A 428,697-nucleotide genomic window follows, 5' to 3' on the forward strand; every position below is an offset into this window, starting at 1 on the left:
ACTAAGTAAACAGACGCTGCTGCACGTTATCGGTTACGAGGAAGGCTTGGGCCATTGGCTCGATCAGGCTGGTTTGTCTGATATCCGGTTTTCCCATGAAATTCAGTTTGATACCTTGATTTCTGCGCTAGAGGTGGCAAAACACGGGGGAGGCCTCGCCCTCGGCAGAACGAGTTTGGTCGAAGACATGCTCGAAAAAGGCCTACTTGTGGCACCGTTTGCACAAAAAGTCCCAACAGCCGAAGCCTTTTATCTCCTGCGTCCGTCTAATAAATACGTTCACCCACACGCTGAAATTTTTCGTAGCTGGTTAATAAAAGAGGCCAAACAAAAACATTAGTTCTTAAAAAAACCTACTTGATAAAATCCTGATTCCGCAAACCGTTCAATGGTTCTGCTACTGATTTGGCAGACAGCTTAATGCAAAATGACTTCAGCTCCCAACGACAACGGCTGGGCGAACTGGCCGTTAAGCCCTATCCATTCGATGGGTATTTGGAACCGTCGCAATTTTGCTCAATTTTTTTATAATGACGCAAATACGCTCACTATCGCCGCAAACATTCCCAGGCCCGCTTGCTGGCCAACTCCCGCCTGTCGCGTCTTAGCCGGTTTCCTAGAGAGACTGAATAGCCACCGGCGCGCAATCGGCTTTCTATATTGCCGATGCGGTCTGCATAATTCTCACAGGTTTTTTGCTGGGCAGTCTGGGCCGCATTGGCTTGTACGGGCTTTCGAGCTTTACCCTGAACCGAGTTCTTCGGTGTGTCAGGCTGAAGGCCCTGCAAACGGTCGCCACGGCGTCGGTTATTGTCCGCGATAGGAATCACAGTGGGCCTGCGGAAATTGATCGCCTGGCTGCCAGGCGTTTTGGGCTTATCGGTGAAATGGGTAACGCCGTTAGCGTCGGTCCAGCGGTAGTAATCGGCTTTTGCCGCGCCAGACAGGCTAACTAACATCACCACAACAGCAATGGATATCGGGACGGGTCGCATCGTTCATTCCTTTGACGTTTGCGGTTCGGCACAGCAAATGGGCTATCACTCAAAAACAGACGATAACATGCTAAATAAGTACTCGCATAAAATGTGTCAGTAACGCTGTTTTTTTACCCTCATCGGTTATGCTGTATTGCTCGACCCGTAATACTGGGTACATATTTCGTTTTTTGACAGGTGCGCTTATGAGTAGCCAACCCAAGCAGCTGCAAAAACTGCTGCTGTTTCAACTGACAGATCACCGGCAGTTTGGCCTGGGTACTCTGAAAATTCGCGAAATCATGCCGTTCAGGCGTCTTAGTCGCCTGCCCCATAGCCACCACGCCATTGTTGGCACGGCCACCTTCCGTAACGCGGCGGTGCCGGTAATCGATATGGCCGCGGCTATTGGTTACCCGGCGTTAAGCGCGGAGGAGCGCGCCGAGGCTTCCATTATCGTGACCGACGTGCAGCGTCAGGAAATCGGTTTTATGGTGCGCAGCGTGCAACGCATCGTTGAAGCCGATTGGAAAAAGGTGTTACCGCCGCCCCAAGCGCTGGGTAAGAACGCGTTTATTACCGGTTTGCTAACCCTTGATGGCGCTCTGGTGCAACTGCTGGATCTGGAATTGCTGCTGGCTAGGGTATACCCGGAGTCTTTGAACAGTCAGGACGTGCTGCTGAATGATATGGAGATAGAAACCCTACGCAACATGTCGATTCTGCTGGTAGATGATTCACGGGTGGCGCGCAAACAGCTTTGCGACGTGCTGGATCGCAAGAATATTGGCTATCAGGTAACCGAAAGCGGCACGGCAGCGTTCGAGTACCTGCTGGATAGCAGCGCCCACGGCAAACCGGTGAATATTCTGGTGAGTGACATCGAAATGCCGGGCCTGGACGGCTATGAACTGACGTTCAAGGTGCGCGACAACAGCCAACTGCACCAGCCATACATTATTCTGCATACCTCACTAAACAGCGAAATGAGCCTGAGTTATGCCGAACAGGTCGGTGCTGATACCGCGCTTACCAAGTTCGACGCTGAGGAACTGATGCACGCGATGTTAATCGCTGCGCAAGGCCGCCAGCAGCAGATCTGATGGCCCGTCTAGTATCGCCAGCACCATTATTATCGGCAACGTAAAACAAAAAACCGGAGCCAGCTCACCAGGCTCCGGTTTTTTTATGCGCTTGCCCCGTCAGGATTCTGCGTCACGGTTTGAGCTTAAGGGTGGTGAGCGTACGCTCACGCACTTTTAACAGCAGCTCTTCGTCCTCTTCTAAAGACTGGCCGTACGATGGCACCAAAACTTTCATGCGCGCCTGCCACTCCGGGGTTTTCATTTTCTCGGGAAAACAGCGCTGCAACACGTCGAGCATCGCGTTTGCGGCTGTTGAGGCGCCAGGCGAGGCTCCCAGCAGTGCGGCTAACGTGCCGTCTTTGGCAGCAACTATTTCAGTACCAAATTCCAGCTTGCCGCCGCCGTCTTTGGATTTTTTGATGATCTGCACCCGTTGGCCTGCGTCCTGCAAGTGCCAGTCGCCCTCGCGGGCATCCGGGAAGAAATTGCGCAGTGCGTCTACCCGGTCGCGGTGGGACTGAAACACTTCACCAATCAGATAGCGGGTCAGATCCATGTTGGACTTGCTCACCGACAACATGGGGCGCAAGTTCGACGAGCGCACCGAACTGATCAGGTCAAACACCGAACCCTGTTTCAGGAAGCGGGTGGTAAAGCCGGCAAAGGGTCCAAACAACAGGGCCGGCTCGCCGTTAATAATGCGGGTATCCAGGTGTGGCACCGACATCGGCGGCGCACCAATCGGCGCTTTACCGTAAACCTTGGAATGATGCTGTTGCACCACTTCCGGCCGGTCACACACCAACCACTGGCCGCTCACCGGAAAACCGCCATAACCTTCGGCTTCATCAATACCTGATTTCTGCAACAGGGGCAGAGCACCGCCGCCCGCACCCAGGAACACAAAGCCGGCTTCCAGTTTAGTCTGTTTACCGGTTTCCTGATTTTTGACCCTTATTTTCCAGCGCCCGTTATCGCGTTGGTCAATATAGTGCACCGAGCTGTTCAGCATTAGCTCGAAACCAGGCTGGCTTTCCAGATGCCTCACGATGCTGCGGGTCAGGGAACCGAAATCCACATCGGCGCCGTGCTTTATCCGGGTAGCCGCAACACGCTGCATGGGGTCACGGTGCTTAACGATCAGCGGCATCCACTCGGCCAGCTCTTCCGGCGACTCACTGTATTCCATTTCACGAAACAGGTGATGCGCACTCAAGCGTTCGAAGCGGCGTTTAAGGAAGGCAACGTCTTTTTCGCCCCAGACGAAGCTCTGATGCGGGGTACGGTTTATGAATTTTTTCGGATCGGGCAAGATGCCCTGCTCCACCAAGTAAGACCAAAACTGCAGCGTTACTTCGAATTGGGCGTTTATCTGCAAAGCCCGGTCGATGGCCACATCGCCCTCGTCGGTCTCGGGGGTGTAGTTCAGCTCGCAGTAGCCGGCGTGACCGGTACCTGCATTGTTCCAGCCATCAGTGCTTTCGTGGGCAATATGGCCCAGACGCTCCACCAGAACGATGTCCATGGTTGGGTCTAACTGCTTCAATGTCATGCCGAGGGTAGCGCTCATGACGCCCCCACCGACCAGCACTACGTCTGCCTGTCTTACGGCCATTGGTTGTTCACCCTAGCGAGTATTGAGCTTGTGTGCTCTTTCACGATCAGCAAAAGAGCCTGTCGGAAACCAGCCAGATGGAGATAATAATGCTGGCAACTGTTTCCTGAATGCGATGTAACGATTATCCCGGCTTTCGGCGCACTATTACACTGTAATAAGCAACGGTTGCGCGTCATGTAAAGACTCACTTGGCCCCCGGAGCCTGTCTTCGTTGTAATTGATTTTCCGGACTTTTCCAGACAATATCATCGCAAATTTAGTCTCACACCCCCAGGTTTAGTAAAGAGGTAGCAGGTATGTTACTGGCGATCGGTGCAATCATTGCCGGCTTAATTCTTCTGTTGTGGAGCGCCGACAAGTTTGTAGACGGGGCCGCAGCCGCCGCTAAGCACTGGGGCATGCCCACCTTGCTAATCGGCATGGTGATTATCGGCTTTGGCACATCGGCTCCCGAGCTGGCGGTTTCTGCTATAGCCGCGATGGAGGGCAACTCCGGCTTGGCTCTGGGCAACGGTTACGGCTCCAACATTACCAACATAGCGCTGATTGTTGGCTTAACAGCCATCATTGCGCCCATAACCGTGCATTCACAAATCATCCGCAAGGAACTACCACTGCTCGTCGGCCTTACCCTGATTGCCGGTTACCAGCTAATTGATGGCGAGCTGTCGCACACCGACGGTTGGGTTTTGCTAGCGGTTTTCGCGGCGGTGATGGGCTGGTTCATATTCCAGGGCCTGCGTAATAAAGACGACTCTGTTGAAGCTGGCCTAAAGGAAAGCGCGTTGGCTCATCCCATGCCGCTGAGAAACGCCGTTTTCTGGCTGATTGTGGGCTTGGTGCTGCTGGTCGTCAGTTCCCGAATGTTGGTTTGGGGCGCGGTTTACGTTGCCCAGAGCTTGGGCGTCAGCGATCTGGTTATTGGCCTGACCGTTGTCGCCGTTGGCACGTCTTTGCCGGAGCTGGCGTCAGCCTTGGCCGCCGTGCGCAAAAATGAACATGACCTGATTCTCGGCAACATTCTGGGTTCGGGTATTTTCAACACTCTCGCAGTGGTCGGTCTTGCCGCAACCATCAGCCCTTTGCAGGTGGACCCAGAGGTCCTCTACCGCGACTGGTCACTGATGCTGGCGCTGACCGTTGGCCTACTGCTGATGGGCTTTGGCTTTGCCGGCCGCAGCCGCATCATCAGTCGGGTAGACGGTGGTATTCTAACGCTGGTCTACGTGTCGTACACTGGCTACCTGTTAACCACCATGATACCCACCAACAGCTAAGCGCTGGCGTTTTCCTTGAACGTCAGAGCCACCGAGTTCAGGCAATAGCGCTGACCGCTGGGCGCCGGGCCGTCTGGGAAAACGTGACCCAGATGGCTGTCACAGCGCGAACAGCGCACTTCTGTGCGACGCATGCCCAATGTATCGTCTCCAATATAACGAATGTGCTGCGGATCGAAGGGCTGAAAAAAGCTGGGCCAGCCGGTACCTGAATCAAACTTGGCGTTAGAGTTAAACAACGGCAAGTCGCACAGCCGGCATTCATAAACACCCTGCTTTTTATTGTCCAGCAACGTGCCGCAAAACGGGGGCTCGGTGCCATGGTCTAACAATATTCTTCGCTCGTCGGCGCTCAGGCTAACGGCTTTGTCTTCAATCTGTTCCGCTGTTAGCGGCGTCAGATCGTATCCGGCTGCAGATTCGGCCAAAACAGTGCTCCTTACGCTTTATTCGATTGGTCGTCGGTAGATCTAGACGTTACGCCGGGCTTTAGCCGATCGCTGTATTGGTCAACCAACTTCCGCACTTTGGGTGCAGCAACCGCCATGATATAGGGCTGGCCCGGGTTGCGAGCGGCGAAGTTCTGGTGATCTGCTTCTGCTACGTAGAAGATCGCCAGCGGCTCCAGTTCCGTCACAATCGCCGAGTTGAACACGCCTGCCTGGTTCAACTGTTCGATGTAAGCCTGCGCGACCTGGCGCTGCTGTGCGGACTGATAAAAAATGGCCGAACGATACTGGGTGCCAACGTCGTTACCTTGGCGGTTACGCTGGGTAGGATCGTGAGCCACCGAAAAGAATACTTTTAGCAAGCTGCCCAATGACACCTGACTCGGATCGTATTCAACTTTGATTGCTTCAGCATGGCCCGTGGTGCCGGTGCAGACGGCATGATAGTTAGCGCTGCCAGCAGATCCACCAGTGTAACCGGATTCAACCGAGTGCACGCCGTTCATAGCAATAATGACCGCCTCTACGCACCAGAAACAGCCGCCTGCGAGTATTATCTGACCGCCGTCCTGGTCTGCGGAAAGATCCTGTTCAGGATCCGGAAATCGGCTGCGCGGCACAGTCATGCCGGGGATGCTACAGGATGTTGTCATTACTACCTCCACAAATACTTTGGTATGTGTAACGATTATTCGTTCAGTCTGATCACGCGGACCACTATTGTCTTGTCTGGAGCATCCCGTCTGAAGTGCCCCTTCTGTTTTTTCGGACTCTCAGAAGCTCAGTAGGTTCACCCATGAGCCGAAATGGACACTCACTGCTCTGCGAGCCCGCCGCGGGTCAGTTTTAACGGGTCCATAAGCTGCTCAAGCCGCTCGCGGCTGAGACCACTGCGCTCTTCGGCTACGTCAATCACTGGGCGGCCACTGGCGTAGGCTTCTTTGGCGATTTCAGACGCCAGGCTGTAACCAATTTCCGGATTCAGCGCCGTCACCAGCACGGGATTACGGCCAACACCTGCATTTAGGTGCTCGGCGTTTACAGTAAAGCCTTTTAGCGCTTTGTTACTCAGCAGACTGCTGGCATTGCTTAGCAGGCCAATCATCTCCAGCAGGTTGGCACCTACCAACGGTAACATCACGTTGAGCTGAAAATTACCAGACTGCCCAGCGTAGGCGATAGAGGCATCAAGCCCCATAATTTGTGCGCCGACCATCGCTACCGATTCGGGGATCACCGGGTTTACTTTGCCCGGCATAATGCTGCTGCCGGGCTGCAGTACCGGAAGGCTAATTTCTGACAACCCGTGAATAGGGCCACTGTTCATCCAACGTAAGTCGTTGGCAATTTTTGTCAGCACTATGCCAAGCCCACGCAGCTGCGCCGACAGCGCCACCGGCGCATCCACTGCGCTCTGTGCCACAAACTTATGGGTTAATGGCTTGAAGCCAAAGCCGGTATTGGCTTTCAAACAGCGGGTAAACTCGGGCGCAAACTCGCTAACGGCATTAATTCCGGTGCCTACAGCCGTGCCGCCCTGGGGCAACGCCAGGAGCTCATCTGCTGCACGTTCGATACGCGCCTGTGTCGCTTTTAATTGCTCGCGCCAAGTCTGAAGCTCTTGACCCAGGGTCACCGGCATTGCGTCCATCAGGTGGGTTCTGCCAGTTTTTACCTGCTCGCCGTACATGGCTTCGCGTTCGTACAGAACGCCCTGTAAATGAGTCAACGCCGGCACCAGATTCTGGTGAATTGCTATCACCGCGCTGATATGGATAGCCGACGGGATGACATCGTTAGAGCTCTGGCTCATATTTACGTGGTCGTTGGGATGAACCACCACACCACTGAGCTGGGCCAGTGTCGCGATCACCTCGTTAACATTCATATTGGTGCTGGTGCCGGAGCCGGTCTGATAACGGTCTACCGGAAACTGATCGTAGTAATCACCGGCCAGAAGCTGGTCACAGGCCAGCACAATGGCATCGCGAACCGGGCCATTAAGCAAGGCCAGGCTGGCATTCGCTTCCGCCGCGGCTTTTTTTATCTGCACCACGGCGGCAATGAACGCCGGCGGCATGGGTTGCCCGCTGACGGGGAAGTTTTCGATGGCGCGTTGGGTTTGTGCCCCCCAAAGTGCATTTTCCGGCACCCTGACCTCGCCAAGGCTGTCGCTTTCTACCCGTTCATTGCTCATGAAACTTCCTTAAAGAAGTGATGGTCTCTGCCGCACACTTGAGGATGTGCCATCCTCGGGCGCCGATCCCGATACTGTAGACACTCAACAGGTTTTTTGACAATGCGCGACGTTGTGGGGGCTCAATTGTCCAGATGGCTGACAAGCGCTTGATTCAAAGCCACCATACAATCGCTCTGAAAGCGCTGCACATCCAGGTTGGCAGAATGGTCGGCAACCACTGTCAGTCGCAGCTGGCCGGCGTAGCGGCAAGCGGTCACGCTTATTCCCGCATCGGCAACTTGCGGACTCCAGGCCACCAGCTCGTCAACCCGACAACCCGCCAAATAGCGAACCACTCCGGCACCGTCGAAACTGGCGAGTGCTGCACTGGGGCGAGCGGCAAAAGGCCATAGTGGCGTCTGTTTTATCATTTCAGGCAAAAAAGCGCTGTAGGCGGTCAGACCCCAGGTTAGCAACGGTTGCAGGCTATCGCGAAGGCGGCGAACCTCCTGTTTTATGCGATACACCCGTTCCACAAAACTGTCACCGTCTATTGGCAGCAACAACCGTTCACTGCCACTGCCATTACCAGGCTCAGACAGCGCTGGCCTTAAACTGGCGGGCAGTTGGGGACGAACATCTACTGGCAGCAACAGGTTAATTTGGGCCTGTTCCAGCGCCTGCGGGCTCAGCCCGAGCTGCGCCCGCAAAGCCACCGTTAGACAGGCCGCCAGCACGTCGCGGCTGCTAACGCCCAGCGTCTGGGCCGCCGCCTGTAAACTCGCATCGGGAATCGCCGCAGACCAACAGCACTGGCGCTGCCCGGTTAATGGCAGGCTCAGGTTGCTGGGACTGTCGTCTGGCTGGGCCAGGTAACTGCCTAACTGGCCTGCTAGCTCAAGCGCCGTGGCAGCGCTCGACCTAAAAGTCCCCGGCAGCTGCCCAACGGCGGCGGCCATCTGTACCGCGTCGTTTTCGGGTGGAGGGCCCTCGGCACCAAAAACACACTCACTCAGCCAATTTTTAGCGCACTGCAGCCAGCGCTCGAGGTCTGCCGGGTGCGCTGCACCGTAGAGTACAGGGTGTTGCTGCGGCGACGCGGTGAACAGTTGTTCCAACAGCTGCGCCAACGACGCGCTATCGGCGTAACAATGATGTATCCGCAGGAGCAACAACCCACCACCCACAGCATTGGGCGCCAACCAGAATTTCCATAATGGCCGGTAAATGGGCAGCGGCTGGCTGATAACGGCGTTTATCCAGGGCTGCTGCTGGGGTGCCGTAAAACGGTCGAGCACAATATCCAGGTGCTGGCGCACATCAAAATCTGCGCTTTTCTGCCAGCGCCAATAGCCAGCGTACGGTTCCGGGCGAAACTGAAAACGCTCCCAGGCACCCCAGTAAACATGCAAGAATTCTCGCAGGCGAGCAGCTGTCAGCCCCTGAACGCGAAGCAACACGGTGGTAACCAGCGGATTTTCCGGCCGTTCGGCAGCCAGCCAGCCTGCGTCGGCAGGCAACATCAAATGCAAAGCTTGCTGGCTCAAAATCCGCTGCCTTTTGTATAGGATGAGCTAAGTTGCGGTAATCTCGGCGAATCCTGAGGCTGAGAGTAGAACGATATTGTGCCAGACATCCACCGGCGCCTCCAGAGCCTGCTTATACCCGTCGCAAGGTAAAAGTGTTGCGCACGGCTTTACCCGCAGGCCTATAATAAGTACAGATCCGAGCCACTGTGCTGTCAATGCGGGCGCTCGCTATAACGATCAGGAGAGATTATGCAGGCAAGCCATATTCGAAAACTGATCAAACCTATCGGAAAAGCTTACGCCGAGATGTTTTCGGGCCAAGTATTTTCTATCGGCGAAGGTGCGATTTCCGTGCGCAATCACAGTGGCCCGGCCGAAAACACGGTGGTGTGTATTCACGGTTTTATGGAAAACCACTGTTATTTTACCCAAGCCTATAACGCCCCCACCACCGAACTGATCCTGATCACCTGCAGCAATTACCATGTCCCGGTTAGCGGCATTATGCCGCAGACACCCGACTGGGCAGTGGACATCAAGCATTTGGTCGGCACAATCGAATACGATGCCTGCATACTCAACCAGGCCATGCTCAATCTTATAGGCAGCAGCAATGTGCGCATTCACGGCCACTCCCGCGGTGCCGCGGTGGCACTAGAAGCTGTTCGCCAATGGCCAGAGCTTTACCACGACATAGAGCTGGTACTGGAAGCCCCGATATTACCTCAGGGCCGCGCTCACCCGCTGATGCTAGCATTACTGGAACCACTCAGCCCCAGCATGTGGCCGTGGGTTGTCCGCCTGCTGAACAGCACGTCCAATTCGGCTTACAATCAGACATTTTTTGGCAAAATGAACCGGCGCAAGAAAAAACTGCTCAGCAAGCTGTTCCACGCCACTAAAGATCACCTGACCATTGTGCGCAATATCGACAATCTGCTGGCCTGGATGGAACGCACCGACACCAGCGTTTACCAGCACATCACACGCGGCATTGTGCTGATTCCAGCTACTGACCGGGTGCTCGACCGCAACGCCATGCTGGCCAGTGCCCGCCAAGGTGGCAAAAACTTGAAGATTGTGGAAACCACGGCGCCCAGCCACTTTATTATTCTGGACGACAAAAAATGGATACCGGATTTAACACAGGTTGCGACTGCTGACGCCTGATGTTCCCAGTCGCTATTGGTGACACTTCAGCACACATCACGCTACTCGGTTACAATGCCGCCCCAGATTCAACCGCCCAGCCGGAGCCTTTTCATGTATCGCCAGCGCCTGGTTGAAACCGCCGTTCACAGCGATAACGCTCGTCAGTTGCAGTATTGGCTGCTGGCATATCATGATTTTCGTCAGGGCAACAGCCATAACCCACTGCAACAGCAAAGCGCTCAGGTGGCCAGGTGGCAGGCTGCTCGGCTGAAACAGACTCACCAAGATTTATACCAGACCCAGGGCTACCACGAGGGGCTGGAGTTTTTGCTGACGGATTTGTACGCACCCGCAGGAATGAGCCATCGCGACGACAATATCGATCGGGTTTTTCCAAAAATGGTGAAGTGGCTGCCAGACCACCAGTTACGAACCCTGGCCAGACTGGTGGAGCTCAACCTGCTGACCCAGCAACTGGACCATAATCTGGCCAGCGCACTGCACAGCCATCAGATGAGTGCCGAGGCGCTGGCAGTAGAGGACTACTGCCGGGCCTACCGTTACGCCAATGACCAACACCAGCGACTGCGCCAGATTGAACTGATCGCCGATGTGGGCCATCGCCTTGACCGCTACGTGCGCAACCGAACATTGGGATGGCTGCTGTCGATGGGCCGCGGACCGGCGGAGATGGCCAACCTGCAGGATCTGCACAGTTTTCTGCACCGCGGCTACAGCGCGTTTCGGTGTATGGCTGACGTCGGCACACTCATTGACCGGCTAGTGCTGCGTGAACAGCACATTATGGACAACATACTGGCTGGTCAGTCGCAGCCCTTTGAGCTACCCGCCTCGCTTTGATGCGAGCCGCTTTACAGCTTCAAACGCGGATAATCTGATCTAGCTGGGACTCGATTTCCTGTGCAATCCGGCCCTTCATCGGCCGCAACATAAGCCCTAGCTCCAAGTAAACGTGCAAGTCGCCGTGATTAATCGTGAGCTGGCCTTGCACTCCGCTGCGCTTGATTTTCATAACATCGCCTTCCCAAGCGTAAGTCAGAGCAAAACGGCTAGACAGATCCGCAGCCAAGGTCTCAGCCGCTTCACGTGCGTGCTGTTTGTCCAGAGTATGAGTGCGGTGAATATCAATAATGGACATAAATCAGTTTTCTCTCGCGAAATGATAGGTTTTACAGTGTAAGGCGGTATTAAACTTGTAGCCAACCCCGCAGGCGTTAGAATACGGGACTCAGATTCTGACAGGACAGTTCCATGAGCGATCAGCAAATGCCAGCCAGCGCTGCAACACCGGGCAGCCCGCAAGACGACGTCACTCATTTCGGTTTTCGCGATGTGCCAAAAAGCCAGAAAGCCGGCCAGGTAGCCGAGGTTTTTCACAGCGTTGCCGGCAAATACGACCTCATGAACGATTTGATGTCGATGGGTGTTCATCGCCTGTGGAAACGATTTACGATTGAGCTCTCTGGCGTGCGCCCGGGGCACCAGGTGCTGGACATTGCAGGCGGTACCGGTGACCTGGCCATGAAGTTTTCGGATTTGGTCGGGCCCAGCGGCAAAGTAGTATTGGCTGACATCAACGCCTCCATGTTGAAAGTCGGTCGCAGCCGCCTGACAGACCGCGGCTACGCAGGCAACATTGAATACGTGCAGGCCGATGCTGAACACTTGCCATTTCCAGACAACAGTTTTAATGCCGTATCCATCGCCTTTGGTCTACGCAACGTGACCGACAAAGACCAAGCTCTGAGGGACATGGCTCGGGTACTAAAACCCGGTGGCAAACTGATGATACTGGAGTTTTCCAAGCCCACTAACGCGCTGCTAAGCAAGGCCTATGACACCTACTCATTCACCGCTTTACCGTTTATGGGCAAGTTGATTGCCGGCGACAGCGAGAGCTACAAATACTTGGCGGAATCCATCCGTATGCATCCAGACCAGGACACCCTTAAGGCGATGATGGGGACCGCCGGCTTCGCCAACTGCAAATACCACAATATGACCGGTGGCATTGTGGCCCTGCACGTGGGAATAAAACCCTGATGTTCACTGGCCCTACCCTGCTTAGCGCTGCCAGCGCCATTGTTGAAACGGCGTTGAACCAAGCCCTGGAGTTTGACCCGGCCGGCCGCACAGCGTTGTTGGCAGCGCTGACTGCCCCGGTACAGTTTGACCTGACGACACCCATCGCATTAACCCTTACCCTGACCCAAGGCGCCAAAGGCGTGTTGGTGGGCAGCCAGCCGGCCACTCAGCCCGGCCTGGTGATTGGCGGGCCGGCTCTGGCGTTTTATACCATGGCCAGCGGCGACACAAGCGCCATTCAAGACGGCCGTTTGAGCATCAGCGGGGACACCGCTCTGGCACACCAGTTTCAGCGTGCTATTGAACAATTAAATCCGGATTGGGAGGCGGCCATGGCTCGCCATCTGGGCGATGTGCCCGCACATTTTCTGGCCAAACGCTTACGCAATGGCGTGAAGTGGAGCCGTAATGCGCGACACAGCATGGCCAGCAATCTGGAAGAATACCTGCACGAAGAAACCGGCGCCTTACCCGGCCACCGCGAGCTTGAGGCCAACTTTCAGGATATAGACGCCCTAAGCCTTAGAGTTGAGCGCCTGGCCGCTCGCGTGGCGTTCCTGCCCCAGAGCCAGCCGCCCTCTCTCCCATCTGAATCGTCTGAAAAACAGGAGAATTCGTGAGCCGTCTGCAACGCCTGTTTCGAATATTTTGGGTATTCTGCCGCTACCGACTGGATATTTTTCTGCCCCTAGCCGAGCTACCGCCAGTGCTGAAAGTCTTTTTCATACTGGCCCCCTGGCATCTGTTTCCACAACCCAAACTCGACCGCGGTGACCGTTTGCGCATTGCCCTGGAAGAGCTGGGGCCGGTGTTTGTCAAATTCGGCCAGATACTGTCCACCCGGCGCGACTTGCTGCCGGACGACATGGCCGACTCGCTGAAAACCCTGCAAGACAAAGTGCCACCGTTTCCAAGCGACAGCGCCCGTGAAATTATAGAGCGCGCGCTGGGCGCCCCTGTCACCGAGCTGTTTGCCGAATTCAGCGCAGACCCCATGGCGTCTGCATCGGTGGCTCAGGTGCACGCAGCCACGCTGAAAAACGGCCAGAAAGTGGTGGTGAAAGTACTGCGTCCGGGCATTGAAAAAACCATCCGTCAAGACCTCAGCCTAATGTACCTGATGGCCGGCCTGCTTGAAAAATACTGGGCAGAAGGCAAACGCCTGCACCCGTTGGAAGTGGTGGCTGACTACGACGCCACCATTCATGACGAGCTTGACCTGCAACGTGAAGCCGCCAACGCTAGCCAGTTGCGGCGTAACTTCGACAACTCACCGTTGATCTACATTCCCTTTATCGACTGGGAATTCACCCGCAAGCAGGTGCTGGTCATGGAGCGTATTCACGGCGTGCCCATTGCGGACGTTGCTACGCTGAACGCCGCCGGCGTGAATATGAAAGTGCTGGCCGAAAAAGGCGTGGAAATCTTTTTCACCCAAGTGTTTCGCGACAGTTTTTTTCACGCCGACATGCACCCCGGCAACATTTTTGTGGATATCTCCAACCCTGCTGACCCCCAGTACATCGCCATTGATTTTGGCATTGTCGGCACTCTGTCCCCAGACGACCAAAGCTATCTGGCCCGCAACCTGTTAGCGTTTTTTCGCCGCGATTACCGCCAGGTGGCTCAGTTACACATTCAAAGCGGATGGGTACCACCGGAAACCCGGGTTAACGAATTTGAAGCGGCTATTCGCACCGTGTGCGAACCGATTTTTGAGCGCCCATTGAAAGAAATTTCCTTTGGCCATTTTCTGCTGCGCCTGTTTCAGACTGCCCGCCGCTTCAACATGGAAGTGCAACCTCAGCTGGTGCTGCTGCAAAAAACCCTGCTGAATGTTGAGGGTCTTGGCCGCCAGCTCTATCCGGATCTGGACCTGTGGAGCACTGCGCAACCGTACCTGGAGCAATGGATGCGTAAGCGTATTGGACCATCTGGCTTTTTGAAGACTCTGCAGACCCACTTTCCGGCTTGGCTGGAACAGTCTCCGGAGATGCCGCAGCTTATTCACGATGCCTTATTGCAGTTACGAGGCGCGGGCTCCACCGAACAGCAAAACCGCAACACTCTGGCGCTATTGAAGGAACAGCAGTTGCGCAGCGAACGGCGTTGGCGCCGGGGTTTTGTAGTGGCGTTGTTAGCCGCAGCTGCGGTTGCCGCCAGCCATCCACCCAGCCAACAATGGCTCAGCGGTTTGCCGGTGTGGAGCTGGATATTGTTTATTGCCGCTGGCGCGCTGTTATTGCGCGGCAGCCGTTAACCCGCTTTTAGGACTGAACTCATGGAGCAAACACCTGCCACTGAATACCAGCCAGCCTGGCTTGACGTTATCCGCTGGACAGCAGACGGCCTGATACCCGCCATCGCTCAAGATGCCGACAGCGGCGACATACTGATGATGGCCTGGATGAACGCCGAATCGCTGCAGCTTACCGTTGCCGAAGGCCAGGCCGTGTATTGGTCACGGTCCCGCGGTAAACTCTGGCGCAAGGGCGAAAGTTCGGGCCATCAGCAGGTTATAAAAGACATCCGCCTGGATTGCGACGCTGATGTAATTTTGTTGAAGGTCGAACAAAAAGGCGGAATTGCCTGTCACACTGGTAGGCGAAGTTGCTTTTACCAATCACTGCAACACGGCCAATGGCAAAGCGTAGAGCCGGTACTGAAAGATCCGAGCGCCATTTACAACACAGCACAAAGTTTCAAGGAGCCCAACAGTGAGTGACGTATTGCAACAACTGGCGCAGGTGCTGGAAGCCCGCAAGAACGCCGATCCTGATAGCTCTTATGTGGCAAGCTTGCACGCTAAAGGGTTGAACAAAATTTTGGAAAAGGTTGGCGAGGAGTGCACTGAGACCCTACTGGCAGCCAAAGACGCCGAGCGCAGCGGAAACACTGACGAACTGATTGCCGAAACCGCCGACTTGTGGTTTCACACCTTGGTTATGCTGTCACGCCTGGGTGCCGGGCCGGAAGACATCACTCGCGAACTGGCACGGCGATTCGATCTGTCGGGCCTGGAAGAAAAAGCGTCGCGCCCGAAGTAGGGGTATCTACCTCACAAGAGGTTTTTTACACCGTCGCCAGTGGCGTACAATGTTAACCACTGAAAACATTAGAACGAGGATTCACTATGGGCATCAGTATTTGGCAACTTCTTATTGTACTCGGCATTGTTATTTTACTGTTCGGGACTAAAAAACTGCGCAATATCGGCACCGATCTTGGCGGCGCCATTCGTGGTTTTAAAAAGTCCATGACCGATGACGATGGTAAAACCGACACCTCCAATCCGGATAATCTGGAGGAAAAAGACAGTGCACAGTTTCAGCAGTCCGCTGCGGATGACAAAACCCGGGATAAAACCCAAAGCTGAGAGCCTGCTGAATGTTTGATATCGGCTTTCTTGAGCTACTGATCTGCGGCGTTATTGCTTTGCTGGTGCTGGGGCCCGAGCGCTTGCCTTCGGCTGCGCGTGCTGCCGGGCGCTGGGTAGGGTCTGCGCGACGTATGATGAGCCAATTCACCTCGGAGCTTGACCGTGAGCTAAAGGCCGAAGACTTGCGCCAAGAGCTGCGCAAAGCAGGTGATGTTGGCCTAAAAGATGTTCAAAAAACCGTCCGTGATGCCCTGAATGAAGCAAAAAAATACGAAGACATGGTCAAACCGGTGCAGAACCAGCTGGATCAGGCCAACCAAAAAGTAACGTCTGCGCTGTCTGAGCGGTGGAACGAAAATGGAACATCCTCTATCGCAAAACCCGCCGATAGCTCGCTGGAAAAAGTCCCAGAAAGCCCGGTCGACCTCAACAAACCTTCCCCCAGTTCTGGGGATGCTTTGGATACGCGTTCATGACAGAACAGACCGGGGCCGCTAACCACGTGCCCGACCAGCCTGAAATGCCGCTGATTGAACATCTACTGGAATTGCGTAACCGCCTGTTGAAAATGGTGCTAGCGGTGGTGGTGTGCTTCGCCTTTATTTACCCGTTTGCCAACGAACTTTACCTTTGGTTATCTGAACCTATCCGCAGCCTTCTGCCGGTAGGCCAGAGCATGATTGCCACCGATGTTACCTCGCCGTTTTTTGCCCCTCTAAAGCTGGCCCTGGTGCTGGCAGTGTTTGCCGCCATCCCGGTCATTCTGTACCAGCTTTGGAGCTTTATCGCCCCGGGCCTATACGCCCATGAGAAAAAAATAGCCTTCCCACTGCTATTCTCGTCCGTGCTGCTGTTCTATCTGGGCGCTGCTTTTGCCTACTACGTGGTGTTTCCACTGGTTTTTGGCTTCTTTACCTCGGTTGGTCCTGAGGGCATCGTGGAAATGCCAGACATCACCAGCTATCTGAATTTCGTGTTGAAGATGTTCTTTGCCTTTGGCGTGGCGTTCGAGATTCCAATTGCCACCATCCTGCTGATTATTACCGGCATCACCACGCCGGATGACTTGGCGGCCAAGCGCCCTTATGTAGTCGTTGGTTGCTTTATTATCGGCATGCTGCTGACCCCGCCGGACATTATCTCGCAAACCTTGCTGGCACTGCCCATGTGGATTTTGTTTGAACTCGGCATCCTGTTCGGCCGCCTGATGAAGCGCAGGGGTGTAGGTACCAGCGAGGAAAAAGAGACTGGCAGCGAATGAATCTGGCTCTGCTTTTCACTGCAGATTTCATTTCTACCGATACCGTGCGTTTGAGCGATCGCCGCTTGGAGCACTTACGCAGCATTCGTAAAATCGCCGTGGGCGATAGCGTGCCGGTGGGTCAAGTGAACGGCAATATCGGGGCGGGCCGGGTTACCAACCTGACTGCGCACTACGCCGAACTTCACGTCAGCCTTGACCAAGCCCCACCACAGCCTCTGCCACTGACACTGATGCTGGCCATGCCGCGGCCCAAAATGTTCCGTCGCACGCTTCAAACCTGCGCCACCCTGGGCATAAAAGATCTGTGGCTGATCAACAGTTACAAGGTGGAAAAAAGTTTTTGGCAGACCCCATGGCTGCAAGAGCCAGCGTTGCATGACAACTTGGTGCTGGGGCTGGAACAAGCTCGCGACACATTGATGCCAAAAGTGCACATCCGCAAACTGTTCAAGCCCTTTGTGGAAGACGAGTTACCAGCGCTTTTGGCCGGTAAACAGGCACTGGTGGCGCATCCCGGCAGTGCACAGCCTTGCCCTGTGCACCTGCCTGGCCCGGCGGCCCTTTGCATTGGCCCCGAAGGTGGCTTCACCGATTACGAAGTGGATAAACTGCAGCAGGCAGGGTGCCAGGCAGTGCATCTGGGCCAACGCATACTGCGGGTAGAAACCGCCGTGCCAGTGCTGGTCAGCCGGTTGTTTGACGGTTGTTTGTAAGCTTGTCCTAACCGTCAGCTCTGCTAAGCTTCCGGCTTTTAAATTGCCTCAGCAGTGGCGTCAGCACCGCTACCAGCAACAACCCCGCGACCAGACCGAACAGACCGTTGGCCAACATCGGTACTACTGCTCCGGTCATCTCTCCCAAGCCTTCGGCAAAACGCTCAATACCGTGGCCGATGGCGGAAAAACCATGGGTAAGAATACCCCCGCCCACCAGAAACATGGCAACGGTGCCAAGGACCGACAGGGTTTTCATCATATAAGGCGCAAACCACAGAATACCGTGACCCAGATTTTGCGCCAGGGCGCTGTCTTTTTTAGTCAGGTACAGACCGCCATCGTCCAGTTTTACGATACCCGCCACCAAACCGTAGACACCCACCGTAATCATTAACGCTACCACCGACAGCACGGCGAACTGCATGCCGATGGGCTGTTGAGTCACTGTACCAAGGGTAATCGCAATGATTTCTGCCGACAAAACAAAGTCGGTGCGAATGGCGCCCTTTATTTTGTCTTTTTCCACTTTTTTCAGATCGACTTGCGGGTTTTTCAGGGCTTCTTTCAAGTCTTTTTTATGCTGATCGTGTTCGGCTTTGTGCAAAAACCGGTGCACCAGTTTTTCCGCGCCCTCGTAACACAGAAAGGCACCTCCGAGCATCAGCAAAGGGGTCACCAACCAGGGCACAAAAAAACTGATGGCCACCGCCCCAGGCACCAGAATTGCCTTGTTCAGCAGTGACCCTTTCGCCACCGCCCACACCACTGGCAACTCCCGCGAGGGCTTTACGCCGGCAACCTGTTGCGCGTTCAGCGCCAAGTCATCACCCAGCACTCCGACGGTTTTTTTGGTGGCAACCTTGGTCATCAACGATACATCGTCAAGAATGGTGGCGATGTCGTCAATCAGTGCAAACAGGCTGCTACCGGCCATGGATTATTCTCTGTTTAAAACGTTTAGTCCCTTAGACCCATAGCTTCGGTGGCCAGCCGGTTTTTCAGGGGTGCCAACTGGTTAAGCCAGTTCATGCCCTGATTGCGCAGCCACCGTAACGGCAGTTCGTCGCGGCCAAACAGCTGTTTCAAACCTTCCATGGCTGCCATCATGGTCAAATTTTCCGATTTACGGCGGCGTTGGTAGCGCCCCAGCACCAGCGCATCGCCAGGGTTCAAGCCCAGCTTGCGGGCACGCTTTAATTCCTCCAGCAATACTGCCACGTCGCCATAACCCAGGTTGGCACCCTGGCCCGCCAACGGGTGAATACTGTGCGCAGCGTCGCCCACCAGCGCGAAGCCTGGTGCTGTGTAATTCATCGCGTGGCGCTGGCGCAGAGGGAAGGTAAAGCGACGGGAAATCGCTTCAACCGAATCTTCCGGCAGCTCGATTGCCCTCGCCAGTTCGGCGTTGAAAGCAACGTCGTCCAGCGCCATCAGGCGCCGGGCTTCAAGAGTGTCTTGGGACCACACAATCGAACAAAAATGTTCGTCGCCGTTGTCAGCCTGCAACGGCAGAAATGCCAGCGGGCCAGTGCGGGAGAAACTTTGCCGCGCGGTGTACTGGTGCATCTGCTTGCTGCGCACCGTGGCCACAATGGCCTGTTGATCATAATCCCATTCGCGGGTAGGCAGGCCAACTAGCTGACGCAACCGTGATTGCGCGCCGTCTGCGGCTACCACCAATCGCGCCCGCAGGTGCTGGCCATCTTCCAGGCAAATACCGGGTGCATTTCCACCTTCTCCATCCGGCCCGTTCGCCAGCCAGCCAGCAACCTTGGCGCCACTAAAAATGGTCGCCGGGCTGGTTTCCAAAGCATTAAACAGGGCCCGTACAATATGGCGATTTTCGACAATCGTGCCCAGCGCTTCGGCGCGCATCTCTGCGGCGTCGAATTCGATGCGCCCAGTGCCTTCGGCGTCCCACACGGTCATCGTCTGGTAAGGACAGTGGCGGCCTGCTGCCACTTCTGCCCAAGCACCAAGCCCTTCCAACAACCGCTGGCTGGCCCTGGAAATGGCGCTCACACGGGGTTCGAAATCATCAACACCGGTCGCTGGCTGCGCAGCGGACTGCAACTTCGCCACCGGGCTGGACTCAACCAGAACAACGTGCCAACCCTGTTGCGCCAACCCCAAAGCCAGGGCCGACCCCACCATACCGCCACCAACAATCATAATGTCCGCCACGGCGGGCGTTTTTGAGCTGTGCGCTTCAGTCATGGTTCAACGCCTTGCTATTATCAAAGCCGGGGCGCTGAATGCGGGCTTTGCGACCGCCCAGGCCCATGGCGTTTCCTGCGAACCAGCGTTTTGCTGCGGGCAATAAATCTAACCCCATCAAACCGGCATTTCTGGCCGCCGTGAGCGGTGCCAACGGCGAGCCAAAAATCTGTATCAGGGAGTCGGAAAAACCAGCGGTTTGCACGCGGTCGCTCCGGTGTAATTGCTGGTAACGCTGCAATACTGCAAGCTCGCCGGGGTTGCTGCCTTGCTCACCGGCCAGGCGGAATTGCTCCACCAGCGTCATCAATCCGCGCAGGGCCAGATTAAAACCCTGGCCCGCCACCGGGTGCAAACTGTGGGCGGCGTTGCCCACCAAGGCAACGCCCGGACGCACCGGATTGTCTACCAGCGTCAGCGCCAGCGGGTAGTGATTGCACTCGCCAATGCGGGTGAAGCGCCCCAGGCGCCAGCCAAATCGTTTCTGTAAACGCGTGCATTTATCGGCATCTGGCATGGCCAACACCTCTTTCAACTCGGAGTCCGATAAGGTCCACACCAGCGCCGACTGATGGCTCGCGCGCGTTGGCGAACCATGGGGTAGCAATGCCATAGGACCGCTGTCGGTGAAGCGCTCGTAGGCAGAAAACTGATGACTGTCGGCGGTGGTTACATTGGCAATTAACGCATTCTGGCCGTAGGGCTGGTGACGAACCTGAAACCCCAGGCGCTCACGCAAATCGGAGCGGCCGCCGTCAGCGACTACCAGGCAGCGCGCGCTCAGTTCCCTTGTTTCACCTGCGGTGGTTACCGTCACGCGCACATTGTCACCGTGGCAAGTCATGTCAGTCACTTCCGCCGGCGCCAACCATTGCACCTGCGTTTTTAACAGCTCACGCACCAAACACAAGCCCATCCAGCGGTTATCCACGACGTAGCCCAAGGCATCCTGGCGGTATTCTGCGGCGTGCAGGCGGGCAGCACCAAAATGACCGCGGTCCGATACGTGAATGTGATGTATAGGGGCGGCGTGCTGGGCCAGCGCAGGCCACAAACCAAGCTGGTCATAAATCATCTTGGAGCCCCAGGCTAAGGCGGTGGAGCGCGCATCATAGCTGGGCTGGTAGCTGCTTGGTTCAGCATTGCTGGCGAGGGGAAAAGTCTCCGCCACGGTGACACGCAGTTGTGGCACCATGCGCGCCAGCGCCAAAGCCAAGGTCGCGCCGGCTAAACCTCCGCCGGCAATCAGGACATCAGTATCCGTATCGTTTGCCGTCACGCTCAGCCCGCCATTAATGCTTCAATTTCGTCGATTGTTTTTGGCACGCCGTTAGTCAGCACGCGGCAGCCGTCTTTGGTGACAACCACGTCGTCTTCGATACGAATGCCAATTCCGCGCCAGCGCTCATCCACGTCGGTGTTACTCGGTGACACGTACAGCCCGGGCTCCACCGTCATAACCATGCCCGGCTCCAGCTGGCGCCAGACACCACCCACCTTGTAGTCACCTACATCGTGCACATCCAACCCTAACCAATGGCCGGTGCGGTGCATGAAAAACGGTTTAAACGTTTCATTGGCGATGGCGTCATCCAGTGGCCCAGCAATCAGGCCCAAATCAATCAGGCCCTGGGTAAGCACATTCAGCGCCGCTTCGTGGGGCTGGTTCCAGTGATTGCCCGGCCGCACGACATCAATCGCGGCAAACTGGGCATTCAACACCACGTTGTAAAGCGCCTTTTGAGGCTCACTGAAATGGCCGCTCACCGGAAACGTGCGAGTAATGTCCGAGGCGTAGCATTCCAGTTCGCAGCCAGCGTCGATCAACACCAGATCGCCGTTGTTCAGGGACTCGCTGTTCTCGATGTAATGCAGAATGCAGCCGTTCACGCCGCCACCCACAATGGATGGATACGCCGTCTCGCGGGTGCCGTGCTGGCGGAACGTATGAATCAGTTCGGCTTCGAGATGATATTCACCCAGCCCCTCGCGAGCGAGTTTCATGGCGTTGCAGTGGGCCTGAGCCGAGATTTCACCAGCCTTGGCCATCACTTTGATTTCGTTTGCGCTTTTATAAAGACGCAAATCGTGCAAAAGATGCTCTACCGCCGCAAATTCGCCAGGGGGGCGAGCGCCGGTGCGCACCTTGCTGCGAATCACTTTTACCCAGTCCATAACACGGGTGTCAAAGCCACGGTCTTTACCCAACGGGTAATAAATGCGGCTGCGGCCCTCAATCAGGCCCGGCAGGATGTCGTCGATGTCACCAATCGGGAACGCATCGTCTACGCCGTAACGCTCAACGGCGCCTTCCTGGCCCACTAAAAAGCCGTCCCACTGTTCTTTCAAAGGGTCGCGCTCTTTGCAGAACAACACCGATTCGCCATGAGCGCGCCCGGGAATCAACACCAACACCGAATCAGGCTCGCCAAAGCCGGTTAAATAATGAAAATCGCTGTCTTGGCGAAACGGGTGCAAAACGTCGCGATTACGCACACGTTCTGGCGCCGAAGGCAGAATGGCAATGCTTTCCGGCGCCATGTGGTCCATCAGCTTACGGCGGCGCTCGGCAAATTCCTTTACAGGTATCATCGACGTCATACAGTCTCCAACCATTAAAATGTTCAGGGCCAAGACGGTCCTTTTTTCTCATGAGTTCTGGTACACACTCGTAAGCTTCAGTGAGTCTTGATGAGACCTAATGAGACCTAATGAAGAGTAGGGGGCGTCTTGGCCGGTTGTTCCGGCTCATTAAACTCGGTAAACACGGCCAACGCACCCAATCTGACATACTCGGTAATTTCTACCAGCTGCTGATCGTTTTCTTCGCTCGCGTCCTCTTCGTCAGACAGTTGGCTGATGGCGACCATGTCTTCCATCAGCTCGCGGATTTCCTCCGGCGCCTCGCCCAGCGACTCACCTGCCGCCAGTGCCATGCCCGCCAGAAAGCCGCGCACCCACGAAATTAACGATTCCAACCTTTGCTCAAGCGCATAATCATCATCTGGAAGCAGGGGCTGAAAACTCATATCCATACTGCTCAGCTGTGCCAGAGCCTGCTGGTAAATACCCGCGGCGAATACCCTAAGCTCAGGCGACTCTTCCAACGCTGTCGAAGCCAGTCCGATATGTTCGCACACCACGGCGGCACACTCGTCTTCTTGCATACGCCCACCAGCGGCGAAACGACCACACAGAACACCGTGTAACTCAGACGGGTGGCTGAACGCTTTGTGCGCTAGAAACACATTGGCCCAGCGCTCGAATTCCGCAGAAATCTCGATATTTGGAGCAGCGGAAGCATCGGATAAAGACATGGAAAAACCCTAATAGGTGAATAATAAAGATTGCCGTTATCCTAGCATTGCAGCGTCTGCATGGCACTTTCTGTTGCCTTAAAGCACATTTTGTTGCTTTTTCATCGCACTCGGTGAAAGATGTTATAACATAACTTCACAGGAACCCGTCATGACGCCCCGCAACCCTTCAACATTTCTGAAATCCATAAACTCTCTGAATGTTGCCATTGGCCTCTGCCTTTGCGCGTTGGCCACCACCAGCATGGCCAGCGAACAGCAACCACACCAACACGGCCACGCCCAATTGCAGATGGCGGTGGAGAACAACAACGTTGACCTGATTCTGACCAGCCCCGCCTACAACCTGCTGGGATTCGAACATGAACCACGCACCGAGCAACAAAAACAGACCCTGGAAAACGCTAGGCAGTGGCTAACGACCCAGGCACTGATTGCGCCCGCCGGAGGCAACTGCACGGTGGAATCGGCCAGCATGGACTTCAACGCAAAAGCGGCGGAACAAGATCATCACGATCACGACCACCATTACGATGAAACCATGAACGAACACGCCAATATAGAAGTCAGTCAGGTGCTCAACTGCAAAAGTGCGGATATCGGCGGCCAGCTTACAACCCCGTTGATCGCCCAATTTCCGGAAATACAAGAACTGGACGTGGAGTGGGTAACCAACAGCAGCCAGGGCAGCGCAAAACTGAGTTCATCCGATAACCAATTCCAGCTCTGAAAAGCTCAAAAGCATCAATACTCATAAGGATAAATTGACTCTACCGCCATCGAATAAGACGAAGTCCCGATCACATTCTCGGTACGATCGATCAAAATCGTGCCCTCAACCCAGACCGGATCGTAGAGCGCAGTCAGCTCGAAGCCTTTTTTGTACTTCATATGGATAAGCTGATTGGGTGGCGGCGGTGGCACATGAATACAGGCACCAAAATAAGGCACCAGGAAAAACTCCAGAATGCGCATATCCTCTGTCGTTTTCAGTGGCACCACGAAACCCGGAATACGACCCCGGGTATTGGCCATGGCCGTTACCACACGCCCGGTCATGATCTCGTCCGGCAGCAAGGGCGGGCCCTCGCCGTCGTGGACAATTTCCGGCATGCTCTCAAGCAGTGCCAAATCCTCTGCCGGCATCAAATCCAGCCAATCAATCTCCGGTAGCTCCGCATGCGCCAAAGGTAAAAATACCATGAGCAGCAACCCCAAGGGCAAAGCAAAACAGCGTCGAACACAACTCAGTCTTTGCAACTTATTAGCCATGTATCCGTTTAACCCCGCCAAACTGTGGATTGAAAAAAGTTATCATACACCCACCAGAATCAATCACCATGACCAAAACGACAGCCACCATGATCACACCAGACTCTGACAGCGCAAGCGCTCCGCTTATCCTGCCATCTCTACAAATCCGAGAGCTGACCTTTCGTTGGCAGTCCCGCCAGCCTGCCCTGACCTTTCCGGATATCACTCTGGACGCAGGCAACCACCTGTTTTTACGCGGGGCCAGCGGCAGCGGTAAAAGCACCTTGCTGGGGCTTCTGGCCGGGCTAAACAGCGCAGACAACGGCGAAATCCGCCTGTTAGGAAAGTCCATAGGAGCCCTCGACCCCTCAGCACGGGATCGTTTCCGCGCCGACCATATCGGTGTGATCTTTCAGCAGTTCAATCTGGTGCCCTATCTGACCGCGCTGGCTAATGTCATTCTTCCCTGTCAGCTTTCCCCCGTTCGCCGTGACCGCATCAGCTCAGGAACCCGCACGTCAGACACCCGGGCCGCTATTCACGCCAAAGCAAAAACACTTCTGACAGCGCTCTCCATTCCCCGGGAATTACATAGCCGCAAACCCACGCAGCTGAGCATTGGTCAGCAGCAGCGGGTTGCGGCAGCCCGCGCGCTGATGGGCGCGCCGGAGCTGATTCTGGCTGATGAGCCCACTTCAGCGCTGGACAGCAACAACCGCGATCGCTTTATGCAGTTGCTGCTGGAAATGGCACAGCAGAATAAAACCTCGGTGGTGTTTGTCAGCCACGACCCGGCCCTGGCACACCATTTTCACCACCAGATTGAACTGGAGCAGCCATCATGGCTATCCTCATGACCACCCGCATGACAGCCTACCTTGCTCTAACACTCACCAAATCCAGCCTCTGGCACCGCCGGCGAATACTGTTGCTGGTTACCCTCACCCTCACCCTCAGCGTGAGCCTGCTGCTCGGAATCCAGTACGTACGCAGCGAAATTCGCCAGTCGTTCACCAACACCATCAGCAATACAGATTTGATCATCGGCGCCCGCAGCGGTCAGTTGAACCTGTTGCTATACAGCGTGTTTCACATTGGCGATGCAACGAACAACCTGAGCTGGCAAAGTTATCAAACCCTTAAAGATGACCAGCGCTTAAGCTGGCTGATCCCCATTTCCCTGGGCGACAGCTACAACGGCCATCGCGTGGTCGCAACCACCAGCGCCATGTTCGAGCACTTTCGCTATGGCCGCAGCCAGCCGCTGACACTGCAGCGCGGCCAGTGGTTCAACGATCTGTTCGAGGTGGTACTGGGCGCCGATGTCGCTCGTGCTTTCAATCATAGTGTTGGCGACCAACTCATTATGGGCCACGGCGGTGGCCGCATAAGCTTCGCTCGCCACGACAGCACGCCGTTTACCGTAGCCGGCGTGCTTGATGCCACAGGCACGCCGGTAGACCAGGCGGTTTATATCAGCCTGGACAGCATGGAAGCCATGCATGTGGGCTGGGAGTCTGGCGTGGGCATTCCCGGGCGCACGCTAACCCTGGAGCAGGCCAAACAGCGCAATTTTACCCCATCCAACATTACCGCCGCATTTGCCGGCGTAGAACGCAAAGTACTGACTTTTCGTATCCAGCGCGACATCAACACCTATGGTGAAGAGCCGCTAACCGCCATACTTCCCGGCGTTGCTCTGAGCGAGCTCTGGCGCTTATTGGGCCAGTTTGAAAAAGCGCTGTTGGGCATCACCGGCTTTGTGGTCGTAGTATGTCTGATCAGCCTGGCCACGGTACTGCTGACATTACAGGCCCAACGATCAGCCGAAATCGCCATACTTCGTGCAACCGGCGCCTCTGCCGGTTTAATTGCCAGCCTTTACCTGCTGGAATCATTGGCAATCGCGCTGTTGGCCTGCGTTTTAGCGTTGGCGCTGGGCGCTGCCGGTATAGCCGCCGTCAGCCCTTGGCTGCAAGCCAACTACGGCGTTTTGCTGACACTGCGCCCACTGAATCCGGACGAGTGGATTCTGCTGGCAGCGGTGCCAGTTGCCGCACTGGTGATTGGTTTGATGCCAGCGCTGAGCGCCTGGCGCCGCGGCCGGCGGCCGGGCTGGCAAGTATTGGACGACGTCTGAAATCTTTGCCCAAACGGGGATAACAGAGCTGTAAATTGACCGGTATCCCATGCGCACTTATAGTTAGCAGTTCTTATCACCCATCGAGATCAGGCGCCCCATGGAACAGCCCGAAGTACAGGTGTTGGCGGACAAGCTGGATCAGCTTCTTGAACGTTACGGCAAGCTTGAGCTGGAAAACCAGGCACTAAAAACACGCCAGGAAGACTGGATTCGCGAGCGAGCTCAGCTGGTTCACAAGAACGACCTCGCAAAAACCAAACTTGAAGCCATGATAGGCCGCCTGCGGGCATTGGAGCAGCATTAATGTCCACCAAATCTACGTTTGAGGTGAAAATTCTCGACAAGGAATACCTGGTTACCTGCCCCGAACAGGAACAAGAGGCATTGTTGCGATCGGCACGACATCTGGACCGTAAAATGCGGGAGATCCGTAACAGCGGCAAGGTGTTTGGCACCGAACGAATTGCGGTGATGGCGGCGCTGAATATCACCAACGAAATGTTGGAGCGCGACACCATGTCAGAAGGCAGCAGCACGTTGCTAAAGGCTATGGACGACAAGCTGAACATCGCCCTAAAATAAAAAAATTTTATAAAACAGCAACAAACGACGATTTTTAACGGAATGACCAAGAGCACTTGCAATAGGCACCCAACTTGACCTTATAATGGAATCACCTTCCTGGGCTGTGCGCTCGTCGGGTACGTCCTCGAGCCGATGCGCTTTACCCAGGTGGCCACTTTAGGGCATTGTGAGCATGTCCCCTGCGGGGGAAAGCCTAATATGTCACAGCGGTCACCGACCTTGAACTTGGGTTCAAGGACCTACATCCGATAACGGCAGCCCGGGAAGCTTTATTTTGAGCGACAGCATCGCCCACCCTTCTTTTTTACCGTCTTCTGCACACCAGAACACTTCACGCAATCAGTTACGAAGACAATTGCGCCAGCAACGCAACGCGTTGTCTTCCTTGCAACAAAGACACGCATCGCAGCAACTGGCCAAGCGCCTGTTAGCCAACCCCGATCTTTATCGCGCCCGCCACCTTGCCATTTATTGTCCAAACGATGGTGAAATTAGTCCCCTGCCCTATATGCGGGCTGCGCGTCGTCGCGGAATACGTGTTTACTTACCGGTATTGCATCCACTTATACCCGGAAAATTGGTTTTCAGCCCTTACACGTCGCACACCCGCCTGCGGCCAAATCGTTTTGGCATTGCGGAGCCTGCGTTTAGCGCCGGCCTGAAACGGCCAGCCTGGGCAATGGACGCAATATTGTTTCCGCTGGTAGGGTTTGACGAGCGAGGAGGAAGACTGGGCATGGGCGGGGGGTTTTACGACCGGACATTTGCCTTTAGTCGCACTCGGCCAAGACTCGCACCCAAGCTAATTGGCCTGGCTCATGATTTTCAGAGGGTGGAAAGCTTACCGATTGAGCCTTGGGATGTGCCTTTGCACTCGGTGGTTACCGAGCGTGGCTGTTATCGGGTAATGGTCTGATACCAAGGCTCTGCCGCTCGGGGGCTCTGTTCAGACGCTTGCAGCGAGGTGAATCCGGTAATAATAAGGCCAGCAGCGAATATCAGTGCGATGGTGCGGATCATATCTGGCTTGCGGCCCATTTCTTAACTCCGGAACTGCTGTGGTAACCCATACAGGAAACGAAGGACCGATGCGGTCGTTCATAGAATGACGGAAGACTATCACTCCCCCGCCATTTTACAATTTTTGACAGATTAATTTTCAGTAAGCTAGAGATCCGGGCAGGCACTTAGCACGTGCAACGCAATCAGTTCGAGTAGCTGTTGCCGTTTCCTGCCCCGAGAAAAAGTTGGTAGGCTTCGTTATCGGTCATGTTTTCATAGCGGAAACCGACCTTCTCAAGCATTTTTTCAAAATCCTTCACTTCGTCATCGTCCACTTCAGCGCCCAACAGCACTCGGCTATACGCCGCACCATGATTGCGGTAATGAAACATCGAAATATTCCAACGCGTGCCCAGCGACATCAAAAATTTCAACAAAGCCCCCGGACGCTCAGGGAACTCGAACTGGAACACTTTTTCATTGCTGATACCCGGAGCGTGCCCCCCCACCATGTGGCGAATGTGCTGCTTGGCCAAGTCGCTGTCTGTTAGGTCCAGCACCAAATAGCCGGTCTCGCGCAATTCTCTCACCAGTTCGTCTCGGCCCAGGCCACCGGCCTGAATCTGAATGCCAACAAATATCGTGGCTTGTTTGCTGTCCGCGTAACGATAATTAAACTCGGTGATGTTGCGCTTGTGCAGAGCGTTGATAAAGGTTTTGAAGGCGCCTGGTTTTTCAGGAATGGTCACCGCCAGGATGGCTTCGCGCTTCTCACCGATTTCGGTGCGCTCCGAAATATAACGCAGACGGTCAAAGTTCATATTGGCGCCGCTGAGCGTCGCAATCAGGTTTTCATTCTCGATTTTTTCCCGTTCTATATATTTTTTAATACCGGCCACACCAAGCGCCCCAGCGGGCTCGGCAATGGAGCGGGTGTCTTCAAAAATGTCTTTAATCGCGGCACAGATTTCATCGGTGGATACGGTGATCACTTCGTCTACGTGATCTTTGCAGATTTCCCAAGGGTAGGCACCAACCTGTTTGACCGCCACGCCGTCGGCAAATATCCCAACTTCGTCCAGTATTACCCGCTTGCCGGCTTTCAACGCTGCCTGCAAACAGTTTGAGTCTTCCGGCTCTACACCTATCACTTTTATCTCTGGGCGCAGATATTTTATGTAGGCCGCCATACCGGCAATCAGCCCGCCACCGCCCACACAGATAAACACCGCGTGGATGGGTTTGCTAAATTGCCACAACAACTCCATGGCGACCGTGCCCTGGCCGGCGATAACGTCTGGGTCATCATAAGGCGGAATGTAGGTGTAACCGTGCTTTTCAATCAGTTCGTGGGCGTGGGCCGCGGCTTCGTCAAAAGCGTCACCTCGGAGCACCACCTTGCCACCGTGCTCACGCACAGACCTCACTTTGATCTCTGGCGTGGTCTGGGGCATTACGATGACGGCCTTGATGCCCAGTTTTTTTGCCGACAACGCCACGCCTTGGGCGTGATTACCGGCAGACGCACAGATTACCCCCTTGGCCTTCTGCTCCTCCGACAACTGCACCATCTTGTTATAAGCCCCGCGAATTTTAAACGAGAATACTGGCTGCAAATCTTCACGCTTCAAAAAAATGTTGTTGCCGAAGCGCCGCGACAGGCTAACGGCCTCGGTCAGCGGCGTTTTATTGGCAACATCGTAAACGCGGGCATTCAGTATTTTCTTGATATAGCGTTGGGGCATGTCGATTCCGCAATGTAATTTAGGAATGAATTAGGCGTGATTCGAAAGAAATTTCCAGTAATTCGGAAAAATTGGCGTGAGGCATCACTGGAAGACGCCATAGTGTAGGAAGTTTTACCCGCAACCGTCTATAAGCAGCCCGACCAGACGCTGTATACTGCAAGCATCCCACTCATTTTACGCAACAGGCTCAACCATGAACCAGGACGAACTGAAGCAAGCGGTCGCCAAATCCGCTATTGACTACATCAGCCCCCGCCTGAACACCAGCAGCGTAATTGGTGTGGGCACTGGCAGCACTGCCAACTGCTTCATTGATTTTCTGGCGGCCATTCGCAACGATTTTGACGGCGCCGTGGCCAGCTCCGAAGCCACCGCTGAACGCTTGAAAAGCCACGGTATTCCCGTTTATGAACTGAACAGCACCGCCGACCTGGAGTTTTATGTAGACGGTGCCGATGAAGTCAACGAACAGCTGGAACTGATCAAAGGCGGCGGCGGCGCGCTAACGCGAGAAAAGATTGTGGCTGAAGTGGCGCAGACGTTTATCTGCATTGCCGACGAGTCCAAAAAAGTGGACATTCTGGGTGACTTCCCACTGCCTCTGGAAGTGTTACCGATGGCCCGCAGCCACGTTGGCCGGGAAATCGTGAAACTTGGCGGCGATCCGGTGTACCGCGATGCTTTTACCACCGACAATGGCAACATCATTATTGACGTCTATAACTTGGACCTGTCGCGCCCAATTCAGGTGGAAGAACGCCTGAACCAGATTGTAGGTGTGGTCACCAACGGCCTGTTTGCCCGCCGCCCCGCCGATCTACTGCTGCTGGGTACAAAAACCGGCGTACGGACCCTCAAGCGCGGCTGACCCACTCGACCGGCATGGCAGCCAGGGCCGGCTGCCATGCCAGACCAACGTTTAGTTTCGCAAAGCGACGCAGTTTCGTACAATAGCGCTCACTTTTTCACCCTACCCAGGAAGGACCACCCGATGCAATTCGACAACATCCCTGCCGGCAAAAATACACCCGAAGATATTTATGTAGCCATTGAAATCCCGGCCAACAGCTCACCGGTGAAGTACGAACTGGACAAAGACATGGGCGCGTTGCTGGTAGACCGTTTTATGGCCACGCCCATGTTCTATCCGGCCAACTACGGTTTTATTCCCCACACTCTGGCCGACGACGGTGATGCCCTGGACGTACTGGTCATTACCCCCTACCCGATTCAGGCTGGCTGTGTGATTCGCTGTCGCCCGGTAGGCGTACTGAACATGGAAGACGAAGCCGGCGGCGACGCCAAGCTGGTCGCAGTGCCACACGACAAGCTGACCACGGCCTACGCCCATGTTCAAGACGTGACTGACTTGCCAGAGCTACTGCGCAACCAGATTCATCACTTCTTTGAAAACTACAAGGCGCTGGAAGCCGGAAAATGGGTGAAAATCCAAGGCTGGGACAACGCAGCGGCTGCGAAAAAAGCCATTGTTGACGCCATCAAAGCTTACGGCGGCTAACAGCGGATTGCTTTATGCGATCCACAAAAAACCGGGCATTCAGCCCGGTTTTTTGTTGCCTGCAAATCCACGGAAGCCATTGCTAGCCCCGCGACAGTAACTCCCGCATGTCACTGATCGCCGCGTTGGCCCGCGACAAATAGGCCGCCATGGTCAGCGAATGGTTGGCCATTATGCCAAAGCCACTGCCGTTGAGAATCACCGGGCTCCACATGTCGCCCTGCGCGCCCTCAAGCTCAATGATGATTTGCTTAACGCTGGCGGTAGCGTTCTTGTCCTGCAATACCTTGCGAAAATCCACTTCAATCGCACGGAATATATGCAGTAATGCCCAAGAACTGCCGCGGGCCTCGTAAAACACATCGTCTATCTTGGTCCAATCGGTTTTTACATTAATGCCTTCGGCTCGCTCATCCAGCGGATCCTGGCCGTCAAAATCCGCTACTGTGTCGGAAATAGAGGCTTTACCCACACTCTCACCCAGGGTGCGGGACAAGCTGCCCAAACGAGTTTCCAGATCTGCCAGCCAGTTGTTCAAGCTATCAGCGCGGGCAAAGAACTGGGCATCGCTCTGCTCCGGGTTTGACAGCCGATCCAAATACCGCTTCAAGGCGGTGATCCCGCGGCGATATTCGGATTCGGTCGAGGGAATCGCCCAGCTATCACTATCAAAGTGCAACTGGGGCTCGGCAATGATCAGGTCCGCGTCTTCCGAGGACTGGCTCTGGGCGCGACTGATGTCTTGTCGCATGGCTCGGGCCAGATCACGCACTTGCACCAGCACACCGAATTCCCAGTTGGGCACATTGTCTAGCCAAAGGCCCGGAGGGAAAATGTCGTTGGTAATGTAACCGCCGGGCTTGTCCAGCAGAGTTTCCGCGATTCGGATCATGGTGGCAGTGGTGGCAAAGCCAGTCACCGGTTCACGCTGCATGGCATTGGCAGTAGCACGGGTGTGTTCACGCACAGAGAAACTGGCGGGCTCACTGCTCCAGTACATACCCATGACCATGGCAATCAGCAGGTAGAGCACCACAACGATAAGCAGTAACTTGCCCACCATTCCACCACCGGAGGAATCTCGGGCATCACCTCTTTTGTCCCTGAAATACTGCCTGATTTTGCCTGGCATAAGCGTATTATTCCCCTGTCAATTGGTGGTTGTCTGCGGTAAACGGACGCCCCAGATGGTAGCCCATTGCGCCATCAATGCCCAAATTACACAGTACCTTGAATTCCTCGACGGTTTCCACGCCACTGGCAAACACTTTCACACCGCGACTGTGGGCAATATCAACAACCGACTTCAAAAAGAAGCGGTTATCACCATGTTCGTCAATGCCATGGGTGAAGCTGTTGTCAATTCGCAGAGCTTCGAGTCGCAGATTTTTCAAATAGCTAAACGGCACTCCGCCTACGCCAAAACGATCAACCACCACCGACACCTGCAAGTCGTTCAGCGACTGCACGAGCCGGGTAGCTGCCTCGCGGTGGCGGTGAATGGCCAACTCCGAAATGCCCACCCACAGGTTGCGGGCCACCGCTCCTGCTGCTTTTAATTCCGCCAGCAGGTCCTGCTGAAACTTTGGGTCTTTGACTGAGGCGTTGCCCAACGAAATAGCCAGCGGCATCTGCGGACGCAGGCGCAGGTGTGCCAGAACGCGGCGTATCAATTGGCGATCAATAGCCGCAATCAGCCCGAGGTGCTCCGCCATAGGCACAAACAGCGCGGCCTTTAGTGCGCCATCGGCCGTATTAATGCGCGAAAATACCTGATGGTAAAGCGGCTTACCATGAACCAGCCCTGCACAACTCATCACCGGCTGAAGCCACAGTGCAAAACGCTTCAGCGCCAGCGCTTCCTGCAACGTTACGCGCCAGGCCTCGGCGCCCAACTGTGCACCGCTACCGGGCATCAGCAAGCGGCAGCCAGACTCGCTCTGCGACTGGGCTTGGCGCAGAGCACTCTCAGCGGCGATCAGCAACTCCGGCACGCCGGCGCCGTCAACGGTTGGCGCCAGCCCCCCGTGTACTGCAACCGCTAAGGGGTTGGCAACGGCACTGTAGGCGTCATCAATATCCGCCAGCAGTGACTGACACCAAGGCAAGGCATCGTCAGAGCTGACACCGGGCAAATACAGCACGAACGAAGCGCCCATGCGCCGGCCTGCAAAGGCATCGGCGTGCTGACTGGTAAAATGTTCGATGATTTTGGCCAGACGCGCCAAAAGCCGATCACCCTCCTGGCGCCCCCGCGACATATTAAACTTCGCAAACTGCGACAACTGAAAAATCAGCAGCACACCCGGCGCCGCTCGCTCTTCAGACTGCACCTCTACTTTTAGGCGCTGGTCAAAAGCAGTGAGGCTGGCAAGACCGGTCACCGGATCTTCATTGTTGAACTTGCGCAGCTTCTGAATCAGCCGTGCCTGCCCATAAAACAGCTTTTCCAGCTGATCCGCCATGGTATTCATGGCCACGGTGACCTGGCGCAATTCACGGGTGCCTGCCACCCGAATGCGTTGGCGGAATTCACGCCGGCCAATCGCTTCAGCCTGTCGTTCCAGTGCATTTAAAGGCTGCAGAGTCTGCCGCAGTAAAAACCACAGACATAGCAGACCGATACCGCTGATAACGGCGGCACTCAAAACCAGCGCCACTGCGATGCGCCAAAGGTCCCGATACGCCCGTCCGGGATGACTGACCACATTGACCAAACCTAGGCGCTGCCAGCCCCGCACCACTTGGGCCGTGGCAACCGGTGTCGGCAAATCTGCGAAGTGAATAAACCAGGCGGGTGCATCAGCTTTACGGAGGCCAGTACGGCGCCCAGCCACCACAACGCCCGAATGATCAAGATACTCCACAGATAAATAACGTCCGCTGTCGAATACCGCATCAATCAAAGAGCTCGATGCAACGGGGTCGCGACCATCAATGGCGTTTGACAGAGACAGGCCAACGGCGGTCGCGCCATCCTGAGCGTGGCCAGCCAGTTGGCTACTGACATACTGACGAAAATAGCCGTAGCTAGCACTCATACTTGCCAACAGCACCGCTACCAGCAACACCCCGGTGAACAGCAGCAGCAAAGCTCGCAACGAAAAACTCCCTCGCTGATAATTCAGGCAGACTAAAGGCCTACTCATCCGGGCGTGTGCCTTGGTCATAAATGAACTGCTCCGGGAATTTGGTGTTGCGTGCGACGTTCACAAAAGTCGAGCCGTTCCTATAATAGTCGCAATAACGCCGATTATTGTAGTAAGCGTACGCCAAATCCGCCAATGAGTTGCTCTATATGGAACCAACGTCTTATGGACGCTGTTGCAGCACTGTTTGACAATGATCGGCAGGATCAGAACGGCTGGGCCTGCATTAGGTCACATGAAGGCTCCTGATAACCGTCCAAACTTATCAAAAAGTATTGATATGAGCAGCATAAGTGCGCACCATGGGCACATTGTGTCGCTAACTTTGGCAATTCTGTAAAATAAAGGTATTGGTTTTTATGGCAAGTATTCTCGTGCTTCACGGGCCAAATCTTAATATGCTGGGCGCCCGCGAACCTGAGGTCTATGGCTACGAAACCCTCGCAGAGATTAATCAGCGCCTTCAGAACAGCGCTGCAGCTGCGGGCCACCATCTGCTCCACCTGCAATCAAACGCCGAACACGAATTAATTGAACGCATTCACGCCGCCAAAGCGGAAGGCGTAGACTACATTCTGTTTAATCCAGCCGCGTTTACCCACACCAGTGTCGCATTACGTGACGCACTGTTGGCGGTGTCCATACCGTTCATTGAGGTGCATCTGTCCAATGTGCACCAGCGAGAAGCCTTTCGGCACCACTCCTATTTCTCGGATATCGCCAAAGGCGTTATCTGCGGCCTCGGCAGCCAAGGCTATGACCTGGCGCTTCAGGCTGCACTCAAACAAACGCATTAACTAGACCTTACAAAAGAGGCTGAAGAAATCATGGATATTCGCAAAATCAAGAAATTGATCGAACTGCTTGACGAATCCGACGTCGAAGAACTGGAAATTCACGAGGGCGATGATTCCGTGCGGATCTCGCGCCGCCGTGAGCAGCCAGCCGGCACGCATTACGTCAGCCACATGGCACCGCAGCATGCCGCTCCTATGTACGCGCCAGCACCGGAAACCCCGGGTCCGGTTGACTATGAAGCCAAACCTGCAGCGCCCAAGGGCCATACCATTAATTCACCTATGGTGGGCACCTACTACAGTTCGCCATCACCTACCGCGCCAGAATTCATCGCCGTGGGCCAATCGATCAAAGCCGGTGACGTTATCTGTATCGTGGAAGCGATGAAGATGATGAACCAGATTGAAGCTGACAAAAGTGGCACCATCGTCGAAGTGCTGGTCGAAAACGGCCAGCCGGTGGAGTTTGACCAGCCTCTGGTCGTCATTTCCTGAACCCGGTGATTGTGAGCCATGGCCATGTTAGAAAAAGTATTGATCGCAAACCGCGGTGAAATTGCCCTGCGAATTTTGCGCGCTTGTAAAGAATTAGGTATCAAAACCGTAGCCGTGCACTCTCAAGTCGACCGCGACTTGATGCACGTACGCTTAGCCGATGAAACCGTCTGTATCGGCCCCAACAGTCCGACTGACAGCTACCTGAATATCCCGGCTATTATCAGCGCAGCGGAAGTAACTGACTCGGTAGGCATCCACCCCGGTTACGGCTTTTTGGCGGAAAACGCCGACTTTGCCGAGCAGGTCGAAAAAAGCGGGTTCCGCTTTATCGGCCCCAGAGCCGAGACCATTCGGCTGATGGGCAACAAAGTGTCGGCCATCAACGCCATGATCAGTGCCGGCGTACCCACCGTTCCGGGTTCTAACGGCGCGCTGACCGAAGACGACGATCTGACGCTCAAAGTCGCTAAAGAAATTGGCTACCCGGTGATTATTAAAGCCGCATCGGGCGGCGGCGGTCGCGGTATGCAGGTGGTGCATTCAGAAGCCGCATTGCTCAGGGCCGTACAGATTACCCAGACCGAAGCGCGCAACGCGTTTGGCGACCCGACCGTGTATCTTGAAAAATTCCTTGAGCGCCCGCGCCACGTGGAAGTTCAGGTACTGGCAGATATGCACGGCAACTGCATTCACTTGGGCGACCGCGACTGCTCATTCCAGCGCCGTCACCAGAAAGTGCTGGAAGAAGCGCCAGCGCCGGGTATTGACCCCGAAGCTCGGAAAAAAACACTGAAAGCGTGTGTTGATGCCTGTAAGGAAATTGGCTATGTGGGTGCCGGCACCTTCGAATTCCTGTATCAAGACGGTGGCTTCTATTTCATCGAAATGAACACCCGCGTGCAGGTTGAGCACCCGGTATCAGAAATGGTGAGCGGCGTAGATATCGTTCGCGAACAACTGCGTATCGCCAGCGGTCTGCCGTTGCAGTACACACAGGACGACATCAAGATTACCGGGCATGCCATCGAGTGCCGAATCAACGCAGAAGATCCACAAACCTTTGTGCCCAGCCCTGGTAAAGTGAAGCACTTTCACGCTCCCGGCGGTAACGGTGTGCGGGTAGATTCGCACCTCTACAATGGTTACACCGTACCACCCTATTACGATTCCCTGATCGCCAAACTGATCACCTGGGGTGACGACCGCGAAATGGCGCGTCGGCGCATGAAAAACGCCCTTGACGAGATGGTGGTTGAAGGCATTAAAACCAATCAGCCGCTGCACCGCAGATTGGTGCGCGATAGCGGCTTTAAACAGGTAGACTTCACCATTCATTACCTTGAAAAGCTGATTCGGGACTGAGTCCTGCGTCGACAATGCGGAAAGCAATATGCCCTGGATACAACTAAAGATTCCGGCTGACCCAGACAACGCCGATCTACTTGAAGACGTGTTGATGGAAATGGGTGCCGATGCGGTGTCGATGGAAGACGCCGCTGACCAGCCTTTGTATGAGCCGGACCTTGGCACCACACCTTTGTGGAGCCAAACCACCGTAACCGGACTGTTTCAGTCCAGTTACGATATTAACGAGTTGTGTTCCAACATCCGCGACGCCTGGCACCAGCAAACCCAGCAGAGTCTGGCGGACATAGACGTAACGTTGGTTGAAGATAAAGACTGGGCACGGGTCTGGATGGACGACTTCCACCCGCTGCGCTTTGGCGAACGTTTGTGGATAGTACCCAGCTGGCACGACGCGCCTGATCCAGACGCAGCCAATTTGTTGCTCGACCCGGGCCTGGCGTTTGGTACCGGCACTCACGACACGACGGCCCTGTGCCTGCAGTGGCTAGACGGCGCTGATGTACAGGGCAAACAGGTGATCGATTATGGCTGTGGCTCCGGCATTTTAGGCCTGGCCGCATTGTTGCTGGGTGCAGACCATGTAATGGGAGTCGACACCGACCCTCAGGCGCTGGAAGCCAGCCGTGAAAACGCCCGCCGCAACGACGTGGACGAAAGCAGACTGTCTTTATATCTGCCAAAAGACGAACCCGACGCCTTGGCCGACATTACACTCGCCAATATTCTGGCTCAACCACTGATCGGACTGGCGCCACACCTGGCAGCGAAAACCCGCCCAGGCGGCGACATTGTGCTGTCTGGCATCCTCAACCATCAGGCCCGCGATGTGATGGTGGCTTATGAGCCCTGGTTTATTATGGATGAACCAGAACAGCAGGGTGAATGGATACGGCTCACAGGGCGACGACACCGTTGATAGCGCCACAATTGCTTAAGCAGTAAGGCCAAAGATCTAGACGATCGTGCATTCAGTTTCTTTGTATTCAAGGATTTAGAATGGCTTCCAGCAACCTTCAAACTCAGTGTCCCCACTGCCAGACGCGTTTCCGGGTAACCGAGGAGCAACTGGAGGTTGCCAAGGGGCGAGTGCGCTGCGGCAGCTGCATGAAGATTTTTAATGCCTTTGAAAATCGCATCAAAGAGCCGAAGCCTGTTATTACAGCACCCCCGGAGCCAGCTATCAATCCGGATCCGGACGACGATCTGGTGTTTGCGGACAACCCGGAAGAAGATGCAGCCCACGGTGCTTACATTAAATCCGACATGACGTTTTCCGAAGACGAACTCAGCGACAGTTTTCGCTCCATGGATCGGAGTGTTTACAGCGATGACCGCGACAGCAGCAGCGACATAAACGTGAATTCGGACGAAAGCTGGGCCCAAGCCATTTTGAATGAAGCCAGCCGTCCCGACAGCCCAAGACGCCCCGCCCCGCTGGGTAAAGCAGCCCATCCCGTCGAAGCAGCGCCGACCAAGAATCAACCACCCGCTGAAGATTCGGATATTGAAACGCAAGGCCTGGCGCAACCCAGCAACGGCTGGCCGTTGCCGTCCGAACATCAGATTTACGCCGAGAGTGGCGCCCGACCGCAGCACACGCTTTACAGCAATCTTCGCCAAGAACCCATTCCAGTTCAGCGCAATCACGGCGGAAAAATCCGGGCGCTGGCCTGGTCACTGATTGTTTTGGCCATTCTGGGGGTGATCGCCTCACAGTTGGTTTGGGTTCAGTTTGACAAATTCTCCAAAATTCCCCAGCTACGCCCTTTTTACGATAAGGGCTGCGAACTCGCCGGTTGCACGTTGCCACCGCTGATAGACATGAGTGCTATAGACAGCCGCAAACTGGTGGTAAAAACCAACCCTGCTAACCGCAGCGAACTGGTAGTAGACGCTGTAATTATCAACCGTGCCGCCTTCGCACAGCCATTTCCAGCCATTGTTTTGACCTTCGCAGATTTGAACGGGCAAGAAGTTACACAACGTGTATTCAGCCCTGCAGATTACCTGGCAGATCAGGGCGGACAGTTGCGGGAAATGCCGCCGCAGACTCCGGTACGTATAGCCATCGCTATTCAGGACCCGGGACAAACGGCGGTCAGCTACAACATCGACTTCCGCTCACAGGCCGAGTAGTCCAGCGCGAGCCCGCTGAACTATCTCAATTTGTAATCTTTCGCCAAGCTCACAAAAGTCAACCAAAAAGCACGAAAAATAATCAGATTTTTCACGACTTTGCCTCTTCAATCGTGGCCGCACCAGCGGTATCATTAGCGCCCTCCGGAATGCGGCCGTTCAATTATTGAACAGTTCACCGATATTCAGGCCTTGCGTTAACTTCCGTAACACGGATTCAGATCATGCTGCCAACGGCAAAAATCGGGCCGTATACCTTGCCCAATCCGCTGATTGTTGCGCCCATGGCCGGTGTAACAGACCGGCCTTTTCGGTTGCTGTGTCGGCGTATGGGCGCAGGACTAGCCGTTTCGGAAATGGTGATTGCTGATAGCAAAATGTGGCACACCCGGAAATCTCGCAGCCGTCTGAATCATCAAGGTGAGCCCGAGCCCCGCTCGGTGCAGATTGCCGGCGGAGATCCGCAGATGCTAGCGCAAGCGGCTCGTATGAACGCTGCGTCTGGGGCCCAGATCATCGACATCAATATGGGTTGTCCGGCCAAAAAAGTGTGCAATAAGGCGGCCGGCTCTGCACTGATGAAAGACGAAGCTCTGGTGCTGCAGATTCTGAAGGCGGTGGTAGCCGCTGTAGACATACCGGTGACCCTAAAAATGCGAACCGGTTGGGATGAAGGCCACCGCAACGCGCCGATTATTGCACGCATGGCGGAAGAAGCCGGTATTCAGGCGCTGGCCATTCATGGCCGCACCCGCACCGACAAATACACGGGCAATGCCGAGTACGACACCATTGCCCGAGTTAAGTCCGACGTTGGCATTCCGGTATTCGCCAACGGCGACATCACCAGCCCGGAAAAAGCGCGCGACGTGCTCCAATACACCGGAGCCGATGGCCTGCTGATTGGCCGTGCGGCTCAGGGCCAGCCTTGGATTTTTCGGGAAATCCTGCATTTTCTGGAAACAGGCGAACACATGAAGCCGCCACCGCTGAATGAAGTGGAAACGATACTGAGCGAGCACCTGCTGGCACTGCACGATTTTTATGGAGAAACCATGGGTGTACGCATTGCTCGCAAACATGTGGGCTGGTATTTGCAAAGCCACGACCAAGACAAACGCTTCCGGCAAAGCTTTAACGCCATAGACAACGCGTTGGAGCAGCACGACAGCATTCAACAGTATTTCGCAAGCTTACGAAATGAAGAGGTATTCGCAGCATGAAAGCTGAAACTTTGGCAAACGACACCCTAAACGCATCCGCCAATGATGACATTCACCAGCTGCAAACGGCTGGCACCAGCGGTAACTCAGTCACTCTGCGTGACAGCGTGGAAATTGCACTGACCAACTACTTTACCCAGCTTGATGGCGCTCCGGTAACCGAGGTTTATCAATTGGTGCTGTCAGAAGTAGAAGCTCCACTGCTAGAACAGGTGATGAAGTACACCCGCAACAACCAGACCAAAGCGTCCACCATGCTAGGCCTGAACCGCGGCACCCTGCGCAAGAAGCTTAAGCAATACGATCTGCTTTAAACCCGACATCCGATCCGGAAGAAAGTGACCCATGGCAAATCAGGCAAATACTCCCGTTCGTCGTGCGCTGATCAGTGTCAGTGACAAAACCGGCATTGTTGAATTTGGTCGCGCGCTCAGCGAGCTTGGCATAGAACTGCTGTCCACCGGCGGCACCTTTCGTGTGCTCAAGGACAACAACGTCGCCGTTACCGAGGTGTCTGACTACACCGGTTTCCCGGAGATGATGGATGGCCGGGTGAAAACCCTGCACCCGAAAATTCACGGTGGCGTTTTGGGCCGCCGTGGCACCGACGACGCCGTCATGGCCGAACACGGCATAGACCCCATCGACATGGTGGTGGTGAATCTCTATCCGTTTGAAGACACCATCGCCAATCCGGATTGCGACTTGGCGACAGCCATTGAAAACATCGACATTGGCGGCCCCACCATGGTTCGCGCGGCAGCCAAGAACCACAAAGATGTGGCGATAGTGGTGAATACCCGCGATTACAGCCGGGTATTGAAAGAACTGGAAAGTAACGATGGCGAACTAACCTTTGCTACGCGTTTTGACCTGGCCGTAAAAGCATTTGAGCACACCGCCGGCTACGACGGTGCTATCGCTAACTATTTGGGTGGGCGCACCGCCGATAACGACAATGCCGAATTCCCGCGCACCTTCAACGCCCAGTTTGTGAAAGTGCAGGACATGCGCTACGGCGAAAACCCGCACCAGCGCGCCGCATTCTACGCCGAGCGCAATCCGAAAGAAGCCTGTGTGGCGACCGCTACCCAGCTCCAGGGTAAAGCGTTGTCGTACAACAACGTGGCCGACACCGACGCCGCGCTTGAGTGTGTAAAACCCTTCGCCGACCCGGCTTGCGTGATCGTCAAACACGCCAATCCCTGTGGTGTAGCCATTGGCGCCGACATTCTGCAAGCTTACGAGCTGGCCTATGCAACGGATCCCACCTCGGCGTTTGGCGGCATCATAGCCTTCAACCGCGAGCTGGACGCAGCGACCGCCAAGGCCATTATTGATCGCCAGTTTGTGGAAGTGATCATCGCTCCCAGTATCAGCGCCGAAGCAGTAGAACTGATAGCCGCCAAGAAAAACCTGCGTTTGCTGGCCTGCGGCGAATTTGACGGTGAGCGCGCCCCGGCATTGGATTACAAGCGCGTGACCGGTGGCTTACTGGTGCAAGAACGTGACCTGGGCATGGTTGCCATGCGTGATGTGAAAGTGGTCACCCAACGCCAGCCCAGCGAGGAAGAACTGAACGATTTACTGTTTGCCTGGGAAGTGGCCAAATACGTCAAATCCAACGCCATTGTGTACGCGAGAGCAGGCCGCACCATTGGCGTGGGCGCAGGCCAGATGAGCCGCGTGTACAGCGCCAGGATTGCCGGTATCAAAGCCGCCGATGAAGGCTTGGAAGTAAAAGGCTCGGTCATGTCGTCTGACGCCTTCTTCCCGTTCCGCGACGGTATTGATGCCGCCGCCGCTGCCGGTATTACCGCGGTGATCCAACCCGGTGGTTCCATGCGTGATCAGGAAGTGATCGACGCCGCCAACGAGCACGGCATTGCTATGGTGTTCACTGGCATGCGCCATTTCCGCCATTAACCCGCAGAGACCGCATCATGAATATTCTGATTATTGGCAATGGCGGGCGCGAACACGCCCTGGCGTGGAAAGCCGCGCAGTCGGAACTGGCCGATACCGTGTTCGTAGCGCCCGGTAACGCCGGCACCGCCATCGAAGCCGGTGTCGAAAACGTCGCCATCGATGTGATGGATTTGAACGGCTTGGCTGATTTCGCTGCCCGCAATAACGTTGGCCTGACCATCGTGGGGCCCGAGGCACCACTGGTTGCCGGTGTTGTAGACTTGTTTGAAGAGCGTGGCCTGAGAGTGTTTGGCCCCAGCGCCGGCGCTGCACAGCTAGAAGGCTCAAAAGCCTTTACCAAAGACTTTCTGGCGCGCCAGAAAATCCCTACCGGTTCCTACGGCAACTTTACCGACGTTGATGAAGCATTGGCCTACGTGCGCCAGCAAGGTGCGCCTATTGTGGTCAAAGCTGACGGCCTGGCTGCGGGTAAAGGCGTGATTGTGGCCATGACTCTGGCCGAAGCGGAAGACGCCGTCCGCGATATGCTGGCGGGCAACGCGTTTGGCGACGCTGGCAGTCGCGTGGTTGTTGAAGAATTTCTGGACGGCGAAGAGGCCAGCTTCATCGTTATGGTCGACGGCGACAACGTGCTGGCCATGGCTACCTCGCAAGACCATAAGCGCGTGGGCGATGGCGACACCGGTCCCAACACCGGTGGCATGGGTGCTTATTCCCCTGCCCCGGTGGTGACCCCCAACGTGCACCAACGCATTATGGATGAGGTGATCTACCCAACCGTGCGCGGCATGAAAGCCGAGGGCCACCCCTACAAAGGTTTCCTTTATGCCGGCCTGATGATCGATTCTGCCGGTGCTCCCAAAGTGATCGAATTCAACTGCCGCTTTGGCGATCCGGAAACTCAGCCCATCATGCTGCGCATGCAGTCTGATTTGGTGGCTCTGTGTCAGGCCGCGATTGACGGCAAACTTGACCAGTGCAGCTCTGATTGGGACCCCCGGGCCGCCGTGGGTGTTGTTCTGGCGGCAGGGGGTTATCCCGGCAGCTACAGCAAAGGCGATGCTATCTCTGGCCTGTCGGAAACCGAAACCGAGGGCGAAAAAGCGTTCCACGCCGGCACAAAACTGGATGGCAACCGGGTGGTCACCAGCGGTGGCCGGGTGCTCTGCGCAACCGCACTGGGCAATACCGTGACCGAAGCCCAACAACGGGCTTACAAGCTGGCCAGACAAATACGCTGGAACGGTGCATTTTACCGCAAAGACATTGCGTATCGGGCCATAGCCCGCGAGCAGGCGTAGTGCGATATCCTAAGCAAAAGCCCGGTCGTTGACCGGGCTTTTTTATGGGGTAACATAAATTCACTTGCCTGCCCCATCACACAAACAGCCTGGAACTGCTCAAATGCTGCAAAAGTCACCCTGTACCGTCTTTTTCTTGCTCTTATCCATTGTGCTTTTAAGCGCATGCTCCCGCCAGGACATATACCAAAAGGCTATCGGCTTCGAGCGTTCCGCCGCCGGACTTGAGGCCGCCAGCATCACCTTGGGCGAACTGGACATTGCGTACCTGCGAAACGCAGACATGAACAGCGGTGATACCATCGTGATGGTTCATGGTTTCGGTGCCAACAAAGATAACTGGACCCGCATGGCCCGGGAGCTCACCGATAAATTCAACGTTTATGCCATAGACCTTCCGGGCCACGGCGAAAGCAGCAAGCCGCTGGATCTCGGTTATCGGCTGGACCAGCAAGTGGCTCATCTTGCCCGTATTCTTCAGGCTCTGGACATTGCCGAGATGCACATGATGGGCAACTCCATGGGCGGCGCCATTACGGCTTTGTATGCTGCCGCTTATCCGGAACAGATCAAAACCGCCGTACTGTTCGACCCGGCTGGTATTCTTGAGTACGAGAGCGAGCTGTTTGATTTAGTCGTCGCTGGTGACAATCCGCTTATCCCCTCAAAACCCGGCGATTTCGAGCGCCTGATGGATTTCGCGCTTGAGAAAAAGCCATTTATTCCCTGGCCCGTTCTTGGGGTTATGGAAGACCAGGCTCTTGCCAATCAGACCGTAAATAAAGTGATTTTTGCCGCCATCCGGGACGCTGGATTCGAGACAGATTTCCGCAGTATCGTCAGCCGCATCAAAGCCCCGGTGCTGGTCGTCTGGGGCAAGGAAGACCGTGTGATTAACTACCGTAACGGCGAAGTCTTTGTGGACATCATTCCGGGTGCACGACTGGAGGTATTAGACGGGGTTGGTCACGTGCCCATGATTGAAGCACCGGAGGAGTCAGCTCGTCTGTTCCTGGAGTTTGCCAAATCACATGCTCCAAAAGCCGGGTAACACCAACAGCCACGGGGCTCTGTTGTTATCGGCTTCAACGACCGGGAGAAACAAGGTAGCCTTATAGTGATAATAATCCGTTTTCCCTGAAAGAACCTCTCATGCCTGAAGCTGTATGGATTTCCTTTGCATTTTGTCTTGGCCTGCTGGTCAAGGTGGTTCATTTACCACCCCTGGTGGGTTATCTGGCGGCCGGTTTCACACTCAGCGCACTAACGGCGTTCCCGGGTTCCAATATCTCTGCCGAGCCCACCGAAGTATTAGGCCACATTGCCCACCTGGGCGTGTTACTGATGCTGTTTACGGTGGGCTTGAAGTTGAAATTCAAGACCATCATCAGCCCCGAGGTTATTGGCGGTAGCCTGCTGCACTTTGGCATAACCTGCTTTGTGTTCACTCCCGGGTTGTATCTAATTTTGGATATTACCTGGTACGTTGCCTTCATGCTGGCGGCGGCACTGTCGTTTTCATCCACTATTCTGGTCGCTAAAGTGCTGGATAGTAAGCGCGAGTTACGCGCATTCCATGGCCGCGTAGCCATCGGTATTCTGGTTATGCAAGACCTGATCGCACTGGTCGTAATGAGCCTGGCTGCGGGGAAAACGCCGTCGGAATGGGCCTTGATTGTGTTCGGCCTGCCGCTATTGCGACCATTGCTGTTCCGCCTGTTGGATGCCAGCGGCCACGATGAACTACTGGTGCTGTTGGGCATGCTTTTAGCACTGGTATTGGGCGGCTTGGGCTTTGAAGCCTTGGGCCTGAGCTCCGAGCTTGGTGCCTTGCTGTTTGGTGCGGTGCTGGCCAATCACCCACGCAGTCAGGAGCTGGCCAAATCTCTGTGGAGTGTGAAAGAAATATTCCTGGTTGGGTTTTTCCTGCAAATCGGCATTGGCGGGCTGCCAGACGCCCATTCACTAATGTTTGCATTGGCTGCCAGCCTGATTCTACCGTTGAAAGGAATACTGTTTTTCTTCCTCATGATTCTGTTCCGCCTGCGTGCGCGCAGCAGTTTTCTAACGTCGTTGGCGCTGACCAACTACAGCGAATTCGGCCTGATTGTGGCCAGCATTGCGCTGCCCCAATGGATGGTGCCGTTGGCCATCAGCGTGGCGCTGTCGTTTGTCATTTCAGCGCCCCTGAATCGCATCGCTCACAGCCTTTACGAGCGCTTTGCCAGCCGCCTGGAATGCTACGAAACCAATAACCATCACCCAGACGAACAACCCTTGGCGCTGTCTGACGCCAAGGTTCTCATCCTGGGTATGGGGCGCACCGGTACCGCCGCTTACGACTGGCTGATCGAAACCGAACCGACCCTGGTCGGGCTGGATTCTGACCCCAACAAAATCACCCAACACGGCGTGGCCGGGCGCAATGTGGTGTTTGCCGACGCTGAAGACACCACCTTCTGGAGCAATCTGCATATGCCCCAGGTGCATTCAGTAATTCTCGCCATGGCCGACATTGAAGGCAAACTGATTGCCGCCCGCATGCTGCGGCGCATGGGTTTCACCGGCTACATTGTGGCCCACACCATGTTCCAGGACGAAGCTCACCAAATACGTGAAGCCGGCGCCGACGACGCCTACCTGACCATGAGCGAAACCGGTGTAGCCCTGGCAAGCCACATCATAGAGCGGGAAGCCTCGGAGCCAGATATTGCTCTGAAACCGTTAGGCCGCGGATAAGCCAGCGACGAGTGCGGAGCTGACCCTGGCTGCCCATTTAAGCTCTACTGTAGCCTGATAAAAGCAGTCACGCCCACACCCACATGATCATCGGCACCGCTACCACCGTCACTATGATCGATAACGGCAAACCCAGGCGCCAGTAGTCACCAAACTGATAGCCGCCGGGCTCCATCACCAGTGCGTTAGACCGGTGGCCAATGGGTGTCATGAAGGCGGATGAGGCCCCCATGGCTACCGCCATCAACACCGCGTCGGTAGGCACGTTTAGCGATGTTGCCAGGCTCAAAGCGACCGGCGCCAGCATCGACACCACATCAAACCGCAGTCGATTCCAGATAAACAGCGCCAGCGTAATGCCCAATACCGTAAACACAATGCCTTGATCCAGATTCAATCGCCCTGCTCCTGCCTGAACACGCTGTTTCTATTAGCATAGAACAAGACCTCAACCTTGATCCGGCGCCACAAAAAAACCCGCACCTGGCGAACCAGTGTGCGGGTTTTTAAATCCCGGAAAAGGGAGTTGCGGCGTCCGTGCCGCGTCAGATCAGCCTGTTAACCAAACTGATTCATGGTGTTGTCTTTACCACCGGCTTTCAACGCGGCGTCGCCAGCGAAAAATTCTTTGTGGTCGTCACCAATGTTAGAGCCGGCCATGTCCTGGTGCTTAACAGTGGCGATACCCTGGCGGATTTCCTTGCGCTGAACACCGGCCACATAGGCCAGCATGCCTTCGGCACCGAAGTAACCTTTGGCCAGATTGTCGGTAGACAGGGCTGCCGTGTGATAAGTCGGCAGCGTGATCAGGTGGTGAAATACACCGGCTTCGCGAGCGGCATCGCGCTGGAAGTCAGCCGTCCACTGATCGGCCAGCTTGCCCAAGTCGGTGCTGTCGTATTCTTCGCTCATCAGCGCAGCACGCTCGTAGCCCGATACGTCTTTGCCTTCTTCTTTCCAGGAATCGAACACCTGCTGGCGGAAACTCAGGGTCCAGTTGAACGACGGGCTGTTGTTGTAAACCAGCTTGGCGTTAGGAACCACTTCCTTGATGCGGTTAACCATCGCTGCGATCTGGCCAACGTGAGGCTTCTCGGTTTCGATCCACAGCATGTCAGCGCCGTTCTGCAGGCTGGTGATGCAATCCAGAATAACCCGGTCTTCGCCACTACCTGCCTTGAACTGGAACAAACCAGACGCCAGGCGCTTGGGCTTGACTAGCTGACCGTTTTGCTTGATCACCACGTCGCCGTTATTAATGTCTTCGGCTTTGGCAATCACCTCACCGTCGATAAAGCTGTTGTACTGGTCGCCCAGGTCACCCGGCTCTTCAGTAACAGCAATCTTCTGAGTCAGGCCAGCGCCCAAAGAGTCAGTACGCGCAACAATCACGCCGTCATCCACACCCAGTTCCAGGAAGGCCAAACGCACAGCGTTTATCTTGGCCAGGAAGTCAGCGTGGGGAACGGTTACTTTGCCATCTTGGTGGCCGCACTGCTTCTCGTCCGATACCTGGTTTTCGATCTGGATACAGCAGGCACCGGCTTCAATCATCTGCCTGGCCAGCAGGTAAGTAGCTTCGGCGTTACCAAAACCGGCATCGATGTCGGCAATAATCGGCACAATGTGAGTCTGGTGGTTATCAATCTGGCTTATCAACTGCTCAGCCTTGGCGTCGTCGCCGGCGTTCTGAGCTTCTTCTAAATCGCGGAACAGATGGTTCAGCTCCCAGGAATCAGCTTGGCGCAGAAAGGTGTACAACTCGCCAATCAGGCTGGATACGGCGGTTTTCTCGTGCATAGACTGGTCTGGCAGCGGGCCGAACTCTGAACGCAGGGCGGCAACCATCCAACCGGACAGGTACAAGTAACGGCGTGAGGTATCGCCGAAGTGCTTCTTGATGGAAATCATCTTCTGCTGGCCGATAAAACCGTGCCAGCAACCCAAAGACTGGGTGTATTGAGAGGTATCGTTATCGTAGTTCGCCATGTCTTCGCGCATAATCTTGGCGGTGTACTTGGCGATATCCAGACCGGTCTGAAATTTGTTCTGGGCGCGCATACGGGCCGCGTGCTCAGGCTTGATGGCGTTCCAGGTAGGATTCTGTTTCAACAGAGTGGTAAGGGCATCAACGTCTTTTGAGTAGGGCATGGTTCATTCCTTTGTACGTCAGTTTTTTCAAGGGCGTCGAATTTAAATCCAATTCTTCCCGGACATTGGCGACTACTTTAATGCCTCTCACCGCATAACTGAAATTTATATAATCTATATTCAGCATTTTTTTTGTGAATGGTTTGGCAGCATCAAAACCGGATGTCAACCGTTTACAAATCCACAGCAGACAGCCTCGGTGATGACGGTAAGTATTAATCAGATACCTGGTCTGTTAAACACAAAATCACCAACCGGTCTCCAGGCTTAACATCAAGATAATCCCGCCTCGGCGGGTTTAGCCTCAGATGCCGACCCTTGGCATCCGCCTGGCTTCGATAGATGCCAAGCGCTATTTCGCCCTCTTTCGCCAACGTTCGTTCCAGCAACTGAAAATCAACGCTAGCCGGAAGCGTGTAATCGCCCGGGTCCCGAAATTGAATTTCCGCACCACCCACCGTGAAGAGCTCATCCAAGACCACTCGCAACTCTCGCCTCAGGGCCACCTGAGCCAGAACATGGCTGAGTATCATCGGGCTGATCAACATTTCGCTGCCGTGGTTGTACAGCAAATGGCTGTTGTCCGGATCGCTCAGTTCCATGATCAACTGCGGACGCCGTAGTTGATCCGCCAGTACATCTTCCAATTGTAAATAACCCACCATGGTGCGGGCGTCAGCTTCTTCGCCGGAGGCAAGGCGATCGCTGCTCAGCAGCATCACTGTGTCGTAGGCCGCTGGCTGCAATTGGCGCAGCTCGGCTTCAACCATATAATCGGCTTCGATGTGCTGAACAACCATGTCTACCTTTTTCCCCAGATGGCGCCGGGTCCGCTCGTCGCGCTCCGCCGCGCCGACAACCGAAATCACATCCACTTGAAACGGCCGATAGTGGTAACTCGACAACTCCGCCAGCAGGCTGGGCACCCGTCGATTCCAGCCCAACACCAGTATTCTCTGGAGTTTCTGCACCGGCGCGGCGGTCACTATCCGTGGGCAACCACGCTGAACCACGGGTAACGGCAGCAGCTTGGGGTTGAGGTCGGTTTCGGCGTAAAACCGCGCCATCATGATCACCCGGTCTTCTTCGTTAATCACACTGTCTGTTGGCGCCATCAACCAAACTTTCCACTGTTCACCCTGGCGTTTCAGCAGGCCCAACACAATCGCCAGCGGACGCTGCGCGGCCACCTCAGCGAGGGTCATGCCAACCATCGTTTCGCCACCGCGCACATACAGTTCGTTACCGTCGCCAGCGGTGAGCAGTTCGTTATAAATTTCCGACAGGCCCGGATGCAAGATATTCTGCGCCATCAAACGGCTTATGGTGGCATCGCCGGCCACCACTTCTACCGCACCGGGATAGGCTCGTTGGATCACCGGCAATTTTCGCAAGTCCTGAATCTCGGCCACGACATAAGGCAGTGGCACGTTGTATTGGCGTGCCTGAGCGGCAATCGACAGCAGCGCTTTGACGATTTCCACATCCCGCGTTAGCAGGCTGCCGGCGTCTATATGGCCGCTGGGCACAATAACTGCGGCGGCATCCAGACACGCAACCCTATGCAGGGCGTCGGGCTGAATGGGTGAACCGCTGCGCAAAATGATCTGCCGCGCACGACGGCCGATACCGGGCTCCATGCGTAATTCGTGTACCTGCTCCGCACTGGCATGCTCTGAGAGCACTACTAGATTGAGCTGGCCGGCATCGTGCTTCTCCAGAAACCGACGCATACGGCCTGATGCACTGAGCAATTCCGTCAGCAATGGCAGGGTATGCCGGGTCCAGCCCAACACCACAATGTGATTTTTCAGCGTGACCGGAGTCAGGCCCCGCTCCAGTTCCTCCATTTTGGCAATCAGCCAGCGGGTGAGGATGGCAACCAAGGTGCCCATAAACACAACATAACCGCTGACGGTAAGCAGGGTAGATACAAAACGCTGCCAAGCGCCTACGTCATCCCCCAGATAGCCGGGATCTGTCAGGCGCAAAAACGCCCACCAAACGGCCGCGCCTACACTGTCAAATTTTTGCCCGACCGCCAATACCGCAAGTCCGCCAGCAATCGAAATCAGCGCAATAAAGGCGGCAACCACCAATAGCTGGAAACCCGCACCTTTTACCAACTGGCGCTCAACAACGAACTTAATGCGGTCCACAATTCGGAATGGCAGCATGCAAAACCTTTTTTGCTGTTAGCTGGAGCACTTTATTATCAGAGCGCCGTTTATCAGAGCTCCATTTGTTGGAACTCGATTTTATAGCAGGTGATGTTGATAGCGATCAGTGCTCGCCGACTTGCACCAGAGCATCAGCCAGTGTGTGTGTAAAGCGGCTAACACCGTTTACCGGCGCCACCCCTGCACGAGCCAGAGCTCGCAGTGGCTGGAACTGCAAATCGGCAATAATAATACGAGTACCATCGCGCTCGCAGGCAGCCAGGAGCTTATTCAATGCAGACAGACCGCCTGCGTCAAGCAAGGTCACGCCATCCATATACAGTATAAAACCACGGGCGTTTTTGGACAGTGCCGCCAGCTCGCCAAAGATGCGCTCAGCGGCGGCAAAGAACAGCGGCCCGTTGATCTTGAACACCTGCCAGCCGGCAGGCAAATTAGCCTGCGTCACCCGCAGGTTGGTGGATATGTCAGTCACCCGTGTCATCCGCGCCATTTCGCGCATGAACAACACCGCTGCCAGCAGAACGCCTGTGGTAATGGCAATCACCATATCCAGCGCCACCGTCAGGCTAAAGCAGGTCAGGAACACCAGAACATCGCCGCGGGGCGCGGTTTTCAGAAGATGCACGGCTTTTGGCGCTTCGCTCATATTCCACGCCACTATCAGCAGCAACGCCGCCATCGCCGGCATTGGCATGTAAGACAGCACCCCTGCCAACGCTACCAGCGCCAGCACCACCACCAGCGAGTGCACAATTGCAGAAACCGGCGACTCGGCGCCAGCGCGATAGTTGGCGGCCGAGCGAGCGATCGCCGCGGTGGCTGTAATACCACCGAAGAAGGGTGCGATTATGTTGGCCAGACCCTGCCCCAGCAATTCACTGTTGGCACTGTGGCGCTTACCGGTCATGCCATCCAGCACCACCGCACACAGTAAGGATTCAATCGCGCCCAACATGGCAATGGCAAACGCTGCCGGAATCAGAGCCTGAATCAGATTCCAGGACACCACCAGGGGGCTGCCATCGGCACCGGCCCGCTGCCAGGGCAAAATAAACTCGGGCAAGACCGGAGGAATGCCACTGCCACTGGTTCCATCGGCTAATAAATAACTGAAACGCGAACCGATGGTATCGATGGAGGCACCCTGGCTGTTCAGCCACAGCGCCAACAAACTACCGACGATTACAGCGGGCAAATGCGGCGGCACCGCTGTTTTCAACCGCGGCCACAGAAGCATGATCGCCAATGTGACACCGGCTACCAGAGTACTCATGGCATCCAGAGAGGGCACCGCTTGAACCAGCGCAGCCAGCTTTCCCCAATAATGCTCGGGCATGGCCGCAATCGGCAAACCGAACAGGTCTTTCACCTGAAGAGTTGCGATCACCACCGCAATACCGCCGGTAAATCCCAGAGTCACCGGCTCCGGTATGTACTCTATAAAGCGCCCCAAGCGCATAACCGCCATAATTAGAAGCAACACCCCGGACATCACCGTGGCTAGCAGCAAACCGCCCAAGCCGTATTCTTGGGCAATGGGATATAGAATCACCACAAAAGCGGCGGTAGGACCGGAAATGCTGTAACGGCTGCCGCCCGTGAGCGCAATCACCGCGCCGGCAATAATGGCCGTATACAAACCGTATTGAGGGGCCACACCGCTGGCAATAGCCAGTGCCATGGCCAACGGAATAGCAATAATTCCCACGGTAATACCGGCCATTATATCTTTTGCAAAACGCCGGGAACTGTAGGGCTCCTGCACGCAGGCTTCGCGGATCGCGTGGCCTGGGCGCAGGGAAAACAAATGACTGCGGGACATAAACAACTTGCCTGTACGAAGGGCTTCGTCCGGCATTATACTCGCTATACAGGCAGATCGTATTCGGAAAACTTATTAGTAGTGTGCTTACCGCAACGGAATTTCGCGCTTATGTCCACAAGTCTTTGCAACGTTCGTTACCTGATTGGCGCTTTAGTGTTGGCAATAACCGCCGGCTGCGCGACCTCCCCAACCTCACACAACACCTTGAAAGCACCGCTAAACCAGTATCAGGCGCAGATAGTTGACCCGAAGTCTGACACCCTGAATACGTTAACCGTAGAGCAGTTGGCAAGGCGCTTAGCCGACGCCGATGTGGTGGTCGTTGGCGAATATCACGGCCATCATGCCAGCCATCTGCTGCAAGCTCAGCTACAGTTGGCGCTGTTTCAGCAGCAACCCCAACAGATACTGAGCATGGAGCAATTTGAAACCCATCAGCAGGATGCGCTAAACCAGTATCTGGCGGGCAGCAGCGGCGAAAGCGAAATGATTGAAGACACCGGCGCCTGGGACAATTATCGCGCGTCTTACCGGCCGCTGGTCGAGTTCGCTCTTAGCCATCAATTACCCGTGATCGCTGCCAATGCACCGGGTGCCATCGTGCGTTGTGTCGGCCGCGAAGGGCCGCACATCATTGACGATTTATCTCAGGCACAGCGCCAAACCATTGCCCAACAACCGTTTCTGGACACCCCGGCCTACCGGCAACGCTTTGATGACGCCATTGGTGCGAGTCATGGCGGCGACGACGACGACGGCGCTATGAAACAGCGGCTGGACAACAGCTACAAAGCACAGCTACTGCGCGACAACACCATGGCCGAACGCATTTTGCAGGCCCGCCGGGATTACCCGGGCCAACAGATACTGCACATAAACGGCATTTTCCACAGCGAACAACGTCAGGGCGCGGTAGCGTTGCTGCACGCACGTGCTCCAGAGTTGAACATCAAGGTGATCAGCCCGGTTTTCTGGCCCGAAGATGAAGCCATGCCAGAGTTGTCCGACCATCGTACCAATGGTGACTTCCTGTATTTTCTGCAGCCACTGCCCGACGCTTACAAAAGCGACGACCGTCGCAACCGCGCCATGCGCGAGCGTTTCAGCCAAGCCGAACAGCAACCCTGCAACTAACTAACAGATTATTGGGTCGCTACAACTTCGTTGGTAACGGCGTAGTCGCCAGCCAGCCAGCGCAGTAATTCGTCGGCCGCCGGGTGGTCAAAGCCGTCATAGGTATGCACTAAAGCCTGCGTCCGTTCGTCGGACAGGCGCTCCAGACCGGCGTCTTGCAATACCAACAAGTCTGCCTGCAGGCAGTCCGCAAACTCGGTCCCAAGAACCTCCTGCGCGGCTTGATAAAACGCCTTGCCGTATTCGTAATCCGGCCCGAGCTGATAACTCTGCGCCAGGGTAATGGCCGGAATGCAGGTCAGCGTTGGCTGTAGCGCCGGATTAATGGCATGGCCGGCGATGTACGCAGCATTAGCCGCTGGGCGTCCGGTAAAACCGCGCAAGTGCAAGTGGCGCGACATGCGATCGCCATCATTAACCGGGTAGTTGTCCCACAGCAGCGGCTTTCGCCCCAGAAGATCACCCACTCTTTGCAAGTGGCCGGGTGAAATCTCCCGCGAGCACACTTCCTCGCCGGTCCAGAATATCTGTATGGCGGGGTCCAGCGCCTGTCCCAGCGTTTGTAGATAGTCCACCGGGCGCGGGCCAAACACTCGATCCAACACCGGGTCATCCGAGTAATAGGTCGGGCACACACTGATGCGCCGAACCGCGGAGTGTTCGGCAACCCAGTGCACAATATCTGCCTGTGCCTGCGCCGTGTGCGGCCCGCTGCCGTGCATATCGTCAAACAGGATCGCCAGTTCATCCAGCCCCAGCTGGTCAAAAAACGCCAGCTTGCGCGCCAGTGACTGCTGGCCGGCTTCATCAAAATTGTTAAACAGTTCAAACGGGCTCAGACCCACACCAAAACGCACCCCAGCGGCTTTACAGAAGCTGGCGAAGGCAGCCATTTCTGCGGCAGCTTGGGGCGGATGTGGCTCCCGCCAGCGCCGCCTTAAAAACGCATCGGCCTTGGGCGCATAAAGATAAAAACTGTAACCGTGGGGCGCCAGCCTGTGCACCAACTGCCGGCGCTGCTCCCAACTCCATAGCGGGCCATAAAAGCCCTCAATAATTCCTAGCTCTGCTGCCATAACTAATCTCCCTGCGGCTGCCTGCGTTGAACCCGACGTTTGTAATGAATGATGAACACATCGTATAGCGCGGACAAGGTAACCGTATAGCTAAGCCAGATTGCCGAAACGCAAAGCAGACTACTATAAGCCGAATCCGTGACGAGACCGCCCAACCGCAAATGCCATTCTGCTCGCACTGGCTGTCTGTCATAGCCTTTTTACCTACAAATTTCCGTACAGCTTATTCGTTCTGGACTGTTTCTCGATATTTTCTCTGGCTGTGGCAGGGCGCCTGAACTGGCCAGCCAACGGCCCCTTACTCTGGCTCGGAGGGCTTTCTTACAGCCCTTATTTAACACATCAAAATATTGGCTACGGGGTAATTAGCTGGAGCTACAACGCAGACATGCCCGGCTGGTTCGGTATCTGCCTTGCTCTTGGCATCGTTCTGCTTTTCGCCTGACTGAGCCATTACGGCGTTGAAAACCCCGCATTGCGACGTTTCAGGACGTGGCGCGTGCGCGAATATTGCCCGAGCCGTTACAGCGCCTAACACCTATATCTGATACCCTGTATTTGTCGTTTCACCGATTAAAAATACCTGATAATGTAAACTAGTTTTACTGCGTTTATAAAAGAGCGCAGACTCAGCGCACAAAAATTATAAAAGGAAGCAAAAACAATGATGATTCGTTCCATTTTCTCCGCGGCAATACTCGCGGTGGCAACGACCTTTGCCCCTACACACGCACTGGCTCAGGATACATTTACCTTAAAGCTGGCAGAAACCTGGGGACCTAACTTTCCGATTTTCGGTGACGCCACGAAAAACATGGCTGCCATGGCCGAGAAAATGTCCAATGGCCGGCTGCAAATCCGGATTGACTCCTCTAACAAGCACAAGGCCCCGCTGGGCGTGTTTGATATGGTAAGGGCCGGACAATATGACATGGGTCATTCCGCCTCCTACTACTGGAAAGGCAAAGTACCCAACACCCTGTTCTTCACCAGCATGCCATTTGGCATGACAGCACTTGAGCAGTACGCCTGGTTTTACTACGGCGACGGTATGGATCTGATGCAGGAAGTCTATGAGCCTCTCGGACTGAAGTCATTCCCGGGCGGCAACACCGGCGTTCAGATGGGCGGTTGGTTCCGCAAGGAAATCAAATCTGTTGAGGATCTGCAAGGTCTGAAAATGCGGATTCCCGGTTTCGCCGGTGAGGTATTTGCCGAGGTCGGCGTAAACCCGACCAACATCGCTCCGGGCGAGCTTTACACTGCGCTAGAGCGGAACACCATCGATGCTGTTGAGTGGGTTGGTCCAGCCTTGGACCTGCGTCTGGGTTTCCAGCAGATTGCTGACTACTACTACACCGGCTGGCACGAGCCTGCGACCGAGCTGCAGTTCCTGGTCAACCAGAAAGTCTGGGAAGAGCTGCCGGCAGATCTTCAGGAAATTCTGCGGATTTCCATGCGTACCGCAGCCTATGACATGCTGATCCAGTCGCAGCATGAAAACGCCAAGGCCTGGGCAAACATCAAGAGCGAATACCCGAACGTTCAGATCAAGAATTTCCCGGACGATGTGTTCCAAGCCATGTACAAGGCTAACAACAAATTGCTGGCAGAGGCTGCGGCCGGTGATGAGCTTGCGGCGAAGATTATCAAATCTCAGGAAGACTATCTCAAGGACTCACGCGCTTACACAGACATTTCCGAGCGTGCATACCTAAACACCATGGGCACAGTCGAGTAAGATACAGGCCGTAATGGAGCCGGGATCGCTCTGAAGGCGACCCCGGTTTTTTTTGTTTATTAAGATAGAAGGATCGCCAGCCTTTCTGGCCGAGGATCATGAATGCAGTGGATCATAAAGCTTGATGAAGGCTTGGCGCGCTTGTCCAATTTCTGCGGCTGGGTTGCCTGTGTCGCAATGCTGCTGATGGCCGGTAACGTTTTTTACGACGTTGTTGCCCGTTACGCGTTCAACGAAGTATCTATCGGGATGCAAGAGATGGAATGGCACCTCTACTCGGTGGTCTTCCTGTTTGGTATTCCCTATGCCCTGCGCACAGACGGCCATGTTCGGGTTGACGTGCTTTATACGAAATGGAGCAACAAAACCAAGGCATGGGTGAACCTGACAGGCGCTCTGGTATTTGTCGTGCCATTCGCCTATTTGATTGGCCTTTACGGCTACGATTTCGCGCTAGACTCCTACAGCATGGGTGAAGGCAGCGGTGACCCTGGTGGCCTGCCCTATCGCTGGATTATCAAAGCCGTGATTCCAGTCTCAGCGTTTTTTATCGCCATGGCGGGCCTCAACATGGCAACCTTCGCCCTTCGGGTTATGTCTGGTGAAAAACAATACGCAGGTGAACACAGCGCGGGAGGACTCGCATGATTGGCATGATTATGTTCGCTGTTGCCCTCGTCATGCTGATGCTGGGTTTCCCTGTCGCTTTCACTTTTGGCGGTCTTGCTTTGTTCTTTGGTGTGTTTGCAGAAGGCATGGATCTGTTTGCCTTTATGCCTTATCGCATCATGAGCGTTATGCAGAATACTGTTCTGATGGCCGTGCCCCTGTTCATCTTCATGGGCGTCGTTCTGCAGCGTACACGCCTGGCCGAACAGTTGCTTACCTCCATGGGACGTCTTTTTGGCGGCCTACCGGGTGGCCTGGCTATCTCTACTATTCTAGTGGGCGCCCTGCTTGCAGCCTCCACCGGCGTTGTGGGCGCCAGCGTGGTGGCGATGGGCCTGATTTCCCTGCCGGTCATGATGGCTCACAACTACGACAAGCGCCTCGCAACCGGCACCATCTGTGCGGCGGGTACGCTGGGCCAGATCGTTCCACCGTCGATCATTCTGATTATTCTGGGCGATGTGCTTGGGCTGCCAGTCGGCGATCTGTTCAGGGCCGCCGTCGGACCGGGCATGGTTCTTATTGGGCTCTATATTGTTTATATCCTGATAATAACCCGCTTCAAGCCTGAAATGGCTCCGGCCATGCCTGAGGACAGCAGCATTTCCCGTAAAAAGGAAGTTATGAATGCGCTGCTGGCGATCATCCCGCCGTTAGCGCTGATTGTCATTGTGCTTGGCTCGATTTTTACCGGCATTGCGACACCCACAGAATCCTCCGCACTAGGTGGTATTGGCGCTATTGTTCTTTCCATAATCTACCGGCAGTTCTCATTCCAGATGGTTTGGGGTGCATCGAAAGACACGGTCAAAGTGACGGCCATGGTGTTCGCCATCCTGGTCGGTGCAACTGCCTTCTCTATGGTCTTCAGCTACACCGGCGGCGATTACCTGCTGGAAGAGTGGATGCTGGCGCTGCCGGGCGAGAAATGGGGCTTTATCATTTTGGCCATGCTGGTAATTATGGTGCTGGGTTTCTTCATCGATTTTGTTGAAATCTCCTTCATCATCGTGCCCATTCTAGCGCCAGTGGCCGAAGCCTTGGGCATCAACATGCTCTGGTTTGCCATTCTTATCGCCATGAACCTGCAAACCAGCTTCCTGACCCCACCTTTTGGGTTCTCTTTGTTCTACTTGAGGGGGGTTGCACCACCAGAAGTGCGAACGATCGACATCTACAAGGGGGTGCTTCCGTTCATCCTCCTGCAGGTGTTTGTGCTGGCACTGATTGTGATTTTCCCCGAGTGGTTCGGCATGAGTTCCTCTTACTAGCGGATAAAAAAATGGCGGCCATATGGCCGCCATTTTTAACCCCTACCGAGGTTTATTGGCCCAGATAGCTGCGGTACATCCACAAGGTTTTTTCCTGTTCGGCGATGTAATCACTCATCAGCGACGCAGTGCCTTCATCGTCAGCGGCGTTGGCCAAGCTCAACAGTTCGCGCTGCTTACCAATCAATTTTACGAAACTCTCCGCTATGTTCTGCACGGCGTCTTTGCCGTTAGACACGTCTTTTCGCTCAGGAATGTCAGAGCGCTCCATGTAGGTGCTGTAAGCGTGGGCAGGGCGATAGCCCAGAGTCAAAACACGCTCGGCAATTTCATCGATTTTCAGTAACAACGCGTCGTACTGCTCTTCAAATTTGACGTGCAGCTCAAAGAAGTTATCGCCCTTGATGTTCCAGTGATAGCCACGCACGTTCATGTAAAAAATTTGATAGTTAGACAGCAAGTCGTTTAACGAATCCGCCAGCTCCTGAGTTTTCGCAGTATCCAAACCAAGAAAGTTCTTACTCATGTTCGTCTCCTTGACGTTCGATTTTGTTAAACCAGTGTGGCGCCGCGCGCGTTAAAGCGGAAGTTTAACGAGTTGATCACCGCTATAGGGTTAGACTTGGGCCCGCCTCAGGTTAATTTCAAGGCCATGTGGTACCCAAGCTCCATAACAAACGTTCATCTAGACCGGCCAAATGTCATACTCCCGGACCGCAGTCCATGCAGTTACTGTCAGCAGCAGGGCCCATACTAAGTTTACGGCTCAGGTCCTGTAAGGCACTGCGCAGACCTTCTTCAATCACCGGGTGATAGAACGGCATTTCGAGCATTTCACTTACCGTCATTCGGCGCTGAGCCGACCAGGCCAGCAAATGGGCAATGTGCTCGGCGGCAGGGCCAAACATCTCGGCGCCCATAAACAAACCGCTGCCGTGTTCGCCGTATACTCTCAGCAGCCCGCGGTTTTTACCAATCACCCGGCTGCGGCCCTGATCTTCAAAACTGACTTCACCCACCGCGTAATGGCCGCGGCAACGTTCATCCACCTGCTGTATTGTCAGCCCCACCGAAGCGATCTGCGGGTCGGTAAACACCACCGCCAACGGCACCTTGCGCAAACCTGCGCGAACATCCGGGTAACGGCCGGCGTTGTCGCCAGCAATGCGGCCTTCATCAGCGGCTTCGTGCAGCAAAGGCGCTTCGTTGTTAACGTCGCCAACGATGAATATATGGCTGTCACCACAGCGCAGAGTGTAACCGTTGAACACCGGTATGCCTTGGTCATCCAATTGCAGATCCGCGTTTTGTATGTCCAGCCCGTCAATATTCGGGCGCCGACCGGTAGCTGCCAGCAGGCAGTCAAATTCTTCGGTCACGATCTTACCGTCGGCGGTTTTAAAGCTTATGGAGACACCCTCGGCACTGCGCGCAACTGCCGTGACATCGGCGTCGGGGTCCAGCGGGAACTCGCGGTTAAAGGTTTTTAGCGCGTAGTCCCGCAACTGCGGATCTTGCAGCGACCCCAGGCTTCCACCCACGCCAAACATGCGAATGCGCACACCCAGCCGAGCCAGTGCCTGGCCCAACTCCAGGCCAATGACTCCGGGACCAAATACCGCCGCCGAGGCCGGTAAATCATGCCAGTCAAACAAATCGTCATTGACCACCAGGCGGTCTCCGGCTTCTTTCAAAAACCCGGGAATATGGGGGCGCGAACCGGTCGCGATGACGATGCGCTCAGCTGTCACTTCGGTATGGTCACCCACCATTAACCGGTGCGGCGATGCAAAACGCACATTGCCGTGCAGCCGATCTTGCTCAGGATAGTTTTCTGCAGACTTAACAACCGATGCAACAAACCGATCCCGCTCCGATCGCACCCGAGCCATCACCGCCTCACCATCAACCGCAACGGTGGGGCAGGTTATTCCGAAAAGGCCTGTACTGCGGGCTGCGTGAGCCGCATCGGCGGCGGCGATCAGCAGCTTGCTGGGCATACACCCTACACGGGCGCAAGTTGTTCCGTATTGCTTGCCTTCGATTAGCAACACGCTATCGGTATGTTTACGCGCCCGCTGGTAGGCAACCATACCGGCGGTGCCGGCACCAATAATGGCCACCTTAACCTTTCGCTGTTTCATAGCTGCCTCTTTAAGTGCGTATCCTGAACACTCACTATAGCAGCCGTTTGTATTTGGCATATCGATGCGTTGTGTTTCACAATACCGGCCTCTTACCAGATCCACACAAGGAGTCCGTGGCATGAACACGTTCTGGCCAGAATTTCTGATCGTCGTTTTAGTGCATTTTCTGGCGGTCGCCAGCCCCGGACCCGACTTCGCGGTTATGTTGCGCCAGGCATTGTGCCAAACCCGCGCAAACTCGCTGTTAACGGCCGCAGGCATAGGCGCGGGGATTTTAGTGCATGTGGCTTATTCACTGTTGGGCATAGGGCTGCTTATTCAGCAATCGGTGCTGCTGTTCAGCATTTTGAAAGTGATTGGCGCTCTGTATCTGACGTGGATTGCGTTGCAATGCCTGCGTGCCAAGGCCGGAGGGGTTTACGTGGAGGCTGCAAAAGCACCGCATCAAAGCCGCTTGGCCGCGCTGCGCCTGGGCTTTTTGACGAACGCGCTCAACCCCAAAGCTACGCTCTTTTTTGTCTCGCTGTTTTCGGTGATTATCAGTCCCGGCACGCCGGTTATTGTACAAACCGGCTATGGCCTGTACATGGCTTTAGCCACTTTTTTGTGGTTTAGCCTGGTGACTGTGTTCTTTAGCCAACCAAGGGTGCGCAGGGGCTTTAACCGTTTCGGTCACTGGCTGGACCGGCTGATGGGCGGCGTGCTGCTGCTTTTGGCCGGTCAGTTATTGCTGTCTACAGTGAGCGGATCAGAGCCTCTGTCTGCTCCCATCCCAGGCACGGATCGGTAATCGAGCAGCCGTATTGAAGGTCAGCGCCGTCGTTCTGGCGGCCCGGCTGTAAAAAGCTTTCCAACATTAGCCCACAAATGTGGCGATTGCCAGCGCGCCGTTGGGCGACCACATCGCGGGCTATTTCCTGCTGGCGCTCGTGTTGCTTGCAGGCGTTATCGTGGCTGCAGTCCACCATCACCGCCGGATTCAGGCCTGCCTGCTGCAGCGCATGGGTCGCGCGGGCAATGCTGTGACTGTCGTAATTGGTGATACCGCGACCGCCGCGCAAAACCAGATGGGTGTCAGCGTTGCCCTCTGTAGAAATCATTACCGGCGTGCCTCGGGCAGACAGCCCGGGATGATGGTGGCCGTGGGCCGCGGACTTCATCGCATTGGTGGCCGCCGCGATGCCGCCGTCGGTGCCATTTTTAAAACCCACCGGCATTGGCAAGCCGCTGGCCATTTCGCGATGCAGTTGCGATTCAGTGGTGCGGGCACCAATAGCCGTCCAGCTCACCAGGTCCCCCAGGTAATCCATAGCAAACGGGCTCAGCGCTTCCGTGGCTAGCGGCAGGCCGGTGGCCGCCAGATTCAGCAACAACTGCCGCGAGCGCACCAAGCCTTGATGCAAATCGCCCTGCCCGTTGCGCTCAGGATCGTATAACAAACCTTTCCAGCCAACTGTGGTGCGAGGTTTCTCCAAGTAGGCGCGCATCACAATCAACATACGGTCACTAACCTCCGCCGCAAGCTGTTTCAGCCTTTGCGCGTATTCCAGTGCGGCCACCTCGTCGTGAATGGAACATGGCCCGATCACTACCAGCAGGCGGTCGTCCGCTCCATTAAGGATATTACGAATCGCCTGGCGCTGATGTTCAACCTGTGCTTCAAGCTTCGCCACTAGCGGAAAATTCCCGCGCAACTGATCAGGCGTGGGCAAAGCCACCTCGCGGCGACGGGCTGGGGTAATTTTTACCGCATGTTCTGCGTCGCTTTTTACGGCATTCTCTATCGGATTCTCAACAGCAATTAATGGCATATTCATGGCGGTGTGTCCGTTTCCCTGTTCCAAAATCAAAAAACCCCGGCTGGGCTACCAGTCGGGGTTTTTGAGTCCGGTGGCAGCCTGGGTGGTCTGCCGGGCTGCCTTCCTCGTTGTTCGGTGATGAAGATCTAAGGGCGGCCCGGGGTCTGGCTAAAATAAAAGCCATAGTCGCGCCACCAAAACGAAACAGCCAATGCTGCAGCTAACGGTTCACTACCGAAAGCTTGCTGAACATTTAATTGGCAAATTGCTGGCTGAGTCTTCATGCTTTTTACTATAACCGGCCTGTTTTCAACTTGGCAACCACTTATGCAAAGTTTTTATCTGGCGCTGTCAATAGCAGGCACCTGCCCAAACCGCGGAGTACTCCATGACTTGTCCCCGTATTTCCCGACTCACAGCGCCAAACGTAATGGCGCTGTTTATTACGTTCCTCCTGTTTTTGGTTTCAGCCAATGCCTTTGCGGCCAGCCAAAGCCGGGCTTACAACCTGAACCAACGCCCGGCTGCTGATGTGGCGGCGCAAATTCGCGATCTTTACGAAGAAGTAAATGTCACCGTTGTCGGGCAGAAAATTGTAGCTCGCGGGGAGACTCGCCTACTGGACGAGATCGGTCAAATTATTCAGCAACTGGACGTTGCTACGGCACAGCTACGCATCAGCGTGCAGTCTCGGGAGAATCTCGGCGGTAAACGTAGCGGTGGCGGCGTCAATCTGACTCAAAATAACGCGTCAAGTAATCGCAACATCATTAATAGCAATACAGTCACCATAAATGCGCAGAGCAAAACGATCAGATCATCCGGCAATCGCGAGCGCTCATTAATTGTGCAAGACGGACAATCGGCTCAGGTCAGTGCCGGCCAGATTCGCAGCTTGCCGTTCGCGGCCCGTGGCGGCCGAAATCCAGCTGTATTGTTGCAGCTGGTGGAAACCCGCAGCGGCTTTGTGGTTACTCCGCGGATGATTTCACCGCAGAATATAGAACTCAGTATTATGTCGTTTGAGCAAGACGCCCCTGCCATGCCCGGTTATGACACGGAAGCGCTAATGACCATTCGCCAGGTTCAACCCGGGCAATGGGTTTCTCTGGGTGGTGTTGACCGCAGCGAAAACCACGAAAATTCCGGCATTGTGTACCAAGTTAATAGCAGTGAAAATCACACCAGCGAGATTCGCGTGCGGGTGGACATTCTGCCCTAAGCCTCAGGTTTTGGCCCCACGCAGTAGAACACGTTTTGCCTCGTTAACTTTGGCGGCCAGATAGTCGTTGCCGCCGCGATCGGGGTGGATTTTTTGCATCAGCCGCCGATGGGCCATCACAATGTCATCGCGGTTGCACTCTGGCTCCACTCCAAGAATCTCGCAGGCTTCGCGCTCGCTGACCTGCCCGGCCACATCAGCACCTGTCCGCTGGCGCTCCTCGCCGTCGGTGCTACCCTGATTATTGCGGCCTTGGCCATTGCCCGCCTGACCATTAAGAGTGCGCTGAATAAAGGGCAAGTATTTCAACAGCGCTGGCAGCTTTCTCAGCAAAGGCAGCAAAGCGGCAACAGCAGCTGTCAAAACGTGAATGCGCCCAGTCAACACCATCAGCAGCAACAGTCCGCCACCGCCGATAAGAATGGCTTTCCAGGTGGCCGCTTTTTTCTTTTCTGGCGACAAAGTCCCCCATTGCCGCAACACCACAAACAGCCCGGCGGCCAAGGCAATTCCCAAAATCCAGTGCATGCGTTAATCCCGATGGTAACGTAGGCCGTAATTCTGTCATCAACGGCCAGTACAAAGCCAGATAGGACATCGTTTCAGTATCGTTTCGGCGGTGCCTTGCAAGTATCACCGACCTTATAAGTCTATTCATAAAAGCAGATGAACGTTTCAGCGACTTTCATAGGATGCTATACTTCTTCGCTTAACTTAATTTTCCCCACCGCTGCCATGCCTGTGCGATTATGGGGCGTAATCTGAATTATCAAGGTCTGTCATCATGCGCACTGTTTTTCGCTTCGTTATTGTTATTGTTTTTCTCGGCGTCGTTCTTGGCGGTGTTTTCGGATACAAATTCTGGCAAACTGGCCAGATGCAGGCACAAATGTCACAACCGCAGCCGCCAGCAGAAATCTCGGTGGTGCAATCGCAGACTGAGAAGTGGACACCGGCCGTGAAAGCCGTCGGCAGCATTGTGGCGGTGAATGGCATTGATGTGGCCAATGAAGTGCCAGGCGTTATCCAGCAGATCAACTTTGAATCCGGCGACCTTGTCAGCAAAGGCGACGTGCTGATTCGCCTAGACGCCGCCATTGAAGAAGCAGCCCTGCGCACCCGCGGCGCCGAGGCCCAGCTCGCCCGCCAAGAGTTCAAGCGCATTGCCGATCTGTTGCCGAAACGCGCGGTATCGCAGTCGCAGTATGATCAAGCCAAGGCGAACTACGATGCCGCCAACGCCCGGGTGAACGAAGCCGAAGCCCAGCTCAGTAAAAAAGTAATTCGCGCACCTTTTGACGGCACCTTGGGTATTCGCCTGGTGGATCAGGGGCAGTACATTGGCACCGGCACGCCGATTGTTGAAATCAACATGCTCGACCCTATTTACGCCGATTACACCCTGTCGGAAAAAAATCTACCTGATGTAGCCGTGGGCTATGCTGTGGCGGCCACCGTTGCTGCGGCGCCAAATACTGAATTCAAAGGCACCGTCAGCGCCATCAATATCTCGGTGAACGCCGACACCCGCACTGTGCGCATTCGCGCTACCCTTGCCAACCGCGACCAACGGCTACGCCCGGGCATGTTTGCCACGGTGAGTACGCGTCAACCTGACGACATAACCGTAGTGACTGTGCCGCGCACCGCAATCTCTTACAATACCTATGGCGATTTCGCCTTCGTAGTAGAAGACAATGACCAAGGCCAAAAAGTGGTCAAACGTCGCAGTGTTCGCTCGGGCGATGCCCGTGAAAACAGGGTTGCGGTTCTTGAGGGCCTGGAAGCCGGCGAAACGGTGGTCTCCAAGGGCCTGCTGCGACTGCGCTCGGGCCAGCCCGTGAAGATTCAGGACGACAGTGACAACGCTGAAAAGAACGCCAGCCAAGGTCAACAGGAGGCGTCTGAATAATGCGTTTCACCGATATATTTATCCAGCGCCCGGTGCTGGCAATCGTCATAAGCCTGCTAATTATGCTGCTGGGTGTTCGCGCGGCCATGGACCTGGAAATACGCCAGTACCCGCAGCTGGAAACCACCACCGTCACCGTCTCTACCTCTTATCCAGGCGCCAGCTCAGACCTGATTCAAGGCTTTATCACTACGCCACTTCAACAGGCCATCGCTGAATCAAGCGGTATCGACTATCTGATTTCGACCAGTGCCCAGGGCTCTTCAACCATAGCAGCCCACATGAATCTAAACTACGACGCCAATGCGGCCCTTGCCGAGATTCAGTCGAAAGTGGCAAGCCAACGTAACGTGTTGCCGACCGAAGCCCAAGACCCTGTCATTAGCTCCAGCACCGGCGACTCCACTGCACTGATGTACATCGCGTTTTACAGTGAAGGCGAATTAAGCGTACCGCAAATTACCGACTACCTGACCCGGGTTGTGCAGCCCCAGTTGCAAGCGATTAGCGGCGTCGGTAAGGCTCAGTTGCTCGGACGTACGTTTGCTGTGCGGGTATGGCTGGACCCGGAACGCCTGGCTGCGGTGAACATGACCCCGGTAGAGGTTGTCGATCAATTGCGTGCGAATAACTATCAGGCCGCGGTTGGCACCACCAGAGGTGAGTTTACCGAGGTAGCGCTGACCAGCAACACCGACATTGCCGATCCTGAAGACTTCAAACAACTCGTGGTAAAACAAAAGGACGGCACCCAGATCCGCTTGCAAGACATTGCGCGGGTCGAACTGGGCGCACAATCTTACGACCAGCTAGCCATGTACAAAGGCATCCCGGCCACCTTCACCGCTATTGAGCTAGCCCCCGGCGCTAACCCCCTAACCGTTGCCAAGCTGGTGAAAGATGAACTGCCGGGTATTCGCAGTCAGGTGCCCGCAGGCCTCGAGGTTCAGCTGGCCTACGACGGCTCACAGTTTATAGAGGATTCCATCAGCGAAGTGATCAAAACCTTGGCCGAAGCGATGGTGATTGTCTTGGTCGTGGTGTTTTTATGCCTGGGCTCTGTGCGCGCCTCTATCGTTCCCGCTATTGCGGTTCCACTTTCGTTGGTAGGCGGTGTGTTTATAATGCTGCTGTTTGGCTTCTCGCTGAACCTACTGACCCTTCTTTCAATGGTGCTCGCAATCGGCCTGGTGGTGGATGATGCCATCATCATGGTGGAAAACATTCACCGGCACATTGAAAACGGCGAATCACGATACGATGCGGCGATCCATGGCGCCCGGGAAATGGCCGTTCCCATTATCGCGATGACAACAACCCTGGTGGCGGTGTATGCGCCCATCGGCTTTATGGGGGGCCTTGTAGGCTCACTGTTCACCGAGTTCGCCTTTACTCTGGCTGGCACCGTGGTGATTTCCGGAATTGTCGCCTTGACCCTGTCGCCCATGCTGTCAGGAAAAGTTCTTAAACCCCACGGCGATCCCGGCAAATTCGAACATCTGGTAGAGCGCACCTTCCAGGGCATCGCCAATGGTTATTCCACGGCCCTTGTGTCGCTGATGAAAACCAAGTCGGTGGTAGTGTTTTTTGCCTTGGCGATATTGTGCTCAATCTACTTTATGGTCACCATGAGCCAGAATGAACTGGCGCCGACCGAAGATCAGGGCATTTTGTTCTACCAGGGTCTGGGCCCCCAAACCTCCACCCTCGACTATTTGCTCGAAAACGGGAAAGAAGTTCAAGATCGGTTATCGACAGTCGACGGCTATTACGAAGACTTTATGGTTCTGGGTTTCACTGCGCCAAACGCGGTGTTTGGCGGACTAAAAATGAAGCCCTCGGCAGAGCGCGACATAACCCAGTTTGAAGTGCAGCCTAAAATGACCGCTGAACTGAACAAAGTGACTGGTTTGCAAACGGCGGTGTTCGCGCCACCCGCCCTACCCGGTTCTGGCGGCGGTCTGCCGTTCCAGTTTGTGGTGACCACTGGTGGCAGTTACGAGCAATTGAGCAGCGTTGCCGACGAACTGGTAGGCGTGGCCATGCGAAGTGGAAACTTCCTGTTCCTGCGAACGTCCATCAGCTTTGACAAGCCGGTTACCCGCATCGATGTGGATCGTGATCGAGTAGCAGACCTGGGCCTGTCGATGAGAGACGTTGGCCAGCAGCTGAGCAGTATGCTCGGCGGCGGTTACGTTAACCGGTTCAATATGGAGGGCCGTTCCTATCAGGTTATTCCCCAAGTGGATCGAAACTTCCGCACAGACGAACAGGCTCTGAAGGATTACTACATTCGTGCCGACAACGGCACCCTGGTGCCTTTGTCCAGCGTGGTGTCTTTCAGCAGCGATGTAGAACCATCGAACCGTACCCAGTTCAACCAACAAAATTCGCTGACCCTTGAGGGCGTGGTTTCACCCGGTGTGGCCTCTGGCACCGCCATGGACTTCATGGAGCAGACGTCGGCGGACATATTCCCGCAGGGCTTTGGTTTTGACTACAAGGGCGAAACCCGTCAGCAAGCAAAACAGGGCAACGCTTTGATGGTGACCTTCTTACTGTCGCTCTTGGTGATTTATCTGGTGCTGGCGGCGCAGTTTGAAAGCTGGCGCGACCCATTGATCATTTTGATCTCAGTGCCCATGTCGGTAGCCGGCGCCATGGCGTTTATTGTGCTGGGCTTTGCTACCATGAACATCTACACCCAGGTAGGCCTGATTACTCTGATAGGCGTGGTGTCGAAGAACGGAATATTGATTGTGGAGTTCGCCAACCAGCTGCAAAAAGTCAAAGGACTGAATAGACTGGATGCCGTGGTGGAAGCCGCATCCATTCGTTTACGGCCTATTATTATGACGTCACTGGCGCTGATTTTCGCGATGGTACCGCTGCTGCTAGCATCCGGACCGGGCGCTCAAAGCCGCTTCGCGATCGGACTCACGATTACCGCCGGGCTGGGCATTGGTACTTTGCTCACTGTGTTTGTACTGCCAGCATTTTACGTGCTCCTGGCGCGGGACCACAACGCCGCCAGCAAAGACAAGCATGAGGATGACAATGGAGAACATCGCGATCACGCCAACCACGCTCCAGCCAGCTAATTCGCATTGACGCTGCTCAATCTGTTTTGGCTGTTTGTTCTTGGCTTTGCTACCTGGTATTGGTGGCGGGCCAAGGCCATCAAAGATGGCGTGCTGGTTGCGGCCAAGCGCTACTGCAAAACCATGGATGTGATGCTGCTGGATGACGTTGTATATCTGCGCGGCGTGTGGGTAAAACGCGACAGCGGCGGACAGCTGCGGGTTTGGCGGCGCTTCATGTTTGACTTCACCACCACCGGCGAAGAACGTTATAGCGGCCGCATTATTATGCTGGGGCGGAAGATTGTTCACACGGAGCTGGAACCACACCGGATCTGAGCACCGCTTTGCGAAAAACCTTGATGTGCGCGGGGCGACCCACAGACAACATGCTAATTAAATGCGCTCATCTGTTTCAACGGCCAGGAGGCGCCATGTCTGATTCTGTTTCCCTGCACGAAATCACCGATTTTGCCCAAGCCCTGGCCCTCGAAGCCGGAGAGCTAATTCGCCACGAGCGCGATCACAATACCCTGCGTACCGATTACAAACAGCAAACCGAGCTGGTGACCCACGCTGATATAATGGCGGATGAGTTTATTACCGGTGCCATCCGTAAACGCTTTCCGGAACATCGCATTCTGTCGGAAGAAACCATGCCCGACCTGACTCAGGCCGAGCACATCGATACGCCGCTGTGGGTGATTGACCCGATCGATGGCACCGTGAACTACGCCTACGGCCACCCACAAGTAGCCGTTTCCATCGCCTACGCCGAGCGCGGCCAAGTACAGGCAGGCATTGTGCACGCACCCTTCGCCGGCCAGAACGGCAAAGGTGAAACCTTCCGCGCTACCCGCGGTGATGGGGCAACCTTAAACGGCCAGGCGATCCGCCACAGCAACGCCAGCGAACTACGCCAGGCGCTGTTTGCCACCGGTTTCCCTTACACAAAAGACGCGCTAGAACCGCTGTTAAAGCGGTTGGATGCGATGATTCACCAATGCCGTGATTTGCGCCGAATGGGTTCTGCCGCTCTGGATATATGCTGGGTGGCCTGCGGCCGGTTAGACGTGTACTACGAAAATGTCAGCCCCTGGGATTTTGCCGCCGCAAGGCTGATAGCCATAGAGGCCGGCGCCCATGCCGGACACTTCGGCGAGGTACCCGAAAATCAACCGGCGGACTTATGGGGCAAAGATATACTGATTAGCTCGCCCAAGCTGTGGCTGTCTGTGCGAGAGGTTTTGCGGAATGCGTCGGGTTATTAACCGCCACCAATGGCGCGTACCACTTCTATCTGATCGCCCTCAGCCAATGCCGTATCTGCGTGCTGGCTGAGCGGCACTATGTCTTCGTTCAATTCAATCGCCAGGCGTTTGCCCACCAAGCCCAGATGCTCGATTAAGGCACCCACGGTAGCGCCAGCTGGCAGCGCCATTGGCTCGCCGTTCACTGTTAACTTCATAGCCGTTACCTTATTCAATCTGTTTTGAATGCGCTTTACATGTGAGTGCCGCCAACGCAAGCAGCGACCAGCCAATCATGAAACATAAGCCGCCAATCGGCGTAATAAGACCAATACCCTTGGTTTGAAACAGTGCCAGCGCATACAAACTGCCGCTGAACAGAACCACACCAGCGAGCATGAAAGCCGCCGCCGCCGTCAGCAGCTTACGTGACACGCCAAAGCCGGCCAATGCAGCCACCAGAATAAGTCCCAAGGCATGATACATCTGGTAAGTCGCAGCCATCTCAAACACTTCCAAGCCGCGAGCATCGACCACATTACGCAGGCCGTGGGCACCAAAAGCACCCGCCATCACCGCAGTCAGTGCCAGTAAGGCACCGGTTACCAAAGCCCAGATCATCAACGCTGGACGAGCCGCAGTTTGGCCAGCCAGTCCCGACTCAGCATGCTTAGCAGTCACAGCAGGTGATCTCCTCGCTATCCAGGTCCATCAAGGTCAGTGCTCCGCCCCAGACACAGCCGGTATCCAGACCGATAAAGCGTTTGTGACCGGTATGGCCCTCCAGCGCGGCCCAGTGGCCGAACACAACGCGGGTGCTGTCGTCGCGGGCGTAGTCAAACCAGGGCGCAAATCCCGCCGGTGCGGTGTCCACCGATTCTTTGGCCGTCAGTTCCAAAGCGCCATCAGGTGAGATAAAGCGCATGCGGGTAAAGTAATTGGTGATCACCCGCCAGCGGTCCATGCCACTCAGGCCAGAGTGCCAGGCTGCGGGCTGATTGCCGTACATGCCGGCAAAATATTCAGCGGCTTGCGGGCCACGGATCACCTGTTCTACTTCGCGAGCGTGGGTACCGGCCTGCGCCACCGTCCAGATATGAGGCAGCCCGGCGTGAGCCATAAACAGATCACGCTTGGGGTCATAAACGCAAAGTTTCTGCTGGCGCAGCCAATCCAGAAGCTGATCGCGATCGGGCGCCGTTAAAATGCTGTCGAGAGTGTCTTTACGCTTTGTCTTGTGGTCTGCCATCGCGACTGCTAGCAGGTGCAAGTCATGATTGCCTAAAACCACCTCGGCGCTGGTGCCCAGGTTGGCAATATAACGCAGTGTTTTCAGAGACTCCGGACCGCGGTTGATTAAATCTCCCGCTACCCACAAACGGTCCCGCGACGGCGAGAATCCGACCTTGTCTAACACCTGCTGCAAAGCGTCGTAACACCCTTGAATGTCACCAATGGCATACTCACTCATAGACGGTCACTCATTGCCAGCTCCAGGCGCCTCGATGTCAGCACTTGGTACGCGTGTTACCAGATAGTCAGCGATGGCGACATAGTCCGCCAGACCGAGATTTTCCGGGCGCAGGCCGTCATTGATGCCTAACTGCTGGAGCTCGGCGGCGGTCACAAAACCGCCAAGGGCCTTGCGCAGGGTTTTACGACGGGCGTTAAACGCACTGCGCACCACCGCCTGCAGCGTACCCAGGTCTTTAGCCGGGTGCGGTAAGGTGACGTAAGGCACCAGCCGGACAATGAACGAGTCCACTTTTGGTGCAGGGCGGAAGGCATCCGGCCCAACTTCAAACAGTGGCTGCACTTTGCAGAAATACTGGGTCATGATGCCCAAACGGCCATAATTGTTGTCGCCCGGAATCGCCGCCATACGCTGCACCACTTCTTTTTGCAGCATGAAGTGCATGTCCTTAACCACGCCACTGTGGGCCAGCAAGTGAAAAATCAGTGGAGTTGAGATGTTATAGGGCAGATTGCCAATAATCCGCAGCGGCTGTTCGCCCACCAGTTCGTTAAAATCGAACTTCAGCGCGTCAGCCTGGTGGATGCGAAATTCCGGATAGTTAAAGAATTTGGTGCGCAATATTGGTATCAAATCGCGATCCAGCTCCACCACCTGCAGGCGTGGATTCACCGCCAGAATTTCTTCAGTGATGGCGCCCAGGCCGGGGCCGATTTCAACAATAGACTGATCGGGCTTGGGGGCAATAGAGCGGACAATACGCTCGATAACACCGGGGTCGTGCAGGAAGTTCTGGCCAAAGCGTTTGCGGGCCTGATGGCCGGGTTGTCTGCTCACGGTATTTCTCTCTTTATCTGATTGGCGCGCAAACCACGGGCCATTTGTTCACCCACGCGAATGGCTGTTAACAGGCTGCCACCATCGGCTTTGCCGGTGCCAGCCAAATCCAGCGCGGTGCCATGGTCTACCGAAGTGCGCACAATGGGCAAGCCGAGGGTGATATTCACCGCGCGACCAAAACCCTGAAATTTCAACACCGGCAGGCCTTGATCGTGAAACATCGCCAGTGCGACGTCGGCGTTATCAAGCCAGTGCGGCGTAAATAGAGTATCTGCGGGTAGTGGACCGGTCAGACCTATACCTTCGGCGCGCAACCGCGCCAGCGTGGGTTCAATCACTTCGATTTCTTCCCGCCCCAAATGCCCGCCTTCACCGGCATGGGGGTTCAGTCCGGCCACCAGAATGCGCGGCTGGGCAATATTGAAAAAGGTTTTCAGATCGGCGTTCAGAATCCGCACCACCTGGCTCAAACGTTCGGGGGTTATGGCCGCCGACACGTCTTTAAGGGGCAAGTGGGTGGTGACCAACGCCACCCGCAATTCGTCGGTGGCCAACATCATGACCACCCGTTCAACACCACACAACTCCTGCAGGAACTCGGTGTGACCAATAAAGGCGATGCCTGCGTCGTTAATCACCCCCTTATGCACCGGTGCGGTCACCATGCCGTCAAAACTGCCGTTCAGGCAACCTTCAGCAGCGCACGTCAGGGTATCCAGCACATATTGGCTGTTGCCGGTATCCAGCTGGCCAGCCTGATCACTAATACAACCGTTAACGTGCAATACCGACAACTCGCCGGCGGCAGTGCTAGCGACCATTCCGGGCTGCCACGCTATGATTTGAACGCTTAGCCCCAGCAAGCGGGCACGGGCTTCCAGCAACGGCTGGCTGGCCACCGCAACAATGCCTACCCGCCGTTCCTGACCGGCCAGTTGCAGGCACAATTCAGGCCCAATGCCGGCGGGTTCCCCCGCGGTCAGGGCCAGGGTAATCCGCTCACTCATGATGCGTTTTCATCTATGTTGGCAGCCTCAGTGTTACTGCTTTCGGCATGCCCCGGCTTGAACTCAACAAAAGCCTCATCACGAATTTCCCGCAACCAGTTCTGCAGTTCATTTTCAAACTTACGCTGGTACAGGGTCTGGCGGGTTTCAGATTCACGAAATTCGTCGCTCATGTCTTTCTGCCGACGCTCTTGCACCTGCAAAAGATGCCAACCGAACTGGGAACGCACGGGGCCTTCAATCTGCCCCACGGTGGCGGTTTGCATAGCCTGTTCAAATTCTGGCACCATCTGCCCGGGATTTACCCAACCCAGGTTACCACCGTCAGAACCCGATACTGTGTCGTCAGACTCGGCCTTGGCCAGCTCGGCGAAATCAGCGCCGTTCTGCAATTTTTCAAAAAGATCGCGGACCTTGTCCTCGGCTTCGGCCTCGGTGATCGCGTCAGACGGCTGCACCAGAATATGCCTTACCCGGTTTTGCTGAACCAGTTTCTGCTGTTCGCCACCGCGCTGCTCCATCACCATCACCAGGTGAAAACCGCTGCTATTCTGTAGTACGTCAGACGGCTGGCCCACCATCAGGTCTGGCACGACCGGAGCCACCAGAGACGGCAATTGGCTTTCAACGCGCCAGCCCATGTCACCGCCCTCGAGGGCGTTGCTGGCATCCGATTCTGCTACCGCAACCGCGCGAAAATCCCGGCCTTCCACAATCTGCTGGCGCAGTGTCTCTGCCTTGCTGCGAGCGGCTTGAACCGACGCATCGCTGCTTGGGTCCTCGGTTTCGATAAAGATGTAAGCCAGGCGATACTCGGCGGTGTTGCCACCGCCGGCTTGCTGCGCCTGCTGATAATTTTCCACTTCGCGGTCTGTTACCCGAATACGGCTGCCTACCTGGCGCTGCTGAACCCGGCTGGTGAGCAGTTCATTGCGGATCTGCTCGCGGGCATCACGGTAGCTGACGCCTTCGCTGGCCAACTGCTGTTCGAACTGCTCCAGGCTCATGCCATTGCGGCCGGCAATGCTGCCCATGGTTTCGTTCAGTTCGTTATCGCTGATACGCATGCCCATTTTGCCCGCCATCTGCAGCTGCACCGATTCGGTAATCAGCTGATCCAGCACCCGCTCCTGAAGCAAACTGCGCGGCGGCAAGGTGGTTTCCTGGGCTTGCAGCCGGGTAACAATGGTGTTGATGCGGGCATCCAGCTCGGTGGCCAGAATCACGTCGTCATCGACAATCGCAACCACTTGGTCCAGCAGTTGGCGCTCGGCCTGAGCCGCCAGCGGTAGCAATGCCAACACCAGCATCAGGGATGTTACACAGTGGCGAAAGGTCGCCTTCATAGTCACCTCATTGTTAAACAGTGGCATAGCGTTTAAGAGCTCCAAAATTGTGTTACGGCGCACTAAAGCGGCGGCGTTCGCGCTCATCAAAACCATAAATGGCGTCGGCAATGCTGGTAGAGGCGCCGCCGGTGCCCCCCAGGCCTTTAAGCTGTATCTGGAACAGTATACGGCTGTCCAGTTCTTGATCGTCGGTAAAGTAATTCTGGTGTACCAGCTGCAGACTCCAGCAACAATTATTGTATTCCACTCCCGCCAGCGAACCCACGGTACGGTCCAGATCGGTGTCGTGCACCCAACGCCCAATCAGGCTCAGGCGTTTGCTAACCGGAAACACCACCCCCACATCGGCCTGTTCCAGTTGGGTCGCCGCGGCAGTACCTTTGCTGTAGGTGTGGCCCACGCTGGCCAGATAGCGGTAATCGCGAGAATGGAAGGTTAACTGGCTGCGGCCTTCCTCGGTTTGGTTGGCGTCCGGATCCCACAGCAGAGAACTGCGAATTTCCAGAGTATCCAGCGGGCTCAGCACCACTTCAGCTGCCATCGGCGATCGGCTGCGGTCTTCCGCGCCCGCGCCAAATAGACTGACGTCTCGATCTTCAAAATACTGGATCTGGCCCAGACTAAAGCGAGCGCGTTCGGCACCGGTCTGCAGATCGTTAAAACGGCTCGTCAGTGCCACCGTTAACTGATTGGTGTCGCCTACCCGGTCGCCACCGGTAAAGCGGTTGCGCTGAAACAGTTGATCAAAGCGGAAAGACTTCAAATCAGTGTCAAAATCAGGGATGTCATTCTGGTCAGCGTCGGCGTCGGCCCAAGCGTAATAAAGCCGCGGCTCCAGAGTCTGGTTAAAAGGTATATCAAACAAGCTGCCCTGGCGATCGAAATACAAACCGTTATCCCACTGAACCACCGGCACCGTGCGTTCAAGATTACCGCCACCCAAGGTGTAGTCTTCCAGTTGATAACGGGTGTAGTCCACACTGAAGGAAGGCCGACTGTAACCCCAAAGTGCGCGCATCGGCAAAGCCAGTTCTGGTACCAGGCGAAAGCGCTGGCCATTGGCTCGATCCAGGCCGCTCAGGTTGTCGTTGTCGCGGTGGAAATAGGTGTACTGACTTTCAACGCCCAACTCCAAGGCGCCGGCATCCGTCAGGGCCGAATACAGAACCTCCGGTAACTGGGCGTAAGGTCGGTTCACGTCGGCGATGCGCTTCGCCACGGTCTGATAATCGTTCAGATACGCGTCAAAGTACTGGCTGGCATCCTGATAGCGCACGCCACTGCGACGCTGAAGATGAGTCGCCTGGCTGATATCCAGGCTGCGATTCAGGTCGCTCAGGTAATCGTCATCACTGACCACTGAAAAATCGCCGTACCCCGTCCAGCCTTGGCCCAAGGCCGCTTCGGTGGTGGCATCCAGCGCCCAGCGCTGGCCATTTTCGCCCGGATTTTCATCGCGGTAAAACGTATCGTTATCGATATAGCCCAGCTGCAACGAGGTTTCGCCATAGCTACTCAAATAGCGACCTTCCGCTTCGGTAAACAGACCGCGACCACCAATGACTTGAGGCGTAATGGTGGCATCGTAGTTGGGCGCCAGGTTCAGGTAATAAGGCAGCGCCACAAAACCACCTCCGCCAGCGTTAGAAGTACCGAATCCCGGATACAAAAACCCGCTCTTGCGACGGTCATCGATAGGAAAACTAACCCACGGCCAATAAAACACCGGCACATCCAATACTTCCAGACGTAAATGTTTGGCAGTGCCAAAACCTTTTGCCTGATCCAACCGGATCTCCTGCGCTACCAGCGCCCAGTCGTTCTGCTGCGGGCCACAAGTCGTTAGCAGACCCTGGCTGATGAGAACTTCGTTATCGCCGATTCGGGCCAGGCTCTGTGCCTGGCCGCGCATCTCCGGCCCGTGCAGCAAAAAGGTCGCGGTATTGATGTCTAAGCGACCGCTTTCGACGTTGTAATTAGCGGAATCACCTGTCAGCAAAAAACCTTCACCGCGGCTTGTCAAAGGACCGGTGATGGCCACTTGGCCCTCTGCTTGGCGATATCGAGCCTCGGTGCCAGACACCTGAAAGCCTCCCTGGCGCAGCGTCACGTCGCCCTGCAGGTACAATTCACTGTCGATTTCATAGCGCGCCGTCAGGCCGCTGGCCTGCAGTGGCTGCCCGCCACCGCTTTGCAGCGACACCATCGCATCACTGCCTTCAACAGTGCTCCCGCCCGGTAAATAACCACCCTCGCAAAAAGACGGCAGGCGCGCTTGGGCGCTGACAGGCAGTTGCTCGCGCAGCCGCCAGTCTATTTCAGCCGCCGATGGCGCCAGTTGTGCTGCCGCAGCCAAGCCGCCACAACCCAAGATCCCGCCGCTCAGCAGACAGACCAGCGAGCGCGGCAAGCGGCCAAAAAAATGCTGCCGTGGGTGATTACGCAATAACACGGTGGCCGTTATCCTATGGTCAGTGGGTGAAAGGTCCAACAGTTTACACGGCGCCCCCCGGCTTGTTAACGGAAACCCCCTCCGGGCGAGCTTAACTTTCTTACGGTCGCCGTTGCAGCAAGCTTTACTCCAACCGCGGATCTTCGTAGTTTAGTGCTCCAGAAGCCCGCATCCAAGCTGCGGGTACCGGCTTTGTACCCTTTAAGGAAACCCGCGCGCCATGGACCACCGTCTGCAACTGCTGACCCGCTGGGTCAGTCAATTCCCCGGCTTTGCAAACACCGTCGTGGCGCCTGTAGCCGGCGATGCCAGTTTCAGGCGTTATTTTCGAGTATGGCGCAGCGCTGATTGGCGAGAGGCGCGGGGGGTGGCAAGGGCACACGGAGCGCAAGTCAATCAGGCGTTTATTGTGATGGACGCACCACCCGAGCACGAAGACTGCCTGCCTTTTGTTACCCTAGCTCAACATTGGCGTAGTCAGGGCGTTAAAGTGCCCGCCATTGTGCAGCAAGATCTGGCCCAGGGCCTTCTTCTGATCGAGGATTTTGGCGATTGCCTGTTGCTGGGTCAGCTCAACACGGCTAACACAGACAAACTTTACGGCAACGCACTGGCAGAACTCCTGCGCATTCAACAACTGCCCAACAACCCTGACGATCCGCTGGCGCCCTATAGCAACGATTTACTGGATAGGGAAATGGCACTGTTCCGCGACTGGCTGCTACAGCGCCAACTAGGGCTAGAGCTGAACGACAGCGATCTTGCCATGCTGAGCAACACATTTACCCTGTTACGGGAAAGTGCCAGTGCACAGCCAACGGTGCCAGTTCACCGTGACTACCACTCCCGCAATCTGCTGGTAACGGGCGGCGACGATCGCCCCGGCGTCATTGATTTTCAAGATGCGGTCATGGGGCCTGTCACCTATGACTTGGTATCACTACTGAAGGACTGCTACGTGCAATGGCCTGACGAGCGAGTTCAGAACTGGATGGAAAGCTATCGCCAGAGCAGCCTGAGCGCCGGCTTGCACAGCGCTGATGCTGCCACCTTCCGCCAATGGTTCGAACTGATGGGCATGCAACGCCACCTGAAAGCCGCGGGTATTTTTGCCCGCCTGGCGCTGCGCGATGGCAAGCCGGACTACCTCAATGACATTCCCCGCACCCTTGGGTATCTGTCCAGTGCGAGCGGCCGCCAGCCGGCTTTGCGCCCCTTCCATGACTGGTTGTTGAACACTGTGGTGCCGGCGGTAGAAGTCACTTTGGGCCCAGTGCCCGGCGCGCACCAGCCATGAAAGCCATGATTCTGGCCGCGGGCAAAGGCGAGCGCATGCGTCCTCTGACCCTGCACACACCAAAACCACTGCTGCAAGCCGGCGGCCAACCGCTGATTCACTACCATCTGCAGCGCCTTGCGCGCAGCGGTTTTAACGACGTTATTATCAACTTGGCCTGGCTGGGCGAGCAGATTGCAAAGGCGTTGGGCAAGGGCGACGCCTTTGGCTTGAAGCTGAGTTATTCGCGCGAAGGCGAACCGCTGGAAACCGCCGGTGGCATTGTCCGCGCACTGCCCATGCTGACCGACGCCGGCGACGACTGGTTCGTGGTGATTAACGGCGACATCTGGTGCGACTTCGATTTGCGCGGGTTAAAACCACCCGGCAATGCCGACGCGTTGCTGGTTCTCACCGACAACCCCGCACACAACCCGAAAGGGGACTTTGCACTAAAGCCAGATGGCCGTATCAGCTGTAATGAAACCTTGCCCAAGCTTACATTTACCGGCGTTAGCCTGCTTAACCGCCGTCTGTTTACAGGGTTAACAGACCAATCCGGCAAACTCGGGCCATTATTGCAGCAAGCCGCCGCGGCAAACCGAGTGAAAGGCGTTTATCATGACGGTCAATGGCTGGACGTAGGTACACCGGAACGCCTCAGCTGGCTTGACCAGCAACTGCGCGCGCCAAGTTCTCGAGGGTTTCGAGGTTTCCGATGATAAAAAGACGCCCGGCATCACGGCGACTCGATAACGCCCTGCGCTATCTCCTTCCGCGACTTACACATTGCCAGAATCAGGCTGCAGAACTGCTTAAGCAGCAGCGGCTGCCACTTTTTGGTCAGCGCTATCTGTTCTTTTTCCTCGGCTATATTGCCAAGGCAGAAGGCACAATCGGTAAGGCAGACATTCACTACGCCGAGGCGCTGATGGCCGCATTAAGCCTGAATCAGCGCCAGCGTAAACGCGCCGTTCACTGGTTCACTCAAGGCAAAACCAGGGGTCAACTTGGGCCGTTGAGGGCTTGGTGGCTAACCATGGTTACGCCCCTATTGGCACAGCGGGCTGTGATGTTGGCCATTTGCCTGTGCCACAGCGCACAACTGCATGGCCGGCCATCACAGGCGCGACGTTACCGCTGTGAAGACGCCATAGTGCAGAGTGGCCTGCCGGTAGGCGTAAGCGATGACATCTTAGACCATTACGCCGCCCAGACGTGGCCGCCAGCGACGACCCTACCCCCAGCACCGAAAAGCTACCAAGACGCCTGCGAGATTCTGGGCATTACTCGCCACGATTCTCTACAAGAGGCCAAACGTATTTGGCGCCGCAAAGTTTCTTCAATACATCCGGACAAACTCGCCCAGCAACAACTTACCCACACCGAACTGGCGGCTGCAAAAGAACGCCTGCTGCGCTATCAGCAAGCCTGGGAGTTCATTAAACAACGCCACAAGCCATCGTAGTGCTGATGCCTTAGCTCGTTCGGCCGCAGCGCTTCACGCCAAGCAATCTGCTAATCCATAGCCGGCTTGTTGTCCGCTTTTATCCACGCCGCCAGGCGGCTGGCCAAAGCGTCACCTTGCTGCGCTTGCACCGGCTCTTGCACCATTACTCGCTGGCGCTGGTACTGCGCAACCCCAACCTGGTTCATAACGGTCGTGCGCTGCATTGCGCTCTGCGACCGGTTACCCCGCGCAGCCTGCACATCTAGCACACGTAAGCGGGGAGTTTCGGTAAAACGTTCTGCCAACACGTCAAGGTCACGAGGATAAAACTTGGGCAATAGCCAAACCAAACCTGCGCTGCCGGCCAATTCTGGCAGCGCAGTGGCAAAATTGGCGCCCCGGCCAACGCCCACAATCACCACTTTCGGGTAACCTTCGCGTTTCAGATAGCCAACGGCCGCTCGTAACTGCGCAGCCACTTCCTGGCGATACTGCACCTCCGCCTCAGACAATTCGGTACCCGCCATTACGTCAATCAGCATAGGGTCTGGATCTGGGTTTGAGGACGTTTCAGCAACCCCGGCCGCCACCGGCTGGGGTTGCTGGCCTTCATCTGCAGTTGACACAGCAGGCGATACTTCAGATAGCGGCAGTTCGCGCTCCATCACCTGTTTCAACCCACCCGTCGGCGCCCTCAGGCCTAGCGTAAGAGCTGCCAGCCCCCTGTCAGCCAGGCTTCCGGCAAAGGCGGTCACAAATCCTTCACCTGCGTTATGGCCTTCATCTGCCAATACCACAACACCAATGGTTGCTGCATTTTTCAGTGGTGTGAAAACCAGCGACAGCACAGAAGTTGGCGTGCCGTCGGCGCCATCGACCTCTAGCCACAACGCAGACTGAGGCCACTGCTGCTGCAGTGCCATGGTGCCCTGGCCGGTTACCACGCTGGCCCGTTGTGGCCTGTCGCCAGCTAGCTGCGCCGCTTTGTCGTCGGGATTAGAATTTGGCTCCGCTACCTCATCAGCAGCGGCGACATCATCACCGGTCTGAACCGCAGCGGCAGGCTCATCTTGCGCCTGAGTCAAAGACGGAGCAGACATGACCAACAACCCGGTAAATGACAACAGTATTGCCTGAAGCCTGAAACTGCACCCAACGGACCGCAGGCCGGCGTTCAACAACAAACTTTTATCCATCACTTACATTGCCACCCATTGCGCTATCTCGCTGCGAAAAACTCTTGTGAACTGATAGACTAGCAGTCGCAGCCGTGCCCAGCACCAACCATACCGAAATGCCGGAACCGTTCCGGCCGACAGCCAGAGGCGAACCATGAATCCGTACCTGATCGCACCCTCCATCCTTTCTGCCGATTTTGCCCGTTTGGGCGAGGAAGTGGACAACGTATTGGCCGCCGGTGCCGACGTGGTGCATTTTGATGTTATGGACAATCATTACGTGCCCAACCTGACCATCGGCCCAATGGTCTGCGAGGCACTGCGCAAACACGGCGTTACCGCGCCCATTGACGTACATCTTATGGTGTCTCCAGTGGACGACCTGATTCGCAAGTTCATAGATGCAGGCGCCAGCTATATTACTTTCCACCCGGAAGCGTCCCAGCACGTTGACCGTTCTTTGCAGCTGATCCGCGATGGCGGCTGCAAAGCCGGGCTGGTGTTTAATCCTGCAACGTCGCTCCAGTACATGGACTATGTGATGGACAAGCTCGACATGGTTCTGATGATGTCGGTAAACCCTGGTTTTGGCGGCCAGAAGTTCATCCCCGGCACCCTGGATAAACTGCGCGAAGCGCGTAAGCGTATAGACGCCAGCGATTACAATATCCGCCTTGAAATAGATGGCGGAGTTAAAACAGGCAATATTCGCGAAATTGCCGAAGCGGGTGCCGATACTTTTGTTGCCGGTTCAGCCATTTTCAATACCGATGATTACAAGGCCACCATTGACGCCATACGCGCCGAACTTGAACACGCCAGTAAAACTCTGGGCTTTTGAACGGAACCTGCCATGACTCTGAAAGGTCTTTTTAACACACACTGGCCAGCCGCCGCCCTGTTTGATCTGGATGGCACCCTGGTTGATAGCGCGCTGGACTTGGCCGCTGCCGTTGACCAAACCCTGGAACGGCTGGATCGCCCACCTGCCGGCATTGATCAGGTGCACCAGTGGGTAGGCCACGGCGCCGCCATTCTGATCCGCCGCGCGCTGGCAGGAAAAGCCGACTGGCAGCCAGCTAATGCTGCCGATGAAGCCCTATTCGAGGAGGCTATGACGCTGTTCTTTCAGCACTATGAAATAGCCAACGGCCAGCATGCCAAGGTGTACTCAGGCGTATTGGAATGCCTGAATCGATTGCAGCAAATGAACTGCCCGATGGCAATCGTCACCAACAAACCCGAGCAGTTTGTTGCACCCCTGTTAAAGCAGCTGAAACTCGACGGTTATTTCCAGCTGATCATAGGGGGCGACACTCTGGCCAGTAAAAAGCCCAATCCGGAACCTTTGCTGTACGCCATGGAAAAACTAAACGGCCGGCCAGCCACGACGGTAATGGTCGGCGACTCGGCCGCTGATGTGCAAGCAGCCAAAGCCGCGGGCATTTCGTGCGTGGCCGTTACTTACGGCTACAACTTTGGCAACCCCGTGCAGGCGCTGGGAGCCAATGCCGTGGTTGATTCCCTGAGCGAGCTTTTATAACCTCGCAGAATATAGGAAGCCCGATCATGACCCCCGAAAATTTCCGCGAGCTGGCACAAGCCGGCTACAACCGTATCCCCGTGTACCGTGAAGTACTGGCGGATATGGACACCCCGTTAAGCACCTATCTAAAACTGGCTAGCGGGCCCTATTCCTACCTGTTTGAATCCGTTCAGGGTGGAGAAAAATGGGGCCGTTATTCGATCATCGGCCTGCCCAGCCAGGAAGTGCTGAAAGTCTTCGATCACCGTATCGAAATCCGTCGCCATGGCGAGCTGGTAGAAAGCAGCGAAGTAAAAGACCCACTGGCCTTCATCGCCAGCTATCAGGAACGTTTCCACGCCCCTGATCTGGTTGAACTGCCGCGTTTCAACGGTGGCTTGGTGGGCTATTTTGGCTACGATACCGTTCGCTACATTGAAAAGCGTTTGGCCAGCAGCTGCCCGCCAGACCGCATTGGCACACCGGACATCCTGCTAATGGTGTCTAACGAACTGGTGGTGTTCGACAACCTGCGCGGCAAACTGCATCTGATTGTTCACGTAAACCCGGCCAACGAAGGCGCCTTTGAACAGGCCCAGAAGCGCCTGGATCAACTGGAAAAGCAGTTACGCCAAAACACCGCTCAAACACCAAAAACCCCGGCTCATCTGCGCGGCAAAACCGTGGATGAAAGCGAGTTCGTGTCCGGCTTCAGCCAAGAAAAATTCGAAGCCGCCGTGGACACCATCAAGGACTACGTACTGGATGGCGACGTGATGCAAACCGTCATTTCCCAACGCATGTCGATTCCGTTTGAGGCGCCGCCGCTGAATCTGTACCGCTCGCTGCGAATAATGAATCCCTCGCCGTACATGTACTTTCTGGACCTGGACGATTTTCACATTGTGGGTTCGTCACCGGAAATTCTGGCGCGAATGGAAGACCGCGAAGTGACCGTGCGGCCCATCGCCGGCACCCGCAAACGCGGCGCGACCGAAGCTGAAGACCGCGCCCTGGAAGCCGAACTGCTGGCTGACCCAAAAGAAATTGCCGAGCACCTGATGCTGATTGACTTGGGCCGCAACGACGCGGGCCGGGTATCGGAAACCGGCACCGTAAGACTGACCGAGAAAATGGCGGTTGAGCGCTACTCCCATGTAATGCACATCGTATCGAACGTCACCGGCCAGGTAAAAGACGGCATCAGCTGCCTTGATGTCCTAAAAGCCACTCTGCCTGCCGGCACATTAAGCGGCGCACCAAAAACCCGTGCCATGGAAATCATTGACGAGCTGGAGCCGGTCAAACGCGGCGTGTATGGCGGCGCCGTGGGCTATTTGTCGTTCAACGGCAATATGGACACCGCCATCGCCATCCGCACCGCGGTGATCAAAGACAACACCCTGCACATACAGGCCGGCGCCGGTATAGTCGCAGATTCTGTACCACGCCTGGAATGGAAAGAAACCATGAACAAAGGCCGCGCCATTTTCCGCGCCGTCGCCATGACCTACAACGACTTTGACCACTAAGGCGAGGGACAAATTATGCTTTTAATGATCGACAACTATGACTCCTTCACCTACAACGTGGTGCAGTACCTGGCCGAGCTGGGCGCCGATGTGCAGGTGCATCGCAACGACGAAATCACCGTGAAGCAGATTGAAGCGCTAAACCCGGAACGGCTGGTGATTTCCCCCGGCCCCTGTACCCCCAGCGAAGCCGGCATCTCTATGGACGTTATCCGTCATTTCGCCGGCAAAATTCCCATATTGGGCATCTGCCTTGGCCACCAGGCTATCGGCCAGGTGTTCGGCGGCCAAGTGATTCGGGCCGGCCGAGTCATGCACGGCAAAGTGTCTCCGGTTTACCATCACAGCAAAGGCGTATTCCGCGGCCTGAACAACCCGCTGCAGGCCACCCGCTACCACAGCCTGGTGATTGAACAGGGCACCCTGCCGGAGTGCCTGGACGTGACCGCCTGGACTCGCAACAACGACGGCAGCGTGGAAGAAATCATGGGTGTGCGCCACAAAACCCTGGCCGTGGAAGGCGTCCAGTTTCACCCTGAATCCATCATGAGTGAACAGGGCCACGAACTGCTGCGCAATTTCCTGCGAACCGAACAAAAAGGCTGACGTAATGGATATGAAAGACGCACTGAACCGGATCGCTGAAAGTCTCGACATGTCCCGTGACGAAATGAAACAGGTGATGCGCATTGTCATGAACGGCGAAGCCACCAACGCCCAGATTGGCGCTCTGCTGATGGGCCTGCGCATAAAGAGCGAAACCGTGGATGAAATTACCGGCGCGGTAGAAGTCATGCGCGAACTGGTGTCCGCTGTAAACGTTAACGCCGAACCGTTGGTCGACATAGTTGGCACCGGCGGCGACGGCGCCAACCTGTTCAACGTCTCTTCCGCGGCCGCCTTTGTCGTGGCTGCAGCCGGCGGCTTTGTAGCCAAACACGGCAACCGTGCGGTGTCTTCAAAAAGTGGCAGCGCCGATCTCATCGAACAGGCCGGAATCAACCTGAATTTAACACCGGAACAGGTCGCCCGCTGCGTTGAACAGGTCGGCGTTGGCTTTATGTTCGCCCCGGCCCACCACGGCGCCATGAAACACGCCATAGGCCCGCGCAAAGAGCTGGGCTGCCGCACTCTGTTTAACATCCTCGGCCCGATGACCAACCCCGCCGGTGTAAAACGCCAGTTGGTGGGTGTTTTCAGCAAAACTCTGTGCCGCCCCATGGCCGAAGTGCTGCAAAAACTCGGCTCTGAACACATCATGGTGGTGGCCTCAAAAGACGGCCTGGACGAAATCAGCCTGGCCAGCAGCACCCACGTGGCCGAGCTTAAAAACGGTGAAATCTTTGAATATGAAATAACGCCGGAAGACCTGGGCATAAAAAGCCAAACCCTGTCTGGTTTGACCGTCAATACCGCCGAAGAATCCTTGACCCTGATCAAAGCCGCCTTTGGCCGCGACCGCAACGAAAGCGCTGAGAAAGCCCGCGACATGATCGCCCTGAACGCCGGCGCTGCGATTTATATTGCGGGTCTGGCAGCCACCGCTAAAGAAGGCGTACAGCTGGCCCTGGACGCCCTCGGCTCCGGTCGGGCCAAGGGTAAGCTGAGCGAACTGGCGACGTTCTCCCAGTGCTTTTGAGCAACATGAACAGCAGATCAGCGCAAATACGGAAGCAAAAAAAATGAACACACAGAACGACAAAACCCCCACCATCCTGCGCAAAATCGTCGACAGGAAATGGCAGGAAATTGAACAGCGCCAGCGCACCTCCAGCCTGGCGGACCTAAAAGCACGCGCCGGCGACCAACCCGGCACCCGCGGCTTTGCCAAAGCTCTGCGCCAGCGCATAGAAGCCTCAAAACCTGCGGTTATTGCCGAAATTAAAAAAGCGTCGCCCAGCAAAGGCATACTGCGCGACCCCTTCGAGCCGGCGCAGGTCGCCGAAAGCTATGAAAAAGGCGGCGCTACTTGCCTATCCGTACTCACCGACCACGACTTCTTCCAGGGCCACGAAGACTTCATGGTGGCCGCCCGCAACGCCTGCAGCCTACCCGTTATCCGTAAAGATTTTATGGTATCGCCCTACCAGATCTATGAATCCCGCAGCATTGGTGCCGATTGCATACTGCTTATTGCGGCCTGCCTGACCAGAGGCCAGATGCAGGAACTCGAAGGCATTGCCTACGAAACAGGCCTCGACGTGCTGGTAGAAGTTCACAATAGCGAAGAATTGGACGACGCCCTCACCCTCAGCACCCCGCTTGTAGGCATCAACAACCGCGACCTGCACAGCTTTGAGGTATCACTGGAAACCACCTTTAACCTGCACCAGCTGATTGGTCCCGAGCGACTCGTCATCACCGAAAGCGGGATTATGACCCGCACCGACGTCGAAACCATGACCGGCCGCGGCATTTATGGTTTTCTAATCGGCGAGTCATTCATGCGCGCCCCTGACCCGGGAGCCAAGCTGCAGGAACTGTTTGCATAATCTTTTTCACAGTGTTCGCTAACGCAGCGTATTTAACGAATACAGTTCAACCACAATTTAATGGTTGAGGTTGTAACCGGCAGACATTTGGTTAACTATCATAAATATATATACGCCAGTGAACGCTGTTCACAAGGATGAACTGTCGTGATCTTTCACCGCACGTCCATACCTCCGAAGTGGCAATCCACTTATGAAGACTTCCTGTGCCAGGTTGAGAAACAGATCGCACTGGTCGCCGGTTGGTTAATAACAGTCATTCTCGTGATTTATCAGGTTAACCAAAATCAGCGGGGCATCGACGGCAATATTCACATCATCGAAACCTTGCTGCGGGCGCCGGTAATGCTGGTGGCTCTGTTTACGTTGTTTGTCCACTACACGAAAAAGCCCCAGGTAGACCCGGGCTTGTTGCTGCGCGTTATCGCGCTATCGGTGATGGGCCTGTCACTGTCGCTGTTTGTAGCCCACGCACTTTACAGCCCTGATACTTTGTACCAGATGTCCAATGTCTTGATGATCGGTTTTTTTGGTGTGTCCATGCTCTCGGTTCGCGGTCTGGAGCAGTGGTGGACGTTGTTTGTACTCCCGTTGATGCTGTTCTTTGCTGCCCTTGTCATTGTAGATCTGGAATTCAAACAGCTTCTACCGTTTCTGTTTGACCCGTTGGTGATGATTTTTGTGGGCATGGTGGTCAGCTGTTCCCTCAGCCAGCTGCGGCGCTCCGAGTTTCTAACCCGGCAACAGCTCAAAAGCCTGGCGTTGACCGATCAGCTAACCGGACTGCTCAACCGCCACGCTATTCATACATCACTTGAGCAATTGGTCACTCGTTATGCCCGCCACGGGCATCCGTTCAGCCTGATATTGGGTGATCTGGACAAATTCAAGCGGGTTAACGACAGCTACGGCCATAATGTGGGCGATGAAGTACTGATCGAAACCGCAAACCGCCTGCAAGATCATGTGCGTGCCGGCGACATCGTGTGCCGCTGGGGAGGTGAGGAGCTGCTTGTGGTTTTGCCAGACACCGAACTGGACAGTGCCCTGGCGGTCGCAGAAAAGCTGCGCTGCGCTGTAGGGGAAACGCCTATGACAGCCGCCGGGCACAGCATCAAGCAAACCATCAGCTTCGGGGTCACCTGCTACCACGACGGCGAGCACATCGACACCACTATAATGCGCGCCGACAGTGCTCTATACCTGGCCAAGGAGGGCGGTCGCAACCGCGCGGCGAGTGTCGAACCCGGCGCTGGCGCCCCGGACTCAATACCGGCTACTTTATAGCAAGCCTAAACCTTCGCCGAAGGTCGTGACTTGATGCGGTCAAACCAGGCCTGCAGGTTCTGGTGTTCTGCCGCGATACGAATATTCACCACCCGCGCAAAGGCAACGGTGGCAAACGCATTGATATCCGCAGCCGTAAAACGATCGCAGCAAATGAAGTCTTTACCTGCCAAGTGCTCATCCAGAAAAGCCATGAACGAAACCACTGCCTTGCCACAGTCTTCGCCCCATTCTTGAATCGGATTCATGCGATCACTGAAATAACCGCTGGTGTGCTGGAAGCACATGCCCGTGGGCATAAAAAAGTAAAAATCTATCCAGCGCAGCCACTGCTCAATCCGTGTTTTCTCCAACGCCGTGTCACCCAATAATGTGGGCGAATCGGGGTAGCTTTCTTCAAAATAACGGCAAATCGCCATCGTTTCGGCCACCGCCGTGCCATCGCCCAATTCCATTACCGGCACTTTCTTGAACGGATTACGGGCGGCAAATTCGGGCGTCAGGTTTTCGCCTTTTTGCAGATCAATTTCGACAAATTCAGCGACGTCCAGCAGGCCCTTTTCCGCCATGAACATACGCACACGCCGTGGGTTGGGTGCGGTTTTTGTTTCGTAGATTTTTATCATTGAGGCGGACTCCAAAATATAATAACGTTGCTAATAACCTGTAAACGTTGGCGGGACGCTACGACTTCGTCAAGCGTAGTCGAATAACGACAGCAAGCCAAACACACGCTAGAAACAAAATTCGCATCTTGGCCCAGCTGATATGAACAGTCGACCCCGGCCCCACGATCCCTATCTCCCCTTGCTGGCATTTTTGCTGTTATTCATGGCGGTTGCCCAGTCTTCAAATGCGGATGAGCTGACCCCTCTGCCCGGTCAGGTCGTGCTCGCCGCAGATCCCTGGTGCCCCCACAACTGCGAGGCCGGTTCAACCGTAGAAGGGTATATGGTGGACATTCTCCGCCAGGCCTTCGCTCTTCAGGATATATCCGTAAACTACGTCAATATGAGCTGGGAGCGGGCTTTGCAACAGGCGCGGAGCCACCGTGTGGATGGCATTATTGGGGTTTTTGCCGGCGACGCCAGCGATTTTTTATTCCCGGAAGAAGCACTGGGCTACTCGGAAACAATGTTTTTTGCTCACCCAGACAGCCACTGGACGTATGAGGGCCTGAAATCACTGGAAAACCGGACATTGCTGGTCATTTCCGATTATTTTTACGCTCCGGGCATCTCTCAGTATATTAATAACAACCGCCACCAGCAGGATCTTGTTTGGGAACTTTCGGGAGAGCAGCCCCTAACCCGGGCCATTACGCTGATTGGTCAAAAGCGCGCCAACCTGTTGTTTGAAGATCGCCAAGTGATGGCCTGGACCCTGCGTAAAAGGCCTGACCTGCCAAAACTTCGAAGTTCTGGCAACATATACGCTGCGCCCGTTTATGCCGCCTTTGCGCCGGCTCATCCCCATGCGCAGGCGCTGGCTCGAATTCTCAGCGATGGCGTGCGCCACCTGCGGGCCACAGGTGAACTCAAGCGTATTTATCAGAGCTATGGCTTGGGTGCAGACGGGAAAGCGCGGATGGTTTCGCCCGCAGGGGCGCCCAACAATAGCTCGCCGTGATCACCAAAGCGCGCTTGGTTTACATTCATAAGCAGCGTCACAAAGTAGTCTTCCTAACTCATCAACGCGGGCGGACAAACCATTCGAGTAGTAGATGCCGATATGCGAGTTGTCGACAAGGTCTCTGCCTCCCAAATCCTCCACAACCCATTTGCCACCCTGCAGCAAGCCGTCCGTTGTGACACGCTCTTAATTGGCGTCCGGCGTGTTGGTGCAAGCGCTTCGAAAAAGCGTCGAACTGTCATGCTCAACGAACGGCACCACCGGGCCCGCGTGAGCCAAACCCGATGCGCAGCTTGTTTTATCCACCAGAATACAGAGACTCACTGCATGTTTACCTTTAATCGCCTGATTTCACGCTTCATTGCCGCTGCACTGCTGTTTTTTATGGCCAGCCTGGCCGGTGCTGAACCTTTACGCATTGCGGTTGCCGCTAACTTTACTGACACCACCCGTGACCTTATTGCCTTGTTTGAAGAAACCACCGGTCACTCAGTTGCCGCCAGTTATGGTTCCACCGGTAAGCTCTTCGCCCAAATAGAAAACGGCGCGCCCTTTGACGTGTTTCAGGCCGCAGACAGTGCGCGCCCAGAAATGCTCGAAAACAGCGGCAGCGCCGTTAGCGGTAGCCGTTTTACCTACGCCCGCGGCAAACTGGCGCTATGGAGCCCGGAGACCAACGTGTTCAGCGACCCCGCAAGCTGGCTGGCCAGCGCTGACTTCAAACGACTGGCCATCGCCAATCCGAAAACCGCGCCTTATGGACTGGCCGCGCAGCAGGTGTTAAAAAACCTGAGCCTGTGGGATGCCCTGCAACCGCGTCTGGTGCGCGGTGACTCAATCGCACAAACCTTTCAGTTTGTGGCCACCAGCAATGCCCAGGCAGGCTTTGTGGCGCTGTCTCAGGTGAATGCCTGGCAAAACAGTAATGGCACACTGTGGGTGGTACCTCAACAGATGTACGCACCCATCGACCAGCAAGCGGTTTTGCTTAGTCATGGCAAAGACAAACCTGTTGCCCGCCAATGGCTGGATTTTTTACGCAGCCCGCAGGCGCTGAACCTTATGAAAGACGACGGTTACGACATTGCCGACTGACGCAAACACAGGCCCGTAACGATGATGGAAACTTACTGGGAGCCAGTGTGGCTGACCCTGAAACTGGCGACCATGACCACCTTGATACTGGCGGTGGTGGGCACGCCCATTGCCTGGTGGCTGGCCCGCAGCCAACACTGGCTACGCCAGCCGATCGCTGCTGTGGTGGCACTACCGCTGGTACTGCCGCCTACCGTTCTGGGGTTCTATTTATTGCTGCTGTTGGGCCCTAAAGGCGTTGTAGGGCAACTTACCGAACAGCTGGGCCTTGGGCTACTGCCGTTCACTTTTGAGGGTTTGGTGGTAGCGTCTGTGATTTCCTCACTGCCGTTTACAGTGCAACCCCTGCAAAACGCCTTTATCGGCATAAACAATCAGCTTCTGGAAGTGGCCGCTACGCTACGAGCTTCGCCCATGGACCGATTCATCACCGTGGTGATACCACTGGCCCGCCCGGGATTTTTGACCGCCGCCGTACTCACCTTTGCCCACACTATTGGCGAATTTGGCGTGATACTGATGATTGGCGGCAATATCCCGGGGGAAACCAAAGTGTTATCAGTGGCCATTTACGACCACGTTGAAGCCATCGAATACACCCAGGCCCACTGGCTCGCCGGCGGTATGGTGGTGTTCTCGTTTGTGGTGTTGGTGGCGCTGTATTCGCTGAATGGCCGCGTGCACTCGGGGATGATGAAATGAGCGCAAATAATACGATATTTGCGCGCTTTCACTGCCACATTGGTGACTTTACGCTGAAGGTGAATCTGAATTTGCCGGGCAGCGGATTAACGGCGCTGTTCGGGCACTCTGGCTGCGGTAAAACCACCCTGTTACGCTGCATTGCCGGGCTGCAACCGGCCAGTGGCGAATTAGTGGTGAACGGTGACACCTGGCACAACGCCCATGAAAGTCGCCCCGTGCATCAGCGCCCGCTGGCTTACGTGTTCCAGGAGACTTCGTTATTTCCGCATTTATCGGTAGAACGCAACCTGAACTACGGTTACCGCCGGGTGCCCGTTAACCAGCGCCGGATTCAGTTTGATCAGGCGGTGGAATGGCTGGGGCTGGCGTGCCTGCTTAAGCGTATGCCGCAAAAGCTGTCAGGCGGTGAACGCCAACGGGTGGCTATCGCCCGCGCCCTGCTGACTAGCCCGCAGTTGTTGCTGATGGACGAGCCATTGTCGGCTCTGGACCAGGCCAGCAAGCGGGAAATCCTGCCCTACCTGGAACGCCTGCGAGACACCCTCGCTATTCCAATTTTGTACGTCTCCCACTCAGTGGCGGAAGTCGCCAGGCTGGCGGATCACGTTGTTATGCTGAACCAGGGGCAGGTAACGGCCAGTGGGTCTCTACAACAGACCCTGGCGCGCACCGATCAACCCTTTGGTTTGGAAGAGAGCGCAGCCATTATTCTGCCGGCCCGTATTACCACTCAAGATACCCAGTGGCATCTGAGCCTGGCGGAATTTGACGGCGGCCAACTGTGGCTTCCCAGCGAGCCGCGCATCCCGGTCGGCAGCGATGTGCGGGTTCAGGTACTGGCAAGGGATGTCAGCCTGGCGCTCAGCGCCAACCATGACCAGAGCATCCAAAATCTGATCCACGGCCGAATCGATGAAATTGCAGAAGAGATAAGCCCGGGCACGTCGCTGGTGCGGGTGCTGGCAGGCAAGACGCCATTTCTGGCGCGTTTGACCACCCGCTCCGTACACACTCTGGGACTATCCCCGGGCAAGCCCGTATGGCTGCAGATAAAAGCGGCGGCTCTGGCTGACTGATCCGCCCGATTGGCCAACATTAGAGCCAAGGACGCGAAACGACTCAGCGAGTACCGTAAACCACCATGGTTTTGCCTTTTACCCGCACCAGGCCCTGCTCTTCCAGAGTTTTCAAGACCCGGCCCACCATTTCGCGGGAGCAGCCCACAATGCGGCCAATCTCTTGCCGGGTAATCTTGATCTGCATACCATCCGGATGGGTCATGGCGTCCGGTTGCTTGCACAAGTCCAGCAGGGTGCGAGCGACCCGACCGGTAACATCCAAAAACGCCAGATCGCCCACTTTGCGGGTGGTCTCACGTAACCGCGATGCCACCTGCTCGCCGATGAAATACAGAACCTTTGGGTCCTGTTGGGCAATCTCACGGAATTTTGTGTAACTGATTTCCGCCACTTCGCACTCGGTTTTGGCTTTCACCCAGGCGCTACGGGAATCCAGGTTATCGAACAGCCCCATCTCGCCAAAGAAGTCGCCAACGTTCAGGTAGGCCATGATCATTTCACGCCCGTTTTCATCTTCAATAATGACCGTTACCGAGCCTTTCACAATGAAAAACAGCGAGTCGCTCTTGTCACCCGCGTAAATGATGGTGCTTTTTGCCGGGAAACGACGGCGATGGCATTGCGACAGAAAATAATCCAAGTGTTTGGTACGATCATCAACAGGCTTCAAAATTGTGGCCATGGCTTGCGCGGCACCTCCGTAGAAACGAACACTGGAATATCCTGCCTTGATCATAACGCTTTTCTAACAGATTTTTCATCCCTAACGCACGCTAGCACCCTCTGAATCGCAACAACCGTTAGCCCGGTCAAGTTCAGGCTGTCGCTTAGCCTTCTGTCAATCATCGCCGATGCTGTCGATTCACCCGCTCTGTGCTAGCATCTTTCGCATTCGTTTCCATTGCCGTCCATGGCGGAATTAATACTCAATAACACCTGCGGAGAGCCTGTGATGAAAGCCACCATCGACTGGACCGGCGAAGTCAGTTTCAAAGCGACCAGCGCCAGCGGCCACAGCGTTCAGCTGGACGGACCGGCAGACCTCGGGGGCCAGAATCGCGGCCCGCGACCCATGGAAATGGTGCTGATGGGGCTGGGAGGATGTTCGTCGTTTGATGTTATGAGCATTCTGAAAAAAAGCCGTCAGGACGTCACTGCCTGCCACACCGAACTGAGCGCGGAACGAGCCGACGCGGTGCCAGCGGTGTTCACAAAAATTCACCTGCACTTCGTGGTCACCGGTAACAATCTTAAAGACAGCCAGGTGGCACGAGCGGTGGCCCTGTCTGCTGAAAAATACTGCTCAGCGACCATCATGCTGGCCAGCGGCGGGGTAGAAATCACCCACAGCCATGAGGTACATCAGGCCAACTAGTTTATCCACTTTGAACAGCTTCAGGCGAAGGTTTTCTGTGCGATCAGCCGTTGCACCATGGGCCGTACAATCAGCTCCATGGCCAGGCTCATTTTTGTACCGGGAATGGCCAAGGTATCGTGGCGCGACAACACGCTGTTGGGAATTACCTGTAACAGATAAGGAAAATCCACCTCGCGGGCGTCGCGGAAGTGAATCACCAGCATGCTTTCGTCTTCGGTCGGTACATCACGCACCACGAACGGGTTCGATGTATCCACCAGAGGCACCCGCTGGAAGTTAATGTGGGTATGGGAAAACTGCGGCACTATGTCATGAACGTAATCGTTCATGCGGTTAAGAATGGTTTCAACCACCGCTTCCTGACTGTAGCCACGATTGTGAGTGTCGCGGTGAATCTTCTGAATCCATTCCAGATTTACAATCGGCACTACGCCAATCAACAGGTCAACGTATTGGGCGATGTTAAAGGCATCGCTGACCACGCCACCGTGTAAGCCTTCGTAAAACAGCAGGCTGGTATTGGGAGACAGGTCTTGCCATGGAGTGAAGCTCCCGGGTTTATTACCCTCTGCAACCAACGCAAAGTCATCATCGTGCACGTACTGGCGGTAGCGCCCGTTACCGGTCAGGCTGTAATCGTAAAACAGAGACTCTAGGCGGTCGATGTGATTGGCACCCAGAGCAAAGTGATTACGAGCACCGAACTGCCCTTTGGCCGCCAGACGTTGCATCTGCTCACGCGTATAACGGTGGAAACTGTCGCCACCCACCATGGCGGCGCTCAGACCCTCACTCTCGAACATGCGGCGAAAAATCCGGCCAGTGGTGCTGGTGCCGGCACCGGATGAGCCGGTAACGGCAATAATAGGATGGCGTTTCGACATAAACTACTGGTTTCCGCGGTTATACCAGGCTGTCAAGCATGCCGGGCTTTCCAATGGCTGTACCCTGAGCGTAATCCACACCTAGCTGAACTAGCAGTGCCAGCAGCTCGCGGGACTCTACCTGGGTTACAATCACCTCGCGCTCTAGATAATGCGCCATTTCCACCATCGAACGTAACATGGTCTGATCGCTCTGGCTGTTGACGAGATTCGCCGTCAGCGCGCTGTCGATTTTCAACATGTCTACCGGCAGCGACCGTAGTGCTTGGAAAGAGTCTGGGCCATTCCCCATATTACCCAAGCAAAAACAGCACCCAAGCTCTTTCATTTCGCGCACAAATCCCGTCAGCGCCACCATATCGCGTACTGCCGAGGCTTCGGTAATCTCAAAACACAAACGCTCAACGGGTGCTTCAGGCTCGTTCAGCTTCTCGTAGATAAACTCCAGCAGCGCTGGGTCATTCAACGAATGCCCGGACAGATTGATGACAATGCCACCAAATTGCTGCAAATCATCTGCTTTGAGTTTCAACCAGTCGAGCATGGTACCCACCACCCAACGATTCAGAGCCTGAATCTGGTCATAGCGCTCAGCCAAACGGATAAAGTCTTTACCGCCAACCAGATTGCCATCGTCATCGTAAACGCCGGTTAAAACATCGTATTGGATCAGCCTGCGGGTTTCGGGATGCAAAGGCATAATTTTCTGGCACCGCAGCGACAGACGCTCCTGTTGTTTGTCTTGCAGGCCGGCCACTTTGGCAACAATTTTTTGTTGCTGAGCCTCATCTGCAGGCGCCGGGCGATATTCCCCAACGGCCTCTCGCTGACTGGCGTTTGCATGCAGTGTTTGCTCGGCGGCTTCCAGCCAGAGCAAGGGGTTCAACAGTGTTTCCAGCTGCGGCACCAAAGCGGCGCCTAACTTCAGACCGAACGGTTTATCTCGCAGCATCGGTTGCAGCGCTGACACCTGCTGGCTTAGCTGGCGGGTCAGGGTCATGGCATCCACTGCTGGCAGCAATAGCGCAAATTGCGCGCCTGACAGGCGCGCAATCGGAGTGTCTTCAGCACAGCACGCAGACAAAATAGCCGCAACCTGCTGCAGCAAGTCGTTGCCCGCTTGCTCGCCGGCACCGTCGTTGAACTTACTGAAGTTTCGCAGGCTCAGCCGCAACAGAGTTCGCGGCGTTTGCCAGCAGGTCAATTGCTGATCCAACTGGCGCTCAAACTCGCGCCGCTCCAATAAACCGGTAAGCTCATCATGGCTAGCGGCGCTGGCCAGCTGGTCATATACTTTGCGCACCATACGGTCCAGACCTTCGTCTACCAGTGGCCGCTGATAGTGTGGGTCGGGCACGATATAGCCCTGGCGCATCTTATCCGCCAGCGTATCCAGTTCCAGCTCTACCACCCGCATGCCCTGATGGTTCACAAACACCAAACGCTGGAAATCACGGGCAATCCACACCAGTCGAATGTAAACCGGTTCGTTAGACGGGTGTTGGTCACACAGCCAGTCACCAGTGTGCAGCGCTTGAACACGCTTGCGCCATCGTTGCCCCTGCTCGGGCAGAGTGCGCAGACGCGACGGTGCTGCGGGCGATTCCGGTATGGCCAGCACCTCCGGCGCCGATTTTGGATCGCGCACCAGAAACCGGCGCAGTTCGTCACGAATCTGGGCAGATGGCAAGTGACTGCTTGAAATAGAGGACAAACCATCCTGAATGGTGCGCAGCAACTCCGGCAGATTAATCTCGCTGTGCGGATCTTTGGTAAACAGCACCAAGGAATCCACTACGCCCAGATAATCTTGCCATAACTCGCTGTTTGGCCCGTGGCGGATCCAGGTTAGCGACAGCAAATCACGCCAACCACCGGCCAGCAGGCTATTGAGCGCTTTTGGCACAATTTTACCCGCCAGCCGAGCCTGCAGAGTGTCTTCTACCGCCTGTTTAGACTCGGCGACTTTTTGTGCGCCCTCAGCAGCAGCCTTAACCCGCTCAACATTGCGCTGATACACTCTTTTCTGACGCTCAATCAGCTCTTCCAGCTCTTCCTCTGCACGCTCAAAGACACCCAGATCATGCTCAAAGCCTGTCACAATAGACTGAATTAACTCTTCCACCCGGCGTTGAATAACCGGGTTGACTCTGCTGCCGCGACTACCAAGCTGGGCCAAACGGTTAAGCACGCCGCGAACCGGGCTTTGCTCGTCCTCAAAAAAGTCCGGGTCACGCATCACCACCTTCAGCACAGGAACTTCCAGTTGGCGCAGGTGGCGACGGGTGGGTTCGTCCAGTTTCGGACTCTCGTGCAGGCTTTCAAAAAAACGGTCAACCACATCCACCGCACCCTGCTGTTCGGTATCAAGTTTGCCCTGACTGTCTACGCGCACCTTGCTGACCACGCGTTCCCACAAGCTGGCGGCACTATCGTTGGTGGGCAAAGCTACAGTCTGCAGCTGCTGCAGCTGCTGCTGCAACTGGGCATTGCTTAAGGGCGAAGCGTTCGCCGGGAACTCATCGTCACGCACCTGGCTTTTCGCAGCGCGACTGCTCGCCAGGGTATTTAGCAGGCTGCGCACCGTGCTAAATGCGTGCCGTGCAAGCCGGGCGTGCTCCTGAAATTGGGCGGACTCCTGGTCAGAACCGGGCTCTAGCACCGGGCGGAATCGGGCCGCCGCTTGTGGCTTTGTCTCGGACTCTACTGCCGGCTCCGTGGTGGGCCCTGCTATGGGCACAGCTTGCCGCTCAATTTGCTCGGCGGGCTTGCTCGCTTCAGATGCTGATTCGCTACGCTGCGTATCAGCCAGGTATTTAGTCAAGTCCAGGTTGGGCAAAACATCTTGGCGAATTAATATGTTATTCAGCTCAACATAAAGCGGTTCTAATTGTTGCAAAACAGAATATTCAAACACACCGAAGGTAACTTTTTCAACCTCGCGCGACATTCGCAGGGGCGCCAGCCCATCCCGAAATGATTCACACACCAATGACGGACCAAGCGGATTGGTATAGCCGGTCGCATTTGCGACTTTCAGACTGTCCAGACGCAACTTCAACTGCAACAACGAGCCTCGGTAAAGCGTGTCCGCCTTGGTTATCATCACCCGCAGGCTGAGCCAGTCTTCAAATTCACCCTTGTCAACCACCGCCAGAGAGCCCGCTGGCCCCGCTTTGGATTCCGGCTTTAGCGGAGACTCCAGACTTTTTGCCATTTGCTGCCATACTTGGCGTTGGCGGCTATTCAACTGACCTGAGGCGTCCATCAGTTCGTTCGCCAGCTGGTTGTTGCCCGCTTCGCGGGCGTGGGCCTGAAGCGCCGCAACGGTTTGATCCAGGCAGTCCTGCATTAAAGGATCAATAAACTGCACCACGGCTTTAGCGCATTGGTGCAGCACAAACTGCACCCGCTCGCTGGGCGCACGCAAATGCGCAGAGCTTGCCACACGTGCGCCACTGCACTGCTTCAGCATGGAACTGACGGCCGCCGCGTTGACCTGTACAAAACACACGCCCATAGCATTCTCAACGCGATGACGCATCTCGACTTGCAACTGATGGCGCTGGCCAGGCACCCCGGAACTGTCCGAACCGCGAAAACGCACCAGCAGACTCTGCCCGCCAGCGTTGCCCAAAGCCGCATCAAGCTTATGGGAAACCGCTTGGGAATAGCGAATAAACAAGCCCTCGGCGCAAAAATCGGCGATTTGACAAGGCCAGTTTTCACCGCGCCCCAAATCCAGTTGGGCCGCAAGTCTTATAGGTTTTCTGGGGCTACTGCGTCGTTCTGTAGATTCCATGAACTGGTTACTCAAAGAGCTTTACAAAAAACTTTGGAGTTGCGCTGGGTGTTGTAAACCGCCAGTCTCGATTCCGGCAGCGACTGTACCGGCATCGCTTTGAAATCGCGTTCTCGAAACCAGTGCTCGGTTTGCGTGGTCAGTACAAACAGGCGCTGAAAACCCTGAGCACGAGCCTGCTGTTCAATCATCGCCAATAATTCGTCGCCGCGTCCTGCGCGGCGATAATTGGGATCTACCGCAAAACAGGACAGTTCGCCAGCGTCATCCTGGCCGTAGGGGTACAGAGCGGCGCACCCAACAATGGTGCCGTCGCGCTCAGCCACCACAAAATGGCCAATTTCGGTTTCCAGCATTTCTGGCGAACGCCGCACCAGAATGCCCTGCTCCTCCAGCGGATAAATCAGATTGGTAATACCGCCCACGTCTTCTACCCGGGCAGCTCGGATCTGCTCGTAAGTGTCGCCACTGACCAGAGTACCGGAACCGTCACGGGTAAACAGCTCCTTTAGCAGCGCTCCGTCGTCCAGATAACTGATGATGTGAGCGCGGCGCACACCCTTAACACAGGCATCGCACGCCGCCTTCAGCAGCTCTGCATCGTGGCCCGTCACTTGGCCAGCACTTAACTGGTCGGCTGCCTGAGCCGCAGATAATTCCCGAACCAGCGTGCCTTCAGCCGCCAATAGGCCCTGGGCATCGATAAACATCATCAGCTTTTCAGCGCGCAAAGCGGCTGCAACCTGGCTTCCAACATCTTCGTAAGATAGATTGAAAATGTCACCGGTGGGGGAGAAACCCATGGGTGGTAATAATACAATCTGGCCTTGGTCGAGCAGCTTTTCGATACCAGAAACATCAACCCGCCGAACCTTGCCGGTATAACCAAAATCGACACCATCTAATACGCCAACCGGTTTAGCGGTCACATAATTGCCGCTGCAGACTCGTATACGGGCATTGTGCATGGGCGAACTGATAAGGCCCATAGACAACTGGCTCTCGATGTATGCCCGCAATCCGCCTATGGCTTCCATCACCAGCGGCAATTGCTGTTCAGTCGTTATCCGCAAGCCGCGGGCAAACGTGGATTCAAGGCCGGCGTCTTGCAGCCGCTGCTGTATCTGGGAGCGGGCACCGAACGCGACTACTAACCGCACGCCCAAGCTGCTCAGCAAAGCAATATCGTGAACGATATTGATGAAATTTTGCTGGCTGATGGCATCGCCCGGCAGGGTCAGTACCAGGGTACGGCCGCGGTGTGCATTGATGTAAGGCGACGAATGGCGAAAGCCGCGCAACCAGCCATTGGCGTTCAATTCAAATCTCCAAGCAAAAGGAATATTACAAACAAAACTGCCTCACAAGCTGACGCAGTATGTTAACGGTCGGTATAACCTGTGATTGCGCCAGAAACTCGTCGGGCTGGTGAGCCTGATCAATAGAGCCGGGGCCCATAACCAGAGTTTCCAAACCCAAGCGCTGCATCCACGGCGCCTCTGTGGCGAAGCCGACCGACCCTGCGGTGTGGCCAGTGAGTTTTTCGCAGGCCGTAACCAGAGCGGCATCCGCTGCTGTTTCAAACGGCGGCACGCCGTCAAATAGTGGTTCAAACTTGAGCTTCAGGCCGCGTTCACTGGCCACGGGCGCTACCTTCTGCAGAATGGCCTGGCGCAGGGCGTCCATATCCATACCGGGTAGCGGGCGTAAGTCAAAATGCAACTCACATCGACCGCATATGCGATTGGGGTTGTCACCACCGTGTATGCAGCCAAGGTTCAAGGTTGGCACCTGGACGTCAAAATTCGGATTGCGATACTGCTGCTGCCACTGGGAGCGCAAGGCCAGCAGCTCGCCCATCGCCTGGTGCATGCCTTCCAGCGCGTTGCGGCCCAGCTCGGGATTAGATGAGTGCCCTGCCTGCCCCTCGAACACCAAGCGTTCCATCATGATGCCTTTGTGCATACGAATCGGGCGCAAGCTGGTGGGCTCTCCAATCACCGCATAGCGAGCCTTCGGCTTACCCGCCTCCGCCAGCGCGCGAGCGCCGTTCATCGAGCTCTCCTCGTCGGCGGTAGCAACAATGATCAGCGGTTGCTGCAATGGCTGACCTACAAACTCCCTGGCTGCATCAATGGCAAGGGCAAAAAACCCTTTCATATCGCAAGTGCCAAGGCCATACCAGCGGTTACCCAGTTCGGTTAGTATAAACGGATCGCTGTGCCAACGTTTTTCGTCAAACGGGACTGTGTCGGTGTGCCCTGCCAGCACCAGGCCGCCGGAACCGCTGCCCAGGGTGGCAATCAGATTGAACTTGCCGGGCATGTTCGGCACCGGCAGAATTTCCACAGCGAAACCCATGGGCCTTAGCCACTGCGCCAGCAAATCAATCACACCACGATTACTGGAATCCCACTTCGCCGAGGAGCTGGAAATCGATGGTGCTGCAATCAACGCAGTCAACATCTCCAGAATAGATGGCGGCATCACTACACCGTTCGCAGCGCTGCTCGGGATTGAGGTTAACTGAGCCATTGCAGGTTTTCCATCAATCATTATCGTTTGAATTCAGCAGGCGGTTACGCCGCCATACCTCGAACCCGGCAACCGCCACACGCTGCATAGGGTAAGCCACTTCGCCGCCGGCCACCAGACGAGCTACCTCAATTTCATCGTCAGTTACGCGCACCAGTCGACCCGCCACACGATTGTTGTTGCGCAGTGTAATCCTGACTTTTTGTCCAAGCCATTGCTCCGCTGCCGCGACAGGCTGCACTAACCAGCCCTCGGCGAATACAGTTTGCGACTGTTGCGCCGTAAACACCGGTTGTTGTGGCGTTGCCGAAGGGCTGCTGTCGCTTAACAGAAACACATCTGGCACGCTCGCATCGTTATAATATACCACCGCACCAAGGCGGCTGGATGCGCTGGTTTCTTCCGTGTAAATGGGCAACCCCAGAGCGGGTTCGGCTAACCTCAGTGTGGTTTGCAATTCACCGCCCTCGAGCAACCATTGGCGGTACAGTGCCAGCAACTGCGAACTGGCTAGCCAGCCTCGTGCCAGCAGCCCCAGACGTAACTGGGCCACCGAACGACCGGCCCATTGTTCGGTTGTAAGGCCAGCCTCGCGAGCGCACCAAGCAGCCACGCGTCGCATAACACCGCCGTCGCGCAGGGTGATGTCCAGCGAACCACGAGCAAGCGCCTCTTTGGGCGCGCGCCAGTCTACCCACGCGGTGGGCCAGTTCAATTCAACACTGCCGAGCTCATCGGTGATCAGTTCAGCGTAAAAGCCCTCTTCATTTTGACGCAACAGCGCCTCGCCGGTCATTTCGCCAATGCCCATGCGCATCAAGTCACCACTACTCAGGCTTTGGCGTGGGTCTCGCGCGCAAGACAGGGCGAAAAGCGCCGCTTTGCCGTCACTGTTCGCGCCTTGAGCCGTTACCCAATTGCGGAACATGGTCGCCTCTAGCGCCAGGCTGAGGCCTTCCAGCTTCAGCGTATACGACTCATCTGCAGCCGGGGCATGCAACAGAGTGACCAATGATACCGGTGAGCGAGCGGTTAACTCTGCAACGGGCACAGTCAGAGGCTGGGTCAGACGAAAGTCTTGCCACTGGCTGTCTTTTAGCAATAGTCGACCGCGCACGCCTGAATGAATTGCGCCGCGTTCGAGCACGCCATAATGGTTCAAGGCCTGCCGCGCCTCATTCATACGCTGATCCGCAAGCCACCAGACGCTGCCCTTGTAACCGGCCCAGGCCAAAACGGTTAAAATCAGCAGCCATAACAACAGGCGTTTCATGCATTCACTCCGTGCACATAGGGTCCGTTTTTACAGATCAGTTCCTGGAGATCAGGGTACCCACACCTTCGTCGGTGAAGATTTCCAGCAGGCAAGCATTGGCCACACGGCCGTCAATAATATGCGACGTGCGCACACCGTTTTCAACCGCACTTAAAGCGCAACGTATTTTCGGCAACATGCCACCGTGGATGGTACCGTCTTCAATCAAGTCGTTGACCTGGCTGGCGGTCAAACCGGTCAGCACTTTGCCATCTTTGTTTTTCAAACCGGAAACGTTGGTCAGAAGAATGAGTTTTTCGGCTTTCATGGCTTCAGCCACTTTGCCCGCCACCAAGTCGGCGTTGATATTGTAAGACTTGCCATCTGGGCCAACGCCGATGGGGGCAATAACCGGAATCACGTTGCCGCGGGTCAGCATGTCAATAACGCTCACGTTCACACTGACCACCTCACCCACACGGCCGATATCGATAATTTCGGCGCGTTCCAGCTCCGGACTGCGATCAACCACCTCCAGTTTTCGAGCGCGGATCAAGTTGGCATCTTTTCCGGTCAAGCCAATGGCCGTTCCGCCCTCAGCGTTGATCAGCGACACAATTTCCTTATTAACCTGGCCGCCAAGCACCATTTCAACCACGTCCATCGTCTGGGCGTCGGTAACCCGCATACCGTTCACAAAGCGTGACTCGATATTTAATCGCGCCAGCAACTCACCAATCTGCGGCCCGCCGCCGTGCACAACAATGGGGTTGATACCCACCAACTTCATCAACACCACATCACGGGCAAAGCTGCTTTTAAGGTCTTCGTTTTCCATGGCGTTGCCGCCGTATTTGATGACTACGGTCTTACCGATAAAGCGCTGTATATACGGCAACCCCTTGCTGAGCACTGACGCTACCTGAACGGCTGTTTCACGATTCAACGACATGCTTTTGCCTTACTGTTATAAAATTCGGATGTCAACACGAAGGTTCAGAATGTGACATTTAGCTCTGGTGCCACTTGCAGAAGCTGCTCACGAAACACCGTTTTTATGCGCGCCAACGCCTCTTCAGATTCTGCTTCAAAACGCAGCACCAGCGCCGGTGTAGTATTAGAAGCCCGGCACAGGCCCCAGCCGTCGCCATACTCCACCCTCACCCCGTCAATTGTGCTGATACTGCCGTCGTCAAATTCACCCTGAGCACTCAGACGCTCAACAATGCCGAATTTAGACGCTTCAGTAACCTCGATATTGAGCTCCGGCGTGCTGATATCCTCAGGGAAATCCTCGAACACTTCGTCGCTTTGGCGGTCTTCAATACCGAGAATCTCCAATAAACGCGCTGCGGCATAAAGGCCGTCATCAAAACCGTACCAGCGTTCGGCAAAAAATATGTGACCGCTCATCTCCCCGGCCAGCAAAGCTCCGGTCTCCCGCATTTTGGCTTTCATCAGCGAATGTCCGGTTTTCCACATGACTGGCCGGCCGCCAGCCTGGGATATCACCCCTGCAAGGCGACGGCTGCACTTCACGTCGTACAACACGTCGGCACCGGGGTTGCGTGACACCACATCCCGGGCAAACAGCATCAACAGGCGGTCGGGCCAGATAATGCGGCCGCGGTTGGTCACCACGCCGATGCGGTCACCATCGCCGTCAAAGGCAATACCCAAATCAGCGCTTTTCTGTTCAACCTTGGAAATCAGGTCTTGCAAATTCTCGGGTTTGCCCGGATCCGGGTGGTGGTTTGGGAAGTCGCCGTCAACATCGCAATACAGCGGGATAACGTCACAGCCCAGCTCGTCAATCAGCATAGTGCCCAACTCGCCGGCAATGCCATTACCAGCGTCTACCACCACTTTCAGTGGCGCGGCAACGGCGATGTCGCTAACAATCGCATCCAGATAAGCACGCCTTACGTCTTCCGACGACTGGCTGCCGGAACCCTGAGCCAGGTTCCCGTCAAGAATGCGCCGATGCAGGGCTTTAATAGCATCGCCAGACAGGGTTTCACCACCGAGCATGATTTTGAGGCCATTGTAGTTGGACGGGTTATGACTCCCGGTAACCATGACACCGGAGCCCGTATCAAGCTGGTGGGTAGCGAAATACAACACCGGGGTGGGCACCGCGCCAACGTGTATAACATCGCACCCGCTGGCCATCAGCCCCCGAGCAACCGCATCTGCCAACCCAGGGCTGGAATGGCGACCGTCGTAACCCACGCAAAGCGCGCTGACGCCCCGTGCCAGAGCCTCTGAACCAATCGCCTGACCGATCAGTTCAACACCGGCTTCGGTCAAGGTTTCGTCAACAATGCCGCGGATGTCGTAAGCACGAAAAATATCCGCTGACAGCGCCGGCGTTTGGCCCAGCTCTTCTACCTCAGGCAGGGCTCCGGCGCCAAACAACGGTTCGGCAGACACAGAACCAAAACCCAGAACGTCTTCGTCGCCCTCAAGCATATCGACATCGGGCAGGTCTTTATCTTTGAACAATGGCCCAGCCTCTGCAGTAGGGCGTTTTTTACCCGCAGCTGCCTGAACTGCGCCCTCACCGGCCTTGCTGACACGTCTTTCCACAACCTGAGACAATCGGTAAAGCACCTCGGCGAGCGACGCAACTGAGTCCCATTGCAAAGCCGGTAACTTGCTGCGCTCACCGGAGTAAGCCTTATGAGCCCATTCGATAACTAGGGTGGAGTCCCGGCGTAACGAGCGCTGCGCGCGGTTGAGCAATACCCAAACCGCGATGGCTGCGGCCAGCAGCGGAAGCCCCATCAGCAGCGCGGCCAACAGAGTTTTCACCGGTATTTGCGCTTGCCCTGCAGGCGTGTACGCAATGCTCCAATCCGGATTCTTCAGGGTTACAACGCGAGGCTCGCCGCTACCGCTGCCCTGACTTAACAAAATGCTGACCGTTCCCGACACCGACTGACGCAGCGCAAGGGCGCCGTTATTCTGGCCATCTGCCAACAGAGGCTGCAGGCTGATGGCGTCAAACACCATCAACAAAGTTCCGGCTACGGGATTGTCGCCCGACATTTTTACCGGCGCAGCCATATGAATGAACCAGCGGTTGTCGCGGGGGAAAGCATCCGGGAAAAGTGGCCTTCTGGTTTCAGCCTTACGCGCCAACTCCAGACCGGCGAAGCCCAGCAGCGGGTCGTTAGTGACCGAACGCGGGATGGCACGATGTGGAAATAAATAAACCGCGGCTAAACCGGGCAAACTGTCTTTTAACTGCTTCGCAGCCTGCAACAGATCGCCGCCACTGCTGACGGTATCGACAAGGCTGGGCTGCGTTGCCAGACCTTCCACGCTCTGCTGTAACAGCGACAGGTAGCCGTTAATCCGGCTTGCGGCGTTATTAGCCGTCGTTTGGGCGGTTACCTCGAACTGTTGCTCACTGGCCGGCTGCAAAATCAGTAAAAAAACCAGAACCAAAGTCAGGGCAGTGGCAACGACAACAATCAATGCCTGGCTCAAAGCGACAACGCTCAGTGTTCGCATGCGGTTCGCCGAACCTGCGTCCTGATCGGATTTGGCAGACCTTTTTATTGCCCGCATTAAGGGCTTGGCACCCTCAGAATGGTCTGAAGCCTGACTTTCCGGGGTCTTCTTTTTGCCCAGCTTCATGGATTGCTCCTGCGTTTGTCATTGTTCAGGCTCACACTCACTTGCGGGCCTGATGATTGCGATAGTCTCGCTGAGCTAATGTGCAAAGTATAGCTGCAACGCAGCTACTTTGGCGCGCCATTGCCAATCACCAGTTTTAGTTGCGGCCGGTTGAACCAAACCCACCCGTACCCCGGTGGCTGCTGTCGAACTCATCAACCACTTCAAATTCAGCTTGCACTACCGGTACCAGCACCAGTTGCGCCAAGCGTTCTCCGGGTTCAACAGTAAACCGGGTTTGGCCGCGGTTCCAGCAAGACACCATCAGCTCGCCCTGATAGTCGGAATCAATCAGGCCCACAAGGTTGCCAAGCACGATGCCGTGTTTGTGGCCCAGGCCGCTGCGCGGGAGTATCAGCGCAGCCAGAGCTGGATCCGCAATGTGAATCGCCAAGCCAGTACCAATCAGCTGGGTATCGCCCGGCTCCAGCACCAGAGGCTGCGACAGACAGGCACGCAAATCCAGGCCCGCAGAGCCATCGGTGGCGTAGGCGGGAAACGCTATGCTTTTGCCAATACGCTCGTCTAACACACGGATCTGAAGTTTTTTGCGGGTCATGAAGGTTTCCTGTCAGCATTATTTTGGGGTTTCTGGTGAGAGCCCTTTTGGTTTTGGCTATCGCCAACGCGGGCGTTCAGGCGCGGCGCAATCAGTGCCACCAGCTCGTGCGCAATCTGCTGCTTGGCACAGGGTCCAAAGTGGAACTGGTCAGTGGCGGTGAATACGCTGACGGCGTTGTTGTCGCTGTTAAAACCCAAACCAGGTACCGACACATCATTGGCCACAATCATATCCAGCCCCTTCTTGCCCATTTTGCTGATGGCATGGCGGGCAACGTCATTGGTTTCCGCGGCAAAACCCACAGTAAAGGGCGCGTCTGCCCGCGCTGCTACAATTGCCAGAGTGTCCGGATTACGCACCAGCGCCAGCGTCATCTCGGCGGCGGATTTCTTGAGTTTGTCGCTGGCATAATCCTGCGGGCGATAATCAGCGACCGCAGCGGTGGCGATAAAAAGATCACAACCCTCATCAACCGCCGCCATCGTCGTTTCGAGCATTTGTTCTGCGGTCATCACCGAGCGCAGGTTTATACCCGCGGGCGGAGACAGGTTCACCGGCCCGCTGACCAGCACAACCTCAGCGCCGGCAGCGTGCGCGGCTATGGCTATAGCGTAGCCCATTTTGCCAGAGCTGTGATTGCTGATATAGCGTACTGGATCAATAGGTTCACGGGTTGGCCCAGCGGTGATCACCAGGCGCTTGCCGGCTAATACACCGCCGGCGCTATTATCGATTTGCGCTTGTTCCTGAGCCAGCGCCTGCATGATCTGCTCTGGTTCCAACATGCGCCCTGGGCCGTTATCACCGCAGGCCTGCTGGCCTTCCTCCGGTCCCCACAGGCGAACCTGGGGGTCCGCTTGTAACAGCTGCACCACCCGCTGGGTACGATGATTACCCCACATGGCCTGATTCATCGCCGGCACCAGGGCAATGGGCACCTCGGCAGCACTGCACACCGTAGCCAGCAGATCATCGGCCATGCCCGCCGCCAAACGCGCCATAAAGTCTGCCGACGCCGGGGCCACGATGATCCGTTGCGCCCATTTCGCCAGCTCAATGTGACCCATACCAGCCTCGGCTTCCGGGTCTAGCAACGAGGTGCGCACCGGCTGCCCGCTCAACGCCTGAAATGTCAGTGGCGTCACAAAAGCTTCAGCACCGCGGGTCATCACCACCTGCACCGAATGCCCCGCTTTTTTTAACAGCCGCACCAGTTCCGCCGTTTTATAAGCCGCGATGCCGCCGGTAACGCCAACAAGAATTCGTGTACCAGCCATAGGGGCTGCGTCCTCATGCGTTGCAAAAGCAGTAACATATCACGCCACAGCGCTACAGACAGCCTGCCGCAGAGTACACCTGCCTTACCAGCACACTTTTTTCCCATAATCCGGAACCCGTTCCCATAGGCGGCGGTTCAAACCAGCCGCTCTTTCATTTGCAAGGATGCAATCAGATGAGAAACGCAGGCTGCCATGGAGATGGCACGGCGGGTGACAGACGAACCCCTGCGCCCAAAATAGTGGCAGCCCGCGGCTTCACGTCAGTCATCTTCGCGAGCGAACGTGATGCCCGGTTCGGGAAACTTGTCTAACCAATTGGCCAAACTATCAAGGACTCCGTCGGCGAAGATATCACCTTCAAGAAACCAAATTTTGAGTAGCGTAAGCCAAGCGGCTGCGCCCTGATGTGCGGGCTTTATCTGCTCTGCTTTCATCAAACCGTGATCGGCATGGTCAAAAAGGCGAACCTCGAAGAACGACACTGCTGAGAGACCAAGTAGCTGGCGATAGGCATCAGCGCTTGGTTCAGGATCGACGTAAGCATCATGCGAACCAAAGAGTGCCAGCATGGGCACGTGAAGCGCTTGCAGGTCAGTGCGAACATCAGCGCGCCAGTTGCGCTTCACGAACCCCCAAAAAGCTTCACTCATTGGCTTAACGTCCACCTCACCTACGATATGGCTTAAATAGGCAGCATAAGGTGCATCATTCTGGATTAAGGCATTAACAGCGTCAGCGCCCTCTTCGGCCGCTTCGATTTCCTGCCCGCTCAAGCCTTCTGCCGTCATTCGTTGGAGGCCTGAATAGCGGGATTGTGCCATCCAATTGACCGCGCCCGACACCGAAATCAAGAAGGCGACATCATCGCGCTGGTTGGCGACTTTCGGCAATACCCAGCCAGCCTGACTAAAACCAATAAGGCCAATCTGGCCCTCTCCTTTATCCATCTGTGTGCGTAAAAACTCGATAGCGGCAGCAACTTCGGAGGCACGATTCTCCATAGACTGCAACTGCCAGTCGCCTTCGGAGTCGCCAACGCCGGGCTTATCCCAGGACAGCGAGCACCAACCTTTTTCCGCAAACAGATGCCACAGGGGCTCGTAGTAGCCGTAAGCATCTCGCGGCATATCGCCAGAGCCATGTACAAAAATGACGCATGAGTCAAGCGTGGCCGCGGTGCCTGGCAGCACCAGCACGCCTTGCAGGATGTTGCCAGCGTGGACGAAGCTAACATTCTTGCGCACCAAGGGCGCCTCATCGGCGACGACAATAACCATGCTTAAACCCAGGCAGAACAGCAACAGAGCAACACCGATGCGGCGAAATCCGACAAACCGTGTTTTTACCGAGACAGATGACATGGGGGCTCCTTGGGTGGTTTAGTTGACACAGCAGTCAGGCGAAGCTGCTTGAAGTCCTGGGTAATGGCAATCAGTACCGGGACCAGCAACAGCATTAGGGCTGTGGAGAACAGCTCGCCGAAGGCCAGGGAGACAGCAGCAGGCTTCAGGTACTGAGCCTGTTCGGAGGTTTCCAACAACAACGGCAGCAAGCCGACCACGGTGGTGGTCGTGGTTAAAAAAATCGCTCGAAAGCGGCTGGTGGCTGCGACCTGAATCGCTTCATAGGGGCCCATGCCTTCTGCAACAAGCTCGTTGTGGCGGCTTAGCATAACCAGACTGTCGTTCACGACGACTCCAGCCAGGGCCAGCATGCCAAACATCGACAGCAACGACAGGGCCAGATCAAGATACAAGTGACCGAGAATGGCGCCGACGAAACCGAACGGGACAATAGCCAGAATAATAAAGGGCTGCCAATAAGACTTTAAAGGTACCGCCAACAGTACATAAATCAGCACCATGGCAATCAACAGCGCCTTCTTCAGACCACCCTGCAGCTCATCCATCTCTTCCAACTCGCCACCAAGGCTGATGTCCAGGCCCGGGTGTTGCTGCTTGAGTTGGGGCGCCAGCTGGTTTAACACAGCCTGCGCCACATCTTCAGGGGCAACCACATTACGATTGATGGTGGCCGAGATCACATTGACCCAGTTGCTGTCTTCCCGTTGCAGCGTCTTCGGCGTGAGGACCTGCTCAACATCGGCGATGGTTGAAAGCAAAAACCATTGGCCGTCATGGTTCCGGATGTGGAATGACAACAGATCATCCATCGTGTTGCGCTGCTCAATACCCTGCTGCACCAGGACTGCCAACTCGGTGTCACCGCGCTGAATTTTCTGCACTTCGGCAGCGCCGAAAGCAGAGCCTACCTGCGTCGCCAGGGTCTGCCGATCAAACCCCAGGCTCTCGGCGGCGGGTTTAAGCGTGACCTTTAGCTCGGCCTGTGTGCCCGCCATCGAATCGCGAGGACTGTGTACGCCATCAATCGTGCCCAGATACTCCTTGAGTGCGTTGCCGGCGGAGGTCAGCGTATCCTGGTTGCGGCTGGCAAGCTTGATTTCGAAGCCTCCGCCAATTTCCTCAGAACCCGTAAATCGTAATTCAATGACACCTTCAAGCTGACCGACCTGTTGGCGCCAGCGCTGGATAACCTGTTGGATGCCTATGTCTGGCCGCTCTGTAACCGGCGTGAGCTCAGCATAGATCTCAGCGGATTCGGCGCTGTTAATCGCTTCAAAAACACTTCGGACAGGCGCACTATCTAAGTCGTATTGCTGCTGCAGCAACTCACTGACGGCCTCCCCCACTTCGCGGATACGTTCAACATTGGCGCGAGTCAGTTCAACGGACGCGCTACGGTCCATCTCCAGAAGGACGCTTATAATCTGTCCAGGTACTTCCGGGAAGAACACGCTTTTCACCTTGCCTTTCATAGTCAGCCCCAGTGCCAGTGTCGCTACGCTGACGAATAGAATCAACGCTGCATAACGGTAACGTACAGTGACCAAAAGCAGAGGCACGTAGCAGAGGTCGCGTAGAAAATACAGCGCAGCTTGGGCGGCCTGCTGCACCGTTTGCCAGAGCCGGGTCGCCAGCCATCGGGGCGGCGTGTCGATATCGATGCGAGCAAGATGGGCGGGTAAAATAAACTTGCTTTCCAACATTGAAAACAGCATTGCGAAAATGACCACACCGGAAAACTGCGCCAGCACCTTACCCAACGGGTTGTCGAGGACCAGCAAGGGGAAGAAGGCGGCAATGGTCGTCAGAACACCGAAAACAGTGGCAACGGAGACTCGCGCTACGCCCGCCTCGGTGGCGGTAATGGGATTTTTGTCAAAGCTGCGCTGCTCGAACACACTTTCACCGACAACCACCGCATCATCAACCAGAATACCCAAGGCAATGATAAATCCGAATGTGGTGACATCATTGAGCGAATAATCGACCCAAGCAGTGCCAGACACGGCGATGGCGCCCAATACCGACACCGGAATCCCCATAGCCACCCAGAAGGCGAGTTTCAAATTAAGAAACAGGGCCAGGACCAGCGCAACCAAAACCAAGGCCTGAAAGCCGTTTTTGGTCAGCAGGCTCAGGCGGTCAGCGATATAAACGGCGCTGTCGCCCCACACATCGGCTTGAACCCCTTGTGGGAGCTGGGGACGCAAGTCGTGCAACACGCGCTGGGTGATCTCTGAAATACGCAGCAAGTTTTCCCGGTGACCCACCAGTATTTCAATTCCAGCGGTGGGCTGGCCGTTAAAGCGGAACCGATAGTCACCCTCAACATAGGTATCATGAATAGCGGCAATGTCGCCCAGTAATACCTGACCGCCACCATGTTTCTTCAGAATGGGAATGACCCCGTAATCCGGCGCATACTGAGCTTTACCATCGGCTCTAATAAAAATACTACCGGCGCTTGTTTTCAGGGAACCTGCTTGAAACTCCAGTGAACTGGCACGAATACGCTCCACAACATCTGGCACGGTCAGGTTCAGTTGCCGCAGCTTGTGGCTCTCGACCTCAATACGCAGCTCCTGCTTCTGCAGCCCCCAGACATTCAATCGCGATAGCTCTGGCTGGGCCAGCAGCGCCTGTCTCAGCCGCTTGGCGAGCTCATGCAAGGTGCCTTGGTCGACATCACCGTAAAGGTTGATATAGAGCGCCGGATAATCAAAACCACTGGCGTCAATTTGTGGCCTTTCGGCCCTGGCGGGAAACTCGATTCCGCTATCCATGCGCAGCCGAACCTGATCCAACAGCTTATCAAGATTGTAACCGCCGACACGCCGTATCGTAATAATAGAGAGACTCTCGGTGGAGACCGCCGAAAAACTGCGAACACCTTCCATGCCTTCCAGTGCGGTTTCGATTTTCTGGCTGACCAAAGCGTCAACCTTGGCAGGCGGTGCGCCCGGAAACACGGTGGTAATGATGATCCCATCCGATTCGATACGTGGAAAGCCCTCGACACGCATGGTGATCAGAGTGATTACACCCATAAACAGGATAAAACCCATCAGTAGATTGGCAGCAACCGAATTGCGAATAAACCAGGCAGTCAACGCACGCATCACCAGGCCGCCTCTGTGGTCGTGCGGACATTCTGGCCCGGCAGATAGGAAGACTGGGGCATAGCAACGACTTGCCACTCAGCCCTATTGTGCGGCGCCCTGATCAGCACACGATCATCGTTGTGGGACAGAACGTCGACAACGCCGCGAGCCAGGGTGCTCTCACTTTCAATCCACCAGACCGAGCCATTGCTGGTCAGCGCCGAAGCAGGAATGCTGAGTGTATTGTGCTCTGTGCGGCCCTGGAAGCGAACCTTGATAAGGTCCCCGGCGAGGGCATCAATCTCAGCGCGCTGAGCGTACAGGTGAACGATATAGTGGCGAGTTTCTTCGTCACGGTAACCCCCACTCTCGCGAACGACTGCCTTACCGACAGCATTACCTTGTTCGTTGAAGAGTGATACCTTTTGGCCCTGAATAGGATGTTTGAGTCGTTGCCAGTCACTTTTGCTAACGCCGACGGCGATGTCGTAGTGACTGTCATCGATCAGGCGAGCTACCAGGTCACCGGCCATGTACTTTTGACCCGGGCTGATATGGCGTTCGACGATGTAGCCGCTGTAAGGCGCTCTTACTACCGTGTGGTCAAGCTGCTGTTTCGCTACTTTGACATGGGCTCTGGCCGCTTTAACGGTAGCATTGGCGATGTTCAATTGGGGCAGGTGCAGGGCCAGGTCATTAGGCGGTTGCGCTCCGGCGCTATCAAATTGTCGCTGTGCCACCCGGGTTGTGTATACCGCCCGCTGCTGATCCAGTTCGGCCTCACGGCACGCGCGTTCGGCTTCTGCCAGTTCAGCCTGGTAACGGATATCGTCAATCACAAAGAGTGGCTCATCCTTCCTGACGCGGCTTCCAGCAAGGGCAAGGGGATGCATTCTGACGATGACACCGCTGACGTCTGACTTCAGGTCGATAACCCAGCGCGGCTTGATCTCGGCATAGGCTTCAATCACTAAGGACTGTTCACCAGCGCTGACATTTTCCACGGTAACTAAGGGAAGTAGATCGGCCTTATCCTGTTTTTTAATGTCAACGGTATTGTCCATATCAGCAAGCAGCGCAGTAACGCCTATTAAAACGCCGATGGCGACAAACAAAGCGAGTGTCCGACGATTTCGCAAACGCTTAAAACGCATAGATGTACCCTGCGCTGACCGACCAGGTGTGCCGTCGATCCACGATAGGGCTTTTGTAGACTGTACTGGAAAGACGGCGATGATTGAGGCCAATTAAAGCCTGATATGATTCGCCAAAAAAACGGGACAGACTGACGCCAGCCTGGTACTGAAAGGAGCGGCCCGGACGATATTCAGGGCGGCCTGCTTTCGCCTCGTCGGCATCAACTCCCACGTAATAACGCGCAACCTGACTGCCCGCATAGGTGAGTGAAATATGGGGGTCGATACGCCATTTCCCAAGCTCTAGCGGATAGCCGTAACTGACTACGGCAGCGCCGCCCCCGTGGTTATCCGAGATATCCTGCGAATAGCTCAATGTCAGATGTCCCAGCGTGCCGAACCAGCCAGTGCTGACCTCTGCGGTGTAGATGTCATCGAGCTTCTTCATGTCCTCTAACACAGCACTGTCGCCCCTCTTCATATCGCCGAAAGCATCGAAGCTGATGGCAGCAGACAGGTACCAGTTGTCACCACCAGCGAGGTAGCTGCCCAGCGAGTAATCACGGAAAAACCAGTTCTGCCACTCCCACTCGACATAGGTCAGCAGTCCCTCATTATGATTGCCTCCTTGATAAATCGATGGCTCGGCGTAAGCGATGAGCCCTATCGCCACTTCACTATCGTTGTCAGATGGCTGGCCCCAGCACCATGACGAATGGGCGGCCAGGATGGCGGTGGTCAGGGTAACGAGCGGCATAACCTTCACTGTCTATACTCCGTTATGAATCGATGCCTCTGAGTGCAGCAAGAGGCCAATTTTTCTGGAGTCCATTTTCCGACAGCGGGTATTAAGAAGATCTTAAGAAGATGGGAGAGAAACAGGAACTGAGGATAGATTCCAGCGCAGGACCACCCGCGCCGAATGGCGATCGAGACTAAAGTCAAACTGCCAATCAAGCTTGGCGGCAATACGTTCAACAAGTTGCAAACCCAGTCCAAAGCGAACGGTTTCCGTCAAATCCTCCGTATCAACGGGATTTGAAATGGCAAACGAATTGTCCGTGATTGCAATGGCAATGGTGCCGCTGGCCGTATTCTGGAAAGCGTTACGAATTAGGTTGGCCAGCACAATGCGAAACAGATCTTTTTCGATGCAGATACTGCCAGCTTGGTCGTCCATTGAAACCTGAATGCTTTTGTTCTCGATCAAGTACTGCATATCCGCGAACAGCTCACGGCACAGAGCACCTGACTGAACGCCGGATTTACCGATGGGCCTGGCGTGTTGGCGGGCCAGCCACAACAGCGCCTCCGATAACAGAATCATATTGGCGCTAGCCCGGCCAGCCCGCAATAGTGAGCGGTAATTAGGGTCTTCGGGAGCGATTCTGACCATCAAGGTATCGAGAGACGCTTGAATGATGGCCAGGGGGGTTCTGAACTCGTGGCTAGCGTGCCGGAGGAACTGCTGCTCACGCTCGTTGTATTCGCGGACCTGTTGCAGAGTCGACAGCAAGTGTTCAGCGATCTCATTCAGTTCGCTGATCGAGAACTGGGCATTGATTTTATTATCGGGATTTTGCTTGACCTGATTTGACCATTCAACGAGCAGCGCAAGAGGTTTCAGGGCCCTCTTGAAAAGCCAGGATATAACAAAGAACAGGACCAGTATAAATAGTCCAGTGATCAGGCTGGCGTCGATCAGTGTTCGCTTGAAGATAGATTCAGTCAGGGCCTCAATCTTGTCAGCCTCTTCAAACTCTAACAGGTAGAGTCCGCCAGATTGATAACGATTGGAATACAGCAGGTAACCGTATTCACGAACACCCCTTTCATTAACCCTTTCTATTTCCAGAGGGTCCGAGGGCTGGATTTTGCCAGCGGAGAAAAGCTGGCGAACCCCTTGGGGGATGTCCTCCCATTTCCGATAGGCACTGAAGTCATCCTGTTGCGGCAGAACATAGTCGGGGTTGTTCGTTAACGCCTGTTCCAGCTTGATGGCGTCGAGGCGCATATAGTTCTTGCCGGCCTGGTCTATCTGGTAAACGCTGAAGCTGGTTACCAGAGCAATCAGCCCGATAAACAAGGCAATCGCGAGATACAGCAGTTGCTGTCGGGATTGAGCCGCCAGACTCCTGACTGGATTGATGGCGTGAATGACTTTTGTCACGGTGTTTCTCCGGAAAGCGACAAACCAATTCCAACATGGGTGTGAATCAGGGGACAGTTAAAGGGTTTGTCCACCACCTTGCGCAGTTGGTGCAAATGGACGTTAACGGTGCCCTCCTCCACATCTTCGTCCAGCCAAATATGTTCCTCGATCTCGTTTCTCGAAACCACGACCGGCGACCGGCGGGCAAGGAACAGCAGAATTTTCCAACTGGTCGGCGTGAGTTTCAACTCCTGTTCGGAACGAATGGCTCGATACTCTTTCGGGTAGATCCTGAGGTCGGCAATCTGTATGCATTCGCGTTCCGGATTATCTCTACGGTACAACGAGTTCAGTCGGGCCAGAAGCAAAGGCATGGCACAGGGCTTGATGACGTAATCGTCAAGCCCTGCACTGAATGCATTCAGCTGGTCTGCTTCCATGTCACAGGCGGTCAGCATCAATATTGGCGTGTCAATTCCGTTAGCCCTAAGCTGCCTGCAAACATCGGTGCCCGATACCTTCGGCAGCATATTGTCCAGAATCAGACAGTCGTATCGATGTTGTAAAGCCAAGGTGATACCGCTCGCCCCGTTGTAGGCAAAGTCGCATTCGACGTTGTGCAGTTCGAGATACTCCGATATCGCCAACGCCAGGTCCCGGTCATCTTCAATGATTAATGTTTTCATGGCTGCCAGCTACGTGAGAACGAGCATTGAGCTTAAACGGGAATGTCTTAATATTGCATTAAACCCACCATTAATCTGGTTTGTTATTAAACTCTGAATCGCCACACGTTACCGTCCATGGTCGCAACGACAACCTTCATCCAGTAATCTGGAGCTCGTCCCCCTAGGCGGCTCGAATCAGCCGCCCCTTCATTTGCAAGGATGCAATCATGAGAAACCCCCAGGCGACACCCTGTTCCGTTAAACCCTCTACAGAAACCACTCGGGTGCCACCTACCGAGACACCCTCAGCGGTAGCAGACAACGCCGCGGCAGCACCGTTCGCCAGCGCTGCAACGGCACCGTCCGCGGCATTATGGCCTACCGATGAACGTCCTCGTGAGCGTCTGTTGGCCCACGGCTCAGAGTGCTTGTCAGACGCCGAGCTGCTGGCCATCTTCCTGCGTACCGGCACCCGCGGCATGCCGGTAATGGAAATGGCCAGGTATCTTTTGGAAACCTTTGGCGGATTACGCAGCCTGATGACCGCTTCTAGCCGTCAGTTCTGCAGTATTAGAGGCCTGGGAACTGCCAAGTACGCGCAAATGCAGGCGGCCATGGAAATGGCACGGCGGGTAACGGACGAACCTCTGCGCCAAGGCGATCCTCTAAAGTCCCCGGAAGATACCCGGCGCTTCCTGGCCAGCCGCCTTGGCACTTACCCCCACGAAGTTTTCGCCGCCCTGTTTCTGGATAACCGGCACCGGGTAATCCATTATCGCGAGCTGTTCCGCGGCACCATTGACGGCGCTGCGGTGTACCCGCGGGAGGTGGTGCGCCAGGCGTTGGAAGACAACGCAGCAGCGGTTATATTTGCCCACAATCACCCAAGCGGTGTCGCCGAGCCCAGTCAGGCCGACATCGCACTGACCAAGCGCCTTAAAGACGCTCTGGCGCTAGTGGATATCAGGGTTCTTGACCATATGGTTGTGGGCCACGGTGAGGTAATATCACTTGTCGAACGGGGTTTGATGTAGACTTGGGTTAACCAAGCTCGGAAATTGAACAATTTACCAACAATTTTTTTGCGTTGGGCTGCCAGTTCTGGTATAAAAGCGTCCCTATTCTGACGGCGTCTGGCGAGTTACGTTCGGTTTTTAGACGCGAACAGGAAGCTCTAATTGCCCCTAGGCAACCAGAGACGCAATCAACGAATTCGATTATTAAGACCATAGTTCAAGGTCGGAGGCAAGTATGTCCAGAGTTTGTCAGGTTACCGGTAAGCGTCCGGTTGCTGGTAACAACGTATCCCACGCGATGAATCACACTCGTCGTCGTTTTCTGCCGAATCTGCAGAGCCATCGCTTTTGGGTTGAAACCGAGAAGCGCTTCGTGAAGCTGCGCGTATCCACCAAGGGTATGCGCATCATCGACAAAAAAGGTATTGACATCGTACTGGCCGATCTTCGTGCCCGTGGCGAGAAATTTTAAGGAGCCATATCATGCGCGAAAAAATCAAGCTGGTTTCATCAGCAGGTACGGGTCACTTTTACACCACCATGAAGAACAAGCGCAACACGCCGGAGAAAATCCAGCTGAGCAAGTTCGACCCGGTCGTACGTAAGCACGTGACCTACAAGGAAGCCAAGATCAAGTAGTTGATCCGGTGACCATAAAAAAACCCGACCATCGAGTCGGGTTTTTTTATGGTCAAAAAACACTTCAAGACGATTTTGGCGACGTCACATCTGTTTTGGCAAAATAACATTTGCTTTTGGCAGGGTAACATCCAAGGCGATGGGCAGGTGGTCTGACACCGGATAACTGACCACACCAGAGCTGTGAACCTGCAGGCTCGGGCTCACCAGAATATGGTCTAGCGCTTTTTCAGGGCGCCAGCTAGGAAAACTGTGAGCGTTTGCCGGCAACGGAATCAAGTCGGTCTGCTTTAGCGGCGTATTGGTCAGCAGCTGCTCCGCATGGGCGTTCATGTCGCCCATCAACACCACGTGACGGTAGTCGCTGATCAATTCGCTAACAAAGCCCAGCTGACGCTGCTGGGCCGATTTACTCAGCGAAAGGTGCATCATAACCAGCAACAGCGGGTCTTCCGGATTACCATACTTGGCAACTATCACACCACGGCCGGGAATCAACCCCGGCAAACGGTGCTCTTTTACCTCAAGAGGCCGAAACCGGCTCAACAAACCATTGCTGTGCTGGGCAAACTGCCCAAGATTTCGGTTTAGCTGCTGATACCAATAGGGTATACCGGCGGCCTCGGCCAGGTACTGAACCTGATTAATATAGCCACTGCGCAAACTGCCACCGTCACATTCCTGTAGCGCAATAACGTCGTAATTACTCAGCAGCGTGGCAATCCGGTCCAGATTTTCAAAACGACTACGATGAGGCAACACGTGCTGCCAACTGCGGGTCAGGTAGTGCCGGTATGACGACGTACTGATGCCGACCTGAATATTGAACGTCAGCAGCCGAATGTGATCACCTTCCGAAAAATCCGGAACGTGGTCCACACCCGATGAGCTGCCGCGAGCATCACCCGCAGAACGCCGCATATCATTCCACTGATTGCGCAAACGCTTATACATAGCCACCTATAATTTAAGGGTTCACGCTCCGCTCGCTTAACGGCTCTTTACGCTTACTCGCCGTCGCCGTGCTCCTGAGCAACCAGGTATTTAACCACCTCAATCGCCGCTTGCGGGCTACCAGCCGTAGAAGCGCTAACAATGTACTTGCCATTGACCAGCATAGTCGGTGTTCCGGTTACTCGCGCGCCGCGTATTTTGGCCTGCGCTTGCTGCATGCGGGCATTCACGCCAAAGCTTTTATAGTTCTTCAGAAATTCATCCGCATCCACACCGTGCTCGGCGACAAAGTCCGCCAGAGCTTCAGGCGTGTTCAGCTGTCGGCGCTCGACCACCAAAGCCTCGAACAAGGCATTGTGAACCTTATCCAGTTCACCCATGGCCTGCAGCGCGTAAAACGCGTAGGCGTGGGGCTCCCAAGACTTACCCAACGCAGCCGGCAAGCGAACATAATCAACGTAGTCTGGCGCGTTGTTTTCGTATTCTTCGGCTAACGGCTTAAATGAATAACAGTGCGGGCAGCCGTACCAGAACACCTCAGCAACCTCTATTTTATCGGCCTGATCGGTTCGCACTGGGTTATCCAGCGCTTTGTAGTGGGTGCCCTGCTGCCAATCTGCCGCCATAGCGGGTAATGCAATGGCCATAGTTCCCGCCAGTACGGCGGCCCTTATTACTGTCTTAATCATTCATTGTCTCCGACTTGTTGATTACGTAAGGTAGGATTATGACCACATAGGGCGAAAAAGTTCCATTCACACTAATACCAACCTAGTTACCGTCCGGTCAATAACAAAAAACCCTGCACAGGCAGGGTTTTTTTGCTAAAACAACGGCCTGACTCAGTTAAGCCCAGAAACGTAATTGGCAACAGCTTCAATTTCAAAATCGGTCAACTTAGACGCTATGTCCATCATGATCGCTGCATTATTGCCGTTGGCACGGGTACCGTCACGGTAGGCATGCAACTGCTTGGCCACATATTCCGCGTTCTGGCCACCCAATGCCGGGTAACCACCCGGCGCGTTGCCATGCCCTTGTGGGCTGTGACAACCGGCACAGGATGGAACACCCGATGCCATATTACCGCCGCGATACAAGGCTTGGCCCTGCTCAACCAAATCCGGATTAGCCTGGTTCACGCCCATCTCCTGGCCGGCAAAATAGGCCGCAAGATCCTGCAGATCCTGATTGGACTTACCCGTTAGCTGGCCGGTCATTTCAACAATGACACGCTCATCCTTCTGGATGGCAACTAATTGGTTGTGCAGATATTTTTCACCCAAACCCGAAATTTTCGGATAAACGCCCATTATGGGATTGGCACCACCCTGCCCATGACAGGCTTGGCATGCTGCTGCGTTCTGTTCACCTGCTTGAGGATCTCCTGCCCCGTGCGCCATCGCTGTAAGGCCGACACCGAGAACAACTCCTGCGATCAGTTTCTTCATGCTCGCTCCGCTTCTCTCATCTTAAAATATTCTTGGTTATGCAGCCATAAAGACTGGACCGTTCAGGGACAATACCGGGACTGAAACTGCGGACACGCCAAGCGCACCGCCCGGAATTGGTGTAGCATTATACATTAATCCCTGCTAACTAAAATCCAAAGGAAAGCCAATAGCCGTGGACTCTGATCTGACTCAAAAAAACCTGTCATTCAATAGCGCCCGATTTATGGTCAGCGCATCAAAGCTGAACGAATGCCCGGCGGATATTGGCGCAGAAGTCGCCTTTGCCGGCCGCTCCAACGCCGGTAAATCGAGCGCATTGAACACCATCACCGTAAACGGCAAACTAGCGCGAACCAGTAAAACCCCCGGACGCACCCGGTTGATCAACTTTTTTTCGCTAAACCGGGAAAATACTCGGCTCGTTGATTTGCCCGGTTACGGTTATGCCAGAGTGTCTCGTGACATGAAAGACGACTGGCAAACCCACTTGGGCCATTATTTAAACGATCGCCGCTGCCTGCGCGGCCTAGTATTGGTTATGGATATTCGTCACCCACTGACCGAATTCGACCAAACGATGGTCCAATGGTGCCAGCACAACACCATGCCGCTGATGATTCTGGCGACAAAATCCGACAAACTGAAATTTGGCCAAGCTAAAACGGCCATGCTGGGCATCCGCCAGAAGCTGAACGAGTTCAGCTGCGTGCAGCACTTAATCATGTTCTCTTCCAGCAACAAAACCGGCCTGGATGAATGCCGCCAAGCACTGGTTCATTGGCTGGAAGCAGAGCCGGAAGCCGCTGAAGAATAGTAACTCGCGCCTTCGACGCAAGCCAGACATGAAAAAAGCCGGCCCAAAATAATTCAGGCCGGCCAACGTCAGGGTTTGCGACGTGCTAAAACCTGAAAGCACCTTCCTTGAGCTTCCAAACAAACATGGGAAACGTCCGGATCCCCCATGTTAACTACTTGGATGCGCCGCCTGGCAAAAAGTTCCCGGGCGATAAGTCTCCCGCAGTGCCAACACCGGTTCGCGATATTCCGGGGTCACGTGGGGCAGTTCCAGAGTCAACACCTGATAAATACCCTGCTTCAACTCCGCCAGCGTTAATACCGCCGGCTCTTCGGTTGCATGAGCGGTTTTTAGATAGGCCATCCAATTGGTAATGACCAGCCATACATTCAGCGCCATGGCGGACCGCAGCGGCTCAGGACGCGGCGTAATAATGCCACCGCTGGCGAGCTGGCTAAAGATACCGTTGATGGCGCTCAGGCAACGGCCGGTAAAATCACCGTAGCCTGCGCGCAGGCGTGGGTCTGCGTCTAGCAGCGACTCCAGGTCACGATGGAAAAACCGATATTGCCACAAACCGTCGAACACTGCCTCCAGATACCAGGCCAGATCTGCCAGCACCAAAGGCTGGCTGCCAGGTGCCGCCAGGTAATAGTCAACCTGCTGCTGATAGGCTAGAAACAGCTCGTAAACAATGTCGGCCTTGTTGCGGAAATGGTAATAAAGATTGCCAGGTGAAATCGCCAGTTTTGCCGCGATGTGGTTGGTGCTAATCGCGCGCTCACCACTTTTGTTAAACAGCTGCAGACTGGTCTGCAGGATTCGGTCTCGGGTTTTCATAAAATCGCCAAAAATCGAAAAATCAACGCTCACGCAAGCGCCAGCGAATGCAGCAGGCGCCTCTTTTTACGCCACTTGACTCACTAGAGTATATACTCTAATAATGAATTCTAACGCAACCAAAGTGCGTTTTGCACTGACATACTGGGAGTCTTTCTAATGGGCGCAACCCTAGCTACCAACGCTGCAAAGAGCACCAACAGTGCGGCGGCAGACACGGAAAACCCGGCAGAGAACAGCGCCGAGCAAATTGGCTATACCCACGCCGTTTTCCAAAAACAGCAGCAAGCATTTCGCGCCCAACCCATGCCAACGGCCGACGAGCGCCGCGACAACCTGAATCGATTGAAACAGGCGCTGCTGAGCTGGCAGGACTTACTGATAGCAGCCATTGACAAAGACTTTGGTTGTCGCTCGAAAGATGAAACTCTGATTGCCGAAATCATGCCTTCCGTGCAGGGCATCAACTACACCCTGAAACATCTCGACAGCTGGATGAAACCGTCAAAACGGCACGTATCCATGCTGTTCCGCCCTGCCAGCAATCAGGTGCATTACCAACCTAAGGGTGTGGTGGGGGTGATTGTGCCCTGGAACTATCCGCTTTACCTGGCCATCGGGCCTTTGGTCGCGTCGCTGGCCGCCGGCAACCGCACCATGGTAAAAATGTCGGAATTTACCCCGCACACTTCCACGCTAATGAAAGAGTTGGTGGAAGCCACCTTCGACGAGGAGCAGGTAGCCGTTATTCTGGGGGATGCCAAGGTCGCCGCAGACTTCTCTGAGCGGCCGTTCAATCATTTGCTATTCACCGGGTCAACCTCAGTGGGCAGGCTGGTGATGCAGGCCGCGGCCAAAAACCTGACACCCGTCACCCTCGAGCTTGGCGGAAAATCACCGGCGATTGTCGCAACCGACGTACCACTAAAGGACGCAGCCCAGCGCATTGCCTTTGGCAAGGCATTCAACGCTGGCCAAACCTGCGTAGCACCAGACTACGTGCTTTGCCCGGCTGACAGAGTGGCTGCGTTTGTTGAGGAGTACCGCAAACAGTTCAGCGCCATGTACCCGTCACTGCGGGACAACACCGACTACACGGCGATCATCAACCAACGCCAGTACCAGCGCCTGCAGGGTTATCTGGATGACGCTCGCAGCAAAGGCGCAGAACTCGTCGAGATCAACCCTGCTAACGAAATTCTGGATGCCGCGAGCCACAAATTACCACTGACGTTACTATTGAACACAACGGCGGACATGCGGGTGATGCAGGACGAAATATTCGGCCCCATTCTGCCTGTTGTGGCCTACGAAACGCTGGACGACGCCCTGCTCTTTATTAACAATCGCCCGCGCCCGCTGGCCTTGTATTACTTCGGTTACAACCAGAAAGAACAGCAAAAAGTCGTGACCAACACCCACTCCGGCGGCATGTGCATAAACGACGCGTTGATGCATGTAGCTCAAGACGACCTGCCGTTCGGTGGCATTGGTGACTCCGGAATGGGGCATTATCACGGCAAAGAAGGATTTCTTACCTTCAGCCACCAGCGCGGAATTTTCGCCAAGCAGCAGTTCAACAGCGGCAAAGCGGTGTACCCGCCCCATGGCGGTGTTGCCCACAAACTGATCTACAAACTGTTCATTCGCTGAGTCAGTTGCACCCGGTTCGTCGCGAAACATTGCTGGCGCTGCTATTCTGGGCAAAATAGCGATAGAGCGACAGGAGTTGTAAATGCCAAAAGTTATTTACCCGGGTACGTTTGACCCCATCACCAACGGCCATACCGATCTGATTGAGCGGGCTGGCCGACTCTTCGACGAAGTGGTGGTGGCGGTTGCCTACAACTCCAGGAAAAAGCCCTTGCTAGAGCTGGAGGAACGCTGTGATCTGGTACGTCAGGCCACTGCCCATGTTCCCAACGTGACGGTCATGGGCTTCAGCAATTTATTAGCGGAATTTGTGCGCTCACAGAACGCCACGGTGATTTTACGCGGCCTGCGGGCGGTGTCAGATTTTGAGTACGAATTTCAGTTGGCAGACATGAACCGTCGCTTGGCGCCGGAACTGGAGAGCGTGTTCCTTACACCAACCAATCATTTGTCTTATATATCCTCTACCCTGATCCGCGAGATTGCGTCCTTGGGCGGGGATGTATCCGAATTTGTCAATCCGGCGGTGCAAGACGCGTTGAAAAAAAAATTCAGCTAAAGCAGAACGCCCGACCCGGGCTATTCCCTGAACCAAACCAACACCGGCCAGCATGCCAAACCAGGCAGCTGGCCGGACCCATCGATTACAACAGCGGCGGCAGCGGAATTGGCCGGCCGTTGACGTTCAACATCAAATCTTTCAAAGTTGCTTTCAGCAACAGGCGATCACCTTCCGTAATCAACAGCCCATCTTTAATCAACGGCGCTGTTTGCATGCGCACAGCTTCGTTGTTTTCAGCCAGGGCCAGCGGTATGGATAACTCCATTTCACCTTCAAGCGCCGGCATGATCAGTAACGATTCAGAATCGCCCGCAACCCCAGGATGGGTTACCAGCACTTTGCCCTGCAACGGCCCGTCCGGGCTGACCAGATGAATGTCCGGAAAACCCACACTGAAGCCTGCTGCCGCTAACATCTGCATCGACTCGCCCACGTCTGACATCGCCTGCATTTGTTGCTGAAACGCAGTTGGGTCGCCATTTTTGGCGGCAAATGCCGCCAGCTGCATATCCGTCACGCTGCGGCTAACAGCGTTCCAGGCCTCTACGTTCAGGCCCTTCAGCGCGAACTCAATGCGGTGTGGCCCCAGGGTATCCCCTGCAGCCAACTGCAGCTCGTCCAGTTTGACGCTTATGAACGAATCCAGAGCGCTGTTGTCGTCTGTTGCTTTGCTGTTCGAATAGAGCGACAGACCGCGCAGCATAATGGCGTCAGCGTTTGCAGGCATCAACTCCAGACCCTGCAACGCGAGTGTGCCCTCGCCGGTCCAGATGTCACCGCTCAAACGTTGCATTTGCTGCTCCAGCGTCAGATCGCTGAGGCGCAGATCTACCTCTTCCGAGGCAATCACCAGCGACGGCCAGTCTGCACTGATATTCACAGCGTCTGCGCCGAAGCTGCCATTTACGCGCACCACACCACCACTGCCAAAGACGGTCTCCGCGTTACCGTCATCAGTAATGCTGAACTTGGGCACGGTCAGCTCGGCTACCGCCGAACCCCAAAGCCGGGTTTCTGCGGTCAAGCGAGGGGCGTCATCACCAAACCAGCTTTCGCCTGCCGGGGTCCAGCCGTCCACCGGTTTAAAGTCGATCAGGCTGCCGGTCAGGCCATGGCTCACGCTGGCAAGGTAGGGAACGCTCAGTTCCTCACCGCTTGCCGGGTCTCGTAGCAACAATTTACCCTCAAATTCGGAGCTCCAAAATCCGCGGTCGTAGCGCCCGACTTGCATTTCCAACCAGGTCTGGGAACCGTTCACTTCCTGTGAAGCCAGCTGCCACTGTTGCTCGGTCAGGTAGCCTGTGCCATAGGGCAAAGCAATACCCGCCAACACTAGCAGTCCGGCAGATGCCATTATCCATTGTCGTTTCAAAGCGTTCTCCAGTCATACCACATTAATAAATCAGGATTTGGCGGTCAGCCGCTCTAGCAACACCAACTGCGAAGCCAGCCTTGGCTCGCCCTCCGCCGGTTCGTTCTGCTCGTAACTGCCATCAGCCTGCAACACCCAAGACTGGCAGTTATCAGCAAGATAGGTATTCAAGTCGTCTTGCAAGCGCTCCACCAGCGCCGGCTCCTCCACCGGGAAGGCGACTTCAACCCGCCTCAGCAGGTTACGTTCCATGCCGTCGGCGCTGGAGCAATACACCTGGGTTTGACCATCGTTGCCAAAGTAGTAAACCCGAGTGTGCTCCAGAAAGCGCCCGATAATAGAACGCACGTGAATGGTGCTCGACAACCCGGGCACCTGGGGCCGAAGGCAGCAGATACCACGAATAATCAGGTCGATTTTCGCACCGGCCTGGGAGGCACGATACAACGCTTTAATCAGCTGAGGCTCGGTCAGGCCGTTGAACTTGAAAATAATCCGGCCCTTCTCACCCAGACGGGTTTCCCGCTCAATCAGTTGCAGTATTTGCGAATGCAGAGTAAACGGTGAGTGGAACAGTTTCTTGATTTTTAACGCCTTACCCATCCCTGTCAGTTGCTGGAACAGTTTGTTCACATCGTCGCCGATGGCTTCGTCGCAGGTCATAAAGCTGTAATCGGTGTACAGGCGGGCGTTGGCGGCATGATAGTTGCCCGTGCCCAAGTGCACATAGCGCCGCAACTTACCTTCTTCACGACGCACAATCAGAATCATCTTGGCGTGGGTTTTATAGCCCACCACCCCGTACACCACAATTACCCCGGCTTCCTGCAGGCGACTGGCCAACTCCAGGTTTTCCTCCTCGCTGAAGCGAGCCCGCAACTCGATAACCACGGTGACTTCCTTACCGCGACGAGCGGCATCGGCCAAAGCTTCGACCACTTCGGAGTTGGCACCGGAGCGGTACAAGGTCTGGCGAATGGCCAGCACCTGGGGATCTTTGGCGGCCTGGCGCAGCAAATCCACGACCGGGCTGAAGTTCTCATAGGGATGAAGCAACAGAATCGGACGCTTGCGGATACTGTCAAACATGGAGTCACGGCTGCGAATCTGGCGGGGGATCACCGGGGAGAAACCGGAATAGCTCAGGTCCGGTCGGTTCACTAGACCCCCCACCGCCAGCAGCCGGGTCAGATTTACCGGGCCGCGCACCTCGTAGAGGTCGCGCTCGGTCAGACCAAACTCGGTCAGCAGAAACTGAACCAGATCCTGCGGGCAATTATCCGCCACTTCCAGGCGCACACCGTCACCAAAGCGGCGGCTCAGCAACTCACCACGAAGGGCCGATGCCAGGTCTTCCAGATCATCTTCCAGCTCCAGATCCGCGTTACGGGTCAGGCGAAACTGGTAACAGCCTTTGATTTCCATACCCGGGAACAGCTCGTCGGTATGGGCGTGAATCATCGACGACAAAAACACCAGATTGTCGCCGCCGTCGCAAACGTCGTCCGGCAGCCGCACCAGCCGCGGCAAAGACTTTGGCGCCGGTACTATGGCCATGCCGGTTTCGCGGCCAAAGGCGTCTTTGCCGTCCAGTTCCACAATAAAGTTGAGGCTTTTATTCACCAGCCGCGGGAACGGGTGCGATGGGTCCAAACCAATCGGGCTGACCACCGGTAGAATCTCTTCGTCAAAATAGGTACGCACCCATTGGGCCTGAGCCGGAGTCCATTCGTGCCGGCGCACAAAGTGGATATTCTCCTTTTCTAACTCCGGAATAAGCACGTTGTTCAAGATATTGTACTGTTCGTCAATGTACTCGTGAGCCACACGGCTGATTTCCGCCAGTAACTGTTCCGGCTGCAGTCCGTCGGCGTAGACTTGTTCTCGGCCGTACTTCAACTGCTGGCGAATGCCCGCCACGCGAATTTCGAAGAATTCGTCCATGTTGCTGCTGAATATGCAGCAAAAAATGAGCCGGGTGATCAGCGGGTGGGTATCGTCCAGGGCCTGCTTCAACACCCGGTGGTTGAACTGCAGTTGACTCAGTTCGCGGTTGAAGAAATTTTCGCAGGCGTCCAGGCTCAGACTCTCCTCGTGCGAAGGCACCGTGTCTGCTGCAGTCAACGTGGCCTCATTGTCGGCAATCTTCAGATTGCCCTTTTTGCTGGTCATTGGCTTACCGTCCTTGTTTTGTTACTGCGCTCTCAGGGCGGGGCCTGAGCGACCCCGTACTTCAGATCATTTCTGTTTCATCAGCCGCGCGGCGCGGATAGCAAAGTAGGTCAGGATACCGTCGGCGCCGGCACGGCGCATGGCCATCAGACTTTCCATCATCACCGCATCGCCATCCAGCCAGCCATTTTGCGCTGCGGCCATGTGCATGGCGTACTCACCACTGACCTGGTACGCGAACGTGGGCACCTGCAACTCGGTTTTCACCCGGCGCACAATGTCCAGGTACGGCATGCCCGGCTTTACCATCACCATATCGGCGCCTTCGGCGATGTCCATGGCCACTTCGTGCAGGGCTTCATCGCTGTTCGCCGGGTCCATTTGGTAACTGGCCTTATTCCCTTTGCCAATGTTGCCAGCAGAACCTACTGCATCGCGGAATGGGCCGTAGTAGGCAGACGCATACTTGGCCGAATAGGCCATGATACGGGTGTTCACGTAGCCCGCTTCTTCCAGGGCTTCGCGGATCGCAATAATGCGACCGTCCATCATGTCGGAAGGTGCAATAACATCGGCACCGGCTTCGGCCTGAGACAGTGCTTGTTTCACCAATGCCTCTACGGTGATGTCGTTCAACACATAACCGTTGTCATCAATAATGCCGTCCTGGCCGTGTGTGGTAAACGGGTCCAGAGCGGCGTCGGTGATTACACCCAATTCTGGGTGGGCCTGCTTCAGTGCACGTACAGCTCGCTGCGCCAAACCCTGAGGGTCCCAAGCACCAGAGCCCTGCAGATCTTTATGCTCGGCAGGCACCACCGGGAACAGGGCAATAGCCGGTATGCCCAACTCCACCACTTCGGCGGCTTGGGCGACCAGAAGGTCAATACTTAAACGCTCCACGCCGGGCATAGAGGCCACGGCTTCGCGCTGGTTTTCGCCATCCAACACAAACACTGGGAAAATCAGATTGTCCGGCGACAGCTGGTTTTCACGCACCAACCGACGGGAAAAATCACTGGCGCGGTTGCGGCGTAAGCGGGTGGCGGGAAACATGCGGGGAGTCAGATTCGACACAGAACCTCCGGATTGGCAAAAATAGAAGCCGGCTGCGAACGCCGGCACAGGTTTTTATGATACACCTCGGCCGCCAGGCTTGCAGTTGCGGTAACGGTGTATACAAAAAGGCCCGGGCAGTATCACCCAGGCCTGGCATCACTTTTTGACGAATGAAGGCTTAGAGTGCACGGCCGTTAAAGCCTGAGTCCACTTTGCTCCCGCCATCGCCACGAAACCCATTCGCCACTTCGCTGATGGTGCCGCCCTGACTCAGGAAGGCCTCAATGTCAGCCTGCAACTGGGCACGAACCCGGGCGCGACCCGCAATGGAATGGGTATTTTCAGCGTCGGCAGACCAACCACCGGATGTTTCCAGAGTGCTTTCGTCGAATTCACTCATACTGTTCTCCATCAACGAAAACCAAAAGTACGAATACTAAAGGCCACAGGCCGGCAGTATTCCATTTAGACAGGTTTACACATGTTGAATTGTCTTGGCGTCTTTATAATCCGTAAACGATGACAAGGCTATTTATTGGCAAACACTTTTTTGTAATTTTTTGTAATCAACCACAAAGCACTGATTCTAATAGTTATTAAATTTTCTGCCCTAACCGAAAAAACAAACAAGATTCATCACCGGGCGAGGGCCGTAGGGCAAATTTTCAGCACACAGGGCGCACGCCCTTACACGGCTCAATCACTGTTCGAACGGCAAACTTGCAAGTGGATCTGTCATCGGCGTACCTTGGCGAATTGGAGACGGCAAACTGGGGACAGATTTCAACCGGGGGCAGCTCTCAGTCTGAAGGAATCGTGAATGTCTGACGCATTACGCAAATTGCTCAGGGAGTCGGCGCAAGCTCCAGCAATCACCCCACACATCGGTGTGCTCACCCTACATTTTCAACTTTATGCCTGTGATGACCTAAAAGCCAAGCGCAAAGTGTTTGCGCCATTAAAAACGATCTGGGGTAGAGAACCGGACTTAGCGGTGGCCGAAACCGACCATCAAGACATCCTGGATTGCGCCACTTGGACTGTCGTGGCGCTAGGCTCGTCGTCACAGCAGATCAGCCAGCGCTTGGACCAAGTCGAAAAAGCCATCAACGAACGCATTGATGCCGCCATTCTGGACGTCGATCGGCAGCTACTGTAGAGCACACTTAATGAGGCGCCGTCCAATGTGGCGGAACCACTTTTCACGCCGTATACTACGGCTCCTCCAGACTGCGCGTGGCGCCCTATGACCGGAATTAAAAAATCCGCCCAGGCCTCTGTAGAGGCAATGTATCGTGTTTTCACGATTCCTGAGGCACCCGATTCTACCCTGAGCCGGATTGACCAGGATATATCCCGTAATCTTGCCGGTTTTCTTCAGGATCACATTGTTGCGGTAGAGCGTGACCTGGCTGACGTTGAGAAAAATTTCTCCGAATACAGCGTGCCAGAAAAGCCCATTTTTGTGTCTGAGCAAACCCAGTTCCTACTCGACAAACTGGTGGCGAACTCGGTACACACCGCATCACCCGCTTTTATCGGCCATATGACGTCGGCACTGCCCTATTTCATGCTGCCGTTGTCGAAGATCATGATTGCCCTGAACCAGAATCTAGTGAAAACCGAAACCTCAAAGGCGTTTACACCCCTGGAGCGCCAAGTACTGGGCATGATTCATCGGCTGGTGTTCGAACAAGACGGTTCGTTCTACCGCAAGTGGATGCACAACCCCCGCTACGCACTGGGCGCCATGTGTTCCGGCGGCACCGTTGCCAACCTGACTGCGCTGTGGGTAGCCCGCAACCACGCATTTCCGGCGGAAGGTAACTTCCGCGGTTTGCAACAGGAAGGCCTGTTCCGCGCTTTGAAATATTACGGCTACGAAGGCGCCGCTATTGTTGTGTCGCGCCGCGGCCATTATTCCCTGAGCAAAGCCGCCGACATATTGGGCCTGGGCCGAGATGCACTGGTGACTGTGGCAACCGACAGCAACAACCGTATCCAGATTGATGCGTTGCGGGAAAAATGCCTGCAATTGCAGAAACAGAAGATCAAGGTAATTGCTCTCTGTGGCGTTGCCGGCACGACCGAAACCGGCAACGTAGATCCGCTGGAAGCCATGGCTGATATCGCCCGCGAATTCGGCGCACACTTTCACGTAGATGCCGCTTGGGGTGGGCCAACCCTGTTTTCCCGACGCTATCGTTCGCTGCTAAAAGGCATTGAAAAAGCCGACTCGGTCACCTTTGACGCCCATAAACAGCTGTACGTGCCCATGGGCGTGGGTTTGGTGGTGTTCCGCGACCCCAGCCTGGCCAGTGCGGTTGAACACCACGCCCAGTACGTTATCCGCAAAGGTTCGCGGGATTTGGGCAGCACCACGCTTGAAGGCTCGCGCCCGGGCATGGCCATGCTGATTCATTCAGGCCTGAAAATTCTGGCACGCGAAGGTTATGAACTGCTTATTGACACGGGCATTGGCAAGGCCCGCACTTTTGCGGCCATGATTGATGAGGCAGAAGATTTTGAGCTGATCACCCGGCCCGAACTGAACATTCTGACCTATCGCTACTGCCCGGCTCAGGTCCGGCAGGCTCTAGAAAGCGCCGATGAAATGCTGGCGGAAAAGATCAACACCAGCTTAAACCGCGTCACCAAGTTTATCCAGAAAACCCAGCGTGAAAGGGGTAAAGCGTTTGTCTCCCGTACTCGTCTGGAACCGGACAACTATTACAACTTTCCCTGCATTGTATTCCGCGTGGTGCTGGCTAACCCGCTGACCACCGCCGACATACTGTCGGACATTCTGGCAGAGCAACGGCTGCTGGCCGGCGAAAACGGTATTGCCGACGAAATGGCAATTCTGAACAACCTGGCCGCAGGCGCCAGGGCGCGAGCCTAAGCGCTTCTAATCCGCTCTAAACAGACAGAACAAACAACAACGGCGCCATAAGGCGCCGTTGTTGTTTGTTCTGTGCGAGCGCTTGCACCCGCGCTTAATACAGCGCGTCTTCGTCGTCCAGCACTTCGTGGATAATGTCTAGAAACATACGGTCTGCATCGCTCCACTTTTCCGGAATACGAATGCTGGTGCTGGAGCTGATCTCCCGCGCGATAGCCTCGTCAGAATTGGGTTCACCTTTGTGCTTGCGGGCAATGTCCATTGATCTGACCGCAATGGTGGGTTCGCTCATTACTTTCTTGATAAACACCCTCAGCTCGTTAATTATCCTGGCTTGGTTGCTTTCAACGGATGTACTCATAAGCTCACTCCCCAACAAATAAGATTTCGGAAGCTATCACTCCCACGTCGTGTTACTCAGTATGGGCAAACTTGCCTTGAACGGCTAGTGGCCCGTTTCGCTCATTCGTTTGCCAAACAGGACACTAAATCATCAGCCCACGCAGGGTAAAAAACAACACGGCAGCCATCAATGCCGACGCCGGCACGGTAATAATCCAGGCCGCGGCGATACGAGTCAGGTGGGAACGCTTAACCATCTCTTCCCGGTAGACTTTCTTCAGCCGTTTACGGTCGTTTTTTGTCAGCGGCACCTGTTTTTTATTTTTCTTCGCACGCTTGAGCAAGTTCTCCATTTCCTCAATTGAGGCATTACGGAAATCGTCCAAAAATGGTTTCAAACGTTCGCGCTCTTCGGAGTCCCGCTGTTCCATGATCTTGTGCAGTTGGGTGGCGTAATTCGACTTCAGATACTCACGCAGGAAGCCAACGCCAAACACACCGCCAATGGCGATGTGGGTGGAACTCACCGGCAGTCCAAGTTGCGACGCCAAAATGACGGTCAAAGCAGCCGATAGTGCAATGCAAAAGGCGCGAGTTTTATCCAGCTCGGTGATTTCACTGCCCACGGTTTTGATCAGCCGCGGGCCAAACAGCATCAGGCCCAACGCAATACCCAAGGCGCCTACCGCCATCACCCATAAAGGAATACTGGAGGACGTCACCACGCCGCCGTTGGCCAGGGCATCGTTTATAGCAGCCAGGGGCCCGATGGCATTGGCTACGTCGTTGGCTCCGTGAGCGAAACTAAGCAGCGCTGCAGCAAAAATCAGCGGCCAAGTGAACAGCGTGTTTACACCGGCGGCGTTGTTTTCCATCGTCGCGGCTTTGCGGTTAACCAACGCGCGTATCGCAAAGAAGGCCACCACCGCAGCCACCAGACCCACCAGCGCTGCACCCATAAAGTCCAGCGACACAAGCTTTTTCAGGCCTTTGAGCATCAGATACGTGCCAAACGCCCAGGCCATACCGGCCACCAGCCAGGGCACAAAAATGCGCGCCGCCGCGATAACATTGCGCCGATACAACACGGTGCGGTTTATCAGGTACAAAAATAGAGCGGCCAAAGCACCACCCAACACCGGTGAAATCACCCAACTGGCTGCGATTTTAGCCATGACGCCCCAGTCCGCAATGCCCCAGCCTCCGGCGGCAATACCTGCCCCCAGTACCCCGCCCACAATAGAATGGGTGGTAGACACCGGAGCACCCATCCAGGTGGCCAGGTTCAGCCACAGCGCGCCGGCCAGCAGGGCTGCCGTCATCAACCAGACAAAGGAGCCGTCGTCACTCAGGTTAGACGGATCGATAATCCCGCCTTTGATGGTAGACACCACGTCGCCGCCGGCAATCAACGCGCCAGCGGCTTCAAAGACAGCCGCCAAAGCGACCGCGGCGCCCAGCGACAAAGCGCCAGAGCCCACCGCCGGGCCCACATTGTTGGCAACATCGTTGGCACCGATGTTGATGGCCATATAGCCACCAATCACAGCAGCAGCCATCAGCAGCATGCCGTTTGGCAAGCCACTCGCAAACGAGCCTACCGACAACCAAACGCCCAGTAAAAACAACAGGCTGATTCCAACCCGAAAGCGTTCCGTGGAGGGGCTGGTAAGAACTGTGTCCAGAAATCCGCTTGAACGGCTCATATCATGGAATATCTCATGTGGCATGGCGTCATCTGAGTGCAGCAAAACTGCAGGCGGCACTATAAAATTTTTGCAATGAAATTGAAATAAATCCGGCATAAATCACCGTATTGCAAAAAACGATCGGTCAGGGCTATTATCTCAGCCTGTAAATGGTTGCAGCTGCTTCTCATTACCAGAAACCCAAACCTCACTCAATTGTTCGGAATTTTTCTATGCAAGCCATCCGCATTCTTGTTGGTAGCGTTTACGGCGGCGCTCTGATGAGTGCCCGCGCCGTCGAAAAGACACTGACGCCGCTCGGTTACCGTGTAACGGTTCTGGAAGAGCCCCAGCTGTCTGACATCACCGACAACAATGACGCCCTGCTAGTGTGCACCTCTACCACTGGCCAGGGTGAACTGCCCTCAAACATCCTGCAGTTTTATGTGGATTTGCGGGACCAGCTGCCACAGCAGCCCGGCCGCCCATTTGGCAGCATCGTGCTGGGTGACAGCTCTTACGGAGACACTTTTTGCGGCGCCGGCGAACTGATCGAAGAAGCCCTCTATGAAACCTCCGCGCGTAAAGTGGGTGATACCCTGCGCATCGACGCCATGGAAACCATGGCGCCCGAGATTGAGGCCGCTGAGTGGGCGCAAGAATGGGTCAAACAACTAAAAACACACACCTAAGACAAAAACCAAAATGCCAGTCAGAGCTGTTTACCTCGGCTTTGACGGGTCCATTTTGTGCCGCTACTGGCTTTTTCGCAGGCGAATCAAGCCTTCTTGTGTACAGGAAGCAACTATTCCGCCGGAAGCATTATAGAAACTACCACGATTCAACCCTCGCCCTGCCGCCGCACTTGGGCTGTCTTTGTCATACAACAACCACTCATCCATGCGGAAATCACGGTGAAACCACATAGCGTGGTCCAGGCTAGCTACCTGCAAGCTGCCATCCCAAAACTTGACCCCATGGGGCAACAGCGACGTGCCCAAAAACGAGAAATCCGAGGCATAGGCCAGTAAGCAGCGGTGCAGCACCGGGTCATCCGGCAAGGCACCCCTTACCCGTACCCAATCCTGGGCTCGGGGTGGGCGGGGTTCGGGATGTAACGGGTCACTCGGGGCGACCGGGCGAAACTCCACCGGGCGGTCGCGCGTCAGCAGAGGGCGCAGGGCTTCAGAAACATGGGACGCCAGCAGTTCGCCCAGCTCCTGCTCGGTTTTCAGGGTTTCCGGTGCCGGCACTTTTGGCATTTCAAACTGGTGTTCAAAACCTGCCTCATCGCTTTGGAAAGACGCACAACAGGTCAAAATCTCCTTGCCTTCCTGGCGCGCGGTCACCCGCCGAACAGAAAAGCTGCCACCGTCGCGCACCCGCTCCACTTCATAATCGATAGGCATGCGTTGATTACCCGGGCGCAAAAAATACGCATGCAGAGAATGACACAGGCGGTCCTCCACGGTACGGCTGGCGGCCATCAGCGCCTGGCCCAGAACCTGGCCACCAAATACGTTTGGAAATCCTAGATCTTCGCTGTCACCCTGGAAATGATCTACGCCGATAGCGCTCACGTTCAGCAAATCCACCAGTTTTCGGGTTATATCCAGCATGCTGGCTCCTGTTGAGTAATAATAAGCAAACGACCTAAATTCTCACCCAGGGCGCGCAGCTTGGCAATGAAAACCGATAATTAGCGCTCAGGAAACTGCGTTGTGCAGCGCCGGCAACTGCCGCGACAACGCCTGCTTCTCCATGGCAAAGCGACCGGTTAGCGCGAAGCCTAACAGCTTACCTTCTGGATTATTAAACAGCGCTTTCACGTGATTGCCATCCTGCTCGACTTGCCAATACCCTTCCGCGCCCAACGGTGGTGGGTTTACCGCCGCCGGACAGCAAGGTGTTTTTATCATCACCGGCATGGCCGGGTAGAGCACCTCGCTACGCTCGCCGCTCAGGGTTTTTGCCAACGCTCGGGCGCTCGCCATTAGCGGCATAACGTACAGCAGCAGTTGTCCATCCACCTCAGCACAGTCGCCCAGGGCATACACATCCGGCGCCGAGGTTTCCAGTGCCCGATTCACCACAATACCGCGGTTCACCACTAGCCCGGCCTGTTGTGCCAGTTCGGTCCGCGGCCTTAACCCCACTGCCGAAATCACCACATCGGCCTGCAGTTGCCGGCCATTGGTCAGCGCCAGGATTACGCCACCATCGACTCCAGCCGGCACTTGCTCAATGCGATCAACCTGGGTCTCCAGGTGAAAAGTCACACCCAGCGCCTCCAGTTCATTTTGCAGCGCGCAAGCGGCCTGTTCAGGCATAAGCGTGGGCATCACCGTTGCCGAGGGCGCAATCACTTCTACCTGATACCCGCCCAGAAGCAAATCATTGGCAAATTCACAGCCGATCAGTCCGGCGCCCATAATGGCCACTCGCTCAGCGCCCGTTAAGGCGGCACGGAAGGCACGGTAGTCGTTCAGGTCATTAATGGAATACACAGAACTGCTGCCACTACCAGCCAGATGCAGTGGTACCACTTCCGCACCCCAGGCCAGCACTAACTTGCTGTAGCTTTGCCAGTGGTCACCCAACAGAACTTGATGGGCTTGCGGATTCAGAGCGGTCACCCGGGTATGGGGTATCAGCTGCAGATCAAACTGTTCAGCCATCGAATGCTGGCTAGCCTGAGCCAGGCCATTGGCATCTTTACCTTTACCAAAGCCGTTAGACAGCATGGGCTTTGAGTAGCTGATGCCGTCATCGGCGGTTACCAGCAGTATGGGTGCGTCCGCGTTGTGCTTGCGCAGCTCCCGCACCAACGAGTAACCGGCCAAGCCACTGCCAACAATGACAATGGGGTTGCGTTCAGAAGCTGTTGTCATGCTGTACCCGCCTCAGTCGATTTCGATCATTTCAAAATCTTCCTTACCCACACCGCAGTCCGGGCACAACCAGTCTTCTGGCACGTCATTCCAGGCCGTTCCTGGCTTAATACCGTCTTCCGGCCAGCCTTCGGCTTCGTCATAAATCAGCCCACACACCACACATTGCCACTTCTTCATTACCTGCTCCTGTTACTATTACTATTAATGACGCTTGCCGTTCATCTACGCTTCAAGTTGGCACCCGGGCCAATCGTACCGCGGAAAATACACGGTCATTAACGCCCGCCGTAACCTTGCGACGGGGGTCAGTATGCCTGTTTTGCACGTGTAGCCATAAATACAGACCCCTCCATGCCCGGTTAGCTCTCCCTTCACACTCATCGCTCCGGTATAATCGCCCGCTTTAAGACAGGACCGCCCGTTATGATCGATACCGTCGCCGAAATGAAGCAGGTAATGGCCGAAGCCGATTGCCTGGTTCCAAATCAGCAGGTACAGGCCGCTATTACTGCTCTGGCCAGCGCTATCACCGAACGCCTTGAAGGCAGCAACCCGCTGGTTTTCTGCGTGATGAACGGGGGCCTGATCACCACTGGCCAGCTGCTCACCCAGCTAAACTTTCCCGTTCAAGCCGAATACTTGCATGCCACCCGTTACCGCCAGGAAACCACCGGCGGCATTCTGGAGTGGAAGCTGCGGCCGGAAGCTGACATGAACGACCGTATCATTCTGATTGTTGACGACATTCTGGACGAAGGTACGACCCTGTGCGCCATCGCCGATTATTGCCGCGCACACGGCGCAGCTGAAGTGCTGACCGCCGTACTGGTAGACAAACAGCACGATCGCAAATGTCGACCCGGTCTGAAAGCCGATTTCACCGGTATGGATGTCGAAGACCGCTTTCTGTTCGGCTTTGGTATGGACTACAAAGGCTACTGGCGTAATGCGCCTGGTATCTATGCTGTCAAAGGTCTGTAAAAACAGCCCAACGGCGGCCTGCGCTCTAACAGTCCCACCGGCCTGCTGGTATCGCCAGCCAGCGGCCGCGGGCTTGCGCGACCCTCAGGTTCATGGCCCGGCGCGCTACTGGTTAAACGTTCAGGGCTCATTCACCCGAGCGTTGCAGCAACGCTGCCAGCAAAGCTTTCAGGTAGAAGTCGCCAGCGAAGGTTTTGCCCTGCCCCGCGTCGAAGAAGCCCGCAAGCTGAACATTCCCTGGCGCCAGCAAGCGTGGATTCGCGAAGTGCGCTTGTGCGGCGATGGCCAACCTTGGGTGTTGGCGCGTACCGTTATTCCCTTGGCCTGCCTGCAAGGGCCAGGCCGCCAGCTTCGCAACTTGGGCAACCGGCCACTGGGCGCCTACCTATTCAGCCACCGCCAGTGGCATCGAGGCCCACTCGAAACCGGGTTATGCAAGGGCACCCATAGCGGGCAACCGCGGCTGGCCCGGCGTTCGCTGTTTCACACCCGCAGGCAAGGCCGCCAGCATTCGCTGATGGTGTGCGAATACCTGCTACCGCAGCTTTACTGCGGCGCAGAACGAACTTGATTCCGCCAGAGTTGGCAGCAGCTTTTTGACCCGCGCCCGGCACTGGCTATAATCCCCTGCACATTCACCGTTATTACCGACCAGCGAACCCTGCCATGCTAGCCAACGCCTTACCCGATCACGTTCGTTTACGCCTGCGGGATTACGCCCTACTGCTGCGTCTGAACCGCCCCGTGGGCACGTTATTGTTGCTATGGCCCACCTATTGGGCGTTGTGGCTGGCCGCCGACGGCATGCCCAGTCTGAGCAACCTGATGGTATTCACGCTCGGCGTGTATTTTATGCGTGCAGCGGGTTGTGCCATTAATGACTTTGCTGACCGCGAATGGGACAGGCACGTCGAGCGCACCAAAGACCGGCCGTTAACCACCGGCCGCATCCAGCCCTGGGAAGCCGTCGCGCTGTTTGTTGGACTGGGCCTGGTATCTTTTTTAATGGTGCTGCTGTTTACCAACACGCTGACCCTCTATTTGGCTTTTGGTGGCGCTCTGTTGGCGTTTGTTTATCCCTTTATGAAGCGCTATACCCACCTACCCCAGGTATTTCTGGGCGCGGCCTTCGGCTGGAGCATTCCGATGGCCTGGGCTGCCCAAACCGGTGAACTCAGCCAAGTCACCTGGCTACTGTTCATTGCCAATGTTATCTGGTCGGTGGTGTATGACACCTTTTACGCCATGGTCGATCGCGACGACGATCTGAAAGTGGGCATAAAATCCACCGCAGTGCTGTTTGGTGACGCCGACCGCCTGATCCTGGGCATTCTGCAAACCACCATCATCGCCATACTGCTGCTGGTCGGCCAACAGGCCGAACTGGGTACCTTTTACTATATGGGTTTGCTGACCATGGCTTGCCTGTTCATTTACCATCAATTTCTGGCCCGTGAGCGCGACCGGGCCGGATGCTTCAAAGCCTTTTTACACAATAACTGGGCAGGTTTTGCGCTGTTTGCCGGGCTGGCCGTTGATCGCATGCTCGCCTGAGCAAAACTCTCGACCCGCTGTCACACATCTGTAACAGTAAGCGGGTGTAATACGGCGAATTCAACGCAACGCTAAAGCAGGTTACCGCCATGCCCGAAAAAACCATTCTGATTGTAGACGACGAGTCTGCCATTTGCGAAATGGTCACTGTGGCCCTGGAAATGGCGGGTTATGCCTGCCTGCAAGCCGCCGACGCAAAGGCTGCCCACACCCTGATTGTCGACAAGCGCCCGGATCTGATTTTGCTGGACTGGATGTTGCCAGACACCAGCGGTATCGAGCTGGCCCGGCGGCTGAAAAAAGACGATACTACTGCGGCAATTCCCATTATTATGTTGACCGCAAAAGTCGAAGAAGATAACAAAATACTGGGTCTTGAATCCGGCGCCGACGACTATATCACCAAGCCATTTAGCCCGAGGGAATTGCTGGCCCGGCTAAAAGCCGTGCTGCGACGCAGCACTCCCGCCGGCGTTGATAGTGCTCTGGAAGTAGGCGGTCTGACTCTGGACCCGCTCAGCCACCGGGTTAGTAGTCAGTTCGGACAACTGGAACTGGGGCCAACAGAATACCGCATGCTGCAGTTTTTCATGAGCCATCAGGACCGGGTGTACAGTCGCAGCCAGCTGCTTGATCAGGTTTGGGGAGCAAACGTATATCTGGACGAGCGCACCGTAGACGTCCACATCCGCAGGTTGCGCAAAGCGCTTGGCACTCATCACGACCATCTAGTACAAACCGTTCGCGGTGCCGGCTACCGATTTTCCGCAGACCCCGGCTAAGCGCCGAACCCGTTACGGACTCATTGCCATGCAACAGAACTGGTCACAATACCTGCGTTTGATGATTGCCCTGCTAGGATTGAGCTTGCTGCTGGGTTGGCTGGTAGGCTTTCCACTTTACGGCTTGCTCGCCGGTCTGCTGCTTTACCTGGGCTGGACCCTCGCGCAAACAAAACGCCTGCTACGCTGGCTGGCGCAACCGGACACCGCCAGCGAAGCGCCAGACAGCGTAGGTTTGTGGGGTAATATTTTTGACGGCCTGAACAAACTCCAGAAACAGCACATCAAACACCGATCTGCGCTACAAGAGCGTCTTCAAAAGGTGCAACAATCCGCCAATGCCATGCGCGATGGCGTGGTGATGACCGATTCCCGCGGCGCTATAGATTGGTGGAACGGCAGCGCAGATTACCTGCTAAATCTGCGTAACGGCACCGACCAGGGACAGCTGATTCAGAACCTGATTCGCCTACCCGCATTCATCCATTACTTTGAACAGAAACAATACCAGCAGCCATTGGAGCTAAACGCTCCGGCTCGCGCCCACCTGCGCCTGCAGATTCAAATCAGCCTGTTTGGCGATAACGATCGTCTATTGCTCATCAAAGACGTTACCCGCCTGCATCAGCTGGAACAGGTGCGGCAGGATTTTGTTAGCAACTTATCCCATGAAATGCGCACACCGCTGACCGTTATTAGCGGTTACCTGGAAACCCTGTCGGACCATAGCGATGAAGTACCGGCCAACTGGCAACGCGCTTTGGCCACCATGGCAGGCCAATCGGCGCGTATGGAAGCCTTAATTGCAGATCTGATCCTATTGTCGAAAATTGAAACCGGCGATCGCAATCTGCACGAAGGCACCGTTGATGCAGGCACTCTGCTGAGACAGGTCTGCAATGACGCAAACGCCCTCAGTGGCGGCAAGCAACACCGAATTGAGCTGACAATCGACGGCCCGACGCAAATACGCGGCGACTTGTCACAGTTGCGCAGCGGGGTTTCTAATCTGATTTTTAACGCGGTAAAGTACACCCCTGCACAAGGCCAGATTCGCGTTCACTGGAGCGCCGGCGAACAAGGTCCACTGCTAACGGTGGAAGACAACGGCATTGGTATAGACCCAACCCACATTCCGCGGCTAACGGAACGCTTTTATCGCGCTGACCCCAGTCGCCACAAAGACACCGGCGGCACGGGGCTGGGTCTGGCTATTGTTAAGCACGTGCTGTTGAACCACGATGGACAACTGATAATCAGTAGCAGCCTGGGGAAGGGCAGTACCTTTAGTTGCCAATTCCCCGCGCAGCGGATCGTTGCTAGCGAGGCGCTACCGCTCGAAAGTGGGCAATAAAGCGCGACAGGTCTTCCATTTTTCTCGGATCTTCATCTACAAAGCGGATAGTGGCGCTGATAAAGTCTGTGTCCTGGCGTTTGTCGACCGCCTGAAGCTGATGCACGTATCCGTTTAACCGCGCAACATCAGTTTCCGAAATTTCAATATCCACCACCGCTTGGTCCAGGATGCCGGGAAACTGCTGGTCGCGGCGGGCAATCACCCGAACCTCGTTGAGGTTGATGTCTTTTACCACCGACTGCAAGGTGTGGTCAGAAAAACGCACGGTGGCCATATTCATCACTGGGCGCGCCTTTGCGGTGGGTTGGCGCTGGGGAAACGCCGCAACTGCCTCAACAGCGGCCGGCTCCGCAGGCGTTGCAGAAGCGGTCGGGAGCTCCGTTTTACGGGTCAACAGAGAGGCCGAAAGTGCCAAGGCATCGGCCTGAACCGCAGGTGCCTTGCCAGCGTTTGCCATGGCCTGCGCCAACGTTTGTCCCATAACTTTGCGTATTTTTTTACCCAGACCGTCAGGGCTGAACGGTTTGCCCAGATAGTCCGACACGCCCTGCTGTATGGCTTCAATTACGTGGCTTTTATCGCCGCGGCTGGTAATCATAATAAACGGCACTTTGGCGTACTGGGGCTGTTGTCGCATCCACTGCAGCAGCTCCAGCCCTGACATTTCCGGCATTTCCCAGTCGCAGAGAATCAAGTCAAAGGTGGTGCGTGACATCAGCATCTGCGCTTTTTTGCCGTTAGCAGCATCGATGGTCTCGATAATCGGAAACTGCTGCCTGACTGCACGCTTGATCAGGTCCCGCACAAAGCTGGCGTCATCTACTACCAGTGCTGTCAGCATCGCCATTGGATCGACCTTCTATTACGCTGTTTTTCGTATGTTATACATTACTATAAAACAAACCCTCACCATAGAAGCCCGTCGCGTAAAGTACGGTTCCATCTTGTGGGTGTAGGTTACTGATTTGTCACCCGCCAGCAGTGGCAAGTGTGTTTTTAGGACCGCAAAAAACGCTACTATGGACGTCAATAATACGTCCTACGCCCATTTTCCGGAGGTTCTACGTGCCCGTCTCCATTTCCCGCCTTCTTCGCCCGGCCGCCACGGCCCTGTGTGCCGGCATGCTGGCCGCTATGCCGCTGAACGCCAGCGCCAGCCTTGCCGACAAGGCCACGGACCAGCCTGCTGCGCTCAACAGTTTTGAGACGTGCAAAGCAGATTTGCAACAACAGGCCATAGCCGCCGGCGTTAGCGCTGAAACCGCGCGCAGCGTCTTGGCTGACGCGGAGTATCTGGAACGGGTAATTGAGCTGGACCGGCGCCAGCCGGAATTTACCACGCCCTTTGCTGACTATTTGAACCGCCGGGTAAACGACACTCGCATCAATACCGGCCGTCAGCTATTAATAGAGCACGCCGATCTACTGCAACGAGTGACCAATGAAACCGGCGTGCCCGCCGCCTATTTGCTGTCCTTCTGGGGCTTGGAAACCAACTACGGCAGCTATTTTGGCAAAATGTCGGTGCCCAGCTCATTAGCGACACTGGCTTGTGATGAGCGCCGCAAGACCTTTTTTACCCGCCAGCTGATTGCTGCTCTGCAGATTGTTGACGAAGGCGCCATTAGCCCTGAGCAAATGGAAGGTTCCTGGGCCGGTGCTATGGGCCACGTGCAGTTCATGCCCACGGTCTTTTTGAAGCACGCCGTCGACGCAGACGGCGATGGCCGCCGTGATTTGTGGAACAGCCTGCCAGACGCGCTGATGTCAGCCGGGCAATTTTTGCAATCGATGGGATGGGATGGCGACTACCGCTGGGGTCGTGAAGTACAGCTACCCGAAAACTTTAACTTTGCCCTGGCCGATGGCCGTCGTCAATCTCTGCAGCAGTGGAACCAGCTTGGCGTTACCAATGCGTCAGGCGGGCCCCTGGCCGAGGAGGCGATTGATGCAGCATTGATCGTACCCGCCGGCCACCAAGGCCCAGCGTTTTTGGCCTATCACAATTTTAAAGTGATTATGGGCTGGAATCGCTCGGAATTTTACGCCATCGCCGTGGGCCATCTGGCCGACCGTATCGCCGGTGCAGGCGGGTTACAAAACCCTCCCCCGGTCGATGCGCTTGCGCTGTCCCGCGACAACATCATGCAGTTACAGCAGCAGCTGGAACAACGTGGATATTCCGCCGGCGCGCCAGATGGCATTATGGGCCCGGCCACCCGCGCCGCTATCCGTCAGTACCAAATTACCAACGGGCTGGTCGCCGACGGTTATCCGGGGCCTCAGGTTTTACGCGTTTTGCAGATAACGCCGGTACTTTGATACGCCGGTAGATAACCTTACTCACCAAAATGATGCGATCTTCATGGACTCAATCACGCAGATGGCTCTTGGCGCTTCCATCGCAGGCCTTGTAGCCGGTAAAACGCTCGGGCGATCGGTTCTGATCACCGGCGCGCTATTAGGCACGCTTCCCGATCTAGACGTGCTGATTGATTATGGCTCGGCCGTCGCCAATTTCACCCAGCACCGGGGTTTTAGCCACTCGTTGTTTGTACTTGCACCTCTGTCGCTGCTGCTTGCAGCCCTGTTCTGGCGCTGGAAGCCACAACTTGGGTTTTCCCGCTGGCTGTTACTCACCGCGCTGGTGTTGCTGACACACCCTATTCTGGACACCTTCACCACCTACGGTACACAACTGTTCTGGCCCCTTGGCCGGCCGCTGGCTATCAGCAGTGTTTTTATTATCGACCCTCTGTATACGCTACCGCTGCTGGCGGGCTGCGCTGCTTTTTTGCTGCGGCCTGCGGCTGTACGCGTCTTAGCGGCCGGCCTGCTGCTGTCCACCGGGTATCTCGGTTGGTCGTTTGCAGCTCAGCAGGTAATAACCGAACGCGTGCAACCAGCCCTTGCCAGCGCAGGCTTTGCCGACGCCGAACTTCTGGTGCAGCCTATGCCCTTCAACACGGTGCTCTGGCGCGCCACCGCAATCACCGAACAGCAGCGTGTTGAAATCGTGACCGGTTTTTTGGATGGCGACAGCCCCTTAATGCTTGAATATTTCCCGCGCCAACCGGAGCTTGCCAATTCTGTTGCGCAACTGCCTGAAACCCGTCGCCTGGAATGGTTTACCCGGGGTTTTCTTGATTATCAGACACGCAACGGTGAAATTACCGCCACCGATGTGCGCCTGGGCATTCCCGGGGCGCATCCTTTTACATTTGTTCTTGCCAATGAGCGGGATGGCGCACTGGTGAACGGCAATGGCGAACAAGCACCCAGGCCCGCCTTTAATAACGCTGCGCTGCCCCTGCTGTGGGGCCGCATAACCGGCGCCATCCCGATTCTGTGCCTAGCCAACCTTGCCACGCCAGCTCCCGGCCAGGAGTGTTGAAGTCCATGCGCCTCGATCAATTTATTGCCACCAGTTCGGAGCTTTCACGCAAAGAAGCAAAACGCGCCATAGCCATTGGTGACGTTCAGGTAAACGGCATCGTATGGAAAAGTTCGGCAACCGCCGTTCCAGCCAATGCCGAGGTTATGCTGCAAGGGGAACCCGTTGCCCTGCCTACTGAACGCTACTTGATGCTCAACAAGCCCGCAGGGTTTATCAGTGCGACCCGCGACAGCGACCAACCCACAGCGCTGGACCTTCTGCCGGCAGAGCTGACCCGCAATCTTCACATTGCCGGCCGGCTGGACGCTGACACTACCGGTTTGCTATTACTAACAAGCGATGGTCAGTGGTCACACCGGGTTACCTCACCAAGAGTGGAGTGCCCGAAAACCTACCAAGTGGCTCTGAGTGCGCCCATTTCACAAGCGGCTATCGCGGCTCTGGAAGCCGGCGTGATGCTTCGTAACGACACTAAGCCGACAAAGCCCGCTCAAGTGACGGTGCTGCAGTCACAGCTAGTAGAGCTAACGATTTCTGAAGGCCGCTATCACCAAGTCAAACGCATGTTGGCCGCCGTTGGTAATCATGTCACTACTCTGCACCGCAGCCGCATTGGTGGGGTAACGCTGGATCCGGCATTGGCCGCCGGTGAGCATCGCTTTTTAACCAGCGCCGAAATCGCCAGTTTTACCTAGAAATTCCCAAACCGCCGGTTACGCGGCAGCCGACACCCGATGTTACTCCCGTGTAATCTGTGCAGGCCACCACGCTGACCTGCATCAATAGTCCCCGAATCTGCCGCGCATATACTCCGACCATACTTCGAAATGAATAGAAGGCTAATATGTCTGCGCACGACCTAAACAACGATTCTCTAGTCAACACCCTGACTGGCAATGCGCAAGACGCATACGACTACTGGCGCGCCGGTTATGGCGTTATCAACCACGGTGACCGGCTGTGTGCAAGCGTGCTGCGCGTGGCCCGGCAACTGGTCAATCGCAAGCTGCAGCCAAACCTGGAAACCGTATTCCATCACCTGGCTGCTCTAGATCGGCTTGCCAGTGCAGGCATGTGGCAAGTGGTGCACATGACCTACACCAACCGCGTATGCCGCAAGGGCAGGGCCTTGGCGGCGGATGACTTCAAACCCAAACCCGAAGGCCATACCGGTGGCGCGCTGAATATGGTGCCTGCCTACGCCGCCTACCTAGCCACCAACAGCTTGACCGGAAAAACCCGCAGCTGGTTAATGGGCCAAGGTCACTGCGTCGCCGCTATTGACGCCCTGAATGTTCTGACCGGCAACCTGCACCCGGAACAGCAGCAGGCCTACGGTGGAGCAGATGGCCTGACACAGCTTGCCCGGGATTTTTACAGTTACCGCCAGAATCCAGATGGCAGCAACGTAGCGCCCCTGGGCAGCCACGTTAATCCTTACACCGCCGGCGGCATTATTGAAGGCGGCTATTTGGGCTTTGCCGAACTGCAGTACGCACACATGCCGCTACCCGGCGAATCTCTGGTGGCGTTTTTGTCTGACGGCGCCGCCGAAGAACAGCGTGGCAGCGACTGGATTCCGCGCTGGTGGCGCGCTGAAGACTGCGGTTCGATCATGCCCATCATGATTGCCAACGGCCGGCGCATTGAACAGCGTACCGAGCTGGGCACCCGCGAAGGCCTAGAGCGCTTTGAAGAACATCTGTCCGCCCGCGGCTTTGCACCCTTCCGTTTTGATGGTCGCGACCCTGCGGCGTTTGTGTGCGCCATACTGGATATGGAATGGGCGCTGGAAGAACAGGCCGAAGCCGTATTGAGTGGTCAGCAGAACTACCCTGCACGGATTCCTTACGGCATTGCCGAAACCATCAAAGGCTTCGGTTTTTACGGCGCCGGCGAAAATTCTGCGCATAATTTGCCACTGCCGGGCAACCCGCGGGTTGACGCACGCATACGCGAACTGTTTCATCAATACACCACGCCGCTGCACGTTGAGCCAGACACACTGAACGCTGCACTGCGCACGCTGAACCGCCACCAGGATCAAAAAAGACCGCTAGAACGGGACCACCCTCTGGCTCTGCGCAATCCTCCAGACCCGGTTATTCCAACGTTGGCGCCGGTGCAGCAAGCCGCATCGCCGATGACCGCCATCAGCGATTTCTTCTGCGCGCTTGTTGGGGCAAACCCAACATTAAGGCCCCGCGTGGGAAACCCGGACGAGCTTGTGAGCAACCGTCTGGAGGGCGTATTGCACCTGTTAAAGCACCGGGTGAACGAACCGGAAAACGACAATGAGTCGGTTTTGGGCGGGGTTATTACCGTCTTAAATGAAGAAGCGGTGGTGTCTGCTTGCCTGGCTAACAAGGCTGGGCTCAACCTGGTGGCTAGCTACGAAGCCTTTTGCGTAAAAATGCTCGGAGCCATCCGCCAGGAATTAATGTTCTCCCGCCACCAGGCCGCAGTAGGGCGCCCTGCGCGCTGGCTGGGCCTGCCCGTGGTAGCAACGTCCCACACTTGGGAAAACGGCAAGAACGAGCAGTCCCATCAAGACACAACGTTTTGTGAAAGCTTACTAGGGGAGATGAGCGATGTCTCCCGCGTGGTGTTCCCCGCTGACTACAGCAGCACCCTGGCGCTGATGCCCGACATTTATCGCAACCGCGGTCGCATTACCTGCATGGTTGTCCCAAAGCGTGAGCGGCCATGCGTGTTCAACACCGCCGAAGCGGCGCTTCTAGCGCGTCAGGGAGCGATTGTTATTGATGAAGACACTGGCGGGCGCGAACCGGTTATGGTGATTGCCAATGGTGCCTACCAGCTTTCAGAAGCCATCCGTGCCTGTGAACGATTGCGCGACAGCAGTGCAGCTTTCCGCCTGGTGTACGTTCAGGAGCCAGGACGTTTGCGTCAGCCCCGCGACGCCCTGGAAGCCGCTGTGTGCGTGAATGAACTGGAACGTGAACAGCTATTCCCAAGCCGGTTAAGCCGCCGGGTCGCACTAACGCACATGCGCCCAGAGGTGTTCCGTGGCCATCTGCACACGCTGTTTCCCGCACCGGCAACATCACGGGTGTTGGGCTACCGCAACCATGGAGGCACGCTGAACGAAGCCGGCATGCTGTTTACCAATGGTTGTTCCTGGGCCCACGCTCTGGCGGCTTGCGCCAGCGTAATGGCATTACCACCCGGCGAGTGGTTATCCAGCGCGGAACTGGCCGCGGTGGAAGGCCGCGGTGACGCTGCGGTTATCACCCGCTAAGCAGCCATTGTTAAAATCTTATTCAGAACGAATCACAGCCATAAAAAAAGGCAGCGTTAGCTGCCTTTTTTTTATAGCGGGTTACTTCTGCATCCAAGCGGGATTACAGAGGTACAACGTTTTCCGCTTGGGGACCTTTCTGGCCCTGAGTAACGGTAAACTCAACTTGCTGGCCTTCTGCCAGAGTCTTGAAACCGCCACCCTGAATAGCGCTGTAGTGAACGAATACGTCGGGGCCGCCTTCACGAGTAATAAAACCAAATCCTTTTGCTTCGTTGAAGAACTTAACAGTACCGGTAGTAGTAGACATGCTCAAATATCCTGCAATCAATCAATTATTCACCCCGCTCAGCCAACATGGCTTAAGCCGGTGTTTACGGAAAACCAGAATCTGCGGAATCAAAAAAGGGACGGTAACTGCTCATCGCTGGGTTTAACGCCAACCGCTGGACTACGTCTTCTTAATTAAATGCTTCACTGAATATTTCCTTCAAGATTTACTCTACTCGGGAATCCAGGGCTTGCCAAGTGGATTTTGAAAATTTTATATAGGTAATGGTGCGGATCAACTTTTAATCAATGCGACAGTGTAAAAGCCAACAGCTGTCATCAGCAAAGCACCGCAAACGTGGGCCAGAACACCCACCAGCGCCATGCCCCACTTTCCCTGTTGCAAAGCCGTGAGCATTTCCAGCGAGAAAGTGGAAAATGTCGTTAACGCGCCACACAGGCCGGTTATTGCAAACAAGCGCCATTCCGGCGACAGGCTCGAGCTGTGGCTGAACCAGGCCAGTAAAAACCCCGCCAGCCAGCCGCCGGCCATGTTGGCCACCAAAGTGCCCAGCGGCACATGGTGATGGCTGGCGTTCAGCCACAAACTCAGTGCCCAGCGCAAATTCGCGCCGAGCACCGCACCACCGCTAATGGCCAGAACTGACAACCACATTCTCAATGCGCCTTCAAGAAGGCTGCGATTCTGAGGGATTGTGATCAATCACCGACTTTTTGTTGCGTGCGAACTCGTTAAAGGCAAAGTCGTCGACCGTCAGCATTTCCAGTACTTTTGCTTCGTAATCGCGCATGAAGATTGCCTCTTCCTCACTAAACACGCCCGTTTCCAAAGCCGCTTCAAAACGCTGCTCCGGGTGCAAAGCGGTGATCGGCAGTTCGCCCTTGCTGTAGGCCTTATTGGCTTTGCGATAGAGCTTTTCAGCTTTGGCGTTGTCTTTTAACAAGTTGTTGTAACTGGCCACGGGGTTGGAAATAACGGCGTCGACGCCGCTTTCACCTTCACCCACCCACAGGCTGGACAACAGCTTTTTCCGCAGCGGCGAATCCGTTGAAATAGCCTTCGCCACGGTGTGGGTCAGCGCATCGCTTGGGCCTGTCCAGCGCCGGCCAATGGGTAAGGTTACTACCCGCAGCGCACCGGCTACTAAACGATTGGGCAAGTTATCAAGAAATTCCACCAACGCTGTTTCCGTGCGCGCCAGCAGCATGTCCAAACTGTAGGCCATGAGTGCCTGTTCGCCGTCCACCGGCTGGGTTTCATGCCAATGTTTGAGTACCATAGAGGCCAAATACAAATTCGACAGCATGTCACCCAAACGCGCAGAGGTCAGTTCGCGCATCTTCAGCTCACTGCCCAGAGTGGTCATGGCCGCATCGGAACACAGCCCGAACGCAGCACTAAAGCGGGCCACAGACTGAGCGTATTTACGCGCACCGTGATCAAACGGCACGTCTGCGCGGCCAAGACCCAAAGCCTGGGTAAAGGCACGGGCAGCGTTGCCAAACACCAAACCGGCGTGGCCGAAGAAAGCTTCGTCAAAGGCATCTATATCGTCGTTGTCTTTCGCCGCCAGCTCTTTCAGCACGTAGGGATGGCAACGAATAGCACCCTGACCGAAGATCATCAGGCTGCGGGTCATTATGTTGGCACCTTCAACGGTAATAGACACTGCCGAGCCACTGAACGAAATGCCATTATAATTGCGTGGGCCAAGGGTGACTGCTTTACCGCCGTGAACGTCCATGGCATCGCACAGAACGTCACGCTGGTACTCGGTCAGATGGTATTTCAGAATCGCCGATGGCACCGCCGGTTTCTGGCCCTGGTCAATCATGTTGGCGGTATGGTTAACCGCCGCCTGAGCAATGTACGTTTTGGCCGCAATCCGCGCCAGCGACTGCTGAACGCCTTCCATTTCCGCTATGGGCGTATTGAACTGACGCCTTATCCGGGTAAAACCACCGGCGGTAGCCACCGCGAAAGCCGCCCCACCAGCAGCGCCAGACGGCAAGGTAATGCAACGACCGACCGACAAACATTCCACCAGCATGCGCCAGCCCTCACCGGCCATTTTTTCACCACCGATCAGGTAGTCCAGCGGAATGAACATGTCTTTGCCAATAATAGGGCCATTCAAAAACGGGCTTCCTATTGGGCAATGGCGACGGCCGATTTCCATGCCGTCGGTATCACGAGGAATCAGTGCGCAAGTAATTCCGCGATCTTCAACGTCACTCAGCAAACCATCGGGGTCGAACATACGGAAAGCCAAACCCACCACCGTGGCAATTGGCGCCAGGGTAATCCAGCGCTTCTCGAAATTCAGCCGCAAACCAATCACTTCTTTGCCGTCAACTTCTTGCTTGCACACAATTCCGGTGTCTGGCAATGAGGTGGCGTCGGAGCCCGCACGCGGGCCGGTGAGGCCAAAACAGGGTATTTCACGGCCATCCGCCAGGCGTGGCAGGTAATATTCTTTTTGCTCATCGGTGCCGTATTTTATTAGCAGCTCGCCGGGCCCAAGAGAATTGGGCACGCCAACGGTCACCATCAGCATTTCGTTAACAGCCAGGCGCTGCAGCACGGCGGTCTGAGCTTTCGCGGAAAATCCCAGGCCACCGTATTCTTCGGAGATAATCATGCCGAAGAACTTTTCGCGCTTAAGGAAATCCCACAATTCTTCCGGCAGGTCGGCGCGCTCTACGGCTATGTCCCAGGCATTACACATGGCCAGCGCCTGGTTGCACTGATTATCCAAAAACGCCTGTTCTTTATCCGTAAGGCCGGTGTTGCGGTTTATCAGCAGGTTGTGCCAGTCGGGTTTGCCGGTAAACAACTCGCCGTCCCAACTTACCGTGCCCGCTTCCAGCGCTACTTTTTCCGTTTCAGACACTTTCGGGGCGACTTTCTTGAACAGGGCAAAGGCTTTGGGCGTTAACCAGCTGCGACGAAAACCCGGCAAGCCGGCAGCGGCCGTAATCCCGGCGCCAATAAATAGCAGCAGTGCCAGCCAGAACGATGCAAACAGCAGCGATACCAAGCCCACTCCAACCATAACACCCACCGCAGTCTTGGCTCCGGCTTCTTGGCGCATCACCACCAATAAACTGGCTATCGCCAGTACAAAGAGTATGAACGTCATCATCAATTCCCCTGTTATGGGTGGTTTGAACCGCTGGCTTTTATCACTTTACGTTACCTGATTGCTTAATATCTGGCCAGCTAAGCTCGGCGTGTCATAGCGTCAGGCGGTTACGATCACTCTAATGCCTTCCAGCGCCAGGGTCGCGTGCCCTATTGCTTCGCGGGCGGCGGCCAACTGGGTTCGGAAATACTCGATTTCCTCATCACGAATCGCCGGATTCACCGCCTGCAAGGCTTCCAGGCGGCGTATTTCCGGGCCGAACATCGCGTCCACCTGCGCCAGTGCTTTTTGTTGCAGCGGTTGCAAGTGCGGCTCGGCCAGGCATTGAGAATGATCCACCATGATCTCAACCTGGGCGCGAATTTGCGGCACAATCGCCTGCGCCGTGCGCCGGCGAATGTTAGAACACATATCGTTCAGGCGGTCATGGGGCAAGGCTTTCGACAAATCTTTGCCAGTGACATCCACCAGCAAACGCAACGGCGAGACCGGCAGATAACGGGTCAACTGAAGAGCTTCTGGCGCCGGGCAATGCACAGTGAACAGTGCTTCCATCAACAGGGTGCCGGCCGGCAATGCCTTCACCGACATGGTTGCCAGCGCGGCTTTACCCAATCCGGAACTGGTCACAGACTCCATAATGCCGGTTACCATAGGATGCTCCCAGCTCATAAACGCCAGATCTTCGCGCTCCAGCGCGCGGTCTCGCTCCCAGGTGACGGTTATGCCATCTTCGGGCAAGCCTGCCACGTGTCCAGCTTGGTACTGCTCGCCCGGGCGCAGCACGTCTGAATGTTCGGAATGATCTTCAACATCCACACCCAGAATGTCGAAGGCTTCCATCATATAGTCGCGCACGGCCGCAGCGGATTCTTCAGCTTCAATAGCGTCAATCAAACGTTGCGCCGGCTCGTTGCGGCAGGAGTTCAGCTCAATAAGCGCATCACGGCCATTCTGCAGCAAGGTTTTCAGGCGCGCCGTTTCCGCCGCAGAAGCCTTCACCAGAGTTTCCAGAGCGGCGGCGTCGCCCGCCAGCGACTGCTGCCAGGCATCCGCCACAGACTCCTGCACCGCCACACCCACACTGCAACTTTCTGCAAAGGCATTCAGGCCACGCTGGAACCATTGGTACTGAACTTCCTGACTGGTGCCTTCCAGATAGGGGATATAAATATCAATGGCGTTGGTTTGGCCGATACGGTCTAGACGGCCAATGCGTTGTTCCAACAGATCCGGGTTAGCCGGCAAGTCAAACAGCACCAAATGATGGGCAAACTGGAAGTTACGGCCTTCACTGCCGATCTCGGAGCAAATCAGCGCTTGGGCGCCCTGCTCTGAATCAGCAAAGTAAGCTGCCGCACGGTCGCGCTCTATCAGGCTTAAATGTTCGTGGAACGCTGCGCTGCGAATACCGGCGCGCAGCTGCAAATAGCGCTCCAAAGCCATAGCCGTGCTAGCGTGAGCGCAGATCACCACCACTTTTTTCGGGCGCAAGCCCGCCAGTGTTTTTTGCAACCAGGCCACCCGCGGGTCCTCCGCCAGCCACTGCTCTTCGTCGGGCTCGTTACGTTCGGGCGTCAGGCCGTCAATTCCGCGAGTAAAGCCGCTGTAAATTTCGGGGCACGGCAGTGACACCGGGTGTGGAAAACGTGCAGGAAAACCCTGAATAGCAGCGCGAGTGTTACGAAACAACACCCGGCCGGTGCCGTGGCGATCCAGCAGGGCGTCAATAATCGCCTGATGGGGGTCGCTCTCTGCCAACAGCTGGGGCAATTGCGAACCCAGCCACTGCTCTAGAATTTGCTGATCGCCGCTTGCGATGGTGTGTTCAGACTGCAATCGTCGCACCACGGCATTTACCACTTCGTACTGGCTTTCCTGTTCGCGGAATGCCTGTAAATCGTGGAACCGCGCCGGATCCAGCAGGCGCAAACGCGCAAAATGGCTGGCCAGCCCCATCTGTTCTGGCGTTGCGGTAAGCAGCAACAAGCCCTGGCTCGCCGCCGCCAAGCTTTCAATTGTTTGATATTCCGCGCTAACGTGGCTTTCACTCCAGGCCAAGTGGTGAGCTTCATCAACAATCAGTAAATCCCAACCAGCCGCTATGGCGTCATTTCGGGCTTGTGCAGTGGCGGTCAAAAAACTCTGGCTACACAACACCAGCTGTTCACTTTCAAATGGGTTTTCCCGACCCTCTTCACCAAATATATGGCTCATCAGAGCATCCACGTCGCTCTGCTGTTCTTTAATAGCGTCATAGCGGCTTTGATCAACAATGGAGAAACGCAGGTTAAAGCGCCGCAGCATTTCAACCAGCCATTGGTGAATCAGCGAATCTGGCACCACTATCAAAGCTCGCCGGGCGCGGCCCGTATGCAGCTGATAGTGCATAATCAAACCGGCCTCGATGGTTTTGCCCAGGCCTACTTCGTCGGCCAACAGTACCCGCGGGGCAAAACGCCGAGCCACTTCGCCGGCAATATAAAGCTGATGGGGCAAATGCTGGGTGCGGGCGCCAATCAGGCCCTCGGCCGGCGAGGCCCGCAGACGGTCAAGATGGTTCAATGTGGCAAAACGGAGGCGAAAGGCACCGTTGCGGTCAAACTGGCCGGCAAACAGGCGCTGATGAGGGGCCGAGAAGTTCACCGTTCCGCTTAGCTTCACCTCGGAAACTGTCTGGACATTTTCGCCATCGTCGGCGTGGTAAACCAGCAGACCGGCCATGTCTTTAACCGCGCGCACGATGTAGCTTCCGCCATCAAAGGTTTCGATGGTTTCACCCAGCTGATAAATAATACGCGACAAGGGCGCGTTGTCGGTGGCGTAGGTTCGTTCTTCGTCAGCCGCCGGAAAGCCCAGGGTCACCCTGCGCCCAGAAATATCCGTAACTATGCCCAAGCCCAGGGCTGTATCGCTGTGGCTAACCCAGCGCTGGCCAATGACAAAATCCGACGTTTTCAAGCAACCTCCAAATCCTAATCAATAACGTGCGGAACCTTGTTCACGCACCCATAACGCCGTGGCACCACACACCGCTGCCGGCACCACAAACAAGTTTAATATTGGCACCATGGCCGCCAGCGCTACCGGCAGTCCAAAGCCCAAAGCCGACAATCGGCGCTCGGCCAGCATCTTTTTTAACACCGGAAAACTGATCTTGTGGTTGTCTGCCGGGTAATCCACATACTGCAGCGCCATCATCCAGCTGTTGAACACGAACCACAGCACCACCGCCACCAGATTCACCACCGGTATCAGTCCCAGAATAAGCAGGCCTAGGGCTCGGGGCAGGTAATAGGCGATTTTCTGCAACTCGCGCCACAGCGAACGTGGAATGTCTTTAACAATACCCGCCCAATCTTCGTCGTCACCGATGGGTTGACCTGTCAGGTGCTGCTCGCAACGCTCCGCCAGGTAACCGTAAAACGGTGCACCAATCAGATTAGCCACCATCACAAAACCATAAGCCAGCACCAACACAATAATAGCGCCGTAAAGCAACCAGAACAGCCAGTCCAACGCTTGCAGCCAGGCCCAGTCTGGCAACCAACCCATAGCCGTTGCAATCAAACCGGAAAACAATTCACCCAGATAGAAAAACAGCAGGCTGAACAGCAGAATATTAATCAGCACGGGGATAATTACAAAAAGGCGAAGACCGGGTTGCAGAATCAGGCCAAAACCCTCGCCCAGATAACCCAATCCGCGAAAAAAGTTACCATTGAGCATGGCGCAAAACCTTGGTTGCAGTGACATTGACGGGGTGCAGAGCATATCATGATGCGGTCTTTGCCACAGCCGGAACAAACAACCGATATGTTTTTAGCAACCACGAAACAACGGCTTGCACAATTACTCCGCTTATGTGTCTTGTGGCGGTTTGCGCTACTGGCGTCTATCGCCGTTATCCTATTTCTGGCCACGACCGCAGGCCCGCTGCCCGTGCCCTCTGCGCCCAGCGACAAGGTCAATCACCTGATTGCCTTTCTAGAGCTTACGCTGCTGGTTCGCCTGGGCTGGCCGCAGCTGAAACCGCTCTATTTTGTCCCGCTGCTGCTGGGTTTCGGTATGCTAATAGAAATTGTGCAAGCCACCCTGCCCTACCGCGATTTTTCAATGGCTGACGTGGCCGCTGACGCCGCTGGCATCGCTGTCGGAATGCTAATTTGGCCTTGGCTGCAAAAATTTAGCGCCCAATACTGAAAAATGTGAGGACCGGTGTAAGCATTCTCTTACAAATCTACTGTTTTTTTTCCTTAAATTAGGAAAAAAATACAACATATAGTAAATTAAATAATCATAAATATATGATTATTAACGAATTTAAACAGAAATTCTATGCGCGCCACAGAGCTATGGTCCAAAGGTATAACCTCACAAACGCTCTGTGTTGGTAACATAGTGTTGGTCACGGATGACGTATGCACCACGGAGTGGGCCAAGGACCAGCGACACGGCTGTTGCACATTGCGCAAGGATGCGCCGACTTATTATTCATGGCGGCCCTTTTTCATACTAGCCCCGGCACAATCGAACTAACTGCTCTATACTCTATGACCAATTTGGCCAGTTTATCCTCCTTTTATGATCCGTAGACAAGACACCGACGATTACCTTTCTCTATTTTTAAATAACACACCGCTACTAGACGTACGTGCGCCTGTCGAATTCGACAAAGGCCATCTTCCCGGCGCTATTAACGCACCGCTGATGAACGACGACGAGCGCCATCTTGTCGGTATTTGTTACAAAGAGCAGGGCCAGAGCAAAGCCATCGAGCTGGGCCACCAGCTGGTGCAGGGCGACATCAAGGCTCAGCGCCTTGAAGCCTGGAAACACTTTTGCACCCAACATCCAGACGGTTATCTGTATTGTTTCCGCGGTGGACTGCGCTCTAATCTTTCACGCCAGTGGATCGCGCAAGCGGGCATTAATTATCCGCTGGTAGAAGGCGGCTACAAAGCCATGCGCCGGTTCCTGATTGATCAGCTGGAACAGCAGATCGCCAACGAAACGTTTTACATCCTCAGCGGCCGCACAGGCACTGGCAAAACCCGCGTATTGAATACCCTCCCCAACCCGGTAGATCTCGAAGGCCTGGCCAATCACCGCGGTTCCAGCTTTGGCCGGCAGGTAACGCCACAACCCACGCAAATCAACTTTGAAAACCAGCTTGCAGTCGCCATGCTACACGCCAGGCATCAGCGCGGCGGCCCCATTTATCTGGAGGACGAAAGCCGTCTTGTGGGTTGCTGTGCGTTGCCAATAAGCCTGCGTGAACGGATGGCGGCGGCGCCTTTAGTCGTGCTGGACCGGCCAATGGCCGGGCGCGTTGATATTATTCGCCAAGACTATGTCGACAATATGCTAACCGATTACACCAATCTGGATGGTCCACAAGCCGGTTGGCTAAATTTCAGCGACTACCTTTTGAGCGCGCTTGATCGAATTCGTAAACGCCTGGGGGGCGAGCGCCATCAGCAACTGCGCAGCGTGATGGAGTCAGCACTGGCGCAACAGGCAGAGAACGGCTCCAGCGACGGCCATAACGCCTGGATACAAAGCCTGCTAGAGCATTACTATGACCCAATGTACGATTACCAGCTGGCCCGCAAACCGGGCACAGTGATTATGCATGGCGGTCCGGACGCCATCGCTCAGTGGGCCAAGCACGCCCACCCGCACATCTCATAAAACGAAAATTTGACAAGGGGTTTGCTATGGAAGATTTATTCAGCGCCAACGGCCGCGCCACAGAGTTGGTCGACCAAGCCATCACACTGGTCATGGCATACGCACCCAAAGTGGTACTGGCCATTATCACCCTCATTGTGGGTATGTGGCTGATTAACCGGTTTGTTCGCTTACTGGATAGCAAACTTGGCAAAAAAGACCCAACGCTGAATACCTTCCTGTGCGGCCTGCTATCAGCAGTTCTGAAAATCCTGCTACTGATTTCCGTTGCCTCCATGGTGGGCATTGCCACTACCTCCTTCATCGCTATTATTGGTGGTGCCGGCCTGGCTATCGGCCTGGCACTGCAAGGCAGCCTGGGCAATTTCGCCGGCGGCGTGCTGATTCTAATCTTCAAGCCATTCAAAGTGGGCGATGTCATCGAAGCCCAAGGTTACCTGGGCTCGGTGGTGGAAATCTCTATTTTGTACACCATCGTTAATACCTTTGATAACCGCCGGATTATTATTCCCAACGGCGACCTGTCCAACTCCAGCCTGACCAACCTCAGCGCCTACCCTACCCGCCGCTGCGACATGAGCTTTGGCATTGGCTACGGTGACGACATCGACAAGGCCAAAGCCACCATCAAGCGCCTGATTGAAGAAGACGAACGCGCTCTGAAAGACCCGGAACCAATGGTTGTGGTAGGCGGTCTGGGCGACAGTTCTGTTAACTTGACCGCCCGCGCCTGGACCAAATCCGCAGACCTGTGGCCGTTCTACTGGGACATGCAGGAACGCGTGAAGAAGGCGTTTGACGCCGAAGGCATCAGTATTCCCTTCCCCCAGCGCGATGTGCACATGTACAAGGCCGACTAAGTCTGAGAGCAAAAAGCCTACAGCCGAGTTTCGCAATCCCTGAAACCTCGGCTAAGCTCATCAGTAACAGCAGGTGCCGTTAATGATGAGGAGGCCGCCACCGTGCCCGCAAATGCATTACAACAATACCTCGACAGCACAGGCGTAGAATACTTGTGCATGCCTCACCCGCCCGCATTCAGCGCCCGCCAATTGGCGAGGCACGTTGGCATTGCCGGAGACCGGGTGGTTAAAACCGTGATCATCGAGCTGGATGGCAAAATAGCCATGCTGGTGATGCCCGCCACCTGGCGCGTGCGTTGGCACCGGCTGTCGCAGATTCTGGACACCGATTTTGTTGAACTGGCCGATGAACAGACGTTCCAAAACCTGTTCCCTCAGTGCGAAGTCGGCGCCATGCCCCCCTTTGGCGAGCTTTACGGCATGAACGTGTATTGCGCCGAAGCGCTGACCCAACAGCCCGAACTGGCGTTCGCCGCCGGCAGCCACAGCAAATCCATCCACATGAAAACAATCGACTTCCTGGCTCTTGCCCGGCCGACGATTCTGAACCAGGGCTTTAACAAACCCGGTGTTGCCAAACCGGCGTGGCTGGTAAAACGAAAACAACCGGCCGCCTCTGGGTCTGCCCAGGCACTGTAACTTTCCATATTGTTGCTATGGCGGCGTGACCGCACATCAACTCCACGGTTTGCCTGTTCGTTGCCATCGCGTAAACTGATCACTACAAACAGGAACCCGATATGACTCAAGCATTTGATATTGCAGTTGTCGGCGCCGGCATGGTGGGTGCAGCCCTTGCGACAGGCCTGGGCCGCAACGGTTTTCGCGTGGCGCTGATTGACTTTGCTGACGCTCCCGAATTTGTGCCAGGCAGCACGCCGGATATTCGCGTGTCCGCGCTCAGCGCCGGCAGTGAACGCTACCTGCAAAACCTAAAGGCCTGGGACACCGTTCTGGCCATGCGCGCCACGCCCTATCGCCGCCTGGCGGTGTGGGACCAGTCCTCTCACCCGCTTACCCGGCTGCTGCCAAAGCCCCTGGCACGGGTGGAATTCAACGCCAACAAATTGGGCGCCAGCCACCTTGGCCACATCGTAGAAAACAGCGTTACCCAGGCGGCTCTCTGGCAGGCCGCGATTACCCAGCCGAACATCACTTTAATGCCGGGCGTTGCGGTTACAAACCTCATCCAGAACAACAATCACGCTCAGTTGGACCTGGATAACGCTACCGCCATTACGGCAACCCTGGTGGTAGGCGCCGACGGTGCCCAATCCCGAATGCGCGATCTGGCCGGCATTGGCGTCACCCGCAGCCAATACGACCAACAGGCAATGGTGATGTCTGTGCGCTACCGCGGCGCGGTAGAAGACATCACCTGGCAGGGATTTTTACCCTCTGGCCCGCGGGCTTTTTTGCCGTTGCACACAGCCGGCGAAGAATTTCCCGGCGAAAGCTGGGGCTCGCTGGTGTGGTACGACGCCCCCGCCCGGCTTGCACAGCTCAAAGCTATGCCCACCGAACAACTGATGGCCGAAATTCAGCAGGGATTTCCCCAACAGCTGCCTGAGCTAACGCATATAGACACCCGCGCCAGCTTCCCCATTGCCCGCCAACACGCCAAACATTATTACCAGAACCGTGTGGTGTTGGCTGGCGATGCAGCCCACACCATCAATCCGTTGGCCGGCCAAGGCGTGAACCTGGGTTTTCAGGACGCCCAATGCCTGCAACAACTATTGATTGTCGCCCGCAACAACAGCACCGACCTGGCCGACCCCGCCTTACTGAGCCAATACGAAAACCAGCGCCGACCGGCTAACCGCCGCATGATGCTGGCTATGGATGCCTTTTATCATCTATTCAGCAACCGCGTTCCGCCCCTGCACCTGCTGCGCAATCTGGGCCTGGGCGCCGCGCAGGCACTGCCCTTCGCCCGCAACCGCGTAGCCCGTTACGCCATGGGTCTGGATTGAACTTCACTTTATAAAAGGATCCTGTTATGTCAGAAACCCTGTTCACCAAGATCATCAACCGGGAAATTCCCGCCGACATCGTGTACGAAGACGACACCACCCTGGCGTTTCGCGACATTAACCCGCAAGCCCCCGTGCACCTGCTGATTATTCCGAAAAGGCACATTGCTACCATTAACGACATCACCGAAAACGATAGGGAGCTGGTGGGCAATCTGTATTACGTGGCCGCCAAGCTGGCGAAAGAAATGGGCTTCGCCGACGACGGCTACCGCACAGTCATGAACTGCGGCGAAAACTCCGGCCAAACCGTGTTTCACATCCACTTGCATCTGCTGGCTGGTAAACCTCTGGGATGGCCGCCTTACTCCGACAAAATGAAGCAGGCATAGAACAAGCACTGCTTAAAAAAGTGGAAGCGGCGCCTGTAATGGGCACCCTTTTTGTACTTGTTCAACGTTTATTGACGGAATTTTTGTGAACAGGAATGTAAAAGGCTTTTCATGCTGGGGTTCTCCGGATAATAGGCAGTAAGCAAAACCACTGATAACTACTATTTACTCACATCTTTTGATTTTGAGTTACTATACCCCGCTCAGTGTTTATTTTTCTGGGAGCTTGGGTTTGTCGCCAAACGCCATAGATAATGGTTTGTGGGTAGTCTGAATGACCGAACAGAAAAATAAAACGAGGTTAAATTTGCCATTAGCTTACCGCCTTCCCATTGCGTTATACATTCTCGCTTTGCTAGGGCTGGTGGCATCTGCCGGTTACGTAGCTCAGAGTACCTACAGGCAGGCTTCCGAGACGGTGACTAATCGCTCTGCCGCCAATGCCGATCTCGCGGCTGAAATGGTTGCTAATCGGCTGCTTTCTACTAGAAACGAACTGCGGACTTTCGCCGGATTTGTTCAGCCTCTGGTGCGCCAGCCAAATACCCCCGGGGCCACTCGCCCTGAAAACATAGAATCGCATCTGGACAAAAGGGTATCCACCCTCGGATTTGTTAGCGAACTGCTGGCTGCCGATCCAGCTGGCAATTTTTTCTACCCGTCAATGGCCGAGAAAGTGACCAGAGCTCCTGACTGGCCCTTTATTGCAAAATACCTGTCTGACAACCCGAACCGAGAGGTTGTAACGCCGCTGTACACGGACCCCGTCACAGGTGAGATTGAGATCTGGATGTTGAGTAAGCTACATTCCGACACAAGCGATGTCGCTACTGTGATTGTGGCGCGTCAACCGCCGGATGTGCTTTCTGGATCGCTGGAGAGGTTATCTTTGTCCACTGGTCAGAGCATCGCCATTCTAGACGAGTCGATGATGCTAGTGGCCCGCCTTCCGGTCGTCGCAGGAGCTGCAGTTAGCCCGGGGCAGATCCTTACGGATTCACTGGCTCGCCGTTTTATCGATAGTGGCTCCGACAGCTATCAGGTGATCGTCGAAGGGCCTATTCCTAATGATGGTGAAGCAAGATTTTACGCTTTCAAACGTGTTCTGGGTGCACCTTATATCGTTGTCGTTGGCGAGAAAACGTCAGTGGCGTTACAAGATTGGCACCAGAGCCTTTGGGTTGGGGCTACCGGCATTTTACTGGTTGCGATCATTGGCCTGTTTTTTCTGAGGCAGTTCTGCCGAAGACTGACCGTTGAGAATGAGCTATTGCACGAGAACCGGCAACGGAGAAGCTCGCAACAAAACGCGCAGGCCAATGAGAGTCGATTACAGGCCCTTGTTAATTCTATTCCGGATTCGACCTTTGTGTTCGATGAACACGGAAGGTTTACCTTTGCTCATGCGCAGGACAAAGGCCAGCTACTGATGCCTGTGGAAAAGCTGCTTGGCCTGCATTACAACGAAGTACTGCCGCCCGAGCTCGCTGCCCGGTTTGACGGAATTAAAACAGACGTCGAAAAATCACAGAAAATGCAGAATATTGAATACCAGTTGTTTGTTAACGGCGAGGCCCGCGATTATGAGGCCAGGGTAAACGCGCTAACTGACTTGGAGGGCCAGCACAGTGGTTTCCTGACCTTAGTGCGAGACATCACCGAAGACAAAGTTCTCGAAGCTGAGCTGCGTATTGCTTCCACCGCGTTCGAGACCCATCTCGGCATAATAATAACCGACGAGAATAGTATAATATTAAGGGCCAACAAAGCGTTTTCCCGGATCACCGGTTATGCCGAGCAGGACGTTTTGGGCAAGACCCCAAACGTCCTTCAATCCGGCCTGCAAGATGCCGCTTTTTACCATTATCTCTGGGCTCGGGTTCAGGAAAGTGGCTCATGGGAGGGTGAAATATGGAACCTCCGAAAAGATGGGGAGGCGTATGCGGAATGGCTGACGATCACCGCGATTTGTGGAAAATCCGGCGTTGTCCAGAACTATGTGGGAACCTTTCACGATATCACTAAGCGGAAGAAAGCCGAGCGGAATGCGCATCGATTGGCGTTCTACGATTCGTTAACGGAGCTCGCAAATAAGACGCTGCTCGAAGAGAAGATCTCTGGCGTCTGCAACGCCGATATTAGACACAATGCCCATGCTGCCCTTTTACATGTCGATGTCGAGCAGTTACGTGCGGTGAATGATGCCAGAGGGTACGGGTTTGGTGATCTGGTCCTGAAGTCCATCGCACAGCAGCTGGCTGGCATTGTGCGTGAGAGTGATACGCTTGCGCGCATCGGAGGTGACGAATTTGCAATCCTGTTGTCCAGCCTAGGTTCATCTCAGGACGTTGCTGCGCGCTCTGCGGAGAATGTTGCAGACAAAATCCTTGATGCCTTTGCCCTCCCGATTAAGGTTCTGGAACATAAAATACAGGTTAGTGTCAGTATCGGCATTACTCTGATTAATGAACGAACGGCGGTTTGCGATCAACAACTCCAGAGAGCTGAGCAAGCCACTCAGCAAGCAAAAGAAAGGGCGAAGCTTAGGGGTGAAAGGCGCATCTCATTCTTCGACTCTGAAATACAGGCTCAGGTTGTTCAGCACGTTCTTCTAGAAGAGGAATTGCGGAATGCATTAGCGGAAAATCAGCTTGTGTTGTATTACCAGCCCCAGATTCGCAAGCCGAATCAGTTGCTCGGCTACGAGGTGCTCTTGCGCTGGCGTCACCCGGAGCGGGGCATCGTATCCCCCGCCGTTTTCATTCCGATAGCCGAACAGAGCCGACTTATTCTGCCTATCGGTCGGTGGGTTATCGAACAGGCGTGTGAAAAGCTGGCTGCTTGGCAGTCAGAGCCAACAACCTCTGAGCTCAGTCTTGCAGTGAATGTCAGCATCATTCAGTTTCAGAGTAATAGCTTCGTAGAACAGGTGGGCCAGATTCTTGAAAAAACAGGTGCGCCACCACGCTTGCTGAAACTTGAGGTGACCGAAAGCCTGCTCATGAATGACCCCGAGCGGATTACTGAAATGATGAATCGTCTCCGTTCTATGGGAGTTCGCTTTTCTTTGGACGACTTTGGCACAGGTTATTCTTCGATGAGCTATCTCAACCAGTTGCCGCTGGATCAGATCAAGATAGATCAGTCGTTTATAAATGAGGTAACGAGCAACCTGGCAAACTCCGCCATTGTGGAGTCCATAATCGGGCTGGCCAAGGGGCTGAATCTGGAAGTCATTGCCGAAGGGGTAGAGACGGAAGAGCAAAGAGACTGGCTGGCTAATCACGGATGTCAGAATTTTCAGGGATACTTGTTTGGACGCCCGGAAGAGATTTGAATCCTGGGGCCTTAATGTAATAGACGAAAAGTCTACGATACGTTACGACATCGGTTGGTCGTTACGGCAACGATGGATTCAAACCGCGCAACAACCTCCCGCCCTAACTGCCAAGTAGGCAACCTGAAAACCATTAACTTGATGTCATACCTAACGGTCATTTTGATTCGACAAGTCGACGCCGGAATACAAATTAACGACAAAATCGCACAAAATTGCTACATTTCTTTTGTCGTATCGAACAGATTTTTACTATATCTTGCCCTCGGTCAAAAATCCTAGGGTAGAAAAATGCTAGCTTTTCGTTTTGCGGTCTTTTTGGTGATCAGTTTTTTCAGTACCGTAGCCAGTGCCGAGCCGACGCTGGAGATTATGGTTGGAGGCGAAACCATTACCCTGTCACGCTCTGAGTTGGAGAGTCTGCCACAGCAGCGAATCACCACCACAAGCCCCTATTTTGAAGGCACGCAAGAGTTTTCTGGTCCCAGCCTACAAACCCTGATTGACACTTATTGGCAGCCGGGTAACGAACGTATTCTGTTTCGTGCGCTAAATGACTACGCCGTTGAAGCGCCTTTACAGCAAGCTCTGGCACTGGACGCTATTATCGCCACCCGTCGTAACAGCCGCGTGATGTCGGTGCGCACCCACGGACCGTTCTGGATCATGCTGCCGCTCTCGCAGCAGCCAAGTCTGAACACCACAGATAACCATCGGTTTATGATCTGGCAGCTATCTGAGATAGAGCTCAACTAACTGTGGATACCTCCCTCAGCAGGCGACTGTTTTCCCGCACCACTACGGCAATGATTGTGATCGTGATCGTCGGGCTGGTGGGAGCAAGCGCTTACACTTACATGCTGGACCGTAAGATCCAGTCAGTGTCTTTGGAAAGCTTACGCATGGCGTCTTGGGGGCTGGCGCAGTTAGCGAGTGAATCTTACGAATTTGATAAGGCTCTCGAGTTGGTAGCGCAGAATGTTGGCGAGGTTGATGCACTAATGCTTCGCTATGATGTGCTCTGGTCCCGCTATGACTACCTGTTGAACAGTATCGAAGCGCGCTTTACGCGGAACCAGCTGAACAATGAAGCAGAATTGGAAGAACTGTTCGGTGAATTTAAAGGCATTGAATCAGATCTGCTATTGCTGACCTCGGCCCCCAAAGCCGTGCACTCGCGACAGCTGTTAGCTCAATGGCAGATACAACGGGAAGGTATACGCCAACTGTTATTCGATAACTTTATTGGCGATGAGACCAACAATCTGATCCGCGGGTTTCAGCAGTCATGGGACCGGCTGGCAAATCTGCGCTTTGCTACACTCGACTCTATTGTATTTTTACTGGTGTACCTGCTACTTGCCCTGCATTACTTTCGCAAATGGAACCGAATAAACAGCCTGAGCGGGCTACCCAGCGAGCGCTGCTTGCACGACCTCCAGGAACTGCCTTTCGACTGCGTGTTGATCTCCTGCGAAATTCGCAATTATCAGGCCATGGTGTCGGATTTTGACAAAGATCAGGTGGGAGACATCATCAAGGTTTTTGTAGACAGGCTGAAAAGTCTGACCTCAGAGCGAGATACTTTGATGCACATTGCGCCGGGTGAATTTGTGCTTATGCTCAGGTTACACAAGGGTCAATCGGTGTTGGATTGTATTCAGGCCGCCCAACAGAAAACCACGTTTGAGTGGCAACTGGCGGAAAATACTATGGAAATATCCGCACTCTTTGGTGTTGCCTACTCGCTGGCTAGCCAGGCCCAGGATTTCGCGGAATACCATCGCTACGCCACACGCGCCCTGACACAAAGCAAAAGCGCTAAGCTGGCCTACACAGTATTTGACGACGCCGCGCTGACGCTGCTGATGCTTGAGCAAAAGCTCTATCGTCAGCTATTGCTGTTTTTTCGAGGCGAAATGACATCGCTGAAACTGAGCTTGGTATACCAACCTATTGTGTCCATTGAAGATGCAACGCTAATTACCGGCTTCGAAGCTCTCCTAAGGTGCACCAGTGACAAAGAAATTGTTATAAGTCCACGCCAAATCGTTGATATTTGCGAGCATAACGGTTTGGGTATCCAGCTTGGTCGCTGGGTATTCAACGAAGTGTCACTACAGTGCTGCAATCTTTATATCAATCTGGGTTTTACGGGCACCGTATCCATTAACCTGAACCCAGCGATGCTGCGTCCAGAGCTGGTTCAGGATGTTAACAAGTACCTTTTAGACCAAGGCTTGCCCGCTTCGTCGATATGCCTCGAGATCACCGAAGACAACGCAGCGCTGAACTTCCATATCATAAATAATGTGATTGCCACGCTGAAACCCAGCGGAATAGAGTTTGCTCTAGACGATTTTGGCACCGGCCACTCGTCACTGGCTTATATTCGCGAACTGGCTGTGGATCGAATCAAAATCGACCGGGCGTTTGTTAAAGATATTGAAAACGATGAAGGCAAAGCCCGCTTTTTGGCTTCCGTCATCGCTATGGCTCAACAAGCCTACGTTACGACTACCGTTGTTGAAGGTATCGAGAACGAATGCCAGTGGCATCTGGTGCAACGCATGGGCCAGGTACTGGTGCAGGGATATCACGCTTATCGTCCGCTTACCATTCTTCAACTGATGCAGCTTCTAGCTGCACAGCATGCAGACACAAAAAGCTTCAAGACGTAACAGAAACGAACCAAAGAAAACTCCCACCGACCCACACTCAATGCCACACTCTTGTCGCTATATACGTCATAAATTTTGTGATCTTAGGTGCAACCTAGCGGCACATAATTTTTAGCAGCGCGCACCGCCCCGGAAACTTGCAATGCCGACAAAGAAGACCAAATTTCAGTATCAGAACCATTTACGTGTCAGTTTCGCAATCACAATTGTCCTGACACCACTGGTGCTGATTGCCACTTTTTTTGCCTTTACACGCATTGAAGCCAATACCTCAAAAATCAACAACCACATTGCGGCCAAAACCCACCGTCTGCAGAATCTGAAGCTCGACCTTTTAAATGTGCAGCAAGACCTTGAAAAAATACAGAACAATACCTTACTGAAGTCGCCACAAACCGCACATATAGACGTTCGTGCAGTAGCAGTAGAAGTGCGAAGAATCTGCAACTATTTACTTCTGGAAAGTGACGATAAAGGGGTAGACGGGGGTCTTCTGGTGAACTCACTGAAAGTTTTTGATAACGCACAACAGCAACTTGAAAATCTTCGCCAAAGTGACACAGGGCAATTTTGGCCCGACATTCAATGGTGGCTGAATGCACCTGCTGCTTCGACTTCCTTAGCAGATTACCGAATGCAGCCTATTACACCGTTGTTAAAGCAGCAATTTAAAGATGTTTTGACCGCACAAAAACAGGTTTCATTGGCAGTTAACTATATCACGGCGTTTGGTAAACGGGTGGATGAGAAACTAATGCAGCTGGGCATTCAAGAACAAGCTCAATTGGAACAGCTGAAAACCACGTTCAGTTTATCCCGCTGGGGTATCTTTATCCTATCTGTCACTCTACTGCTGATTGTGTTTCTAAACTTACACTATATGTCGGCGGCCATTCTTGTCGGCACTAATTTTCTACAGCGCAGTATTACCGAGCGCACCGCCGCGTTAGAACGCTCAAAGCAGTCACTGATCACAGTATTACAGCAGGAACGGCGGTCTCGAGAGAGCCTGTTGGAAACGCAGTCGCAGCTGCACCGCGCCAACAGCGCGCTGGAACACTCGCTTCGCGAGCTTAAGAAAACCCAGATGGCCATGGCGCAACAGGAAAAATTAGCCTCTATTGGCCATTTGGCGGCCGGCGTGGCCCATGAAATCAACAATCCGTTGGGCTTCATCCTCAGTAATATCAACCGTATGCATGAGTACATCACCGACCTGAGCGAGGTTGTCACCGTAGCTGAAAAACAACTTGCCAGCGGCACCCATGCGTCTTGGTCGAACTTTCATATCTACTTTCGGCAGCTACTTGAAGACAAAGACGTTGATTTCATTAAAAGCGACTTGCCCTCTCTGGTTAACGACTGCGTAGAAGGAGGCGCTCGCGTGAAAGATATCATTCAAAGCCTGAAAGATTTTTCCCGCCGGGACCACAACAACGATGAGTTCCAGCTCACCAATCTGCACATCATAATCACCAAAACCCTCAACCTACTGCGCAACGAAATAAAGTATGACGTCGACCTGAAGGTCGACTGCGACCCCGATCTTTATCTGGAAGCACTGCCTGGCCCTTTGTCGCAGGTACTGTCGAATATTTTGATAAACGCAACCCACGCCATCCGCTTGACCGAACGGCGCGGGTTTATCCAAGTGGTCGCGTTTCACCGCAAGCATCAGGTTATTCTCAAAATCACCGATAACGGCTGCGGCATTCACCCCGACCATCAGAAGAGTGTCTTCGACCCGTTTTTCACCACAAAAAAAGCTGGAGAAGGTACTGGTTTGGGCATGAATATCGCTTACGACATCATCGTTAACCGACACGGCGGACAGTTGTCGGTGAAAAGCGAACTGGGTGTGGGCACCGAGTTTTTCATCGAGCTGCCCATGAATCCAAACCGCAATCGCCAATCGGCATCCGACGCCGCATCATCTTTAACAACAGAAGGAGTTTAAAGTCTTGTCAGAACTCTTCCAGACCGCAACGGCTAACGGATCCATTCTGTTTGTGGATGATGACCAAGCCATTCTTAGTTCTTTGAAACGGCTGATGCGCAAACTACCACTGCAGTGCTGGTATGCCAGTAGCGGCGCAGAAGGTTTACAGATACTGAGCCAGATCAGCGTTGACCTAGTGGTGTCAGACATGCGCATGCCAGAAATGGCGGGCGATATTTTTCTTGCTCAGGTTCGCAGCCTTTACCCGCAGACTGTGCGCTACTTATTGACCGGCCAGTCGGATATGCAATCCACTATAGCCGCGCTGAACAACGGCGGTATAAGCCGGTTTATTCATAAGCCCTGGGCTGATGAAGAACTGCTGATAGCGTTACAAGACTGCGTACGCCTTACCCGCCTGAAAAGCGAAAACACACTGCTGATGGCGCAAACCCAGGTCCAGGCCGAACAGGTGCAATTCATGAACCAGCTACTGGAGAAGCGAGTTAACAAGCGCACTCATATGTTGCGCAACGCCATGCGCCAGCTTGAAACCAGCTACGGTGACTTCGTGCGCGGACTTTCCTACTTTGTCAGCCTGCGCTCCGGCCTGATCAAGGGCCAGTCGCAACAGGTATCTGAGTTGTGCGGCTGGCTATGTGATGCTCTAAACATCCAAGGCGGTGACAAAAAGCATATTGTATCCGCCGCCCTGCTGCATGAATTGGGCAAGCTGGCAATGCCTGAAGCATTGCTAAGTCGATCGGAAGTCCATTTAAACAGCTGCGACCAAGAAAAGTACCGGCAGTACCCGGTGATTGGCGAAATGGCATTGGGTGGCATCAAAACCCTGGAGGCGTCTTCCTTGCTGATTCGCCACCAGAATGAGCATTTTGACGGCTCTGGATACCCCGAGGGGCTAAGCGGCGAAAAAATTCCGCTAGGCGCGCGTATATTATTGCTGTGCAAGCACTACGTAGGCCTGCAAACCGGGATGATGCGGCAAACTCCGCTAACCGCGGAGGACGCTCTCAAGGTGCTGCATCAGCAGGCCGGAAAGCTCTATGACCCGAAACTGGTGACTGCATTTTTTCTTTTGATGATCTCGATGGAGCACGAGACGGTCACACCGCAGGAAAGCATTGTGAGTATTCGGGACTTGGAACCAGGCATGGTGCTCTGCCAAGACCTGATCACAGTTCACGGTGTGCTGCTGATTGCAAGAAATCAGGAAATAACCTTGCTGAACATTCAACGTTTGCGCCATATCCGCGAATTTTACGGCTTTAATCTACCGGTATATGTTGTCAACCCAGCCTCGCCGAAGCTTTACCCTACCGCCCCACCACCCGCTCCGTTTCTTCCATAGACGTATGGCGCACATCCTCACCCTTAACCATGAAAATCACATTTTCAGCAATGTTACAGGCGTGGTCTCCTACCCGTTCCAGAGCCCGCAATACCCACATGATCGACATGCAGCGGGATATGTTGCGGGTATCTTCCATCATATAGGTCAGAAGGGTGCGGGCCGCAGCCTGATACTCTTCATCCACCCGTTTGTCTTCTTTCATCACTCGCAGCGCTTGTTCGGCGTCTAGCCGCGCAAAGGCGTCCAGTGAGTCGTGCAGCATGGCGTGCACATGGCTGCCAATGTGGCGGATTTCCACGTAACCAAGTGATGTTTGACCTTCTTCCTCCAGCTTCAACGCCTGTTTGGCGATTTTTTTGGCCTCGTCGCCCACCCGCTCCAGGTCAACCACCATTTTGATGACCGCGATCACCAGTCTAAGATCCCGCGCCGCGGGCTGACGCCGGGCGATGATGAGTATGGCCTCTTCATCGATGCCAATTTCCATCTGGTCAACGCCACGGTCTCCCACGCGCACTTGTTCCGCCAGAACGCTGTCATTGGCGGTCAGCGCCTGTACGGCACTGCCAACCTGCGCTTCTACCATCCCGCCCATCTCCAGGAAACGGGTTTTCAGCTCCAACAATTCATTATTGAAGCGCTCGGAGATGTGATCGCCATACACCTGATCTTTGCTGTTCGGCATTGTGTTGCTCCGTAAATATTCTGGCCCTACCGGTACAGGTAAGCTTAGCCGAAACGGCCGGTAATGTAGGATTCTGTCAACGGGTGCTGGGGCGAAGTAAACACCGTGTCGGTCTTATTCACCTCCACAAGGTGACCCATGTGGAAATAAGCGGTGCGGTTGGACACCCGAGCCGCCTGTTGCATGGAGTGAGTCACAATAACGATGGTGTAGCTTTCGGACATCTCGGCAATCAGCTCCTCCACCCGTGCAGTTGCAATCGGGTCAAGGGCCGAGCAGGGCTCGTCCATCAGGATCACTTCCGGACTGACAGCAATGGCGCGGGCAATACAAAGGCGCTGCTGCTGGCCGCCGGACATGCCGGTTGCCATGGAATCCAGACGGTCTTTGGCCTCATTCCACAAACCCGCCTTGCGAAGGCTGTTTTCGACAATGTCGTCAAGCTCGGACTTGCGATTTGCCAGCCCGTGAATTCGGGGCCCATAGGCCACATTGTCATAGATCGATTTCGGGAAGGGATTCGGCTTTTGGAACACCATGCCTACTCTAGCCCTCAGTTCAACCACGTCCCGCTTGGAGTCATAGATGTTCTGATCGTCCAGCTCAAGGGAGCCTTTCACGCGGCAAATATCAATGCTGTCATTCATGCGATTCAGGCATCGCAAAAAGGTTGATTTACCGCAACCAGAGGGACCGATGAAGGCAATGACCTCATTTCGGCCAATATCCAGGCTGATATTCTTGATTGCCCGATCTGCGCCGTAAGAAACGTCCACATTACGCAGCTTGAATTTAGGGTCGGCGGTAAATGGCTGTCCAACCGTCTTACCTTCTTCAATCACGGTATCTTCGGGCTTGTCTTCCATCAGGGTATCTTTGCGCTGACTGTCAGGCACGGGAACCGCTGCCCCCTTGCCCAGCATGCCAGCTTCGGCGGAAATACTCGGACTCATCGTATTCATATCATTCTCCTTACCAGCGACGCTCAAGCCGCTTTCGCAGCCAGATCGCCAATGCGTTCATAATGATCATGAAGGTAAGCAGCACCATGATGGCGGCGGATGCCAGCTCCACAAAACCTTGCTCGGAGCTGCTCGCCCAGAGGTAAATCTGTACCGGCAACACGGTGGCTGAACTGAAAAGCCCGTCAGGTACATCCACGATAAACGCCACCATGCCAATCAGCAGCAACGGTGCGGTTTCACCCAGAGCCTGAGCCATACCGATGATGGAACCGGTCAGCATACCGGGCATCGCCAAGGGCACCACGTGGTGAAGCACCACCTGCATCTTGGAGGCGCCAACACCTTCGGCTGCCTCCCGTATTGAAGGCGGGACACTTTTGATGGCGGCACGGCTGGAAATAATGATGGTTGGAAGCGTCATTAACGCAAGTACCAAACCACCGACGACAGGAACCGACCGGGGCATTCCGAACAGGTTTATGAATACCGCCAAGCCCAACAAACCAAAGATGATAGACGGTACTGCCGCCAGGTTATTAATATTCACTTCGATAAAATCGGTGAGCTTGTTCTGGGGCGCGAACTCTTCCAGATAAACTGCCGCCGCAATTCCCACGGGGAATGAAATGGCCAGGGTCACCAGCATGGTCAATAAGGAACCCACAATCGCACCAAGAACACCGGCGTTGGCAGGCTCTCTGGAGTCGCCTCGACTGAACAGCACGTCGTTGAAGCTGGTATCGATAATCCCTTTCTGCACCAGCTCGTCGACCCAACGCTGCTGCTGTTCGGAGAGCTTGATGCTGTACCGAGGATTGTCCGCATGCTTGACGTAGACCGACACCCGATCATGAGTAGGAAACTCAATGGTTTGGGTGGTATTCAAAAGCCCCGGATTTTTTGTCAGTAAATTGCGGATTTCGCTGTCTGCGAAGGTACCCAGAAAACGGCCCAGCTCGCGCTTCTCAGCCGCGCCAGCTGCCTCAGGAACTTGCGCCTGCAAGGCGACAAGAATTGGCGCCTTGAAATCCGCGTTGGACCATTGGTCTTTATCCGTCGGATCATCCAGATACATCAATCCCGAATCGAGAGACACGTCCAGGGTGATGGTGGTCTTTACGAACCCTGTATGTCCCTTGCTGATAATGTCGGCGAACAGGATAAACAGGGACGCGAGTGCAATGAAAATCGCCAGAATTCCATACAGCCGGAACCGGCGTTCCTTACGATACCTGCGTTTCAGCGATTTGCGGACGATCTCCGCCTGAGAACGTTGATCAGTCATACTGTTCCCTATATTTGCGTACTATCTTCAGAGCGACCACGTTGAGCAGCAGCGTGACGATGAACAGCAGCATGCCCAAAGCGAAGGCCGAAAGTGTCTTGGCGCTGTCGAACTCCTGGTCACCCACCAGCAGTGTCGCAATCTGCACGGTTACGGTGGTTACCGAATCCAGCGGATTGGCCGTCAGGTTGGCCGCTAGGCCTGCCGCCATGACCACAATCATGGTTTCACCGATGGCACGGGACGCTGCCAGCAGAATACCGCCAATAATGCCCGGCAGGGCCGCCGGGAAAATCACCTTCTTCATGGTTTCCGATTGCGTCGCACCCAGAGCCAACGAGCCATCGCGCATGGTCTGAGGTACCGCGCTGATCACATCATCTGACAGCGATGACACGAACGGCACAATCATGATTCCCATCACCAAGCCGGCGGCCAGAGCACTCTGGGATGAGGCTTCCATACCCACTGTTGCAGCAAGTTCACGAATAAACGGGGCAACGGTCAACGCAGCGAAAAAGCCGTAAACGACGGTAGGAATGCCCGCCAACATCTCCAGCACAGGCTTTATCGTCGACCGCATACGCTTGCTCGCATACTCTGCAAGGTAGATGGCGGACAGCAAGCCAACGGGAACTGCAACCAACAAAGCAATGGCAGAAATCAGCAGGGTGCCGGTAAACAGGGGAATAACACCGAAAGCGCCTTCGGAACCTATCTGATCGATCCGTATAGCGGTTTGAGGACTCCAGCTGGTTCCGAACAGGAACTCGGTAATCGGCACTCTGTCGAAGAAACGCATGGTTTCAAGAAAGACCGAGAATACGATGCCTGCAGTGGTCAACACGGCCAAGGCAGCACACGCAAAGAAGATTCGGCGCAGGGTAGTTTCTACGTTTTTTCTGGCGTTTATGTGGGGCGCCACGCGGGTCCAAGCAAAGGTTGCTCCCAACACTGCAATCAATACAACCAGGATGGCTTTGAAGTTTCCGCTCTTGTCTTGCATGGCTTCCAGCAATGAAGCCGCCCCGGTAATATGCTTCGGCAAAAACTCAGGGTTGAGGCTACCAGCTGCCACGTTGCTGATTTGAGAAAGAATCAAGCTTGCCTGTCCGGCCGACTCGGGCCAGGTATCCGGGGGCAGCGATGCGATCACAATGCCTTGAATGACCTTGTCTTCAAAACCAGCCCAGACCGCTAACACAACCAGTGCCGGGATAGCGCACCAAAGTGCTGCTCGCGCCGCGTAGTAAAAAGGGAGAGCCTTGAGATTCCGGATGCCGCCAAGGGGCGCTGCCACAGCCCGGGATCGCATATAAGCGAGGCTATAGGCAACCACGGCGAGAACCAGAACCAGGGGCAGAAGATTGGCCGTCTGCATAACAGTCTCTGTGTTGGTGGTTTTAAGTTAACTGGGCGCTTATTCTGCCAGTTTGCCGCACAAAAATATTCATACAATCGCAACAAAGCAACGCAGGCTTGAAAGCCCGCATTGCTTTGTTGTCATCCTTGACGTCGCCTGACCGGCCTTACAACTCGTTACCCGTCATCGGCGCCAGTTCTTTCACAGCTTTAGCAATCTTCATGCGCTCGTTGCGCGGGCTTGGTATCAGGCCTACATCGACCAGGTAGCCGTTATCGCCCCAGGCGCCCTCGCTACTAAACTCGGAAATGTATTCCTGAATACCCGGAACAACGCCCACGTGCGCCTTTTTGACGTAGAACCACAGTGAACGGGCTACCGGATATTGATCGCTGGAAATCGCTTCGGGAGTCGGCTCGACGCCGTTCACGGTCGCGGCCTGGATCTGGCCAGTGTTTTCCATCAGGAAGCTATAACCGAAGATACCGAGGGTTTCCGGGTCTTGGGCCAGACGCTGAACGATTAGGTTATCGTTTTCGCCGGCTTCAACGAACGGACCGTCGTCACGCATGCTTTGACACACTGTCTTAAACTTGTCTTCGTTGTCGTCTTCCATCTGCGCGATCATGGGGAACTGTTTGCAGCCGCTTTCCATCGCCAACTCAACAAACGCGTCACGGGTGCCTGACGTCGGAGGCGGGCCCATTACGCTGATGGCAATATTCGGAAGACTGGCGTCGATTTCACTCCAGTTCATGTAAGGGTTGGCTATCAGCTCGTTGCTGCCGTCTGGGTTAGGCACATCTTTCGCCAGCGCCAGGAAAATTTGTTTCAGGGACAAGTCCAGCTTTTCCGCTTCCTTGGAGTTTGCCATAACAATACCGTCAGCACCGATACGTACTTCGGTGATTTCCTTGACGCCATTGGCCTGGCACATGTCGAATTCGCTCTTCTTCATGCGACGGGAAGCATTGGTGATGTCCGGGTGCTGGGTGCCAACACCTTGACAGAACAGCTTCAGGCCGCCACCGGAACCGGTTGACTCAATCTTGGGCGTCGCGAAATCGGTGTTACGCCCGAAGCGCTCAGCAACCACGGTCGCAAAAGGATATACCGTTGACGAGCCAACAATGCTGATGGTGTCGCGAGCCATGGCCGGAGCCGAAAGTGCCGCAATTGCGCCAGCAAGGGTTACTGTTGTCAGAGCTTTATAGAGTTTAGTCACGGTGTTTCTCCTGGGTTGCATCACTTTTTATATCGACATCTGCTGTTTTGATGGCCCAAGACTAGGCATTCTCTATGACAGGTTTATGACAAAGGCTGAAATTACCTAAATTCACCATCAGAACCGCAAACACACCTGACAAATGGCAGGCGCGGCATTACCATGCAGCTAAACAATTAAGGAATCTGCCAAACCGGCAGATCGCCACTTTTCTTAAAGGTCTGTGTGATGAGCACTTTTGACGACGACAACCCAATGCCCCTCGGCGAGTTAATTCTGCGAATCATTCCATTCCCCGGCGATACCAACGCCAACGGCGATGTATTCGCAGGCTGGCTGGTGAAGCAAATGGATATTGCTGCGGCCACAATGGCAGCCAGGATATCCCAAGGCCGCAGCGCCACTGTGGCTATGGACCGGATGGAGTTTTTGTCGCCGGTGCGAGTAGGCTCGCAGGTTGGCTGTTATTGCGAGCTGATCGAAATCGGCCGTAGCTCCATGAATATTAAAATAGAAGTGTGGACGATGGACCGCTACTCCGAAGATCGCCGCAAGGTAACCGAAGGCCACTTCGTTTACGTGGCGATTGATGATGTGGGCCGTATCCGCGAAGTGCCAGACCAGTCCTGACCCTTGTTGTGTTTAATACCTTGATCTGCTCTAGCGCCCCGGATTGTTGTGAAACCTTGGATTGATACGATATGGACTTTTTTCAGGCGGTTTTTCTTGGCCTGCTGCAGGGGCTGACAGAATTTCTGCCCATCTCCAGCTCTGCCCACCTTATTCTTACACCAGCCCTGCTGGGCTGGCAGGACCAGGGCGTAGGCTTTGACCTGGCCGTTCACGTGGGCACTCTGCTGGCGGTGGTACTCTACTTCCGCCGCGATGTGTTCGGCATTGCCCGCGACGGCCTGGTGTCCATGACCCAGCGCCGGGTTGTAGGCCAGGGTGCCATGGCGTTTTATCTGGTGATTGGCACCATCCCCGCAGGCCTGGCAGGATTGGCGCTGCTAGACATGATTGATAACGAGCTGCGCTCACCTGTGATCATTTTCACCACCACCCTGGTGTTTGGTTTGCTGTTGGGTGTGGCCGACTGGATACCCAAACGCGATCGCTCGCTGGACTCCATTCGTTGGAAAGACGCATTAATTGTTGGCCTGGCCCAAGCCATTTCCCTGGTTCCCGGCACCTCGCGCTCGGGCATCACCATTACTGCCGGCCTTTTTCTAGGCCTCAGCCGCGAAGCAGCATCCCGCTTTTCATTCCTGCTGGCCATCCCGATTACGGCGCTGGCGGCGGGTGTAAAAATTCTGGAAGTGGCGGTGGCGGACATCGCTGTAGACTGGACGGGGTTTCTGATCGGCGGCGTTACGTCATTCGTTATGGCCATCACAGCCATCCACTTCTTCCTGAAGTGGTTGAATAAAGTGGGTATGTGGCCGTACGTGGTTTACCGGGTGATTCTGGCTGGGGTCATTTTTGCGGTTCTGATGTAGGTTTGGGTTTTGGCTGCAGCTTTTACACCGTGCAAACAGCCAAAGCTTTAACAAGCCTCCAGCGGCGCATACGCCAATACCAGCCACTTGGCACCGTCATCAAAGTTAACCTGGATTCGGGTGTGATGGCCGCTGCCTTCGCTGTTCATCACCGTGCCTTCGCCGAACTTCGGATGCATTACGCGCTGCCCCAGGCTGAAACCAGACTGCTTGGCGGATTCCTGACTGAACATACTTTCGTTAGGCCGCGCCACCATGGCTGGGCGGGTCACCGTATTGCGCAGCCGAACCTCTTGAATACAGTCGCCAGGGATTTCCCGCACGAACCGCGACAGCGCATTGAACTTCTCCTGACCGTACAAACGGCGGGATTCGGCGTAGGTTATTATCAGCTTCTTCATCGCGCGGGTAATACCCACATACGCAAGACGGCGCTCTTCCTCCATACGCCCCGGTTCCTCCAACGACATGCTGTGGGGGAACAGACCTTCTTCAACGCCGGCCATGAACACCAGCGGGAATTCCAACCCTTTTGCGGAGTGCAGGGTCATTAATTGCACGCTGTCTTCGTGGTCTTCCGCTTGAGCTTCACCGGCGTCCAAAGCAGCCTGGGCGATGAATTCCGACAGCGGATCAATGCCCTCCTCCACTTCGTAAGTCGTCAACGCATTTACCAGTTCTTCCAGGTTTTCCACCCGCCCCTGACCTTTTTCACCTTTTTCGCTGGCGTGGTACTCCTTCAGGCCGCTGTCGTCGATAGTCTGCTGCATTAGGCCATGCAATGTGCCGTGTTCAGCCAGCGCGGACAGTTCTTCGATGATCGACAGAAATTTCTGCAATCCGGTTTTTGCGCGGCCTTTCATCTGCCCGGCGTCCAGCATGCGCTGGGCGGATTCCCACATTGAGATGCTTTGCTCGCCGGCGTATTGGCGCAAATCGGCCAGGCTTTTGGCCCCTATGCCGCGCGGTGGCAGGTTTACCACCCGCTCAAACGCCGCGTCATCGCGGCGGTAATGCACCAGGCGCAGATAAGCCAGTGCGTTGCGAATTTCCTGGCGATCGTAGAAGCGCAGGCCGCCATAAACCCGATACGGGATGCCCTGACGCATCAGCGATTCTTCCAATACGCGGGATTGGGCGTTGGAACGGTAGAGAATGGCGCATTCGGCGCGCAGGTTGCCGTCTTGCACCCAGCTGGTGATGGTGTCGGCAATGTAGTTGGCTTCGTCTTGCTCGTTAAATGCGGCGTAAAGGCTGACCGGCTCACCGTCAACCCCGTCGCTCCACAGCTCTTTACCCAGGCGGCCCTGGTTGTTGTCTATCACCCCGTTGGCGGCTTTCAAAATCAACTTGGTCGAGCGGTAATTCTGTTCCAATTTTACTAGGCGGGCATTGGGAAAATCGCGCTGGTACTGCTGGATGTTTTCGACTTTGGCGCCGCGCCAGCCGTAGATGGACTGGTCGTCGTCGCCCACCACGGTTAATGGCACGCGGTTGCTGGCCAGCACTTGCAGCCAGGCGTATTGAATAGTGTTGGTGTCTTGAAACTCGTCCACCAAAATATGTTGGAAGCGCTGCTGATAATGAGCCAGCAGTTCTGGGCGGTGCAGCCAGAGTTCGTGAGAGCGCAGCAGCAATTCGCCAAAATCCACCAGGCCGCTTTGCTGACACAGTTTTTCGTACTGGCGGTACACTCGCACCATGGTGCTGGTGAAGTGATCGCCGGGATTTTCCTGAATATTGTCAGCGCGCAGGCCTTCGTCTTTCTGGCTGCTAATCCACCACTGGGCCTGTTTGGGCGGAAATTGGGCTTCGTCGATCTGGGCTTCGCGCATTACGCGTTTCACCATGCGCAGCTGGTCGTCGCTGTCCAGCACCTGAAAGTTTTCCGGCAGGTTTGCGTCTTTCCAGTGGGAGCGCAGCAGGCGATGGGCAATACCGTGAAAAGTGCCAATCCACAGGCCACGAGAAGGTATGTTCATCATACCCTCAATGCGGTGACGCATTTCCTTGGCGGCTTTGTTGGTAAAAGTCACCGCCAAAAGGCCAGTTGCCGGTACCCGGTTCACCTGCATCTGCCACGCCATACGGTGCACCAGCACTCGGGTTTTGCCACTACCGGCACCGGCCAGAACCAGTAAGTGATCGCTTTGTTCCGTCACCGCCTCGCGTTGGGCGTCGTTCAGGCCGTCGATAATGTAGGAAACGTCCATAAAATGTCGCTACTGGTTAAATAAACAGGTCGGGAAGTATACCAGCCTTGAATCGCCCTTGCCGAATATGGGTGCAAGGGGGCAAATTCCACGGGTTTTAGCCAAAAAAACGGTGAGCCGCAGCCCACCGTTTTCGTTCACGCTTTCACGCTTTCACTAACAAACGATAACGCTTGTTTGGCTAGCCAGCGCGATTAAAACCCGCGGGGTACGGTTTGCGCTTCGGTGAATTCAAACAGCCCTTCTTCGCCGCCTTCACGGCCAGTACCCGACATTTTCATACCACCAAACGGCGCCTCTGGCGTGGGGCCGGTGCCAGTGTTCCAGCCCACGTGACCAAAGCGCAGCCCGGCCGCTACGCGCTGGGCGCGTTTGACATCCGCTGTGAACACATAAGAGGCCAGGCCAAACTCGGTGTCGTTGCCGGCAGCGATGACGTCGTTTTCATCGCTAAAGCTGGCAATGGGCACCAGCGGGCCAAAGGTTTCTTCCCGCGAGCAAACCATTTGCGGGGTTACGCCAGTGATGACCGTGGGCGGGAAAAACAAATCGTCATCGTTCAACTCTGACGGCTTTTTACCGGCTACCAAAGTGGCGCCCTGCTCTAACGCATTTTCCAAGTGGCGTTTGACCTTATTGTAGCCATCACGGTTGATCAGCGGGCCTAGGTCCACATCACCGTTGATGCCGTCACCCACGGTCATTTTTCTTACCCGTTCGGCCAGTTTCTGGCTGAAGCTGTCGACAATTTTTTCGTGGGCAAAAATACGGTTTGCGCACACGCAGGTCTGGCCGCTGCCGCGGAATTTATTGGCCACCAGGTTATCAACCGCGGCGTCCAGGTCGGCGTCGTCAAACACGATAAACGGCGCGTTACCACCCAGCTCCAGCGCCAGTTTTTTCACTGAATAAGCGCTGTCTATGATCAGCTGGCGCCCCACTTCGGTGGAACCGGTAAAGCTGAGCATGGGCACATCCGGGCTTTCGCTCAGCACTTTGCCGATCATGCTGGCCTTACCCATCACCAAATTCACCATACCCGCGGGCAGATCAACGTATTTATCCATCAGAGTAAACAGCGCAACCATCGTCAGCGGGGTGGCGCTGGCGGGTTTGATCACCGACGGGCAACCGGCTGCCAGGGCCGCCGACAGCTTTTTTGCAATCATGCCAATGGGGAAGTTCCAAGGCGTAATCAGGCCCACTACGCCGACCGGGCGAAAATGCACGGTCCAACTGCAACCTTTGGGCTTTTGGTTCAGGTTCCGCGGGCTTAACACCTCAATATTTTTAGCGCAGTAATCGAAGAAGCCGGCAGCGTAGTCCACTTCGCCCTGAGCTTCGTTTAACGGTTTGCCGTGTTCAAGGCACAAAATACGGCCCATCTCTGCGCGATTGGCAGTTAGGGCATCACGAATGTCTTCCAGCCACTTACGGCGGGTTTCCAGCGGGTAAGGCGCGGTCAGTTTTTCGGCCTTTTTTGCCGCAGCTATGGCATCGTGCACCTGTTGCTCGGTTACAAACGGCACCTTCGCAATAACGGCACCGGTTGCCGGGTTATCCACGTCAAAGGTCTCAGCAGCGGCTTGTTGCCACTGGCCACCGGCGTATCCGGTTATGTTCTGCAATAACGGTGATTCGATCATTCAGGCTCCCTTACGTAATAGTTAGGCTGTTGCAATAGCGCTCAAGCTGCTGCGATACGATCTGAACGCTCGATCGCAGAAACGCAAATTCTTCCTAACTATAGTGGATGCTGTCCAGCAACCTGTAAAGCTGGCAGCACTTTTTGCGGACTACGTTTTTTTGACCCACGCCAGTCAGTGCCTATACTCGGGTGAGCATGCACTACCGCTCTCTAAAAAGGCCTCCGTAATATGAAAGCATTTTTTCACCCCGCACAAGATCAGCACAGCCCGCAGTCGTACTTTACCCGCGGCCAAATGCGCCAACCGCAAGAAGTGGCAGATCGCACCCGGGAAATGTTGGCGGGCCTGAAGGCCAGCGGTATTCCGGTGCTGCATCCGGCTGACCAAGGTGCGGGCCCCATTGGCAAGGTGCACGATCTGAGTTATCTACGTTTTCTGGAATCTGCCCACAGGCGTTGGAAAGCGATGGGCGATGACTGGGGCGATGAGGTCATGTCCAATATTTTTGTGCACAGCCCCAACGCCTTGAAAGGCGTTCTGGCCGAGGCCGCACGTTACCAGGCCGACGGAAGCAGCCCCATTGGCAAGCACACCTGGGACGCCGCCTACTGGTCGGCACAGACCGCCCTGGGCGCGGCCGACGCCTTGATGGCAGGCGAGCACATCACCTATGCCGTATGCCGCCCGCCAGGCCATCACGCCCGCCGCGCAGCCGCCGGTGGTTTCTGCTATCTGAATAACGCGGCCATTGCTGCCGAGCGCCTGCGCAGCCGATATCAGCGCGTGGCCATACTCGACACCGACATGCATCACGGCCAAGGTATTCAAGAGATTTTCTACAACCGCAGCGACGTACTTTACGTTTCGGTGCATGGCGACCCCACCAACTTTTACCCGGTGGTGGCCGGTTATGAAGAAGAACGCGGCGAAGGCGAAGGCTACGGCTACAACATCAACTTACCCATGCCCCACGGCTCCGATGAAGAGTTTTTTTTCGGCAAGGTCGAAGAAGCCCTGACCGCGCTGAAGCTTTACCAGCCAGATGTTATTGTACTGGCCTTGGGCTTTGATATTTACAAGAACGACCCGCAAGCCAAAGTGTCGGTGTCCAGCGAGGGCTTCTGTCGTTTGGGCAGCCACATTCGCCAACTGGGTCTGCCAACACTGACGGTGCAGGAAGGCGGTTATGACCTAGACACCCTGAGTCACAATGTGCAGCAATTTTTTAAGGGCCTGACGGGCTGAGTCCTGTTGCGGTAAGGCACGTTGAAGACAGTTTCGGTGGATTCCAGCCCAGTCTGGAATCCAGCATTATTGGGTAGCACATCGCCAAAAAAACACTTAGTGTAGCGCCTCGGCCGCCGGCAATCGGACGAGCACCCGTGTGGTGGAGGATGCTGGCCGCATACCAAGGAGTTTTACGACCGATGAATGAACCCACCATCAACGCGTTGGTGTCGCCCGAAGGCAGCCTCGAAATCCTGTCTAACCATGAAGTAAACCGCCTGAAAGACCGCAGTGAAGGCGGCCTTTACCGGCTGTTCCGCCAATGCGCACTGGCAGTACTGAATACCGGCGTGGTTACCGACGATTGCCAGGATTTGATGTCGGCCCACAGCGACTTTGAGGTGCACCTGGTACCCCAGCCCCGCGGCCTGAAACTGGAACTGATCAACGCACCCCACCATGCCTTTGTCGACAATGAAATGCTGCGCGCCAATCGCGAACATTTGTTTTCGGTGTTGCGCGACATCGTATACACCCATTCCAGCCCGCTGTTCATTGAAGCCAACCGGCATCCGCAGCCGGAAGATCTGACCAACATGGTGTTTCACATTCTGCGCAACGCGCGCGTGCTGAAACCGGGGCGACAGCCAGACATGGTGGTGTGTTGGGGTGGCCATTCCATCAGCCATGAAGAATACCAATACAGCAAAGAAGTGGGCCACCAGTTGGGTCTGCGTGAACTGAGCATTTGCACCGGCTGCGGCCCCGGCGCCATGAAGGGCCCTATGAAAGGCGCCACCATAGGCCACGCCAAGCAGCGGGTAAAAGACGGTCGCTACATTGGCATTACCGAACCCGGCATTATCGGCGCCGAGGCACCCAATCCGATTGTGAACGAACTGGTGATCATGCCGGATATAGAAAAACGCCTGGAAGCCTTCGTGCGCCTTGGCCACGGCGTGATTGTATTCCCCGGTGGTGTGGGCACAGCAGAAGAAATTCTTTACCTCTTGGGTATTCTGTTGCACCCAGACAACGCCGATATTCCCTTCCCGGTGGTGTTTACCGGCAGGCGCGAGAACGCTGATTATTTTGAAATGATCGACAAGTTCATCCGCAACGCCTTGGGTGACGACGCCGCAAAGCGCTATGAAATCATCATCGACGATCCGGTGCGGGTAGCGCGCACCATGAAACTCGGGATGCAAGAGGTCGAAACCTTCCGCCGCGCCATGCAAGACGCCTATTACTTTAATTGGACGTTAAAAATAGACCCTGTGTTTCAGCTGCCATTTGAGCCGGACCACGCCAACATGCGCGCCTTGGAACTGCATCGCGATCAGCCAGTGCACTTGATTGCGGCAAATCTGCGCAAAGCCTTCAGCGGTATTGTTGCGGGTAACGTAAAGGAAGAAGGAATTCAAAAGGTGCGCGCACATGGCCCGTTCGAAATTGCGGGCGACCCCAGCCTGATTAAGCCTTTGGAAGCCATGCTGGAACAGTTTGTGGCTCAAAACCGGATGAAACTACCCGGCACCTCGGCTTATCGGCCAAGCTACCGGATTATTAGCAAGGCATAGCCTGTCGTCTGGCTAAGTTGACGGACACCTTGGCCAGACGAAACAACACCTCACTCTTTTGCAAAACGAACTGCTGGATAGTTTACTTGCCGCCGGCAGGCAGACTGGAAAAATACGCCGACAGGTCGGCAATATCTTCATCACTGAGTGCCATTGCCTGACCCTGCATAATAGCCGCCATGCCGCCATTACGTTCCTTGCTTCTATAGGCTTTCAGTGACGACACCAAATACATCTCGTGCTGGCCCGCCAGATTCGGATACATCGGGATCAATGCAATACCGTTCTGGCCATGGCAGGCGGCACACACGGCTGCTTTTGCCTTGCCAGCAGCTGCGTCTCCGGCACTGGCCATCATCGGCAGCGCGGCACTGATTGCAAAAAGACCTGCAACCGCAAAGTGCTTCAATTTCATTAAGACAACCCTCTCATTTTTTTCGAATCGAATGTTCACAATGTCTTCTACGCGAGTAACAACGGTTCGTACATTATAGTTAGTATAGCTAATTATTGTTATAGCACGCGCCAAACCCTGCTAAAAATGCGATAGATCAAAATTCAATCTCTATGTCACAAATAATACCAGCACCCGCGCGCGCTACCCCGAAGATTTTTATGCCGGCCGACATCAACAATGAGGAGTGATATCAGTGCACGGCCAATCAACCCGGCTCCAGCCAGTCTGCAACCATCAACCTAAGCTGCTGTTCTGCATCGCGCTGGCCGCTGCATAGATTCTCGCGTTGAAGCTCAGCCCAACTGCGGCCCTGCACCACAGAGCGGCACCAAAGCGCGCACTGCGCGGGCTGCAATGCAGTCAGCCAGTCTGCGGCGCCGGCGCAGCGGCTAAGGATTTGTAGCGCCGGCAGGGTCAGCTCAAAGCCGCGATGGCCAATGGCGAAATGCTGTAAATCGCGAGTGTCCTCGGCATCCGGTTGTGGGCCAGCTGGCAGGCTGCGCATTACGCCAGCCATCAGTTCCGGCTGACATTGAACCCATTGCCGCCCGGCCAGCACCAACCAGTGCCGGCCCAGGCGCTGCTGTAAATCCTGGACCAAACGCTCGCCCGCTGCACTGAGCCCGCGCACAGCCTGCAACGGATATTCACCACTGCTGGCCTCCTGGCTAAAGCCCAAGCGCACCGGCTGCAGCCCCTGGCGCTGCCAAAAGGCCAAGAGCGCAGGCGTGCCTCCAAAGCTGCTGCCGATATAATCAAAGCCTTCCGCTGTGGCATAGGCCTGGGCAGCCGCTATTAAGCACTGGCCAATACCTCTGCGCCGTTGCGGCGCCGCCACCGCAATTCTCGTTATCCGTAAACTGCGCTGCTGGGCCGCCTGCGGCAGGCCCGCATGCAACGCCAACGACTGTGCCAACAAATGTCCTCGCAGCCGACGCAGCCCAAGACTGACTTGCTGCGCTAAAGGCGCCGAAAATTCGCCTTCGCCCTGAGCCCACAACAACCCCACGGTGCGCCCATTCATACGAGCACGCCAGCTGACGGCGGCGGGGTCGTCCAACCACTGGCGCAAATCCGCAGGCGTCGTGCGGTAATGAGCGTTCACCAATAGCCCGAAAGCTTCCGCCAAATCGTTTTCCGTTGCCTGAGCCGGTTGCCAGCGCTCTACTTCCAGCACCGGCAAGGGATCAGGAGCCAGCTGTTGTGTATCGCCCTGGCTCGTTGCAGCTAGCATGAACAAGCGGAAAACAAGCGGTTCCAACGGGTCACTGGCCGCCCATCGCACCGGCTGCGAAAGAGTTCGCTCTTGCCAGTGCGGCGTGTGTTGGTCCAATTGTTTGCGAAAGCGCACCGCAAATCCCCGCCCGGCGCCTTCGTAACCGTGAACGGTTGTGGCAAAGGCCACCCGGGGCCAGCCCAGCAAAATACGCTGCAACAGCGGCGCAGCTATGGCGGCGGCTTCGTCTACCATCACAACTTCTGCGGCAGGTTTGTCCGCTAGCATCTGCTGAGGCAGTAAAAATGTCAGGCTAGCGCCGCTGACGATGGTCAATTGAGTAGCCGATTGACTTTGTAGTTGGGCTCCCAGGCGCTCACGGGCATGAGCCATAACGGTGGCCACCTGTTCGGCCGAAGGTGCAGTCAACAATACTCGCTGGCGGCCCCGCAACAGTAATTCCGCCGCCGCCAGGCCCAAAGCTGCCGATTTTCCACGACCGCGATCGGCGGTAATCACCAGCGGACGGCGCCGGCGCCCCAAACCAAAACGCACCAGCGCTTGCACCAGCTGGTCCTGCTCGGGCCCGCCGTCAACACAAAAAACCGTTGCGGGTCGGCGGCGACTTAATTCATCCCGCACACGGCTCAGTTCTGAGTTTATGGTGGCGCTTGCGCGCTCATCTGCACTCGTTACCGATCTCTCACCCGCACTCACATACTCACTCATCTTCAGCCGAATGACGTCCGGCGCATCACTCAGTATCTTTGCTAAGCGCTCAGCAAAGGGATGCTCAATGGCCTGATCGAGGCCGGTACGGGCGTAGTCCGGGTCAGAAAATGTGCCCCATTGAGTCAGCGGCGGCATCAACCAGAACCACAGGCCGCCAGCCGCTAATGTGCCAGCCAGCGCCGCCAGCCCGTCAGGCGGGTTGCCACTGAAGCCGTCCCACACCAGCAAGTCTAGCTCACGCCCCAACCAAATTCTTGCTTGCGCCGGTGTCGCTACGTGCAAGGCCGGCAGCGGGCTGTCGGCCTTGGTGCTAACCCACAAGCCCCGATCTGCACTCAGAAATGGCAATTCTGCCGCCAACCAGTTCAATGCTGCATTGCGATCGCCCTCAATCAGCACGAGCCTACGCTCACCGGCGTGCCGCAATTCAACTTGCAGGGACTGCAATGCACGGGTACTGAGTGAATCCAGTGTAGACGTCATACAAGAGTGCTCTTGAACTGCTGAATATGAAAAATGACGACGCCATTATGGAACAGGCCTGTGCCCGCGGCCAGTTGCCGATTACAATGGCGCCATGCCACAGCAACCATCCGCTACCGATTACCAGCATCAACCCCACACTGCCGCCACGGCCCTGGCGAATCCAGCGGCACAACTGGCGCTGCCCGAGTTTCTAACCGACGAGCAACGGGACATTATCAGCGCCGGCTTTGAACACGCGGTGATTACCGCGGTCGCCGGCAGTGGCAAAACCACAACCCTAGCCTGGCGTATTCGCTATCTGCTGCATCAGGGACACGATCCCGCCCGCATGCTAGTGCTGATGTTCAACCGCAGTGCCAAGATGGATTTCGAACGCAAACTGCAAGCGGTGTGCGGCAATAGCGGCCTGGCGCTGCCGGAAATACGGACCTATCACGCCATGGGCCTGCGGCTTTACCGGCGCTTTGTGCGAGAGGGCTACCTACCCAATTTTTCCGCTAACATTCTCAGCGACCAGGAAATTAACTATCAGGTGTTTCAGCTCAGTCGCCGGCTAGTGCCGGAAGACCTGGCAGAGGAGCTGCGGCGGAATAAAAAAGAATTTATAGAAACCGCCATCGGCTTTATTGACCGGGTGAAAACCAGCCTTTCGCCTGCTGAAATCGTGTTTGAAGACATGGAATTCACAGAACGCCAGCGCTATCTGATTGACCTGTTCCACAGTTTCGAACAATGGCGCAAAGGCCAGAGCCGTATCAGTTTTGCCGACATGCTGTACGAGCCGGTCATGGCCATTCACCAGAACCCACCCCTGCAAAGGCTGGTGGCGAATAAAATGGACCTGATTCTGGTCGACGAGTATCAGGACACCAACGAAATTCAGCACTTGCTGCTGCGCTATGTAGCCGGCGACCGGGCCCGGGTAACCGTAGTGGGCGATCCAGACCAAACCATCTACGAGTTTCGTGGTGCCAAACCGGAGTTTATTCTGCGCCGCTTCAGTGACGAGTTTGAAAGCCCGCTGGAACAAACACTAAGCTACAGCTTCCGCTATGGCCACCGGGTAGCGCTGCTGGCTAATCATCTGATTCACAACAACAGTGGTCGTAAAGACTTACTGTGCCATGCGCATCCGTCTACGCCTGCCACCCTCATAACCCTGCACCGCCACGACAATGACGCCGATACCGTGTTGCAGTTGCTGCAGGTCATGACAGCAGAACAACTGACCGATACCGCCATTCTGTTCCGGGTATGGAGTCAGAGCGTGGCCATTGAACTGAAACTGCTGGCGCGACAAGTGCCTTACCGTATTGATGCCGGAAAAGGAGCGCTGTTCAGCCGCGAAGTTCAGGCGATTATAGCGCTGCTGCAAATAGTAACCGGACAGCTTACGCAATTACCCGACAGCGACCGCTTGGAGCTGGCGCGGCAACTGCTCCGGTTTCCCCACGTTGGCCTGAAAGAACCGGAGCTGGACCAGCTCGCACGCTTTTTGGCCGGTTTTGGCGAAGACTGGGCACAACGCATACTGGCGATGGACTTTAACGCCTTGGCTCCCATGGCCGCCCGCAAGCTGCGCAAACTGGCAGAAACACTGAACCAGCTCAGTGGCTATCGCGGCCCGGTGTCCGGGCTGATCAGCGTGTACGCTGACAGCACCGACCTGTACGACGGCATTCGCAGCCTGGCCCTGACACACGACAACGCGGAGGAGCGAATCAACACCATTAACGGCTTTCGCCAATACCTGAAAAGCCTGGATATTAACGCCGAAAAAGCTCTGGCCCACCTGCACACGCTGAAGCAACAATCCGGCGCCCACCGTAACGACGGGCAAAACTCCAAGCCCGTCGGCGTTCTGCTGTCGACCATTCATCGCACCAAGGGTCTGGAGTGGCCGACGGTGATCGTGCCCGGTCTTCAGGAAAAGTACCTGCCTTATAGCCCCCGCGCCGAAGACAACCTACGCGCCCACTTGGAAAGTGAACGGCGCTTGTTGTACGTAGCCATTACTCGCAGCAGGCAGCAGTTGCACTTGATCACGCGCCCTGCAAGCAGCCGTCCTCACCTGGACGGCGAACAGGGCCCCAGCCGCTTTGTTGCAGAGTGTTGCTTTGAGCTATCCGATGAACTAGGCGGCGCTTTGCATCAACCAGATGGCAGCAACGCTCTCACGCTGCACGCCCCGCTAACGGCTATCAGCGAGCGTTACGGTCGCCGCGAAGGCGTAACCCTGAGTGGCGACGCAAGCCAAGAATGCAATGACCAGCCCCTATGGCAGAGGGAACGACTGCAGCACGCCATATTTGGCGCTGGAACCGTTGTCAGTGAAGATGAAAGAGCCTTTGAGGTTCGATTTGATAACGGCGATACCCTCAATTTCAGCAAGCAAAGCGCTCACCTCTACTTCAGCACATTAAGTTAACGCCGATTTAGCTGTAAACATCATTTTTATTCGATTTTAATTCATCGGTTGGGCTCGAAATTCACATCCATACCCGTATAACTCCTAAGGTAACATTACGTAAGCTTGTTTTGAGTTTTGCGCGTCAATGGCCTAATTTAGCGATCGCGGTTCACGTCAATCACAAATCGTAGATTTACTGGAACTTAATAATCGAAATGGAGAGCGTTTATGAAATTTTTGCGTCCGGTAGCTATTGCAGCCCTTGCTTCATCTTTTGCAGTTCCTGCATTGGCTGAGCGCCAGGAAACGATTTACCTGAACCCGTTTGCCGGTTTCCAGTACTTTGGTGACAAGCGCGACCTGGATGAGTCTGGCACCTACGGTGTCGGCATCGAATATCGCTTTTTGCCGAACTGGGCCGTAGAAACTGTCTATTCGCGCGCTGATGCAGAGCGTAAATACAGCAGTGGCGCCATCGATTTTGACGAAGTACGTGTAGACGGTACCTACTACTTTGCCGGCCCGGATCGCACCTGGAACCCGTACGTATCGGTGGGTGCTGGTCATGCCAGCTTCGACGGCACTGGCCCGTCTACCCCGGGCTTAAACAGCGACGAAACTCGCGTAAACCTGGGGGCCGGCGTACGTTACAACATCAGCGATCGCGTATCCTTGCGTGGCGATCTGCGTGAATTCCACGGCATTGATGACAGCACTTTCGACACCATGGCGTCTTTGGGTATCAGTGTTGCCTTCAATCGTACCGTTGGCCAGGCAGCTCCCGTTGCACCAGCACCCCAGCCGCCGGCTGATGCTGACAACGACGGCGTGCTCGATGCCCGCGACCAGTGCCCTAACACCCCCCGCGGCACCAAAGTTGACGCCAACGGTTGTGAATTGGACAGCGATAAAGACGGCGTAGTGGACAGCAAAGACAAGTGCCCGAACACCGCAGCTGGAATGAAAGTCGACAAAGACGGCTGTGAAGGCGTGGTCAAAACCATCGACACCTTCGAGATTGACGTTCAATTCCCTCTGAACAGCGCCGAAATCGGTGCCGCTTATGACAGCCAAATCCGTCGTGTTGCCGATGCACTGCGCGCAAACAGCACCACTTACGTTGAAATTGCCGGTCACACCGACAGTACCGGTGGGGATGTGTACAACCAAGAGTTGTCAGAACGCCGCGCCGCAGCCGTTGCCAATCGTCTGACAGGCACACTGGGCGTTAATTCAGATCGCGTATCCAGCAAAGGCTACGGTGAAGCCGAGCCCGTTGCTAGCAACAGCACAGACGCTGGCCGTGCGGCCAATCGTCGAGTTGAAGCTCGCATTCAGGTGCGTCGCTAAGACATCCAAGTGATGAAGTGAAGTAAAAAAAGGCACCTTCGGGTGCCTTTTTGTCTCTATACAATCATTAGCGGCCTACTCGCTAAATCGCTCCGGGCGGAATGCATCCAGACACACAGCCGGCTCCTGATTATCGATCACACTGGCGATCACATCCGCGCTTCCAGCGGCAAGCGTCCAGCCAAATACACCGTGGCCGGTATTCAAATACAAATTTTCGCGGTTACCACGACCAATGATCGCAGGGCCGTCTGGCGTCATCGGGCGAAACCCTGTCCAGCTCTCTGCACTATCAATATCGGTGCAACCCGGAAAGCGACCGCGAACTGCCTTTTTAATCGTTTCAAGACGTGCCTGCGGAATGCTCCGGTCAAAATCGTTCAATTCCACAAACCCCGTTGCCCGCAAACGGTCGCCCAAGCGGGTCATAACAACTTTGTACCGGTCATCGTGTACGGTAGAAATTGGCGCTTTCTGTTCATCGGTTATGGTTGCCGTCAGGCTGTAACCTTTTACTGGATAAATCGGCAGTGGCTGACCCAATGGCCGGGTCAGTTTGTCAGACCAGCAACCGGCGCTGACAACAACCGCATCAGCGTTCAGATTTTCCCGCTGCCCGTCTTTGCAACGCAACATGATGCTATTAACACGCCGGTCGTCTGCCAGCAGTTGTTCTACGTCTACCTCATAGCGAAACACCACGCCTTTTTCTTCACAAGCCCGCGCCAGCTCGCGGCTGAACAGGTGGCAGTCGCCAGTGCCGTCAGTGTCATAGCTAATAGCGCCATAAAGTGGCCCGTTGCCGCTCAGGCCAGGCTCTAACTGTTCTACCTCGGCGGCGTTTAAAATACGTGCGGGAATGTCCATACTCTTCAGCAAGCGTTGAGTTCTGCGATAGCCGTCCAACGCCTCCGGCGTGCTGGCTAAATGCAGCAGGCCTTTATGGGCACCGTCGAAGTTTAGCTCGAGCTCGTTTTCCAGAACCAAGAAACGCTCGCGGCTGTGCTTGGCCAGGCGCAACATGGCGCGCCGGTTAAAACCGAAGAGCCCTGGCGACCAGGCGTAGCGCAACGTCGAAAACATGAAACGAAGGGTTGCCAGCGACGGCGGCATCCCCATTTTTAGCGGCCCGTCCTGTTTTACCAACCAAGGCAGTGCTTTTAGCACCATAGCCGGATCTGCCCAAGGGTACACAACACCATAAGAACGCTGAGCTGCGTTGGCCTTACTGGTTTCGTTCCCAGCCAAGCTGTGTCGCTCCAGAACGGTCACTTGATGGCCGCGGCGACAAAGTTCCCAAGCTGTGGTTACACCAACTACACCACCACCAATCACCACAACGTGCATAGAACCCTCCTTTGGCTGGGTGAACAAAGCGTAAAACTGTTAATATTGCGACATTCTTTGCCGACAACGTACTGCGAGTGACTCATGAGTAAGAATCGTCGTGAAATTCCACGTTTTGATCACCCTATAATAGAAACCCACTGCCATCTGGACTACCTCAAAGAACGCCCACTTGAAGATATCCTGCTGCAAAGTGAGCAGCTGAATATTGAGCGCATCATCACGATTGCGGTCGCTCCGGATAATCTTGAGCGAGTGCGGCAACTGAGCCAGATGGCACCCTGGATTTATGGCACCCAAGGAATTCATCCCCACGAAGCCGAAACCTACAACGATGAAGTTGAGGCTGAAATCCGCACCCACGCCGGCGATACAAAAATCGTCGCGATCGGCGAAATCGGACTGGATTATTATTACGATCACGCTGACCACGAGGTGCAGCGCACCGTGTTTCGCCGCCAGCTACAAATTGCCTGCGACTGCAACAAACCGGTAGTGATCCACAGCCGCGACGCCGACGACGACATGATCGAGATTCTGCGCGAATTCGAAGCAAGCCTGACCCGGCGCGGAGTGATTCACAGTTTTACCTCCGGCCCCGGGCTGGCGCGCTATGCCCTGGACCAGGGCTGGTGCTTGGGTTTTAACGGCATAACGACCTTCAACAAAGCCGAAAACGTACGGGATATTGTACGCATGTCGCCCATCGAACAAATTCTGCTGGAAACCGACGCGCCGTTTTTGACTCCGGTACCCTATCGCGGGCGTGAGAACGCGCCTTGTTACCTGCCCTTTGTGGCCGAAAAAATTGCCGAAGTAAAAAAACTGCCATTGCAACAGGTGATCGAACAGACCTACCACAACAGCTTACGCACGTTTTTTCCTGCGGGCTAAAACCCCAAGCGGATCAGACTTGCCTAGCCTAGTGACAAAAACAGCCCCATAAATACCGGGGCGAAAAACGACAACACAAACCCGGACGCAATAGCCACCGGCACGCAGGCCAGGCCACCGCTGCTGCGAATCACCGGCAGAGTGAAATCCATAGCGGTGGCGCCGCCATAACCTATGGCGAGTGCTGGCCGTTTAGCGATAACCAGCGGAATGATGGCCAGAGCAATGATTTCACGCAGCACGTCGTTCATAAACGCTACCCCGCCCCAGCCCGGGCCCATGGCATCGCCAATAACAATTCCCGACAACGAATAAAAACCAAAGCCGGAAGTCAGTGCCAATGTCTGATTCCATGGCAAGCCTAGCACCGGTATCAGCAGCACACCCGCCATCATCGAACTGGCCATTAAAACCAGCGCAATGCCAAGGCCTTGCACGTTCATCAGCAGCTTGCGCAAAGATAAACCAGCGTTACGAAGCTGCAAGCCAATCAGCAACAACAACAGCATTAGCAGGCCAGTGGCGATCTGATCAATAAACGGTACCGCCGGCAACAGGTAATAGCCCAACAACAAGCCAGCAAACGCCGCGATCAATGGCTTGAACGCCACCATGATCAGCCGCCGATAGCCCGGACTAGCCGACTCTTCGGCGCGGTTCACTGTCAGCGGGCGCCAACGGTGGAACAGCCACAAGCCACCCATATTGCACAGCAACAACAGCGCCACCAGAGCCAACACTTGGCTTGCCATGGTACTAAGCTGACTGCCCAAACCTTCCATTTGCCCGAGCCCCAAGCCAAGCATACCCAAAATCAGGTACACCATTGTTTCGACCAGGTAGTGAATAACCGTCATCGCTCGACGGTTGGAAAGAGAAATGGCGAAACCGAGAAACAATGGCGCCAGTATCAGCAGCACTCCGGTCAGCATCAGTGCATTGCGCCGTCAGCACGGTCTTGCACCAGCACCCAGGGCGCGATCACCACTGCCCACAACTCGGTATTGTTTTGGTGCCAGGCGCGGGCAAGATCTGGCGCAACATCACCCACCTTGCCGCTGGCCAGCCAGTGTTCAAACTGCGATTTGTTGTCGGCAACCAACTCGCACGCCACGTTTAATAAATCGGTGTCAGCGGCCACTCGCACAACTTGCCCGCGGGCATAATGCGTTTGCAGGTCATGCCAGTGGATACGGGAGGTTTCAAGATTCAATCGGGCTTTGATTTCATTCGCAGATTCAGAAGAAGACATAACGGCCTTGATGGATGGTTGTCAAAAGTGCGTGACAAATTTTAACCGATTGCCAGAATAGCAGCCACCGTTAGAAGCCAGACCGTGCTTTAACTTGAGCCATCCAGACCGAGCCGGCGCAGTAACCACTTACCGTCATCACTGTCTATTAGCCCACTCTCGTATAACCCGGCAGCCCGCATAATCAATTTCGACTGGACCACTGTTTCCCGCGGAAGAAAATGTACAGCACCGATCAGCTCCCGCAGCTGCAGCGGCAGGCGCCAGTGTACTTTAATCTGATTTCCCAAGGATTGCGCCCAGTCGGCCAGAGCCTGGTCTATCTCCTCAGCGCTCAAGGTTTTGTCGCCTGAGTCACAGTACTGTTGCATCAGTTTTAACGCCGCTAAGTCTCCTACCCGGCTCAACAATCCGGCGGTATGGCAGGGTACGGCAGGCTCACCAAGCTTCAATGCCAGCCGGTAAGCCGTGTCGGCCACGGCTACAGCCTGCGCCAGCAACTCTTTTGCTTTTTCTGCCAGTATCGGATGCGCCAACTGGCCACAAATATCCAACGACAGCGCCAGCGCGTAATTCAGTGCCATCGGTACACCCAGAGCCAGAATAGCCTCCTTCAGTGTTGTCACCGGCAATCCCGAGCGGCGAAAAGAAATACTGCCCGCTACCGCCAGTAAACGCGCCGTTACTGAAACTTCGTTACGCCATGATTGCACCAGCTCTGCCGCGCTGACATCCTCGCTGCGCTGAAGCAGCTCGATTATTCCAGCGGTGTTCGGGGCTCCGGGTAGCTGAACCATAGTGCTAACAGCTGCTGCAATGTGCTCGTTCAGATTCATGCTGTCACCTACCTGTCCCTGGGGGAGCAAACTGCGCAGCCGCTGGTGCAGTAATTCAACGCTGAACGGTTTACTGACAAAGCCACTGATGCCCAGGCGGGCCGCCTTCAATATGGATTCACGATCAGCCGTTTGGCTGATTATTAACACGGGCACCTCGCTTTGCGAGCGGCGCACACGGCGAATCAGTTCCAGGCTGCTGCCATCGGGAAGGTGCACATCCGCCAGTATCAAATCCGCTCCGTGAGCTTCCCAGTGGTCCAATGCGTTCTGCACAAAGCCAAATCTGTGCACTCGCACCCTTGAGTCTACACCGACGCAAATACTGGTCAGCAAAGCAGCCATGTTGTCGTCGCTGTCAACAACCAACACATTCATCCTGAAGCCTTTTCTTGTTGTGAAACATGCCAAAACGACGCACCTGCCAAAAACGTTCAGACAAGTAATGAATATACGATCGTAAACTGCGCCCACATCACTGCAGACTTTGATGCTCGCATTGCCACATAAATAAAAGGCCAGCACCCTTTAGGTAGCTGACCTTCTAACCATAACGACTTTTAACAACAGAAGTCAGTCATTACGCAGCATTTCCCGAACCACGTAGTGCAGAATCCCGCCGTGGCGGAAGTACACCGCTTCGTTCGCTGTGTCTATGCGCGATAGTAAATCACAACTTGCGGTTGTGCCATCCCCATAAGTGACCGTCATGCTCAGAATTTGCCCCGTCGTGATGTCGCCAGACAAGCCATCAATGGCGATGGTTTCGTCGCCGGTCAGTTTCAGGGTTTTGCGGTCGGTGCCACTTTGGAACTGCAGTGGCATTACGCCCATGCCAATCAGGTTGGAGCGGTGAATACGCTCGTAAGATTCGGCGACTACCGCACGCACGCCCAGCAGGCGAGTGCCTTTGGCGGCCCAATCACGGCTGGAGCCAGTGCCGTATTCTTTACCGGCAATCACCACCAGCGGCGTACCCTGCTGCTGGTACTTCATTGCAGCGTCGTAGATCGGCATCTGTTTGCCATCAGGCACGTAACGAGTAAAGCCGCCTTCTACGCCATCCAACATTTCATTGCGAATACGTACATTGGCAAAGGTGCCACGCATCATCACCTGATGGTTGCCGCGACGTGAACCGTAAGAGTTGAAGTTTTTTGGTTCTACACCGTGCTCCTGCAGGTATTTACCGGCGGGGCTATCAGCCTTGAACGAGCCGGCGGGGGATATGTGATCGGTGGTGACCGAATCCCCCAACAGCGCAAGAATACGCGCTTCGCGAATGTCGTCCACCGGCTCGGGCTCCAGGCCCATGCCTTCGAAGAAAGGCGGGTGCTGGATATAGGTGGAATCGTCTGACCACTCGTACACCTTGGTTTCTGGCACTTCTATCGCCTGCCAGGTAGCGTCGCCGTCAAACACGGCGGCGTATTCGGTGCGAAACATGTCCGTTTTGACTTTTTCTACCGCCTCTGCCACTTCCTGCTGGCTGGGCCATAGGTCTTTCAGGTACACCGGGTTGCCGTCTTTGTCGTCACCCAGCGAATCTTCCAGCAGATTTAACCGTACGTTACCTGCCAGCGCGTAAGCCACTACCAAGGGCGGCGACGCCAACCAATTGGTTTTCACCAGCGGGTGCACCCGGCCTTCAAAGTTGCGATTGCCTGATAACACCGAAGCCACCGTAATGTCACCATCGGCAATGGCTTTTTCCACCGCATCGGGCAGCGGGCCGGAGTTGCCGATACACGTGGTGCAACCGTAGCCCACCAGATCAAAACCGAGCTTGTCCAAATCGCCCTGAAAACCGCCTGCGCGCAGATACTCGGTAACCACTTTCGAGCCTGGCGCCAACGACGTCTTCACCCAAGGCTTGGTTTTCAACCCTTTGGCGACTGCTTTTTGTGCTACCAGACCAGCGGCCATCATAACGCTGGGGTTGGACGTATTGGTGCACGACGTAATCGCCGCAATCACAACTGCGCCTGGGTCCAGTCGGGTTTCCCGGCCATTCATAGCCAGCATCTGACTGGAGTGATGATGATAACTGTCGTCAACACCGACGGCGGTTTGCCCACCCTCAGATTCAAGTGCGTTGTCACGTTTGTCATTCGTTTTGGGTGCGCCTTCGCCGGTTTCCATCACCAGTTCAAACGCAGCCTTCATGTTCTTCAGCGCCACCCTGTCTTGCGGGCGCTTGGGCCCAGCCATGCTGGCTTCGACCTCGTCCATATTCAATTCGAGGGTAGCGGAATACGCCGGCTCATGACCGGGTTCACGCCAAAGGCCTTGTGCCTTGGCATAGGTTTCTACCAGTTCGACCTGCTGCTCCTCACGACCAGTCAGACGCAGATACTTAAGAGTCTGTTCGTCTACCGGGAAGAAGCCGCAGGTGGCACCGTATTCAGGCGCCATGTTGGCAATGGTAGCGCGGTCGGCCACCGGCATGTCTTTCAGGCCGTCGCCGTAAAACTCGACAAATTTGCCCACGACTCCATAGCTGCGCAGCATTTCGGTAACGGTCAGCACCAGATCGGTGGCGGTAATGCCTTCGCGCAATTTGCCGCTGATTTTAAAGCCAACGACCTCGGGAATTAACATAGATACCGGCTGGCCCAGCATGGCAGCTTCCGCTTCAATGCCGCCCACGCCCCAACCCAGTATGCCCAGGCCGTTGATCATAGTGGTGTGAGAATCGGTGCCCACCAACGTATCCGGGTAAGCCAGGGTTTTGTCGCCCAGCTTTTTGTGCCATACAGTTTTACCCAGGTATTCCAGGTTTACCTGGTGGCAAATACCGGTTCCGGGTGGCACCACGCGGAAATTATCAAAGGCCTGCTGGCCCCACCGCAAGAATTCGTAGCGCTCCTGGTTACGCTCCATTTCCATGGCAACGTTGTCTTTGAACGCCGAAGCGTCGCCAAAGCGATCAACCATAACGGAGTGGTCTATCACCAGATCCACCGGCGTCAGCGGGTTGATCATTGCCGGGTCTTTGCCGGCTTTTTGAACGGCTTGGCGCATAGCGGCGAGGTCTACCACCCCGGGCACGCCGGTAAAGTCCTGCATCAGCACCCGCGCCGGGCGAAACTGAATTTCAGTATCGGAATTGCGGTCTTCGAGCCACTGAACCATGGCATCAATGTGGCTGCGTTCTACCGTGGTGCCATCTTCATTGCGCAACAGGTTTTCTAACAGCACTTTCAGCGAAAACGGCAGGCGGTCAAGGTCACCCAGCTCAGCCGCCGCTTTCGGCAAGCTGTAATAATAATAGGTGATGTTTCCAGCCTTCAGGCTGCTGAGGGTGTTTAAGCTATCGTGGCTGTGAAGTTCACTAGACATAGCGTACCTCCTACGGTGAATTTAGCTCCTACTACTATCGCACCGTTTCGATAGACTGCAACTTTATAACAACGATCTTCACTATTCAGCGGCTGAATAGTGACGCGTTAATACTCATTTTATAGTCGGTTTTAACAAGTTTTGTAACCGGCGATCTGCTCAACTATCAGGCCAGTCATCTGCTCAATGCCGGTCACCATGACCCGGGTTTTTGGGGCTTCGCGCAAAACGTCCTGATTTTGTTCAACCACTTGCTGAACGCTCTGATTGATCTGTCCGGATGCCACTGCCTGTTGCTTGGTCGCCGATGCGATCTGCAGGTTTATGCCGTTCACTTCGGCAGTGGTGGCACGGATTTCGGTGGTGAATTCCTGGGTGCGCTGCAACAGTTACCGTACCCCATCCGCAACCATTGCAAAACCGCGCTGACCAGAAGAATTGCAGACCTATGCCTCAAAGCTGGAATTTCCGTCTTAGCCGTGAGAAAAGTGATGGGTTGTCGGCGATTCTCGACCAACTAACCGATAGCTAACGACGGAAACAACGTATTCTTTAGACAGCGCTTTTGCCATTATAGCCACTGCACCCGAGCCAATCAGGACACAAACGCATTTGAAACACGATTGCCACTATCACCCCGGCGACCCCGCCAAATGGCATTGCGGTGAATGCCAGCAGCATTTCTGCGCTCGCTGCATGCCAGACGCTAATACCAAACAGCGCCGCGGGCTCTGCCCCCAATGCAACAAGGCAATGCGCTATTTGGGCGCCGCCACCGAGGTGGTGCCGTTTTGGCATCGGCTGGGCGCGTTTTTCCGCTACCCATTCCACACTGATCCACTGCTGGTTATCGCCATCTGCACACTGGTGCCAGCTGTGGTGCCACAAAACCTACTAGGTTTGCTGGTGTGGCTGTTATTGGCGCTGGCGCTGATGAAATACACCTACGCCGTTATCAATCGCACTGCAGAAGGCCACCTGAAGCCACCACCGCTGGCCGAGGCCTTTAGTGGCAGCGGCTTTAACATTGTGATTCTGCAGATTCTGGTGTTTGCGCTGATGGGCGGACTGGTAACGGCCGCAGGCATGTTGGGCGGGCCCTTGCTATTAATGCTGACGCTGGCGTTTGTAGTGTTAGCCCTGCCCGCCAGCATTATGGTGTTGGCCATGGAGCGCAGCGTGGGTGCGGCGGTAAATCCTTTGAACCTGGCCACTTTGATCGCCCGCATCGGCAGCCCTTACTTCCTGCTTTACGGTTACCTGATTCTTCTGGTGCTGGCGTCTGCCGCGGCCCAGGATTTTGCCCTCACGCACTTTTCAGAATGGGTATCGCGGCCGCTGGCGGGTTTTCTTAACAGCACCTTTACCCTGATGCTGTTTCACATGCTGGGTTATCTGCTGTTTCAGTATCAGGAGGAACTGGGCTTTGCTGCGGATTACCAAGACGCTGTCGAACCCGAAGATCAGCACCACCGCGATCGCAGCCAGCGCTTTGATGCCGACCTGGACATGAACCTGAAAGATGGCAACTACGATCGCGCGCAGGCTCTGCTGCTAGAGCAGCTCAAACGCGAACCAGACAACACGCTGCGCATTGGCCAACTTTACAGGCTGCTGGCGGCGCGCAATGACCTTCGCAGCCTGCACGCTAACCATCCGCGCATCATGGCCTGGCTGGCAGCGCGCAATGATGGCAAAGCTCTGGCAAACTTGCTGGAACAGCTGCAGCAGGCCGACCCACAATTCCGTTTGCAAGACGCCGAGCTTTCGGTAACGGTGGCCAGCACGCTTTATCGCAGCGGTCACTATCGTTTAGCGTTGAAACTGCTGCAGGATTTTCACAAACGTTTTGCCGACAGCCAGGCACTGGTGCCAGCCTACCTGCTGGCCGCGCAAGCCTTGGCCAACGGCCTGGGCCAGTGGGAAAAAGCCACGGCATTTCTGGGTTTTATTCAACGCCAGTGCCCACAACATCCCCAGCACCCAGAGATTCAGTGCTTCTTGGAGCAAGCGCAGGAACGCCAGCCATTACGCGGCCCCAAGGCCAACTTTAACGTAGCAGACTAGTGTTCTGCCAGGCTGATTCATCAGCCTGTTGAGCGTCTGCTGCCGCCAGCATAGCGCTATAACCACTGTCGGTAGTGCTGGGCCTTGGGCGCCATCTGGCGTTTTTCAAACTCCGCCACCAGCAACCGACAGGCCTCGCTGACCATCATTTCGCTGCCCACACCTCGCAGGCGCTCAAAGGCTTTTTCTGCGGTGCCCAACTGATGCTGTTTCAGGCTGGCAAACAGCACACGATTGTGGTCTTCCGCCGCCAACGGCTGGTGAGCCTCGCCTTTTGCCAGATATTCCCGCCAGATCGCAATAACTTGATCAAATTGCTGCCTGCTGAGCGCATCATCTATCCGCTCGCGGCTAAAGTGGCGATACTCGGGCAGGTCCGGGCGCAGTTGTGCCAGTTGCTGCTGATGTTGCAGCACCAACGCGCTCTGAGGATAAACTTCTCGCAAAGCCTCAAAGCGCGTAATGGCCAGCTCAAAATCCAGGGTAGATATCGCCGCCACAGCCTGCCCATAAGCCTCGGTAAAGGCGCTATCTTCCGCTTCAGGCTCAGGCTCGAAAAACGTGTCTTTCACCTGAAACCAGCTTTTACCCAACGCTCCCACTAGAATCGCACCGGCCAGCAGCCCACCAGCGTGAGCCATGTAGGCAATACCGGTAGCGCCGGCGTACCAGTAATCGTAAATTTCTTTACCCAACCACACCGGCAGAATGGCGATAGCCGGCGCTCGGAAATAGTTGAAGTAGACGCCCAGAAAAATGAAAAAGCGGATCTTCTGCAGACCGTAAATCGCCACGTACATGCCCATCAGCCCGGAAATGGCGCCAGACGCACCAATCAGCGGCACCAGGCTGCCGGCGGAGAATCCAGTGAACATCAGTCCAGAAAGCGCGCCACACAGCAGATAGGCCAACAGAAAGCGCGCAGCTCCCAGGGCTTTCTCCACGGTAAATCCTAGCAAAAACAGAAACACCATATTGCCCAGCAAGTGGCCCCAGCCGCCGTGCAAAAACTGATAACTGACAAAGCTGTGCAGCGACAACTGCGCGGGAATCAGCCCAAAACGCTGGGAACTAAGCCGGCTAATAAAGTTGTCTTCAATGAAACCCCGCTGCTGTTGCCATCGCTCTCGCTCTGCGCTGGCCCACACCAGATCACGGTTATCGAGCAAATACTGATAAAAGTCGCGGTCCATCAGCAGAGTAACGGCCAGCCAGCCGTCTTTCTGATTGGCCTGTAGCTGACGCATCTGCTGCAACTGATAAACCGACTCGCTATCGCCCTGATGGCGTATCTGACGCAGCAGGTAATCTTCGTAAACCGGTGCCTCAAGAGCCTGCAGATTATTTTTTAGATAGTGGTTAACAGCCACCTGAAGCTTGCGCTGGTCGGCGCCCTGATAAAACGTGAACACCAGCACGCAGGCCAGCATCAACCCCAAGGTAATCCAGGGCGGGCGTTTCCAGTTAACGGCGTTTTCAGCGGGAATAATCAGCATGGGACATCACATTTGATCACAATTGGCCACCTGTAAGCCGTGTTTTGTCATAGCGTAGCCTTGGTTGCGCGGTTTAATGGCGCTATCGACTAACCGCCTAATGCTGTTATTGTTCTGCGCGCCAATCGTTCGGTCTTGATATAGTACGGCCTCGAAATCCGGCTATGAAAATCACCGTATGGCGTCAAAACATTATCAGCCGGCCCCGAATGCAAGGAAACACCACATGACCGTTCTTGTTTTGGATAGCCCGGAACTACTGGCCCGCGCAACCCTGGCCGAGGGTTTTCAGCCTGATTCATGCGCCGAGTCAAACAAACCCCGTCAGCTAAAGTTCCATTATGGCTACAACAAGCATCAGCTTAGCGCCGCCGACATGGACATGCTTACCCTTCACGGGCACTACCTGCGCCGCAACGTTCATCTACATGTGTGCGTACACGGGCATTCCGACGCCTTTGGCACCGCCGACTACGGTCATTTTCTGTCGCGCCTGCGGGCCAGCGCCGTGGTGCGTTTTCTGATTGAAGAGGGCGTCGAGGAACAGCGTTTAAAAGTTGTCGGCTGGGGTTCAGACCGCCCGCTGGCAACACGGGCAGATCATGCGGCCAACCGCCGGGTTGAACTGGAGTACGTGCAACACAGCGTATCCAGCGCGCTGTCCGGCTAATTTGGCCAGAACCCCCTGAGATCTTCAGCCTAGCCGTATGCCTGGAACACATTCAGCAGCAACAACACGGCGATCACCAGAATCGTAGCCCAGGTTAGCAAAATCCCCACCATGCGGGCCTTGTGGGGCCCGCCTTGGCCTTGATACATGCCCCATGCGTGTAATATACGGCCCAGCACAAAAGCCATACCAACCCAGTAAATAAACCCGCTGGAAACGCCGTTCAACTCAGCAATTCCCAGCATTATCAGGGTCAGCGGTGCGTATTCCACCAGATTACCGTGGGCGCGTACGGCGACCTCAAAATCGAGATCTTCCGCAGTACCCATACCCTTGCCGTATTTGAGCCGGTACTTAACCACCACGGCAGACAAAACCAGCAGCAAAATTCCGATAACAGCCGCGAAAACACCGGTTATAGGTAAAATCATATTCAGTCCTGTTGATCAATGAACTGCCCACGCAGGCCACGCCTGCGTCGCCGACAAGTGACGGAAGCCGCCTCACTGTGCCTTACTTTCACCCAGCTCGGCAATTGCCTTGGCCATCGCACTGTGGCAGCGCGCAATCAGTTCGGGTATGTCTGTGTTGGTCATGCCGGTGGTTTCGATGGCCGGTAAAATCCTGAGCGGAACCGGTTTGCGGCGGCCCAGCCATCCCTGGGAGTCGTCTTGGTACGGGCCAACACACACCATCACCAGCGGTAATCCAGAAGCAATGGCCGCGTAAAACGCACCTTTTTTAAAACTCTGCAGCTCTTTACCACGGCCGCGCGTGCCCTCTGGGAAAACCCACAGACTTTTGCGTTCGTGAACAATGGTATCGCCTACCACCTGCATACTGGCAACGGATTTGTGCGAGCGCGAACGATTCAGAATCACGTTGCCACCCAGCCAGAATACCTGTCCGAAAAAAGGCACCCACAGCAGCCCCAGTTTGCCTACCGCCACCACGCGCCGTGGCACAACATCCCCCACAATCAAAAAATCGTCGTTATGCTGATGATTCGCAATCACTACCATGGAACGGTCTTTAGGCATATTCTCGGCGCCGTACAGCGGGCGCTGCATGCCAAGAACTGCGCGCCCAAAACGGGCACATACCCCGGCCAGAATACGATTATTATCCGGATTAAAGGGCCGGGCCAAATACAGCACCATCGACAGCAGACAAAGCAGCAACACACCTGTCCACGCCAGGATTTTTCTTAGTAGGGCCATAAGATAGCAACTCTGCGTCCAATATTTTGGCGTCCAAGTGTACGCCAGGTTCACGGCCCGGAGACAGTGCCAATTTTTTCAAACACCCATACCGCAGAATCCAGAGCGTCGCCGGTTTCGCCAAACAGCGGGTGCACAAACAGAATCAACAACATAACCAGCCACAGACCTGCGGCATCACGGCCACGCCTTAGCCGGGCTATGGCGCGGCGTAATAACGCACGGCTGAAGGATATTACCTGCGCAAAAAATAGACCTGTCATCATCATAATCAGCACCGCCATTTTACGTTAGTAAGTTGCGTTATTGCTGCGGATACCCGGCAGGCCCCCGCAATCATTGCAACAGCACTGTATGACCCTAATATGGCAACGATAGCTGGCAACTGTGATCAATTGTGGCACGCCCCGCAGTACAACTCGTTTGCCCTTGTGCCGCGCGAGCGTCATCACTATCTTAGGATTACAACATTGCTCACCTATCAACCCTGATCCACTCACCGGGCCGCCATGAACAAGCATCTGGCATTGATCGAAGACGAACCCGCCATCCGCGATAATTACCGCGCCGCATTCGAACGCAGGGGCTTTTCTGTGTCTACCTACAGTGACCGGCCAACTGCCTGGCATGCGTTACAGCGGCAGTTGCCGGACTTGGCGATTATTGATGTGGGCCTGGGGAGCGAAGCGGAGGGCGGGTTTACTTTGTGCCAGGATTTACGCCGGCAGTCAGCCACGCTGCCGATTATTTTTCTGACCGCCCGCGACAGCGACATAGACTCGGTACACGGCCTACGCCTGGGCGCAGATGACTACGTCACCAAAGACATGAGCATGGAACATCTGCTGGCCCGCATTAATGCACTGCTGCGCCGCGCAGATGCCTGGGATCAGGCTTACCAACAACCCGACGAATTGCTGGCAAGAGGCAAATTGACACTGAACCTGGACCGCATGAGCGCCAGCTGGAACAACCAGGCCGTTGAGCTGACGGTCACCGAGTTCTGGATGCTCCACGCACTGACCCGCCACCCAGGCCACGTGCGCAGCCGTGAGCAGCTGATGGACGCGGCCAGTACGGTACTCGATGACAATACAGTGACGTCGCATATCAAGCGTATTCGTGGCAAATTCAGCGCTCTGGACCGCGACTTCAACAGCGTTCAGACGGTTTACGGCATGGGTTACCGCTGGCACGACCACAATGTCTGAGCGCGTCATCTTTAGACCCAGCCGAGAGCCGTGCGCGTGGCCGCACTGAGCCTGAAACGCCAGCTGCTGCTGGTAAGCCTGTTGATGCTGCTGGTTCCTCTTGCCGGGGTTCAGTTTGCGCTTGAGTTAGACAACATTCTGCGCCAGCAGGCCCAGCAACAATTGCAGCAACAGGCAAATCGCCTGGCCCTGCTGACAGGTGATGAACTGCTGGCACAGCCACCGCTGGCCGCCGGTACGTTTGCTGTTTATACCGCGGCTCAGAATAGCGCCCTGCTGCTTGACGGCTACGCCGATGATTGGCCAGGCTACGATTCGTCCGAGCCGTTCCCGCCGTCGGTGCAGGCACCTTTGTCCGCTCTTCAACCTTGGCAGCAGCTACCTGGGGCCTCATCTCAACCTAGCGCGCTATACTGGCAGGCCAGTCACAGCGATAAAGCTCTGTATCTGCTGATTCGCATTCCAGGCCAGCCGCCTCTGCTGTTCAATCCCGGCGCGCCGCAGCAAGCCCACCATCGGTTATTGCTGCAACTGTTCAGTGGCGCCAATGAGCTCCGTATCAACCCGCGCAATCAGGCCTGGTTGCTACGCCCGTCTGCACCCGGACAGCTGCCGGCCCGCAGCGGGGCTGACTGGACCAAAACCGACCCCAGCGTGAAAGCGTTCTGGCAACCGGTAGCCAATGGTTGGCAGCTGGAGTTGGCTCTGCCCCGGCCCGCGGCGGGCAGCCGCATAACGCTTGGCCTTTATGGGAGCGAAGGCGTGGCTGCTGAAGGTCCGCCATTGGCGCAGATTCCAGCGGCCACTTTGATTCGCCGCAATGCGGACCTGGAGCAGACGCTGGCCAGCTGGCTAGACAGTGGCCAGCAGCTGCGGGTAATGGAAGCGTCCGGTTGGGTTATCGCCCGCCAGCAGCGCACAGCCATAGCCCAGCCGGCGACGACAGACCTCGAACAAACGACAGCACGCATCGACCAAGCAGATGAAAACGCTTCTTGGCTGCAACAGGTCGGGCAGAATCTGCTTCAAGCGCTGGTGAAGGCCAATCAACCCGACTCGCTTCTGGTGAATGAACAGCTCTGGCGCCAGCTCCCGGTTAATCTTCCCGCCCCGGCGTTGGTGCGTCACGGTAACGGTAGCCTTTGGCTGAGCGCACAGGCACCGGTGTTTGGTGGGCGAACACTAGTGCTGGAGCAATCCCTGGAGCAACTGCTGAACATTTCAGGCGCCGCTCTGGGCACCGTACTGGCCCGCAGCTTTCTGGTTATTATTGGCTTGGTGGTGGTTTTGCTGGGTTATGCCAGCTGGCTGTCATGGCGCATTAGCCGTTTGGCGAAATGGGTCACCCAGTGCGTGGATACCGATGGCCGAATGGCGGCCCAAGTGCCGTTACCGGCAAAGTCAGGAGTCGGTAACGACGAGCTTGGCCAGCTTCAGCAACGCTTTAACCGGCTGGTCAGCAGTCTTCACGGTTACAACCAATACCTGGAAAGCTTCTCACAGCGCTTATCCCATGAACTAAAAACGCCACTGGCGGTGGTACGCTCATCCCTTGATAACCTGACTCACTGCAGCGACGAAGCCGCGCGGCAGAATTACCTAACCCGGGCCCAAAGCGCCGTGGCCAGGCTTAGCGGTATTTTACGCAGCATGAGTGAAGCCACACGTCTGGAACAGAGCCTGGAAGCCGAACACAAAGAGGTGTTTGATGTGGCTGACGTGCTTACGCAGGTGACGGCAGCCTACCAGGCGTTGGATCCGCACCACGTTATTGTGTACCAGGGCCCAGAGCAGGGCAGTCACGTTCTGGGGTCGCCGGAGCTATTGGTACAGCTTTTGGATAAGTTAGTCGACAACGCGCGGGACTTCACCCCCAGCGGCCAACGTATTGAGCTGGATTTGCGGCGAGTTGATCAGGGCTGGCAACTCAGCGTATTCAATCAGGGTTCCCGACTACCCGCCGGAGCGGATATTTTTTCGGCGTTTGTGTCCCATAGAGCAGGTGAACTCGACACGTCCGAACATCATCTGGGCCAGGGCCTGCTGATTGCGCAACTGATTGCAAACTACCACCTGACCCGCCTGGAGGCGGATAATCAGAGTCGAAACGGCCTTGACGGCGTGGCGTTCCAGCTGGTGATTCCCGCGGTTGAATCAGGCGCGGATATAAACTCGACGACACCTTAGCCACCGAGTAATCGCCTACTGATCAACTATTGGCGAGCGCGGGCCATGCTGTCGAAAGAACTGCTGCGCTGTGCGGCCATTACGTACCCCGCGAGCGGTCGCGAAACGAATAGCTTGCTGGTGCAGGGCCTCACGATCGCCGACTTCGGTAAACAAAGCATCAATCGCCTGCAAGTAAAGCTCTTGGGAAAACGCATAGAACGAAAGCTGCACGCCAAAGCGATCAGCCAAGGATATCTGCTCTTCTATGGCTTCAGCCGGATGAATTTCACCCCCGCGACTGTGGCTACTCATATTGTCTACCATGTACTCAGGCATCAAATGGCGGCGATTCGAGGTGGCGTACACACGCACATTCTCCGGTGGCAGTTCCAGCGAACCTTCCAGAACGCTTTTCAGCGCCTTGTAGCTGGTTTCACCGGCCTCAAATGACAGGTCATCGCAAAATATAACGAAGTGGTAGGGCAAGTCCCATAAATCATCCACAATTTCAGGTAAGTGCAACAGGTCGTCTTTATCCACTTCAATCATTCGCAAGCCCTGAACCTGATACTGGTTCAGCAGCGCTTTGATCAATGACGATTTGCCAGTACCGCGGGCGCCCCAAAGCAGTACGTTATTAGACGGTTGCCCCTGCAAAAAGCGTTCAGTGTTCAGCGCCAGCGCCTGTTGCTGTTGGTCTACGCCGGTCAGCGACCCCCAAGTAACCGGATCCAGACGGCGAATAGCACGCAGGCCGGAACGGTGCCGGCGCCACACGGCGGCCGGCGTAGTACGCCAGTCGATAGAGTCGGTAGCCGACATAAGCTTCTCCCAGTAACCATCTTGAAAACAAGCACTGTAGCGCAAAGCGGTTTGCTGTAAACAAAAAAAGAAACCAAAAAAAGGCATGACAACCTAATGCCACGCCTTTTTTGCTCTTCAGTCGTTCTTAGAAGGGCACCCTGACAGCCCATTAACGCAGCCGTTTCAGAATTGCGGTTATCCGCCGCGACCTATGGCACAGCTGCCGCCTTTGGTTCATCATTTCGAATTCGCATAAAACTGGCAAACCGTGGCAGGCCGGTGGCGGTGTGGCCGGAATATTTGAAGGTAATAACACTTCCCGCCGGCGGTGGGTCTATACGCTCAGCGTCGCTGAAGCCGCTACCAATGCGAAGCTCACGGTTATCGGCCAGCCGCACCCGCAGCGCGCCCATCAAGCCCTGATATTTGCCCTTGCCCGGCAGAATGCCCACAACGATCGCCTCAGCGTCGTCAAAGCGCTTCACTTTCAACAAGTCGTCCGAGCGGCCAGCCTGATAGACACTAGCGCCACGGCGCAGCATCAGCCCTTCTCCACCGAAAGCAATCACCTTATCCCGATGAGCCATCAGCTGCTGATGGTTTCCGGGCCGTTGCTGCTCAACCAAGGCCAGGTAGGGTGAACCCGCTTGACTGACCAACTCGCGCAACTGCGGAAGACGTTGGTCAAATGTCTGGTCGGCCAACGGCAAATCGAACACCATAAAACGCACAAAACGCCAATCCGCATCTACTGGACGAACGGTGCGCACAATGCCGGAAAGTTGTGCAAAATGGCCGCGCCCCAGCCACAGCTCGCCGTCTAACGGCTGCGGCGGGAAATCGCTGACAAACCAGTCAGGCGCTTGAAACGGATTACCGCGGCGGGACCACAGACGTTCACCGTCCCAATAAGCCCGCACTCCATCCAGTTTTTCACTTACCCAATAATCCGCAAGCGGCGCACCTTGCTGATACACATTGGCCAGCGGAACGCTTGCTGGCGCAGCGATTGCACCAGCGGTCATCAGCGCCATGCTTGCCAATAAGCCTGAACTCAGGCGTTTCATCCATGAAATAAAAAACATCAAAAACTCCTTTAAATTTAGGTTGCGCTCCATCCTGGTGCTCAACGTTTGCCACTCTACTTTGAAGCATGCTTAAAATGCGAGCCATGTTTGCGAGCGTGTCATTCCAGTTGCACTCACAACCAAATCCGTGTCACACCTAGCCCAAAGTGCAGAGACTGCACGCCAGCGGATATCCACAAAGCCATGCTGAAGCGCCTGAACGATCAAGAACTGATTCGCTTGGTGGCATCGCGTCGACCTGAACGTGGTGAGGTTTTCAGCCGGGCGCACCGGCGAACTTGACCAATGGCTGACCATAACCGCGATTATGCGCAGCGGGGTTCACGCGGAGGCCACGACATCGTTCGCCGCCACGTAGGCGGCTTAAAAAACTGGTTCAACGGCGAAATTAGCTTGCCAAGAGTCCAGCACCATGTGGGCGACTAAGAAAATTATGAGCTGCTATGTCAAAGTCGGAAGGTTGTTAAAAGGTGCGGCAAGTCATTGATTTTTCATGATTACTCACCGTCATAGGCTGTATAGATAGTCAATTGAATAGAATGTGAACAAGGGCAATTTTTCGCTCCAAACCATCCCGCTTTGACCCACCACACTTTGAACTGTGACGACAACCATCGCGCCCGCTATACTCGCTATCACCCACCGGAGAGCAACCATGAGTGATTTAGAAGCCCAATTTGATGAAGCCATGAATGAAGTACAGAACGCCGATGGCGACTTTAAGCCTTCCACTGAAATGAAACTCGAATTCTATGCACTGTACAAGCAGGCAACCGTCGGCGATGCCAGCGGTAAGCGCCCGGGAATGATGGATTTTGTGGGTCGGGCAAAGTACGACGCCTGGGCCAAACTGGAAGGTGCGTCAAAAGACCAGGCAATGCAGCAGTACATCGACAAACTCGCTGCGGTTAAGTAGCGCCGTGGGCCGGCCATGAAAACCAATCTGATTACCCGCGAAGGCTATGATTTGCTGCAGCAAGAGCTGGATCAGCTCTGGCGCCACGAACGCCCGGAAGTTACCCGCAAAGTTACCTGGGCCGCCGGCCTTGGCGATCGCTCTGAAAACGCTGATTATCAATACAACAAAAAACGACTGCGGGAGATAGACCGTCGCGTGCGCTATCTGCGTAAGCGTTTTGAAGAATTGAAGGTCGTTGCCTATTCACCGGAGCAAGAAGGTAAGGTATTTTTTGGCGCCTGGGTCAGCCTGCTAGACGAAGACGACAAGCCACTGACGTTCCGCATTGTAGGGCCTGACGAAATCTACGGCCGCAACGATTACGCCTCTGTCGACGCACCCCTGGTGCGCGCCTGCCTGAAAAAAGAGGTGGGTGACGAGGTGATGGTTATACTGCCGACCGGCGAAAAAACCTGGCTCATTGAGACCATTCGCTACCCTTGCTGACATTTCATGAACGCTGACAGCAGACATAAAAAAGCCCCGTTAAACGGGGCAAGGTTCGCGCTGTCTGTAGATCCAACTACGCAATAGTTTCCAGTTTACTCCGACACTATTACCAATAGGTGTCTGGGCCGTTACCCGTTGGTCAGAATTGATTGCTGAGCACCACCGCTCACCATAATTAGGTTGTGCACTCTAGTAGCCCGGCGTAACGTTCAACCAACGCAGTTACATTCACAACGGAGGCTGTTATGAACCGCCAAAAGTTACAGGGTCTGGCGCTACAAGGTGTCGACACCCTGGGTTATCAGTTGGACCGTTTCGGTATTACCAGTAAAGTAAATCGCCATAATCTGGCGGCTTATCTGATGCACGGGCAAAAACAGCTGGAAGGCGAATGGGACAGTTTACAGGTTCGTTTTGATCTGCAAAAAGCCCGTTTCGAAAGACTGAGCGAAACGGTTGAACAGCGGGCTAATCGCCTGTTACGCCCACTCAAGCAAGATAAAAAACAGGGCTGAATTTGCTTTCAGACCAAGCCGGCGTCATCGTCAATCGCAGGACTGGCAGCGTTGATGGTATTTCTACGCCGCTTTCTGCGCTCTTTCACCACCGCCGGCATACGCACGGTAATGGTCAACCCCGGCGACTCTTCGCCGGGGTGAGTGTCCGTCAAGTCGATGCGGGCCTGATGAATTTCCGCAACCGCATTCACCAGGCTAAGGCCAAGCCCGTTGCCTGGCAAAGAACGGCTTTTCCCCACCCTGTAGAAGCGTTGAAAAACCTGGTTCTTCTCTTCGTCTGGCACGCCAATACCGCTGTCTTGCACCGAAAATATCGCTTCGCCGTTTTCTTTGCGCACAACAATGCGAATGGTGCCGTGTTCCGGGGTGTACTTGATGGCGTTATCAATCAGATTACTGAACATCTGGAACAGCAGATCCCGGTCGCCTTCAACGTTTACACCGGGTTCCAACTCTTGTTCAAAGCTCTGACCTTTAACTTCGGCCAAGGCTTCGTAAAGTTCGCAGGCGTCTTCTACCAGAGCGTCTATTGCCACGGTTTTCACATCCCCGGCGTTGCCACGACTTTCCAGGCGGGCAATACGCAGCAGCGCGTTAAACGTGGCTAGCAGTTGGTCGGCTTCGGCCACCGCACGTCTGGCCTGCTCACGGGCCTCGTCGTTATCGACCGACATCAGGGTATTTTCAAGCTGATTACGCAGGCGGGTCAGCGGGGTGCGCAAATCGTGAGCGATGCTGTCGGATACATGGCGAATACCCTCCATCAAATACACGATACGGTCCAACATCTGGTTCAGGTTTTCCGCCAGTTGATCGAAATCGTCTTCGGTTCCGCGATTTGGAATACGCAGTGACATGTGCCCGCTCATGATTCGGCGCGAGGTATTATTGATAATTTCAATGCGGCGGGTAGTACTTCGGCTCATCAAAAAACCGCCCAGCAGGGCCAGAGCCAGAGTAATACCCATGCCCCAATTGATGGTGTTTTCAATGACCTTTTTAACGTTGGTCAGCTCTTCCACATCGCGGCCCACCAACAGCAGCAAGCCGCCTTGCACTTCGAAGATTCGCGCGCGGGCTAGGCGCTGATTACCCATCCAACCTACTGATTCATCGAGTTTGAAGTTGATCCAGCCGGTTTCCGTGGGGGTGCTCTGCGGCCATTGCTGAATGTTACCGGCGAGTTTGACATGCTCGTCGGTGGTCAGCAGATAAATAGACTTTGCGTTGGGCTCGCGGGCCACACGCTCACGGATGATGGTAATCAGGCCGTTCACGCCGCGTCCACGATATTGCTCTGCAAGGCCCGCAATTTCGGCTTCAATCGTGGCATCTGTTTGGGCTGTCATAAAACCGGCCGTACGCCAGTATATGAACGCCAAAAGCAAGAACACCGAGGTGGCAAAAACCACCATATAAAGCAGTGCCAGCTGGAACGACGACGTTCTGAGCTGGCTAAGCAGTTTCACGCAGCATGTATCCCGCACCGCGAACGGTTTGCAGTAGCGGCGTATCAAATTCTTTGTCGATTTTCGCCCGCAAACGGCTTATGTGCACATCAATCACATTAGTTTGGGGGTCAAAATGATAATCCCAGACTTTTTCCAGCAGCATGGTACGAGTGACCACCTGCCCGGCGTTGCGCATCAAATATTCCAGAAGGCGGAATTCCCGGGGCTGTACGTCGATATTCTGGCCTGCGCGCTTCACCGTGCGTGCCAGCAGATCCATCTCCAGATCGGCCACATGCAGGACAGTCTCAGTTTCTGCTGCCTGGCGATTACGACGAATCAGAGATTCGATGCGGGCCAGCAATTCGGTAAACGAGAACGGCTTGGTGAGATAATCATCGCCGCCACCACGCAGACCCTCTACCCGGTCGTCCACATCGCCTAAGGCGCTGAGAATCAAAATTGGGACCTGATTGCCTGTAGCGCGAACAGTTTTGATGATGGCGAGGCCATCCATGCCAGGCAACATGCGATCGACAATCATAATGTCGTATTCTTCGCTGGCTGCCATCAGCATGCCTTTTTTGCCGTCGTCCGCGTGATCCACCACAAAATCAGATTCCCGCAGGCCTTTCACCAGATAACTTGCCACGTCATGATCGTCTTCTATGACCAGTGCTTTCACCGGTATTCCTCCCGCTGGCCTATGATAGTGCTGCAAGGGTACGAATAACCTGGCCGCTGAGCCAGTTACCATCTTGTAAGAGGCTGTCGTCTATAACGACGCAATACTTACGGAAACGCCACCGAGCGCAAAAGCGGCGGTGGCGTTCATTGGCAGAGCCTTGTTAACGTTGCAGTTAAGCGATTAAAGTCAGGCCGCTTCTTGCATGTGCAGACGTATTTTCTTCATCGCATTTTTTTCCAGTTGGCGAATGCGTTCGGCAGATACCCCATAACGATCGGCCAACTGGTGCAAGGTCGATTTGGTCTCTGACAGCCAGCGCTCGCGCAGAATATCCTGGCTGCGATCGTCCAGAGTAGACAGAGCCTGCATCAGGCGGCCGTTGGAATCTTCGGTCCAGTCGGAGCGTTCCAGTTGGGTAGCCGGATTACTGCGGTGATCTTCAAGATAATACGCCGGCGCCTGGTAAGCACTGTCTTCGTCATCGTTCATCGGGCCATCAAAAGCCGTATCGTGAGACGACAGGCGGCCTTCCATTTCTCGCACCACGCGAGCTTCCACGCCTAAGTCTGCGGCTACTGCGTTTAGCTCATCGTGGCTCAACCAGGCCAATTTCTTCTTCTGACCACGCAGATTAAAAAAGAGCTTACGTTGGGCTTTGGTGGTCGCCACTTTCACAATGCGCCAGTTGCGCAAAATGAATTCATGAATTTCTGCTTTAATCCAATGCACCGCGAACGACACCAGCCGTACACCGTATTCGGGGTTGAAGCGTTTTACGGCTTTCATCAGACCCACGTTACCTTCCTGCACCAGGTCAGATTGATTCAGACCGTAACCGGAATAACTACGGGCAATGTGAATCACAAAGCGCAGATGCGACAGAATCAACTGCCGAGCAGCATCTACATCGCCTTCATAATAAAGGCGTTCCGACAATGCGCGCTCTTCATCCACTGTTAAAATGGGTATGCGACTCGCAGCCTGAATGTAAGACTCGAGATTAGCGCCCGGAACCAGCTTATCCATCAGCTGTAAACTTGTGCCCATGCTTTATTCCTCCGAATCTCTACGCTGTAAAAAAAGGCAATGGACCATAAGACCATAAAATGCCCTGAAAGTTCCTGAACGCATCATTAAAACGCGGTAAATATGGGTGTCTACAGACTTTCGGCCAGCCATTCTAGTGGTCTCCGGGTTCCATGTCATCTAAGTGTCTTCGCACCGCCACCCAGGCTCCGAGCCAGCCCAGTGTCATGGCAGTAAATATCAACACTCCTGCATTTTCAAAGTCCAACCCACTCAGAACGAAATCACTGTGATATAACGCCGCTAATCTTGCTACCGGTGCGCTTAGCCACCAAAACGTTATGAGCAACAACAGCCAGGCCACTAATCCGCCACCCAAACCAAACCAGGCGCCGGTGTACAGAAAAGGGCGGCGCACAAAGGCGTCAGTGCCACCCACCAGTTTGGCCACCAGAATTTCATCGCGCCGACTTTCAATGGCCAAGCGCACCGTGTTACCAATAACTAATACGACCGCAACCGCCAACAAGATTGCCAGTGCCAGAGCCGCCCGCGTCAATAAGCCAGCCAGGGCATTCAGCCGCTGCAGCCAGCCCAGGTCCACCTGTACACGCTCCACTGCAGGCAGGCCTTGAAGGTACTTAACTAAAGCCTCGACACCGTCGGTACTGCGATAACTCGCCTCCGGCGTAATCAATAGGCTATGCGGCAGCGGGTTCTCCTGCAGAAAATCCAGTGCGTCGGCAAGCCCGGAGCTGACGCGAAACTCAGCCAGGGCGCGCTCGCGGTCTACCAGTTCTACAAACGCCACCCGACTGTCGGTGTCTATCTGATCGGCCAACGTATTGGCCTGCGGCAAAGGTGTTTCAAGGCCAAGGTAAACCGTCACCCGCGCGCCGTTTTCCCAACCGGCACTGACATTCTGCAAACTAGCTAGCAGCAGTAACAACGCGACCGGCAGCGCCAACGCAACACCCATAACAGCCCAAGTCATCATGCTGGACACCGGATTGCGCCACATGCGCGCTATGCTATCGCGGGCTACCGTGCGGTGGTGGTCCAGATAACTGCCCGCAACCTGCTTCAGCGGCGAGGCACTTTGACGGGCGCCGCTATGCCGCGGTACCGGTGCTTTAGCCACGGTTAGCCTCCGTCCGCGGACGGCCATCAGCCACCAGCTGGCCTTGGTCTAGCCTTAGGGTGCGGCGGTTCATGTCGTTAATTAGCGTAATGTCGTGGCTGGCAATCAACACGGTTACGCCAACCTGACTGAACTGGCCAAACAAGTTCATTATATCAGCAGACAGCTCCGGGTCGAGGTTACCGGTAGGTTCATCGGCCAGCAGCACCGGAGGCTTATTCACCACCGCCCGAGCAATGCCGACGCGCTGCTGTTCGCCACCGGACAACTGCAAGGGGTTCATTTTCTCTTTGCTCAGCAAACCCACTTTGTCCAACGCCGCGCGCACCCGCCGGCCGATGTCACCCGGGGCCACTCCGATGACCTGCAGCGGCATGGCAACGTTGTCAAATACGGTACGGTCAAACAGCAACTGGTGGTTCTGAAACACCACGCCAATGTGACGGCGAATGTAGGGGATCTGCCGCCGCGGCAGGCTGTTCAACAATTGCCCACCCACCCATACTTCACCGGCGCTAGGGCGCTCCATCACCATCAGCAGTTTCAGCAAGGTGCTTTTACCGGCCCCGGAATGCCCGGTCAGAAACGCGAGTTCGCCCCGATTAAGAGCAAAGTTTACCTGTCGCAGCGCGGTGTGATCGCTGTCATAGCGTTTCGTGACCTGGCGGAACTCGATCATCACAATCCCTGGTAGCTGGCGCTCAAACGTTAGTCAAACAGAGCGTCGACGAAGGCACGGGCGTCAAAGCTGCGCAGGTCTTCAACCTGCTCCCCCACGCCAATAAAACGAATCGGTAGCTGCAGCTGGCGAGCAATCGCGAACACAATACCACCCTTGGCCGTGCCGTCGAGTTTGGTCAGCGTGATGCCGCTGACGCCCACCGCTTGCTGAAACACCTGAGCCTGATTCAATGCGTTCTGGCCGGTGCCGGCATCCAGCACCAACATAACTTCGTGGGGAGCTGCGGCGTCGAGCTTTTTCATCACCCGCACGACTTTTTCCAGCTCGCTCATCAAGTTGTCTTTGTTCTGAAGGCGCCCGGCCGTGTCAGCAATGACCACGTCAATGCCACGTGACTTGGCCGACTGAATGGCATCAAAAATAACAGACGCGCTGTCGGCGCCGGTGTGCTGGGCAATCACCGGGACTTTATTGCGATCGCCCCAAACCTGCAACTGCTCCATTGCGGCAGCGCGAAATGTATCACCCGCGGCCAGCAAGACAGACTTGCCTTCGTCTTGAAATTTCTTGGTGAGCTTGCCAATGGTGGTGGTTTTTCCCACCCCGTTCACGCCAACCATAAGAATGACATAGGGCTTCGCCTGGGCGTCGATCACAAGCGGCTTACTGACATCTGTTAATAAGCCGTGGAGCTGGTCGCGCAGCGCGTGGCGCAGGGCTTCACCATCTTTGAGCTGGTCGCGCTTAAGCTTCTCAGTCAACGATTCAATAATTTCGGTGGTTGCGGTTACGCCTACGTCTGCCATTAACAGTGTGGTTTCAATTTCTTCCAGCAGGTCTGCGTCAATCTTCTTGCCCACCGCGAACATATCCGCCAGACCGCCGGTAAAGCTAGCGCGGGTTTTGCCCAGGCCGCGGCGAATGCGCTCAAGAACGCTAATCTCGGGCTCCGGTTTGACTAACGCTTGTTGAGGTACAACTTCCAGCTTGGGCGCGGCCGGTTCGGCATCAGGCTCTGGCTTTGTTTCAGGCAGCGGTTGCGGCGCAGGCGCGGCTTGCGAGTCTGGCTGACGCAACTCGAACGTGCGCGGGCGCGGAATCTTTCGCCGGTTGCTGGCGAGATCCAGCACGAACAACAAAACAAGCAAGGCCGCGAGGCCAATTGAAATCCACTCTGCCGTTACAGTCATACCATTGAATCCAAAATAAGCGGGACAAATTAGGCCGCTATTCTAACAGACTGCTGCCGGTTAGCGAGGTAGAGCACACGGCGGCGCTTTTGATTTATCATGGGCCGGCCCAATCACCGCCTTTCAGGACACATGTCATGCCTCAGCGCCGCAAATCACCGCGCCCTTTGCCAAAGCAACACGCCGCCGATGGTCAGCGCCCTAAATCGGCTTCCGGTCGTGGAACCCTGGGCGAATTACGCATCATCGGCGGCGATTGGCGCAGCCGCAAGCTGACATTTCCAGACAGCGGAGGTGTGCGGCCCACGCCGGCGCGCACTCGCGAAACGCTTTTTAACTGGCTGCGCTTCCATCTGGCCGGGGCTCGCTGCCTGGATTTGTTTGCAGGCTCCGGTGCACTCGGGCTAGAGGCGTTATCACGGGGTGCAGCCCACAGTGTGTTTGTGGACCACACGCCAGAACTGGTCAAAGCGCTCAACAGTAATCTTGCACTTCTGCAGGCCGACAATGCCCGTGTTGTGCGCCAGGACACCGACGCCTTTCTGGCGAGCCCGGGGGAAAGCTTTGACATAGTCTTTATTGACCCGCCCTTTCGTCAGGGTTGGCTAACACGACTGCTGCCCGCGCTGGCAGACAACGGCTGGGTCAAACCCGGTAGTTGGGTTTATTTAGAACACGAAAGTGAACTGACGACCCCAGCGGTGCCGGCCGGCTGGCAATTGCAGCGGCAAAAGAGCGCCGGGCAGGTATGCTACTGCCTGTTTCGGATAACCGACTCAACATCAGTTTAAGGTTACCGACACCACACCAGCCTGACGCTGCTTTTTATAACGGAGTGATTACCGTGCCCGAATTGCCTGAAGTTGAAACCACCCGCCGTGGCATAGCCCCCCACCTGGAAGGCCAGACCGTTCGCTCTGTCAGCGTTCGTAATGGTCGATTGCGCTGGCCGGTGCCAGAAGATCTAAGTGTACGATTGGAAGGGGAAGTGATACGCAGTGTTGAGCGGCGCGCCAAATACCTGTTTCTGAATCTCGACAGCGGCAGCGTTATTGTGCACCTGGGCATGTCTGGCAGCCTGCGAATCATTACCGACGACAGCGCTGCATTAACCCATGATCACGTAGAGCTGATGCTGCATTCGGGTGTACGCCTGAGATACAACGACCCACGTCGTTTCGGCTGCTGGCTGTGGTCCTCGAATCCCAACACTCATCCGCTGATCGCTAGCCTGGGGCCAGAGCCGTTGGCGCCCGAATTCAACGGCGTCTATTTATTTCGCCGTTCCCGGGGCAAAAGCACTGCGGTCAAATCCTTTATTATGGACGGCCATGTGGTGGTGGGCGTGGGCAACATTTACGCCAACGAAGCTCTGTTCAAAGCCGGCATTCACCCGCGACGGCAAGCCGGACGCATCAGCCTTAGCCGCTACCACCGATTGGTCGAAGTGATTCAGGAAACCCTGATGGCCGCCATCCTGATGGGTGGCACCACCCTGCGGGACTTTGTTAACAGCGACGGCCAGCCCGGCTATTTCGCACAGTCGCTGCTGGTGTACGGCCGCGGCGGCCAGCCCTGCTCCGAATGTCAGACTACGCTGAAGGAAATCCGCATGAATCAGCGAGCGACGGTATACTGCACCCGCTGCCAGCGATGAGGCCGTGTTCAATCTGCCAAAATCGTTTGAAAAAGCGCAAATATGCTTCATAGTTAACAGCGCTACAGACCAGAGCTGCTATACTGATTGTTTGCAGTTCGACCATTGTTGCGGCCGCTGTTCAATAAAGTAGTCACGTAAAACAGCCGATCATAGCTCTTGTAATTAATCAGGGCTGTTTTCGCTAAGGAGACATCGAATGACCCGCAAGCTGACCCGAATTTTGACGACTGTTTTGAAGACGATGATGGTCGCCAGCCTGCTCTCGTTTTCCGCCATCGGCCACGCCAACACGTTAGACGAGAGCCCTTCTGCGCTCGCTATGACGACGGATGCATTGATTGTGCGTCCTTTACTGTTGGCGACGACTATTGTGGGCAGCGCGGTGTACTTGGTGTCACTGCCATTTTCACTGCTGGGTGGCAACACCGCTGAAGCCGGCGAAGTATTGGTAGCTGGGCCGGCCAGAGCCACATTTACGCGCTGCCTGGGCTGCACTCGCAGCGGACGCAAGCATGACACCGTTGGGCAACCCGCGAACTGATCTATCTCGCTTCAACGGCTCTAGATCAGCACAAGCCTGGGTTGTCAGGCGCAATCAATTGAGGCAGCCTGTGAGAAACTTCACGGGCTATTTTTGTTTATGGTGAACTGGTCAACGCTCGATACGGTGTTTCTGGATATGGACGGAACACTGCTGGACCTGCATTTCGACAACCATTTTTGGCTGGAACATTTGCCGCTGCGCTACGCACAAAAAAACAATCTGCAACCTCAGGTAGCCAAACAACAGCTGATGGCTTTAATTATGGCCCAGCGTGGCTCACTGAACTGGTACTGCACCGATTACTGGAGCAACCAGCTGTCCATGGACATCAATGGGCTGAAAGCCGAGGTCGGTGAACGTGTGAGCTACCGGCCCCATGTGCGGGCGTTTCTATCTAGCCTGCGCGAACGCGGCTTGTATACGGTGATTGCCACCAATTGCCACCCGGATCCCCTGGCCATGAAACTTGAGCGTACCGGCTTGGACACCCTGGTTGACGACATAGTCTCTAGCCATCAGCTTGGCAAACCCAAGGAAGACCCTGCTTTTTGGCAAGCACTGCACCGTGTGACCCCCTACGATCGCAGCCGCACCCTGATGGTAGACGACAGTTTTCCCGTGCTTGAGAGCGCCGCTAAAGCCGGTATCGCACAACTGCTGGCGGTGCTGGCACCAGACAGCCAGCAGCCTGCCAATCGCGCTCACCCGCAAATCACCGGCATTCATGACTTCGATGAAGTACTGCCACAACTGCAGAAGCAGCGGCCCCTGCCATCTGCGGGATGACACCGTTATACTCAACTCGCGCAGCAAAAGGTGAGATGACATGGCAACACCCAACAAAAACGACGATGACCGCGTCAGACTAGACAAGTGGCTATGGGCGGCGCGTTTTTTTAAAACCCGCGCCCTAGCCAAAGGCGCGGTGGAAGGCGGCAAAGTGCGTTACAACACCCAGCGTTGTAAGCCCGGAAAACTGATGGAAGCCGGGGCGGAACTGTCGATACGGCTAGGCTTGCAGGAAAAAATTGTGGTGGTAGACGATATCAGCGACCACCGCCGCGGGGCAGCGGAAGCGGCCCTGCTTTATCACGAAACCGAAGACAGCGTGAAAAAGCGCGAAGACATGGCCTTGCAACGCAAGACCATGCAAGCCTCCCAGCTTCCACCGGCACGGCGCCCGTCGAAAAAGGACCGCCGCGACATCGACCGGTTTCGCGAACACAGCGGGCTCTAGCAGCCGCTTTATTTCACGTTTTTTCAGGAGACACACAATGGCGTCCGGCGATCAGTTCCAGCGCTTTATATTTGAAGACAGCCAGATCCGCGGGGCCTGGGTACAGCTGGATGAAAGTTATCAGCAAATCGGTCGTCAGGCCCCCTACCCAGAATCTGTGCGCCAATTACTGGGCCAGTCGCTGGTGGCCAGCGTGTTAATGAGCAGCACGCTGAAGTTTAACGGTGCATTGTCATTACAGGCTCAGGGTGATGGCCCTGTGCAAACGCTGATGTCGGAATGCAGCCACGACCGCTTCGTACGCGGATTAGCGCGGTTTGACGATCAAGCCATCGGCGACGGTGATTTTCAACAGCTATTGGGCGACGGCCGCATGGCCATTACCATCACGCCTGACCAAGGCCAGCGCTACCAGGGTGTTGTACCCCGCGAGCGGGACAGCCTGGCAGGCTGCTTGGAAGAATACTTTGAGCGCTCTGAACAAATCGCCACATCGCTGTTGCTGTTTTCCAGCGAAGACAAAGCCGGCGGCCTTCTGCTGCAGCGCCTTCCCGGTCACACCCCAGAAGATGACGAACTTTGGGAGCGAATTAATCACCTGGCACGCACCGTAGAAGCCAGCGAAATGCTTGAACTGGACAGCGAGACACTACTCCACCGCCTGTTCAACGAAGAAACCGTGCGGGTATTTGACGCGGAACCGGTGGCCTTCCGCTGCGGCTGTTCCCGTGAGCGCACAATGAACGCGCTAGAAGCGATTGGGAGCGAGGAATGCTATAGCATTCTGGAAGAACAGGGCTCCATTAAAATGGACTGTCAGTTCTGCCATGCACACTACCGTTTTAACCGCGTCGACGTAGACCAGTTATTTACCGGTCACACCCTGCATTGAGCGCGTGTTGACGAGCGACGGCAGCGGCTTGAAAAAGGCCACCAGGCAGACTTGGATGGCATTCGTTTTTTACTGGCGCGTCTGGCATAATGGTGCGCCTAGATTGACTCGATTGTTCAGTTTTTCACCGCTTCCGGTGCGGCCCTGGCAATCACCAAGACACCCGAGGGCGAGATCGTAGTGAGCATATCTTATCAAGATCTAGGAACGGCACAGCTGGTTGAACAAGCACTGGCGCGCAACGAAGGCCAAATGGCTGCAAATGGCTCACTGGTGGTTAAAACCGGGGTACGCACAGGCCGGTCTCCCATGGACCGCTATATTGTGCAAGAACCCAGTACCGCTGACGATATTCACTGGGGCCCGATCAACCGCCCGTTCGACGCCGACAAGTTCGACGCCCTATGGGAAAGAGTCGAAGCTTACGTGGCCGAGCAGGATTCTTTCGTGTCTCTTGTGCATGTAGGCTCCGATCCAGAGCACTACCTTCCCATCAAGATGACCACCGAGCTGGCCTGGCAGAATCTGTTTGGCCGCAACCTGTTTATTCGTCCGAACACCTACAACCCGGCTGACAAGCAGGAATGGCAAGTTCTTAACATTGCCAACTTCAAATGCGTGCCCGAGCGTGACGGTACCAACAGCGACGGCGCTGTTATTATCAACTTTGCCCGCCGCAAGGTCCTGTTGGCTGGCATGCGCTACGCCGGCGAAATGAAAAAAGCCATGTTCTCGGTACAGAACTTCCTGCTACCAGAGAAAGACGTGCTGCCCATGCACTGCTCTGCCAACGTGGGCGACGACGGCGAAACCTGCCTCTTCTTTGGCCTTTCTGGCACCGGCAAAACAACCCTGTCTGCAGACCCGGAGCGCTACCTGATTGGCGACGACGAGCACGGCTGGGGCCCCGGCACTGTCTTCAACATCGAAGGCGGTTGCTACGCCAAGTGTATTGATCTGAGCAAAAAGAACGAACCAATTATCTGGGACGCGATCCGTTTCGGCGCCATCGTCGAGAACGTCATGATTGACGAAGAAACTCGCGAGCCAGATTACGCCGACGTATCGCTGACCGAAAACTCTCGCTGTGCCTACCCACTCGAGCACATCGAAAAGCGCGTAGCAGAAAACCTGGCCGGCGAGCCGTCGCACATTGTCTTTCTGACCTGCGACATGACCGGCGTTCTGCCCCCGGTATCAATCCTCAGCAAAGAAGCGGCGGCCTATCACTTTCTCAGCGGCTATACCGCTCTGGTGGGCTCAACCGAGATGGGCTCTTCATCAAAACTGGAGTCCACTTTCTCTACCTGTTTTGGTGCACCCTTCTTCCCGCGTCCGGCCGGTGTTTATGCCGAGTTGCTGATGAAGCGGATGGACGAATTCGGCAGCAAGGTGTTCCTGGTGAATACCGGCTGGACCGGCGGTTCCTTCGGCGAAGGCAAACGCTTCAGTATTCCCACCACTCGCGCCCTGATCAGCGCCATTCAAAACGGCGAGCTGGACGATGTGGAAATCGAGCATTTGCCCACGTTGAACCTGAGCGTGCCAACCCGCGTGTCAGGCGTTGACAGCAAATTGCTGAACCCACGCAACACCTGGGCCAGCACCGAAACCTACGACGAAAAAGCAGCCGAGCTGATCGGCCAATTTGTGGAAAACTTCAAAAAGTTCGACGTGTCGGACGCAATCGTTGCAGCCGGTCCCAAGCAGTAAAGCCAAGCTAAAAAAAAGCGCCTTGCGGGTTACGCCAGGCGCTTTTTTATGGCCTTCCAAACGCCGGCATTCGCTGCTGGCCCTCTGAAACACAGGCGTTCACCAGCTTGTTAAGGCAACAGTGACGGCCAAGCCTTATGGCCGGCAACCAGGGTGTAACACACCACACCCGGCATTGAGCGTTCCAGTACCGGCCCATTGCCACCGGCAGACACCAGAGTGCCGGGGCCAGGGGACCAAGACTGGTCGGGATTGAAAATACACAGATCTGCCACTGCACCGGCACTCAGACCTGCGTTGCTTGCCGCGCTCTGACCCAGCACGGCGGCAGGGCCAGCGGTCAGCGCGCGCAATAATTGCGGCAGGCTCAGCTCGTTAGCGGCTACCCGCTCCAAGCCCAGTGACAACACAACTTCAATACTCGATAAACCCGGCTCGCTGGCGGCCAGGGGCGCCTGTTTGGCCGCGCTTTCATGGGGTTGATGCTGACTCACAATGGCGTCAATAACACCGTCGCGAACTCCTGCCACCAGGGCCTTCCGGTCACTCTCTGAACGCAGTGGCGGACGCACGTGAAAACGACTATCAAATCCACTCAGCGCGTCTTCGGTAAAGGCCAGCTGGTGCATGGCCACGTCAGCGGTGACCTGAATTCCCCGTTGGCGCGCTTCCGCCAGCATATCCACGCTGCGGGCGCACGACAGCTGGCTAAGGTGCAAGCGCACACCGGTTTCCTCTGCCAGCAGGATCATTTCCATGACCGCGGTAGTCTCCGCCACCTCCGGAATCCCCAGCAGACCAAGACGTGTGGTCACCAGGCCATCGTGGGCGTAACCATCGGCGGCCAGCGCCTGATTTTCCGGGCTGAACATCAGCGTTAATCCGAAGGTTTGGGCGTAAGACATGCAACGTCGTAGAACTCGTGCGTTGGACAAGCCCCGTGAGGCGTTGCCGAGGGCAACACAACCTGCCTTCTGCAAACCGGCCATGTCACTGAGCAGCTCACCTTTCAGACCACGGGTAACCGCGCCTATGGGCAGCACTCGGACCAACGCCCGGCTGGCGGCTATGTCACGAATCAGGTTGGTCACAGCGCCAGAATCGTTCACTGGCGAGGTGTCGGGTGCGGCGCACACGCTGGTAAATCCACCGTGTGCAGCAGCCCGTGTTTCCGAGGACATATTGCCTTTTTGGCTATTGCCCGGTTCGCGAAGATTGCAGCACAAATCCAGAAACCCCGGGCTGACAATACAATTTTCCGCCATCAAGGTTTCATCGGCCGCTTGCGTCAGGGCGTCGGGGCCAAGAGCGGCAATACGGCCATTTTTTATCAGCAAGCCAGGGTTGGCTTCCAGCGCTCCAGCGCTGGTCGCCGTGGCTCCACGGTACAACTGGCCACCCATGATTTTCACGCTGCCAGCAGGGGGGCGGGAAGACAGTTTCATGAGCGCACCTCTTGCTTTGCCATGTCGTTCAACGCTTGCTGACGCTCAGCCAGTTGGCCACCCATGGCCATGGACATCACCGCCATACGAATGGCGATGCCGTTGGTTACCTGATTCAAAATAACCGACTGCGGCCCGTCGGCCACCGCTGATTCGATTTCTACGCCGCGGTTAATTGGCCCTGGATGCATAACAATGCAATCCGGTTTCGCCAGCGCCAGTTTGACCCGATCAAGACCGTAAAGGCGGTAGAACTCGCCTTCACTGGGCAGAAGCGCGCCTTCCATTCTTTCTTTTTGCAGGCGCAGCATAATAATCACGTCGAGATCTTTCATGCCGCGCAGCATGTCGTACTCTACGGTGCAACCTAGCGCTTCTACATCCCGGGGCAACAGCGTGCCAGGTGCGATCACCCGCACCTCGGCCACACCCAGCTCGTTAAGAGCACGAATCTGCGAGCGCGCCACGCGTGAATGCAACACATCGCCTACAATGGCCACTTTTAGACCGGCGAAGGTTTTTTTATGCTGCCGAATTGTAAGCATGTCCAGCATGGCCTGGGTGGGGTGGGCATGGCGCCCGTCGCCGGCATTAATGATGGCCACTTTGGGCGTCACGCTTTCGGCAATAAAGTGCGGTGCACCACTTTGGGCGTGACGCACCACAAACATGTCGCTGGCCATGGCCTCCAGGTTGTACAAGGTATCCGCCAGGGATTCGCCTTTGGAGGTCGCCGAGGTGCTGATATCAAGATTCAGTACGTCTGCAGACAGGCGTTTGGCCGCCAGCTCGAAGGTACTGCGGGTGCGGGTACTGGATTCGAAAAAAAGATTCACCACAGTACGCCCGCGCAGCAACGGAACCTTTTTAATAGTGCGCTCGCCCACCTCTATAAAGGAGTCAGCCGTGTCGAGGATGTCGGTCAGCAACTCGCGGCCAAGACCGTCCAGAGTCAGAAAATGCCGCAACTGACCTTCCCGGGTCAGCTGCAAATGATGAGGGCCGGTAGCGGTTGCAGTCATGGTTTGCCTGTATGAACAAAGGTGGCTGGGGCGTGGCTAGAATGTGGCTTAGTTGAGGCTAGGCCTGTTCCAGTTCAATACGCAGCGGATCAGGCCCGCGTAACTTTATGCGCTGGCTGGTCTCCAGCGTCAGCGCAAGGCCACGCACATCGGGCTGCACCGGCAGTTCACGGGCGCCCAAATCAATCAGCGTAGCCAATATAATACTGGCCGGGCGGCCATAATCGAAGATTTCATTCATCGCGGCACGAATAGTACGGCCGCTCATGATCACGTCGTCTATCAGCACGACGTCTCGATCGGCGGTATCAAACGGCAAGCTCGACGGCTTTACCTTAGGGTTCAGACCAATACGACTGAAATCGTCGCGATAAAATGAAATATCCAGCTCACCGAACGGTTCCTGCAATTGCAGGCGCCGGGCCAGCTCAGCGGCCAGCCACACACCACCGGTTCGAATCCCGATAAGCGCCGGTGAACTTACGCCACGTTCCTGCAGCAACTGGCGCAGACCGGCTTCCATTTTGTCCAGCAGTGGCTCTATATCAAGTTGTCCGTTCATAGATCCTCGTCGCAGCGCCTGGCAGGCACTGTGGTTAGCATTGGTTAGTTCAACATGGGTTGTTAAACAGGGCTATTGATTAAACCAGGTTTCCAGAATTAGTACCGCGGCGCGATCATCTATACCATCGCGCCCATAGTTGCGGCTTCCGCCGGCGGCCATCACTTCACCTTTGGCCTGATAGCTGGTCAGGCGCTCGTCCACCATTTCCACGGTTACGTGAAAGCGTCCGTGCAGTCGCTTGCCAAATTTGCGAGCGCGGAGGCACATCTCGTTTTCGCTGTCGTCCATATTCAGCGGCAGGCCTACCACCACCAAGTCAGGGCGCCATTCGCGCAGCAGTTTTTCCAGCTGGGCCCAGTCTGGCGTGCCATCACGGGCCGCGATCATGGTCAGTGGCTCGCCGCGGCCAAGCATTTCCTGGCCCACGGCAATGCCGATGCGGCGGGTGCCAAAATCAAACGCCATAACGCGGCGCTGGCCGGCTTCATGCATGGCCTGTGGTCTCGCTAAGCTGGTTAATGTCGATGCCCATACTGGCCAAAACCGCCTGATAGCGACGATTCCAAGGCGTACGAAACAATAAGTCTGGGCTCGCCGGACACGTCAGCCAAGTATTGCCACCCAACTCCGCTTCCAACTGACCATCACCCCAACCGGCGTAACCCAAGGCCACCAGAAATTCATCCGGCCCCTTGGCAGCGCCAATGTCGGCCAATATGTCGCGCGAGGTAGTCAGCCAGATGTCGGCGGTCACTTCCGCGGTATGCTGCCAGCGCTGCCCAGGGTTATGCAGCACAAAGCCACGCTCCGTCTGCACCGGGCCGCCGGCAAACACTGGCAAATCCAGTTCACCGCCGTGCATGTCGAGCTGTTCCAGGATTTCTCCCAAGTGTATATCCAGCGGCTGGTTCACGGTCAAACCCAGCGTCCCCTCGGCGGAATGTTCACACACATAGATGACCGCCCCATGAAAACGCGGGTCGCTCATCCACGGTGACGCCACCAGAAAATGATTGCGGAAATTGTCCGTTGTCTTGGCAGTATCGCTCATCTGGATGTCAGCCCCCGCTGCTGGAATGACCAGGTACGTATGATTTCCAGTTCATCAACATTGCGGCTCATTTCCTCGGGGAATGGCGGATAGGGCGCCGCAAGCCTCACAATGCGAATGGCTGCATCGTCCAGTAAAGTGCTCCCGGACGACTGCATCACCAGAACTTCCTTAAGACTTCCATCTTTGCGCAGTGTGACCAGCAAACGCAAGTCACCATAAAGACCGCTGTTCCGGGCTTCGGCGGGGTAATTCATGTTACCCACTCTGGTAACCTTGCTGACCCAGTTCTGGACATACCAGGCGTTGCTGGACTGAAGCGTTGAAGACGCGGTTACCCGCAGCACACGGGGCCTGCGTGAATAGGCTTGTTGCTGGGCGTCTAGCCGGGCTTCCAGACTGGCAATTTCCAGGCTGCGCTGCAGCAGATTTGGCGTTGGCTTTGTGGGCAGTTCTTTCACTGCTTCAGCGCGAATCTCTGGCTTGGCAACTTGCCTTGTACTGGACGCCTGGGTACTCACCACCGCTTGCTGTTGCACCGACTGTGGTTCGGGCTGCGCCTGAGGCTCGGGTTGAACCTGCGCCACTTCGGTTTGGTTCAACTCCACCGACTGCGGGCTGGTCAGTTCTTTCGCCTGTTCTTCGCTGCCGCTGCCCTGCTGGTTGGTGGGTGCCAGAAAATCCGCTTTTTCCGGCGCTTTTTCATCGGCGAAACGCGACAGGGTAATTTCCATGGTTTGCGCTGATGGCGGCGGTGTTTCGGGCGCGAAAGTAATGCCCAACACAATCACCCCGTGAATCGCCAAAGCCATAAACAGGGTGAACGAAAACCGATCAACATCGCTTACCTGAACTGCCATTCCCGTTGCTCTTGAACCATCAGATTAATGCCGTTTTAAACAATCAGCGCTGCTGCAGTCGTTTGGCAATGGCGTCCATCAACATCGCGCTGATATCAATGCCAAAGGCGGCGTCCAGTTCGCGGATACAAGTGGGGCTGGTTACGTTGATTTCGGTCAGGTAATCACCAATCACGTCCAGACCCACAAACATCAGGCCCTTGGCTTTTATCACCGGAGCCACCCGGGCACATATCTCGCGATCGCGGTCGGTCAGTTCGCGGCCTTCACCGCGGCCACCGGCAGCCAGATTACCGCGATTCTCACCGGCGGAGGGTATGCGCGCCAACGCGTAGGGTACGGGCTCACCTTCAATCATCAGAATGCGTTTGTCGCCCTGTGTGATTGCGGGCACAAACTTCTGCGCCATAGCCTGCCGGGTGCCGTGTTCAGTGAGGGTTTCAATGATCACGCCCAGGTTGCCGTCGTTTTCTTTAATACGAAATATAGAACTGCCGCCCATGCCATCGATTGGCTTCATGATGATGTCTTTATGCTCGGCGTAAAACGCGCGTAAGCGCGCTGAAGAGCAAGTGACAATCAGCGGCGGCGTCAGATCTTCAAACTGGGTGGCAAACAGCTTTTCGTTGCAGTCACGCAGAGTAGCCGGCGGGTTCACCACCAGCGCGCCCTGCACTTCAGCAGCGCTCAAGATATAGGTGGCCATCAGAAATTCACGATCGACCGGGGGATCTTGGCGCATCAGAATAACGTCCAGATCGCCCAGGGCAATATCGTCCTCCGATTCAAAGCTATACCAGTCGTTTGGGTCCATCCGCACAGTCAGGTTGCGGCTGCGGGCCCGAGCCTGGCCGCCCTTCAGGTACATGTCCTCGGGTTCCATATAAACCAACTGCCAGCCCCGTTGTTGAGCGGCCCAAAGCATGGCCAGCGAGCTGTCTTTTTTGAACTGGATCCTGTTAATGGGATCCATCACGATACCGAGTCGGACTGTCATAACGTCTCTTTCTATTGCCGGGGATTTAAAAATACGAACCGGTCTGCAAAGCAGGCATTTCACATAGTGCTATGCTGACAGTTCAGATGGTATTGTACCCGAGCCGTGAATGCATCTGCAGAAATCCTCAGCTCATAACGTGATGGGGCAGACAAAAGTACGCTTATTGACGAACAAGTACTGTCTATTCGGGCACCTATACTTTATAAAGGAGCGGAGTTCATAGGACAATATTGGTGTTTGTGCTAGAACCCCGGTTTGCTAACAATACAGTCGCTGAGCGCAAGGTAGTTGGACAATGGACGACAACTTCGGGAACTTGAAAGTCATGGTAATCGACGACAGCAAAACTATTCGTCGCACTGCCGAAACCCTTTTAAAGAAAGTTGGCTGTGATGTCATAACCGCGACTGACGGTTTCGATGCTCTGGCAAAAATTGCCGATTCCAAACCCGACATTATTTTTGTTGATATCATGATGCCGCGGCTAGACGGTTATCAGACCTGCGCCCTCATCAAGAACAATTCTACCTTTAAGAAAACGCCGGTCATCATGCTATCCAGTAAAGATGGTCTGTTTGACAAGGCAAAAGGCCGTATTGTGGGTTCCGATCAGTATCTGACCAAGCCATTCAGCAAAGACGAACTGCTTAATACAATTCGTCATTTCGTGCCTCAGGCGCAGCACTAATTTTGACATTTCCGGAACTCATTGGGGACATCATGGCTCGCATTCTTATTGTTGACGACTCGCCTACCGAGGTGAAAAAAATCACCACCATGCTACAAAAGCACCAGCACGAAGTGCTGACCGCAGATAACGGCGCCGATGGCGTGGCCAAAGCTCGCTCGGAAACCCCGGACCTGGTGCTGATGGATGTCGTCATGCCGGGCCTAAACGGTTTTCAGGCCACCCGCCAGCTGACCCGCGCCCCGGAAACGGCATCGATCCCGGTCATCATTGTGACCACCAAAGATCAGGAAACAGACCGAGTTTGGGGTACTCGGCAGGGTGCAAGAGGTTATTTGGTCAAGCCGGTTAATGAGAACGATCTGATTCAGGTCATCAATAGCCTGATCGGCTGATTTTCAAACATGGAGTACATATGTCTGCCCAGCCGTCCCCCTTTGCTGTTCTGACGAACATAGCCCTGCGTAGCCGCCAGTTATCAGCAGGCCTTCCAGAGCAGGAAAAAGCGGCCGAACAATGGAATGGAATCGGTTTTATGCTGGCTGGTGAACACTACGTTGCGCCCATGGGCGAGGTTACCGAAATACTGCATGTCCCCCGTTTTACCCAGATACCAGGCGTTCGCCCATTTCTGATGGGAGCGGCCAACGTGCGCGGCCGATTGTTGCCGCTGGTCGATCTTGACACTTTGTTTGAGCTGCCCCGCTCCGGCACCGGCCCACGCCAACGAAGGGTTCTAGTGGTTGAAAAAGACGACTTGTTCAGCGGATTAGTTGTTGACTCCGTTCTGGGTATGCAATATTTCGGCGTAGAAAATTTCAGATCAGACACCAGCGGTGTTCCTGATCGTATTCGACCTTTTGTGGCCGGCGGCTACACCCGCAACGGGGAAATCTGGAATGTGTTTTCGGCTACCGAGCTGCTCGGTGACGAACGCTTTCTTGACGTTGCACAGCGTTGATCGCAACGTCCGTGGCAGGCTTGTCAGCCTGTGACCGCACCCATTCCAATACAACAGACTTGTCCATTTCAGAACAAAGGCCGGGAGCCAGAAGATGAAAAACAGAGCCGGAAGACTCGGTAGCAGACAAGGTGGCAACAAACTGATTGCCGGGCTGACTACCGTGCTGATCGCACTTACCGTATTGCTGGTTGTGGTGCTGTTCATGGTTAACCGTGACAGCCAGTACGACCGCGAATACACGAACACCACCGCCGAACTGAGAGTGCTGTCGCAGCAGATCGCCAAAAACGCCACCGAGGCCGCCAGTGGCAATGCCAGCGCGTTTGACCAGCTAAGCAATACCCGCGACAGCTTCCGCCAGCTCTGGAACAATCTGACCGAGGGCGACCCGCAAACTGGCCTGCCCGCCAGTCAAGCCGCGGCTGCCAGCAATGTGCAGCAGCACTGGGATTCGGTGCGTGAAAACGCCGACATTATTCTGGCCACCCGCGACTCGGTCATGAACATGCGGGAAGTGACCAACACCCTCAGTGAAACCATCCCGCAAATGCAAGTTGAATACGAAGACATTTCTATGGTTCTTCAGGACAGCGGTGCCCCGGAAGCCCAGATTGCTCTGGCGCGACGTCAGTCGTTGCTGGCTGAGCGTATGTTCCGTTCAGTGAACAACGTGCTCTCCGGTGACGAAGACGCGGTGACCGCCGCCGACCGCTTTTTGACCGACGCCACCCAGTTTGGCCGCGTACTGAACGGCCAGCTTGACGGCAACAACGCGCTGGCCATTACCCGCGTTGCTAACGAAAATGCACTCTACGGGCTCGGGGCGGTCGCCGAGCTGTTCGAGTTCATTGCCAGCAACGCCGATGCGGTATTGCAAGCGTCTCCCGATCTGTTCAAAGTCTCCAACGCCGCCAACGACATCTTCGAAAACTCCGAAATTCTTCTCACAGAACTGTCCAAATTGGCCACGGAACTGCGTGACCTTTCGGCCGCGCGAGTCATTAATCCTACTCTTGCCTTTGCGCTGCTGGCCGCCGCGATTGGTATCGTCGTGCTCATTGGTTTGGCGGTTTATAGTGAATCCCAGACCCGATTGACCAAAACCCAAACGCAGAATGACCAGAATCAGAACGCCATCTTACGTCTGCTGGACGAACTGGCCGACCTAGCCGACGGTGATCTGACCGCAGAGGCCACGGTAACCGAAGACTTTACTGGCGCCATCGCCGACTCAATCAACTACGCCATCGACCAGATGCGCGGACTGGTGCAAGCCATTCGCGGTACCGCAGTGCGAGTTGCTACAGCGGCTCAGGAAAGCCAGTCTACAGCTATGCAACTGGCCGACGCTTCCGAGCACCAGGCACAGGAAATTGCCGGCGCCTCGGCAGCGGTTAACGAAATGGCCGTATCCATTGACCAGGTATCGTCTAACGCTGCAGAGTCGTCTGCGGTTGCGGAACGCTCGGTTGCCATCGCCAAAAAAGGCACCAACGTGGTGCAGAACACCATCCGCGGCATGGACAATATTCGCGAGCAAATTCAGGAAACCTCCAAGCGTATCAAACGTCTGGGCGAGTCATCCCAGGAAATCGGCGACATCGTGTCGTTGATCAACGACATTGCCGACCAAACCAACATCCTGTCGCTGAACGCCGCTATTCAGGCTTCTATGGCGGGTGATGCCGGCCGTGGCTTTGCCGTTGTTGCAGACGAAGTACAACGGCTGGCTGAACGGTCTTCTGCCGCCACCAAGCAAATCGAAGCTTTGGTAAAAACCATTCAGTCTGATACCAACGAAGCGGTTATCTCGATGGAGCACACCACTGCCGAAGTGGTTCGTGGCGCCCGCCTGGCGCAAGACGCAGGTGTCGCCCTCGAAGAAATCGAAAACGTTTCCACGAACCTGGCGGAGCTGATTCAAAACATCTCCAACGCGGCTCGTCAACAGTCTTCTTCTGCTTTGCACATTTCTAATACTATGAACGTCATTCAGGAAATCACCTCGCAGACCTCATCGGGCACCAATGCCACGGCGTACTCGATCGGTAATCTGGCAGACATGGCCTTCGAGCTGCGTTCGTCGGTAGCAGGTTTCAAACTTCCAGAAGAAGACGAAGTCGCAGACACGAAGGTTCCGCTGGTGAGCTGAGTCTGAATCAGAGGTGGAAGCAGCAATGGCAAACGCCCCAGGCAATCAAACCGCAATGAGCGGCCGCTGGACACCAAAGCACTTCACCGCCATGGACGAAGGGCAGTTTGACCAGTGGCAAACGCTGTTGGAGCAGCGCACGGGCATGGCGTTGGCAAGCGAGCGGCGCTCGTTTTTAGAAACCAATCTCGGCATACGCATGCGCGAGCTTGGCTACTCAAGCTATCAGGACTATTACCAGGCGGTGGTTTGCGGTAGCGGTGCTATCCGTGAATGGGCCAGTCTGGTAGACCGGTTAACGATTCATGAAACCCGTTTTTTTCGTGACCCGGATGCCTGCCAGATGGTCGCCAATTATGTAAATGAACATTCGCGCGAACAACTGGCGCGGCGGCCTCTAGAGGCTTGGAGTGTTGGCTGCTCCAGCGGTGAGGAGCCCTACACTCTGGCCATGGTGTTAGCTGACTGTTTGCAACAGCGCGGCGTAGAGCCCTTGTTCGGGATAACCGCATCGGACATTAGTCCGGTAGTGCTTGAAAAAGCCCGCCGTGGTTACTTTACTCTGCGCCGGCTTGAAGGTATGAAACCGGAGTTTCAGGCCCGTTACTTCAGCCCGATTGACAACAAGCAGGTACAGATATGCAGTCGCCTTCGCGAGCGTGTGTGCTTTAATTGTTTGAATGTGCTGGACCTCGAAAGTGCGCCGATTCATAGAATGAACATTATTTTTTGCCAGAATTTACTGATTTATTTTCACCGCTGGCGCCGCCAGGAGATCGTTCTGCATTTGGCAGAGCGTCTGGCCCCCGGTGGCCTGTTGATTTTGGGCCAGGGCGAGATAACCGAATGGCATCCACCCGGCTTACAACGGGTGCCCTCGGGACATGTACTGGCGTGGACCAAACGCCAGACTGACGACGAGTAACCGGAGAGGTTATGGGCAATAACCATGACAGTATCGCCCTCGACTGGGTTCGGGGTGAAATACAGAGCACGCTGGCTCAGGGCCAGCAGGCTCTGGAAAGCTATGTGGACAACCGTAAAGACGCGGCTCGTTTACGCTTTTGCCTGAACTATCTCCACCAAGTGCACGGCACACTGCGAATGGTCGAGCTTTACGGCGCCTCCCTGCTAACCGAAGAGATGGAAAAACTTACCCAAGCCATTCTGGACAACCAGGTTGACAGCGAAAACGAAGCTGTTGAGGTGCTAATGCAGGCCATTCTGCAGTTGCCGCAATACCTCGACCATATTGACAGAAGCAGTGACGATTTCCCGCTGGTACTGCTGCCCTTATTGAATGATCTGCGTGCCGCACGCGGCGAAGCATTGTTATCTGACACCTCTTTGTTCAAGCCCGATATGTCGCCGGCGCGCGCCCGCGGCACAATAAAAGACGGCCGGTTGCAAGAACCGAAAGTGCGCGACCATGTGCGCAAACTGCGGCAAATGTATCAGTTCGCGCTGGCAGGAGTAGTGCGGGAAGCCGACCTGGACGCCAACTTTGATTACATGCAAAAAGTAATCAAACGCTTGGTTCGGCTATGTCAAAAAACGCCGCGGGGTGAGCTGTGGAAAGCCGCCGCTGGTTTTGTCGAAACACTTCAGCTTAAAGCCAACCCGGTTAACGCGGCTGTAAAGTCGCTGCTGCGGGAGCTGGATAGCGAAATTCGCCAACTAACAGAAAATCCGGACACGGCCTTGGCACACCCGGCGCCAGAGGCTTTGTTCAAAAATCTACTGTATTATGTAGCCCGCGCCCGCGAACTCGATTCACCTCGAATAGAAGCTCTGCGCACTGATTACCAGCTAGCCCAGGCATTACCTTCTGATGATGATGTAGATGCAGCACGTTCACGGGTCAGCGGCCCTAATCGCGATGCCATCCAGTCTGTTGTGCACGCCCTCAACGAAGAGCTCGCCAAGCTCAAAGACTTGCTGGACCTGTTTGTCCGCGCCGACCTGCGCAGCAACGATGAACTCGAAGACCTAGTCCCAGGTTTACAGCAGGTAGCCAACACCCTTGCGGTTATTGGTCTGGACGTGCCGCGTAAAGTAGTCAACGAACAGATTGATCTGGTGGCCCAACTGGCCCGTCAGGATCAGCGTGTATCCGATAACACGCTGATGGACATCGCCGGCGCCCTGCTCTATGTGGAAGCCAGTTTGGCAAATCTGGGCCAGGACGGCCAGCATGAAGATACCGACCAGCGCGACTTGCTGAACCCTGGTTCGCGGGAGCTGGGGGATGCCAACGGTGCACTGCTGAAGGAGTCTCGCAACACTCTGGAACAGGCCAAATCGGCCGTCGTCAACTTTATTGCCTCACAGTGGGACACCCGTGAGATTGAACACCTGCCGGCGCTGCTGCACAGCATCTGCGGTGGTCTGAGGTTGATACCGCTTGAGCGCGCCAGCGATTTGCTGGAAGCCATGGAACGCTACATCACCGACGTGCTGCTGAGCGGTCGCGAGGTGCCCAACTGGCAAGAACTGGATACCCTGGCCGATGCTGTTACCAGCATCGAGTACTATCTAGAACGCTTGAATGACGGGATCCGCGACAACGACAACGTGTTGCGGGTGGCGGAAATCAGTCTAGAAAGCTTGGGTTTCCCGGCAGGCAAGGCGCCTACCTGGCGCCCCAGAGCTGACATCAACGAAGCCGACATCCCCCTAGTGGACACGCCATTGCTGGATGCACCCCTGCTGGACGCCGTATCAGCGCCCACCTTAGACACGGGTGTACCCGCGGACGAACTGTTGGATGACGAAATTGTTGATATTTTCATCGAGGAAGCCGAAGAAGTTCTGGCGACCATCCATAATTACTATCCACGCTTACAGCGGAATCACGACGACCGTGCAGCGCTGGCCGAAATGCGCCGCGCCTATCACACATTCAAAGGCAGCGGCCGCCTGGTGGGCGCCAGCAGCCTGAGCGAACTGGCCTGGGCGGTTGAAAACCTGCTGAACAAACTGATTGATCAAACGGTCAAACCCAACGATGACGTGTTTTCTCTGATCTCTGACGCCAACGCGCATCTACCGCAGCTGATCAATCAGTTCCGCGCCGGCAACCCGCAGGGCGACGTTGCCAACCTGGTTGCTCGTGCCGAAGCCATCACTACCACACGCCGCGCAGATACCAATACCAATACCAATACCAATACCAATACTGCAATCAATACGCCCGCCAGCGCCACAGACCGCACCGATAGCCCGCAAAGCGAGTTGATTGACGACGAAATCCTGGAAGTTTTCATCGAAGAGGCCGGTGAAGTATTAGCCAGTATTGATGAATACATGCCTATGTTGTTGCGTCACTATGGCGATCGTAGCGCCTTAGGTGAAGTGCGCCGCGCCTTTCACACCCTCAAAGGCAGCGGCCGTATGGTCGGCGCCGACGTGATCGGCGAGTTGGCATGGTCTGTGGAAAATCTGCTGAACCGAGTGCTTGACGGCAGCCGCAGCATGAGTGACGCCGTTGCCTCTCTGCTTGGCGATGTTATCGCGATTTTGCCGGCGTTGGTCAGTGATTTTGAACAACATCGCACTCCAACCGTTGACACCCATGAAGCACAAGCCCGCGCCCATGCACTCGCCGACGGCAAAGACATGCTGGCTGCCACTGGCGCAGTTGCCGCAAGCGAAGCCGCCACGGGCGATGTTCTGCAGTCACCCGAGGCAAGGTCCGAGCCAGACGACGAGTCAGACGTAGACCAACTTCTGCTGGACATTTTCGAGAGCGAGGCCCTGTCTCACCTAAAAACGGTGGAAGCCTATATTGCCAGCGCTGCAGATAAACAAACCACAGCCTATACCGACGAACTAACACGGGCACTGCATACCCTTAAAGGCAGCGCTCACACCACCGGCATAACGCCCATTGCCGATTTGGTTACCCCCCTTGAGCGCTTTGTGAAAGACGCCCGCGCTGAAAACAAACGGTGCGACCGCGATGCTATCTCCTTGTTAGAGCAAGGCGTGTTGTTGTTAAACCAAGGCCTGTTGCAACTTCACAGCCAGCCACTGGCAGAATTACCGGGCAGCCGCGAGTTCCTGGAGCAACTGGAACAGCTGGCTAGCGCTACCTTGAAGGGTGCCAGCTACGATGATACCCAGCTATCGTCGGCCAATAGCCGCTCCGCTTTGCTAGAACTCTTTGTTAACGACGACATCGACATCGTGCTTAACGCCAGTAGCATACTGGACCGCTGGACTGCCAACCCCGCTAATAGCCAGGCCCTTGAACAGTTGCGTCACGAACTGACGCGGCTGACCGCGGCTACCGAAATTGCCGGCCTGGACGACATAGCCACGTTGTCGGCGGCGCTGCAAGGCAGCTACAGCGTTCTGGCTGACAGCGACCGCGAGCCAAAGCCCGAACTTCAGGCCTGCCTGCACCTGGCCCATGAGCAGCTGATCAACATGATGGACCAGGCCGCAGCTGGACTGACTATCGACAGCGCAGATCCGCTGCGTCAACAACTGATGGATCTTACCGATGATGTTCTGGCCAGCGATGCCTTCCTCGACGAGTTCCAGCAAGGCGAAGAGCTAAATCAACACCAAAAAATAGACAACGAACCGGCAGCTGCTGAGATAACATTTGAAGCACCCATGCCGCCCTACACGCCGGATACGGACGACGACATAGATCACGAAGTGCTGGAGATTTTCCAGGAAGAAGCCCGCGAGTTGATCGACAGCACCGCCGACGCACTTCAGCGCTTCAGTCAGGACAGCGGCAATCACGATTTATTGCGATTGCTGCAACGAGACCTGCACACTCTCAAAGGCGGTGCCCGCCTGAGTAAAGTGGGCAGTATTGGTGATCTGGCCCACGAACTGGAAACCCTGTTCGAAGGGCTGGTTCAGCAACAACTGGTAATATCGCCGGTGCTGTCTGACTTGCTGTTTAGCTGTCACGACCGTCTGGCTAGCATGGTAGAAACGCTGGAAAATGGCGACAGCCCACGCTCAGCGCCCGACCTGATCGCAGAAATACAACGTTATTCCAGCAACGCTGCAAACGCTGATGCCGATCACTCCCCGGTTGTTTTGCAACCGGAGTCAAGCCCAGACGCACACGACACCAACAGTGTAACCACCGACCCGGAACTGATGGGCATCTTCCTGGAAGAAGCCTATGACCTGATCAACGCCACCGGCAGCGCACTGCACAGCTGGAGCGAGAATCCCGAAAACAGCATGCTTGCCGCCGAATTGCAGCGCGACGTGCACACTCTGAAAGGCGGCGCACGAATGGCGGGCGCAGACGCCATGGGTGATCTAGCACACGCTCTGGAGGATTTGTTCGAGCGGATTACGCGGGGCGAACTGAAGCCCAGGCCAGAGTTGTACGAACTTCTGTTTGCCTGTCACGACCGCCTGGCCGCCATGGTGGAACAAATTGCCACCGGCAAAGCCTGCCCACCAGCTCAGGATCTGATCGCGCAGGTGCATCAGCTGCATCCGCCACAACAGACCGAGCCTTCAGCGCTGGATCAAAAGCCTGCGATAGTAAAACAGGACGTCGAGCAGGAAGCGGCACAGGAAACGCCGGCACCAGAGCAGCAGCAAGTGCCCTCTGTTGCAGTGCCCAAGCCAAAGCCTGCGCGCGCGCAAACCCGCAAGCCCCTGCGCACCGCGCAAAAAACCATTCGGGTGTCGGCGCCGCTGCTTGACGAGCTGGTCAATCTGGCGGGCGAAACCAGTATTACCCGCGGCCGCCTGGAACAGCAAACCAGTGATTTTAGCCACACTCTGGAAGAAATGACCGCCACTATTGAGCGCTTGCGCGAACAACTGCGGCGCATGGACATCGAAACCGAAACCCAGATTCTGTTCCGCGCCGAAAAAGAGCTCGGGCCCGATTACGGTGAAGACTTCGACCCACTGGAAATGGATCGTTATTCGTCTATACAGCAGCTATCGCGGGCTCTGTCGGAATCGTCTTCCGACCTGATCGATCTGCGCCAAACCTTGGCCGACCGGATTCGCGACACCGAAACCCTGCTGGTGCAGCAGTCACGTATCAATACGGAACTGCAAGAAGGTCTGATGAAGACCCGCATGATTCCATTCGCCTCGGTGGTGTCGCGTTTACGCCGTATCGTGCGCCAAATCAGCACCGAGCTAGACAAGAAAGCCAATTTTGAGGTGTACAACGCCGAAGGCGAAATGGACCGCAACGTTCTGGAGCGGATGATTGCGCCTTTGGAGCACATGCTGCGTAACGCGCTGGGCCATGGCGTTGAATCGCCCGCAGAGCGTCTGGCCGCAGGCAAAGCAGAAACAGGGGAAATCAGCCTGTCGCTGCAACGCGAAGGCGGCGACGTTGTTCTGCGCATGCGGGATGATGGCGCCGGCATTTCTACCGAGCAGGTACGTAACAAAGCCGTCAGTCAGGGTCTGATCGGCCCAAATGATTTACTGACAGAGCGCGAGGTTCTGCAGCTAATCATGACACCAGGCTTTTCAACCGCCAAGGAGGTTACCCAGGTATCCGGCCGAGGCGTTGGCATGGACGTGGTAGCGTCAGAAATCAAACAGCTGGGTGGCAGCCTCGACATTCACTCCAGCGCAGGCCACGGCACTACATTTACCGTTCGGCTACCGTTTACTGTGTCGGTTAACCGTGCCTTGATGGTCACCAGCGGCGACAATTTCTACGCCATACCGCTGAACACCATTGAAGGCATAGTGCGGGTGAGCGCCTACGAGCTGGAAGAATATTACAAACCCGAAGCGCCGCTGTACGAGTACGCTGGTCAGGAATATCGCCTGCAATATCTGGGCAATTTGCTGAACAGCGAATACCAGCCCAAGCTTCAGGGCCAGGCACTGCCACTGCCAGTTATTTTGGTGCGCGGCGCAGAGCAACCTATGGCCCTGCAGGTCGACAGCCTCGTGGGCAGCCGCGAAATTGTGGTGAAATCTCTGGGGCCTCAGTTCAACTCTGTGCGTGGCGTATCTGGCGGCACCATTCTGGGTGACGGAAATGTGGTGGTTATTCTTGATCTGCCAGCAATGATCCGCTCCGACATACTGTCAGAGCAGCAGCGCACCAGCTTCAAAACAGACCAGCCGCGCCAGAAACCGCGACTTCACCAGCGCGCCACGCTAGTGATGGTGGTCGATGATTCCGTAACCGTGCGTAAGGTGACGTCGCGCCTGCTTGAACGCAACGGTATGGAAGTCATTACCGCCAAAGACGGCTTGGATGCCGTAACCCAGTTGCAGGATTACCGGCCTGATATCATTCTGCTGGATATTGAAATGCCACGTATGGATGGCTTTGAAGTAGCCGGCTTTATTCGCCACGACGACGTTTTGCGAAATACACCCATTTGCATGATTACCTCCCGTACCGGTGAAAAGCATCGTGAGCGTGCATTAGCCATCGGCGTTAACGAGTATCTGGGTAAGCCGTTTCAGGAGGCCACGCTGCTGGAGGCCATTCGCAGGCTGACAGGTACCCAATGATGGCAACCGGCGCCGGCGCACTGACTATCGGCATAGTGGCAGATACCGTCACGCAGCGGCAACGGCTCAGCTCTAGCCTAAAAGAACTGGGGCTGGTTACCTGTTTTTGCGGCAGTCCAGCGGAGTTTTACGCCAGTGCAACATTGCCGTTGGCAGCCTGCTGGCTTGTTCAGCTGGAAGACGAAGAGGAGCATCCCGAAGATTGGGATCTCGCCCTCATTGACGGAGATGCGCCGGTATTATTAGGACTGGACCCCGCGCCCGCTGAAAACGACAAAGAAAACGCCCGCTGGCAACGTAAACTGGAGAACAAACTGGAGCGCCTGCTCGGGCCGTTATCGGCACCTCAGAGCACAAACGCAGAACCGGTTTTGAACCGCATCAGCAGTTCGGCGCCAAATTCGGTTCCGCTACTGCAACCATCAGAACCCATAGCCGCCAGACAAATATGGGTTCTGGCTGCGTCACTAGGTGGGCCAGAAGCGGTAAAGAGTTTTCTGGACCAGCTTCCCCCCGATTTGCCGGTGGGGTTTGTGTATGCACAGCACATCGACGGTCAGTTTACAGAAGTGTTAACCCGGGTACTGGGTCGCCACTCCCAGTACCGCTTGAAAACAGCAAAGCCAGGTGACGTCATCGCAACGGGGGACGTGGTCATGCTCCCAGTCGACCACGAATGGCAGATAGACGGCAGCGGCGCACTGGAGGAGCTGCCTGGCCCTTGGCCGGGACCCTATGGCCCGTCCATCGACCAGGTGCTGCTGAATATGTCGAATTACTACCATGAAAACTGCCACGCCATTATCTTTTCCGGTATGGGAAGCGATGGGACAGTGGCTGCACCCATGCTGCGCGCTTACGGCAGCCTCATCTGGGCGCAAGACAGCCAGAGCTGCGGGCAACCCTCCATGCCCGAATCGGTCGCCGCCACCGGCTGTGTCAGCTTTCGTGGCACGCCCCAGCAGCTAGCTCAGAAACTGGTCACAACTCTCGAAAACACTGAGCTGCAGCAAAGCAGTCAGCCATCAGATTACACTGGAGGTAACTCATGACCGATAACAACCAGACCCTGGCCTGCGTGATGATTCCGATGATCGGTCGTCAGCTGTTACTGCCCAACGTATCGCTGGCTGAAGTGGTGGACTACAGCCCCGACATTAGCACAAGCGCCAACTCACCCGCCTGGCTGGCTGGCCATCTGGAATGGCGAGGGCTAAGGCTACCAATTATATCCTACGACGCAGCCAGCGGCGGCCAGTTGACACAACCGAATAATCGCCGCGGCCGGGTGGTTATCCTCAACAGCATCGTCGAAGAACACCGCGAACAACCCTTTATTGCTTTGATGACTCAGGGCATACCCAGCCAGAATCGCATTAATCAAAGCCAGATTCAGCGCCTGGACAGCCCGACCGGCATCGCCGACCTAATGGAAGTCGAAGTAGACGGCGAGCGCGCGTGGATTCCCAATTTGGAGTATCTGGAAAGCCTGGCGCAGCAATTACGCTGAGGCCTCAGCCAACCGTGCGGAAACCCTGGCAGCACGGATCGCAACTGTTATAATGTTGCAAATTTCAACGGATACTTGCCATGCCCGCCCGCGCTTTACCCTATCGCCCCCATAATCATGATCTTTGCGTTGATCACGCTCTGGCCCAAGCCAGGGAAATCTGCCGGCGTGACGAGGCGCGGTTAACCCCCGTCAGGGAAAGAGTGCTGGAGCTAATTTGGCAGTCCCACAAACCATTGGGCGCCTACGATGTGCTGGCTCAGTTAAGCGCCGATGGCCACAAGGCAGCGCCGCCAACGGTGTATCGCGCTCTCGATTTTTTACAGCAGCACGGCCTGGTCCACCGTATTGCGTCGCTTAACGCGTTCACTGGTTGCGACCATCCGGGCCAGCACCACTGCGGCACTTTTCTGATCTGCCGCAGCTGTGGCAACGTGCTGGAGTTAGCTGCCCCAAACGTAACCGCTGCTATTAACCAAGCCGCAGCAGCCGAAACGTTTCAGATAGAACAGATTACATTGGAAATTGCCGGCTTTTGCCCGCGCTGTCAGAGCGACAGCACTGATCAGCCGACACCATCATGAACGAGGTTTTGGCAGAACTGAGCAAGGTATCGGTGACGCTCAATGACAGATTGATTGTTGACCGGGTGTCTTTGAGTATAAAGCGCGGCGACATCATCACTATCATTGGCCCCAACGGAGCCGGCAAAACCACGCTGATTAAAACCATTCTGGGCATCCAGAAAGCCAGTTCTGGATCGATTAGCCTGCCGCCCGGCTTGGTGATTGGCTATGTACCACAAACCCTGAACCTCGAAACCACCCTGCCGCTGAGTGTTGAGCGTTTCATGGCGCTGGGCGGCTGCGACCGCAAAGGCTGTCAACAGGCGTTGGCGCGCACCGGTGTAGCCCACCTGATGGCAGCTTCGGTGCACCATCTTTCTGGCGGCGAGAAACAACGACTGCTGCTGGCCCGCGCGCTGGCCCGCCAGCCTGGTCTATTAGTCCTGGATGAGCCAGCTCAAGGAGTCGACATCAACGGCCAGGCCGCGCTTTACGATCTGGTGCGCCAGCTCCGAGACGAACTCAACTGCGGCGTTATCATGATATCCCACGACCTGCACCTGGTTATGGCTGCCACCGACAAGGTTATCTGCCTGAACCAACACGTGTGTTGCAGCGGTTTTCCAGAAGACATATCCCACGACCCGGCCTTTATTGAAACCTTCGGCACCGCCGTCGCCGAGTCACTGGCGGTGTACCATCACCATCACAATCACCGCCATGATCTGCACGGCAACGTTATAGGCGGCGGCTCCGCTATCGATGGCACTCTGAAAAAGGGTACTTTCGACGACGCGGAAGCCGCGCCAACTTGCTCAGGGCACCACCATGATTGATGTCATTCTGGATGACTTTTTCTGGCGCGCGCTGATCGGCGGCCTGGGTGTCGCTCTGGTAGCGGGGCCTCTCGGCTGTTTTGTGGTTTGGCGGCGGCTCGCCTATTTTGGCGACACACTGGCCCATTCGGCGCTTCTAGGCATTGCCCTGAGCTTCGTGATTCAGGTGCCGATTAATGTCGGGGTGATTATCACTTGCTTGGGGTTGGCTCTGGCGCTGGTGCTGTTTTCCCGCAGCAAAACATTAGCCACCGATACCCTGCTGGGCATACTGGCCCACAGTGCTCTGGCCATTGGACTGGTCACCCTGAGCTTTATGCCCTCGGTGCGAATGGACCTGACCGGGCTGCTGTTTGGCGATCTGCTGGCCATGAGCCGCAGCGATCTATGGTGGATTTACGGCGGTGCCGCCACTATTTTGTGCCTGCTGGCGCTGCTATGGCGTGGCCTGCTGATGAGCACCATTCACGAAGAACTGGCGCGGGTTGAAGGGGTGCCGGTAGAACGCCTGCGGCTGGCCCTGATTCTGATGTTCGCTATTGTGATTGCGGTAGCCATGAAAATTGTCGGCGTGCTGCTGATTACTGCACTGTTGATTATTCCCGCCGCCACCGCAAGGCGCCTGGCACGCACACCCGAACAGATGGTGGCTATGGCAATGCTGTTCGGCTTTGTTGCCGTGACCGGCGGGTTGGCCCTGTCATGGGAACTGGACACACCGGCGGGGCCGTCGGTGGTGGTTACCGCATTTAGCTGTTTTCTGCTGATCTCCGCGGTTGGCGGCAAACAACGTGCATAAATCGGCTTAACAGAAAAATTTACCCATCGAAACGCACCGGCTACAGCGGCTGCATCACTGACTCCCACTGGCGCTTTTCCACCAATTCCATAAATTCATCACCCAGGCGCTCACTCTCGGCAATCGCCCGACGCCAGACTTTTTCGCGGCCGGCATCGTCGCCGAGGTACTTTTCAAAATCACGACGGTCCGGCAGCTTTCCATTGGGCAAACTCTCCAGATAGTCCGCCGAGGGCGCCAGCAACAGGACATCCTGCACATGTGATGCGTTAGACTTGCGCCAAGGTAAAGACTTATCAAACCAACCGGGAATTATTCGGTCGGTAAAATGCGGATACAACACGACACCCGGCTGCTGGTACGGCAAATCCAAGTGATAATCCAATAAACCGCCGTCGCGATAAAGCCCTGCTGGCGCTCCAGGAATGTTCGCCACCCCCGACATCACCATCGGAATCGAAGCCGAGGCCAGCAACGCCGGAAGCAGGTTGTCTTGACTCAGTGCAATGGTGTGGCTGGCGAAATCGCGCAGCTCCTCTAACGGTGCCGGTGTGCGAGTGTCCTGCACAATGCCCCGCTCCATGACTCGACCCAGATGCCGGCGCCCCAGCATATTACTCACTATCGCATGCAGCAGCCCCAAAGTTAGACAACCGCGGCTATCGTGCCGTAACAGTCCCAAACTGCGCACCACCATGACGCTGAGCCGATACTGCGGGTGATTCAAAATATGCGGTTCACGCCCACCCAATAACTGTTGCAAAAACTCGAGGCTTTTGCGGGTTACTTCGGCGGCGCTGACCCCTTTCGTAAAACGCTGCTGGGTGTATAGCTCCGCTAGCAACTCCAACTGAGCCACCGGGTTATCAGACGACGCCACCGCCGCAAAGCGCCAACTGCCGATAGAAGAGCCCACCAACGCTCTGGGCTGCGGCACGCTCGGCAGCCAATGACCAAACAGAGTTTTATCCAGGCCGCTCAGGCCCAAGGCTTTGGGCCCACCGGCAGCGCCAGGAATCACGTGAACATCCCCGGCGCTCAGCGGGTTATCCCGTAACCGCCTCATGGCACGAGTACCGGCTCGAATCGTTAAAGCCGGTGTGCGAATATGAATAGCGGTCATGGTTTCTCCTTAACAGGGGACGCGGGCAAGAAAGCCGCAAAGTGTCATCATTATTGGGTTTGGCCGCGGTTTCTCCAGCAAACACAACAACGATTATTCAACAGGGCAGCTTTTTTTCACGGCAAGCCGTGCTAGATTTGACGTATCGAGTAATAAAAAAACCAGCGCGCCAAGCCACAACATCGGGCTGACGAAGGGAGTTCTAGGTGGCCATACCTTTTTTTTTATCGGAAAAATTTACCAGCAACCCAACTTTGGTGGTGATGGGGTTTCGCCGCCAGTTGGTTTATCATTTGCATTTCTGGGCTTGCCTCGCCGTAGCCCCGCTGATTGTGGTGCAGTGGCTTCATCAGAATTACCTATTGTCTGCCCTACTTTTTCTTTTCTGCGCCAACGCTTTACTGGTGATTGGTTTTTTGCGCTTTCGCCAACACTACTTTTTGCGGGGCTGGCTGTTTCCGCTACTGGCGATGAGCTGCGCGGTCTATTCTACCGCCATTAACGGCCATGTCGGGCTTTACTGGGCCTACCCTGCCATTACTGCCGTTTTTTTTCTAATGCCCCTGCGGGATGCCGCCATCAGCAACTTTGTGTTTTTGACCCTGATGGCAGTCACGGCCTTTTACGTATTTCCCCTGTCAGAGTTCTGGCGTATTACCACATCACTAGGACTGACTTGCCTGTTCGCACTGATTTTTGCTTGGCTGGTGGGACGCTTGCAGCAAGAAATGACAGAACTTGCCACCACAGACCCACTCACCGGCTGCCGGAACCGGGCAACACTGGCTGAAAGCCTGACCAACCAAATCAAGTTGTGCAAACGCTATGGCCGGCCATCTTCCATTTTACTGCTGGACCTGGACCACTTCAAAGCCATCAACGACAACTGGGGCCACCACATCGGTGACACCGTATTGGCCGGCATTGCACGCCTGCTGAGCAACCGCCTGCGCGACAACGACCACATATTTCGTATTGGCGGCGAAGAGTTCATGGTGCTGTTGCCGGAAACCAGCCTGCCCGAAGCCGAGACACTGGCCCGTGAGCTGGTAAAAAGCGTAGCCGTTGAACCGTTCCAGACTGGTATTGGGGTCACCATCAGCGGCGGCCTGACGCAGGCCTGTGCCAACGAGACCTGGTCAGTCTGGCTCAAGCGTGCAGACCAGGCACTGTATAAAGCCAAATCCGATGGCCGCAACCGTGTTGTGCAGTTAACTGGCAGCTCGCCGCCGGCCGATATCGGCCTTCAGGGCGACCGCTGAACCGCTACGGCGCTTACCCATAGAGATCATCGCCATTTTGCCTTAAGCTTCCGCCCTTGCCAGATTCAGTAAACCGGACCTTTATTTATGAGCAATTCCCTGACAGACGATCTTGCCGGCCACTACCGCGCCATTATTAATGGCTTGGGTGAAAACTGTGACCGCGAAGGCCTGCAAAACACGCCTCAACGCGCGGCCAAAGCCATGCAGTTCCTAACTCGCGGGTACCAGCAGAATCTGAACGAGTTGGTCAACAACGCGGTGTTCGAATCCGCCATGGACGAAATGGTGGTGATACAAGACATAGAACTGTACAGCATGTGTGAACATCACGTGTTGCCTTTTATCGGCAAGTGCCACATTGCCTACCTGCCCCAGGGCAAGGTCCTGGGGCTGTCCAAATTCGCGCGCATTGTGGATATGTACGCAAGGCGCCTGCAAATCCAGGAAAACCTGACTCGACAGATCGCAGAAGCGGTAGAAAGTGTAACCAACGCCAAAGGCGTCGCCGTCGTGATCGAAGCCCAGCACATGTGCATGATGATGCGTGGCGTCGAAAAACAGAACTCGAAAATGAAGACCTCGATGATGCTCGGCCAGTTCCGAAAGTCACAGGCCACCCGCCTGGAATTCTTCAATCTGATCAGTACCAACCGTTGATCAGTTTCACATTGGCCAGATGGGACACTAGGTAACGGGTAGCACTTACCTTGTTATTTTCTTCCGCGACAGGAGCGTTACATCATGACTGAGGCGTCTGACTCGCAGATTCTCGACATTCTGCAGCAGGTCCGCACCATCGCGTTGGTGGGCGCCAGTGAGGAAACCAGCCGACCTTCCCACGAGGTTATGCATTACTTGCAACAGCAGGGCTACCGGGTAATACCCGTTAACCCACGTTTGGCCGGCCAACTGCTACTGGGTGAAACCGTTTGTGCGGATCTTGAATCACTGCCGGTCGCGGTCGACATGGCAGACCTGTTCCTGGCTGTGCAACGCACCGACGCGGTGATCGACCAGGCTATCGCCATGAAAATTCCGGTCTTATGGCTCCAAATTGGCGTTATTAACCACCAAGGCGCCGATCGCGCGCGACACGCGGGCATGAAAGTGGTGATGGACCGCTGTCCAAAGATGGAAATACCTCGGCTCATACACCGAGGCTGAAGTAATGGCCAACAATCTGGGCATCCAAGTGGTAGCCGAAGGCGTAAAAACCATATAGCAGATCAATTTTCTGTGCCAACGTGGTTGCGGTGTGGCGCAGGGTTATCTGATCAGCCGTCCTATTCCTGCCGTCCAGCTGGAGCAGTGGCTGGAGCCGCAACACGCTGAAAACCCAATTTAACCGTGAGACTCCATGACACATTATCTGACTACCGAACAAGACGCGCGCCTGCGCCGCTGGGAACGGTGGAACCGCAATTATTTTCTGTTCGCCTTCACGGCGTTAATCATAATTTTGGTGTTCAGCAGCCAACTGGGGTTATCTAGCGCCGATGATTGGGACGGGCTGGGCATCATTCTGGTGCTGTTGGTGGGACCAATAGTGGCTATGCAGCTAAAGCTGACCTGTCCCGCATGTAGCGAAAAACTGGGTTGGCAAGCCAAGCTGATGGTTCCGGAACAGTGCAAGCACTGCGGCTGTTTTCTTCGCGCCAAAGGCTGACAACACGTTCACAACATTTGACCTATGAGCAGCTAACAGGTTTTAAGCTACACTTATCGTAAAAGGCGACGGGGTAGTTTATGAAAGTAAAAGACATGGCCCGTGCCGCTGGGGTAACGCCCGACACGGTGCGTTTCTATTCCCGCGAAAAACTGTTGGCACCCAGTCGCGATCCAGCGAACAACTACCAACATTTCTCCAGCGATGATCTGCGCCGCCTACGTTTTGCCCGTAAGGCCCGCCAGCTTGGGTTTTCACTGCCCGAGATTCGCGACATTTTGAACCAAGCCGACGACGAGCATTCTCCCTGTCCCATGGTGCGCGGCGTGTTTGAAAAACGCCTGGCCGAGGTTGGACGCCAGATTAACGAGCTCCAGCAACTGCACCAGCGCATGCAAAAAGCCCTCGACGCTTGGCGCGATATGCCCGATGGCACGCCAGACGGCCATACCATCTGCCGTTTAATTGAACACTGGGATCAGGCCGAACCTAACCTGACGGAGGAACTCTGAATCATGGACAGCACAACCGCTAACACCGAGAACCGGCTCAGCATTGCCGGTGCCACCTGCCAGGGCTGCGCCCGTAAAATCCGCGTGGCATTAGAACCTTTGGTCACCGACAGTGCCGCGGTGGATGTGAACATCGAGCAGAAAACCGTCACCTTGCCCGCAGGCATCGACCCCGCCGACGCTGCTCGCAGAATCACCGAAGCGGGCTACCCAGCGGAGATTCTTTATGCCGAGCCCGCCGCCAAAAGCTGCTTTACCAACAAGACAACGCCATCTTGTCTCAGCAAAAAGGGTAACGCTGATGAAGCAGAAGCCCCAGCGCCAGAGCTTGTCAGCGCCGCCAGCAACAGCAACGACGGCATTCAGCTGGCGGTCACCGGCGCCACCTGCGCGTCTTGCGTCAGCAGCATCGAAAAAGCCTTGAAGTCGGTCAGCGGCGTTACCCACGCCCACATGAACCTGGCCGACAATACCGCCAGCGCCAGCGGTCAAGTCGCGCCGCAAGCACTGATCAAAGCCATCGAAAGCGCCGGCTACGGCGCCAGCGTGATTGATGATCCAGACACTGCAGACGAACGCCGCCAACAGCAAGATCGCAGACGCTACCGCACCTTGCTGGTAAAAATGGCGATCAGCCTGTCACTGGGTGTAGGCCTGATGGTCTGGGGCATGGGTTTCGGTTCAATGACCGTAGATGCCGGTAACCAGACCACCTGGGTCAATCTGGGCATTCTGACTCTGAGCGTGATGATTGCCACCGGCAGCCATTTTTTCACCAGCGCCTGGAAGGCCTTTCTCCATCACAACGCCAATATGGACACCCTGGTAGCCCTGGGCACCGGCACCGCTTGGATGTATTCCATGGTGGTGGCGGTACTCCCCGCAGCCCTGCCAGAAATGGCGCGCCACGTGTATTTTGAAGCTTCGGCGATGATCATTGGTCTGATCAATCTGGGCCAGGCATTAGAACTTCGCGCCAAAGGCAAAACCTCCGAAGCCGTGCGCCGACTGCTGGATCTGCGCGCTAAAACCGCCCGCGTGATCCGCGACGGCCAAGAACAAGACCTGCCCATAGAGCAGGTGCGTAAAGGCGACCAGATCCGCGTTCGGCCCGGTGAACAGCTGCCGGTGGACGGTGTAGTGCGCGAAGGCAACACCCGCGTTGACGAAAGCATGCTCACCGGCGAGCCCATGCCGGTCAGTAAAGGCCAGGGCGACGAAGTGTCTGCCGGCACGTTGAACACCCGTGGCAGCATTGTGTACGAAGCCACCCGTGTAGGCAGCGACACGGCCTTGGCGCAAATTATCCGTCTGGTAAAAAAAGCCCAGGGCTCGAAACCCTCGATAGGCCGCCTGGCGGATAAAATTTCCTCGGTATTTGTGCCCAGTGTGATGCTAATCGCCATAGCCGCCGCGCTGGTCTGGTACAACCTGGGGCCAGACCCGGCGGTAGCGCACATGATGGTGGCCGCCACCACCGTATTGATCATCGCCTGCCCCTGCGCCTTGGGCCTGGCCACGCCCATGTCGGTGATGGTCGGCGTCGGCAAAGCCGCTGAATACGGCGCGCTGATCCGCCAAGGTGAAGCCCTTCAAACCGCTGGCAAAATCAACCTGGTCATTCTGGATAAGACCGGCACTATTACTGCCGGCAAACCCGCGGTTACCCAAGTGCATGTAATAGACGGTGATGAAATGCATCTGCTGGCCCTGGCAGCTGGTCTTGAGCAGCATTCAGAGCACCCGCTGGCCTACGCTATTATGGAAAAAGTCCGGCAGGACACTATTCAACCGGCCGACATAACCGGCTTCGACAGCCTCAACGGCCAGGGTGTCGCCGGGCAACACAATGGCGACACCCTGCGCCTGGGCAACCGGCGTTGGCTGGTAAATGAAGGGCTGGATGTAACCCCGTTGGACCAGGCCGCCCAAAGTATTACCGACAACGCCGGCACCCCCCTGTTTGTTGCTCTGGGCAAACGGGTACTGGGCGTTATTGGCGTTGCGGATGCCATCAAACCCGATTCCCGGGCCGCCATTGAACGGCTGCATCAGGCCGGCATAAAGGTAATGATGGTCACCGGCGATGTGGACGCCACCGCCAAGGCCATCTGCGCCAGTGCCGGCATTGACGATTATCGTGCCGGAGTGTTGCCGGAAGACAAAGCCGACGTGGTTAATGAGATGCGTAAAAAAGGCTATACCGTCGCCATGGTGGGTGACGGCATTAACGATGCCCCGGCTCTGGCCGCCGCCGATGTTGGGTTTGCCATTGGCACCGGCACTGATGTAGCCATTGAAAGCGCCGCCATTACGCTGATGCGTGGTTCCCTACACGGGGTTCCCGACGCCATCGAAATATCCCGCGCCACGGTAAAAAACATTCACCAGAATCTGTTCGGCGCGTTTATTTATAACAGCCTGGGCATCCCCATTGCCGCCGGCCTGCTGTACCCATTGTGGGGCATTCTGTTAAGTCCGATCATTGCCGGTGCAGCCATGTCGATGTCGTCGGTTACCGTGGTTACCAACGCTAACCGGCTGCGACTGTTCAAAACCAGTCGCAAAGAAGACATCCCCACCAAACAGGAACAGAACCAATGACATTTTTTTTGGTCAACCTCACAGGTTTAGCGCTGATGGCCGCCGTCGTCTGGTGGTTCTGGTTGGCGCCCACTGACACCAAAACGAAGAGGTAACACTGATGAAGCAACATACTCTAGCCATGTTACTGGGCGCTAGCCTGAGCTTTGGCTCGGCCCTGGCAAACGCCGAATCTGAGCACAACATTCACGTCTACAAATCGCCCACCTGTGGCTGCTGCACCGACTGGGTCAAACACCTGGAGGACAACGGTTTTGAGGTGGAAGTCAGCGAAGTCGACAATGTCACGCCGGTGAAAATTGAAGCCGGCCTGACACCGGCCCTGTCCAGTTGCCACACCGCGTTTATCAACGATTACGTGATTGAAGGCCACGTGCCGGCAGGCGACATCAAACGCCTGTTAAGCCAAGCGCCCCAAGCCCGTGGCTTGAGCGTGCCGGGCATGCCTGCAGGTTCACCAGGAATGGAAATGGGCGACCGCAAAGATCCGTACCAAGTGCTGTTATTCAACGCCAACGGCCAGACCCGGGTGTTTGCCGAACACAACTGATTGCCGCACGATTTTGAGTGCGGTTGCGCCGCGCCGGACCAATGCACCCCGATCGAGCTGATTCTGAACAACAATGCCAATCAGCCCTTACAACCGGCACAACGTGTAAAGCACCGCGACATTTTTATATAATTTGGTGATTATTTGCTCTAATATCTGGCTCCTTATTTTATGACTTTGTGAAAAAAATCATCGATAGAGAGCCTCGTTGAATCTGAAAAATCGAATTCTCAGCCTTGCTGCTGGCCTGATGATCGTGGCAAGCATTGCCACATGGACCGCGTATCAGCAGTTGTCAGATAATCTGATCGAACGCTGGGGTAAGCAGGTCGCTGAAATTCAGGTGCATTATGATAGCGCCCGTCTGCTGCAGTCGTTAGAGCGCGAAATAGCCCTGGCGCGGCAAATGGCGCGCTCTCAAGCCCTTCTGGCACTGGCAAGAACCCCTGACGGCCCGTTAATCAAAGCCGCCGCCATTGGTGAAATGGAAAGCTTCCGCAATAATTTTCGCGACCACAGCTATTTTGTCGCCTTTTTAAGCAATGGCCACTATTACTACAACAACACATCCAACGACTATCAGGGCCAGCAATTCCGCTACACTCTGGACCCAAACGAGCCCGATGACGCCTGGTTCTACCGACTGATTGACGAAGGCCGCGACTTCCATCTGAATGTGAATCCCGACACCAACCTGGGTGTAACCAAACTGTGGATTGACGTACTGATGCGCAACAAAGAGAACGTCATCGTGGGTATGGTAGGAACCGGACTGAACCTTGATGACTTTCTGAAGGACATTGTCGATACCGACCAGCAAGGCATCACCACATTGTTTGTGGATATGAACGGCGCCATTCAGCTATACCGCGATCGCAATTACATCGATTTTGCCACCATTATCAAGCCCGAAGGCCAAAAAAGCACCATTGACCTGCTGTTCGACAGCGCCGACGACAAACGCCAAATACTGGATATGCTGACCAGTCTGAAAGACACAAGCCACACCGTCGAAAGCCGTTTTGTGACCGTCAATGGCCGCAAACATTTAGCAGGTGCCGCTTTTTTACCCGCTATAGGGTGGTATGAAGTCACGCTGATTGACCTGAGCACCTTGCTACCCAAAACGCATTTATGGCCCCTGATAGCGGTTTTTAGTGCCAGCTTGCTGATTACTCTGGCAGCGTTTCACCTGGTGGTCCAGTTTCGCATTCTCTCCCCGGTTCTGCGTCTCGGCGCCGCCGTTAATCAAGTACGTCGCGGCAATTTTGACTTGCCACCGTTGGCCAAGCCCGGCAACGAAATTGGATTGCTGGCCGCCGACTTTGAGGAAATGACACGAACACTCAAACATTCTCGCGATGAGCTTGAACACAAAATTGCCGAACGCACTACAGACCTGCATTCGCTAGCGCGGGTAGATTCGCTGACCGGACTTTGTAACCGCCGCAGTCTGGATGAAATCCTCGATGTCGAGATCCAGCGGGCCAGTCGGCAAAATGCCGGTTTTGGCGTTATGTGGCTAGACATCGACAACTTCAAGGCTATAAACGACAGCCTTGGCCATCAAACCGGCGATGAAGTTCTATGTCAGGCAGCGCTCTGGATACAGTGCAGTCTTCGCCCGTATGACCAACCCGGGCGATGGGGTGGCGACGAGTTTATGGTGGTGTTGTCGCCCTGTGATCATAATGTTCTTCGTTTTCTGAGCGAGCGTTTGCGCCAGACCGTTGAACGCGAAAGTGCAAACGGTAATCTACCGATTACGGTTAGCGTAGGCGCTTACCTGTGCCAACCCGGCGACAGCGCCAAAACCATCCTGCACGAAGCCGACCAAGCGCTTTACCAAGCCAAAGCCTGCGGTCGCAACACGGTGGTCATCGCAAACAAGGACCATCAAATCCCAGGCTGACCTAACAAATAAAGCCTCAGCCACGCTCTCATTGCCTAACGGGTCTGACTCACTGCACCTTTACAGTTATACTGCGCGGCAACATTCATTTTTTTATCAGCCAGGTTACTTCATGCTCAATGCCGACGCTATCAGCCAGTTGCGCCAGCTGAAATCTAATATCGAAGAACACAAAGTGGTTCTTTCCGGCACCGTAAAAGCAACCAATGGCCGCTTTGGCTTTGTTGCTCTGGACGACGGCAGAGATGTGTTTCTTCCGCCCGAGGAAATGCAAAAAGTGCTGCCCGGCGACCGCATCAACGTCACCGAAAAGGAGGTCGAGAAAGGCAAAACCCAAGGCTTGGTAGAAGAGCTGCTGAACAGCTCGCTGGATACTTTTGTAGGCCGCTACCAGGTCAAGGGTAAAGGCCACTTTGTGGTGCCGGAAACAGCGGGCATTAACCGCTGGATCTTCATACCGCCAAAAGAGCGTAACGGCGCCCAGCCCGGTGATTACATATATTGCCGCTTGCACCGCCACCCGATCAAAGACGGCAAAGGCCAGGCCCGGGTACTGCGGGTAATAGGCCAGGCCGGCGATGCCGGTATTGAGCGGGCGCTGACCATGGCCGGTTTTGATTTGTCTGACGCATGGCCAGAGGCAGTGCAGCAACACGCCCAAGCGCTCAGTGAAGACGCAATAGCCGCACACAGCGCAGGGCGAGAAGACCGCTGCTCGCAGCCCTATGTCACTATCGACAGCCCTGGCACCCAAGACATGGACGACGCCCTACTGGCGGTGCCAAACGCCACCGGCTGGGCGCTGTCGATTGCCATTGCAGACCCCACCGCATTGATTGAGCCAGGCAGCGCCACCGAACGCGAAGCCATGCGCCGAGCCACCGCCATTTACTTCCCGGGGGAGCCGCTGCCGATGCTGCCCGATGCCGCCAGCACCCGCTTGTGTTCGCTGCAGCCCGATACGACGCGCCTGGCTTTAGTGTGCGATTTGCAGGTTAACAACGATGGCAGTCTGGGCGATTACAGTTTTCACCAGGCCAGCATCCGCTCCCACGGCAAGCTCAGTTATGAACTGGTTGCCAACTTGATTGACGGCCGCGAAGACGACGACATTAAAGCCCTGTCGTCAGCCGTGTCTAACAGTCTGGACCAACTGCACCAGGCCGCTACGGCGCTGCGGCGCTGGCGCGTCGAACACGCTCTTATTAGTGGTGACCGCACGGAGTTCCGCCTGCGGCTGGACGAAAACCGCCGTATTCGCAGCATCGAACCCACAGTTCAAAATGAAGCCCACCGCCTGGTAGAAGAGTGCATGGTAGCGGCCAACCGCTGCGCCGCCGACTTTCTGTCGCAGCACAACAAAGGTCTGTTTATTTGTCATAGCGGCCTGCGCGCCGACCGTCACGTCAACATCCGCAAGCTGCTGGAACAGCACATGCCACAGCTTGCCGAGCTGGATGTTGCCCAGGCAGAGAGTTTCAAAACACTGATGAAAACCGCCGACAGCCTGAACGCGGATGCCCCGGTAAAATCCATTGTCGCGCGCCAACTGGCTCGCGCCGAACTGGCCTTCAGCCCCGCACCGCACCAGGGTATGGGGCTTGCTGCCTACACCACGTTCACATCGCCGCTGCGCAAGTTCACCGACTTTTACGTACACCGGGTGATTAAATCGCTGATCTGGCAGGCGCCGTTGGAAGAATTGGACAACAACGCCCTCAGCACGCTTCAGGCGACTCTGATACAGGCTCGCCAGGCCGCCAACAGCTTAGAGAACTGGCTTAAAAGCGACTTTGCAAAAACGTTGGGCGAAGATGACATGGGCGGCGTAATTAGCCGCACCATTCCCGCCGGCTTTTTTGTGCGCTTAAATTGCAACGGCTTGGAAGGATTTGTCAGCTGCCGTGACCTGGATGGAAAATACAGTTTTGACCCGGTCACCCTGCGCTTGATTCACAACAAAAATGGCCGCATCTTCCAACTCGACCAGGCCGTTATCGTGCGCCTGACCGGGGTGGATGACGAACGCCGTCAGATCAATCTGACGCTGCAGGAGCCGAAGCAGGAACCTGTCCCAGCATCTGCGTAATGCGCTGGTCTTTGGCTTGCCACTGTTCGGCAAGCCAAAGTTTTACGTTACGGCGGTATTCAGAGTCGGCCATGTAGTCGCGGCCTTTGAGGTTGTCGGGAATGGCCACGGTATGAATTTCCATTTTGATTTCTGGTACCTGGCCACACAAAAACTGCCAGAAGGTCGGCGCACCGCCGGGGTAGGCAATGGTCAAATCCACCAATGTTTTGACTGAGTCACCCATAGCGTCTAACACAAAACCGACACCGCCAGCTTTAGGTGGTAACAGGTGAGTGTAAGGTGATTTTTGGGCGGCATGCTTGGCCGGCGTAAAGCGCGTGCCTTCTACGAAGTTCATAATACTGACGGGCGTATGCTGGAACTTCTCACACGCGCGGCGGGTGGCTTTCATGTCTTCACCGCGTTTTTCGGGGTGCTTTACCAGATACTGGCGCGAATAGCGCTTCATAAACGGGAAATCCAGCCCCCACCAAGCCAAGCCGATAACCGGAACCCACACCAACTGTTGCTTCAGAAAGAACTTCAAAAACGGTGCGTTACCGTGAAAAACCCGCTGCATGGCCAGAATGTCCACCCAGCTCTGGTGGTTGCTCAGCACCAGATACCAGCTTTTCTGCTTCAGCTCTTCGGCCCCGGTCACTTCCCAGTGGGTGCCCTGGGTGAGTTTCATCCAACCACTGTTACAAGCTACCCAAATTTCGGCCACGCGAATAATCAGCTTGGTGCACAGCACACCAAAACCCTTGTGGGGAATAATCAACTTCAACAGCGCCGGGATATATAAGAGTAGGCACCACACCAGGGTGTTCAGTAACAACAGCAACGAATTCAGTACACCAATCACCGGCGCAGGTAAAAAACTGAGCATGGGTTCATTCCACTTTGAAAATTTATGACCACTAATCATAACAACCACGTTGGGTCTTGGGCAGAGGCGAATGCCACCTACTGTTCCCAGCGTGGTATCGTTATTGCATTATTATAGTGTCATCATAGCAACAAGAACGGACTCCCGCTGATGAACCCTGTCGAGCCTTTTAATTTGGACCTGCGCGCCCTGGCCACTTTTTTGGTGGTGCTGGACGAAGGCAGCGTATCGCGGGCCGCAGTAACGCTTGGGGTTAGCCAGTCGGCCGTCAGCCACACCTTGGAGCGTTTGCGCCAGGCTTTGGGTGACCCTCTGTTTGTTAAATCCGGGCGTGGTATTACCCCTACCCGTTATGCTCAGCAAGCTGGCCCGCACATTCGCCAGGTGCTGGATGATTTGCGCGCGCTGTCCTCCGGCCCACCGTTCAGCCCGCAAACCGCAGAACTGGTGTTTACCATCGCCGCCAACGATTATGAGCGCGACCTCTTACTGCCCGGCTTGCTGGCTACTTTGCGTGAGCAGGCGCCGGGCATTCGCCTGCAGGTGATCGCCGCCGGCATTCCCAGCGCCGAGCTGTTACGCCAGGAAACCTGCGATCTTATTGTGTCGCCGCATCCACCGGAAGCCAGCGATATTATGCAACGTGGCCTGATGGCCGACCGCATGGTGGTATTTTATGATCCGGCCCAGCGCGAGCCGCCTCATACCCTGGCCGATTTCCTCAAAGCTGACCACATCAGCCTGATGCTGGGTTCGGCCGAACAGCCGGGGCTGGACCAAGCCCTGAGCGCCCGCAATCTGCGCCGCACCAAACGGGTCAGCGTGTCAAACTTCTCGGCTCTTGCCAGCCTTTTATACGGTACCGACATGTTGGCAGTGGCGCCGGAACGTATGGGTCAGCAGCTGTTGTCGCGGGCCGCCTGGGTGCCACTGCCGTTCGACTACAAGCCTTTTACCCTGTTGATGATCTGGCACCAGCGCTATCAGAACGATGCTGCCCACCGCTGGTTACGCAATCAAATAAACGCGGTGGCAGCCACCATGAATGGAATGACTCAATAATCAATCGATATCATTCATAGGTTGTATGACAACTGACAGGCTTACCCGCTGCCTTTAAATCCGTAAACTGCCTTCCCGAATCAACGCTTTTACGGAATTTTTCATGCTTGCCTTGACCAGTATCTGGACCACCATATTATTAGCTGCCGCGGTGGCACTGGGGCCATTGGCAACCGATATGTACCTGCCGGCACTGCCGCAGATTGGCAGCGACCTGAACGCCAGCACCGGCGATGTCCAGCTCACCCTAAGCTTTTATCTGGCCGGTTTTGCCATGGCGCAATTGTTTTGTGGCCCCTTGGCCGATTGCTTTGGTCGCAAGCCCATCATGATTGCCGGCTTTTTTATATTTGCCCTCGCCAGTATTGGCTGTGCCCGCGCCACCGACGTTGACAGCCTGATGCTGTTTCGCTTTTTGCAGGCGCTTGGGGGGTCAGCTGGCCCGGTGCTGGGGCGCGCCGCAGTGCGCGATATTTACACACCACAACAATCGGCCCGCATCATGGCCATTCTAGCCAGTATTATGGCCTTGGCTCCGGCGCTGGCTCCCACCATTGGCGGCGTCATGGTTACCCATCTGGGTTGGGCCTCGATTTTTTACGTACTGGCCGGTTACGCCCTGGCAATGATGGCCATTGTTGCTATCGGCATACCCGAGCCCATGTGCCCGGAATACCGCCAGCCACTGCGGCCCACATCGCTGCTCAAAAACTATCGCCTGATTGGCAGCGACATCAGCTTTCTGGGCTATACCCTAACCAACAGCCTGATGTATTCAAGCCTATTCGCCTTTATTTCCGGCTCGTCCTTCGTACTCATCGACTTTCTGGGGGTCTCACCACAACATTTCGGGCTCTACTTTGCCTTTGTGGTGGCCGGCTACATAGTCGGCAACCTGCTGGCGGTGCGCTTGGGCAAACGCCTGTTGCCCGATCAAATTTTGCTGCGTGGTATTTTGCTGGCTACGGCCGGTGGCATCGTTATGGCATCGTTGGCGCTGGCTGAGGTGTATTCAGTATGGGCGGTTATGCTGCCCCAGGCGGTGATTCTGTGCGGCACCGGTATGGTACTGCCACAAACCATGGCCGGCGCACTGGCAAATTTCCCGCGCATGGCCGGCTCAGCCTCGTCCCTGTTCGGCTTCGCACAGATGACCATAGCCGCCGGTTCCGGCGCTCTAGTAGGTTACCTACACAATGGCACGTCACTGGTGATGGCGCTGGTGATTGCTCTGTCGACGCTTGCCGCGCTCGCCAGCTATGTACTCCTGGTACAACGATTCCCGGCACCGGGCTTCGAGGTGGAAGCCCGTGTTTAATCAGGCGCCTGGCGGCCAAAAACGTGCAAATGCATCCAATTTAGACTAAAAAGGGTAAAGTAATTGGTGTTACAAAGTCTGTTTTTCTGCAACTTCCATCCTTAAGGAGAATGTTATGAGTAACGTAACACTTGGCGGCGATCCCGTAGAGTTGAGCGGAAACTTCCCCCAACCTGGCGATACTATCCACCCTTTTACCCTGACTAACAGCAGCCTGGAAGATGTTAAACTTAGCGATTGGGACGGTAAGCGTAAAATTCTGAGCATTTTCCCCAGCATAGATACCGGCGTGTGTGCCGCATCTACTCGCAAATTCAACGAAAAAGCCGCTGATCTCGACAACACCGTGGTGTTGGTGATTGCAGCAGACCTGCCCTTTGCCTTTGCCCGTTTCTGCAGCACCGAAGGCCTGGACAAAGTAATTCCCCTATCCAGCTTCCGCAACTACAGCTTCCAACAGGACTGCGGCGTTGCGATGCAAACCGGCCCGCTAGCAGGATTGTGCGCTCGCGCCGTGATTGTTCTAGACCAGAACAACAAAGTACTGCACAGCGAGCTGGTTGGCGACATCAAAGACGAGCCCAACTACGATGCCGCTCTGAACGCTCTGTAACTTGCCATAACGAGTGCCGGTATCGCGCCTGCGGTGTCGGTTTTTCTACCCGGCTTTGCTATTCAACTCAACACGCAAGCATCCAATGCCCCGGCGCTTGCTGCTACACTGCCCGACGTTATTCAAAACCGACATTCGGATTGCCCCTGTGAGTCAATTACCCACTAACGCCAGCCTGCACCGCCAGCTTTACGACATGACATGGCCAATGCTGTTCGGTGTGTTATCGCTGATGACCTTTCAGCTTACCGACAGCGCATTTATAGGCCAACTTGGCCGCGACCCGCTTGCAGCACTGGGCTTTACCATTCCCATGCAGCAACTGGTCAGCGGCATGTATGTAGGCTTGGGCATCGCCACCACCGCTGTGATTTCACGTACCCTGGGCCAAAACAACAGCGATCGCGCCCGCCATTTGGGTGGTCTTGTGGTAATGATTGGCGCAACCATGGTACTGGTGCTTTGCCTACTGGTGTGGCTCGGCCAGCAACCGATTCTAACCCTGCTAGGCGCCGAGCCCGAACTTTGGCCGGTTATTCGCCAGTACTGGGCGCCCTGGCTGATTGCAGCCTGGGTCGGCGCTATGGTGTATTTTGGCTATAGCCTATGCCGCTCCCACGGCGACACCAAACTGGCCGGCGCTGTGATGGTTACCACCAGCCTGCTGAATATAGGGTTGGACTGGCTATACATCTTTTATTTTGGCTGGGGCCTGCCCGGCGCGGCCTGGGCCACCGCCACCGCATTCAGCCTGGGCGCTCTGGTGATCTATCCGCTGCTGATCAAACGCGGCTGGCTCGGGTTTGACCTGGCCGGCCTGCAGTTAGCTCGCGCGGTGCGTCAGTTAGGCGGCATTATGGCGCCGGCCATGGTCAGTCAGATGATGCCGCCAATGGCCGCGGTGCTGGCCACAGCACTGGTCGCCAGTTTCGGTTCTACCGCCGTAGCGGCCTGGGGGTTGGGGTCGCGGCTGGAGTTTTTCTCAATTGTGGTGGTATTGGCGCTGACCATGTCGATGCCGCAAATGATCGGGCGCATGCTGGGCAGGGGTGAAATAGAGAGTGTCCGTCGTCTGGTGCGCCTGGCCGTGCAGTTTCTGGTGGTCTGGCAGCTGGCGATTGGCCTGTTATGGCTGCTGGGTTCCGGTTTGGTGACCGAATTGTTCACCACCGATGCGGAGGTGCAAAGCATTTTGGCCAACTATCTATGGCGAGTACCGCTGAGCTACGGTGGGCTGGGCGCCTGCATGCTGATGGTGTCGGTGTGCAACGCTCTGGGGCTGCCGCTGCGAGCGCTGCTGATTTCCACCTTGCGACTGTTCCTGTGTTACCTGCCCATGCTCTGGCTGGGCAGCCAGCTTAATGGTCTTCCCGGCCTGATGACCGGCGCGCTGGTGGGCAATCTACTGGCTGGCATAATCGCCTGGCAGCTTTACCGCGCCGGCATGGCGAGGCTATCCGCACAAAGCAGGCAAGAACCCAGAGAAGTAACGGCCCGTAATGCCGGTTAGGCGAACTTTAAGCGAAAGTTATCCGGCATAGGCATTACCTGTTTTTCACCGAAATCAAAAAAACAAAACCGTATTTGGCCTGAGCCACTGTAGCGCCGTCCCTTTCGCGGGTTATGCGAAATACAAAATCACCGCCGTAGCGATTAAAGTCGGTTACCCCTACGTCAAACATCAGGGTTTCCGGGTAGTAAATTTCGGCCTGATACACGGTAGCCAAGTCAGTCACCAGAATGCCCACACCATGGTGACCGACCTCGTCGATCCCGTGATGGGAAAGAAGCTGCACCCGTGCCTCTGACAGCATGGAAATCAGCGCATCGTTACCCAAATGATTGGCTCCGTTCAGATCGGTGCTGCGCACTGCCAGACGAGTTTGAAAACAAAACACCTGTTCGGGAAATTCCAGTTTTATTCGAGCCACAATCCATTCGCCTATGCCGAGAAATGAGGTATGTTGGCATAATCACGCAAAAATCCGAATTGCGCCATACTGACGACTGACTGCTGGTGATTTTATGGATATTCGCCCCGCTGCTACTCTTGCTTTGATCCGCGATAGCGACAAGGGTCTTGAGGTGCTATTGCTACAACGTACCTGGAAAGCCTCTTTTCTGCCGGGTTATTTCGTGTTTCCCGGCGGCGCGGTGGATGACGCAGACCAAGCCTGCCGCGCCCACATTGCCGGCCCTGACGACAGCGCCATCAGCCAGACCATGAGCCTAAGCGAGGGCGGTGCAGACTACATGGTGGCGGCATTGCGGGAATGTTTCGAAGAAGCCGGCCTGCTGCTGGCGGTTAAAGATAACGGCGAGCTGGTAGGCGCAGATCACCCCATTCATCAGTCACGGCAGGCATTGTTTCGCGGCGACGTGAGCCTGCAGGTGCTGTGCCTGCAACACAATCTGATTCTGCCTCTGGACCGGCTGGCTTACCTGAGCCACTGGGTAACCCCACCGGGGCCACCGCGGCGCTTTGATACCCGCTTTTTTGTGGCGGTTACCCCAGAAAACCAGATCGCCAGCCACGATGGCGAAGAAACCATTGACCACTTGTGGATAACACCGCAACAGGGCCTGGCGCAATACCGCAGCGGCGAACGCCTATTCAGCCTGCCAACCTTGCGCACCCTGCGGGTGCTGCACGATTTTACCCATACCGGCGAAGTGATGCGTTACGCCCACGCCAATCCGCCCGAGCCTTTGCCCAGCGAACCCTGGCCCGCCAGACGCCGCGATAAAACCATCGTTCTGGAACCCGACGCACCGGCGTACGATGAAGCCCGCAAGCTTGACCCTGAAGGCGCAGGCACCACCAACGCGGTAATTGTCCCCGGCGAGCCAGTAGAAATTGCCGCCGGCGTTATCCGCTTGACCTCACCCAACCCGGGCGTGATGACAGGGCCGGGCACCAACACGTACCTGGTGGGCCACGATCGTTTCACCGTGATTGACCCGGGGCCGGAGGACCCAGCCCACATCGAGCGCATTCTTCAGTTAACCGGTGGCCGTGTTGATCAGGTGCTGGTAACCCACACCCATCAGGACCATTCACCGGCCACCAGCCTACTAAAACAACGCACCGGATGCCGGCTGATTGGGCGCGCCGCACCGGCAGGCGCGTCACAGGACAGCAGTTTCTTCCCGGATATGGAGCCCGAACACGGCGACCTGATTGCCACAGACGCCGGCATTCTGAAGGTTTTACACACACCGGGCCACGCCTCGAATCACCTGTGTTATTTGCTGTTGGAACAGGGAATACTGTTTTCTGGAGACCACATCATGCAGGGATCCACCGTGGTGATAAATCCGCCAGATGGCGATATGAAGGCGTACATGGAATCGCTCTATGATTTGCTGGCCGAACCGCTGAGTTTTATTGCACCTGGCCATGGCTTCGTGATGGCGCGGCCAGAGGCGACGGTAGATTATTTAATTACCCACCGATTGACCCGTGAACACAAAATTGCCCGGGTGCTGAAGAAGCTGGCACCGGTCAGCTTGAAAAACCTTACCACCAGCGCCTATGACGACGTACCGGCGGCGATTCACGGGGTGGCCGCGCGCTCGGCGCTGGCACACCTGTTAAAGCTGGAGCAGGAGGGCCGCGCCAGTTGCAACGGCGACGCCTGGCATTCCACCCGCCATACCTGATGGCGCCGATACCGGGCGCAGAAGGCTCATGAGCTCGACTCATCGTTTGATAACAAAAGCGTGCTGTCAAAATACTCGTTCAATCCGCCACCTATTATCCCTAATCCGGCGAAGGCTTCATGAAAACGGTATTAAACCTTTGTCACAGCCATATCAACCATCTATAAAGCGCTCTAATCTATCCAAATTCAGGCTCGGTAAAAGCAAGAAGTCACTATTTCAAGGGGTAGTATGGCCAGCAAACACAGGGTGATAGTGGCATTTTGGCAGCACTTGACCAGGCGTTCTCTGGCGAGCGCCATCGTTATGGCGGGTGCTTTTGGCGCGCTTTTAGCCCAAGCCGACGATAACAGTAACGGCGACACCTTAATGGTCGACTTGGAGAGCGAGCAGGCACCCGCAGAATCACAACCGGCCGCCAGCCGCAGCGCACCGGATATAGATTTGAAGGAGGTGGCGAGGCCCCCGGCAGCCGCGGCCGAACTGACAAATCCTGACGCCGGTGCAAAACCGCTTTCTGAGCCGCTGTCAGACTCGATTCAGCCAGCACCCGCGGTGGAGACCCCAAAAATTACCGCAAATTTCAGCCTGCTGGGCAGTGATATTCGACCGGGCATTTCTACCCGCCTGGCTTGGTCTCCCAACATCCAGATTGCCGGTCTATCGCATCCAACGCCGGTTCTGGTGGTCAACGGCATCAATCCCGGCCCTACCCTGTGCCTGACCTCAGCCATTCACGGCGATGAGCTAAACGGCATCGAAATTGTGCGCCGCACCCTGTATGACCTCGACGCAACCAAACTGTCCGGCCGAGTTGTGGGTGTGCCGATTGTGAATCTGCCGGGTTTTGAACAAGGCAGCCGTTACCTGCCTGACCGCCGCGACCTCAACCGGCACTTCCCCGGCAGCGCCAACGGCAGCCTGGCAGATCGAATTGCCCACTCACTTTTTACCCAAATTATCAACCATTGCGACATGCTGGTGGACATTCATACTGGTTCGCAAAAGCGCACTAACCTGCCGCAACTGCGCGCCGATATGAACAATCCGGATGTAGCAGCCTTCACCCTCGGCTTTGATCGCATTGCGGTGGTGCACAGCAGTGGTTCACCGGGTATGTTGCGCACCGCGGCCCTTAACGCCGGTATCCGCGCAGTGACTCTGGAAGTCGGGGAATCCCACCGAATTCAAGAGCACCAGATAGAAGCCGGGGTGAACAGCTTAATCAGCTTGATGGAAAAACAGGAAATGATTTCGCGGATGTTTGCGTGGGGTGCACCCGAGCCGGTTTACTACGACTCACTTTGGGTGCGGGTTGATCACGGTGGCATTCTTTTCAGCAAGGTGGGCCTGGGCGACAATGTAAACAAGGGCGATCTGATGGGTCATGTTACCGACCCCATTACCAACGCCCAGTATCCGGTGCGAGCCACCCGCAGCGGGCGGTTGATTGGCATGGCAGTAGACCAGGTGGTTATGGCGGGGTTCGCCGCCTACCACCTGGGCACCAAAGCTGACAACCCGGAATTTCACATTACCGGCGAGCTTGACCACGCTGGAAATACGAGCATGGGAGAGAGCGTGGAAGCTGTAAAAAGCGGCGACGATTTCCTCGACAACGATGGTTAAGCCGCCGCCCCACTCATCTTGAGTCTACTGCCGAGTGCCAAGCGCCGCCTGAATGCGCTCGACCACCTGCTCCAGGGTGGCTCGCGGGCAGCCGATGTTCAGGCGCATAAAACCACTGCCGTTGGCACCAAACGAAACACCCAGATTCATACCCACACCAGCCTGCTCTACAAACCAGCGTTTCAGGCCGGTGTCGTCCAACCCCAGTGCGCGACAGTCCAGCCACATTAAATAAGTGCCCTCGGGAGCGCTCACTTTTATGCCCGGCAGACGCTGGGCAACCTGATTCACCACAAAGTCGCGGTTAGCCTGCAGGTAATCCATCAACTGGTCCAGCCAGGGGCCGCCGTGGCGGTAACCAGCTTCAAAACCGGTTACGCTGAACGGATTACTCTGGGGCATGTGGAACGATTCCAGCACATCCGCCATTTTCTGCCGAAGCCCGCTGTTTGCTATCACCATGGCCGACAAACCAAGGCCGGGGATGTTAAAGGTTTTACTAGGCGCAATAGCGGTAATCAACTGGTCGTCGGGGCGCGCAAGGGCCGCTAGCATATGGTGGCGGTGGCTGTCGGAAAACACGAGATCGCAATGAATTTCATCGCTGAGCAGCACTAGGTTGTGGCGTCGGCAAATGTCGAGCACCGCTGTCAGTTCGGCTTCAGACCACACCCTCCCGATTGGATTATGGGGCGAACACAAAACCAGCATTTTTGCCTGCGGACGCGCCGCACATTGCTCCAGATGGGCTAGATTCATGCGGTAGTACAAGCTGCCGTCTTCCTGCTTTTCCGCCAGCAGCGGATTTTCCAGAACCTGGCGCCCGGTTTGTCGCACTGAACTGAAAAACGGCGGGTACACTGGCGGCTGTATAATTACCTCATCGCCCAGATGGGTATAGGCCATACACGCGGCATTTAATGAGGGCACTACGCCCGGCGCCATCAGCACCCATTCACGCTGAAAACTCCATTGGTGGCGCTGGCGAAACCAGTCGCGCATAGCGCCGTAAAGGCTGTCGGGGAACATCGTGTAACCATATACCGGATGCCTGGCGCGCTCGCTGAGTGCATCAGTCACCGCTTGCGGCGCGGCAAAATCCATATCGGCCACCCACACCGGCAGTACATCGGCGCGGCCGAACACCGCTTCGCGGGCGTCCAATTTTACCGCATGGGTGTTTTCCCGATTTACGGGCTGATCAAAATCTATGTGGGACACACGTCACTCCCTGAAATCGCCAAAAGCAAGGCCGCTCGCCGCTGCGAGCCTGACCCAAGCTTGAGGTTATAGTTAATTGATAGCAACGTATCAGCATACATCACAAGGCCCCGTAATCCATGTCTCAAACCGCCGTCGTTATTCGCACTTCCCGCCCCAACTTTCTGGTGATGGCCCCGCTGTGTGTGGGTCTGGGAGTTGCGCTAGCCTGGCGGCGGCCCGAAACTCCGCCGCCCTTCTTGGACATCCTATTGGTTTTCATCGGTGCGCTGCTGGCCCACGCTGCGGTGAATATGCTGAATGAATACGAGGATTTTACCTCCGGACTGGATTTGCACACCCGCCGTACGCCGTTTTCAGGCGGCAGCGGCGCCCTGCCACAGCTGCCGTCGGCGGCGCGCTCCGTTTTACTGGGAGCACTGGTTACATTGGGTCTGGTAGTGGTTATCGGCCTGTATTTTTTATCGCAACGGGGCTTGCCGATGCTGATACTGGGGGGAGCTGGCGTTGCTCTTGTCATTACCTACACCCGCTGGATTACCCGTTCGCCTCTGCTGTGTCTGCTGGCGCCGGGGCTGGGGTTTGGCCCGGTGATGGTGCTGGGGACTGTAGTAGCACTAGGGGCGCCGATCAACGCCGCGGCCGTCGCGGTGTCTGTCATCAGTCTGCTGCTGGTAAGCACACTGCTTTTGATGAACCAGATTCCCGACGCCGAAGCCGATCGCCGTGGCGGCCGTTATCACGCGGTGATCGTGCTGGGCGTTTATAAAGCCGCGTGGCTGGCCGGGGCCATGCTACTTGCCAGTTATGGCGTACTCGCGCTGGCTCTGGTGAGCAGTTGGTTGCCGCCGGCGACAGCACTGGGTTTTATAACCCTGCCCCTGGCACTGTGGATTACCTTCAAATTGCCCCAGGTGGCAGGCGATCATCACAGCCTGCCACCTGTTCTGGCCGTAAACGTAGCCTGCCTGCTTGCCACACTGGCTTTGCTGGTTGTCGGGATGAGCATGTAACGGGGGGTAGCGATCACGCCCTCAGCTCATTTCAGCGCTGCTGACTGTCGCTTTTTCATACAGCATTTAATCCATATTACAAGTCGTTACAGGGCGCAGAGTGCGACCCGCTCTACGGAGGCCTGCTATAGTGTTTGTTCCGGGCATCATGGGTTGTTCCGGACATTTGTTATTGTGACAAGGAGTTGCCATGAGTGTTGTGCTTCTGTTGTTGAGCGCGCTGGTACTGATTTACCTCAGTATTGGCGGAAAGACGGCCAGCGTTGTGCTGGTCGTTGCTACGCTGATTGGCCTGGCCCAAGACGACTGGCATCTGGTCAGCTTTGTAGTCGGCGGACTTGCCCTGGCTTTGGCGTTAATTCTGCTGAACCCCAGCAATCTGCGTCTCAATAGGTTCAGCAGACCATTGCTGAACTGGGTACGCTCACGCTTGCCACAATTGTCAGATACCGAAGCCGAAGCGCTGAAGTCCGGCTCGGTGGATTGGGACGGCGAGCTGTTTTCGGGCAAGCCACAGTGGTCCAAACTGCTGGGCGCAAAGCCCGCGCATCTGAACAGCGAAGAACAGGCGTTTCTGGATGGCCCGGTAGAGGAACTCTGCGCCATACTGAACGACTGGGAAATCACCCATGAGCATTACGATTTGCCCGAAAAAGTGTGGGCGTTCATACGCGGTAACGGCTTTTTCGGGCTGGTCATACCCAAAAAAGACGGCGGCATGGGATTTTCTAACACCGCGCACTCCGAAATCGTGATGAAAATATCCACCCGCAGCGTGTCCACTGCGGTCACCGTGATGGTGCCCAACTCTCTTGGGCCCGGTGAGCTGTTGATGCACTATGGTACCGATGCCCAAAAGCAGCATTATTTGCCACGCTTGGCCGGCGGCCAGGAAATTCCCTGTTTCGCTCTGACATCGCCGGTAGCAGGCTCAGATGCCGGCGCTATTCCAGACAAAGGCATTGTGTGCAAAGGCCAATGGAAAGGGGAAGAAGTACTGGGCCTGAAAGTCACCTGGAACAAGCGCTACATCACGCTAGCGCCGGTGGCTACCCTGATTGGGCTGGCCATCAAAGTGTATGATCCAGACGCCTTGTTGGGCGACATCCCCGACATGGGTGTTACCTGCGTGATGGTGCCGCGGGAAACCGATGGCGTTCACGCCGGCGCCCGCCACTTGCCGATGAACACAGTGTTCATGAACGGCCCGACCTGGGGCAACGACGTATTTATTCCCATGGACCAGGTGATCGGCGGCCAGGACATGCTGGGCAAAGGCTGGACCATGCTGCTGGAATGCCTGTCCATAGGTCGTTCTATTTCGCTGCCGGCTTTGGGCACAGGCGCCGGCAAAGTTGCCAGCCTGGCGACCGGCTCTTACGCCCTGACCCGAGAACAATTCGGCCGCTCTATCAGCCAGTTTGAAGGCGTGCAAGAAGCGCTGGAACCCATCGCCGGTTACACCTGGATGATGGACGCCGCGCGTTTGCTCACGGCAGGTATGCTGGATCGCGGCGTACGCCCGGCCGTGCCCTCTGCGCTGCTGAAATACCGCAACACCGACCTGATGCGCATTGTGATCAACCACGCCATGGACGTCGTTGCCGGCCGCGGCGTTATTACCGGACCGCGCAACTTCCTGGCCCGCGCCTACCAAGCTATACCCATCGGTATCACCGTAGAAGGCGCCAACATTCTTACCCGCAGCCTGATGGTGTTTGGCCAGGGCGCCATCCGCTGCCACCCATTTATTGTTGACGAAATTGCCGCGGCTGGAATGGAAGACCAAGATCAGGCCGCCAAAAAATTCGATGGCGTTTTCTACAGCCACTTGGCGCACACCACCCGTAACGGTTTGCGCGCGCTGGTGCTAGGCCTGACCGGCGGCCTGGCCGAACCGGTGCCGCGCCAAGGCAACCTGAAACCTTACTACCGCCAACTGGCGCGCTTTTCGGCGGCCCTTGCGCTGATGACCGACGTTACGCTGCTTTCCGTAGGCGGCGGCCTAAAGGCTCGCCAACGCCTGTCCGGGCGCATGGCGGACTGTCTGGTACAGCTGTATTACGCCACCGCAGTGATCAAACAATGGCACGAAGAAGGCTATCCGGAAGAACAGCGCCACATGGTCGAATGGTGCCTGAAAACCTGCCTGCGCGATTTGCAGGGTTCCATGCGTGAAGCCATCATCAACTTCCCGGTTCCAGCCCTGCGCTGGCCCCTGCGATTATTGGTGTTCCCATTGGGCGCGACGGGCCTGAATGGGCCCGACGACCGCCTGGGCACCAAAGTGGCCGCCAGCATTGTAGAAGACACACCGCTGCGCCAGCGCATACACCGCGGCGCCTATATACCCACAGACAGCAGCGACTCTCTGGGCAGGGTGTTGAACGCCTACCGCCTGGCCAACGAAACCACCGACATGCGCGCTCGCTTGCACCAAGCTATTCGAGACCGCGATGAAGACGACCTGGACGGCATTGCCCTGCTGATGGGCCACGAACGCAAACAGCTGGTCGACTGGGCCTGCGCCCAAGGCGTAGTGAAAGCCAATGAGTGCGAAAAACTGGAAGAGGCACTCGCCGCGCTCTACGACGTTATTCGCGTAGATGCGTTTGACAGCGACGGCCTGAAAGAGCTGTCAAAGTGCGCCACTGGCAAACGCAAAGTGGTCGAACGCCCCGCAGGACACTGATCGCTGAGCTGGCAATCCGACAAAGATTGCCAGCACTTTCATTTAGATAGCTTAACTATTAAATAAATGCCTATACATTAGATAGGTACTAAACGGCATTCAGGCTGACCAAAGCCACGGCTATACTGCCGTGCTGAATCCATTACGCGTTTTCTGAGGTTATTCATGTCTGGCAAAACCGTTGGCAGCGCCATCTTTCTGCTGGTGATCGGCAACGCCATGGCGTTAATGTCCGATGTTCTTATAAAACTGCTGGATCCCGGCGCGCCTATATTCCAGTTCGCCTTCCTGCGCTGCGTGCTCACTCTGCTGCTGCTGTTACCGCTGGCCAAAAAAATAGACCGCCGCCAGTTTTTTGCTGGCACCGGCATTCACGCCATCCGCGCCCATGTTCACCTGATTGGCATGCTGTGCATGATCATCGCCCTGGCCAACCTGCCCTTGGCCACCGCCAATGCCGTATTCTACGCCGCGCCCATACTGGTGATGCTGTTATCAGTCGTCATCTTCCGCGAACGCCTCACACCCCTGAGCGTGATTGCCGTATTCAGCGGCTTTGCCGGCATTATCCTGATACTAAGACCCATAGATTTCACCTGGGCAGCGTTTGCGGCCCTGGGCTCGGCGTTTTCACTGGCCATCAACGCCGTACTGGTGCGTAAACTGCCAAAGCAACAGACCACCGTGCACAAACTGGTCCTGAACTACCTGCTGATTATCCCCGCTACCGGCGCACTGGCAATCTGGGACTGGCAGCAAGGCTCGCGCTGGAGCACCGACCTGGTCATCATCGCCGCCGGCTCCTCCCTGTTTATACTGGGTTACAACATCACCGTCCTGCTGGCTTACCGCCAAGTAGACGCCAACCAAGTCACCAGCGCCGAATACACTGGCCTCATCTGGGCCGTCGCCATCGGCTGGATATGGTTCAACGAAGTCCCCGATTTATGGTTCCTGGCCGGCAGCCTGATGATCGTAATACCGCTAATCCTGATCGGCCTGACCCAAAGAAGAAAATACCCGGCAAGAGACTTCAACCCTGCGCTGCGGAGCTCAAAAAAATAGATGCTGTAAGCGGTAGAATGACGAGAAACCGGGGACAAACAAAACGAGGACAAACAAGACAGGGGACAGATTTGAAATCTGTCCCCTACGCTGTGGCGGGACAACCACATCCGGTGCGTTACCTAACAACCAACCCAGAAGCCGTAATAAACCCAGACAACCCGGTCAACACAATTTCCGCCGCCATAGCCGACAAAATCAACCCGCTGATCTTCGACATAATATTCAGGCCATTCTTACCCATCGCCTTTTCCAAATAACCCGATAATCGCAACAAAACCGCCAGAATCAGCAAACTCGACACCAACCCCAACAAACCCCCAGCCACCGCCGCAACCTGCTTCAGCTCAGCACCGTAAACCAGAATCGCACCAATCGTAGCCGGGCCAATCATCACCGGTATCGCCAAGGGCACCACCGCAATATCATCGCGACTATCATCCGGCAGACTCGTGGCGTGACTGCGAGTACCGTTGTTAACCAGACTGATGGCCGTCAAAAACAACAGTGTACCTGCACCAATGCGGAACGAATTGAGAGTAATACCAATGGCACCAAACAACAGAGGACCGGCAAAAAACAGAATCACACCCAACACCAGCGCCGATATGCAGGCACGACGAATAATCGCGGTTTTCTCATCCGCCGGCAGCCCGCGAGTTAACGCTAAAAACATGGTCACGACGAAAAACGGCGCCAGCAGAAACAAAAAGCGGATAGAGCTGCTGATGTAGGTCGAAAAAAACAATTCAATCATTACCGAAGAATTCCACAGAAGGAGATTTTGGGCGCTAAGCATAATCCCCTCACCCCGAATTTGCCGTAAGGAAGTGGACCTACTCAGCGTTATAAAGACAGCCCGGAAATGTAAAATTATTTAAACAAAACGGGCTGCAAATGCAGCCCGTTTTGTTTATTCACTCTTCGCGGTTTACTGCGTGGCGTTATAATTGTAAGACTGCACCACTCCGTTGCCATCAAACGTGATAATCAGGTCTTCGGTTTTGTCGTCGCCAAACGCAGACCAGCGATACTTGCCGTAAGTCCAAGTGCGCTTACCGTCTTTCATACCGGTACGCCAAGGCTCACCAAACAACGCCTGCACTTCTGAGCGAGTGGTTTCGTTGACTGTAATCTGGTCAACATTGTGGGTGGCAAAATCCTGACCCACAGATGCACAACCTGCAAACGTCAGGGTAGCGGCCATCAACACGGCTGCTGAGATTTTCTTCACAAACATCGCCTTTACTCCTGTGGAAACTACTCTGCATTTTTCGACCTGTATCATAGCGCCAATCGGGTGACAGAAAAAATAGACCCAACCATAATAACTGCGTTTTCTGACCGGCATTAAAGGCCTAACCAGGCTGGTACTGGTGGGCTGGAGTGCGTCTTTTCTGTTTATGAAAATGCAGCGTTACTGGCCACGGCGTTAAAACACACTGCAATACATTCATTACTTGAGCTGTATCAAGATTGCTTTTTTAACAACCATTACTCTTACAGCCAATACGAATCGAACCCTGGAGATTTACTATGTCCCATACTTTCAAAATTGGTATTTTAGCTGCGGCCGTAATGGCGGTTGCGCCGGCTGCTCAAGCTTTTGAAGCTGGTGATTTTATTGTTCGTGCTGGCGCGGTTCAGGTTGCACCCGATGGGTCCAGTGAGCGCATCAATGTCGCAGGAGCTCCTGCTGTTACGGCTAATCCTCGTGTTGATGTTGACGACAATACTCAGCTGGGTATTCGTGGCAGCTATATGATAACCAGCAACATCGGTATCGGCATTTTGGCCGCGACTCCTTTCAAGCACAACATCAACGGTGCTGGAACGCTTGATTCTGCTGGTAAACTGGGCGAGACCAAGCATTTACCACCAACGATCACGCTGCAATACTATCCAATGCACAGTTCTTCAGCCTTCCAGCCGTACGCCGGTGTAGGCGTGAACTACACTACCTTCTTTGAAGAGAAGACCACCAATACACTGACTAGCGCTCTAGGTGCCGTGTCCACAGATCTCGAGCTTGATGACAGCGTTGGCGTTGCCGTAGAAATAGGCATGGATTATATGCTGAGTGAGAATTTTGGTCTTAACGCAGCTGTCTGGTGGGCTGACATCAACACCGACGCCACCATTACCGCTTTTGACGGGGCGGGCAATGTTCTAGCACGTACCGACAAATTTGAAGTTGAAATCGACCCAATGGTCTACATGGTAGGTTTCACCTACAAGTTCTGATCCCTTACGAATAACCTGCTGGGCAGCTGGCTCAGTACACTCCGAATGCACTCCCTTTTACGGGGCCCTGTTTTTACACGGCCCCGCTTTTTATTTTCAGATTCTGAACAAAAAAATGCGGAGCCAAAGCTCCGCATTTTTAACCTGCTACCTCAAGCCCGTATGGCCTTAGGCGCCCGGGTTTTGGCGCTGACCTGAACGTCCGCGTTGGCCGCCATCGCCATTCTGGCTCCGGCCTGCGCTGCGGCCGCCTGGCTTATCGCCAAAGCTGCGGGGCTTATCACTTGGCCGGCCATTGCCGCCACCGTTTCCACCGCTGCGGTTACGAGCTTTGCTCGGATCGGCCTTGGCTTTTGGCTTCAGCGCCACGTGGTTCTTCGGCTCAAAGCCTTCTACTTCCTTGCGCGGCAACTGCTTCTTAATCAGCTTTTCGATACCCACCAGCATGCTGAGCTCGTCAGCACTCACCAGCGACAACGCGTGGCCACTTTCACCTGCGCGGCCGGTACGGCCAATGCGGTGAACGTAGTCTTCCGGCACGTTAGGCAACTCAAAGTTCACCACCTGGGGCAGCTGTTTGATATCCAAACCGCGAGCAGCGATGTCGGTCGCTACCAGCACACGAATATCACCCTGCTTGAACTCGGCCAAAGCGCGGGTACGGGCGCCCTGGGACTTATTACCGTGAATCGCAGCAGCGGTAATACCGTCTTTGCCCAGCTTCTCGGTCAGGCGGTTCGCACCGTGCTTGGTGCGGGTAAACACCAGTACTTGTTCCCAGCTGTTGTCGCGCACCAGCTTGCTCAACAGCGCCGTTTTCTGGCTCTGATCCACCGGATAAACGGATTGAATAACGCTTTCGGCAGTGGTGTTGCGCACTGCAACATCAATCTGCACCGGGTCGTTTAGCAGGCCCTTGGCCAGGGTGCGAATTTCGTTGGAAAAGGTTGCAGAAAACAGCAGGCTCTGGCGCTTCGCAGGCAGCATAGCCAGAATCTTGCGGATATCGCGAATAAAGCCCATATCCAGCATGCGGTCGGCTTCGTCCAGCACCAGAAACTCTACTTCGTTGAAACGCACAGCGTTCTGCTGATACAGGTCCATCAGGCGGCCAGGTGTTGCCACCAGTACGTCTAGCCCTTTGCGCAGCTTCATCATCTGCGGGTTAATTTTCACACCGCCAAATACGACAGCCGCGCGGGTGGGCACGTAACGACTGTAGAGGTTCACGCTGTCGTGCACCTGAGCCGCAAGTTCGCGGGTAGGCGTCAGAATCAGTACGCGCGGGCCTTTGCCAGTACGCGGGTTCTGTTCCAGCATCTGCAGTATCGGCAGAACAAAACCGGCGGTTTTACCGGTGCCGGTTTGTGCGGCGGCCATCACATCTTTACCGGCCAATACCGCTGGAATGGCTTTTAACTGAATGGGTGACGGGGTTTCATAACCCTGGTCCAAAGTGGCACGGACTAGCGGCTCAGACAAACCGAGTGAAGAAAAACTCATAATAGATTAACTCTTGATTGTTCTGCCTCCACGAACACCGTTGTTGGCGAATGCGGGCAGATGCCATGAAGACTCATGGCGTAAAAAACGACTACGGTCACACGCCGTTAACGGGGTGACGTCCTCTGACAGGTCGTATGGATGGTTCGCATGTGGGTTTTACACCTAAAACTGCGGAATCCCTAGAGGCAGGATTGCGCAGACATTAACAGAGGGCTTCGGTATACGCCATAGGTGATTGCCATCAGACCGGGACGCAGGGCGTTGACCACAAGATCGCACAAAATGAAACGAGGCCTTAACTGGCAGACGAACTACACCAGAACGAGCGTCAGGCCGGCCGCCAGTGCACTGGCGACGGTTAATCCCGACAGCGCCAGGCTGAGACTCCAGCGCAATGATGCATCTACCGCCTTGTAACCGGTTAAGCGTTCCATAATCAGCGCGTTAGCGGCAAACGGTGTACCAAAGGCGGTAATTCCCCAACCGGTTACCATGGCAAAGCCCAAACCCACCAGACCGTTTTCCGGCCAAACGGCTCCCAGAATGCCCCCGGCCAGGGTACCGATAACAATCGGGTTTACGCCGCCCAGTCCGGCGATGAAAAATGCCCAGGGCACGGCCGCGGCTAGCACCGGCCAAAGCCAGTTGGGCACATTCAAATCACCACTAATCTGGCCCAGCACTGCGGCGCTGATGACAGCACCAATAAACGCCGAGCCGCCCACAATCGCCAACTCGTTACTGACGTTAGCCATACTCACCAACGGCGGGTTGGTTCGGCGGCACCACGCCAGAAGCCTGGCACCTATGACCGCGCCCATACAACTGAGCGTAACGGCGTAGGCATAGCTGAGCTGAAACTGATGGCTAAGCAAGAAAACACCGGCACAAATTGCCAAGATCAAGGCGCAGAATCGAAACCAGGGTGCCAGACCGCCAGAAACCTCAACTTTAACGGGTTCTATTTCAGATTCTGGCTCAGGTTCGCACCAGACCAACCCGGAAAACAGCAAAACTATGGAAAAAGGAATGGTGAGCATCAATAACTGAAGGCTGCCAAGGCCCGGCAGCAAGGTCAGTGTAAGCACCACAGAAATCGACAGCGGCGAAAAAGTAGGCGATACACCAAAGCCTCTAAGCACGGCTCGTGTGGCGTTGCGGGTAGATGGGGAATCGCCGTTGCTGCGAATACGTTCGCCCACCACACTTCCGACCACCGCTACCGAACCAAAATTGAGCGGTATCGACACCATCGCGGTTCCAAAGGCCAGGCTGAGATAACGCACCCTTGGCCGCCCGCCAAAAAGGCTGGTCGAAATTTTTTGCAGATCTGAAGTACGGCCGAGCACCGACGATAGCAGCATAACCGCCAGCACCAAACCGGCCAGGCGGCTCATATTCTCTGCCGCTGCCGCAATCATCCCCGGATCGCGACCCAAAGCAAAAGCCAGCGCAAAACCCGCCACTAAAAAAACTACCCTGGGTACCAGGCGCATATCCCGCCAACCCAGAATAACCGCCAGGCTGACCGCTGCAGCGCCCAGACCGGTCATGCCGGGAAGCAGTGCCAGAATGGCGGCAATTAACGCAAGGTAAGCAAGAGCAGAACGTGTCAGCAGCAAGGGAGCGCGTCTCTGAATGGCAAGGGCGAGTATAGTAGGTAACTGACACCCGTCCCGGTATCAGCCATCATGAGCATTCATAGCTGGTAACGGCTTATTTAGACAAGCGATCAGCCACGAAAACCCTTACCCACGAGATAAACCTCCCGCGAGCGGGCACGGGAAGAATCCGGTTTGCGCACCACCACCTTGTCGAACTGTTCGCGCACGGCTTTCACGTAACCGTCGTACCCTCCACCGTGGAAGACCTTGGCGACGAAACTGCCTTTGGGTTTTAGCACCTGACTCGCCATGTCCAACGCCAGCTCGATCAAATACATAGACGCGGCCTGGTCCGCCGCGTTCACACCGCTGATATTGGGTGCCATGTCTGAAATCACCACGTCGACTTTTGCATCGCCCAGTACCACCATAATTTCCTCAAAAACAGCGTTCTCGGTAAAATCGCCCTGAATAAATTCGACACCGGCAACGGCGTCCATGGGCAGAATGTCCGAGGCTATTACCCGGCCTTTATGCCCCACCAGATCGGTGGCGACCTGGGACCATCCGCCAGGCGCAGAACCCAGGTCCATCACCGTCATGGTGGGTTGGATAAGCTTGTCTTTGGCGTTAATTTCAAGAAGTTTGTAGCTGGAACGGGAGCGATAGCCATCCATTTGCGCTTTTTTCACGAAGGGATCGTTAACGTGTTCTTCCAGCCAGCGGTTACTGCTTTTTGATCGGGCCATAGTGTCTCTTTGTTTACCGAACGATAGTGTCTCTTTGTTAACCGAATGATGGTGGCTCTTTATGAGTTCGGTTATTAGTCGGATTATTCATCGCACCATTGTACGCCGAGCGCCAGAGCGCCGCAAAAGCGCCCCGCACGCCGGCACCAGCGCACTGACAGCCAACCGGCAGCCACGTACAATAGCCCCACTCATTAGCCTCCATTTGAGCTCTGCACACACAACCGGGACATAACCGTGAAGCTGGACGACATCAAAAAACTGCACCAAAAAAAATATCGTCAGACTTTCGGACACTATCTGGTAGAGGGCGAGCACTTGGTGCTGGAATTGCAGAAAGCCGCTGGCACACAGCCTGCCTTAAAGTCTTCAGAGCTTTACGTGACGGCGGCTTATGCACACTGGCAAAGCCCGTTCACCACTCACCTGATCGGCGAACGCCAGATGGCGCGGCTAGCCGATACCCAAACGCCCCAGGGTATTTTGGCGATAGTGCCCATAATAGTGCCCATAAAAGCGCCCGAAGCGGCGCCGACAGTCACGCCCATGACCCAGTCGCAAAAACAGCTAGCCATCAACACACAACGCGGCCCTGAAAAAGCCATCTATCTGCACGAGGTACAGGACCCGGGCAACTTGGGCACCATTTTACGCACCCTGGCCTGGTTTGGTGGTTTTCGCTGCCTGCTCAGCCCCGGCAGTGTCGACCCTTATAACCCGAAAGTGGTGCGTGCCAGTATGGGCGCGATATTCCATGTGCCGCTTGAAACCGAGGTTGAGCTAATCAGCCTGGGCCAGCGATTTCAACGTCTGGCTTGCCTTGACCTGAATGGCCGCAGCTTAACCGAGCCCGGCTTTGCCGACCACGACTGCTATCTGTTTGGCAACGAAGCCCGCGGCATTCCGGCTCAGGCCCTTGATGAACTAAACGCCACTGCCTACACCATAAACGGCAAAGGCCAGATTGAATCTCTCAATCTGGCCTCGGCGGTCAACATTTGCAGCTGGGAGCTGATGCGCAGCTGATTCGTTATCAGCAATTGCGCGTCAGCAAACACCCTTCAAAAAACGCTCTTTAACGTCTATTCGTCAGCAGAGTTGCGAATCAGGAAGTCAAAGGCACTCAGGGCCGCTTTGGAACCTTCACCCATGGAAATCACAATCTGCTTGTAGGGCACAGTGGTAGCATCACCGGCGGCAAATACGCCAGGAATACTGGTCTCGTTGCGCTCGTTGATGACTACTTCACCGTGCTTGCTGAGTTCGATATCGCCTTTCAGCCACTCGGTGTTGGGTAACAGGCCGATTTGTATGAACACGCCTTCCAGCTCTACGTGAACATTTTTACCGCTGTTGCGATCCGTGTAGTCCAGGCCATTTACCTTGCCGTTGGCACCGGTCACTTCAGTGGTCTGGGCCGATACCGCGACATCCACGTTCTTCAGGCTGCGCAGCTTACGCTGCAGCACTTCGTCAGCGCGCAATTCGGCACCAAATTCCAGCAAGGTTACGTGGCCAACAATACCGGCCAGGTCGATGGCGGCTTCCACGCCTGAGTTACCGCCGCCAATGACGGCTACGCGCTTGCCTTTGAACAATGGGCCGTCGCAGTGCGGGCAGTAAGCCACGCCCTTGTTGCGGTACTTGTCCTCACCGGGAACACCCAGCTGGCGCCAACGGGCACCGGTAGACAACACCAAGGTGCGGGCTTTCAACGAGGCACCGTTGGCCATACGAATTTCATGAGGCATGCCCGGCTTTGTCGCTGGAATCAGCTTTTCGGCCCGCTGCATGTTCATGATCTCCACACCATACTCTATGACGTTCTGCTCCATCGCGGCCACTAGCTTGGGGCCTTCTGTGTAGGGCACGGAAATCAGGTTTTCAATGCCCATAGTGTCAGCAACCTGACCACCAAAACGTTCAGCGGCAATGCCGGTGGTGATGCCTTTACGGGCCGCGTAAACAGCCGCTGCGGAGCCTGCGGGGCCACCGCCGATTACCAACACTTCAAAGATGCCCTTCTGGCGAATTTTATCAGCTTCACGGGCGTCGGTGTTGGTGTCCAGCTTGGCTACAATTTCTTCCAGCTTCATACGGCCCTGGCCAAACAGCTTGCCGTTCAGGTACACGCTGGGCACCGCCATGATTTCACGCTCTTCCACCTCGGCCTGGAACAAGGCGCCGTCAATGGCGGTGTGCTTCACGCTTGGGTTCAGCACACTCATCAAGTTCAGCGCCTGCACCACATCCGGACAGTTCTGGCATGACAGCGAAAAGTAAGTTTCAAATTCAAAATTGCCGTCCAGTTCCTGTACCTGCTGGATTAACTCGGGAGTGGCCTTGGAAGGGTGTCCACCCACCTGCAACAATGCCAAAACCAGTGACGTAAACTCGTGGCCCATAGGGATACCGGCAAAGCGCACACCTATGTCAGTACCAACACGGTTAATAGCAAATGACGGGCGACGCACGTCAGAGTCGCCATCTTCACGCAGAGTAATCATGTCAGACAACGCGTCGATTTCCTGCAGCAGCTCATACAGCTCGCTAGCTTTGGCACTGTCGTCCAGCGCCGCAGCCAGCTCAATGGGCTGTTTTACATTGTCCAAGTAACCTTTCAACTGGTCTTTCAGCTTGGCGTCTAACATTTTGTCGTCCTTAATAAAGAATAAAGTCAGTAAACCGGCGCGGTTTTATCCGGTTGTTCTAAGTTGATGAAGATAAGATACGGCGCCGGGGAAAAAAGCTCAAATTAATTGATTCAAAAACTGCGATAGGGATTTGCTATCAACGGGCATCGGCCGATTCACACCCTAACGAAAGATATTCTTCAGTATTTTTGCATTAAGCCAGATGGTGCATTTTGATATGAGTGCAGCTGGACTATCATGGGAGGTTGAATCTGGCCACTCGGAATAAGGTACTCCATGTTTCTAGAACGTTTTCACTGTGAAAAGGATGGTCGCGTATACATCAGCGCCGCCCAGGCCAGCTTGTTTGCCAAAGAAGTGGCCGGGGACTTCAACCCCATTCACGACCCGGATGCCCGCCGCTTTTGCGTGCCAGGGGATTTACTGTTCGCTGTCGTACTTTGGCGTTTTGGCTTGTCGACGAATATGACCTTCCACTTTCGCGCCCTGCTGGGTAAAGACGTGCCCCTGGAATTTTGCGAAGGCGCCGATGGCACTATTCAGGTGTGCGATCAAGCAGGCAAGGTGTATCTGGAAGTCGCCCGCAGTGGCGACATAACCACCAACAAAGTGTTTATCGAAGAATTCACCTTGGGTTACGTGGCGGCTTCGGGCAAAAACTTCCCGCACACCATGAAGCCTTTGATGGAATCCAACGGCGTGATGTTCAACCCGGACCGGCCAATGGTCATGTACGACAGTATGACCGTAACATTGGATAGCCTGCATGCAGCGTCACCGGAACTTGAACTGCATAACGCCACCCTGGAAGCCAATGGCAAGCGTGGTCAGGTAACTCTGGAGTATCGCCTGATGTCTGGCGACCAGGCGCTGGGCACCGTATCCAAACGGTTGGTGCTGGGCGGCTTGCGCCCCTACTGTGCAGATGCCATGGCCGATGTGGTCGAACAGTTCTACCGCCTGAAAGCCCGCGGTGTCAGTTACGGCACCGACATCGCCAGTACCTGACGCAGATTGCTCTTATAGCCAGATTTCTGGCGACACGGATTGTTATGAACTTCGCCGTCCTAGGGACCCGTAAGCAGGGACAACGGACGATCACCACAGAAGCCCCCGAGCCCCTGCACGCAGTTTGTAATCCGCCTTGCCCTAAACGCAAAAAACCCCGGATTTCCGGGGTTTTTTGCTAGTAGCAAGCTCGTAACAAAAGCCTGTACTGTTTGATTCCTCTCTAAAAGGAGTCTTAGATTTTGCCAACCAAATCCAGTGAAGGAGACAGTGTCGCTTCGCCTTCCTGCCACTTGGCGGGGCAAACTTCGCCCGGATGTTTGCGCACGTACTGAGCAGCCCTAACCCGACGCATCAGCTCGGACGCATCACGACCAACGCCTTCCGCGGTGAGCTCAACAGCCTGAATGACACCATCTGGATCAATCAGGAAAGTAGCACGGTCTGCCAGGCCTTGGCCTTCACGCATCACACCAAAGTTGTTGGTGATGTTGCCGGACTGATCGCCAACCATGTAGTACTGAATCTTGTTAATGGTTTCAGAGCTGTCGTGCCAAGCTTTGTGAGTGAAGTGGGTGTCTGTGGACACAGAGAACACTTCAACGCCCATCTTTTGCAGCTCTTCATACTTGTCAGCTACGTCGCCCAACTCGGTGGGGCATACGAACGTAAAATCAGCCGGGTAAAAGAAAAATATAGACCACTTGCCTTTTACGTCTGCTTCAGAAATCTCAACGAACTCGCCTTCTTTGAAAGCAGTTGCGTTAAAAGGTTTAATTTCCGAGTTAATGATACCCATAAGATATTGCCCTTTGCTTGCCAAATGATTAATAACTGACGCCTATTGTAAGGATGCTGCGCGCTTAACAAAAATTGATAATGCCCAAACAAGAGATAGCTTGAAGCTATTACTTATACCCCCACTTTACGCTCCTGAGAAGCAGCAGCGGGTAATGTGAAAGTACGAATGCGAGGCCGTGCTTATTTCCCGGCAGCGCTTGGAGCGCTGGCGCCGTCACCCGGTGTGACTTCCAGCACCGTCAGCCGTACATCCACTGTTACGTCCAATTCGCCAAGCGCAGCGGCGCGGGCCAGGCCCTCGGCTTTGGCGCGATAAAAGTGAGGGGTCATGGCCAACAGGTCGGCAATGGCGCCTTCGCCGACCAATGCAAGGCTGAAATTAATCGTCTGCCGCCCTATTGTCTGAAAGCCGGGAGGCGCTTCACTGGCGTTGGGTTTGTCGACCTCGGGCTTGAGTACCGGGTAAATGACTTCTCGCAATTCGCGCAAATGATCCGGCCCCGCGTCGACAACCATTACCCGGCCGCCAGGGCGCAGCACCCGCCGGAACTCCGGATACACTGGAAACCCGAACAGGCTCAAAATGCAGCCCAAAGACACGTCAGCCAGCGGTATATTGGCGTTGCTGGCGACCAGCCATCGCGTTGTTTTTGACTGTTTTGCCGCTGCCAGAACCGCCGGTTTTGAAATATCCAAGCCTACCAGCGACAACTGCTGTTGGTGTTTCTGACCCGACAAGCACGCATCAAGCTGGCGCAAATAATAGCCTTCGCCGCAACCCGCATCTAAACAGGCAAAAGACTCTTTTGTGCCTGGCGGGTGCTCAGCACCCGAGCCCACAGCGTTCAATGCTTCCGCGACCGATTGCACAACCGCAGCGGCTATCGGCTGATAGTGCCCGGCACTTAAAAAGCGCTGGCGTGCCGCCACCATTTCTTTACTATCACCCGGGGCCAGTGACCGCTTGTTCTGCACCGGCAGTAAGTGTACATAGCCCTGGCGGGCGTTATCGAAACTGTGTCCGTTGGCGCAACGCCAACTGTTTTGCTGCATTAGCAGGGATTGTCCGTCTAACGGGCAAATAAGGTGGTTAAATGGCGTTATGGTCATAATCACAGGGTATCGCTGGCAAATGTGCGGGGAACGCCTTGGTCACGGCGTTGCTGGGCGCTTTCTCAGCGCTAAGATAGCATTCTCGTAGCATCTTTATTAAATGGCCTCAGACCCGAGGCTCAGCGCAGTTGGCTGTCTTTACTGGCGCGCCTGTTAACGCCGCCACTTTTGCCCTGCTGCTTTTCCAGCTCGGTTTGGCACTGTATACACAGGCGCACACCCGGTACTGCAGCCTGCCGGGCCTCAGGTATTTCGCGGCCGCATTCTTCACAATGGGTCAGGCTATCGCCCTTACCCAGGCTACTTCTAGCTTTGTTAACCGCGTCTTCAACGCTGGCGTCGATCTGATCTTGCACGGCGCCATCCCGTGCCCACCCTCCGGCCATAATCCCTGCTCCTTTGGCGCCTAAGTTGTTACAACTATAGCTTGGTTGTTGCTTTATTGACGTGCTACCGCGTTTTCACCATTTCAACACGTGGCTTATCCGTTGCTGTACCTACAGGTTACAAAAACACACACAAAGGCTTTGCAATGTTCTCGTTTACGTGTAGAGTACGTCCCGTCGGAAAGATTTAGCAAAGCACTTCATCAATAGAACGTACTAAGTAACGCATCGTCCTGTTTTTGATCACGCCTCATTTTTTGTTTCCCGCATACCGCTGATCCGTCGTCACAATGGACGATTGACAGCACATTACTTAAAGAATTCAGGATTATTATTATGTCTACAGTTACCGGTACCGTTAAGTTCTTCAATGAAGCAAAAGGTTTTGGCTTTATCACTCGTGAAGGCGGCCCCGACGTATTTGTTCACTACAGCTCTATTCAAGGTGGCGGATTCAAGACCTTGGCTGAAGGCCAACAGGTTGAGTTCACTGTTACTCAGGGCCAGAAAGGTCCTCAGGCAGAGAACGTTGTAGCTGTCTAAGCTAGAACAGATAATTGTGCTGTGAATAACAGCCAATAATCAAAAAAGGCAGCTTCGGCTGCCTTTTTGCTATCTGCTTTTTTTATACGTGCCTTTCCTACCCCGCCAATGAATACGCTTCGCCCCCGCCAACGTAACCTCAGTAACGCAACTTCGTTAACGTACGACTCGAACAGACTGACCACAAGGCCACGCTATGCCCGCAAAACCGATTTTATTCTACGATGGCGAATGCCCGTTGTGCCGCCGCGAGATTGACCACTACCGCAAGGTCGACAAGCAATCACGCATCGACTGGCAGGATATATTCGCCAGCGACACGACCTTGGCCCAATACCAGCTTAGCCACACAGACGCGATGAAAGTTATTCACGCAGTAGACAGCGCAGGCACGCTGCAGTCCGGTGCTCACGCGTTTGTGGTGGTGTGGCAAGAACTTCCGGGCTACCGTCATTTGGCGACAATATTGAAGAAACTGCACCTAGTTGGCCTGGTGAACCGAGCCTATCTGGTGTTCGCCCGCTTGCGCTTTCGTTCGCGCTGCAAGCAGGGCTGTCAGTTGCCACCGCGCTAACTTTTAAGCATCGCGCCTTACGCAACAGCCAACCTGCCGATTACTGAACTAAGGGCCCTTTAGACGATGGCCCTCAAACTGGGGCCCTGTCATTACCAAGGCCCAACCACAAAGCCAAGCTTGTCGGGCAGCCACAGCGCAATGCCCGGCACCAGTGCGACCAGCAACAGGCTTACGCCCATAGCGACAACGAACACCAGCGCCCAACCCAGGGTGTGCTCCAGACGGATACTGGCAATACGGGTAGTAACCATCAAATTCACTGCAACCGGCGGAGTAAACTGACCAATAGCAATGTTCATGGCCAGCAGAATACCGAACCACACCGGGTTCCAGCCAAAGTGGTTCATGAGCGGCAACACGATGGGAATCAAAATCAGGTAAATGGATACCGCGTCCAGCAACATACCCGCCAGCAACACCAGCAGCATCACCAGCCCCAGCAGCACCCAGCCGTTGTCCGACAGCGACAATAACGCATCCGCCAGATGCTGAAAGGTGCCCAAAGTGGTGCCAGCCCAGGCAAAAATACCCGCCAAAGCGATAATCAGCATAACCACGCCGGAGGTAACCGCAGCATCGGTCACCAGATCATAAAGCCCACGCAGGCTCAAATTGCGATAGATCAGGCAGCCCACAATCACCCCGTAGGTAACCGCCACCACCGCGGCTTCGGTGGGTGTGAACAAACCGGAACGCAGGCCACCCAGAATAATCACCGGCGCGAACAAAGCCGGCAAGGCCGCTTTAAAGCTGGGCCAAAAAGGTGGACGCTCCGAAGTTTTCGGATCTTCCCAGCGATATTTTCGAGAAAAATACATTGCCGGTATCAGCAGCGACAGCCCCGCCAGAATACCGGGGAACACACCGGCGGCAAACAGCGCGCGCAAATCTACCCCCGGCACCACAATGGAATACAGGATCAACGCGATGGACGGTGGAATCAGAATGGCGGTAGACGACGATGCCGCAATCAGCGTGGCAGAAAACGGCTGCGGATAGCCTGCCTTGCGCATGCTGGGCAGCATCACCATAGCCACGGCGGCCGCATCGGCTGGGCCGGAGCCACTCATGCCGCCCATAATCAGGCATACCAGCACGGCAACAACGGTCAGGCCACCGTGGCGCGGGCCGATAATAGCTTGGGCAAAGCGCACCAAACTGGCGGCGACACCAGCCCGTTCAAAAATCAAACCGGTTAGTATGAAAAGCGGTATGGCAATCAGCGGGTACTTCGCCACGCTGTTGTAGGTGTTGGTGCCAAAGGTGGCCAGCATGTCTGGCGACAGCCCGGCCACAATACCTACTGCGCCGCCCAGCCCCAAGGCCATGGCCACGGGCACACCCAGCAGCAGCGCCACCATAAAACTGGCGATCATTAACAGATCAGGACTCATGAATAATCTCCGGATCGGCTTTACCGCGCAGTCGATCTATCAAACTCTGAGTCATGCGTACAATAATGGCCAACGCCATGAGCGGCAGCCAAATCACGTAAATCCAGTTGGGCAAACCCAGCCCGGGTGACAGCGATTCCCACTGGTACTCCTGCCAAGCAAACACACTGCCGTACCAAGCGATAATGGCAAACACTGTCACGCCCATTGCCCATTGCACTATGTACACGGCTGTCCTAAAAGGCGCCGGCAAGTGATGTTCGATCAGCTCAATACGAATGTGCTGGTTGTTGCGCGCCGCTACCGCAGCGCCCGCAAAAGTCACCAGAACGAGAAAAAACACCGAGAACTCTTCAGTAAAGGCAAAAGACGCATTGGTGGTATAGCGTACAATCACGTTGCCAAGGCTGATCAAACAGATCGCAATCAAGGCAACAGACGCGAGCCAGGCTTCGGGCCAGCACTTAGGGGGGCGGGTAGACATGAAAGCTCCGGGTTGGTCAGCCCGGCTTTACGCCAGAGTAATGTTCTCGGCGCAAAACTCGGGCCAGAACGCTTATTGCTGACGGTCAGCGACGGCTTGCTGGGCCTTCTTTATCAGATCTTCACCAATCCGCGGTGACCATTCCTGGTAGACCGACTGGGTAGCGTTGATGAACGCATCGCGCTGGGTCGGCGTCAGTTCGGTGACGGTCACGCCGCGCTCTTTGATGGCGGCCAAAGTGGCGTCCAGCTCACTGCGAGACTTTTCAATTTCCCATTGGCCGGCGTCTATTGCAGCCTGCTTTAACAAGGCCTGATCGTCGGCGCTGAATGTCGCCCAAATCCGATTGTTAACAGCAAATACCAGCGGGTCTGCCATGTAGTGCCACAGGGTCAGGTGCTCCTGCCCTACCTGATCAATACGCGCCACATCAAACACCGACAGGGGGTTTTCCTGGCCGTCCACAGCACCAGTGGTCAGCGCCGGCTTGGCATCGGCCCAGCTCATCTGAGTGGGGTTGGCGCCCAGAGCATTAAAGGTATCCTGAAACAATGGCGAACCTACCACGCGGATTTTCAAGCCCTCAACGTCTGCCGGCTCGCTGATCGCGCGCTTGGAGTTAGACAGTTCACGAAAACCGTTTTCGCCCCAGGCCAAAGGCGTTACACCACGTTTCTGGATGGCGGCAAAAACGGCCTCGCCGACCTCGCCCTGGGTAATCGCATCAATGGCGGAGTAATCCGGCATCAGAAACGGCAGCGAGAACAGATTCAGTTCCGGCACCTGGGGTGACCAGTTGATGGTAGAGCCCACCGCCATATCAATCAGTCCGGAGCGCATGGCAGAAAATTCTTTAGTCTGGTCACCAGACACCAGCTGGGAGTTGCTGTAAATTTTCATGTTGATACGCCCTTCCGAGCGCTCGTTCACCAGCTCTACCCATTTGTCGGCCGCCTGACCCCAGGGAAAGGCCGATGGCAACACGGTAGATACGGTGTACTCGTCTTTGTATTGAGCGTGGGCAATAGACCCAAACAAAAGCGCGCCTGCGGCGGCGGCAATTAACGTGCAACGTTTCAGCATGTTCTTTTCCTTATTGTTTGACGAGAAACTGGCCGCCGGAGAGAAGCGTAGCAGGCGGCAGACCCGCGATTATAGGAGGGTCGCTCGGCGCGACGCAAAAAAAACTGCTGCGTGCCAGCGGTTACGTCTATGTCGCCTTGAGACTTCACCTCATTGCACACTATGCTTGTAAGCAGAATCAACCCAATGCTGCTCTTATTAAACGTAGCTCAACACAACCAGGAGTAATTGCTATGTCATCGCTTTCACAACCCCATCGTCGCGGTGGCAAGTGGCCTGTACTGTGCGCCTGGCTGGCAGTCACCGCACTAATTGCCGCCGGTGCTCTAATGACAACGTCCGGGACAGCATTTCGCATGGAATGGATTGCCCTGGGCGATGCCTTTAGCTGGCTGCGAATGGGCGCGCAGCTGGCGGCGGTGGCCGCCATACTGGGCATAGTGAGCCTCTTGGTTGCCGGCCTGTGCAAGCGCTGGGGTGCGGCTTTGACCGGAGCAGTAGTCGCCGTGGTGGCAGTTACGATGATTGCGATGCCAGTACAAATGCAGCAGCGGGCACAAACAGTACCGCCTATTCACGACATTACCACCGACATGGACAATCCTCCGGCGTTCGTGGCCTTGGCCAACGCCCGTGAAACTGCGCCCAACGCTGTGGATTATCCCGGCGTTGAGACCGCGCGCCAACAACGGGCTTCTTACCCCATGTTGCAGCCCGTCACACTGGCGGTACCCATGGCGCGAGTGCAAACAGCGGCACGGGATCTGATTGCTGCCCGCGACTGGCAACTGGCCGAGGCCAGCCCAACAACCCTTGAAGCAACAGCCATCACTCTTGAAGCGACAGCCTCTACCCGCTGGTTCGGTTTTAAAGACGATGTGGTGATTCGCCTGACCGACACCAGCGACGGCGTGCGTGTAGACATGCGCTCCGCCTCACGCCTGGGTAAAAGCGATTTGGGCACGAATGCCGAACGAATACAGGATTTCCTGGAAGATCTACAACGCGCGGTACGCTGATGATACTACCGCACATAAAAGGCCAACCCATGGATTCCCGTTTGTTCACGGCACCATTTTTTGCGCTTATTATAGGTGTTGCGCTGCTGTGCCTTGCGGCCACCGCAACCCAGGCCCAGGGGTTGTCGCTGCCAGCAATTCCGGGGCTGCCCGGATCGAGCCAGGAAGAACAGAAAAAAACGGCTTCTGCAGAAGAATTGAGCCAGTCACTTGAAATTACCATTCAGGCCCTGCAAGACGACAGCAGCCGCGAAGACCTGATCAAACAGCTGCGAACTCTGCAACAGGGCCTGCAGGCGCAAGCCATTGAAGATCAGCGAAACTCGCCCACTCAGCAGGGCCTGCTGGGGGCGCTGGCGGAATTTTTTGATGATCTTACACGCTCTGGCGGTGCTGCTGGTGAGTCACTGGGGCGCTGGAAAGTCAATTTTGATAACGCGCTGAGCGCCAGCAAGGGACTGATAGCCGCTGCCTCATTCAAGGTGGTAGCAGAAACCGCCATCGGGCTGGCACTGGGGGCGGCGCTTTTGTACAGCCTGTCGCGCCTGGCCCGAGTGCTGTTTATTCGCCGCGACTGGCCGCTGGAAATGCCCCGGCGCGCTAAGCCGTGGATGCTGATGGCGCATTTTTCACGCCGGATAATCCCCTGGATTCTGACACTGGTTGGCCTGTTCCTGCTGCTGGGTCTGCGCATGCTGGCTATTTCAGACACCGCGCAAAGCACCGTTCTGGTGCTGGCTTATATCAGCCTGTGCGGTCGCCTTTTGACATCACTGTTCGATGTCATGATTTCGGTTTTTTCCAGCGGCCACCGAACCGCCGCTGTTGCTATTTTACATAAGCGTACGCTGTTTCCGCTGTTCATTATCGGTGCCATGTTCGCTTTGGAAGACGCTCTCGGATCGGCAGAGCTGGTGTCGCAGCTCGGCGCCGACCTGGCCTCTACTCTGGCACTGGTGTTCAGCATGTTTGGTGCCCTGCTGGCAATCTTCGTGATTATCCGCAACCGCCGCCCGATCACCCATCTGATACGCAACCAGCCTTATAACCAGCGCAAGAATCAAGGCGTATGGCGGGAACTCGTCGGCCTACTGGCACGGCTCTGGCACATTCCGTTATTGCTGGCGATTGGCGCCTCTATGGTGGCTGTTTTTGCCAAAGGCGGTTCAGGCGATGCGGCCCTGGGCAAGGCGCTTATTGTTTCACTGGTATTGATTGTCACCTTGGCAGCGCAGGGCGTTGTCGGCATTCAGAAAAGCAGCGCCCGCCACAAGTCCCTGAGCACCTTCAGCCGGCGCCTGGTGAAATTCGGCTATCGCCTATTACAAATTGCGTTATGGCTGGCATTTTTTGAAATAGCACTGCAAGTATGGGATCTGTCCCTGCTAGGGCTGGCCGACAAGCCATCCCTCAGTGCTGGCCTGGCAGACAGCCTGTTTGCGCTGACGGTTACCGGGCTGGTCGCCAGCTTGACCTGGACCTTTGCCGATGAGCTTCTGGAGCGTGCTGTACGCCGTGGCGACCGCAAAAAACGCCTTAGGGCAGCGCGCGCTCAAACCATCGTTCCCATTCTCCGCACCACCATTTTGATCATCATTGTTGTGGTGGCCTTTCTTGTCAGCCTTTCCATTGTTGGGGTAGACGTTACGCCGCTGCTGGCCGGTGCCGGTATTATCGGTCTGGCGGTCGGTTTTGGTGCCCAGACGCTGGTACAGGATTTAATCACCGGGCTGTTTATTGTGGTGGAAGATTCAATGTCGGTGGGCGACTTCGTAGAGATCAACGGTTTTATGGGCACGGTAGAAGGCTTCAATCTACGCACCGTGAGGCTGCGGGACCTAGAAGCGGTGGTACATCACATTACCTTCAGCAAAATCAGCTCGATTCACAATATGTCACGGCAGTTTGGCATTGCGCTGATCAAGATCCGGGTACCGCCAGACCTGCCTATTGATGACGCCATCAAGCTGATGACTGACACCGCAGAAGAACTGCGTGCGGATCCCGCCATGCGCTGGCTGATCTGGTCGCCCCTTGAAATGCAGGGTATTCACGCGTTTGAAGACGGTTGTCCGGTTTTGCGCATGCGTATGCGCACCAAACCAGAGTACCAGTGGGATGTGTCACGAGCGTTCAATCTATTGCTAAAGCGACGTATGGAAGACCTGTATCTGGACGTGGCTGCACCGCGCATAAGCGTACAAATGGAGGCCGAAGGCGGCGCTCGTGCGCCGGGTCGCGGAGGCAAAGCCGTCAATATGGAAAATCAGAATTAACCCAGCAGACATTAAAAAAACCAGACTCTGCGAACAAAACAAAGCCTGGCAACAGTCAACGCTGCATCTGAAAATCGAAGTGTCAGGCGCGGGCGATGCGCCCGGCCAGCGGTGATGACGGCTCTGCCAGTTGGCGGCGGGGCATGCGTCCGGCAAGAAATGCTTCACGCCCGGCTTGCACCGCCAGTCTCATGGCACGGGCCATAGCAATAGGGTCTGGCGAAAGGGCAATAGCCGAGTTCAGCAATACTGCATCGCAGCCCAGCTCCATCGCCATAGCAGCCTCATGAGCGGCACCAATACCGGCATCCACCAACACAGGCACGCTCGCGCGCTCGACAATCAGACGAATGTTGTGGGGGTTTTGAATACCAAGGCCAGAGCCAATCAACGAGCCCAGGGGCATGATCGCGCAGCAGCCGATCTTCTCCAGCTCCAGCGCAACAATGGGGTCGTCGCTGGTGTACACCATCACGTCAAAGCCATCACGAATTAGCACTTCGGCCGCTTTTAGAGTTTCCACCACATTCGGATAAAGGGTGGCGTCATCGCCCAGCACTTCCAGCTTGACCAAATTGTGGCCATCCAGCAGCTCGCGGGCCAGCTTACAGGTACGCACCGCAGAACGGGCATCGTAACAGCCGGCGGTATTAGGCAGCAGCGTGTAGCGGTTTGGTGGCAGAAAATCCAGCAGGTTGGGTTCGTCGGGGTTCTGACCAATGCTGGTGCGGCGCACGGCAAACGTTACGACCTCGGCACCGCTTTCGTAAAGTGCCCGCGCGGTTTCATCGTAGTCTTTGTAGCGGCCAGTACCCACCATAAGGCGCGATGTGAATTGCCGCCCTGCGATCACCAATGGTTTGTCCAAGGTTTGTTCTGTCATGTTGTGTTCCTGTTTGTGTGGGTACCGACTTGCACAAGCGGAGACTGTTGCAAGTGTTTGTACCGTGATTTGATATTGGGCAGTAAAATAGCGTTTCAGCGATGATCAGGCCTGGCCAACCCTAAATGTTCGCGCAAAGTGCGGCCCTGATATTCAGTACGAAACAGCCCGCGACCTTGCAGCACCGGCACCACCTGCTCGATAAAGTCTTCGATGCCACCGGGCAGCGACGGCGGCATCAAGTTAAACCCGTCGGCGCCCTCGTTGCGGAACCAGTGCTCCATCTTGTCCGCAATCTGCCGTGGCGTGCCAACCATAGTGCAGTGGCCACCCCCCGCCGCCAGCCGGCCCAACAGCTGGCGCAAAGTCGGCTGTTCCGTTTCGATAATGCGTAAAATGGTGCTGTAACGACCCTGTGGCCCGCTAAACTCCTCCAATGGCGGAAGTGTTGGCACGGGTGCGTCCAAATCCCAGCTCGAACAGTCCTGGCCGATAAACATGGCCAGCTGACGCAAAGACGCATCGACAGGTAACAACTCATCAAGCTCACGCTGCTTGGCCTTTGCTTCCGCCTCGGTGGGTGCCACGTAGGTCACCAAACCCGGCAGAATCGGCACATAAACCTCGCGACCACCGGCTTTTACCCGCTGTTTGATATCGCGGTAATAGCTTTGCGCCGCTGGCAAATCATAAGCAACTGCATAAATCGCCTCGGCGCATCTGGCCGCCAGCTCCCGCCCGGGCTCTGACGCACCGGCCTGAAACAGCACTGGATGCCCCTGCACCGGGCGCGGTACGTTCAGCGGTCCGTCTACCCGAAAAAACTCACCCTGGTGGTTTATCGGACGCACCTTGGCAGGGTCGGCGTAATGGCCCTGGCGGTCAAACCGCAAAGCGTCATCGGCCCAGGAGTCCCACAATCCCAATACCGCCTGCACAAACTCGTCGGCGCGGCGGTAACGCTCGGCGTGGCCGGGCATAGATTCATAACCATGGTTGCGGGCTTCTACATCAAACATCGACGTAACCACGTTCCAACCAATGCGGCCGCCAGAGATATGATCCAGCGACGCGACGAGACGCGCGGCATGAAACGGTGTGTAAAACGTGCTGGATACGGTGCTGATAAACCCGATCTTTTCTGTGGCCCGGCTCATGGCTGCCATGGCCGTTAGCGGTTCCAGGTAAAACCAGCTGCCATCTGACACATTGCCCGCCGAATTGCTGTCGGCGAAAAATACGGCGTCTAGCTTCCCTCGTTCGGCGGTTTGCGCCAAGCGCTCGTAATAGCGAATGTCTCCCAACTGCTCCACCGCCGACTGCGGGTGGCGCCAGGCTGCCCGATGATGGCCGCAGCCCATCAAAAACAGATTTATGTGCATCATCCGTTGATGTACATCTGGAGCCGTCATCAGTTTTTCACCAACCCACCGTCTACCACCAGGTTCTGCCCGGTGACCGAGCGCGACCAGGGTGACGCAAAAAATAAAGTGGCATCGGCAAACTCTGCTGGCGTGGTCACCCGCCGCAACGGTGTGCTGGCTGCGATGAAATCAAACACCGCCTCGGGCGTGGCAGCCGATGCGTCCGTGGTGCGCAGCAGGCCACCCGACACCATATTGACGGTGATGTTGTCTGGGCCCAAATCCTGAGACAAGGTACGGGTGAGCGACAGCAAAGCGGCTTTACCCGCAGTGTAATCGTGGTACGGCACCACCGGGTTCTGGAACAGGTTGGTTCCCACATTCACAATGCGACCAAAACCCACTTCACGCATGCCAGCCAGTGCCGCCTGAGTGGTGTTCAGTGCACCGCCCACCACGCCGGCAAACTGCTGGTTCAGATTTTCCCAGGTCAGCTGCTCCGCGTTCGGGCGAGCATCGCCGTTGAATGAGAAATCCGGTAAAGCATTATTGATGACCGTGGTCACCGGAAACCCGAAATGCTGCCGCGCCTGGGCAAACATCGCCTGCACAGCTGCGCGGTCGGTCACATCAGCCTGCACCGCAAGCGCACGCACCGGTTCTTCAGCGGCAAGTTTGTGCGCCGCTTCGGCGCTGTTGCGATAGTTGATGACCACACTGGCGCCTTCGCGCAAAAACGCGCGCACCAGATGTTCTCCCAAACCGCGGGCAGCACCGGTTATCAAAACCAGTTGTTGATCAAGACGGATGGATTTATGCATAGACACCTCATGGCTGAGGCGAAGGTATGAATGGACAGATTTGGTACCGGCGCACCTTCTGACATCCCTTCGCCAGTGTGAACTGGATCAGGTTCAACGGGTGTGCTCTCAGCCCTGCAAAGCAGGACACCCCGTGTCGAGCCCAAACCATAGCATAACGAATGCGCGAATATGCAGCCCAAGCCGCCACAAACTAGCTGCAATTGACAAGTACGAGCAGACTTCCTACTCTACTGACATTCCTGGGGGCGCCATTGCGATGGCTGAGACTCCGCACTGTGTGCGGTAACCCTTCGAACCTGATCCGGGTAATGCCGGCGAAGGGAAGGATAAAGCCTGCTTTACGCTTGCCTGTGCGCTCCTTTCTTTGCCTGCGGTTTGTCCCGGTTGTCCCGGTCATTCGCCACCTATGGCGATGACACTCCCGTCTGCCACGGCAAGGAAGATTTACCAATGCTAAGCACCTCTACCGCCCTTGTGTGGCTTGTTTTATTTGCTGCACTTTTTGCCATACCCGGCCTGATTTACGCACGCCACAAGCAAGACAAACTGGACGATTTTCTGGTGGCCCGCAACAGTCAGAGCAGCTCCGCTACCCTACTGACACTGCTCGCGACCACCATGGGCACCTGGATTCTGTTTGGCCCGGCGCAAGCCGCCACCTGGGGTGGTATTGGTGCCGTTACCGGTTATGCGCTGGGTGCCCTGGCGCCGCGGCTGATCATGATTCCCTTGGGTAAACGCATTCGCACACTGATGCCCGAAGGCCACACGCTGACCGAATTTGTGCTCGGCCGCTATGGCCGTGTTATGTACGGATTCGTGCTGGTGATCATGGTTTTCTATCTCTTTATCAGCCTGACAGCGGGCCTGACGGCCATTGCCAAAATGGTGTCTTTGTTGGCGCCGGTTCCTCTGTGGCTAACCGCCAGCATCGTCATGGGCGCCACCCTGCTGTACACCCTGTACGGCGGCCTACGGGTCACTATTTTTACCGACCGGGTACAAATGCTGGTGATTTTGCCATTCCTGGCGCTATTAATTGGTTTTGGCTGGCAGGCCACCGGAGGTTTGGCTCCGGCGCTGCAAGGCTTGCAGGAAAAAGCACCGCATCTGCTGGACCCGCTGGACATCAACGGCCTAAAGTCCGGCCTGACTTTTTTCCTGGCGGTGGTGCTGACCGGATTATTTTACCAAGGCACCTGGCAGCGCATTTTCGCCGCCCGCGATAACAAGGTTATCCGCAACGGTTTTATCATCAGCGGTCTGCTGAGCTTCCCTATCATTTTCATCATGGGCTTATTCGGGCTGGCGTTTGTCGGTTTGGGCTTGCCGGGGGACGGCTCGGTGGCGCTGTTCAGCGTGCTGTTGGCCGATGTGCCCGTGTGGTTTGCCATTGGCCTGCTACCCTTCGGGCTGGCGCTGATTATGAGCAGCGCAGACTCCACCATCAGCGGGCTGACGAGCATCATGGTCATAGACCTGCGCCGACTGCTGCCCAAGTTGGGCAACCATAGTCTGCTGTCGCTATCGCGTTGGCTGATTGTGTTGTTGTCGATACCGGTTTTGTTCGTGGCGGCCCAAGGCTACAGCGTGCTTTACCTGTTTCTGCTTGCCGATCTGTTGTGCTGCGCCGCCGCTTTCCCGGTATTTTTCGGCTTCTACAACGCCCGTTACCAAAGCTACAACGCCGCGATTAGCACGTTTGCCGGCCTGGCTACCGGGTTGATGCTGTTTCCCGCACCGGGGGCGCCGCTCACCTATTTGCTGGAATCTTTCCTGCTGGCAACCTTTGTACCGATTGCGGTGTCGTTATTGTTGCTGCTACTGCCAAAGGGCAAGCTCTTTGATTTCTCTGTGCTGGCGCAGCGGGTCAAAGAACTGGAGGGGTAATGCCAGGGGTTTAGCGCTGTTTGTACTGAGTTGGGCAATAACCCCGGCTTATGTCCGGGCTTCTCAACTTCAGGTGTTTTGTTGAGCGGCCCGACACCCGCGCCCGCCACAGCCTGAAACTACTTGGCTTCAGTGACTTGCGCATAAACCGGATAACCTCGGGTTCTGACATGCCGTACAGTTGCTGAATGGCCTCGAAAGGCGTTCGGTCTTCCCAGGCCATCTCAATAACACGGGACTCGTCGGATGGACTCATGGCGTTTGCCCTAACAGAACAGAATTGTTCGAAGCGATACGTGCTACCACGGCTTTTGGATGCAGGTTAGCCGAGCCCTGCTCATTGCCCACCGGAATTGCAATGGGAACTAACACTTCATTCCGGCGCAAAAACCAGGGCATAAAGGGCGGATTGTAGCGCGCCCAAACCGGCTCGCCAATCGCGCGAAAGCCGTTTTCATTGATCCACGCGTCCAGCTTATTCTTGTGGCTCTGGTAACCCTTTTCACTCCAGGTACCTGAGTAGCGCACCACGGCCATGCGCTGTGTGGGAACCTGGCGTAGCGTTATTTTGGGGTCTTTGGGCTGCGGCAGCGTCTCCATTGTAAAAGACGCGGGCATCATAAAGCTTACAACCCAGCTGTCGTTTTCCCGCTTCTGACCGACCGGCGACGTCATATCAATCTTTTCGCTTTCAGCTTCCTGCGCGACCGGCGAAGTCATTTCAATTGTCTGCTGGGAGGTATTGTCACCGGAGATGTATTTGAACAACCGGCCGAAGGCCTTGTTACCGGCGTTAGAAAACTTTCCGTCTACGATGGTTTCGGCCAGGATATGTGGCTCGTAATCGCGCACCTCAAAGCTCTGATCCTTGAGTACAACGGTGTATTCGGCTTCTTCTGTCGCCATAACGTTGCCAACTCCGAGAATTGCCACAATCATCACCCAAACTGTCTGCTTCAGGTGAGTCATTAGCGCCCACCCCCAAAAGGTCTCTGGAGATCCATAGAAACACCTCACTTTTTGTGTACTCTTGAAGTCTGGCATGGAAGACAGAGAGACGCCATGTCCAAACTTTTGAGCCTTCATACGTGGCAATATCCAGGAATTACTGCCACGCTTTTAATTGTGGAAGGAAATAGCTCCACGTTTGAATGTGGATAGGGAGAAACACTATGTATCGCAAAATTCTCGTGCCCGTCGACCTGTCACGTACGGCGCAAATGTCAAAGGCGCTCAACACGGCAATCGACATCGCCAAGCATTATAACGCCGCACTCTGCTACATCGCGGTCACCAACACGACTCCGTCCGCCGCTGCACACAATCCGGAAGAACTGGCCAAAAAGCTCAACACTTTTGCCCAAGAGCAGGGGGAATTACACGGCGTCGCTACCGACAGCAAAGTGATCTCGACGGCAGATACCTCCGTGGAACTGGATGACCGATTGCTGGAATCCATCAAAGAAACCGGTGCAGACCTGGTCATCATGGCGTCACACTCGCCTGGCACCGGCGATCGCTTGCACATTCTCCACTCGAATGGTGCAAACATCGTCAGACACAGTAACGTGTCGGTTTTCGTTGTGCGTGAGGATTAATCTGGTGCGGCGCCGGGGCCCGAGACCTTAATCCTGTCGTTTCGAATGTAAAAGTCTCCGTTGATCGTCAAAGCCAAAGGCTGTCCACTTAGCGGAGCCTCTTCGGGCAAGCCTCTTTGGGCATGCACGTGCAAATGCGGCTCTGAACTATTGCCGGAATTACCCATCTCCCCAAGCTTGTCGCCAATTTCCAGACTGTTTCCGGCCCGAACCTGAACGCTGCCCTGGCGCAAATGCGCCAACACCACAAAGAAATCACCGCAATCAACAGCGACGTAATTGCCTACGATATTCTCGGGGTCTATTTCAGGAACCTGCATGTCCTGAATACCGTCCACAATTCTGGTGACTTCCCCCTTACAAGGTGCTAACACCGCTGTTCCGAAGGTGACATAACGAGCTGGGTCAGCGGGTTGCCAGCCTTCTACATGACGGCCAAATGGCGTAATCCGTACAATGTCGAGCGCGCGGCTCTGGCCCCGCCAGGGCCGGAATCGCTCTACCGATTTGTCCAGTGTATGCAGGTGAATATTGACCAGTCTGCCTGAGCCCCCTTGCGCCACCAGATAGTCGCCCGCACCGAAGGGCGGTGCAATATTCACGGTGTCTACCGGCGGAAGTTCACGGCCCAGCCACGCCAGATAACCCATATAACCGCCGATCGAGCCGAACCCGGCTACTATAAGCACCAGCGTCGTTGGCCCGGCTGACGCTTGCCAAAATCCGTTGCCCAGGAGGCGGCCTCGCACAAGATGCCAAGCTGTAATCAACAGGAACACAACGGCGTAAACATACGGCACCCAGAAAGGTGGCATCGTCCATAAAGCCGCGAGCCCTATCCCCAGAATAACCGCGCCAACTGAAATAGCCTGAAGCCCAAAAGCCAGAAAGCCAGCTGCCGGAAACCGTGCAAACCAAAACAGCAGCAGCACCGGAAGAAGAATCTGAGTAACCATGACCATCCAAGACATTAATCGGGGTTCCTTAATTTAAGCCGCAATACTGATAGGGAATACACACAAAGAATTCTTACAAAGAGCGCTCATAACCAAAGCCACTACCACGCCAGCCAGATGACATGCTTAGCACCCTTTCCGGGGCGATGGGCACGCACCGTCACCGGCTCAACAGACAGCCCGGCACGCTTGATCCGTTCGGTAAAAGTGGGGTCTTGCCCTGCCGACCAGTAAGCCAGAATGCCTTCGGACGTCAGCGCGGCCTGGGCGGCGGCAATACCGGCGGCGGTGTACAACCAATCATTTTCCTTACGGGTCATTCCTTCGGGACCGTTGTCGATATCCAGCAAAATGGCGTCATAGTGGCCCGGGGAGTCTTTGATCAGCTGCACCACGTCGCCGACGTGCACTTTTGTTCTGGGATCCTTTAAGGGATAACCCGCCGCAAGGCCCAGTGGCCCGCGATTCCATTCAACGACGTCCGGCACCAACTCAGCCACGGTTACTTCAGCCTTACCACCCAGCGTGCCCAAGGCCGCTGCCAGCGTAAAGCCCATGCCCAAACCGCCAATTAGTACGCGTGGTGCGGGGTGATCGGCAATCCGCTCGCAAGCGAGCGTTGCCAAAGCATCTTCGGAGCCGTGAAGGCGGCTGTTCATCAGTTCGCCGGACTTGCCGGCAATTTTGATCGAAAACTCATCATTGCGCTGGAGCAGGCGCAACTCCGTGCCTTTGCCCGGAATAGTGGCGGTACCCAGCAGTTCAAAACGGGCCATAAAAACCTCAAAAGTCGTCAACACACCGGCAAAGGATTCGCCGCAATATTCGGGCGCAATACTCTACCACGCCCTTCTCTCCACTATGCCCTTCTCGCTAACACGCTGTTCCTTTCACCCCATCCTCTATCACCGTCTTCCTTCTACCAGGACAACTGCTCGCCGTTGCTGTGCCAGAAGGTTCCGGAATTCTCCAGATTGAGCCCTTCAATCAGCGCAACCAACCCTTTCGCAGAGTCTTCTGGCGAAATCAGCCCGCCAAAATTCACCATACGAGTTTTCACATAGCCCGGGTGAAGCTGGGCGACAGCGATACCGTGAGGCTTCAAGTCAATTGCCAAAGATTTCGCAAACGCGTTCAATGCGGCTTTGGAGGCACGGTAACCGTAGCGACCGCCAGAGTCGTTATCAGCAATCGATCCCATGCGGCTGGTGATATTCGCGATCTTGCCACCGGCGGGCATTTGCGGGAACAGGGCTTCGGCGATTCGCAACGGTGCGTAGGCATTGATCTCCATCTGGGTACGCAGGGAGTCAAAATCGATGCTGCCCAGTACTTCATCCTGCAACAGACCCGCGTTGTTAATCAGCACGTCGATTTGAACGCCTTGCAAGCCGGCCATCAGCCTTTCCACACCGGCGTCGGTTGTAACATCCACACCAACAACAACCTTGGCAGCTACGTCCGTAAGCTCGGTCGACGTTTCACGACACACGCCAATTACCTGACAACCCTTTGCAGCAAAGAGCCGGGCTAGCTCCAGGCCTATTCCGCGGTTCGCACCGGTGATGACCACTACTCGTTTATTCGACATAACAACACCTCATAGATGAATAGGATAAGATGGCAAAACCGCCCTCCAGACAGGACACAGCCCCATTGTCTTCGCCATTTGTATTCGCCGTGTTTGCTCTGGCGCTCATCGCTTTCGCGATATTTTACCTGTTTTTCTACCGCAACTGGCGGCGACAACGTGAACTGCAACAGCCTTTTCCGAAAGCCTGGCGCAAGTTACTGCGGGCCCATATGCCACTCTATCAAAAACTCCCCCCGCCCTTGAAAAAACAGCTGGAAAAATACGTTCAGCTTTTTCTTTCCGAAAAGGCCTTCTACGGCTGCGCCGACTTTCATGTGGACGAGCGGGTAAAAATTACCATTGCCGGCCACGCCTGCCTGCTTATTCTGGCCCGCCCCTACGCTTCTTATGACGATGTTCGCAGCATTCTGGTGTACCCGAATGCGTATCGCGTTCAAACAGCACAGAGTGATGGCATCGTGGTTAGTGTTCAAGATCAAGTTCGAGCGGGCGAAGCGTCTAACCGGGGGCAAATCGTGTTGGCGTGGTCTGAATGCGAAGAAGGCGCGATGAATTCAGATGGCCCGCACAACGTTATTCTTCATGAGTTCGCCCACCAACTGGACTACCTGGACGGCACTGCAGACGGTGCGCCGCCACTAAGCGGAGAGCAAGCCCAAGTGTGGCAACAAACGATGACCAAAGCGTACGAGAACCTGCGATCTAGCTTGCGGCATCATCAGAAAAGCTGGCTAGACCCTTACGGCGCCACCGAGCCTGCCGAATTTTTTGCGGTGCTTACAGAGGCTTTTTTTCAGCAGCCAAAACATCTGAAAGCCGAACAACCGGACGTTTACGAAGCCCTGCGCGGTTTTTATCGGCTGGACCCCATAGACTTCAGCCGCCACGAAGGTTGAATCGCCTCCTGCCTTTCACTGTAGAATGCTACAACTTATTTCACTCGTTAGCGATAATGCAAAAGAGCGCCACCATGATTGATTTTCGCAGTGACACTGTTACCCGCCCTACCAAGGAAATGCGCGAGGCCATGGCCTACGCGGAAGTTGGTGACGATGTTTACGGTGAAGACCCAACAGTGAACAACCTGCAAGCCTGGGCAGCCAAGCGGCTTGGCTTCGAATCTGCCCTGTTTACGGCCAGCGGCACCCAGGCCAACCTGCTGGCGATTATGAGCCACTGCGGTCGCGGCGACGAATACCTGTGTGGCCAGTCAGCGCACAACTACCGCTACGAAGGCGGTGGCGCTGCCGTGCTTGGAAGCGTGCAACCTCAGCCCATCGAGAATGAGCCCGACGGCAGCATCAACCTCGACAAGGCCCGCGCAGCGATAAAGCCCGGTGACTTTCATTTCGCCATAACGCGCCTGTTATCCCTGGAAAACACCATCGGCGGCAAGGTGCTGTCACTGGACTACCAGCGCCAGGCTCGCGCCTTTTGCGATGACCATCGGTTGCAGCTTCATCTGGACGGAGCCCGGGTATTTAACGCAGCGGTAAAATCAGACTGTGATGTAACGGACATAACCAAACACTACGATTCCGTCAGCGTTTGCCTGTCGAAGGGATTGGGCGCCCCAGTGGGGTCACTGTTGTTGGGTTCAACGGCTTTTATTGAGCGTGCAACACGCCTGCGCAAAATGCTCGGCGGCGGCATGCGCCAGGCAGGAATATTGGCAGCGGCCGGGAGCATCGCTCTTGAGCAAGGGCCACTGCGACTGCAAAAAGACCATGAAAATGCCCGCTACCTGAGTACCGGGCTTGCCGCAATTCCAGAGCTGGAAATTGACCCGAGCCGCACCCAGACCAACATCGTTTACGCCCGCTGCCGCTCTGGCAAAGCCGCGGCGCTGCGCGATTACTTGGCGAGCCAAGGGATTCTTATCACCGCCGGTGAGCCTATTCGCTTCGTGACCCACCGGGACGTTGATAACAACGATGTAAAACAGCTAATAACTGCTACTCAGCGGTTTTATCGGCAGCAGCCTTAGCGGTCGACTGAGGGAAGTTGCCCCCCAACATGTTTTCAACGACGGCCGCATTATAGAACGCTTCAATCTTTTGGATTTTGTCGCCTAGAACACTAAACCAGACTGCCAGTCGGACATCGCCAATCGGTTCAAAATTGGTGCGGTAATCCAGGATTGCAAACACCTGCTCTTCCTCGGCGCTGAGCTGACGGAGAATCAGGGCTTTTTGAATGGCGACCATCCCGAACTGGTAGGCCATCAAATCATCCGGGTTCACGAAACGCATGTTTGGCCCAACATATTCAAATCCATCCGACACCAGCAAGGCCTTTGCCTCATCAAAACGCTGGGCTTGGATATCGGCAACGAACTGCGCCACGATGTCTTTTGGCTTCATCAATAGACTCCACTTCTAATACGGGAATGGTTTGAATGTCCAGGAACTTGGTAAGCTTTAACGCCACTCTAAAAGACGTTTTTTGTACACCAAGGCTTCGGGGTAAAGCGTTAAAGCTACCCCAAGGCGCATCAAAGCAAGCAATGCTTTCTAATGAGTTTGACAAGAACTGCAGTGCCAATCAACGGACACGTCAGTCATCTTTCGGGGTAACCGGCTTGGGAGCAACCGGCTTAGGAGCAACGGGTTTCGGTCCTGCAGGAGCAATTTGCCCACTTTTGCCTTTAACGACATAATGAACCGCTCCGCCAGCCTTTAAAAAAGCCGCTGTTTGCTCTTCAATTGAGGCCGTTGTTACTGAATCTTTTGCGGGTTTTTTGCTCATAGTATTCTCTCGGTTAAATGTTGGTTTATCTGTTCATTTCAACAATGTCTAATCTTGCTGCACGATCTGGTTATGCGGCGTCTAACGGTGTGATTCGGTCAACTTCTTCCTTGACCGATAGCGCTGCAGTCCACAAATCAACAGCGCGCTGCGCATTCAGCCAAAACTCTGGGGAATTACCAAACAAACGCGCAAGCCGAAGTGCCATTTCAGGGCTGACCGCACGGCGCTCTCGCAGCAGTTCATTAACCGACTGGCGAGATACCCCCAAAGACTCAGCCAATCCAGCAACCGTTAGGTCGTAGTCTGGGATGAAGTCCTCTCTTAACATTTCACCAGGATGGGTCGGCTTGTGCTGCATGCTGCCAGTTTCAGGAATAGCCATCGTCTTTACCTCTCCCAGTGGTCGTTGCATATGACCTTGTGCGTAATAACATCGTCAAAAAAAAGCGATGACGCCACTGGTCATTTATCGAAAACGTTTGCTGCTCCTGCCTGCCAAGTTCCGATCGCGGAACGCGAGTGTAATTTGTCACGTTACACATGTCAATTGATGGTTATACGACTGGGGCTGCAATAACCGGAGCGGTCGTGTCTTAAGGGTTTATAATGGCTCTGTGCGGCTTCGCTTCACTTTTAAATTCTAAATTTCGGATACATTGCTGTGAGCACACTCTACCGACGTGAAAACAACCAAACCGAGCCTAATCGCAAAGGCCTGCACCCCAGAAATCTGCACAAGCAGGGCTATGATTTTCCATCGCTTATAAAAAGCTGTCCGCCACTAGCCCCCTATGTGGATAAAAACGCATACGGCAACCTGTCCATAGAATTTGCAGACCCACTGGCCGTAAAAGCCCTGAATACCGCGCTATTACAGCGATACTACAGCGTCATTGATTGGGATATTCCAGAGGGCGCTCTTTGTCCGCCCATTCCGGGCAGGGCCGACTACATCCATTACATAGCCGAGTTGCTTGGCGTTGGCGAGCCTACGACGAACCAGGCTAATACCCAGCCCAGCATGTCGTTACTTGATATAGGAACGGGTGCGAATGGGATATACCCGCTATTAGCTTGCCAGATATACGGTTGGCAGTGTGTGGGAAGTGATATTAACCGTCAGTCACTTGAAAACGTAGCCTCGATTATCGCTAATAACCCCACGCTAAAAGACCGTTTCTCACTGCGCGCGCAGCGCGATAAAAATCACATTTTTGAAGGAATCATTAAACCCGGAGAATTCTTTGATGTCAGCGTATGCAACCCGCCGTTTCATGCGTCACGCGAGGAAGCTCTAACCGCCAGCCAGCGTAAAACTAACAACCTTGCTCGTCATCGCGGTGAGCAAAAAACCACGTCTTCCACTCTTAATTTTGGCGGCCTAGGCGCCGAGCTATGGTGTAAAGGTGGCGAACGACTGTTCCTTAAAAAACTCATAAAAGAAAGCCAGGTTTTTTCAACTCAATGCCGCTGGTTTACAAGCCTGGTTTCGAAAATTGACAATGTGAAGCCTGCAAAAAAATTGATTCTTAAGCTTGGTGCAATCGGCGTGCAGGAAATAGAGATGAAGCAGGGCAATAAAACCACGAGAATATTGGCCTGGACATTTATCTAAATCCCGCACTCCGTTTTGGCGTCAATCATGACGTCGGGACGACGAACGTTTGGGCCGCTATTTCCAGAGCCTCCTGGCAGAGCAACGGACGTGCAATGAGATAGCCCTGAGCCTGGTCGCAGCCGTGCTCGCGCAGCATTGTTAGCTGCTCCTTGGTTTCCACGCCTTCGGCAATGACCTTAAGCCCCAGACTGTGAGCCATAACGATGATGGTTTTGACAATCACGTTGCTGTCGGGGTCTGTCGTCACTTCGTCAATGAAAGATTTGTCAATCTTGAGCATGTCGATGGGGAAGCGCTTCAGGTAACTCAAACTGGAGTAGCCGGTGCCAAAGTCGTCCAGTGAAACGCTCACACCCAGGTCATTCAACTGCTCCATCGTGGCAATGGCCAGTTCAACATCGTAGATCAGAGCGCTCTCCGTGATCTCCAGCTCCAGGTTCGCCGGCGGCATACCGGTTTCATCCAGGATTCGACGGATCATAGCCACCAGGTCTTTCTGGTGGAATTGTCGGGCGGACAGATTCACCGCCACTTTCAACCCGTGCTGGGTGGCGACCTGGCTGCAAGCCTCGCGCAGCACCCATTCGCCAATGGGTATAATCAATCCGGTCTTTTCGGCTAAAGGAATGAAGCGATTCGGAGCAATCATGCCCTGCGTAGGATGATGCCAGCGCAAGAGAGCCTCTAACCCCAAAACCCGTCCGGAGACAATATCAATCTGGGGCTGATAGTAAAGCTGGAACTGCTTCTGCCCCAGCGCCTGTCTCAATGATGTTTCCAGCTCCAACCCGTCATCAGATGCCTGGTCGCCTCCCGATACAAAATGCCGGTAATTATTACCCCCCTGTTCCTTAATCGTAGACATCGCACTTCTTGCACTATTAATAAGTGCATCTACATCACTGCTCTTATGAAAATACTCCGCAATGCCGATACTGCACGAGACAAACAATTCCCGGCTGCCACCCAGCACAATGAGCGAATGTAACGCCTCACTAATAGCGTTGGCGACCCCAGCGGCGTCGCCGGCACTTTGGCCTGGCAGCAGAACAATGAATTCGTCGCCACCCCAGCGGGATACTGTATCGGCCTTGCCTACACATTCACCAATTCTCTCAGCCACCCGTCGGAGCACCTCGTCGCCGCCGGCATGGCCAAAGCTGTCATTGACCTGCTTAAAACGGTCGAGGTCCATATACAAAATACTGACATTGCCCTGATAACTGTCGGCCTGAAGCATAGCCTGCTGGAGCCGGTCAGTAAGCAGCAGGCGGTTTGGTAGATCAGTGACCTTGTCGAAATGCGTCAGATACGCAAGCTCCTGGCTCTTATCCAGGTTAGCCATCGCGAATGAGATATCGCCAGCCACTTCCAATAAAAGCTTGAGTTCCGGCTCGTCAAAAAAAAACGACTCGCGCCCGCAGAGCAACAAGGCCACTTCCGGTTTATGGTTATTTGAAGCCAGCGGGAACGCCGCCAAAGCACGTATACCAAGCTTGGCCAGATCCGCAGGGTCGTCGTCGCCAGGGTCCCCGGCCAAGTTATTACGCACCACAACGCAATTTTGCTGCACGCATTCGCGAATTGAGTCCACTTCAGGGCCAATCAAAAGCCGAGTTTCAACCTGCTCTTCGGCGGCATGCCCGTGTAGAATTTTGCACTGCTGCAGATTACTGTCGTAATGCACTATTAACGCGGCAGGCAGCTCGCCGTCCTCCACTGCGATACGTGTCGACCCCTCGAAGAGCGAATCGCGAGTCTCGGTGCGAACAATGAGGGTGTTAATACCGCTTAACACTTTGTGCATGCGGTTAAGGCGCAGGATTTTCTGTTCGGCCGCCACACGGTCGGTAATGTCCACAACAGCTGCCATAACATAGCGACCATCGGCCGTCTGGACAGGGTTCAGCGCGATTTCGGCCTGGAATTCGGTGCCGTCCTGGCGCAGAGCGAACAGCTCACGCCCCACCCCCAATATTCGCTGCGTGGGGTTGCGCATGTACTCGCGGCGATAACCTTCATGGCTCTGACGGAGCGGCTCGGATAGCAATTGCTGGACAGACAACCCCACCAACCCATGATCCGGGTAACGAAAAACTGAATGTACCAACCGGTTGGCAATCCGAATAATGCCACCCTGATCGATCATGACTGTTGCCACGGGAGAAGCATCGATGGTGGAGCGGAAGCGTTCTTCCTCACAGTTGAGCGCGTCGGCACCAAGCCAACTGACAAAGCCCAGCACCAGGATGCTGGACAGACTGCTCAGTGCGAAGCCGAATGCATCGGAATAGTGGCCAGCCAACACGCCCTGCATGCTCAACCAACTCGCAAGAATTGGAGTCACTGCAATAAACGGAAGCAGGCGCCGCAGCGAACGGCCACCAATGTAACGACTGGTGGCAGAGCTCATCAGGCCTTCCCCGGGCCGCACGAGCAGCATGCCCAAACCGCAAAGAACCAATAACACAGCCGTATGCAGTGCCATGGTCGAGAAAAGAGGCAACCTGAACTCCCTAACGCCAAACACATAGCCAATCATAGCTGCAGCGCTGATAATGGCCACCGCCAGAGCGAAAAGCTGAAATATCAGTGTGGAGTGACGCATCGGAATCATACTGATCAGCCACGCGGTACCAATCAAACTGAAACACAATGCCGTGGCCCCGGACATTCGCCCGGGCCATCTCTCCGGAGCCGTTGCAGTGTCCAAAATGGCAAGATTATCGATGCCTAGCGGCCAACCTGACCCATATTCGAATAGCGTAAGGCCTGATATCACGAGTATGAACAATGCCAAAAACGCAGCGATAGGATCGCTGGCCGAAGCAGACGCGGGTGCTCTGCGCCACAGAACGAGGCCGCAGGCGATTAAGCAAAGTGCGGTGTTGAACTTCATTGACTGGAAGCCGGGGAGTATGTGTTTTCCCGCCTCGATATCCAACACCCAAGACACCACAACCAAAATGCCAACGGCGATAACAGCCCAAGCGATGAAATTGACAACTACGCTGCGAGCTCTCTGGGAGCCCAACGCTGCAGCTTTGTGTGTGTCGTTTACCCCTGACATAGCATTCTCCGTTTACCCACCTCTACCTACCTGAGGTGAGCCTGCCGTGTCTGCGTCGGTTTTTCGGCCTATAGGTAACATTTCTACAACCTACGCCTAATAATCAGGAGATGAAAGATAAGTTGAAGAAAAGCCTGTTTTCTAATCTGCTACACAATAGAAAACACTTCAGTTCTATCTCTATCTAGGCTTTTGGCTTGATATAAAGCGATATCAGCTTTATCTACGACTTCTTCAAAAAACATTTTTCCATCGAAGAAACTGACACCAATACTCACGGTTAAAGCTTCGTTATCAACTAATATTTTATTTACTAATTCATGTAATCTTTTTGAAAAATTATTTTTTTCTCTAAGCTGGCGTCAGGTAATAAAATTAAAAGTTCCTCCCCGCCAAATAGGGAAATTTAATCACTTTTTCTGCCACATTCTGTTAACAATCGACCAAAATCTCTTAATACCTTGTCCCCTTCTGAATGGCCATGTCTATCATTGATCCTCTTGAAAAAATCTATGTCAATCATCAGAATCGATAGCGCTTTTTTCGTTCTGGCGAACTGCGATAATATGGGAATGGATCGGGATTTAATCTCTCTCCTGTTTAAAAGACCTATTAATTCCTTAATAGATGCTGCCTCCTTTAACTCTAGAGTTTGTAGCTCTAACTTCTTGCGAGCCTGAATGATCTCTTCGTACAGACTATCTCTATTGCTTGCATCAAAAAAAGCTCAGTAGATATTTTTATTTACACCAATTTTTGCGTTAACAGTAACGGGAATATGTGTTCCACTTCTATCTAAAATGCTTTCGACGTTACAGCCAAAAAGAAGACTTCTATCCCAAAAAAACTCCTTAAAAAATAATCATTCACATCAAAAATGACACGTTCAGCGTTCGTGACTAGTGCGCCGCAAGGTAAATTGCTCAACGTGAATCCATTGTCAATATTAACCAAGTTCCTCTTCATTAACGTATTTTATTAACAGAGGTGCGATTTTTTCGGGGTGCGTCATATGCAAATAGCGCCCTTTCGCTTGAATAATTTCTATTGCTGAATTTTGTATTTTATTATGCATGTAATCACCAACTGACTTAGCGGCTAAGACGTCATTATCACTTTGGAATATCAATGTTGGATGCCTAACCTGGTTTAAAATTTCTCTGTAGTCAGAAAAAAATGTCGCCCTAGCAAAGCTCTTGGCAATAACAGGGTCAGTAGAGCAAAAACTGCTCGAAAGTTCACTGGTCAATGCTTCTGAATTATTAACGCCAATCACTAAAGGTGCTAGATACTCGACCCAGCCAATATAATTTTTGTCCATTAAACCTAACAATTCATGCAGGTCTGCCTCATCAAAACCACCAAAATATTCAGGAGGAAAATTCAAAAAACAAGGTGTTGGGCATACCATAAGCCAACAAATCGATAATATCTTCGGCGCACCCATCTAATGTTCTATATTTATGTTGCTAAAACTGTAATGCATCGTATTTCCCCGAACCTACATAATAAAAAAAAATTTATAATCGCCTTCATATACGGCAATAAAAATCGCTACATATTTTGATCACACCCAAATCCATTTGCTAACAACAACGTTATGTTGCCTTTACCTAAACCGTAACATTATCTCTTGTTGACACGTCATTATCAGAACCCTTAACTCCCACACCAAATCACACCGTACACGTCAGAAAAAAATGACTTTTTATCAGCATCAAAGTAAATTTTATATAATACCAACAAAATAAATAATGTTTAATAAATACAGCTTAAGGTGAATATCAATCAATTATAATTGTCAGCAAAACCCTTTGCATTTCATCTAATTGCAATACATATCCCCCCTGAAAAGCAGTGATTCTTCCGCGGACACAGCTCTATGACTGTCTGCAAATATTACTTGGGCTTGACGTCCAACCGACATTTCTCACACTGCTATGACCACTCGACAGGATAGAAAACAAGATAGCTGCAGCCCGGCTGCCAGCTTCTGAAACAGAACATGCGCCATACGACAATTGATAATCGGGAACTTGAAATGAAGCAGGAGGGTGTCTTGTGCTCGACGGGTTGACCCCCACCGCAACGATATGGCAATGAACCTCACCTATAGCGGCTTCGAAGTGCTGGCCAAAATTGTTCAGAACATTTCTGACACGCACTGCGAGGGCAAGCTCGCGCTCGTTCTGAAGGGGGGGAGGGGTGGGGAACACCCTTTCTTCACTGGCCAAAGGCGTTCACGCGGTGCTTTAGGTGCTGACGGGTGGCGACGTGCCCGAACTCTGGGAAGCGGGCGTCAAGGAAGCAGAAGAAGCCGCAGAATTCCACCGGTCGGCTTTCAGCGGCGAAAAATAGATTTTTAGCCTAAACCACTTAAAATTTCGCTGTAGCTCTTCCATCGTCAAATGACTGTTGTCATTGGCTGGCGTCGTTCCGGGAGTCATCGGTATACTTATTATTTGATGTATTAACTCATTTTTTTACAGCGACGGTTATCATGTCCCTATTTCCAAAAGACGACGGCGAAAGCAGTCTCTTTACCTCCCGTACCGATCCGCATAGCCCCTTTGGGACCTTCGCCCGCTACAGTTTCGAGCTGGAAGGCAAATTATGGCCGTCAGTGGAGCATTATTTTCAGGGTATGAAGTTTACAGATGACGTCCACAAGGAACAGGTGCGAAACGCCAAATCACCGACTGAGGCTCGCAAACTGGGCCGCCAACGCCGAAAGAGTTTCCGCAGTGACTGGAAGCGAGTGCGTGAAACCGTTATGACCCGGGGCGTCTACACCCGTTGCCGCACTCACCTTGAGCTGACAGAAGCGCTTCTCAACACCGGCGACCAAAAGATTCTGGAAAACAGTAACTTCGATTATTTCTGGGGCTGCGGGCGGGATCGCCGGGGCGATAACAAGTACGGCATCGTGTTGATGAACGTTCGGGCCAAGCTGCAGGAAGAGCGGGCGAGCAGTCGTTAACCCTCTTTTTCGATCATTCCAACAATCTCATGAGACGTCTGCATCATGGGCTCAAAATGCGCATGCTCCCCTGCGGTCAGAACCGACACATGTCTAACCTGATAAACCGCATAGCCGGTCAGTAAAAAGAGGATGCCCGCCATATAAAGCGGCATACCCTGAGTACCAACCAGATTCATGATAATGCCCGCAAACAAAGGCGCCAGGGCAGAACCGGCGCCATTCAACACCAGCATATCGGTTGATCCCGAGACCACCTCATCCGGGTGCAATTGGTCAAGCAACTGCGCCACACCCAGCGGACAAAGAGAAAACGACAAGCCGCCCCAGACAAAAAACGTAATCATCAACATCTTCTGGCTTTGCGCCAGCGGCATTATCAAACACATCACCGCAGCCAGAGCTGAAACACAGATAAGAACCTTGCGGCGATCATGGGTGTCGGAAAAGCGGCCGCGCTCTTCCTTGGCGACTCGGGTATTGAGCCAGCTTTCAGTAACTGTCATCAGAGTGACAAAAGCGATGCCGTAGCAAAATCTCAACAGTAGCCAGACCCAGGGATTCATCCAAATGACACGCAGGAGCGCGATGGTGGCGCAGAGTGCCGCGCAGAAGGCAAAAGTGCGGATATGCCCCATACGCCGGATCAAGCGACCGCTGACGAATATGCCGCAAGCAAAGCCGACGAAGAAGCCGGACATAATAAAACCAATCCAGATTGTTGAAAACTTCTGACCGTCGGCGGTCACAGCCAGCAACGTGTTGAGCAGACCACTGCCGAGCTATAATAGTGCGACACTGCCCAGAATCGCACCAATGGGGCGCATCAGAGACCAAATAGGAACCTCCTACCTTAGACTTGCGTTTGGGGCGTGTTGCCCGCGACCCGCAAGCACTTGGGGATTATTCTTGCCTTTACGCTCCGCCGCGGTGATCACGTGTGAGCTGCGAATATTGCAAGAGCTAGGCCATGCACCTAAATATCTGTATCCCTCTGATAAAACTGGGTATTTTCGAAATCTATGAACAGAATACCGGTGTTGCCGCCGACTTCCGGTATGAAAACTGCATTAATAGTTTATAGGGTCCCCTAGTTCAGCAAAGCTTTGCCCACGCTAGTGTTCCATCTCTACGCCATGTTTTGCTGAACTCCTGGACATAAGGAAAGACGTATACAGGAGTATAAAATGCTACTCGCCACCGACCTTGACGGTACTTTTCTCGCGGGTGATCCGGAAAATCGCCTCAAGCTTTATCGACTCATCGTTGCTCACCCCGAGATCGATTTAGTGTTTGTAACCGGTCGAGGGCTGGAAGCCGTACTACCCCTGCTGTCCGATCCGACGATTCCGCAGCCCGACTACATTATCTGCGATGTCGGCTGTACCGTGGTTCATGGCGCGTCACAACAAGCTATCCAGCCACTGCAGGGCGAAATCGACGAGCTTTGGCCAGGTGAGCAAGTTGTGGAGCGCGCGCTGTCCTCATTTGAAGGCTTGCAGCGTCAGGAAGTCCCTCAAGAGCGCCGTGTCTCTTACTTCTGTGACAACGATCTGGTCAGCGAAGACATGCTGGCACGCGTCAGCGCATTATCTTGTGATGTATTGTTTTCCGCGGGCAAGTACCTGGACATACTTCCGCAGGGCGTCAACAAGGGACGCACACTGTCCCGTCTGATTGAACACCTAGGGGTAGACCCGGAATCGGTTTTGGTTGCTGGTGACACCCTCAATGACCTGTCGATGTATCAACACGAATTCAAGGGTGTCTGTGTCGGTGAGTCCGAGGCCGGGCTGCTGGCAGCAACCGAGCATCAGGCGCGAGTACTTCATGCCGGAGCATCGGGCTGCGGTGGCATTCTGGAGGCATTCGAACATTTTGGTTATCTGGGCCAGATGGGCATTGAAGCCGAAATTCCGGATTACATGAACAGGGGCAAATCTGACCTGGTAATTGTTTACCATCGCCTACCCTATGAAGAAGTGATTGAGAATGGGGAGTTGATTCGACGTCGGCCCAAATCGCCCAATGGCATCATCCCCACACTGCTGAGTTTCTTCTCCGATGGCAAAGCAGGTTCGTGGGTCGCCTGGTCAGTTGACGATCCCGATCTCGGCCCCTTCCAGACCCACACCGAAGTGGATACCAGCCGCTACGAAAAACTGGTCGCGGCACGAGTAGCACTGAGCGAAGAAGACGTTGAAATCTTTTACAAACGATTCTCGAAAGAAGCCTTCTGGCCGACCCTGCACACCTTCTGGGAGCGGGCCACGTTCCGCGATGACCACTGGCAGGTGTACCTCAAGGTCAACAGGTTGTTTGCCGGGCGCGCCGCCGAAGAAGCGGCGGAAAACGCCGTGGTCTGGATTCACGATTACAATCTTTGGATGGTACCGGCCTATTTACGCGAGATGCGGCCAGACCTCACCATCGCCTTCTTCCATCACACCTACTTCCCGTCAGCCGACGTGTTCAACGTTCTGCCCTGGCGCCGTGAAATCATCGGCAGCCTGTTGCAGTGTGACCACATTGGTTTTCATATTCCCCGGCAAGCCGAAAATTTTGTGGATGTGGCAAGAGGAGTCACACCGCTTGAGGTCACCCAAAAAATGGGCTGTGCACCGCGCTTTCTGACCTATGGCTGCGCGGTCGGTCTTGATGAAATGAGCACCGAAATCACAGTGAATGACCGCAAGATCGGGCTGGGTGCGCACCCGGTCGGACTTGACCTGAATCGCGTTCGTACCGCCCTGTCTGACCAGAGTGTCATCGCGCAAATGGAAACACTGCGTGAAGAGTTCAAGGATGTCCGGCTAATTCTGTCGGTGGAGCGTCTCGACTTCACCAAAGGCATTATTGAAAAGCTACAGGCTTATGAGCGCATTCTGAACGAGCATCCTGAACTGAAAACCAAAGTCACCCTCATGCTGATCTGCGTGCCGGCGGCGGCCGGAATGACTATTTACGAGGAATTGCTGTCGCAGATCGAACAAACGGTGGGGCGCATTAACGGGCAGTTTGCACAGGTCGGGTGGACCCCGGTACAGTTCTTTTTCCGCGCCCTGCCCTTTGAAGAGCTGGTGGCCTATTACACCATAGCCGATGTGATGTGGATTACGCCGCTGCGGGATGGCCTGAACCTGGTCGCAAAAGAATACATCGCAACCCAGGGCTTAACCCAAGGCAGTGGCGTACTGGTGCTGTCTGAATTTGCCGGCGCTGCGGCAGAACTGCGCGGCGCCATTCTGGCGAACCCGCACCACCCGCAGGACCTGGCCGATACCTGCTACTACGCGTTGGCAATCAGCCGAAGTGAAGCCCGGAATCGACTGAGCGAAGCCTTCGAAGTGGTTTGCCGTTATGACATCGAGTATTGGGGGCGGGAGTTTATCAATGAGGTTGAACGGCGACGCACAACAAAATTAAACAAGATTTCGGCCATAGGTCATCGCGCAGCCTGATCTGACCTTCACCCAATCCAGGAGCCAGACACATGCTGTTAAAAAATGCCGTGCAGCTGATTTGCTACCCAAACCGAATTGGCAATAACCTGAAAGACCTCTATACGGTGGTCGACAAACACCTGTCAGAGGCCATTGGTGGGCTGCATATCTTGCCGTTTTTTCCGTCCAATGCCGATGGCGGGTTTTCGCCCTTGACTCACAAGGAAGTGGATCCGGACTTTGGTACCTGGGACGACATTGAAGCCTTCACGAAAAAGTACGACCTGTGTGTCGACCTGACGGTGAACCATATCTCTGACGAGTCTCCCGAGTTTAAGGATTTTATCGCCCATGGCTTCGATTCGAAGTATGCCGACCTGTTCGTTCATGTCGACAAGTTCGGCGAGATTTCTCCGGATGACATGGCCAAGATTCATATCCGCAAAGAGAAAGAACCCTTCCGGGAAGTGACGCTTGCGGATGGCACAAAAACCCGGGTCTGGTGCACCTTCACCGAGCAGCAGATTGACCTTAATTACGAGTCCGACCAGGCTTACCGCCTGATGGAAAGTTATATCGGCTTTCTCACCTCGAAAGGTGTAAACCTGCTGAGGCTCGATGCCTTTGGTTACACCACCAAACGTATCGGAACCAGCTGCTTTTTGGTGGAGCCCGAAGTTTATCGGATACTCGACTGGATTAACGAAGTGGCCCTGAAACACGGCGCGGAATGCCTGCCGGAAGTCCACGATCACACCAGTTATCAATACGCGATCGGCCGACGCAACATGCACCCCTACGGCTTTGCTCTGCCGCCCCTTTTGCTCTACTCGCTGCTGGACGCAAACAGCGTATACCTGAAAAACTGGCTGCGAATGTGCCCACGCAACATGGTGACCGTATTAGATACCCACGACGGAATCTGTATTCCGGATGTCGAAGGGGTGTTGCCGGATGAAAAAATTCGAGCGCTTATTGATAACATTGATGCCCGCAGTGCAGACCCGATCATGCGGCGCTCAGCGGCCAATATCCACAGCGTTGGTGCAATCTACCAGCTCACCTGCACCTTCTATGACGCGCTCATGCAGAACGATGACGCCTACATTGCCGCTCGGGCGATTCAGTTTTTCACACCCGGCATTCCGCAGGTCTACTACGTGGGGTTGTTGGCTGGATGCAACAACCACGAACTGATGAAACAAAGCGGCGAACTGCGGGATATCAATCGCCATTACTACACCCTGGACGACGTGGAACAACACATTCAGAAGCCCGTCGTGCAACGCTTACTGGCCCTGATGACGTTTCGTAGTAACTACCCTGCTTTTGATGGCCATTTTGAACTCAACTACTCCAACAATTCCAGCGTGGCCATGGCCTGGCGCCATGGAGACTATTACTGCCATCTGTTTGTCGACCTAAACTTTAATACCGTAAAAATCGGGTATTACGACCTCGACACCGCACAAATGGAAAAACTTGCGTGTTAACGGAGTCTGCGCTGATTTTCTGATAGGCCCCCGACGTGTTGCTGGCAGACTTCGCACAGCGATGACGCCAGATATGACATGTCGGCAATTTAATTATATTCTACCAAAACGACATTAACGGATGAATAGTTAAGTGCAACCGCATTGGCCCCTCCTCTTTCTTCTGACCGTGGTAAACCTGACACCGTGCGCGCTGGCTGAATCAGCGACCGATGACGGATCAGTGCCGGTCATTGACGCTCGAACCGTGTTCCAGGGCGCAATGGTCAATCAGATGGCGTTTCTCGCCGAGCAAGACGAGGCGCTCTCCGTTGGCGCGGTTCAGTCCCTGATCCGCAGGAATCCCGCTGTCTTGACGTATCCTGAGTCCAGCGTGTTAACCAGAGGCATCAATTCCGGTGCGATCTGGCTGGTGGCAAATGTTCTCAATCCGACCGATGACCCCATTTTGCGCCGCGTGTCCGTCAGAACAGGCTGGTTGGAACAGGTCGACTTCTTTTTCATCGCAGAAGGCCAGCTGCCACAGCGCTTTATTGGTGGCGATCGTATTCCGCTAAATCAGCGCTCCTTCGCCAAACGCATACCCAGTGCCGACTATCCGTTTCCGCCCGGCGAGACACGTCTGTTACTGCGGATTGAGACAGCGGACCCAATGGTGGTGCCACTGTATTTTTCCAGTGTTGCGGCCAGCCACCGTCGAGAGCAGTCAGAAACGGCGTTCTACAGCTTCATTTACGGCGTCATGTTTGCACTTTTGGCCTGCAGCCTGATGCTGTTCGCCGGCCTTCGGCAGCGGCGTTATCTGTTCTACTCGCTCTACACCGGCAGCTTTGTCGCTATGACCGCGTCCTACAACGGCATCGGCATGGCCCTACTCTGGCCCGAGGCGGTGGGCTGGCAACAATGGGCGCCCCCCCTGCTGATGTTGTGTTTCGCCAGCTCCGGCTTGGCGTTTGCGACGAATTTTCTGAGCACCAAACGCCGCCAACCGCGGCTCCACAAAACTTTCCAGACAATTGGCGTGGCTTATTTTGCGCTCTTTGTTGTCTTTTTCGCTTTGGGCGAACAAGGCCTGGCGCTGCGCCTGGCATTCCTGGTTGCGCCTTTGTTCAGTGTACTGATGCTCTACATGAGCGTGTCGAGCTGGGTGGCGGGTAATCAATTCGCACGCTATTTCATGCTGGGCACATTAGCCTCCGTTGTTGGTGCTTCGATTACGGCCTCAACGGTAACCGGCATGATTCCTTATACCCAGCTTGGCTACTACGCCGTGGACATCGGCATGGTAGTGGATGCCATACTTTTGATGTTAGCGCTGGCCGATCTGGTTCGTAAAAACGAAGAAGCCAGGACAGCAGCCGAGCAAAATGCCCAGACTGACCTGCTGACAGGCCTGAGCAATCGGCGCGGTTTTCTGCCTGTCGCCGAATCACTCTGGAGCCTGGTCACACGCAAAAACAGAAACGTCTGTGTGGCTATGATCGATATTGACCGTTTCAAAAGCATCAATGACCAGTATGGCCATGCCGTCGGCGACAAGGTCTTGAAGGTCATTGCTGACGAGCTTTATAGATCGCGGCGCCGCGGCGACCTCTTGGCCCGCTGGGGAGGTGAGGAATTCACTCTTTTGTTGCCGGAAACGAGCGAGGCGGAAGCCCTCAAAGTGGCCGAACGTTTCCGCCACAATGTTGAGCAGTTGGTGACCAATGACCGTGGCAAGGTGATTCAATGCACCATCAGCATTGGTGTCGCCAGCCGTCATTCCGAACATGTCACCTTGGACCAAGCTATTGCCAAGGCCGATGAGGAGCTCTACCGGGCCAAGCTGCAAGGGCGCAATCAGGTCTCCTTTAGCCGCATGTCAGGCAAGTCCGTGGAAAACCCGCTGCCCGCCGACTGACGGTCCTTCCGGCTCCCTTGAGCCACGCGACGAGTCACTTGTTGGGCAGAACGGCCCCAATGGATTCAAAACGGGTTTATTTACTGCCCCAAATTTTTGCTACCGCGCGGTTGCTCCCTAGTAACCCAACCACTTCACATACAAGCCCAATCACAAAAAATACGAGAAAAGGAATAAGCCCACCCAGTTGTGATGAGATGACTGCTAATACCGCTGAAACTGTTGATAGGGCTAAAAACAACACGCCCATAGCAATGAGTATCTTTCGGTGTGATGCCTCATAACGATACTCGCCGTCACCAGATTCAAATATGCGGAGTATGGGTTGGAATATTCTTTTCACTATTTTTTCCATAAAGCGATGCTCATAAAGTTTTCCGTCAGAATTACTTGCCGCAATGACGCGCAGGTAACGATGTCCGCATGCCACTGAGTGGTGTTTTGTCCAGTACTTACAGCAGGGCAGGCGTTGATTTCCATGCTCAATCCAAGCTATTTTTTGAGTCACTAACGTGCCGTGGCAAAGCCAATCCGCCATATTCAGAATCAAAAAGACTGGCGCATCACGTCTTCTATTGTCGCAGTAGACAACACCACAGGATTGGCCTTCATGGAGGAAGAGCCGGCCGCTGCCTGTGAGGCTGGAATAATGTGTTCCTCCGTCACTCCGATCGACGCCAGCCCGGGTAATCCACTCTGAACAATCCATTGCCGAAAACGCTGCAATGCTTGGCCTCTGGAGGTCTCAAATACGTCAGCAATCCAGTCAATCACCCGGTCGACACGAGCGATCTGGTCAGCTTCAATCACGTTATCGCGGTTAGCAGCGATGCCAGCTGGTAACAATGCCCCGCATATCGCGCCATGCGGCGCACCGCATAATCCGCCTAACGGGCCAGCAATACCGTGAACAACACCCAGTCCAGAGTTCGCGAGCGCAAGACCACCGAAGAGGCTAACCTGAGCCAGCGAGTCACGTGCTTCTTCGGATTCCCTGTCCATAAGTTGCTTTAGCGCCCGCAGCCCCTTGGGAATAGCCTCCCTACACAACATGTCCGTAAACAGATTTGAACGCGACGATAAATAGGGCTCGATTACCTGAGTAACCGCGTCTAGCCCCGAGTATAAGCTGACCTGCCGAGGGCAGTTGTCGGTTAGCGCAGGATCTATCAAAGCAAGATCCGGGAGTAACTGGTTATCCCTGAGACTCACCTTGCGCTGGGCTTCCGGAATATTAATAACAGCGTTTCGAGTGACTTCTGCACCGGTGCCAGAGGTGGTCGGAACCAGAATCAACGGTAGGCGTTTGGCTGACAGTGGCAACTCGCTTCCGACGACCTCCAGATGGCTCATCAACTCTGTCTGACTGGGCAGCATAGCGGCAAGTACTTTAGCGGCATCCATGACAGAGCCACCGCCGATTCCGAGCACCAGATCTATACCCAGCAATTTTCCTTGATCAATGGCCGCCATCAGCGTTTGCAGGTCTGGCTCTTTTTCGATGGACAGCGCTTGCACGATATCGATGCTCTGCAATGACTCGAAGACACCAGAGAGCCTACCTGGATTTCTACCATGCACCACCAGCACTCGCGAACCCAGTTTTGCCGCCCGGTCGTTTAGTTGGGCTATGTGCCCCCGCCCGAACAGTATCTCTGTCGGGGTTACCAGGTTAAAGGCGCCTATCATAGAAGGTATCGTCCTGAATAAAAGAGAGATTCCACTCGCGTTAGAACCTGGAGGAATACATAACAGAAAGACTAAAAATCGCGCCCTGTAAAGTGAGGGGCGCTCGACGCTCTAAAGATTTCCTGATACTGCCATTCTGAGGCTTAACGCTGAAGCGAAGGAAGCACTGCGCCCACTTGGTAAGCTCTTATCCTTCACCAACCAAACCTTGCAGATAACCCACTTAATTGACGGGCTACGCAGTGCGAGGCGCAAACATGATGATGGCCATGCCCAAAAGTGCCACCGCAGACCCCACTATGTCCCATGTTGTTGGTCGAATTCCATTGACTGTCCACAGCCACAAAATCGCCATAAAAATATAAACACCACCATAGGCTGCATACACCCTGCCCGCTGCAGCCGGGTGTAGCGACAACAACCAGACGAACGCCATCAAACTCAGAGCGCCAGGGACCAGAAGCCAGATTGTTTTGCCTTCCCGAAGCCAAAGATACGGCAAATAGCAGCCGAGAATTTCCGCTAATGCAGTGATGATAAAAAGGCCAAAAGTCTTCAATTCAGGCAAATCACTTACTCCTTGGCCGCGGCACACCTTACGCATCGGGCAATCTGGTTTTTTAATGAAAACAACATGAATAATATGACCTTCATACTGCTCAATTCTTTTATGCGCTGAACAACACGGCTACCCCACTCCGAAACAGATTCAGATTTTAGTTCTTTAGAACCGTCTAGTTCCGCGTGGCCAAAAGATGACGCGTTTGCTCGCCAGGTATGCGTGCAAAACAAAATTGGCCGGTCATTTACACCAATGGTAACCGGCGCCGGCGCGTAGCGAAAGGAACCAAAAGCAGGAGAGCCATTTCAGTGCTGCCAGTCATGTTCACTGGAAAAACCCCTAAAAAACGCCGTACACTTGGCGTTAAATACTTAGCGCGATGGCTTTTATCGCCCCAAATACGATGGACTCTTCATGCCCAACAACGATTCCTACTCCGCGCTGCTACTCGATAACCAACTGTGTTTTGCCCTCTACTCAACGTCTTTGATGATGACCAAAGCTTATAAGCCACTGCTCAAATCCCTGAATCTGACCTATCCGCAGTATCTGGCCATGCTGGTTTTATGGGAGGAAGACGGCATAACCGTGAGCCATATCAGCAAGCGATTGCTGACAGACCCCGGCTCACTCACGCCCCTACTAAAGCGGCTCGAGGCGGACGGTATGCTGAACCGGCAACGCCGGAAAGACGATGAACGCGTGGTTGAATTGCACCTCACAGAACAGGGCCGGGCTCTTCAGAACCAAGCCAAGGATATACCGGGCTGCATTGTCAATGTCAGTGGCCAGTCAGTAACCGACCTAATGGAACTGAAACAGCAACTGATCAAGCTCCGCAGCAATCTGAAAACACCCACCTGAGCTCCTTCACCTAGCGCGTGCTTATTACACTTCCGCCATTTGTCTTGCGCGCAATCTATTTGTACGCTAACTTAGTTATCGAGAAGCGCTATCAATTTGCGCAGTTATTAATCACGCAAACGAGGAGTCACCAACACGACTCGTCGAAAGGAGCAAACACTATGTCTGTTGAACAAATTTTGTATCGCGCATCGGCCGAAGCCACGGGTGGCCGTGACGGTCGTGCCATCTCATCAGACGGTATTCTAGATGTTGAGCTGGCCACTCCAAAAGAACTTGGCGGCGCCGGCGGCAAAGGAACAAACCCTGAGCAGCTTTTCGCTGCTGGATACTCTGCCTGCTTCATTGGTGCCATGAAGTTCGTCGCAGGCCGCGACAAGCTGGCAATGCCGGAAGAAGCGTCCATCGAAGGCGAAGTCGGCATTGGCCAAATTCCGGGCGGTTTTGGTATCGAAGTTGAGCTGAAGATTTCATTGCCGGGCATGGACGACGCCCAGGCGGAAAAGCTGATCAACGAAGCACACAAAGTGTGCCCCTACTCAAATGCAACCCGTGGCAACATCGACGTGACCCTAACCCGCGTCGAGTAATACCGTTTTTGGGTGATTAAGGGGGGGGCTATTGGCGTCAGGATAAATCCAGTTCGTCAATTAAGCCCCCGAGCCGTCGGCGCCCTTCTCCACCCAAGGCTTTAAGCGGCAGCGGCAAACATGGGTGTTCGACGAGTCCCTGCAGTTCTGCCGCAGCCGCAACAACGCGCAAACTACCTCCGTACTCGCTGAACAACTGCCACAGCGGCTTCAATCGCTCCGACAAGCGTATCGCTTCCTTCGTATTCCCAGCCTGTGCTGCGCGAGTAATCGCAAGTGCGGTGACGGGAAACACCCCCCCGATCACCGAATACCAGGCATCACAGCCGGCGTTCAAACCGTTCGCAGCATAGCCATCGCCGCTGACGCCCACAGTGACGTGTAAAGGAATCTGTGCTCGAAGTCGTTCCACTCTTGATCTTGCCGCGACAGGATCCTCAGGCACTCCCGGAATCTTGATGGATGCCACGTTCGGAAGTTGGGCTATCTTGCCATGAAGCTCGTCACTGAACACAAACTGCGTGGTGCCGGGATTATCGTAAACACACAGCGGCACCAACAGTGCATGCGTTACCGCTTCATAAAGCCCGAAAACTTCTTCTGGGCGCAGTTTCTGATATGACATTGGCGCCATCAATACCCCGGAGACACCCGCAGCCTCTGCATCTTCGGCCAAGGCAAGCACATCGCACGTGCGCAGTGCTCCAATACCCACCACCACCGGGATAATGCCTGCGTGTTCCACCGCAAGTCTTACCACCCGCGCACGCTCCGCCATGGTCAGATAAGCATAGTTCCCGGTCGAACCGAGTACGCCGATTGAGTCGACGTTGGCGGTGACAAGCCGCCCAATCAATCGAACAAATGCCGCTTCGTCCAAACCGCTTTCATTCATCGGGGTCAAAGGAAATGCGCTCAGGCCGGAAAACATACTGGATACTCCGATGTTATTGAAAAGACGAGTGGCTTACCGTTTTAAACTAAAACCCCGAAACGAAGGTTGGTTAATGTATAACGCCAATACACAGCGCCCAGTTTAGAGGCGCTCCGCGCTGGAAAACCAGTTCAGTGAAGTCCCGTCAGGGCCGGAACGTACTGGAATGGCTTGTTATGCTTCTTTTAGGAGAGTAGCCATTCTGTTAGCAAGTGAGACATATTCTTTTGCGGCGTCGGATTCTATGACTTTATTGGTAAGGTAAAAGGCCTCGTTTCGCATCTCGCACAATGACTGTAACAAGCTAAAGGCGCCTTTGCCTAACGCATTGTCCTCCCCAAGCCTCAGTTCCATCATGTGGATATCGGGATGCTTCAGTTCATCTCTTGGAATTTCGTATCTGGCTCCCAGCTCCTCGAGCGACGCCTCTACGTCAATCCAGGATTCTAGAATGGCTCCTCTAGGCGAATATCCAGCTAACTCCAGTCGATGGGCTAACCCCTTTGATGCTAAATCAACCGAATCCGGAAGGGATGATTTTGCCTTTTTGCTCGCCTCTTGGAGGCGATGGCCGAATTCAGTTTGGATTTCTTTATGCTTGGTACTCTGAATCCGGCCAATGACGTCAACCCATTCCTGGCGTAGAAATACCACCGCAGCAACAAACGCTACTGGCCACGCGATTGCCTCAATGACGGATAATATGAAGATTAACCAATCCATAGTGACCTTTTCGGTATAACGTCTGCAGCCGCTACCCTTACCTGAATGAGTGGCCGTTACCAAGAGTAATGGCGAGCCAGCTAGTCTTTTTTGTCTATCGTTATCTCAATAGATTTGCTATCACCGGCAAACCACTTCTGAACATACAGAGTGCCCACGACAGGAGCAGTTCCTGCACCAGGGACCTCCTTATAGCGGACGCTGTTTTTTGTTTCCTTCTCGAATTCAAACATGACTACTTTCTTCGACATGACATTTTCCCCATAACTAACGTCGTAAACTTGAACTGCTTACGCCCTCTGGAATCTGATACCAACTTGGTTTTTACATACTCAAATGTGTGCCGTTGGTTCAGATACGTCAGCGTCAACCAGATTAACCGGTTTCAGCTTTCATTTAACGGTAGAGACGTCTTCAGGATTAACATGATAAATTGTATTGTCACAATAAGGACAGGATTTGGCGTTAAACGCTATTATCGCGGTGACAATGAATGGCCCCCGTTGCAATTTTCGGCACTCGGTGCATTGGAAAGCCAGAGCCATCGTAGGTGCTTCATGCAGGAACGCTCTTTGTCTACACTTGTTATGCGGCAAATTTACGGGACTAACGGCTGTATTATTTTGGCAAGCGCGAGACCGAGTGTGCGATGTTGATCTTCATCTAGGTGAACACCGTCGACACGACTTGTCGGAGTCACCGAACCAGCATCAAAGTAATGGCATCCACACTCTTCCGCCACCACTTGAATTGCGCCAGCCAGACCGACCGCTTTGTCTTCGGCACTTTCAAATTTGGGCGCAATAGTGCCTTTAGCTTTCTGCAATTCGGGAGGCGCCACAAGCACAATTGCCGGTACTGGCATTCCAGGTTCAACAGGAGCACGCCGTATCGCCCCGACCAGAGTTTTTAAACCTTGTGCGGACTGCCATGCGGTCAAGTTATGCATAGACTGAAAATCATTGGTTCCCAATAGCATGATGACCAATGACAGCGGCGAGTTGATTTCGACGCGCTGTTCTAGCCCCTCAAGTCCGTTTCGCCCCGGCTTGAAAGGGTCATCCCACACGGTACGGCGACCATTAAGACAGTCTTCAATAATCCGAACGGACTTACCCGAATTGAGCAGTGCAGTCTCTAAAACTCCCGGCCACCTTTGGTCAAATCGAAATCGACCACGAGTGTCAGGAATGATGCCCCAACTCAACGAATCTGCGTAGACCAAGATGTGGTGCATTGCCTGAACCTCCCTTACCGTAGAACGCCTCAATCCAGTATCTCTTGCTAACTGGCTCGTGTTCTTGGCGCGCGCGATGACGCCTAATGCGAGGACTATAAAGAACGGATCATATCCAGTCTATACAGTCCCTGCTGCTTAATTCTGAAGCCATTTTGGAAGACGTTCTGGTGCATGACCGCTGACAGCTGTTTCAACGCAATCCTCAAGGCTGCCGATTCGGGAGTGTCTTCCCGACAAACCATGAGCGTAGTGAGCATATTTACCGGAGTTAGTGAATAAGCCTTCAGCGTCCGGTGGAAAAACAGGTTCTGTGATTGAGCACCAACAAAGATCGGGAATGAGCCGAACGCCTGCTCGTTCCAGACGGTCCACGATGCCCTCAGAACTTGCTGCCTGCAGTATTTCTCTTCCAATCGTTATAATCAATTGAGTCGATGGATTGCAGTGACGTTCTCCGAAGAGATCGGCAATGCGGCGAGCTTCATCTATGGACGCATGCGGGCTTCCGATAGCAACAAGATCGATTTTAAGACCTCCCCGATTGAGTTCGTTCCAGGCGCTGATGAATTCCGGAATTCCGATAGACCGATGTTCGGCATCTGCTGAAGGTAAAAAATGCGCCTCAGGTGTATGGCCGGCAATGTGCAACATAGGGACGCCTGAAGTGGTACCGAAAGCTGCGCATAGCGATTTCAAATCATCCGTCGATGGTTTCAGGTTTTCTAAGCCTGTTAAAAGCGGTATGTGATCGGGCGAAAACTTTCCAGCCAACCACCCCAAGAGTGGCCAAAAGAGTTCGTCATGATCTCCTGACGTAAGAGGCGGCGTAACATTCAGAACCCTGCGAGCAACGCGGCCCTCTTGCGTATAAACGCCTGATGCCGGAGCGCGCCCTGTCATTGCGATAAACAGATCGAGATAATCAGGATGCTTGGGGGTGCGGGCACCGAGCACCGTATTGGCGAAGATAACCGCGTTTGACTCTGACCAGCCGATCACTTCGCCGAATTCTGGTGCGTCGTCCAGGAGGTAAGGGGCGCAGGTGAAAGTTGGGCGGGCACCCATCCTGACGTAGGCGTCAGCCAGTCTGCTCGCGCGGTTGCCAAAGTCATTAGGAACATGCTGAGAGCGCCAGTTTTCCCTATCAACCGAAATGGCATTAATAGTTGTAGGTATTGAAACTTTAGCACCGAGATCGGCCAGCTTTTCTGCAAAGATCAGATTTGCCGAATGAGACAGGATACAACCGTCTATGTGCCCTCTTGTGACATTGGTGAGCTGACGGGTTCCTCCAACCGCAGCCATCAGGCAGATAATTTCCATCGCCATTCGCGCGGCCGGACCGGCCTCATTGTTCAAACGTGCTTTGTCTGCTTCACAGAGGTCTATGTCGCCAAGTCTGGTTGTTGCGAGTTCGAGATTGAGGTTATCAGCCTTAATCCTGTGTCCCGAGATCGATGCTGTTTTCGAGCGAGCCAGAGCCTCGTAGTCGACGGGCAATAACGAAATCGTTGGCAGGGGCCGGCCAAAAATACGATCGGATACCAGAGCACCCAGGGTTAAAACCTCCTCATGCTCCCGAAACACCAGAGCTGCCGGCGCAAGAGAATTCAGGGATAGTTCAAGAAGAACTCCGCTGCCACTGCAAGATCCGCGAGAAGTCGGCATCATCAGAATTTTTCCAGAGACCGATTCACCATAATTCGGATGATGCACATCGATGATGTTCCCGGAACCGGGATCGACGCCTCCCCAGAAGCTAAGACCTTCATCACAGACAAGGACTTCACCCGATGCCTCTCCTTCAATAAGGATAGAGCTCTGGTCTCTGGTGCTAGCCGATAATGTGTCCAAAGTGCCTCCGATGGTTTGATAAGCTGAGCTACAAGATATTCGAGGATGGCTCACGCTGCTATAGGCCCTGCACCTTTTGCCTACATGAGCCGCGCGGCCTAATATCCTGCCAATCATTGAGCAGGGCATTTTGCCTGTCTCGTCCGTTCAATAGCCGGGGTATCACACGTCAGCATCCCGGGCCCGGAAGGTCTGTATACACTGGCCCCAGCAATGGGATTGGTCTTAGCAGAAGGCTCAGTGCCTGTCTATCCTCACGGCGCGGGCAAGGCCAGCAACGTTGCGACTCCCGACTCGCTATTGGAGATGGTAAGTGCAAACGCGTATTTGTATAGTTTAACGTTTAATTATATTATGGTTTAACGTTAAACCATATATCAAATTAGGTGGTTCCTATGAACAGAAGAAAATTTCTAAGAATAGCAGGCTCTGCAGGTGTTATTTTTGCCGCTACAGGGGCAGGAATTGGTGCATTTGTGACCACACGAAATCCAGAGGCCGCGCAGTTGCCCTGGGCAAAGGCAGGTTCACACTACGCAGACCCGATGCGAAGCGCCTTGTCCTACGCAATCCTGGCGCCGAATCCCCACAACCGCCAACCCTGGGTAGTTGACCTGCAAAGTTCGACCGAAGCCGTGTTGACCTGCGATCTGCAGCGCTTATTGCCCGCTACCGATCCGTTCAGTCGTCAAATCATTATCGGTTTGGGGTGTTTTCTCGAACTTTTCGCACAGGCCGCGAGCCATAACGGCTATCGTGCACAGATCGTTTTATTTCCAGAAGGTGAACCAGGAGATCAACTGACGGCAATGCCGGTTGCAAAGTTAAAGCTCATTGAAGATCCACAGATACTTCCGGATCCTCTATTTGCGCACGCACTCCATCGCCGAACTAATCGCAATCGATACGACACGGCGCGAAGTCTTTCCCAGGGCGACCTGACCAAAATCACTAGCGTCACCGAACCCAGTGTTAGCAGCGTCGGTGTGATACAGGGGCCGCAATTGCAGGAGTTACGTGACCTTACTCGTGAAGCGCTACGTGATGAACTTCTGGACCCTAAAGCCTACCAAGAGAGTATCGAACTGATGCGCATTGGACGTGCTGAAATCGAGGCAAATCCAGATGGAATATCCCTGGGGGGCGCATTTCTGGAAACGTTGAGCTTTGTTGGTGTGTTGAACCGCAAAGAACTGGCTGACCCCGATTCCAGTGCATTTCAGTTTGGCCTGGACATGGCTGACGATCAGGCATTGAGCTCAATGGGATTTGTGTGGATTAACACAATGGGAAATAGTCGACACGAGCAGATTTCGGCCGGTCGTAATTACCTCCGTATTGCCTTACGCGTCACCGGCCTAGGCCTATCAATGCAACCGATGAGCCAGGCCTTGCAGGAATACACGGCGATGCAGCCTCATTACCAGAAGGTTCATTCGATGTTGGCCAAAAACCCCGGAGAACGCGTACAGATGTTGGCTCGATTGGGTTATGCCGATATGACGGCCCCTTCACCACGATGGGCACTATCAACCAGAACAAGGTCTCGTTAATGATTGAAAAAGATCAGACGCCGATTATGTTCCAATTTTTTACTGAAATTGGAATCATCGAACAACTAATCCGCGCGAAACTGGAGCGTGCCTTACCCGATGGGATAAAAATCTCACAGTTTACTGTGCTCCACCACCTAATACGCTTGCAGGGTAAATGGAGTCCGGCCAGACTTGCAAACGCATTTCAGGTGACCAAGGCTGCCATGACCAATACGCTGCAACGTCTCGAGTCTCGAGGTCTGATAAAGATAGAAGCTGACCCCAGTGATGGTCGAGGAAAGCTGGTAAGTCTAAGTCTGGCGGGGCGAAAAATGCACGAGAAATGCGTTAAGAACGTCGGCCCATTACTGAGCAATATCGAACAGGAATTTGATGGGCAGAAATTTTTAATCGCTCTACCATTTCTTGAAGAGCTGCGAAGCTATCTAGACGACAACCGTTAAGTTTCTGTGCTCTAAACCCGACGCCCTAACCTGCGAACTAATATTTGCTGCGGCACAGCCAGTTGACAGTATTGCCATGCCGAGAGTTATCACCTTCTTCATTTTTAATCTCCACGCTCAGAGGTTAATAAGTCAGGTTGTGAGCATATTGCCAACCTGACGCTTCAATCAGAGACGACAACTCCAAATCAATATCTGTTCTAACGCGTAGAATGGCACCCAAGTGGAATTACTTTGTTAGATTAATTTTGATATTTCCTGTGCTAAATCAAAATCTCTCTTCGATATACCACCGGCCTCATGGGTGGTTAAGTTTATAACCACCTTATTGTAGACATTGAACCATTCCGGATGATGATTCGCCTTCTCCGCAAGCATTGCAACTTGAGTCATGAAACCAAAGGCTACAACAAAATTTTGAAACTTGAACTCTCTGTATAACTTGCCTTCCTTGATACGCCACAAAATTTCCGAGTCTTTATTGAGAATTACGAGTGAAGCATCTATAGCGCTTTGACTGTAACTTTCTATCATCCAAACCTCCAAACAATGACCAAATTGAAATTTACATGAAATTTTTAAGTGTCTTTTAAAAAATGGTGCCTAATATATTTTAAAATATAACGATGAAATTCACGGGCCACCGAAAGCAGTCCTGTACGCTGAAGGGTCAGGCGTCTTCACGACTGGCCGCGAGTATTCTCTCCACCACAAGATCCATATCCACTAACGGATTTGCCGCCACCGAACGGGCCCAGGTCTGGCCATCCAGCACGCATGTTGACAACATACCTGGCGGTAGCGCCTTCACAAGTTCAGCGGTCGAAGAGTATGTGGGGCGAAACACATTAATGGCCGTCTGCGGTCTGCCCCACAATTCCAAATGATCAGACTTCTCGATGGCGTCTGCTAGCGAGTCCGCCATCTGCATGAGGTGGTCGAGCCGTTGGGCCATGCCCTCCCGACCCCAAGCAAGAAAGGTTGCCAGTAAAGAAATAGCAGCAGCCGATCGCGAGCCCTGAACACCAACATTGGGCTTTGATAGATAGTCACCGCCGAAGCTGATCGCTGCATTCGCTATGTCCAAGTTGCGGAACATTACCAGGGCCGAATCCTTGGGTTGAAAGAACCACTTGTGAGCAGATACAGCCACCGAGTCGGCGGCTTCAATGCCGTCGAGTATTCCGGAGTGGGATCGGCTAAGCCGGAGAGGGCCAGCCCATGCAGCATCAACGTGTGTCCACTTCGCTGCGCCGACCAAGTCTAACGGGTCGACCGCACCTGTCACAGTGGCTCCGGCAGTGAGAACAAGGCACGCGTCATCAAGGTTCGGGAGTCGGTTGCAGTCCAAGCGTCCTTTCCGGTCAACGGCAACCTTCACAAAATCAAGGCCCAGCAGGCGGCACGCCTTCTCAACGCTTAGGTGTGCGGCCTGTGAGGCGACGACCTTTTTAATGCCTACAGCATCACGTGCGGCCCAAATTCCTGTCAGATTTGCAATTGTTGACCCCGCGCAAAAGTGCCCGCCCTCCATGCCAAAGTAAGGTACCAGCCAACTCAAGACCCGTGCCTCCGCCTGGGCGCCAAAAGGCGAGGTCATTTCATGGAGCATGTTCTGGTTGAGACTGGCATTCCATAGCGCCATGGCCCAAGTAATCCACGGGGTTGGAGGGTCCATATGCGCCAGCGAAGTGGGCGAACCAAGTCGGGCGGCCTTGCCTAAAACGTGACCTGAGAGCATTTCCAGCACACGCTTATCGCCCAAGCCAGACTCAGGAAGCGTGAAAGGCAGCTCAACAACGTCACAGCTTGGCGACGCAAGTAGCTCGAGTGCCTTGTTCAATCCGTCGTGCGGGGAAAAGCTGGGGTCGGGAATACGCATACAAGATCCTGTTCGAGTCAGGTTTGGTTTGTTAACTACTCGTGCGTCGACCAAAGACACCTAAAGCGAAGCGCACCCGTGCCCTTGACACAACGATGCACAGACAAGGGCATACGTGTGGCGCGTATCGTTAGGCCTCATACCCAGCGTCGCACCTGCGTCAGATATAACCGGTAACCGTCACCGAATTTCTGAAGCATAAATCTTTCTTCTGGCTGAATTTGAAAGCGATTCATGTAGCCAATGAATAACGGAAGCAGGGCAAATGCGAAAACATGAGATAGATACAGCGCCCAACCCAGCAAAAGGAAAAAGATGCCCAAATACATTGGATTGCGACTATATTGATAAACGCCACAAACCACTAAGCTCGCAGAATCTTCTGGGGCACGCGGATCGACCGTCGTTTGAGCTTTCTTGAACTCGGCCACCCCTAAAGATGCAACGATCATTCCCATAATCCCAAGACTAACGCCGAGCAAAGTCGAGCCCGGAACCAAAAACTGAAAAGTCGGAAATACGTTAGCTACCCCGTACATCACGATGCCCAGAATCGTGAATTGCAGAACTGGAGGAACTCGAAGCTCTAAAGATTTCATGATCTCTCCGTTCTAAGGCCTAACGCGAAGCTAAGCGGAGCCCTGATCAAGGAAGCCAGTGGACGGCCGCCAGGCCGTGAACATGCTTAAGCGATTGGTTAAATGGCTGGGCATTCACCACCCCAAGTGTCGGCTGGTGCACTAGGGACCGGGAATGTTTTTTTGAATGTGAAAGCCTCCGCGGATGGGCCACGCTCTCGCAGAATGCTCAGCTTTTGGGCTGCCTCCTCAATTGACGGAATGTGACCGGCAGGCACCCACCAAAGCACCATGTAAGCCTCACCCATTTTGTGAAACCACTCTTTCTTACGGCGAATGATCTCAACGTGGGCAGACCGATAAACATAATTATGCAAAGCCTCGATCGAATCCCAGAGGGAAAGATTCACAGTCTTACCGGAGCAGAAATAATCAATGCCGGTAGCATCACCGTCTTTGGTTTGAAACCGCCAGACAAAACCCGGCGACTCCTCTGCCAACGTATTGATCCTATCCATATTCGCGACAAAATCCGAAAGCTGCGGCGAATCAATTGGAGCCAACAGCGTGGCAATGTTGAGTTGGGCAATATCATACTTAATCATAGTTTCCTCCCTGAAAACACTTAACACAAGGCTAAGCGGTGCCCGGACAAGGGCATTCGGTGGGTGGCCGGAAGCGCACTTAAGCGACGGGTTAAAAGCCATAAGCCCGCTCTACCTTTGCGACTCGGACTTTAAACTCGGAGTACCAGGATTCATGACCCAGACGCTGGGCTTCAAGATGTTCAGCGTTTTGCTTCCAATTCTTGATGGCTTCCTCGCTGGCCCAGTACGATACGGTAATACCAATATCCTCCCGCGCTGACTCTAAACCAAGAAACCCTTCCTGTTGCGCTGCCAGCTCCAGCATTCTGTCGGCCATTGCACCGTAGCCATAATCACCCTCGGTGCGAGCAGAACTAAAAATCACAGCGTAGTATGGCGGACTTGGAGTTTTAGCGATCCCTGACATAACGTCCTCTTGGCATATAAAACGCCCCGAATAACTGGAAAATAATAGTGGCCTAAACTTGAGCGAAGTGAAAATAGCCCGCTGTTATTCGTGGACTTCCCTCAATAAAGTGCACGAGCCCCCTCAGTCAATTTCTTCGAAATCTATCTGAGCCCGATGACCAAGGCCACTGTGCAGTCGCAGCGAGGGATAACGCGAAGCCGATTACAACCAGGGCCAAACCCAATAGGACTAATTTGAATGGCGGGCTTGCTGAAGTATTTGCCGCCACAATGCGCATGGCGAAGAGAGAACCGGCTGAAAGCACCAAACCTCCGAACGCTACAGCCCAGAATGAAATAAGGGCCACTAGCGGCATACCGTTACGGGGCAGATTGAGCAAAGGATTGGGCCTCGCTCTCGCTGAAGCCCAGGCAGCTACTTGTACTTCGCCGCAGTGATGAATTGGCTGAAGGTTTCGCACCAAATGATCACCGTATTGTAACTTTCCACGTCGACTCCTGCTGGAACATCCACCATGAAGTTCTTGAACGTCTTGATGTCCGAGACCCTCACCATGCCTGACCTAAGCCGTTTGAAGTCGGCTTCAGTTTCAACGAACTCGGGTGAGAGGTACAGCTTGTAGTCCGGCCCCGGTGCGAGCTCCCCAACTAACCCAATGTTCTTCTCTCCCACCGAGACGGTGCCCTCTCCCCAATGGAGCGTATCGCTGTCCTTCAGATCTCGTCGAAACTGCCCTGTGTACTTTGCCGTTTCGGCTTGTGCTTGTACTTCCGCCACTGACGGCGCTTCAGGTGCAATGATGATGGGCAAGGCATAAACGCCCAGACCAAACCCCAGAACCAGCGCAATAATGTGTGATACGAGTAGAGCGAAGAGCTTCATTGTGATTTAGTCCTGTGGCGAGAGGAAACGTTTCTTTGCGTGGCCTAACGAGGCTGTAGAAAAATACGATCAAAAACCATGTTTGTCCACTCCCCAATAATTAATGAATTTTTTGACGGACGCTAATCGCTTTTCTGTATTATTCTTATGCTTTACTTTATACCCAGAACAATACCTTATCTCAGCAATATCGGCACCTATAAAGGCTTTCTTGTCTCATTCTATCCCCATTGAGGGATTTCAGTGTTCTTCCAAAGCTTCTCGATATTATGCACCATGCAGTACATTAACCACTGGCCCGTGACTTTAGTTGTACCACGAAGACTTAAACGATTCAGTCTTTTGTTAGCACAAATATTACCGAAGACAGGTTCGATGACCCACATTCGTCGACTGTACAGCCACTTGCCTTTTTCGCTATCTATTTTTTTCTCCAATAAATCTAGATAACTGTCTTTACGTTTATCCTCAATTAAAAAAGATACTTGTCGAACTTTTCGTTTTACTTCGTGTTTCATGCATTGTGCATTGCAATGGGCAGGCTCTACAGTCTATTAGCATGCCTCTAAAACACATATGAGGACCGCTAGCTGTTTCAAAATTATCGCCCACATACAACATCTGCTTTCCATTAGGACATACACAGACCTTTTCTTAAATATTAACAACAAACTCATCACTAGAAAAAATAGTGCGTGCGTGTGGTTGCTTTATTTTTTCTTGTGGGCTTGCGCTTTTCTTTATGGTGACGGTACATTTCTGAAACGCTACGGTGACACAGGTCACGCCTTTAGATGTCGACATTTTGCAGGATTTATTATCAGTAATGTTGGTCTTGTTTGTGATGATCGCTGTCATCGTTTTTGGTTGCATCGTTGTTGATGTGTTTGTCGACAATTCTCTCTGCCCGCGCACGCATCTTGTCTGATTTCTTTTTAAGTTCTTTGTGTGTACCACTCTATTCTTTGGATGCGTTAGTGGGCAACTTACAACCATCAATAGCAAAATGTTTCTTTCCGGCTAATCCACTTTCATCAAAAATTAAGAGAATACGATGAAATAGATTTTTTTAAACGTGTTATTGCCCAATACATCTAGATAATTGATATCTAAGGAACCTCTGCAGATGTAATAATTCGTGTTGTTCGATAAAGATCAGCATGTTTTTCATTGTCAGCATACCCCACTGGCTCTCCAGCGCCTGCGTTTACGAACCATGAATTTTCCGATTTACGATCACCTAATAATTTTTTAAATTTAGCCGGTTTAATACCCAGTGCTTCAGCTGCAGTATTGTAGGTACAGCGAATCTTAACTTTGTTAACGTAGTCTCGTATTGAGGTGATTTTACCCTGAATTACAGAATCATCTTTCCTATCGTCTTCTGAAGAACCGACACCGACTCCTCTAGCTACATCAAACCATTTTTCTGGATCTTTACTCATACTGCGTTCTTTGCCTATTAGTGAAGCGGCAGGTGTCCTATGTATTATTCTGCATAAAGCGCACCCAGATTTGGAAGTTCTTCCGTTGTTTTAAGTTTGTCATTCCCTTTTTTCACTTTTTCAATAGGTCGGTTGCGCTTCGGAACAATGAGTTGCCTCATCTTTGAGTTAGGTGAGAATACGCCATAATAGCGAACAAGATTGTGGCGGGGTTTGGGTACCAGCGCAGCAAGCTTGCTCAGGAATAACAACAGAGGAGCCAGTATCAGTCCCGCGAAGGCATAACCCATTATTTAGATCCAGCTGCCTTTAAAATCACGTGTTTCTACCCAGGGATTTGAATGTCATTTCCCAGATAGCCTGCTGCATCAGCTTGGCTGTATCCATAGCCGACCGCCCTTCCTTCTCATCCATTTTCGCAGCCGCCGCGACTGCTGCCGAGCCAAATAGAATAATCATCATAATGGCCAGTTTTACCTTGGTGCTCTGGCGGGGTTTGAACAGATGCTTGGTACGCTCGAAGATCAGATCCACGCTTCGCTGTGTATCATTGTCATCCACTGCGCGAAATTCTTTGTCCGTGGCCGAGCCCATCCAGATATCACGCACGACCGGATCCTCTCGATGCAGCTGGTAGTAGCCATCCAATAACGCAAGGCTGATCTGCAATAGCTCATCAGTGGTGGCAGGCGGCACAGCCAACGCTTCTGCCACGCCCCGATGATTGGCCTCCAAATAGTGTTCACCGAGCCCTGCGACAATGGCGCTTTTATTGGGGAAGTACTGGTAGATCGATCCGACCGTGATAGCAGCTTTCACCGCGATATCGGTCATTTTCAAACCGGCGCAGCCCTTCTCCAGAATCAACTGTTTGGCAGCCTCCAAGATGAGTTCAACCCGCTGTTGACTTCGTGCTTGCTGAGGTGCTCGGATCGAATCCTGACGCTTGGAACTTGATTTCATAAATCATTACCTGGATTTTATTCAGTGATAGTCTGTAATTAGTACAAAATCAGCAGTAGGTATAAAGCATGTGCGGCATCTTACCAACCCATGGTTCAGCGCAGAAGTGAACTTCTACGCGCCGCTGCGATGGGTTCAGTGTGTCTGCGAGCTGGCTGTCAATCGACGCAAGCACACTGCCTGATGGTGCTGTTCCAGCTTGTGCGCAGCATGGTCCTGGCCAACTCCAAGGCCACTTGCCTCTGATCATCATCAAGCGTTTTGACCCTTTCAACCGCCGCTGCGCTCCAGTGCATGCTCAGCAAGATGACCTGCTTAACAGGCTCATATTGTCCGTGATCGAATTTGTGTTTGACTCTATCAAAGACGAACTCGACATGCTCCTGCACATACTGCGTGCCCATCGCACGTAGCTGCACGCCCGTTCTGACGAATTAGTGTTGTAGCTGAATGGAGTCTCCGGCCAACGATGATGTGGCTGCGCACTTGTTGAGGCGTTCGAAGTGGCACCTGACCCTCTAGAATGCCTTCATAACTTATACTATCTGACTAATGTTCAGTTATAAGGCATTGTGCGCTTCCGGTCAATCTATCCGTGTTTAATGAGTTGATTCACGATAGATTGTCGTCAAATGTCGAGATTTTCGGGTTCGTTTATTCAGCCATAAATATCGACTAAGTTTGTGTTATCAAATTTTAAAATTACTGTAACGTACTGTATTACATGCGTTATATTGACTTTAACGTTCCGATTCTGTCAGCACTTAACACTGCTCTATATCACTATCTTGAACAGCAATCACGCCTAAAATCTCTATGGCTTACCGTGCTGACACACCGCAAAACGGTCATCGCTTACCGGCAATCAGCATAAATTTCATTGAATCCATATCTGAATAATAATCATGTTTTGCTTGACAGGGCGATATCGTTCAGTAAAAATCTGACAAAGATTCAGATATGGTGATGAGCCAACATGAATCACCGAGAGCTACCGAACGCGAAATTGCAGAACCTATCGCACACGCCAATACCATTTAACGAGGCCAAAGAGCAAAACATGACTAGTCTCAAGTACATACAGGCGCCGCTGCCAGACCTGATTGGCCTGTCACCGATCAAGGTAAACCTTTATTCAGCGCGAACAATTGTGGGCAGGTGTACGAACCGCGCATTGTGCCGACAATTGATGTCAGCCCTTCTAGTAGGCATTTTGACCACGTTCTCGTTGCCGCTATTGGCTGACGCGGCGGCAAAGCCTGTCAAGTTAATGAGCATCGAGGCTGGCGAGGACGGGGTTAAGCGCGCGTTCTTTGGTCGAGTCACGGCACGGCAAACGGTGGACCTGGCCTTCCAGGTGCCAGGCCAATTGGTCAAGTTTCCAGCCATCGAAGGCGAATTGATTGCCAAGGGTGCGATGGTTGCGCAGCTGGATTTGGAGCCGTTTCAGTTAGCACTGGACCGGGCAAAAGCCTCCGAAGAAAAAACCATTCGCACGCTCAACCGTCTGGAGCAATTACAGGGCTACAGCCCCAGTCGCGCCTCGGTTGACGATGCACGGACCGCGTCGGTGATCGCAAGCGTCGCTACACGTGATGCAGAGTACGCTCTGGAGAGAGCCATATTGACCGCTCCCTTCGATGCGATTGTTGCGACGCGATCTTTGGCAAACTTCTCAACCATCGGTGCCGGTACGCCGATCGTGCGTCTTCACGACATGTCTGAGCTCCAGATAGAGATCGATGTCCCCGAGATACTGTTTCAGAGAACCGGGGATAACCCGAATCTTGAGTTGTCGGCGCGCTTTCCAGCCAGTGCCACCTTGTACCCGCTGGAGTATCGCGAGGTCGATGCCGAAGCCTCACGGATTGGACAGACCTTCCGCGTCACGCTAGGTATGAGACCACCAGAGGATCTACTGCTACTGCCCGGTGCCTCCGTCACGGTTTTCGCCACGATTCTAGATGCTCCGTCGGGCATCACGGTTCCGGCCTCGGCCATTCACAAAGGCCTGGACGGAGTTGTCTCGGTGCTGCGCTACGTGGCAGAGGATGATCAGGAGAGCGGCACGTTAGCGCTTACACCTGTGGAAATCCGTATCGGCGAAGCAGGCGATATCCAGCTACTCAGCGGAATATCCGAGGGTGACCAGATCGTGGCCTCGGGTGTCGATGTGCTAGCCGATCAGCAGCGTGTCCGTCCCTTTACAAGCTTTTAGAACAGTGGAGCGAACAGCATGAACATCGCACGCAGTAGTATCGAAAAACCATTGACCACCTGGTTGTTGATTCTCACCTGCCTGTTGGGTGGAATCTGGAGCTTCTTCTCACTGGGTCGTCTGGAAGATCCAGCCTTTACGATCAAGACGGCCGTGATCGTTACGCAATACCCCGGAGCCTCAGCCGAACAGGTAGCACGGGAAGTCTCAGAACCGTTGGAGAGTGCGATTCAGAAAATCGCTGAAGTCGATCAGATCGTTTCGATCAACACCCCGGGACAATCCTTGATCGAAGTAGAGATTAAGCCGAGCATAAAAAATGATGAACTGCCGGGCATCTGGACCCTACTTCGAGCCCGTGTCTCGGATGCCACAATCTCTCTGCCACAGGGTGTCTTGCCACCGAACGTGAACGACAGTTTCGGCGATGTGTTCGGTTTGTACTTTGCGGTCATGGCTGAGGGCTTCGATGATAGTGAAGTGCATGAGCTTGCCACCTACTTACGGCGTGAGCTGCTCAGTGTGCCGGGCGTGGCCGACGTGGATCTGTCCGGTCTGCCCGAAGAGGCTATCTATGTGGAACCCGATCTGGCCTTGTTGTATAACCAAAATATTCCACCACTGGCGATCGTCGGTGCGATCGCGCAGTCCAATTCGGTGGTACCCGCAGGGGCGATCAACGATGTTCGTGTGCAAGCCCCGTACGGCTCGGACAGTGTCAGCGATATCGCAAGCCTGTCCCTCGGCGTGGGCGGTCAGGTGATCAGCCTGGCAGACATCGCCTCTGTTACACGCTCTCGAGTTAACGATCCCTCACTGATGATTCGGCATAACGGTGCTGAGGCTTTCACCTTGGGTGTGGCAGGTTTGCAAAACGAAAATATCGTCGAGGTCGGCAAACGTGTCGAACAACGATTGACTGAGTTAAAAGCCTCCCTGCCCTACGGTGTTGAGGTCCAACCGATCTATCAGCAGCATAAAGTAGTTGAAACAGCCTCCAACGATTTTCTGGTCAATCTGGCGATGTCGGTGGCGATTGTCGTGGTGGTGTTGGCCCTGTTCATGGGTTGGCGGGCAGCAGTCGTCGTGGGCAGCACTTTGCTGCTGACGGTGGTGGGCACGCTGTTGTTCATGAAGCTGTTCTCCATCGAGATGGAACGGATTTCCCTGGGAGCATTGATCATTGCCATGGGCATGCTTGTGGACAACGCCATCGTGGTGGCCGAAGGCATGCAGACCGCTATGAAGCGGGGTCGTGCATCGCGAGAAGCGGCTCAGGAGTCGGCCTCGAAAACCCAGATCCCCCTACTCGGTGCGACCGTGATCGGCATCATGGCCTTTGCCGCCATTGGTCTGAGCCCGGATGAAACCGGTGAGTTTCTATTCTCGCTGTTTGCCGTGATCGGCATCTCCTTGCTCCTGTCGTGGTTGCTGGCCATCACTGTCACGCCACTCTTTGGGCACTACTTCTTTCAGCAATCACTGACAGACAATGATGATGCTTATGACGGTCCGGTGTTTCGAGGCTATGGCGCTTTGTTACGAATGGCGCTATCGGCACGATGGTCTGTGGTGGCAGGCCTTATCGTTCTTACTGTCGTCTCGTTCGCAGGCTTTACACAGGTGAAGGATCAGTTCTTTCCGGATTCGAATACACCGTTGTTTTTCGTGAATTATAAGCTACCGCAAGGCAGCGACATTCACCGAACTTCAAGCGATCTTCAACAAATTGAAGACTGGTTGGTCGAAAGAGACGATGTAGTCTCTGTGACCAGCTTTATCGGTGATGGTGCAGCACGCTTCATGCTGACGTACCCCACCCAACGTCCTAATCCCAGCTATGGGCATCTGATCGTTCGCACCCAGAGCACCGATGATATCGCACCACTGCAACAGGCACTTGAGGTCTACGGTCAATCGCAGCTCGTGGACGGTGAATTTCGGACCAAACGACTGCAGTTCGGGCCCGGTGGCGGGGATCCGATCCAGCTTCGCATCTCCGGACCAGATGCCACCACATTACGTGCGTTGGGCGATGAGGCCACCGCGCGTATGCAAGCCGCTTCCGATAAATTTGTCGGTATGCGCACCAACTGGCATGAACAGGAATTGGTGATTGTGCCAGCCTATGTGAAAGCCCGCGGCGAGACCGCAGGGCTGACACGCGATGAGGTAGCGGAGACCTTGCGCTTTGCCACCGACGGTGTTGAGGCGGGCGTGTACCGTGACAACGAGCGTCAGGTGCCGATTATTGTTCGCGCTCCTTCTTCCGATGAATTCGGACTCATCGATCAGATGGCCTATTCCGAATCTGCACAGTCCATGGTCCCCATCGGTCAAGTGATCGATGGTTTTGACTATGAGATACAAGACACGCTGATTCATCGCCGCGATCGTGTGCCCACACTCACTGTGTCCGCTGATATCTCACGTGATGCGACCGCAGCCTCTGTACATAATGCAATCCGCGCATCGGTTGAAGCGATGGCGTTACCTTCTGGCTACCAGATCGCCTGGGGAGGAGAGTATGAGGACTCCGGAGAGGCTCAACAATCACTGGCCAACCAGCTGCCCCTGGCGCTACTGATCATGATCATCATTTCAATCCTGTTGTTCAACGCTCTGCGACAGCCGTTGATCATCTGGTTGCTGGTCCCGATGTCGGTAAATGGCGTGGTCATCGGGCTGCTCGGCACCGGGCTGCCGTTCAGCTTTACCGCACTATTGGGGCTGCTGAGCTTGTCAGGCATGCTGATCAAAAACGGTATCGTACTGGTGGAAGAGATCGATCTAGTACGCGCCGAGGGGTTAGCCTTGAAAGAGGCTATCGTTGCCGCCTCCACCTCACGGCTTCGTCCTGTGGTATTAGCGGCGGCGACCACTATCCTGGGCATGATCCCCTTGTTGGGTGATGCCTTTTTTGTCTCCATGGCGGTCACCATCATGGCAGGGCTTGCGTTTGCCTCGGTGCTGACCCTGATCGCCACGCCGGTTTTCTACTACCTGTTTTTTATACGCGATGAACGCCCGCGTAATGGGCGCGAGCTTCGACTCAAATTTTCACAATCCGATAACAGGCCGACAAACAATGCTCCGCACCCGCAGCAATACTGACACGATCATCGCCAATATTGCCGGTTTCAATACACAGCATATTCAAATAACCACCCTCCCCCATATCGCCCAGCCGAGCTGATTTGTCAATCCAGGGGTTCCAGACCACGGTTGAGCGGCTGTTGTTGGTTTCAATGTTAATACGACGTTGCCAACCTTTGTCTTCGAGTGAACAGACGGACTTGGTATTTTGATAAATACGGTCAATTTCAGCATCAATGCAAATCGGCGTAATTTCGACTTTGCGCTGCCAATCATCCAGGGCATCAATGAACTGGCAACCTTCCAGACCCTTAACCGTCACATCCTTGATATCACTCACGGCAAAATAACTGTGTAACGCCTGACTGATGGTGACGGTTTCTGATCCATGATTGCGGGTGATCAAGTTCAGCTCAAGGGTTGCGCCGACGCTGACGTGTAGCTCTAGCTCGGTGTTGTGTGACCATAAGGCTAGGGGCACTTGCGTTTGCGGCAGGCGAAATACTACGTTAGTTTGCCCGGCAGCCGTCGTGCTGGTTTCAACCACGTCCCAAACAGCGGCTCTAACAAAACCATGGGCAGGATAATCCTCACGATCAGGATGCGCGCCAAACCAGGGCCAACACACTGGAATGCCGCCGCGAATGGTTTTACCCGCGATAAACGTCGCTTCGTCTGAAAGCCAGATCAGCGGTTGTTGCTCGTTGGCACCTCTTTCAGTACCCCTTTTATCTTCTCTTTTAACAACCCAAGACAGCACCTGTGCGCCCTGCAAGGCAATGCTTGCCGTGGCGTGCTGGTTAGTGATGTTAGCCACAATCAAATCGTCAGTCGCGTTGAATTGCAGCTGCCCTTCTATTGCGAACTGTTCGTTAAGTGTGGCAAGTTTTTGCTGGCTGGGCATTTGCTTGAAACCTGTGTTTAGCCGAGGAATTTATGCCGCTGATTATGCCCTGTGCTCCATCTCTGGCCCGGAGTTCCAAGGGCGAATATTCTTCAACTGATCCTCAAGGGCATTTTCTGCAATCTCAGTGTCATAGGCTATCTGAACCCGCAGCCAGTAGCCGTTGGATAAACCAAGAAGGCGACAGAGCCGCAGATCGGTGTCTGCCGTTATTGAACGCTTACCCACGATAATCTGGCCGATTCGCTGAGCCGGAACCCCAATTTCTTATGCAAGACGGTATTGAGAAATACCCATGGGCTCCATAAATTCCTCTTTCAGCAACTCGCCGGGCGTTACAGCATCAATGTTGCGCATGATTTAGCTCCTAGTGGTAATCAATAATTTCAACGTCTTCCGCACCAGCTTTGGTCCAGCGGAAGCACACCCGAAGCTGCTTGTTGATTCGAATGCGATGCTGACCTCGGCGACCACCTGCCAGCTTCTCGGTATCCTTACACTTGAACAATATGATCATGCATAAAAAATGACTCGATACATTAATAACGTCAAGCGTTAATGCTGGAGCGATCAGGCTTTACGAGATGGCATAACGCCTTTGTACACGGCTAGGGTATGTTATCGATTTTTTTGCGTAAGCGAAAAAAGTGAAAAAGTACCCGAGCCCGTGTTCACAAACTTGTTAGGCGAACCCTCCGTTTGCACCAATATTCTGACCTGTTATCCATGATGCATCCTCACCAACAAGGAATAACACAATACGGGCAATATCTATTGGTTCACCTATACGGCCAAGTGCAGCCATTCCCGCAAGTCGACTTATAACCTCTTGACTTTTACCCTTAGTAAAAAGTTCAGTATTGGTTGGGCCTGGCGAAATTGAATTGACCGTAATTTTTCGTGCCCCGACCTCTTTTGAAAAAACTCTTGTGAGCTGCTCTACAGCCCCCTTTGTTGCACAATATGCTCCATACGTTGGTAGCATTAGGCGGGTTGTGGAGCTGGAAAAATTAATAATACGTCCGTCATCCGCAAGCCGTGAAGCTGCCTCACGGAGTGTATTAAAAGTACCTTTCACATTAACAGAAAATATCTGATCGAAATCATCATCTGTTGTATCTTGAATTGTTTTATACAAAATAGAGCCAGCATTATTAATAAGGATGTCTATTTTTCCAAATTGATTAATCGCTGAATCAAACAGTACCTTAACTTCTTCAGGATTACTGATGTCTGCCTTTATAGCAATAGCATTGCCGCCAATAGCTTTAATATCAGAGACAACTTTATCAGCTGGTTTTGGGTTGCTAGAGTAATTAATAACTACGTCTGCTCCAGCCTCAGCTAGTGTAATTGCTATCTGAGCCCCTATTCCTCGCGACGATCCTGTAATAACAGCAACTTTATTATTTAGTGATTTCATAAATTACCCTAGTTTAACAAGTGGGTAGGACTTAACTCTAATCTATGCGGCGCGGCTTGTCCGCATCCGCATGAGATTCTTGTTATGCAACATTGTAGATCACCGGCGTCTTTCCCTTCCACTCACTCCATACGGCGTCGTCTGTCATCAGCTCAGCCATGAAGTGGCCCACGTTGATTCGACTGGTCTTGCCCGAATTCAATATGGCACTTCTGGTCGGTGAAGGATGTATCTCATATTTCGAAACGACGTCATCATCGATCAGACTGTCGGGGCGAACAGCAACCCATTCGACGCACGCGTCGTCCGAACCAACTTGGCTAAGCAAGTACTTAGCCGCATGCTCGTTGTCCGAATGCGGCGGAACCAACAACCGGATCAAACCGACAACACATCTTTCCACCAACGATACCGATTCCGCCAGATCGTGATTGCGGCAACCTGTCGAGTTCATGAGCACAAATTTCACAGGGCTCTTCGGTGCGTTCGCTTTGATTGCCTTACACAAACGCCGCGTGGCTTCGGTCACCAGCCGTCGAGGCTTTCCATAGACCCCCTTGAAACTCAACGTGTGGCCCAAACACGAGATAACAGCCTCGCACCCGTCCACATGCTGAACAAGTTCCGTATCGCTCAGATCAAGGACCGCAGCGTGCACCACTGACAAACGCTCGTGCGCCCCCAGAGCTTCGATTAATCTCTCGGGAGACCTCACGATCGCACGGACTGACAGTCCACGATCCAGCAACTGCCGCACGAGCAACCGCCCTGTCGCACCGCTTCCTCCAACAACCAAGACTCTCATGTTCCTAGGCCCTCACCTTTTCGAGTACGCATAACGCTGATGGTAACCGGCGCCGGAGCGCGCCTGAGGGAACCAAAAGCGACACGCTTCTGGTGTCCGATTGACCGCTTGGTTATGCATTGTTCGGACTCTGCTCATGATATTGAGTCACCACATCCGGCAAAACTTCCCACGCAGCCTTGGAGCCCACAAAAATGTGCATGCCAATCTCGATTTCCGGGTCACCACTCACGCACCCTAAAGTCACACCATGAACGACTTCATTAAAAATGCCACAAAGCGTAGACCCGCATTTGCTGCAAAACCGAAGCCCAAAGCCATGGCTGCCTACATAGGATGTAAGCAATTCCTCGCCGGATAACCAACTGAACTCAGATGGTTCAACCAATGCATATGCTGACGCCTGGGAGCTGAATGCTTTACGACAGCGGGAGCAGTGGCAAGACCTCGCATCACGAAGCCTGCCATCGACTTGGTAGCTCACCTCACCACAGAAACACTCGCCGGTTATCGGCACGTCACTCTCCTTGGTGCATAACGTCGCCAGCAAGCGCGCCCTTTTTGCGTCGCCTTGGCTGGCCTTGTTAACATTAGACGCGCTCCAGTGCTTGGTAAGGCTCAGCTGGCAACTCAACTTCAATCGAATCGCCTTTTTTAACAACCCCTCCCTGCAGAACGATACCCATAATTCCCGCTTTTCGAATAATCTCACCTGTTTCCGTTCGGTCTAAAACTGCGCTGGTAAGCCCACTCTGATAGTTATCTAGTTGGAGGCATGGGTTTCTTAAACCAGTGATCTGGACCACAGTACTTTCGCCAATTTTCAGTACAGTATCCCTTGGCAACGCCAGAACATCGATTCCTTCAATCAGAATATTCTCTCCTAAACTCGCAGGTCGAACATCAAACCCCTTTTCCTGAAGTTCTTTAAGGAGCTCGGACTGGAGAATATGAACCTGCCTAAGGTTTGGCTGTGTCGGATCTTTTTTAACTCGAGACCGGTGTTTAACGGTAGTTCCGCAGTGCGCATCTCCTTCGACCCCCAGGCCCTTTAGTAGGGTAATAGAGTCACATTCGACCTTTGAGAAGTTGTGTTGATCGTCCCTGCTCACAGCTACAACTATTGCCACAAAAGCTTCCTCGAGTGTTAACGCTGAAATAAGCGGCGGCTTTTACGCAGCGAAGCAGATAAAAAGCCGTCCGGTGGAGGCCCTTCGGGCCAGAACGTATTTGATGCACTTGTTAGGTATTGAATACTGGCCGGAAAAAGGACCGCTCGTAACTCACAATGCAGCCAGTCTCTTTTGCATATTCAAAAGCTGCAATGCACTCAGGATCTTCGAAGGATTTTACTCTGTACTCCTCGTATGCCGCCAAACTAGGAAAGGTGAATAGAGCAAGACCGATATTGTTGGCTCCCTCCGAAGGCAGAAAATAGCCATGGTGCTGGCCGCCAAATTTTTCGACAAGCGGAATCCATAATTTTCCGTAGTGCTCAAATTCTTTCAGTTTATGGGGATTGAGAACATATCTGAGATAACAGGTAACCACTCTACTCTCCTTGTTGATACCTAACGTGCCGGTTAAGGGGCTGCGGCACGCAGTCCCAGAGAGCGAAGCGAACGGTTTGAACCGTTTGTTAGGCGGCAACACGATACTCCATTCGAAGCAGATTATTTTCAGTGCCGACGACGAGATAGCCAAGGCGCTCGTACAATGATTTAGCTGGATTGTCTTTGAATACTTTTAACCGAATTGAGCCAAGGCCTCGACTAGCTGCAATTGATGTTGCTTGAGATATTGCCCAAGTGCCAATGCCTTTGTTGAGATATTTTTCGGATAGATGAATGTCTCGAATGTATAGAGATGAACTGTTGGAGCTTAAGCTCAGAAAGCCCACCTCAGTCTCTGACTTGTAAATGATATAGCTCTCAAGCGTTTTCCATTCTTGCAGGAAATTATCATTGTTCCATTCAATTTCATAGCGCTTGTAGTACGGGCGCATATTAGCTTTAGCAAGTTCACAGGCAAATACTGCGTGATTAATGGTGGCGAGCGATATTAGAAGATCCATCTTTAACGCCTAACCCCGTTTTAAGTGGCAAGAAACAGTTTGCTAAAATGTGAAACGAAGTGGAACCGAGCAAACTGATACGAGTTCGACTTGAAAACCTTGTTATATTTCAACCACCTGACCTGACCAATTGTCATCTAGTTTTTCAGCCACAACTAGAGAGTTTTGATTCTTAGATGCACAAGCAAGTAGTCCAGTATTTGACCATATTGCACTTTTACCTATAGGAGCCCTATTACCTGTTGGTTGATTATGATTAGCCATTGCAACAAGCATGTTATATTTATTAGCATAAGCAGCCATTACAGCTGTATCAGAATTATAGCCACCTTCTGTAATTAACACTCCAGCGATATAAACAGAAGCTCCTAGTTCAGAACAAGTAAGAGCATGGTTTGGATTGTTGGTGTCAGCACAAATAGCATTAGCAATTTTTGTATTCTCAATGGTTATACAATTATGAGTAGTGCCGCGATTAAAAAATGCCTCTTCACCAGAATGCAGGTGGATTTTTTCATAAGTATCTACTGTGCCTAATTGAGAAATGATAATAAGCCCAATCTTTGGCAAACCATCTGACTTCAAAGGGGCGCCAACACCAATTTTTATATTATTTTCCATTGCAGAGTCAATTAAAGGTTTTAACCGACTATCATCAGTCGAGAATGCAAGTTTAGCGGCTAATTCTGGCTCATAACCTGTAAGAGATAATTCAGGAAAGACAATATAGGAAACTCCAATCTGACTTGCTTTTTCTATGGCAAGTAAATGAGTTTTGATATTTTCACCAATATCACCTTTTATAGATGACACTTGAGCTACTGCAATCTTTAAATTTGACACCTAACCGTCCTTGAAATATGACGCTGAAATAAGCAGCGGCCCGACAGGGGCGTCCGGTGGAGGCCGCAAGCCGGAACGAACTTGATTGACTTGTTAACTGATTCAGATCCAAACGTCGTTCTCTGCCGTTTTGCTACCAGCCTCGCCGCCGGTATTCACAACGCCACGTGGCTCGATAAGCAAAATTTTTGCCTCATGTTCCGCATAAGGCTTGTGCTGGATACCTTTCGGGACAACGTACATTTCACCCTCAGACAGATTTACAGACCCATCTCTGAAATCAATTCTCAGACTACCCTCAAGCACGATGAACGTCTCGTCTGTATCCGTGTGATCATGCCAAACGAACTCACCTTGGATTTTAACGACCTTGAATTGGTAGTCATTCATCTCGGCGATGACCTTTGGTGACCATTGCTCAACGAAGAGGCCGAGCTTGTTTTTGAAATTTACCGCCTGATAGCTCATGTGAACCCCTTTTCAGTAACAGTTAACGCCGAAAATAAGCGGCGCGCGTAAGCGCGTTCCGTGGAGGCCCGATAGGGCCACAACGAACTTGATTGACTTGTTGGGCGGCACCACTACTACTCTTCGAGCCTATGAGCGTTGAGACTTGAACCCAAGTAAAAGAGCTGTCCCAATTAGGCCCGCTCCTGAAAATCTCTCAACCCATACCTGTTTTCTGTTGCTTAATTTCGTTGCTATCCAGTTCCCACACTTACCGTAGGTGCTGAGAAATATGCCGTCGATCACGATGTAGGACAAGCCCAGCACAAGAACTTGTGGGAACAAGCTATGAGTAGAACTCAGAAATTGTGGAAATAGAGCGGCAAAGAATACAACTGCCTTAGGATTAGCGGCTGAAGTGATGAACCCACGAGCCCACAGACTTTTCAACGATGCTTTGAAGACAGGTGCGGCTGCGGCACGCGTTGTGAACGATTTAATAATCTGACGCGTGCCGAGCCAAACCAAATAGCTCACGCCCAGCCATTTCACAACGGAGAACCCGTATTTGGAAGCGTTCAAAGCCGCTGCCAATCCGAGCCCTGCCAAGACAATTTGAATGACATTTGCTGTTAAGTCCCCTGCGGCCGTGGCAAGAGACCTTTGAAACCCATTCGACGTACTGACAGAAAGCATGAGCAAATGACTCGGCCCGGGTGTACACATAAACAGCAGTACCGTACCGACATATAGAGCCCATGTTTCAATAGTCATTTTGAGTTCCTACTGGTTGAGTCGGTATTTCATGTTTAATAATCCAATATGAGCATTTTTCGTTTTACCGGAATCATGCATGCCACATCAATGCCGCCCAACGCCCAAAGCAGCGGTGCAAAGCGTCCGCCTGCCTTTGCTTGTTAGGTGCATCGCCAACTAAGCGCATAATCTCCCTCATTAAACGCCTGGTCGGCTCAACAGATAATTGAGTTGTGCACGAACCTCAGGCCATTCGCCCTTGTGCAGACTATACATCACAGTGTCTCGAATGGTGCCGTCGCGGCGAAGTACGTTGCCCCGGATCACACCATCCTTCTTCGCGCCTAGACGCTCGATCGCACGCTGGCTGGCGTAGTTAAAGTTGTCGGTGCGCCAGCCGACTACGTTACAGCCCAACGTGTCGAAAGCGTGCGCCAACAGCAATAGCTTGCAGGTGGTATTGACATGGGTGCGCTGGACACGCTTTGCATACCACGTGTAGCCAATTTCCACTCGTTTTACCGCGGGTAGAATATCGTGGTAACTAGTGGAGCCAAGCACCTCACCGCTAGCCTCTTCGATAACAGCGAATGCCATGCGGTGGCCATCCTCTCGAGCTTGCAGAGCGGTATCAATATATCCGCGCGTCTCGTCGGGTGAAGGCACCGATGTGATGCGCAGGTTCCACAATTCTCCATCCACGGCGGCGGCCCGCAGGCCGGCTTCATGATTGAGTTCGAGCGGCACGAGACTTAAGCCGCGTGCGGTGAGAGTGATCGGTTCAACAAAGATCATGGTGTATTCAAATACCTTTGGTGGTGGTCACGGAGAGCCTAACGTTTGGTTAAGGGGCGGGCTTTAACCCGTCCCAATGAGCGCAGCGAACGGTTTGAACCAGTTGTTAGGCATTTCATTCAGTCGACAACAAATAGCTTTGCACCGATACCTGTGTATGAACGATGTGGTTCAGCATTGTCCGCGACTTGGTAGCTCATGCCGTGTTTGAGAGTGAATTTTCGGCCGTCTTCGAGTTCCGTATGCAACTCACCCTCGATACATAGAAGTATATGCCCTTTGGTGCACCAATGATCAGCTAAGTAGCCAGGTGTGTACTCCACCATACGAACTCTGATATTTCCAAAGTGTTGGGTGTGCCAATAGGCATAACCTGTTTCGCCAGCATGCTCGGTTGGTTTAATACTGGACCAGTCGGTTGTCCCGAAGGGAATATTGGATATTTGCATTAGTAGCCCTGAGTGGTGATTGCCTAACGCCCAAAGCAACCACGCGTCTTTTGGCGTCGGCCGCCTTTGATTGTTAGTTTTGAAGATGAAGCACTTAGTTATCTTGAAACACAGGCTTGCGCTTTTGAAGAAAAGCCATCATTCCTTCCTGACTTTCCGAATTACCTAACGTGTTTAACACCGCTTGTCTTTCCATTCGGAATGATTCATCTTGAGACATATCATCGCCTTTAATAATAACGGGCATAATCTCTCGCATGGCAATCGGCGGCTGGGTTGTCAACTCTAAACCTAATTCAATGGCTCGATTTTTCAATTGATTGTTTTCAACGACCTCATTCACCAAGCCAATACGATAGGCCTCAGGGCCATCTATTTTTTTAGACCGCAGTACCATATCCAATGAATGCATTCGGCCGACCAAGCGCGTTAAACGTGTATTTCCACCCCATGCGGGTACAGTACCCAAGTCCATTTCTGGCAGTCCAATTTTACAGCCTTCTTTAGCTGCTAATCTAAAATGGCATGACATGGGTAATTCTAAGCCACCGCCCAGACAATAACCGAAAAGCGTGGCAATCACCGGTTTTCCTAAAAGCTCAATGGCTGATAACACCCTTAGTCTTTGGTCGAATAGCGCTTCCAATTCATTCGGGTTGGCTAGCTTGGGTCCTAACTCTTTTAAGTTCATGCCAGCAGAAAAGTTTTCCTCCCCTTCCGCTGTAAACAATACGGCTCGAATCGAACTGTCTTTTTTTAACTTGGGTATCAGGGTTTCCAACTCGTCCATAAACTCCAGAGTCATTTTGTTCCATGGCGCATCATTTATTGAAATGATAGCCAAGCCACCCTGCCGAGTATAAAGGAAAGGCTTAATCTCGTTTTAACTCATGGTTTTACCCTGTTTATTATTATTGCTGATACAGTAACTATTATCTTGCCTATAACTTTTATCCAAAAACTAACGCCCGGCTAACCGCGCAAATGTTTGATGGCGGCTTTTTTGCGTTTCTTTGCAAAAAAGATGACAGCGAATATTTGTCCGTTTGAGCCGTTTGTTATGTGATTTTATAAATTCTGCCATATAGCAATTAACCCCATCAAATGGAATACACCAATTACTAAACAAATAGCTGAACTCCAAACCCAAAACGCCAGACTATTTTGTTTTATTTGAGGGTGATCAGATACAAATGGAACAATTATTCCACCTAGACCACGAATTAAATAAATAGCTGTAATTGCTGATAAAGCAGTTTTTAGAAATGGCATACTTGGAAAAAAACCTGCACCAGACCAAGCATAAAAAGCCCATAAAAATAAAATGGTAGCTATAGAAAGAGTAATAACAGTAGGCTTTAAAGAGCCCTTTTCAGCAATCAAGGCCATTGACTCTCCTGCACCAAAAAAACGATACCAACGTGGCCCGCCAATGACTACACCAATATGTAGGCAAGCTGCCAAAAAACTAAATGAGCCAGCGATGATAAGTAGATCAATATTCATGGAAAATGCTCGAGTATTTCATTCACATAACGCTTCGCGTAACCGGCGGCAAAAAGCAGAGCGAGGAAAGAGCGCCGCTTTTTACCGTTGGACTTCCCCCCAATAAGATGGACACGCCCCATCAGTTAATTCCTTCGAACTCTATCGGAGTCCGGTAACCAAGGCCACTGTGCAGCCGTTGGGTATTATAAAATCCCTCAATATAGGCTTTTATATGTTTTCGTAATTGCCGCATTGTCACGAAGCTGGTTGCATGCAGTAATTCTCCCTTGAGGGTCTTGAAGAACGACTCCACCTCCGCATTATCAGTGCACTGGCCGGGGCGATTCATGCTGTGCCGTACCCGGTGTTGATTCAGCAAAGCCTGTGTTTTGTGAGCGCGGTATTCGATGCCACGATCCGTATGGAGCAACAGGTCTGACACTGGTTTCCGGCTAGTGAAAGCCTCGCGGAGTGTGGCTCGGGCAAAGTCTGCACTCAGATTCTCTCCCAGCCGCCAACTGATGATGCGTCGTGAATACAGATCCAGCACTACGGCCAGGAACACATATTTTTCACCCAGCTTTATGTAGGTGACATCACTGCTCCACTGCTGGTTCGTTGAAGCCGGTTTGTCAGCCTCAAGCCGATAATTTGGCAGTGCCTTCAGGTCATCCCTGCGTTTTGTCATACGCCGGTAAACGCGCATTACACGGGCTTTCATGCCCCATTCCCGCATGACTCTCGCGACTCGGTTTTCACCCACAACCAGCCCTTCTCTGCGCAGGGCCTGATAGACACGGGGGCTGCCATAGCGGCCTTTGCTGTCGTTGTAGACTCTTCGGACCTTCAACAACAACTCTGCCTTCTCAGCCGCCCTCTGACTGGGCTTCCTGGTTGCCCAGGCGTAGTATCCCGAACGTGAAACCTTGAGGTGCCGACAAAGCGACTTTACGCCGTGTTCCCGCCGGTGTTTCCAGACGAATCGGAACGCTTCCGTCGTTCCTCTGCCTGAAAACGTTGAAACTTTTTTAAGATGTCGTTTTCCTCCTGAAGCTCCGATATACGGCGTTTAAGGCGGGCAACCTCATCCTGTTCCTGTATCTTCTTTTTGGCGTCTACTGGCGCTTTCTTGACCCGTTTCATGGCGAATTTTCCCTCTCGGTACTCCTTACGCCAGCGTGACAGCATGAAAGGGTGAATATCCAGCGCTTCGGCAACGCTTTTCACACTGCGATGGGCCTGGTGGCTCCATTCCACCGCTTTGACTTTGAACTCAGTGCTGTACCGCTGAGTTTTCTTCCCCGTGATCATCTCCGGCATCGCTTTGCTCCTCTTGCGGAGTTATCGATGCGTGTCCACTAAACCGGGGGAAGTCCACGTCCGAGTTGACGCGATTGTTAGGCAATTTATTTGCCAAACGTTGTTTTCACCCGTTTTGAAACGAGCATGTATGGAACCCATATCAGCGTAACGATGAGCGTGCGTCCAAACTCCTTGACAGTTTCAGCATCGAATACAGGCTCATTGGGAAGCACCAACTTTATTGCTAAAGCATCGATAAGAATAAAAGCCAGAGTAAATAGCAACATACCGATGTACCACTTCGGGAATTCCTTCTTCTTTGAAAAGAATAGGACAGCGACAAATATCCACGCTAAAACTAACCCTCCGTTTATCGCCATTTCTCCAAATAGAATTGGCGCCCAGATTGGGTTGTAAGCTTCGGCTCCTGGTGTAGTTAGCGCTGCCCAAGATCCATTAGAAAACATTTCTGAATAGATTGGAAACACCATGGCGATAACTCGCAGCGGCGAAATGATAATACCTAGCCCCACCAGCACCAGCCAGCCGCCTAGTCCTTCAAGGTTTTTTTCTTCTGCCATGCCTTTCTCCTAATTTCTTAACGCCAAGCGAAGCGGCGGCTGAAAGCCGTCCGCCTTACACGACTGGATATCACTGTCTCAGTCATACTCCGCATTCTGAGACAGATCGTCCGTAATCTCGAACCAGGGAGCCTTGCTGCCCACGAATACGTGGCGCCCTGCTTTTACTCCCGGGTCGGTATCGAGTGTTCCGAGTGGAAAGCCATAGATCTCGGGATTTGCGTCGAATTTTGTGTAGAGGCTAGAACCGCAGTTTGAGCAAAAGCCCTTGTGCTCACCCGGAGAAGATTCGTAGAACTTCATCAACTCCTGACCTTTGACGGTGTGCCAGTCAGAAGATTGAACCTTAGCGCGGGTTCTGAATGCGGAGGCATGCAGCTTCCGGCACATTGAGCAATGACAGTTCAGGACATCGGTCAGCGGACCGTTGATTTCGTATTGAATGCCTCCGCAGAGACAGCTACCCGTGTTCTTCATAAATGCACCTCCTTGTGTGATAACGCTTGGCTTTGCGGCGTGCCGGAGCGCCAGCGTAGGTGCGTCCGACAGCAGCCCTTGGTTAAATGCTTGAATGCGCACTACCATGCGCATAAAGTGAGACTGTGCACTAAATAGCCACTTGGAGGCTCGAATGGGCGAACTCTACAACGCAGCCGCACCGAAAAAAGCTGCGAATCTCTCAGTCAATAGCGATCTGCTGCGTAAGACCCGTGAACTGAACATTAATCTGTCTGCTACCCTGGAGCGAGCACTGAAAGAAGAACTCTCCAAACGCGAAGCAGAACAATGGGTTGAAGAAAACAGCGCTGCAATAAAAAGTTATAACGATTTTGTCGAACAACATGGATGCTTCGGCGACGAATTCAGGGAATTTTGATGGCACAGTTCGATGTATATCCCAACCCAAGCAAAACTAGCAAAGCGCACTACCCTTACCTTGTCGATATACAGAGCAGCCTCCTGAGCGAATTGGCAACTCGAATCGTCATCCCTTTAGGCAAACGCTCCGCCTTTGATGGCGAATCCATGCAAGGACTCACGCCGGGAATCAGCTTTGCCGACCAGGAACTTTTACTGCTAACCCCACAAATTTCCTCTGTGCCAGAAAAGCGTCTCAAAAACCCGGTTGGCTCCCTCTCGCATTTCAGAGACCAGATTGTCGGGACTCTGGACCTTGCTGTCACTGGCATTTAACGCCTAGGTTAAGCCGCCGGACTGGCGCACGAAGCCCACGGTCGGCTTGAACCGTTTGTTAGGTGACAGACTCACGATCGTTGACCCATCGTGAATGCTCCTTCTCACCCACTATCCGTAGGTGCTCAAGCAGTGAATGTCGATCCTCGTATGTCATGCCAGTGGTTGGTATCGGGGCCAAATACCTCATAATGATTTTACCCGGGCGGATTTTCCAGGCCCCGGGCGGCATACATTGTCGGCTGCCCGCTATATAAACTGGGCATAACGGGACCTGGGCACTGATTGCCATGACAACGGGCCCTTTCTTGTAAGGGCTCAGGCTGCCGTCGACACTGCGTTTCCCTTCAGCAGACAAGTAGACCAGGCCGCCATTTGCAGCGTACTTCGCCGCCTTCTCAATCTGGCGTTTTGATTGAGAAGGACTCTGGCGAACAATGACCCAACCGAGAATAAACGAGACCCAGCCGAAGAGTGGAATTAGCGCGTACTCGATGTTCCAGATTGCCTTGACCGGCTTGTCCCAGGCCGCGAACCCTACCGTGGGGTCAATAATGCTCTGTTGTGTCAGCCCGACGATTATCCCGCCCTGCTGCAGCTCCTCGGGCCCGATGTCGTACTGCACTTCGAACGATATGCCAAATATGGACAGAAACGCCTGGTTCCAAGCCCGCACCATGCGCCTGCCTAGCCGGTCGGAAAAAGGGGCAATAACCAATGCGCCCCCCAAAAGAGGCGCCATCAGCGCAAGTACCAGTGCGTACCGAGCAATTTGTGAGGCCGTATCCATGATTGTCACCTACCGTTTGGTTAAGGGGCGGGCTTTAGCCCGGCCCAGTGAGCGCAGCGAACGGTTTGAACCAGTTGTTAGGCATTTCGTTCAGTCGACAACAAATAGCTTTGCACCGATACCTGTGTATGAACGATGTGGTTCAGCATTGTCCGCGACTTGGTAGCTCATGCCGTGTTTGAGAGTGAATTTTCGGTCGTCTTCGAGTTCCGTATGCAACTCACCCTCGATACATAGAAGTATATGCCCTTTGGTGCACCAATGATCAGCTAAGTAGCCAGGTGTGTACTCCACCATACGAACTCTGATATTTCCAAAGTGTTGGGTGTGCCAATAGGCATAACCTGTTTCGCCAGCATGCTCGGTTGGTTTAATACTGGACCAGTCGGTTGTCCCGAAGGGAATATTGGATATTTGCATTAGTAGCCCTGAGTGGTGATTGCCTAACGCCCAAAGCAACCACGCGTCTTTTGGCGTCGGCCGCCTTTGATTGTTAGTTTTGAAGATGAAGCACTTAGTTATCTTGAAATACAGGCTTGCGCTTTTGAAGAAAAGCCATCATTCCTTCCTGACTTTCCGAATTACCTAACGTATTTAACACCGCTTGTCTTTCCATTCGGAATGATTCGTCTTGAGACATATCATCGCCTTTAATAATAACGGGCATAATCTCTCGCATGGCAATCGGCGGCTGGGTTGTCAACTCTAAACCTAATTCAATGGCTCGATTTTTCAATTGATTGTTTTCAACGACCTCATTCACCAAGCCAATACGATAGGCCTCAGGGCCATCTATTTTTTTAGACCGCAGTACCATATCCAATGAATGCATTCGGCCGACCAAGCGCGTTAAACGTGTATTTCCACCCCATGCGGGTACAGTACCCAAGTCCATTTCTGGCAGTCCAATTTTACAGCCTTCTTTAGCTGCTAATCTAAAATGGCATGACATGGGTAATTCTAAGCCACCGCCCAGACAATAACCGAAAAGCGTGGCAATCACCGGTTTTCCTAAAGGCTCAATGGCTGATAACACCCTTAGTCTTTGGTCAAATAGCGCTTCCAATTCATTCGGGTTGGCTAGCTTGGGTCCTAACTCTTTTAAGTTCATGCCAGCAGAAAAGTTTTCCTCCCCTTCCGCTGTAAACAATACGGCTCGAATCGAACTGTCTTCTTTTAACTTGGGGATCAGGGTTTCCAACTCGTCCATAAGCTCCAGAGTCATTTTGTTCCATGGCGCATCATTTATTGAAATGATAGCCAAGCCAACCTGCCAAGTATAAAGGAAAGGCTTAATCTCGTTTTAACTCATGGTTTTACCCTGTTTATTATTATTGCTGATACAGTAACTATTATCTTGCCTATAACTTTTATCCAAAAACTAACGCCAAGCTAAACGGCGAAGTAATGTTGGCGACTTTTGTGCGTGTTTTTGCGCAAAAGGTGCCAACATTACGGAGTCCGATTTGAGCGTCTGGTTAGGTGTTTGATGCTGAATAATCTAGTACCTTTTGTATACTGCTTATAAATTTTGGCAAATGAGTTTGATCTATGTTGAACTCGAATTCGAGACAACTACCATAGCTAGCTTGCGAATAAGCATAACCTTTTACTTCTATATGGCCTTGGCCATCACCAGTTAAACTAAAGCCAAATTGACCTTCCGTAGGTTTCAATTCAGCGACACCACGCAAGGTATCGTAGAGACTGGACAACTGTTTTTGAAACACCCCAATATCCTGAGTCTCAAAGTAGGAGTTTATATGCCCTTCAAAACCATTGACCTTTATCTTTACTGGAGATTGAAACCAACCATCACGACTTACACGACCAATCGGCCCTATGGTGATGTGTTCCCCTCCTTCATTTCCAAGAACGATCATATTTACACCTAACGCCGCCAGCAACTGCCGTAGTGAATTGGGTGCTTTTTTGCGTCTTTTTGCAAAAAAGAAGACAGTTTATGGAGGTCAGATTGACTGGCCTTGTTAAGTTTTTGCCGCATGCACTCCACCTTGCCAAAAGCGAAGGGCTAAAACTGCTGTAACTAGAATAATGCCCGATAAGCCGCTAATTGTAGTTAATATTGCCAGTGGATAAAATAACCATGGCCCTATATTTTTGCTTTGGTAGACAAAATAACCAAGAGTAAAACGCGAAATCAAGAAGGTTAGTTCAACAGCCAAAACGCCGGTAAACCACAGAGCGCCATTGCCAGGTGACGCCCAGGTTTCCCAGCCTTGCTGTGTCTCTGAAATACTCGAAACTTTAAGTACGAGCAAGACCAAGCCAATCAGTATTAAAACTCCACCAATTCCTTTTTGTATCATTGCTCGATTCATAATTTAGAAACTTAACGCCTCACTAAGAGGCAAATAATAGTTGGTTAAAATAAGCGACGAAGGAGCAAAAACCAACTGTTATTTGTCCTTTTGAGTGACTTGTTATAACTTTTATACGCGATCTGCTGGATGATTAACGCCGTCATATGTTGGAATATTTTCTAGTTCTAGAGGATTAATACCTTCTAAGCAAGCAACATTAAAACCATATTGATGTGGATTTGAACGCCTTTGATGGTGAGTATAAATACCACACTTAGAACAAAAATAGTGTTTAGCTGTATGAGTATTAAATTGATACAAGCTTAATGAGTCTTCGCCTTTTGTTATTTTTATTCCATCTAAAGATACCGACGCTGCAATTGCGCCACGTCTACGACACATTGAGCAATCACATCGACGAGGATCAACCAACCCATTTGGTAATGACAATTCGAATTGTACTGCTCCACAATGACATGACGCTTTGTGAATTGGTTGAATATCCATATTTTTATACTCCTGAACCCGAGAAAGTTATAACGCCCCAAGCAGGAGATTTTATGAGTGTTTTTCAGCGAGTAAAATTCCCGCTGACTTGGTTTGTTATACGCAATTAGCATTAATGCTCACCATATTGCAAAGCCCAGAAAAAGTAACCCATTAACACGAACAAACAACCAAATGGGATAATAAACAATGACCATTTTTGTGCTTGGTTAAACTTATACGGCAACACCGCAAGCGCTGAAAATGCCAAAGAAGTAACAATTAATAGCGGTACAACTACCAGCGAAAAAAAGTAACCAAAAATTGATGCGACTGTATCACCAGTAAAAGTAGCGTGATAGAAGGAGAGAACAATTGATACTGCACATACAACGACAACTAAGATCAAAAACCCTAATCTGCTCATCACTTCCCTATTGCGTATAACAGCAACTAGACCGCTTTCCGCGATACTGTGAAAAAGTGCGTTCCCGATAGTGCCACTTCTTCATCATAGTTCACGGTATCAAGTCCCTATTTTAACAACAGGTTAGCTTAGTTGTGGCTAATCCACCACGTAATCGCTTGACTTCTTGATTTCACACACACAATAATACTGTACATATATACAGCAACAGAAAGAGGTACGCCAACATGGACGGCATACAACCTCAACCGCGCCTTCGTGATCAGGTTCGCGCGGTCATTCGGGTTAATCGTTATAGTATTCGTACGGAAAAATTCTATTGGTACTGGATTCGATTTTTCATCCGTTTTCACCAGATGAAACATCCCAGAGATATGGGTCCCAAAGAGGTGAATGAGTTTCTGACCTGGCTAGCGGTTACACGTAACGTAGCAGCCGCCACCCAGGCACAGGCTTTAAACGCTGTGGTGTTTCTTTACGCCAAGGTGCTGGATATACCTCTCGGGGAAATCGGTTCTGTTATTCACTCCAAAAAGCCAAAGCGCCTGCCCGTCGTGCTCTCCCATGACGAAGCTATGGTGATTATCGAAAAGCTTAAAGGTCCCTATCGTCTTTTAGCATCGCTGATGTACGGTTCCGGCTTGCGAGTAACCGAAGCATGCCGTTTGCGGGTAAAGGATATTGATTTCAGTAACCAGGTCATCATTGTTAGGGACGGCAAAGGCGCAAAAGACAGGACAACCCTTATGCCGGGCACGCTGATTTCGGAGCTGCAAAGGCAAATCGGTGCTGTTCAGAAATCATGGAAAGAAAAAGACCTTACTCATCAAACACCGGTAAGCCTTCCATTTGCACTTGCCCGCAAGTATCCCAAAGCGGATATGTCACTGGACTGGCAATGGTTGTTTACTTCGCAAAGCCTGACTAAAAACGACTTCGGAAAGGTGGTTCGCCATCACATTCACACCAGTTCTGTCCAGAAAGCGGCAAAGGTGGCCGTTTCAACAACCGGCATTGGCAAACCTGCAGGCTGTCACACTTTCCGGCATTCCTTTGCCACCGAGCTGCTAAAGCGCGGTAACGACATTCGCACGGTTCAGGATTTGCTTGGCCATGCTGATTTGCGTACCACCCAGATCTACACACATGTTCTTGGGCAGGGTTTTGCAGGCGTTCGTAGCCCGTTGGGTTGAGTGGTTAGTCGCCCTTTGGGTCTTCGCGGTTTTGGCTATTCGATTGATAGGGGACAGATTTGGAATCTGTCCCCTTGTTCCTTGTTCTATTCTCTTAGTGCGTCTTCTTGGTACGCCTTACCACTCCAACTGGGCGCCCGTCTGGTATTCAATCACTCGCGTTTCAAAGAAGTTCTTTTCTTTGCGCATGGTGGCTTGCTCTTCCAACCAGGGTGATACGTTTTTGGCACCCGGGAAGGGCTCGGGCAGGTTTACGGTGCGGGCACGGCGGTTGGCTACGAAGCGGAACTGTTCGATGTGGTATTCCGCGGAGTAGCCCAGGATCGGGTCGCGCAGAATGTAGTTGGCGTAGGCCCTTTCGGCAGCTTCGGATTCGTCCCACATCTCGCGCACGGCTTTGGGGTCGAAGCTGATGTTTTCTTCTTCCAGGATCTGGTTAACCACTTTCAGGCCAAAGGAGAAGTGCATGGCTTCGTCGCGCAGGATGTACTGGAACTGTTCGCCGGTGCCACGCATCAGGCCGCGGCGTTGCAGGGCGAAGATGGGGCTGAAGCCGTTGTAGAACCAGCAGCCTTCAAACACGGCGGCAAAGAACAAATACGACATGATGAATTCTTGCAGGTCATCTTTGTTGCGCAGGTTGATGTCGGAGCGCATGGCGGCGTTCAGGCGGCGGTTGGCCATCTGGATTTTGCCATTGATTTGCGGCACGACACGGTAGCGGTTGTAGATTTCGCCCTGGTCCAGGTTCAAGGTTTCAATGCAGTGCTGGTATGTCCAGGTGTGCACGGCTTCTTCGTAAACCTGGCGCGCCTGGTAAATCTGCAGTTCGGGCGCGGTCATTTTTTCCATCACCGCCAGGCCGATGTTGCGCATGGCCAGTATGTCGGAGGTGGTCAGGTAGGCCAGTACGTTTTCAAACACGTGCTTTTCTGCCGGGTTCAGGCGGTGGTGGTAGTCGTGAACGTCTTGCGACATGTTCACGTCTAACGGCGTCCAGTGGTTTTTGTTGGCGTTCATGAAGTATTCCCAGGCCCAGGGGTACTTAAATGGGGCTAGCTGGTTTACGTCGGTGTTGCCGTTGATCACGCGTTTATCGTCAACGTTTACCGGAGCCACGCTGCTGTTGAGAACAATCTTACTTTCGGGTTTTTTGTCTTCGTCCCAGTTCAACATGGTTTGTTCCTTTGAATACGGGAACAGACTTGAAGTCTGTTCCCTGGGTTTGGGAGTTGGAAGTAAAGGGACAGACTTGAAGTCTGTCCCCGGAGTTCGGGCGCCAGGCTTACTGGCACGCTTCGCAGTCAGGTTCGTCAATGCTGCAAACCTGGGGCTGCGGCGCGGCGACTGTTGCGGCTTGTTCGTTGGCGCCGGTGGCACCCAAAGACCGCAGGTAATAGGTGGTTTTCAGGCCGCGCTCCCAGGCCAGTTGGTAGAGTTCGTCGAGTTTTTTGCCGCTGGGTTGGGCCATGTACAGATTCAGGCTTTGGCCCTGGTCTAGCCACTTTTGGCGGCGTGATGCGGCTTCTACCAGCCAGCGAGTGTCTATTTCAAACGCAGTGGCGTAGCGGGATTTCAGTTCGGTGGGTATGCGTTCGATTTGCTGCACGCTGCCGTCGTAGTATTTCAGGTCGTTCACCATCACGTTGTCCCACAGGCCTTCGGCCTTCAGGTCACGCACAAGCGAGGGGTTCACCACGGTGAATTCGCCTGACAGGTTCGATTTTACGAACAGGTTCTGGTAAGCCGGCTCGATGGATTGCGACACACCCACGATGTTGGAAATGGTGGCGGTAGGTGCAATGGCCATCACGTTGCTGTTGCGCATGCCGTGCTTGGCAATCAGGTCACGCACTGGCGCCCAGTCCAGGCGGCTGTCGGTGTTTACGCTCAGGTCGCCTTCAAGGCGGGCGGCTTTTAGCAGTTCGATGGAATCGATGGGCAGTATGTTCTGGCTCCACAGGGAACCTTCGTAGCTTTCATAAGCGCCGCGTTCGGCCGCCAGCCGGGCAGAGGCACGAATGGCGAAGTAGCTCAGCTGCTCCATGGCCACATCGGCAAATTCGACCGCTTGCGGGCTAGTGTATGACAAGCGCAAAGCGTAGAGCGCGTCTTGGAAGCCCATCAAACCCAGGCCTACCGGGCGGTGTTTCAGGTTGGAATTACGCGCTTGGGGTACGGCGTAAAAGTTGATGTCTATAACGTTATCGAGCATCCGCACGGCGGTGTCCACGGTGCGTTCCAGGCGTTTTACATCCAGTTCGCCGTTGCTGATGTGGGCAACCAGGTTTACCGAGCCCAGGTTGCACACAGCGATTTCGTCGGCGCTGGTGTTCAGGGTGATTTCTGTGCACAGGTTAGAACTGTGTACCACGCCTTTGTGCTGCTGCGGCGAGCGCAGGTTGCAGGGGTCTTTGAAGGTTATCCACGGGTGGCCGGTTTCAAACAGCACGGTCAGCATTTTGCGCCACAGCTGCTTGGCGGGGATGGTTTTGAACAGTTCGATTTTGCCTTCTGCGGCCAAGGTTTCGTAGTGCTGGTAGCGTTCGCGGAAGGCGTTGCCGTATAAATCGTGCAAATCGGGCACGTCGTTGGGGCTGAACAGGGTCCAGTCGCGATCTTGACGCATGCGCTCGACCAGCAAATCTGGAACCCAGTTGGCGGTGTTCATGTCGTGGGTGCGGCGGCGTTCGTCACCGGTGTTTTTACGCAGTTCCAGAAACTCTTCGATGTCTAGGTGCCAGCTTTCCAGATAAGCACACACCGCGCCTTTGCGTTTGCCGCCCTGGTTCACGGCAACGGCGGTGTCGTTCACCACTTTCAGGAAAGGCACTATGCCCTGGCTTTGGCCGTTGGTGCCTTTGATGCGTGCACCCATGGCCCGCACCGGTGTCCAGTCGTTACCCAAACCGCCGGCCCATTTTGACAACATGGCGTTATCACGAATCGACCCGTAGATGGCTTCCAGGTCATCGTCCACGGTGGTTAGATAGCAAGACGACAGCTGGGAATGGCGGGTGCCACTGTTGAACAATGTGGGGGTAGACGACATATAGTCGAAGGACGACAGCAGGTCATAGAACTCGATGGCGCGGCTGTTGGGATCGTCTTCACGCAGGGACAGGCCCATGGCCACACGCATGAAGAAGACCTGCGGCAATTCCAGGCGGTCTTCTTTCCAGTGCAGGAAGTACCGGTCATACAGGGTCTGCAGACCCAAAAAGCCAAATTGTAGGTCACGCTCGGGTTTCAATGCAGCGCCCAGGCGTTCCATGTCGAAAGCGGCCATGGCTTCGTCCAGCAATTCGTAACGAATACCGGCGTTGATGAAGGTGCCCAGGGCTTGCGGGTAGACATCGACAAGGCTTAAAGAGGTATCAAGTTTCAGCGCGGTTACGCTTTCCAGCCGCAGCTGTTCCAACAGCAAACGGGCGGTTACGGCGCTGTAGTCCGGTTCGCGCTCTATGCGGCCGCGGGCGGTCATAATCAGCGCCGACAGCACCTCGGATTCGTCGATGCCGTTGTACAGGTTGCGTATGGATTCTTCCACCAGGGATTCGGCGTTAATGCCGTCCAGCCCGAAGGCTGCGTTATCGACCTGCTGTTTCATCAAGCCCAGGTCTAGCGGTACGGTGCGGCCGCCAGCTTGTTTTACGGTCAGGGTTGGGTGAGCTTCTACCGGCTCGTGCAGAGCGCGTTCGCGGGCGTGCTCTTCACGGTAGAGAACGTAGGCCCGCGCCACTTTCTGTTCCTCGGCGCGCATCAGAGCCAGTTCTACCTGGTCTTGAATGTCTTCAATGTGCACTTTACCGCCCGCTTTCAGGCGGCGGCTGATGGCCTGCACCACTTGGTCGGTTACCCTGTGAACGGCATCATTTATGCGGGCAGAGCCCGCCGCCTGGTCACCTTCCACCGCCAGAAATGCCTTGGTGACGGCAACGCCGATTTTTGAAGGGGTAAAATTGACCAGGTTGCCGTTGCGCTTGATCACTTGCAGCGACGCCGCGGTGGCCGCGCTCGCAGCGGGGGTTTCGGCCTGTAGCTTGTTCGACAGATCGTTAGAGAGGGCAGACATAGCAGGTTATCCTGAATACGCGTTTATTCGTTGTCTTCGCGTACGCAGGCAGTCACAACCGAGGCAACTTTTGAAGGTGCCATCAGGCAGTAACACGCACCAAGCCATGCAGACTGGAGTGCTGTTACTGAAACTGTTGCTGCTCACCTGTGTCGCGAAGGTGCAGTGATGCGTTCTTGGCAGGTCTTCGGACTTAGGGGCGTGAACGGTGTGTCTGTTCGTTCGGCCTTGTGTGGCGACTTCCCGGCAACTGCCAGTGTCTTTGTGCCACACTTGTTCCCCAATACCGCTGCGCGTCAGTTCCGGAGTCTCACCGGATTCCCGTTACCAGCTATAGTGATTTGAGCCGTTAGAAATTGATCGTAGCTCACTACATCTGGTATTTGACCAAGAACCTACACACTATATACGGGAATAACCCAATGAACAAGATAGTCTCCATACTCTCGGCATTCTCAACAACACTCGCGATACTGGCGTTGTTCATGTTCAGTTCCGTTGCGTTTTCTCAATCAGAAGAGACAGCGCCCCACCTGCCCCGTTTCTCTGAGATGACAAGCACCTCCGACGGCTGGGAGCCTCTGGAATTCCCCAACATAGATCAGCACTCCAACTATCAACTGTTGGTTGAAGACGGTGTTCAAGTGGTCAAAGCCGACACGGCTGGAAGCGCATCCGGGCTGATTGCGCGGATAAACGTGCAGCCTCAGGATTCGCTGATTCTGCGCTGGCGCTGGAAGGTGTCGAATGTGTTTGCCAAGGGCGATGCCCGCAGTAAAAACGGTGATGACTATCCGGCGCGCATTTACGTGGCTTTTGAGTTTCAGCCCGACAACGCCGGTTTTTTTGAGCGCGCAAAGCGCAAAGCGGTGGAGGTGATGTTCGGAGAAGCTCTGCCGGGTAATGCTATTAACTACATTTGGGCGAACCAGCTGCCTATTGGCGAATGGGTGAGTAACCCTTACACCGATAAAACCCGAATGTTAGCGGTGACCAGCGGCGCGGAAAAAACCGGTGAATGGGTGAGCGTTGAGCGGGATATTACGGCGGACTACCGCAAGGCCTTTGGGGAAGAACCGCCAGCCATTATCGGCATTGCCATTATGTCGGATTCCGACAACACCGGCGAGCAAGCAAGCGCCTGGTATGGCGATATACAACTTGTTAAGGCGCCATGACGCTTATAAATTCGGAAAGCCAATAATTTTATAGCCTAGCCCCAAACGCCGCAGCGGTGGCACCTCGCCTTTTTCAGCGAGGCGGATGTAGGCGTCATCAAATTGTTCGCGCCATATTTCAGCCTGCGGACGACTGAGGGCAAACACCCAAACGCCTTCCCGTGATAACAGCTTGGTGGAATGGAGATTTTCGTCGCCAGGCGCCGACAGCAATGCCTGCACAGGCTTGTGATAATCCACCAAATAGTCACCACGATTGCGCTTAAGCATATCAATTGCAGCGCGATGGTTTGGCGCTTCGGTCAGGGCTATATCGCTTTGTTTTTCCATCCACGACATCAGCCCGCCATAGTTATAGCCGCTGATGACAATCACACGTTTGTGTTTGATCTGGTCAAAACTTTTCAGTGTTTCTGTTGTGTTCAGGTGCCAGGCGTGTAATTCCAGAGTGACCGGGCTTACCCAGCTTTCCAGGGTTTCGTAAACCACCAACGGCGTGCCACTGAGACCCGGCGCCAAGTCTATTATGCCGTCACGCAGGTGCAGCAGCAGGCGGCTGGGAGGTAAAAAGACAAACTCGGTTGCGTAACCCGCTTCAAGAACAACTTTGCGGGTGATGTCAATGAATTCACCCGCTGCCTGGCCCTGACTGTTTTGATACGTGAACGGCGGAAATTCCGTGTAGCCTACCTGCAAAGTCTGACGAGTTGGCGTTGGGTCTGCTAACGCCGGTGGCGACGCCAATGTAAAACCGAACAGGCAGGCCGCACATACAGTCATGAACGCCAAACTGTATGTGCGGTAGCCAGGTTTGAAAAGCAACACAAAAAGGCAATCCATCACGCTCACTTTAATCCACTGAAACGTCTTTTAAGACTATCAGAGCGCCCAAAATCTGCACATAAAAACCCGTTAATTTTCAGGCAAGGGCTTGAACGGGCCGAGTTACCCGGTCTACCAGATACACCAGGCTGTGGTAATCCACGCCACTGTGGCTGCTTAATCCAATTTCACAGGTACGGCTAGTTGATACACCCTCGGTGCAATGCTGTACCACCGTTTGCAAGGTTCGCAAAGCGTGGCCGTTCAGTTCCGGCGTGGTGAAGCCTTTGTCGCCAGCAAAGCCGCAGCAATGAATGTCTTCTGGCACCACAACATGGGTGCTGCACTTACGGGCGATATCGATCAGTGCCTGCCCTTCCCCCAGATGCTGGGTGCTGCAGGTAACGTGTACCGCCACGGATTCGCTCTGTGGCATAAACTCGAGCCGATCCAACAGATGGCTGCGAATAAACCGCACTGGATCGTAAATATCCAGACCGTGATCCTGCTGTTGCAGCAACCGCAGGGTGCAGGGGCTGGTGTCGCAGTAGATCGGGTCGCGGCCGTCGCGGCTGGCCCGTTTTACCGCTGCCAGCATTTCGCTGCGTTTTCGATCCGCCTGCTGTGGGTAGCCTTTGGACGCAAATGGCTGGCCGCAGCACAGCGAATCCATGGCCTCTGGGAACACAACCTCGTAGCCGGCTTTTTCCAACAGCTGTCGGGTTTTTTCCAGCAGCGGCGCCTGCTCGCTGTCAGAACGCGCCGGACCCATGGCGTGGGACACGCACGCTGGCAAGTACACCACCCGCGGCTTTTCAGCAGCTACCGCTGGTTTCGCATGTTCAACCCAGCGCACCGGTTGCGGCGTAGCGGGGTTCCAGAACGGAACACGACCACCACTGAGTTTTTTACTGGCTTCGGTCCAACGCTGCAGGCGGGGTGCGCCTAACAAACGGTTGGCGGTGTCGGCCGCTGCCAGCATCAGCCGGGTGCCCTTCAGGGCCGTCGCAAAGTGTGCGGCCAGCCAATCAGCACGGCTATGGTAATGCGCCTTGCCGGCGCGCAGTTCGCGCACCAGGTCCCCGGTGTTGATCCCCACGGGGCAACGTTGGGCGCAAAGACCCGTGGCGGCGCAGGTGCCTATTCCCTGATATTGATAGGCTTCTTCCAGCTCACGGGTATTTACACCCGCGCGCTTTTTGGCCTGAATGTCACGCCAGATCACAATGCGCTGGCGCGGGCTCAGGCTCAGGCCGTTAGACGGGCACACCGGCTCGCAGAAACCGCACTCAATGCACTTATCGATAATCTCGTTGGCCGCTGGCATGGGCTTGAGATTCTTCAGATGGATGCCGGGGTCTTCAGACAGAACCACGTCTGGATTCAATATTCCCTGTGGGTCCAGAAGGCGCTTTATTTTCCACATCAGCTGGTAGGCGTCGGTCCCCCACTCCAGCTCCACAAACGGCGCCATGTTACGGCCGGTGCCGTGCTCGGCTTTTAAGGACCCGCCAAACTCCACGGCCACCAGCTGAGCCACCTCGCCCATAAACGCTGCATAACGCTCTACCTGGGCCGGATCATCAAAACTCTGGGTGAACACAAAGTGCAGGTTACCTTCCAAAGCGTGGCCGAACAGGATGGCTTCGTGGTAACTGTGTTTTTCAAACAGCTTGATCAGTCGGTTAACGCCTTCCGCCAGCTGCGGGATGGGAAAGGTCACGTCTTCAATAATCACCGTGGTGCCCGTGGGGCGCACGGCGCCGACAGCCGGGAATGTGCCTTTGCGGATGGCCCACAGCTGGCCAGACAAGGTGGCGTCTTCGGTGAAATCGACCTGTTGTTCCACGTGGAACGGCGCCAGCACCGCGCGAATCTGCTCTATCTGTTCGTGCAGCAGCCACTGGCTAGCGGCACGGGTTTCAATCAGTAAGGCACAGGCATCGTCTGACAGAGCTTTTACCCAGGCTGGCAAGCCGGGTTGGTCTTCCACCGATCGTATGCTGCGTCGGTCGAGTAATTCGACCGCATCCACCGGCTGCGGCTTCAACAGCGGCACGGCGCGGCAGCAGTCTTCAACATTGCCGAACACCACCAGAGTGGTGGCTTTGTGCGGGTATTCGGGCACGGTGTTGTAAGTGACGGAACTGATGAAGCCCAGGGTGCCTTCAGAGCCCACCATCAGGTGGGTCAGAATATCCAGCGGATCGTCAAAATCCACCAGTGCGTTCAGCGACAGGCCGGTGGTGTTTTTCATTCGATATTTGTGACGGATTCGGTCCGCCAGCGGGCTGTTGGCGCGGGTGTCCCGGCCTAATTGCGCCAGCTGTTCCAGCAGTTCGCTGTGGCGACGGCTGAAGGCGGCTACACTGGCGGGGTCTTCGCTGTCTAACACCTCGCCATCTGCCAGCACCAGGCGCATGGCGTTCAGGGTTTTATAGCTGTTTTGTGCGGTTCCGCAGCACATGCCGCTGGCGTTGTTGGCAACAATACCGCCGATTTTGCAGGCATTAATAGACGCTGGATCTGGCCCGATTTTGCGCCCCAGAGGCGCCAGAACGGCGTTAGCTTGGGCGCCAATCACACCCGGTTGCAGGCGAATACGGGCACCGTTATCCAGAATATCCCGACGGCTCCAGCCATCGCCCAGCACAATCAGCAACGAATCACTGATGGCCTGGCCCGACAAGCTGGTACCGGCGGCACGAAAGGTAACCGGTACTCGGTGCTTACCCGCCAATTGCAGCAGCGCGACGACCTCGTGTTCGGCGTTTACCCGCACCACCAGCTTGGGAATCAAGCGGTAGAAGCTGGCGTCGGTGCCGAACGCCAGCGTTGACAGCGGATCGTCAAAACGACGCTGTTCGGGAATCAGTTGATTCACGGCACTCACAAAATCGGCGGGCAAACTCATAACAACTCTCTTATTATCAATAAGGGCCTACCGGGCCGCCTGGTTTAGTTCGCGCACCAGCAACTCAGGGCTGATGTCAGCAATGGTTCGCGCGCCGGTGAGCACCATCGCTACGCGCATTTCGCTTTCAATCAATTTCAGTAGGTTAATAACGCCCGCTTCACCATCCGCCGCCAGTGCGTAAATGTAGGCGCGCCCGATCATTGTGCAGTCGGCGCCCAGGGCCAGCATGCGCAACACATCCAGACCGGTACGAATGCCTGAATCCACCAGAATTTTCATATCGCCTTTCACTGCGTCCGCAATGGCAGGCAAGGCGCGGCAAGTAGAAGGCACACCGTCGAGTTGGCGGCCACCGTGGTTCGATACAATAATGCCATCGGCGCCAAAGCTGCGGGCATCACGGGCGTCGTCGGGGTCTAATATGCCTTTGATGACCATCGGGCCATCCCAGAATTCGCGAATCCATTCCAGGTCTTTCCAGCAGATGGACGGGTCAAAATTATTGCCGAGCCAGCCAATGTAGTCGCCCAGGCCGGTGGCGCTGCCGCGGTAAGCAGAAATGTTGCCCAAGTCATGGGGCTTGCCCAGCACGCCTACATCCAGCGCCCAGCGCGGATGGGTTATTGCTTGTAATATGCGGCGTGGCGCCGCGTAGGGCCCACTCATGCCGGAGTGGGCATCGCGGTAGCGGGCGCCAGGTACTGGCATGTCTACAGTAAACACTAGGGTAGTTACGCCCGCCGCTTTGGCTCGCTCCAGCGCGTTGCGCATAAAACCACGGTCTTTCAACACGTACAGCTGAAACCACATAGGCCGGCTGATGACGGGGGCCACTTCTTCAATCGGGCACACCGACACAGTCGACATGGTAAACGGCACGCCCTGGTTATCAGCGGCGCGGGCGGCCTGCACTTCACCGCGACGGGCGAACATGCCGGTCAAACCTACCGGCGACAGAGCTACCGGCATTGACAGGGTTTCGTCAAACAGCTCGGTGGTCAGGTCCAGCTGGGTCATGTCATTCAATACCCGTTGGCGAAGGGCAATGTCTGACAGGTCTTCCACGTTGCGTTTAAGCGTGTGCTCGTTGTATGAGCCGCCGTCGATGTAATGAAACAAAAAAGGTGGAAGCCGACGTTTGGCCGCAGCGCGGTAATCGGTAGATGCAGAAATAATCATCAGGCATGTCCTGTTCAGGTTGCAGGATGTGCGCCCCGCAAGCACGGAGCGCCTTCAATGCAATGTTCTAGAGCCCTCAGCTAACTAAATAGCCCTGAGCTGGTTAAAGAGCCATTAACGGGTCTGTAAAGTCCAACACATAGGCCGCAATTAAGGCAATTATGCCTGTCATCAGCACGTAATACAGCGTTGGCCATACCGTGCGGCGCAACGTTGCACCCTCGCGGCCAAGCAGCCCCACCGTCGCCGACGCCGCCACCACGTTGTGAATGGCCACCATATTACCGGCCGCTGCACCAATCGCTTGAATCGACACCATTAACGCGGTCGACAAACCAAGGTTGGTGGCAACACCAAACTGGAACTGGCTGAACATCATATTGGAAACCGTGTTGGAACCTGCCAGGAACGCACCCAAAGCACCAATGCTCGGCGCGACCAGTGGGTAAATACCGCCTACCGTGTCGGCCACATAGCGGGCCATCAAAATCGGCATGCTGGGCAGATCCGCAGCGTTAACGCCAGAGTTGATCAAAATACGCACCATAGGCACCGTGAACAGCAGCACAAAGCCCGCGCTGAGCAACACACCGCCAGACTCTTTCACCGCTTGGCTCAGCTCTTTAACCTTCATACGATGCAGGAAGAATGTCGCCAGCACCACCATCACCAGAATACCACCCGGCAAGTAAAGCGGCTGAATACCCGCGCCAATATCGGCTTCGCCCAGCAGATTACCGAAGCTGACAGACACCGACTTGAACAGCGCGGTTACCTCCGGGAACACCCGGCTGACGACCAGCAACACCGCCACCAGCAAATATGGGCTCCAGGCGCGAAAGCTGCTCATAGGCCTGTCGGTCAGCTCCTCCAATTTCATTTCGATACTGCCCAACCACTCTTGTGGCCAATCTTTACGGTCAGCGAAGTCCCAGGTGGTTTTCGGTATTAAAAAGCCCTTGCGCGCTGCGGTGGTGACGATGGCCAGGCCGACCAAACCGCCCATCAGCGCTGGAAATTCAGGCCCCAGGAAAATACCGGTCAGCACGTAAGGTATGGTGACCGATACGCCGGCAAACAGGGCAAAGGGCAGCACTTCAAACACCGCACGCCAGCTTTTGTCCTTGCCGAAAAAGCGCACCAGCATGAGCACCATAATCATCGGCATAAACGTGCCAACAATCGCGTGAATAGAGGCTACCTGGGTGGTAATCAGCTGAAGGTAAGCGTCCCAACTGGAGCCATTAGCTACCAGCTGGGCACCAATGGTCGCGGTATCAAGCCCGGTATTCACGCCAACAATAATAGGCGTGCCCACAGCGCCGAATGACACCGGTGTGCTCTGTACCAGCATGCCCATCAATACCGCCGCCATGGCCGGAAAACCAATGGCCACCAACAACGGCGCCGCGATGGCTGCCGGTGTACCGAAGCCAGACGCACCTTCAATGAAGCAACCGAACAACCAGGCAATGATAATGGCCTGAACCCGGCGGTCTGGACTGATGGTGGTAAAACCGGCGCGAATAACCATGATAGCGCCGGAGTGTTTGAGGGTATTCAGCAGCAAGATCGCGCCAAAAATAATCCACAGCAGCCCCAGCGTAATAACCAGACCCTGCAGGGAAGAGGCCAGCACCCGGTTAAGAGACATGTCCCAGGCGAACAGGGCAATACCAGCACTGGCCAGATACACCAGCGGCATGGCCTGGCGAGCCGGCCAGCGTAGGCCGATCAGCAAAATGCCGGCCAGCAGAATGGGAACAAAGGCAAAAAAGGCAAATAAACCCGTCGACATCAAAGAGCTCCTATACTTGTTATTAGCTAGATCTCTTATAATTGGTAATACCAATTTACAATCTAGTGCCGACAGGTTAAAAAAACATCAGGCCCAGTGTCAAACGAAATTTAATAGACATTAGTATACGTAGTCGTACGGGGGTATTGATGGAGACGGCAAAACCTTGTTAAGTTTAGGAATTGGTCTTACCAAAGGTGTCAAAGATGGAATTGCCACAGATTCGCCAACGCCGGCTATCTGACACGATTATGGATCGGCTGGAAAGCATGATTCTGGAAGGCGCCCTGAAGCCCGGCGAACGGCTGCCCGCAGAGCGCGCTCTGGCCGAACAGTTTGGGGTTTCACGGCCGTCACTGCGAGAAGCGGTGCAGAAGCTGGTGGCCAAAGGGCTGCTGGTCAGCCGTCAAGGCGGTGGAAATTACGTCACCGACAAGCTGGGGTCTAGTTTTAGTGACCCATTACTGGCGCTGCTGGAAAGCCACCCAGAAGCCCACCAGGATTTGCTGGAATTCCGCCACACCCTGGAAGCAGATTGCGCCTACTACGCCGCCTTGCGCGCCACCGAAGTAGATCGCAAACACTTGCAGGCCGCTTTTGATGAACTTCAGGCCTGTTACAGCGATAGCACCCACACCCAAGAGGCTCGCTCCAAAGAAGGCGTTACTGACGCGCGCTTTCACATGGCTATTGCCGAGGCCAGCCACAACATGGTGTTACTGCACACCATGCGCGGCCTGTTTGACCTGCTCAAACGCAACGTGGTGACGAACATTGGCGGCATGTACGAGCTGCGCGGCGAAACCCGTGAGCGCCTGGTGAACCAGCATAGCGAGCTGTTTCGGGCCATTATGGAAGCACGGCCAAACGACGCCCGGCGCAACGCAAGCGAACACATCAGCTACGTGCAAGAAGTGTTGACGAACAATCGCGAAGCAGAGGTGCGCACAGCGCGCGCAGAGCGTTATCGGTTTCTAGAAAACTTCGACAAACACTAGTTGCAGCTCAAGGCTCGGCAACCCAGTGTTATGATCAGCGAGAAAAGGCGGGCCCTAAACGCAAAGTTGGCTGTTGCGCTTGTTCTTATCCAGCCATACTGAAACAATCGCGGGCACCAATTTCTATCACCCCCTATCATTATGGCCAACCATGCAACTATTAGTTCGTAATCTCGCCCGCACCACAACCGAACAGGAAATCCGCGAGCTGTTTGAGGCACACGGCACCGTGACCGAATGCACTCTGGTTCTGGACAAAGAAACCGGCAAATCAAAAGGGTTTGGTTTCGTTGAGATGCCCGACGCAAAACAGGCAAAGCTGGCCAGGGCAAAGTTGCACGAAACGCGTGTCGGCAGCAACAAAATACGGGTAAAAACGGCTCAAGAAAAATAACAAACCAAGGTTTTCTGGCCCGAGTTTTAAAGCCCGGCTAACTCTTGAGAGCTGCCAGAATCTCAAACGAACGCAAGCGATCTTGCTGGTTGTAAAGATCGCAGGTGAACAGAAGCTCGTCCGCCTGGGTATGCTGCAAAAGCGTTTGCAGTTTCTGTTTGACGGTGTCGCCACTGCCAATCATCGCCAGGCCCAAGAAATCTCGCACAGTTTGCTCTTCCTGGGAATGCCACAGGCCATCCATACTCGCCACTGGTGGGCGCATCTTCAGGCTCTGACCACGGATTAACGACAATATGCGTTGATAGGTGGTGGTGGCCAACAACTCGGCTTGCTCATCGGTGTCTGCTGCAACCAAAGGCACACCCAGCATCACATAGGGCTTGTCCAGAAATTCCGACGGCTGAAACTGGCTGCGGTATAGTTCTATAGCCTGCATCATCATGCGCGGCGCAAAGTGCGACGCAAAGGCGTAAGGCAAACCCTTTTTTGCCGCCAGTTGTGCGCTGAACAAGCTGGATCCTAACAACCAGATTGGCACATTGCTGTTCACACCCGGCATAGCGACAACTTTTTGGCCTGGCTGCCGCGGCCCTAGAAATGCCTGCAGTTCTTCCACGTCCGCAGGAAAATCATCCACACTTCCGCTCAGGTGTTTGCGCAAAGCGCGGGATGTAAGTGGGTCCGTGCCTGGCGCACGGCCTAAGCCCAGGTCAATACGGCCCGGGTAAAGCGCTTCCAGAGTGCCGAACTGTTCGGCGATCACGATGGGCGCGTGGTTTGGCAGCATAACGCCCCCAGCCCCCACGCGAATTTTCTGCGTACCCGCCGCCAGATAACCAACCACAACCGCGGTGGCGGAGCTGACAATGGCGTCCATATTGTGGTGTTCGGCCACCCAGTAACGGTTAAAGCCTAACTGTTCCACATGTTTAGCCAGCGTCAGTGAGCGCTGCAAAGCCGGCGCGGCGCCTTCATCGTTGTCTTTTGTGGAGGCTAAATCCAATACTGAAAACGCCACGTCGTTTATGTTCATTGCCAATCCCCCCTTCACTTCATGCTGTCACGATTTGAATAGCTCGCGTACTAGTAGCTTTTCATCACGATAACACATTGATACCGACGCAGACGTTGGGGATTGCCTACGGGGCACTCACAACCCGGCGACGCAACCATCACTTCGGGGATCGGCTGCGCCTTCTATCACGCCGTCCGGCCTCAACACTAATGCGCCGGCATGGCCCATGGTATCGCTGAAGGCTTCATTTAGTGGCTCAACGACATGCCCTGCTGCTTTAAGTTCGTCTACCAGCCCCGGTGCGATCCTGCTTTCCAGTTTCAGTGTGGTGCTGGTGTCGCCCCAGGTGCGGCCAAGCAACCATCGCGGAGCGGTCACGGCTTGCTGCAAACCCTGATTGAACAGAGCATAGCGGCTGAACACCATGGCCTGGGTCTGAGGCTGGCCCTCACCGCCCATGGTGCCGTAACTCATCACCCGTCCATCATCAAAATGCGCAAGGGCCGGGTTCAGGGTATGGAAAGGTTTACGGCCGGGCTCCAACGCCTGCAACGCGCCGGGTTTCAGGGAGAAACTGATGCCCCTGTTCTGCCAGTTTATGCCGGTGTCTTTCAGCACCACGCCAGAGCCAAACTCCCAATAGATACTTTGTATAAAGCTGACAGCACGGCCCGCGTTATCGATACACCCCATCCAGATGGTGTCGCCCGGGCTGGCAGGATCGGGCCATGGCATCGCCTTGGCGGGATCAATGTCTGCAGCCATGGCTGCCAGTTTCTCCGGGGACAGATAATCTGACGGCACTCCCGGCAATCTGTCCGGGTCTGTTACCAAACGGTCGCGCACGCGGAACGCCTGTTTGGTGGCTTCAACCAGGCCGTGAATATAGTCAAAACCTTCCGCTTCTTTTACGCCCAAACGATCGAAGATACCCAGAATCATTAATGATGCCAGCCCTTGAGTCGGTGGTGGCAGGTTGAAAATTCGGGCACCCCGCACCTTTACCTGCAGCGGCGACACCAGCATGGCCCGACAAGATGCCAGGTCTGCGGTGGTTAACGGGCTGCCCAGGCGCGACAGCTCATCACCCATGGCTTTACCAAGTTCACCTCTGTAAAAATCGTCCAGTCCGGCCCGGGCCAGTTGCTCAAGAGTGTTCGCCAGAGCCCCCTGTTTCATCAGTGACCCCGGCTGTGGCACCTTGCCACCGGGCATAAAGGTTTCAAAGAACCCAGGCGCGTCGCTCATCTGATGACTTTTTGCAGCTGTCAGTGCAGCCTGGCTTTCGGTGACAACAATGCCTCGGGTTGCCTGGTCGATGGCCGGTGCTAACAACCGTGTCAGCGGCATTGGTTTACCCCAACCACCGGCAATGGCCAGTGCCTCCTGCCAGCCGGCGACCGTGCCAGCGCTGGTCAGTGCGGCAAGCGGGCCACGGGAAGGTATTGCCTCGTAGCCTTGGTAAAACCCGCGGGTTGCTGCGCCCGCTGCACGACCGCAGGCGTCAATAGCCACCGGCGCCTTACCGGGCTCGTGGATCAGCCAGAAGCCATCACCGCCGATAGAGTTCATATGAGGGTAGACCGTTGCAATAGACGCCGCCGCGGCCACCATCGCCTCTACCGCATTGCCACCCTCGCGAAGCACATCACGGCCTGCATGCGCCGCCTGGTGGTGGGGTGCTACAAACATACCGTTCGCTGAATAGACGGTTTTAAGCATGATGATTTTCTCCGGAATGCGCCACAACGTCAGTCTTGTATTGAGGGTATTGGCGGCTCATCAGATTACCAATCCGTAGAACATCCGCAACGACGTGATAAACAGAAACAGCGCAAACAGCTGCTTGAGTGCAGTGGCGTTGATCGAGTGTGCTAACCGCGCGCCCACAGGCGCCATAAGCATCGTGGCCGGCACAATCAGCGCCAGGCCGACAAGGTTGATATACCCCAGCGTGAACGGTGGCCGCGACTCAACGCCAATGCCGTTGATCAGAAAGCCGATGGCGCCCGGCACGCTGATCACAAACCCCAGCGCAGCACCCGTCCCGACCGCCGTGATCATGGGTATTCGCATGGCGCTTAGAACCGGCACGCTAAGAGTGCCACCACCTATTCCCATCAGGGTCGAAATGCCGCCGATAAACATCCCCAATACACCGGAACCGGCCGGTCCTGGCAGACCGTCACGAACACTGAAACTGTCTTTTTTGAAAGCCATGTTCAAGGCCACCAACAATGCGATAGTGGCGAACACGGCCGTTAATACGTGGCCATCCACAAAACCAGAGACGACAGCGCCAATAAGCACACCCACGATGACACCCGGTATAAGCTTCCGGAGAACATCTGCATCCAGGCTTCCACGTTTTAAATGGGCGCGAGAGGACATAATGGAGGTCGGGATAATCGTCGCCAATGACGTGCCTACCGCCACATGCATGCGGACAGCTTCATCAATGCCCAGAAATGTGAACAGGTGATAAAGCACCGGCACGATCACAATGCCACCACCCACACCCAGTAGCCCGGCCATCAGGCCAGCTATAATGCCAGTGACCATCAGCGACAGCGCCAGACCCGCCAGCCAGCCAATGGAATAATCAGCAAAAAAATCCATACTAAATTCCAGTTTGAGAATTACCAGCCAATCGCTTCTGGTAGCCAGGTTACCAGAGCCGGGAACTGAAAAAGCACCACCAAAGCCAGCAATTGTAGTGCAACGAACGGCAAGACACCGACATAAATGTCACGGGTGGTGATGCCTTTTGGCGCAACGCCCTTGAGAAAGAATAACGCCCAACCGAAGGGAGGTGTGAGAAATGACATCTGCAGATTCATGGCCACCATGATCGCCAGCCACACCATGTCTGTGCCGTAATTCATAAACACCGGTAAGAACATCGGCAAGGCAATGTAAGAGATTTCGATCCATTCCAGGAAAAAACCGAGCACAAACAGCACCACCATCAAAAACAGAATCGCTCCGAACTCGCCGCCCGGCAGTAGATCGAACATGGCATGCACCATTTGATCCCCACCCAGCCCCCGAAACGCCAGAGAAAATGGCTGGGCACAGAGCAGGATGAAGAACACCATGGCCGAAATAACCAACGTGCCATGGAGGGTCTCCTTAAGCATTGCGGGGTTGAAACCCTTAGCGACTACTGCAATCAGCAGTGCACCCAACGCTCCCATAGAGGCTGCTTCAGTCGGCGCGGCAACGCCTCCAATGATTGACCCCAGCACCGCAAACACCAACAGTAACGGCGGCATGACATGGGCAAAGAGATCTTTGATGAGCTTCTTGCGGCTGATCAAAGCCCTTTCCTCTGCTGGGATTGCCGGAACCAGCTCCTTCTTGAACACCCCGAGCAGCAGCAAATACACTATGTAAATACTGGCGAGGATCAGCCCTGGTATGAACGCCGCCGCAAACAGTGTCCCCACCGATTCCCCGACAATATCCGACAGCAAAATCAGTACCAGACTGGGGGGGATAATCTGACCCAACGTACCCGACGCACAGATGGTCCCACAGGACACGCTCGGCGAATAACCCCGTCGCATCAATGCCGGCAGCGTCAACAAACCAACGGTCACCACGGTGGCACCAACGATGCCTGTGGATGCCCCCATCAATACCCCAACCAGAATAATTGCCAGACCCATGCCGCCATTCAGACCACCCATCGCCTTGCCGATCGTTTCCAGCATGTTCTCGGCAACTTTCGATTTCTCCAGCATGACCCCCATGAACACAAACAGAGGAATCGCCAGTAGTGTGTAATTGGTTACCACACCAAAAAGACGCGCAGGCATCAGGTAAAACAAATTGGTACCGAAGCCGAGATAACCCGCTACGAAGCCGGATACCGCTAACGAAATGGCCACTGGTACTCCAAGAATCATCAGCCCCAGAAAGCCTGCAATCATGCCAATCACGAGCCATTCGTTACCACTCATACTGGCTCCTCGGCCGTTAACTGCGCTGCAACCGGCATGGCATTGTCAGGATTACGGAGCTGGATAAGGGCACGGAAGCAATCCGCCACACCCTGCAACAGCAGCAATCCAAAACCTAAAGGTATAAATGCTTTAAGAAGATAACGAAAAGCCAGACCACCCGGGTCCGGGGAGCCCTCGTTCAAGTTGTAGGACTGAATAACGTAGAATATAGACAGCCAGGCAATGATGCCCCCTATCGCAACGGTCAACAGCGACGACAGCAAGTCCACCAAGGCACGAAGGCGCACAGAGAAGCGCTCGTAGAGAAAGTCTATTCGCACATCCGCTCGGTGTTTCATGGAATAGGACAAACCCAGCAGCGCGATTGGCGATACCAGATGCCACTCCAGCTCCTGCAACGATACCGGCCCGATGGAGAACAGGTACCGCAAAATCACATTGGTCGCCACCATCAGAACGAGGGCAAGCACGCAGAAGCGTGCCAGCCCACCCATTTGCTCTACCAGCCACTCAAGACCATTAACGATCGTTCGCAAGGCGAAGCTCCGGTTACAGATTTAGCAGGGGTTTCTCGCTCAGGGAGGCCCAGGAACTGTGTTTGTCTTTGAACGCCATGAAGGAGTCGTAGACCTTTTTTATCTGCTCGTCAGAGTTCGCCATGGTTGAGAGCGTGTCGCTGGTCACTTCCTTGAGACGGCTGACAATGGGCGCAGGCAGTGGCTTGGCAATAACACCCTCGTTTTCAACCAGATCTCTCAGAGCATCAGCATTATTAGCCTCAGACCAGGCTAGGCTTTCCAGCACCGAAGCCTGAGCAGCCATTTGAATAATCATCTGCAAATCTTTGGGCAAACTGTCCCAAACCTTCTTATTGATCAGAAGCTCGGTGACGTTGGTGGGTTCATGCCAGCCGGTGGTGTAATAGTTTTTAGCTGCTTTATGTAGACCCAAGCGACGGTCTTGATAGGGGCCAACAAACTCTGCGGCATCAATGACACCGCGTTCCAGGGCGGGGAAAATCTCGCCACCAGGCAACAGGCGAACAGACACACCAAGCTCGCTGTAGACTTTGCCGGCGAGGCCCGGAATACGCATTTTGAGGCCGTTCAGGTCGCTGACCGTTTCAATCGGATCACGGAACCAGCCAGTCATCTGCACACCTGTATTACCCATTGGAAATGCGATCAGGCCATACGGCTCATAAAGCTCATGCCATAATTTGAGACCGCCGCCATGGTAGAGCCAAGACATCATGCCCTGGGTGTTCAACCCGAATGGCACCGTGGTAAAAAATTGCGCGGCCGGAATTTTTCCAGCCCAGAAATAGGCATTCGCCGCGTTCATCTCGACGGTGCCTTGGGCAACCGCGTTAAACCCTTCCAGTGCGGGAATCAGTTCGCCTGCGGCGAAATGGGAAATATTCAAACGACCGCCGGACATCTCACCCACTTTCTGACAAAAATCCGTCGGGCTACCCGGCCCCTGAACATAGAAAGGTGAGCCTGGCGGGTAGGCGTTCGTCATCTTCAGGTTGAAAGTTTCCTTAGAGGCGGCCGCGCTCACAATGCCGGGCGTGCCAAAAGCAATACCTGCGGTAGTGGAGGCAAGGGCAGCGCCCAGGAATTTGCGTCGGTTGATAGTCATATTGAAAGCACCTGTGGAATCGTTTGAGAACGGACAGCGCTATTCTCGATCACCGTCTTCACAGGTTTATGCAGGCCTTATGCCACATCTTAAAAAGCAAATAACTCGCTCTTTTTATTAGCTTATTTTCTATCTACAGAAGAGTTTCTGTGGAAGAATTATGTATCGTTAGAGCGCACAAATTAAATATAGCAAGGTCAAACTCGGCATCAACTTGATGGGTGAGAAGCAAAAAACTGAACATTCAGCTTTCAATTCGAAGGGCAAGACCAACAAACGGAAGTAAAATGCCACCATCACATCCATTTGTCATATCTGCACCAGATCCGTCCAAATGCCCGAACCTGGAGCGGAGTCCGACGATGACAGTAGCGTTTAGAGTCGAGCACCGCCCCGGCGATGTTTCACCCGTTTGAGCAGCGCACTTGATTCAATGGCGAGAATTTCCGGGCGGGCAAACAAGTTCTCATTAACAAACGAATTGAAGGTTTCGTAACTGTCCGTGAGGGTGTGGATGTGCAGGCTTTTGAGATCGGTCATGATATAAAGGCTGACCACTTCCGGCTTGGATGCCAAGTCGTCCGCGACGGCTTCAATTGCAATGGGCGCTACCTTCAGATCAATGAAGGTAGAGATTACTTTACCCAGCTTTTCCGGATTGATCACCGCAGTGAACTGCTCAATCACGCCGCTCTCGACCATCGCCTGAACACGGGCTCGGGCATGGGTACGGGAGACATTCAGTTGGCGCGCAATGTCCGCAAAGGACGTGCGTCCGTCTTTGATCAGAAGGTTCAAAAGTGCCGTGTCGAGCTTGTTCATAAGACCTGTCCTACTTCGGGGTCGGTGTCATCGTAGATACACGTTCAACGAGAAGTAACTATCAGCCGCTTGAAGTCAAGTGCCTGAAATGACCCTAAACCCTTCGTTTGGCGAAAAACGGCGAGCCGGATCATTGGGTCGATTGCTCGGTTATCTAGCCCGTTAAATAACAAGACGAGCTTTTGTTAAGGAACACTAAGGAACGGCGCGCTCGACTATGCACTCGTAACCGCCCATTTCGAATTCACGGCAGATGAACGGGCGCTTCTGATAAATTGAGCAAGACATGGTGTTGCGGTCCAGCGCGGCGCACCAGCCGTCGTCCAGTCGGGCCATGGTGCGGCTACCCCACTGGTCGGTTGCAATGAAGCGCTCTGGCACGCCGGTCTCTGTAATCAGCATGACTTCGAGGCGACAGCAGCTGGCCTGGCAGCTTGAGCAGCTGATGGTGCTGTCTGGCAGGTTCTCTGCTTCAATCCTCATTGGAATGCGCCATTGTATTCTCCGCGGGCGTTGTAATCAGAGCAGCTCTTTGCGCAGCTGCGACGAACTTTTAGGTGACAGCAAACCCAGTGCGACATCAAACACGGTTTTCGCTCCAATTTCACCTGAGCGCGCCAGCCTATAAATAGTTCGAGTGTAGGCTACTGTGCTGCACCATTGAGTGCTGCAAAGTATTCATTCACTTTTTCATGGGTGTCAAAACTGTCCACCGTGTTAAAAAACTGCGTCAGGTGTGGCCCCTGTTCCGGTAGATCGGTTTTAGAACCACCACACAGAATCATTACATCCACTTCATCCTGATACTGCTCGACATCCGCCATAGCGTATACCGGCACCTTTTGATCTAAAAGTGTCACGCTGGCAGAATCACGGCGACTAAACACACAAATCAGCTCCATGTCTGAATTTTGTGCCAAACACGTTTCCACGCCCCGGCCCAAACTGCCATAACCGGCAATGGCTACTCTAATCTGATTAGTCATGGTGATTGAATCCATTTTCTTAAAACAATTTTGTGCACGAGAACACAGCTTCGAGGGCTTTGCAGAAGCCTAGTTCGTCGGTAAGCGCATAAAATAGACCCTCAAAATTAGCACGATAATACGCCAACTTTTAGTCTGCATCAGAAAGTACCGTTTGGCACAGTCAAAAACGGATGACTACGCCACCACAAAAGCCTTAAAAGTACGCTTGGGTGCCATAACAGCATTGCTGTTATCATCTTAAATTAGATTTTTACCAAGAGGAATTTATGGAAATTCAAAGATTTGAAACAGGCACTCGGATGAGCCGCGTTGTTATTCACAATCAGACCGTGTATCTAGCTGGCCAAGTAGGCAACGCCTCTGATGACGTAGCTGACCAAACCCGTGAAGCACTTGCCCGCGTTGATGCACTATTAACGAGCGTTGGTTCTAGCCGTGAAGATTTATTGCAGGTGATCATCTGGCTTTCTGATATGGCTGACTTTAAGGCTATGAATTCGGTGTGGGACGCGTGGGTACCGGCTGGCCATGCCCCTGCCCGAGCTTGTGGTGAGGCACGACTGGCAAGGCCTGAATTAAAGGTTGAATTGATCGTTACGGCCGCAGCAAGAGGCTGATTTGATAGAAGCCGCAGCATCATGCTGCGGCTCTGGAACTTGAACAGAAACAACCTGAATCTCGACCAAGATAGCCGTTAAGGCTCGGCCTCTGGTCACTTTTCTGCGCCATCAGGACACCAGCAGATACACCACCATCAGCACAGCCTCGATGAAGAGGCTATGAAACGTCTACGGCTTAACTCTTAAACCCTGAAGCGGGAAACATTCTTGCTTAAAGTTTGGCCAATGGTTTCAATATGACCACTATAAACATCGTTCTCACTCGCGGCAGCGGAAGCCTCTTGGCCTTGGTCTGCGATACGCGTGATGGATGCGTTGAGCTCTTCGGTTACTGAGGTTTGTTCTTCAGAAGCCGTCGCAATTTGCATTGTCATCTGGCTAATGGCCGTTATTGCATCGGCTACCCGGTTCAATGCATCCATAGCGTCCTGAGCTTTCTCCATGCTGACATTGGAAACAGCCTTGGACGCGTTCATCCCAGCGACGGCATCACTGGCCCCTTTCTGCAGGCGCTCAATCATGCTGTTTATTTCTTTGGTACTGGTTTGGGTTCTTTGGGCCAGGTTTCTCACTTCGTCCGCTACCACGGCAAACCCGCGGCCGGCGTCGCCCGCACGAGCCGCCTCTATTGCGGCGTTCAGAGCCAGCAAATTGGTTTGTTCCGCAATTCCCTGAATTACTTCAAGCACCGAGGTAATCGAAGTTACATCTTTGCCCAAATTGTTGATGACTTCGGCTGCAGCATTCACTTCTTGCGACAGTTTTCGCACCGCATCCCTGGATTGGCCGACGGTTTCCAATGAAGCCCGGCTTTCCTTGTCAGCCGTATTGGCCGCATCGGCTGTTTGCTGAGCATTCTGGGCGATTTCACCTGCGGCTGCGGACATTTCGTTAATTGCAGCTGCCACCATATCCACTTCGGCTTGCTGGCCTTCAACGCTCATCCGGCTTGAGCTGGCTGTTTTTTTCAATGCGACCACATTCGTTGCGAGGTCATCGCTACCACTTAGAACATCGTGCACGACCACTTGAATATTTTCGATAAAGCTATTGAAGCTGCCCGCGAGTTCTCCGAATTCATCCTTGGCACTGGCATCCAGGCGTTGGGTTAGATCGGCCTCACCAGAGCTGATGTCTGCCATTGCAGAGTTCAAACGCCGCACTGGGGCCATCAGTATTTTGATACACACGTTTAAAATGAACAGCGATACCAGTATGCCGACGAGCGCGAGGATTATCCCGGTCGTACGGGCACTTAGCATGGGAGCGTTGATTTTGTCGACGTTCACAAAAGTGCCCAGATACCAGTCAACGCCTCGCGCATCCTTAATCGGGTGAAAAGCGACTCGCCACGCCACATCGCCTGATTCGTAGAATTGACGAAGCCCGTCATACTTGGGCGGCACGCCAATCAAATCTTTAATGTTTTCTCCGATCAATTTGCTTTCGGGATGGAACAGGACAACACCTTCATCATTAACCAGGCCTGCGTAGCCAGTGTCAGCAAGCGTTATGGTGCCAAGCATTTTTTTGATAGCGTTCAAGCTTATATCCGCACCGGCCACACCAACGTTACTTCCACCGCTAACAGGCGCCAAAGCGGTAATGATCATTTCGCCGCTCGACGCGTCGCGATATGGCTCGGTAAACGAAGCCTTGCCTTCCGTCATACCTTTTTTGTACCACGGACGACCGCGGGGGTCGAAGCCAGCTGGGAGCGTTGCTTCCGCAGCCGTTGACTCCATCAGCATGCGACCCTCTTTATTACCGAGATACACATTAATGAAGCCACCGCCGGTAGAAACGGTTTGTAAAATATTACGCCTCTGTTCATCACTCTGTGCGTTTCCCAGACTTTCCGCCACAGCCTCTGTCATCACCAACCGGGTATTAAGCCATTCAGCGATACTGGATGTGTTCTGCGCCACAGCGTCTTTGATCAGTGCGTCAACGTAGGTGCTCGTTGTGCTTTTCAGCCGCATGTCGCCAACAATGGTAATAGTGCCCATCAAAAGCACTAATATTATGCCAAATGTGACCAAGAGCTTTTGCCCGAAAGTTAGTTGCACAGTATGTCCTCGTCTTTTTGCAGGCGGGTTATAAAGAATATTCGTATAGGTAGGCTTATCGGCAGGTACTGCGATGTCTTTAATGAATTTTACGACTGATTAAAGGCGAACGACAGTAACACGAAAGTCGCTTACTACAGGTCAGATTTTCGCCGCTACTGTTGTTCCTGCTGTCCCGACGCGGACGTCACTCGGCTTCTGTTCCATGAGTTGGCCGATGGTCTGACCGACCTTCAGCACCGCCATCTCCACTTTGCGAGTGGGCAGGTTGGCGAAATTCATCCGAATGCAGTTACGGTATTTTCCCGCTGCCGAGAAAATATTGCCGCATGCGACTTGTACGTTCTGGGCTTCCAACAGGCGATTGAGGGCATAGCTGTCGAACTCTTCCGACAGCTCGATCCACAGCGTAAACCCCCCTTGGGGTTGGCTGATTCGGGTGCCCGCCGGGAAATAGCGGTTAACCCATTCGCTCATCAGGTCGCCGTGGCGCCCGAGCCAATGTATTTCATGTGCAGCACCTGTGGCAGGTAGCGTCCCGGGGCGATCCAGCCGACCCGAAGGCCGGGTGCCACTGTCTTGGAGAATGAACTGCACAGAAGAACCCGATTGTCCTCATCAAAGGACTTCAGTGAGCGCGGCCGCGGATAGCGATATGATAGATCACCATAGATATCGTCTTCAATGATCGGCACGTCAAAACGCTGGGCCAGGCGGACAAGCTTGAGCTTGCGATCGTCGGGCATGATGTAGCCTAGGGGGTTGTTACAGTTGGCAGTCAATTGGATAACTTTGACCGGCCATTGCTCCATGGCCATTTCCAAGGCTTCCAGGTTGATGCCAGTGACAGGGTCAGTGGGAATCTCCAGTGCCTTGAGGTCGGCGGCCTTGAGAATTTGCGTGATGCCGTGGTAGCTCGGCGAGGCAATGGCAACGATGTCGCCGGGCACGCAAACCGCGCGTATGGCGGTAGACAGGGCTTCCTGGCAACCGCTGGTGACGATTATGTCGGCCGGGGTCAGGCTGCAGCCCGAATCAATGGACAGTCTTTGCGACGTTTCCTGACTCGGCCGTCGTATTTAAATGCGTTTAATATCACCATGAGCCTGGTGCTATTGATATCGTTAATTCCGGTTTTAAAAAAACTGTCATTTCCGCAATGGGGGTTTTGAACTCACAGAAAAGTTGTTAAGACACAACCAGTGCGATCAATTTGCACTCGGCGCCTTCGGTCGACAGCGTGCAGATTATCGATGTCGCGCGCTTCCACACAACACGGGGCGAGCGACTGTACAAACAATCTGAGCTCACGCCCTGAATGGGGAAAACCCGCGCCAAGGAGCCAGATCATCGTTGCTTCAGGTAGGTTTTTCGGCAAGCCACTTTAAGCCAGCAATAGCTTGCAGTGTTCACTGTGCGCGCTGACGCGATGGGTATGAGAGGGTTCTATGTTTGAGTTTTCAAGTTTCGCTGCCGCACTGGGAGTTTACGTGATCGGCACCGCAAGCCCGGGGCCAGGCAACCTGGCGATTGCGAATACCTCGCTCAATTACGGGCGCACACCGGGCCTGGCGTTGGCCGCCGGGGTCATTTCCGGATCGTTATGCTGGGGTGCAATGACGGCTGCCGGCGTCTCGGCGCTGTTGATGTCCAACACGCAGGTGCTGGTGTGGTTGAAGATATTGGGCGCCTGCTATCTGTTCTTCCTGGCCTGGAAGTCGATCCGCGGTGCGCTAGCGCACAACGCCGTGATCATGGAGTGCTCGCAGGATAAACAGACGCGCAACCTAGGCTTCTATTTGCAAGGGCTGGGCATTCACTTGACCAACCCCAAGGCGACCTTGACTTGGTTCACCGTGACCACTGTCGGACTAAGTGCCAGCGCGCCGATCTGGGCCAGTTTTGTCCTGGTGGCGAGCTGTGCGGTTTTGGGAGGCGTGATTTTCTGCACTTATGCACTGGCCTTCTCCGCGCATTCGGCGGAACGGTTTTTCACCCGTACCCGTAAATCGTTCGGGCTGATTTGCGCGGTCTTTTATTCGATGGTAGCCATCGGTTTTCTCAGCTCACTATTCTGAGGCACCGGTAAAAGTTTCATCCATAAAACGAGAAACTATCATGCACATCCGGGCACTAACTTGGCAATTGCCTGACTGTAGTGAAAACAGTTAGTGCAGCTCATCCCGGTTATCGGGGGCAGTAGAGCCAAGCGTATCAAACTCACCTTTGCCTTCGGGCTTTATATCTTCTGCATTTCTGGTTACCGTCTTATTAATCGGCATGCTTAACATAATTTTTGCTGAGCTTTCGACGTCAAAATCAACCAGTTCAATGCGCTCAATCAGGATGCTTCGAGCGTCGAATTCTTGCTGGGTTATATCCGTAATTGGAAATGAAAAATTCGCGCGTTCTCCTGCACGCATCTCCTTATTTCGCGATGTATCTATTGTTTCTCCGTTGCGCGAATACGTTACTCTGACAACCAGAAACGTCGCCGTTTGCGCTAAAACGGAAACGCTTATATCCACGTTCGTCATTCCCATCGAGCTATCAACAGGTGTCATTGAAAACCCGGTGATACTTAATTTCGAATCAACAACTGAAATAACGTGCTCTATTTTTTTTGTAGAAGGCTTTCCGTTTATTTCACCGGTGAACTCTGCCTTGAAGGTATGAATTCCAGATTTTTTTGGTATGTACTGCGCCAAGTAGCTTTGGTCTGTAACATTAATTCTTACACCGTCCGGGCGAACCATATTATTTGACACGGTCAAACTATCAATTTTTTCGTTAGTTTTATTGAAAACCTCGATGGTGTGACCTTCTATGCTATTCTCTACGCCATGTGTTGATAGCGACATTTGTATTATCGTAGGCTGCCCAACCTGTATTCGGGTTTCGTAAGCGTTTATCCACGCTGAGTACTTCGGTATCAGACCGATGCTAAGTTGGAGATCAACGTTTTTTTTGCTATCTCTATCGGTCTTTAAAAATTTAACCGTCCACTCACCAGGCTTTGGATCCACTATTCTTGGAAACCCCCATTGGTTTACACGTGCTTCAGGGGGGAACGTTCTAGAAGGAATAAAATAGCCTTTTCCAGAAGAGCTTGACGCTACCCGTTTATTATCAGGATCGAATAGCTCAATGTGAAAATCCGAGTGTGTCGACTTAACAGAAAACGTCATACCGCTTTCGTCTGTATTTACTGGCACAAAGATTGGGAAGATCAGGGATTCGGTATCTGCGGGTATTCTTATGGCGGCGACTTTATGGGTATTTATCTGCAAATTTAATGAGGCGTTTGGCGCTGATGGCGCTTCATTACACCCTAAAACCATAAGGCAAAAAATAACAACGAGTAAGCCTTGAACGCCATTTCTCATGATATTCCCTTCGTATTTGGTCTACACCCAAACTATAAAACATCATGATTCATAAAAATGTCACTGTATACACAGATTATCGACGTTTTTTAAAGGGAAAGTTTGATGATTTCAAAGACCCGCAATTGCGGCACACTCTTGAATACTTTTTTGCAATAGACGTTATCAAAATAGCGTAGCGAGACCTGTTCTTGAATGAAACAAAGGACTCGCTGGATCCACTAGAAACAGGAGGGTGATAAGAATCACCACTCCAATCTACAAATTTAACCAATAATAGGCAAATTTCTCCACGCTCGCTTGTGTAACAACTCGCAACCATTTTCAGTTATCAGAATATTATCCTCATGCACCATCATTTTTCCTGGGGCATAGGTCATACCCGGTTCCAATGTGAGAATCATGCCGGCTTGCAATTCCACATCACCGTTTGGCACATTTGAGGGCCACTCTGTCAACTGCATACCCAAACCATGACCCATACGGCCGACATCGTTACCCAAGGCGCCCGATTTCTCTAGCACCGACCACATCGCCTGCCAGACTTCGCCAGTCGTTCTTCCCGGTGCTGCGATGCGTAAGCCCGCTTCCGTGGAGTTATATACTGCATCATAAGCATCCACAGTTAACGCATCGACCTGACCAAAGGCGTAATTGCGATCGAAATCACTGAAGTACCCGTCAAAATTAGCGCCCGTATCAATTATCAACACATCGCCACTGCCTAGTTTACGGTCTGTTGGGCCCATGATGATGTTGTCATACCCGCCCTGTCCCGAAGCCGAAATCAAATATGGGCACGCATCCGCGCCCAGCCGCAGCATTTCCAGGTGCATTGCCTTGCACGCTTCACGCTCTGTCATGCCCAGTTGCAGATGCTCCAGCAGAAAATCAAACCCTGCTGCCGTTACTTCGCAGGCAAAGCGAATTTTGGCCGTTTCCGCTTCAGATTTAACACTGCGTAACCCCCGGATAATCAGCGAAACGTCCACCCAAAAATGCTGACTCAGTTCCTCTTGCAGCAACGCGAAGTTTGCTGCAGGCATCCGTAAATGGGTTTCAGGCCCCATCATTGCCCCAATCCGCCCGCTGCCCTTGGCACACGAAGACAGCGTATCGGCCAACAGCGAAATCCCGTCATCCTCCGGCCGCGGTGATGGCCAGCTACGCACATCCTCGATCCAGGTTTGGCGCAGGCCAGCCGCACCTATCTCCGGCACGACCGCGATCGGCTTGCCACTCACAGGAATCACCAAAAACCATGGTCGGGTGGGGCTCTCCCAGAACTGTGACCTAAAACCGCTAAAATAACGGAATTCAGGTTCCGTAGTAAAAAACACGACGTCGATATTCTGCTCAGCCATATGCGCCTGCAATGCCTCTGTGCGAGTTTTAAACTCCACAGTCTCAAATCCGCGTGATGGTGCAATCAAAGTATCAGTCATTTTGGCTACTCTCGTTATTCTGGCCTATGGCCTACAGTAAAAATTACAGATGCCATTAAAGCGGGTCCACATAAACGTGGTATTAGTCGAACGCCAAATCTCTCAAAGATAAGGCAACACCCGGGAAGAAAATTAGAATTGCCGTCATAGCAAACAGAATGAGAATGAATGGTAACGTGCCGCGAATTACATCCATATACGGCCGATTGAAAATTGCTATAGCAGTAAAGATATCGCAACCAAAAGGAGGAGTAGCGGATCCAATTGCCATCTGCAAAGTAACCATAACACCCACAAGCACAGGGTCTAGGCCCACGCTTTCAGCTATTGGCACAAAAATGGGCGTCAAGATCAACAACACTACTAATGAGTCGACAAACATACATCCAACGAAGAAAGCGAGTGCTATGACAAACAACACAAACTCTGGAGACGCATTCTCTAGACTTAAAGGCGCCAGCAATTCCTGCGGAATCTGCTCAAAAGAAATGTACCAGGAAAAAGATTGGCCGATGCCCACCAGAATAAACACCACGGCCGTGATCAGGCCCGTGCTCAAAGCGGAGTCCATCAAGTCTTTGATCTTGAGCTGACGATAGATAACACACTCAACTAACACCGCATACAGCACGGCAAAGGCAGCGGCTTCAGTAGGCGTCATAATACCGGAGTAGATACCACCAACGATCAGTACAGGAAAACCCAGCGGCAAAATCGATTTCTTAAGCGCTCGTAGCCTCTCTGCCCAATCCGTTTTCTCCACCAAAGCAATGTCGTCAGAATGCTTAATACTGTAGAAATAGCAATAGACCGAAAACATCAATGCCAACAGCAAACCGGGACCGATACCTGCAACGAAAAGCTCACCCACACTGGTGTTAGCCAAGGTACCGTACAAGATTAGACCAATGCTGGGCGGGATCAGGAAAGCAATGTCACTGGCGTTAATAATCAACGCCATAACAAAACTGTCTTTGTACCCCGCCTGCAGCAATTTGGGCCGCATAATTTTGCCGACTGACACCACAGTGGCCTGAGTAGAGCCCGACACCGAACCGAACAGGGTACAACTGATACAGGTAGTAATCGGCAGACCGCCGCGCATGTGGCCGACAAAAGACTGAACTAGGCCAAGTAGATTATGTGCCGTATGGCCACGAGTCATGATATCCGCCGCCAATATAAACATGGGAACAGCAATCAGCGCGTTGGGTGATATCCCAGTCACCATCTGTTGAATGATCACTTGAGGATCAGTGGCAGAGAAATGAACCAAGCCGATCAAAGCCGCGACAGCCAGCGGCACTACCATTGGAAAACTCATGAACAGCAAAATAACCATCACAGTCACGAGCGTGAATGTAATCACGTATATGTCCAGAGTACCCGCAACGATATCCGCAAAAAACTGGGCAGCCGAATTCATATCCCACCCTCGTCCGGGTCTATATTACTTTCAATAATTTCATACGACAGGTAAATATCGCTGTGTGTGAGGTTCATGATCAGACTGATAAAATACTGAATTCCCGCCATTGCAAGGCCCAGAGGAATTATTGAATAAATCAGATAAACCGGAATCTGCAACGCTGGGCTTAGGCGATTAATCTCCTTAAGCTCCAGAACATAATTAAAAGCGAGGTAGGCCAGAAAAAACATAAGCATAGCCGTTACGGCCGCGATCAATATCGAAATGACTTTTTTGGCTGTATGATTGAGAACGTCGTAGACGGCCGTCATTCGTATATTTCGCCCCTTACGCACGGCATAAGCAAATCCAATAAACGTAACAGACACGATTAAAAACTGATTGAGTTCTTCAGCAAAGAAAATGCTTTGGTTAAAAAAATAGCGACCGATTGCGTTGGCAGTAGAATTCAGCATCATGAAAACAATAGAAAAACAAACGACATATTTTTCAATCTTTTCGGTAATAAAGCTGATTTTGCTAAGCAGGTATTTCATTACTTAACCCCCAAACCACCAGTCCTTTGGTGGCTATCTTCGTTGAATAAATGGTTAATGATGCCCCACTAATCAATTAGGATTTGTTGGCTTCCTCAACTTCTTTAAGCAACCCCTGCAGAATATTACGAGCACCTTCACGAGCCGCGTCTTTCTCACTATCTTCGTAAGCATTTTCGACAACGTCGTAATAAGTTTCATGCAACTCTTTTGCAAGCGTCTCGAATCGACTGCGCTCTTCTTCGTTCAACATCACAACTGTCATCGAAGGGCGTTCTTCGAGAATGAGATCCATGCTTTCTTGGTTGATGCGAATCTGATAATCAAACGCGGCTTGCTCAGCTTCTGCGACAGCTTTTTTGATCATCAACTGCTTTTCAGGGCTAATGCTTTTAAACCAGTCATTGTTGGTAGATACGGTAGCAACATAAGGCTGCTGGCCCGGGAACATAAGGTGAGTCTGCACTTCATGCCATTTAGCGTTATAGATGAAGTACATAGGATTGACCATGCCGTCAATAGTGCCTAATTGTAGGGATCCGTAAACCTCGCCCCACGAAAGTGGCGTTGGCGTAGCGCCAAATACTTTATAGGTTTCTACCGGGATCGTTGAGGTAAAAGTGCGAATCTTTTGGCTGGCAAAGTCTTCCGGGCTGCGTATGGGCTTGTTCGCGCCCCAAACCATCTCACCTTCTGAAAGCATGGACAACAGCTTCAAGTTTACATTTTCAAACTTCTCGGACAGATCTCCGTAAATAGTTTTACTACTCGTCAGTACTTCGCGAATAACCTGTTCATCGGTTCCTAACAAATACGGAAGGCTGAGTGCCTGCACCTCAGGCACGTAAGAGCCAAGATGGCCCGTGCCAACAGAGACGAATTGAATTGTGCCGTTAGCAGCTAGCTCGACAATGTCGTTTTCAGTGCCTAGCTGGCCGTAGTAATATATTCTGACTTTGATGTCACCGTCTGATTCCTGTTTGATAACATCGGCAAACTTTTTAGCGTATATTGCCTGAACATCGCCTTTATCTTCTTCACTAGCGAACTTCCAGGTTTCTGCCTGAACGGTGCTAACGTTTCCTAGGCTAATGCCCAAAGTGATAAGGAGTACGAATAACTTTTTCATATAACCGCCTTTATATATTTTATGTTATAGGTTTGAAAAATTTCCAGGTTCAACTGAGTCTATCTATTCGAGAACATTACCAGCCAGCGTGACCCAATAGCCCGCCCCATATTTCAAAATATCGTCATTAAAATCGTACTTTGGATTATGGAGTGCACAACCGCCTTTTGATTCAACGCCATTGCCCAACAGCCCGTAAGCACCAGGTTTAACCCTTAGCATGCTTGAAAAATCTTCTGAAATCGTGAAAGGTTCACAATTAGCATTCACCTGTTCAGCCCCCAGAGCCTGCGTTGCCGCAACGACAGCAAGACCCGTCTCGTATTCACTATTAATAGTGGGATAGAAGGTGTTGATGAACTCAAACTCGTAGCTTGCTCCTGCCGCCTGACAAATACCGGCGACGATTTGCTCCATTCTTTTTTCAATTCGTGCCAGCGTGTCTTCAGTAAAACAGCGGCAGTCTCCTTTAATCACAACCTCAGAAGGGATGACATTAACCGTCCCATTGGTTATGAACTCTGTAGCAGATACAACCGCTGTGTCACGGATGGCATTTAAACTGCGAGAAACAATGGTTTGTAATCCTAGTATCACTTGTGAACCGACCACAATTGGGTCTACGCCAGTGTGAGGCATAGCTGCGTGACCGCCGATTCCTTGGATCCGAATCTGAAAACTGCTTTCACTTGCCATCAGCGAGCCGGGACGAATCAGAAAGTGACCAGCCGGTAGACCTGGGAGATTGTGCAGACCATAAACGGCATCAATGTCGAAACGCTCAAACAAACCATCGTTGATCATCGCCTGAGCGCCGCAACCGTGCTCTTCATCTGGCTGAAAAATAAAATAGACTGTGCCATTAAAGCTGCGATGCTGGGCCAGATAGGAAGCGGCGCCCAATAACATTGCGGAATGTCCGTCATGCCCGCAGGCATGCATCTTGCCATGATGGCGAGAACAGTGGTCGAAAGTGTTCTGTTCCTTAATTTGAAGCGCATCCATGTCAGCACGCAGGCCGACACTCGCCTTGCCATCTCCGTTTTTTAAGATCCCGACAAGACCAACCTGTCCAATGCCGCGCACTACTTCAATTCCCCAAGAAGTCAGTTTTTCTGCAATGAAGTCTGCTGTCTGGTCTACCTCGAAACCACATTCGGGAAAAGTGTGAATATGACGTCGCCATTCGGTCATGGCTGTTATCAAATTGGTGTCAAATTTGATCATGAAGAGACCTCCAACGGCGGCGTATGCGCCGCAAAATGATTGCAATCGGGTTTAGGGGAAAGATGGCAGGACAGTAAATGACCGTAGCCGGACACTGCACCCGAGTACTGCAGTAAACGAAGGCTGTGCCATGCCAGTAACTGATTACTGGTGATTACAGGTTTCCCCAGCTGTCGTTCGATACGCTCAACAAGTTGGGCGCTACGCAACGCGGTACATGAGATAAACAGTAGATCGGAATCAGGATCGCAAGCTTGTATCGCCGCTTCTTCAATGTCCTGCAGACTAATAAAGGACATAGCTGTGTCGTCTTCAAATCCAAAGCCAGCGATGTTGAGCACCTCGCAGTCAGCGTGCGAAAACGCTCGTACCACATCCTCGTTAACGGCTTGGGTATAGGGCGTAAGGATCGAAATTCGCTTAGCATTTAGTTCAGTGAACGCAGCGAAGGCCGCCGTGACAGGATTAGTAACGATGGCTCCCGGCCGAACCGCATGAACTAATTCTGTTACCCGCTCACTGCCTATCGCTACCGTGCCGGAAGTGCACGCGTAGATAACGACATCCAGTATAGTGCCAGGCAAAATAGCATCAGCAGCAGCGCTGATACCCGGCGCCATAGTACGCAGATTTTCGATTGTTAACGGGTTATAGTTGCGTACCCGACTGGTAAACATTTCTACTCCACTAGGGTATATGCGCCGCAAGTCCTGCTCAAGATTAAAGTCTGTCGCAAGAGTGATGACGCCAACCCGACCTAATGGGGCCAGGTGATCCAAGGCATAACGCGGTGATAATGTCTCTGTTCTCATTATTTTATTCTCACGCGCCTTTGGGCCTATGAATTGGATGCTAATGCCCGATCAACTACGTCAATGCTACGCAACTGATTTGCAGAAATTCATACAATTTGCACCCGAGGATGAGGAAAATATGCAAATCTACGTATATATGTATTTTTATCACACTTTGCACTTACCAGAATTCATAGAGCACGTGCCGCACTAGCACTTATTATGCAGACCCAAGCAATGCAGGCATCCAATATGAGCTCAATCGACAACTTTGATCGCAACATCCTCAGGATCATGCAAGCTTCAAACCGCACCACCTCTGACCAGATAGCCGAACAAGTTGGTTTATCACCCGCTGCTGTTCAGCGCCGAGTCAAACGAATGCGTGAACAGCAAATTATCAGCGCCGACGTATCGTGTGTGAGCGCTAAGGCGCTCGGCCGAAATGTAACGTTGATCGTGCAAGTCAGCTTGGAGCGCGAACGTTCTGATCTAATGGATTTGTTCAAAAAAGAAATGAAAAAACGGGAGGAGGTACAGCAGTGTTACTACGTGACGGGTAGTGCTGATTTCATACTCGTAGTGACCGCCTTCGATATGGAAGATTATGAGCGATTCACCAGCGACGCATTTTTCGAAAATAATAACGTGCGCAGTTTCCAGACGCACGTCGTTATGGACCCGGTAAAAGTCGGTTTAACAGTACCGGTAGAAGAAAAAAAGGATTAGAACGCATGCTTGAAAAAGGTAAAAGTAGGCGGTCACTAGACCGCCTACTGAGGACTAATTGGGCTCATCCAACTAACTGTTGATATAGCTCGGGATCGGTAGCACCCTCAGTACCCAGCACCAAGACCGTACTATCACGATCCAACCCAAGTGCCGCCGAAAATTCGCCGCTTTGACGCGCGCGAATCGCCGCTGCCAGTCCCGGTACCCCCGATTCGCCAGCCTCTACGGCTTGGTCGTGACGATAGCCTTTCGCCAGCATGCGCATCGTCAACGGTATCGCGTCCTCGCTCAGGGTCATAAAATCATCGGCACCGGTTTCAAGAATTTTCCATGCGAGTAGCGAGACTTCGCCACAAGCCAGACCAGCCATCAACGTTTCCAGATCGCCTTCCACAACCACAGGCTTACCTGCGCGGGCACTTTGCTGCAGGCAGTTCGCTTTCTCAGGCTCAACCACGACAAAGCGCGGGCGCTTTTCGCCCCACAAATCCCAAAAATAGCCGAATACGGCCGCAGCCAAACCACCGACACCGCCCTGGATAAAGACGTGGGTTGGGATTTCTCCATCCAATTGCTCGACAATCTCAGCCAGCATCACCGTATAGCCCAGAGCCACATCCTTGGGAATTTCCATGTAGCCTTCATAACTCGTATCGGAGACGATAATGCGGCCATGTGCCTTAGCATCTGCATCCGCTTGGCGGACAGATTCGTCATAATTCCCGCTAATACGGATGACTTCTGCATCATAGGCTTCCATTGCCTGCTTTCGGCCTTCAGTTACATCACGATGAACATAAATCACACACCCACAGCCAAACATCTGCGCGCCCCAAGCGACAGACCGGCCATGATTGCCATCTGTCGCGCAACTCACCACTATTTCCGCCACTTCGGTTTTCCAACTACCATTTAACAGGTCAGCAATATCTGGACGGATGCCCATTTTTTGCTCCAGTGCCAACTGCAACTGACGCGCCACTGCGTAGGCTCCACCCAGTGCCTTGAAGCTCTTCAAATCAAAGCGGCTGGATTCATCCTTGTACCAGATACGCGCCAAATCGACATCAGCCGCTAAAGACTCGAATGAATACAAGGGCGTTACCGCGTAACCCGGCCAAGTTTTGATATCGCGAATCGCATCAACACTTGCCGCCACGCTGAGCACATCCTTTTGGCTCTGGCTATAGGCAAGCTTGGTGTCGGCCTTCGGATTAGCGAAATGAGTCAGTCTTCCTGTGAGGTCTAGCATAGTTGTTACTGCCTTCTTTACTATTGGCAAGATTGACAAGCTGCGCTTAAGCGCTATCGCTGCTCCTCTGAAAGAGCCGCAAAGCCAATCCTGTTCCAGAATGAGGTTGCTCACCAGTGTTCGAGCACGTGACTGACCCTTCAGCGCAACCATAATCACGTTTGTCGTGATAAGGGGCTATGTTGACTCAGCTCTAGCTAGTTTAAGCAACGGATGAGCGGCTGTTCCGCGTATTGTCGCAAGCTGCTGAGGAAAAGCAGCACAATGGAAATGATCATCGCGGGAACCCTGCATCGCTGGCGCAAGGTCATAGCCTTCAATAACATGCTGGAGGTTATAGACAACAAACACGTAAGGCCGGAACTGGCTCTGAACTGTGTTGAAGAACTGTAGTGGTCAACTAATTCCGGACAGTATGTTAAGTTTTTCTTCAGTCACAACGTAAGCGCCCTTAAATCGACTCACTTGTCCTCGGTCGAGCTGCGGCACTTTTTTGAGGTTCGTTCCAGCTCCACATTTCACGACAACAGTGTCTCCAGCTTTTCCAGCGTCAGCAATGCTCTCCAGAACATGCTGAATATAAACCGAGGATTCCAGGCTGTCGGCTCTCGCAGCTTCGATCAGGGAGTAACACGTTGCACTGGTACGGGCGCCCTGCGAGGTATCTGCAAATAGCCATGCTTTTCAACCAAAAGAACGGATGGATAGCCTTTTCGGACAGCACGTTACTAATCTTTAGGTCGCCTCGTGCGCAGTAACCCACCGAGGTGGGCCATTGGTTAAACGTATAATCCATGGCGATAAATATCAGGGTGCCCTTTGCAACCCTGCCTGCGTTCAATTCCAGCCAGGTCTTCAGCGTGTTCAGTCCGGGCACGATCCGTTCCTGACAAATGCGCTTGCGCAGCAATAGTTGTCCGGCGACTGGCACTATTTCTGTGCGTGCGAGGTGTCCATAGGTTAAGCAATGACACGCTTAATCGAAAGAAGTCGGTATGGACCGATGGGCCACCGCATGCCGGAGGGTGCTCAGATGAAACCCGGGGTCTTATGTGGGTCATGGAGCTTTACGCACAAGCTCGTCACGTTGGTGAGGAGATAAAGCTTCGCCCAGTACTCCCCTCTTTGTGAAAACCCTTCACTCGACCCTGCGCGCTTCCCAGAAGCGTTTTTTCAATTTGCAGTTTTCTACAACTCTTTGCTTTACTCATTGTGAGGAGGGTTTGACTGCAAAAAGCCCACGAACCTGAGGGTGACGAATACCCAAGCGAACAGAGGTATTGTCAGAGGACATTACAGTTTGATAAAAGTGAGTCTCTTGCCGATCCATAGTCTTGGTGTTGCTACTATTCTGTGTACCACACAGACGTTAGGCTATCTTCTTTCAAAAAGTATCACTTCTACAATTGAAGCATTCATGTTTAGCGAGACAGTAAGGGCTCTTCCAAGGACAATCTTAGACTAGGTGACATACTTGCGAAAGCAGTGGAAAGAGCTGCCTCGTCATTAGGACTCGCGTTCGGACAGCTCGCACTCATCCTAGGCGTTAATGAAAGTGACCTGAGAGCGTCTATTGATCCATTGAAAGAGTGTCTGCCCATGCATCATCATCCTAGCGAGGGCCCTTTTTTATCGCCTGGCGTCACTCACATTTTTCTTTGCTTTATTAAATTGGGCGAGGGAAGTGATATGTTAACGTGCACTCACTTGAAAAACTCCCACTAACTTACTCAGTCGTTGAGCGGTATTTTTTACTGATACCGAGCGATCTTGTAGTGTTCCTATAGAGCCGTTCATTTGTTCTGCTGATATGCCAACACGGCGTGCGGTATCACCATGGCGTTGACTATTTTGATCAAGCTGCTTAATAATAGAAAATATTTGTTCAACTAGATTATGTAGATAGGTGTTTTCTGATGATGCCTCTTCAGTCATCTTTAAACTGCGATCGACATTTTGCACGCCTGTTTCCATAAACGTAACGGCAGCCTGTGTTTCTTGCTGAATGCCCTCAATCATCTTTTCAATTTCGCTAGCAGAACCGGATGTACGTGATGCCAACTTACGGACCTCGTCGGCGACGACCGAGAACCCTCGACCATGCTCACCCGCTCGCGCGGCCTCGATAGCCGCATTGAGTGCCAGCAAGTTGGTTTGATTGGTAATCTCGGTAATAACACCGACAATTTTACCCACATCGACCGTGCGACTATCCAATGATCGTACTGTTTTTGCCGATGTTTCCACGATATTGCGAATATCTTGTGTGCCAGATCGCACCGCTTCAAATTGTTGTCGCGCTTCTCGGACAACGGTATCCATAGCTTCTTTCAATGCTTGAGCTGTCGTCGTCGCTTGACTGATTTCAACCAGCTGCTCTTCTAATAAGGCCAACATCTCCTTAATAGCATCAGAAACTTCAGAGGAGACTTGATAGGCTTCTTTATTCGTATCGAGCATGGCCTGATTGGTGTTTTTTACGCTGCTACTCGTGGCAATCACTTGACCAACGATGCCATCAAGACTATCGATAAAACTATTGATCCAACGCGCCATATCACCGGTTTCATCGGCTACTATTTGATGCTGTGCTATCCGCTGCCTCAGGTCACCTTCACCCTCGGCAATGGTTCGAATTACTTCGGACATTTCGTCAAGACGCATAGCTAAACGATGAGTACTTAATTTAGGAAAAATGAATGCTGTAATAACGACCAGCAACATTGAAAGGCCTATAATTACCAGCTGCGGCAGTGGTGTGAAATAATGCAGACCGGTGTTGATTGCAAGAATAGCCGTACTTGCCAATAAAAACCCTTTCATTAAACCAAGATTAATCGACCGACGGCGGTAGACTTCTTCTAAATCGCCTTCACACATCATCCCCCAACGATCGGGTGATCCTTTAAGCTTAAAGGTAACCCCTTTACCTATAACGGGAATATGTCGGTAGTCAGAATAACCGGGATAGGTTATGAACACATTTTCACCGTTACGAATGGTTTCACGAACACCCGGGTGAAGCTGGCCTGTTGCTGGATCAGTAAAGCGCAATTCTAATTCGGTATGTCGATTAACTTTGACGGTGCCCCACTTAGTGTGAATGCCGCTTTTTAAATTATCGTCACCTGAGATCGCATCATCTTCAAAGCGTGATCGTGATAGGGCTGTACCCTGTTCAATACGGTTGTCGAAATTAGAATCCACCATAAAAATATAGTTGTCACCTGAGTCAGGATAAATATGGCCTGCTTCGCGCTGAATCAGATCGCCCAGGACGTCATTGGGTACCCGCGCGCACACTGCACCATAAAAAACACCCAGGTGTTTGATCGGCTGATAAAACATCAAAGTGACTTCATCATGAAAATCGGAGCTGGATCTGCCTATTTTCAAGGTCATTGGATCTATATAGGGGCCATGCAAAAACTGTTTACTGACACCCTCAGTAACCGCATCAGTCGCTAACTTATTAAGCCCAATATGTTCATTAAAGGTCGAGCTAATAACCGTACCCTGCATATTGATTACAAATATCTCGGAAAAATCAGGTACCGAGGCTAAACGTTCATTCAACCAGGCTAGGTCAACTGCCGGAAAGTTCGTTGAAATCTGATTAGCCATAAATTCTAATTGTTCCCACTGACTATCTACCCATTGGTTAAGAATTTTTACCCGGGTAGCCGCAATGCCTTCAAAGGTTTTTTCAACTGAACTATAGAGATGACGGTTTAGGAAACATGATTTGTACATAGCCAACTTTCCAGTTTGACCGAACCAAGGCAGCCATTTCTTCTCTTTGAGGCTAAGATTCATTGAGCTGCTGTTAAGTACACTCATGTGATGGATTCTCTTTGTTAATTCAAACAGAACTATCAAGAGATAATGCAAAAAATGAACCATTATAATTAATTCAATTGAATCAATTATTTATAGAACTTGAACCTATTTTTTAGCTGACTTTTTGAGTTTTAACGGTGCGGGATAGATTCACTTTTTGAAAAAACGCACAAATGGAGGGCGCACCCTCTCCCTCTGTCAGCCTAGTGGTTCAGTTGGCGATTTTGGCTTAAATTCATATCAGATTAGGCTGTATGAGAGCGGTCATGCCATGTTATTCCGAAGAACGAAACGCGGCCGTGCTGAAGACGTTGTTACCTCCGCAGAACCGCAGTGTGGTGCAGGTGGCGGCAGAGGAAGGCATATCGGATGGGACTCTGTAGAGCTGGTTAAAACAGTGTCGACAACCAGGAGTGCCTGTCCATGAATTCCCTGATTCAATTGATGGTTCGGGTAACTCGAACCAGGAACAAACAACTCATTAACTTCCGACAACGGAACTCCAACAAACTTATACGGCAATGCTATGAAACCCAGACAACGTAATTCCCGGATCAATCACAACACTGTTCATTACTGACTCGCTTTACTGCTGAACCAACCATTAGCCAACACACTGCTATTTGGATTCCCGGTGATGTAATCAACAAACCCACCTGTTACTTACTGGACCATGTCTGCCATTCATGGTCACCCCAGACTGATCAAACCGGATAAACCAGACACAACAAACACTCTGTCGATCAACTCCCGCCAACTTGTATCGCGAGTGTCCTGCCAGGCTTATTCCACCGTAACACTTTTCGCCAAATTGCGAGGCTGGTCCACATCTGTACCTTTAAGCACGGCAACGTGATACGACAGCAACTGCAGAGGCACTGTGTAAACGATTGGCGCGGTAACCTCGTGTACCGACGGCAGTGATAAAACGTGCAGACCTTCTTCCGCCTGCACGTTGGCTTGAGAGTCTGCAAACACAAACAGCTCGCCGCCGCGGGCGCGGACTTCTTCAAGGTTGGATTTGAGCTTTTCCAGCATCGCATTGTTCGGGGCGACGGTGACGACCGGCATGTCGCTGTCTACCAGTGCCAACGGGCCATGTTTGAGCTCGCCGGCAGGATAGGCTTCAGCGTGTATGTAGGAAATTTCTTTCAGTTTCAGTGCACCTTCCAGCGCCACCGGGAACAGGGAGCCGCGGCCCAGGAACAGGGTGTGGACTTTGTCCATAAAGGCGCCAGACATCTCGGCGATGGCGCTGTCTAACGCAAGAACCTGCTCAACCTGCCCCGGCACCCGATGAAGTGCCTCTACGATTTCAGCTTCGCGCTCTTCACTCAAGCCATTGTGGCGCGCCAGCGCAAGAGTGAAAATCAGCAACGCGGTGAGCTGGGTGGTAAAGGCTTTGGTGGAAGCCACACCGATTTCCGGGCCTGCCTGGGTCATCATCACCAAATCAGATTCGCGCACCAGTGAGCTGCCGGGCACGTTACAAATGGCCAGCGCCGCGCGGAACCCGGCTTTTTTTGCCTGGCGTAAGGCCGCCAGGGTATCGGCAGTTTCACCGGATTGGGAAATACACAGGAACAGGGTATCCGGCTGAATCACATGCTTGCGGTAGCGGAACTCGGAAGCCACTTCTACCGAGCAGGGCACACCGGCCAAGTCTTCAATCCAATAACGGGCTACCATGCCAGCGTGATAACTGGTGCCACAAGCAATAATCTGTACGTGTCGCACGCTCTTGAGCAGGTCTCCAGCGGACGTTCCCAGCGCTTGTTCCAATACCTTTTTGGCGGTGACCCGGCCTTCCATAGTGGCTTTGATGACACGTGGCTGCTCAAAGATTTCCTTCAGCATAAAGTGGCGATATTCGCCCTTATCAGCGGAATCGCTGCCATGTTCAAAGCGATTCACTGTGCGTTCTACCACTTGCCCTTCACGGTCGCGAATGTCCATGCGGTCGCGGCGAATGTCTGCCATATCGCCTTCTTCTAAAAACATGAAGCGGTCTGTTACCGGCAGCAACGCAAGTTGGTCAGATGCAATGAAGTTCTCACCGATGCCTACGCCAATCACCAGCGGACTGCCTTCGCGGCACACGATCATGTGATCGGGTTCATTGGCGTGTATGACCGCCAGGGCGTAAGCGCCGCGCAGATGGCTGATCGCTTGGCTAACCGCTTGATACAGATCGCCGGTGATGCGGTATTTTTTCTCGATCAGGTGGGCGACCACTTCGGTGTCGGTTTGCGAGGTAAATTCGAAGCCTTCAGCTTTCAGCTCCTCACGCAGTTCCTGGTAGTTTTCGATAATGCCGTTGTGTACGATGGCAAGTCGGTCGCCAGACATGTGTGGATGGGCATTTATCTGCGAGGGCGCACCATGGGTGGCCCAACGTGTATGGGCGATGCCCACAGAACCCGCCGGCGGATTGGCAGCAATGGCTTCAGCCAAAGCAGCCACTTTGCCCACTTCGCGGGCACGATGCACCTGTGCTGCGGAGTCAATCACGGCCATACCTGCTGAATCGTACCCGCGGTATTCAAGGCGACGCAGTCCCTCAAGAAGTATGCCGTGAACGTCCCGTTCTGAAACCGCACCTACAATGCCACACATGCTGTTTGTCCTGTTCGTCGTCAAAATTGTCGTGAAAACGGTAAAAAAGTTCTGGAAAGCTGTAAAAAGTAATCGTACTCAGTGTTTTTTTGGCTGTTGCCAGCCGGGTATATTGCGCTGGCGCCCGCGGGCAACTGCCAGTTCTTGCTCTGCGACATCTTTGGTGATGGTCGAACCTGCGGCAACAGTGGCACCAGCGCCAATAGTGACCGGTGCTACCAACGCACTGTTGGAGCCGATAAACACGCCATCACCTAACACCGTCTGGAACTTGTTCACACCATCATAGTTGCAGGTGATGGTGCCCGCGCCTACGTTTACGCCAGCACCCAGCGTAGCATCGCCGATGTAGCTCAGGTGGTTAATTTTACTACCTTCACCCAAGATGGCTTTTTTGGTTTCAACAAAGTTGCCCACTTTGGTGTTGGCCGCCAATTGTGTGCCCGGACGTAGGCGCGCGAAAGGTCCGACCTGAGCGTTGGCACCCACGCTGGCCTGCTCGATTACGCTGTGAGCGTGAATCTGCGCGCCATCGGCTATGGTCGCATCGGTGATCACGCAGCCTGGGCCAATAGACACATAGCTGCCCAGAGTCACCTTACCAATGAACACCACGTTGACATCAATCAGCACGTCGTTACCAATGCTGAGCTCACCGCGCACGTCTACCCGCGCCGGATCCGCCAACGTGGCGCCTTCTGTCATCAAACGTTGGGCTTCGCGGCCTTGATACCAGCGCTCAAGCTCAGCCAGCTGCACGCGGTTATTCACGCCTTGTACTTCAAACGCATTGCTCGGTTGAGCAACGTTGACGGTCATGCCTGCCTGCACCGCCATGGCGATGATATCGGTCAGGTAGTATTCACCCTGAGCGTTACTACTAGAAAGCTGTGGCAACCAGGTTTTCAGATGCCGAGCGCTGACGGCAAGGATGCCGGTGTTCACTTCGCAAATCGCCAGCTGTTCCGCACTGGCGTCTTTTTGTTCCACGATAGCGGTTACCTGGCCTGCACTGTTGCGCAGAATACGGCCGTAGCCATGGGGGTTATCCAGGGTGACCGTTAGCAGCCCGAGAGTTTTTTCATCCAGGTTCTGAACCAGCCCTTGCAGCGTATCCGCCGTGGTCAGCGGTACATCGCCGTAAAGCACCAGTACTCGCGCATCATCCGGTAAGTCTGGCAATGCTTGGGCAACGGCATGTCCGGTGCCTAGCTGTTGCTCCTGCATAACCCAGCTGACTTTATGGCCAGCAGAGGCGGCTTTTACCTGGTCGGCACCATGGCCAATTACCCCGTGAATACCCGCCGCGCCCAAGGTCTTGGCCGTCGCTATCACGTGGTGCAACATAGGTCGCCCAGCAACCTTGTGCAGCACCTTCGGCAGCGATGATTTCATCCGAGAGCCCTGGCCTGCGGCCAGAATAACAACGTGCAGCGGTGACATGAGGTAACTCATCCTTTGTGGTCAGACTCTATAAAACGGAGATTCCTATAATAAAAAAGCCGCATCCTTGCAGTGAGCGAAGGTGTTGCACTCACCCAATATGGTGACACAACACCCGCTACCCACGCCGGGATGCGGCTTGTTCAGGGCGAGCCCTGCCGAACGCTGTTAACGAACGTTCTTACGCAGTTTTTGCAATGTGCGTAGCTGAGCGGCGGCTTCTGCCAGCTCGGCCGCGGCACGGAAATACTCGAACTCGCCCGTTTTATTCGCCAGTGCCGCTTCGGCGTCTTTCTGGGCCTGCAATGCTGCGGCCTCGTCGACGTCTTTAGCACGCACCGCGGTGTCGGCCATCAGGGTGACAAGATTCGGCTGTACTTCCAGGTATCCCCCGGACACATACAGAATTTCTTCTTCACCACCTTGCTTGATGATCCGCACAGCGCCCGGTTTGAGCGCAGACAGCAGCGGAGCATGGCCGAACTGAATGCCTAACTCACCCTCTGTGCCGGTAGCAATCAACATTTCTACCAAGCCGGAGTAAATCTTCTTTTCAGCGCTTACGACGTCGCAATGTACAGTCATAGCCATTATCTAAGCCTCTTGGGTCAGAAATTGAAAGAGGATTACTTGCTTTCTTTCGCTTTCATGGCCTTCGCTTTTTCGACGGCTTCGTCCATGGTGCCGACCATGTAGAACGCCTGTTCAGGCATATCATCATAGTCGCCATTGAGGATGCCTTCAAAGCTGCTAATCGTCTCTTTCAGAGACACGTACTTGCCCGGTGAACCGGTAAATACTTCAGCAACGTGGAATGGCTGAGACAGGAATCGCTCAATCTTACGAGCGCGGGATACGACCTGCTTGTCATCTTCTGACAGCTCGTCCATACCCAGAATAGCGATAATGTCTTTCAGTTCCTTATAGCGCTGTAAAACGTTCTGCACACCACGAGCAACCGCATAGTGCTGCTCGCCAATCACCAGCGGATCCAGCTGACGCGAGGTAGAGTCAAGCGGGTCGATCGCCGGGTAGATACCCTTGGAAGCGATGTCACGGCTCAGTACCACGGTGGCGTCAAGGTGGGAGAATGTGGTGGCTGGTGACGGGTCGGTCAAGTCATCTGCCGGTACATATACCGCCTGGATGGACGTGATGGAACCGTTTTTGGTGGAGGTAATACGCTCCTGCAACTCACCCATTTCCTGGGCCAGCGTGGGCTGATAGCCTACTGCGGAAGGCATACGGCCCAGCAGTGCCGATACTTCGGTGCCGGCCAGGGTGTAACGGTAGATGTTGTCTACGAAAAACAGTACGTCACGGCCTTCGTCACGGAACTTCTCGGCTATGGTCAGACCGGTCAGGGCCACACGCAGACGGTTTCCCGGAGGCTCGTTCATCTGCCCATAGACCATCGCTACTTTATCAAGAACGTTGGAGTCCTTCATTTCGTAGTAAAAGTCGTTACCTTCACGAGTTCGCTCACCAACACCAGCGAATACGGAGAGACCGGAATGCTCTTTGGCGATGTTGTTGATCAGTTCCATCATGTTAACGGTCTTGCCCACGCCGGCGCCGCCGAACAAGCCCACTTTACCGCCTTTGGCAAACGGGCAGATCAGGTCGATAACCTTGATGCCGGTTTCCAGCAGGTCCGCAGATGCTGCCTGATCGGCATAACCGGGTGCTTTGCGGTGGATAGCCCAACGCTCTTCTTCGCCAATCGGGCCCGCCTCGTCGATAGGGCGACCCAGAACGTCCATGATGCGCCCCAGAGTCTGGGTGCCCACAGGTACCGAAATCGGTTCGTGTGTATTTTCTGCTCTCAGGCCGCGTTTCAGGCCCTCGGTGCTGCCCATCGCGATGGTACGTACAACGCCGTCGCCCAGCTGTTGCTGAACTTCCAGAGTTGTTTCGCCACCTTCAAGCAACAGTGCGTCGTAAATGCCGGGCACGGCATCACGTGGGAATTCCACGTCGATAACCGCGCCAATGATCTGAACGATGTGTCCGCTACTCATGCTCGGTTCCTCGTTATCTTCATAGTCAATAATACCAGTAGGATGGTGGCGAATCAGACCGATGACGCGCCGCTCACAATTTCCGAAATCTCTTGCGTAATGGCTGCCTGACGAGCTTTGTTGTATACCAACTGCAGGTCTTTAATAATGTCACCGGCGTTATCGGTAGCACTCTTCATGGCAATCATCCGGGCAGCCTGTTCGCAGGCCAGATTCTCTACCACGCCCTGATAAACCTGGGACTCAATATAACGCGGCAGTAGCCCGTCCAGAATCGGACGCGAATCCGGCTCGTAGATGTAATCCCACTGGTGACCGATGTCTTCTTCTGTGCCTTCCGGCAGCGGCAGCAATTGCTCAGCTTTCGGCATTTGCGTCATGGTGTTGACGAATTCGTTGCTAACCAGATACAGCCGGTCAATTTTGCCGTCCCGGAAAGAATCCAACATTACCTTAACGTTACCGATTAGAGCTTCCGCGCTAGGGTCGTCGCCGATGTGCGTTAGCGCCGCAATCACGTTACCGCCGTAGCTGCGGAAAAATGACGCGCCCTTCTGCCCAATTGCGCAGAGATCAATTGCAACATCTTTATTTTTCCAGTCACGCATTTCGCGCACCAGCAGTTTGAACGCGTTGCTGTTCAAACCACCGCACAAACCGCGGTCAGAGGAGATAACGATGTAGCCTACGCGCTTCACCTCTCGCTCAAGCATAAACGGATGCCGATAATCTTTATTGGACTTGGCAATGTGTCCGATTACCTGGCGCATCTTTTCCGCATAAGGCCGAGTCGCTCGCATGCGTTCCTGAGCTTTGCGCATTTTACTCGCCGCCACCATTTCCATGGCGCTGGTGATTTTTTGCGTGCTCTTGATGCTGCCGATCTGATTACGTATTTCTTTTCCGATGGCCATAGGTCACTGCCTTTTCAAGTTAGACACTCATTTGGACCAACAGGCCCGCCACAGCGGGCCGGCGCTGCTACCAGGTTTGAGTGGTCTTGAATTTCTCCAGCGCAGCTTTCAGGCCAGCGGCAACGTCATCATTATAGTTGCCGGCAGCACCGATTTTCTCAAGCAGTTCTTTTTGCTCGGCACGCATCCAATCCAGCAATTGTGCTTCAAACTCAACTACTTTGGTGACATCGATGTCATCAAGGAAGCCTTCGTTGGCGGCATACAGAACGGTCCCCATTTCAGCCACAGACATCGGGCTGTACTGGTTCTGCTTCATCAACTCGGTAACGCGCTGGCCGTGCTCAAGCTGGTTACGGGTGGCTTCGTCCAGATCCGAGGCGAACTGGGCAAAAGCCGCCAGTTCACGGTACTGAGCCAGAGCCAGACGAATGTTACCGCCTAGTTTCTTCATGATCTTGGTCTGAGCTGCACCACCTACCCGCGATACCGAAATACCCGCGTTCATAGCCGGACGGATACCGGAGTTAAACAGGTTGGTCTCGAGGAAGATCTGGCCATCCGTGATAGAAATCACGTTGGTCGGCACGAAGGCCGACACGTCACCTGCCTGAGTTTCGATGATCGGCAGCGCGGTCAAAGAACCGGTTTTGCCTTTCACTTCACCGTTGGTGAACTTTTCAACGTAATCCGCATTTACACGGGAGGCACGCTCCAGCAGACGGGAGTGCAAATAGAACACGTCACCCGGATAAGCTTCACGGCCTGGCGGACGACGCAACAGCAGAGAAATCTGGCGGTAAGCAACAGCCTGTTTCGACAGGTCGTCGTACACAATCAGAGCGTCTTCGCCACGATCACGGAAGTATTCGCCCATGGTGGTGCCGGAATACGGTGCCAAAAACTGCATGGCTGCAGGATCTGCCGCACCTGCGGCCACAACGATGGTGTGATCCATCGCACCGTGCTCTTCCAGCTTGCGCACAATCGCAGCAATCGACGACTGCTTCTGACCGATGGCAACGTAGATACACTTGATGCCGGAATTCTTCTGGTTGATGATCGCATCGATTGCAACAGCGGTCTTACCAATCTGGCGGTCACCAATGATCAGCTCGCGCTGGCCACGGCCAACCGGAACCATGGTATCAATCGCTTTCATACCGGTTTGGATCGGCTGGTCAACTGACTGACGTTCGATAACACCCGGTGCTACCTTTTCAACCGCATCGGTCAGGCTGGTACCCAGCTCGCCTTTGCCATCAATCGGATTGCCCAAACCGTCAACGACGCGGCCCAACAGTTCCGGACCAACCGGGACTTCCAGAATACGACCGGTGCAACGGACTTTCTGGCCTTCGGCCAGATCTTCGTATTCACCCAATACCACGGCACCGACAGAGTCGCGTTCGAGGTTCAGAGCAATACCAAAAGTGCCGTTAGCGAATTCAATCATCTCGCCCGACATAACGTCAGCCAGGCCATGAATCAGCACAATACCGTCTGCAACAGACAGAATGGTGCCTTCGTTTTTTGCTTCAGAAGAGATGTCGAGCTTGTCGATTCTCTTTTTAATGATGTCACTGATCTCGGATGGATTCAGTTGCTGCATGCCTTTGTCCTCAAACCTTTTGCTGAAATCAGGAGCCCAGTGCTTTGGCCATTTTTGCGAGCTTGCCACGGATTGAAGCGTCAATAACCATATCACCGGAATTTACCACCACGCCGCCAATCAATGAGCGATCAACAGCGGTTTCCAGGATGACTTTACGCTCCAGTTTTCTGGACAATGCTTCTGCCAAATGTTGCTGCTCTTCGGGTGTCATTTCGTACGCCGTGCTGACCTTCATATTCACCGTGCGCTCAAGTTCCGCACGGTAGAAAGCAAACATGGTCGAAATTTCCGGCAGCAGCGCCAGGCGCTTGTTTTCAGCAAGAATCAACAGGAAGTTTCTGAGTGCTTCGGGCATCTGTTCTTCAGCGGTTTCGAAAAACAGCTCTGCCTTGCGTTGCTCAGACAGGCCAGGATTGGCCAGAATGTTCTTCACAGCTTTGTTAGCCGCCAGAAGACCTACAAAAGCCAGCGCCTGATCCCAGGAATCGACGGCGTCATGTTCTTTGGCGGCTTCAAAAACGGCTTTCGCGTAGGGCCGGGCTAACGTTATCGGTTCTGCCATGGGTCCCTCGCTTAGAGTTGTGCTGCCAGCTTATTCAGCATGTCGCTGTGAGCTTTAGCATCGACAGACGTTTCTAGAATCTTCTCGGCACCGGCAATGGCAAGTACTGCCACTTCTGCTCTCAATGCGTCACGAGTCTGAACACGCTCCTGCTGAATTTCCGCCCGGGCTTGCTCAATGAGCTTTTCACCCTCTTTGCGGGCATCGCCTTTGGATGCTTCCACAATCTGGGCGGCGCGCTTATTGGCCTGATCTATAAGACCGGCGGCTTCTTCTTTGGCTTGTTGCATTTTCTGGGCAGCTTTTTCCTGAGCAAGCTCAAGATCCAGCGAAGCCCGGTCAGCAGCAGAAAGACCATCAGCAATCTTCTTCTGGCGCGCTGCCATGGCTGCCGTAATCGGCGGCCACACATACTTCACGCAGAACCAGACGAAAATAGCGAAGGCAATCGATTGCCCTATTAACGTAAGGTTTATATTCACGGCAATATACCTCTTGCTATTCGTTGCGTGCTGGAAACCAAAAAACCGGGCGCTTGATTCTGAAGCTCAGAACAACGCCCGCATCTTCAGGCTATGTTTAGCCAGCAACAACGAAGATCAGGTACATCGCGATACCAACACCGATCATTGGAACAGCGTCCAACAGACCAGCCATGATGAAGGTTTTAACTTGCAGTTGGTTAGCCATTTCTGGCTGACGAGCTGTAGCTTCAAGCAGTTTCCCGCCCAAAATACCAAAGCCGATACCGGTGGCCAGTGCGCCCATACCGATGATAATCGCTGCTGCAATAAATACCATTTCCATTGAGAACTCCTAAGTTTTTCAGATAGTTAAGGGTTTGCTTTTTAACGGGTAAATCAGTGATCTTCGTGTGCTGATGCAAGATAAACTATGGTCAACATCGTAAAAATAAATGCCTGCAGCGGAATAACCAATATATGGAAAATGGCCCAGGGCACGCTCAGTGTCCACTGCGCCCAAAACGGCAGCAGCGCAATCAGAATAAAGACAACCTCACCAGCGTACATGTTGCCGAACAAACGCAGCGCCAAACTGATGGGTTTCACAATCAGTACGAGGATTTCGAGTACCAGGTTCACCGGAATCAGCGCCCAGTGATTGAACGGCTTCATGCCCAGTTCTTTGGCGAAGCCCGTTATACCTTTGACTTTCAAGCTGTAGAAGATGATCAGTATGAACACGCCAATGGATATGCCAAAAGTGGCGTTGGGATCCGTCGTCGGTACAATTTTGAAGTATTCAAGACCCATAAACTTGGCCAGCAACGGAATATAGTCAACCGGGATCAGCTTGAGCAAGTTCATCAGCAGAATCCACACGAAAACCGTCATCGCAAGTGGCGCAATTAACGGGTTGCGGGCGTGGAAGCCGTCACGAACCAGACCTTCTATAAATTCAACAGTGATTTCGACCAGATTCTGCAGGCCACCCGGCACGCCAGTCGTCGCGCGACTGGCGACAAAGCGGAACAGGCCCAGAAACAATACGCCCATTGCAATGGACCAGCCCATGGTGTCTACATGGACAGCCATGAACCCCATGTCTGAGGCTTCCTGAGCCGTACGCGCAAACGTCCAACTGGTATCGTTCATTACGCTGCCGTCAAAACGCTCGTAGCCGGCGTCAAGCTTTCCGTAAGTCAGATTCTGTAAGTGGTGCTTGATATACTCTACTGGGGTATCAGCCATTCTGCTCTAGTCCAGTCATCGCCGTGGTTGTGGCCGTATCAGCCAGCGCAATGCGCCGCCCGCTACAACCATCACAGCAAAAGTGAATAATAGAGCCGGCACGTATACCGGCTCCATTAAAGTGAAAACAGCCGCGAAAGAAACAGCGGTAAGGGCGATTTTGGTGGATTCCGCCCGGAACAAATTCCCCACCATTAGGCGCGCGTGGCGGGCGCCCTGATAACGATATACCCGGTGAACAAACCAGGCATTTGGCACTATGAAAATAAGACCGCCGATGAAGGCGGAATAACCGGCCAAAACGCTGTGTAGTGACCACAACAGGCTGATTATAATCAGACCTGTAAACTCAATGGCCAGCCAACGAGCTAATGGAACATAGGTGATTCGAGATTGCTGAGAAGCCATATCAATGTTGTCATTACAAACGCGCAAAATTATATGATTTTAGAAGTTGTTGTTCAACCAAGCTCTGAACGAAACCTAGCCAGAACTTCATTAAAACACCACCGGAAACCCGTATTTATCACACAATTTGTGGCTGTCCCTGAAAAAGTCACGACATCTGGTGTTTCTTGGTTATTTAGCTAAAACTGTGTTTTATTTTCAAACTACTTGATATGGCCTAAAATTCCGTCTAATTCGTCCAATGAGCTGTATTCGATAACCAGCTTCCCTTTGCCACGCTGGCCGTGATTAATCGCCACCCGTGCACCCAGACGCTCGGCCAGATCGTCCTGCAGCGCCCGGATATTTGGCTCCACTCTGGGCTTGGCCGCTGTGCCGCTACCAGGTTTCTCCTGCTGCAGCTGGCGCACTAGAGTTTCGGTTTGGCGCACCGATAGTGAACGTGCCACTACCTGCCGGGCCACCTGCATTTGCTGCTCTGGCGCCAGAGTCAGCATGGCACGGCCATGGCCCATTTCAAGATCGCCATGCTCCAGCATCAGCCGCACATCTTCGGTCAAGCCAATCAGGCGCAGCAAATTGGTGATGGTCGTACGTGACTTGCCGACCGCTTCAGCCACTTGAGCCTGAGTCAGCCCGAACTCGTCCTGTAAACGTTGCAGGGCAAACGCTTCTTCGATGGGGTTCAGGTTTTCGCGCTGAATGTTCTCGATCAGGGCCATAGCGATGGCCGCTTCGTCTGATACGTCCCGAATAATAGCCGGTATCGACTCCAGGCCGGCCATCTGGGCCGCGCGCCAACGGCGCTCACCAGCGATCAGTTCAAAGCGTTGGGCGGCCAGAGGACGCACTACAACTGGCTGCATCACGCCTTGTTGGCGAATGGAGTCGGCCAGCTCTTGCAAGGCTGCCGGGTCCATGTCGCGGCGCGGCTGATAGCGGCCACGCTGAATCAAATCCAAAGCAATATCCCGCAACTCGCCGTCTTGGCTGGCCGGTGTCTGCTCCAGATTTACGCGGGAATTTGCCAATAAGGCTCCTAGCCCGCGTTCCCCAAGTCCTCGTTTTTTCGCCGCCATGGTGTCAGCCACTGTTTCCGTTAATGTCCATCAAATTGCTCTTTGCGTTGGCGGCATCTTACACGGCAACCGCGTCAGATGCTTTCTTTGCTCCGTGCCGGCGAACCATCTCACCCGCTAGAGCCAGATAGGCAATAGCGCCTTTCGAGGCTTTGTCGTACTTCAAGGCAGGCATGCCGTGGCTGGGTGCTTCCGCCAGGCGTACGTTACGGGGAATGACAACGCGATACACTTTATCACCAAAAAATTCGATAAGCTGACCCGACACATCGCGCGTCAAACTGCTGCGGGGGTCATACATGGTCCGCAGAATGCCTTCAACCTGCAGATTAGGATTTACCGTTTCCTGAATCTGCTGCACGGTGTTCATGAGCGCTGCCAGGCCTTCCAACGCGTAATACTCACATTGCATCGGAATCAGAATGGAATCAGCGAACGAGAGCGCGTTCACCGTCAGCAGGTTCAGCGATGGGGGGCAATCAATCAGCACGTAATCGTAGTTGTCACGAAGCGGGTTCAGGGCTTGACGCAGACGATGCTCGCGGCCGATTTCCATCATCAGCTCCACTTCAGCGGCCGTCAAATCACCGTTACCTGGCATAATGTCATAACCGCCCATCTCGTTATGAATGATAATCTCACTGGCGCTGGCGCGCTTGGTGAGCAAATCATAACCAGAGAGTTGCAGGGCGTTTTTGTCAATGCCGCTACCCATGGTGGCATTGCCCTGGGGGTCCATGTCTACCAGCAGCACCCGGCGTTTGGTCGCTGCCAGAGATGCGGCAAGGTTGACGCAGGTGGTGGTTTTACCCACACCGCCTTTCTGATTGGTCACCGCAATCACGCGCGCCATCGCTTGCCTCCTGTGTCAGGTTTTGTTGTCGGTCAAAGGATCAGCGCTGCTGAATTCCTCAGTGTGGGTGTCCGTTGCGGCCAATAATCAGCACGTTACGTTCACCCTCTACGCCGGGTACTGCCAGCCCATGGCTAGAGTTTACCTGCCAGCCACGGCCAAGGGCAGCCACTTCATCATCGGGATACTGGCCTTTCATGGCAATAAACTCACCGTTACCTGCCAGCAGGTGGTTGCACCAGTTCACTTGGTTGTCCAGCGCGGCAAACGCACGGCTGCTGATCTGGGTAAACGGCTCACGGGGCTGGTATGCCTCGGCGCGACTGTGAATAATGTCTAGGTTGCGCAATCCCAACTCCAGCACACACTGCTTAAGGAAGCGGGTTTTCTTGCCGTTACTATCCAGTAGGGTAAAGCGCGTGTCTGGTAGGGCAATGGCCAGCGGAATTCCTGGCAAACCGCCACCAGCACCGGCGTCTAGCAAGTGATGGGTGGTTACAAACGGCACAATGCTGAGGCTGTCCAGCAGTTGTCGCGATACCATCTCGCGCTCGTCACGCACGGCGGTCAGGTTGAAAGCCTTATTCCATTTGGTCAGCAACGCCAAAAATGCCAACAACTGTCGCTGTTGGCTGGCGTCGAGCTTAAGCTCCATTTGTGCCAGGCCTTCGTCAAGCTGACGCTGCCATACTGGATTCTGTGCCATTTACGCGCTCTGCTTGCGCAACAATTCGCGCTTTTTCATATGCACCAGAATTTGACTTATGGCGGCCGGTGTAACACCTTGAACTCGGGATGCCTGGGCGACGGTTTCGGGTCGCACGGCTCCTAGCTTCTGCTTGATTTCGTTGGATAATCCGCCAATTATGCCATAATCCAGATCAACTGGCAGCGCGGTGTTCTCATTTTTGCGAAGGCGCTCGATCTCGTCGGCCTGGCGCGAAATATAGCCTTCGTATTTAATCTCGATTTCAACTTGGTCAGCCACTATGGCGTCATCGGCCCGATATTCCGCGATATCGGCAATGTGGGCGTACACTATTTCCGGGCGCCGCAGCAGCTCGGCCAATGTGTGATCACGGCCCAGAGGCTGCTTCAGATACTGATTGGCACGCTCACCCGCAGCGCTGTTCGGATGCACGCGCGTGCCTTCCAGGCGGCTGCGCTCGGTACCTATAGCATCGCGCTTGGCGTTGAATTTACGCCAGCGCTCGTCGTCTACCAGACCCAGTTCGCGGCCGCTGTCGGTCAGCCGCAGGTCGGCGTTGTCTTCGCGCAAAATGAGTCGGTATTCGGCGCGGCTGGTGAACATCCGGTAAGGCTCGGAAGTACCCATGGTGATCAAGTCATCCACTAATACACCAATGTAGGCCTCATCACGGCGCGGATACCACGCATCTTTATCCTGCGCCTGCCGCGCAGCGTTAATGCCTGCAAGCAAGCCTTGAGCTGCTGCTTCTTCGTAACCAGTAGTCCCGTTAATCTGGCCGGCAAAATACAGACCCTGAATAAACTTGGTTTCCAGGGTGTGGCGTAAATCCTGAGGGTTTAGATAATCGTATTCGATAGCGTAGCCCGGGCGCATGATGTGGGCCTTCTCAAAACCCGGAATCGACTGAACGGCTCTAACCTGAATATCAAACGGCAAGCTGGTGGAAATGCCATTGGGATAAAGCTCATGCGTGGTCAGGCCTTCAGGCTCGACAAAAATCTGGTGCGAGCTTTTGTCGGCAAACCGGCTTACCTTGTCTTCTAAAGACGGGCAGTAGCGCGGGCCAACACCGCCGATATTGCCGGTGAACATCGGTGAGCGATCAAAGCCGCTACGAATGATGTCATGGGTTTCTTCGGTGGTACGGGTGATGTGACAGCAAACTTGCCGTGGGTGTTCATCGCGGGAACCCATAAACGACATAACCGGCGTTGGGTCATCGCCCCACTGTTGCTGCATCACTGAAAAGTCTACGCTGCGGGCATCAATACGCGGCGGCGTGCCCGTTTTCAGCCGGCCAACGTTAAACGGTAGTTCCCGCAGGCGCTGAGCCAACGCATTGGCCGGAGCATCACCAGCACGGCCACCGGCATGATTCTTCATACCAATGTGTATTATGCCGCCCAGAAAAGTACCGGTGGTCAGCACCACTGTTTTGCCCAGGAAACGGATGCCAGTCTGGGTGACGACGCCGGTTACCCGCTCGTTCTCCACAATCAAATCATCGGCGGACTGCTGGAACAGAGTCAAATTAGGCTGATTTTCCAGTATTTCGCGGATGGCAGCTTTGTACAAAATGCGATCGGTCTGGGCGCGGGTAGCGCGCACGGCGGGGCCCTTGCGGCCGTTCAACACGCGAAACTGGATGCCGGCCCTGTCCGTGGCGCGGGCCATGGCTCCGCCTAACGCGTCAATTTCTTTTACCAGATGGCTTTTACCAATACCACCAATGGCCGGGTTGCAGGACATCTGTCCTAGAGTTTCAATGTTGTGGGTCAGCAACAGGGTTTGTGAGCCCATACGCGCCGCTGCCAACGCGGCTTCGGTGCCCGCATGGCCACCACCAATAACAATTACATCGAAACGGGTCGGAAAATCCACAAATCACCTCAAACAACGGGAACAGAATCAAGTAAAAACAAGGCCGCGAGTATAACGCCTCGGCTGCTAAATTGCAGTCGGGATGTGCAAATTTTAACCAGTTAAGGCAACCCTTTACAAAATTCGTCAACGGCCTCAAAAATGGCTGTGAAATTGACTAAATTTCAACCGCTTGCCAGAGCTTGTTCAAGTACATCACTATAAAGTTATCCACAGATCGACGCATTTATTAATTGCCCTTATTAACAGCATAACAGCTTGTTTTATATATCTTTTAAAAAATAATTTTAATTGTTGCCCGCAGCTTGTTCACTTATTTATCCACATGTTTGACGGTTGATTCTTGCCCTTTGTAGCGACGAATCCATAACACCAGCGGCAGCACCAACAGATTCACCACAGACAAGATCAACAGAAACAATGGAATACTCAAACCGGCAATTCCCAGCAGTAGCATACCCGCCAGCGCACTGACCACCATAAACAACGAGTTGATAACGTTCAGCGCGGCGATAATACGGGCGCGTTTGTGGGCCTCGGTGGCTCTCTGAATATAGGCGTACAAAGGTACAATAAAGAGCCCGCCGGCGGCGCCAATCAACACCAGATCGACCAGCAACCTCCAGTATTCAGGTTGGCTCAGTAACAACCACCAGGTTGTTGGCTCGGCGCTGGCCGGCAGTGCGAAAAACAGATCGATGCCCGGTAACGTTAAACCCAAGGCACCCCAAGGCACGGGCGCCAGACTGACACTGTGGTGGGTTAGCCGCTCACACAACACCGAACCACTGGCAATTCCGACAATAAAAAGTGACAGCAACAAGGTAACAACGGTTTCATCGCCCTGCAGGTGCAGTCGGGCAAAATTGGGAAACTGGGTTAGATAGGCTGCGCCCAAAAACCAGAACCAGGAAATGGCCAATATCGCCAACAACACCGGACGCTGTTCGGCGGCCACCGCCATTAGGCGCCAACTTTCCCGCAGGGGCTGCCAGCACATGGGGCTCATTGATTTCGGTAGTTCCGGCGCGACCGTAACGGGTATTTTGCGCGCACTCAGGTAACCCAATAGCGCCATAATAACCACAGCAAAGGCTATCAGCGGGGTTGCCAGGGGGAAACTGGCCAGTACGCCAGCGGCAATGGTGCCCAGCAGTATGGCCACGAATGTGCCGCCGCTCACCAGACCATTACCACCCACCAACTCGCTGGGCTCCAGTACTTGGGGCAGAATGGAATATTTGACTGGACCAAAAAAAGCGGACTGAGTGCCCATCAAGAACAGCAGACACAGCAATACGCCGTACCAACCTTGCCACAACGCCAACGCAGCCAATGTCATGATGACGATTTCTGCGGCTTTCACCCAGCGAATAATGCGGGTTTTTTCGTGGCGGTCAGCCAACTGGCCAGCCAGCCCTGAAAAGAGAAAATAGGGCACAATAAACAGAAACGCAGCAAGATTAACCACCAGGTCCACCGGCAGGCCGGCCCAGCCTACGGTGGTAAAGGTGATCAGCAGCAAGAGCGCGTTTTTGTACAGGTTGTCATTGAAAGCGCCGCTGAACTGGGTCAGGTAAAACGGCAAAAACCGCCGCTGGCGCAATAGCTGAAACTGGCTCGAGCTGGCGTTAGGGCTGGCCAAAACGGTGTCTCCCGGATTTCGCCGGGATAAGCCCGGGGGCTGCAAATTCAGAGCCGCTGGTCGGCGCCCGTTACAGTCGCTGTATCAGCCGGCATGGTTGGCTTTTCGCTGAGCGCTTTCAGCTTTTTCTCAACGGCGTTGGAAGAGCTGGCGAAGCGCGCCAGCAGATTGTACAGCACCGGCACAATGAACAGCGTCATACTGGTGGCGAATACCAGCCCACCTAGTATAACCACGCCAATGGCGGCACGGCTTTCGGCGCCAGCACCGGTGGCCAGTACCAGAGGAACAGCGCCAAACACCGTAGAGATGGTGGTCATCAGTACCGGGCGGAAACGCAACACAGAACCTTCCACAATGGCGTCGCGTACCGAATAGCCCTGATCCCGCAGCTGATTAGCAAATTCAACAATTAAAATGCCGTTTTTCGCCATTAACCCCAGCAGCATTATAATGCCAATCTGGCTGTAAATATTCAGGCTGATACCAGTCCACCACAGGGCCATAAGTGCACCGGTAATCGACAACGGCACCGACAACATGATGATCAGCGGATGAATCCAACTCTCAAACTGCGCAGCCAACACCAGAAATACAATCAAAAATGCCAGGCCAAAAGTGATAAAAATAGCCGATGAAGATTCTTGGAACTCTCGCGACAACCCGCGATAGCTTACCCGTGCTTCTGGTGGCAAAGTGTCCATTGCCAAGGTGTTCAGATAATCCAGTGCAGAGGCCAGATCATAACCGTCGGCTAAGGAACCACTGATCACCACCGCCGGCAGCCGGTCGATACGGCGCAAATCCGGATTGGCGCCGATTTCTTCCCAACTCACTAAAGCTTGCAGAGGCACCATCTGCCCGCCTTCCCGCGGGCGCAGGAAAATCTGGCCTAGGTCTTCCGGCGTAGCACGGTCAGCATTTGCCGCCTGCACTATCACATCGTATTCGCGACCACGATCAATGTAGGTCGTCACCTTGCGCGAGGCCAGCATGGTTTGTAGGGTTAAGCCCACATCCTGCACGGTAATGTCCAGGTCGGCAGCGCGTTCGCGGTCTATGTTTACCCGCAGTTCCGGCCGGGTCAGCTCGAAATCGGTTTCCAGACTGAGCAGATTGGGGTTCTGTTTTGCCCGTTCGATCAGTTCTTCACTCCAGGCCTGCACCGATTCGTAGTCCGGCCCCGCTACCACAAATTCCACCGGCTGGCTGAAGCCGCGCTGACCCAGGCCTGGGGGATTAATAGGAATAACCCGCACCCCGGAAATCTGGCTCATTTTTTGACGGATCTGATTGGTCACATCCTGCTGTTTAATGTCACGCTCATTCCAGGGTACCAGGCCCATGATCATAAACCCGCGGTCTTCCTCTCCGCGAAAGCCCACAATAGACAACATCCGGCTGGCTATGCCTTCTTCCAGGTAGGGCAACAGCTGAGCTTCAGCCTGGCGCACGTAGTGGTCGGTGAACTCCACGGTGGAACCGCGGGGAGCGCTAACCGGCATGATGATGGTGCCACGATCTTCGGTTGGCGCCAGCTCTTGTGGCAACTGGGGGTAAATAGCACCGGCGGCCACCAGCCCCACCAGCCCTAATCCCAACCACAAACCGGGCTGACGCAGGGCAAATTCTAATACCCGACGATAACCACTGGTAAGACCATCAAGACTTTTTTCAATGACTGCCCAAAAGCCCTTGCTCTGCCCGGCCTTGGGGCTAGGGCGCAGCCATTTTGAACACAGCATGGGCGCCAAGGTGAGCGCCACAAAACTTGAGAACACCACCGCAGCGGCCAAGGTAAAACCAAATTCGGCAAACAGCCGGCCCACGTTGCCACCCATAAAGGAGATGGGCACAAACACCGCCACCAGGGTAACAGTCGTCGCAATCACCGCAAACGCTACCTGGCGCGCGCCGTGATAGGCCGCCAGCAACGGCGCTTCACCGTTATCAATGCGACGCTGAATGTTTTCCAGCATCACAATGGCATCGTCTACCACCAGGCCAATGGCCAGTATTACCGCTAACAACGTCAGCACGTTAACCGAGAAACCAAGAAAGCCGAGGCCGATGAAAGCACCAATCACCGCGACTGGAATGGTCACCGCAGGGATCAAGGTGGCGCGCCAGGAGCGCAAAAACAAGAAGATCACCAAAATCACCAAGGCCACTGAAATGGCCAGAGTTGTTATGACCTCTTTGATCGATGCGCGAATAAACACCGATTCGTCGTAGCTTTCAAGAATCGACACTTCCGGGGGCAAGGATTCGCGAATCTGCGCCAGCTCCGCCTGCACGGCGTCGGACACCGCCACTGTGTTGGCTTTGGACTGGCGGATAATGCCCAAGCCTATGGAAGTTTTGCCGCTAGCACGCAGGCTACCGGCATCGTTTTCTACACCCATTTGCACATTGGCCACTTCACCCAGGCGCAGCAGATCGTTGCCAGAGCGGCGCACCACCAGATTGCGGAATTCATCAACGGTGGTCAACCGGCCTTCGGCGCGCACAGTAAAGTTGCGGGTAGACGATTCCACCGATCCGGCAGGCAGTTCCACGTTGTTAGCCCGCAGCGCCTGTTCCACCTCGGCGACGGTAACATCCCGCGCAGCCAGCTTCTCCCGGTCTAGCCAAACCCGTATGGCGTAGCGGCGTTCGCCACCAATACGCACATCCGCCACGCCATCCAGCACCGAGAAGCGGTCTGCTAGAACACGGTCGGCGTAATCGCTCAATTCTGCACTGTCCCACACGTCACTGCGCAAGGTGATCCACATCATCGGGCGGGCATCGGAATCAGCTTTGCTTACCACCGGCGCGTCGGCTTCTACCGGCAGCTCGTTGCTGATGCGCGAGACCGCATCGCGCACGTCGTTGGCGGCAATGTCGATATTGCGGCTGGTGTTGAATTCAATGCTGGTACGAGATTCGCCTTGCTCGGTGGAAGATTCAATGGATCGTATACCTTCGATACCGCTGATGGCGCCTTCAATCAATTCGGTAATCTGGGTATCCACCACTTCGGCGGCGGCGCCGGTGTAATCGGTGCTGATGGACACCACAGGCGGGTCGATATCCGGGTATTCACGCACTGGTAGCCCTACTAATGCAGCCAAGCCGAACACCACAATCAACAAACTCAATACTGTGGCTAATACCGGTCGCTTGATGGACACATCGGACAGCACCATGACTTAAGACTCCCCGCCGTTGTCTGCGCCTGCGCCTGAAATAAAGCGATTAGCAGGCAGTTGAGCGTCAGGGTTCGGCGACACCCGCTCGCCACTGCTCAAACGATCCTGGCCGGTTACAATAACCTCGACGCCCTCCTCCAGGCCCGCAGTCACCTCTACCTTGCCCGGCAAACGCGCGCCCAAGCTCACCGTCAGTCGCCGGGCAATGCCATCTTCAGCCACGAACACGTAGCTGTTATCACCGCGCACGATCACCGCTTGTTCAGGAATTACCAAGGACTGACGCTGTTGCAAAGTCAGGCTAGCGGACATGAACTGGCCCGGGCGTAAGCGACCATCGGCGTTGTCGATCAGCGCGCGCACCGCCAGCGAACGGTTTAGCTCACTCACCCGCGAATCCAGCGCCACCAGTTCGCCGTCAAACGACTGCCCTGGGTAGGCTGGAGATTCGCCCTGCACGGTTAGGCCGGCTCTAAGCTGGCCCAGGTAGCGTTCCGGCACTGAGAAGTTCAGCTCCATACGCCGGGCACTATCGAGTGTTGCAAGGCGGGTGCCGGCGGTGACGTAAGCCCCCAAGCTGATATCACTGAGGCCAATAACGCCGGCAAACGGCGCGATAATTCGATGATTTTCCAAATTTACTTTGGCTGCTACGCGCTGAGCTTGAAGCACGTCGGCAGCGGTGCGCAACTCGTCCATCTGGGCAATGGCGATGTTGTTATTGGTGACCAGCTGGCGGGCTCGATCGTATTGGCGTTTAGCGTCAGCCAAGCGCGCCTCTATAACCTGCAGATCGGCCCGGGCCTGGCGGTCGTCCAGACGAAGTAACACATCACCTTCAGCCACCCGCTGTCCGGGTTCAAGATTCAGTTGCACCACTCGGCCGCTGAGTTCAGTGGTCAAGGCAATGGAGTCTTCGGCCTGCAGATTACCCACTGCTTGTACCCGATCGCTCACGGTGGTGCGTTCCGGAAACGCCACGGCCACCGATCTGGGCGCCCGCTCGCGGGCACTCGCGGCCTCCGCATCGGCGTTACTGTTGTAATACTGCACCAGCCACGATGCCGCAAGAGCAGCCACCAATAGCATCGCCGCGATCAACCATTGCTTCATAATCGTTCAGCCTGTGTCTTTTTCAATTCGCACGCAGTCTTTCACGCTGCACTGGCGGTCAGGGTTGCTTTTGAATAACCAAAACGATTTCACCCACATCAATTCCCCACTTACTCATGGTGGTTTGGTTGATCAACGTATCCGGTGTTACCAGATACATCCAATCATCCATACGCACTTCAAGGGTGCCATCACCGTAGGCCACCTCAAGCATATAGTTCATGTGTATGGCATTGCCCGACCAGCGCATGGTGCCAGCTTCGGTAACATCACCGGCGGTAGCACGATAACTATCGCCATCTGGCGTTAAAGTCCATACCCGGGCTTGTACCTCGCCATCATCAAAGCGAAATACTTCGTCTAACGTGCCTACACCTTGCTCGGTCCACGATGCTTTTATGTCCGCATCAAAAGTCCGAATAACGGCTCCAGACCAGTCTTTGACCACACCGCGGGCAGACAGGTTGCCAGCGAAGAATTGGTCGGGTACCAGCGCCGGTGAGCGATCTTGATAATCGTCCAACGATGGGCCGGCACAGCCGCCAAGTAGAAAGAACGGTAGCAGTAGCCACAGTCGATTCCAGCCCCATACACGGCTGACACCCAAAACTTTCATCATTTTTACTCTCCCTGAGACTACGGCGTAGTGCGGCGGCCGTAATATAACGGCCGCTACAAGAATCACGCTTGTTTGGGAAGAATACGCTGGCACCCGGGGTTCCGATCAGATTTCGGTGGGCGCCAGAATTTCAGAACAGATCAGCGTTGAGCCAAAGGTGGGACAATATGGCCAGCACATAACCCAGGGCTATAGCCGGCGTCCAGCGCAGGTGACTCATAAAGGTGTAGTTGCCACGGGCTTGGCCCATGAGTGCGACACCAGCAGCCGAGCCAATAGACAACATGGAACCGCCCACACCCGCCGTCAGGGTAACGAGCAGCCACTGGCCGTGGGACATATCAGGATTCATCGACAGCACCGCGAACATCACCGGTATGTTATCTACCACTGCCGATAAAATGCCCACCGCAGCGTTAGCCAAGGTGTGGTTCCAGCCGGTGTAGATAATGGTGGAAATTTCGCTCAAGTAGCCGATGTAACCAAGACCACCTACCGCCAAAACCACACCATAGAAGAATAACAGGGTGTCCCATTCAGCACGGGCGATCGGATTGAACACGTTAAACGGCAGCGCCTTGTCCAAGCGGTTCAGCAGGCGGAAATCCTGGTGCACTTCGGCCCGTTTGCGTTCGTTTTCCACGTGTTGTTTGAACGTCCGACTCAGGTAATAACCAAATATCTGAAGGTATCCTAGACCCATCATCATGCCCACCACTGGCGGTAAGTGCAGGAAGTTGCTGCCACAAACAGCGGTAATAATGGTCAATAGAAACAGGGCAACGCAACGACGGGCACCACGTTTCATAATGACTGCTTCCGTCGCAGGGTTGGGCATATCATTGGGAATGAAGAAGCTCATAATGATCGCCGGCACCGTGAAACTGATGAGCGCCGGTATAAACAGGTCAAAAAACTCGGCGAAATTAACCACACCTTTTTGCCACACCATCAACGTAGTTATGTCGCCAAAAGGCGAAAATGCACCACCGGCGTTGGCTGCCACCACAATGTTAATACAGCCTAAGCTGATAAATTTCGGACTGTTCTCTCCCACTTTCAGCAGTACCGCGCACATCAGCAGAGCGGTAGTCAGGTTGTCGGCCACCGGCGATATACAAAATGCCAACACACCGGTAATCCAGAACAAACTCCGGTAACTAAAACCTTTGCCAACCAACCAGGCCCGCAAGGCGTCAAACAGCTGGCGCTCTTCCATAGCGTTTATGTAGGTCATTGCGACCAACAAAAACAGCATTAGCTCGGAAAATTCCAGCAGATTGTGGCGTAGTGCCTCCGCCGTGCTTTCGGTATCGCCGTTGACAACATAAACCGCAGCTATTGAAAACCAGATTAAACCTGCGGCTATCAACACCGGCTTGGATTTTCGCAGATGCAGCTTTTCTTCCATCATGACAAAAATATAGGCTATTACGAACAGCAGAACGGCAATGTAACCGACCGGATGGTTGGTCAAATCCATGGTTTCAGTCGATGCGGCCAAAGCAGAACCGCTAAAAGTAAATAGGGCAAAAAATACACTGAGAAGGAATACCGACCACCGTCGAGCAGCCGCAATTAGGGGGAGTAACATTGATAGAAACCTGAACGTGTTCTTGGATTTTGGTAATTTAAAGTGTGCTTTATTAGAGCGCAAAGCGGTTGCGAAGAGCTTGACTGATGTTGTTTAAAGCCGCTTTTTCGTTAACTACCCATTGGTTTATATAGTGAAGATATAAGCGATTTAAGCTCGGCGCCGTACCGATATCTGCGGTAACGGCACCGGGCTTATCCTCAAGGCTCGGGCAGGTCAGTCACTGCACCGGTCGATGCCGAACTCACGGTGCGCGCATACTTGGCTAACACACCGCGGGTATAACGCGGTTGCGGTTGCTGCCAGGCGTCGCGACGGCGTTGCAGTTCGTCGTCACTGACCATTAACTCAATAGTGTCGACTACGGCATCAATTACGATTTCGTCGCCGTCTTGCACCAAGGCAATAGGACCGCCATCAAACGCTTCCGGCGTAATGTGGCCTACTACGAAGCCGTGGCTACCACCGGAGAAACGACCATCGGTTATCAAAGCCACATCGCTGCCCAGCCCACGGCCCATAATCGCCGAGGTGGGTGACAACATTTCGCGCATGCCAGGGCCGCCGCGTGGGCCTTCATAGCGGATAACCAGCACATCGCCAGCCACCACAGTGCCGTCCAGAATTCGTGCCTGGGCTTCTTCTTCCGAACCAAACACACGCGCCCGACCTTTAAAATGAGTACCTTCCTTACCGGTAATTTTTGCCACGGAGCCTTCCGGCGCCAGATTACCAAACAGAATGCGCAGGTGGCTTTCCGCTTTGATGGGCTGGTCCAGAGGCATAATGATTTTCTGGCCATCGGCATAAGGTTCTACCGTAGCAAGGTTTTCGGCCAGGGTTTTGCCAGTTACTGTCAGGCAATCACCGTGGAGCATGCCGGCGTCTAGCAGCATTTTCATGAGTGGCTGGATGCCGCCAATGGCCACCAATTCGCTCATCATGTAATGGCCGCTAGGGCGCAGATCCGCCAACAATGGAACCTTTTTACCAATGCGAGTGAAGTCATCCAGGGTTAGCTTCACACCCGCCGTGTTGGCCATACCAATCAGGTGCAGTACGGCGTTGGTGGAACCACCCAAGGTGATGATCACAGTGATGGCGTTCTCAAAGGCGTGCTGGGTCATAATGTCGGAAGGTTTGATATCTAGATCCAACAGATTCATGACCGCGGCACCGGCGGCTTCGCAATCGGCTTTTTTGTCATTCGACACTGCATTCTGCGCCGAGCTGCCGGGTAGACTCATACCCAGTGCTTCTATGGCCGAAGCCATGGTATTGGCGGTGTACATGCCACCACAGGAACCAGGACCAGGAATAGCAGTTTCTTCAATATGCTTCACTTCAATCAACGACAGTTCACCTTTGGCATGGGCGCCCACCGCTTCAAACACTGAAATAATGTCGGTGTGACCTTCACCAGGCAAAATGGTACCACCATAAACGAACACGCTGGGCCGGTTAAGCCGTGCCAAGCCCATGATGCAGCCAGGCATGTTTTTGTCACAGCCACCAATGGCAACCAAACCGTCAAAACCTTCACAACCGGCCACGGTTTCAATGGAGTCTGCGATGACTTCTCGCGACACCAGAGAATACTTCATGCCTTCAGTGCCGTTAGCAATACCGTCAGAAATCGTAATAGTGTTAAAGATAACGCCTTTGCCACCGGCTTGGTCCGCACCCTTACAAGCAATCTCGGCAAGCTCGTGAATGTGACTATTACAGGGGGTAACCATACTCCAGGTTGAAGCGATGCCGACCTGCGGTTTACTGAAATCTTCGTCCTTAAAACCGACGGCCCTCAGCATGGAACGGCTGGCGGATTTAGCCACACCGTCCACAACCGGGGCGGAATAACGGCGGCGAGGGTCTTGCGGGGTATCACTCATGACGCTGTGTCCTTGTTTTTGTCGTCCTGTCGTTTACGGGTAACAGGCGGCTTTGAGAGGGTTGGGCCGCAAGTTTACACCAGGACTCCACAGCGCTGAAATATTACCGCGGCTGACGGCATAACATTAGTCATACTTTTATCAATCACCCAAATGCCATTTCCGGCTTTTTACCCAGCGATTTCAATATAATCACTATAAGGAAAAAAGCCGGTAAAGGCGGATTGCAGCTGCGAAAAAAAACGGATTCGGTTGCACGAATACCCGGGCTGTTACACTGATTGGCATATTTTCGACGCGTACCAGAGAGTCATGCCAACCAAATGTACTAATCTAAACTGCCCCTGCGGTAACCAGACACCCTACGCAGACTGCTGCCAACGCTATCACGACGGAGCTATTGCCAACACGCCCGAAATGCTCATGCGCTCACGTTTTAGTGGGTTTGCGCTAAAGCTAGGTGACTATGTGCGCGCCAGTTGGCACCCAAGCACTCGACCGCCAACACTGAATTTGGACGAGACGCCAGACTGGGTGACTCTGCGCATTCTGGATAGCAGCCAAAACGGCGACGTGGGCCAAGTACACTTTCAGGCCATTTATCGATTGCATCCGGGTTGGGGCTATTTACAGGAATATTCCCAGTTTGTGCGGGAAAATGGCCACTGGTATTACCTGCAAGGTGAACCCCACGAGGGTATTTTGAAACCCGGTCGCAATGAGCTCTGTCCCTGTGGCAGCGGCAGAAAATTCAAGGCTTGTTGCCTTTGCTTTCGATAACGTCAACCAGACCTTCAAAACCTACTATCGCGATTTTAGGTGCGAGAAGACCCAGACTCCAAAAACCTGCGTCTGCCAGCACAACTTCAAGTGGCAGTGGAGAATGCTGACGCACAAACTGCTCCCTGCTGGCATCGTCGGCTGCCAGGCCTAATCGCTGAAACAAGTTAAAAAGGGTGTGTAAATAATTACTTTATCTGGCTAATGGCGTATCAAAAAAACGTTTATGGAAAGGTAATTTTCTATTGTTATTTTACTTTCCGATGCAAAACGAGCCGAAAATCTTGCCCAAAAGCTCATCCGGCGTGATCTTTCCGGTGATCTCTCCCAGTGCATTCTGAGCGGCGCGCAGATCTTCTGCTAGCAGTTCACCGGCGCCATAGCCTTCAAGCTGAGCCTGACCTTGAGCCAGGAATTCGGCAGCGCGTTTGAGCGCGTCCAAATGGCGACGGCGAGCTAGAAACCCACCCTCAGTGGTGCTCGCGAAGCCCATGCACTGCTTTAAATGATCCCTGAGTGCATCTAAACCCGCACTAGACTTGGCTGCCAAACGGATCACCGGGGCCTGCTGCGGGGATAGTTCAAATAAACCCACGCTTTCACCCGACAAATCCACCTTATTGCGGATGACCGTAATCGGTGCAGCAGCTGGCAGCTGGTCAATAAAATCTGGCCAGATTTCATCGGGGCTGGTTTTATCGGTGGTGGTGGCATCTACCATCAGCAGTATACGGTCGGCTTGGCGAATTTCATCCCAGGCACGGGCAATGCCAATCTGTTCGACTTCGTCTAGGCTATCTCGTAGACCGGCGGTATCGATGATGTGCAGCGGCATACCGTCAATGTGAATGTGTTCCCGCAATACGTCGCGAGTAGTGCCTTCGATCGCGGTCACAATCGCTGCCTCACGGCCGGCAAGGGCGTTCAACAGGCTGGATTTACCGGCGTTGGGCCTGCCGGCAATCACCACTTTCATGCCATCGCGCAAAATAGTGCCCTGCTCGGCTTCCAGCATGATGCCCTGGAGCTGGTCTCGCAGACTCTGAAGATCAGTGGCGACTTTTCCATCGGCCAGAAAATCGATTTCTTCTTCTGGAAAATCGATAGCGGCCTCCACATAAATCCGCAGGTGGGTAATAGCCTCCACTAGCGTTTCAATACGCCGCGAGAACACGCCTTGCATGGAACGCACCGCGCATCTGGCTGCCTGTTCCGAGCTGCTTTCAATCAGATCAGCAATGGCTTCTGCCTGGGCCAGATCGAGTTTGTCATTAAGAAACGCGCGCTCGGAGAATTCTCCAGGCCTGGCCAGCCTTGCACCTAGAGCGCACACCTCTCGTAGCAGCAAGTCCAGAATAACGGTTCCGCCATGGCCCTGGAGTTCGAACACGTCTTCGCCGGTGAACGAGTGGGGGTTTGGAAAAAACAGACCAATACCTTCGTCGATTAATTCACCTTGGCAGTCTTTAAATGGGCCGTAGTGGGCATAACGCGGTTTGGGTTCATAACCCAGCAGGCTGTGGGCAATAACAGTCGCCTGGGGGCCAGAAACTCGCACAATGCCGACGCCGGCTTGGCCAGGTGCGGTGGCGATGGCTGCAATCGTTTCTGTGGGGTGATTCATGGCCGCGGCTCCAGATTAATATGAGCGGGATCAAATGGTCTATAACACTGTGTTTTCCAAAGTACTGAAACAACAAAGGCCCCGTAACGGAGCCCTTGCTGGATAATCTGACTGGTTAGATTATGAGTGCTTTTTTTCCGCCATTTGAGCTTCAATCTTGCGAGTAATATACCACTGCTGACTGATAGACAAAACGTTGTTCACGACCCAGTACAGTACCAGACCTGCTGGGAACCACAGGAAGAAGATGGTGAATACGACCGGCATCAACTTCATAATTTTCGCCTGCATGGGGTCTGGCGGCGTGGGGTTAAGGTGCATCTGCAACATCATGCTGGCACCCATAATAATTGGCAAAATGAAGTACGGGTCCATCACCGACAAATCGTGAATCCACAGCGCGAAAGGTGCGTGGCGCAGTTGCACACTCTCAAATAGAACCCAGTATAGGGAAATGAATACCGGCATTTGCACCAATATGGGCAGGCACCCGCCTAACGGATTAATTTTCTCACGCTTGTACAGCGCCATCATTTCTGTAGACATACGCTGGCGGTCATCACCGTATAATTCTTTCATACGAGCTAACTTAGGCGCTACGGCGCGCATTCGTGCCATAGAGCGATAGCTGGTTGCTGACAAATGAAAGAAAAGGCCTTTAACCAAAACGGTCAGCAGTATGATCGATACGCCCCAGTTACCGATGATGCCGTGAAACCAATTTAGCACAACAAACAATGGTAGCGAGATGAAGAACAGCCAACCAAAGTCCACGGTGCGGTCCAGGTTTGGAGCCACCGTTTTCAGCCGGTCAATAATTTTTGGACCGATGTAGGCTGATGCGCCCACTTCAACAGTTTCGCCAACAGGTACATTAGTCGCTGGATAAACAAAACCCATGACGGCTAAAGGGCCGCGGCGAGTGGTTTGGAACTGTGATTGTTGGTCTGGTTCTGGTACCCAGGCGGTTAGAAAATAGTGCTGTAGAAATGCCATCCATCCGTTGGTGACAGACTGGTTGAGTGGTTTGTCTTTAAGATCGTCAAAGTCATACTTTTCATAAGGATCTTCAGGTGTGCTGACGACCAATCCCAAGAAAGCTTTAATTCCCATGCTGTTCTGGGATGTTTGATCACCGGCTTGGTCACGCACAATCTTGCCGGTAAAGTTCGCTTGCCACTCAGTTTCTGACTGGTTATCGATCAAGTAGCGGATATCAATTTGGTAGTCATCGCGGTTGAACGTGAAGCGTTTAATGATATTTACGCCGCTTTTAGTGGTGTAGTTCAAATCCACTGCAAGCTGATTTTCGCCTTCCGCCATCTGATAGCTATTCTGAGTTGAGCTGTACACCGGTGCATCGCCATTACGGCTATTGTCCGGGCCATCGCGACCTATTAACCCACTTTCCAGAACGTATAGTCGGTTTTGGGTATTTGACAGAAGCTTTAATGGCTCGTCGCCGTGTAATTCTTTGTCGTATTGCAGGAGGGAACTGCTGACAAGATTACCGCTAACTCGGTCTATGGTGATATCAAACACATCGGTTACGACGTGAACGTACTGATTGCTAGCGTTGCTGATGATATCTGTGTTGCTCAGCGACGTTCCGCTTTCCGGAGTGGCGAACTCATCGGTATTGACTTCGCCTGCTTCCGGCAACGTCATAGCGTCGTTGTTGCCAGCGGTGGCAAAGTCGACTGGCTCGCTGGTTTGAGCAACTGGCACAGACTGGTGATAGTCCTCGTTCCAGGCGAGTATCATCAAATAACTGACAACTGCCAGGCCGGCAAAAAGTACGATGCGCTTGATATCCATAAATTTACTGTCTGGGTTTGTGAGTTGTTGAAACTTGATGGTGCTTGGCAGAACAGGTGCCGGGAACCGGATCATAACCGGAACTCCCCCATGGATGACACCGCAGCAAGCGTTTTAGTGCGAGCAAAGAGCCTTTGGCGGCGCCGTGCTGGGTAATAGCTTGGGCAGCGTAATCTGAACAGGTGGGGTAATAACGGCAGCGGCTGGGCAGCATCGGGCTAAGGCAATACTGGTAAAAACGAATTGGCATCAGCAAAAGCTGGCGCATTATTCCGTTCCTTCTGCTTTGCCAAGTGGTATCAAGGCGACGGATGCCGGGGTAGATTGCAGCTTACTGTATTTGCGTTCCAATCGCTGCCAAAGATCCAGCAGGGCTAGATTGACTTGATTATTGTCTAACTGAGCTAAGCCCTGACGGCCAAGAACAATGATGTCCAGTGCCGGGAGCTGCTGTTTCAACCTGAATGTTTCACGAATTCGGCGTTTAACACGGTTGCGCTGTACAGCCAGCTTCAAGTTCTTTTTTGCAAATATAAGACCGACTCTGGCATGTCCAAGAGAATTGGGCGTTGCCAGAATCAGAAAATTCCGGTGCGGAACTTTCAGTTGCACGTCATCGAAGACCTTGCCGTAATCAGCCGGTTTGAGCAGGCGATGCGATTTCGGAAAACTCAAAGCCTTCATGCGGCAGACCAAAAATCACGCAGACAGACGTGCGCGACCTTTTGCACGACGGCGAGCCAGAACTTTACGGCCATTTGCAGTGGCCATACGGGCACGAAAGCCGTGAACGCGCTTACGCTTCAGTACGCTTGGTTGAAACGTTCTTTTCATGGGAATGATCTCACAATTCTGGATTAGGAATTCAGTCTGTGGTTGGAAAATGAACAACCAAAACAGGAGCGGTATTCTATGCAAATTTTTGTGGGAATTCAACGCTAATAAACGGGTTGTTTTTATGGGTGTGGGAATAAGCTCTAGAGGTTCGGCCAATGGTCTTTGTCATTGGGTGTCTTATCCGAGCAAAAAATGTAAAAAACGCCCAGCTAACAGTAGTAATTGTTCTTTTATAATTCTCTTTAAAGATTGAATACTACTGTTATTACACAGGCCTTTTTCTGTGGATAAGCGATTTAAACCGATATAAATCATAAACGTGTCCAGTTGGTGAAGGTGATGATAAGTGCCAGTGGGCGCTGTGGATAAGGGAGATACGGATTGTGGATAACTTAAGGCTGGGAATATTGGGTTAGTTATGCACCATGTGTACTCAGGTTTTCCACAGGGGTTAGGAGTGGATACACACATACCTCTGTGGGTAACTCTTAAGCTTTTTATTTTCTGTACACAAGGCTGT

401 protein-coding genes, 1 other RNA gene, 6 pseudogenes and 3 riboswitches (1 of these 411 cut by a window edge) are annotated in these 428,697 nt (G+C 54.2%); of the genes and pseudogenes, 174 read left to right on the plus strand and 234 right to left on the minus strand.

Features of this window, described 5'->3' with window-relative positions; genetic code table 11:
• Positions 1–340: the 3' end of a LysR substrate-binding domain-containing protein gene (locus ABA45_RS16190; RefSeq protein WP_048387866.1), read on the plus strand. It extends 572 nt beyond the left edge of the window; 340 of the gene's 912 nt are visible here — the last part of the coding sequence; its start codon lies beyond the left edge, outside the window; its stop codon occupies positions 338–340.
• Positions 341–548: 208 nt separating this feature from the next.
• On the opposite strand, the gene ABA45_RS16195 is transcribed toward ABA45_RS16190, so the two are convergent.
• The gene (locus ABA45_RS16195; protein WP_048387868.1) at positions 549–995 is read right to left on the minus strand and encodes a DUF4124 domain-containing protein; all 447 of its coding nucleotides are present in this window, start codon (positions 993–995) and stop codon (positions 549–551) included.
• 188 nt (positions 996–1,183) lie between these two features.
• Between ABA45_RS16195 and ABA45_RS16200 the strand changes: the two genes are divergently transcribed.
• Positions 1,184–2,080, plus strand: a complete 897-nt coding sequence (locus ABA45_RS16200) for a chemotaxis protein (protein WP_048387870.1) — start codon at positions 1,184–1,186, stop codon at positions 2,078–2,080.
• A gap of 112 nt (positions 2,081–2,192) precedes the next feature.
• On the opposite strand, the gene mqo is transcribed toward ABA45_RS16200, so the two are convergent.
• Positions 2,193–3,677, minus strand: a complete 1,485-nt coding sequence (gene mqo / locus ABA45_RS16205) for a malate dehydrogenase (quinone) (protein WP_048387872.1) — start codon at positions 3,675–3,677, stop codon at positions 2,193–2,195.
• A gap of 299 nt (positions 3,678–3,976) precedes the next feature.
• Here mqo and ABA45_RS16210 point away from each other — a divergent pair, with 299 nt between their 5' ends.
• Positions 3,977–4,957, plus strand: a complete 981-nt coding sequence (locus ABA45_RS16210) for a calcium/sodium antiporter (protein ID WP_198147001.1) — start codon at positions 3,977–3,979, stop codon at positions 4,955–4,957.
• On the opposite strand, the gene msrB is transcribed toward ABA45_RS16210, so the two are convergent.
• From msrB to ABA45_RS16230, 4 genes are all read right to left on the minus strand, one after another.
• Positions 4,954–5,385 carry a peptide-methionine (R)-S-oxide reductase MsrB gene (gene msrB / locus ABA45_RS16215; RefSeq protein WP_048387874.1) on the minus strand — a complete coding sequence of 144 codons (432 nt, stop codon included), beginning with the start codon at positions 5,383–5,385 and terminating at the stop codon, positions 4,954–4,956. The genes ABA45_RS16210 and msrB overlap by 4 nt on opposite strands.
• 11 nt (positions 5,386–5,396) lie before the next feature.
• Positions 5,397–6,059, minus strand: a complete 663-nt coding sequence (gene msrA, locus ABA45_RS16220; RefSeq protein WP_048387875.1) for a peptide-methionine (S)-S-oxide reductase MsrA — start codon at positions 6,057–6,059, stop codon at positions 5,397–5,399.
• 161 nt (positions 6,060–6,220) lie between these two features.
• A complete protein-coding gene (locus tag ABA45_RS16225) occupies positions 6,221–7,603 on the minus strand; it encodes a class II fumarate hydratase (protein ID WP_048387877.1) in 1,383 nt (460 codons plus the stop codon).
• 122 nt (positions 7,604–7,725) lie between these two features.
• Positions 7,726–9,132 (minus strand): WS/DGAT domain-containing protein, encoded by a 1,407-nt coding sequence (locus tag ABA45_RS16230; RefSeq protein ID WP_048387880.1) that lies wholly within the window; start codon positions 9,130–9,132, stop codon positions 7,726–7,728.
• A 231-nt stretch (positions 9,133–9,363) separates the two neighbouring features.
• Here ABA45_RS16230 and ABA45_RS16235 point away from each other — a divergent pair, with 231 nt between their 5' ends.
• Entirely contained in the window at positions 9,364–10,284 is a 921-nt protein-coding gene (locus ABA45_RS16235; protein ID WP_048387881.1) for an alpha/beta fold hydrolase, read from the plus strand.
• 93 nt (positions 10,285–10,377) lie between these two features.
• A complete protein-coding gene (locus ABA45_RS16240) occupies positions 10,378–11,127 on the plus strand; it encodes an FFLEELY motif protein (protein WP_048387883.1) in 750 nt (249 codons plus the stop codon).
• 19 nt (positions 11,128–11,146) lie between these two features.
• On the opposite strand, the gene ABA45_RS16245 is transcribed toward ABA45_RS16240, so the two are convergent.
• Positions 11,147–11,425 (minus strand): polyhydroxyalkanoic acid system family protein, encoded by a 279-nt coding sequence (locus ABA45_RS16245; protein ID WP_048387884.1) that lies wholly within the window; start codon positions 11,423–11,425, stop codon positions 11,147–11,149.
• Between the two features lie 113 nt (positions 11,426–11,538).
• Here ABA45_RS16245 and ubiE point away from each other — a divergent pair, with 113 nt between their 5' ends.
• The 9 genes from ubiE to ABA45_RS16290 all read left to right on the plus strand — a co-directional run bounded on the left by ubiE (position 11,539) and on the right by ABA45_RS16290 (position 17,728).
• On the plus strand, positions 11,539–12,330 hold the full coding sequence (ubiE, locus tag ABA45_RS16250; protein WP_048387886.1) for a bifunctional demethylmenaquinone methyltransferase/2-methoxy-6-polyprenyl-1,4-benzoquinol methylase UbiE: 792 nt from the start codon (positions 11,539–11,541) through the stop codon (positions 12,328–12,330).
• A complete protein-coding gene (locus tag ABA45_RS16255) occupies positions 12,330–12,992 on the plus strand; it encodes a ubiquinone biosynthesis accessory factor UbiJ (RefSeq protein WP_048387887.1) in 663 nt (220 codons plus the stop codon). The genes ubiE and ABA45_RS16255 overlap by 1 nt, the downstream gene beginning before the upstream one ends.
• A complete protein-coding gene (ubiB, locus tag ABA45_RS16260) occupies positions 12,989–14,632 on the plus strand; it encodes a ubiquinone biosynthesis regulatory protein kinase UbiB (protein WP_048387888.1) in 1,644 nt (547 codons plus the stop codon). Before ABA45_RS16255 ends, ubiB begins: the two co-directional genes overlap by 4 nt.
• A 21-nt stretch (positions 14,633–14,653) precedes the next feature.
• Positions 14,654–15,097 carry a phosphoribosyl-AMP cyclohydrolase gene (hisI, locus tag ABA45_RS16265; protein ID WP_048387889.1) on the plus strand — a complete coding sequence of 148 codons (444 nt, stop codon included), beginning with the start codon at positions 14,654–14,656 and terminating at the stop codon, positions 15,095–15,097.
• Positions 15,090–15,419 (plus strand): phosphoribosyl-ATP diphosphatase, encoded by a 330-nt coding sequence (locus ABA45_RS16270; protein ID WP_014872741.1) that lies wholly within the window; start codon positions 15,090–15,092, stop codon positions 15,417–15,419. Before hisI ends, ABA45_RS16270 begins: the two co-directional genes overlap by 8 nt.
• An 86-nt stretch (positions 15,420–15,505) precedes the next feature.
• Complete coding sequence (gene tatA / locus ABA45_RS16275) at positions 15,506–15,748, plus strand: twin-arginine translocase TatA/TatE family subunit (protein WP_048387892.1); 243 nt, start codon at positions 15,506–15,508, stop codon at positions 15,746–15,748.
• Between the two features lie 11 nt (positions 15,749–15,759).
• Positions 15,760–16,227, plus strand: a complete 468-nt coding sequence (tatB, locus tag ABA45_RS16280) for a Sec-independent protein translocase protein TatB (protein ID WP_048387894.1) — start codon at positions 15,760–15,762, stop codon at positions 16,225–16,227.
• The gene (gene tatC, locus ABA45_RS16285) at positions 16,224–17,012 is read left to right on the plus strand and encodes a twin-arginine translocase subunit TatC (protein WP_048387896.1); all 789 of its coding nucleotides are present in this window, start codon (positions 16,224–16,226) and stop codon (positions 17,010–17,012) included. The genes tatB and tatC overlap by 4 nt, the downstream gene beginning before the upstream one ends.
• Complete coding sequence (locus tag ABA45_RS16290; RefSeq protein WP_048387898.1) at positions 17,009–17,728, plus strand: 16S rRNA (uracil(1498)-N(3))-methyltransferase; 720 nt, start codon at positions 17,009–17,011, stop codon at positions 17,726–17,728. The genes tatC and ABA45_RS16290 overlap by 4 nt, the downstream gene beginning before the upstream one ends.
• Before the next feature lie 7 nt (positions 17,729–17,735).
• On the opposite strand, the gene ABA45_RS16295 is transcribed toward ABA45_RS16290, so the two are convergent.
• From ABA45_RS16295 to ABA45_RS16315, 5 genes are all read right to left on the minus strand, one after another.
• Positions 17,736–18,665, minus strand: coding sequence for a DUF808 domain-containing protein (locus tag ABA45_RS16295; protein ID WP_048387900.1), 930 nt, complete (start codon positions 18,663–18,665; stop codon positions 17,736–17,738).
• 23 nt (positions 18,666–18,688) lie between these two features.
• Positions 18,689–19,948: an FAD-dependent oxidoreductase gene (locus tag ABA45_RS16300; RefSeq protein ID WP_048387902.1), complete on the minus strand. Its 1,260-nt coding sequence runs from the start codon at positions 19,946–19,948 to the stop codon at positions 18,689–18,691.
• Positions 19,941–21,227 (minus strand): 2-octaprenyl-6-methoxyphenyl hydroxylase, encoded by a 1,287-nt coding sequence (ubiH, locus tag ABA45_RS16305; RefSeq protein ID WP_048387904.1) that lies wholly within the window; start codon positions 21,225–21,227, stop codon positions 19,941–19,943. The genes ABA45_RS16300 and ubiH overlap by 8 nt, the downstream gene beginning before the upstream one ends.
• A gap of 2 nt (positions 21,228–21,229) precedes the next feature.
• Entirely contained in the window at positions 21,230–22,549 is a 1,320-nt protein-coding gene (gene pepP / locus ABA45_RS16310; protein WP_048387906.1) for a Xaa-Pro aminopeptidase, read from the minus strand.
• 107 nt (positions 22,550–22,656) lie between these two features.
• Positions 22,657–23,265, minus strand: a complete 609-nt coding sequence (locus ABA45_RS16315) for a UPF0149 family protein (RefSeq protein WP_048387908.1) — start codon at positions 23,263–23,265, stop codon at positions 22,657–22,659.
• Positions 23,266–23,416: 151 nt separating this feature from the next.
• On the opposite strand from ABA45_RS16315, the gene ABA45_RS16320 reads away from it, so the two are divergent.
• On the plus strand, positions 23,417–23,995 hold the full coding sequence (locus ABA45_RS16320; protein WP_048387910.1) for a DUF2796 domain-containing protein: 579 nt from the start codon (positions 23,417–23,419) through the stop codon (positions 23,993–23,995).
• Between the two features lie 14 nt (positions 23,996–24,009).
• On the opposite strand, the gene ABA45_RS16325 is transcribed toward ABA45_RS16320, so the two are convergent.
• On the minus strand, positions 24,010–24,468 hold the full coding sequence (locus ABA45_RS16325) for a DUF3299 domain-containing protein (RefSeq protein ID WP_227506066.1): 459 nt from the start codon (positions 24,466–24,468) through the stop codon (positions 24,010–24,012).
• A gap of 137 nt (positions 24,469–24,605) precedes the next feature.
• Between ABA45_RS16325 and ABA45_RS16330 the strand changes: the two genes are divergently transcribed.
• The 6 genes from ABA45_RS16330 to ABA45_RS16350 all read left to right on the plus strand — a co-directional run bounded on the left by ABA45_RS16330 (position 24,606) and on the right by ABA45_RS16350 (position 28,163).
• The gene (locus tag ABA45_RS16330; protein WP_048387914.1) at positions 24,606–25,376 is read left to right on the plus strand and encodes an ABC transporter ATP-binding protein; all 771 of its coding nucleotides are present in this window, start codon (positions 24,606–24,608) and stop codon (positions 25,374–25,376) included.
• Positions 25,361–26,659 carry an ABC transporter permease gene (locus ABA45_RS16335; RefSeq protein ID WP_084708374.1) on the plus strand — a complete coding sequence of 433 codons (1,299 nt, stop codon included), beginning with the start codon at positions 25,361–25,363 and terminating at the stop codon, positions 26,657–26,659. The genes ABA45_RS16330 and ABA45_RS16335 overlap by 16 nt, the downstream gene beginning before the upstream one ends.
• Positions 26,660–26,759: 100 nt before the next feature.
• Positions 26,760–26,966: a TIGR02449 family protein gene (locus ABA45_RS16340; RefSeq protein WP_007348451.1), complete on the plus strand. Its 207-nt coding sequence runs from the start codon at positions 26,760–26,762 to the stop codon at positions 26,964–26,966.
• Positions 26,966–27,244, plus strand: coding sequence for a cell division protein ZapA (locus tag ABA45_RS16345; RefSeq protein WP_048387918.1), 279 nt, complete (start codon positions 26,966–26,968; stop codon positions 27,242–27,244). The genes ABA45_RS16340 and ABA45_RS16345 overlap by 1 nt, the downstream gene beginning before the upstream one ends.
• A gap of 93 nt (positions 27,245–27,337) precedes the next feature.
• Positions 27,338–27,517: non-coding RNA, 6S RNA (gene ssrS / locus ABA45_RS18745), on the plus strand.
• A gap of 4 nt (positions 27,518–27,521) precedes the next feature.
• Positions 27,522–28,163, plus strand: a complete 642-nt coding sequence (locus ABA45_RS16350; protein ID WP_048387920.1) for a 5-formyltetrahydrofolate cyclo-ligase — start codon at positions 27,522–27,524, stop codon at positions 28,161–28,163.
• Here the strand turns inward: ABA45_RS16350 and ABA45_RS19130 are convergent.
• Positions 28,145–28,285, minus strand: a complete 141-nt coding sequence (locus ABA45_RS19130; protein WP_198147003.1) for a hypothetical protein — start codon at positions 28,283–28,285, stop codon at positions 28,145–28,147. The two genes, ABA45_RS16350 and ABA45_RS19130, sit on opposite strands and share 19 nt — an antisense overlap.
• Positions 28,286–28,452: 167 nt before the next feature.
• On the minus strand, positions 28,453–29,994 hold the full coding sequence (gene ilvA / locus ABA45_RS16355) for a threonine ammonia-lyase, biosynthetic (RefSeq protein WP_048387922.1): 1,542 nt from the start codon (positions 29,992–29,994) through the stop codon (positions 28,453–28,455).
• A 196-nt stretch (positions 29,995–30,190) separates the two neighbouring features.
• On the opposite strand from ilvA, the gene rpiA reads away from it, so the two are divergent.
• Positions 30,191–30,865 (plus strand): ribose-5-phosphate isomerase RpiA, encoded by a 675-nt coding sequence (gene rpiA / locus ABA45_RS16360; protein WP_048387924.1) that lies wholly within the window; start codon positions 30,191–30,193, stop codon positions 30,863–30,865.
• A gap of 123 nt (positions 30,866–30,988) precedes the next feature.
• Positions 30,989–31,516, plus strand: coding sequence for an inorganic diphosphatase (gene ppa / locus ABA45_RS16365; protein ID WP_048387927.1), 528 nt, complete (start codon positions 30,989–30,991; stop codon positions 31,514–31,516).
• 82 nt (positions 31,517–31,598) lie between these two features.
• Here ppa and ABA45_RS16370 read toward each other — a convergent pair whose 3' ends face one another.
• Both ABA45_RS16370 and ABA45_RS16375 read right to left on the minus strand, forming a co-directional pair.
• Positions 31,599–32,648, minus strand: coding sequence for a DUF2333 family protein (locus ABA45_RS16370; RefSeq protein ID WP_048387929.1), 1,050 nt, complete (start codon positions 32,646–32,648; stop codon positions 31,599–31,601).
• A gap of 7 nt (positions 32,649–32,655) precedes the next feature.
• Positions 32,656–34,686, minus strand: coding sequence for a bifunctional diguanylate cyclase/phosphodiesterase (locus tag ABA45_RS16375; protein WP_227506067.1), 2,031 nt, complete (start codon positions 34,684–34,686; stop codon positions 32,656–32,658).
• Between the two features lie 338 nt (positions 34,687–35,024).
• Between ABA45_RS16375 and aroQ the strand changes: the two genes are divergently transcribed.
• From aroQ to ABA45_RS16430, 11 genes are all read left to right on the plus strand, one after another.
• Positions 35,025–35,462: a type II 3-dehydroquinate dehydratase gene (gene aroQ, locus ABA45_RS16380; protein WP_048387931.1), complete on the plus strand. Its 438-nt coding sequence runs from the start codon at positions 35,025–35,027 to the stop codon at positions 35,460–35,462.
• 30 nt (positions 35,463–35,492) lie between these two features.
• Positions 35,493–35,957: an acetyl-CoA carboxylase biotin carboxyl carrier protein gene (gene accB / locus ABA45_RS16385; RefSeq protein WP_048387933.1), complete on the plus strand. Its 465-nt coding sequence runs from the start codon at positions 35,493–35,495 to the stop codon at positions 35,955–35,957.
• Between the two features lie 18 nt (positions 35,958–35,975).
• The gene (gene accC, locus ABA45_RS16390) at positions 35,976–37,322 is read left to right on the plus strand and encodes an acetyl-CoA carboxylase biotin carboxylase subunit (RefSeq protein ID WP_048387935.1); all 1,347 of its coding nucleotides are present in this window, start codon (positions 35,976–35,978) and stop codon (positions 37,320–37,322) included.
• Positions 37,323–37,350: 28 nt separating this feature from the next.
• Complete coding sequence (gene prmA, locus ABA45_RS16395; RefSeq protein WP_048387937.1) at positions 37,351–38,244, plus strand: 50S ribosomal protein L11 methyltransferase; 894 nt, start codon at positions 37,351–37,353, stop codon at positions 38,242–38,244.
• Between the two features lie 80 nt (positions 38,245–38,324).
• Complete coding sequence (locus ABA45_RS16400) at positions 38,325–39,464, plus strand: DUF3426 domain-containing protein (RefSeq protein WP_048387939.1); 1,140 nt, start codon at positions 38,325–38,327, stop codon at positions 39,462–39,464.
• Positions 39,465–39,688: 224 nt separating this feature from the next.
• A complete protein-coding gene (gene dusB / locus ABA45_RS16405) occupies positions 39,689–40,687 on the plus strand; it encodes a tRNA dihydrouridine synthase DusB (protein ID WP_048387942.1) in 999 nt (332 codons plus the stop codon).
• Entirely contained in the window at positions 40,684–41,001 is a 318-nt protein-coding gene (gene fis, locus ABA45_RS16410) for a DNA-binding transcriptional regulator Fis (RefSeq protein WP_014872769.1), read from the plus strand. The genes dusB and fis overlap by 4 nt, the downstream gene beginning before the upstream one ends.
• Before the next feature lie 31 nt (positions 41,002–41,032).
• Positions 41,033–42,613 (plus strand): bifunctional phosphoribosylaminoimidazolecarboxamide formyltransferase/IMP cyclohydrolase, encoded by a 1,581-nt coding sequence (gene purH, locus ABA45_RS16415; protein WP_048387944.1) that lies wholly within the window; start codon positions 41,033–41,035, stop codon positions 42,611–42,613.
• A gap of 17 nt (positions 42,614–42,630) precedes the next feature.
• The gene (purD, locus tag ABA45_RS16420) at positions 42,631–43,917 is read left to right on the plus strand and encodes a phosphoribosylamine--glycine ligase (RefSeq protein ID WP_048387946.1); all 1,287 of its coding nucleotides are present in this window, start codon (positions 42,631–42,633) and stop codon (positions 43,915–43,917) included.
• Positions 43,918–44,020: 103 nt separating this feature from the next.
• Entirely contained in the window at positions 44,021–44,968 is a 948-nt protein-coding gene (locus ABA45_RS16425) for an alpha/beta fold hydrolase (protein ID WP_048387949.1), read from the plus strand.
• 101 nt (positions 44,969–45,069) lie between these two features.
• Complete coding sequence (locus tag ABA45_RS16430; protein WP_048387951.1) at positions 45,070–46,656, plus strand: cation:proton antiporter family protein; 1,587 nt, start codon at positions 45,070–45,072, stop codon at positions 46,654–46,656.
• Between the two features lie 67 nt (positions 46,657–46,723).
• On the opposite strand, the gene ABA45_RS16435 is transcribed toward ABA45_RS16430, so the two are convergent.
• The 4 genes from ABA45_RS16435 to dauA all read right to left on the minus strand — a co-directional run bounded on the left by ABA45_RS16435 (position 46,724) and on the right by dauA (position 52,812).
• The gene (locus tag ABA45_RS16435; RefSeq protein WP_406564667.1) at positions 46,724–47,032 is read right to left on the minus strand and encodes an anion permease; all 309 of its coding nucleotides are present in this window, start codon (positions 47,030–47,032) and stop codon (positions 46,724–46,726) included.
• 182 nt (positions 47,033–47,214) lie between these two features.
• A complete protein-coding gene (locus ABA45_RS16440) occupies positions 47,215–48,807 on the minus strand; it encodes an isocitrate lyase (protein ID WP_048387955.1) in 1,593 nt (530 codons plus the stop codon).
• Between the two features lie 215 nt (positions 48,808–49,022).
• Entirely contained in the window at positions 49,023–50,984 is a 1,962-nt protein-coding gene (locus tag ABA45_RS16445) for a CASTOR/POLLUX-related putative ion channel (RefSeq protein ID WP_048387957.1), read from the minus strand.
• 106 nt (positions 50,985–51,090) lie between these two features.
• The gene (gene dauA, locus ABA45_RS16450; RefSeq protein ID WP_048389189.1) at positions 51,091–52,812 is read right to left on the minus strand and encodes a C4-dicarboxylic acid transporter DauA; all 1,722 of its coding nucleotides are present in this window, start codon (positions 52,810–52,812) and stop codon (positions 51,091–51,093) included.
• Between the two features lie 111 nt (positions 52,813–52,923).
• On the opposite strand from dauA, the gene ABA45_RS16455 reads away from it, so the two are divergent.
• On the plus strand, positions 52,924–53,949 hold the full coding sequence (locus ABA45_RS16455; RefSeq protein ID WP_084708375.1) for a ChaN family lipoprotein: 1,026 nt from the start codon (positions 52,924–52,926) through the stop codon (positions 53,947–53,949).
• Positions 53,950–53,957: 8 nt separating this feature from the next.
• On the opposite strand, the gene ABA45_RS16460 is transcribed toward ABA45_RS16455, so the two are convergent.
• The gene (locus ABA45_RS16460) at positions 53,958–55,025 is read right to left on the minus strand and encodes a beta-N-acetylglucosaminidase domain-containing protein (protein WP_048387959.1); all 1,068 of its coding nucleotides are present in this window, start codon (positions 55,023–55,025) and stop codon (positions 53,958–53,960) included.
• A gap of 664 nt (positions 55,026–55,689) precedes the next feature.
• On the opposite strand from ABA45_RS16460, the gene ABA45_RS16465 reads away from it, so the two are divergent.
• The 3 genes from ABA45_RS16465 (at position 55,690) to ABA45_RS16475 (ending at position 58,706) form a co-directional block, all read left to right on the plus strand.
• Positions 55,690–56,766, plus strand: a complete 1,077-nt coding sequence (locus tag ABA45_RS16465) for a TRAP transporter substrate-binding protein (RefSeq protein ID WP_048387961.1) — start codon at positions 55,690–55,692, stop codon at positions 56,764–56,766.
• A gap of 102 nt (positions 56,767–56,868) precedes the next feature.
• Positions 56,869–57,414, plus strand: a complete 546-nt coding sequence (locus ABA45_RS16470; RefSeq protein WP_048387963.1) for a TRAP transporter small permease subunit — start codon at positions 56,869–56,871, stop codon at positions 57,412–57,414.
• Positions 57,411–58,706 (plus strand): TRAP transporter large permease, encoded by a 1,296-nt coding sequence (locus ABA45_RS16475; protein WP_048387965.1) that lies wholly within the window; start codon positions 57,411–57,413, stop codon positions 58,704–58,706. Before ABA45_RS16470 ends, ABA45_RS16475 begins: the two co-directional genes overlap by 4 nt.
• A gap of 52 nt (positions 58,707–58,758) precedes the next feature.
• Here ABA45_RS16475 and ABA45_RS16480 read toward each other — a convergent pair whose 3' ends face one another.
• Positions 58,759–59,232 (minus strand): Dps family protein, encoded by a 474-nt coding sequence (locus tag ABA45_RS16480; RefSeq protein ID WP_048387967.1) that lies wholly within the window; start codon positions 59,230–59,232, stop codon positions 58,759–58,761.
• 175 nt (positions 59,233–59,407) lie between these two features.
• Positions 59,408–60,850, minus strand: a complete 1,443-nt coding sequence (locus ABA45_RS16485) for a dihydrolipoyl dehydrogenase (RefSeq protein WP_048387969.1) — start codon at positions 60,848–60,850, stop codon at positions 59,408–59,410.
• A 121-nt stretch (positions 60,851–60,971) separates the two neighbouring features.
• Between ABA45_RS16485 and ABA45_RS16490 the strand changes: the two genes are divergently transcribed.
• Positions 60,972–61,643, plus strand: coding sequence for a LysE family translocator (locus ABA45_RS16490; RefSeq protein WP_048387971.1), 672 nt, complete (start codon positions 60,972–60,974; stop codon positions 61,641–61,643).
• Here ABA45_RS16490 and ABA45_RS16495 read toward each other — a convergent pair.
• Complete coding sequence (locus ABA45_RS16495) at positions 61,588–62,670, minus strand: 3-deoxy-7-phosphoheptulonate synthase (RefSeq protein ID WP_048387972.1); 1,083 nt, start codon at positions 62,668–62,670, stop codon at positions 61,588–61,590. The genes ABA45_RS16490 and ABA45_RS16495 overlap by 56 nt on opposite strands.
• Positions 62,671–63,040: 370 nt before the next feature.
• Between ABA45_RS16495 and ABA45_RS16500 the strand changes: the two genes are divergently transcribed.
• The gene (locus tag ABA45_RS16500) at positions 63,041–63,874 is read left to right on the plus strand and encodes a secretin (RefSeq protein ID WP_053076205.1); all 834 of its coding nucleotides are present in this window, start codon (positions 63,041–63,043) and stop codon (positions 63,872–63,874) included.
• A gap of 3 nt (positions 63,875–63,877) precedes the next feature.
• On the opposite strand, the gene ABA45_RS16505 is transcribed toward ABA45_RS16500, so the two are convergent.
• The gene (locus ABA45_RS16505; protein ID WP_048387976.1) at positions 63,878–64,402 is read right to left on the minus strand and encodes a J domain-containing protein; all 525 of its coding nucleotides are present in this window, start codon (positions 64,400–64,402) and stop codon (positions 63,878–63,880) included.
• A 256-nt stretch (positions 64,403–64,658) separates the two neighbouring features.
• Between ABA45_RS16505 and ABA45_RS16510 the strand changes: the two genes are divergently transcribed.
• From ABA45_RS16510 to ABA45_RS16525, 4 genes are all read left to right on the plus strand, one after another.
• Positions 64,659–65,786 carry an efflux RND transporter periplasmic adaptor subunit gene (locus ABA45_RS16510; protein ID WP_048387978.1) on the plus strand — a complete coding sequence of 376 codons (1,128 nt, stop codon included), beginning with the start codon at positions 64,659–64,661 and terminating at the stop codon, positions 65,784–65,786.
• Positions 65,786–68,887, plus strand: a complete 3,102-nt coding sequence (locus ABA45_RS16515; RefSeq protein ID WP_048387980.1) for an efflux RND transporter permease subunit — start codon at positions 65,786–65,788, stop codon at positions 68,885–68,887. The genes ABA45_RS16510 and ABA45_RS16515 overlap by 1 nt, the downstream gene beginning before the upstream one ends.
• A 6-nt stretch (positions 68,888–68,893) precedes the next feature.
• On the plus strand, positions 68,894–69,205 hold the full coding sequence (locus tag ABA45_RS16520; RefSeq protein ID WP_048387981.1) for a DUF3301 domain-containing protein: 312 nt from the start codon (positions 68,894–68,896) through the stop codon (positions 69,203–69,205).
• Between the two features lie 95 nt (positions 69,206–69,300).
• Positions 69,301–70,137, plus strand: coding sequence for an inositol monophosphatase family protein (locus ABA45_RS16525; RefSeq protein ID WP_048387984.1), 837 nt, complete (start codon positions 69,301–69,303; stop codon positions 70,135–70,137).
• On the opposite strand, the gene thiS is transcribed toward ABA45_RS16525, so the two are convergent.
• Genes thiS through ABA45_RS16560 form a run of 7 tightly spaced genes read right to left on the minus strand, consistent with a single transcriptional unit; the run spans position 70,134 to position 77,238 of the window.
• Positions 70,134–70,334: a sulfur carrier protein ThiS gene (thiS, locus tag ABA45_RS16530; RefSeq protein ID WP_014872801.1), complete on the minus strand. Its 201-nt coding sequence runs from the start codon at positions 70,332–70,334 to the stop codon at positions 70,134–70,136. The genes ABA45_RS16525 and thiS overlap by 4 nt on opposite strands.
• 10 nt (positions 70,335–70,344) lie before the next feature.
• Positions 70,345–70,797 (minus strand): DUF423 domain-containing protein, encoded by a 453-nt coding sequence (locus tag ABA45_RS16535; protein WP_084708376.1) that lies wholly within the window; start codon positions 70,795–70,797, stop codon positions 70,345–70,347.
• Positions 70,787–71,587: a symmetrical bis(5'-nucleosyl)-tetraphosphatase gene (locus ABA45_RS16540; protein ID WP_048387987.1), complete on the minus strand. Its 801-nt coding sequence runs from the start codon at positions 71,585–71,587 to the stop codon at positions 70,787–70,789. The genes ABA45_RS16535 and ABA45_RS16540 overlap by 11 nt, the downstream gene beginning before the upstream one ends.
• Before the next feature lie 6 nt (positions 71,588–71,593).
• Positions 71,594–72,427, minus strand: coding sequence for a 16S rRNA (adenine(1518)-N(6)/adenine(1519)-N(6))-dimethyltransferase RsmA (rsmA, locus tag ABA45_RS16545; RefSeq protein WP_048387989.1), 834 nt, complete (start codon positions 72,425–72,427; stop codon positions 71,594–71,596).
• Complete coding sequence (gene pdxA, locus ABA45_RS16550) at positions 72,424–73,437, minus strand: 4-hydroxythreonine-4-phosphate dehydrogenase PdxA (RefSeq protein WP_048387991.1); 1,014 nt, start codon at positions 73,435–73,437, stop codon at positions 72,424–72,426. Before pdxA ends, rsmA begins: the two co-directional genes overlap by 4 nt.
• The gene (locus ABA45_RS16555) at positions 73,434–74,783 is read right to left on the minus strand and encodes a peptidylprolyl isomerase (RefSeq protein ID WP_048389195.1); all 1,350 of its coding nucleotides are present in this window, start codon (positions 74,781–74,783) and stop codon (positions 73,434–73,436) included. Before ABA45_RS16555 ends, pdxA begins: the two co-directional genes overlap by 4 nt.
• Positions 74,784–74,835: 52 nt before the next feature.
• Positions 74,836–77,238, minus strand: a complete 2,403-nt coding sequence (locus ABA45_RS16560; RefSeq protein WP_048387994.1) for an LPS-assembly protein LptD — start codon at positions 77,236–77,238, stop codon at positions 74,836–74,838.
• 220 nt (positions 77,239–77,458) lie between these two features.
• On the opposite strand from ABA45_RS16560, the gene ABA45_RS16565 reads away from it, so the two are divergent.
• From ABA45_RS16565 to ABA45_RS16575, 3 genes are read left to right on the plus strand one after another with little or no spacing between them, the layout of a single operon-like run.
• Positions 77,459–78,535, plus strand: coding sequence for an aminoglycoside phosphotransferase family protein (locus ABA45_RS16565; protein WP_048387996.1), 1,077 nt, complete (start codon positions 77,459–77,461; stop codon positions 78,533–78,535).
• On the plus strand, positions 78,532–79,236 hold the full coding sequence (gene murU / locus ABA45_RS16570) for an N-acetylmuramate alpha-1-phosphate uridylyltransferase MurU (protein WP_048387998.1): 705 nt from the start codon (positions 78,532–78,534) through the stop codon (positions 79,234–79,236). Before ABA45_RS16565 ends, murU begins: the two co-directional genes overlap by 4 nt.
• Positions 79,233–79,982 (plus strand): co-chaperone DjlA, encoded by a 750-nt coding sequence (locus ABA45_RS16575; RefSeq protein ID WP_048387999.1) that lies wholly within the window; start codon positions 79,233–79,235, stop codon positions 79,980–79,982. The genes murU and ABA45_RS16575 overlap by 4 nt, the downstream gene beginning before the upstream one ends.
• 50 nt (positions 79,983–80,032) lie before the next feature.
• Here ABA45_RS16575 and ABA45_RS16580 read toward each other — a convergent pair whose 3' ends face one another.
• Positions 80,033–81,064: a DUF3530 family protein gene (locus ABA45_RS16580; protein WP_227506068.1), complete on the minus strand. Its 1,032-nt coding sequence runs from the start codon at positions 81,062–81,064 to the stop codon at positions 80,033–80,035.
• A gap of 232 nt (positions 81,065–81,296) precedes the next feature.
• Here ABA45_RS16580 and rpe point away from each other — a divergent pair, with 232 nt between their 5' ends.
• From rpe to ABA45_RS16615, 7 genes are all read left to right on the plus strand, one after another.
• Positions 81,297–81,983, plus strand: a complete 687-nt coding sequence (gene rpe, locus ABA45_RS16585; RefSeq protein WP_014872812.1) for a ribulose-phosphate 3-epimerase — start codon at positions 81,297–81,299, stop codon at positions 81,981–81,983.
• Positions 81,984–81,995: 12 nt separating this feature from the next.
• On the plus strand, positions 81,996–82,685 hold the full coding sequence (locus tag ABA45_RS16590; protein WP_048388003.1) for a phosphoglycolate phosphatase: 690 nt from the start codon (positions 81,996–81,998) through the stop codon (positions 82,683–82,685).
• Between the two features lie 26 nt (positions 82,686–82,711).
• Positions 82,712–84,199, plus strand: a complete 1,488-nt coding sequence (gene trpE / locus ABA45_RS16595; protein WP_048388005.1) for an anthranilate synthase component I — start codon at positions 82,712–82,714, stop codon at positions 84,197–84,199.
• 15 nt (positions 84,200–84,214) lie between these two features.
• Positions 84,215–84,805: an aminodeoxychorismate/anthranilate synthase component II gene (locus ABA45_RS16600; RefSeq protein ID WP_048388008.1), complete on the plus strand. Its 591-nt coding sequence runs from the start codon at positions 84,215–84,217 to the stop codon at positions 84,803–84,805.
• A gap of 4 nt (positions 84,806–84,809) precedes the next feature.
• The gene (gene trpD / locus ABA45_RS16605; protein WP_048388010.1) at positions 84,810–85,838 is read left to right on the plus strand and encodes an anthranilate phosphoribosyltransferase; all 1,029 of its coding nucleotides are present in this window, start codon (positions 84,810–84,812) and stop codon (positions 85,836–85,838) included.
• A gap of 43 nt (positions 85,839–85,881) precedes the next feature.
• Positions 85,882–86,691 (plus strand): indole-3-glycerol phosphate synthase TrpC, encoded by an 810-nt coding sequence (gene trpC / locus ABA45_RS16610; protein WP_048388012.1) that lies wholly within the window; start codon positions 85,882–85,884, stop codon positions 86,689–86,691.
• 147 nt (positions 86,692–86,838) lie between these two features.
• Complete coding sequence (locus ABA45_RS16615) at positions 86,839–87,978, plus strand: GGDEF domain-containing protein (RefSeq protein ID WP_048388014.1); 1,140 nt, start codon at positions 86,839–86,841, stop codon at positions 87,976–87,978.
• A 5-nt stretch (positions 87,979–87,983) separates the two neighbouring features.
• Here ABA45_RS16615 and ABA45_RS16620 read toward each other — a convergent pair whose 3' ends face one another.
• A complete protein-coding gene (locus ABA45_RS16620; protein ID WP_084708377.1) occupies positions 87,984–88,604 on the minus strand; it encodes a glutathione S-transferase family protein in 621 nt (206 codons plus the stop codon).
• Positions 88,605–88,746: 142 nt separating this feature from the next.
• On the opposite strand from ABA45_RS16620, the gene ABA45_RS16625 reads away from it, so the two are divergent.
• From ABA45_RS16625 to modC, 4 genes are all read left to right on the plus strand, one after another.
• Positions 88,747–89,607, plus strand: coding sequence for a substrate-binding periplasmic protein (locus tag ABA45_RS16625; RefSeq protein WP_048388017.1), 861 nt, complete (start codon positions 88,747–88,749; stop codon positions 89,605–89,607).
• Positions 89,608–89,937: 330 nt separating this feature from the next.
• Positions 89,938–90,705 carry a molybdate ABC transporter substrate-binding protein gene (modA, locus tag ABA45_RS16630; RefSeq protein ID WP_048388020.1) on the plus strand — a complete coding sequence of 256 codons (768 nt, stop codon included), beginning with the start codon at positions 89,938–89,940 and terminating at the stop codon, positions 90,703–90,705.
• A 21-nt stretch (positions 90,706–90,726) separates the two neighbouring features.
• Positions 90,727–91,407, plus strand: a complete 681-nt coding sequence (gene modB, locus ABA45_RS16635; RefSeq protein ID WP_048388022.1) for a molybdate ABC transporter permease subunit — start codon at positions 90,727–90,729, stop codon at positions 91,405–91,407.
• Positions 91,404–92,486 carry a molybdenum ABC transporter ATP-binding protein gene (gene modC / locus ABA45_RS16640; protein WP_048388024.1) on the plus strand — a complete coding sequence of 361 codons (1,083 nt, stop codon included), beginning with the start codon at positions 91,404–91,406 and terminating at the stop codon, positions 92,484–92,486. The genes modB and modC overlap by 4 nt, the downstream gene beginning before the upstream one ends.
• 43 nt (positions 92,487–92,529) lie before the next feature.
• Here modC and crp read toward each other — a convergent pair whose 3' ends face one another.
• Positions 92,530–93,171, minus strand: coding sequence for a cAMP-activated global transcriptional regulator CRP (gene crp, locus ABA45_RS16645; protein WP_048388026.1), 642 nt, complete (start codon positions 93,169–93,171; stop codon positions 92,530–92,532).
• A 270-nt stretch (positions 93,172–93,441) separates the two neighbouring features.
• Between crp and ABA45_RS16650 the strand changes: the two genes are divergently transcribed.
• Entirely contained in the window at positions 93,442–93,864 is a 423-nt protein-coding gene (locus ABA45_RS16650; protein WP_014872825.1) for an OsmC family protein, read from the plus strand.
• 20 nt (positions 93,865–93,884) lie between these two features.
• Here ABA45_RS16650 and ABA45_RS16655 read toward each other — a convergent pair whose 3' ends face one another.
• The 15 genes from ABA45_RS16655 to ABA45_RS16725 all read right to left on the minus strand — a co-directional run bounded on the left by ABA45_RS16655 (position 93,885) and on the right by ABA45_RS16725 (position 116,308).
• On the minus strand, positions 93,885–94,751 hold the full coding sequence (locus tag ABA45_RS16655; RefSeq protein WP_048388028.1) for a phosphoribulokinase: 867 nt from the start codon (positions 94,749–94,751) through the stop codon (positions 93,885–93,887).
• 19 nt (positions 94,752–94,770) lie between these two features.
• Complete coding sequence (locus ABA45_RS16660; protein ID WP_048388030.1) at positions 94,771–98,553, minus strand: DUF1631 family protein; 3,783 nt, start codon at positions 98,551–98,553, stop codon at positions 94,771–94,773.
• 11 nt (positions 98,554–98,564) lie between these two features.
• Entirely contained in the window at positions 98,565–99,872 is a 1,308-nt protein-coding gene (gene argA / locus ABA45_RS16665; RefSeq protein ID WP_048388031.1) for an amino-acid N-acetyltransferase, read from the minus strand.
• A gap of 25 nt (positions 99,873–99,897) precedes the next feature.
• The gene (argE, locus tag ABA45_RS16670; RefSeq protein WP_406564638.1) at positions 99,898–101,088 is read right to left on the minus strand and encodes an acetylornithine deacetylase; all 1,191 of its coding nucleotides are present in this window, start codon (positions 101,086–101,088) and stop codon (positions 99,898–99,900) included.
• Between the two features lie 13 nt (positions 101,089–101,101).
• A complete protein-coding gene (locus tag ABA45_RS16675; RefSeq protein WP_048388034.1) occupies positions 101,102–102,361 on the minus strand; it encodes an LSm family protein in 1,260 nt (419 codons plus the stop codon).
• Positions 102,362–102,398: 37 nt separating this feature from the next.
• Positions 102,399–103,295 (minus strand): acetylglutamate kinase, encoded by an 897-nt coding sequence (gene argB, locus ABA45_RS16680; RefSeq protein ID WP_048388036.1) that lies wholly within the window; start codon positions 103,293–103,295, stop codon positions 102,399–102,401.
• A gap of 44 nt (positions 103,296–103,339) precedes the next feature.
• Positions 103,340–105,988, minus strand: coding sequence for a phosphomannomutase/phosphoglucomutase (locus ABA45_RS19725; protein ID WP_048388038.1), 2,649 nt, complete (start codon positions 105,986–105,988; stop codon positions 103,340–103,342).
• A 136-nt stretch (positions 105,989–106,124) separates the two neighbouring features.
• On the minus strand, positions 106,125–106,586 hold the full coding sequence (dut, locus tag ABA45_RS16690; protein ID WP_048388039.1) for a dUTP diphosphatase: 462 nt from the start codon (positions 106,584–106,586) through the stop codon (positions 106,125–106,127).
• Positions 106,583–107,866, minus strand: coding sequence for a bifunctional phosphopantothenoylcysteine decarboxylase/phosphopantothenate--cysteine ligase CoaBC (gene coaBC / locus ABA45_RS16695; RefSeq protein WP_048388041.1), 1,284 nt, complete (start codon positions 107,864–107,866; stop codon positions 106,583–106,585). The genes dut and coaBC overlap by 4 nt, the downstream gene beginning before the upstream one ends.
• Before the next feature lie 263 nt (positions 107,867–108,129).
• Positions 108,130–109,230: an alpha/beta hydrolase family protein gene (locus ABA45_RS16700; protein WP_048388043.1), complete on the minus strand. Its 1,101-nt coding sequence runs from the start codon at positions 109,228–109,230 to the stop codon at positions 108,130–108,132.
• Positions 109,212–112,352 (minus strand): efflux RND transporter permease subunit, encoded by a 3,141-nt coding sequence (locus ABA45_RS16705; RefSeq protein WP_048388045.1) that lies wholly within the window; start codon positions 112,350–112,352, stop codon positions 109,212–109,214. Before ABA45_RS16705 ends, ABA45_RS16700 begins: the two co-directional genes overlap by 19 nt.
• A complete protein-coding gene (locus ABA45_RS16710) occupies positions 112,352–113,488 on the minus strand; it encodes an efflux RND transporter periplasmic adaptor subunit (RefSeq protein WP_048388048.1) in 1,137 nt (378 codons plus the stop codon). Before ABA45_RS16710 ends, ABA45_RS16705 begins: the two co-directional genes overlap by 1 nt.
• Complete coding sequence (locus ABA45_RS16715; RefSeq protein WP_227506252.1) at positions 113,478–114,227, minus strand: MipA/OmpV family protein; 750 nt, start codon at positions 114,225–114,227, stop codon at positions 113,478–113,480. The genes ABA45_RS16710 and ABA45_RS16715 overlap by 11 nt, the downstream gene beginning before the upstream one ends.
• Before the next feature lie 102 nt (positions 114,228–114,329).
• Positions 114,330–115,640, minus strand: coding sequence for a sensor histidine kinase (locus ABA45_RS16720; protein ID WP_048388051.1), 1,311 nt, complete (start codon positions 115,638–115,640; stop codon positions 114,330–114,332).
• A complete protein-coding gene (locus tag ABA45_RS16725) occupies positions 115,637–116,308 on the minus strand; it encodes a response regulator transcription factor (protein ID WP_048388053.1) in 672 nt (223 codons plus the stop codon). The genes ABA45_RS16720 and ABA45_RS16725 overlap by 4 nt, the downstream gene beginning before the upstream one ends.
• Before the next feature lie 209 nt (positions 116,309–116,517).
• Between ABA45_RS16725 and radC the strand changes: the two genes are divergently transcribed.
• From radC to rpmG, 3 genes are all read left to right on the plus strand, one after another.
• Positions 116,518–117,324, plus strand: a complete 807-nt coding sequence (radC, locus tag ABA45_RS16730; protein WP_198147005.1) for a RadC family protein — start codon at positions 116,518–116,520, stop codon at positions 117,322–117,324.
• Between the two features lie 217 nt (positions 117,325–117,541).
• Positions 117,542–117,778, plus strand: a complete 237-nt coding sequence (gene rpmB / locus ABA45_RS16735) for a 50S ribosomal protein L28 (protein ID WP_007348365.1) — start codon at positions 117,542–117,544, stop codon at positions 117,776–117,778.
• 11 nt (positions 117,779–117,789) lie between these two features.
• Entirely contained in the window at positions 117,790–117,945 is a 156-nt protein-coding gene (gene rpmG / locus ABA45_RS16740) for a 50S ribosomal protein L33 (RefSeq protein ID WP_007348364.1), read from the plus strand.
• 84 nt (positions 117,946–118,029) lie between these two features.
• Here the strand turns inward: rpmG and ABA45_RS16745 are convergent, their stop codons facing one another.
• From ABA45_RS16745 to ABA45_RS16755, 3 genes are all read right to left on the minus strand, one after another.
• Positions 118,030–118,899, minus strand: coding sequence for an endonuclease/exonuclease/phosphatase family protein (locus ABA45_RS16745; protein ID WP_048388056.1), 870 nt, complete (start codon positions 118,897–118,899; stop codon positions 118,030–118,032).
• A gap of 53 nt (positions 118,900–118,952) precedes the next feature.
• Entirely contained in the window at positions 118,953–119,588 is a 636-nt protein-coding gene (locus ABA45_RS16750; protein ID WP_048388058.1) for a thiol:disulfide interchange protein DsbA/DsbL, read from the minus strand.
• 153 nt (positions 119,589–119,741) lie between these two features.
• On the minus strand, positions 119,742–120,350 hold the full coding sequence (locus tag ABA45_RS16755) for a c-type cytochrome (protein ID WP_014872846.1): 609 nt from the start codon (positions 120,348–120,350) through the stop codon (positions 119,742–119,744).
• Between the two features lie 175 nt (positions 120,351–120,525).
• Between ABA45_RS16755 and yihA the strand changes: the two genes are divergently transcribed.
• Positions 120,526–121,167, plus strand: coding sequence for a ribosome biogenesis GTP-binding protein YihA/YsxC (yihA, locus tag ABA45_RS16760; protein ID WP_048388060.1), 642 nt, complete (start codon positions 120,526–120,528; stop codon positions 121,165–121,167).
• 150 nt (positions 121,168–121,317) lie between these two features.
• Here yihA and ABA45_RS16765 read toward each other — a convergent pair whose 3' ends face one another.
• On the minus strand, positions 121,318–122,022 hold the full coding sequence (locus ABA45_RS16765; protein ID WP_053076206.1) for a TetR/AcrR family transcriptional regulator: 705 nt from the start codon (positions 122,020–122,022) through the stop codon (positions 121,318–121,320).
• Positions 122,023–122,148: 126 nt separating this feature from the next.
• On the opposite strand from ABA45_RS16765, the gene ABA45_RS16770 reads away from it, so the two are divergent.
• Positions 122,149–123,642 carry a coniferyl aldehyde dehydrogenase gene (locus ABA45_RS16770; RefSeq protein ID WP_048388062.1) on the plus strand — a complete coding sequence of 498 codons (1,494 nt, stop codon included), beginning with the start codon at positions 122,149–122,151 and terminating at the stop codon, positions 123,640–123,642.
• Between the two features lie 82 nt (positions 123,643–123,724).
• Positions 123,725–124,201, plus strand: coding sequence for a pantetheine-phosphate adenylyltransferase (gene coaD / locus ABA45_RS16775; RefSeq protein ID WP_048388065.1), 477 nt, complete (start codon positions 123,725–123,727; stop codon positions 124,199–124,201).
• Positions 124,202–124,286: 85 nt separating this feature from the next.
• Here the strand turns inward: coaD and ABA45_RS16780 are convergent, their stop codons facing one another.
• The 4 genes from ABA45_RS16780 to ABA45_RS16795 all read right to left on the minus strand — a co-directional run bounded on the left by ABA45_RS16780 (position 124,287) and on the right by ABA45_RS16795 (position 129,207).
• Positions 124,287–125,576 carry a DUF945 family protein gene (locus tag ABA45_RS16780; RefSeq protein WP_227506069.1) on the minus strand — a complete coding sequence of 430 codons (1,290 nt, stop codon included), beginning with the start codon at positions 125,574–125,576 and terminating at the stop codon, positions 124,287–124,289.
• A 30-nt stretch (positions 125,577–125,606) separates the two neighbouring features.
• The gene (gene ppk1, locus ABA45_RS16785) at positions 125,607–127,748 is read right to left on the minus strand and encodes a polyphosphate kinase 1 (protein ID WP_048388069.1); all 2,142 of its coding nucleotides are present in this window, start codon (positions 127,746–127,748) and stop codon (positions 125,607–125,609) included.
• 66 nt (positions 127,749–127,814) lie between these two features.
• Positions 127,815–128,804, minus strand: a complete 990-nt coding sequence (gene hemB, locus ABA45_RS16790; RefSeq protein WP_048388071.1) for a porphobilinogen synthase — start codon at positions 128,802–128,804, stop codon at positions 127,815–127,817.
• A 181-nt stretch (positions 128,805–128,985) separates the two neighbouring features.
• Complete coding sequence (locus ABA45_RS16795) at positions 128,986–129,207, minus strand: hypothetical protein (RefSeq protein WP_048388073.1); 222 nt, start codon at positions 129,205–129,207, stop codon at positions 128,986–128,988.
• Between the two features lie 420 nt (positions 129,208–129,627).
• Here ABA45_RS16795 and ABA45_RS16800 point away from each other — a divergent pair, with 420 nt between their 5' ends.
• Positions 129,628–129,966 carry a DUF503 domain-containing protein gene (locus ABA45_RS16800; RefSeq protein ID WP_048388075.1) on the plus strand — a complete coding sequence of 113 codons (339 nt, stop codon included), beginning with the start codon at positions 129,628–129,630 and terminating at the stop codon, positions 129,964–129,966.
• Positions 129,967–130,053: 87 nt separating this feature from the next.
• Positions 130,054–131,709 carry a pyridoxal-dependent aspartate 1-decarboxylase PanP gene (panP, locus tag ABA45_RS16805; protein ID WP_048388076.1) on the plus strand — a complete coding sequence of 552 codons (1,656 nt, stop codon included), beginning with the start codon at positions 130,054–130,056 and terminating at the stop codon, positions 131,707–131,709.
• A 94-nt stretch (positions 131,710–131,803) separates the two neighbouring features.
• On the opposite strand, the gene ABA45_RS16810 is transcribed toward panP, so the two are convergent.
• Positions 131,804–132,070 carry a hypothetical protein gene (locus tag ABA45_RS16810; RefSeq protein WP_007348349.1) on the minus strand — a complete coding sequence of 89 codons (267 nt, stop codon included), beginning with the start codon at positions 132,068–132,070 and terminating at the stop codon, positions 131,804–131,806.
• Positions 132,071–132,194: 124 nt separating this feature from the next.
• Positions 132,195–133,757: an inorganic phosphate transporter gene (locus ABA45_RS16815; RefSeq protein ID WP_048389206.1), complete on the minus strand. Its 1,563-nt coding sequence runs from the start codon at positions 133,755–133,757 to the stop codon at positions 132,195–132,197.
• Between the two features lie 215 nt (positions 133,758–133,972).
• On the opposite strand from ABA45_RS16815, the gene ABA45_RS16820 reads away from it, so the two are divergent.
• Positions 133,973–134,431, plus strand: coding sequence for a flavodoxin (locus ABA45_RS16820; protein ID WP_048388078.1), 459 nt, complete (start codon positions 133,973–133,975; stop codon positions 134,429–134,431).
• Positions 134,432–134,494: 63 nt separating this feature from the next.
• Here the strand turns inward: ABA45_RS16820 and ABA45_RS16825 are convergent, their stop codons facing one another.
• The 3 genes from ABA45_RS16825 to ABA45_RS16835 form a co-directional block, all read right to left on the minus strand.
• Positions 134,495–135,358, minus strand: coding sequence for an acyl-CoA thioesterase (locus ABA45_RS16825; RefSeq protein WP_048388081.1), 864 nt, complete (start codon positions 135,356–135,358; stop codon positions 134,495–134,497).
• Between the two features lie 87 nt (positions 135,359–135,445).
• Positions 135,446–136,630: an FAD-dependent oxidoreductase gene (locus ABA45_RS16830; protein ID WP_048388083.1), complete on the minus strand. Its 1,185-nt coding sequence runs from the start codon at positions 136,628–136,630 to the stop codon at positions 135,446–135,448.
• A gap of 12 nt (positions 136,631–136,642) precedes the next feature.
• Positions 136,643–136,810 carry a rubredoxin gene (locus ABA45_RS16835; protein WP_007348344.1) on the minus strand — a complete coding sequence of 56 codons (168 nt, stop codon included), beginning with the start codon at positions 136,808–136,810 and terminating at the stop codon, positions 136,643–136,645.
• Between the two features lie 246 nt (positions 136,811–137,056).
• Between ABA45_RS16835 and ABA45_RS16840 the strand changes: the two genes are divergently transcribed.
• The 5 genes from ABA45_RS16840 to phoR all read left to right on the plus strand — a co-directional run bounded on the left by ABA45_RS16840 (position 137,057) and on the right by phoR (position 141,304).
• Positions 137,057–137,614, plus strand: coding sequence for a hypoxanthine-guanine phosphoribosyltransferase (locus tag ABA45_RS16840; RefSeq protein ID WP_014872863.1), 558 nt, complete (start codon positions 137,057–137,059; stop codon positions 137,612–137,614).
• The gene (locus ABA45_RS16845) at positions 137,580–138,185 is read left to right on the plus strand and encodes a chorismate--pyruvate lyase family protein (protein ID WP_048388085.1); all 606 of its coding nucleotides are present in this window, start codon (positions 137,580–137,582) and stop codon (positions 138,183–138,185) included. Before ABA45_RS16840 ends, ABA45_RS16845 begins: the two co-directional genes overlap by 35 nt.
• Before the next feature lie 95 nt (positions 138,186–138,280).
• On the plus strand, positions 138,281–139,168 hold the full coding sequence (gene ubiA, locus ABA45_RS16850; RefSeq protein WP_048388087.1) for a 4-hydroxybenzoate octaprenyltransferase: 888 nt from the start codon (positions 138,281–138,283) through the stop codon (positions 139,166–139,168).
• 89 nt (positions 139,169–139,257) lie between these two features.
• Positions 139,258–139,950: a phosphate regulon transcriptional regulator PhoB gene (phoB, locus tag ABA45_RS16855; protein ID WP_048388089.1), complete on the plus strand. Its 693-nt coding sequence runs from the start codon at positions 139,258–139,260 to the stop codon at positions 139,948–139,950.
• A 28-nt stretch (positions 139,951–139,978) separates the two neighbouring features.
• Complete coding sequence (gene phoR, locus ABA45_RS16860; RefSeq protein WP_048388091.1) at positions 139,979–141,304, plus strand: phosphate regulon sensor histidine kinase PhoR; 1,326 nt, start codon at positions 139,979–139,981, stop codon at positions 141,302–141,304.
• On the opposite strand, the gene ABA45_RS16865 is transcribed toward phoR, so the two are convergent.
• On the minus strand, positions 141,270–142,154 hold the full coding sequence (locus tag ABA45_RS16865; RefSeq protein ID WP_048388093.1) for a response regulator: 885 nt from the start codon (positions 142,152–142,154) through the stop codon (positions 141,270–141,272). The two genes, phoR and ABA45_RS16865, sit on opposite strands and share 35 nt — an antisense overlap.
• A 218-nt stretch (positions 142,155–142,372) precedes the next feature.
• Between ABA45_RS16865 and ABA45_RS16870 the strand changes: the two genes are divergently transcribed.
• From ABA45_RS16870 to ABA45_RS16885, 4 genes are all read left to right on the plus strand, one after another.
• Complete coding sequence (locus tag ABA45_RS16870) at positions 142,373–143,629, plus strand: lytic murein transglycosylase (protein ID WP_048388095.1); 1,257 nt, start codon at positions 142,373–142,375, stop codon at positions 143,627–143,629.
• A 43-nt stretch (positions 143,630–143,672) separates the two neighbouring features.
• Positions 143,673–144,701 (plus strand): metal-dependent hydrolase, encoded by a 1,029-nt coding sequence (locus ABA45_RS16875; protein ID WP_048388097.1) that lies wholly within the window; start codon positions 143,673–143,675, stop codon positions 144,699–144,701.
• A 5-nt stretch (positions 144,702–144,706) separates the two neighbouring features.
• Complete coding sequence (locus ABA45_RS16880; RefSeq protein ID WP_048388099.1) at positions 144,707–145,399, plus strand: pseudouridine synthase; 693 nt, start codon at positions 144,707–144,709, stop codon at positions 145,397–145,399.
• A gap of 149 nt (positions 145,400–145,548) precedes the next feature.
• Positions 145,549–147,966 carry a phosphoketolase family protein gene (locus ABA45_RS16885; RefSeq protein WP_048388101.1) on the plus strand — a complete coding sequence of 806 codons (2,418 nt, stop codon included), beginning with the start codon at positions 145,549–145,551 and terminating at the stop codon, positions 147,964–147,966.
• A gap of 103 nt (positions 147,967–148,069) precedes the next feature.
• On the opposite strand, the gene ABA45_RS16890 is transcribed toward ABA45_RS16885, so the two are convergent.
• The 5 genes from ABA45_RS16890 to cysZ all read right to left on the minus strand — a co-directional run bounded on the left by ABA45_RS16890 (position 148,070) and on the right by cysZ (position 155,132).
• Entirely contained in the window at positions 148,070–148,276 is a 207-nt protein-coding gene (locus ABA45_RS16890) for a cold-shock protein (protein ID WP_007348333.1), read from the minus strand.
• Positions 148,277–148,531: 255 nt separating this feature from the next.
• Positions 148,532–148,912: a fluoride efflux transporter CrcB gene (gene crcB / locus ABA45_RS16895; protein ID WP_048388103.1), complete on the minus strand. Its 381-nt coding sequence runs from the start codon at positions 148,910–148,912 to the stop codon at positions 148,532–148,534.
• Positions 148,913–148,925: 13 nt separating this feature from the next.
• The gene (locus tag ABA45_RS16900; RefSeq protein ID WP_198147187.1) at positions 148,926–151,400 is read right to left on the minus strand and encodes an acyl-CoA dehydrogenase; all 2,475 of its coding nucleotides are present in this window, start codon (positions 151,398–151,400) and stop codon (positions 148,926–148,928) included.
• 102 nt (positions 151,401–151,502) lie between these two features.
• Positions 151,503–154,364 carry an RNA polymerase-associated protein RapA gene (gene rapA / locus ABA45_RS16905; protein ID WP_048388107.1) on the minus strand — a complete coding sequence of 954 codons (2,862 nt, stop codon included), beginning with the start codon at positions 154,362–154,364 and terminating at the stop codon, positions 151,503–151,505.
• A gap of 18 nt (positions 154,365–154,382) precedes the next feature.
• Complete coding sequence (gene cysZ, locus ABA45_RS16910; RefSeq protein ID WP_048388109.1) at positions 154,383–155,132, minus strand: sulfate transporter CysZ; 750 nt, start codon at positions 155,130–155,132, stop codon at positions 154,383–154,385.
• A gap of 48 nt (positions 155,133–155,180) precedes the next feature.
• Between cysZ and ABA45_RS16915 the strand changes: the two genes are divergently transcribed.
• The 11 genes from ABA45_RS16915 (at position 155,181) to ABA45_RS16965 (ending at position 169,654) form a co-directional block, all read left to right on the plus strand.
• Positions 155,181–155,606 carry a VanZ family protein gene (locus ABA45_RS16915; RefSeq protein WP_227506070.1) on the plus strand — a complete coding sequence of 142 codons (426 nt, stop codon included), beginning with the start codon at positions 155,181–155,183 and terminating at the stop codon, positions 155,604–155,606.
• 381 nt (positions 155,607–155,987) lie between these two features.
• Entirely contained in the window at positions 155,988–157,097 is a 1,110-nt protein-coding gene (gene mnmH / locus ABA45_RS16920) for a tRNA 2-selenouridine(34) synthase MnmH (protein ID WP_048388111.1), read from the plus strand.
• Positions 157,098–157,123: 26 nt separating this feature from the next.
• Positions 157,124–157,957: a mechanosensitive ion channel family protein gene (locus ABA45_RS16925; protein WP_048388113.1), complete on the plus strand. Its 834-nt coding sequence runs from the start codon at positions 157,124–157,126 to the stop codon at positions 157,955–157,957.
• A 102-nt stretch (positions 157,958–158,059) separates the two neighbouring features.
• A complete protein-coding gene (locus ABA45_RS16930) occupies positions 158,060–158,599 on the plus strand; it encodes an aminoacyl-tRNA deacylase (protein ID WP_048388115.1) in 540 nt (179 codons plus the stop codon).
• 101 nt (positions 158,600–158,700) lie between these two features.
• Entirely contained in the window at positions 158,701–159,936 is a 1,236-nt protein-coding gene (locus ABA45_RS16935) for an FAD-dependent monooxygenase (protein ID WP_048388117.1), read from the plus strand.
• A gap of 26 nt (positions 159,937–159,962) precedes the next feature.
• Complete coding sequence (locus ABA45_RS16940) at positions 159,963–160,328, plus strand: histidine triad nucleotide-binding protein (protein WP_048388119.1); 366 nt, start codon at positions 159,963–159,965, stop codon at positions 160,326–160,328.
• 274 nt (positions 160,329–160,602) lie between these two features.
• Positions 160,603–163,665, plus strand: coding sequence for an EAL domain-containing protein (locus tag ABA45_RS16945; protein WP_048388121.1), 3,063 nt, complete (start codon positions 160,603–160,605; stop codon positions 163,663–163,665).
• A gap of 291 nt (positions 163,666–163,956) precedes the next feature.
• Positions 163,957–164,421, plus strand: coding sequence for a hypothetical protein (locus tag ABA45_RS16950; protein WP_048388123.1), 465 nt, complete (start codon positions 163,957–163,959; stop codon positions 164,419–164,421).
• 2 nt (positions 164,422–164,423) lie between these two features.
• Positions 164,424–166,346 (plus strand): bifunctional diguanylate cyclase/phosphodiesterase, encoded by a 1,923-nt coding sequence (locus ABA45_RS16955; protein WP_157035564.1) that lies wholly within the window; start codon positions 164,424–164,426, stop codon positions 166,344–166,346.
• Between the two features lie 142 nt (positions 166,347–166,488).
• Positions 166,489–168,303, plus strand: coding sequence for a sensor histidine kinase (locus ABA45_RS18340; protein ID WP_053076207.1), 1,815 nt, complete (start codon positions 166,489–166,491; stop codon positions 168,301–168,303).
• A 4-nt stretch (positions 168,304–168,307) separates the two neighbouring features.
• Entirely contained in the window at positions 168,308–169,654 is a 1,347-nt protein-coding gene (locus tag ABA45_RS16965) for an HD domain-containing phosphohydrolase (protein ID WP_157035565.1), read from the plus strand.
• Here ABA45_RS16965 and phoU read toward each other — a convergent pair.
• From phoU to ABA45_RS16990, 5 genes are all read right to left on the minus strand, one after another.
• Complete coding sequence (gene phoU / locus ABA45_RS16970; protein ID WP_048388126.1) at positions 169,620–170,342, minus strand: phosphate signaling complex protein PhoU; 723 nt, start codon at positions 170,340–170,342, stop codon at positions 169,620–169,622. The two genes, ABA45_RS16965 and phoU, sit on opposite strands and share 35 nt — an antisense overlap.
• Before the next feature lie 44 nt (positions 170,343–170,386).
• The gene (pstB, locus tag ABA45_RS16975) at positions 170,387–171,304 is read right to left on the minus strand and encodes a phosphate ABC transporter ATP-binding protein PstB (RefSeq protein WP_048388129.1); all 918 of its coding nucleotides are present in this window, start codon (positions 171,302–171,304) and stop codon (positions 170,387–170,389) included.
• 10 nt (positions 171,305–171,314) lie between these two features.
• Positions 171,315–172,592, minus strand: coding sequence for a phosphate ABC transporter permease PstA (pstA, locus tag ABA45_RS16980; protein ID WP_048388130.1), 1,278 nt, complete (start codon positions 172,590–172,592; stop codon positions 171,315–171,317).
• Positions 172,585–173,973 (minus strand): phosphate ABC transporter permease subunit PstC, encoded by a 1,389-nt coding sequence (gene pstC / locus ABA45_RS16985; protein WP_048388132.1) that lies wholly within the window; start codon positions 173,971–173,973, stop codon positions 172,585–172,587. Before pstC ends, pstA begins: the two co-directional genes overlap by 8 nt.
• Positions 173,974–174,121: 148 nt before the next feature.
• Positions 174,122–175,180, minus strand: coding sequence for a substrate-binding domain-containing protein (locus ABA45_RS16990; RefSeq protein ID WP_048388133.1), 1,059 nt, complete (start codon positions 175,178–175,180; stop codon positions 174,122–174,124).
• A gap of 228 nt (positions 175,181–175,408) precedes the next feature.
• Here ABA45_RS16990 and ABA45_RS16995 point away from each other — a divergent pair, with 228 nt between their 5' ends.
• Both ABA45_RS16995 and ABA45_RS17000 read left to right on the plus strand, forming a co-directional pair.
• Positions 175,409–175,810 carry an acyl-CoA thioesterase gene (locus ABA45_RS16995; protein ID WP_048388135.1) on the plus strand — a complete coding sequence of 134 codons (402 nt, stop codon included), beginning with the start codon at positions 175,409–175,411 and terminating at the stop codon, positions 175,808–175,810.
• A gap of 71 nt (positions 175,811–175,881) precedes the next feature.
• Positions 175,882–176,679, plus strand: coding sequence for an undecaprenyl-diphosphate phosphatase (locus ABA45_RS17000; RefSeq protein ID WP_048388136.1), 798 nt, complete (start codon positions 175,882–175,884; stop codon positions 176,677–176,679).
• A 47-nt stretch (positions 176,680–176,726) separates the two neighbouring features.
• On the opposite strand, the gene uvrD is transcribed toward ABA45_RS17000, so the two are convergent.
• Together uvrD and ABA45_RS17010 are read right to left on the minus strand one after the other, a co-directional pair.
• Positions 176,727–178,892 carry a DNA helicase II gene (gene uvrD / locus ABA45_RS17005; RefSeq protein ID WP_048388138.1) on the minus strand — a complete coding sequence of 722 codons (2,166 nt, stop codon included), beginning with the start codon at positions 178,890–178,892 and terminating at the stop codon, positions 176,727–176,729.
• Between the two features lie 194 nt (positions 178,893–179,086).
• Entirely contained in the window at positions 179,087–180,538 is a 1,452-nt protein-coding gene (locus ABA45_RS17010; protein WP_048388140.1) for an aldehyde dehydrogenase family protein, read from the minus strand.
• A gap of 231 nt (positions 180,539–180,769) precedes the next feature.
• Here ABA45_RS17010 and ABA45_RS17015 point away from each other — a divergent pair, with 231 nt between their 5' ends.
• A complete protein-coding gene (locus tag ABA45_RS17015; RefSeq protein WP_048388143.1) occupies positions 180,770–181,786 on the plus strand; it encodes a histone deacetylase family protein in 1,017 nt (338 codons plus the stop codon).
• A gap of 182 nt (positions 181,787–181,968) precedes the next feature.
• On the plus strand, positions 181,969–183,348 hold the full coding sequence (gene ppnN, locus ABA45_RS17020; RefSeq protein WP_048388145.1) for a nucleotide 5'-monophosphate nucleosidase PpnN: 1,380 nt from the start codon (positions 181,969–181,971) through the stop codon (positions 183,346–183,348).
• An 82-nt stretch (positions 183,349–183,430) separates the two neighbouring features.
• Here ppnN and ABA45_RS17025 read toward each other — a convergent pair whose 3' ends face one another.
• Positions 183,431–183,763, minus strand: a complete 333-nt coding sequence (locus tag ABA45_RS17025) for a c-type cytochrome (protein ID WP_048388147.1) — start codon at positions 183,761–183,763, stop codon at positions 183,431–183,433.
• 247 nt (positions 183,764–184,010) lie between these two features.
• The gene (locus tag ABA45_RS17030; RefSeq protein WP_048388149.1) at positions 184,011–186,236 is read right to left on the minus strand and encodes a tRNA(Met) cytidine acetyltransferase TmcA; all 2,226 of its coding nucleotides are present in this window, start codon (positions 186,234–186,236) and stop codon (positions 184,011–184,013) included.
• 94 nt (positions 186,237–186,330) lie between these two features.
• Here ABA45_RS17030 and ABA45_RS17035 point away from each other — a divergent pair, with 94 nt between their 5' ends.
• Both ABA45_RS17035 and ABA45_RS17040 read left to right on the plus strand, forming a co-directional pair.
• The gene (locus tag ABA45_RS17035) at positions 186,331–188,667 is read left to right on the plus strand and encodes an ATP-dependent helicase (protein ID WP_157035566.1); all 2,337 of its coding nucleotides are present in this window, start codon (positions 186,331–186,333) and stop codon (positions 188,665–188,667) included.
• A gap of 210 nt (positions 188,668–188,877) precedes the next feature.
• On the plus strand, positions 188,878–189,999 hold the full coding sequence (locus ABA45_RS17040; protein ID WP_048388151.1) for an OmpA family protein: 1,122 nt from the start codon (positions 188,878–188,880) through the stop codon (positions 189,997–189,999).
• A 75-nt stretch (positions 190,000–190,074) separates the two neighbouring features.
• Here the strand turns inward: ABA45_RS17040 and ABA45_RS17045 are convergent, their stop codons facing one another.
• Positions 190,075–191,346: a D-amino acid dehydrogenase gene (locus tag ABA45_RS17045; protein WP_048388154.1), complete on the minus strand. Its 1,272-nt coding sequence runs from the start codon at positions 191,344–191,346 to the stop codon at positions 190,075–190,077.
• Between the two features lie 84 nt (positions 191,347–191,430).
• Between ABA45_RS17045 and ABA45_RS17050 the strand changes: the two genes are divergently transcribed.
• Positions 191,431–192,240 (plus strand): TatD family hydrolase, encoded by an 810-nt coding sequence (locus ABA45_RS17050; protein ID WP_048388156.1) that lies wholly within the window; start codon positions 191,431–191,433, stop codon positions 192,238–192,240.
• 23 nt (positions 192,241–192,263) lie between these two features.
• Here ABA45_RS17050 and ABA45_RS17055 read toward each other — a convergent pair whose 3' ends face one another.
• The 5 genes from ABA45_RS17055 to ABA45_RS17075 form a co-directional block, all read right to left on the minus strand.
• A complete protein-coding gene (locus ABA45_RS17055; protein ID WP_048388157.1) occupies positions 192,264–193,172 on the minus strand; it encodes a lysine exporter LysO family protein in 909 nt (302 codons plus the stop codon).
• Positions 193,172–193,492, minus strand: a complete 321-nt coding sequence (locus ABA45_RS17060; RefSeq protein WP_048388158.1) for a DUF2288 domain-containing protein — start codon at positions 193,490–193,492, stop codon at positions 193,172–193,174. Before ABA45_RS17060 ends, ABA45_RS17055 begins: the two co-directional genes overlap by 1 nt.
• A gap of 89 nt (positions 193,493–193,581) precedes the next feature.
• On the minus strand, positions 193,582–194,706 hold the full coding sequence (locus tag ABA45_RS17065; RefSeq protein WP_048388160.1) for an HDOD domain-containing protein: 1,125 nt from the start codon (positions 194,704–194,706) through the stop codon (positions 193,582–193,584).
• Between the two features lie 195 nt (positions 194,707–194,901).
• Positions 194,902–197,670, minus strand: a complete 2,769-nt coding sequence (acnA, locus tag ABA45_RS17070; protein WP_048388162.1) for an aconitate hydratase AcnA — start codon at positions 197,668–197,670, stop codon at positions 194,902–194,904.
• A 131-nt stretch (positions 197,671–197,801) separates the two neighbouring features.
• Positions 197,802–198,056 (minus strand): hypothetical protein, encoded by a 255-nt coding sequence (locus tag ABA45_RS17075; RefSeq protein ID WP_048388165.1) that lies wholly within the window; start codon positions 198,054–198,056, stop codon positions 197,802–197,804.
• 226 nt (positions 198,057–198,282) lie between these two features.
• Here ABA45_RS17075 and ABA45_RS17080 point away from each other — a divergent pair, with 226 nt between their 5' ends.
• Positions 198,283–199,737 (plus strand): B-box zinc finger protein, encoded by a 1,455-nt coding sequence (locus tag ABA45_RS17080; RefSeq protein WP_048388167.1) that lies wholly within the window; start codon positions 198,283–198,285, stop codon positions 199,735–199,737.
• A gap of 56 nt (positions 199,738–199,793) precedes the next feature.
• On the opposite strand, the gene ABA45_RS17085 is transcribed toward ABA45_RS17080, so the two are convergent.
• On the minus strand, positions 199,794–201,233 hold the full coding sequence (locus ABA45_RS17085; RefSeq protein ID WP_048388169.1) for a rhomboid family intramembrane serine protease: 1,440 nt from the start codon (positions 201,231–201,233) through the stop codon (positions 199,794–199,796).
• Between the two features lie 226 nt (positions 201,234–201,459).
• On the opposite strand from ABA45_RS17085, the gene ABA45_RS17090 reads away from it, so the two are divergent.
• The gene (locus ABA45_RS17090) at positions 201,460–201,903 is read left to right on the plus strand and encodes an OmpA family protein (protein ID WP_048388171.1); all 444 of its coding nucleotides are present in this window, start codon (positions 201,460–201,462) and stop codon (positions 201,901–201,903) included.
• Between the two features lie 29 nt (positions 201,904–201,932).
• Here ABA45_RS17090 and ABA45_RS17095 read toward each other — a convergent pair whose 3' ends face one another.
• The 3 genes from ABA45_RS17095 to ABA45_RS17105 all read right to left on the minus strand — a co-directional run bounded on the left by ABA45_RS17095 (position 201,933) and on the right by ABA45_RS17105 (position 203,392).
• On the minus strand, positions 201,933–202,334 hold the full coding sequence (locus ABA45_RS17095; RefSeq protein ID WP_048388173.1) for an MAPEG family protein: 402 nt from the start codon (positions 202,332–202,334) through the stop codon (positions 201,933–201,935).
• Positions 202,335–202,406: 72 nt separating this feature from the next.
• The gene (locus ABA45_RS17100) at positions 202,407–203,123 is read right to left on the minus strand and encodes a lysophospholipid acyltransferase family protein (protein ID WP_048388174.1); all 717 of its coding nucleotides are present in this window, start codon (positions 203,121–203,123) and stop codon (positions 202,407–202,409) included.
• 50 nt (positions 203,124–203,173) lie between these two features.
• On the minus strand, positions 203,174–203,392 hold the full coding sequence (locus ABA45_RS17105; RefSeq protein WP_227497540.1) for a hypothetical protein: 219 nt from the start codon (positions 203,390–203,392) through the stop codon (positions 203,174–203,176).
• A gap of 240 nt (positions 203,393–203,632) precedes the next feature.
• On the opposite strand from ABA45_RS17105, the gene pdsR reads away from it, so the two are divergent.
• Together pdsR and ABA45_RS17115 are read left to right on the plus strand one after the other, a co-directional pair.
• Positions 203,633–204,334, plus strand: coding sequence for a proteobacterial dedicated sortase system response regulator (gene pdsR / locus ABA45_RS17110; RefSeq protein ID WP_048388176.1), 702 nt, complete (start codon positions 203,633–203,635; stop codon positions 204,332–204,334).
• Positions 204,335–204,370: 36 nt separating this feature from the next.
• Complete coding sequence (locus ABA45_RS17115; protein WP_053076226.1) at positions 204,371–206,521, plus strand: histidine kinase dimerization/phospho-acceptor domain-containing protein; 2,151 nt, start codon at positions 204,371–204,373, stop codon at positions 206,519–206,521.
• 15 nt (positions 206,522–206,536) lie between these two features.
• On the opposite strand, the gene ABA45_RS17120 is transcribed toward ABA45_RS17115, so the two are convergent.
• A complete protein-coding gene (locus tag ABA45_RS17120; protein ID WP_048389219.1) occupies positions 206,537–207,325 on the minus strand; it encodes an ATP-binding protein in 789 nt (262 codons plus the stop codon).
• A 191-nt stretch (positions 207,326–207,516) separates the two neighbouring features.
• Positions 207,517–208,392, minus strand: a complete 876-nt coding sequence (locus tag ABA45_RS17125) for a DNA ligase (protein ID WP_084708378.1) — start codon at positions 208,390–208,392, stop codon at positions 207,517–207,519.
• 288 nt (positions 208,393–208,680) lie between these two features.
• On the opposite strand from ABA45_RS17125, the gene ABA45_RS18995 reads away from it, so the two are divergent.
• The 4 genes from ABA45_RS18995 (at position 208,681) to ABA45_RS17140 (ending at position 210,318) form a co-directional block, all read left to right on the plus strand.
• Complete coding sequence (locus tag ABA45_RS18995; protein WP_157035567.1) at positions 208,681–208,821, plus strand: hypothetical protein; 141 nt, start codon at positions 208,681–208,683, stop codon at positions 208,819–208,821.
• A 229-nt stretch (positions 208,822–209,050) separates the two neighbouring features.
• On the plus strand, positions 209,051–209,311 hold the full coding sequence (locus tag ABA45_RS17130; RefSeq protein WP_048388177.1) for an acyl-CoA-binding protein: 261 nt from the start codon (positions 209,051–209,053) through the stop codon (positions 209,309–209,311).
• A gap of 15 nt (positions 209,312–209,326) precedes the next feature.
• Positions 209,327–209,800 (plus strand): transcription elongation factor GreB, encoded by a 474-nt coding sequence (gene greB / locus ABA45_RS17135; protein ID WP_048388180.1) that lies wholly within the window; start codon positions 209,327–209,329, stop codon positions 209,798–209,800.
• A gap of 248 nt (positions 209,801–210,048) precedes the next feature.
• A complete protein-coding gene (locus tag ABA45_RS17140) occupies positions 210,049–210,318 on the plus strand; it encodes a hypothetical protein (RefSeq protein WP_048388182.1) in 270 nt (89 codons plus the stop codon).
• Between the two features lie 8 nt (positions 210,319–210,326).
• On the opposite strand, the gene ABA45_RS17145 is transcribed toward ABA45_RS17140, so the two are convergent.
• The 6 genes from ABA45_RS17145 to ftsY all read right to left on the minus strand — a co-directional run bounded on the left by ABA45_RS17145 (position 210,327) and on the right by ftsY (position 216,499).
• Positions 210,327–211,790: a sensor histidine kinase gene (locus ABA45_RS17145; RefSeq protein ID WP_048388184.1), complete on the minus strand. Its 1,464-nt coding sequence runs from the start codon at positions 211,788–211,790 to the stop codon at positions 210,327–210,329.
• On the minus strand, positions 211,777–212,457 hold the full coding sequence (locus tag ABA45_RS17150) for a winged helix-turn-helix domain-containing protein (RefSeq protein WP_007348255.1): 681 nt from the start codon (positions 212,455–212,457) through the stop codon (positions 211,777–211,779). Before ABA45_RS17150 ends, ABA45_RS17145 begins: the two co-directional genes overlap by 14 nt.
• A gap of 189 nt (positions 212,458–212,646) precedes the next feature.
• Positions 212,647–213,507 (minus strand): RNA polymerase sigma factor RpoH, encoded by an 861-nt coding sequence (rpoH, locus tag ABA45_RS17155; protein WP_014872932.1) that lies wholly within the window; start codon positions 213,505–213,507, stop codon positions 212,647–212,649.
• A gap of 133 nt (positions 213,508–213,640) precedes the next feature.
• Complete coding sequence (ftsX, locus tag ABA45_RS17160; RefSeq protein ID WP_084708379.1) at positions 213,641–214,627, minus strand: permease-like cell division protein FtsX; 987 nt, start codon at positions 214,625–214,627, stop codon at positions 213,641–213,643.
• Positions 214,620–215,306, minus strand: coding sequence for a cell division ATP-binding protein FtsE (gene ftsE / locus ABA45_RS17165; protein WP_048388189.1), 687 nt, complete (start codon positions 215,304–215,306; stop codon positions 214,620–214,622). Before ftsE ends, ftsX begins: the two co-directional genes overlap by 8 nt.
• A 29-nt stretch (positions 215,307–215,335) precedes the next feature.
• A complete protein-coding gene (gene ftsY / locus ABA45_RS17170; protein ID WP_048388190.1) occupies positions 215,336–216,499 on the minus strand; it encodes a signal recognition particle-docking protein FtsY in 1,164 nt (387 codons plus the stop codon).
• Positions 216,500–216,636: 137 nt separating this feature from the next.
• On the opposite strand from ftsY, the gene rsmD reads away from it, so the two are divergent.
• The 7 genes from rsmD to ABA45_RS17205 all read left to right on the plus strand — a co-directional run bounded on the left by rsmD (position 216,637) and on the right by ABA45_RS17205 (position 222,545).
• Positions 216,637–217,290: a 16S rRNA (guanine(966)-N(2))-methyltransferase RsmD gene (gene rsmD / locus ABA45_RS17175; RefSeq protein ID WP_048388192.1), complete on the plus strand. Its 654-nt coding sequence runs from the start codon at positions 216,637–216,639 to the stop codon at positions 217,288–217,290.
• Positions 217,291–217,343: 53 nt separating this feature from the next.
• Positions 217,344–218,156, plus strand: coding sequence for a bifunctional DNA-formamidopyrimidine glycosylase/DNA-(apurinic or apyrimidinic site) lyase (gene mutM / locus ABA45_RS17180; protein WP_048388194.1), 813 nt, complete (start codon positions 217,344–217,346; stop codon positions 218,154–218,156).
• 199 nt (positions 218,157–218,355) lie between these two features.
• Positions 218,356–218,700, plus strand: a complete 345-nt coding sequence (locus ABA45_RS17185) for a hypothetical protein (RefSeq protein ID WP_048388196.1) — start codon at positions 218,356–218,358, stop codon at positions 218,698–218,700.
• Positions 218,701–218,799: 99 nt separating this feature from the next.
• Positions 218,800–219,489, plus strand: a complete 690-nt coding sequence (yrfG, locus tag ABA45_RS17190) for a GMP/IMP nucleotidase (protein ID WP_048388198.1) — start codon at positions 218,800–218,802, stop codon at positions 219,487–219,489.
• Between the two features lie 40 nt (positions 219,490–219,529).
• A complete protein-coding gene (hslR, locus tag ABA45_RS17195) occupies positions 219,530–219,940 on the plus strand; it encodes a ribosome-associated heat shock protein Hsp15 (RefSeq protein ID WP_048388200.1) in 411 nt (136 codons plus the stop codon).
• Between the two features lie 37 nt (positions 219,941–219,977).
• Complete coding sequence (hslO, locus tag ABA45_RS17200) at positions 219,978–220,832, plus strand: Hsp33 family molecular chaperone HslO (protein ID WP_048388202.1); 855 nt, start codon at positions 219,978–219,980, stop codon at positions 220,830–220,832.
• A 180-nt stretch (positions 220,833–221,012) separates the two neighbouring features.
• Positions 221,013–222,545: a phosphoenolpyruvate carboxykinase gene (locus ABA45_RS17205; RefSeq protein ID WP_048388203.1), complete on the plus strand. Its 1,533-nt coding sequence runs from the start codon at positions 221,013–221,015 to the stop codon at positions 222,543–222,545.
• A 110-nt stretch (positions 222,546–222,655) separates the two neighbouring features.
• Here the strand turns inward: ABA45_RS17205 and ABA45_RS17210 are convergent, their stop codons facing one another.
• From ABA45_RS17210 to gshB, 7 genes are all read right to left on the minus strand, one after another.
• The gene (locus ABA45_RS17210) at positions 222,656–223,990 is read right to left on the minus strand and encodes a dihydroorotase (protein ID WP_048388204.1); all 1,335 of its coding nucleotides are present in this window, start codon (positions 223,988–223,990) and stop codon (positions 222,656–222,658) included.
• A complete protein-coding gene (locus ABA45_RS17215; protein WP_048388207.1) occupies positions 223,987–225,012 on the minus strand; it encodes an aspartate carbamoyltransferase catalytic subunit in 1,026 nt (341 codons plus the stop codon). Before ABA45_RS17215 ends, ABA45_RS17210 begins: the two co-directional genes overlap by 4 nt.
• A 58-nt stretch (positions 225,013–225,070) precedes the next feature.
• Positions 225,071–225,574: a bifunctional pyr operon transcriptional regulator/uracil phosphoribosyltransferase PyrR gene (gene pyrR / locus ABA45_RS17220; RefSeq protein ID WP_048388209.1), complete on the minus strand. Its 504-nt coding sequence runs from the start codon at positions 225,572–225,574 to the stop codon at positions 225,071–225,073.
• Positions 225,575–225,646: 72 nt separating this feature from the next.
• Positions 225,647–226,069: a Holliday junction resolvase RuvX gene (gene ruvX / locus ABA45_RS17225; protein WP_048388211.1), complete on the minus strand. Its 423-nt coding sequence runs from the start codon at positions 226,067–226,069 to the stop codon at positions 225,647–225,649.
• Positions 226,062–226,628 carry a YqgE/AlgH family protein gene (locus ABA45_RS17230; RefSeq protein ID WP_014872948.1) on the minus strand — a complete coding sequence of 189 codons (567 nt, stop codon included), beginning with the start codon at positions 226,626–226,628 and terminating at the stop codon, positions 226,062–226,064. Before ABA45_RS17230 ends, ruvX begins: the two co-directional genes overlap by 8 nt.
• Positions 226,625–227,488 (minus strand): energy transducer TonB, encoded by an 864-nt coding sequence (locus ABA45_RS17235; RefSeq protein WP_048388214.1) that lies wholly within the window; start codon positions 227,486–227,488, stop codon positions 226,625–226,627. Before ABA45_RS17235 ends, ABA45_RS17230 begins: the two co-directional genes overlap by 4 nt.
• Before the next feature lie 43 nt (positions 227,489–227,531).
• On the minus strand, positions 227,532–228,485 hold the full coding sequence (gshB, locus tag ABA45_RS17240) for a glutathione synthase (protein ID WP_084708380.1): 954 nt from the start codon (positions 228,483–228,485) through the stop codon (positions 227,532–227,534).
• Positions 228,486–228,783: 298 nt separating this feature from the next.
• Here gshB and pilG point away from each other — a divergent pair, with 298 nt between their 5' ends.
• The 11 genes from pilG (at position 228,784) to ABA45_RS17295 (ending at position 243,494) form a co-directional block, all read left to right on the plus strand.
• A complete protein-coding gene (pilG, locus tag ABA45_RS17245) occupies positions 228,784–229,176 on the plus strand; it encodes a twitching motility response regulator PilG (RefSeq protein ID WP_014872951.1) in 393 nt (130 codons plus the stop codon).
• Positions 229,177–229,208: 32 nt separating this feature from the next.
• A complete protein-coding gene (pilH, locus tag ABA45_RS17250) occupies positions 229,209–229,571 on the plus strand; it encodes a twitching motility response regulator PilH (protein ID WP_048389226.1) in 363 nt (120 codons plus the stop codon).
• A 20-nt stretch (positions 229,572–229,591) separates the two neighbouring features.
• Positions 229,592–230,137, plus strand: a complete 546-nt coding sequence (locus tag ABA45_RS17255) for a chemotaxis protein CheW (protein WP_048388216.1) — start codon at positions 229,592–229,594, stop codon at positions 230,135–230,137.
• Positions 230,138–230,231: 94 nt separating this feature from the next.
• A complete protein-coding gene (locus ABA45_RS17260; protein ID WP_048388218.1) occupies positions 230,232–232,292 on the plus strand; it encodes a methyl-accepting chemotaxis protein in 2,061 nt (686 codons plus the stop codon).
• Between the two features lie 25 nt (positions 232,293–232,317).
• The gene (locus tag ABA45_RS17265; protein WP_048388223.1) at positions 232,318–233,217 is read left to right on the plus strand and encodes a CheR family methyltransferase; all 900 of its coding nucleotides are present in this window, start codon (positions 232,318–232,320) and stop codon (positions 233,215–233,217) included.
• Between the two features lie 11 nt (positions 233,218–233,228).
• Entirely contained in the window at positions 233,229–239,783 is a 6,555-nt protein-coding gene (locus tag ABA45_RS17270; protein WP_048388225.1) for an Hpt domain-containing protein, read from the plus strand.
• Positions 239,780–240,835 carry a chemotaxis protein CheB gene (locus ABA45_RS17275; protein ID WP_084708381.1) on the plus strand — a complete coding sequence of 352 codons (1,056 nt, stop codon included), beginning with the start codon at positions 239,780–239,782 and terminating at the stop codon, positions 240,833–240,835. Before ABA45_RS17270 ends, ABA45_RS17275 begins: the two co-directional genes overlap by 4 nt.
• On the plus strand, positions 240,832–241,293 hold the full coding sequence (locus tag ABA45_RS17280; RefSeq protein WP_048388229.1) for a chemotaxis protein CheW: 462 nt from the start codon (positions 240,832–240,834) through the stop codon (positions 241,291–241,293). The genes ABA45_RS17275 and ABA45_RS17280 overlap by 4 nt, the downstream gene beginning before the upstream one ends.
• Before the next feature lie 80 nt (positions 241,294–241,373).
• Positions 241,374–241,877, plus strand: coding sequence for a Fur family transcriptional regulator (locus ABA45_RS17285; RefSeq protein WP_048388231.1), 504 nt, complete (start codon positions 241,374–241,376; stop codon positions 241,875–241,877).
• Positions 241,874–242,695 carry a zinc ABC transporter ATP-binding protein ZnuC gene (gene znuC / locus ABA45_RS17290; protein ID WP_048388233.1) on the plus strand — a complete coding sequence of 274 codons (822 nt, stop codon included), beginning with the start codon at positions 241,874–241,876 and terminating at the stop codon, positions 242,693–242,695. The genes ABA45_RS17285 and znuC overlap by 4 nt, the downstream gene beginning before the upstream one ends.
• Complete coding sequence (locus ABA45_RS17295; protein WP_048388236.1) at positions 242,688–243,494, plus strand: iron chelate uptake ABC transporter family permease subunit; 807 nt, start codon at positions 242,688–242,690, stop codon at positions 243,492–243,494. Before znuC ends, ABA45_RS17295 begins: the two co-directional genes overlap by 8 nt.
• Before the next feature lie 40 nt (positions 243,495–243,534).
• Here ABA45_RS17295 and ABA45_RS17300 read toward each other — a convergent pair whose 3' ends face one another.
• Positions 243,535–244,617 carry a patatin-like phospholipase family protein gene (locus ABA45_RS17300; RefSeq protein WP_048388238.1) on the minus strand — a complete coding sequence of 361 codons (1,083 nt, stop codon included), beginning with the start codon at positions 244,615–244,617 and terminating at the stop codon, positions 243,535–243,537.
• 206 nt (positions 244,618–244,823) lie between these two features.
• Here ABA45_RS17300 and ABA45_RS17305 point away from each other — a divergent pair, with 206 nt between their 5' ends.
• The 9 genes from ABA45_RS17305 (at position 244,824) to ABA45_RS17350 (ending at position 255,215) form a co-directional block, all read left to right on the plus strand.
• A complete protein-coding gene (locus tag ABA45_RS17305) occupies positions 244,824–245,879 on the plus strand; it encodes a GGDEF domain-containing protein (protein WP_053076208.1) in 1,056 nt (351 codons plus the stop codon).
• A gap of 87 nt (positions 245,880–245,966) precedes the next feature.
• Complete coding sequence (folE, locus tag ABA45_RS17310; protein ID WP_084708382.1) at positions 245,967–246,539, plus strand: GTP cyclohydrolase I FolE; 573 nt, start codon at positions 245,967–245,969, stop codon at positions 246,537–246,539.
• An 84-nt stretch (positions 246,540–246,623) separates the two neighbouring features.
• Positions 246,624–247,046, plus strand: coding sequence for a CoA-binding protein (locus tag ABA45_RS17315; protein ID WP_048388240.1), 423 nt, complete (start codon positions 246,624–246,626; stop codon positions 247,044–247,046).
• Positions 247,047–247,239: 193 nt separating this feature from the next.
• Positions 247,240–247,548, plus strand: coding sequence for a hypothetical protein (locus ABA45_RS17325; protein ID WP_014872967.1), 309 nt, complete (start codon positions 247,240–247,242; stop codon positions 247,546–247,548).
• An 80-nt stretch (positions 247,549–247,628) separates the two neighbouring features.
• Entirely contained in the window at positions 247,629–248,060 is a 432-nt protein-coding gene (locus tag ABA45_RS17330) for a MerR family transcriptional regulator (protein WP_048388246.1), read from the plus strand.
• Positions 248,061–248,063: 3 nt separating this feature from the next.
• Entirely contained in the window at positions 248,064–250,664 is a 2,601-nt protein-coding gene (locus ABA45_RS17335; RefSeq protein ID WP_048388248.1) for a heavy metal translocating P-type ATPase, read from the plus strand.
• A gap of 100 nt (positions 250,665–250,764) precedes the next feature.
• Positions 250,765–251,214: a DUF411 domain-containing protein gene (locus tag ABA45_RS17340; RefSeq protein ID WP_048388250.1), complete on the plus strand. Its 450-nt coding sequence runs from the start codon at positions 250,765–250,767 to the stop codon at positions 251,212–251,214.
• 208 nt (positions 251,215–251,422) lie between these two features.
• Complete coding sequence (locus ABA45_RS17345; protein ID WP_048388252.1) at positions 251,423–253,126, plus strand: diguanylate cyclase domain-containing protein; 1,704 nt, start codon at positions 251,423–251,425, stop codon at positions 253,124–253,126.
• A 112-nt stretch (positions 253,127–253,238) separates the two neighbouring features.
• Entirely contained in the window at positions 253,239–255,215 is a 1,977-nt protein-coding gene (locus tag ABA45_RS17350; RefSeq protein WP_048388254.1) for a ribonuclease R family protein, read from the plus strand.
• Here the strand turns inward: ABA45_RS17350 and ABA45_RS17355 are convergent.
• On the minus strand, positions 255,163–256,086 hold the full coding sequence (locus tag ABA45_RS17355) for an acyltransferase (RefSeq protein ID WP_048388256.1): 924 nt from the start codon (positions 256,084–256,086) through the stop codon (positions 255,163–255,165). The genes ABA45_RS17350 and ABA45_RS17355 overlap by 53 nt on opposite strands.
• Before the next feature lie 150 nt (positions 256,087–256,236).
• Between ABA45_RS17355 and ABA45_RS17360 the strand changes: the two genes are divergently transcribed.
• From ABA45_RS17360 to ABA45_RS17375, 4 genes are all read left to right on the plus strand, one after another.
• Positions 256,237–257,148: a LysR family transcriptional regulator gene (locus tag ABA45_RS17360; protein ID WP_048388258.1), complete on the plus strand. Its 912-nt coding sequence runs from the start codon at positions 256,237–256,239 to the stop codon at positions 257,146–257,148.
• Between the two features lie 103 nt (positions 257,149–257,251).
• Complete coding sequence (locus ABA45_RS17365; protein ID WP_048388260.1) at positions 257,252–258,466, plus strand: multidrug effflux MFS transporter; 1,215 nt, start codon at positions 257,252–257,254, stop codon at positions 258,464–258,466.
• A 115-nt stretch (positions 258,467–258,581) separates the two neighbouring features.
• A complete protein-coding gene (gene tpx / locus ABA45_RS17370; RefSeq protein WP_048388262.1) occupies positions 258,582–259,079 on the plus strand; it encodes a thiol peroxidase in 498 nt (165 codons plus the stop codon).
• Positions 259,080–259,227: 148 nt separating this feature from the next.
• On the plus strand, positions 259,228–260,589 hold the full coding sequence (locus tag ABA45_RS17375; protein ID WP_048389232.1) for an MATE family efflux transporter: 1,362 nt from the start codon (positions 259,228–259,230) through the stop codon (positions 260,587–260,589).
• Here the strand turns inward: ABA45_RS17375 and ABA45_RS17380 are convergent.
• Positions 260,586–261,010 (minus strand): annotated as a pseudogene (locus tag ABA45_RS17380) (thioesterase family protein). The gene ABA45_RS17375 and the pseudogene ABA45_RS17380 overlap by 4 nt on opposite strands.
• A gap of 94 nt (positions 261,011–261,104) precedes the next feature.
• Here ABA45_RS17380 and ABA45_RS17385 point away from each other — a divergent pair.
• Both ABA45_RS17385 and ABA45_RS17390 read left to right on the plus strand, forming a co-directional pair.
• On the plus strand, positions 261,105–262,742 hold the full coding sequence (locus ABA45_RS17385) for an MBL fold metallo-hydrolase (RefSeq protein WP_048388264.1): 1,638 nt from the start codon (positions 261,105–261,107) through the stop codon (positions 262,740–262,742).
• A gap of 231 nt (positions 262,743–262,973) precedes the next feature.
• Positions 262,974–264,371 carry a succinylglutamate desuccinylase/aspartoacylase family protein gene (locus ABA45_RS17390; protein WP_048388266.1) on the plus strand — a complete coding sequence of 466 codons (1,398 nt, stop codon included), beginning with the start codon at positions 262,974–262,976 and terminating at the stop codon, positions 264,369–264,371.
• Positions 264,372–264,395: 24 nt separating this feature from the next.
• Here ABA45_RS17390 and ABA45_RS17395 read toward each other — a convergent pair whose 3' ends face one another.
• Entirely contained in the window at positions 264,396–265,592 is a 1,197-nt protein-coding gene (locus tag ABA45_RS17395) for a MalY/PatB family protein (RefSeq protein WP_048388267.1), read from the minus strand.
• A 119-nt stretch (positions 265,593–265,711) separates the two neighbouring features.
• On the opposite strand from ABA45_RS17395, the gene ABA45_RS17400 reads away from it, so the two are divergent.
• The 3 genes from ABA45_RS17400 (at position 265,712) to ABA45_RS17410 (ending at position 270,362) form a co-directional block, all read left to right on the plus strand.
• Positions 265,712–266,605: a prenyltransferase gene (locus tag ABA45_RS17400; protein ID WP_048388271.1), complete on the plus strand. Its 894-nt coding sequence runs from the start codon at positions 265,712–265,714 to the stop codon at positions 266,603–266,605.
• Between the two features lie 190 nt (positions 266,606–266,795).
• Positions 266,796–269,297, plus strand: coding sequence for an acyl-CoA dehydrogenase (locus tag ABA45_RS17405; protein ID WP_048388273.1), 2,502 nt, complete (start codon positions 266,796–266,798; stop codon positions 269,295–269,297).
• Between the two features lie 165 nt (positions 269,298–269,462).
• On the plus strand, positions 269,463–270,362 hold the full coding sequence (locus ABA45_RS17410; RefSeq protein ID WP_014872984.1) for a DMT family transporter: 900 nt from the start codon (positions 269,463–269,465) through the stop codon (positions 270,360–270,362).
• A gap of 118 nt (positions 270,363–270,480) precedes the next feature.
• On the opposite strand, the gene ABA45_RS17415 is transcribed toward ABA45_RS17410, so the two are convergent.
• Positions 270,481–271,119: a MarC family protein gene (locus ABA45_RS17415; protein ID WP_014872985.1), complete on the minus strand. Its 639-nt coding sequence runs from the start codon at positions 271,117–271,119 to the stop codon at positions 270,481–270,483.
• 174 nt (positions 271,120–271,293) lie between these two features.
• Positions 271,294–271,602, minus strand: coding sequence for an outer membrane protein assembly factor BamE domain-containing protein (bamE, locus tag ABA45_RS17420; RefSeq protein WP_007348200.1), 309 nt, complete (start codon positions 271,600–271,602; stop codon positions 271,294–271,296).
• A 91-nt stretch (positions 271,603–271,693) separates the two neighbouring features.
• Here bamE and ABA45_RS19835 point away from each other — a divergent pair.
• Positions 271,694–271,798: pseudogene (locus ABA45_RS19835) on the plus strand (two pore domain potassium channel family protein); the annotation flags it as partial.
• Positions 271,799–271,898: 100 nt separating this feature from the next.
• The gene (locus tag ABA45_RS17425) at positions 271,899–272,606 is read left to right on the plus strand and encodes an OmpW/AlkL family protein (protein ID WP_048388276.1); all 708 of its coding nucleotides are present in this window, start codon (positions 271,899–271,901) and stop codon (positions 272,604–272,606) included.
• A 168-nt stretch (positions 272,607–272,774) separates the two neighbouring features.
• On the opposite strand, the gene ABA45_RS17430 is transcribed toward ABA45_RS17425, so the two are convergent.
• The 3 genes from ABA45_RS17430 to rlmE all read right to left on the minus strand — a co-directional run bounded on the left by ABA45_RS17430 (position 272,775) and on the right by rlmE (position 276,465).
• Complete coding sequence (locus tag ABA45_RS17430; protein ID WP_048388278.1) at positions 272,775–274,109, minus strand: DEAD/DEAH box helicase; 1,335 nt, start codon at positions 274,107–274,109, stop codon at positions 272,775–272,777.
• Positions 274,110–274,423: 314 nt separating this feature from the next.
• Positions 274,424–275,734: a hypothetical protein gene (locus ABA45_RS17435; protein WP_053076209.1), complete on the minus strand. Its 1,311-nt coding sequence runs from the start codon at positions 275,732–275,734 to the stop codon at positions 274,424–274,426.
• Positions 275,735–275,844: 110 nt separating this feature from the next.
• Positions 275,845–276,465: a 23S rRNA (uridine(2552)-2'-O)-methyltransferase RlmE gene (gene rlmE / locus ABA45_RS17440; RefSeq protein ID WP_048388281.1), complete on the minus strand. Its 621-nt coding sequence runs from the start codon at positions 276,463–276,465 to the stop codon at positions 275,845–275,847.
• 237 nt (positions 276,466–276,702) lie between these two features.
• On the opposite strand from rlmE, the gene ABA45_RS17445 reads away from it, so the two are divergent.
• Complete coding sequence (locus tag ABA45_RS17445; protein WP_048388282.1) at positions 276,703–277,491, plus strand: TrmH family RNA methyltransferase; 789 nt, start codon at positions 276,703–276,705, stop codon at positions 277,489–277,491.
• 56 nt (positions 277,492–277,547) lie between these two features.
• Here the strand turns inward: ABA45_RS17445 and ahpF are convergent, their stop codons facing one another.
• Positions 277,548–279,116 (minus strand): alkyl hydroperoxide reductase subunit F, encoded by a 1,569-nt coding sequence (gene ahpF, locus ABA45_RS17450; RefSeq protein ID WP_048388283.1) that lies wholly within the window; start codon positions 279,114–279,116, stop codon positions 277,548–277,550.
• 279 nt (positions 279,117–279,395) lie between these two features.
• On the opposite strand from ahpF, the gene ABA45_RS17455 reads away from it, so the two are divergent.
• The gene (locus ABA45_RS17455) at positions 279,396–280,127 is read left to right on the plus strand and encodes a DUF3581 domain-containing protein (protein WP_048388286.1); all 732 of its coding nucleotides are present in this window, start codon (positions 279,396–279,398) and stop codon (positions 280,125–280,127) included.
• A gap of 235 nt (positions 280,128–280,362) precedes the next feature.
• On the opposite strand, the gene ahpC is transcribed toward ABA45_RS17455, so the two are convergent.
• The 3 genes from ahpC to ABA45_RS17470 form a co-directional block, all read right to left on the minus strand.
• Positions 280,363–280,926 (minus strand): alkyl hydroperoxide reductase subunit C, encoded by a 564-nt coding sequence (gene ahpC / locus ABA45_RS17460; RefSeq protein WP_048388288.1) that lies wholly within the window; start codon positions 280,924–280,926, stop codon positions 280,363–280,365.
• 182 nt (positions 280,927–281,108) lie between these two features.
• A complete protein-coding gene (locus ABA45_RS17465; RefSeq protein ID WP_048388289.1) occupies positions 281,109–282,038 on the minus strand; it encodes a putative RNA methyltransferase in 930 nt (309 codons plus the stop codon).
• Between the two features lie 122 nt (positions 282,039–282,160).
• Positions 282,161–282,427: a DksA/TraR family C4-type zinc finger protein gene (locus ABA45_RS17470; RefSeq protein WP_048388291.1), complete on the minus strand. Its 267-nt coding sequence runs from the start codon at positions 282,425–282,427 to the stop codon at positions 282,161–282,163.
• 336 nt (positions 282,428–282,763) lie between these two features.
• Between ABA45_RS17470 and ABA45_RS17475 the strand changes: the two genes are divergently transcribed.
• Entirely contained in the window at positions 282,764–282,970 is a 207-nt protein-coding gene (locus tag ABA45_RS17475) for a cold-shock protein (protein ID WP_007348184.1), read from the plus strand.
• A 196-nt stretch (positions 282,971–283,166) separates the two neighbouring features.
• Positions 283,167–283,544, plus strand: coding sequence for a thiol-disulfide oxidoreductase DCC family protein (locus ABA45_RS17480; protein WP_014872999.1), 378 nt, complete (start codon positions 283,167–283,169; stop codon positions 283,542–283,544).
• Between the two features lie 92 nt (positions 283,545–283,636).
• Here the strand turns inward: ABA45_RS17480 and ABA45_RS17485 are convergent, their stop codons facing one another.
• From ABA45_RS17485 to ABA45_RS17495, 3 genes are all read right to left on the minus strand, one after another.
• Positions 283,637–284,941: a TRAP transporter large permease gene (locus ABA45_RS17485; RefSeq protein ID WP_048388296.1), complete on the minus strand. Its 1,305-nt coding sequence runs from the start codon at positions 284,939–284,941 to the stop codon at positions 283,637–283,639.
• Complete coding sequence (locus tag ABA45_RS17490; protein ID WP_048388298.1) at positions 284,931–285,425, minus strand: TRAP transporter small permease; 495 nt, start codon at positions 285,423–285,425, stop codon at positions 284,931–284,933. Before ABA45_RS17490 ends, ABA45_RS17485 begins: the two co-directional genes overlap by 11 nt.
• 72 nt (positions 285,426–285,497) lie before the next feature.
• Positions 285,498–286,508: a DctP family TRAP transporter solute-binding subunit gene (locus tag ABA45_RS17495; RefSeq protein WP_048388300.1), complete on the minus strand. Its 1,011-nt coding sequence runs from the start codon at positions 286,506–286,508 to the stop codon at positions 285,498–285,500.
• A 233-nt stretch (positions 286,509–286,741) separates the two neighbouring features.
• Here ABA45_RS17495 and ABA45_RS17500 point away from each other — a divergent pair, with 233 nt between their 5' ends.
• Together ABA45_RS17500 and ABA45_RS17505 are read left to right on the plus strand one after the other, a co-directional pair.
• Positions 286,742–287,527: a DUF1499 domain-containing protein gene (locus tag ABA45_RS17500; RefSeq protein WP_048388302.1), complete on the plus strand. Its 786-nt coding sequence runs from the start codon at positions 286,742–286,744 to the stop codon at positions 287,525–287,527.
• The gene (locus ABA45_RS17505; protein WP_053076210.1) at positions 287,527–289,803 is read left to right on the plus strand and encodes a mechanosensitive ion channel family protein; all 2,277 of its coding nucleotides are present in this window, start codon (positions 287,527–287,529) and stop codon (positions 289,801–289,803) included. Before ABA45_RS17500 ends, ABA45_RS17505 begins: the two co-directional genes overlap by 1 nt.
• An 82-nt stretch (positions 289,804–289,885) precedes the next feature.
• On the opposite strand, the gene ABA45_RS17510 is transcribed toward ABA45_RS17505, so the two are convergent.
• The 3 genes from ABA45_RS17510 to ABA45_RS17520 form a co-directional block, all read right to left on the minus strand.
• Entirely contained in the window at positions 289,886–290,686 is an 801-nt protein-coding gene (locus ABA45_RS17510) for a thiazole synthase (protein ID WP_048388304.1), read from the minus strand.
• Positions 290,687–290,781: 95 nt separating this feature from the next.
• Complete coding sequence (locus tag ABA45_RS17515) at positions 290,782–292,098, minus strand: LLM class flavin-dependent oxidoreductase (RefSeq protein WP_198147007.1); 1,317 nt, start codon at positions 292,096–292,098, stop codon at positions 290,782–290,784.
• Positions 292,098–292,871 carry a 3-oxoacyl-ACP reductase gene (locus tag ABA45_RS17520; protein WP_007348175.1) on the minus strand — a complete coding sequence of 258 codons (774 nt, stop codon included), beginning with the start codon at positions 292,869–292,871 and terminating at the stop codon, positions 292,098–292,100. The genes ABA45_RS17515 and ABA45_RS17520 overlap by 1 nt, the downstream gene beginning before the upstream one ends.
• A gap of 47 nt (positions 292,872–292,918) precedes the next feature.
• A riboswitch (TPP riboswitch) is annotated at positions 292,919–293,015 on the minus strand.
• Positions 293,016–293,105: 90 nt separating this feature from the next.
• Positions 293,106–293,214, plus strand: a riboswitch (TPP riboswitch).
• Between the two features lie 110 nt (positions 293,215–293,324).
• Between ABA45_RS17520 and ABA45_RS17525 the strand changes: the two genes are divergently transcribed.
• Positions 293,325–294,764, plus strand: a complete 1,440-nt coding sequence (locus ABA45_RS17525) for a sodium:solute symporter family protein (protein WP_048388309.1) — start codon at positions 293,325–293,327, stop codon at positions 294,762–294,764.
• Between the two features lie 10 nt (positions 294,765–294,774).
• Here ABA45_RS17525 and ABA45_RS17530 read toward each other — a convergent pair whose 3' ends face one another.
• Both ABA45_RS17530 and ABA45_RS17535 read right to left on the minus strand, forming a co-directional pair.
• Positions 294,775–295,020 (minus strand): TIGR03643 family protein, encoded by a 246-nt coding sequence (locus ABA45_RS17530; protein WP_048388311.1) that lies wholly within the window; start codon positions 295,018–295,020, stop codon positions 294,775–294,777.
• On the minus strand, positions 295,017–295,733 hold the full coding sequence (locus ABA45_RS17535) for an SOUL family heme-binding protein (RefSeq protein WP_227506073.1): 717 nt from the start codon (positions 295,731–295,733) through the stop codon (positions 295,017–295,019). Before ABA45_RS17535 ends, ABA45_RS17530 begins: the two co-directional genes overlap by 4 nt.
• Before the next feature lie 203 nt (positions 295,734–295,936).
• Here ABA45_RS17535 and ABA45_RS17540 point away from each other — a divergent pair, with 203 nt between their 5' ends.
• The gene (locus ABA45_RS17540) at positions 295,937–296,362 is read left to right on the plus strand and encodes a universal stress protein (RefSeq protein ID WP_048388316.1); all 426 of its coding nucleotides are present in this window, start codon (positions 295,937–295,939) and stop codon (positions 296,360–296,362) included.
• On the opposite strand, the gene ABA45_RS17545 is transcribed toward ABA45_RS17540, so the two are convergent.
• The 3 genes from ABA45_RS17545 to ABA45_RS17555 all read right to left on the minus strand — a co-directional run bounded on the left by ABA45_RS17545 (position 296,359) and on the right by ABA45_RS17555 (position 298,909).
• Complete coding sequence (locus tag ABA45_RS17545) at positions 296,359–297,333, minus strand: M23 family metallopeptidase (RefSeq protein WP_048388318.1); 975 nt, start codon at positions 297,331–297,333, stop codon at positions 296,359–296,361. The two genes, ABA45_RS17540 and ABA45_RS17545, sit on opposite strands and share 4 nt — an antisense overlap.
• A gap of 86 nt (positions 297,334–297,419) precedes the next feature.
• On the minus strand, positions 297,420–298,094 hold the full coding sequence (locus tag ABA45_RS17550) for a spermine/spermidine synthase domain-containing protein (protein ID WP_007348170.1): 675 nt from the start codon (positions 298,092–298,094) through the stop codon (positions 297,420–297,422).
• A gap of 143 nt (positions 298,095–298,237) precedes the next feature.
• Positions 298,238–298,909, minus strand: a complete 672-nt coding sequence (locus ABA45_RS17555) for an SDR family oxidoreductase (RefSeq protein ID WP_048388319.1) — start codon at positions 298,907–298,909, stop codon at positions 298,238–298,240.
• Between the two features lie 65 nt (positions 298,910–298,974).
• Between ABA45_RS17555 and ABA45_RS17560 the strand changes: the two genes are divergently transcribed.
• Positions 298,975–299,808, plus strand: coding sequence for a M90 family metallopeptidase (locus ABA45_RS17560; protein ID WP_048388320.1), 834 nt, complete (start codon positions 298,975–298,977; stop codon positions 299,806–299,808).
• Positions 299,809–299,882: 74 nt separating this feature from the next.
• On the plus strand, positions 299,883–300,899 hold the full coding sequence (gene ltaE / locus ABA45_RS17565) for a low-specificity L-threonine aldolase (protein ID WP_048388321.1): 1,017 nt from the start codon (positions 299,883–299,885) through the stop codon (positions 300,897–300,899).
• On the opposite strand, the gene ABA45_RS17570 is transcribed toward ltaE, so the two are convergent.
• The 3 genes from ABA45_RS17570 to ABA45_RS17580 all read right to left on the minus strand — a co-directional run bounded on the left by ABA45_RS17570 (position 300,868) and on the right by ABA45_RS17580 (position 302,045).
• On the minus strand, positions 300,868–301,275 hold the full coding sequence (locus tag ABA45_RS17570) for a nuclear transport factor 2-like protein (protein ID WP_048388322.1): 408 nt from the start codon (positions 301,273–301,275) through the stop codon (positions 300,868–300,870). The two genes, ltaE and ABA45_RS17570, sit on opposite strands and share 32 nt — an antisense overlap.
• A 193-nt stretch (positions 301,276–301,468) precedes the next feature.
• Positions 301,469–301,660 (minus strand): hypothetical protein, encoded by a 192-nt coding sequence (locus ABA45_RS17575; RefSeq protein ID WP_048388323.1) that lies wholly within the window; start codon positions 301,658–301,660, stop codon positions 301,469–301,471.
• A 70-nt stretch (positions 301,661–301,730) separates the two neighbouring features.
• Entirely contained in the window at positions 301,731–302,045 is a 315-nt protein-coding gene (locus tag ABA45_RS17580) for a HigA family addiction module antitoxin (protein WP_048388325.1), read from the minus strand.
• Positions 302,046–302,324: 279 nt separating this feature from the next.
• On the opposite strand from ABA45_RS17580, the gene rlmF reads away from it, so the two are divergent.
• Positions 302,325–303,278 (plus strand): 23S rRNA (adenine(1618)-N(6))-methyltransferase RlmF, encoded by a 954-nt coding sequence (gene rlmF / locus ABA45_RS17585; RefSeq protein WP_048388327.1) that lies wholly within the window; start codon positions 302,325–302,327, stop codon positions 303,276–303,278.
• Between the two features lie 25 nt (positions 303,279–303,303).
• On the opposite strand, the gene ABA45_RS17590 is transcribed toward rlmF, so the two are convergent.
• From ABA45_RS17590 to ABA45_RS17595, 3 genes are all read right to left on the minus strand, one after another.
• A complete protein-coding gene (locus tag ABA45_RS17590; RefSeq protein WP_048388329.1) occupies positions 303,304–306,351 on the minus strand; it encodes a bifunctional diguanylate cyclase/phosphodiesterase in 3,048 nt (1,015 codons plus the stop codon).
• Positions 306,352–306,757: 406 nt separating this feature from the next.
• Positions 306,758–307,048 (minus strand): GGDEF domain-containing protein, encoded by a 291-nt coding sequence (locus ABA45_RS19840; RefSeq protein WP_084708383.1) that lies wholly within the window; start codon positions 307,046–307,048, stop codon positions 306,758–306,760.
• Positions 307,049–307,297: 249 nt separating this feature from the next.
• Entirely contained in the window at positions 307,298–307,798 is a 501-nt protein-coding gene (locus ABA45_RS17595) for an alpha/beta fold hydrolase (protein ID WP_053076211.1), read from the minus strand.
• Positions 307,799–308,851: 1,053 nt separating this feature from the next.
• Here ABA45_RS17595 and ABA45_RS17600 point away from each other — a divergent pair.
• Entirely contained in the window at positions 308,852–309,331 is a 480-nt protein-coding gene (locus tag ABA45_RS17600) for an NADAR family protein (protein WP_048388331.1), read from the plus strand.
• Here the strand turns inward: ABA45_RS17600 and ABA45_RS17605 are convergent.
• On the minus strand, positions 309,328–310,101 hold the full coding sequence (locus tag ABA45_RS17605; protein ID WP_406564668.1) for an MFS transporter: 774 nt from the start codon (positions 310,099–310,101) through the stop codon (positions 309,328–309,330). The two genes, ABA45_RS17600 and ABA45_RS17605, sit on opposite strands and share 4 nt — an antisense overlap.
• A 417-nt stretch (positions 310,102–310,518) precedes the next feature.
• Between ABA45_RS17605 and ggpS the strand changes: the two genes are divergently transcribed.
• From ggpS to ABA45_RS17620, 3 genes are all read left to right on the plus strand, one after another.
• Positions 310,519–312,792: a glucosylglycerol-phosphate synthase gene (gene ggpS, locus ABA45_RS17610; protein WP_048388332.1), complete on the plus strand. Its 2,274-nt coding sequence runs from the start codon at positions 310,519–310,521 to the stop codon at positions 312,790–312,792.
• Between the two features lie 32 nt (positions 312,793–312,824).
• Positions 312,825–314,267, plus strand: a complete 1,443-nt coding sequence (gene gtfA / locus ABA45_RS17615; protein WP_048388334.1) for a sucrose phosphorylase — start codon at positions 312,825–312,827, stop codon at positions 314,265–314,267.
• A 133-nt stretch (positions 314,268–314,400) separates the two neighbouring features.
• Positions 314,401–316,167 carry a sensor domain-containing diguanylate cyclase gene (locus tag ABA45_RS17620; protein WP_048388336.1) on the plus strand — a complete coding sequence of 589 codons (1,767 nt, stop codon included), beginning with the start codon at positions 314,401–314,403 and terminating at the stop codon, positions 316,165–316,167.
• A 76-nt stretch (positions 316,168–316,243) separates the two neighbouring features.
• Here ABA45_RS17620 and ABA45_RS19525 read toward each other — a convergent pair whose 3' ends face one another.
• The 3 genes from ABA45_RS19525 to ABA45_RS17635 all read right to left on the minus strand — a co-directional run bounded on the left by ABA45_RS19525 (position 316,244) and on the right by ABA45_RS17635 (position 318,424).
• Positions 316,244–316,675 carry a hypothetical protein gene (locus ABA45_RS19525; protein ID WP_227506075.1) on the minus strand — a complete coding sequence of 144 codons (432 nt, stop codon included), beginning with the start codon at positions 316,673–316,675 and terminating at the stop codon, positions 316,244–316,246.
• A gap of 38 nt (positions 316,676–316,713) precedes the next feature.
• Positions 316,714–317,856: an iron-containing alcohol dehydrogenase gene (locus tag ABA45_RS17630; protein WP_048388340.1), complete on the minus strand. Its 1,143-nt coding sequence runs from the start codon at positions 317,854–317,856 to the stop codon at positions 316,714–316,716.
• Between the two features lie 235 nt (positions 317,857–318,091).
• On the minus strand, positions 318,092–318,424 hold the full coding sequence (locus tag ABA45_RS17635; protein ID WP_048389240.1) for a YnfA family protein: 333 nt from the start codon (positions 318,422–318,424) through the stop codon (positions 318,092–318,094).
• Between the two features lie 408 nt (positions 318,425–318,832).
• Here ABA45_RS17635 and ABA45_RS17640 point away from each other — a divergent pair, with 408 nt between their 5' ends.
• The gene (locus ABA45_RS17640) at positions 318,833–319,282 is read left to right on the plus strand and encodes a MarR family winged helix-turn-helix transcriptional regulator (protein ID WP_048388342.1); all 450 of its coding nucleotides are present in this window, start codon (positions 318,833–318,835) and stop codon (positions 319,280–319,282) included.
• Between the two features lie 161 nt (positions 319,283–319,443).
• A complete protein-coding gene (locus tag ABA45_RS17645) occupies positions 319,444–319,872 on the plus strand; it encodes an organic hydroperoxide resistance protein (RefSeq protein WP_048388344.1) in 429 nt (142 codons plus the stop codon).
• A gap of 37 nt (positions 319,873–319,909) precedes the next feature.
• Here ABA45_RS17645 and ABA45_RS17650 read toward each other — a convergent pair whose 3' ends face one another.
• The 5 genes from ABA45_RS17650 to lhpI form a co-directional block, all read right to left on the minus strand.
• Positions 319,910–320,803 carry a dihydrodipicolinate synthase family protein gene (locus ABA45_RS17650; protein ID WP_048388347.1) on the minus strand — a complete coding sequence of 298 codons (894 nt, stop codon included), beginning with the start codon at positions 320,801–320,803 and terminating at the stop codon, positions 319,910–319,912.
• A 177-nt stretch (positions 320,804–320,980) separates the two neighbouring features.
• Positions 320,981–321,529 (minus strand): hypothetical protein, encoded by a 549-nt coding sequence (locus ABA45_RS17655; protein ID WP_048388348.1) that lies wholly within the window; start codon positions 321,527–321,529, stop codon positions 320,981–320,983.
• A gap of 80 nt (positions 321,530–321,609) precedes the next feature.
• Positions 321,610–321,780, minus strand: a complete 171-nt coding sequence (locus tag ABA45_RS19140) for a hypothetical protein (protein WP_179888422.1) — start codon at positions 321,778–321,780, stop codon at positions 321,610–321,612.
• Positions 321,781–322,127: 347 nt separating this feature from the next.
• A complete protein-coding gene (locus tag ABA45_RS17660; RefSeq protein ID WP_048388349.1) occupies positions 322,128–322,766 on the minus strand; it encodes an SGNH/GDSL hydrolase family protein in 639 nt (212 codons plus the stop codon).
• A 138-nt stretch (positions 322,767–322,904) separates the two neighbouring features.
• Positions 322,905–324,623 (minus strand): cis-3-hydroxy-L-proline dehydratase, encoded by a 1,719-nt coding sequence (gene lhpI, locus ABA45_RS17665; RefSeq protein ID WP_048388350.1) that lies wholly within the window; start codon positions 324,621–324,623, stop codon positions 322,905–322,907.
• Positions 324,624–325,018: 395 nt separating this feature from the next.
• On the opposite strand from lhpI, the gene ABA45_RS17670 reads away from it, so the two are divergent.
• Both ABA45_RS17670 and ABA45_RS17675 read left to right on the plus strand, forming a co-directional pair.
• A complete protein-coding gene (locus ABA45_RS17670) occupies positions 325,019–326,176 on the plus strand; it encodes an Acg family FMN-binding oxidoreductase (protein ID WP_048388353.1) in 1,158 nt (385 codons plus the stop codon).
• Complete coding sequence (locus ABA45_RS17675; protein ID WP_048388355.1) at positions 326,176–326,622, plus strand: MarR family winged helix-turn-helix transcriptional regulator; 447 nt, start codon at positions 326,176–326,178, stop codon at positions 326,620–326,622. Before ABA45_RS17670 ends, ABA45_RS17675 begins: the two co-directional genes overlap by 1 nt.
• A 237-nt stretch (positions 326,623–326,859) precedes the next feature.
• On the opposite strand, the gene ABA45_RS17680 is transcribed toward ABA45_RS17675, so the two are convergent.
• The 10 genes and pseudogenes from ABA45_RS17680 to ABA45_RS17725 form a co-directional block, all read right to left on the minus strand.
• Positions 326,860–327,156 (minus strand): 4a-hydroxytetrahydrobiopterin dehydratase, encoded by a 297-nt coding sequence (locus ABA45_RS17680; RefSeq protein ID WP_048388357.1) that lies wholly within the window; start codon positions 327,154–327,156, stop codon positions 326,860–326,862.
• A 136-nt stretch (positions 327,157–327,292) separates the two neighbouring features.
• Positions 327,293–328,504, minus strand: a complete 1,212-nt coding sequence (locus ABA45_RS17685) for a pyridoxal phosphate-dependent decarboxylase family protein (RefSeq protein ID WP_048388358.1) — start codon at positions 328,502–328,504, stop codon at positions 327,293–327,295.
• Between the two features lie 137 nt (positions 328,505–328,641).
• Positions 328,642–329,103, minus strand: coding sequence for a methyltransferase family protein (locus ABA45_RS17690; protein ID WP_048388360.1), 462 nt, complete (start codon positions 329,101–329,103; stop codon positions 328,642–328,644).
• Between the two features lie 98 nt (positions 329,104–329,201).
• Positions 329,202–329,687, minus strand: a complete 486-nt coding sequence (locus ABA45_RS17695) for a DUF3291 domain-containing protein (RefSeq protein ID WP_048388362.1) — start codon at positions 329,685–329,687, stop codon at positions 329,202–329,204.
• 91 nt (positions 329,688–329,778) lie between these two features.
• Positions 329,779–330,096 carry an antibiotic biosynthesis monooxygenase family protein gene (locus ABA45_RS17700; protein WP_048388364.1) on the minus strand — a complete coding sequence of 106 codons (318 nt, stop codon included), beginning with the start codon at positions 330,094–330,096 and terminating at the stop codon, positions 329,779–329,781.
• Between the two features lie 417 nt (positions 330,097–330,513).
• Positions 330,514–330,981 carry a DM13 domain-containing protein gene (locus tag ABA45_RS17705; RefSeq protein WP_048388370.1) on the minus strand — a complete coding sequence of 156 codons (468 nt, stop codon included), beginning with the start codon at positions 330,979–330,981 and terminating at the stop codon, positions 330,514–330,516.
• A gap of 221 nt (positions 330,982–331,202) precedes the next feature.
• A complete protein-coding gene (locus ABA45_RS17710) occupies positions 331,203–331,499 on the minus strand; it encodes a transposase (RefSeq protein ID WP_048388372.1) in 297 nt (98 codons plus the stop codon).
• Positions 331,500–332,090: 591 nt separating this feature from the next.
• Positions 332,091–332,426: a hypothetical protein gene (locus ABA45_RS17715; RefSeq protein ID WP_227506076.1), complete on the minus strand. Its 336-nt coding sequence runs from the start codon at positions 332,424–332,426 to the stop codon at positions 332,091–332,093.
• 154 nt (positions 332,427–332,580) lie between these two features.
• Positions 332,581–332,671: pseudogene (locus ABA45_RS19845) on the minus strand (transposase); the annotation flags it as partial.
• Positions 332,672–332,741: 70 nt separating this feature from the next.
• On the minus strand, positions 332,742–333,389 hold the full coding sequence (locus ABA45_RS17725) for a TetR/AcrR family transcriptional regulator (RefSeq protein ID WP_053076213.1): 648 nt from the start codon (positions 333,387–333,389) through the stop codon (positions 332,742–332,744).
• A gap of 140 nt (positions 333,390–333,529) precedes the next feature.
• Here ABA45_RS17725 and ABA45_RS19005 point away from each other — a divergent pair, with 140 nt between their 5' ends.
• The 3 genes from ABA45_RS19005 (at position 333,530) to ABA45_RS17740 (ending at position 338,721) form a co-directional block, all read left to right on the plus strand.
• Entirely contained in the window at positions 333,530–333,802 is a 273-nt protein-coding gene (locus ABA45_RS19005; RefSeq protein WP_157035568.1) for a hypothetical protein, read from the plus strand.
• A 647-nt stretch (positions 333,803–334,449) separates the two neighbouring features.
• On the plus strand, positions 334,450–335,607 hold the full coding sequence (locus ABA45_RS17735; RefSeq protein ID WP_084708423.1) for an efflux RND transporter periplasmic adaptor subunit: 1,158 nt from the start codon (positions 334,450–334,452) through the stop codon (positions 335,605–335,607).
• 18 nt (positions 335,608–335,625) lie between these two features.
• On the plus strand, positions 335,626–338,721 hold the full coding sequence (locus ABA45_RS17740; RefSeq protein ID WP_048388379.1) for an efflux RND transporter permease subunit: 3,096 nt from the start codon (positions 335,626–335,628) through the stop codon (positions 338,719–338,721).
• On the opposite strand, the gene ABA45_RS17745 is transcribed toward ABA45_RS17740, so the two are convergent.
• The 20 genes and pseudogenes from ABA45_RS17745 to ABA45_RS17830 form a co-directional block, all read right to left on the minus strand.
• Positions 338,660–339,607, minus strand: a complete 948-nt coding sequence (locus ABA45_RS17745; RefSeq protein WP_053076214.1) for a D-hexose-6-phosphate mutarotase — start codon at positions 339,605–339,607, stop codon at positions 338,660–338,662. The genes ABA45_RS17740 and ABA45_RS17745 overlap by 62 nt on opposite strands.
• Before the next feature lie 42 nt (positions 339,608–339,649).
• Positions 339,650–339,871: a HigA family addiction module antitoxin gene (locus ABA45_RS17750; RefSeq protein ID WP_227506257.1), complete on the minus strand. Its 222-nt coding sequence runs from the start codon at positions 339,869–339,871 to the stop codon at positions 339,650–339,652.
• 3 nt (positions 339,872–339,874) lie between these two features.
• On the minus strand, positions 339,875–339,964 hold the full coding sequence (locus ABA45_RS19850) for a helix-turn-helix transcriptional regulator (protein WP_406564639.1): 90 nt from the start codon (positions 339,962–339,964) through the stop codon (positions 339,875–339,877).
• 10 nt (positions 339,965–339,974) lie between these two features.
• A pseudogene (locus tag ABA45_RS19875) lies at positions 339,975–340,094 on the minus strand (type II toxin-antitoxin system RelE/ParE family toxin); the annotation flags it as partial.
• A gap of 195 nt (positions 340,095–340,289) precedes the next feature.
• On the minus strand, positions 340,290–341,030 hold the full coding sequence (locus tag ABA45_RS17760; RefSeq protein ID WP_048388388.1) for a glucose 1-dehydrogenase: 741 nt from the start codon (positions 341,028–341,030) through the stop codon (positions 340,290–340,292).
• Positions 341,031–341,112: 82 nt separating this feature from the next.
• Positions 341,113–341,835 (minus strand): NAD(P)-dependent oxidoreductase, encoded by a 723-nt coding sequence (locus ABA45_RS17765; protein WP_048388389.1) that lies wholly within the window; start codon positions 341,833–341,835, stop codon positions 341,113–341,115.
• 112 nt (positions 341,836–341,947) lie between these two features.
• On the minus strand, positions 341,948–342,352 hold the full coding sequence (locus tag ABA45_RS18765; RefSeq protein WP_084708385.1) for a GFA family protein: 405 nt from the start codon (positions 342,350–342,352) through the stop codon (positions 341,948–341,950).
• 73 nt (positions 342,353–342,425) lie between these two features.
• Positions 342,426–342,965 carry an MOSC domain-containing protein gene (locus ABA45_RS17770; RefSeq protein WP_048388391.1) on the minus strand — a complete coding sequence of 180 codons (540 nt, stop codon included), beginning with the start codon at positions 342,963–342,965 and terminating at the stop codon, positions 342,426–342,428.
• Positions 342,966–343,077: 112 nt separating this feature from the next.
• Positions 343,078–343,386, minus strand: coding sequence for an NIPSNAP family protein (locus ABA45_RS17775; protein WP_048388392.1), 309 nt, complete (start codon positions 343,384–343,386; stop codon positions 343,078–343,080).
• Positions 343,387–343,474: 88 nt separating this feature from the next.
• Entirely contained in the window at positions 343,475–343,909 is a 435-nt protein-coding gene (locus tag ABA45_RS17780) for a GNAT family N-acetyltransferase (protein ID WP_048388393.1), read from the minus strand.
• Between the two features lie 102 nt (positions 343,910–344,011).
• Positions 344,012–344,752: a carbon-nitrogen hydrolase family protein gene (locus tag ABA45_RS17785; RefSeq protein WP_048388395.1), complete on the minus strand. Its 741-nt coding sequence runs from the start codon at positions 344,750–344,752 to the stop codon at positions 344,012–344,014.
• Positions 344,753–344,854: 102 nt separating this feature from the next.
• Positions 344,855–345,220, minus strand: a complete 366-nt coding sequence (locus tag ABA45_RS17790; RefSeq protein ID WP_048388397.1) for a cupin domain-containing protein — start codon at positions 345,218–345,220, stop codon at positions 344,855–344,857.
• A gap of 129 nt (positions 345,221–345,349) precedes the next feature.
• A complete protein-coding gene (locus tag ABA45_RS17795; RefSeq protein ID WP_048388399.1) occupies positions 345,350–345,973 on the minus strand; it encodes a LysE family translocator in 624 nt (207 codons plus the stop codon).
• Positions 345,974–346,153: 180 nt separating this feature from the next.
• Positions 346,154–346,750: a GNAT family N-acetyltransferase gene (locus ABA45_RS17800; RefSeq protein ID WP_048388401.1), complete on the minus strand. Its 597-nt coding sequence runs from the start codon at positions 346,748–346,750 to the stop codon at positions 346,154–346,156.
• Positions 346,751–346,869: 119 nt separating this feature from the next.
• Complete coding sequence (locus ABA45_RS17805) at positions 346,870–347,199, minus strand: DHCW motif cupin fold protein (protein ID WP_048388403.1); 330 nt, start codon at positions 347,197–347,199, stop codon at positions 346,870–346,872.
• 94 nt (positions 347,200–347,293) lie between these two features.
• Positions 347,294–348,043 carry an enoyl-CoA hydratase/isomerase family protein gene (locus ABA45_RS17810; RefSeq protein ID WP_198147011.1) on the minus strand — a complete coding sequence of 250 codons (750 nt, stop codon included), beginning with the start codon at positions 348,041–348,043 and terminating at the stop codon, positions 347,294–347,296.
• 224 nt (positions 348,044–348,267) lie between these two features.
• Positions 348,268–348,705: a hypothetical protein gene (locus ABA45_RS18770; RefSeq protein WP_084708386.1), complete on the minus strand. Its 438-nt coding sequence runs from the start codon at positions 348,703–348,705 to the stop codon at positions 348,268–348,270.
• A gap of 121 nt (positions 348,706–348,826) precedes the next feature.
• Positions 348,827–350,007 (minus strand): IS3 family transposase gene (locus tag ABA45_RS17815; RefSeq protein ID WP_157035569.1). Its coding sequence is split into 2 segments (ribosomal slippage): positions 348,827–349,708 and positions 349,711–350,007, totalling 1,179 coding nucleotides; the frame shifts between segments, so codons are not numbered across the junction.
• Positions 350,008–350,093: 86 nt separating this feature from the next.
• Positions 350,094–350,570: a DUF2569 domain-containing protein gene (locus ABA45_RS17825; RefSeq protein WP_048388417.1), complete on the minus strand. Its 477-nt coding sequence runs from the start codon at positions 350,568–350,570 to the stop codon at positions 350,094–350,096.
• A 78-nt stretch (positions 350,571–350,648) separates the two neighbouring features.
• Positions 350,649–351,047, minus strand: coding sequence for a GFA family protein (locus ABA45_RS17830; protein ID WP_048388420.1), 399 nt, complete (start codon positions 351,045–351,047; stop codon positions 350,649–350,651).
• A 154-nt stretch (positions 351,048–351,201) separates the two neighbouring features.
• Between ABA45_RS17830 and ABA45_RS17835 the strand changes: the two genes are divergently transcribed.
• Both ABA45_RS17835 and ABA45_RS17840 read left to right on the plus strand, forming a co-directional pair.
• Positions 351,202–351,447, plus strand: coding sequence for a type II toxin-antitoxin system CcdA family antitoxin (locus ABA45_RS17835; protein WP_048388421.1), 246 nt, complete (start codon positions 351,202–351,204; stop codon positions 351,445–351,447).
• Positions 351,447–351,764, plus strand: a complete 318-nt coding sequence (locus ABA45_RS17840) for a CcdB family protein (protein ID WP_048388422.1) — start codon at positions 351,447–351,449, stop codon at positions 351,762–351,764. The genes ABA45_RS17835 and ABA45_RS17840 overlap by 1 nt, the downstream gene beginning before the upstream one ends.
• A 58-nt stretch (positions 351,765–351,822) precedes the next feature.
• Here ABA45_RS17840 and ABA45_RS17845 read toward each other — a convergent pair whose 3' ends face one another.
• The 7 genes from ABA45_RS17845 to ABA45_RS19010 form a co-directional block, all read right to left on the minus strand.
• Positions 351,823–352,554 (minus strand): lysophospholipid acyltransferase family protein, encoded by a 732-nt coding sequence (locus ABA45_RS17845; RefSeq protein WP_048388423.1) that lies wholly within the window; start codon positions 352,552–352,554, stop codon positions 351,823–351,825.
• 90 nt (positions 352,555–352,644) lie between these two features.
• Complete coding sequence (locus ABA45_RS17850) at positions 352,645–352,974, minus strand: DHCW motif cupin fold protein (RefSeq protein ID WP_048388425.1); 330 nt, start codon at positions 352,972–352,974, stop codon at positions 352,645–352,647.
• A gap of 94 nt (positions 352,975–353,068) precedes the next feature.
• A complete protein-coding gene (locus ABA45_RS17855; RefSeq protein WP_198147013.1) occupies positions 353,069–353,818 on the minus strand; it encodes an enoyl-CoA hydratase/isomerase family protein in 750 nt (249 codons plus the stop codon).
• 214 nt (positions 353,819–354,032) lie between these two features.
• Positions 354,033–354,437 (minus strand): WapI family immunity protein, encoded by a 405-nt coding sequence (locus ABA45_RS17860; protein ID WP_048388429.1) that lies wholly within the window; start codon positions 354,435–354,437, stop codon positions 354,033–354,035.
• A 105-nt stretch (positions 354,438–354,542) separates the two neighbouring features.
• Positions 354,543–354,896, minus strand: a complete 354-nt coding sequence (locus tag ABA45_RS17865; RefSeq protein ID WP_157035570.1) for a hypothetical protein — start codon at positions 354,894–354,896, stop codon at positions 354,543–354,545.
• Between the two features lie 111 nt (positions 354,897–355,007).
• A complete protein-coding gene (locus tag ABA45_RS18775; RefSeq protein WP_084708387.1) occupies positions 355,008–355,385 on the minus strand; it encodes a GFA family protein in 378 nt (125 codons plus the stop codon).
• Between the two features lie 112 nt (positions 355,386–355,497).
• Positions 355,498–355,791, minus strand: coding sequence for a hypothetical protein (locus ABA45_RS19010; RefSeq protein ID WP_157035571.1), 294 nt, complete (start codon positions 355,789–355,791; stop codon positions 355,498–355,500).
• A 227-nt stretch (positions 355,792–356,018) separates the two neighbouring features.
• Between ABA45_RS19010 and ABA45_RS17875 the strand changes: the two genes are divergently transcribed.
• Positions 356,019–356,984: an integron integrase gene (locus ABA45_RS17875; protein WP_048388433.1), complete on the plus strand. Its 966-nt coding sequence runs from the start codon at positions 356,019–356,021 to the stop codon at positions 356,982–356,984.
• A 117-nt stretch (positions 356,985–357,101) separates the two neighbouring features.
• On the opposite strand, the gene ABA45_RS17880 is transcribed toward ABA45_RS17875, so the two are convergent.
• Both ABA45_RS17880 and ABA45_RS17885 read right to left on the minus strand, forming a co-directional pair.
• The gene (locus tag ABA45_RS17880; RefSeq protein ID WP_048388435.1) at positions 357,102–358,160 is read right to left on the minus strand and encodes a ribonucleotide-diphosphate reductase subunit beta; all 1,059 of its coding nucleotides are present in this window, start codon (positions 358,158–358,160) and stop codon (positions 357,102–357,104) included.
• A gap of 109 nt (positions 358,161–358,269) precedes the next feature.
• Positions 358,270–361,059 carry a ribonucleoside-diphosphate reductase subunit alpha gene (locus ABA45_RS17885; RefSeq protein ID WP_048388438.1) on the minus strand — a complete coding sequence of 930 codons (2,790 nt, stop codon included), beginning with the start codon at positions 361,057–361,059 and terminating at the stop codon, positions 358,270–358,272.
• 161 nt (positions 361,060–361,220) lie between these two features.
• A riboswitch (cobalamin riboswitch) is annotated at positions 361,221–361,425 on the minus strand.
• Positions 361,426–361,544: 119 nt separating this feature from the next.
• Between ABA45_RS17885 and ABA45_RS17890 the strand changes: the two genes are divergently transcribed.
• Positions 361,545–362,237 (plus strand): DUF3047 domain-containing protein, encoded by a 693-nt coding sequence (locus ABA45_RS17890; RefSeq protein WP_048388440.1) that lies wholly within the window; start codon positions 361,545–361,547, stop codon positions 362,235–362,237.
• A gap of 3 nt (positions 362,238–362,240) precedes the next feature.
• On the opposite strand, the gene ABA45_RS17895 is transcribed toward ABA45_RS17890, so the two are convergent.
• The 4 genes from ABA45_RS17895 to ABA45_RS17910 all read right to left on the minus strand — a co-directional run bounded on the left by ABA45_RS17895 (position 362,241) and on the right by ABA45_RS17910 (position 368,953).
• Positions 362,241–363,077, minus strand: coding sequence for a substrate-binding periplasmic protein (locus tag ABA45_RS17895; protein ID WP_048388442.1), 837 nt, complete (start codon positions 363,075–363,077; stop codon positions 362,241–362,243).
• A gap of 79 nt (positions 363,078–363,156) precedes the next feature.
• The gene (locus ABA45_RS17900; RefSeq protein ID WP_048388444.1) at positions 363,157–365,973 is read right to left on the minus strand and encodes an FAD-binding and (Fe-S)-binding domain-containing protein; all 2,817 of its coding nucleotides are present in this window, start codon (positions 365,971–365,973) and stop codon (positions 363,157–363,159) included.
• Positions 365,974–366,000: 27 nt separating this feature from the next.
• The gene (gene lldD, locus ABA45_RS17905) at positions 366,001–367,155 is read right to left on the minus strand and encodes an FMN-dependent L-lactate dehydrogenase LldD (RefSeq protein WP_048388446.1); all 1,155 of its coding nucleotides are present in this window, start codon (positions 367,153–367,155) and stop codon (positions 366,001–366,003) included.
• A gap of 103 nt (positions 367,156–367,258) precedes the next feature.
• Positions 367,259–368,953: an L-lactate permease gene (locus ABA45_RS17910; RefSeq protein ID WP_048388448.1), complete on the minus strand. Its 1,695-nt coding sequence runs from the start codon at positions 368,951–368,953 to the stop codon at positions 367,259–367,261.
• Positions 368,954–369,159: 206 nt separating this feature from the next.
• Between ABA45_RS17910 and ABA45_RS17915 the strand changes: the two genes are divergently transcribed.
• Together ABA45_RS17915 and ABA45_RS17920 are read left to right on the plus strand one after the other, a co-directional pair.
• A complete protein-coding gene (locus tag ABA45_RS17915) occupies positions 369,160–369,951 on the plus strand; it encodes a GntR family transcriptional regulator (protein ID WP_048388449.1) in 792 nt (263 codons plus the stop codon).
• A gap of 151 nt (positions 369,952–370,102) precedes the next feature.
• Complete coding sequence (locus tag ABA45_RS17920) at positions 370,103–370,345, plus strand: RNA recognition motif domain-containing protein (RefSeq protein ID WP_048388451.1); 243 nt, start codon at positions 370,103–370,105, stop codon at positions 370,343–370,345.
• Between the two features lie 37 nt (positions 370,346–370,382).
• Here ABA45_RS17920 and ABA45_RS17925 read toward each other — a convergent pair whose 3' ends face one another.
• The 9 genes from ABA45_RS17925 to ABA45_RS17965 all read right to left on the minus strand — a co-directional run bounded on the left by ABA45_RS17925 (position 370,383) and on the right by ABA45_RS17965 (position 378,783).
• Complete coding sequence (locus tag ABA45_RS17925) at positions 370,383–371,381, minus strand: LLM class flavin-dependent oxidoreductase (protein ID WP_048388453.1); 999 nt, start codon at positions 371,379–371,381, stop codon at positions 370,383–370,385.
• 117 nt (positions 371,382–371,498) lie between these two features.
• Positions 371,499–373,085 carry a gamma-glutamyltransferase family protein gene (locus ABA45_RS17930; RefSeq protein WP_048388455.1) on the minus strand — a complete coding sequence of 529 codons (1,587 nt, stop codon included), beginning with the start codon at positions 373,083–373,085 and terminating at the stop codon, positions 371,499–371,501.
• Between the two features lie 60 nt (positions 373,086–373,145).
• Positions 373,146–373,982, minus strand: coding sequence for a sulfite exporter TauE/SafE family protein (locus tag ABA45_RS17935; RefSeq protein ID WP_048388456.1), 837 nt, complete (start codon positions 373,980–373,982; stop codon positions 373,146–373,148).
• 20 nt (positions 373,983–374,002) lie between these two features.
• Positions 374,003–375,328: a TRAP transporter large permease gene (locus ABA45_RS17940; RefSeq protein ID WP_048388457.1), complete on the minus strand. Its 1,326-nt coding sequence runs from the start codon at positions 375,326–375,328 to the stop codon at positions 374,003–374,005.
• Positions 375,325–375,867, minus strand: a complete 543-nt coding sequence (locus tag ABA45_RS17945) for a TRAP transporter small permease subunit (protein ID WP_084708388.1) — start codon at positions 375,865–375,867, stop codon at positions 375,325–375,327. Before ABA45_RS17945 ends, ABA45_RS17940 begins: the two co-directional genes overlap by 4 nt.
• Positions 375,868–375,880: 13 nt before the next feature.
• Entirely contained in the window at positions 375,881–376,975 is a 1,095-nt protein-coding gene (locus ABA45_RS17950) for a TRAP transporter substrate-binding protein (RefSeq protein ID WP_048388458.1), read from the minus strand.
• Positions 376,976–377,350: 375 nt separating this feature from the next.
• The gene (locus ABA45_RS17955; protein WP_014873094.1) at positions 377,351–377,797 is read right to left on the minus strand and encodes an Lrp/AsnC family transcriptional regulator; all 447 of its coding nucleotides are present in this window, start codon (positions 377,795–377,797) and stop codon (positions 377,351–377,353) included.
• 195 nt (positions 377,798–377,992) lie between these two features.
• On the minus strand, positions 377,993–378,280 hold the full coding sequence (locus tag ABA45_RS17960) for a YkgJ family cysteine cluster protein (RefSeq protein WP_014873095.1): 288 nt from the start codon (positions 378,278–378,280) through the stop codon (positions 377,993–377,995).
• A gap of 161 nt (positions 378,281–378,441) precedes the next feature.
• Positions 378,442–378,783 (minus strand): hypothetical protein, encoded by a 342-nt coding sequence (locus tag ABA45_RS17965; protein WP_227506078.1) that lies wholly within the window; start codon positions 378,781–378,783, stop codon positions 378,442–378,444.
• Between the two features lie 269 nt (positions 378,784–379,052).
• Between ABA45_RS17965 and ABA45_RS17970 the strand changes: the two genes are divergently transcribed.
• Positions 379,053–379,403, plus strand: a complete 351-nt coding sequence (locus tag ABA45_RS17970; RefSeq protein ID WP_048388459.1) for a RidA family protein — start codon at positions 379,053–379,055, stop codon at positions 379,401–379,403.
• Positions 379,404–379,588: 185 nt separating this feature from the next.
• Here ABA45_RS17970 and ABA45_RS17975 read toward each other — a convergent pair whose 3' ends face one another.
• Both ABA45_RS17975 and ABA45_RS17980 read right to left on the minus strand, forming a co-directional pair.
• Positions 379,589–381,475, minus strand: a complete 1,887-nt coding sequence (locus tag ABA45_RS17975; protein ID WP_048388461.1) for a methyl-accepting chemotaxis protein — start codon at positions 381,473–381,475, stop codon at positions 379,589–379,591.
• A gap of 141 nt (positions 381,476–381,616) precedes the next feature.
• Positions 381,617–382,539: pseudogene (locus tag ABA45_RS17980) on the minus strand (aminotransferase-like domain-containing protein); the annotation flags it as partial.
• Positions 382,540–382,923: 384 nt separating this feature from the next.
• Here ABA45_RS17980 and ABA45_RS17985 point away from each other — a divergent pair.
• Positions 382,924–383,553: a LysE family translocator gene (locus ABA45_RS17985; RefSeq protein ID WP_048388463.1), complete on the plus strand. Its 630-nt coding sequence runs from the start codon at positions 382,924–382,926 to the stop codon at positions 383,551–383,553.
• A gap of 90 nt (positions 383,554–383,643) precedes the next feature.
• Here ABA45_RS17985 and ABA45_RS17990 read toward each other — a convergent pair whose 3' ends face one another.
• The 7 genes from ABA45_RS17990 to ABA45_RS18020 all read right to left on the minus strand — a co-directional run bounded on the left by ABA45_RS17990 (position 383,644) and on the right by ABA45_RS18020 (position 391,439).
• Positions 383,644–384,861 carry a hypothetical protein gene (locus ABA45_RS17990; protein WP_048388466.1) on the minus strand — a complete coding sequence of 406 codons (1,218 nt, stop codon included), beginning with the start codon at positions 384,859–384,861 and terminating at the stop codon, positions 383,644–383,646.
• A gap of 266 nt (positions 384,862–385,127) precedes the next feature.
• Positions 385,128–386,306: a M24 family metallopeptidase gene (locus tag ABA45_RS17995; protein ID WP_048388468.1), complete on the minus strand. Its 1,179-nt coding sequence runs from the start codon at positions 386,304–386,306 to the stop codon at positions 385,128–385,130.
• Between the two features lie 82 nt (positions 386,307–386,388).
• A complete protein-coding gene (locus ABA45_RS18000; RefSeq protein WP_048388470.1) occupies positions 386,389–387,732 on the minus strand; it encodes a TRAP transporter large permease in 1,344 nt (447 codons plus the stop codon).
• Positions 387,729–388,271 (minus strand): TRAP transporter small permease, encoded by a 543-nt coding sequence (locus tag ABA45_RS18005; RefSeq protein WP_048388471.1) that lies wholly within the window; start codon positions 388,269–388,271, stop codon positions 387,729–387,731. The genes ABA45_RS18000 and ABA45_RS18005 overlap by 4 nt, the downstream gene beginning before the upstream one ends.
• 76 nt (positions 388,272–388,347) lie before the next feature.
• Positions 388,348–389,400 (minus strand): TRAP transporter substrate-binding protein, encoded by a 1,053-nt coding sequence (locus tag ABA45_RS18010; protein WP_048388473.1) that lies wholly within the window; start codon positions 389,398–389,400, stop codon positions 388,348–388,350.
• Between the two features lie 63 nt (positions 389,401–389,463).
• The gene (locus ABA45_RS18015) at positions 389,464–390,627 is read right to left on the minus strand and encodes a M20 aminoacylase family protein (RefSeq protein ID WP_048388474.1); all 1,164 of its coding nucleotides are present in this window, start codon (positions 390,625–390,627) and stop codon (positions 389,464–389,466) included.
• Positions 390,624–391,439 (minus strand): maleate cis-trans isomerase family protein, encoded by an 816-nt coding sequence (locus ABA45_RS18020; protein WP_048388478.1) that lies wholly within the window; start codon positions 391,437–391,439, stop codon positions 390,624–390,626. The genes ABA45_RS18015 and ABA45_RS18020 overlap by 4 nt, the downstream gene beginning before the upstream one ends.
• 234 nt (positions 391,440–391,673) lie before the next feature.
• On the opposite strand from ABA45_RS18020, the gene ABA45_RS18025 reads away from it, so the two are divergent.
• Positions 391,674–392,150 (plus strand): Lrp/AsnC family transcriptional regulator, encoded by a 477-nt coding sequence (locus ABA45_RS18025; RefSeq protein WP_227506079.1) that lies wholly within the window; start codon positions 391,674–391,676, stop codon positions 392,148–392,150.
• A gap of 64 nt (positions 392,151–392,214) precedes the next feature.
• Here ABA45_RS18025 and ABA45_RS18030 read toward each other — a convergent pair whose 3' ends face one another.
• Entirely contained in the window at positions 392,215–393,405 is a 1,191-nt protein-coding gene (locus ABA45_RS18030) for a diaminopropionate ammonia-lyase (protein ID WP_048388479.1), read from the minus strand.
• A 264-nt stretch (positions 393,406–393,669) separates the two neighbouring features.
• Between ABA45_RS18030 and ABA45_RS19640 the strand changes: the two genes are divergently transcribed.
• A complete protein-coding gene (locus tag ABA45_RS19640; RefSeq protein ID WP_264753023.1) occupies positions 393,670–393,798 on the plus strand; it encodes a hypothetical protein in 129 nt (42 codons plus the stop codon).
• Positions 393,799–393,955: 157 nt separating this feature from the next.
• Here ABA45_RS19640 and ABA45_RS18035 read toward each other — a convergent pair whose 3' ends face one another.
• The 23 genes from ABA45_RS18035 to ilvD form a co-directional block, all read right to left on the minus strand.
• The gene (locus ABA45_RS18035; RefSeq protein WP_406564640.1) at positions 393,956–394,336 is read right to left on the minus strand and encodes an IS66 family transposase; all 381 of its coding nucleotides are present in this window, start codon (positions 394,334–394,336) and stop codon (positions 393,956–393,958) included.
• Between the two features lie 761 nt (positions 394,337–395,097).
• Positions 395,098–397,245 carry a methyl-accepting chemotaxis protein gene (locus ABA45_RS18040; protein WP_048388481.1) on the minus strand — a complete coding sequence of 716 codons (2,148 nt, stop codon included), beginning with the start codon at positions 397,243–397,245 and terminating at the stop codon, positions 395,098–395,100.
• A gap of 783 nt (positions 397,246–398,028) precedes the next feature.
• Positions 398,029–399,861 (minus strand): glutamine--fructose-6-phosphate transaminase (isomerizing), encoded by a 1,833-nt coding sequence (gene glmS / locus ABA45_RS18045; RefSeq protein WP_048388483.1) that lies wholly within the window; start codon positions 399,859–399,861, stop codon positions 398,029–398,031.
• A gap of 78 nt (positions 399,862–399,939) precedes the next feature.
• The gene (gene glmU, locus ABA45_RS18050) at positions 399,940–401,304 is read right to left on the minus strand and encodes a bifunctional UDP-N-acetylglucosamine diphosphorylase/glucosamine-1-phosphate N-acetyltransferase GlmU (RefSeq protein ID WP_048388485.1); all 1,365 of its coding nucleotides are present in this window, start codon (positions 401,302–401,304) and stop codon (positions 399,940–399,942) included.
• Positions 401,305–401,472: 168 nt separating this feature from the next.
• Positions 401,473–401,895 carry a F0F1 ATP synthase subunit epsilon gene (locus ABA45_RS18055; RefSeq protein ID WP_014873131.1) on the minus strand — a complete coding sequence of 141 codons (423 nt, stop codon included), beginning with the start codon at positions 401,893–401,895 and terminating at the stop codon, positions 401,473–401,475.
• 35 nt (positions 401,896–401,930) lie between these two features.
• The gene (gene atpD / locus ABA45_RS18060) at positions 401,931–403,325 is read right to left on the minus strand and encodes a F0F1 ATP synthase subunit beta (protein WP_048388487.1); all 1,395 of its coding nucleotides are present in this window, start codon (positions 403,323–403,325) and stop codon (positions 401,931–401,933) included.
• A gap of 53 nt (positions 403,326–403,378) precedes the next feature.
• Positions 403,379–404,239 (minus strand): F0F1 ATP synthase subunit gamma, encoded by an 861-nt coding sequence (gene atpG / locus ABA45_RS18065; protein WP_014873133.1) that lies wholly within the window; start codon positions 404,237–404,239, stop codon positions 403,379–403,381.
• A 67-nt stretch (positions 404,240–404,306) separates the two neighbouring features.
• Positions 404,307–405,851 carry a F0F1 ATP synthase subunit alpha gene (gene atpA / locus ABA45_RS18070; protein WP_014873134.1) on the minus strand — a complete coding sequence of 515 codons (1,545 nt, stop codon included), beginning with the start codon at positions 405,849–405,851 and terminating at the stop codon, positions 404,307–404,309.
• 28 nt (positions 405,852–405,879) lie between these two features.
• Positions 405,880–406,416, minus strand: a complete 537-nt coding sequence (locus ABA45_RS18075) for a F0F1 ATP synthase subunit delta (protein ID WP_014873135.1) — start codon at positions 406,414–406,416, stop codon at positions 405,880–405,882.
• A gap of 11 nt (positions 406,417–406,427) precedes the next feature.
• Positions 406,428–406,898 carry a F0F1 ATP synthase subunit B gene (locus ABA45_RS18080; protein WP_014873136.1) on the minus strand — a complete coding sequence of 157 codons (471 nt, stop codon included), beginning with the start codon at positions 406,896–406,898 and terminating at the stop codon, positions 406,428–406,430.
• Positions 406,899–406,995: 97 nt separating this feature from the next.
• A complete protein-coding gene (gene atpE / locus ABA45_RS18085) occupies positions 406,996–407,223 on the minus strand; it encodes a F0F1 ATP synthase subunit C (protein ID WP_014873137.1) in 228 nt (75 codons plus the stop codon).
• Positions 407,224–407,276: 53 nt separating this feature from the next.
• Positions 407,277–408,128, minus strand: coding sequence for a F0F1 ATP synthase subunit A (atpB, locus tag ABA45_RS18090; RefSeq protein ID WP_048388489.1), 852 nt, complete (start codon positions 408,126–408,128; stop codon positions 407,277–407,279).
• 15 nt (positions 408,129–408,143) lie between these two features.
• Complete coding sequence (locus ABA45_RS18095) at positions 408,144–408,536, minus strand: ATP synthase subunit I (RefSeq protein ID WP_048388491.1); 393 nt, start codon at positions 408,534–408,536, stop codon at positions 408,144–408,146.
• A gap of 203 nt (positions 408,537–408,739) precedes the next feature.
• Positions 408,740–409,615: a ParB/RepB/Spo0J family partition protein gene (locus ABA45_RS18100; RefSeq protein ID WP_048389254.1), complete on the minus strand. Its 876-nt coding sequence runs from the start codon at positions 409,613–409,615 to the stop codon at positions 408,740–408,742.
• Positions 409,616–409,673: 58 nt separating this feature from the next.
• Positions 409,674–410,468: a ParA family protein gene (locus tag ABA45_RS18105; protein ID WP_041635393.1), complete on the minus strand. Its 795-nt coding sequence runs from the start codon at positions 410,466–410,468 to the stop codon at positions 409,674–409,676.
• 58 nt (positions 410,469–410,526) lie between these two features.
• Positions 410,527–411,174 (minus strand): 16S rRNA (guanine(527)-N(7))-methyltransferase RsmG, encoded by a 648-nt coding sequence (rsmG, locus tag ABA45_RS18110; protein WP_048388494.1) that lies wholly within the window; start codon positions 411,172–411,174, stop codon positions 410,527–410,529.
• The gene (mnmG, locus tag ABA45_RS18115) at positions 411,175–413,061 is read right to left on the minus strand and encodes a tRNA uridine-5-carboxymethylaminomethyl(34) synthesis enzyme MnmG (RefSeq protein WP_048388496.1); all 1,887 of its coding nucleotides are present in this window, start codon (positions 413,059–413,061) and stop codon (positions 411,175–411,177) included. It abuts the gene before it with no gap.
• A gap of 313 nt (positions 413,062–413,374) precedes the next feature.
• Positions 413,375–414,706: an MFS transporter gene (locus tag ABA45_RS18120; protein ID WP_048388498.1), complete on the minus strand. Its 1,332-nt coding sequence runs from the start codon at positions 414,704–414,706 to the stop codon at positions 413,375–413,377.
• Between the two features lie 47 nt (positions 414,707–414,753).
• Positions 414,754–417,897: an efflux RND transporter permease subunit gene (locus ABA45_RS18125; protein WP_048388500.1), complete on the minus strand. Its 3,144-nt coding sequence runs from the start codon at positions 417,895–417,897 to the stop codon at positions 414,754–414,756.
• A 3-nt stretch (positions 417,898–417,900) separates the two neighbouring features.
• A complete protein-coding gene (locus ABA45_RS18130; protein ID WP_048388501.1) occupies positions 417,901–419,013 on the minus strand; it encodes an efflux RND transporter periplasmic adaptor subunit in 1,113 nt (370 codons plus the stop codon).
• A 58-nt stretch (positions 419,014–419,071) separates the two neighbouring features.
• Positions 419,072–419,632, minus strand: a complete 561-nt coding sequence (locus ABA45_RS18135; protein ID WP_084708389.1) for a DUF3833 domain-containing protein — start codon at positions 419,630–419,632, stop codon at positions 419,072–419,074.
• Between the two features lie 130 nt (positions 419,633–419,762).
• Positions 419,763–421,226 carry a sodium:proton antiporter NhaD gene (gene nhaD, locus ABA45_RS18140; RefSeq protein ID WP_048388502.1) on the minus strand — a complete coding sequence of 488 codons (1,464 nt, stop codon included), beginning with the start codon at positions 421,224–421,226 and terminating at the stop codon, positions 419,763–419,765.
• Between the two features lie 200 nt (positions 421,227–421,426).
• On the minus strand, positions 421,427–423,118 hold the full coding sequence (gene ilvD, locus ABA45_RS18145) for a dihydroxy-acid dehydratase (RefSeq protein ID WP_048388505.1): 1,692 nt from the start codon (positions 423,116–423,118) through the stop codon (positions 421,427–421,429).
• Positions 423,119–423,430: 312 nt separating this feature from the next.
• Between ilvD and ABA45_RS18150 the strand changes: the two genes are divergently transcribed.
• Positions 423,431–423,898: a YchJ family protein gene (locus ABA45_RS18150; RefSeq protein ID WP_227506080.1), complete on the plus strand. Its 468-nt coding sequence runs from the start codon at positions 423,431–423,433 to the stop codon at positions 423,896–423,898.
• On the opposite strand, the pseudogene ABA45_RS18785 reads toward ABA45_RS18150, so the two are convergent.
• The 6 genes and pseudogenes from ABA45_RS18785 to rpmH form a co-directional block, all read right to left on the minus strand.
• Positions 423,870–424,070 (minus strand): annotated as a pseudogene (locus ABA45_RS18785) (DUF2789 family protein); the annotation flags it as partial. The gene ABA45_RS18150 and the pseudogene ABA45_RS18785 overlap by 29 nt on opposite strands.
• A gap of 81 nt (positions 424,071–424,151) precedes the next feature.
• On the minus strand, positions 424,152–425,522 hold the full coding sequence (gene mnmE, locus ABA45_RS18155; protein WP_048388509.1) for a tRNA uridine-5-carboxymethylaminomethyl(34) synthesis GTPase MnmE: 1,371 nt from the start codon (positions 425,520–425,522) through the stop codon (positions 424,152–424,154).
• 120 nt (positions 425,523–425,642) lie between these two features.
• Positions 425,643–427,340 (minus strand): membrane protein insertase YidC, encoded by a 1,698-nt coding sequence (gene yidC / locus ABA45_RS18160; protein ID WP_048388511.1) that lies wholly within the window; start codon positions 427,338–427,340, stop codon positions 425,643–425,645.
• A gap of 4 nt (positions 427,341–427,344) precedes the next feature.
• Entirely contained in the window at positions 427,345–427,608 is a 264-nt protein-coding gene (gene yidD / locus ABA45_RS18165) for a membrane protein insertion efficiency factor YidD (RefSeq protein WP_048388513.1), read from the minus strand.
• Entirely contained in the window at positions 427,608–428,024 is a 417-nt protein-coding gene (rnpA, locus tag ABA45_RS18170) for a ribonuclease P protein component (protein WP_048388515.1), read from the minus strand. The genes yidD and rnpA overlap by 1 nt, the downstream gene beginning before the upstream one ends.
• A gap of 15 nt (positions 428,025–428,039) precedes the next feature.
• Positions 428,040–428,174, minus strand: coding sequence for a 50S ribosomal protein L34 (gene rpmH / locus ABA45_RS18790; protein WP_026224022.1), 135 nt, complete (start codon positions 428,172–428,174; stop codon positions 428,040–428,042).
• Between the last annotated feature and the right edge of the window lie 523 nt (positions 428,175–428,697).

It is taken from the genome of Marinobacter psychrophilus (genome assembly GCF_001043175.1).
In the GTDB taxonomy this organism is placed as follows: domain Bacteria; phylum Pseudomonadota; class Gammaproteobacteria; order Pseudomonadales; family Oleiphilaceae; genus Marinobacter; species Marinobacter psychrophilus.

Excerpts from the sequence above, each read along its gene's own strand:
- ABA45_RS16195 (WP_048387868.1), bottom strand. The coding sequence starts at position 995 with ATGCGACCCGTCCCGATATCCATTGCTGTTGTGGTGATGTTAGTTAGC.
- ABA45_RS16200 (WP_048387870.1), top strand. The coding sequence starts at position 1,184 with ATGAGTAGCCAACCCAAGCAGCTGCAAAAACTGCTGCTGTTTCAACTG.
- mqo (WP_048387872.1), bottom strand. The coding sequence starts at position 3,677 with ATGGCCGTAAGACAGGCAGACGTAGTGCTGGTCGGTGGGGGCGTCATG.
- ABA45_RS16210 (WP_198147001.1), top strand. The coding sequence starts at position 3,977 with ATGTTACTGGCGATCGGTGCAATCATTGCCGGCTTAATTCTTCTGTTG.
- msrA (WP_048387875.1), bottom strand. The coding sequence starts at position 6,059 with ATGACAACATCCTGTAGCATCCCCGGCATGACTGTGCCGCGCAGCCGA.
- ABA45_RS16225 (WP_048387877.1), bottom strand. The coding sequence starts at position 7,603 with ATGAGCAATGAACGGGTAGAAAGCGACAGCCTTGGCGAGGTCAGGGTG.
- ABA45_RS16235 (WP_048387881.1), top strand. The coding sequence starts at position 9,364 with ATGCAGGCAAGCCATATTCGAAAACTGATCAAACCTATCGGAAAAGCT.
- ABA45_RS16240 (WP_048387883.1), top strand. The coding sequence starts at position 10,378 with ATGTATCGCCAGCGCCTGGTTGAAACCGCCGTTCACAGCGATAACGCT.
- ABA45_RS16245 (WP_048387884.1), bottom strand. The coding sequence starts at position 11,425 with ATGTCCATTATTGATATTCACCGCACTCATACTCTGGACAAACAGCAC.
- ubiE (WP_048387886.1), top strand. The coding sequence starts at position 11,539 with ATGAGCGATCAGCAAATGCCAGCCAGCGCTGCAACACCGGGCAGCCCG.
- ABA45_RS16255 (WP_048387887.1), top strand. The coding sequence starts at position 12,330 with ATGTTCACTGGCCCTACCCTGCTTAGCGCTGCCAGCGCCATTGTTGAA.
- hisI (WP_048387889.1), top strand. The coding sequence starts at position 14,654 with ATGGAGCAAACACCTGCCACTGAATACCAGCCAGCCTGGCTTGACGTT.
- tatA (WP_048387892.1), top strand. The coding sequence starts at position 15,506 with ATGGGCATCAGTATTTGGCAACTTCTTATTGTACTCGGCATTGTTATT.
- tatB (WP_048387894.1), top strand. The coding sequence starts at position 15,760 with ATGTTTGATATCGGCTTTCTTGAGCTACTGATCTGCGGCGTTATTGCT.
- tatC (WP_048387896.1), top strand. The coding sequence starts at position 16,224 with ATGACAGAACAGACCGGGGCCGCTAACCACGTGCCCGACCAGCCTGAA.
- ABA45_RS16290 (WP_048387898.1), top strand. The coding sequence starts at position 17,009 with ATGAATCTGGCTCTGCTTTTCACTGCAGATTTCATTTCTACCGATACC.
- ABA45_RS16295 (WP_048387900.1), bottom strand. The coding sequence starts at position 18,665 with ATGGCCGGTAGCAGCCTGTTTGCACTGATTGACGACATCGCCACCATT.
- ABA45_RS16300 (WP_048387902.1), bottom strand. The coding sequence starts at position 19,948 with ATGACTGAAGCGCACAGCTCAAAAACGCCCGCCGTGGCGGACATTATG.
- pepP (WP_048387906.1), bottom strand. The coding sequence starts at position 22,549 with ATGACGTCGATGATACCTGTAAAGGAATTTGCCGAGCGCCGCCGTAAG.
- ABA45_RS16315 (WP_048387908.1), bottom strand. The coding sequence starts at position 23,265 with ATGTCTTTATCCGATGCTTCCGCTGCTCCAAATATCGAGATTTCTGCG.
- ABA45_RS16320 (WP_048387910.1), top strand. The coding sequence starts at position 23,417 with ATGACGCCCCGCAACCCTTCAACATTTCTGAAATCCATAAACTCTCTG.
- ABA45_RS16325 (WP_227506066.1), bottom strand. The coding sequence starts at position 24,468 with ATGGTATTTTTACCTTTGGCGCATGCGGAGCTACCGGAGATTGATTGG.
- ABA45_RS16330 (WP_048387914.1), top strand. The coding sequence starts at position 24,606 with ATGACCAAAACGACAGCCACCATGATCACACCAGACTCTGACAGCGCA.
- ABA45_RS16335 (WP_084708374.1), top strand. The coding sequence starts at position 25,361 with ATGGCTATCCTCATGACCACCCGCATGACAGCCTACCTTGCTCTAACA.
- ABA45_RS16340 (WP_007348451.1), top strand. The coding sequence starts at position 26,760 with ATGGAACAGCCCGAAGTACAGGTGTTGGCGGACAAGCTGGATCAGCTT.
- ABA45_RS16345 (WP_048387918.1), top strand. The coding sequence starts at position 26,966 with ATGTCCACCAAATCTACGTTTGAGGTGAAAATTCTCGACAAGGAATAC.
- ABA45_RS19130 (WP_198147003.1), bottom strand. The coding sequence starts at position 28,285 with ATGGGCCGCAAGCCAGATATGATCCGCACCATCGCACTGATATTCGCT.
- ilvA (WP_048387922.1), bottom strand. The coding sequence starts at position 29,994 with ATGCCCCAACGCTATATCAAGAAAATACTGAATGCCCGCGTTTACGAT.
- rpiA (WP_048387924.1), top strand. The coding sequence starts at position 30,191 with ATGAACCAGGACGAACTGAAGCAAGCGGTCGCCAAATCCGCTATTGAC.
- ppa (WP_048387927.1), top strand. The coding sequence starts at position 30,989 with ATGCAATTCGACAACATCCCTGCCGGCAAAAATACACCCGAAGATATT.
- ABA45_RS16370 (WP_048387929.1), bottom strand. The coding sequence starts at position 32,648 with ATGCCAGGCAAAATCAGGCAGTATTTCAGGGACAAAAGAGGTGATGCC.
- ABA45_RS16375 (WP_227506067.1), bottom strand. The coding sequence starts at position 34,686 with ATGACCAAGGCACACGCCCGGATGAGTAGGCCTTTAGTCTGCCTGAAT.
- aroQ (WP_048387931.1), top strand. The coding sequence starts at position 35,025 with ATGGCAAGTATTCTCGTGCTTCACGGGCCAAATCTTAATATGCTGGGC.
- accB (WP_048387933.1), top strand. The coding sequence starts at position 35,493 with ATGGATATTCGCAAAATCAAGAAATTGATCGAACTGCTTGACGAATCC.
- accC (WP_048387935.1), top strand. The coding sequence starts at position 35,976 with ATGGCCATGTTAGAAAAAGTATTGATCGCAAACCGCGGTGAAATTGCC.
- prmA (WP_048387937.1), top strand. The coding sequence starts at position 37,351 with ATGCCCTGGATACAACTAAAGATTCCGGCTGACCCAGACAACGCCGAT.
- ABA45_RS16400 (WP_048387939.1), top strand. The coding sequence starts at position 38,325 with ATGGCTTCCAGCAACCTTCAAACTCAGTGTCCCCACTGCCAGACGCGT.
- dusB (WP_048387942.1), top strand. The coding sequence starts at position 39,689 with ATGCTGCCAACGGCAAAAATCGGGCCGTATACCTTGCCCAATCCGCTG.
- fis (WP_014872769.1), top strand. The coding sequence starts at position 40,684 with ATGAAAGCTGAAACTTTGGCAAACGACACCCTAAACGCATCCGCCAAT.
- purH (WP_048387944.1), top strand. The coding sequence starts at position 41,033 with ATGGCAAATCAGGCAAATACTCCCGTTCGTCGTGCGCTGATCAGTGTC.
- purD (WP_048387946.1), top strand. The coding sequence starts at position 42,631 with ATGAATATTCTGATTATTGGCAATGGCGGGCGCGAACACGCCCTGGCG.
- ABA45_RS16425 (WP_048387949.1), top strand. The coding sequence starts at position 44,021 with ATGCTGCAAAAGTCACCCTGTACCGTCTTTTTCTTGCTCTTATCCATT.
- ABA45_RS16430 (WP_048387951.1), top strand. The coding sequence starts at position 45,070 with ATGCCTGAAGCTGTATGGATTTCCTTTGCATTTTGTCTTGGCCTGCTG.
- ABA45_RS16440 (WP_048387955.1), bottom strand. The coding sequence starts at position 48,807 with ATGCCCTACTCAAAAGACGTTGATGCCCTTACCACTCTGTTGAAACAG.
- ABA45_RS16445 (WP_048387957.1), bottom strand. The coding sequence starts at position 50,984 with ATGCTGCCATTCCGAATTGTGGACCGCATTAAGTTCGTTGTTGAGCGC.
- dauA (WP_048389189.1), bottom strand. The coding sequence starts at position 52,812 with ATGTCCCGCAGTCATTTGTTTTCCCTGCGCCCAGGCCACGCGATCCGC.
- ABA45_RS16455 (WP_084708375.1), top strand. The coding sequence starts at position 52,924 with ATGTCCACAAGTCTTTGCAACGTTCGTTACCTGATTGGCGCTTTAGTG.
- ABA45_RS16460 (WP_048387959.1), bottom strand. The coding sequence starts at position 55,025 with ATGGCAGCAGAGCTAGGAATTATTGAGGGCTTTTATGGCCCGCTATGG.
- ABA45_RS16465 (WP_048387961.1), top strand. The coding sequence starts at position 55,690 with ATGATGATTCGTTCCATTTTCTCCGCGGCAATACTCGCGGTGGCAACG.
- ABA45_RS16470 (WP_048387963.1), top strand. The coding sequence starts at position 56,869 with ATGCAGTGGATCATAAAGCTTGATGAAGGCTTGGCGCGCTTGTCCAAT.
- ABA45_RS16475 (WP_048387965.1), top strand. The coding sequence starts at position 57,411 with ATGATTGGCATGATTATGTTCGCTGTTGCCCTCGTCATGCTGATGCTG.
- ABA45_RS16480 (WP_048387967.1), bottom strand. The coding sequence starts at position 59,232 with ATGAGTAAGAACTTTCTTGGTTTGGATACTGCGAAAACTCAGGAGCTG.
- ABA45_RS16485 (WP_048387969.1), bottom strand. The coding sequence starts at position 60,850 with ATGAAACAGCGAAAGGTTAAGGTGGCCATTATTGGTGCCGGCACCGCC.
- ABA45_RS16490 (WP_048387971.1), top strand. The coding sequence starts at position 60,972 with ATGAACACGTTCTGGCCAGAATTTCTGATCGTCGTTTTAGTGCATTTT.
- ABA45_RS16495 (WP_048387972.1), bottom strand. The coding sequence starts at position 62,670 with ATGAATATGCCATTAATTGCTGTTGAGAATCCGATAGAGAATGCCGTA.
- ABA45_RS16500 (WP_053076205.1), top strand. The coding sequence starts at position 63,041 with ATGACTTGTCCCCGTATTTCCCGACTCACAGCGCCAAACGTAATGGCG.
- ABA45_RS16505 (WP_048387976.1), bottom strand. The coding sequence starts at position 64,402 with ATGCACTGGATTTTGGGAATTGCCTTGGCCGCCGGGCTGTTTGTGGTG.
- ABA45_RS16510 (WP_048387978.1), top strand. The coding sequence starts at position 64,659 with ATGCGCACTGTTTTTCGCTTCGTTATTGTTATTGTTTTTCTCGGCGTC.
- ABA45_RS16515 (WP_048387980.1), top strand. The coding sequence starts at position 65,786 with ATGCGTTTCACCGATATATTTATCCAGCGCCCGGTGCTGGCAATCGTC.
- ABA45_RS16525 (WP_048387984.1), top strand. The coding sequence starts at position 69,301 with ATGTCTGATTCTGTTTCCCTGCACGAAATCACCGATTTTGCCCAAGCC.
- thiS (WP_014872801.1), bottom strand. The coding sequence starts at position 70,334 with ATGAAGTTAACAGTGAACGGCGAGCCAATGGCGCTGCCAGCTGGCGCT.
- ABA45_RS16540 (WP_048387987.1), bottom strand. The coding sequence starts at position 71,587 with ATGAGTGAGTATGCCATTGGTGACATTCAAGGGTGTTACGACGCTTTG.
- pdxA (WP_048387991.1), bottom strand. The coding sequence starts at position 73,437 with ATGAGTGAGCGGATTACCCTGGCCCTGACCGCGGGGGAACCCGCCGGC.
- ABA45_RS16555 (WP_048389195.1), bottom strand. The coding sequence starts at position 74,783 with ATGAAGGCGACCTTTCGCCACTGTGTAACATCCCTGATGCTGGTGTTG.
- ABA45_RS16565 (WP_048387996.1), top strand. The coding sequence starts at position 77,459 with ATGGACCACCGTCTGCAACTGCTGACCCGCTGGGTCAGTCAATTCCCC.
- murU (WP_048387998.1), top strand. The coding sequence starts at position 78,532 with ATGAAAGCCATGATTCTGGCCGCGGGCAAAGGCGAGCGCATGCGTCCT.
- ABA45_RS16575 (WP_048387999.1), top strand. The coding sequence starts at position 79,233 with ATGATAAAAAGACGCCCGGCATCACGGCGACTCGATAACGCCCTGCGC.
- ABA45_RS16580 (WP_227506068.1), bottom strand. The coding sequence starts at position 81,064 with ATGTCTGCTCCGTCTTTGACTCAGGCGCAAGATGAGCCTGCCGCTGCG.
- rpe (WP_014872812.1), top strand. The coding sequence starts at position 81,297 with ATGAATCCGTACCTGATCGCACCCTCCATCCTTTCTGCCGATTTTGCC.
- ABA45_RS16590 (WP_048388003.1), top strand. The coding sequence starts at position 81,996 with ATGACTCTGAAAGGTCTTTTTAACACACACTGGCCAGCCGCCGCCCTG.
- trpE (WP_048388005.1), top strand. The coding sequence starts at position 82,712 with ATGACCCCCGAAAATTTCCGCGAGCTGGCACAAGCCGGCTACAACCGT.
- ABA45_RS16600 (WP_048388008.1), top strand. The coding sequence starts at position 84,215 with ATGCTTTTAATGATCGACAACTATGACTCCTTCACCTACAACGTGGTG.
- trpD (WP_048388010.1), top strand. The coding sequence starts at position 84,810 with ATGGATATGAAAGACGCACTGAACCGGATCGCTGAAAGTCTCGACATG.
- trpC (WP_048388012.1), top strand. The coding sequence starts at position 85,882 with ATGAACACACAGAACGACAAAACCCCCACCATCCTGCGCAAAATCGTC.
- ABA45_RS16620 (WP_084708377.1), bottom strand. The coding sequence starts at position 88,604 with ATGATAAAAATCTACGAAACAAAAACCGCACCCAACCCACGGCGTGTG.
- ABA45_RS16625 (WP_048388017.1), top strand. The coding sequence starts at position 88,747 with ATGAACAGTCGACCCCGGCCCCACGATCCCTATCTCCCCTTGCTGGCA.
- modA (WP_048388020.1), top strand. The coding sequence starts at position 89,938 with ATGTTTACCTTTAATCGCCTGATTTCACGCTTCATTGCCGCTGCACTG.
- modB (WP_048388022.1), top strand. The coding sequence starts at position 90,727 with ATGATGGAAACTTACTGGGAGCCAGTGTGGCTGACCCTGAAACTGGCG.
- modC (WP_048388024.1), top strand. The coding sequence starts at position 91,404 with ATGAGCGCAAATAATACGATATTTGCGCGCTTTCACTGCCACATTGGT.
- crp (WP_048388026.1), bottom strand. The coding sequence starts at position 93,171 with ATGGCCACAATTTTGAAGCCTGTTGATGATCGTACCAAACACTTGGAT.
- ABA45_RS16650 (WP_014872825.1), top strand. The coding sequence starts at position 93,442 with ATGAAAGCCACCATCGACTGGACCGGCGAAGTCAGTTTCAAAGCGACC.
- ABA45_RS16655 (WP_048388028.1), bottom strand. The coding sequence starts at position 94,751 with ATGTCGAAACGCCATCCTATTATTGCCGTTACCGGCTCATCCGGTGCC.
- ABA45_RS16660 (WP_048388030.1), bottom strand. The coding sequence starts at position 98,553 with ATGGAATCTACAGAACGACGCAGTAGCCCCAGAAAACCTATAAGACTT.
- argE (WP_406564638.1), bottom strand. The coding sequence starts at position 101,088 with ATGGCTCAGTTAACCTCAATCCCGAGCAGCGCTGCGAACGGTGTAGTG.
- ABA45_RS16675 (WP_048388034.1), bottom strand. The coding sequence starts at position 102,361 with ATGAAACGCCTGTTGTTATGGCTGCTGATTTTAACCGTTTTGGCCTGG.
- argB (WP_048388036.1), bottom strand. The coding sequence starts at position 103,295 with ATGTCGTTGAATCGTGAAACAGCCGTTCAGGTAGCGTCAGTGCTCAGC.
- ABA45_RS19725 (WP_048388038.1), bottom strand. The coding sequence starts at position 105,988 with ATGAAGCTGGGCAAAAAGAAGACCCCGGAAAGTCAGGCTTCAGACCAT.
- dut (WP_048388039.1), bottom strand. The coding sequence starts at position 106,586 with ATGACCCGCAAAAAACTTCAGATCCGTGTGTTAGACGAGCGTATTGGC.
- coaBC (WP_048388041.1), bottom strand. The coding sequence starts at position 107,866 with ATGGCTGGTACACGAATTCTTGTTGGCGTTACCGGCGGCATCGCGGCT.
- ABA45_RS16700 (WP_048388043.1), bottom strand. The coding sequence starts at position 109,230 with ATGTCATCTGTCTCGGTAAAAACACGGTTTGTCGGATTTCGCCGCATC.
- ABA45_RS16705 (WP_048388045.1), bottom strand. The coding sequence starts at position 112,352 with ATGCGTGCGTTGACTGCCTGGTTTATTCGCAATTCGGTTGCTGCCAAT.
- ABA45_RS16710 (WP_048388048.1), bottom strand. The coding sequence starts at position 113,488 with ATGCGTTTTAAGCGTTTGCGAAATCGTCGGACACTCGCTTTGTTTGTC.
- ABA45_RS16715 (WP_227506252.1), bottom strand. The coding sequence starts at position 114,227 with ATGCCGCTCGTTACCCTGACCACCGCCATCCTGGCCGCCCATTCGTCA.
- ABA45_RS16725 (WP_048388053.1), bottom strand. The coding sequence starts at position 116,308 with ATGAAAACATTAATCATTGAAGATGACCGGGACCTGGCGTTGGCGATA.
- radC (WP_198147005.1), top strand. The coding sequence starts at position 116,518 with ATGAGAAACCCCCAGGCGACACCCTGTTCCGTTAAACCCTCTACAGAA.
- rpmB (WP_007348365.1), top strand. The coding sequence starts at position 117,542 with ATGTCCAGAGTTTGTCAGGTTACCGGTAAGCGTCCGGTTGCTGGTAAC.
- rpmG (WP_007348364.1), top strand. The coding sequence starts at position 117,790 with ATGCGCGAAAAAATCAAGCTGGTTTCATCAGCAGGTACGGGTCACTTT.
- ABA45_RS16745 (WP_048388056.1), bottom strand. The coding sequence starts at position 118,899 with ATGTATAAGCGTTTGCGCAATCAGTGGAATGATATGCGGCGTTCTGCG.
- ABA45_RS16750 (WP_048388058.1), bottom strand. The coding sequence starts at position 119,588 with ATGATTAAGACAGTAATAAGGGCCGCCGTACTGGCGGGAACTATGGCC.
- ABA45_RS16755 (WP_014872846.1), bottom strand. The coding sequence starts at position 120,350 with ATGAAGAAACTGATCGCAGGAGTTGTTCTCGGTGTCGGCCTTACAGCG.
- ABA45_RS16770 (WP_048388062.1), top strand. The coding sequence starts at position 122,149 with ATGGGCGCAACCCTAGCTACCAACGCTGCAAAGAGCACCAACAGTGCG.
- coaD (WP_048388065.1), top strand. The coding sequence starts at position 123,725 with ATGCCAAAAGTTATTTACCCGGGTACGTTTGACCCCATCACCAACGGC.
- ppk1 (WP_048388069.1), bottom strand. The coding sequence starts at position 127,748 with ATGACCAGCAAAAAGGGCAATCTGAAGATTGCCGACAATGAGGCCACG.
- hemB (WP_048388071.1), bottom strand. The coding sequence starts at position 128,804 with ATGTTTCCCGCCACCCGCTTACGCCGCAACCGCGCCAGTGATTTTTCC.
- ABA45_RS16795 (WP_048388073.1), bottom strand. The coding sequence starts at position 129,207 with ATGAGTGAATTCGACGAAAGCACTCTGGAAACATCCGGTGGTTGGTCT.
- ABA45_RS16800 (WP_048388075.1), top strand. The coding sequence starts at position 129,628 with ATGTCTGACGCATTACGCAAATTGCTCAGGGAGTCGGCGCAAGCTCCA.
- panP (WP_048388076.1), top strand. The coding sequence starts at position 130,054 with ATGACCGGAATTAAAAAATCCGCCCAGGCCTCTGTAGAGGCAATGTAT.
- ABA45_RS16810 (WP_007348349.1), bottom strand. The coding sequence starts at position 132,070 with ATGAGTACATCCGTTGAAAGCAACCAAGCCAGGATAATTAACGAGCTG.
- ABA45_RS16815 (WP_048389206.1), bottom strand. The coding sequence starts at position 133,757 with ATGAGCCGTTCAAGCGGATTTCTGGACACAGTTCTTACCAGCCCCTCC.
- ABA45_RS16820 (WP_048388078.1), top strand. The coding sequence starts at position 133,973 with ATGCAAGCCATCCGCATTCTTGTTGGTAGCGTTTACGGCGGCGCTCTG.
- ABA45_RS16825 (WP_048388081.1), bottom strand. The coding sequence starts at position 135,358 with ATGCTGGATATAACCCGAAAACTGGTGGATTTGCTGAACGTGAGCGCT.
- ABA45_RS16830 (WP_048388083.1), bottom strand. The coding sequence starts at position 136,630 with ATGACAACAGCTTCTGAACGCAACCCCATTGTCATTGTTGGCAGTGGC.
- ABA45_RS16835 (WP_007348344.1), bottom strand. The coding sequence starts at position 136,810 with ATGAAGAAGTGGCAATGTGTGGTGTGTGGGCTGATTTATGACGAAGCC.
- ABA45_RS16840 (WP_014872863.1), top strand. The coding sequence starts at position 137,057 with ATGATCGATACCGTCGCCGAAATGAAGCAGGTAATGGCCGAAGCCGAT.
- ABA45_RS16845 (WP_048388085.1), top strand. The coding sequence starts at position 137,580 with ATGCGCCTGGTATCTATGCTGTCAAAGGTCTGTAAAAACAGCCCAACG.
- ubiA (WP_048388087.1), top strand. The coding sequence starts at position 138,281 with ATGCTAGCCAACGCCTTACCCGATCACGTTCGTTTACGCCTGCGGGAT.
- phoB (WP_048388089.1), top strand. The coding sequence starts at position 139,258 with ATGCCCGAAAAAACCATTCTGATTGTAGACGACGAGTCTGCCATTTGC.
- phoR (WP_048388091.1), top strand. The coding sequence starts at position 139,979 with ATGCAACAGAACTGGTCACAATACCTGCGTTTGATGATTGCCCTGCTA.
- ABA45_RS16865 (WP_048388093.1), bottom strand. The coding sequence starts at position 142,154 with ATGGCGATGCTGACAGCACTGGTAGTAGATGACGCCAGCTTTGTGCGG.
- ABA45_RS16875 (WP_048388097.1), top strand. The coding sequence starts at position 143,673 with ATGGACTCAATCACGCAGATGGCTCTTGGCGCTTCCATCGCAGGCCTT.
- ABA45_RS16880 (WP_048388099.1), top strand. The coding sequence starts at position 144,707 with ATGCGCCTCGATCAATTTATTGCCACCAGTTCGGAGCTTTCACGCAAA.
- ABA45_RS16885 (WP_048388101.1), top strand. The coding sequence starts at position 145,549 with ATGTCTGCGCACGACCTAAACAACGATTCTCTAGTCAACACCCTGACT.
- ABA45_RS16890 (WP_007348333.1), bottom strand. The coding sequence starts at position 148,276 with ATGTCTACTACTACCGGTACTGTTAAGTTCTTCAACGAAGCAAAAGGA.
- crcB (WP_048388103.1), bottom strand. The coding sequence starts at position 148,912 with ATGTGGTTGTCAGTTCTGGCCATTAGCGGTGGTGCGGTGCTCGGCGCG.
- ABA45_RS16900 (WP_198147187.1), bottom strand. The coding sequence starts at position 151,400 with ATGACGTTCATACTCTTTGTACTGGCGATAGCCAGTTTATTGGTGGTG.
- cysZ (WP_048388109.1), bottom strand. The coding sequence starts at position 155,132 with ATGCTCAATGGTAACTTTTTTCGCGGATTGGGTTATCTGGGCGAGGGT.
- ABA45_RS16915 (WP_227506070.1), top strand. The coding sequence starts at position 155,181 with ATGATGCGGTCTTTGCCACAGCCGGAACAAACAACCGATATGTTTTTA.
- mnmH (WP_048388111.1), top strand. The coding sequence starts at position 155,988 with ATGATCCGTAGACAAGACACCGACGATTACCTTTCTCTATTTTTAAAT.
- ABA45_RS16925 (WP_048388113.1), top strand. The coding sequence starts at position 157,124 with ATGGAAGATTTATTCAGCGCCAACGGCCGCGCCACAGAGTTGGTCGAC.
- ABA45_RS16935 (WP_048388117.1), top strand. The coding sequence starts at position 158,701 with ATGACTCAAGCATTTGATATTGCAGTTGTCGGCGCCGGCATGGTGGGT.
- ABA45_RS16940 (WP_048388119.1), top strand. The coding sequence starts at position 159,963 with ATGTCAGAAACCCTGTTCACCAAGATCATCAACCGGGAAATTCCCGCC.
- ABA45_RS16945 (WP_048388121.1), top strand. The coding sequence starts at position 160,603 with ATGACCGAACAGAAAAATAAAACGAGGTTAAATTTGCCATTAGCTTAC.
- ABA45_RS16950 (WP_048388123.1), top strand. The coding sequence starts at position 163,957 with ATGCTAGCTTTTCGTTTTGCGGTCTTTTTGGTGATCAGTTTTTTCAGT.
- ABA45_RS18340 (WP_053076207.1), top strand. The coding sequence starts at position 166,489 with ATGCCGACAAAGAAGACCAAATTTCAGTATCAGAACCATTTACGTGTC.
- phoU (WP_048388126.1), bottom strand. The coding sequence starts at position 170,342 with ATGCCGAACAGCAAAGATCAGGTGTATGGCGATCACATCTCCGAGCGC.
- pstB (WP_048388129.1), bottom strand. The coding sequence starts at position 171,304 with ATGAATACGATGAGTCCGAGTATTTCCGCCGAAGCTGGCATGCTGGGC.
- pstA (WP_048388130.1), bottom strand. The coding sequence starts at position 172,592 with ATGACTGATCAACGTTCTCAGGCGGAGATCGTCCGCAAATCGCTGAAA.
- pstC (WP_048388132.1), bottom strand. The coding sequence starts at position 173,973 with ATGCAGACGGCCAATCTTCTGCCCCTGGTTCTGGTTCTCGCCGTGGTT.
- ABA45_RS16995 (WP_048388135.1), top strand. The coding sequence starts at position 175,409 with ATGAGCACTTTTGACGACGACAACCCAATGCCCCTCGGCGAGTTAATT.
- ABA45_RS17000 (WP_048388136.1), top strand. The coding sequence starts at position 175,882 with ATGGACTTTTTTCAGGCGGTTTTTCTTGGCCTGCTGCAGGGGCTGACA.
- uvrD (WP_048388138.1), bottom strand. The coding sequence starts at position 178,892 with ATGGACGTTTCCTACATTATCGACGGCCTGAACGACGCCCAACGCGAG.
- ABA45_RS17010 (WP_048388140.1), bottom strand. The coding sequence starts at position 180,538 with ATGATCGAATCACCGTTATTGCAGAACATAACCGGATACGCCGGTGGC.
- ABA45_RS17015 (WP_048388143.1), top strand. The coding sequence starts at position 180,770 with ATGAAAGCATTTTTTCACCCCGCACAAGATCAGCACAGCCCGCAGTCG.
- ppnN (WP_048388145.1), top strand. The coding sequence starts at position 181,969 with ATGAATGAACCCACCATCAACGCGTTGGTGTCGCCCGAAGGCAGCCTC.
- ABA45_RS17025 (WP_048388147.1), bottom strand. The coding sequence starts at position 183,763 with ATGAAATTGAAGCACTTTGCGGTTGCAGGTCTTTTTGCAATCAGTGCC.
- ABA45_RS17030 (WP_048388149.1), bottom strand. The coding sequence starts at position 186,236 with ATGACGTCTACACTGGATTCACTCAGTACCCGTGCATTGCAGTCCCTG.
- ABA45_RS17035 (WP_157035566.1), top strand. The coding sequence starts at position 186,331 with ATGCCACAGCAACCATCCGCTACCGATTACCAGCATCAACCCCACACT.
- ABA45_RS17040 (WP_048388151.1), top strand. The coding sequence starts at position 188,878 with ATGAAATTTTTGCGTCCGGTAGCTATTGCAGCCCTTGCTTCATCTTTT.
- ABA45_RS17045 (WP_048388154.1), bottom strand. The coding sequence starts at position 191,346 with ATGCACGTTGTGGTGATTGGTGGTGGTGTAGTTGGTGTAACCACAGCT.
- ABA45_RS17050 (WP_048388156.1), top strand. The coding sequence starts at position 191,431 with ATGAGTAAGAATCGTCGTGAAATTCCACGTTTTGATCACCCTATAATA.
- ABA45_RS17055 (WP_048388157.1), bottom strand. The coding sequence starts at position 193,172 with ATGCTGACCGGAGTGCTGCTGATACTGGCGCCATTGTTTCTCGGTTTC.
- ABA45_RS17060 (WP_048388158.1), bottom strand. The coding sequence starts at position 193,492 with ATGTCTTCTTCTGAATCTGCGAATGAAATCAAAGCCCGATTGAATCTT.
- ABA45_RS17065 (WP_048388160.1), bottom strand. The coding sequence starts at position 194,706 with ATGAATGTGTTGGTTGTTGACAGCGACGACAACATGGCTGCTTTGCTG.
- acnA (WP_048388162.1), bottom strand. The coding sequence starts at position 197,670 with ATGTCTAGTGAACTTCACAGCCACGATAGCTTAAACACCCTCAGCAGC.
- ABA45_RS17085 (WP_048388169.1), bottom strand. The coding sequence starts at position 201,233 with ATGCTGATTATTCCCGCTGAAAACGCCGTTAACTGGAAACGCCCGCCC.
- ABA45_RS17090 (WP_048388171.1), top strand. The coding sequence starts at position 201,460 with ATGACCGTTCTTGTTTTGGATAGCCCGGAACTACTGGCCCGCGCAACC.
- ABA45_RS17095 (WP_048388173.1), bottom strand. The coding sequence starts at position 202,334 with ATGATTTTACCTATAACCGGTGTTTTCGCGGCTGTTATCGGAATTTTG.
- ABA45_RS17100 (WP_048388174.1), bottom strand. The coding sequence starts at position 203,123 with ATGGCCCTACTAAGAAAAATCCTGGCGTGGACAGGTGTGTTGCTGCTT.
- ABA45_RS17105 (WP_227497540.1), bottom strand. The coding sequence starts at position 203,392 with ATGATGATGACAGGTCTATTTTTTGCGCAGGTAATATCCTTCAGCCGT.
- pdsR (WP_048388176.1), top strand. The coding sequence starts at position 203,633 with ATGAACAAGCATCTGGCATTGATCGAAGACGAACCCGCCATCCGCGAT.
- ABA45_RS17120 (WP_048389219.1), bottom strand. The coding sequence starts at position 207,325 with ATGTCGGCTACCGACTCTATCGACTGGCGTACTACGCCGGCCGCCGTG.
- ABA45_RS17125 (WP_084708378.1), bottom strand. The coding sequence starts at position 208,392 with ATGTTTTTTATTTCATGGATGAAACGCCTGAGTTCAGGCTTATTGGCA.
- ABA45_RS18995 (WP_157035567.1), top strand. The coding sequence starts at position 208,681 with ATGGCTGACCATAACCGCGATTATGCGCAGCGGGGTTCACGCGGAGGC.
- ABA45_RS17130 (WP_048388177.1), top strand. The coding sequence starts at position 209,051 with ATGAGTGATTTAGAAGCCCAATTTGATGAAGCCATGAATGAAGTACAG.
- greB (WP_048388180.1), top strand. The coding sequence starts at position 209,327 with ATGAAAACCAATCTGATTACCCGCGAAGGCTATGATTTGCTGCAGCAA.
- ABA45_RS17140 (WP_048388182.1), top strand. The coding sequence starts at position 210,049 with ATGAACCGCCAAAAGTTACAGGGTCTGGCGCTACAAGGTGTCGACACC.
- rpoH (WP_014872932.1), bottom strand. The coding sequence starts at position 213,507 with ATGGGCACAAGTTTACAGCTGATGGATAAGCTGGTTCCGGGCGCTAAT.
- ftsE (WP_048388189.1), bottom strand. The coding sequence starts at position 215,306 with ATGATCGAGTTCCGCCAGGTCACGAAACGCTATGACAGCGATCACACC.
- ftsY (WP_048388190.1), bottom strand. The coding sequence starts at position 216,499 with ATGACTGTAACGGCAGAGTGGATTTCAATTGGCCTCGCGGCCTTGCTT.
- rsmD (WP_048388192.1), top strand. The coding sequence starts at position 216,637 with ATGCCTCAGCGCCGCAAATCACCGCGCCCTTTGCCAAAGCAACACGCC.
- ABA45_RS17185 (WP_048388196.1), top strand. The coding sequence starts at position 218,356 with ATGACCCGCAAGCTGACCCGAATTTTGACGACTGTTTTGAAGACGATG.
- yrfG (WP_048388198.1), top strand. The coding sequence starts at position 218,800 with ATGGTGAACTGGTCAACGCTCGATACGGTGTTTCTGGATATGGACGGA.
- hslR (WP_048388200.1), top strand. The coding sequence starts at position 219,530 with ATGGCAACACCCAACAAAAACGACGATGACCGCGTCAGACTAGACAAG.
- hslO (WP_048388202.1), top strand. The coding sequence starts at position 219,978 with ATGGCGTCCGGCGATCAGTTCCAGCGCTTTATATTTGAAGACAGCCAG.
- ABA45_RS17210 (WP_048388204.1), bottom strand. The coding sequence starts at position 223,990 with ATGAAACTGTCTTCCCGCCCCCCTGCTGGCAGCGTGAAAATCATGGGT.
- ABA45_RS17215 (WP_048388207.1), bottom strand. The coding sequence starts at position 225,012 with ATGACTGCAACCGCTACCGGCCCTCATCATTTGCAGCTGACCCGGGAA.
- pyrR (WP_048388209.1), bottom strand. The coding sequence starts at position 225,574 with ATGAACGGACAACTTGATATAGAGCCACTGCTGGACAAAATGGAAGCC.
- ruvX (WP_048388211.1), bottom strand. The coding sequence starts at position 226,069 with ATGCATGAAGCCGGCCAGCGCCGCGTTATGGCGTTTGATTTTGGCACC.
- ABA45_RS17230 (WP_014872948.1), bottom strand. The coding sequence starts at position 226,628 with ATGAGCGATACTGCCAAGACAACGGACAATTTCCGCAATCATTTTCTG.
- ABA45_RS17235 (WP_048388214.1), bottom strand. The coding sequence starts at position 227,488 with ATGGCAGTTCAGGTAAGCGATGTTGATCGGTTTTCGTTCACCCTGTTT.
- gshB (WP_084708380.1), bottom strand. The coding sequence starts at position 228,485 with ATGACAGTCCGACTCGGTATCGTGATGGATCCCATTAACAGGATCCAG.
- pilG (WP_014872951.1), top strand. The coding sequence starts at position 228,784 with ATGGACGACAACTTCGGGAACTTGAAAGTCATGGTAATCGACGACAGC.
- pilH (WP_048389226.1), top strand. The coding sequence starts at position 229,209 with ATGGCTCGCATTCTTATTGTTGACGACTCGCCTACCGAGGTGAAAAAA.
- ABA45_RS17255 (WP_048388216.1), top strand. The coding sequence starts at position 229,592 with ATGTCTGCCCAGCCGTCCCCCTTTGCTGTTCTGACGAACATAGCCCTG.
- ABA45_RS17260 (WP_048388218.1), top strand. The coding sequence starts at position 230,232 with ATGAAAAACAGAGCCGGAAGACTCGGTAGCAGACAAGGTGGCAACAAA.
- ABA45_RS17265 (WP_048388223.1), top strand. The coding sequence starts at position 232,318 with ATGGCAAACGCCCCAGGCAATCAAACCGCAATGAGCGGCCGCTGGACA.
- ABA45_RS17270 (WP_048388225.1), top strand. The coding sequence starts at position 233,229 with ATGGGCAATAACCATGACAGTATCGCCCTCGACTGGGTTCGGGGTGAA.
- ABA45_RS17275 (WP_084708381.1), top strand. The coding sequence starts at position 239,780 with ATGATGGCAACCGGCGCCGGCGCACTGACTATCGGCATAGTGGCAGAT.
- ABA45_RS17280 (WP_048388229.1), top strand. The coding sequence starts at position 240,832 with ATGACCGATAACAACCAGACCCTGGCCTGCGTGATGATTCCGATGATC.
- ABA45_RS17285 (WP_048388231.1), top strand. The coding sequence starts at position 241,374 with ATGCCCGCCCGCGCTTTACCCTATCGCCCCCATAATCATGATCTTTGC.
- znuC (WP_048388233.1), top strand. The coding sequence starts at position 241,874 with ATGAACGAGGTTTTGGCAGAACTGAGCAAGGTATCGGTGACGCTCAAT.
- ABA45_RS17295 (WP_048388236.1), top strand. The coding sequence starts at position 242,688 with ATGATTGATGTCATTCTGGATGACTTTTTCTGGCGCGCGCTGATCGGC.
- ABA45_RS17300 (WP_048388238.1), bottom strand. The coding sequence starts at position 244,617 with ATGACCGCTATTCATATTCGCACACCGGCTTTAACGATTCGAGCCGGT.
- folE (WP_084708382.1), top strand. The coding sequence starts at position 245,967 with ATGAGCAATTCCCTGACAGACGATCTTGCCGGCCACTACCGCGCCATT.
- ABA45_RS17315 (WP_048388240.1), top strand. The coding sequence starts at position 246,624 with ATGACTGAGGCGTCTGACTCGCAGATTCTCGACATTCTGCAGCAGGTC.
- ABA45_RS17325 (WP_014872967.1), top strand. The coding sequence starts at position 247,240 with ATGACACATTATCTGACTACCGAACAAGACGCGCGCCTGCGCCGCTGG.
- ABA45_RS17330 (WP_048388246.1), top strand. The coding sequence starts at position 247,629 with ATGAAAGTAAAAGACATGGCCCGTGCCGCTGGGGTAACGCCCGACACG.
- ABA45_RS17335 (WP_048388248.1), top strand. The coding sequence starts at position 248,064 with ATGGACAGCACAACCGCTAACACCGAGAACCGGCTCAGCATTGCCGGT.
- ABA45_RS17340 (WP_048388250.1), top strand. The coding sequence starts at position 250,765 with ATGAAGCAACATACTCTAGCCATGTTACTGGGCGCTAGCCTGAGCTTT.
- ABA45_RS17350 (WP_048388254.1), top strand. The coding sequence starts at position 253,239 with ATGCTCAATGCCGACGCTATCAGCCAGTTGCGCCAGCTGAAATCTAAT.
- ABA45_RS17355 (WP_048388256.1), bottom strand. The coding sequence starts at position 256,086 with ATGCTCAGTTTTTTACCTGCGCCGGTGATTGGTGTACTGAATTCGTTG.
- ABA45_RS17360 (WP_048388258.1), top strand. The coding sequence starts at position 256,237 with ATGAACCCTGTCGAGCCTTTTAATTTGGACCTGCGCGCCCTGGCCACT.
- ABA45_RS17365 (WP_048388260.1), top strand. The coding sequence starts at position 257,252 with ATGCTTGCCTTGACCAGTATCTGGACCACCATATTATTAGCTGCCGCG.
- tpx (WP_048388262.1), top strand. The coding sequence starts at position 258,582 with ATGAGTAACGTAACACTTGGCGGCGATCCCGTAGAGTTGAGCGGAAAC.
- ABA45_RS17385 (WP_048388264.1), top strand. The coding sequence starts at position 261,105 with ATGGATATTCGCCCCGCTGCTACTCTTGCTTTGATCCGCGATAGCGAC.
- ABA45_RS17390 (WP_048388266.1), top strand. The coding sequence starts at position 262,974 with ATGGCCAGCAAACACAGGGTGATAGTGGCATTTTGGCAGCACTTGACC.
- ABA45_RS17400 (WP_048388271.1), top strand. The coding sequence starts at position 265,712 with ATGTCTCAAACCGCCGTCGTTATTCGCACTTCCCGCCCCAACTTTCTG.
- ABA45_RS17405 (WP_048388273.1), top strand. The coding sequence starts at position 266,796 with ATGAGTGTTGTGCTTCTGTTGTTGAGCGCGCTGGTACTGATTTACCTC.
- ABA45_RS17410 (WP_014872984.1), top strand. The coding sequence starts at position 269,463 with ATGTCTGGCAAAACCGTTGGCAGCGCCATCTTTCTGCTGGTGATCGGC.
- ABA45_RS17415 (WP_014872985.1), bottom strand. The coding sequence starts at position 271,119 with ATGATTGAATTGTTTTTTTCGACCTACATCAGCAGCTCTATCCGCTTT.
- bamE (WP_007348200.1), bottom strand. The coding sequence starts at position 271,602 with ATGTTTGTGAAGAAAATCTCAGCAGCCGTGTTGATGGCCGCTACCCTG.
- ABA45_RS17425 (WP_048388276.1), top strand. The coding sequence starts at position 271,899 with ATGTCCCATACTTTCAAAATTGGTATTTTAGCTGCGGCCGTAATGGCG.
- ABA45_RS17430 (WP_048388278.1), bottom strand. The coding sequence starts at position 274,109 with ATGAGTTTTTCTTCACTCGGTTTGTCTGAGCCGCTAGTCCGTGCCACT.
- rlmE (WP_048388281.1), bottom strand. The coding sequence starts at position 276,465 with ATGGCCCGATCAAAAAGCAGTAACCGCTGGCTGGAAGAACACGTTAAC.
- ahpF (WP_048388283.1), bottom strand. The coding sequence starts at position 279,116 with ATGTTAGACGCCAAGCTGAAAGACCAGTTGAAAGGTTACTTGGACAAT.
- ABA45_RS17455 (WP_048388286.1), top strand. The coding sequence starts at position 279,396 with ATGTTTCTAGAACGTTTTCACTGTGAAAAGGATGGTCGCGTATACATC.
- ahpC (WP_048388288.1), bottom strand. The coding sequence starts at position 280,926 with ATGGGTATCATTAACTCGGAAATTAAACCTTTTAACGCAACTGCTTTC.
- ABA45_RS17465 (WP_048388289.1), bottom strand. The coding sequence starts at position 282,038 with ATGACCATAACGCCATTTAACCACCTTATTTGCCCGTTAGACGGACAA.
- ABA45_RS17470 (WP_048388291.1), bottom strand. The coding sequence starts at position 282,427 with ATGGCCGGAGGGTGGGCACGGGATGGCGCCGTGCAAGATCAGATCGAC.
- ABA45_RS17475 (WP_007348184.1), top strand. The coding sequence starts at position 282,764 with ATGTCTACAGTTACCGGTACCGTTAAGTTCTTCAATGAAGCAAAAGGT.
- ABA45_RS17480 (WP_014872999.1), top strand. The coding sequence starts at position 283,167 with ATGCCCGCAAAACCGATTTTATTCTACGATGGCGAATGCCCGTTGTGC.
- ABA45_RS17485 (WP_048388296.1), bottom strand. The coding sequence starts at position 284,941 with ATGAGTCCTGATCTGTTAATGATCGCCAGTTTTATGGTGGCGCTGCTG.
- ABA45_RS17490 (WP_048388298.1), bottom strand. The coding sequence starts at position 285,425 with ATGTCTACCCGCCCCCCTAAGTGCTGGCCCGAAGCCTGGCTCGCGTCT.
- ABA45_RS17495 (WP_048388300.1), bottom strand. The coding sequence starts at position 286,508 with ATGCTGAAACGTTGCACGTTAATTGCCGCCGCCGCAGGCGCGCTTTTG.
- ABA45_RS17500 (WP_048388302.1), top strand. The coding sequence starts at position 286,742 with ATGTCATCGCTTTCACAACCCCATCGTCGCGGTGGCAAGTGGCCTGTA.
- ABA45_RS17505 (WP_053076210.1), top strand. The coding sequence starts at position 287,527 with ATGATACTACCGCACATAAAAGGCCAACCCATGGATTCCCGTTTGTTC.
- ABA45_RS17510 (WP_048388304.1), bottom strand. The coding sequence starts at position 290,686 with ATGACAGAACAAACCTTGGACAAACCATTGGTGATCGCAGGGCGGCAA.
- ABA45_RS17515 (WP_198147007.1), bottom strand. The coding sequence starts at position 292,098 with ATGACGGCTCCAGATGTACATCAACGGATGATGCACATAAATCTGTTT.
- ABA45_RS17520 (WP_007348175.1), bottom strand. The coding sequence starts at position 292,871 with ATGCATAAATCCATCCGTCTTGATCAACAACTGGTTTTGATAACCGGT.
- ABA45_RS17525 (WP_048388309.1), top strand. The coding sequence starts at position 293,325 with ATGCTAAGCACCTCTACCGCCCTTGTGTGGCTTGTTTTATTTGCTGCA.
- ABA45_RS17530 (WP_048388311.1), bottom strand. The coding sequence starts at position 295,020 with ATGAGTCCATCCGACGAGTCCCGTGTTATTGAGATGGCCTGGGAAGAC.
- ABA45_RS17535 (WP_227506073.1), bottom strand. The coding sequence starts at position 295,733 with ATGACTCACCTGAAGCAGACAGTTTGGGTGATGATTGTGGCAATTCTC.
- ABA45_RS17540 (WP_048388316.1), top strand. The coding sequence starts at position 295,937 with ATGTATCGCAAAATTCTCGTGCCCGTCGACCTGTCACGTACGGCGCAA.
- ABA45_RS17545 (WP_048388318.1), bottom strand. The coding sequence starts at position 297,333 with ATGTCTTGGATGGTCATGGTTACTCAGATTCTTCTTCCGGTGCTGCTG.
- ABA45_RS17550 (WP_007348170.1), bottom strand. The coding sequence starts at position 298,094 with ATGGCCCGTTTTGAACTGCTGGGTACCGCCACTATTCCGGGCAAAGGC.
- ABA45_RS17555 (WP_048388319.1), bottom strand. The coding sequence starts at position 298,909 with ATGTCGAATAAACGAGTAGTGGTCATCACCGGTGCGAACCGCGGAATA.
- ltaE (WP_048388321.1), top strand. The coding sequence starts at position 299,883 with ATGATTGATTTTCGCAGTGACACTGTTACCCGCCCTACCAAGGAAATG.
- ABA45_RS17570 (WP_048388322.1), bottom strand. The coding sequence starts at position 301,275 with ATGAAGCCAAAAGACATCGTGGCGCAGTTCGTTGCCGATATCCAAGCC.
- ABA45_RS17575 (WP_048388323.1), bottom strand. The coding sequence starts at position 301,660 with ATGAGCAAAAAACCCGCAAAAGATTCAGTAACAACGGCCTCAATTGAA.
- ABA45_RS17580 (WP_048388325.1), bottom strand. The coding sequence starts at position 302,045 with ATGGCTATTCCTGAAACTGGCAGCATGCAGCACAAGCCGACCCATCCT.
- ABA45_RS17590 (WP_048388329.1), bottom strand. The coding sequence starts at position 306,351 with ATGTCAGGGGTAAACGACACACACAAAGCTGCAGCGTTGGGCTCCCAG.
- ABA45_RS17595 (WP_053076211.1), bottom strand. The coding sequence starts at position 307,798 with ATGGGTGCGCCGAAGATATTATCGATTTGTTGGCTTATGGTATGCCCA.
- ABA45_RS17600 (WP_048388331.1), top strand. The coding sequence starts at position 308,852 with ATGTCCCTATTTCCAAAAGACGACGGCGAAAGCAGTCTCTTTACCTCC.
- ggpS (WP_048388332.1), top strand. The coding sequence starts at position 310,519 with ATGCTACTCGCCACCGACCTTGACGGTACTTTTCTCGCGGGTGATCCG.
- gtfA (WP_048388334.1), top strand. The coding sequence starts at position 312,825 with ATGCTGTTAAAAAATGCCGTGCAGCTGATTTGCTACCCAAACCGAATT.
- ABA45_RS17630 (WP_048388340.1), bottom strand. The coding sequence starts at position 317,856 with ATGATAGGCGCCTTTAACCTGGTAACCCCGACAGAGATACTGTTCGGG.
- ABA45_RS17640 (WP_048388342.1), top strand. The coding sequence starts at position 318,833 with ATGCCCAACAACGATTCCTACTCCGCGCTGCTACTCGATAACCAACTG.
- ABA45_RS17645 (WP_048388344.1), top strand. The coding sequence starts at position 319,444 with ATGTCTGTTGAACAAATTTTGTATCGCGCATCGGCCGAAGCCACGGGT.
- ABA45_RS17650 (WP_048388347.1), bottom strand. The coding sequence starts at position 320,803 with ATGTTTTCCGGCCTGAGCGCATTTCCTTTGACCCCGATGAATGAAAGC.
- ABA45_RS17655 (WP_048388348.1), bottom strand. The coding sequence starts at position 321,529 with ATGGATTGGTTAATCTTCATATTATCCGTCATTGAGGCAATCGCGTGG.
- ABA45_RS19140 (WP_179888422.1), bottom strand. The coding sequence starts at position 321,780 with ATGTCGAAGAAAGTAGTCATGTTTGAATTCGAGAAGGAAACAAAAAAC.
- ABA45_RS17660 (WP_048388349.1), bottom strand. The coding sequence starts at position 322,766 with ATGCACCACATCTTGGTCTACGCAGATTCGTTGAGTTGGGGCATCATT.
- ABA45_RS17670 (WP_048388353.1), top strand. The coding sequence starts at position 325,019 with ATGAACAGAAGAAAATTTCTAAGAATAGCAGGCTCTGCAGGTGTTATT.
- ABA45_RS17675 (WP_048388355.1), top strand. The coding sequence starts at position 326,176 with ATGATTGAAAAAGATCAGACGCCGATTATGTTCCAATTTTTTACTGAA.
- ABA45_RS17680 (WP_048388357.1), bottom strand. The coding sequence starts at position 327,156 with ATGATAGAAAGTTACAGTCAAAGCGCTATAGATGCTTCACTCGTAATT.
- ABA45_RS17685 (WP_048388358.1), bottom strand. The coding sequence starts at position 328,504 with ATGCGTATTCCCGACCCCAGCTTTTCCCCGCACGACGGATTGAACAAG.
- ABA45_RS17690 (WP_048388360.1), bottom strand. The coding sequence starts at position 329,103 with ATGAAATCTTTAGAGCTTCGAGTTCCTCCAGTTCTGCAATTCACGATT.
- ABA45_RS17695 (WP_048388362.1), bottom strand. The coding sequence starts at position 329,687 with ATGATTAAGTATGATATTGCCCAACTCAACATTGCCACGCTGTTGGCT.
- ABA45_RS17700 (WP_048388364.1), bottom strand. The coding sequence starts at position 330,096 with ATGTCAGGGATCGCTAAAACTCCAAGTCCGCCATACTACGCTGTGATT.
- ABA45_RS17705 (WP_048388370.1), bottom strand. The coding sequence starts at position 330,981 with ATGAAGCTCTTCGCTCTACTCGTATCACACATTATTGCGCTGGTTCTG.
- ABA45_RS17710 (WP_048388372.1), bottom strand. The coding sequence starts at position 331,499 with ATGAAACACGAAGTAAAACGAAAAGTTCGACAAGTATCTTTTTTAATT.
- ABA45_RS17715 (WP_227506076.1), bottom strand. The coding sequence starts at position 332,426 with ATGAGTAAAGATCCAGAAAAATGGTTTGATGTAGCTAGAGGAGTCGGT.
- ABA45_RS17725 (WP_053076213.1), bottom strand. The coding sequence starts at position 333,389 with ATGAAATCAAGTTCCAAGCGTCAGGATTCGATCCGAGCACCTCAGCAA.
- ABA45_RS17735 (WP_084708423.1), top strand. The coding sequence starts at position 334,450 with ATGACTAGTCTCAAGTACATACAGGCGCCGCTGCCAGACCTGATTGGC.
- ABA45_RS17740 (WP_048388379.1), top strand. The coding sequence starts at position 335,626 with ATGAACATCGCACGCAGTAGTATCGAAAAACCATTGACCACCTGGTTG.
- ABA45_RS17745 (WP_053076214.1), bottom strand. The coding sequence starts at position 339,607 with ATGCCCAGCCAGCAAAAACTTGCCACACTTAACGAACAGTTCGCAATA.
- ABA45_RS19850 (WP_406564639.1), bottom strand. The coding sequence starts at position 339,964 with ATGCGCAACATTGATGCTGTAACGCCCGGCGAGTTGCTGAAAGAGGAA.
- ABA45_RS17760 (WP_048388388.1), bottom strand. The coding sequence starts at position 341,030 with ATGAAATCACTAAATAATAAAGTTGCTGTTATTACAGGATCGTCGCGA.
- ABA45_RS17765 (WP_048388389.1), bottom strand. The coding sequence starts at position 341,835 with ATGAGAGTCTTGGTTGTTGGAGGAAGCGGTGCGACAGGGCGGTTGCTC.
- ABA45_RS17780 (WP_048388393.1), bottom strand. The coding sequence starts at position 343,909 with ATGGATCTTCTAATATCGCTCGCCACCATTAATCACGCAGTATTTGCC.
- ABA45_RS17790 (WP_048388397.1), bottom strand. The coding sequence starts at position 345,220 with ATGAGCTATCAGGCGGTAAATTTCAAAAACAAGCTCGGCCTCTTCGTT.
- ABA45_RS17795 (WP_048388399.1), bottom strand. The coding sequence starts at position 345,973 with ATGACTATTGAAACATGGGCTCTATATGTCGGTACGGTACTGCTGTTT.
- ABA45_RS17800 (WP_048388401.1), bottom strand. The coding sequence starts at position 346,750 with ATGATCTTTGTTGAACCGATCACTCTCACCGCACGCGGCTTAAGTCTC.
- ABA45_RS17805 (WP_048388403.1), bottom strand. The coding sequence starts at position 347,199 with ATGCAAATATCCAATATTCCCTTCGGGACAACCGACTGGTCCAGTATT.
- ABA45_RS18770 (WP_084708386.1), bottom strand. The coding sequence starts at position 348,705 with ATGAATATTGATCTACTTATCATCGCTGGCTCATTTAGTTTTTTGGCA.
- ABA45_RS17825 (WP_048388417.1), bottom strand. The coding sequence starts at position 350,570 with ATGGCAGAAGAAAAAAACCTTGAAGGACTAGGCGGCTGGCTGGTGCTG.
- ABA45_RS17830 (WP_048388420.1), bottom strand. The coding sequence starts at position 351,047 with ATGAAGAACACGGGTAGCTGTCTCTGCGGAGGCATTCAATACGAAATC.
- ABA45_RS17835 (WP_048388421.1), top strand. The coding sequence starts at position 351,202 with ATGGGCGAACTCTACAACGCAGCCGCACCGAAAAAAGCTGCGAATCTC.
- ABA45_RS17840 (WP_048388422.1), top strand. The coding sequence starts at position 351,447 with ATGGCACAGTTCGATGTATATCCCAACCCAAGCAAAACTAGCAAAGCG.
- ABA45_RS17845 (WP_048388423.1), bottom strand. The coding sequence starts at position 352,554 with ATGGATACGGCCTCACAAATTGCTCGGTACGCACTGGTACTTGCGCTG.
- ABA45_RS17850 (WP_048388425.1), bottom strand. The coding sequence starts at position 352,974 with ATGCAAATATCCAATATTCCCTTCGGGACAACCGACTGGTCCAGTATT.
- ABA45_RS17860 (WP_048388429.1), bottom strand. The coding sequence starts at position 354,437 with ATGATCGTTCTTGGAAATGAAGGAGGGGAACACATCACCATAGGGCCG.
- ABA45_RS17865 (WP_157035570.1), bottom strand. The coding sequence starts at position 354,896 with ATGAATCGAGCAATGATACAAAAAGGAATTGGTGGAGTTTTAATACTG.
- ABA45_RS18775 (WP_084708387.1), bottom strand. The coding sequence starts at position 355,385 with ATGGATATTCAACCAATTCACAAAGCGTCATGTCATTGTGGAGCAGTA.
- ABA45_RS19010 (WP_157035571.1), bottom strand. The coding sequence starts at position 355,791 with ATGAGCAGATTAGGGTTTTTGATCTTAGTTGTCGTTGTATGTGCAGTA.
- ABA45_RS17875 (WP_048388433.1), top strand. The coding sequence starts at position 356,019 with ATGGACGGCATACAACCTCAACCGCGCCTTCGTGATCAGGTTCGCGCG.
- ABA45_RS17880 (WP_048388435.1), bottom strand. The coding sequence starts at position 358,160 with ATGTTGAACTGGGACGAAGACAAAAAACCCGAAAGTAAGATTGTTCTC.
- ABA45_RS17885 (WP_048388438.1), bottom strand. The coding sequence starts at position 361,059 with ATGTCTGCCCTCTCTAACGATCTGTCGAACAAGCTACAGGCCGAAACC.
- ABA45_RS17890 (WP_048388440.1), top strand. The coding sequence starts at position 361,545 with ATGTTCAGTTCCGTTGCGTTTTCTCAATCAGAAGAGACAGCGCCCCAC.
- ABA45_RS17895 (WP_048388442.1), bottom strand. The coding sequence starts at position 363,077 with ATGGATTGCCTTTTTGTGTTGCTTTTCAAACCTGGCTACCGCACATAC.
- ABA45_RS17900 (WP_048388444.1), bottom strand. The coding sequence starts at position 365,973 with ATGAGTTTGCCCGCCGATTTTGTGAGTGCCGTGAATCAACTGATTCCC.
- lldD (WP_048388446.1), bottom strand. The coding sequence starts at position 367,155 with ATGATTATTTCTGCATCTACCGATTACCGCGCTGCGGCCAAACGTCGG.
- ABA45_RS17910 (WP_048388448.1), bottom strand. The coding sequence starts at position 368,953 with ATGTCGACGGGTTTATTTGCCTTTTTTGCCTTTGTTCCCATTCTGCTG.
- ABA45_RS17915 (WP_048388449.1), top strand. The coding sequence starts at position 369,160 with ATGGAATTGCCACAGATTCGCCAACGCCGGCTATCTGACACGATTATG.
- ABA45_RS17920 (WP_048388451.1), top strand. The coding sequence starts at position 370,103 with ATGCAACTATTAGTTCGTAATCTCGCCCGCACCACAACCGAACAGGAA.
- ABA45_RS17925 (WP_048388453.1), bottom strand. The coding sequence starts at position 371,381 with ATGAACATAAACGACGTGGCGTTTTCAGTATTGGATTTAGCCTCCACA.
- ABA45_RS17930 (WP_048388455.1), bottom strand. The coding sequence starts at position 373,085 with ATGCTTAAAACCGTCTATTCAGCGAACGGTATGTTTGTAGCACCCCAC.
- ABA45_RS17935 (WP_048388456.1), bottom strand. The coding sequence starts at position 373,982 with ATGGATTTTTTTGCTGATTATTCCATTGGCTGGCTGGCGGGTCTGGCG.
- ABA45_RS17940 (WP_048388457.1), bottom strand. The coding sequence starts at position 375,328 with ATGAGTGGTAACGAATGGCTCGTGATTGGCATGATTGCAGGCTTTCTG.
- ABA45_RS17950 (WP_048388458.1), bottom strand. The coding sequence starts at position 376,975 with ATGACTATCAACCGACGCAAATTCCTGGGCGCTGCCCTTGCCTCCACT.
- ABA45_RS17955 (WP_014873094.1), bottom strand. The coding sequence starts at position 377,797 with ATGAACAAGCTCGACACGGCACTTTTGAACCTTCTGATCAAAGACGGA.
- ABA45_RS17960 (WP_014873095.1), bottom strand. The coding sequence starts at position 378,280 with ATGAGGATTGAAGCAGAGAACCTGCCAGACAGCACCATCAGCTGCTCA.
- ABA45_RS17965 (WP_227506078.1), bottom strand. The coding sequence starts at position 378,783 with ATGACTAATCAGATTAGAGTAGCCATTGCCGGTTATGGCAGTTTGGGC.
- ABA45_RS17970 (WP_048388459.1), top strand. The coding sequence starts at position 379,053 with ATGGAAATTCAAAGATTTGAAACAGGCACTCGGATGAGCCGCGTTGTT.
- ABA45_RS17985 (WP_048388463.1), top strand. The coding sequence starts at position 382,924 with ATGTTTGAGTTTTCAAGTTTCGCTGCCGCACTGGGAGTTTACGTGATC.
- ABA45_RS17990 (WP_048388466.1), bottom strand. The coding sequence starts at position 384,861 with ATGAGAAATGGCGTTCAAGGCTTACTCGTTGTTATTTTTTGCCTTATG.
- ABA45_RS17995 (WP_048388468.1), bottom strand. The coding sequence starts at position 386,306 with ATGACTGATACTTTGATTGCACCATCACGCGGATTTGAGACTGTGGAG.
- ABA45_RS18000 (WP_048388470.1), bottom strand. The coding sequence starts at position 387,732 with ATGAATTCGGCTGCCCAGTTTTTTGCGGATATCGTTGCGGGTACTCTG.
- ABA45_RS18005 (WP_048388471.1), bottom strand. The coding sequence starts at position 388,271 with ATGAAATACCTGCTTAGCAAAATCAGCTTTATTACCGAAAAGATTGAA.
- ABA45_RS18010 (WP_048388473.1), bottom strand. The coding sequence starts at position 389,400 with ATGAAAAAGTTATTCGTACTCCTTATCACTTTGGGCATTAGCCTAGGA.
- ABA45_RS18015 (WP_048388474.1), bottom strand. The coding sequence starts at position 390,627 with ATGATCAAATTTGACACCAATTTGATAACAGCCATGACCGAATGGCGA.
- ABA45_RS18020 (WP_048388478.1), bottom strand. The coding sequence starts at position 391,439 with ATGAGAACAGAGACATTATCACCGCGTTATGCCTTGGATCACCTGGCC.
- ABA45_RS18025 (WP_227506079.1), top strand. The coding sequence starts at position 391,674 with ATGAGCTCAATCGACAACTTTGATCGCAACATCCTCAGGATCATGCAA.
- ABA45_RS18030 (WP_048388479.1), bottom strand. The coding sequence starts at position 393,405 with ATGCTAGACCTCACAGGAAGACTGACTCATTTCGCTAATCCGAAGGCC.
- ABA45_RS19640 (WP_264753023.1), top strand. The coding sequence starts at position 393,670 with ATGGAAATGATCATCGCGGGAACCCTGCATCGCTGGCGCAAGGTCATA.
- ABA45_RS18040 (WP_048388481.1), bottom strand. The coding sequence starts at position 397,245 with ATGAGTGTACTTAACAGCAGCTCAATGAATCTTAGCCTCAAAGAGAAG.
- glmS (WP_048388483.1), bottom strand. The coding sequence starts at position 399,861 with ATGTGTGGCATTGTAGGTGCGGTTTCAGAACGGGACGTTCACGGCATA.
- glmU (WP_048388485.1), bottom strand. The coding sequence starts at position 401,304 with ATGTCACCGCTGCACGTTGTTATTCTGGCCGCAGGCCAGGGCTCTCGG.
- ABA45_RS18055 (WP_014873131.1), bottom strand. The coding sequence starts at position 401,895 with ATGGCTATGACTGTACATTGCGACGTCGTAAGCGCTGAAAAGAAGATT.
- atpD (WP_048388487.1), bottom strand. The coding sequence starts at position 403,325 with ATGAGTAGCGGACACATCGTTCAGATCATTGGCGCGGTTATCGACGTG.
- atpG (WP_014873133.1), bottom strand. The coding sequence starts at position 404,239 with ATGGCCATCGGAAAAGAAATACGTAATCAGATCGGCAGCATCAAGAGC.
- atpA (WP_014873134.1), bottom strand. The coding sequence starts at position 405,851 with ATGCAGCAACTGAATCCATCCGAGATCAGTGACATCATTAAAAAGAGA.
- ABA45_RS18075 (WP_014873135.1), bottom strand. The coding sequence starts at position 406,416 with ATGGCAGAACCGATAACGTTAGCCCGGCCCTACGCGAAAGCCGTTTTT.
- atpE (WP_014873137.1), bottom strand. The coding sequence starts at position 407,223 with ATGGAAATGGTATTTATTGCAGCAGCGATTATCATCGGTATGGGCGCA.
- atpB (WP_048388489.1), bottom strand. The coding sequence starts at position 408,128 with ATGGCTGATACCCCAGTAGAGTATATCAAGCACCACTTACAGAATCTG.
- ABA45_RS18095 (WP_048388491.1), bottom strand. The coding sequence starts at position 408,536 with ATGGCTTCTCAGCAATCTCGAATCACCTATGTTCCATTAGCTCGTTGG.
- ABA45_RS18100 (WP_048389254.1), bottom strand. The coding sequence starts at position 409,615 with ATGGCGGCGAAAAAACGAGGACTTGGGGAACGCGGGCTAGGAGCCTTA.
- ABA45_RS18105 (WP_041635393.1), bottom strand. The coding sequence starts at position 410,468 with ATGGCGCGCGTGATTGCGGTGACCAATCAGAAAGGCGGTGTGGGTAAA.
- rsmG (WP_048388494.1), bottom strand. The coding sequence starts at position 411,174 with ATGGCACAGAATCCAGTATGGCAGCGTCAGCTTGACGAAGGCCTGGCA.
- ABA45_RS18125 (WP_048388500.1), bottom strand. The coding sequence starts at position 417,897 with ATGGTGCTGTCCGATGTGTCCATCAAGCGACCGGTATTAGCCACAGTA.
- ABA45_RS18130 (WP_048388501.1), bottom strand. The coding sequence starts at position 419,013 with ATGAAGCAATGGTTGATCGCGGCGATGCTATTGGTGGCTGCTCTTGCG.
- ABA45_RS18135 (WP_084708389.1), bottom strand. The coding sequence starts at position 419,632 with ATGATGAAAGTTTTGGGTGTCAGCCGTGTATGGGGCTGGAATCGACTG.
- nhaD (WP_048388502.1), bottom strand. The coding sequence starts at position 421,226 with ATGTTACTCCCCCTAATTGCGGCTGCTCGACGGTGGTCGGTATTCCTT.
- ilvD (WP_048388505.1), bottom strand. The coding sequence starts at position 423,118 with ATGAGTGATACCCCGCAAGACCCTCGCCGCCGTTATTCCGCCCCGGTT.
- ABA45_RS18150 (WP_227506080.1), top strand. The coding sequence starts at position 423,431 with ATGCCAACCAAATGTACTAATCTAAACTGCCCCTGCGGTAACCAGACA.
- mnmE (WP_048388509.1), bottom strand. The coding sequence starts at position 425,522 with ATGAATCACCCCACAGAAACGATTGCAGCCATCGCCACCGCACCTGGC.
- yidC (WP_048388511.1), bottom strand. The coding sequence starts at position 427,340 with ATGGATATCAAGCGCATCGTACTTTTTGCCGGCCTGGCAGTTGTCAGT.
- yidD (WP_048388513.1), bottom strand. The coding sequence starts at position 427,608 with ATGCGCCAGCTTTTGCTGATGCCAATTCGTTTTTACCAGTATTGCCTT.
- rnpA (WP_048388515.1), bottom strand. The coding sequence starts at position 428,024 with ATGAAGGCTTTGAGTTTTCCGAAATCGCATCGCCTGCTCAAACCGGCT.
- rpmH (WP_026224022.1), bottom strand. The coding sequence starts at position 428,174 with ATGAAAAGAACGTTTCAACCAAGCGTACTGAAGCGTAAGCGCGTTCAC.